The organism is Ruixingdingia sedimenti (assembly GCF_031432425.1).
Taxonomy (GTDB): Bacteria; Pseudomonadota; Alphaproteobacteria; order Rhodobacterales; family Rhodobacteraceae; genus Ruixingdingia; species Ruixingdingia sedimenti.
Genome location: NZ_JAVKPH010000001.1, coordinates 52,715 through 407,380, shown reverse-complemented (window position 1 = coordinate 407,380; position 354,666 = coordinate 52,715). Strand labels below are relative to the sequence as shown.

General features: G+C 69.4%; 342 protein-coding genes, 5 tRNA genes, 2 pseudogenes and 1 riboswitch (1 of these 350 running past the window's edge). Of the genes and pseudogenes, 212 read left to right on the top strand and 137 right to left on the bottom strand.

Going from position 1 to position 354,666, the window contains the following annotated elements:
• The 5 genes from RGD00_RS02050 to der all read left to right on the top strand — a co-directional run.
• Window positions 1-751: LysM peptidoglycan-binding domain-containing protein (locus tag RGD00_RS02050; protein ID WP_310455493.1), on the top strand; the 751-nt coding region annotated here is incomplete at its 5' end.
• A gap of 199 nt (window positions 752-950) precedes the next feature.
• Window positions 951-2,789: an ABCB family ABC transporter ATP-binding protein/permease gene (locus tag RGD00_RS02045; protein WP_310455492.1), complete on the top strand. Its 1,839-nt coding sequence runs from the start codon at window positions 951-953 to the stop codon at window positions 2,787-2,789.
• Window positions 2,790-2,879: 90 nt separating this feature from the next.
• The gene (locus RGD00_RS02040) at window positions 2,880-3,557 is read left to right on the top strand and encodes a hypothetical protein (protein ID WP_310455491.1); all 678 of its coding nucleotides are present in this window, start codon (window positions 2,880-2,882) and stop codon (window positions 3,555-3,557) included.
• A 52-nt stretch (window positions 3,558-3,609) separates the two neighbouring features.
• On the top strand, window positions 3,610-4,953 hold the full coding sequence (locus RGD00_RS02035; RefSeq protein WP_310455489.1) for an outer membrane protein assembly factor BamB family protein: 1,344 nt from the start codon (window positions 3,610-3,612) through the stop codon (window positions 4,951-4,953).
• Window positions 4,954-5,011: 58 nt separating this feature from the next.
• Window positions 5,012-6,472: a ribosome biogenesis GTPase Der gene (gene der / locus RGD00_RS02030; RefSeq protein ID WP_310455487.1), complete on the top strand. Its 1,461-nt coding sequence runs from the start codon at window positions 5,012-5,014 to the stop codon at window positions 6,470-6,472.
• Here der and RGD00_RS02025 read toward each other — a convergent pair.
• Window positions 6,469-7,182, bottom strand: coding sequence for a hypothetical protein (locus RGD00_RS02025; RefSeq protein WP_310455485.1), 714 nt, complete (start codon window positions 7,180-7,182; stop codon window positions 6,469-6,471). The two genes, der and RGD00_RS02025, sit on opposite strands and share 4 nt — an antisense overlap.
• Window positions 7,183-7,248: 66 nt before the next feature.
• Window positions 7,249-8,541: a serine--tRNA ligase gene (gene serS, locus RGD00_RS02020; protein ID WP_310455484.1), complete on the bottom strand. Its 1,293-nt coding sequence runs from the start codon at window positions 8,539-8,541 to the stop codon at window positions 7,249-7,251.
• Window positions 8,542-8,952: 411 nt separating this feature from the next.
• Between serS and yajC the strand changes: the two genes are divergently transcribed.
• The 10 genes from yajC to RGD00_RS01970 are packed head-to-tail and all read left to right on the top strand — an operon-like array spanning window position 8,953 to window position 15,902.
• Entirely contained in the window at window positions 8,953-9,276 is a 324-nt protein-coding gene (gene yajC / locus RGD00_RS02015; protein ID WP_310455482.1) for a preprotein translocase subunit YajC, read from the top strand.
• Window positions 9,277-9,331: 55 nt separating this feature from the next.
• Window positions 9,332-10,996: a protein translocase subunit SecD gene (secD, locus tag RGD00_RS02010; protein ID WP_310455481.1), complete on the top strand. Its 1,665-nt coding sequence runs from the start codon at window positions 9,332-9,334 to the stop codon at window positions 10,994-10,996.
• A 13-nt stretch (window positions 10,997-11,009) separates the two neighbouring features.
• On the top strand, window positions 11,010-11,978 hold the full coding sequence (gene secF, locus RGD00_RS02005; RefSeq protein ID WP_310455479.1) for a protein translocase subunit SecF: 969 nt from the start codon (window positions 11,010-11,012) through the stop codon (window positions 11,976-11,978).
• Window positions 11,978-12,739, top strand: coding sequence for a sulfite exporter TauE/SafE family protein (locus RGD00_RS02000; protein WP_310455477.1), 762 nt, complete (start codon window positions 11,978-11,980; stop codon window positions 12,737-12,739). Before secF ends, RGD00_RS02000 begins: the two co-directional genes overlap by 1 nt.
• The gene (locus RGD00_RS01995) at window positions 12,739-13,098 is read left to right on the top strand and encodes an Mth938-like domain-containing protein (protein ID WP_310455476.1); all 360 of its coding nucleotides are present in this window, start codon (window positions 12,739-12,741) and stop codon (window positions 13,096-13,098) included. The genes RGD00_RS02000 and RGD00_RS01995 overlap by 1 nt, the downstream gene beginning before the upstream one ends.
• Window positions 13,099-13,147: 49 nt before the next feature.
• Entirely contained in the window at window positions 13,148-13,771 is a 624-nt protein-coding gene (gene ccmA / locus RGD00_RS01990) for a heme ABC exporter ATP-binding protein CcmA (protein ID WP_310455475.1), read from the top strand.
• On the top strand, window positions 13,768-14,424 hold the full coding sequence (gene ccmB / locus RGD00_RS01985) for a heme exporter protein CcmB (RefSeq protein WP_310455474.1): 657 nt from the start codon (window positions 13,768-13,770) through the stop codon (window positions 14,422-14,424). The genes ccmA and ccmB overlap by 4 nt, the downstream gene beginning before the upstream one ends.
• Before the next feature lie 53 nt (window positions 14,425-14,477).
• On the top strand, window positions 14,478-15,206 hold the full coding sequence (locus RGD00_RS01980; RefSeq protein ID WP_310455473.1) for a heme ABC transporter permease: 729 nt from the start codon (window positions 14,478-14,480) through the stop codon (window positions 15,204-15,206).
• Window positions 15,203-15,364: a heme exporter protein CcmD gene (ccmD, locus tag RGD00_RS01975; RefSeq protein WP_425603332.1), complete on the top strand. Its 162-nt coding sequence runs from the start codon at window positions 15,203-15,205 to the stop codon at window positions 15,362-15,364. Before RGD00_RS01980 ends, ccmD begins: the two co-directional genes overlap by 4 nt.
• Window positions 15,357-15,902, top strand: a complete 546-nt coding sequence (locus RGD00_RS01970; protein WP_310455472.1) for a DsbE family thiol:disulfide interchange protein — start codon at window positions 15,357-15,359, stop codon at window positions 15,900-15,902. The genes ccmD and RGD00_RS01970 overlap by 8 nt, the downstream gene beginning before the upstream one ends.
• Here RGD00_RS01970 and RGD00_RS01965 read toward each other — a convergent pair.
• Window positions 15,874-16,503, bottom strand: coding sequence for a TetR/AcrR family transcriptional regulator (locus RGD00_RS01965; RefSeq protein ID WP_310455471.1), 630 nt, complete (start codon window positions 16,501-16,503; stop codon window positions 15,874-15,876). The two genes, RGD00_RS01970 and RGD00_RS01965, sit on opposite strands and share 29 nt — an antisense overlap.
• Before the next feature lie 515 nt (window positions 16,504-17,018).
• On the opposite strand from RGD00_RS01965, the gene RGD00_RS01960 reads away from it, so the two are divergent.
• Window positions 17,019-18,041 carry a TRAP transporter substrate-binding protein gene (locus tag RGD00_RS01960; RefSeq protein ID WP_310455469.1) on the top strand — a complete coding sequence of 341 codons (1,023 nt, stop codon included), beginning with the start codon at window positions 17,019-17,021 and terminating at the stop codon, window positions 18,039-18,041.
• 269 nt (window positions 18,042-18,310) lie between these two features.
• Here RGD00_RS01960 and RGD00_RS01955 read toward each other — a convergent pair whose 3' ends face one another.
• A complete protein-coding gene (locus RGD00_RS01955; RefSeq protein ID WP_310455468.1) occupies window positions 18,311-19,084 on the bottom strand; it encodes a DsbA family protein in 774 nt (257 codons plus the stop codon).
• 105 nt (window positions 19,085-19,189) lie between these two features.
• On the opposite strand from RGD00_RS01955, the gene RGD00_RS01950 reads away from it, so the two are divergent.
• From RGD00_RS01950 to RGD00_RS01930, 5 genes are all read left to right on the top strand, one after another.
• The gene (locus RGD00_RS01950) at window positions 19,190-20,344 is read left to right on the top strand and encodes a pyridoxal phosphate-dependent aminotransferase (protein WP_310455467.1); all 1,155 of its coding nucleotides are present in this window, start codon (window positions 19,190-19,192) and stop codon (window positions 20,342-20,344) included.
• Window positions 20,345-20,346: 2 nt separating this feature from the next.
• The gene (locus RGD00_RS01945) at window positions 20,347-21,579 is read left to right on the top strand and encodes an N-acetylmuramoyl-L-alanine amidase (RefSeq protein ID WP_310455464.1); all 1,233 of its coding nucleotides are present in this window, start codon (window positions 20,347-20,349) and stop codon (window positions 21,577-21,579) included.
• Window positions 21,580-21,864: 285 nt separating this feature from the next.
• A complete protein-coding gene (locus RGD00_RS01940; RefSeq protein ID WP_310455463.1) occupies window positions 21,865-24,417 on the top strand; it encodes a penicillin-binding protein 1A in 2,553 nt (850 codons plus the stop codon).
• Window positions 24,418-24,514: 97 nt separating this feature from the next.
• Window positions 24,515-25,642 carry a peptide chain release factor 2 gene (prfB, locus tag RGD00_RS01935; protein WP_310455462.1) on the top strand — a complete coding sequence of 376 codons (1,128 nt, stop codon included), beginning with the start codon at window positions 24,515-24,517 and terminating at the stop codon, window positions 25,640-25,642.
• 226 nt (window positions 25,643-25,868) lie between these two features.
• Window positions 25,869-26,645 carry a DUF2189 domain-containing protein gene (locus RGD00_RS01930; protein WP_310455461.1) on the top strand — a complete coding sequence of 259 codons (777 nt, stop codon included), beginning with the start codon at window positions 25,869-25,871 and terminating at the stop codon, window positions 26,643-26,645.
• Window positions 26,646-26,874: 229 nt separating this feature from the next.
• Here the strand turns inward: RGD00_RS01930 and RGD00_RS01925 are convergent, their stop codons facing one another.
• The 4 genes from RGD00_RS01925 to RGD00_RS01910 all read right to left on the bottom strand — a co-directional run bounded on the left by RGD00_RS01925 (window position 26,875) and on the right by RGD00_RS01910 (window position 30,197).
• Window positions 26,875-27,363 (bottom strand): bactofilin family protein, encoded by a 489-nt coding sequence (locus tag RGD00_RS01925; protein ID WP_310455460.1) that lies wholly within the window; start codon window positions 27,361-27,363, stop codon window positions 26,875-26,877.
• A complete protein-coding gene (locus RGD00_RS01920; RefSeq protein ID WP_310455459.1) occupies window positions 27,353-28,693 on the bottom strand; it encodes a DUF5930 domain-containing protein in 1,341 nt (446 codons plus the stop codon). Before RGD00_RS01920 ends, RGD00_RS01925 begins: the two co-directional genes overlap by 11 nt.
• Before the next feature lie 218 nt (window positions 28,694-28,911).
• Window positions 28,912-29,736 (bottom strand): ferritin-like domain-containing protein, encoded by an 825-nt coding sequence (locus RGD00_RS01915; RefSeq protein ID WP_310455458.1) that lies wholly within the window; start codon window positions 29,734-29,736, stop codon window positions 28,912-28,914.
• Complete coding sequence (locus RGD00_RS01910) at window positions 29,733-30,197, bottom strand: peroxiredoxin (RefSeq protein WP_310455511.1); 465 nt, start codon at window positions 30,195-30,197, stop codon at window positions 29,733-29,735. Before RGD00_RS01910 ends, RGD00_RS01915 begins: the two co-directional genes overlap by 4 nt.
• A gap of 231 nt (window positions 30,198-30,428) precedes the next feature.
• Between RGD00_RS01910 and RGD00_RS01905 the strand changes: the two genes are divergently transcribed.
• The 5 genes from RGD00_RS01905 (at window position 30,429) to lpdA (ending at window position 38,248) form a co-directional block, all read left to right on the top strand.
• Entirely contained in the window at window positions 30,429-33,653 is a 3,225-nt protein-coding gene (locus RGD00_RS01905) for an AsmA-like C-terminal region-containing protein (RefSeq protein WP_310455456.1), read from the top strand.
• 114 nt (window positions 33,654-33,767) lie between these two features.
• Window positions 33,768-34,838, top strand: a complete 1,071-nt coding sequence (gene queA, locus RGD00_RS01900; RefSeq protein ID WP_310455454.1) for a tRNA preQ1(34) S-adenosylmethionine ribosyltransferase-isomerase QueA — start codon at window positions 33,768-33,770, stop codon at window positions 34,836-34,838.
• Between the two features lie 52 nt (window positions 34,839-34,890).
• On the top strand, window positions 34,891-36,135 hold the full coding sequence (locus RGD00_RS01895; RefSeq protein ID WP_310455452.1) for an MFS transporter: 1,245 nt from the start codon (window positions 34,891-34,893) through the stop codon (window positions 36,133-36,135).
• Between the two features lie 76 nt (window positions 36,136-36,211).
• Entirely contained in the window at window positions 36,212-36,784 is a 573-nt protein-coding gene (locus RGD00_RS01890) for a DUF924 family protein (protein WP_310455451.1), read from the top strand.
• A 66-nt stretch (window positions 36,785-36,850) separates the two neighbouring features.
• A complete protein-coding gene (gene lpdA / locus RGD00_RS01885; RefSeq protein WP_310455449.1) occupies window positions 36,851-38,248 on the top strand; it encodes a dihydrolipoyl dehydrogenase in 1,398 nt (465 codons plus the stop codon).
• Window positions 38,249-38,379: 131 nt separating this feature from the next.
• Here the strand turns inward: lpdA and RGD00_RS01880 are convergent, their stop codons facing one another.
• A complete protein-coding gene (locus RGD00_RS01880) occupies window positions 38,380-38,736 on the bottom strand; it encodes a rhodanese-like domain-containing protein (RefSeq protein ID WP_310455448.1) in 357 nt (118 codons plus the stop codon).
• A 192-nt stretch (window positions 38,737-38,928) separates the two neighbouring features.
• Between RGD00_RS01880 and uvrA the strand changes: the two genes are divergently transcribed.
• Window positions 38,929-41,787 carry an excinuclease ABC subunit UvrA gene (gene uvrA, locus RGD00_RS01875; protein ID WP_310455447.1) on the top strand — a complete coding sequence of 953 codons (2,859 nt, stop codon included), beginning with the start codon at window positions 38,929-38,931 and terminating at the stop codon, window positions 41,785-41,787.
• A gap of 34 nt (window positions 41,788-41,821) precedes the next feature.
• Here the strand turns inward: uvrA and RGD00_RS01870 are convergent, their stop codons facing one another.
• From RGD00_RS01870 to RGD00_RS01850, 5 genes and pseudogenes are all read right to left on the bottom strand, one after another.
• Entirely contained in the window at window positions 41,822-42,025 is a 204-nt protein-coding gene (locus RGD00_RS01870) for a YgaP family membrane protein (protein WP_310455445.1), read from the bottom strand.
• Between the two features lie 102 nt (window positions 42,026-42,127).
• Entirely contained in the window at window positions 42,128-43,075 is a 948-nt protein-coding gene (mmsB, locus tag RGD00_RS01865) for a 3-hydroxyisobutyrate dehydrogenase (protein ID WP_486662124.1), read from the bottom strand.
• Window positions 43,061-44,050 (bottom strand): annotated as a pseudogene (locus RGD00_RS01860) (enoyl-CoA hydratase/isomerase family protein); the annotation flags it as partial. The pseudogene RGD00_RS01860 and the gene mmsB, both read right to left, overlap by 15 nt.
• Entirely contained in the window at window positions 44,047-45,195 is a 1,149-nt protein-coding gene (locus RGD00_RS01855; RefSeq protein ID WP_310455444.1) for an acyl-CoA dehydrogenase family protein, read from the bottom strand. The pseudogene RGD00_RS01860 and the gene RGD00_RS01855, both read right to left, overlap by 4 nt.
• A gap of 200 nt (window positions 45,196-45,395) precedes the next feature.
• Window positions 45,396-46,895 carry a CoA-acylating methylmalonate-semialdehyde dehydrogenase gene (locus RGD00_RS01850; protein WP_310455443.1) on the bottom strand — a complete coding sequence of 500 codons (1,500 nt, stop codon included), beginning with the start codon at window positions 46,893-46,895 and terminating at the stop codon, window positions 45,396-45,398.
• A 113-nt stretch (window positions 46,896-47,008) separates the two neighbouring features.
• On the opposite strand from RGD00_RS01850, the gene RGD00_RS01845 reads away from it, so the two are divergent.
• The 3 genes from RGD00_RS01845 to coaD all read left to right on the top strand — a co-directional run bounded on the left by RGD00_RS01845 (window position 47,009) and on the right by coaD (window position 49,025).
• Window positions 47,009-47,902, top strand: coding sequence for a LysR family transcriptional regulator (locus RGD00_RS01845; RefSeq protein ID WP_310455442.1), 894 nt, complete (start codon window positions 47,009-47,011; stop codon window positions 47,900-47,902).
• 83 nt (window positions 47,903-47,985) lie between these two features.
• Window positions 47,986-48,420 carry a CBS domain-containing protein gene (locus RGD00_RS01840; RefSeq protein ID WP_310455441.1) on the top strand — a complete coding sequence of 145 codons (435 nt, stop codon included), beginning with the start codon at window positions 47,986-47,988 and terminating at the stop codon, window positions 48,418-48,420.
• Window positions 48,421-48,533: 113 nt separating this feature from the next.
• A complete protein-coding gene (gene coaD, locus RGD00_RS01835) occupies window positions 48,534-49,025 on the top strand; it encodes a pantetheine-phosphate adenylyltransferase (RefSeq protein WP_310455440.1) in 492 nt (163 codons plus the stop codon).
• A 198-nt stretch (window positions 49,026-49,223) separates the two neighbouring features.
• On the opposite strand, the gene RGD00_RS01830 is transcribed toward coaD, so the two are convergent.
• Both RGD00_RS01830 and gap read right to left on the bottom strand, forming a co-directional pair.
• Window positions 49,224-49,367: a hypothetical protein gene (locus tag RGD00_RS01830; RefSeq protein ID WP_310455439.1), complete on the bottom strand. Its 144-nt coding sequence runs from the start codon at window positions 49,365-49,367 to the stop codon at window positions 49,224-49,226.
• A 12-nt stretch (window positions 49,368-49,379) separates the two neighbouring features.
• Window positions 49,380-50,384: a type I glyceraldehyde-3-phosphate dehydrogenase gene (gene gap / locus RGD00_RS01825; RefSeq protein WP_310455437.1), complete on the bottom strand. Its 1,005-nt coding sequence runs from the start codon at window positions 50,382-50,384 to the stop codon at window positions 49,380-49,382.
• Window positions 50,385-50,584: 200 nt separating this feature from the next.
• Between gap and RGD00_RS01820 the strand changes: the two genes are divergently transcribed.
• Entirely contained in the window at window positions 50,585-51,541 is a 957-nt protein-coding gene (locus tag RGD00_RS01820) for a DUF808 domain-containing protein (protein WP_310455435.1), read from the top strand.
• A 173-nt stretch (window positions 51,542-51,714) separates the two neighbouring features.
• Here the strand turns inward: RGD00_RS01820 and tkt are convergent, their stop codons facing one another.
• Complete coding sequence (tkt, locus tag RGD00_RS01815; protein ID WP_310455434.1) at window positions 51,715-53,733, bottom strand: transketolase; 2,019 nt, start codon at window positions 53,731-53,733, stop codon at window positions 51,715-51,717.
• Window positions 53,734-53,967: 234 nt separating this feature from the next.
• On the opposite strand from tkt, the gene RGD00_RS01810 reads away from it, so the two are divergent.
• The 3 genes from RGD00_RS01810 to RGD00_RS01800 all read left to right on the top strand — a co-directional run bounded on the left by RGD00_RS01810 (window position 53,968) and on the right by RGD00_RS01800 (window position 55,676).
• Window positions 53,968-54,465 carry a hypothetical protein gene (locus RGD00_RS01810; RefSeq protein WP_310455433.1) on the top strand — a complete coding sequence of 166 codons (498 nt, stop codon included), beginning with the start codon at window positions 53,968-53,970 and terminating at the stop codon, window positions 54,463-54,465.
• On the top strand, window positions 54,458-54,844 hold the full coding sequence (locus RGD00_RS01805) for a cell division protein ZapA (protein ID WP_310455431.1): 387 nt from the start codon (window positions 54,458-54,460) through the stop codon (window positions 54,842-54,844). Before RGD00_RS01810 ends, RGD00_RS01805 begins: the two co-directional genes overlap by 8 nt.
• Before the next feature lie 559 nt (window positions 54,845-55,403).
• Entirely contained in the window at window positions 55,404-55,676 is a 273-nt protein-coding gene (locus RGD00_RS01800) for a sulfurtransferase TusA family protein (RefSeq protein ID WP_310455508.1), read from the top strand.
• An 818-nt stretch (window positions 55,677-56,494) separates the two neighbouring features.
• Here RGD00_RS01800 and RGD00_RS01795 read toward each other — a convergent pair.
• From RGD00_RS01795 to RGD00_RS01770, 6 genes are all read right to left on the bottom strand, one after another.
• Complete coding sequence (locus RGD00_RS01795) at window positions 56,495-57,562, bottom strand: flagellar motor switch protein FliG (RefSeq protein WP_310455430.1); 1,068 nt, start codon at window positions 57,560-57,562, stop codon at window positions 56,495-56,497.
• A gap of 64 nt (window positions 57,563-57,626) precedes the next feature.
• The gene (locus RGD00_RS01790; RefSeq protein ID WP_310455429.1) at window positions 57,627-57,773 is read right to left on the bottom strand and encodes a hypothetical protein; all 147 of its coding nucleotides are present in this window, start codon (window positions 57,771-57,773) and stop codon (window positions 57,627-57,629) included.
• Between the two features lie 53 nt (window positions 57,774-57,826).
• The gene (gene purB, locus RGD00_RS01785) at window positions 57,827-59,131 is read right to left on the bottom strand and encodes an adenylosuccinate lyase (protein WP_310455428.1); all 1,305 of its coding nucleotides are present in this window, start codon (window positions 59,129-59,131) and stop codon (window positions 57,827-57,829) included.
• Between the two features lie 144 nt (window positions 59,132-59,275).
• Window positions 59,276-60,430 (bottom strand): hypothetical protein, encoded by a 1,155-nt coding sequence (locus tag RGD00_RS01780; RefSeq protein WP_310455427.1) that lies wholly within the window; start codon window positions 60,428-60,430, stop codon window positions 59,276-59,278.
• A 195-nt stretch (window positions 60,431-60,625) separates the two neighbouring features.
• Window positions 60,626-62,035, bottom strand: a complete 1,410-nt coding sequence (gene glnA / locus RGD00_RS01775) for a type I glutamate--ammonia ligase (RefSeq protein ID WP_310455424.1) — start codon at window positions 62,033-62,035, stop codon at window positions 60,626-60,628.
• A 70-nt stretch (window positions 62,036-62,105) separates the two neighbouring features.
• Window positions 62,106-62,444 (bottom strand): P-II family nitrogen regulator, encoded by a 339-nt coding sequence (locus RGD00_RS01770; RefSeq protein WP_310455422.1) that lies wholly within the window; start codon window positions 62,442-62,444, stop codon window positions 62,106-62,108.
• A gap of 172 nt (window positions 62,445-62,616) precedes the next feature.
• On the opposite strand from RGD00_RS01770, the gene RGD00_RS01765 reads away from it, so the two are divergent.
• Window positions 62,617-64,353 (top strand): NAD(P)H-hydrate epimerase, encoded by a 1,737-nt coding sequence (locus tag RGD00_RS01765; RefSeq protein ID WP_310455420.1) that lies wholly within the window; start codon window positions 62,617-62,619, stop codon window positions 64,351-64,353.
• Between the two features lie 204 nt (window positions 64,354-64,557).
• On the opposite strand, the gene RGD00_RS01760 is transcribed toward RGD00_RS01765, so the two are convergent.
• Window positions 64,558-65,754, bottom strand: a complete 1,197-nt coding sequence (locus RGD00_RS01760; RefSeq protein WP_310455419.1) for a phosphoglycerate kinase — start codon at window positions 65,752-65,754, stop codon at window positions 64,558-64,560.
• A gap of 178 nt (window positions 65,755-65,932) precedes the next feature.
• Between RGD00_RS01760 and RGD00_RS01755 the strand changes: the two genes are divergently transcribed.
• On the top strand, window positions 65,933-66,439 hold the full coding sequence (locus RGD00_RS01755; RefSeq protein WP_310455417.1) for a peptidylprolyl isomerase: 507 nt from the start codon (window positions 65,933-65,935) through the stop codon (window positions 66,437-66,439).
• Window positions 66,432-67,016, top strand: coding sequence for a peptidylprolyl isomerase (locus RGD00_RS01750; RefSeq protein ID WP_310455416.1), 585 nt, complete (start codon window positions 66,432-66,434; stop codon window positions 67,014-67,016). The genes RGD00_RS01755 and RGD00_RS01750 overlap by 8 nt, the downstream gene beginning before the upstream one ends.
• 406 nt (window positions 67,017-67,422) lie before the next feature.
• Here the strand turns inward: RGD00_RS01750 and RGD00_RS01745 are convergent, their stop codons facing one another.
• The gene (locus RGD00_RS01745) at window positions 67,423-69,273 is read right to left on the bottom strand and encodes an ABC-F family ATP-binding cassette domain-containing protein (protein ID WP_310455415.1); all 1,851 of its coding nucleotides are present in this window, start codon (window positions 69,271-69,273) and stop codon (window positions 67,423-67,425) included.
• A gap of 315 nt (window positions 69,274-69,588) precedes the next feature.
• On the opposite strand from RGD00_RS01745, the gene ndk reads away from it, so the two are divergent.
• Window positions 69,589-70,011, top strand: a complete 423-nt coding sequence (gene ndk / locus RGD00_RS01740; RefSeq protein WP_310455413.1) for a nucleoside-diphosphate kinase — start codon at window positions 69,589-69,591, stop codon at window positions 70,009-70,011.
• Between the two features lie 100 nt (window positions 70,012-70,111).
• Here ndk and RGD00_RS01735 read toward each other — a convergent pair.
• The 6 genes and pseudogenes from RGD00_RS01735 to RGD00_RS01710 all read right to left on the bottom strand — a co-directional run.
• A pseudogene (locus RGD00_RS01735) lies at window positions 70,112-70,441 on the bottom strand (TfoX/Sxy family DNA transformation protein); the annotation flags it as partial.
• 198 nt (window positions 70,442-70,639) lie between these two features.
• The gene (locus RGD00_RS01730) at window positions 70,640-70,777 is read right to left on the bottom strand and encodes a hypothetical protein (RefSeq protein WP_310455412.1); all 138 of its coding nucleotides are present in this window, start codon (window positions 70,775-70,777) and stop codon (window positions 70,640-70,642) included.
• A 411-nt stretch (window positions 70,778-71,188) separates the two neighbouring features.
• A complete protein-coding gene (locus RGD00_RS01725) occupies window positions 71,189-71,596 on the bottom strand; it encodes a pyrimidine dimer DNA glycosylase/endonuclease V (RefSeq protein ID WP_310455411.1) in 408 nt (135 codons plus the stop codon).
• Window positions 71,597-71,630: 34 nt separating this feature from the next.
• Window positions 71,631-71,704, bottom strand: a tRNA-Gly gene (locus RGD00_RS01720).
• Between the two features lie 80 nt (window positions 71,705-71,784).
• Window positions 71,785-72,267 carry a GNAT family N-acetyltransferase gene (locus RGD00_RS01715; protein ID WP_310455410.1) on the bottom strand — a complete coding sequence of 161 codons (483 nt, stop codon included), beginning with the start codon at window positions 72,265-72,267 and terminating at the stop codon, window positions 71,785-71,787.
• Between the two features lie 234 nt (window positions 72,268-72,501).
• Window positions 72,502-72,589: transfer RNA gene (locus tag RGD00_RS01710), tRNA-Ser, on the bottom strand.
• Between the two features lie 187 nt (window positions 72,590-72,776).
• On the opposite strand from RGD00_RS01710, the gene RGD00_RS01705 reads away from it, so the two are divergent.
• The 25 genes from RGD00_RS01705 (at window position 72,777) to RGD00_RS01585 (ending at window position 95,903) form a co-directional block, all read left to right on the top strand.
• Entirely contained in the window at window positions 72,777-73,922 is a 1,146-nt protein-coding gene (locus tag RGD00_RS01705) for an isovaleryl-CoA dehydrogenase (protein ID WP_310455409.1), read from the top strand.
• Window positions 73,923-73,925: 3 nt separating this feature from the next.
• Window positions 73,926-74,315, top strand: coding sequence for a hypothetical protein (locus RGD00_RS01700; protein WP_310455408.1), 390 nt, complete (start codon window positions 73,926-73,928; stop codon window positions 74,313-74,315).
• A 682-nt stretch (window positions 74,316-74,997) separates the two neighbouring features.
• Window positions 74,998-75,363 (top strand): NADH-quinone oxidoreductase subunit A, encoded by a 366-nt coding sequence (locus tag RGD00_RS01695; protein ID WP_310455407.1) that lies wholly within the window; start codon window positions 74,998-75,000, stop codon window positions 75,361-75,363.
• The gene (locus tag RGD00_RS01690; protein ID WP_310455406.1) at window positions 75,354-75,887 is read left to right on the top strand and encodes a NuoB/complex I 20 kDa subunit family protein; all 534 of its coding nucleotides are present in this window, start codon (window positions 75,354-75,356) and stop codon (window positions 75,885-75,887) included. Before RGD00_RS01695 ends, RGD00_RS01690 begins: the two co-directional genes overlap by 10 nt.
• A gap of 8 nt (window positions 75,888-75,895) precedes the next feature.
• On the top strand, window positions 75,896-76,492 hold the full coding sequence (locus tag RGD00_RS01685; protein WP_310455405.1) for an NADH-quinone oxidoreductase subunit C: 597 nt from the start codon (window positions 75,896-75,898) through the stop codon (window positions 76,490-76,492).
• 25 nt (window positions 76,493-76,517) lie between these two features.
• A complete protein-coding gene (locus tag RGD00_RS01680) occupies window positions 76,518-77,384 on the top strand; it encodes a sulfotransferase (protein ID WP_310455404.1) in 867 nt (288 codons plus the stop codon).
• Window positions 77,384-78,598, top strand: a complete 1,215-nt coding sequence (locus RGD00_RS01675) for an NADH-quinone oxidoreductase subunit D (protein WP_310455403.1) — start codon at window positions 77,384-77,386, stop codon at window positions 78,596-78,598. The genes RGD00_RS01680 and RGD00_RS01675 overlap by 1 nt, the downstream gene beginning before the upstream one ends.
• 110 nt (window positions 78,599-78,708) lie before the next feature.
• The gene (locus tag RGD00_RS01670) at window positions 78,709-78,993 is read left to right on the top strand and encodes a hypothetical protein (RefSeq protein ID WP_310455402.1); all 285 of its coding nucleotides are present in this window, start codon (window positions 78,709-78,711) and stop codon (window positions 78,991-78,993) included.
• On the top strand, window positions 78,993-80,165 hold the full coding sequence (locus RGD00_RS01665) for an NADH-quinone oxidoreductase subunit E (protein ID WP_310455400.1): 1,173 nt from the start codon (window positions 78,993-78,995) through the stop codon (window positions 80,163-80,165). Before RGD00_RS01670 ends, RGD00_RS01665 begins: the two co-directional genes overlap by 1 nt.
• Before the next feature lie 9 nt (window positions 80,166-80,174).
• Window positions 80,175-80,411, top strand: a complete 237-nt coding sequence (locus tag RGD00_RS01660) for a DUF5337 domain-containing protein (RefSeq protein WP_310455399.1) — start codon at window positions 80,175-80,177, stop codon at window positions 80,409-80,411.
• Between the two features lie 10 nt (window positions 80,412-80,421).
• Complete coding sequence (gene nuoF, locus RGD00_RS01655; RefSeq protein WP_310455398.1) at window positions 80,422-81,717, top strand: NADH-quinone oxidoreductase subunit NuoF; 1,296 nt, start codon at window positions 80,422-80,424, stop codon at window positions 81,715-81,717.
• Window positions 81,718-81,722: 5 nt separating this feature from the next.
• On the top strand, window positions 81,723-82,052 hold the full coding sequence (locus tag RGD00_RS01650; RefSeq protein WP_310455396.1) for a hypothetical protein: 330 nt from the start codon (window positions 81,723-81,725) through the stop codon (window positions 82,050-82,052).
• A gap of 65 nt (window positions 82,053-82,117) precedes the next feature.
• Window positions 82,118-84,136: an NADH-quinone oxidoreductase subunit NuoG gene (nuoG, locus tag RGD00_RS01645; protein WP_310455395.1), complete on the top strand. Its 2,019-nt coding sequence runs from the start codon at window positions 82,118-82,120 to the stop codon at window positions 84,134-84,136.
• Window positions 84,136-84,540 (top strand): hypothetical protein, encoded by a 405-nt coding sequence (locus RGD00_RS01640; RefSeq protein WP_310455393.1) that lies wholly within the window; start codon window positions 84,136-84,138, stop codon window positions 84,538-84,540. The genes nuoG and RGD00_RS01640 overlap by 1 nt, the downstream gene beginning before the upstream one ends.
• Window positions 84,541-84,573: 33 nt before the next feature.
• Complete coding sequence (nuoH, locus tag RGD00_RS01635; protein WP_310455392.1) at window positions 84,574-85,611, top strand: NADH-quinone oxidoreductase subunit NuoH; 1,038 nt, start codon at window positions 84,574-84,576, stop codon at window positions 85,609-85,611.
• Between the two features lie 2 nt (window positions 85,612-85,613).
• A complete protein-coding gene (nuoI, locus tag RGD00_RS01630; protein ID WP_425603335.1) occupies window positions 85,614-86,105 on the top strand; it encodes an NADH-quinone oxidoreductase subunit NuoI in 492 nt (163 codons plus the stop codon).
• Window positions 86,102-86,512: a carboxymuconolactone decarboxylase family protein gene (locus RGD00_RS01625; protein ID WP_310455390.1), complete on the top strand. Its 411-nt coding sequence runs from the start codon at window positions 86,102-86,104 to the stop codon at window positions 86,510-86,512. Before nuoI ends, RGD00_RS01625 begins: the two co-directional genes overlap by 4 nt.
• Window positions 86,509-87,123 carry an NADH-quinone oxidoreductase subunit J gene (locus tag RGD00_RS01620; protein ID WP_310455389.1) on the top strand — a complete coding sequence of 205 codons (615 nt, stop codon included), beginning with the start codon at window positions 86,509-86,511 and terminating at the stop codon, window positions 87,121-87,123. Before RGD00_RS01625 ends, RGD00_RS01620 begins: the two co-directional genes overlap by 4 nt.
• 161 nt (window positions 87,124-87,284) lie before the next feature.
• Complete coding sequence (nuoK, locus tag RGD00_RS01615) at window positions 87,285-87,596, top strand: NADH-quinone oxidoreductase subunit NuoK (protein WP_310455388.1); 312 nt, start codon at window positions 87,285-87,287, stop codon at window positions 87,594-87,596.
• 4 nt (window positions 87,597-87,600) lie between these two features.
• On the top strand, window positions 87,601-89,694 hold the full coding sequence (nuoL, locus tag RGD00_RS01610) for an NADH-quinone oxidoreductase subunit L (RefSeq protein WP_310455387.1): 2,094 nt from the start codon (window positions 87,601-87,603) through the stop codon (window positions 89,692-89,694).
• Between the two features lie 11 nt (window positions 89,695-89,705).
• Complete coding sequence (locus RGD00_RS01605) at window positions 89,706-91,244, top strand: NADH-quinone oxidoreductase subunit M (protein WP_310455386.1); 1,539 nt, start codon at window positions 89,706-89,708, stop codon at window positions 91,242-91,244.
• 12 nt (window positions 91,245-91,256) lie between these two features.
• Window positions 91,257-92,690: an NADH-quinone oxidoreductase subunit NuoN gene (gene nuoN, locus RGD00_RS01600; protein WP_310455384.1), complete on the top strand. Its 1,434-nt coding sequence runs from the start codon at window positions 91,257-91,259 to the stop codon at window positions 92,688-92,690.
• Window positions 92,680-93,435 carry a biotin--[acetyl-CoA-carboxylase] ligase gene (locus RGD00_RS01595; RefSeq protein WP_310455383.1) on the top strand — a complete coding sequence of 252 codons (756 nt, stop codon included), beginning with the start codon at window positions 92,680-92,682 and terminating at the stop codon, window positions 93,433-93,435. The genes nuoN and RGD00_RS01595 overlap by 11 nt, the downstream gene beginning before the upstream one ends.
• 18 nt (window positions 93,436-93,453) lie before the next feature.
• Window positions 93,454-94,233, top strand: coding sequence for a type III pantothenate kinase (locus RGD00_RS01590; RefSeq protein ID WP_310455381.1), 780 nt, complete (start codon window positions 93,454-93,456; stop codon window positions 94,231-94,233).
• A complete protein-coding gene (locus RGD00_RS01585) occupies window positions 94,230-95,903 on the top strand; it encodes a ribonuclease J (RefSeq protein ID WP_310455379.1) in 1,674 nt (557 codons plus the stop codon). The genes RGD00_RS01590 and RGD00_RS01585 overlap by 4 nt, the downstream gene beginning before the upstream one ends.
• A 327-nt stretch (window positions 95,904-96,230) precedes the next feature.
• Here RGD00_RS01585 and RGD00_RS01580 read toward each other — a convergent pair whose 3' ends face one another.
• The 4 genes from RGD00_RS01580 to RGD00_RS01565 all read right to left on the bottom strand — a co-directional run bounded on the left by RGD00_RS01580 (window position 96,231) and on the right by RGD00_RS01565 (window position 100,583).
• Window positions 96,231-97,730 carry a DEAD/DEAH box helicase gene (locus tag RGD00_RS01580; protein WP_310455378.1) on the bottom strand — a complete coding sequence of 500 codons (1,500 nt, stop codon included), beginning with the start codon at window positions 97,728-97,730 and terminating at the stop codon, window positions 96,231-96,233.
• A gap of 123 nt (window positions 97,731-97,853) precedes the next feature.
• Window positions 97,854-98,810, bottom strand: coding sequence for a tyrosine recombinase (locus tag RGD00_RS01575; protein WP_310455377.1), 957 nt, complete (start codon window positions 98,808-98,810; stop codon window positions 97,854-97,856).
• Window positions 98,811-98,812: 2 nt separating this feature from the next.
• Window positions 98,813-100,402, bottom strand: a complete 1,590-nt coding sequence (locus tag RGD00_RS01570; protein ID WP_310455376.1) for a hypothetical protein — start codon at window positions 100,400-100,402, stop codon at window positions 98,813-98,815.
• A complete protein-coding gene (locus tag RGD00_RS01565) occupies window positions 100,392-100,583 on the bottom strand; it encodes a hypothetical protein (RefSeq protein WP_310455374.1) in 192 nt (63 codons plus the stop codon). Before RGD00_RS01565 ends, RGD00_RS01570 begins: the two co-directional genes overlap by 11 nt.
• 147 nt (window positions 100,584-100,730) lie before the next feature.
• Here RGD00_RS01565 and RGD00_RS01560 point away from each other — a divergent pair, with 147 nt between their 5' ends.
• The gene (locus tag RGD00_RS01560; RefSeq protein WP_310455372.1) at window positions 100,731-101,279 is read left to right on the top strand and encodes a shikimate kinase; all 549 of its coding nucleotides are present in this window, start codon (window positions 100,731-100,733) and stop codon (window positions 101,277-101,279) included.
• Window positions 101,279-102,391, top strand: coding sequence for a 3-dehydroquinate synthase (aroB, locus tag RGD00_RS01555; RefSeq protein ID WP_310455370.1), 1,113 nt, complete (start codon window positions 101,279-101,281; stop codon window positions 102,389-102,391). The genes RGD00_RS01560 and aroB overlap by 1 nt, the downstream gene beginning before the upstream one ends.
• A gap of 193 nt (window positions 102,392-102,584) precedes the next feature.
• Here the strand turns inward: aroB and RGD00_RS01550 are convergent, their stop codons facing one another.
• Window positions 102,585-103,649, bottom strand: coding sequence for a site-2 protease family protein (locus RGD00_RS01550; RefSeq protein ID WP_310455369.1), 1,065 nt, complete (start codon window positions 103,647-103,649; stop codon window positions 102,585-102,587).
• 20 nt (window positions 103,650-103,669) lie between these two features.
• Window positions 103,670-104,227 (bottom strand): single-stranded DNA-binding protein, encoded by a 558-nt coding sequence (ssb, locus tag RGD00_RS01545; RefSeq protein WP_310455368.1) that lies wholly within the window; start codon window positions 104,225-104,227, stop codon window positions 103,670-103,672.
• Window positions 104,228-104,437: 210 nt separating this feature from the next.
• Between ssb and RGD00_RS01540 the strand changes: the two genes are divergently transcribed.
• Window positions 104,438-105,028: a lytic transglycosylase domain-containing protein gene (locus RGD00_RS01540; RefSeq protein ID WP_310455367.1), complete on the top strand. Its 591-nt coding sequence runs from the start codon at window positions 104,438-104,440 to the stop codon at window positions 105,026-105,028.
• A gap of 17 nt (window positions 105,029-105,045) precedes the next feature.
• Here RGD00_RS01540 and RGD00_RS01535 read toward each other — a convergent pair whose 3' ends face one another.
• From RGD00_RS01535 to hemB, 4 genes are all read right to left on the bottom strand, one after another.
• Entirely contained in the window at window positions 105,046-105,849 is an 804-nt protein-coding gene (locus RGD00_RS01535) for a helix-turn-helix domain-containing protein (protein ID WP_310455366.1), read from the bottom strand.
• 109 nt (window positions 105,850-105,958) lie between these two features.
• Complete coding sequence (locus RGD00_RS01530) at window positions 105,959-106,561, bottom strand: nucleotidyltransferase family protein (protein WP_310455365.1); 603 nt, start codon at window positions 106,559-106,561, stop codon at window positions 105,959-105,961.
• Between the two features lie 8 nt (window positions 106,562-106,569).
• Window positions 106,570-107,139: a lipid-binding SYLF domain-containing protein gene (locus tag RGD00_RS01525; RefSeq protein ID WP_425603328.1), complete on the bottom strand. Its 570-nt coding sequence runs from the start codon at window positions 107,137-107,139 to the stop codon at window positions 106,570-106,572.
• A gap of 358 nt (window positions 107,140-107,497) precedes the next feature.
• A complete protein-coding gene (gene hemB, locus RGD00_RS01520; RefSeq protein WP_310455504.1) occupies window positions 107,498-108,493 on the bottom strand; it encodes a porphobilinogen synthase in 996 nt (331 codons plus the stop codon).
• 155 nt (window positions 108,494-108,648) lie between these two features.
• On the opposite strand from hemB, the gene RGD00_RS01515 reads away from it, so the two are divergent.
• Window positions 108,649-109,176 (top strand): component of SufBCD complex, encoded by a 528-nt coding sequence (locus RGD00_RS01515; protein ID WP_310455364.1) that lies wholly within the window; start codon window positions 108,649-108,651, stop codon window positions 109,174-109,176.
• A gap of 31 nt (window positions 109,177-109,207) precedes the next feature.
• Window positions 109,208-112,687 (top strand): transcription-repair coupling factor, encoded by a 3,480-nt coding sequence (gene mfd / locus RGD00_RS01510; RefSeq protein ID WP_310455363.1) that lies wholly within the window; start codon window positions 109,208-109,210, stop codon window positions 112,685-112,687.
• Between the two features lie 346 nt (window positions 112,688-113,033).
• On the opposite strand, the gene eno is transcribed toward mfd, so the two are convergent.
• From eno to RGD00_RS01495, 3 genes are all read right to left on the bottom strand, one after another.
• Window positions 113,034-114,311, bottom strand: coding sequence for a phosphopyruvate hydratase (eno, locus tag RGD00_RS01505; protein ID WP_310455362.1), 1,278 nt, complete (start codon window positions 114,309-114,311; stop codon window positions 113,034-113,036).
• Window positions 114,312-114,345: 34 nt separating this feature from the next.
• Complete coding sequence (locus RGD00_RS01500; protein ID WP_310455361.1) at window positions 114,346-115,227, bottom strand: DMT family transporter; 882 nt, start codon at window positions 115,225-115,227, stop codon at window positions 114,346-114,348.
• A gap of 391 nt (window positions 115,228-115,618) precedes the next feature.
• Window positions 115,619-116,038 (bottom strand): Fur family transcriptional regulator, encoded by a 420-nt coding sequence (locus RGD00_RS01495; protein ID WP_310455360.1) that lies wholly within the window; start codon window positions 116,036-116,038, stop codon window positions 115,619-115,621.
• A gap of 156 nt (window positions 116,039-116,194) precedes the next feature.
• On the opposite strand from RGD00_RS01495, the gene RGD00_RS01490 reads away from it, so the two are divergent.
• The 7 genes from RGD00_RS01490 (at window position 116,195) to RGD00_RS01460 (ending at window position 122,333) form a co-directional block, all read left to right on the top strand.
• Window positions 116,195-117,361, top strand: a complete 1,167-nt coding sequence (locus tag RGD00_RS01490; protein ID WP_310455359.1) for a M20 aminoacylase family protein — start codon at window positions 116,195-116,197, stop codon at window positions 117,359-117,361.
• A 433-nt stretch (window positions 117,362-117,794) separates the two neighbouring features.
• Window positions 117,795-118,259, top strand: coding sequence for a 50S ribosomal protein L13 (gene rplM / locus RGD00_RS01485; protein ID WP_310455358.1), 465 nt, complete (start codon window positions 117,795-117,797; stop codon window positions 118,257-118,259).
• Between the two features lie 4 nt (window positions 118,260-118,263).
• Window positions 118,264-118,770 carry a 30S ribosomal protein S9 gene (gene rpsI, locus RGD00_RS01480; RefSeq protein ID WP_310455356.1) on the top strand — a complete coding sequence of 169 codons (507 nt, stop codon included), beginning with the start codon at window positions 118,264-118,266 and terminating at the stop codon, window positions 118,768-118,770.
• 175 nt (window positions 118,771-118,945) lie between these two features.
• Window positions 118,946-119,206 carry a hypothetical protein gene (locus tag RGD00_RS01475; protein ID WP_310455355.1) on the top strand — a complete coding sequence of 87 codons (261 nt, stop codon included), beginning with the start codon at window positions 118,946-118,948 and terminating at the stop codon, window positions 119,204-119,206.
• 351 nt (window positions 119,207-119,557) lie between these two features.
• Window positions 119,558-120,445 carry an ABC transporter permease gene (locus RGD00_RS01470; RefSeq protein WP_310455354.1) on the top strand — a complete coding sequence of 296 codons (888 nt, stop codon included), beginning with the start codon at window positions 119,558-119,560 and terminating at the stop codon, window positions 120,443-120,445.
• On the top strand, window positions 120,442-121,248 hold the full coding sequence (locus RGD00_RS01465) for an ABC transporter permease (RefSeq protein ID WP_310455352.1): 807 nt from the start codon (window positions 120,442-120,444) through the stop codon (window positions 121,246-121,248). The genes RGD00_RS01470 and RGD00_RS01465 overlap by 4 nt, the downstream gene beginning before the upstream one ends.
• Window positions 121,245-122,333 (top strand): ABC transporter ATP-binding protein, encoded by a 1,089-nt coding sequence (locus RGD00_RS01460; protein WP_310455351.1) that lies wholly within the window; start codon window positions 121,245-121,247, stop codon window positions 122,331-122,333. Before RGD00_RS01465 ends, RGD00_RS01460 begins: the two co-directional genes overlap by 4 nt.
• Window positions 122,334-122,369: 36 nt before the next feature.
• On the opposite strand, the gene RGD00_RS01455 is transcribed toward RGD00_RS01460, so the two are convergent.
• Window positions 122,370-123,770 carry a DNA ligase-like domain-containing protein gene (locus RGD00_RS01455; RefSeq protein WP_310455350.1) on the bottom strand — a complete coding sequence of 467 codons (1,401 nt, stop codon included), beginning with the start codon at window positions 123,768-123,770 and terminating at the stop codon, window positions 122,370-122,372.
• Window positions 123,767-124,729, bottom strand: a complete 963-nt coding sequence (locus RGD00_RS01450; RefSeq protein ID WP_310455349.1) for a ligase-associated DNA damage response exonuclease — start codon at window positions 124,727-124,729, stop codon at window positions 123,767-123,769. Before RGD00_RS01450 ends, RGD00_RS01455 begins: the two co-directional genes overlap by 4 nt.
• Before the next feature lie 137 nt (window positions 124,730-124,866).
• On the opposite strand from RGD00_RS01450, the gene RGD00_RS01445 reads away from it, so the two are divergent.
• A complete protein-coding gene (locus RGD00_RS01445) occupies window positions 124,867-125,592 on the top strand; it encodes an Ntn hydrolase family protein (RefSeq protein WP_310455348.1) in 726 nt (241 codons plus the stop codon).
• A gap of 260 nt (window positions 125,593-125,852) precedes the next feature.
• Here the strand turns inward: RGD00_RS01445 and RGD00_RS01440 are convergent, their stop codons facing one another.
• Genes RGD00_RS01440 through RGD00_RS01430 form a run of 3 tightly spaced genes read right to left on the bottom strand, consistent with a single transcriptional unit; the run spans window position 125,853 to window position 129,534 of the window.
• Entirely contained in the window at window positions 125,853-128,213 is a 2,361-nt protein-coding gene (locus RGD00_RS01440) for a xanthine dehydrogenase family protein molybdopterin-binding subunit (RefSeq protein WP_310455347.1), read from the bottom strand.
• On the bottom strand, window positions 128,210-128,689 hold the full coding sequence (locus tag RGD00_RS01435) for a (2Fe-2S)-binding protein (protein ID WP_310455346.1): 480 nt from the start codon (window positions 128,687-128,689) through the stop codon (window positions 128,210-128,212). The genes RGD00_RS01440 and RGD00_RS01435 overlap by 4 nt, the downstream gene beginning before the upstream one ends.
• Window positions 128,686-129,534 (bottom strand): FAD binding domain-containing protein, encoded by an 849-nt coding sequence (locus tag RGD00_RS01430; protein ID WP_310455344.1) that lies wholly within the window; start codon window positions 129,532-129,534, stop codon window positions 128,686-128,688. Before RGD00_RS01430 ends, RGD00_RS01435 begins: the two co-directional genes overlap by 4 nt.
• A gap of 170 nt (window positions 129,535-129,704) precedes the next feature.
• On the opposite strand from RGD00_RS01430, the gene RGD00_RS01425 reads away from it, so the two are divergent.
• The gene (locus RGD00_RS01425) at window positions 129,705-130,100 is read left to right on the top strand and encodes a (R)-mandelonitrile lyase (RefSeq protein ID WP_310455341.1); all 396 of its coding nucleotides are present in this window, start codon (window positions 129,705-129,707) and stop codon (window positions 130,098-130,100) included.
• Between the two features lie 455 nt (window positions 130,101-130,555).
• Here RGD00_RS01425 and RGD00_RS01420 read toward each other — a convergent pair whose 3' ends face one another.
• Window positions 130,556-131,350 carry a 3-ketoacyl-ACP reductase gene (locus RGD00_RS01420; RefSeq protein ID WP_310455340.1) on the bottom strand — a complete coding sequence of 265 codons (795 nt, stop codon included), beginning with the start codon at window positions 131,348-131,350 and terminating at the stop codon, window positions 130,556-130,558.
• 207 nt (window positions 131,351-131,557) lie between these two features.
• A complete protein-coding gene (locus RGD00_RS01415; RefSeq protein WP_310455338.1) occupies window positions 131,558-132,589 on the bottom strand; it encodes a TRAP transporter substrate-binding protein in 1,032 nt (343 codons plus the stop codon).
• Window positions 132,590-132,760: 171 nt separating this feature from the next.
• Between RGD00_RS01415 and RGD00_RS01410 the strand changes: the two genes are divergently transcribed.
• The 15 genes from RGD00_RS01410 to RGD00_RS01340 all read left to right on the top strand — a co-directional run bounded on the left by RGD00_RS01410 (window position 132,761) and on the right by RGD00_RS01340 (window position 146,994).
• Window positions 132,761-133,981: a cytochrome P450 gene (locus tag RGD00_RS01410; protein ID WP_310455337.1), complete on the top strand. Its 1,221-nt coding sequence runs from the start codon at window positions 132,761-132,763 to the stop codon at window positions 133,979-133,981.
• 10 nt (window positions 133,982-133,991) lie between these two features.
• Window positions 133,992-134,690: an EthD domain-containing protein gene (locus tag RGD00_RS01405; RefSeq protein ID WP_310455336.1), complete on the top strand. Its 699-nt coding sequence runs from the start codon at window positions 133,992-133,994 to the stop codon at window positions 134,688-134,690.
• A gap of 3 nt (window positions 134,691-134,693) precedes the next feature.
• Window positions 134,694-134,894, top strand: a complete 201-nt coding sequence (locus RGD00_RS01400) for a DUF1289 domain-containing protein (RefSeq protein WP_310455334.1) — start codon at window positions 134,694-134,696, stop codon at window positions 134,892-134,894.
• 161 nt (window positions 134,895-135,055) lie between these two features.
• Entirely contained in the window at window positions 135,056-135,949 is an 894-nt protein-coding gene (locus RGD00_RS01395) for a branched-chain amino acid ABC transporter permease (RefSeq protein ID WP_310455333.1), read from the top strand.
• Window positions 135,946-136,818, top strand: coding sequence for a branched-chain amino acid ABC transporter permease (locus RGD00_RS01390; protein ID WP_310455332.1), 873 nt, complete (start codon window positions 135,946-135,948; stop codon window positions 136,816-136,818). The genes RGD00_RS01395 and RGD00_RS01390 overlap by 4 nt, the downstream gene beginning before the upstream one ends.
• On the top strand, window positions 136,815-137,570 hold the full coding sequence (locus tag RGD00_RS01385; RefSeq protein ID WP_310455331.1) for an ABC transporter ATP-binding protein: 756 nt from the start codon (window positions 136,815-136,817) through the stop codon (window positions 137,568-137,570). Before RGD00_RS01390 ends, RGD00_RS01385 begins: the two co-directional genes overlap by 4 nt.
• A 1-nt stretch (window position 137,571) precedes the next feature.
• On the top strand, window positions 137,572-138,291 hold the full coding sequence (locus tag RGD00_RS01380; RefSeq protein ID WP_310455330.1) for an ABC transporter ATP-binding protein: 720 nt from the start codon (window positions 137,572-137,574) through the stop codon (window positions 138,289-138,291).
• Between the two features lie 55 nt (window positions 138,292-138,346).
• Window positions 138,347-139,474 (top strand): ABC transporter substrate-binding protein, encoded by a 1,128-nt coding sequence (locus tag RGD00_RS01375; RefSeq protein ID WP_310455329.1) that lies wholly within the window; start codon window positions 138,347-138,349, stop codon window positions 139,472-139,474.
• A 117-nt stretch (window positions 139,475-139,591) separates the two neighbouring features.
• Window positions 139,592-140,362 (top strand): SDR family NAD(P)-dependent oxidoreductase, encoded by a 771-nt coding sequence (locus tag RGD00_RS01370; RefSeq protein ID WP_310455327.1) that lies wholly within the window; start codon window positions 139,592-139,594, stop codon window positions 140,360-140,362.
• 10 nt (window positions 140,363-140,372) lie between these two features.
• The gene (locus RGD00_RS01365; protein WP_310455326.1) at window positions 140,373-141,143 is read left to right on the top strand and encodes an SDR family NAD(P)-dependent oxidoreductase; all 771 of its coding nucleotides are present in this window, start codon (window positions 140,373-140,375) and stop codon (window positions 141,141-141,143) included.
• 39 nt (window positions 141,144-141,182) lie between these two features.
• Window positions 141,183-142,439, top strand: coding sequence for a cytochrome P450 (locus tag RGD00_RS01360; RefSeq protein WP_310455325.1), 1,257 nt, complete (start codon window positions 141,183-141,185; stop codon window positions 142,437-142,439).
• 3 nt (window positions 142,440-142,442) lie between these two features.
• Window positions 142,443-143,420, top strand: a complete 978-nt coding sequence (locus tag RGD00_RS01355; protein ID WP_310455323.1) for an alpha/beta hydrolase — start codon at window positions 142,443-142,445, stop codon at window positions 143,418-143,420.
• A gap of 187 nt (window positions 143,421-143,607) precedes the next feature.
• Entirely contained in the window at window positions 143,608-144,450 is an 843-nt protein-coding gene (locus RGD00_RS01350) for an alpha/beta fold hydrolase (protein ID WP_310455322.1), read from the top strand.
• A gap of 87 nt (window positions 144,451-144,537) precedes the next feature.
• Window positions 144,538-145,806 (top strand): cytochrome P450, encoded by a 1,269-nt coding sequence (locus RGD00_RS01345; RefSeq protein ID WP_310455321.1) that lies wholly within the window; start codon window positions 144,538-144,540, stop codon window positions 145,804-145,806.
• Between the two features lie 33 nt (window positions 145,807-145,839).
• Window positions 145,840-146,994 (top strand): iron-containing alcohol dehydrogenase, encoded by a 1,155-nt coding sequence (locus RGD00_RS01340; protein ID WP_310455320.1) that lies wholly within the window; start codon window positions 145,840-145,842, stop codon window positions 146,992-146,994.
• 198 nt (window positions 146,995-147,192) lie between these two features.
• Here the strand turns inward: RGD00_RS01340 and RGD00_RS01335 are convergent, their stop codons facing one another.
• Entirely contained in the window at window positions 147,193-147,657 is a 465-nt protein-coding gene (locus RGD00_RS01335; protein WP_310455319.1) for a DUF3237 domain-containing protein, read from the bottom strand.
• 135 nt (window positions 147,658-147,792) lie between these two features.
• On the opposite strand from RGD00_RS01335, the gene RGD00_RS01330 reads away from it, so the two are divergent.
• Window positions 147,793-148,620, top strand: coding sequence for an SDR family NAD(P)-dependent oxidoreductase (locus tag RGD00_RS01330; RefSeq protein WP_310455317.1), 828 nt, complete (start codon window positions 147,793-147,795; stop codon window positions 148,618-148,620).
• Entirely contained in the window at window positions 148,617-149,066 is a 450-nt protein-coding gene (locus RGD00_RS01325) for a nuclear transport factor 2 family protein (protein WP_310455315.1), read from the top strand. Before RGD00_RS01330 ends, RGD00_RS01325 begins: the two co-directional genes overlap by 4 nt.
• Window positions 149,067-149,221: 155 nt before the next feature.
• On the opposite strand, the gene RGD00_RS01320 is transcribed toward RGD00_RS01325, so the two are convergent.
• Genes RGD00_RS01320 through RGD00_RS01305 form a run of 4 tightly spaced genes read right to left on the bottom strand, consistent with a single transcriptional unit; the run spans window position 149,222 to window position 152,920 of the window.
• Window positions 149,222-149,974: an NIPSNAP family protein gene (locus RGD00_RS01320; protein WP_310455314.1), complete on the bottom strand. Its 753-nt coding sequence runs from the start codon at window positions 149,972-149,974 to the stop codon at window positions 149,222-149,224.
• Window positions 149,971-150,732, bottom strand: coding sequence for an NIPSNAP family protein (locus tag RGD00_RS01315; RefSeq protein WP_310455312.1), 762 nt, complete (start codon window positions 150,730-150,732; stop codon window positions 149,971-149,973). The genes RGD00_RS01320 and RGD00_RS01315 overlap by 4 nt, the downstream gene beginning before the upstream one ends.
• A 2-nt stretch (window positions 150,733-150,734) precedes the next feature.
• Window positions 150,735-151,664 carry a nuclear transport factor 2 family protein gene (locus RGD00_RS01310; protein ID WP_310455310.1) on the bottom strand — a complete coding sequence of 310 codons (930 nt, stop codon included), beginning with the start codon at window positions 151,662-151,664 and terminating at the stop codon, window positions 150,735-150,737.
• A gap of 23 nt (window positions 151,665-151,687) precedes the next feature.
• Entirely contained in the window at window positions 151,688-152,920 is a 1,233-nt protein-coding gene (locus RGD00_RS01305) for an NAD(P)/FAD-dependent oxidoreductase (RefSeq protein WP_310455308.1), read from the bottom strand.
• Between the two features lie 213 nt (window positions 152,921-153,133).
• Between RGD00_RS01305 and RGD00_RS01300 the strand changes: the two genes are divergently transcribed.
• From RGD00_RS01300 to RGD00_RS01240, 13 genes are all read left to right on the top strand, one after another.
• Window positions 153,134-154,354, top strand: a complete 1,221-nt coding sequence (locus RGD00_RS01300; protein ID WP_310455307.1) for a cytochrome P450 — start codon at window positions 153,134-153,136, stop codon at window positions 154,352-154,354.
• Between the two features lie 31 nt (window positions 154,355-154,385).
• Window positions 154,386-155,594 (top strand): cytochrome P450, encoded by a 1,209-nt coding sequence (locus tag RGD00_RS01295; protein ID WP_310455305.1) that lies wholly within the window; start codon window positions 154,386-154,388, stop codon window positions 155,592-155,594.
• 21 nt (window positions 155,595-155,615) lie between these two features.
• Window positions 155,616-155,942, top strand: a complete 327-nt coding sequence (locus RGD00_RS01290; protein WP_310455304.1) for a 2Fe-2S iron-sulfur cluster-binding protein — start codon at window positions 155,616-155,618, stop codon at window positions 155,940-155,942.
• A 380-nt stretch (window positions 155,943-156,322) separates the two neighbouring features.
• The gene (locus RGD00_RS01285) at window positions 156,323-157,129 is read left to right on the top strand and encodes a helix-turn-helix transcriptional regulator (protein WP_310455303.1); all 807 of its coding nucleotides are present in this window, start codon (window positions 156,323-156,325) and stop codon (window positions 157,127-157,129) included.
• A gap of 282 nt (window positions 157,130-157,411) precedes the next feature.
• Window positions 157,412-158,557: a C4-dicarboxylate TRAP transporter substrate-binding protein gene (locus RGD00_RS01280; RefSeq protein WP_310455302.1), complete on the top strand. Its 1,146-nt coding sequence runs from the start codon at window positions 157,412-157,414 to the stop codon at window positions 158,555-158,557.
• A 78-nt stretch (window positions 158,558-158,635) separates the two neighbouring features.
• Window positions 158,636-159,187 (top strand): TRAP transporter small permease, encoded by a 552-nt coding sequence (locus RGD00_RS01275; protein ID WP_310455301.1) that lies wholly within the window; start codon window positions 158,636-158,638, stop codon window positions 159,185-159,187.
• Window positions 159,184-160,494: a TRAP transporter large permease gene (locus RGD00_RS01270; RefSeq protein ID WP_310455300.1), complete on the top strand. Its 1,311-nt coding sequence runs from the start codon at window positions 159,184-159,186 to the stop codon at window positions 160,492-160,494. Before RGD00_RS01275 ends, RGD00_RS01270 begins: the two co-directional genes overlap by 4 nt.
• An 11-nt stretch (window positions 160,495-160,505) precedes the next feature.
• Window positions 160,506-161,696, top strand: coding sequence for an acyl-CoA dehydrogenase family protein (locus RGD00_RS01265; RefSeq protein WP_310455299.1), 1,191 nt, complete (start codon window positions 160,506-160,508; stop codon window positions 161,694-161,696).
• 49 nt (window positions 161,697-161,745) lie between these two features.
• Window positions 161,746-162,198, top strand: coding sequence for a MaoC family dehydratase (locus tag RGD00_RS01260; protein WP_310455297.1), 453 nt, complete (start codon window positions 161,746-161,748; stop codon window positions 162,196-162,198).
• Window positions 162,199-162,224: 26 nt separating this feature from the next.
• On the top strand, window positions 162,225-163,823 hold the full coding sequence (locus RGD00_RS01255; RefSeq protein ID WP_310455296.1) for a long-chain-fatty-acid--CoA ligase: 1,599 nt from the start codon (window positions 162,225-162,227) through the stop codon (window positions 163,821-163,823).
• A gap of 9 nt (window positions 163,824-163,832) precedes the next feature.
• The gene (locus tag RGD00_RS01250) at window positions 163,833-164,930 is read left to right on the top strand and encodes an acyl-CoA dehydrogenase family protein (protein ID WP_310455295.1); all 1,098 of its coding nucleotides are present in this window, start codon (window positions 163,833-163,835) and stop codon (window positions 164,928-164,930) included.
• 3 nt (window positions 164,931-164,933) lie between these two features.
• Window positions 164,934-165,824 carry an enoyl-CoA hydratase-related protein gene (locus RGD00_RS01245; RefSeq protein WP_310455294.1) on the top strand — a complete coding sequence of 297 codons (891 nt, stop codon included), beginning with the start codon at window positions 164,934-164,936 and terminating at the stop codon, window positions 165,822-165,824.
• 548 nt (window positions 165,825-166,372) lie between these two features.
• Window positions 166,373-167,734, top strand: a complete 1,362-nt coding sequence (locus RGD00_RS01240) for an FAD/NAD(P)-binding protein (protein ID WP_310455292.1) — start codon at window positions 166,373-166,375, stop codon at window positions 167,732-167,734.
• Between the two features lie 61 nt (window positions 167,735-167,795).
• Here the strand turns inward: RGD00_RS01240 and RGD00_RS01235 are convergent, their stop codons facing one another.
• The 11 genes from RGD00_RS01235 to RGD00_RS01185 form a co-directional block, all read right to left on the bottom strand.
• Entirely contained in the window at window positions 167,796-168,917 is a 1,122-nt protein-coding gene (locus RGD00_RS01235; RefSeq protein ID WP_310455290.1) for an acyl-CoA dehydrogenase family protein, read from the bottom strand.
• An 11-nt stretch (window positions 168,918-168,928) separates the two neighbouring features.
• A complete protein-coding gene (locus RGD00_RS01230; protein ID WP_310455289.1) occupies window positions 168,929-170,131 on the bottom strand; it encodes an acyl-CoA dehydrogenase family protein in 1,203 nt (400 codons plus the stop codon).
• A 57-nt stretch (window positions 170,132-170,188) separates the two neighbouring features.
• Window positions 170,189-171,100, bottom strand: a complete 912-nt coding sequence (locus tag RGD00_RS01225) for an SDR family NAD(P)-dependent oxidoreductase (protein WP_310455287.1) — start codon at window positions 171,098-171,100, stop codon at window positions 170,189-170,191.
• 32 nt (window positions 171,101-171,132) lie between these two features.
• A complete protein-coding gene (locus tag RGD00_RS01220) occupies window positions 171,133-171,501 on the bottom strand; it encodes a Zn-ribbon domain-containing OB-fold protein (protein ID WP_310455285.1) in 369 nt (122 codons plus the stop codon).
• 3 nt (window positions 171,502-171,504) lie between these two features.
• Complete coding sequence (locus tag RGD00_RS01215) at window positions 171,505-172,677, bottom strand: thiolase domain-containing protein (protein ID WP_310455283.1); 1,173 nt, start codon at window positions 172,675-172,677, stop codon at window positions 171,505-171,507.
• 26 nt (window positions 172,678-172,703) lie between these two features.
• Window positions 172,704-173,546: an enoyl-CoA hydratase/isomerase gene (locus tag RGD00_RS01210; protein WP_310455282.1), complete on the bottom strand. Its 843-nt coding sequence runs from the start codon at window positions 173,544-173,546 to the stop codon at window positions 172,704-172,706.
• Between the two features lie 118 nt (window positions 173,547-173,664).
• On the bottom strand, window positions 173,665-173,991 hold the full coding sequence (locus tag RGD00_RS01205; protein WP_310455281.1) for a YnfA family protein: 327 nt from the start codon (window positions 173,989-173,991) through the stop codon (window positions 173,665-173,667).
• Between the two features lie 389 nt (window positions 173,992-174,380).
• The gene (locus RGD00_RS01200; protein WP_310455279.1) at window positions 174,381-174,878 is read right to left on the bottom strand and encodes a nuclear transport factor 2 family protein; all 498 of its coding nucleotides are present in this window, start codon (window positions 174,876-174,878) and stop codon (window positions 174,381-174,383) included.
• 28 nt (window positions 174,879-174,906) lie between these two features.
• The gene (locus RGD00_RS01195; RefSeq protein WP_310455277.1) at window positions 174,907-175,713 is read right to left on the bottom strand and encodes an SDR family NAD(P)-dependent oxidoreductase; all 807 of its coding nucleotides are present in this window, start codon (window positions 175,711-175,713) and stop codon (window positions 174,907-174,909) included.
• Window positions 175,714-175,822: 109 nt separating this feature from the next.
• Complete coding sequence (locus RGD00_RS01190) at window positions 175,823-176,443, bottom strand: VOC family protein (protein WP_310455276.1); 621 nt, start codon at window positions 176,441-176,443, stop codon at window positions 175,823-175,825.
• Between the two features lie 97 nt (window positions 176,444-176,540).
• On the bottom strand, window positions 176,541-177,218 hold the full coding sequence (locus RGD00_RS01185) for a MarR family winged helix-turn-helix transcriptional regulator (protein ID WP_310455275.1): 678 nt from the start codon (window positions 177,216-177,218) through the stop codon (window positions 176,541-176,543).
• Between the two features lie 205 nt (window positions 177,219-177,423).
• Between RGD00_RS01185 and RGD00_RS01180 the strand changes: the two genes are divergently transcribed.
• The 9 genes from RGD00_RS01180 (at window position 177,424) to RGD00_RS01140 (ending at window position 186,834) form a co-directional block, all read left to right on the top strand.
• A complete protein-coding gene (locus tag RGD00_RS01180) occupies window positions 177,424-178,617 on the top strand; it encodes an alpha/beta hydrolase (RefSeq protein ID WP_310455274.1) in 1,194 nt (397 codons plus the stop codon).
• Window positions 178,618-178,651: 34 nt separating this feature from the next.
• Complete coding sequence (locus RGD00_RS01175; RefSeq protein ID WP_310455273.1) at window positions 178,652-180,418, top strand: FAD-dependent monooxygenase; 1,767 nt, start codon at window positions 178,652-178,654, stop codon at window positions 180,416-180,418.
• A gap of 52 nt (window positions 180,419-180,470) precedes the next feature.
• On the top strand, window positions 180,471-181,991 hold the full coding sequence (locus tag RGD00_RS01170; protein WP_310455272.1) for an AMP-binding protein: 1,521 nt from the start codon (window positions 180,471-180,473) through the stop codon (window positions 181,989-181,991).
• A gap of 9 nt (window positions 181,992-182,000) precedes the next feature.
• Window positions 182,001-182,747, top strand: coding sequence for an SDR family NAD(P)-dependent oxidoreductase (locus RGD00_RS01165; RefSeq protein ID WP_310455271.1), 747 nt, complete (start codon window positions 182,001-182,003; stop codon window positions 182,745-182,747).
• Between the two features lie 84 nt (window positions 182,748-182,831).
• On the top strand, window positions 182,832-183,218 hold the full coding sequence (locus RGD00_RS01160) for an EthD domain-containing protein (RefSeq protein WP_310455270.1): 387 nt from the start codon (window positions 182,832-182,834) through the stop codon (window positions 183,216-183,218).
• A gap of 11 nt (window positions 183,219-183,229) precedes the next feature.
• Window positions 183,230-184,015, top strand: coding sequence for an SDR family NAD(P)-dependent oxidoreductase (locus RGD00_RS01155; RefSeq protein WP_310455269.1), 786 nt, complete (start codon window positions 183,230-183,232; stop codon window positions 184,013-184,015).
• 22 nt (window positions 184,016-184,037) lie between these two features.
• Window positions 184,038-184,802, top strand: coding sequence for an SDR family NAD(P)-dependent oxidoreductase (locus tag RGD00_RS01150; protein ID WP_310455268.1), 765 nt, complete (start codon window positions 184,038-184,040; stop codon window positions 184,800-184,802).
• Window positions 184,803-184,831: 29 nt separating this feature from the next.
• Window positions 184,832-185,815 carry a zinc-binding dehydrogenase gene (locus RGD00_RS01145; RefSeq protein ID WP_310455267.1) on the top strand — a complete coding sequence of 328 codons (984 nt, stop codon included), beginning with the start codon at window positions 184,832-184,834 and terminating at the stop codon, window positions 185,813-185,815.
• A gap of 14 nt (window positions 185,816-185,829) precedes the next feature.
• Complete coding sequence (locus tag RGD00_RS01140; RefSeq protein ID WP_310455266.1) at window positions 185,830-186,834, top strand: zinc-dependent alcohol dehydrogenase family protein; 1,005 nt, start codon at window positions 185,830-185,832, stop codon at window positions 186,832-186,834.
• Between the two features lie 344 nt (window positions 186,835-187,178).
• Here the strand turns inward: RGD00_RS01140 and RGD00_RS01135 are convergent, their stop codons facing one another.
• The 5 genes from RGD00_RS01135 to wrbA (RGD00_RS01115) form a co-directional block, all read right to left on the bottom strand.
• Complete coding sequence (locus tag RGD00_RS01135; RefSeq protein WP_310455265.1) at window positions 187,179-188,078, bottom strand: hydroxymethylglutaryl-CoA lyase; 900 nt, start codon at window positions 188,076-188,078, stop codon at window positions 187,179-187,181.
• Window positions 188,078-189,301: a CaiB/BaiF CoA transferase family protein gene (locus tag RGD00_RS01130; RefSeq protein WP_310455264.1), complete on the bottom strand. Its 1,224-nt coding sequence runs from the start codon at window positions 189,299-189,301 to the stop codon at window positions 188,078-188,080. The genes RGD00_RS01135 and RGD00_RS01130 overlap by 1 nt, the downstream gene beginning before the upstream one ends.
• A 205-nt stretch (window positions 189,302-189,506) precedes the next feature.
• Window positions 189,507-190,766, bottom strand: a complete 1,260-nt coding sequence (locus RGD00_RS01125; protein WP_310455263.1) for an MFS transporter — start codon at window positions 190,764-190,766, stop codon at window positions 189,507-189,509.
• Between the two features lie 95 nt (window positions 190,767-190,861).
• On the bottom strand, window positions 190,862-191,614 hold the full coding sequence (locus RGD00_RS01120; protein ID WP_310455260.1) for an SDR family NAD(P)-dependent oxidoreductase: 753 nt from the start codon (window positions 191,612-191,614) through the stop codon (window positions 190,862-190,864).
• Window positions 191,615-191,622: 8 nt separating this feature from the next.
• Window positions 191,623-192,246, bottom strand: coding sequence for an NAD(P)H:quinone oxidoreductase (gene wrbA, locus RGD00_RS01115; RefSeq protein ID WP_310455259.1), 624 nt, complete (start codon window positions 192,244-192,246; stop codon window positions 191,623-191,625).
• A 149-nt stretch (window positions 192,247-192,395) separates the two neighbouring features.
• On the opposite strand from wrbA (RGD00_RS01115), the gene RGD00_RS01110 reads away from it, so the two are divergent.
• The 8 genes from RGD00_RS01110 (at window position 192,396) to RGD00_RS01075 (ending at window position 200,179) form a co-directional block, all read left to right on the top strand.
• Window positions 192,396-192,938: a nuclear transport factor 2 family protein gene (locus RGD00_RS01110; protein ID WP_310455258.1), complete on the top strand. Its 543-nt coding sequence runs from the start codon at window positions 192,396-192,398 to the stop codon at window positions 192,936-192,938.
• A gap of 10 nt (window positions 192,939-192,948) precedes the next feature.
• Window positions 192,949-193,722 carry an SDR family NAD(P)-dependent oxidoreductase gene (locus RGD00_RS01105; RefSeq protein WP_310455257.1) on the top strand — a complete coding sequence of 258 codons (774 nt, stop codon included), beginning with the start codon at window positions 192,949-192,951 and terminating at the stop codon, window positions 193,720-193,722.
• Window positions 193,723-193,822: 100 nt separating this feature from the next.
• Window positions 193,823-195,052 carry a cytochrome P450 gene (locus tag RGD00_RS01100; protein ID WP_310455256.1) on the top strand — a complete coding sequence of 410 codons (1,230 nt, stop codon included), beginning with the start codon at window positions 193,823-193,825 and terminating at the stop codon, window positions 195,050-195,052.
• Window positions 195,053-195,266: 214 nt separating this feature from the next.
• Window positions 195,267-196,301: a TRAP transporter substrate-binding protein gene (locus RGD00_RS01095; RefSeq protein WP_310455254.1), complete on the top strand. Its 1,035-nt coding sequence runs from the start codon at window positions 195,267-195,269 to the stop codon at window positions 196,299-196,301.
• A 30-nt stretch (window positions 196,302-196,331) separates the two neighbouring features.
• On the top strand, window positions 196,332-196,877 hold the full coding sequence (locus RGD00_RS01090; protein ID WP_310455253.1) for a TRAP transporter small permease: 546 nt from the start codon (window positions 196,332-196,334) through the stop codon (window positions 196,875-196,877).
• A 3-nt stretch (window positions 196,878-196,880) separates the two neighbouring features.
• Window positions 196,881-198,176: a TRAP transporter large permease gene (locus RGD00_RS01085; protein WP_310455252.1), complete on the top strand. Its 1,296-nt coding sequence runs from the start codon at window positions 196,881-196,883 to the stop codon at window positions 198,174-198,176.
• Between the two features lie 151 nt (window positions 198,177-198,327).
• Window positions 198,328-199,155, top strand: coding sequence for an SDR family NAD(P)-dependent oxidoreductase (locus RGD00_RS01080; RefSeq protein WP_310455250.1), 828 nt, complete (start codon window positions 198,328-198,330; stop codon window positions 199,153-199,155).
• A 124-nt stretch (window positions 199,156-199,279) separates the two neighbouring features.
• Entirely contained in the window at window positions 199,280-200,179 is a 900-nt protein-coding gene (locus tag RGD00_RS01075) for a DMT family transporter (protein ID WP_310455249.1), read from the top strand.
• Window positions 200,180-200,365: 186 nt separating this feature from the next.
• Here RGD00_RS01075 and RGD00_RS01070 read toward each other — a convergent pair whose 3' ends face one another.
• Entirely contained in the window at window positions 200,366-202,027 is a 1,662-nt protein-coding gene (locus tag RGD00_RS01070; protein ID WP_310455248.1) for an FAD-dependent oxidoreductase, read from the bottom strand.
• A 161-nt stretch (window positions 202,028-202,188) separates the two neighbouring features.
• Here RGD00_RS01070 and RGD00_RS01065 point away from each other — a divergent pair, with 161 nt between their 5' ends.
• The gene (locus RGD00_RS01065; RefSeq protein WP_310455247.1) at window positions 202,189-203,412 is read left to right on the top strand and encodes a cytochrome P450; all 1,224 of its coding nucleotides are present in this window, start codon (window positions 202,189-202,191) and stop codon (window positions 203,410-203,412) included.
• 26 nt (window positions 203,413-203,438) lie between these two features.
• Entirely contained in the window at window positions 203,439-204,611 is a 1,173-nt protein-coding gene (locus RGD00_RS01060; protein ID WP_310455245.1) for an acetyl-CoA acetyltransferase, read from the top strand.
• Between the two features lie 166 nt (window positions 204,612-204,777).
• On the opposite strand, the gene RGD00_RS01055 is transcribed toward RGD00_RS01060, so the two are convergent.
• From RGD00_RS01055 to RGD00_RS01030, 6 genes are all read right to left on the bottom strand, one after another.
• Window positions 204,778-205,497, bottom strand: coding sequence for a sulfate/molybdate ABC transporter ATP-binding protein (locus RGD00_RS01055; RefSeq protein WP_310455244.1), 720 nt, complete (start codon window positions 205,495-205,497; stop codon window positions 204,778-204,780).
• A gap of 10 nt (window positions 205,498-205,507) precedes the next feature.
• The gene (gene cysW / locus RGD00_RS01050; protein ID WP_310455243.1) at window positions 205,508-206,386 is read right to left on the bottom strand and encodes a sulfate ABC transporter permease subunit CysW; all 879 of its coding nucleotides are present in this window, start codon (window positions 206,384-206,386) and stop codon (window positions 205,508-205,510) included.
• A complete protein-coding gene (gene cysT / locus RGD00_RS01045; protein ID WP_310455241.1) occupies window positions 206,379-207,215 on the bottom strand; it encodes a sulfate ABC transporter permease subunit CysT in 837 nt (278 codons plus the stop codon). Before cysT ends, cysW begins: the two co-directional genes overlap by 8 nt.
• 9 nt (window positions 207,216-207,224) lie before the next feature.
• Window positions 207,225-208,340 (bottom strand): sulfate ABC transporter substrate-binding protein, encoded by a 1,116-nt coding sequence (locus RGD00_RS01040; RefSeq protein WP_310455240.1) that lies wholly within the window; start codon window positions 208,338-208,340, stop codon window positions 207,225-207,227.
• 41 nt (window positions 208,341-208,381) lie between these two features.
• The gene (locus tag RGD00_RS01035) at window positions 208,382-208,621 is read right to left on the bottom strand and encodes a hypothetical protein (protein ID WP_310455238.1); all 240 of its coding nucleotides are present in this window, start codon (window positions 208,619-208,621) and stop codon (window positions 208,382-208,384) included.
• Window positions 208,622-208,795: 174 nt separating this feature from the next.
• Window positions 208,796-209,257 carry an RrF2 family transcriptional regulator gene (locus tag RGD00_RS01030; protein WP_310455237.1) on the bottom strand — a complete coding sequence of 154 codons (462 nt, stop codon included), beginning with the start codon at window positions 209,255-209,257 and terminating at the stop codon, window positions 208,796-208,798.
• 183 nt (window positions 209,258-209,440) lie between these two features.
• Here RGD00_RS01030 and RGD00_RS01025 point away from each other — a divergent pair, with 183 nt between their 5' ends.
• The 5 genes from RGD00_RS01025 (at window position 209,441) to RGD00_RS01005 (ending at window position 212,758) form a co-directional block, all read left to right on the top strand.
• The gene (locus RGD00_RS01025; RefSeq protein WP_310455236.1) at window positions 209,441-209,914 is read left to right on the top strand and encodes an Lrp/AsnC family transcriptional regulator; all 474 of its coding nucleotides are present in this window, start codon (window positions 209,441-209,443) and stop codon (window positions 209,912-209,914) included.
• Between the two features lie 190 nt (window positions 209,915-210,104).
• Window positions 210,105-210,608, top strand: a complete 504-nt coding sequence (locus tag RGD00_RS01020) for a type III secretion system chaperone family protein (protein ID WP_310455235.1) — start codon at window positions 210,105-210,107, stop codon at window positions 210,606-210,608.
• A 31-nt stretch (window positions 210,609-210,639) separates the two neighbouring features.
• Complete coding sequence (gene proC, locus RGD00_RS01015) at window positions 210,640-211,461, top strand: pyrroline-5-carboxylate reductase (RefSeq protein WP_310455234.1); 822 nt, start codon at window positions 210,640-210,642, stop codon at window positions 211,459-211,461.
• Window positions 211,458-211,805 (top strand): tRNA-binding protein, encoded by a 348-nt coding sequence (locus tag RGD00_RS01010; RefSeq protein ID WP_310455233.1) that lies wholly within the window; start codon window positions 211,458-211,460, stop codon window positions 211,803-211,805. The genes proC and RGD00_RS01010 overlap by 4 nt, the downstream gene beginning before the upstream one ends.
• Window positions 211,805-212,758: a 2-hydroxyacid dehydrogenase gene (locus RGD00_RS01005; protein ID WP_310455232.1), complete on the top strand. Its 954-nt coding sequence runs from the start codon at window positions 211,805-211,807 to the stop codon at window positions 212,756-212,758. Before RGD00_RS01010 ends, RGD00_RS01005 begins: the two co-directional genes overlap by 1 nt.
• 99 nt (window positions 212,759-212,857) lie before the next feature.
• On the opposite strand, the gene RGD00_RS01000 is transcribed toward RGD00_RS01005, so the two are convergent.
• A complete protein-coding gene (locus RGD00_RS01000) occupies window positions 212,858-214,204 on the bottom strand; it encodes a DEAD/DEAH box helicase (protein WP_310455231.1) in 1,347 nt (448 codons plus the stop codon).
• A gap of 447 nt (window positions 214,205-214,651) precedes the next feature.
• Between RGD00_RS01000 and RGD00_RS00995 the strand changes: the two genes are divergently transcribed.
• Window positions 214,652-215,377 carry a Crp/Fnr family transcriptional regulator gene (locus tag RGD00_RS00995; RefSeq protein WP_310455230.1) on the top strand — a complete coding sequence of 242 codons (726 nt, stop codon included), beginning with the start codon at window positions 214,652-214,654 and terminating at the stop codon, window positions 215,375-215,377.
• A gap of 16 nt (window positions 215,378-215,393) precedes the next feature.
• On the opposite strand, the gene carB is transcribed toward RGD00_RS00995, so the two are convergent.
• Entirely contained in the window at window positions 215,394-218,723 is a 3,330-nt protein-coding gene (carB, locus tag RGD00_RS00990; RefSeq protein WP_310455229.1) for a carbamoyl-phosphate synthase large subunit, read from the bottom strand.
• 130 nt (window positions 218,724-218,853) lie between these two features.
• On the opposite strand from carB, the gene RGD00_RS00985 reads away from it, so the two are divergent.
• Window positions 218,854-219,492, top strand: a complete 639-nt coding sequence (locus tag RGD00_RS00985) for a CPBP family glutamic-type intramembrane protease (RefSeq protein ID WP_310455228.1) — start codon at window positions 218,854-218,856, stop codon at window positions 219,490-219,492.
• Window positions 219,493-219,508: 16 nt separating this feature from the next.
• On the opposite strand, the gene RGD00_RS00980 is transcribed toward RGD00_RS00985, so the two are convergent.
• Window positions 219,509-220,747 carry a cyclopropane-fatty-acyl-phospholipid synthase family protein gene (locus RGD00_RS00980; protein WP_310455226.1) on the bottom strand — a complete coding sequence of 413 codons (1,239 nt, stop codon included), beginning with the start codon at window positions 220,745-220,747 and terminating at the stop codon, window positions 219,509-219,511.
• A gap of 174 nt (window positions 220,748-220,921) precedes the next feature.
• Between RGD00_RS00980 and aspS the strand changes: the two genes are divergently transcribed.
• From aspS to RGD00_RS00965, 3 genes are all read left to right on the top strand, one after another.
• On the top strand, window positions 220,922-222,700 hold the full coding sequence (gene aspS, locus RGD00_RS00975; protein WP_310455225.1) for an aspartate--tRNA ligase: 1,779 nt from the start codon (window positions 220,922-220,924) through the stop codon (window positions 222,698-222,700).
• Window positions 222,701-222,784: 84 nt separating this feature from the next.
• Window positions 222,785-224,143 (top strand): DUF1800 domain-containing protein, encoded by a 1,359-nt coding sequence (locus RGD00_RS00970; RefSeq protein ID WP_310455224.1) that lies wholly within the window; start codon window positions 222,785-222,787, stop codon window positions 224,141-224,143.
• A gap of 11 nt (window positions 224,144-224,154) precedes the next feature.
• A complete protein-coding gene (locus RGD00_RS00965; protein ID WP_310455223.1) occupies window positions 224,155-225,369 on the top strand; it encodes a DUF1501 domain-containing protein in 1,215 nt (404 codons plus the stop codon).
• Between the two features lie 192 nt (window positions 225,370-225,561).
• Here RGD00_RS00965 and RGD00_RS00960 read toward each other — a convergent pair whose 3' ends face one another.
• On the bottom strand, window positions 225,562-226,374 hold the full coding sequence (locus tag RGD00_RS00960) for a response regulator (protein WP_310455222.1): 813 nt from the start codon (window positions 226,372-226,374) through the stop codon (window positions 225,562-225,564).
• Window positions 226,375-226,506: 132 nt separating this feature from the next.
• On the opposite strand from RGD00_RS00960, the gene mce reads away from it, so the two are divergent.
• Window positions 226,507-226,911 (top strand): methylmalonyl-CoA epimerase, encoded by a 405-nt coding sequence (mce, locus tag RGD00_RS00955; protein WP_310455220.1) that lies wholly within the window; start codon window positions 226,507-226,509, stop codon window positions 226,909-226,911.
• The gene (locus RGD00_RS00950) at window positions 226,908-227,201 is read left to right on the top strand and encodes a DUF1467 family protein (RefSeq protein ID WP_310455218.1); all 294 of its coding nucleotides are present in this window, start codon (window positions 226,908-226,910) and stop codon (window positions 227,199-227,201) included. The genes mce and RGD00_RS00950 overlap by 4 nt, the downstream gene beginning before the upstream one ends.
• On the opposite strand, the gene RGD00_RS00945 is transcribed toward RGD00_RS00950, so the two are convergent.
• On the bottom strand, window positions 227,140-227,853 hold the full coding sequence (locus RGD00_RS00945; protein WP_310455502.1) for an EI24 domain-containing protein: 714 nt from the start codon (window positions 227,851-227,853) through the stop codon (window positions 227,140-227,142). The two genes, RGD00_RS00950 and RGD00_RS00945, sit on opposite strands and share 62 nt — an antisense overlap.
• Window positions 227,853-228,440 (bottom strand): nitroreductase family protein, encoded by a 588-nt coding sequence (locus RGD00_RS00940; protein WP_310455216.1) that lies wholly within the window; start codon window positions 228,438-228,440, stop codon window positions 227,853-227,855. Before RGD00_RS00940 ends, RGD00_RS00945 begins: the two co-directional genes overlap by 1 nt.
• A gap of 169 nt (window positions 228,441-228,609) precedes the next feature.
• Here RGD00_RS00940 and RGD00_RS00935 point away from each other — a divergent pair, with 169 nt between their 5' ends.
• Window positions 228,610-229,089 (top strand): transglycosylase SLT domain-containing protein, encoded by a 480-nt coding sequence (locus RGD00_RS00935; RefSeq protein ID WP_310455215.1) that lies wholly within the window; start codon window positions 228,610-228,612, stop codon window positions 229,087-229,089.
• A gap of 262 nt (window positions 229,090-229,351) precedes the next feature.
• Entirely contained in the window at window positions 229,352-229,606 is a 255-nt protein-coding gene (locus tag RGD00_RS00930) for a DUF167 domain-containing protein (RefSeq protein WP_310455500.1), read from the top strand.
• A gap of 2 nt (window positions 229,607-229,608) precedes the next feature.
• On the opposite strand, the gene RGD00_RS00925 is transcribed toward RGD00_RS00930, so the two are convergent.
• On the bottom strand, window positions 229,609-229,860 hold the full coding sequence (locus tag RGD00_RS00925; protein WP_310455213.1) for a hypothetical protein: 252 nt from the start codon (window positions 229,858-229,860) through the stop codon (window positions 229,609-229,611).
• A 167-nt stretch (window positions 229,861-230,027) separates the two neighbouring features.
• On the opposite strand from RGD00_RS00925, the gene RGD00_RS00920 reads away from it, so the two are divergent.
• The 8 genes from RGD00_RS00920 to pgi all read left to right on the top strand — a co-directional run bounded on the left by RGD00_RS00920 (window position 230,028) and on the right by pgi (window position 237,047).
• On the top strand, window positions 230,028-230,780 hold the full coding sequence (locus RGD00_RS00920; RefSeq protein WP_310455211.1) for a M48 family metallopeptidase: 753 nt from the start codon (window positions 230,028-230,030) through the stop codon (window positions 230,778-230,780).
• 84 nt (window positions 230,781-230,864) lie between these two features.
• The gene (locus RGD00_RS00915) at window positions 230,865-231,119 is read left to right on the top strand and encodes a DUF6455 family protein (protein WP_310455209.1); all 255 of its coding nucleotides are present in this window, start codon (window positions 230,865-230,867) and stop codon (window positions 231,117-231,119) included.
• A gap of 58 nt (window positions 231,120-231,177) precedes the next feature.
• Entirely contained in the window at window positions 231,178-231,813 is a 636-nt protein-coding gene (locus RGD00_RS00910) for a DNA-3-methyladenine glycosylase family protein (protein ID WP_310455208.1), read from the top strand.
• On the top strand, window positions 231,810-232,472 hold the full coding sequence (locus tag RGD00_RS00905; RefSeq protein WP_310455207.1) for an alpha/beta hydrolase: 663 nt from the start codon (window positions 231,810-231,812) through the stop codon (window positions 232,470-232,472). Before RGD00_RS00910 ends, RGD00_RS00905 begins: the two co-directional genes overlap by 4 nt.
• Window positions 232,473-232,616: 144 nt before the next feature.
• Window positions 232,617-233,213, top strand: coding sequence for an HNH endonuclease (locus tag RGD00_RS00900; RefSeq protein ID WP_310455206.1), 597 nt, complete (start codon window positions 232,617-232,619; stop codon window positions 233,211-233,213).
• A 101-nt stretch (window positions 233,214-233,314) separates the two neighbouring features.
• Window positions 233,315-234,769, top strand: a complete 1,455-nt coding sequence (zwf, locus tag RGD00_RS00895) for a glucose-6-phosphate dehydrogenase (RefSeq protein WP_310455205.1) — start codon at window positions 233,315-233,317, stop codon at window positions 234,767-234,769.
• Window positions 234,766-235,431 (top strand): 6-phosphogluconolactonase, encoded by a 666-nt coding sequence (pgl, locus tag RGD00_RS00890; protein ID WP_310455204.1) that lies wholly within the window; start codon window positions 234,766-234,768, stop codon window positions 235,429-235,431. The genes zwf and pgl overlap by 4 nt, the downstream gene beginning before the upstream one ends.
• Before the next feature lie 8 nt (window positions 235,432-235,439).
• The gene (gene pgi / locus RGD00_RS00885) at window positions 235,440-237,047 is read left to right on the top strand and encodes a glucose-6-phosphate isomerase (protein WP_310455202.1); all 1,608 of its coding nucleotides are present in this window, start codon (window positions 235,440-235,442) and stop codon (window positions 237,045-237,047) included.
• On the opposite strand, the gene RGD00_RS00880 is transcribed toward pgi, so the two are convergent.
• On the bottom strand, window positions 237,024-239,672 hold the full coding sequence (locus tag RGD00_RS00880) for a hybrid sensor histidine kinase/response regulator (RefSeq protein WP_310455200.1): 2,649 nt from the start codon (window positions 239,670-239,672) through the stop codon (window positions 237,024-237,026). The genes pgi and RGD00_RS00880 overlap by 24 nt on opposite strands.
• 4 nt (window positions 239,673-239,676) lie before the next feature.
• Window positions 239,677-240,225: a putative pterin-binding protein gene (locus RGD00_RS00875; protein ID WP_310455198.1), complete on the bottom strand. Its 549-nt coding sequence runs from the start codon at window positions 240,223-240,225 to the stop codon at window positions 239,677-239,679.
• Between the two features lie 146 nt (window positions 240,226-240,371).
• Here RGD00_RS00875 and RGD00_RS00870 point away from each other — a divergent pair, with 146 nt between their 5' ends.
• The 4 genes from RGD00_RS00870 (at window position 240,372) to RGD00_RS00855 (ending at window position 242,900) form a co-directional block, all read left to right on the top strand.
• Entirely contained in the window at window positions 240,372-240,992 is a 621-nt protein-coding gene (locus RGD00_RS00870) for a response regulator (protein WP_425603324.1), read from the top strand.
• Window positions 240,993-241,060: 68 nt separating this feature from the next.
• A complete protein-coding gene (parA, locus tag RGD00_RS00865; RefSeq protein ID WP_310455196.1) occupies window positions 241,061-241,720 on the top strand; it encodes a ParA family partition ATPase in 660 nt (219 codons plus the stop codon).
• Between the two features lie 62 nt (window positions 241,721-241,782).
• The gene (locus RGD00_RS00860; protein WP_310455195.1) at window positions 241,783-242,190 is read left to right on the top strand and encodes a universal stress protein; all 408 of its coding nucleotides are present in this window, start codon (window positions 241,783-241,785) and stop codon (window positions 242,188-242,190) included.
• 95 nt (window positions 242,191-242,285) lie between these two features.
• Window positions 242,286-242,900, top strand: coding sequence for a nicotinate-nucleotide adenylyltransferase (locus RGD00_RS00855; RefSeq protein ID WP_310455194.1), 615 nt, complete (start codon window positions 242,286-242,288; stop codon window positions 242,898-242,900).
• 195 nt (window positions 242,901-243,095) lie between these two features.
• Here RGD00_RS00855 and RGD00_RS00850 read toward each other — a convergent pair whose 3' ends face one another.
• Entirely contained in the window at window positions 243,096-245,375 is a 2,280-nt protein-coding gene (locus RGD00_RS00850) for an NADP-dependent malic enzyme (protein ID WP_310455193.1), read from the bottom strand.
• A 163-nt stretch (window positions 245,376-245,538) separates the two neighbouring features.
• Between RGD00_RS00850 and RGD00_RS00845 the strand changes: the two genes are divergently transcribed.
• The 6 genes from RGD00_RS00845 to RGD00_RS00820 all read left to right on the top strand — a co-directional run bounded on the left by RGD00_RS00845 (window position 245,539) and on the right by RGD00_RS00820 (window position 251,298).
• Window positions 245,539-245,931 (top strand): cytidine deaminase, encoded by a 393-nt coding sequence (locus RGD00_RS00845; RefSeq protein ID WP_310455192.1) that lies wholly within the window; start codon window positions 245,539-245,541, stop codon window positions 245,929-245,931.
• Window positions 245,931-247,229 carry a thymidine phosphorylase gene (locus tag RGD00_RS00840; RefSeq protein ID WP_310455191.1) on the top strand — a complete coding sequence of 433 codons (1,299 nt, stop codon included), beginning with the start codon at window positions 245,931-245,933 and terminating at the stop codon, window positions 247,227-247,229. Before RGD00_RS00845 ends, RGD00_RS00840 begins: the two co-directional genes overlap by 1 nt.
• Window positions 247,229-248,425 carry a phosphopentomutase gene (locus RGD00_RS00835; RefSeq protein WP_310455190.1) on the top strand — a complete coding sequence of 399 codons (1,197 nt, stop codon included), beginning with the start codon at window positions 247,229-247,231 and terminating at the stop codon, window positions 248,423-248,425. The genes RGD00_RS00840 and RGD00_RS00835 overlap by 1 nt, the downstream gene beginning before the upstream one ends.
• Window positions 248,422-249,402 (top strand): adenosine deaminase, encoded by a 981-nt coding sequence (locus RGD00_RS00830; RefSeq protein WP_310455188.1) that lies wholly within the window; start codon window positions 248,422-248,424, stop codon window positions 249,400-249,402. The genes RGD00_RS00835 and RGD00_RS00830 overlap by 4 nt, the downstream gene beginning before the upstream one ends.
• A complete protein-coding gene (gene upp / locus RGD00_RS00825; RefSeq protein ID WP_310455186.1) occupies window positions 249,395-250,027 on the top strand; it encodes a uracil phosphoribosyltransferase in 633 nt (210 codons plus the stop codon). The genes RGD00_RS00830 and upp overlap by 8 nt, the downstream gene beginning before the upstream one ends.
• Window positions 250,028-250,095: 68 nt before the next feature.
• The gene (locus RGD00_RS00820; protein ID WP_310455184.1) at window positions 250,096-251,298 is read left to right on the top strand and encodes an SPOR domain-containing protein; all 1,203 of its coding nucleotides are present in this window, start codon (window positions 250,096-250,098) and stop codon (window positions 251,296-251,298) included.
• A gap of 91 nt (window positions 251,299-251,389) precedes the next feature.
• On the opposite strand, the gene RGD00_RS00815 is transcribed toward RGD00_RS00820, so the two are convergent.
• On the bottom strand, window positions 251,390-252,421 hold the full coding sequence (locus RGD00_RS00815; RefSeq protein WP_310455183.1) for a hypothetical protein: 1,032 nt from the start codon (window positions 252,419-252,421) through the stop codon (window positions 251,390-251,392).
• A 116-nt stretch (window positions 252,422-252,537) separates the two neighbouring features.
• Here RGD00_RS00815 and RGD00_RS00810 point away from each other — a divergent pair, with 116 nt between their 5' ends.
• Window positions 252,538-253,191 carry a sulfotransferase family 2 domain-containing protein gene (locus tag RGD00_RS00810; RefSeq protein ID WP_310455182.1) on the top strand — a complete coding sequence of 218 codons (654 nt, stop codon included), beginning with the start codon at window positions 252,538-252,540 and terminating at the stop codon, window positions 253,189-253,191.
• A 112-nt stretch (window positions 253,192-253,303) separates the two neighbouring features.
• Entirely contained in the window at window positions 253,304-253,819 is a 516-nt protein-coding gene (locus RGD00_RS00805) for a Hint domain-containing protein (protein ID WP_310455181.1), read from the top strand.
• 79 nt (window positions 253,820-253,898) lie between these two features.
• Here RGD00_RS00805 and RGD00_RS00800 read toward each other — a convergent pair whose 3' ends face one another.
• The 9 genes from RGD00_RS00800 to RGD00_RS00760 form a co-directional block, all read right to left on the bottom strand.
• Complete coding sequence (locus tag RGD00_RS00800) at window positions 253,899-256,100, bottom strand: 3-hydroxyacyl-CoA dehydrogenase NAD-binding domain-containing protein (RefSeq protein ID WP_310455180.1); 2,202 nt, start codon at window positions 256,098-256,100, stop codon at window positions 253,899-253,901.
• A gap of 20 nt (window positions 256,101-256,120) precedes the next feature.
• A complete protein-coding gene (locus tag RGD00_RS00795; RefSeq protein WP_310455178.1) occupies window positions 256,121-257,332 on the bottom strand; it encodes an acetyl-CoA C-acetyltransferase in 1,212 nt (403 codons plus the stop codon).
• Between the two features lie 17 nt (window positions 257,333-257,349).
• Window positions 257,350-257,988, bottom strand: coding sequence for a glutathione S-transferase family protein (locus tag RGD00_RS00790; protein ID WP_310455177.1), 639 nt, complete (start codon window positions 257,986-257,988; stop codon window positions 257,350-257,352).
• Window positions 257,989-258,322: 334 nt separating this feature from the next.
• A complete protein-coding gene (locus tag RGD00_RS00785; RefSeq protein WP_310455176.1) occupies window positions 258,323-259,477 on the bottom strand; it encodes an acyl-CoA dehydrogenase family protein in 1,155 nt (384 codons plus the stop codon).
• A 24-nt stretch (window positions 259,478-259,501) separates the two neighbouring features.
• Window positions 259,502-259,714, bottom strand: a complete 213-nt coding sequence (locus RGD00_RS00780) for a hypothetical protein (protein WP_310455174.1) — start codon at window positions 259,712-259,714, stop codon at window positions 259,502-259,504.
• Window positions 259,715-259,803: 89 nt separating this feature from the next.
• A complete protein-coding gene (locus tag RGD00_RS00775) occupies window positions 259,804-261,582 on the bottom strand; it encodes an acyl-CoA dehydrogenase C-terminal domain-containing protein (protein WP_310455173.1) in 1,779 nt (592 codons plus the stop codon).
• 29 nt (window positions 261,583-261,611) lie between these two features.
• Window positions 261,612-262,013 (bottom strand): MerR family transcriptional regulator, encoded by a 402-nt coding sequence (locus RGD00_RS00770; RefSeq protein ID WP_310455172.1) that lies wholly within the window; start codon window positions 262,011-262,013, stop codon window positions 261,612-261,614.
• Between the two features lie 121 nt (window positions 262,014-262,134).
• Window positions 262,135-263,082 carry an alpha/beta fold hydrolase gene (locus tag RGD00_RS00765; protein WP_310455171.1) on the bottom strand — a complete coding sequence of 316 codons (948 nt, stop codon included), beginning with the start codon at window positions 263,080-263,082 and terminating at the stop codon, window positions 262,135-262,137.
• Window positions 263,079-263,366, bottom strand: coding sequence for an SCP2 sterol-binding domain-containing protein (locus RGD00_RS00760; RefSeq protein WP_310455169.1), 288 nt, complete (start codon window positions 263,364-263,366; stop codon window positions 263,079-263,081). Before RGD00_RS00760 ends, RGD00_RS00765 begins: the two co-directional genes overlap by 4 nt.
• A 66-nt stretch (window positions 263,367-263,432) precedes the next feature.
• Here RGD00_RS00760 and RGD00_RS00755 point away from each other — a divergent pair, with 66 nt between their 5' ends.
• From RGD00_RS00755 to RGD00_RS00735, 5 genes are all read left to right on the top strand, one after another.
• Window positions 263,433-264,017, top strand: a complete 585-nt coding sequence (locus RGD00_RS00755; RefSeq protein WP_310455168.1) for a tetratricopeptide repeat protein — start codon at window positions 263,433-263,435, stop codon at window positions 264,015-264,017.
• 18 nt (window positions 264,018-264,035) lie between these two features.
• A complete protein-coding gene (locus RGD00_RS00750) occupies window positions 264,036-266,999 on the top strand; it encodes a helicase-related protein (RefSeq protein WP_310455167.1) in 2,964 nt (987 codons plus the stop codon).
• Between the two features lie 3 nt (window positions 267,000-267,002).
• Entirely contained in the window at window positions 267,003-267,338 is a 336-nt protein-coding gene (locus tag RGD00_RS00745; protein WP_310455166.1) for an RNA-binding S4 domain-containing protein, read from the top strand.
• Between the two features lie 51 nt (window positions 267,339-267,389).
• Window positions 267,390-267,728, top strand: coding sequence for a ferredoxin FdxA (gene fdxA / locus RGD00_RS00740; RefSeq protein WP_310455164.1), 339 nt, complete (start codon window positions 267,390-267,392; stop codon window positions 267,726-267,728).
• A 240-nt stretch (window positions 267,729-267,968) separates the two neighbouring features.
• A complete protein-coding gene (locus tag RGD00_RS00735; protein WP_310455163.1) occupies window positions 267,969-268,478 on the top strand; it encodes a CarD family transcriptional regulator in 510 nt (169 codons plus the stop codon).
• A 392-nt stretch (window positions 268,479-268,870) separates the two neighbouring features.
• Here the strand turns inward: RGD00_RS00735 and RGD00_RS00730 are convergent, their stop codons facing one another.
• Window positions 268,871-271,669 carry a translation initiation factor 2 gene (locus RGD00_RS00730; protein ID WP_310455162.1) on the bottom strand — a complete coding sequence of 933 codons (2,799 nt, stop codon included), beginning with the start codon at window positions 271,667-271,669 and terminating at the stop codon, window positions 268,871-268,873.
• 161 nt (window positions 271,670-271,830) lie between these two features.
• Between RGD00_RS00730 and RGD00_RS00725 the strand changes: the two genes are divergently transcribed.
• Window positions 271,831-272,550, top strand: coding sequence for an SIMPL domain-containing protein (locus RGD00_RS00725; protein ID WP_310455161.1), 720 nt, complete (start codon window positions 271,831-271,833; stop codon window positions 272,548-272,550).
• Window positions 272,551-272,817: 267 nt separating this feature from the next.
• On the opposite strand, the gene RGD00_RS00720 is transcribed toward RGD00_RS00725, so the two are convergent.
• Window positions 272,818-274,104: an O-acetylhomoserine aminocarboxypropyltransferase/cysteine synthase family protein gene (locus RGD00_RS00720; RefSeq protein WP_310455160.1), complete on the bottom strand. Its 1,287-nt coding sequence runs from the start codon at window positions 274,102-274,104 to the stop codon at window positions 272,818-272,820.
• 258 nt (window positions 274,105-274,362) lie between these two features.
• Here RGD00_RS00720 and RGD00_RS00715 point away from each other — a divergent pair, with 258 nt between their 5' ends.
• Entirely contained in the window at window positions 274,363-274,776 is a 414-nt protein-coding gene (locus RGD00_RS00715; RefSeq protein ID WP_310455159.1) for a VOC family protein, read from the top strand.
• 282 nt (window positions 274,777-275,058) lie between these two features.
• On the opposite strand, the gene RGD00_RS00710 is transcribed toward RGD00_RS00715, so the two are convergent.
• The 3 genes from RGD00_RS00710 to RGD00_RS00700 form a co-directional block, all read right to left on the bottom strand.
• On the bottom strand, window positions 275,059-276,057 hold the full coding sequence (locus tag RGD00_RS00710; protein WP_310455158.1) for an alpha/beta hydrolase family protein: 999 nt from the start codon (window positions 276,055-276,057) through the stop codon (window positions 275,059-275,061).
• Window positions 276,058-276,116: 59 nt separating this feature from the next.
• Complete coding sequence (locus tag RGD00_RS00705; RefSeq protein WP_310455157.1) at window positions 276,117-276,644, bottom strand: flavin reductase family protein; 528 nt, start codon at window positions 276,642-276,644, stop codon at window positions 276,117-276,119.
• Window positions 276,645-276,782: 138 nt separating this feature from the next.
• Window positions 276,783-277,697: a hypothetical protein gene (locus tag RGD00_RS00700; RefSeq protein WP_310455156.1), complete on the bottom strand. Its 915-nt coding sequence runs from the start codon at window positions 277,695-277,697 to the stop codon at window positions 276,783-276,785.
• 330 nt (window positions 277,698-278,027) lie between these two features.
• On the opposite strand from RGD00_RS00700, the gene RGD00_RS00695 reads away from it, so the two are divergent.
• From RGD00_RS00695 to RGD00_RS00685, 3 genes are all read left to right on the top strand, one after another.
• A complete protein-coding gene (locus RGD00_RS00695; RefSeq protein ID WP_310455155.1) occupies window positions 278,028-278,195 on the top strand; it encodes a hypothetical protein in 168 nt (55 codons plus the stop codon).
• Between the two features lie 188 nt (window positions 278,196-278,383).
• Window positions 278,384-279,463: a surface lipoprotein assembly modifier gene (locus tag RGD00_RS00690; protein ID WP_310455154.1), complete on the top strand. Its 1,080-nt coding sequence runs from the start codon at window positions 278,384-278,386 to the stop codon at window positions 279,461-279,463.
• Window positions 279,464-279,583: 120 nt separating this feature from the next.
• Window positions 279,584-280,705, top strand: a complete 1,122-nt coding sequence (locus RGD00_RS00685) for a helix-turn-helix transcriptional regulator (RefSeq protein ID WP_310455153.1) — start codon at window positions 279,584-279,586, stop codon at window positions 280,703-280,705.
• Between the two features lie 28 nt (window positions 280,706-280,733).
• On the opposite strand, the gene RGD00_RS00680 is transcribed toward RGD00_RS00685, so the two are convergent.
• Genes RGD00_RS00680 through RGD00_RS00670 form a run of 3 tightly spaced genes read right to left on the bottom strand, consistent with a single transcriptional unit; the run spans window position 280,734 to window position 285,030 of the window.
• Window positions 280,734-281,252, bottom strand: coding sequence for a (2Fe-2S)-binding protein (locus RGD00_RS00680; RefSeq protein ID WP_310455152.1), 519 nt, complete (start codon window positions 281,250-281,252; stop codon window positions 280,734-280,736).
• Window positions 281,240-282,067, bottom strand: coding sequence for an FAD binding domain-containing protein (locus RGD00_RS00675; RefSeq protein ID WP_310455151.1), 828 nt, complete (start codon window positions 282,065-282,067; stop codon window positions 281,240-281,242). The genes RGD00_RS00680 and RGD00_RS00675 overlap by 13 nt, the downstream gene beginning before the upstream one ends.
• Entirely contained in the window at window positions 282,064-285,030 is a 2,967-nt protein-coding gene (locus tag RGD00_RS00670; protein WP_310455150.1) for a xanthine dehydrogenase family protein molybdopterin-binding subunit, read from the bottom strand. Before RGD00_RS00670 ends, RGD00_RS00675 begins: the two co-directional genes overlap by 4 nt.
• Window positions 285,031-285,433: 403 nt before the next feature.
• Here RGD00_RS00670 and RGD00_RS00665 point away from each other — a divergent pair, with 403 nt between their 5' ends.
• The 8 genes from RGD00_RS00665 to RGD00_RS00630 all read left to right on the top strand — a co-directional run bounded on the left by RGD00_RS00665 (window position 285,434) and on the right by RGD00_RS00630 (window position 293,498).
• On the top strand, window positions 285,434-286,300 hold the full coding sequence (locus RGD00_RS00665; RefSeq protein WP_310455149.1) for an AraC family transcriptional regulator: 867 nt from the start codon (window positions 285,434-285,436) through the stop codon (window positions 286,298-286,300).
• Window positions 286,301-286,507: 207 nt separating this feature from the next.
• Window positions 286,508-288,046 (top strand): AMP-binding protein, encoded by a 1,539-nt coding sequence (locus RGD00_RS00660; RefSeq protein ID WP_310455148.1) that lies wholly within the window; start codon window positions 286,508-286,510, stop codon window positions 288,044-288,046.
• Between the two features lie 30 nt (window positions 288,047-288,076).
• Complete coding sequence (locus RGD00_RS00655; protein ID WP_310455147.1) at window positions 288,077-288,877, top strand: enoyl-CoA hydratase/isomerase family protein; 801 nt, start codon at window positions 288,077-288,079, stop codon at window positions 288,875-288,877.
• Between the two features lie 73 nt (window positions 288,878-288,950).
• On the top strand, window positions 288,951-290,114 hold the full coding sequence (locus RGD00_RS00650) for an ABC transporter substrate-binding protein (protein ID WP_310455146.1): 1,164 nt from the start codon (window positions 288,951-288,953) through the stop codon (window positions 290,112-290,114).
• A 30-nt stretch (window positions 290,115-290,144) separates the two neighbouring features.
• Window positions 290,145-291,026 carry a branched-chain amino acid ABC transporter permease gene (locus tag RGD00_RS00645; RefSeq protein WP_310455145.1) on the top strand — a complete coding sequence of 294 codons (882 nt, stop codon included), beginning with the start codon at window positions 290,145-290,147 and terminating at the stop codon, window positions 291,024-291,026.
• A complete protein-coding gene (locus tag RGD00_RS00640) occupies window positions 291,019-292,041 on the top strand; it encodes a branched-chain amino acid ABC transporter permease (protein WP_310455143.1) in 1,023 nt (340 codons plus the stop codon). Before RGD00_RS00645 ends, RGD00_RS00640 begins: the two co-directional genes overlap by 8 nt.
• On the top strand, window positions 292,038-292,799 hold the full coding sequence (locus RGD00_RS00635) for an ABC transporter ATP-binding protein (protein WP_310455142.1): 762 nt from the start codon (window positions 292,038-292,040) through the stop codon (window positions 292,797-292,799). The genes RGD00_RS00640 and RGD00_RS00635 overlap by 4 nt, the downstream gene beginning before the upstream one ends.
• Window positions 292,800-292,802: 3 nt before the next feature.
• Entirely contained in the window at window positions 292,803-293,498 is a 696-nt protein-coding gene (locus tag RGD00_RS00630) for an ABC transporter ATP-binding protein (protein WP_310455141.1), read from the top strand.
• A 45-nt stretch (window positions 293,499-293,543) separates the two neighbouring features.
• On the opposite strand, the gene RGD00_RS00625 is transcribed toward RGD00_RS00630, so the two are convergent.
• Both RGD00_RS00625 and RGD00_RS00620 read right to left on the bottom strand, forming a co-directional pair.
• Window positions 293,544-294,230 carry a type 1 glutamine amidotransferase domain-containing protein gene (locus RGD00_RS00625; RefSeq protein ID WP_310455140.1) on the bottom strand — a complete coding sequence of 229 codons (687 nt, stop codon included), beginning with the start codon at window positions 294,228-294,230 and terminating at the stop codon, window positions 293,544-293,546.
• 11 nt (window positions 294,231-294,241) lie between these two features.
• Window positions 294,242-295,516 (bottom strand): NADH:flavin oxidoreductase/NADH oxidase family protein, encoded by a 1,275-nt coding sequence (locus RGD00_RS00620; RefSeq protein ID WP_310455138.1) that lies wholly within the window; start codon window positions 295,514-295,516, stop codon window positions 294,242-294,244.
• 72 nt (window positions 295,517-295,588) lie between these two features.
• On the opposite strand from RGD00_RS00620, the gene RGD00_RS00615 reads away from it, so the two are divergent.
• Both RGD00_RS00615 and RGD00_RS00610 read left to right on the top strand, forming a co-directional pair.
• A complete protein-coding gene (locus tag RGD00_RS00615) occupies window positions 295,589-295,951 on the top strand; it encodes a MerR family transcriptional regulator (RefSeq protein ID WP_310455137.1) in 363 nt (120 codons plus the stop codon).
• Between the two features lie 80 nt (window positions 295,952-296,031).
• Window positions 296,032-297,459 carry a coniferyl aldehyde dehydrogenase gene (locus tag RGD00_RS00610; protein ID WP_310455136.1) on the top strand — a complete coding sequence of 476 codons (1,428 nt, stop codon included), beginning with the start codon at window positions 296,032-296,034 and terminating at the stop codon, window positions 297,457-297,459.
• A gap of 10 nt (window positions 297,460-297,469) precedes the next feature.
• Here RGD00_RS00610 and RGD00_RS00605 read toward each other — a convergent pair whose 3' ends face one another.
• The 3 genes from RGD00_RS00605 to RGD00_RS00595 all read right to left on the bottom strand — a co-directional run bounded on the left by RGD00_RS00605 (window position 297,470) and on the right by RGD00_RS00595 (window position 299,276).
• On the bottom strand, window positions 297,470-298,516 hold the full coding sequence (locus tag RGD00_RS00605) for a YeeE/YedE family protein (RefSeq protein WP_310455135.1): 1,047 nt from the start codon (window positions 298,514-298,516) through the stop codon (window positions 297,470-297,472).
• 27 nt (window positions 298,517-298,543) lie between these two features.
• Entirely contained in the window at window positions 298,544-298,864 is a 321-nt protein-coding gene (locus tag RGD00_RS00600; RefSeq protein WP_310455498.1) for an ArsR/SmtB family transcription factor, read from the bottom strand.
• A gap of 127 nt (window positions 298,865-298,991) precedes the next feature.
• The gene (locus RGD00_RS00595) at window positions 298,992-299,276 is read right to left on the bottom strand and encodes a thioredoxin family protein (RefSeq protein ID WP_425603323.1); all 285 of its coding nucleotides are present in this window, start codon (window positions 299,274-299,276) and stop codon (window positions 298,992-298,994) included.
• A 162-nt stretch (window positions 299,277-299,438) separates the two neighbouring features.
• On the opposite strand from RGD00_RS00595, the gene RGD00_RS00590 reads away from it, so the two are divergent.
• From RGD00_RS00590 to RGD00_RS00530, 13 genes are all read left to right on the top strand, one after another.
• The gene (locus tag RGD00_RS00590; RefSeq protein ID WP_310455131.1) at window positions 299,439-300,176 is read left to right on the top strand and encodes a cytochrome c biogenesis CcdA family protein; all 738 of its coding nucleotides are present in this window, start codon (window positions 299,439-299,441) and stop codon (window positions 300,174-300,176) included.
• Window positions 300,177-300,187: 11 nt separating this feature from the next.
• Entirely contained in the window at window positions 300,188-300,751 is a 564-nt protein-coding gene (locus tag RGD00_RS00585; RefSeq protein ID WP_310455129.1) for a SoxW family protein, read from the top strand.
• A gap of 128 nt (window positions 300,752-300,879) precedes the next feature.
• Window positions 300,880-301,365, top strand: a complete 486-nt coding sequence (soxX, locus tag RGD00_RS00580; protein WP_425603321.1) for a sulfur oxidation c-type cytochrome SoxX — start codon at window positions 300,880-300,882, stop codon at window positions 301,363-301,365.
• A gap of 27 nt (window positions 301,366-301,392) precedes the next feature.
• Window positions 301,393-301,812, top strand: a complete 420-nt coding sequence (gene soxY, locus RGD00_RS00575; RefSeq protein WP_310455128.1) for a thiosulfate oxidation carrier protein SoxY — start codon at window positions 301,393-301,395, stop codon at window positions 301,810-301,812.
• A 24-nt stretch (window positions 301,813-301,836) separates the two neighbouring features.
• A complete protein-coding gene (gene soxZ, locus RGD00_RS00570) occupies window positions 301,837-302,166 on the top strand; it encodes a thiosulfate oxidation carrier complex protein SoxZ (protein WP_310455127.1) in 330 nt (109 codons plus the stop codon).
• A gap of 27 nt (window positions 302,167-302,193) precedes the next feature.
• Window positions 302,194-303,060 (top strand): sulfur oxidation c-type cytochrome SoxA, encoded by an 867-nt coding sequence (gene soxA / locus RGD00_RS00565; RefSeq protein WP_310455126.1) that lies wholly within the window; start codon window positions 302,194-302,196, stop codon window positions 303,058-303,060.
• Between the two features lie 114 nt (window positions 303,061-303,174).
• Window positions 303,175-304,869, top strand: a complete 1,695-nt coding sequence (gene soxB, locus RGD00_RS00560; RefSeq protein ID WP_310455125.1) for a thiosulfohydrolase SoxB — start codon at window positions 303,175-303,177, stop codon at window positions 304,867-304,869.
• A gap of 16 nt (window positions 304,870-304,885) precedes the next feature.
• Window positions 304,886-306,154 (top strand): sulfite dehydrogenase, encoded by a 1,269-nt coding sequence (soxC, locus tag RGD00_RS00555; RefSeq protein WP_310455124.1) that lies wholly within the window; start codon window positions 304,886-304,888, stop codon window positions 306,152-306,154.
• Complete coding sequence (locus RGD00_RS00550) at window positions 306,138-307,229, top strand: c-type cytochrome (RefSeq protein WP_310455122.1); 1,092 nt, start codon at window positions 306,138-306,140, stop codon at window positions 307,227-307,229. The genes soxC and RGD00_RS00550 overlap by 17 nt, the downstream gene beginning before the upstream one ends.
• A 1-nt stretch (window position 307,230) precedes the next feature.
• Window positions 307,231-307,938, top strand: coding sequence for a c-type cytochrome (locus tag RGD00_RS00545; protein WP_310455121.1), 708 nt, complete (start codon window positions 307,231-307,233; stop codon window positions 307,936-307,938).
• Window positions 307,939-307,984: 46 nt separating this feature from the next.
• Window positions 307,985-309,247 (top strand): FCSD flavin-binding domain-containing protein, encoded by a 1,263-nt coding sequence (locus RGD00_RS00540; RefSeq protein ID WP_310455120.1) that lies wholly within the window; start codon window positions 307,985-307,987, stop codon window positions 309,245-309,247.
• A gap of 50 nt (window positions 309,248-309,297) precedes the next feature.
• A complete protein-coding gene (locus RGD00_RS00535) occupies window positions 309,298-310,212 on the top strand; it encodes an MBL fold metallo-hydrolase (RefSeq protein ID WP_310455119.1) in 915 nt (304 codons plus the stop codon).
• Complete coding sequence (locus RGD00_RS00530) at window positions 310,212-311,150, top strand: MBL fold metallo-hydrolase (RefSeq protein ID WP_310455118.1); 939 nt, start codon at window positions 310,212-310,214, stop codon at window positions 311,148-311,150. The genes RGD00_RS00535 and RGD00_RS00530 overlap by 1 nt, the downstream gene beginning before the upstream one ends.
• Before the next feature lie 18 nt (window positions 311,151-311,168).
• On the opposite strand, the gene RGD00_RS00525 is transcribed toward RGD00_RS00530, so the two are convergent.
• The gene (locus tag RGD00_RS00525; protein ID WP_310455117.1) at window positions 311,169-312,230 is read right to left on the bottom strand and encodes a YeeE/YedE family protein; all 1,062 of its coding nucleotides are present in this window, start codon (window positions 312,228-312,230) and stop codon (window positions 311,169-311,171) included.
• A 147-nt stretch (window positions 312,231-312,377) separates the two neighbouring features.
• On the opposite strand from RGD00_RS00525, the gene RGD00_RS00520 reads away from it, so the two are divergent.
• Entirely contained in the window at window positions 312,378-312,656 is a 279-nt protein-coding gene (locus RGD00_RS00520; protein ID WP_310455116.1) for a DUF6522 family protein, read from the top strand.
• A gap of 13 nt (window positions 312,657-312,669) precedes the next feature.
• Here RGD00_RS00520 and rnk read toward each other — a convergent pair whose 3' ends face one another.
• Entirely contained in the window at window positions 312,670-313,086 is a 417-nt protein-coding gene (gene rnk / locus RGD00_RS00515; protein WP_310455115.1) for a nucleoside diphosphate kinase regulator, read from the bottom strand.
• 354 nt (window positions 313,087-313,440) lie between these two features.
• Between rnk and RGD00_RS00510 the strand changes: the two genes are divergently transcribed.
• The 4 genes from RGD00_RS00510 (at window position 313,441) to RGD00_RS00495 (ending at window position 317,781) form a co-directional block, all read left to right on the top strand.
• Window positions 313,441-314,832: a Vgb family protein gene (locus RGD00_RS00510; RefSeq protein ID WP_310455113.1), complete on the top strand. Its 1,392-nt coding sequence runs from the start codon at window positions 313,441-313,443 to the stop codon at window positions 314,830-314,832.
• 132 nt (window positions 314,833-314,964) lie between these two features.
• Window positions 314,965-315,552, top strand: a complete 588-nt coding sequence (locus tag RGD00_RS00505; protein ID WP_310455111.1) for a TRAP transporter small permease — start codon at window positions 314,965-314,967, stop codon at window positions 315,550-315,552.
• The gene (locus RGD00_RS00500; protein ID WP_310455109.1) at window positions 315,549-316,799 is read left to right on the top strand and encodes a TRAP transporter large permease; all 1,251 of its coding nucleotides are present in this window, start codon (window positions 315,549-315,551) and stop codon (window positions 316,797-316,799) included. Before RGD00_RS00505 ends, RGD00_RS00500 begins: the two co-directional genes overlap by 4 nt.
• 13 nt (window positions 316,800-316,812) lie before the next feature.
• Window positions 316,813-317,781 carry a TRAP transporter substrate-binding protein gene (locus RGD00_RS00495; RefSeq protein ID WP_310455107.1) on the top strand — a complete coding sequence of 323 codons (969 nt, stop codon included), beginning with the start codon at window positions 316,813-316,815 and terminating at the stop codon, window positions 317,779-317,781.
• 242 nt (window positions 317,782-318,023) lie between these two features.
• Here RGD00_RS00495 and RGD00_RS00490 read toward each other — a convergent pair whose 3' ends face one another.
• Genes RGD00_RS00490 through RGD00_RS00475 form a run of 4 tightly spaced genes read right to left on the bottom strand, consistent with a single transcriptional unit; the run spans window position 318,024 to window position 321,527 of the window.
• Window positions 318,024-318,596, bottom strand: a complete 573-nt coding sequence (locus RGD00_RS00490) for a cytochrome b (protein WP_310455105.1) — start codon at window positions 318,594-318,596, stop codon at window positions 318,024-318,026.
• The gene (locus tag RGD00_RS00485) at window positions 318,593-319,375 is read right to left on the bottom strand and encodes an ABC transporter ATP-binding protein (protein WP_310455104.1); all 783 of its coding nucleotides are present in this window, start codon (window positions 319,373-319,375) and stop codon (window positions 318,593-318,595) included. The genes RGD00_RS00490 and RGD00_RS00485 overlap by 4 nt, the downstream gene beginning before the upstream one ends.
• A complete protein-coding gene (locus tag RGD00_RS00480; RefSeq protein WP_310455103.1) occupies window positions 319,375-320,442 on the bottom strand; it encodes a FecCD family ABC transporter permease in 1,068 nt (355 codons plus the stop codon). The genes RGD00_RS00485 and RGD00_RS00480 overlap by 1 nt, the downstream gene beginning before the upstream one ends.
• On the bottom strand, window positions 320,421-321,527 hold the full coding sequence (locus RGD00_RS00475) for an ABC transporter substrate-binding protein (RefSeq protein ID WP_310455102.1): 1,107 nt from the start codon (window positions 321,525-321,527) through the stop codon (window positions 320,421-320,423). Before RGD00_RS00475 ends, RGD00_RS00480 begins: the two co-directional genes overlap by 22 nt.
• 113 nt (window positions 321,528-321,640) lie before the next feature.
• Here RGD00_RS00475 and RGD00_RS00470 point away from each other — a divergent pair, with 113 nt between their 5' ends.
• Window positions 321,641-322,501 carry an alpha/beta hydrolase gene (locus RGD00_RS00470; RefSeq protein ID WP_310455101.1) on the top strand — a complete coding sequence of 287 codons (861 nt, stop codon included), beginning with the start codon at window positions 321,641-321,643 and terminating at the stop codon, window positions 322,499-322,501.
• On the opposite strand, the gene RGD00_RS00465 is transcribed toward RGD00_RS00470, so the two are convergent.
• From RGD00_RS00465 to RGD00_RS00425, 9 genes are all read right to left on the bottom strand, one after another.
• Entirely contained in the window at window positions 322,444-326,340 is a 3,897-nt protein-coding gene (locus RGD00_RS00465; RefSeq protein ID WP_310455100.1) for an amino acid adenylation domain-containing protein, read from the bottom strand. The genes RGD00_RS00470 and RGD00_RS00465 overlap by 58 nt on opposite strands.
• A gap of 9 nt (window positions 326,341-326,349) precedes the next feature.
• A complete protein-coding gene (locus RGD00_RS00460) occupies window positions 326,350-326,586 on the bottom strand; it encodes a phosphopantetheine-binding protein (protein ID WP_310455099.1) in 237 nt (78 codons plus the stop codon).
• Window positions 326,583-328,232 (bottom strand): (2,3-dihydroxybenzoyl)adenylate synthase, encoded by a 1,650-nt coding sequence (locus tag RGD00_RS00455; protein WP_310455098.1) that lies wholly within the window; start codon window positions 328,230-328,232, stop codon window positions 326,583-326,585. The genes RGD00_RS00460 and RGD00_RS00455 overlap by 4 nt, the downstream gene beginning before the upstream one ends.
• A gap of 111 nt (window positions 328,233-328,343) precedes the next feature.
• Entirely contained in the window at window positions 328,344-329,198 is an 855-nt protein-coding gene (locus RGD00_RS00450) for a TonB family protein (protein ID WP_310455096.1), read from the bottom strand.
• Window positions 329,195-329,641: an ExbD/TolR family protein gene (locus tag RGD00_RS00445; RefSeq protein WP_310455095.1), complete on the bottom strand. Its 447-nt coding sequence runs from the start codon at window positions 329,639-329,641 to the stop codon at window positions 329,195-329,197. The genes RGD00_RS00450 and RGD00_RS00445 overlap by 4 nt, the downstream gene beginning before the upstream one ends.
• A gap of 3 nt (window positions 329,642-329,644) precedes the next feature.
• Window positions 329,645-330,022, bottom strand: coding sequence for an ExbD/TolR family protein (locus RGD00_RS00440; RefSeq protein ID WP_310455094.1), 378 nt, complete (start codon window positions 330,020-330,022; stop codon window positions 329,645-329,647).
• Window positions 330,019-331,194 carry a MotA/TolQ/ExbB proton channel family protein gene (locus tag RGD00_RS00435; RefSeq protein ID WP_310455093.1) on the bottom strand — a complete coding sequence of 392 codons (1,176 nt, stop codon included), beginning with the start codon at window positions 331,192-331,194 and terminating at the stop codon, window positions 330,019-330,021. The genes RGD00_RS00440 and RGD00_RS00435 overlap by 4 nt, the downstream gene beginning before the upstream one ends.
• Before the next feature lie 346 nt (window positions 331,195-331,540).
• Window positions 331,541-332,734, bottom strand: coding sequence for a multidrug effflux MFS transporter (locus RGD00_RS00430; RefSeq protein ID WP_310455092.1), 1,194 nt, complete (start codon window positions 332,732-332,734; stop codon window positions 331,541-331,543).
• A gap of 129 nt (window positions 332,735-332,863) precedes the next feature.
• Window positions 332,864-333,847 (bottom strand): zinc-dependent alcohol dehydrogenase family protein, encoded by a 984-nt coding sequence (locus tag RGD00_RS00425; protein ID WP_310455091.1) that lies wholly within the window; start codon window positions 333,845-333,847, stop codon window positions 332,864-332,866.
• A gap of 113 nt (window positions 333,848-333,960) precedes the next feature.
• On the opposite strand from RGD00_RS00425, the gene RGD00_RS00420 reads away from it, so the two are divergent.
• The 3 genes from RGD00_RS00420 to RGD00_RS00410 all read left to right on the top strand — a co-directional run bounded on the left by RGD00_RS00420 (window position 333,961) and on the right by RGD00_RS00410 (window position 337,278).
• Window positions 333,961-334,959 carry a calcium-binding protein gene (locus RGD00_RS00420; protein ID WP_310455090.1) on the top strand — a complete coding sequence of 333 codons (999 nt, stop codon included), beginning with the start codon at window positions 333,961-333,963 and terminating at the stop codon, window positions 334,957-334,959.
• Window positions 334,960-335,113: 154 nt separating this feature from the next.
• Complete coding sequence (locus RGD00_RS00415) at window positions 335,114-335,854, top strand: metallophosphoesterase family protein (protein ID WP_310455089.1); 741 nt, start codon at window positions 335,114-335,116, stop codon at window positions 335,852-335,854.
• A gap of 20 nt (window positions 335,855-335,874) precedes the next feature.
• Window positions 335,875-337,278 (top strand): serine/threonine protein kinase, encoded by a 1,404-nt coding sequence (locus RGD00_RS00410; RefSeq protein WP_310455087.1) that lies wholly within the window; start codon window positions 335,875-335,877, stop codon window positions 337,276-337,278.
• Between the two features lie 282 nt (window positions 337,279-337,560).
• Here the strand turns inward: RGD00_RS00410 and RGD00_RS00405 are convergent, their stop codons facing one another.
• The 7 genes from RGD00_RS00405 to gltX all read right to left on the bottom strand — a co-directional run bounded on the left by RGD00_RS00405 (window position 337,561) and on the right by gltX (window position 346,130).
• Window positions 337,561-338,277, bottom strand: coding sequence for a spermidine synthase (locus RGD00_RS00405; protein WP_310455086.1), 717 nt, complete (start codon window positions 338,275-338,277; stop codon window positions 337,561-337,563).
• A gap of 290 nt (window positions 338,278-338,567) precedes the next feature.
• Window positions 338,568-338,642, bottom strand: a tRNA-Phe gene (locus RGD00_RS00400).
• 94 nt (window positions 338,643-338,736) lie between these two features.
• Complete coding sequence (gene gcvP / locus RGD00_RS00395) at window positions 338,737-341,574, bottom strand: aminomethyl-transferring glycine dehydrogenase (protein ID WP_310455085.1); 2,838 nt, start codon at window positions 341,572-341,574, stop codon at window positions 338,737-338,739.
• Window positions 341,575-341,673: 99 nt separating this feature from the next.
• A complete protein-coding gene (gene gcvH / locus RGD00_RS00390; RefSeq protein ID WP_310455084.1) occupies window positions 341,674-342,033 on the bottom strand; it encodes a glycine cleavage system protein GcvH in 360 nt (119 codons plus the stop codon).
• A gap of 7 nt (window positions 342,034-342,040) precedes the next feature.
• Window positions 342,041-343,150, bottom strand: a complete 1,110-nt coding sequence (gcvT, locus tag RGD00_RS00385; RefSeq protein WP_310455083.1) for a glycine cleavage system aminomethyltransferase GcvT — start codon at window positions 343,148-343,150, stop codon at window positions 342,041-342,043.
• Window positions 343,151-343,296: 146 nt separating this feature from the next.
• A riboswitch (glycine riboswitch) is annotated at window positions 343,297-343,395 on the bottom strand.
• Between the two features lie 38 nt (window positions 343,396-343,433).
• On the bottom strand, window positions 343,434-344,765 hold the full coding sequence (locus RGD00_RS00380; RefSeq protein ID WP_310455081.1) for an MATE family efflux transporter: 1,332 nt from the start codon (window positions 344,763-344,765) through the stop codon (window positions 343,434-343,436).
• A 39-nt stretch (window positions 344,766-344,804) separates the two neighbouring features.
• On the bottom strand, window positions 344,805-346,130 hold the full coding sequence (gene gltX / locus RGD00_RS00375; protein ID WP_310455080.1) for a glutamate--tRNA ligase: 1,326 nt from the start codon (window positions 346,128-346,130) through the stop codon (window positions 344,805-344,807).
• Window positions 346,131-346,208: 78 nt separating this feature from the next.
• Between gltX and RGD00_RS00370 the strand changes: the two genes are divergently transcribed.
• Both RGD00_RS00370 and RGD00_RS00365 read left to right on the top strand, forming a co-directional pair.
• Window positions 346,209-346,634, top strand: coding sequence for a metallopeptidase family protein (locus tag RGD00_RS00370; RefSeq protein WP_310455495.1), 426 nt, complete (start codon window positions 346,209-346,211; stop codon window positions 346,632-346,634).
• A gap of 100 nt (window positions 346,635-346,734) precedes the next feature.
• Entirely contained in the window at window positions 346,735-347,682 is a 948-nt protein-coding gene (locus RGD00_RS00365) for an MBL fold metallo-hydrolase (RefSeq protein ID WP_310455079.1), read from the top strand.
• 203 nt (window positions 347,683-347,885) lie between these two features.
• Here the strand turns inward: RGD00_RS00365 and RGD00_RS00360 are convergent, their stop codons facing one another.
• The 3 genes from RGD00_RS00360 to RGD00_RS00350 form a co-directional block, all read right to left on the bottom strand.
• Window positions 347,886-348,239: a muconolactone Delta-isomerase gene (locus RGD00_RS00360; protein WP_310455078.1), complete on the bottom strand. Its 354-nt coding sequence runs from the start codon at window positions 348,237-348,239 to the stop codon at window positions 347,886-347,888.
• An 89-nt stretch (window positions 348,240-348,328) separates the two neighbouring features.
• Window positions 348,329-348,922: an NAD(P)H:quinone oxidoreductase gene (gene wrbA / locus RGD00_RS00355; RefSeq protein WP_310455076.1), complete on the bottom strand. Its 594-nt coding sequence runs from the start codon at window positions 348,920-348,922 to the stop codon at window positions 348,329-348,331.
• A gap of 112 nt (window positions 348,923-349,034) precedes the next feature.
• Window positions 349,035-349,108, bottom strand: a tRNA-Gly gene (locus tag RGD00_RS00350).
• Between the two features lie 348 nt (window positions 349,109-349,456).
• On the opposite strand from RGD00_RS00350, the gene alr reads away from it, so the two are divergent.
• The 8 genes from alr to RGD00_RS00310 form a co-directional block, all read left to right on the top strand.
• Window positions 349,457-350,506, top strand: coding sequence for an alanine racemase (gene alr, locus RGD00_RS00345; protein WP_310455075.1), 1,050 nt, complete (start codon window positions 349,457-349,459; stop codon window positions 350,504-350,506).
• Window positions 350,503-351,285, top strand: coding sequence for an MlaE family ABC transporter permease (locus tag RGD00_RS00340; protein ID WP_310455074.1), 783 nt, complete (start codon window positions 350,503-350,505; stop codon window positions 351,283-351,285). Before alr ends, RGD00_RS00340 begins: the two co-directional genes overlap by 4 nt.
• The gene (locus tag RGD00_RS00335; RefSeq protein WP_310455073.1) at window positions 351,282-352,028 is read left to right on the top strand and encodes an ABC transporter ATP-binding protein; all 747 of its coding nucleotides are present in this window, start codon (window positions 351,282-351,284) and stop codon (window positions 352,026-352,028) included. The genes RGD00_RS00340 and RGD00_RS00335 overlap by 4 nt, the downstream gene beginning before the upstream one ends.
• A gap of 92 nt (window positions 352,029-352,120) precedes the next feature.
• Window positions 352,121-352,432 carry an ETC complex I subunit gene (locus RGD00_RS00330; protein WP_310455072.1) on the top strand — a complete coding sequence of 104 codons (312 nt, stop codon included), beginning with the start codon at window positions 352,121-352,123 and terminating at the stop codon, window positions 352,430-352,432.
• Between the two features lie 203 nt (window positions 352,433-352,635).
• The gene (dctP, locus tag RGD00_RS00325) at window positions 352,636-353,670 is read left to right on the top strand and encodes a TRAP transporter substrate-binding protein DctP (protein ID WP_310455071.1); all 1,035 of its coding nucleotides are present in this window, start codon (window positions 352,636-352,638) and stop codon (window positions 353,668-353,670) included.
• 34 nt (window positions 353,671-353,704) lie between these two features.
• On the top strand, window positions 353,705-354,187 hold the full coding sequence (locus tag RGD00_RS00320) for a GNAT family N-acetyltransferase (protein WP_310455070.1): 483 nt from the start codon (window positions 353,705-353,707) through the stop codon (window positions 354,185-354,187).
• A 63-nt stretch (window positions 354,188-354,250) separates the two neighbouring features.
• A tRNA-Arg gene (locus tag RGD00_RS00315) sits at window positions 354,251-354,326 on the top strand.
• Between the two features lie 79 nt (window positions 354,327-354,405).
• Window positions 354,406-354,666: the start of a LysE family translocator gene (locus RGD00_RS00310; protein ID WP_310455068.1), read on the top strand. The gene runs 366 nt beyond the window's last position; the window shows 261 of its 627 coding nt (coding positions 1-261); its start codon is at window positions 354,406-354,408; the stop codon falls past the right edge of the window.

Sequence of the window (354,666 nt, the reverse complement as noted above, 5' to 3'; positions counted from 1 at the left end):
CGAAGAGGCGATCTTTCTGGCCGACCGCGTGCTGGTGCTGCCAGGGGACAAGCGCGCGCGCCCCCGGCTGGTCGACACCGCCGCCCCCGCCGAGCCCGAGGCCCAGACCGCCGCCGCCCCGGCCCCCGCGCCCGCCCCCGGGGCGGATGCCGTGGCGCTGCCCGCCGCCGATGCGGCCCCGGCGCCCGATGCCGCCGCCCCCGCCGCCCCGGCCGCGATCCTCGTGGGCGATGCGGGCGTGAAGGTCCTGCAATCCCCCGCCGCCGCACAGCCTGCCGCCGGGGTCGGCATCGAGGCGATCGCCTATGCCCCCGACGGGGCGGTGATGGTCTCGGGCCGCGGCGCGCCGGGGGCCTTCGTGCGGCTCTACCTCGACGATGCCGAGGCGGCGACCGTGCCTGTCGGCCCCGATGGCGGCTGGCAGACCGCGCTCGCCGCTGTCGCCCCCGGCGTCTACCGGCTGCGCGCCGACCTGATCGACGCCGCGGGCCGTGTCACCGCCCGGTTCGAGACCCCCTTCCAGCGCGAGGATCCCGCCGCCCTCGCCGCCGCGACGCCCGCCCCGGCGGGCGCCGGCCCCGCCGTGGCGGCCGTCACGGTGCAGCCGGGCTATACCCTCTGGGGCATCGCGCGCGCGGCCTATGGTTCGGGCATCCTCTACGTGAAGGTGTTCGAGGCCAACCGCGACCAGATCCGCAACCCGGACCTGATCTATCCCGGGCAGGTGTTCACCGTTCCGACGGCGGAGTGAGCCGGCGGGCGTGCCGGTGTATGTGCGGCAAGATGAAGCCGCCGGACGGACCAAAGGAACGCCCTGCATCTTCAGGCTGGACTTGAATATCCCCGCCGGAGGCCCCTGAGCCCTCGGCCCGCGCGAACGCCGGGCACGGCACGCGCAGCCACTGGCCTTTTCCCGGCCGAACCCGTAGGAGGGCGCGAAAGGATCCGCCATGCGCCGCAGCCACCCCGCCCCCACCGCCACAGCCGACGAGACCGGACCCCGCGCCAGCGGCTGGACCACGATCCGCCGCGTGCTGCCCTATCTCTGGCCCGAGGGGCAGGCATGGGTGCGCCGGCGGGTGGTGATCGCGCTGGCCATGCTGGTGCTGGCCAAGCTGCTGTCCGTCTCGACGCCGTGGATGTTCAAGCAGGCGGTCGATGCGCTGGCCGGGCCCGCCCCCGATGCGGCCACGATGCTGGGTCTGGGCGCGGGGGGGCTGATCCTGGCCTATGGGCTCGCCCGGCTCGGCACCGTCGCCTTCGGCGAATTGCGCGATGCGGTCTTCGTCCGCGTCAGCCAGCGGGCGCTGCGGCGGCTGGCGCTGGAAACCTTCACCCATATCCACGGGCTGTCGCTGCGCTACCACCTCACGCGCAAGACCGGGGGGCTGTCGCGCATCATCGAGCGGGGGGTGAAGGGCGTCGATTTCCTGTTGCGGTTCCTGCTGTTCTCGATCGGGCCGCTGATCCTGGAACTGGCGCTGGTCGCGGCGATCTTCGCCTTTGCCTTCGGGCTGATCTACATGGCGGTGGTGATCGTCACCATCACGCTTTACATCGGCTTCACCTTCAAAGTCACCGAATGGCGGGTCAGGATCCGTCAGGAGATGAACGCGCAGGATACCGACGCCAACCAGAAGGCGGTGGACAGCCTGCTGAACTTCGAGACGGTGAAGTATTTCGGCGCCGAAGGGCGCGAGGCCGCGCGCTATGACGCCGCGATGGAACGGTACGAACGCGCGGCGGTCAGGACCGGGCTCACGCTGTCGCTGCTGAACCTCGGGCAGGCGTTCCTGATCACCGCCGGGCTGGTGATCGTGATGGTGATGGCGGCGCGGGGCGTGGCGGCGGGGCAGCTGACGGTGGGCGATTTCGTCATGGTCAACGCCTACATGATCCAGATCACCATGCCGCTCGGCTTTCTGGGCACCGTCTATCGCGAGATCCGGCAGGCGCTGGTGGACATGGCGGAAATGTTCGGCCTTCTGGACCAGCCGGCCGAGGTGACGGACCGCCCCGGCGCGCCTGCATTGCAGGTCAAGGGCGGCGCGGTGGAATTCGAGGCGGTGGAATTCGCCTATGAGCCCGCGCGCCCGATCCTGCGGGGCATCAGCCTGCGGGTGGGCGCGGGGGAACGGGTGGCGCTGGTCGGGCCTTCGGGGTCGGGCAAGTCCACCATCGGGCGGCTGCTGTTCCGGTTCTACGACGTCACCGGCGGCGCGCTGCGCATCGACGGGCAGGACCTGCGCGCGGTGACGCAGGAATCGCTCCATGCCGCGATCGGGGTGGTGCCGCAGGACACGGTGCTGTTCAACGACACGATCCTCTACAACATCGCCTACGGCCGCCCCGGCGCGACCCGGGCCGAGATCGAGGACGCCGCCCGCGCGGCGCGGATCCACGATTTCATCGCGGCCCTGCCCGAAGGCTACGACACCCCGGTGGGCGAACGCGGGCTGAAGCTGTCGGGCGGCGAAAAGCAGCGCGTGGGGATCGCGCGCACCCTGCTGAAGAACCCGCCGATCCTGCTGCTGGACGAGGCGACATCGGCGCTGGATACCCAGACGGAACGCGACATCCAGGACAGTCTGCGCGAAATGGGCCGGGGCCGCACGGTGATTTCCATCGCCCACCGGCTGTCCACCATCGCCGACAGCGACCGGATCGTGGTGCTGGAACAGGGCCGGATCGTGGAAGAGGGCCGGCACGAGGATCTGCTGGCGCGCGGCGGGCGCTATGCCGCGATGTGGGCGCGCCAGTCGGCCGAGGGCGCGCAGGACGCCGCCTGAGGGCGCGCCGCGCCGCCGGGGCGGGGCGGCGGGGCTTGGCAAGCCCTTGGCCTTGCGTGTAAGACAGGCCGGTCGCAGCAGGAGGCGCAGGTGTCGAACACCGACAGTTTCATCGACGAGGTTGCCGAAGAGGTCCGGCGCGAACGGCTGTTCAGGCTTTACCGCCGCTATGGCTGGATCGTGGTGCTGGTCATCGTGGCGATCGTGGGCGCGGCGGCGGCCTATGAATGGCAGAAGGCCAGCCGCCGGGCGGACGCGCGCGCCTTCGGCGATGCGGTGCTGGCGGCGCTGGATGCGCCCGACGCCCCCGCGCGGCGCGCGGCGCTGGCGGGGATCGCCGCGGGCGGGCCGGAACAGGCGGCGCTGCTGGCGCTGCTGGCGTCGGACGCCGGGGTGGCGACGGGCGAGGATGGCGACCGCGCGGCGGCGCTGGCCGCGCTGGATGCGGTGGCCGGCGATGCGACGCTCGACCCGATGTGGCGCGATCTGGCGGTACTGCGCCGGGTCAGCGCGGCGGGCGAGGCGATGACGGCGGACGACCGCCGCGCCGCGCTGCAACCCCTGACCGCGCCGGGGCGGCCCTATCGGCCGCTGGCGCAGGAACAGGTCGCGTTGCTGGATCTGGCGGCGGGCGACCATGAAGCGGCGCTGGCGGCTTTCCGCGCGCTGGTCGACGATCAGGAGGCGACCGAGGCCCTGCGCCGGCGCGCGGCGCAGATGGTCGTGGTTCTGGGCGGCGAGGACGATACCGGGGACAACCGCGGCTGAGACCCCGGCGGTTTCCGGGCAGGCGCAGGAACGGGCAGGGAAGGGGACGACAGTGGCACGACTGACCCACGGCATCGCGGCGCTGGCCTTGCTCGGCACGCTGGCGGCCTGCGAACGGATAGAGGTGCTGCCCGGCCAGCGGTTCGACCTGCGCACCCCGCTGGAGGAAAGCGCCGCCGCGGCCGATGGCATGGCGGTGCAGGACGCGCGGCCGGTGAACGAATCCCGCCCCGTGGCGCTGCCCGCGCCGCTGGCGAATGCCGAATGGACCCACCGCGCCGGAAACCCGGCCCATAACGTGGCGGCGAACCTCGCGCTGTCGGCCGCGCCGCAGCGGGTGTGGACCGTGGCGCTCGGCGCCGGCAACGCCCGCCGCCAGCGCATCGCCGCCGCGCCGATCGTCGCGGGCGGGCAGGTGTTTGCGGTGGATGCGGCCAATGTCGTCAGCGCCTTCACCACCGCCGGCGCCCCGGTCTGGACCTATGACGCCACGCTGCCGGGCGAACGCGGCGACAGCGTGTCGGGCGGCGGGCTGGCCGCCGCGGACGGGCGGATCTACGTCACCACCGGCTTTGGCGAACTGATCGCGCTCGACCAGCGCACGGGGGGCTTGCTGTGGCGGCACCGGTTCGACGCGCCGGTCGCGGGCGCGCCGACGGTCGCGGGCGATACCGTCTATGTCAGCGCGCGGGGGCCGGGCGGATGGGCGCTGTCCACCGATGGCGGCAAGGTGCGCTGGTGGGTCACGGGCGCGCCCTCGACCGCGGGCCGGGCGGGCACAGGCGCGCCGCTGGTCGCGGGGGACCGGGTGGTGTTCCCGCTGTCGACGGGCGAACTGGTCGCGGCGGCGCGCAAGGACGGCGCGCGCCAATGGGTCACGCCAGTGGCGGGCGAACGGCTCGGCCGCGCGGCGTCGTTCATCGGCGATGTGACCGGCGATCCGGTGCTGGCGGGCGGCACGATCTTTGCCGGCACCGCCGCGGGGCGCACGGTGGCGCTGGATGCCGAAACCGGCGCGCGGCTGTGGGATGTGAACGAGGGCGCGCTGGCGCCGGTCTGGCATGCCGCGGGCTCGGTCTTCCTCGTCGGGGACGAGGGCGATCTGGTCCGGCTCGACGCCGCCACCGGCGCGCGGATCTGGTCGGTGCCGCTGCCGCATTACACCAAGGACAAGGCCCGCCGCCAGCGCGACGTGGTGGCCCATTACGGCCCCGTGATGGCGGGCGGGCGGCTGGTTGTCGCCTCTGCCGACGGGCTGGTGCGGTTCTTCTCGCCGGTCGATGGCGAGCCGGTGGGCGTGATCGAGATGCCCGCGGGCGCGGCGGCATTGCCCGCCGTGGCGGGCGGCACGCTCTATGTCGTGACGGAAAACGGGCAACTTCACGCTTTCCGCTGAGGCGCGGGCGGTGTAAGGGGCGGGCTTCGCGCGCCCGCGCCGCTCCACGGAGGCATCCATGACCTTTACGCTCGCCATCGTCGGGCGGCCCAATGTGGGCAAGTCCACGCTGTTCAACCGGCTGGTGGGCCGCCGTCTGGCGCTGGTCGACGACCAGCCCGGCGTCACCCGCGACCTGCGCGAGGGCGAGGCGAAGCTGTTCGGCCTGCGCTTCACCGTGATCGACACCGCGGGGCTCGAGGAAGTCACCGACGACAGCCTTCAGGGCCGGATGCGGCGGCTGACGGAACGGGCGGTGGACATGGCGGATGTCTCGCTGTTCCTGATCGACGGGCGGGTGGGCGTGACGCCGACCGATCAGGTGCTGGCCGATCTGCTGCGCCGCAAGGGCGCGCGGGTGATCCTGGGCGTGAACAAGGCCGAGGGCCGCGCGGGCGAGGACGGCGCGCTGGAGGCGTGGAGCCTTGGCCTGGGCGAACCCCTGCGGCTGTCGGCCGAACATGGCGAGGGGATGGAAGACCTCTATGCCGTGCTCGCGCCCCTGGCCGAGGAATTCGAGGAGCGCGCGGCCCAAGACGCGCCCGAGGTGGATGTGGACATCCCCGAAGGGTCGGAGGACGAGGGCGAGGCCCCCCGCATCACGCCCGCGAAACCGCTGCAAATCGCCGTCATCGGCCGCCCCAATGCCGGGAAATCCACCCTCATCAACCGCATTCTGGGCGAGGACCGCCTGCTGACCGGCCCCGAGGCCGGCATCACCCGCGACGCGATCTCGGTGCGCGCCGACTGGATGGGCACGCCGATCCGCATCTTCGACACCGCCGGCATGCGCAAGCGCGCCAAGGTGCAGGAAAAGCTGGAAAAGCTGTCCGTCGCCGACGGGTTGCGCGCGGTGCGCTTCGCCGAGGTGGTGGTGGTCCTGCTGGACGCGCAGATCCCGTTCGAGACGCAGGACCTGCGCATCGCCGATTTCGCGGAAACCGAGGGCCGCGCGGTCGTCGTCGCGGTGAACAAATGGGATCTGGAGGCGGAAAAGCAGGAAAAGCTGGCCGAACTGAAAGAGATGTTCGACCGCCTGCTGCCGCAACTGCGCGGCGCGCCTCTGGTCACGGTCTCGGCGCTGACGGGGCGGGGGCTCGACCGGCTGCATGCCGCGATCCTCAAGGCGCATGACGTCTGGAACCGCCGGGTGACGACCGCCAAGCTGAACCAGTGGCTGGGTGCGATGACCGAGGCGCATCCCCCCCCCGCGCCGGGCGGGCGGCGCATCAAGCTGCGCTATGCCACGCAGGTCAAGACGCGGCCGCCGGGGTTCGTGGTGATGTGCTCGCGCCCCGACGACATGCCCGAAAGCTACAAGCGGTATCTGGTCAACGGCCTGCGCGAGGCGTTCGACATGCCGGGCACGCCGATCCGGCTGACGCTGCGCGGGCAGGGCGACAAGAACCCGTTCAAGGACCGCAAGAAATCCACCCCGTCGCGGCTGCGCAAGCATCTGGACGGCAAGAAGGATTACTAGGCGGCGCGGCCCCGTGCGGCCGCCAGCAGCGTCACCGCCAGCATCACGGCCGCGCCCGCCAGCGCCAGCCAAGCGACGGTGGCGTTGAGCCCCCAGTTCGCCGCCACGATGCCGATCAGCGCCCAGATGACGGCGGCGCCGTATTCCGGCACCCGCCCGAGGCGCCATTGCACCGCCGCGGCCAGCACCAGCACCGCAAGGATCATCGCCACCGCCGCCGCGGTGTCGGACAGCCAGCCGAGCCCCGCCAGCGTCACCCCCGTCGCCGCGCCCGCCGCCGCCGTGACCCAGCCCGCGAACAGCGCCACCGGCGCCATCAGCCACAGCCGGTCCTGCGCCGCGCTGGTCTGCCGCAGGGCCGCCAGAAGCCCCGCCAGCATCGTCAGGATCACGATCGTGGCGACCACCGGCAGATCCTCGGCAAAGGCGACCCAGAGGATCCCGCAGACCATCGCCGCCATCAGCAGGCCGCGCGGGCGGTCCCATACCGGATCCATATCGCGCGCCAGCAGGCCGAAACCCGCATGCAGGATCAGCGCGGCATAGATCAGCAGCCAGATCGAGAACGCATAGCCCGCCGGCTGGACCGCGGGGCGCAGGATCTGCACCGGGAAATCCTCGGGGTCGTAGCCGTCGAAGCCGGGCAGCATCAGCGGCGTCATCGCGAACAGGATCGCGAGGCAGAGCAGAAAGATGGCGCGGATCTTCATGGTGGCCTCCCCGGGTTTCTGCATGACCAACGGCGGGGCGCGGCAGAGGTTCCCGCGCCCGCCCGCTCAGACCAGATCGCCGGTGGCGGAAATCCGTGTCCGGCCGCCCAGATAGGGATGCAGCGCCGCCGGCAGATCGACCGAGCCGTCCGCCTGCTGGCCGTTTTCCAGCACCGCGATCAGGCAGCGCCCGACCGCAAGGCCCGAACCGTTGAGCGTATGCACATAATCCGGCTTGCCGCCCCCCGCCGGGCGATAGCGCGCGTTCATCCGCCGCGCCTGGAAATCGCCGCAGGTGGATACCGAACTGATCTCGCGATAGCGGTTCTGGCCGGGCAGCCAGACCTCCAGATCATGGGTTTTCTGCGCGCCGAAACCCATGTCGCCGGTGCACAGCACGATGGTGCGGTAGGGCAGGCCCAGTTTTTCCAGGATCGCCTCGGCGCAAGCCGTCATGCGGTCGTGTTCCGTCAGGCTGTCCTCGGGCCGGGTGATCGAGACCATCTCGACCTTCTCGAACTGGTGCTGGCGCAGCATGCCGGTGGTGTCCTTGCCCGCGCTGCCCGCCTCGGACCGGAAACATTGGGTATGCGCGGTCATGCGGATGGGCAGGGCGGCATCGTCGAGGATCTCGCCCGCCACCGTGTTGGTCAGCGTCACCTCCGACGTGGGGATGAGCCACCAGCCGTTGGTGGTCTGATAGCTGTCCTCGGCGAACTTGGGCAGCTGGTTGGTGCCGTACATCGCCTCGGATTTCACCAGGACGGGGGTCCAGGTCTCGGTCAGGCCGTGGTCGGTCACATGGGTGTCCAGCATGAACTGCGCCAGCGCCCGGTGCACCCGGATCACCGCGCCCCGCAGCACGACGAAACGCGAACCCGAGAGTTTCGAGGCGGTCTCGAAATCCATCCCCGGTTTCACGCCCGGGATGTCGAAATGTTCGCGCGGGGTGAAATCGAAGGCGCGCGGCGTGCCCCACCGGCGCAGTTCCACATTGTCGTCCTCGTCGCGGCCCTCGGGCACCTCGGGCAGGGGGGTGTTGGGGATGGTCATCAGCAGATCGCGCAGGCGCGCATCCTCTGCCGCCGCCTCTTCGGTCATCCGCGCGACCTCGGCCTTCTTTTCGGCGACCAGCGCCCGCAAGCGGTCGAATTCGGCCGTATCGCCGCGCGCCTTGGCCGCGCCCACCTCTTTGGAGGCGCGGTTCTGGTCGGCCTGCGCGGTTTCCGCGGCCAGGATGCGGGCGCGGCGGGTCTCGTCGATCGCCAGCACCTCGGCCGAAAGCCCGGGCAGCCCGCGGCGGGCAAGCCCCGCGTCGAAGGCGGCCGGGTTGTCGCGGATGGCGCGGATGTCGTGCATGGCGGACCTCTTCGGAATCGTTCCGCCCGCTTATGGCCGATTTCGCGCGGGATGGGTACTGCGTTGGCATGCCGTTCCGGCGGCGATGCGGGTGGCGCGCGGCGCACCGGGGCGCTGCCCCGGACCCCGGGATATTTAAGGACAGAAAGTGAAGACGGGCGTGCAGCCCTCCCGTGCGGCTTCATCTTGCCAAAAATACTCCGGGGTCCGGGGCAGCGCCCCGGCGCCGTCCGTGACGCCGCGCCGCCGCCCGGCGGTTGCGCTGGCGGCCCTACACAAGCGCGTGGGCGGGGCGGCGGGGGGTGCGGGGCGCGCCTTGCCAAGGCGGGGCGCCGCCGCTAGGGTGCGCGCGCCGAATTGCGGGCTGCGCCATCGGCGTGCGCCCGAAGCCCCATACACAGAGGATGCCCCATGTTCGCAACCCCCGCCTTCGCCCAGGCCGCCTCGGGCGGCGGTGCCGCCGCCTTCACCAGCTTCGTGCCGCTGATCCTGATCTTCGTCATCATGTATTTCCTGATGATCCGCCCGCAGCAGAAGAAGGCCAAGGAACATCGCGCGATGGTCGAGGCGCTGCGCCGGGGCGACACGGTGCTGACCCAGGGCGGCATCATCGGCAAGGTGGTCAAGGTCAAGGAGGACGGCGAGATCGAGGTCGAGATCGCCGAGGGCGTCAAGGTGCGCGTGATCAAGGGCACCATCGCCCAGGTTCTGTCGCGGACCGAACCCGCCGCCTGACCTGCGCCCGGGCCCCTTTCCGGGGGCCCGCCACCGGACCAACCGGACGGAAACCATGCTGCATATCCCCCTCTGGAAGCGGGTATTGATCTGGGGCATCTGCGCCCTGGGGCTTTATTTCGCGCTGCCGAACTTCTTCTACCCGCGTGTCGAGGGCCATAACGACGCGATCGCCGTGCTGGAAAAGGGGGGCAGCCTTTCGCCCGAACAGGCGGCGGCGCGGGAGGCCTGGCCCGCCTGGATGCCGGCGTCGCTGGTGCCGCTCGGGCTCGACCTGCGCGGCGGCGCGCATCTCCTGGCAGAGGTGCAGGTGGGCGATGTCTACAAGGGCCGGATGGACGGGCTCTGGCCCGAGGTGCGCGACGCGCTGCGGGCCGAACGCGCCGTGGTCGGCAACGTCCGCCGGGTGGAAAGCCATCCGGGCGAACTGCGGGTGACGGTGTCCGAACCCGCCGGCATGGACCGCGCGCTGGAAATCGTGCGCGGGCTGGCGCGGCCGGTGGTGTCGCTGACCGGGATCGGGCAGAACGACCTCGAGGTGCGGCGCGAGGGCGAGGTGATCGTCGTCGGCCTGTCGGAGGCCGAGCGCAAGGCCACCGACGACCGCACCATCCAGCAGAGCCTTGAGATCATCCGCCGCCGGGTGGACGAGGTGGGCACGCGCGAACCCACGATCCAGCGCCAGGGATCCGACCGGATCCTGATCCAGGTGCCGGGGATCGGGTCGGCGGACGAGTTGAAGGCGCTGATCGGCACCACCGCGCGGCTGACCTTCCATCCCGTCGCCAGCCAGACGACGGACGCGCAGGCCCCGGTGCCGCCGCGCCATCACCTGCTGCCCTCGATGGACGAACGCGGGGTCTATTACGTCATCGAGGACGCGCCCGTCGTCACCGGCGAGGAACTGGTGGATGCGCAGCCCTCGTTCGACCAGAACAACCGCCCCGCGGTCAGCTTCCGCTTCAACCCCACGGGGGCGCGCAAGTTCGGCGACTATACCGCCAACAACATCGGCAAGCCCTTCGCCATCGTGCTGGACAACGAGGTGATTTCCGCCCCCGTGATCCAGAGCCACATCCCCGGCGGGTCGGGCATCATCACCGGCCGCTTTTCGGTCGAGGAAAGCACGCAACTGGCCGTCCTGCTGCGCGCGGGCGCCTTGCCGGCGGACCTGAACTTCCTCGAGGAACGCACCATCGGCCCCGAACTGGGCCAGGACAGCATCGACGCCAGCAAGAAGGCCTCGCTGGTCGCCACCGCGGCGGTGGTGCTGTTCATGGTGGCGAGCTATGGGCTCTTCGGCGCCTTCGCCGTGGTCGCGCTGGCGATCAACATCATGCTGATCATCGCCGTCCTTGCCGCCATCGGCGCCACGCTGACCCTGCCGGGCATCGCCGGGATCGTGCTGACGATGGGCATGGCGGTGGATGCCAACGTGCTGATCTACGAACGCATCCGCGAGGAATTGCGGCAGGGCCGCGGCCCGGCGCGCGCGATCGAGGAGGGGTACGACCGCGCGCTGTCGGCCATCGTGGACGCCAACGTGACGACGATGGTGATCGCGATCATCATGTTCGCGCTTGGCGCGGGGCCGGTGCGCGGATTTGCGGTGACGCTCGGCATCGGGATCCTGACCTCGGTCTTCACGGCGATCTATGTCACGCGGTTGATCGTGGTGATCTATCTGGGCTGGCGCCGCCCGAAAACCATCGTGGTATGAGGAGGGATAAGCGATGCGCCTGAAGCTCGTACCCGACCAGACGAATATCGACTTCTTCAAGTACCAGTGGGCGACCTTCGGGTTTTCCATCTTCCTCATGGTCGCCTCGGTGATCATCTGGGCGATCATGGGGCTCAACTTCGGCATCGACTTCCGCGGCGGCACCTCGATCCGCACGGAATCCTCGGTGGCGATCGACGTGGGCGCCTATCGCAGCGCGATCTCGCCGCTCGGCCTCGGCGATGTCAGCATCACCGAGGTGTTCGACCCGGGCTTCCGCGCCGACCAGCATGTGGCGATGATCCGCATCGAGGCCGAACAGGGCAGCGAGGCGATCAGCCCCGAGGCGATCGCGCAGGTGGAGGCGGCGTTGAAGACCGTGGCGCCGGACATCGTGTTCTCTTCGGTCGAATCGGTCGGGCCCAAGGTATCGGGCGAACTGATCTGGTCGGCGGTGCTGTCGGTGGCGGCCGGGGCTCTCGGCATCGGGGTCTATATCTGGCTGCGGTTCGAATGGCAGTTCGCGGTGGGGTCGGTCGCGGCGCTGGTCCATGACGTGCTGGTGACGATCGGGATCTTCTCGCTGTTCCAGATCAAGTTCGACCTGACCACGGTCGCGGCGTTGCTGACCATTCTGGGCTATTCCATCAACGACACCGTGGTGGTGTTCGACCGGCTGCGGGAAAACCTGCTGAAATACAAGAAGATGCCGCTGCGCGAGGTGATGAACCTGTCGGTCAACGAAACGCTGAGCCGCACGGTGATAACCGCGGGGACGACGCTGCTGGCGCTGATCCCGCTGCTGATCTTCGGCGGCGATGTGATCCGGGGCTTCATCTTCGCCATCACCTTCGGGGTCACGATCGGGACCTATTCCTCGATCTACATGGCCAAGAACGTGGTGCTGTTCCTGGGGCTGGACCGCACGCCCAAGCCGGGCAAGACCGCGAATGGCGACGACCTGAGCCAGATCGACGCCTGATGCCCGCGGTGCTGGAGGCGGCGCTGGCGCAGCCCGGCCTTGGGCTGCTGGTGCTGGCCGCCCTTCTGGGGGGCATGGCGCGGGGGTTCACGGGCTTCGGCACCGGGCTGGTGTTCATGCCGGTCGCGGGGCTGGTGCTGGCGCCCGCGCAGGCGGTGGCGGTGATCGTGCTGATGGATCTGGCCGGCACCCTGCCGAGCCTGCCGCGCGCCGCCCGTGCCGGCCGGCCGCGCGAGATCGGGATGCTGGCCCTTGGCATGCTGGCGGGCGTGCCCGCCGGGATCTGGGCGCTGACGGTGCTGCCGGCCGAGGCGTTCCGCTGGTCGGTCAGCCTGATGGCGCTGGCCACCGTCGCCGCACTTGCCGCGGGCTGGCGCTGGCGCGGGGGGCGGGGGCCGGGCATGCGGGTGGTGGTCGGCGGACTTTCGGGGCTTGTCGGCGGGGCCACGGCGCTGGCGGGGCCGCCGGTGATCCTGTACTATATGGCCAGCCCCCTGCCGGTCGCCATCGTGCGGGCGAACCTGCTGATGTTCCTGTCGCTGGTGGGCGTGATGATGCTGGCGCTGCTGGCGTTGCGGGGGGTTCTGGCGGGGCCGGAACTGGTGCTGGCCGCGGTGCTGGCGGTGCCTTTCATCGCCGGGGCGCGGCTCGGCACGGCGCTGTTCCGGCCCGACCGGGCGGGGCTTTACCGGGTCACCGCCTATCTGATGATCGCGGGCTCGGCGCTGGTCGGGCTGCCGCTGTGGCAGGGGGGAAGCTGATGCCGCTGACCGAGATCGACTTTTCCGGCGCAGCACAGCCGATCGACGGCTATGCCCCGGGCGCGTTCCGCATCGGCGGGCGGGTGCTGCACGGTGCGGTGCTGGTGACGCCCATGGGGGCGGGGCCCTGGGCGGGCATGGGCGATCCGGCGGCGCTGCCGGCCGCGCTGGCGGGGCAGGTGGATGTGCTGTTCGTGGGCACCGGCGCCGCGATGGCGCCCCTGCCGACCGCTTTTCGCACCGCGCTGGAAGAGGCCGGGATCGGGGTCGAGCCCATGGCCACCCCCGCCGCCTGCCGCACCTACAACATCTGCCTGTCCGAGGGGCGACGGATTGCCGCCGCGCTGATCCCGGTCTGAGCCCTTTCGGCCCTTTGCGCCGCCCGCAGGATCGGCTAGGGCTGGCGGCATGGAACTGGTGGCAAGCGATCTGGCCTGTGCGCGCGGCGGTGTGGCCGTGCTGGAAGGGGTGGGGTTCACCCTGCGCCCCGGGCAGGCGCTGGTGCTGCGCGGGCCGAACGGCATCGGCAAGACCACCCTTCTGCGCACCGTCGCGGGGCTGCAGCCGCCGGTGGAGGGCCGCGTGTCCGTCCCGCCCGAGGGCGTGGCCTATGCCGCCCATGCCGACGGGCTGAAGGCGACCCTGACGGCGGCGGAAAACCTGCGGTTCTGGGCCGCGGTCTATGGTACCGGGCCTGCGGCGGTGGAACGCGCGCTCGAGCGGATGAACCTGATGGCGCTGCGCGACCGGGCGGCGCAGAACCTGTCGGCGGGGCAGAAGCGGCGGTTGGGGCTGGCGCGGCTGCTGGTCACGGGGCGGCCGGTCTGGGTGCTGGACGAACCCACCGTGTCGCTGGACGCGGCCTCGGTCGCCGTCTTTGCCGGCATGGTGCGCGCGCATCTGGCCGATGGCGGATCGGCCCTGATCGCCACCCATATCGACCTCGGCCTGACCGAGGCGGCGGAACTGGACCTGACCCCGTTCCGCGCCGTGCCCCGCGCCACCGGCGCCTTCGACGAGGCTTTCGCATGACGGCGCTGATCTGGCGCGACCTGCGGCTGGCGTTCCGCGCGGGCGGGGGCTTCGGGCTTGGCCTTGCCTTCTTTCTGATCGTCTGCGTGCTGGTGCCGCTCGGCGTCGGGCCCGAGGGCGGGATGCTGTCGCGCATCGCGCCCGGCGTGCTGTGGGTGGCGGCGCTGCTGGCCTGCCTTCTGTCGCTCGACCGGATCTTCGCGCTGGATCACGAGGACGGCTCGCTCGACCTGCTGGCGACCGCGCCGCTGCCGCTGGAAGGGGCGGTGGCGGCCAAGGCGCTGGCGCATTGGCTGGTGACGGGGCTGCCGCTGACGCTGGCGGCGCCGGGGCTGGCGGTGCTGCTGAACCTGCCGCCCGGGGGCTTCGGCTGGCTGATGGCCTCGCTCGCGCTCGGCACGCCGGCGCTGTCGGTGATCGGGGCCTTCGGCGCGGCGCTGACGGTGGGGCTGAAGCGGGGGGGGTTGCTTTTGTCGCTGCTGGTGCTGCCGCTTTACATCCCGACGCTGGTGTTCGGGGCCGAAACCGTGCGCCGGGGGACCGAAGGGATGGACGCCCTGACGCCCCTGATGCTGCTGGCCGGGATCACCGCCGGGGGCGCGGCGCTTTTGCCCTTTGCGGCTGCGGCCGCGATCCGCATAAACATACGTTGATCTTCACGTGATAGGCAGTTGAGCGCGCGCGACCGAGACGCTACGGAGGAAACATGTCGATCTGGGAATATGCCAACCCCAAGAAGTTCATGGAGACCTCGGCCCTAGTGCTGCCATGGGTCACGGGGCTGGCACTGGTCTGCGTCGTCGCGGGCCTGATCTGGGGCTTTTTCCTGACGCCCGAGGATTACAAGCAGGGCTCGACCGTCAAGATCATCTACCTGCATGTGCCGGCGGCGATGATGGCGATCAACGCCTGGATCATGATGCTGGTGGCCAGCCTCATCTGGCTGATCCGCCGCCATCACGTGTCGGCGCTGGCGGCGCGGGCGGCGGCGCCGGTGGGGCTGACCTTCACGCTGATCGCGCTGGCGACGGGGGCGATCTGGGGCCAGCCGATGTGGGGCACCTGGTGGGCCTGGGATCCGCGGCTGACATCCTTCCTGATCCTCGCGCTGTTCTACCTCGGCTATATCGCGCTGTGGGAGGCGGTCGAGAACCCCGATACCGCGGCCGACCTGACCGGGGTGCTGTGCCTTGTGGGCTCGGTCTTTGCGGTGCTCAGCCGCTATGCGGTGAACTTCTGGAACCAGGGGCTGCATCAGGGCGCGTCGCTGTCGATGGACCGGCAGGAAAACGTGTCGAACGTCTACTGGCTGCCGCTTGTGGTCTGCATCGCGGGGTTCGTGCTGATGTTCGTGGCGCTGGTGCTGATCCGCACGCGGACGGAAATCCGCCTGCGCCGGCTCAAGGCGCTGATGGCGAGGGAGCGGCTGGCATGATGCCCGATCTGGGGAAATACGCAGCCACCGTGCTGTCGGCCTATGCGGTGTCGCTGCTGCTGATCGTGGCGCTGGTGGCGCTGACGCTGTGGCGCGCGGCAAAGGTGCGGCGCGCGCTGGCAGAGGCAGAGGGACGAAAGGGGCGGGCGGATGGCTAGGGGCAAATGGCTTTTGTTCATTCCGCCGGCGGTGTTCGGGCTGCTGGCGGGGCTGTTCTTCGCGGGCATGTACCGCGACGACCCCGAGGGGCTGCCCTCGACGCTGGTCGGGCGCGCCGCGCCGCCCATGGCGCTGACGCAACTGGGCGACGGCGTGCTGCCCGACGATGCGGCATTGCGCGCGCCGGGGGTGAAGCTGGTGAACTTCTGGGCCAGCTGGTGCGCGCCCTGCCGGGCGGAACATCCGATGCTGACCGAACTGGCCGGCGAAGGCGTGCCGATCATCGGCGTCAACTACAAGGACCAGCCGGACAATGCGCTGAAGTTCCTTGCCGAACTGGGCGATCCCTATGCCGCGATCGGCGCCGACGCGCAGGGCCGCGTCGCGCTGAGCTGGGGGGTCTACGGTGTGCCGGAAACCTATGTGATCGACGGCGCGGGCAAGGTGCTGCTGCGCATCGCGGGCCCGGTCAGCCGCGCCGTGCTGGAAGACACCCTGCGCCCCGCGATCACTGCGGTGCAGCCGGGGGCGCAATAGGCGGGTAGAGCCGTTCCATCCGCTTGATCGCGTCCCGGGCGCGGGCGGCGATGATATCGGGTCCCGGCTGTGGCAGGCGGCAGACGATGCGGCGGTATTGCAGGTTGCTGACCGTCAGCGCCAGCCAGGTTTCCGCCGCCTCGTCGGCGTCGTCGAAGGCCAGCCAGCCTTCGCGCGCGATGCGGCGGAAGAGATCGCCCATCATCGGCATCATCGTGTCGCGCCCCAGTTCCGCGATCAGCCGGCCCAGTTCGCCCGTCCCGTCCGCCGCCGCGGCCCGCGCCAGCATGACGGAACGGTCGCCCGTGACCACGCCCAGCATCAGTTCGCCGACAAGGATCAGCGTCCGGCGCGAATCCGCATCGCCCGCAAGGCAGGCGATCAGCGCCGCCCGCCCTGCCTCGGTGTTGCGCGCGATCATGGCGCGGAACAGCCCGTGCCGGTCGCCGTACCAGTTGTAGAGCGTTTCCATCGACGCCCCCGCGCGCCGGGCGATCGCCTGCATCGTGGCCTTGGCATAGCCCTGTTCCTCGACGATGGCGATGGCCGCCGCCTCGATCTGCATCGCGCGCCGGTCGCGCGCCTCCTGCCGCATGGTCATCTCCTCGACTGGCTTGCATAAAACCGTAATATGAATTACGGGTCTGCCGTCTTGGCGGAAGTCTGTTTATAGCGTGCATGTTTTCGATGACCCAGCCCTTGCGGCCCCGCGGTCGAGTGCTTCTGCCCGGGACGATGCCGCGGGCCGCCCGGACGGGCGGTTCGCGGCCTGCGCCTTCCGCACCCCGGCGGATCGGGGACGCGCGCATGTGCGATCGGGCTTGTCCGCCGGTTCAGGCCGGCAGGCGGGCGGGGCGGCGCGACCCCACTCCCCAGTGAATGGCGCCCTCGCGGGCGGGTCGCACCCGCCCGGCCCCGGGGTCCGGTCGGGTCATGCGTGCCGGCGGATGGTATAGGCTTTTCCTGTGGTATGTCGCGGTATCCCTTCATGCCGCGCGACGGCGTTTGCCGGGCAAGATCGAAAGCCGGTAGAAAGCAGGCAGGAAGCAGGATCCCGGGGCCGGGGTCCGCCTTGGGGTGCCGAAGGTGCCGCATCGCTTGCAGAGGGGAGACAACATGTTCATGACGACATTCCGGGCGCTGTCGCTGGCGGCGCTGGTGGCTGCGGGGGCCGTTGCGCCCGCCGCGGCGCAGGACAAGGTGACGTTCAAGATCTCGCATGGCTATCCGGCCAGCCATTTCCTGATCGAACAGGGCGTGCAGAAATTCGCCGATGCCGTATCCGCGGCCACCGGCGGCGCGGTCGCGTTCGAGCTTTATCCCGCCAACCAGCTTGGCAAGGACCATCTGGCGACCGTCGCCTCGGGCATTGCCGAACTGGCGCTGGTCACGCCGGCCATCGCGGGCGGCAAGCTGCCGCTGACCGCGGTGTCGGAACTGCCGGGGCTGGCGAATTCGTCCTGCGAATATTCGCACAAGTTCTGGGAACTGGCCAAGGAAGGCGGGATCCTGAACGAGGCCGAATACAAGCCGCAGGATCTGCATGTCATCTACGTTTCCACCGTGCCGCCCTATTCGATGCTGACCGCCACCCGGCCCACGCCGACGCTGGATGCGGTGTCGGGGCTGAAGATCCGTGTCGCGGGCGGGGCAATGAACAAGACCGTGACCGCGCTTGGCGGCGCGCCGGTGCAGATCCCGGGCCCCGAGATGTATGACGCGCTGACCCGCGGCACCGTCGACGGCTCGCTCTATTCGCACATGGCGCTGGCGGCGCTGAAGCTCGAGGACGTGATGAAATATTCCACCAGCGGCGTGAAGCTCGGCGCGGGCAGCGTCGTGCTGGTGATGTCGGCCAAGGCGTGGGACGGGCTGTCCGACAGCGCCAGGGCCGCGATCACCGAGGCGGGGGCCGCGACGCTGGACGCGCAATGCAGCTGGCAGGACGAACAGGAAGCCACCGCGACCAAACGCCTGGTCGAGGAAAAGGGCTGGGAGATCGCCGAGCTTTCGCCCGAACAGGTCGCGCTCTGGACCGAACGCATCGCCACGGTGAACGAGGACTGGGCCAAGGAACTCGACGGCGCGGGCCGCCCGGGGACCGAGGTGCTGAACGCCTTCCGCGCCGCGGCGCAGTGACCGTCGCCGATCCGGGCAAGGGGGGCCGTTCGCGGCCCCCTTTCGCATCGAGGGCGCGGCGGGCGCTGGCCTATCCATTTTTCCCGGCATCGCCGCCCCCGCGGCCCTGTCGCGCGACGGGCGAGGGAAACGCGATGCGTTTCCTGTTCCCGCCCGGCCCAACGGCGCGGTGGCTGTCAACATGCCTTCGAATGCCGCCCCGCTGCCTTCCCGCGCAACGGAAAAGGGGCCGCATCGGCGGCCCCTCCCGGATAGCGTCCCTGCGGGGCTCAGCCCTTTTCGCGCTGTTGGGCCACGATCTTGCGCATTTCCGACAGCGGCACCTGCCCGCGCACGAAGGTGTCCTTGACCACGAAATTCGGCGTCCCGCGCACGCCGAGGGCCTCCGCCAGCGCGTGGTTGGCGGCGATCACCGCCGTCACCTCGTCGCTTTCCATCCGGGCCAGCACCGCATCGGCATCGGCGCCCACCTCCTTGGCGATGCGGCGGAACAGCGCGGACGAGGGCTGGCCGTTCAGCGTCATCAGCGCGTCATGCGCCTGCTTGTAGGCCGCATCCCCCGCGATCTGGCGCAGCGCGATGGTGAACCGCGCCGCGGCCACCGACACGTCGCCCAGAACCGGATATTCCTTGATGACATAGCGGATGTTGCCGTCGGTCTTCACCAGCGCCTCGACATCCTTGTACATCGCCTTGCAATAGCCGCAGCGGTAGTCGAGGAATTCCACCACCGTGATGTCGCCTTCCAGATTGCCGCCCGCCCAGGAATTCGGATCCTCGAACAGATCCGCCGCGCGGGCCTGCAACGCGTCGATGTCGGCCTTGGCCTGCTGTTCCATCTGCCGCTCTTCCAGCACCCGGATCGCCTCCATCAGCACCTCGGGATGGTCGAGCAGATAGGCCCGCACCTCGGTGCGGAAGGCGTCGCGTTCGGCCTCGGTCATCGCGGCGGGGTCGAAGGCGGCGGCCGGGCCCGCCAGCATCAGTGCGGCGGCAGCGGCGGAAAGGGTCAGGCGGCGCGCCGGGCGGGGCAGGATGGGCATGGGTTACGCTCCGAATGGGCCGGCCCGGCCATTGACGCGGCGTGCCGGGGCTGGGAAACAGGCCCGATTGCAGGCCGATACCGGCGCCAGTCTATGGGGGATGCGATGCGGGTTTCAAGACGGGGGATTGTCGATCCCTTCATCGTGATGGATGTGATGGAGGCCGCCCGCGCCGCAGAAGCCGCAGGCCGCCACATCATCCATATGGAGGTCGGCCAGCCCGGCACCCCGGCCCCCGCCGGCGCGCGCGCGGCACTGGCCCGCGCGATGGGGGCCGACGCGCTCGGCTATACCGTGGCGCTCGGCCTGCCGGACCTGCGGGCGGGCATCGCGGGACTTTACCGCCGCTGGTACGGGGTGGATCTGGACCCGGCCCGGGTGGTGGTGACGGCGGGGTCGTCTGCGGCCTTCCTGCTGGCATTTTCGGCCCTTTTCGACGCGGGCGAACGGGTGGGGATGGGCCTGCCCGGCTATCCGTCCTACCGCCAGATCCTGCGCGCGCTGAGCCTTGCGCCCGTCGACATCCCCACCACCGCCGCCACGCGCTTCCAGCCCACGCCCGACCTGCTGGCCGCCACCCCCGACCTTCAGGGCCTGATCGTGGCCAGCCCCGGCAACCCTTCGGGCACCATGCTGGGGCGGGCGGAACTGGCGGGCCTGATCGGCGCCTGCGCGGACCGCGACATCGCCTTCGTATCCGACGAGATCTATCACGGCATCCAGTACGGCCCCCGCGCGGTATCTGCGCTGGAAGTCGGCGATGATGTTTATGTCATCAACTCCTTCTCCAAATATTTCTCGATGACCGGCTGGCGCGTGGGCTGGATGGTCGTGCCCGAAGACCATGTGCGCGTGATCGAGCGGCTGGCGCAGAACATGTTCATCTGCCCGCCCCATGCCAGCCAGGTCGCCGCACTGGCCGCGCTCGACTGCATCGAGGAACTGGAGGCGAACTGCGCCGTCTATGCCGAAAACCGCCGCCTGATGCTGGAGGGGCTGCCGAAGGCCGGTTTCACCACCTTCGCGCCGCCCGACGGGGCCTTCTACATCTATGCCGATGTGTCCGCGCTGACCGCCGACAGCCGCGCCTTCGCGGCGGAAATTCTCGCCGGGGCCGGGGTCGCGGTCACGCCGGGGCTGGATTTCGACCCCGCGCGCGGCCACACTACGCTGCGGTTTTCCTATGCGCGGGCGACCGCGGACATTGCCGAGGGGCTGGCGCGGCTGGCGGGGTTCATGGCGCAGCGCAAGGCGGGGTAGGGATGCGGGTGCTGGCGGCCCTCTGGGCGGTGCTGTGGCTGGCGATGGCGGGGATGGCGGCGGGGCAGGGCCTTTCGGCGCTCGCGCGGCTCGACCCCGCAGGCTCGCGGCTGCGCGACGCGGGCGGGGGGATCGCGCTCGACCTCGCGCTCAGCCAGCCGGTGCCGTGGCGCGTGCGGGTTCTGGATGCGCCGCCCCGGCTGGTCGCCGATTTCCGCGAGGTGGACTGGGGCGCGCTGGACCGCACGCCCTTCGGCACCAGCCAGCGGGTGCGCGACCTGCGGGCGGGGCCGCTCGCCCCCGGCTGGTCGCGGCTGGTGCTGGAACTCGACGGCCCCTATCGCGTGGCCGAGGCCGAAATGCGCACCGGCGCGGACGCGGCGGGGGGCGCGCTGGTGCGGCTGCGGCTCGACCCCACCGACCCGGCCGATTTCGCCGCCCGCGCCGCGCTGCCCGACCCCGAACATTGGGCGCTGCCGTTGCCGCGCCCGGCCGAAACCGCCGAACCCCGCCGCCGCCACCGGGGCGAGGGGCCGCTGACCGTGGCGCTCGACCCCGGGCATGGCGGCATCGACCCGGGCGCGGAACGCGGCGGCAAGACCGAGGCGGCCCTGATGCTGACCTTCGCGCGCGAACTGAAAGAGGCGCTGGTGCGCGCCGGCGGCTTCAGCGTGGTGATGACGCGCGAGGCGGATGTGTTCGTGCCGCTGGAAACCCGCATCGCCATCGCCCACGAACAGGGGGCGGATGTGTTCCTGTCGCTGCACGGCGATGCCGCGGCCGAGGGCGAGGCGACGGGCGCCACCGTCTATGTGCTGGCCGATGAAGCGTCCGACGCGGCCTCTGCCGCGCTGGCCGAACGCCACGACCGCGACAGCCTGCTGGCGGGGGTGGACCTCAAGGGCCAGGACGACGTGATCGCGGGCGTGCTGATGGACATGGCGCGCCGCGAAACCGCGCCGCGGTCGGACCGGCTGTCGGCGGCGCTCGTCGCCGCCATCGCGGCCGAGGGCCTCGGCCTGCACAGCAAACCCCGGCGGGGCGCGGCCTTTTCGGTGCTGAAATCGCCCGACATCCCTTCGGTGCTGATCGAACTGGGCTACATGTCCTCGCCGCGCGACCTGGATCGGCTGTCCGACCCGGCTTGGCGCGCGCGCATGGCCGGGGCGATCGCGGCCGCCTTGCGCGACTGGTCGGTGGCCGACGCCGCCGAGGCCGCGCTGCTGCGGCAATAGACCGGCGCCGCGCCTGGCGGCGGGGGCAGGACCGGGGCGCTGCCCCGGACCCCGGAGTATTTGGGAAAAGATGAAGCCGCACGGGAGGGCTGCACGCCCGCCTTCACTTTCTGTCCTTAAATATCCCGGGGTCCGGGGCAGCGCCCCGGCGCTGTCCTCCAGACCGGGCACTGCGCGCGGATGTGATCGCCTGCCGCGGCGGAATCCGGCGTGCGGGGCTTGCGGGGCTTTGACCGGGTGGCGGCCTCTCTGTATAGACGGGGGATGCGAAAAGGGGGATTGCGCGTGATCCGCTTCATCGGCTCGTTCTTCGGGTCCATCTTCACCTTCGTCACGCTGGTGGCATTGTTCGGGGCGCTGACCGTGGGCGGCGTGCTGTGGTTCTATTCCCGCGACCTGCCCAGCCACGAGAGCCTGGCGCAATACACCCCCCCCACGATCAGCCGCATCTATTCCGGCGAGGGCCGGATGATCGACGAATTCGCCCACGAACGCCGCATCTTCGCCCCCATCGAGGAAATCCCCGACCTGGTGAAGCACGCCTTCATCTCTGCCGAGGACAAGAACTTCTACCACCACAAGGGTTATGACGCGCGCGGCATGGCGGCGGCGCTGATCGAGGCGGTGCGTTCGCGCGGGCAGAACCTGCGCGGCGCCTCGACCATCACGCAGCAGGTGATGAAGAACTTCCTGCTGTCGGGCGACCGCAGCATGGAACGCAAGATCAAGGAGATCATCCTCGCCACCCGGATCGAGGAGGCGCTGCCCAAGGACAAGATCCTCGAGCTTTACATGAACGAGATCTTCCTCGGCCAGAACAGCTATGGTGTCGCCGCCGCGGCGCAGACCTATTTCAACAAGACGCTGGCGCAGCTGGAACCGCAGGAGGCCGCGATGCTGGCCGCGATGCCGCAGGCGCCGAGCCAGTACCACCCCGTCCGCGCCAAACAGCGCGTGACCGAGCGGCGCAACTACGTGCTGCGCGAGATGTACGAGAACGGCTATATCGACCGCGAGGCGATGGAGACCGCCCTCGCGCAGCCGCTGAAATCGGTGCAGAACGGCGACTATCCGGCCTTCCGCGACAGCCTGCCCTCGCGTGATTATTTCACCGACGAGATCCGCCGCCAGCTGTCGGGCAGCTTCGGCGAGCAGGAGTTTTTCGGCGGCGGGCTGACGATCCGCGCCACGGTGGACCCCGACCTGCAACAGGTGGCGGCGCGGGCGTTGCGCGCGGGGCTGGAACGCTATGACCGGTCGATGGGCATCTGGCGCGGCACGCGCAAGACCGTCGATCCCGCGCGGCTGACGACCGAGGCCGACTGGCGGGCCGCGCTGGCCGAGGCCGAGGCGCCGCGCGACATCGACGGCTGGCATCCCGCCGTGGTGCTGGAGATCGGCAAGACATCGGCCCGCATCGGCATCGAGGGCGTGGCCGAGGACGAGGACGGCCATTTCATCCCCGCCGAGGACGTGACCTGGGCGCGCAAGCGGCAGGCGGACGGGCGGCTCGGCCCCAAGGCCAAGGTGCCCGGCGATCTGGTCGCGGTGGGCGATGTGGTGCTGGTGCGCGCGGTGACGAAGGAGGACGGCAGTTTCAGCCGCTGGTCGCTGCGCCAGGTGCCCGAGGTGCAGGGCGGCTTCATGGCGATGGACGTGAACAACGGCCGCGTCGTCGCCATGCAGGGCGGTTTCAGCTATCAGGATTCGGTCTTCAACCGTGCCACGCAGGCGCAGCGGCAGCCGGGATCCAGCTTCAAGCCCTTCGTCTATGCCGCGGCCCTCGATTCCGGCTTCACCCCCGCCACCATCGTCGTCGACGCGCCGATCGAGGTGGACACCCCGCAGGGGCTGTGGAAGCCCAAGAACGCCTCGAACAGGTTCTACGGCCCCACCCCGGTGCGCACCGGGATCGAGCAGAGCCGGAACCTGATGACCGTGCGGATCGCCCAGGAAATCGGTATGGATGTGGTGGCCGCCTATGCCGAACGCTTCGGCGTCTACGACCGGATGGGGCAGTTCCTGGCCAATGCGCTCGGGTCCGAGGAAACGACGCTCTACAAGATGGTCGCGGCCTATGCGATGTTCGCGAATGGCGGCGAACGGGTGGAACCGACGCTGGTCGACCGCGTGCAGGACCGTTGGGGCCGCACCGTCTATCGCCACGACCAGCGCGAATGTACCGATTGCCGGCTGGCGAGCCTGGACCCCGGCGCGGTGCCGCATGTCGTGTCGAAACGCGAACGCATCATGGACCCGGTGACGGCCTATCAGCTGACCTCGATGATGCAGGGCGTGATCCAGCGCGGCACCGGGCGCGGCATCAACGTGGGCGTGCCGATCGCGGGCAAGACCGGCACCACCAACGACGCCAAGGACGTGTGGTTCATCGGCTATTCCTCGAACCTCGTCGCCGGCTGCTACATCGGCTACGACCAGCCGCGCAGCATGGGCAGCGCCTCGGGCGGGGGGATGTGCGGGCCGGTGTTCGAAACCTTCATGCGCGAGGCGGTGAAGGAATACGGCGGCACGAACTTCAAGGTGCCGCCGGGGGGGTATTTCCTCAAGATCGACCGTTTCACCGGCGCGCGCCTGCCCGACGACGCCAGCGGCGATCATGTCGTGGCGGAATATTTCCGCGAGGGCGAAGAGCCGATCTTCGGCCTGGGCGCGCTGGTGGACGGCGGTTTCGCCATGGGGTCCAACCTGCCGCTCTTCGCGCATGGCGAGACCGACGGGGCAGAGGGCGACGCCGCCGTCACCACCGCCAGCGGCAAGACCAGGGTCATCCCGAAGAAGGCCGATTTCGGGTCGATGAGTTCCGGCGGGCTTTACTGAGCCACGCCTTGCGCGGCCCCGGGGCCGCGCGTATATCGGGGCCGCGCCGGCCCGGCGCCTTCCGGCCCGCCCCATCCATCCGCCCCGCGAGGATCCCATGCGCGCAGAGACGCAAAACCACATCGACGCGATCGGCAAGTCCCTTCGCCTGTTGGCGCAGCGGATGGACTGGGACACCGCGCCCCACCGGCTGGAGGAATTCGACGCCCTGATCGAGGCGCCCGACCTGTGGAACGACCCCGCCAAGGCGCAGAAGCTGATGCGCGAACGTCAGGCGCTGATCGACGCGGTGACGGTCTACCGGCGGATCGACCAGGGGCTGCGCGACAATGTGGAACTGATCGAACTGGGCGAGGCCGAGGGCGACGCCGAGATCGTGGCCGAGGCCGAGGCGGCGCTGAAGGCGCTGGTCGCGGAAGCCGCGGCGAAGGAACTGGAGGCACTGCTGGACGGCGAGGCCGACAGCAACGACACCTTCCTCGAAATCAACGCCGGGGCGGGTGGGACGGAAAGCTGCGACTGGGCCAGCATGCTGGCGCGGATGTATGTGCGGTGGGCCGAACGCAAGGGCTACAAGGTCGAACTGATGGCCGAAAGCGCCGGCGAAGAGGCGGGGATCCGGTCGGCCACCTACAAGATTTCCGGGCACAACGCCTATGGCTGGCTGAAGTCGGAATCGGGCGTGCACCGGCTGGTGCGGATTTCGCCCTACGATTCGGCGGCGCGGCGGCACACGTCGTTTTCCTCGGTCTGGGTCTATCCGGTGGTGGACGAGAATATCGAGATCGAGATCCCCGACCGCGACATCCGCATCGACACCTACCGGTCCTCGGGCGCGGGCGGCCAGCACGTGAACACCACCGACTCGGCGGTGCGGATCACCCACATCCCGACGAATATCGTGGTGACAAGCTCGATGAAGTCGCAGCACCAGAACCGCGAGATCGCGATGAACGCCCTGCGTTCGCGCCTTTACGAACTCGAACTGCGCAAGCGGACCGAGGCGATCAGCGCGCAGCACGACGCCAAGGGCGATGCGGGCTGGGGCAACCAGATCCGGTCCTACGTGCTGCAACCCTACCAGATGGTGAAGGACCTGCGCACGGGGGTGGAAACCTCGGACACGCAGGGCGTGCTGGACGGCGATCTGGATCCGTTCATGGCCGCGACGCTGGCGATGGACCTGTCGGGCAAGTCCCGCGCCGAGGCGCAGGCGGACGTCTGATCTTTGACCTGCGCAGGTTCCGATCCCCTGCGGTTGGCCCGGTGGACGGTGCAGGAGCCTCCGGCGGGGATATTTGCGGACAGAAAATGACGCTGGCGCGCCTGTGCCGAAGGGGCGTGCGGCTTCATCCTGCCTGAAAGACCCCCGCGGGGCGCGCGGCGGGCGGGCAAATCCCTTGCCGGGAATCGCGGCGCTTTCTAGCCTCGCCAAAACGGGGAGAGAGACGATGACCGAACAGGGTTTCCTGCCGCCTTCGGCGGTGCCGGGGGTGCGGCTGCTGACGCTGACCGACCTGCGCGCCGCGCTGGCGCAGGGAGGGCGCGATTTCCTGCGCGCGCCGCTTTACGGGCTGTTCTTTTCGGCGGTCTATGTCGGGGGCGGCATCCTTCTGTGGTGGGCGCTGACGGCCTCGGGGCAGATCTGGTGGACGATCCCGGTCACGCTCGGCTTTCCGCTGCTCGGGCCCTTCGTCGCGGTCGGGCTTTACGAGGTCAGCCGGCGGATCGAGGCGGGGGCGCGGCTCGACTGGCGGGGGGTTCTGGGGGTCGTCTTTCGCCAGAAGGACCGGCAGATCCCCGCGATCGCGGCGATCATCGTGGTGTTCTTCCTGTTCTGGAACTTCCTCGCCCATATGATCTTCGCGCTGTTCATGGGGTTGCAGGTGATGACCAATGTCAGTTCGTCATGGGAGGTGTTCCTGACCCCGAACGGGATTGCGATGATCGCGGTGGGCACCATGGTGGGCGCGGTCTTTGCGGGGCTGCTGTTCGCGCTGACGGTGGTCAGCCTGCCGCTGCTGCTGGAACGCGAGCTGGATTTCGTCACCGCGATGCTGACCAGTTTCGCCTGTGTGCGCGAAAACCCCGGGGTGATGCTGGTCTGGGGGATCACCATCGCGGTGCTGCTGTTCGCGGGGATGGTGCCGATGTTCCTCGGCCTTTTCGTGGTGCTGCCGGTGCTGGGGCATGCGAGCTGGCATCTCTACCGCCGGGCGCTGGACTAGGGCCCTTGCCCGAAGGCTGGCCCGGGGGAGGGCGCAGGAGCCTCCGGCGGGGATATTTGGGGACAGAAAATGACGCTGGCGCGCCTTTGCCGGACGGGCGCGCGGGCTTCATCCTGCCCGAAATACGCCTGCGCGGCGCGCCGCCGACAGCGGCCACGGGACCATCCGGGGCCCGGAAAGCAGAACGGCGGCCCGGGGGCCGCCGCGGAACCGGGCAGGGGGGCGGCGATCAGATCTCGCCGCGCTGGATGCCGGGTTTGGCGGCGCCGGCCGACAGCGGGTCGTCCTGACGCTGGACCGAGCCCTCGAAATGGGCGCCGCTTTCGATGGCGATGGTCTTGTGGATGATGTCGCCCTCGACCCGCGCGGTGGAGGTGAGGCGGACCTTGAGGCCGCGCACCCGGCCGATCACCCGGCCGTTGATCACGATGTCGTCGGCCACGATCTCGCCCCGGATGGTGGCGCTTTCGCCGACCGTCAGCAGATGGGCGCGGATGTCGCCCTCGACCACGCCTTCGACCTGGATGTCGCCGGTGGTCTTGAGGTTGCCGACCACCGTGAGGTCCGACGACAGGACCGAGGCGGCGGGTTTCGCCTTGTTGGGGGCGGCGGGGGCGTAATCGGTCTTGGGGGCGGCGGTCATTGCGTCTGGCACCTTCTTTTCCGCCTCGGGGGCCTGCTTCGGACCGGGCTCGTTGATCCTGCTTTTAGAAAACATTGGTCGCTGCCTTGATGTAGGTCATCGGATTGACGGGTTTGCCGCCGACCCGAACCTCGTAGTGAAGATGGGTCCCGGTCGAGCGTCCGGTGTTGCCCATATCACCGATCCGGTCCCCGCGCGAGACCGATTGTCCGCTTTTCACCCGGATTTGCGAAAGATGCGCATAGCGCGTCTCGATCCCGAAGGCGTGGCGGACGGTGACGACGTTGCCGTAGCCGGTATGCCAGCCCGCCTCGACCACCACGCCGTCGGCGGTGGAATGGATCGGCGTGCCGCGCGCGCCGGCGAAATCGGTGCCGGCATGCATGCGCGTGCCCTTGCCCTTGGGGTCGCGGCGGAAGCCGAAGCCGCTGGTGAAGCGGTAGCTGCCGCGCACCGGATTGGCGAAGGGCACCTTCTGCGTCGCGATCCGGTAGAGCGCCATGCGGTCGAATCCCTGCAGGATCGCATCGGCGCGCAGGGCATGGGGGTCGGGCACCTCGCCCTTGGTCGAGATGCGCAGCGGCGTGACCGGCCCGCCCTGGCCGGAATAGCCGCGCCGCACCTCGCGCAGGACCTGTTCGGGGTTGAGCCCGGCAGACCGGAACATGCGGTCCAGCGGTTCCATCGACACCGACACGGCCTCTTCCAGCCGGGTGAAGATCTGGTCGTTGCGTTCTTCCAGCAGGCGTTTTTCCAGCGCGATCAGCCCGGCCTCGTGCCGCGCCTCGACCGCCGCAGAGGCGAGATGGTCGCGTTCGGTGGCGATCGCGCCGAGCGTGCCGGCCAGAACCGTCATCGTATCCTCGACCTCGCGCGCGCGGGCGGCCAGCGGGCTGCCCTCGCCGCCCTGTTCGGCCAGCGCCACGCGCAGCTCGGATGCATCGGCCCGCGCTGCGTCGCGTTCGCCGATCGTGCGGCGGAGCGTCTGCTGCACCACGTCGAGGCCGGTCTCGACCTCTTTGCGCCGGTCCTCCGAGGCGAGCAGGAGCGACTGCATCTGCGACACCTTGGCGAGCGCGAGGTTGAAGCGTTCCTGCGCGCTCAGCGCCTCGTCGGCGCGTTCGTCGCGCTGGCGGGCCAGCATGTCGAGCCGGGTTTCATAGGCGATCCGTTCGCGCGCCGTCTGTTCGCGCGCCGATCCGGCGCCGAGGCTGTCGACCATCACCAGCGCCGTCGCCACCACCGCCCAGGCGAAAAGCGACACCCCCCCCGCCAGCGCCGCGACCTGCGTGACCGGGCGCAGGCGGATGAACCGCGTTTCGGTTTCGGATTTCAGGAACAACCGCTGTTCGGGGAACCTTTTTTCCAGCGCGTGGTTGATGCGGTGGAGTATGCGTCTTGGCATCGGCGGCATCCCATCTGGGTGGCGGCGCGGTTGCGGCCGCCCCGGTGTGGTCTTTCCAGTCTATCGCACGGATCCCGGAACCGCTGTCCCCGGTCGCCGGTACGGGGTGATTAGCGGTCGGCTGTCATCCATGGCAACATTTTTGACAAATAGCGGGCGGCGCGGCGCCGATCTGTGCGGATTTGGGCGGAAACCTGCCGATCTGCCTGCGGACCGCTTCAATCTGCCGCAGGCGGGGCGGCATCGGCCAGCGGCCAGTAGAAATCGGGCGGCAGGCCGGCCTCGGCGCGTTTTTCCTCGTTGAAGGGGGGCTTCAGCGTGGCGTGGAAATGGCGGCGGACCAGCGCGTGGAACACCTCCTTGGGGTCGAGGTCGTGGCGCCCGCAGAGGAAATGGAACCATTTAGAGCCATAGGCGACATGGCCCACCTCTTCCGCATAGATCGTTTCCAGCGCCGCCATGGCCTGCGCTTCGCCGGTGCCGCGGAAGATGTCGATCATCTGCGGCGTCACGTCGAGGCCGCGCGCCTCCAGCACCATCGGCACCACGGCGAGCCGCGCCATCAGGTCGCCCGCCGTATCCTCTGCCGCGCGCCACATGCCCGCATGGGCGGGCAGGGCGCCGTAATGGCTGCCCATGGTTTCCAGGCAATCGGCCAGCAGGGTGAAATGCTTCGATTCCTCATCCGCCGCCTTCACCCAGTCGTCGTGGAAACCGGGCGGCATGGGGATATGGGCGAACCGCGCCACGATGTCCCAGTGCAGGTCCACCGCGTTCAGTTCGATATGCGCGACGGCATGCAGCAGCGCGACGCGCCCGGCCAGCGTGCCGGGGCGGCGGCGGGGCATGTCGCGCGGGGCCAGCAGTTCGGGGCGCGCGGGCCGCGCCGGGCGGTCGGGGGGCAGGGCGGCGCCGAGGGGCAGGGGGGTGCCCTGCGCCCGCGCGGCGAACCACAGCGCGGCGTTGCGGCGCGACAGCGCGGTCTTTTCGCGCGCGTCGGCGGCGGTCAGCACCGCCACCGCCAGATCGGTCAGCGTGGTCATGCCAGCGCCTGCGCCGCCGCCAGCACCTCTGCCACATGGTCCTTGACCTTGACCTTGCGCCAGACCTGCGCCACGCGGCCCGCACCGTCGATCAGGAAGGTCGCGCGCTCGATCCCCAGGAAGGTCTTGCCGTACATGGATTTCTCGACCCAGACGCCCCAGTCCTCGCAGGTGGTGGCATCTTCGTCCGAGGCGAGGATGACGGCCAGCCCGTGTTTGGCGGCAAAGCGGTCGTGGCGCGACACGCTGTCCTTGGAAATGCCGATGACGGTGGTGCCCGCGGCGGCGAAAGCGGCGACGGCGGCGGTGAAATCCAGCGCCTCGGTGGTGCAGCCGGAGGTGTCGTCCTTGGGGTAGAAATAGACCACCGCCTTGCCGGGGCGCAGCGCCGACAGGGTGATGCTGCCGCCGCCGTCGCGGGGCAGGGTGAAATCGGGGGCCGGGTCGCCGGGGACGGGCATGGGCATATCCTCGCTCAGGTCACGGAACATTTGGTGTTCTAGCGGGAATTGCGGGAATATAAAGGCCCCGGGCAGGCCGGGGAAACCGGCGACGGACGGGCGATGGGTGCAGCAGAGCATATGTCGGGCGGAACCGGCGCAGTTACGGCTGCGCCGCCGCAGGGCGTACCCGGGGGGGCGCCGCCTCCCGGGCGGACCCCCCGGCGCGTCGCGCGTGCGCTGCGCCGTCTGGTGCTGTGGCCCGTGGCCGCCTTCGTCGTGCTGGCGGGGGGGCTGGCGCTGGCCGTGGCGCTGTGGGGCGGGCGGCCCGTCGTGCTGCCGGTCTGGGCCGTGGCGGAAACCGAGGCGCGGGTGAACCGGCTGCTCGACGGCCATGCGGCTGTGGCGCTCGGCGGGGTGGAACTGTCGCTCGACGGGATCCGGGCGGCCGGGCTGCGGCTGGAGGATCTGCGGGTCATGGCCCCCGATGGCCGGCTGCTGGCGCAACTGCCCGAACTGACCGCCGCCTTCGACGCCCCGGCGCTGCTGAAGGGCGACATCCACCCCGAGGTGCTGCGGCTGGTCGGCGCGCAGGTCACGCTGCGCCGCGCGGCGGACGGAACCCTCGATCTGGGTGTGGGCGAGGGGATGCTGGGCAGTGCGGGAGCGGCCACGCCCGGGGCGCTGCTCGACGTGCTGGGGGGCGTGTTCGACCTGCCCGCCCTGCGGCAACTGGAACGGATCGAGGCGGAGGCGGTCACGCTCACGCTCGACGACCGGCGGGCGCGGCGGGTGTGGACGGCGGGCGACGGGCGGCTGTCGCTGACCCGCGACGACGCGGCGCTGGTGCTGGAGGCGGGGCTGGGCCTCGTCGCCGGGGGCAGCGCGCATGCGCGGGCGCAGATGTCGGTGGTGATGGACCGCGCCAGCGGCGAGGCGCGGGTGGCCGTGGGGCTCGATCAGGTGGCGGCGCGCGATCTGGCGGCGGTGGCGCCGGTGCTCGGCTGGCTCGGCGTGCTGGAGGCGACCTTCGCGGGCGAATTGCGCGCCAGCCTCGACGCCGCGGGGGCGCTGACCGGGCTCGACGGCGCGCTGTCGAGCGGCGCGGGCGCCCTGCAACCCACCCCGGGCGCGGCCCCCATCGCCTTCGACCGCGCGGGGCTGCGCTTTGCCTATGACCCGGCGGCCGAACGGATCAACTTTTCCGAACTGGCGGTGGAAAGCGCCACCCTGCGGCTGAAGGCTGCGGGGCACAGCTATCTGGACGCCATCGTGGACGGCCGCCCCGGCGCCTTCATCGGTCAGGTGCAGATCACCGAGATGCGCATCGACCCCGAAGGCATGCTGACCGAACCGCTGCGGTTCACGCAAGGCGCGCTGGACGCGCGGCTGCGGCTCGACCCGTTCGAACTGTCGATCGGCCAGCTGTCGCTGGTGGGCGAGGGCCACCGGCTGCTGGTCGCGGGGGGCGTGTCGGCGGGCGAGGCGGGCTGGACCGTCACCGTGGACGTGGACATGGACGAGATCGCCCATGACCGCCTGCTCGCGCTCTGGCCGGTGCGGCTGGTGCCGCGCACGCGGGCCTGGCTGGAACAGAACGTGCAGGAGGGCCGGCTGTTCGACGTCAAGGGCGCGCTGCGCATCCGCCCGGGGCAGGAACCGCGGCTGACGCTCGGCTATGAATTCGCGGGGGCGGATGTGCGGATCCTGCGCACCCTGCCGCCGATCCGCGACGGTTTCGGCTATGCCACGGTACAGGACAACACCTATACGATGGTGCTGGACCGTGGCCATGTCACCCCGCCCGAAGGGGGCGATGTGGCGGTGGGCGGGTCGGTGTTCCGCGTGCCCGACATCACGCAGAAACCGGCGCAGGCGCATATCACGCTGAAAACCGACAGCACCATCACCGCGGCGCTGTCGATGCTGGACCAGCCGCCCTTCGGCTTCATGTCCAAGGCCGGGGTCGCGGTGGACATGGCCGAGGGCCGGGCGGTGCTGACCACCGAAATGGACCTGCCGCTGTTGCCCAAGGTGCAGGTGTCCGACGTGGACTACCGCGTCGGCGGCGAATTGCGCGAGGTCGCGACCGACCGCATGGCCCCGGGGCGGCGGCTGGCGGCGCCAGTGCTGGCCTTGCAGGCCGACCCGCGGGGGATCACCATCGCCGGGCAGGGCACCATCGGCGCGCTGCCCTTCAGCGCGACATGGCGGCAGGATTTCGGGCCCGGGACGGCCGGGATCAGCAGCGTTGCGGGCTCGGTGCCGCTGGACGGGCGGTTCCTGTCGGAATTCGTGCCGGGGATCGCCACGAACAGCCTGTCGGGCGAGGGCGTGGCGGATTTCACCATCGCGCTTGCCCGCGACGCGCCGCCCCGGTTCACCCTGACCTCGACGCTGGAACGCAGCGCGATGCGCATCGCCGAAATCGGCTGGTCGAAACCTGCCGCCGCATCGGGGCGGCTGGAGGTTGCGGGCACACTGGGCCGGCCGGCGGTGGTGGACCGGCTGGCGCTGACCGCGCCGGGGCTGCGGGCCGAAGGCGCGGTGCGGCTGCGGGCCGAAGGCGGGCTCGACCGGCTGAGCCTCGACCGGCTGGATCTGGGCGACTGGCTGCGGGCCAAGGCCGAACTGGTCGGGCAGGGTGCGGGCCGCGCGGCGCAGGTGCGGGTGACGGGCGGCACCGCCGACCTGCGCCGCCTGCCCGAGGGCGGCGCAGGGGGCGGCGGCGGTGCGGGCACCACGCTGGCCGTGACGCTCGACCGGGTGCAGGTCACGGAGGGGATCGCGCTGACGGATTTCCGCGGCGATCTGGGCACCCGGGGCGGGCTGCGCGGCACCTTCGCGGGCCGCGTCAACGGCGCCGCCCCGGTCGAGGGCCGCATCGACACCACCGCCGCCGGCACCGCCTTTCGCGTCGCCGCCCGCGATGCGGGGGCGGTGATGCGCGCCGCCGGGATCTTCGACAAGATGCGCGGCGGCGCGATGGATCTGGTGCTGACCCCCACCGGCGCGCGCGGCCATTACGAGGGCACCGTCGGGTTGCGCAGTTTCCGCGTGCGCAACCTGTCGGTGCTGGCCGACCTGCTGAACGCGGTCAGCATCGTGGGGCTGCTGGAACAGTTGCAGACCTCGGGCCTTGCGTTTTCCGAAGCCTCGGGCCGGTTCCGCCTGACCCCGGTGGGGATGGAACTGCGCGAGGGCGCGGCGGTCGGCGCGTCGTTCGGGGTGACGATGGAGGGGCTTTATACCTTCGCGAACGCGCAACTGGACCTGCGGGGGGTGATTTCGCCCTTCTACCTCGTCAACGGGATCGGCAGCGTGCTGACCCGCAGGGGCGAGGGCGTGTTCGGCTTCAACTACCGCATCCGCGGCACGGCAGAGGCGCCGCAGGTCAATGTGCGCCTGTTGTCGGTGCTGGCCCCGGCGTTTTTCCGCGAGCTTTTCCGCAAGCCGCCTGCGAGCCTGCCGGAATAGGCCGGGGCGGCCGCCCCAAAATTTTTCGGACGAAAAATTTTGCCCCACCCCCGCGCGGCGTTGATCCGGCAAAGTCCCCTTCCGGCGGGGTGCGCACCCGGCTAGAAGGCAGGCATGAAACTGTCCGATTTCGATTTCGACCTGCCCGAGGCGCTGATCGCCACCCGTCCCGTGCGCCCGCGCCCGGCGGCGCGTCTGCTGGTGGCCGAGGGCGATGCGATCCGCGACCTGCATGTGCGCGACCTCGTGGACCTGTTGCGCCCCGGCGACCGGCTGGTGCTGAACAACACCCGCGTGATCCCGGCGCGGCTGACGGGCGAACGCCATCGCGACAGCGGGCAGGGGCCCGTCACCGCGCGGGTGGAGGTGACGCTGCTGGAACCCGCCGCCGAGGGCTGGCGCGCCATGGCCAAGCCGCTGCGCAAGGTTCGGGTGGGCGAGGTGATCCGCTTTTCCCCCCGCCTGTCGGCCCGCGTGGCGGAAAAGGGCGAAACCGACCTGCGGCTGGTGTTCGACGCCACCGGGGCCGCATTCGACGCCGCGCTGGCAGAGGCGGGCGCGATGCCGCTGCCGCCCTATATCGCCGCCCGCCGCGCCCCCGACGCGCAGGACGCAGAGGACTACCAGACCGTTTTCGCCCGCCATTCCGGCGCGGTCGCCGCCCCCACGGCGAGCCTGCATTTCGACGCCCCCCTGCTGGCCGCGCTGGCCGCCAGGGGCGTGGATTTCACCGAGGTCACGCTGCATGTCGGCGCGGGCACCTTCCTGCCGGTGAAGGTCGAGGATGTGACCACCCACCGCATGCATGCCGAATGGGGCGAGGTGTCCGAACGGGCGGCGGCAGAGATCAACGCCACCCGCGCCGGGGGCGGGCGCATCATCCCCGTCGGCACCACCGCCCTGCGCCTGATCGAGTCGGCGGCCGACGACGCCGGCTGCATCCACCCCTGGCGGGGCCCCACCGATATCTTCATCTACCCCGGCTACCGTTTCCGCGTCACCGATGCGCTGATGACCAACTTCCACCTGCCGAAATCGACGCTGATGATGCTGGTCTCGGCGCTGATGGGGGTGGGGCGGATCCGGCGGATCTATGCCCATGCGGTGGCGCGGGGGTATCGGTTCTTCTCCTACGGCGATGCCTCGCTGCTGATCCCGGGCGGGGACGGCGGGGACAGAGGCTGACAGCCGCCCTCGCCCGGGGCATGATCGGCGGGACGGATAGAGGAGTCGCGCGATGATCCGGGTTGTGGCGTCGTCCTGGGCGCTATTGCTGGGGGTGCTGCTGCTGATGGTCGGCAACGGCATGCAGGGCACGCTTCTGGGCCTGCGCGGCGGGATCGAGGGCTTCACCACCGCGCAGATGTCGGTGGTGATGGCCTGCTATTCGGTGGGCTTTCTGGGCGGATCGCAACTGGCGCCGGAAATGATCCGCCATGTCGGCCATGTGCGGGTGTTCGCGGCGCTCGGATCGCTCATCTCGGCGGTGCTGATCCTGTTTCCGGTGTTTCCCGACTGGATCGCCTGGTCGGTCATGCGGCTGTTGCTGGGGTTCTGCTTTTCGGGGGTCTATGTCACCGCCGAAAGCTGGCTGAACGATTCCGCCACCAACGAGACCCGGGGGCGGACGCTTTCGGCCTATATGATCGTGCAGATGGTGGGGATCACCGCGGCGCAGGCGCTGCTGCTGGCAGGGGATCCTTCGGGGTATCTGCTGTTCGTGATCCCCTCGGTGCTGGTGTCGCTGGCCTTCACGCCGATCCTGCTGTCGGCCTCGCCCGCGCCTGCCTTCGGGGCGGTGCGGCCGATGGCGTTCCGGGCGCTGTTCCGCGGATCGCCCCTTGGCTGCGTGGGGATGTTCCTGACCGGGGCGGCCTATGCGGGGCTGGCGGGGATGGCGGCTGTCTGGGGCACGCAGGTGGGGCTGTCGGTGGTGCAGATCTCGGTCTTCGTCGGCGCGATCTTCGTGGGCGGCATGCTGTTCCAGTATCCCATCGGCTATGCGTCCGACCGGATGGACCGGCGGCTTCTGATCCTGATCCTGTCGGCGGCGGGCGTGGTGGCGGTGGTCTGGCCCACGCTGCACCAGCCCGCCTTCTGGCCGCTGGTGGTGCTGGTGCTGATCCTCGGGGGCGTGCTCAACCCGCTTTATGCGCTGCTGATCGCGCATGCCAACGACTTTCTGGACAATGCCGACATGGCGGGCGCCTCTGCGGGGCTGATCTTCCTTTACGGGCTCGGCGCGATCGCGGGGCCGCTGGTGACGGGCTGGATGATGGACCGGATCGGGCAGGGCGGGTTCTTCGCCTTCGTGGGCCTCGCGCTGCTGGTGCAGGCGGCCTATGCCGGCTGGCGCATGACCCGCCGCCCCGCGCCCGCCGTGGCCGACACCGGCGCCTTCGCGCCCCTGGCCCCCACCGCATCCGCACTGGCGGTCGAGGCGGTGATGGCCCCGCCCGAGACCCGCGACGACCGGGGCTGAGCGTCGCGTTGCGCGGGGGGCCGAAACCTGCCACGCTGGCTGTCCCGAATGGATGCCCGAATGGATGGAGAACGCCATGTCAGACCCCGCCGCCGTGCTCGACTTCTGGCTGGGCGAACTGGAACCGGCGCAATGGTACGCCGTGGACCCCGCGCTGGACGACGATATCCGCGCGCGGTTCGCCGATCTGTGGCAGGCCGCGGCCGAAGGCGGGCTCGACCACTGGATCGAGGGCGCGGCGGGCAGCCTCGCCTTCATCGTGCTGACCGACCAGTTTCCGCGCAACATGTGGCGCGGGTCGTCCCGGGCCTTCACCACCGATGCGCTGGCGCTGGCGGCGGCGAGGCGCGCCGTGGCCGCGGGCTGGGACATGGACGCGCCGGAGCCCGAGCGGCAGTTCTTCTACCTGCCCTACATGCATGCCGAGGATGCCGCCGATCAGGCCGAATGCATCCGCCTGATCGGCGAACGCATGCCGGACACCGGGGCCGGCAACCTGCTGCACGCCCGCGCCCATGCCTGGGTCATCGACCGCTTCGGCCGCTTTCCCTACCGCAACGCCGCCTTCGGCCGGGCGACGACACCCGAGGAACAGGCGTTTCTGGATGCGGGCGCCTATGCCGCCGCGGTCAGGGAGGTTCAGGGCTGAACGGGGCCGCATTGCACCCGTTTTCAGGATAGTTTAACGTCAAACCACTTTTTCAGGGGGAACCGCATGGCCGCAAAGACCTTCGACATGATCGTGATCGGCGCCGGGCCGGGCGGCTATGTCGCCGCCATCCGCGGCGCGCAGCTTGGCCTGAACGTCGCCATCGTGGAACGCGAGCATCTGGGGGGCATCTGCCTCAACTGGGGCTGCATCCCGACCAAGGCGCTGTTGCGGTCGGCCGAGGTGTTCCACCTGATGCGCCGCGCCAAGGACTTCGGGCTGAAGACCGACGGCATCGGCTACGATCTGGATGCGGTGGTCGCCCGGTCGCGCGGGGTGGCCAAACAGCTGTCTGGCGGCATCGGCCATCTGATGAAGAAGAACAAGGTGACGGTGTTCATGGGCGCGGCCAGCCTGCCCGGCAAGGGCCGGGTCACGGTCAAGACCGACAAGGGGGTGGAGGAACTGGCGGCCCCGGCCATCGTGCTGGCCACCGGCGCGCGGGCGCGCGAACTGCCGGGGCTGGAGGCCGACGGCGATCTGGTCTGGACCTACAAACACGCGCTGCAACCCAAACGGATGCCGAAAAAGCTGCTGGTCATCGGGTCGGGCGCCATCGGCATCGAATTCGCCAGTTTCTTCAACACGCTCGGCGCCGATGTGACGGTCTGCGAGGTGATGGACCGCGTGCTGCCGGTGGAGGATGCGGAAATCAGCGCCTTCGCCAGGAAAGCCTTCGTCAAGCAGGGGATGAAGATCCTCGAAAAGACCACCGTCAAGACGCTCGACCGCAAGCCGGGCACGGGCGTCACCGCGCATCTGGAGGATGCGAAGGGCACCACGACGGAAGGTTTCGACACGGTGATTTCCGCCGTCGGCATCGTCGGCAATGTCGAGGACCTGGGGCTGGAGGCATTGGGGGTCAAGATCGACCGCAGCCATGTGGTGGTGGACGCCTTCTGCCGCACGGGGGTGGAGGGGCTTTATGCCATCGGCGACATCGCCGGTGCGCCGTGGCTGGCGCACAAGGCCAGCCATGAAGGCGTGATGGTGGCCGAACTGATCGCGGGCGGGCATCCGCATCCCATCAGGCCGAACACGATTGCCGGCTGCACCTATTGCCATCCGCAGGTCGCATCGGTCGGCCTGACCGAGGCGAAGGCGAAAGAGGCCGGGCACGAGGTGCGCGTGGGCCGTTTCCCCTTCATCGGCAACGGCAAGGCCATCGCGCTTGGCGAGCCCGAGGGCCTGGTGAAAACCGTGTTCGACGCGAAGACGGGCGAACTGCTCGGCGCGCATATGGTGGGGGCCGAGGTGACGGAACTGATCCAGGGCTATGTCGTCGGCCGCACGCTGGAAACCACCGAAGCCGAACTGATGGAAACCGTGTTCCCGCATCCGACGCTGAGCGAGATGATGCACGAATCGGTGCTGGACGCCTGGGGCCGCGCGCTGCACATCTAGGGGCCCTCCCGCCCGTCCGCGATGCAAAAGGGCCCCTCGGGGCCCTTTTTCACCACGCCCGGTTGGGCCGGGCCGCGCCTGCGGCGCGGCGGGACGGAAAATTTTTCGTCCGAAAATCTTGTGTGCCCCGGTCAGCGGCAGGTCTGGCCGCCGCCCGCGCACCAGTCGCCGAAGCCGCCGATATTGTAGACCTCGCGATAGCCGAGCTTCATCAGCAGTTCCGCCGCCATCCCCGACCGCCCGCCGGCCGCACAGTAAAGCGCGACGGGCCGGTCCGGGTCCAGCGCGGGGTCGTGGCCGGGGTGGCGCGGGTCGGCCTTGATCGGCAGCAGCGCCAGCGGCACATGCAGCGCGCCCCTGGCCGTGCCGCTGGCGCGCAGTTCCGCCGCCTCGCGCACGTCGATGACGGTCAGGTCGCCGCGCGCATGGCGGGCGACGGCCTCGCAGGGGTCGATGCGCTGGACGCGGGATTTGCGCAGGCCGAACATGGCGGATCCTCTCGGGTGACTCGGGATGGGCTCAATAAATTCACAAACAGGAATATGTTCAAGCGGAATCGCCTCACGTCCCCGCGATTTTCGGCCGGTAATGGTAAAAGTTCACTTAATGTTCACGCTTTCGGGTTGGAGACTCGGCCGACATCCGCTATCTGTGGCCTGCACGAGGGCGCGGGGATGGCCATGACGGAACAGAAGTTCATCGAGGTGCGCGGCGCGCGCGAACACAACCTCAAGAACATCGACGTGAAGATCCCCCGCGACCGGCTGACGGTGATCACCGGGCTGTCGGGGTCGGGCAAGTCCAGCCTCGCCTTCGACACGATCTATGCCGAGGGCCAGCGGCGCTATGTCGAAAGCCTGTCGGCCTATGCGCGCCAGTTTCTCGACATGGCGGGCAAGCCGGATGTGGACCATATCAGCGGCCTCAGCCCGGCGATTTCCATCGAACAGAAGACGACATCGAAGAACCCCCGGTCCACCGTCGGCACGGTGACGGAGATCTACGATTATCTGCGGCTTCTGTTCGCCCGCGTCGGCGTGCCCTATTCGCCCGCCACCGGCCTGCCCATCGTCGCCAGCCAGGTGCAGGACATGGTGGACCGGGTGATGGCGCTGCCCGAGGGCACGCGCGGCTATCTGCTGGCCCCGATCATCCGCGACCGCAAGGGCGAATACCGCAAGGAAATGCTGGAACTGCGCAAGCAGGGGTTCCAGCGCGTCAAGGTGGACGGGGCGTTCCACGACCTCGACGAGCCGCCGGTGCTGGACAAGAAGCTGCGCCACGACATCGACGTGGTGGTGGACCGGATCGTGGTGCGCGCGGGGCTGGAGGTGCGGCTGGCCGACAGCTTCCGCACCGCGCTGAACCTTGCCGACGGCATCGCCATCCTCGAGACCGCACCGCAGGACGGCGAGCCGGAACGCCATGTCTTCAGCGAAAAGTTCGCCTGCCCGGTCAGCGGCTTCACCATCCCGGAAATCGAGCCGCGGCTTTTCTCCTTCAACGCGCCTTTCGGGGCCTGCCCGATCTGCGACGGTCTGGGGGTGGAGCTGTTCTTCGACGAACGCCTCGTGGTGCCCGACCAGTCGCTGACGCTGTTGGGGGGCGCCATCGCGCCCTGGGCCAAGTCGAAGTCGCCCTACTTTACCCAGACCATCGAAGCCCTTGCCGCGCATTACAAATTCGACAAGCGCAAGAAGTGGAAGGACCTGCCGGAAAACGTGCAGAACCTGTTCCTGCGCGGATCGGGCGGCGAGGAGATCCTGTTCCGCTATGACGAGGGCGGGCGGGTCTATCAGGTCTCGCGCGTGTTCGAGGGCGTGATCCCCAACATGGAACGCCGCTACCGCGAAACCGACAGCGCCTGGGTGCGCGAGGAATTCGAACGCTACCAGAACAACCGCGCCTGCCATGCCTGCGGCGGCTACCGGCTGCGGCCCGAGGCGCTGGCCGTGAAGATCGCCGGCCATCACATTGGCCAGGTTGTGGAAAAGTCGATCCGCGAGGCGCTGGCCTGGGTCGAATCCGCCCCCGAAACGCTGAGCGCGCAAAGCAATGAGATCGCCCGGGCGATCCTGAAGGAAATCCGCGAACGCCTTGGATTTCTTGTCAATGTCGGGCTCGACTATCTGACGCTTTCCCGCAATGCGGGTACGCTGTCGGGCGGCGAAAGCCAGCGCATCCGGCTGGCGAGCCAGATCGGGTCGGGCCTGACCGGGGTGCTTTACGTGCTGGACGAGCCCTCCATCGGGCTGCACCAGCGCGACAACGACCGGCTGTTGCAGACGCTCAAGAACCTGCGCGATCAGGGCAATACCGTGCTGGTGGTGGAACATGACGAGGACGCGATCCGCGAGGCGGATTATGTCTACGACATCGGCCCCGGCGCGGGCGTGCATGGCGGGCGGGTGGTGGCGCATGGCACCCCGGCCGAAATCATGGCCGACCCGGCAAGCGTGACGGGCCAGTATCTGGCCGGTACCCGGTCCATCCCCGTGCCCCGGGGGCGGCGCGATGGAAGCGGGAAAAAGCTTGTCGTTGTGGGAGCTTGCGGGAACAACCTCAAGAACGTCACGGTGGATTTCCCGCTTGGGCGGTTCATCTGCGTCACCGGCGTGTCGGGGGGCGGCAAGTCCACGCTGACGATCGAGACGCTGTTCAAGACCGCCTCGATGCGGCTCAACGGCGCGAAACAGACGCCCGCCCCCTGCGAGACGATCCGGGGGCTGGAACATCTGGACAAGGTGATCGACATCGACCAGCGCCCCATCGGCCGCACCCCGCGGTCGAACCCGGCCACCTATACCGGCGCCTTCGACCCCATCCGCGACTGGTTCGCCGGCCTGCCGGAGGCGCAGGCGCGCGGTTACAAGCCGGGGCGGTTCAGCTTCAACGTCAAGGGCGGGCGGTGCGAGGCGTGTCAGGGCGATGGCGTCATCAAGATCGAGATGCATTTCCTGCCCGATGTCTATGTCACCTGCGAGACCTGCAAGGGCGCGCGCTACAACCGAGAGACGCTGGAAATCAAGTTCAAGAACAAGACCATCGCGGACGTTCTTGACATGACGGTGGAGGATGCGCAGGGCTTCTTTTCCGCCGTGCCGGCGATCCGGGAAAAGATGGATGCGCTGGTGCGGGTCGGGCTCGGCTATATCAAGGTCGGCCAGCAGGCCACGACCCTTTCGGGGGGCGAGGCGCAGCGGGTGAAACTGTCGAAGGAACTGGCGCGCCGGGCCACCGGGCGGACGCTCTACATCCTCGACGAACCGACCACGGGGCTGCATTTCGAGGATGTGCGCAAGCTGCTGGAAGTGCTGCACGAACTGGTCGATCAGGGCAACACGGTGGTGGTGATCGAACACAACCTCGACGTGGTGAAGACCGCCGACTGGATCATCGACATCGGCCCCGAAGGCGGCGATGGCGGCGGGCAGGTGGTGGCGACCGGCACGCCCGAGGATGTGGCGCGGGTGGCCGAAAGCCATACCGGCCGTTACCTCGCCCCCCTGCTGAAACGCGGGCGGATGGCGGCGGAATAGGCCGGCCGGCAACCGGCCGGCCCGGCTGCGTCGCTCAGCCCCTGGTTCGGCAGGTGCTGATGCCCAGAAGCGAATAGGCCGGGCAGGTGGACAGAAGCCCGGTCAGCAGGGGCAGGATGCCGAGAAGGTAGAGCCAGCGATAGCGCGCATCGGTGTCGAGGAAGAAGCCCAGGATCAGGGCAAGACCCACGACGATGCGGACGATGCGGTCGATGGTGCCGACATTGGTCTGGAACATGTTCGGTCCCCGGTACGGGCGGCCCGCCTGCCGGGCCGCGGGGCCATCATGCCACGCGGCAGGCATTCACGAAAGCGAATGCTTGCCGCGCCCCCCCCCCGTTCAGCCGCGCCCGCGCCCCTCGAACCGCGGCAGCATGGCGGAAAAGTCGCGGCCCCGCCCGTCCTCTTCCTCGACGAAGCGGCGGTAGAGTTCGGCGGCAAGCGCGCCCAGGGGCGTGTCGGCATCCACGCTTTCGGCGGCCTGTTGCGACAGCCGCAGGTCCTTGAGCATCAGTTCGGCGGCGAAACCGGGGCGATAGCCGTTGTCGGCCGGGCTTTGGGGGCCGACGCCGGGGGCCGGGCAATAGGCGTTCATCGACCAGGAATAGCCCGACGAGGTGGAAACCACATCGAACATCCGCGCGCGGTCCAGACCCAGCTTGTCGGCCAGCGCGAAGGCCTCGCAGGTGACGATCATCGTGGCGCCGAGGATCATGTTGTTGCAGATCTTGGCCGCCTGTCCCGCGCCCGCGCCGCCGCAATGCACGGCCTTCTGGCCCATGATGTCGAACAGCGGCAGGACGCGGGCGAAGGCGGCATCCGGCCCGCCGACCATGAAGGTGAGCGTGCCCGCCGCCGCCCCGCCCACGCCGCCCGACACGGGGGCATCGAGCGCCGAAAGCCCCGCTGCCTCGGCTTGGTCCGCCACCGCGCGGGCGCTGTCGACATCGACGGTGGAACAGTCGCAGAAAACCGCGCCGCGCCGCATGGCGGGGATCACCTCTGCCGCCACCGCGCGCAGGATCGCGCCGTTCGGCAGCATGGTGATCACCACATCCGCCCCCCGCGCGGCCGCGGCGGCGCTGTCGGCGGGTGTCACCCCCGCGGGCATCTGGCCGGTCACGTCGAAGCCGGCGACGCGGTGGCCCGCCTTTACCAGATTGGCCGCCATCGGCGCGCCCATGTTGCCGAGGCCGATGAACCCAACCCGCAGCGGCCGGGCATCGGCAAAGCGCAATTCGTCCTCGCCCAGGGGGGCGAGCAGGGCGGCGACCTCTTCGGCCGTCACCTCCTCGGGGGCGGCATGCTGCCAGCGGGGGCTGCGGTCCTTGTCGATGATCTGCGCGCGCACGCCTTCCAGAAAATCGGTGCGCCCCTTTTCGGCGGCGCGGAAGGTGAAGCGGAACTCGCGCACCAGCGCCTCGCGCAGCCCGTCGCCGGGGGCGGTGGCGGCGATCAGCGCCCGGGTGCAGACCATCGACAGGGCCGAATTGCGCCGGATCGCCTTGGCGGCCAGCACCGCCCAGTCATGGGGCAGTTCGTCCAGCCGGGCCAGCGTCGCGGCCGGATCCTCGCCGTCGAAGGCCGCGTCGATGTCACCGGCGGATTCGGCGAACAGGCCCGGGGCCGGTTGCTGCGCGCTGGCGGCGACCAGCCCGGCATCGCCGGTTTCCACCAGTTGCGCCACCAGCGCGGGCCATTCGTCCTCGGGCAGGTAGTGGTCGGCGAAACCGGCGCGGATCGCGTCGTCCGGCCCCATCCGCGCGCCCGTCAGCCCGAGGTAAAGGCCGATCCGCCCCGGCGCCCGCGCCAAGAGCAGTGTGCCGCCCACATCGGGGATCAGCCCGATGCCGCATTCGGGCATGGCGATCTGGGTGGTGTCGCCCACCACCCGGTGGCTGACATGACCGCCGAGCCCCACGCCGCCGCCCATGACGATGCCCTGCATCAGCGCCACCACGGGCTTGGGATATTCGGCGAGCTTGGCGTTCAGCCGGTATTCGTCGCGCCAGAAGTCGCGCCCGACCGAAGGATCGCCCGCCTTGCCGGCATGATAGACCGCGGCGATGTCGCCCCCGGCGCAGAAGGCGCGTTCGCCCTCGGCGTCGATCACCACCAGCGCCACCGCGGGGTCGGTGCGCCAGGCATCCAGCGCGGCCTCGATCGCAAGGCACATCGGATGGCTCAGCGCGTTCAGCGCCTTGGGCCGGTTCAGCGTGATGCGGCCGGCGCGGCCGTCGATGCGGGTCAGAACATCGGTCATGGGGTCTCCGCCAGCAGGGCGCGCGCGGTGATCACGCGCATGATTTCGTTGGTGCCTTCGAGGATCTGGTGCACCCGCAGGTCGCGGACGATCTTCTCGATCCCGTAATCGGCCAGATAGCCGTAGCCGCCGTGCAGTTGCAGGCACTGGTTGGCGACCTCGAAGGCCGCATCGGTGACATAAAGTTTGGCCATCGCGCAGAAGGTGGTGGCATCCGGGGCGCCGGTGTCAAGCTTCCACGCCGCCTGGCGCAGGAAGACGCGGGCCGATTGCAGCCGTACCTCGCAATCCGCCAGCCGGAACTGCAACGCCTGGAACTGGTCGAGCGCCTGTCCGAAGGCGCGCCGGTCGGCCATATAGGCGCGGGTGCGATCGAACGCCGCCTGCGCGCCGCCAAGCGCCGAGGCGGCGATATTCAGCCGCCCGCCGTCGAGCCCCGCCATGGCATAGGAAAACCCTCGCCCTTCCTGCCCCAGAAGGTTTTCGGCCGGCGTGGCGCAGTCGTCGAACTGCACCTGCGCCGTGGGCTGCGCGCGCCAGCCCATCTTGTCCTCCGCCGCGCCGAAAGATAGACCCGGCGCGCCCGCCTCGACCAGCAGGGCGGAAATGCCGCGCGGCCCCTCGCCCCCGGTGCGGGCCATGACCAGATAGACATCCGAATAGCCGCCGCCGGAAATGAACGCCTTGGTCCCGTCCAGCCGGTAGTCCCCGCCCGCGCCCCGCGCCGCCCGCGTGCGCAGCGCGGCGGCGTCGGACCCGGATCCGGGCTCGGTCAGGCAATAGCTCGCCACCTTGCGCAGCGCGCAGAGATCGGGCAGCCAGCGCGCGCGAAGCGCGTCATTGCCGTAGCGGTCCACCATGGCCGCGCACATGTTGTGGATCGACAGGAATGACGCGACCGCCGGGCAGGCCATCGCCAGCGCCTCGAACACCAGGGTGCCGTCGAGCCGCCCTAGCCCCGCCCCGCCATAGTCTTCGGCCACATAGAGCCCGCCGAGCCCTAGGTCCGCCACCCGCGGCCACAGGTCGCGCGGAATGGTGCCCGCCGCTTCCCAGGCGCGGGCATGGGGCGCGATCGCCTCTTGCCCGAAGGCATGGGCCATGTCGAAGATCGCCTGCTGTTCCTCGCTCAGGCTGAAGTCCATCGGTGCCTCCTCCGCCACGATAGCCGCCGCGCCCCCCTCCGCCGTCCCGCCCGCGGCACGCGCAGGAGCCTCCGGCGGGGATATTCAAGGACAGAAAGTGGACGGGGGTGCGCCCTTCCTCATTTTCTGTCTGAAAATATCCTCAGGGGGTGAATTGGCGCAGCCAAGAGGGGGCAGAATGCCCCCTGCGCCCTTCGGGATCAATCCATCGCCTTGAAGTTGAAGGCCGAACCTTCCTTGATGCCGCTCGGCCAGCGCGAGGTCACGGTTTTCGTGCGGGTGTAGAAGCGGAAGGCGTCGGGCCCGTGCTGGTTCAGGTCGCCGAAGGCCGATTTCTTCCAGCCGCCGAAGGTGTGATAGGCCAGCGGCACCGGGATCGGCACGTTGATGCCGATCATGCCGACATTCACCCGGGCCGCGAAATCGCGCGCGGTGTCGCCGTCGCGGGTGAAGATCGCGGTGCCGTTGCCGTATTCGTGGTCCATCGCCAGCTTCAGCGCCTCTTCATAGCTTTGGGCGCGGACGGTGGACAGGACGGGCCCGAAGATTTCCTTCTTGTAGATGTCCATGTCGGGGGTCACATGGTCGAAGAGATGCGGGCCGACGAAGAAGCCGTCCTCGTAGCCTTGCAGGCTGAAATCGCGGCCATCGACCACGAGTTTCGCGCCCTGTTCCACGCCCGACTCGACCAGCTTCAGGATGTTGGCCTTGGCGGCGGCGGTGACGACCGGGCCATAGTCCACATCGTTGCCGCCGGTCCAGGGGCCCACCTTCAGCTTTTCGATCCGCGGGACCAGCCGTTCGATCAGCGCATCGGCGGTCTTGTCGCCCACCGGCACCGCGACCGAGATCGCCATGCAGCGTTCGCCCGCCGCGCCATAGCCCGCGCCCACCAGCGCATCCGCCGCCTGATCCAGATCGGCGTCCGGCATGATGATCATGTGGTTCTTGGCGCCGCCGAAGCACTGCACCCGCTTGCCGTTGCCGCAGCCGCGCGCATAGATGTACTGCGCGATCGGGGTCGACCCGACGAAGCCCACCGCCTGCACGGTTTCGTTGTCGAGGATGGCGTCCACCGATTCCTTGTCGCCGTTGATCACCTGCAACACGCCGTCGGGCAGCCCGGCTTCCTGAAAGAGTTCCGCCAGCATCAGCGGCACCGAGGGGTCGCGTTCCGAGGGTTTCAGGATATAGGCGTTGCCCGCCGCCAGCGCCGGGCCCATCTTCCACAGCGGGATCATGGCCGGAAAGTTGAAGGGCGTGATGCCCGCCGCCACGCCGAGCGGCTGGCGCAGCGAATACATGTCGATGCCGGGGCCGGCCGAATCGGTGAACTCGCCCTTGAGCAGATGCGGCGCGCCGATGCAGAACTCGATCACCTCCAGCCCGCGCTGGATGTCGCCCTTGGCGTCGGGGAAGGTCTTGCCGTGTTCGGACGACAGCACCTCGGCCATCTTGTCCATGTCGCGGTGGATGAGGCGCACCATCTCCATCATCACGCGCGCGCGGCGCTGCGGGTTGGTGGCGCCCCAGGCGCGTTGCGCGGCGGCGGCAGAGGCGACGGCGGCGTCGAGTTCCGCCTTGGTCGCCAGCGCGACACGGGCCTGCACCTCGCCGGTGGCGGGGTTGAACACATCGGCGAAGCGGCCCGAGCTGCCGGGCACGCGCTTTCCGTCGATCCAGTGGCCAATCTGTTTCATGGGATCCTCCCGCAATGGTCTGGGGGCAGGATAGGCTTGCAGAATTGCCCGGAGAAGGGGCAAGATTTCAAAAGCGTCTTGCGTTTCTGCAAAGGTGGGTAATGGTGGACAGGATGGCAGACTGGGACGACCTGCGCATTTTCCTCGCCGTGGTGCGCGGCGAAAGCCTGTCGGGGGCAGGGCGGCTGCTGCGGCTCGACCCCGCGACGGTGGGCCGGCGCATCGCGCGGCTGGAAGCGGCACTGGGCGCGCGGCTCTTCCTGCGCTCGGCCCAGGGCTATGCGCTGACCGAGGAAGGGCAGCGGCTGCTCGACCCCGCCCTGCGGGTGGAGGCGGAGGTGGCCGGCGCCCTGTCGGGCCTGCGCGCGGCGCCGGGGCTGTCGGGGCAGATCCGCATCGGCGCGCCGGATGGCTGCGCGAACTATCTGCTGCCGCAGGTGGCGGCGGCGATCTGCGATGCCAATCCGGGGCTGGAGGTGCAGATCGTGGCGCTGCCCCGTGTCTTCAACCTGTCGCGGCGCGAGGCCGACATGGCCATCGCCGTATCGCCCCCCGCCGCCGGGCGGCTGACGGTGCAGAAGCTGACCGACTATCACCTGGGCCTTGCCGCCGCCCCCGCCTATCTGGCCCGCCATCCGCCGATCCGCACGCGCGACGACCTGCGCGGCCACCGCATCATCGGCTATATCCCCGACATGATCTTCGACCCCGAACTCGACTATCTGGGCGAGATCGGGGCCGAGGCGCCGCCGCTGTCGTCGAACTCGGTCTCGGTGCAGTTCAACTGGGTGCGGGCGGGGGCAGGGGTCGCCATCGTGCATCTGTTCGCGCTGCCCGCCGCGCCGGAACTGATGCGCGTCCTGCCCGCCGAGGTGCATCTGACGCGCAGCTTCTGGCTGGTGCGCCATGCCGACGACGGGCGCAGCGAAAGGCTCAACCGTTTTGCGCAGCTGCTGGCGCAGGAGTTGCGGCGCGAGGTCGCGCGGCTGGAAGGAGTTCGCGCATAGGTTGCACAAATCCGCGACCCGGTGCTTGACAAAGTCCCCCCGCGAGGGGACGCTGCCTTGCACCAACATCGCGGGAGGCAGACATGCTGGTGCAGCAGATCCTGAGGTCGAAAGCGGATGACGGCGTGGTCACGGTGGCCCCCGGAACGGGCGTGCGTGCGGCGGTCGAGGTGATGGCGGCGCGGCGGATCGGGGCGGTGGTCGTGTCGCCCGACGGCAAGCGCATCGCCGGGATCCTGTCGGAACGCGACGTGGTGCGCGAACTCGGCCGCCGCGGCACCGGCTGCCTCGACGAACCCGTCGATCGGCTGATGACCGCCACCATTTCCACCTGCCAATGCGGCGACACCGCCGACGCGGTGCTGGGACGCATGACCGAGGGCCGTTTCCGCCACATGCCGGTGGTGGAAGAGGGGCAGATGGTCGGGCTCATTTCCATCGGCGACGTGGTCAAGGCCCGGCTGATGGAGCTGTCGATGGAAAAAGATGCCCTCGAAGGCATGATCAAGGGATTCTGATCCTCTTGCCGCAGCTGCGCGATGATTGCGGCGCTGCGGCGATTTCGTCTTGCATCGGCGCGCGTGATGATGTTGCGTCGGGCGGCGATGGCGACGGCATACGAGGGGGATCCATGCGCATCGGTCTTTATCCCGGCACTTTCGACCCGGTGACGCTCGGCCATATGGACATCATCAGCCGCGCATCGCAGCTGGTGGACCGGCTGGTGATCGGGGTCGCGATCAACCGCGACAAGGGTCCGCTGTTCCCGCTGGAGGAACGGGTGGCGATGATAGAGGCCGAATGCGCCGCGCTGGCCGAATGCCGCGGCACCGAGATCGTGGTGCATCCGTTCGAGAACCTGCTCATCGACTGCGCCCGCGACGTGGGCGCCACCATGATCATCCGCGGCCTGCGCGCGGTGGCGGATTTCGAATACGAATTCCAGATGGTCGGCATGAACCGCGCGCTCGACCCGAGCGTCGAGACCGTGTTCCTGATGGCCGATGCGCGCCGGCAGGCGATCGCGTCGAAACTGGTCAAGGAAATCGCGCGGCTCGGCGGCGACGTGTCGAAATTCGTCCCCGCCCGGGTGGATGCGGCGCTGCGCGCGCGCTATCGCTGAGGGTATGCGCGGGGCGGGAAAACCGGGCCTTGCGCCCGGTTTCCCGATGCCCGGCCGCCTTGTGACTATGGGCCGAAAAACCAGCCCTTTCGCCATGCTGGCGAACCTGCCGGGACAGGCGCTGGCCTATCTGATCTTCTTTTGGCGTCCGATTTTAACGGCATCCCCGCGCAATGGCAGGAACGGTGGTGCGCAGCCCTACCGCCAGAACGCCACCCACTGCACCAGATCCGCAAAGCGCCGGGCCAGAAAGGCGCTGAACCCCCAGCCCATCACGCCGAGGTCCAGCACCAGGAAGGCCAGGATCGCCAGCCCCAGGAACAGCGCCACGCGGTCGGTCACGCGGAACCCCGCTCAGCCCAGAAGCCGCCCCATCGCCGCGGCCACATCGGCCATGCGGCAGGAAAAGCCCCATTCGTTGTCATACCAGGACAGTACCCGCACCATCCGCCCGCCGACCACCTTGGTCTGTTCCGGCGCGAAGATCGAGGAATATTCGGTGTGGTTGAAGTCGATCGACACCTTGGGCTCGGGATCATACGCAAGGATGCCCTTCAGCCCGCCCTCGGCCGCGGCCTTCACGGCGGCGTTGATTTCTTCCGCCGTCACGTCGCGCCCGGCCTCGAAGGTCAGGTCCACCGCCGACACGTTCGGCACCGGCACGCGGATGGCAGAGCCGTCGAGCTTGCCCTTCAGCTGCGGCAGCACCTCGCCGATGGCCTTCGCCGCGCCCGTCGAGGTCGGGATCATCGACAGCGCCGCGGCGCGCGCGCGGTAGAGATCCTTGTGGCGGCGGTCGAGCGTGAACTGGTCGCCCGTATAGGCGTGGATCGTGGTCATGATCCCCCGCTCGATCCCCACCGCCGCGTCCAGGACCTTGGCCAGCGGCGCGAGGCAGTTGGTGGTGCAGGACCCGTTGGACACCACGAGGTCATCCTTGGTCAGCACGCCGTCGTTGACGCCGAAGACCACCGTCTTGTCGGCCCCCTTCGCCGGGGCCGACACCAGCACCCGTTTCGCCCCGTGGCGCAGGTGCACCGCGGCCTTTTCGCGGTCGTTGAACTTGCCGGAACATTCCAGCACGATGTCCACGCCCGTCCAGTCCAGCTCCTCGGGGTTGTAGGTCGACATCACCCGCATCGGGCCCTGACCCACGTCAAGCGTATCGCCCTCGACCGTGATCCGGCCGCCGAAACGGCCATGGACGGAATCGTATTTCAGCAGATGCGCGTTGGTCTCGATGGGGCCGGTGGCGTTGATCGCCACCACGCGGACGTCCTGGCGCGCGCTTTCCGCGATATGCGCCAGCGTGCAGCGCCCGATGCGCCCGAAACCGTTGATGCCGAGGGTAATGGTCATGCGCCTGTCTCCGTCGTGCCGCGTGCGATGCACGGTCTGGCCAATGTACGTTCAACGGCGGGCATATAGCCCGCCCCGCCGCGGGGCGGAAGGCGGAAAAGCGCCCGTCCCGCGATGATAGCGCAAACGCGGCGGGTTCGCGCCCGGTTGCGGCCGCCGGCGGATCGGCTAGGCTGGCGCGAACAGGACAGGGGGCGGGGATGAGCGGGCTGCTGGCGCTTCTCGACGATGTGGCGGCGATCGCCAAGGTGGCGGCGGCCTCGGTCGACGACATCGCGGGTGCGGCGGCCAAGGCGGGGGCCAAGGCCGCGGGCGTGGTGATCGACGACGCGGCGGTAACGCCGAAATACGTCCACGGCTTTTCCGCCGACCGCGAACTGCCGATCATCTGGCGCATCGCGCGCGGGTCGCTGCGCAACAAGCTGGTGATCCTGCTGCCGGTGGCGCTGGCGCTCGCGGCTTTCGCGCCGCAGGCGATCACCCCGCTTCTGGCGCTCGGCGGGGCCTATCTGTGCTTCGAGGGGGCGGAAAAGGTGTTCCACGCGCTTTTCCCCCATGCCGATCCGGCGGTGGAGGCCGATTTCGCCCCCGCCGATCCCCTGCATCTGGAGGAAGAAAAGGTCGCCGGCGCGATCAAGACCGATTTCATCCTGTCGGCGGAAATCATGGCCATCGCGCTTGCCGCGATTCCCGACAGCGGCTTCTGGATCGAGGCGGCGACGCTGGCGCTGGTGGGGGCGGCGATCACGGCGGGCGTCTATGGCTCGGTCGCGCTGATCGTGAAGATGGACGACATCGGGCTGCATCTGGCGCAGACAGGGCGCACCGCCCCGGGCCGGGGGCTGGGGCGCGGGCTGGTGCAGGCGATGCCGCGGCTGATGGCGCTGCTGTCGACGGTGGGCACGGCGGCGATGCTGTGGGTGGGCGGCTCCATCGTGCTGCACGGGCTGGAACATTTCGGCCTGCACTGGCCGGCCGAACCCATCCACCACGCGGCCGGGGCGGCGGCGCTGGCCCTGCCGCAGGCGGGTGCGGCGGTGGAATGGCTGGTCAAGGCGGCGCTGGACGGGCTCTTCGGGCTGGTGCTGGGACTGGCGCTGATCCCGCTCGCCACCCGGGTGATCGGCCCGCTGGCGGGGCTTTTCCGCCGGGGCTGAACCCATTGCGCGGGTGTAGGGGGCGGCGCCGGGGGCCAGCCCCCGGACCCCCGGAGTATTTGGGGCAAGATGAAGCCCGCAGCGTGCCTGCCGGGGAAAACGCCGCTCTCCTTCACCTTTTCTCAAGTACTCCGCGGGGGTCCGGGGGCGCGAAGCCCCCGGCGCGCCAGATGTCAGAGCAGCGCCTTGACCTTCGCCACGGTCGCCTCGGCAGTGATGCCGAATTCGGCATAGAGCCGTTCCGCCGGGGCAGAGGCGCCGAAGCCCGTCATGCCGACGAAATCCGCCTTCGCCTCGCGCCCGCGTTCGCCCAAGAGCCAGCGGTCCCAGGGCTGGCGTACCGCGGCCTCGATGGCCACGCGCACCGGGCCCGCGGGCAGCACGCGCTTGCGGTAGCTTTCGTCCTGCGCCGCGAAGAGTTCCATGCAGGGGAAGGACACCACGCGGGTGCCGATGCCTTCGGCTTCCAGCGCCGCGCGCGCGGCCATGGCGATCTCGACCTCCGACCCGGTGGCCATCAGGATCGCCTGCCGCTTGCCCGTCGCCTCGGCCAGCACATAGGCGCCCTGCGCGGTCAGGTTCTTCGCGGTGAAGGCGGTGCGCAGCACCGGCAGGTTCTGGCGACTGAGCGCGAGGACCGAGGGGCGCGCCTTTTCCGTCAGCGCGATTTCCCATGCCTCGGCGGTCTCCACCGCATCGGCGGGGCGGAAGGTCAGCGTGTTGGGCGTCGCCCGGCAGATCGCCAGATGTTCCACCGGCTGGTGGGTCGGCCCGTCCTCGCCGAGCCCGATGGAATCATGCGTCATCACATAGACCGTGGGCACCCCCATCAGCGCCGACAGCCGCATCGCGCCGCGCGCATAATCGGTGAAGCACAGGAAGGTGCCGCCATAGGGCCGCACCCCGCCATGCAGCGCCAGGCCGTTCATCGCCGCCGCCATGCCATGTTCGCGGATCCCGTAGTGGATATACCGGCCCTTGCGGTTGTCGGCATTGAACACGTCGAGATCGCCGGTCCTGGTCAGGTTCGACCCCGACAGGTCGGCCGAACCGCCGATGGTTTCCGGCATCACCGGGTTGATCGCGGCCAGCGCCATCTCGCTCGCCTTGCGGGTGGCGACCTTGGGGGCCTTTTCGGCCAGATCCTTCTTCAGCGCGCGGATCGCGGGGGCGAGCTTTTTCGGCGGCTCGCCCGCCATCACGCGGGTGAATTCGGCCTGTTTCGCGGTGGATTGGGCGGCGAAACGCGCCTCCCATTCCGCCCGCGCGGCGGCACCGCGCCGCCCGATGGCCTCCCACTGCGCCTTGATGTCGGCGGGGATGACGAAGGGACCGTGGGGCCAGCCGTAGATCTCTTTCGTCGCCGCGATTTCGGCGTCGCCGAGGGGCGAGCCATGGGCGGCGGCGCTGTCCTGTTTCTTGGGGCTGCCATAGCCGATATGCGTCTTGCAATCGACCAGCACCGGGCGGTCCGACCCCTTCGCGGCGCTGAGCGCGCGGTCGATGTCGGCGGGGTCGTGGCCGTCGCAGGACAGCACCTTCCACCCCGCGGCTTCGAACCTTTTGCGCTGGTCGGTCACATCCGACAGCGAGATGCGCCCGTCGATGGAGATGTCGTTGTTGTCCCACAGCACGATCAGCCGGTTCAGCCGCTGCATGCCGGCAAGCCCGATCGCCTCCTGGCTGATGCCCTCCATCAGGCAGCCGTCGCCGGCGATGACCCAGGTGTAATGGTCCACCACCTTGGCGCCGAAGCGCGCGCGCAGCGATTCCTCGGCCATGGCAAAGCCCACGGCATTGGAAATCCCCTGGCCGAGCGGGCCGGTCGTCGTCTCCACCCCCTTCACATGGCCGTATTCGGGGTGGCCGGCGGTGATCGCGCCCCACTGGCGGAAGTTCTTCACCTGCTCCAGCGTCACATCCGCATAGCCGGTCAGGTGCAAGAGCGCATAGATCAGCATCGACCCATGACCCGCCGACAGGATGAAGCGGTCGCGGTCGGGCCAGTCCGGCGCGCTGGCGTCGAACTTCAGATGGTTCTCGAACAGCACCGTCGCCACATCGGCCATGCCCATCGGCATGCCGGGATGGCCGGAATTCGCCGCCTGGACGGCATCCATCGCCAGCGCGCGGATCGCGGCGGCCTTTTGCCAGTGGTCGGTATGGGTGGCGCGCAGGGTGGCAATGTCCACGGGTCTGATCCTCGGCTGGGGCAGGGCAGGGCTGCGGCCCTGATACCAGCCCGCGCCGCAAGTGCAAGCGCCGCATGGCGGGGCTTTGCCGCGCGGGCGGGCCTGCGGCTTGTGCGGGCGGGACAAAGCGGCAGGTTTTGGCTAAGTTCGCGGGCAGGTTCCGCAGTGCCGATTCGGCGCGGATGCGCGGCAAAGCCGCCGGCGGGGCCCTTGCAAGGGGGCAGGAACGGGCTGATGGGCGATATTGTCGAACTGGAAAAGCGGATCTCGGCCGCGCTGATGCGGTTGCAGGCGGCGCTGGAGGCCGCGCCTCCCCCTGCATCCGGGGCTTCCGCGCCCGCCGACGCGGCAGAGATCGCCCGGCTGGCAGAGGCGCTGGCGGTCGAACGCGACGCCAATGCGCAGCTGACCGAGCGCGTGCGCGCGATCCGCGAGCGTCAGGACGCGACCGTCGTCCCGCTGGAAAAGCGCATCGAGGTGATGACCGCGCAACTCGACACCCAGGGGATCGAGCTTCAGCGCATGCGCAAGACCAACATCCAATTGCGCGAGGCCCTGCGCGCCCTGCGCGAGGCGGTGGCGGCGGGCATCACGGATGCGCATCTGATCAACAAGGTCATGCTGGCGGAACTCGACGCGCTGCGCGCCGCCCGGATGGCGGAAATGGCCGAGATGGAGGAAATCCTGGCCGAACTCGACCCCCTGCTTGCCGAGGAGCGTTCCGATGCCTGAAGTCGCGATCACCATCGGCGGGCGCAGCTTCCAGGTCGCCTGCCAGCCGGGCGAAGAGGGGTTCCTGCAATCCGCGGCGGCGCTGCTGGATGCAGAGGCCGCGCCGCTGGTGCAGCAGATGGGCCGCATGCCCGAGGGGCGGATGCTGCTGATGGCGGGGCTGATGCTGGCCGACCGCATGGCGGGGCTGGAGGATCAGCTGCGCGGCGCGCTGGCGCGGGTGGCCGAACTGGAAACCCGCCCCGCCCCCGCGCCCGAACGCATCGAGGTGCCGGTGATCCCCGCCGTGGTGGTCGAGACCCTGGCCGAGATCGCCGCGCGCACCGAGGCGCTGGCGCAGGCGGCCGAGGAACGGCTGGCCCCGGCGCAGGCGGGGTGATGGCGCAGGGCGCGGCGGGGGAAACCGGGGCAGGGTGCCCCGTGCCCGGCTTCGGGTACAGGCTGGCCATTGCCGCACCCCTTGCCCGGCCAACGCCCGGCATCGCGCGGCGCGGCGGTGGAATCGTCGGCGTAGCGAACCGGTTGGGGTGCGCGCTGGCTGGCGGCGCGGTTCGCGACAGGCATGGCCGCCTTGCAGACAGTGTGACGCGCCCGCTGCGGCGGGTGCGCCTGCGGAGGGCAGGCAAGGCTGACACCCCCCGCCGGTTTCGGCTGCCCTTGGGGGAAGGCGATGCGCGGCGCGGCACGATCCCGGAGCGGTCAGGAATGCCCGCGTGGGAGATCGGCAGCACGCGCGGCGCGCCGGACGGCTGCCGCCGCCCCGCGGAAACAGCAGCGAGCGGCCTGACGCGGCCCCCGAGACGGGCATGGTCGATCGCGCGGAGAAACGGCAGCGCGGGGGGCGCATCGGTTTCACGCCGTCGCGGCGCGGGGCAAGCTACGAACGGCGCGGCGCTGCCCCCGATGTCCGCGCGGGCGGGTTCCCGGAGAACGGCAGGATGAGCGGCAGCGCACAGCGGGACACAGAGACGCCCCCGCATCCCCCTTGGGACCGAGAGGTCGATGCCCGCGGCCTGCTCTGCCCCCTGCCGGTGCTGCGCGCGCGCAAGGTGCTGCTGGCGATGGCGCCGGGGCAGGTGCTGCGGGTGCTGGCGACCGATCCGGCGGCGGTGATCGACATGCCGCATTTCGCCCGTGAGGCGGGCCACGACCTGATCGCGAGCCTGCCCGAGGGCGAGGCGACGGCCTATTACCTGCGCCGGGGCGGCTGAGCGGGGCAATCGCCGCATCGGCAGGGGCTGGCGAGGACGGGGTTTGCCGCCGATGCGGCGACCTGTCGCCCGCGCCGAAGGTGTGGCGGCGTCGGGGGGCGGGGGTCCTGCCGGGGGCAAGCCCCGGCCTCCATGTCCGCCCGACGGTTGGCGCGGCGGAAAGCTGCACCTCCGGCGGGGATATTTACGGACGGAAAATGAACGGGGCTGCCGCGCGGGTCCTGATCCATCCCCAACATATGCCATGAAGATCCCGAAGGCGCAAAGAGGCAGGGGCGGACCCCGGCCTGTGACCCTCTGTTCCCACGGACAAACCTTTCCGGGGGCCAGGCCGTGGGCGGATCAATCCCAACCTTGTGGCCGGGCCGGCGACGACCCATCGCCCTCGCCATTCCCTGCCGGTGCCATTGTCCCGGCCGCAGGCGCAAGCCTCCGAGGTCCGCCCGCGCGCGCCATGGCGGGCGCCGGCCTTTCCATTCCTCCGGCGATCTCCGTTTCCGGCGGCACTGCCGTGCGATGGGCGGGCGAAACCCGGTGCGCTTCCTTTCTCCGGCCCGGCCAAAGCGACAGCCGCGCCCGCCGATCCGTGCCGGTTCCGGCGCAGCCGACAGGGGCCACCCATGGCGGAGCCGCATATTCGCCGGAAAACCCGCCCGCCCTTTCAGGCTGGATGCAAATATCCCCCGCGGCGCGCTCCTGCGCCCTCCACCCGCATTGTCCCCGACACCACGGCCAACGCGCACCGCCGGGCCGCGGCAGCGCCGGCGAGGGGGGCTCGATGCCCCCCGAGGCGGCGGCTGGTCAGGCCGCCGGGGCGCTCACTCCCCATCCTCCAGCACCAGCGCGATCTCGCCCGCGGCCTCCAGCCCGCGGATGGTTTCGATCACCGTGTTCATCGCCGCCTCGGCGTCGCGTTCGCGCACCTTGCCGCGGGCCTCCATCTCTTCGCGCAGGGCCTGCGCCAGGCGGGGGGACATGTTGGACAGGATGAAATCCGCCGTCGCCAGCTGTTCCTCCCCCGCCGCCCCGGCCAGCGCCGTGACCAGCACCGGCTGGTCCATCGCGCGCACCATGCGGGGCACGTCGCGGGGGGCGAGCCGCGCGGGAACATGCACGAAGGTGAAGATCGCCTTGCGCACCTGCGCGGCGAAACCCGCGTCATCGGCCTGCAACCCTTCCAGCACCGCGTCGCGCGTCGCCGCCGGGGTGACGTTGAGGATCGCGCCCACCCGTTCCACCGGCCCCACCTCGAACGCGCGGGGGGGCTGCGCGTCCAGCTGGCCGGCCAGCGCCATGCCGATGCGGCGCACGGTGTCGGGATCGACATTGCCGGTCAGCGACACCGCCAGCGCCAGCCGCCGCGCCCGGTCGCCCGGCAGCCGCGCCAGCAGGTCCGCCGCCCGCCCCACCGGCAGCTTCGACAGCATCACCGCCCCCACCTCGGGGCTTTCGTCCGTCAGCACCGGCAACAGCCGTTCCGGCGGCAGCGCCACCAGCCGGTCCCAGGGGTCCGCCCGGGCCGAGGCCGCCGCGAGCCGGCGCAGGCGCGAGGCGGCGGTGGCGCTGATATGGCCGTCCATCACCGACAGCGCGCCCTCGATCCCGCCGGGGAAGGCGAGCCCGACCGAATCGAGTTCGGCCAGGAATTCCTCGACCACCGCGCCCAACGTGGTGCGGTCCACGATCCGCATCGCGCCCATCTGTTCGGTCAGCGCCGCCTGCATGTGTTCGGGCAGCGCCGACAGCGGCAGGGGCGCGCCCTCGGCCAGCAGCAGCCGCACGATCACCGCGGCCTTTTCGCGGTTCGACAGCGGTTTGGGGGCGGGGCCCCCGGCCACGGGGGGCGTCGCCCGCACGGGCATGATGCGGGCCAGTTCCTGCGCCATTGCTTACCTCCGGCTTCTTCCGGGGCAGTCTGCCCCGGTGCCGGTTAAGGCGCGGTGAACGCGCTCAGGCGAGGATATGGACGCAGGTGCCCTTGTCGGGATCCCAGATCTGGCCCGGGCCGCAACCGGGCGGCGAGGGGCAGCCCTGCGCCAGCACGGCACCGGGCAGCAGCAGGAACAGGGTTGCGGCCAGCGCGCGGGCAGGGGTCATCGGCGTCTCCTTCCGATCCCCAGCACAGCGCGAAAGCCGATTCGCCGCAAGCCTCAGGCGCCGAACACCCGGGCAAAGATCGTGTCGACATGCCTGGTGTGATAGCCGAGGTCGAATTTCTCCTCGATCTCCGCCGGCGACAGCGCCGCCGTCACCTCTGCGTCGGCCAGCAGTTCGGTCTTGAAATCGGCGCCCCGTTCCCAGACCTTCATCGCATTGCGCTGCACCAGCCGGTAAGCGTCCTCGCGCGACACGCCCGCCTGCGTCAGCGCCAGCAGCACCCGCTGGCTCATCACCAGGCCCGAGAACTTGTTGAGGTTCTTCATCATGTTGTCGGGGTAGACCACCAGCTTCTCGATCACCCCGGCCAGCCGGTGCAGCGCGAAATCCAGATGCACGGTGGTGTCGGGGCCGATGCCGCGTTCCACGCTGGAATGGCTGATGTCGCGTTCGTGCCAGAGCGCCACGTTCTCCATCGCCGGCACCACCGCCATGCGCACCAGCCGGGCAAGGCCGGTCAGGTTTTCGGTCAGCACCGGGTTGCGCTTGTGCGGCATGGCCGAGGACCCCTTCTGGCCGGGGCTGAAATATTCCTCGGCCTCCAGCACCTCGGTGCGCTGCATGTGGCGGATCTCGATGGCGATGTTTTCGATGCTGGAGGCGATCACGCCCAGGGTGGCGAAATACATCGCGTGCCGGTCGCGCGGGATCACCTGCGTCGAAATCGGCTCCGGTTCCAGCCCGAGCATCTTGCACACATGCTCTTCCACGCGCGGGTCGATATTGGCGAAGGTGCCGACGGCGCCGGAAATCGCGCCCGTCGCCACCTCTGCCCGCGCCGCTTCCAGCCGGCGGCGGGCGCGGGCCATTTCGGCGTAAAAGCGCGCGAAGGTCAGGCCCATGGTGGTGGGTTCGGCGTGGATGCCGTGGCTGCGGCCGATGCGGGGGGTGTATTTGTGTTCCTCGGCCCGCAGCTTCAGGGCGGCCAGCACGCGGTCCACGCCCTTCATCAGCAGGTCGGCCGCGCGCACCAGCTGGATGTTCAGGCAGGTGTCGAGCACGTCCGAAGAGGTCATGCCCTGATGGACGAACCGCGCCTCGTCCGCCCCCACATGTTCGGCCAGATGGGTCAGGAAGGCGATCACGTCATGTTTCGTCACCGCCTCGATCTCGTCGATGCGGGCCACGTCGAACTGCACGTCCTTCGCGCGCCACACGGCCTCTGCGTTCGCGCGCGGGATCACGCCCAGGTCGGCCTGCGCGTCGCAGGCATGGGCCTCGATCTCGAACCAGATGCGGAAACGCGTTTCGGGCGACCAGATGGCCACCATCTCGGGGCGGGCATAGCGAGGGATCATGGCGGGGCCTTTCGTCGTTGCGGGCCTGCCTTAGCGCCATGCCCCCCGCGCGGCAAGCGGGTTCCGGGCCGCGCAGGCGGGCGCCGGAACGAATTGCGCCCGCGGGGGCGACCCCGCGGGCGGTAGCTGCATCCTGCGGCCGGTTCAGATCATCGCCGCCAGCGCCGCCTGCACCACCGGCACCTGCGCCAGACCGACGAAGGCCCCCGTCAGCGCCGTGGCGCGCGCGGTCAGCCGCAGATCGGCGCCGCGAAGCGTGTTGTAGACCACCAGCGCCGCCCCCACCGGCGGGGCCGCCACCACCAGCGCCGCGCTGAGCGCGCCGACCGCCGCCCGCGCCGGAAGCCCGGGAGGTTCGGCCTGCGGGGCCGCCTCGGGTTCGGGGTAGAGGGCTTCGCGCAGCCGGTGCGCCTCAGCCGTCTTTGGGCGCGGCAGGTCCGGCATGTCGTTGGCGATGCGGGTTTCCACCTTGGGCGGTGTCATCCGCAGGGCGGTGCGGGCGCGGGCACGGGCGGCGCGCTGTGCGCTGCGCTGCGAGGCCAGAACCTCCTCGGGGATCACGCAGGGATCGGACAGGTTCTCGGGCGCGCTGGCGCGGGCGAGCTCTTCGTCCATCCGCGCCATCAGCCGCGACACGGTATCGCTGTCGGCGGCCGCGCGGTCGCGCAGCGGATGCGCGGTGCGTGCCGTGCGTACCTTGGCCCGTGCGGGCCGGACCGGGCGCACGGGTTCGGCCCGTACCGGATCGGGGCGCACCGGATCGGGCGCGGCGGCGGCGCCCGCATGGGCCATTTCCGGCGCCGGTGCGGGGGTCACGTCCGCGGGTTCGGCCAGATCCTCTTCTTCCTCGCGCAGCAGGTCCGATGCGGTCCGCCAGGCGCGCACCGCCAGCACCTCGGACAGGTCGTCCAGCCGGTCGGCGTTCAGCACGCCTTCGGCATGGTCCCAGATCGTGCAAAGGGGCGGCATGCGGGTGGCGATGCGGTCCGCGATCAGCCGGCAGATCGCCTCGCGCCGCGGCGCCAGCGGATCGTTTTCCGGCGAGGCGGGGCCGGGGCCGACCGCGACGGTCATCAGCCCGTGGCGCGGGCCGGTCAGATCCTCGGCCCAGCACAGCGAGATGCGGGTGCCGTCGACATCCAGAAAGGCGATGTCGTCATGATCCCACTGGAGCTTGCGGGACTCGTGCGGGCAGCCCGACAGGGCTGCGTCCAGATCGGCGATGAGCCGGGCAAAGTTGAAGCCGGGCTTCTGCGCGTAAAACAGCGCGGCAATCGTACTGTCGGTAACTGAGCACATGTTCAGCCCTCCAGTTAAGGTCTTGGAAACGATTGCCGCGAAACAAGCCCGGAATGGGTGCCAAATGTGTCAAATTAATGGAAAAGTAACCTTGGGTTGTGTTCTGCTACCGTATACGTGTGCAAGTTGAGGTGGAAAAGGGCGCCCGTGGGCGCCCTCTGTGCACAATTGCAAGTTGTGCTGCGTCGCGGCGACTCAGCAGCTGTAGTACATCGCATATTCGATCGGATGGGGCGTATGCTCGTAGGCATAGACCTCTTCCCACTTCAGCGCGATGTAGCCTTCCAGCTGGTCCTTGGTGAACACGTCGCCCGCCAGCAGGAAATCCATGTCCTTTTCCAGTTCCTCCAGCGCCTCGCGCAGGGAACCGCAGACGGTCGGGATTTCGGCCAGTTCCTCGGGCGGCAGATCGTAGAGATCCTTGTCCGAGGCCGGGCCCGGGTCGATCTTGTTGCGGATCCCGTCCAGCCCCGCCATCAGCAGCGCCGAGAAGCACAGATAGGGGTTGGCCGTCGGGTCGGGAAAGCGGGCCTCGACACGCTTGGCCTTGGGGCTTTCCGTCCACGGGATCCGCACGCAGCCCGAACGGTTGCGGGCCGAATAGGCGCGCAGGACGGGGGCCTCGAACCCCGGGATCAGCCGCTTGTAGCTGTTGGTCGAGGGGTTGGTCAGCGCGTTCAGCGCCTTGGCGTGCTTGAGGATGCCGCCGATGAACCACAGCGCCTCCTGGCTCAGGTCGGCATATTTGTCGCCGGCGAACAGCGGCTTGCCGTCCTTCCAGATCGACATGTTGACATGCATCCCCGACCCGTTGTCGCCCTTCATCGGCTTGGGCATGAACGTCACCGTCTTGCCATAGGCATGGGCGACGTTGTGGATGACGTATTTGTACTTCTGCATGTTGTCGGCCTGTTCGACCAGACCGCCGAAGATCATGCCCAGTTCGTGCTGGCAGGTCGCGACCTCGTGGTGGTGCTTGTCGACCTTCATGCCCATGCGCTTCATGGTCGACAGCATCTCGCCGCGCAGGTCCTGCGCCTCGTCCACGGGGTTCACCGGGAAATAGCCGCCCTTGTGCGCCGCGCGATGGGCGAGGTTGCCGCCTTCCAGCACAGTGTCGGTGTTCCAGGCCGCGGCCTCGGCGTCGATCTGGTAGGCGACCTTCGCGGGCGTGACCGAATAGCGCACGTCGTCGAAGATGAAGAATTCCGCCTCGGGGCCGAAATAGGCCGTGTCGCCGATGCCGGTGGATTTCAGATAGGCCTCTGCCTTCACCGCGGTGCCGCGCGGGTCGCGGCTGTAGGGCTCGCCGGTGTCGGGCTCGGCCACGTTGCAGTGCACGCACATCGTCTTTTCGGCATAGAACGGGTCGATGTAGACCGAACCGGCATCGGGCATCAGCTTCATGTCCGACTGGTCGATGGTCTTCCAGCCGGCGATGCTGGATCCGTCGAACATGAAGCCTTCCTCGAAGAAGTCCTCGTCCACCAGATCGGCCACCAGCGTCACATGCTGGAGCCTGCCGCGGGGATCGGTGAAGCGGATGTCGACATATTCGACCTCCTCGTCGTTCATCAGCCGGAGCGCGTCGGCGATCTTGCTCATGTCAATCGGGTCCTTCCGTGCGGGATTGCGGATGCGGGCGGCGGCCCGCGGATGGGAATGGGGGTAGGGCTCAGACCGCGTCGTCGCCGGTTTCGCCGGTGCGGATGCGGATCGCCTGTTCGACGGGGCTGACGAAGATCTTGCCGTCGCCGATCTTGTCGGTGCGGGCGGCGGCGATGATCGCCTCGATGGCCGGGTCCACCATGTCGTCGGTGACGACCACCTCGATCTTCACTTTGGGCAGGAAATCGACGACATATTCGGCGCCGCGGTAGAGTTCCGTATGACCCTTCTGGCGGCCGAAGCCCTTGACCTCGATCACGCTCAGGCCCTGGATGCCGACCTCTTGCAGCGCCTCCTTGACCTCATCGAGCTTGAACGGCTTGATGATCGCCTCGATCTTCTTCATCCCGGCCGACTCCCTTGCGTCTCTCGTGCAGCCTGAACACCACTTTCGCGGCGAAGGGACAATGCGGCGGCAGGGGCGCCGGGGGCGGGGGCTGCGGAAAAGGCGGAGATTGCACAAAATATGTGCAATGTGACCGCAGGATGACCTGTTTGCAAAGCGGATGCCGGAAAACATGCCCGAACTTCTGACCTCTGCCCAAATGCGCGCCATCGAGAAGGCGGCGATCGACAGCGGCGCCGTGACCGGGCTGGAACTGATGGAGCGCGCCGGGCGGGGGGTGGTTGCGGCGATTCTGGCCGAATGGCCGGAACTGGCCGAGGACACGCCCCGCGCCGTGGTGCTGTGCGGGCCGGGCAATAACGGCGGCGACGGGTTTGTCGTGGCGCGGCTGTTGCGGGAACGCGGGTGGGCGGTGCGGGTGCTGGCCGCCGCGGCTGCGCAGGCGATGCCCCGCGATGCCGCGATCAACGCGCGCCGCTGGTGGGCCTACGGGCCGGTCGAACCGCTGACCGAACGCGCGCTGCGCGCCGGCCCGCCGGGCGAGCTCTATGTCGATGCGATCTTCGGCACCGGGCTTTCGCGCGCGCCGGAGGGGGACATCCTCGACGTGCTGACCCATATCGGCGGGCGGAACGGCGATGCGGGCCATTACGCGCCGCGGCTGGTCGCGGTGGATGCGCCATCGGTCCTGTGCCTCGACAGCGGGCGCAGTCTGCATCCCGGGTGGGACAAGCCCCGCGCCCGGCTGACCGTGACCTTCGACAGCCCCAAGGCCGGGCATTATCTGGCCGAGGGGCCGCACCTCTGCGGCCGGCTGGCCGTGCATGACATCGGCATCGCCCCCTGGCGGCAGTACACGGCCCCCCGGCAGGCCGGCGGCCGTTGGCTGGGGACGTTCCGGCCGGTCCGTCTGGGTCTGGTGGCCCCGGTGCCCCGCGACGACATCCACCGCAGCTTCCATCCCGGCGCCCTCGCGGCGGAAATGCTCGGCAAGGCCGGCTGGACCGAGGCGCATCTGGCGCAGAAGTTCAGCTTCGGCCATGTGTTCGTCCTTTCCGGCCCGCCGGGGCGCGGCGGCGCCGCCCGCCTTGCCGCGCGCGGGGCGCTGCGCATGGGGGCGGGGCTGGTAACGGTCGGCTGCCCGCCCGGGGCGGTGGCGGAAAACGCCGCGCGGCTGGATGCGGTGATGCTGCGGCCGGTGGCGGATGCGGCTGCGCTGGCGCGGCTGCTGGAGGACCGGCGGATCGGGACGATCTGCCTCGGCCCGGGGTTGGGGACGGGCCTGCGCGAAAGGCGGGTGGTGGAAAGGGTCCTCGACACGCTGCGAATGGGTGAGGTGCCCGCGCATATGGCCGATCTGCCGGAGGCTCTCAGGCGTCACATGTCGCGATCGGGGGCAAGGCGGCCCGCCACGGTCCTCGACGCCGACGCCCTGACCCTGCTCGCCCGCGACCCGGCGCTGTTCGGCGCGCTGCACGACCGTTGCGTGCTGACCCCGCACGGCGGCGAATTCGCGCGGCTTTTCCCCGACATCGCGGCAAGGCTGGCCGAACCGGCCCGGACCGGCCCGGCCTTCTCCAAGGTCGATGCGACGCGCGCGGCGGCGGCGCGGGCAGGCTGCGTGGTGCTCTACAAAGGCCCCGATACGGTGATCGCCGCCCCCGGCGGGCGTGCCGCGATCCATGCCGCCGCCTATGATCGCGCCGCCCCGTGGCTCGCCACCGCAGGCGCGGGCGATGTGCTGACGGGGTTCCTCGCCGGGCTTCTGGCGCGCGGCCTCGACCCCTTCACCGCCGCCTGCGCTGCCACATGGCTGCATGTCGAGGCCGCCCGCAGCTTCGGCCCCGGGCTCATCGCCGAGGACCTGCCCGAGGAACTGCCGAAGGTCTTCCGCGCATTGGGGCTATAGCGCCGATCTGCGCCGCTCCTCGTCCGCCGCATTGCGCCCCCGGGATGGCCGCGGGCCTCCGGCGGGCGTGTTTCCGGGAAGGTGAAGCCGCGCGCCGTTCCCCGGAAAGATGCGCCCGTGTCTTCAGGCTGGCCCAGATATCCCCGCCGGAGGCCGCCGCCCCCTCCACCGGACCAGCCGCCGGTCAGGGCGCCGCCGCCCCGCTCACTTCCCCAGCAGCACCGCGACGCCCGGCAGGGTCTTGCCCTCCATCCATTCGAGGAAGGCCCCCCCGGCGGTGGAGATATAGCTGAAATCGTCCGACACCCCGGCCTGGTTCAGCGCCGCGACCGTATCGCCCCCGCCCGCGACCGATACCAGCCGCCCCGCCCGGGTCAGGTCCGCGGCCTTCTGCGCCGCGGCATTGGTGGCGGCGTCGAAGGGGTCCAACTCGAACGCGCCCAGGGGGCCGTTCCAGATCAGGGTGCGGCAGGCCTCGAACACCTTGCCGATGCGCGCCACGCTCTGGGGCCCCGCGTCGAGGATCATGCCGTCGCCCGGGCAGGCGGTGACGGGCAGCACCTGATGGGGCGCCTGCGCCTTGAACTCCTGCGCCACCACCACGTCGACCGGCAGGTGGATGGTGCAGGTCCCCGCCTTCGCCCGCGCAAGGATCTGCGCCGCGGTATCGGCCATGTTGCGTTCGGCCAGGCTGCGCCCGATCTCCACCCCCTGCGCGGCGAGGAAGGTGTTCGCCATGCCGCCGCCGATCACCAGATGGTCGACCTTGGCCACCAGATTCGCCAGCAGGTCGAGCTTGGTCGACACCTTCGCCCCCCCCACCACCGCGGCCAGCGGCCGCTGCGGTTTGGACAGCGCGGCCTCCAGCGCCTTCAGCTCCGCCGCCATCAGCCGCCCCGCGCAGGACGGCAGCAGCCGCGCGATCGCCTCGGTCGAGGCATGGGCGCGATGGGCGACCGAAAAGGCGTCGTTCACATAGACATCGCCCAACGCGGCCAGCGCGGCCGCCATCGCGGGGTCGTTCTTTTCCTCGCCGGGATGGAAGCGGGTGTTTTCCAGCAGCAGGATATCGCCATGCTGCATCGCGCCCACCGCCACCTTGGCCGGCCTGCCGATGCAGTCCTCGGCCCACAGGACGCGGCGCCCCGGCAGCGCGGCCTTGAGCGCGGGCAACACCTGCTTCAGGCTCATCTCGGGCACCAGCTTGCCCTTGGGCCGGTCGAAATGCGCCAGCAGCACCGGGCGGCCGCCCTTGCCGATGATGTCGACGACGGTGGGGGCGATCTTCTCGACCCGGGTCGCATCGGTGACGCGGCCGTTTTCCACCGGCACGTTGATGTCGACCCGCACCAGCACGGTCTTGCCCTTGAGGTCCATGTCGTCGAGCGTCTTCCAGCCCATCACCGTCTCCATCAGCCGCGGCCCGGCGCTTTTGCCCCCAAGCGGGGCGCGGCGTCAACGGGGGATGGTGCGCGCGCGGCCTTGCGCCGGGCCGTGATGCGGGGTGATCACGCGGGTTTGCCCTTTTCCTCGGCCCCGTCCTCGCCTAGGGTCGCGCCCGACATGACAGGAGGCGCCGATGGCCGAGATCAGGGACCCCGAAAACACCATCATCATGACGCTGAAAGGCGGCGACGTGGTGATCGAGCTTCTGCCCGATGTGGCGCCGAAGCATGCCGCACGCATGAAGGACCTCGCGCGCGCGGGCGCCTATGACAACGTGGTCTTCCACCGCGTGATCGACGGCTTCATGGCCCAGACCGGCGATGTGGCCAACGGCAATGCGGAAAACGGCTTCGACCTGCGCCGCGCCGGGACCGGCGGGTCGGATCTGCCGGACCTGCCGGCCGAATTTTCCAAGCTGCCGCATGACCGGGGCACCCTCGGCGCGGCGCGGTCGATGAACCCGAACTCGGCCAACAGCCAGTTCTTCATCAACTTCAAGGACAACCATTTCCTGAACGGCCAGTACACCGTCTATGGCCGGGTGATCTCGGGGATGGAACATGTCGATGCGATCACCCGGGGCGAGCCGCCGGCAAACCCCGACCGGATGCTGAAGGTCCGGGTGGCCGCCGATGCGTGACCGCTGGCTTTTCGCCGGGCTCTTCGCGCTCGGCCCCGCGGTGCTCGGCGGGTGGCTTTTGTCGCAGACCGCTGTGCATGCGGCGGAGGACGGGCCGGGTCCGAACCTGGTGATCGAGGTGGAGGGCAAGGCGCAGGGCAGGGTGGTGATCGACCTGCTGCCCGATCTGGCGCCCAAGGCCGCCGAACGGCTGGTGACGCTGGCCGAACAGGGCGCCTATGACGGCGTGGTCTTTCACCGCGTGCTCGACGGCTTCATGGCGCAGACGGGCGACGTGCAGTTCGGCAAGTCCGGCGGGGGCGGCATGGCGGGCAGGGGCGGGTCCGACCTGCCGGATCTGCCGGCCGAATTCACCGATACGCCCTTCGCGCGCGGCACCGTGGGCATGGCGCGCTCGCGCAGCCCCGACAGCGCCAACAGCCAGTTCTTCATCATGTTCGCCCCGGCGCCGCATCTGAACGGCGACTACACGGTGGTGGGCCGCGTGATCGCGGGGATGGAGGTGGTCGACGCGATCACCCGGGGCGAGCCGCCGCGCAGCCCCGACCGGATGGCGAAGGTCACGGTGGAACGCTAGAACCCGGCCCGCAGGGCGGGGGACCACCCCGCCCCGCGAGGTCCGCCGCAAAATCTTGCTGGCATGCCCGGGCCCGGCGGGGACGAACCTCCCGGCAAAGAATGCCGGCCTCTCCACGTTCTGTCCCCAAATATCCCCGCCTTCTCCACCCGCGCCACCGCCGGGCAAGGGGGTCAGCTTGCCACACCCCGCGGCGTTGCGCGGAAGGCCCTTTTGGTGTAGGATGAAGGGATCAGGTCGAGGCCTGATGACCAGCCGACCGGATTGGATCCGGTCCGCATCCGCCGGTCCGCCACGGCCGGCAAGGGCGCCTGCCCGGGGAAAGCCCGGCGCAGGCGCCTGTCATTGCGCCCGGCACTTTCCCGCCCCGACGACCGCTGGCCGGGGTTCGCCCCGGTGCCGACGGTCAGCCGCGGGCCTCTTCCAGCCGCTCCTGCGCCGCCAGCCACAGCGCCTCGGCGCGGTCGAGCCCCTCCATCACCTCGGCATATTTCTTCTGCCAGGTTTCCGCCTGGTTTCCGGCTTCGCGGGCATAAAGTTCGGGGTCGGCGAGTTTCATCGCCAGCCGGTCGCGCATCTCGTTCAGCTTGCCGATCCGCTCCTCGCACCGGCGCACTTCCGCCTTCAGCGCGAGGATCGCCTCGCGCCCGGCCTTGCGGTCTGGCTTCGGCTCTTTCGGCTTCACTTCCTTCGGCGCCTCGGGGGCCAGCAGCATGCGCCGGTAGGCCTCCAGATCCTCGGCATAGGGCGTCACGCGCCCGCCCGCGACCAGCCACAGCCGGTCCGCCACCAGCCCCAGAAGATGCATGTCGTGGCTGACCAGCACCACCGCGCCGCCATAGGCGGTCAACGCCTCGACCAGCGCCTCGCGGCTTTCGATGTCCAGATGGTTCGTCGGCTCGTCGAGGATCAGCAGATGCGGCGCATCGAGCGTGGCCAGCAACAGCGACAGCCGCGCCTTCTGCCCGCCCGAAAGCCGCCCCACCACGGTATCCGCCTGATCCGCCAGCAGCCCGAACCCCGCCAGCCGCGCGCGCAGCTTCGACTGGTGCTCGTCCGGGCGCAGCCGCTGGATATGCTGCAGGGGCGTCTCGTCCACATGCAGTTCGTCCACCTGGTGCTGCGCGAAATAGCCCACCCGCAGCTTGGACGACCGCGTGACCTGCCCGCCCATCGGCGCGAGCCGCCCGGCCAGCAGCTTCGACAGTGTCGATTTGCCCTCGCCGTTGCGGCCCAGAAGCGCGATGCGGTCGTCCTGGTCGATGCGCAGGCTGAGCCCCCGCAGCACCGCGCGCCCGTCATAGCCGACCGACACGCCCTCCATCGTCACGATCGGGGGCGACAGTTCCTCGGGCGCGGGGAAGGTGAAGACCTGCTTCGCGGCCTCTTCGGGGGCCGTGATCGGGGTCATCTTTTCCAGCATCTTCACCCGGCTCTGCGCCTGCGCGGCCTTGCTGGCCTTGGCCTTGAACCGGTCGACGAAGCTTTGCAGATGCGCGCGCCGGGCCTCCTGCTTCTTCGCCTCGGCGGCCTGCACCGCAAGGCTCGCGGCGCGGGCGCGGGCGAACTGGTCGTAGGGGCCCGACCAGGTGGTCAGCTTGCGGTTTTCCAGATGCAGGATGCCGGTGACGGCGCGGTTCAGAAGGCCGCGGTCATGGCTGATGATCAGCACGCTGTGCGGATAGCGCGCCAGATAGCTTTCCAGCCACAGCGCGCCTTCCAGATCCAGATAGTTCGTCGGCTCGTCCAGCAGCAACAGGTCGGGCTGCGCGAACAGCACCCCCGCCAGCGCCACCCGCATCCGCCAGCCGCCCGAGAAATCGGAACAGGGCCGGCCCACCTCGTCGGCGGTGAAGCCGAGGCCGCGCAGGATCGCCGTGGCCCGCCCCTCGGCCGACCAGGCGTCGATGTCGGCAAGGCGGGTCTGGATCTCGGCGATGCGCCCGGGATCGGTCGCGCCCGTGGCTTCGGCCAGCAGCGCGGCGCGTTCGGTATCGGCGGCCAGAACCGTGTCCAGCAGGCTGATGTCCGACGACGGCACCTCCTGCGCCACACCGCCCACCCGGGCGCGGGCGGGCAGGGCGATCTCGCCCCCTTCCAGCGCCAGTTCGCCCCGGATCAGCCGGAAGAGCGTGGTCTTGCCCGCGCCGTTGCGCCCGACGAGGCCCATCTTGTGGCCCGTGGGAATGGTGGCCGAGGCGCCCTCGAACAGGGGCCGGCCCTCGACGGAATAGGTGATGTTCTCGATGCGCAGCATGCCCGCCCCTTGCCCGAAGGCGCGGGCGGCGTCAATCGCCCGGCCCGGTTTTCACCCGGCGTTCGGCCCGGGGGCGGGGGCGGGAGCCTCCGGCGGGGATATTTAAGAGACAGAAAGTGAGCCGGCCTGCTTTTCCCGGCCCTCTTCACTTTCTGTCCAGAAATATCCCGGGGGGTCCGGGGGGCTGGCCCCCCGGCGCCGCGCCCTCCACGCCCCCGCCGTTCCCGCCTTTTCAACCCCGCCCGCCCATGCTAGCAGGGCCGCGCAATGCGGGGCGGGCAGGGGCCGGCCCCATTTCCAGGACAAGAGGCACCCATGGCCATCGAACGCACCCTGTCGATCATCAAGCCCGACGCGACCCGCCGCAACCTCACCGGCAAGATCAATGCCAAGTTCGAGGACGCGGGCCTGCGCATCGTGGCGCAGAAGCGCATCCATCTGTCGCTGGCCCAGGCCGGCAAGTTCTACGAGGTCCACAAGGACCGTCCCTTCTATGGCGAACTGTGCGAGTTCATGGCGTCGGAGCCCGTCGTGGTGCAGGTGCTGGAGGGCGAGGGCGCCATCGCGAAGAACCGCGAGGTGATGGGCGCGACCAACCCGGCCAATGCCGACGAGGGCACCATCCGCAAGGAATTCGCCCTGTCGGTGGGCGAGAACTCGGTCCACGGGTCGGATGCGCCGGAAACCGCGGCGCAGGAGATCGCGTTCTTCTTCTCTGGGCTGGAAATCACCGGCTGATCCCGGCGTCCGATGACCGGATCCGTGCGGGGGCCTTCGGGCCCCCGTCTGCTTTTGCGGGGGCCGCCCCGGCCTGGAATCCCCGCCTGCCGGCCGGAATGACGCCGAGCGCGTCCAGCGCCGCCTCCAGCTGTGACGGGGCCGCCCCCGCCCCCGCCGGAGCCGCCGCCCGCAGCGCATCGAATCGCGCCCGCAGCGCGGCCTTTTCCGCCCCCCGGCAATCGTTCCAGGGCCGGCCCTGCAAGCCCATCACCAGCACGTAATAGCCGATGAAATGCGCCCGCGTGCCCGTGGCGAGCAGCCGCCCATAGGCCGCATCGGCCCCGAGCGCGCGCAGTTCCTCCGCGCTGGTGATCCCGGCGCGGCGGAAGGCGGCCTCGGTCGCGGGGCCGAGGTTGCGGATGGAAGAGATCGGCGTGGGCGCGGGCATGATCGGCGGCGGTTGCGGCAGGGACCGCAGCTTAGCGCGCGCCGTCACGGGATCAAGGGGGGCCGGCCCCGAGGCGCGTCACCGCCGCCGGACCGGGGCGCCGGCCGTCACCCGCTGCGACCCGGAAAAGGGCCGTCCGCCGCCGGGCCCGGCGGGGGCCTCACCGGCCGGGATGGCCGCCGTGCAGGGCCCCCGGGATCAGATCGCGGCCCAGTCGGTGAACCGCGTCGCGGGCGCGCCGGCCTGCTGTTGCGGGGCGGGGCCGCCTGCCTGTTGCTGGTGTTGCTGCGGCGCTGGCGCCGGGGTGCTGCCATGTTGCGGGGTCTGTTCGGACATTGCCTGTACCTTCATCCATGCCTGACCGGGGCGCCTCGTCACGGGCGCTTGCGGAAAGCCTCGCACGGGAATGAGACCGCGGCGGGGCGAGACCGCGATACGCCGGCGGCGCCCGCAAGGCAAGTCACGCCCGCGCGAGGCGCGAGGGACGGCACGGACCGTGCCCCACAGGCCCCACCGGGGCGCTGACGGCCGCCGGAACGGCCATGGCGCGGCCGGTGGTTTTCGGGCCGCCGGGCGGAAAGGGGGGCGCTTGGCCTCCGTAGGGGTCGGCGTTGCCGTATCGGAGCCTCGTCATGTTGGACCTGTCCGGGCGCCTGCCGCCGTGTATGTGGGTCTTGCACCGTTACAGGAAAGGCGGGATCTCGGGGCAGAGCAACAGGCGGCCGGATTTCCACGTCCCGCGGGATGTCAATCGCCAGCGCCGGGCCGGCTGGCCTTGACGGCGGCCAGCCGCTCGGCGATCCGGGCGCGGTTCAGCGCCATCGCCGCGGGCGTCGGCGTCCAGTCCCCGCACCAATCGGCCGGGATGCCCTCGATCAGGCCCCAGGGGTCGGTGAAGGCGGGCGCATGGCCGCGGGCCTGCATCTCTGCCACCAGCGCCGCCTGCCGCCGCGCCAGCCAGCCGAGCCGCGGGTAGAAGAAGCGCACATGCCCCGGGCCGAGCCGGTAATCCCCCGGGTTGCGCGGATCCCCCGGCCCCTCGCCCCGCGCGATGGCGGCGCGCACCAGCCCGAAGATCCGCGGCAGTTCGCGGTATTCGGCCACCAGATGCGGCGTCGTCAGTTCCGCCGGGGGGATGCAGTTGATGCGCGTCACGATCCGGGGCCGTCCGTGCGGGGAATGTCGGGGATGGAGCGGGTGAAGGGAATCGAACCCTCGTCTTCAGCTTGGGAAGCTGCGGCTCTACCATTGAGCTACACCCGCATGCGCCGCCTCTTAGCATCGGGGCGCGGCGGCCTTCAAGCCCTAACTGCGGGGGTTCCCGGCGTGGCGGCCCGCCGAACCTACAACGCCCGGAACATCACCAGCGCATCGACATAGCCCTGCCGCGGATGGCGGAAGGCGAGCGGCAGGCGGCCCACGATGTCGAAACCCATCGCCTGCCACAGCCGCACCGCCCGTTCGTTGGTGCTGACGACGAAGTTGAACTGCATCGCGCGATAGCCGCGCGCGCGGGCGTGGTCGAGCGAATGCGCGCACATCCGCCGCGCCACGCCCCGGCCGGTCGCCTGCGCCCCGGTCATGTAGCCGCAATTGCACACATGCCGGCCCCCGCCCGCCTGATTCGCCTTCACGTAATAGGTGCCGAGGATGACCCCGTCCTCCTCCGCCACGAAGGTTTCCCTGTCCGGCCCGAGCCAGTAGGCCCTGAGATCCTCCGCGCCCATGCCGGGGTCGAGCGCATAGGTCTCGCCCGCGCGGATGGTGGGTTCGACGATGGCCCGGATGGCGGGCCAGTCTTCGGCAAGGGCGGGGCGTATCAGCATCGTCGGGTGCGCGGGGATCATCCGGTGGCGGGGGCCCCACCGCTATAGCCGCCCGGAACGGCGCCTGACAATCGTCAAGGGCGGTGATGCGCGGCCCGCGCGGCGGAGTTTCTGCCACCGGCGGAAGGCCGGTTCCTCATCGGTTGCGCCGCCGTCTCGACGTCGGGGCGTCTTGGGATGGCCGATCCGGCCGGTGTTCCGGGGGGTGCTTTTCGCGCGGATGTCGGCGGTGTCTGGCGGATGAGGTGGGATTCGAACCCACGGAGGGTTTCCCCTCGCTGGTTTTCAAGACCAGTGCCTTAAACCGCTCGGCCACTCATCCGTCGTGGGTTTCGTCGTGGGCTTTCCGGCCCGCCGCGCCGGTGGCCCGGTCTGTCCCACCCCGGCCGGGTAGCCGAGGCGGGGCGATTCTGGAAGGGGTTGCGGCGCTTGACGGGCGGGGGCGGGTTGCGGTATTTTTTGAACAATCGTTCAATAAAATCGGGGAGGCTGCGATGTCCGGGGGGGCGATGCGTTTCGCATTGGGCGAGGATGTCGATGCGCTGCGCGAGACCGTGGCGCGGTGGGCGCAGGCGCGGCTGATGCCGATGGCGGCGGCGATCGACCGCGACAACCGCTTTCCCGCCCCGCTCTGGCGCGAGATGGGCGATCTCGGCCTTCTGGGCGTCACCGTGCCGGAGGAATACGGCGGCGCCGGGCTCGGCTACCTCGCCCATGTCGTCGCGGTGGAGGAGGTCGCGCGCGCCTCGGCCTCGGTCGCGCTGTCCTATGGCGCGCATTCCAACCTCTGCGTGAACCAGATCCGGTTGAACGGCACGGCGGAGCAGAAGGCGAAATACCTGCCGAAACTGGTCAGCGGCGACCATGTGGGCGCGCTGGCGATGTCGGAGGCCGGGGCGGGCTCGGACGTCGTGTCGATGACGCTGCGGGCGGACCGGCGCGACGGGCACTATATCCTGAACGGCAACAAGTACTGGATCACCAACGGGCCGGTGGCCGATGTGCTGGTGGTCTATGCCAAGACCGATCCGGCGGCCGGATCGAAGGGCATCACCGCCTTCCTCGTGGAACGGGGGATGAAAGGGTTCTCGACCGGCCCGCATTTCGACAAGCTCGGCATGCGGGGATCGGACACGGGCGAGCTGATCTTCGAGGATTGCGCGGTGCCGGCGGAAAACGTGCTCGGGGCCGAAGGGCGCGGGGTCGCGGTGCTGATGTCGGGGCTGGATTACGAACGGGTGGTGCTGTCGGGCATCGGCACCGGGATCATGGCGGCGTGCCTGGATGCGGTGGTGCCCTATCTGCGCGACCGCCGCCAGTTCGGCCAGCCGATCGGGAATTTCCAGCTGATGCAGGGCAAGCTGGCCGACATGTATGTCGCGCTGAACACCGCACGGGCCTATGTCTACGAGGTGGCGCGCGCCTGCGACCGCGGCGCGGTGACGCGGGCCGATGCCGCGGGCTGCGTGCTTTACGCCAGCGAACAGGCGATGGTGCAGGCGCATCAGGCGGTGCAGGCCCTGGGCGGCGCGGGGTTCCTGAACGATGCGGTGGTCAGCCGCCTGTTCCGCGACGCCAAGCTGATGGAGATCGGCGCGGGCACCAGCGAGATCCGCCGCATGCTGATCGGGCGGGAACTGATGGGCACGTTCTAGGCGGTGGGGAAGGGCAGGGTCCCTTCCCGGCGCCATGCCTGCCCGCGTTGCGGCGCGGCGCAGCCGTGGTTCGCGCTGTTCCTGACCGCGCGGGGCGGGCTGCGCCGTTTCGCCATGCAGCCCTTCGCGCCATGCCCCGGCTGCGGGGCGCGGCTGCGGCTGGTGCCGCGGGGCACCCAAGCGACGCTCGCACTGGCGCAGGTGGCGGGGGGCGTGCTGTTCGTGGGGGTGGGGATGCTGCTGCTGATGGCGGTTTTGGCCGTCGCCCCCGCGGCGGGATGGCCGGGGATCGTGGCGGGGTTCCTGCTGTGGTCGGTGGCCGGAAACCTCGCGCTCTGGCGGATCTGGCAGGAAGGGATCCGCCGCCTGTGGCGGCCCGAGGTGGCGCCATGACCCCGCGGCCGATCGAAAAGGTCGCGGCGCCGACCGGGCCGGAGGCGGCGACAGGTCCGGTCCGGGCGGAACGACGATTCGACGGGGCAGGGGGCCCGCCCCGTGGCCTGCCGGTTCCCGAACCCGTGGCGCACCACCCGGCGCCCCCGGGGATTTATGGACAGAAAATGGAGGAAGGCAGCGCCCGATTGTGCACGGGCGCCTGATCGGGCCCGGGGGCGGTGGCGCACGCCATATTCGGCACACGCCTTTCAGCGGCACCACGCCCTGTTCTTCAGGCTGGCCCAAGTTCTTCAGGCTGGCACAAATATCCGGGGGGGCAGCGGGCGGTGCGCCACGGGTTGGGGAACCAGCTGGCGCAGGGCTGGCCCCCGGCACCGCCCGCAAAGCCGGGCGTGCGCGCCGGGTCGGGGCCCTCGCGCGCCGCCTGTCCCGGAACGCCGCCGCCGGGCGGCCGCCTGCGCGTCCGCGGGGCTGAGTCCCTCTGCCGGAACGCGGGCGGGCGCGGCATCCGCAGGCGGTTGCGGCGAATTGCGCGCCGGGGTGCAACACCGGAAGAAATCCGGCCTTTTCGCCTGCCGGCTTTCCGGGCGTCGGTTGACCCGGTGGGGGGGGCGCGCTAAACGGGGCGCAGTCATGATCCGCGTCCGGCGCGGACGATGTGTAGCCGAAGGAGCCAGCATTGGACGCGCTGCTGAGAGAATACCTTCCCATCCTCATCCTTCTGGCGATCGCCGTCGCGCTCGGGCTCGTGCTGGTGCTGGCGGCGGTGGTGCTGGCGGTGCGCAACCCCGACCCCGAAAAGGTGTCGGCCTACGAATGCGGCTTCAACGCCTTCGACGACGCGCGGATGAAGTTCGACGTCCGCTTCTACCTCGTCTCGATCCTGTTCATCATCTTCGACCTCGAGGTGGCGTTCCTGTTCCCCTGGGCGGTGGCCTTCGGGGAAATCAGCATGGTCGCCTTCTGGTCGATGATGGTGTTCCTGGGGGTGCTGACGGTCGGCTTTGCCTATGAATGGAAGAAGGGGGCGCTGGAATGGGAGTGATCACCGGGGCGAACACCGCCGGGCCCGACCGCGAGGTCGCCACCCAGGCGCTGAACCGCGAATTGCAGGACAAGGGCTTCCTGCTGACCTCGACCGAGGACATCATCAACTGGGCGCGCACCGGCAGCCTGCACTGGATGACCTTCGGGCTGGCCTGCTGCGCGGTCGAGATGATCCAGGTGTCGATGCCGCGCTATGACGTGGAACGTTTCGGCACCGCGCCGCGCGCCTCGCCGCGCCAGTCGGACCTGATGATCGTCGCCGGCACGCTGACCAACAAGATGGCCCCCGCGCTGCGCAAGGTCTACGACCAGATGCCGGAACCGCGCTATGTGATCTCGATGGGGTCCTGCGCCAACGGCGGCGGCTATTATCACTACAGCTATTCGGTCGTGCGCGGCTGCGACCGCGTGGTGCCGGTGGATGTCTATGTCCCCGGCTGCCCGCCCACGGCCGAGGCGCTGCTCTACGGTATCCTGCAATTGCAGCGGAAGATCCGCCGCACCGGCACCCTCGTACGCTGAGGTCCAAGATGAGCGAAGCCCTGAACGAACTCGCCGCGCTGATCGCGCTCAAGCGGGCCGACGACGTGGTGGAAACGCAGGTCGCCTTCGGCGAACTGACCGTCACGGTGCCGGTGCAGCGCATCCTGCCCTTCGTGGAATTCCTGCGCAGCGACCTCAACTGCCGCTTCGCCACGCTGGTGGACATCACCGCCGTGGACTGGCCCGACCGCGAGAAGCGTTTCGATGTGGTCTGGCATTTCCTGTCGATGTACCGCAACCAGCGCATCCGCGTGAAGGCCGAGGTGGAGGTGGACCAGATGGTGCCCTCGATCCTGTCCGTGCATCCGAGCGCGAACTGGTTCGAGCGCGAGGTGTTCGACATGTTCGGCATCATCTTTTCCGGCCATCCCGACCTGCGGCGGATCCTGACCGACTACGGTTTCCGCGGCCATCCGCTGCGCAAGGATTTCCCCACCACCGGCTATACCGAGGTCCGCTATGACGAGGCGCAGAAGCGCGTCGTCTACGAACCCGTGAACCTGGTGCAGGAATACCGGCAGTTCGACTTCATGAGCCCCTGGGAGGGCGCGGAATACATCCTTCCGGGCGACGAGAAACGGTAGGGCGCAGATGGGCGGGCCGGCGGTCATGTTCGGAATCGGGGCGACCAAGGCGGGCACCAGCTGGCTGCACCGCTATCTGGCCGATCATCCCGATTGCGCGATGCCGGCGCTGAAGGAACTGCATTATTTCGACACGGCCGAGGCCGGGTTGCTGGGGCGCGAGGCCAAACGCATCCGGGCCAAGCGCGCGCGGCTGGCGGCCGAGGCGTCGGTGGCGCCCGAGGGCAGGCGCGCGGGCATCCTGCGCGGCGTCGCGGCCTGCGACCGCTGGTTGGGGGTGCTGGACCGCGGGGCCGATGACGCGGCCTATCTGGCCTTCCTGACCGAAGGGGCAGGGGGGCGGCGGCTGGTGGGCGATGTGACGCCGGCCTATGCGCTGTTGCCCGAAGCCGTGCTGACGCGGATGGAACGGCTCGCCCCGGTCACGCGCTTCGTCTACCTGCTGCGCGATCCGGTGGACCGGCTCTGGTCGCATCTGCGCATGATCGCGGCGCGCACGGGCGTGGCGAAGGCGGATGTGGGCGCCAAGGCGCTGGCGATGTTCGACGACTGGGCCGCGGGCGGGCACCCCGAGGTCACGGCGCGGGGCGATTACGCCGCCGTTCTGGCCAAGCTGGGCCGGGCAATCCGTCCGGCGAACCTGTGGACGGGGTTTTACGAAACCCTGTTCAGCGATGCGGGCGTGGCGCGGCTTTGCGCCTTTCTGGGCATCGCCGTGCGGCCCGGCCGCTATGACCAGCGCGTGCACGCCAGCCCCGGCGCCGGGGATCTGACCGGCGCGCGGCTGGCGCTGGCGCGCGCGCGGCTTGCGCCGCAATACGACCATGTGGCCCGCGCGTTCGGCGACCTGCCCGCGCGCTGGCACGAAAATTCCGGGATCGGAGCAGCATGATGGACGGCAATTTCGACGATGCTCTGACGGGCGAGCAGAAGATCCGCAACTTCAACCTCAACTTCGGGCCGCAGCACCCGGCGGCGCATGGCGTGCTGCGTCTGGTGCTGGAGCTTGACGGCGAGATCGTGGAACGCGCCGACCCGCATATCGGCCTGCTGCACCGCGGCACCGAGAAGCTGATGGAAAGCCGCACCTATCTGCAGAACCTGCCCTATTTCGACCGGCTGGACTATGTGGCGCCGATGAACCAGGAACATGCCTGGTGCTTGGCCATCGAACGGCTGACCGGGACCGAGGTGCCGCGGCGGGCGCAGCTGATCCGGGTGCTCTATTCCGAAATCGGGCGGATCCTGAACCACCTGCTGAACATCACCACCGGGGCGATGGACGTGGGCGCGCTGACGCCGCCGCTGTGGGGTTTCGTCGCGCGCGAGGAACTGATGGTGTTCTACGAACGCGCCTGCGGGGCGCGGCTGCACTCGGCCTATTTCCGGCCCGGCGGCGTGCACCAGGACCTGCCGCCCGACCTGCTGGACGACATCGACGCCTGGGCCGAGAAGTTCCCGAAACTGGTGGACGACATCGACGGCCTGCTGACGGAAAACCGCATCTTCAAGCAGCGCACCGTCGATATCGCCATCGTGTCGGAACAAGAGGTGATGGACTGGGCCTTTTCCGGCGTGATGGCGCGCGGGTCGGGCCTTGCTTGGGACCTGCGGCGCGCGCAGCCCTACGAATGCTATGACGAGTTCGACTTCCAGATCCCGGTGGGCAAGAACGGCGACTGTTTCGACCGCTACCTCTGCCGGATGGCGGAAATGCGCGAGTCGACCAGGATCATCCGCCAGGCCATCGCCAAGCTGCGCGAGCCCGCGGCGCAGACCGACGTGCTGACGCGCGGCAAGATCTCGCCGCCTAAACGGGGCGAGATGAAGCGGTCGATGGAGGCGCTGATCCATCACTTCAAGCTTTACACCGAGGGCTTCCATGTGCCGTCGGGCGAGGTCTATGCCGCGGTCGAGGCGCCCAAGGGCGAATTCGGCGTCTATCTGGTGGCCGACGGCACCAACCGGCCCTACCGCGCCAAGATCCGCGCGCCGGGCTATCCGCACCTTCAGGCGATGGACCATCTGTCGCGCGGCCATCTGCTGGCCGATGTGGCGGCGATCATCGCCACGATGGACGTGGTGTTCGGGGAGATCGACCGTTGATATTGCATAGCGGCCCCCGGCACCCCACTGATCTGGGCAGGGCCCCCCGCCGGGCCCCTGCACCCCTAGCGAGCGCGGCGCCCCCGGTGGCGCGCGACAGGAGACTGGACATGATCCGCACCCTCGCCCCCCGTACCCTCGTTCTGGCCGTGATCCTTGCGGTGCCCGCGCTGGCACCCGCCCGGGCCGATGTGACGCCCGAACAGACGCAGGCGCTGGTCGCCGCCATCGCCGCCGCCGGCTGCGAGGTGCGCGCCGACAACAACGCCCAGATCCTCGCCGCCGCGGGCCTCGACGAGGCGCAGGCGGCCGAGGCCGTGTCGGCCCTTCTGGGCGACGGCCGGGCGGAAATCGAGGGCGGCACCCTGCGGCTCAAGACCGAAGGGTGCAACTGATGCTTCGCCGCCTGCACGCCCAACAGCCCGCAAGCTTTGCCTTCACCCCGGCCAACCAGGCCTGGGCCGAGGCGCAGATCACCAAATACCCCGAGGGCCGTCAGGCCAGCGCGATCATCCCGCTTTTGTGGCGCGCGCAGGAACAGGAAGGCTGGCTGACCCGCCCGGCGATCGAACATGTCGCCGGATTGCTGGGGATGCCCTATATCCGCGCGCTCGAGGTCGCCACCTTCTACTTCATGTTCCAGCTGCAACCCGTTGGATCCGTTGCGCATATCCAGATCTGCGGCACCACCAGCTGCATGATCTGCGGGGCCGAGGACCTGATCGCCGTCTGCAAGGCGAAGATCGCGCCCAAGGCGCACCAGCTGTCGGCGGACGGGCGGTTCAGCTGGGAAGAAGTCGAATGCCTCGGCGCCTGCACCAACGCGCCGATGGCCCAGATCGGCAAGGATTATTACGAGGATCTGAACGCCGAACGGCTGGAACGGCTGCTGGACGAACTGGCGGCGGGCAAGACCCCGGTGCCGGGGCCGCAGAACGGGCGCTATGCGTCCGAACCGCTGTCGGGTCTGACCAGCCTCAAGGACTTCGAATCCGGCCGGCGGCAATACAACGCCTCGGCGCAGCGGGCGGTGGATGTGGGCGACGGCATCAGGCGCATCGACGGCACCGAAGTGCCGCTGATCGTGTCCTGGCGCCGCAAGCCCGAACCCGAGGCCCCCGCGGCCGCCGCCGAACCGGCCCCTGCCGCGGCAGGCATCGCGCCCGAACGGGCCGAGGCGCTGGCCAAGGGCAAGCCCGAGGTCGACGTGCCCATGCCCGAAGGCACCGGCACCGCCGCCCCCGGCCAGCCCGTCCACGACCCCGCGCCGGTGGCGGATGCGGGCGTGAAGCCCGTCGGCCTGACCGAGGCGCGCGGCGGCGCGGCGGACGATCTGCAGAAGATCGAGGGCATCGGCCCGGTGCTGGAAAAGCTCTGCCACGAACTGGGCATCTTCCACTTCGACCAGATCGCCGCCTGGGGCCCCGAGGAAGTCGCCTGGATGGACGGCAACCTCAAGGGCTTCCGGGGCCGCGTCACGCGCGACAGATGGGTGGCGCAGGCGAAGCTCATCGGCGAGGTGGGGATGGAGGAATTCCTCCGCCGCGCCAAGACCAACGATTACTGAGCGCATGCCATGAAACCCGCGCCGCAGCCAGATCGCAACGCCGCCACCGACTTCGCCCGACAGGGGCGGCTGGTGGCGATCGTGATCGCGGTGGCAACGGTGGCGTGGCTCTTGCTGGGCGAGATCGGCCGGCAACACGGATGGGCGGGGCGCTATGCCTTTCTCATCGACCTTGCCGCGGTGGCGGCCTATGTCTGGGCGCTGGCGGTGACATGGCGGCTGTGGCGCAAACGCCGGGAAAACTGAGGGAAAGCGGATGCTGAAGGATCAGGACCGTATCTTTACCAACCTCTACGGGATGCATGACCGCAGCCTGGCGGGGGCGCGCAAGCGCGGCCACTGGGACGGCACCGCCGAGATCATCGCGCGCGGGCGCGACAAGATCGTCGAACAGGTCAAGGCCAGCGGGCTGCGCGGCCGGGGCGGCGCGGGCTTCCCCACCGGGCTCAAGTGGTCCTTCATGCCCAAACAGTCGGACGGCCGGCCCAGCTATCTGGTGATCAACGCCGACGAATCCGAACCCGGCACCTGCAAGGACCGGGAGATCATGCGCCATGATCCCCATACGCTGATCGAGGGGGCGCTGATCGCCAGTTTCGCCATGGGGGCGAACACCTGCTACATCTACCTGCGCGGCGAATATATCCGCGAACGCGAGGCGCTTCAGGCCGCGGTGGACGAATGCTATGACGCGGGCCTTCTGGGCCGCAACGCCGCCGGGTCGGGCTGGGATTTCGACCTCTACCTGCACCACGGCGCGGGCGCCTATATCTGCGGCGAGGAAACCGCGCTACTGGAAAGCCTCGAAGGCAAGAAGGGCATGCCGCGGATGAAGCCGCCGTTCCCGGCGGGCGCGGGCCTATACGGCTGCCCGACCACGGTCAACAACGTCGAATCCATCGCCGTCACCCCCACCATCCTGCGCCGCGGCCCGGAATGGTTCGCCAGCTTCGGCCGCCCGAACAACGCCGGCACCAAGCTCTTCGGTATTTCGGGCCATGTGAACAACCCCTGCGTCGTCGAGGAGGCGATGTCGATCCCGCTCAAGGAACTGCTGGAACGCCATTGCGGCGGCGTGCGGGGCGGCTGGAAGAACCTCAAGGCGGTGATCCCGGGCGGGTCTTCGGTGCCGTTGCTGCGCGCCGAACAATGCGACGACGCGATCATGGATTTCGACTGGCTGCGCGAACAGCGGTCCGGTCTCGGCACGGCGGCGGTGATCGTGATGGACCAGTCCACCGACATCATCAAGGCGATCTGGCGGCTGTCGAAATTCTACAAGCACGAAAGCTGCGGCCAGTGCACGCCCTGCCGCGAAGGTACCGGCTGGATGATGCGGGTGATGGACCGGCTCGTGCGCGGCGAGGCCGAGATCGAAGAGATCGACATGCTCTTCGACGTGTCCAAACAGGTCGAGGGCCATACGATCTGCGCGCTCGGCGATGCGGCGGCCTGGCCGGTGCAGGGCCTGATCCGGCAGTTCCGCGAGGAAATCGAGGACCGCATCAAGGCCCGCAAGACCGGCCGCACGGGCGCGATGGCGGCGGAGTGACCCCGATGACCCGCACCCTTCCGGTTCTGATCCTGACCATGGTGGCGCTTGCGCTTTCCGGTTGCGCGCGCGAACGGCGGGCGGCGGCGGAGGCGGGGTTGCCCTATCGCGCCGACCTCAAGGCGGCCGATGACGGCACTCTCTTGATTTCGGTCAAGGCGGCGGGGGCAGGACTGGCCGAGGTGCGGGAAAGCGTGCGCTATCCGGTGACGCGCCACTGCCTGACGGAAACCGGCAACTCGACCGCGGACTGGACGCTCGACCCCGCGACGGGGGACTGGGCCTGGCGCGTGGCCGGGGACGAACTGGTGTTCGAGGCGCGGTGCCGTGGCTGAGGATGCAGGGATGCGCGTGGGAATGATTGGCGGGCGCCCGGGCGCCCCGACGGCGGAGTAAGGCAATGTCCAACCTCAAGAAAATCATCATCGACGGGATCGAGGTCGAGGTGGATGCCGCGATGACGATCATCCAGGCGGCCGAGGTCGCGGGGATCGAGATCCCGCGCTTTTGCTATCACGAGCGTCTGTCGATCGCGGGCAACTGCCGGATGTGCCTTGTCGAAGTCGTGGGCGGCCCGCCGAAGCCCGCGGCAAGCTGCGCCATGCAGGTGCGCGACCTGCGCCCCGGCCCCAACGGCGAGCCGCCGGTGGTCAAGACCAATTCCCCCATGGTCAAGAAGGCCCGCGAAGGGGTGATGGAATTCCTGCTGATCAACCATCCGCTGGATTGCCCGATCTGCGACCAGGGCGGCGAATGCGATCTGCAGGACCAGGCGATGGCCTATGGCGTCGATTTCAGCCGCTACCGCGAACCCAAGCGGGCGAACGAGGACCTGAACCTCGGCCCGCTGGTCGCCACGACGATGACGCGCTGCATTTCCTGCACCCGCTGCGTCCGCTTCACCACCGAGGTGGCGGGCATCACCCAGATGGGCCAGACCGGCCGGGGCGAGGACAGCGAGATCACCAGCTATCTGAACACCACGCTGGACAGCAACCTTCAGGGCAACATCATCGACCTGTGCCCGGTCGGCGCGCTGACCTCGAAACCCTATGCCTTCACCGCCCGCCCGTGGGAACTGACCAAGACCGAGACCGTGGATGTGATGGATGCGCTCGGGTCGTCGATCCGCGTGGATACCAAGGGGCGCGAAGTCATGCGCATCCTGCCGCGCAACCATGACGGCGTGAACGAGGAATGGATTTCCGACAAGACCCGCTTCATCTGGGACGGGCTGCGCCGCCAGCGGCTGGACATGCCCTATATCCGCGAAAACGGCCGGTTGCGGAAGGCGACCTGGCCCGAGGCACTGGCGGCGGCCGCCGCCGCGATGAAGGGCCGCAAGGTCGCGGGGCTGGTGGGCGATCTGGCGCCGGTCGAGGCGGCCTTCGCGCTGAAACAGCTGGTCGAGGGGCAGGGGGGCCGCGTCGAATGCCGCACCGACGGCGCGCGGCTGCCCATCGGCAACCGTTCCGCCTATGTCGGCAATGCCCGGATCGAGGATATCGACAGCGCCAAGCGCATCCTGCTGATCGGCACCAACCCGCGCGACGAGGCCCCGGTGCTGAACGCGCGCATCCGCAAGGCGTGGCTCAAGGGCGCGGACATCGCGCTGGTCGGGCAGGCGGCGGATCTGACCTATGACTACCACCACCTCGGCGCCGGCCGCGACACGCTGGTGAACCTGCTGAAGGACGATCTGGCCAACAAGGAAGGCACCCCCGGCATCGTCATCGTCGGCCAGGGCGCGATCCGCGAGGCGGATGGCGAGGCGGTTCTGGCCCATGCGATGCGCATCTGCGAACTGGGCGACTGCAAGCTCCTGGTGCTGCACACCGCCGCCGGGCGCGTCGGCGCGATGGATGTGGGGGCCGTGACCGAAGGCGGGCTGACGGCGGCCATCGACGGGGCCGAAGTCATCTACAACCTCGGCGCGGATGAGGTGGAGATCGGCGCGGGCCCGCTGGTGATCTATCAGGGCAGCCACGGCGACCGCGGCGCGCACCGGGCCGACATCATCCTGCCCGCCGCCGCCTATACCGAGGAAAACGGCCTGTTCGTGAACACCGAGGGCCGCCCGCAACTGGCGCTGCGCGCCGGTTTCGCGCCGGGCGAGGCGAAGGAAAACTGGGCGATCCTGCGGGCGCTGTCGGCGGAACTGGGCGCGGTGCAGCCGTGGAACAGCCTCGCCGAATTGCGGCGCGCGCTGATCGCGGCGCATCCGCATCTGGGCGATATCGACGTGGTGGCCGACAACGGCTGGCAGCCGCTGCCGGTGCAGGCGCCGGGGCAGGCCAGCTTCCGCAACGCGATTGCGGATTTCTACCTGACCAACCCGATCGCCCGCGCCTCGGCGCTGATGGCGGAACTGTCGGCCCAGGCCGCCGCGCGCGCCCGCGCGCCGCTGGCGGCGGAGTGATGCGGATGGCGCGTGCCATCGCCCTTGCCTTGGCCCCCCTGTCGGGGCTGGCCGCCTGCGCGGACGGCGCGCAGGTGGGGCGCGAGGCCGCGCTGCCGCCCGCCTATCTGGGGATCGAGACGCGGCTTCTGGAAGGCGATCTGGTGAACTTCCGCGTCGCCATGCGCCATGCCGGCGGCCAGCGCCAGTTGACCGACTATGCGGCCTGCGCCGCGGCACAATATGCGCTGATCCGGGGTTTCGGGTTTGCGCGCCACGTCAGGACGAATATTGCACAAGAGGGTTCCATCGCCCGCGCGGATGCGGTTTACACCATCTCGCCCGCGCTGCCCCGCGGGGTGGCGACGATCGACGCCGAGGTGACGGTCCGCGACTGTGGCGAACGGGGCATACCGACGGTCTGAGGCCGGCGAAAAGACTGAGGGATGTGAGGCAAAATGGCTGAGTTTCTTCAAACCGGGGCGGGGATCGCGCTGCTGATCGCGGTGCAGAGCCTTGCGGTCGTCGGCTTCGTGATGATCTCGCTCATCTTCCTGGTCTACGGCGACCGGAAGATCTGGGCGGCGGTGCAGATGCGGCGCGGCCCGAACGTGGTGGGACCCTGGGGTCTGCTGCAAACCTTTGCCGATGCGCTGAAATATGTGGTGAAGGAAATCGTCGTGCCCGCGGGGGCCGACCGGCCGGTGTTCTTCCTTGCGCCGATGCTGTCCTTCGTGCTGGCGATCCTCGCCTGGGCGGTGATCCCGTTCAGCGACGGTTGGGTGCTGGCCGACATCAACGTGGCGATCCTCTTCGTCTTTGCCGTCTCCTCGCTGGAGGTTTACGGCGTGATCATGGGCGGGTGGGCCTCGAACTCCAAATACCCGTTCCTCGGCTCGCTGCGGTCCGCCGCGCAGATGATTTCCTACGAGGTCTCGCTCGGCCTCATCATCATCGGCATCGTGATCTCCACCGGCTCGCTGAACCTTTCGGCGGTGGTCGAGGCGCAGCGGGGCGATCTGGGCCTGTTCAACTGGTACTGGTTGCCGCATCTGCCGATGTTCGTGCTGTTCTTCATCTCGGCGCTGGCGGAAACCAACCGGCCCCCGTTCGACCTTCCGGAGGCGGAATCGGAACTGGTGGCGGGTTTCATGGTCGAATATTCCTCGACGCCCTATCTGCTGTTCATGGCCGGCGAATATATCGCCATCTTCCTGATGTGCGCGCTGATGAGCCTGCTGTTCCTCGGCGGCTGGCTGTCGCCGATCCCGGGCCTGCCCGACGGCGCGCTGTGGATGGTCGGCAAGATGGCGTTCTTCTTCTTCCTGTTCGCCATGGTGAAGGCGATCGTGCCGCGCTATCGCTATGACCAGCTGATGCGGATCGGCTGGAAGGTGTTCCTGCCGCTGTCGCTGGCCTGGGTGGTGATCGTGGCGTTCCTGGCGAAATTCGAAGTGCTCGGCGGCGCGTGGGCACGCTGGACGATTGGGGGCTGATGATGGGCATCGACGTAACCCGCGCGGTCAAGTATTTCCTGCTGGTGGATTTCATCAAGGGCTTCGGCCTGGGGATGAAATACTTCTTCGCGCCCAAGGAAACGCTGAACTATCCGCATGAAAAGGGCCCGCTGTCGCCCCGGTTCCGGGGCGAACATGCGCTGCGCCGCTATCCCAACGGCGAGGAACGCTGCATCGCCTGCAAGCTGTGCGAGGCGGTCTGCCCCGCGCAGGCGATCACCATCGACGCAGAGCCGCGCGACGACGGCAGCCGCCGCACCACGCGCTACGACATCGACATGACGAAATGCATCTACTGCGGCTTCTGTCAGGAAGCCTGCCCGGTGGACGCCATCGTCGAAGGCCCGAACTTCGAGTTTTCCACCGAAACCCGCGAGGAACTTTTCTACACCAAGGAAAAGCTTCTGGAAAACGGGGCCCGGTGGGAGGCAGAGATCGCCCGCAACCTCGAACTGGACGCGCCCTACAGATGAACGAAGCCTGGCAGAAAATGGTCCAGACCATGCTGGAACAGAGCCAGCAGATGGCGCGCACCCTCAACCCGGCGCTGGAGAATTTCCGCGTCAAGGGGTTCGAGGATCTCATCCCCACGATGTCCAAGGACTTCATGGAGATGGCCTTCGGCAAGACCTTCAACCGCGAGGGGCTGGACGCCAAGACGCGCATGCTTGTGACCATCGCGGCGCTGACCGTACTGGGCGCGCAGGCGGAACCGCAGCTGAAGCTCTGTGTGCGCCACGCGCTGGAGGCCGGGGCATCCAAGCGCGAGATCGCCGAGGTGATCTATCAGATGAGCATGTTCGGCGGCCTGCCGGCGATGCAGAAGGCGCTGGAAATCGCGCAGACCGTGTTCGGCGAGACCGAGGAGGACAGCAAATGACCGTGGCCGATCTTGCCTTCTACGCCTTCGCCATCGTCACGGTGATGGCCGGATTCCTCGTGACCGTGGCGCGCAACCCGGTGCATTCGGTGCTGTGGCTGATCCTGGCGTTCTTTTCCTCGGCGGGGCTGTTCGTGCTTCTGGGGGCCGAATTCGTGGCGATGCTGCTGGTCATCGTCTATGTCGGCGCGGTGGCGGTGCTGTTCCTGTTCGTCGTCATGATGCTGGACGTCGATTTCGCCGCGCTGAAGGGCGAAATGGCCCGCCACATGCCGCTGGCGCTGCTGATCGGCGTGGTGCTGGTGATGCAGTTCGCGCTGGCCTTCGGCGCATGGACGCAGGCGGACGGGGCGATGGGGCTGCGCCAGGCGGTGGCGCCCGATCCGGCGCAGGTAGAAAACACCCGCGCCATCGGCCTGCTGCTTTACGACCGTTACATCCTTCTGTTCCAGGTCGCGGGGCTGGTGCTGCTGGTCGCGATGATCGGCGCCATCGCGCTGACGCTGCGCCACCGCAAGAACGTGAAGCGGCAGGACGTGCTGACGCAGATGTGGCGCGACCCGGCCGTGACGCTGGAACTGAAGGACGTGAAGCCCGGGCAGGGTCTCTGATGGATACCGTGGGCCGGATCGCGGTCGGCGTCGCTGTCGCCGTGGCGGTCCGGGCCGGCATCCGCGCGCAGCGGCGCAAGAAATAGGACCGTCCTGCCGCGGCGCGCGGCGGCGGCGGATCACGGAACGAAACGGGCGGACAAGTCCCGGAGGGAACGACGATGGTGACAGTTGGACTGGAACATTACCTGACGGTGGCGGCGGCGCTGTTCGTCATCGGGATCTTCGGCATCTTCCTGAACCGGAAGAACGTGATCGTGATCCTGATGTCGATCGAGCTGATGCTGCTGGCGGTCAACATCAACCTCGTCGCCTTCTCGTCGCATCTGGGCGATCTGGTGGGGCAGATCTTCACCATGTTCGTGCTGACCGTGGCCGCGGCAGAGGCCGCCATCGGCCTTGCGATCCTGGTGGTCTTCTTCCGCAACCGCGGCACCATCGACGTCGAAGACGTCAACGTGATGAAGGGCTGAGATCATGACGTCGATCATCCTCTTCGCGCCGCTGGTGGGCGCGCTGATCTGCGGTTTCGGCTGGCGCTTCATCGGCGAGCGGGCGGGGCAGGTGATCACCACCGGGCTCGTGTTCCTCGCCGCGGCGCTGTCCTGGGTGGTGTTCCTGACCCTCGGGCAGGATACCGAGACGGTGCAGATCCTGCGCTGGATCGAGTCGGGCAGCCTCGGCGCGGAATGGGCGATCCGGCTCGACCGGCTGACGGCGATCATGCTGGTGGTGGTGAACTCGGTCTCGGCGCTCGTCCACCTCTATTCCTTCGGCTACATGGCGCATGACGACAACTGGAAGGAGGGCGAGCATTACAAGGCCCGCTTCTTCGCCTATCTGTCGTTCTTCACCTTCGCCATGCTGATGCTGGTGACGGCCGACAACCTGATCCAGATGTTCTTCGGCTGGGAAGGGGTGGGGGTCGCGTCCTACCTGCTGATCGGGTTCTACTACCGCAAGCCTTCGGCCTCGGCGGCGGCGATCAAGGCGTTCATCGTCAACCGGGTGGGCGACTTCGGCTTCCTTCTCGGCATCGCGGCGCTTTACTTCCTGACGGATTCGGTGCGCTTCGACGCGATCTTCGCCGCCGCGCCGGAACTGGCGCAAACGCAGTTGCAGTTCCTGTGGCGCGACTGGAACGCGATCGAGGTGGTGGGCGTGCTGCTGTTCATCGGCGCGATGGGCAAGTCGGCGCAGCTGTTCCTGCACACCTGGTTGCCCGACGCGATGGAAGGCCCGACCCCGGTGTCGGCGCTGATCCACGCCGCGACGATGGTGACGGCGGGGGTGTTCCTCGTCTGCCGCATGTCGCCGATCTATGAATATGCCGATGCCGCCACCGCCTTCATCGTGGTGATCGGCGCGACGACGGCGTTCTTTGCCGCGACCGTGGGTCTGGTGCAGAACGACATCAAGCGCGTGATCGCCTATTCGACCTGTTCGCAGCTTGGCTACATGTTCGTGGCCGCGGGCGTGGGCGTCTATTCGGTCGCCATGTTCCACCTGTTCACGCATGCGTTCTTCAAGGCGATGCTGTTCCTTGGCGCGGGGTCCGTCATCCATGCCACGCATCACGAACAGGACCTGCGGAACTTCGGCGGGCTGCGCAAGAAGATCCCCTATACCTTCTGGGCGATGATGATCGGCACGCTGGCCATCACCGGCGTGGGCATCCCGCTGACGCATTTCGGTTTCGCCGGCTTCCTGTCCAAGGACGCGGTGATCGAGAGCGCCTATGTCGGGTCCTCCTACGCCTTCTGGCTGCTGGTGATCGCGGCGGGGATGACCTCGTTCTATTCCTGGCGGCTGATGTTCATGACCTTCTTCGGCGAAAGCCGGGCGCATGGGCACGGGCATCATGGGCATGATGCGCATGGGCATGACGACCACCACCACGAGCCGCACGAAAGCCCCGCGGTGATGCTGATCCCGCTCGGCGTGCTGGCGCTTGGCGCGGTGTTCTCGGGGATGCTGTGGTACAACGTGTTCTTCGGCAAGGAAGAAGCGGTGCGCAACTGGTTCGGGATGGAGGCCGCGGTGTCCCATGACGCGGGCCAGACCGGGGAAGGCGCGGCCGAAGGCGGCCATGCCGCAGCGGCGGCCCATGGCCCGGTGGCCCCGAAAGGCGCGATCTTCATGCATCCCGACAACCACGTGCTGCACGATGCGCATTACGTGCCGGTCTGGGTCAAGGTCTCGCCCTTCATCGCGATGCTGGTCGGCCTTCTGCTGGCGATCCAGATGTACATCCGCCGTCCCGACCTGCCCGGCAGGCTGGCGGCGGCGCAACGGCCGCTTTACCTCTTCCTGCTCAACAAGTGGTATTTCGACGAGCTTTACGACTGGATCTTCGTGCGTCCGGCGAAATGGCTCGGCGGGTTCCTGTGGCGGCGGGGCGACGGCAATGTGATCGACGGCGGCATCAACGGGCTGGCGTTGGGCATCGTGCCCTTCCTCACGCGGCTCGCGGGGCGGGCGCAGTCGGGCTATGTGTTCCATTATGCCTTCGCGATGGTGTTGGGGATCGTCGTCCTCGTCACCTGGATGACGCTGGCAAGCGGGCAGTGAGGGCGTAGATCATGGCAAACCTTCTTTCGATCATCACCTTCATCCCGCTGGTCGCGGCGCTGATCCTGGCGCTGTTCCTGCGCGGCGACGACGCGGCGGCGCAGCGCAACGCCAAGTGGCTGGCGCTGCTGGCGACCACGGCGACCTTCGTGGTGTCGCTGTTCCTGCTGGCGGGCTTCGACCCCGCCGACACGGGCTTTCAGTTCGTCGAGGACCGGGAATGGATCTTCGGCCTGCGCTACAAGCTGGGGGTGGACGGGATCTCGGTCCTGTTCGTGATGCTGACCACCTTCCTGATGCCGCTGACCATCGCCGCCTGCTGGAACGTGGAAACGCGGGTCAAGGAATACATGATCGCCTTCCTGGTGCTGGAAACGCTGATGATCGGCGTGTTCGTGGCGCTGGATCTGGTGCTCTTCTACCTCTTCTTCGAGGCCGGGCTGATCCCGATGTTCCTGATCATCGGCATCTGGGGCGGCAAGGACCGCATCTATGCGGCGTTCAAGTTCTTCCTTTATACCTTCCTCGGCTCGGTGCTGATGCTGGTGGCGATGATCGCCATGTATGTGCAGGCGGGCACCACCGACATCGTGGCGCTGCTGAACCACCAGTTCGACGCGGGCCCGATCAGCCTGATGGGCTGGCAGATCGCCGGGGGGGTGCAGACGCTGCTGTGGCTGGCGTTCTTTGCCAGCTTCGCGGTGAAGATGCCGATGTGGCCGGTGCACACTTGGCTGCCCGACGCGCACGTGCAGGCGCCGACCGCCGGGTCGGTGGTGCTGGCGGCGATCCTGCTGAAGATGGGGGGCTATGGCTTCCTGCGCTTCAGCCTGCCGATGTTCCCCGTCGCCTCCGACCTGCTGGCGCCGCTGGTGCTGTGGCTGTCGGCGATCGCCATCGTCTATACCTCGCTGGTCGCGCTGGCGCAGAGCGACATGAAAAAGCTGATCGCCTATTCGTCCGTCGCCCATATGGGCTATGTGACGATGGGGATCTTTGCGGCGAACCAGCAGGGCATCGACGGCGCGATCTTCCAGATGCTCAGCCACGGCTTCGTGTCCGGTGCGCTGTTCCTCTGCGTCGGCGTGATTTACGACCGGATGCACACGCGCGACATCGACGCCTATGGCGGGCTGGTGAACCGCATGCCCGCCTATGCGCTGATCTTCATGCTGTTCACCATGGCGAACGTGGGCCTGCCGGGGACCAGTGGGTTCATCGGCGAATTCCTGACGATCATGGGCGTGTTCCAGGTCAACACCTGGGTGGCCCTTGTCGCCGCGACCGGGGTGATCCTGTCGGCGTCCTATGCGCTCTGGCTTTACCGCCGGGTGGTGTTCGGCGACCTGATCAAGGAAAGCCTGCGCACCATCACCGACATGACCGCGCGCGAACGGGCGATCTTTGCGCCGCTGGTCGCGATGACCCTGCTTCTGGGCGTTTACCCGAGCCTCGTGACCGATATCATCGGCCCCTCGGTCAGCGCGCTCGTCACCGACTACCAGGCCGCGGTGCCCGCAGATGCGGGCAACCGGCTGGCCATGCACTAAGGAGAGGCCGCGATGACCGCCGCCGATTTCTCGATCATCCTGCCGGAGTTCGTGCTTGCCCTCTATGCGATGGTGGCGCTGCTGGTGGCCGTCTATACCGGGCGCGACGCGCTGACGCCCGCGCTGATCTGGGGCACCGCGGGGCTGTTCCTGGTGCTGGCCTTCTGGATCGGCGCGGCCGAACCGGGGGCGCGCACCGCCTTCGGCGGCATGTTCGTCGATGACGCCTTCGCGCGCTTCGCCAAGGTGGCGGTGCTGATCTCTGCCGCCGCGGTGCTGGTGATGAGCAAGGACTACCTGATCCGCCGGGGTCTGGGGCGGTTCGAGTTTCCGCTGCTGGTCGCGCTGGCGGTGGTGGGGATGATGCTCATGGTCTCGGCGGGCGATCTGATGTCGCTCTATCTGGGGCTGGAGCTGCAATCGCTCGCGCTCTACATCGTGGCGGCGCTGCGGCGCGACAGCGCGCGGTCGAGCGAGGCGGGGCTGAAGTATTTCGTGCTCGGCTCGCTGTCCTCGGGCCTGCTGCTCTATGGCGCCTCGCTGACCTATGGCTATGCGGGCACGACGCTGTTCACCGGCATCCTGTCGGTCGTGGGCGAGGGCGTGCCGCTCGGCCTTCTGTTCGGGCTGGTGTTCATGCTGGCGGGGCTGGCGTTCAAGATCTCTGCCGCGCCCTTCCACATGTGGACGCCGGATGTCTACGAAGGCTCGCCCACGCCGGTCACGGCCTTCTTCGCCACCGCGCCCAAGGTGGCGGCGATGGCGCTGATCGCGCGGCTGGCCTTCGACGCCTTCGGCGCGATCCCCGGCGACTGGAGCCAGGTGATCGCGGCGCTGGCCGTGGTGTCGATGTTCGTCGGCGCCATCGCCGCCATCGGGCAGCGCGACATCAAGCGCCTGATGGCCTATTCCTCGATCGCGCATATGGGCTTTGCGCTGGTGGGCCTTGCCGCGGGCACCGCGGCGGGGGTGCAGTCGATGCTGCTCTACATGGTGATCTATGTCGCCATGAACGTGGGCACCTTCGCCTTCATCCTGTCGATGGAACGCGACGGCCGGCCCGTGGCCGACATCGTGAGCCTCGGCCAGTTCCACCGCAACGAACCCACCAAGGCGCTGGCGGTGCTGGTGCTGATGTTCAGCCTTGCCGGCGTGCCGCCCTTCCTCGGGTTCTTCGCCAAATATGCCGTGCTGATGGCGGCGGTGGATGCGGGGATGGCGTGGCTGGCCGTGGCCGGGGTGGTGTCGTCGGTCATCGGGGCGTTCTATTACATCCGCATCGTCTATCTGATGTATTTCGGCAAGGAGGGCGCGGTCGAGGCGCCGATGGTGCCGGTGCAATGGGCGATGCTGATGGTATCGGCCCTGGTGATGCTGGTGGGGGTGGTCAACCTCTTCGGGATCGAACCGCTCGCCGCGCTGGCGGCCGACGCGCTTGTCCGCTGACCCCTGGCCCGAAGGCATCGGCCGGCGCCTGCTGGCCGAGGTCGACAGCACCAATGCCGAGGCCGCGCGTCTGGCGGCCTCGGGCGCGGGCCCCTGCTGGATCCTTGCCGGGTTCCAGACCGGGGGCCGCGGCCGGCGCGGGCGCCCCTGGGTCAGCCCGCGCGGCAATTTCCACGCCACCCTGCTGCTGCATCCCGAAGGCCCGCCCGACCGGGTCGCGCTGCTGAGCTTTGCCGTGGCATTGGCGCTGCGCGAGGCGCTGGCGGGGCTGACCGGGCTGCCGCAGGTCTTTGCGCTGAAATGGCCCAACGATGTGCTGCTGAACGGCGGCAAGATGGCCGGGATCCTGCTGGAAAGCGTGGGGCAGGGGCGCGGGGTCGCGCATCTGGCCATCGGCATCGGCGTCAACCTGATCGCCGCCCCCGACCCCGGCGCCGTCGAACCCGGTGCCTTGCGCCCCGTTTCGGTGCTGGAGGAAACCGGGTTGCGCATCGCGCCCGAGGCATTGCTGGACGCGCTCGCCCCCGCCCTTGCCCGCTGGCAGGCCCGGCTGGAAACCGAAGGCTTCGCGCCCCTGCGCGCCGAATGGCTGGCCCATGCCGCGCGCCTGGGGGAACCGATCCGCGCCCGCACCGGCACGGCCGAGCGGCAGGGCATCTTCGAGGGTATCGACGCGCAGGGGGCGCTGATCCTGCGCACCGCCGCGGGGGTGGACACCATCCCGGCGGCCGAGGTCTTTTTCTGACCGGGGGAAGGGGGGCACATGCTTCTGGCGATCGACTGCGGCAATACGAACACGGTGTTTTCCATCTGGGACGGCAGCCGGTTTCTGGCCACCTGGCGGATCGCCACCGACCACCGGCGCACGGCGGATGAATATTTCGTCTGGCTGTCGTCGCTGATCGGGCTCAACCGGCTGGAACTGAACGTATCCGAGGCGATCATCTCGTCCACCGTGCCGCGGGTGGTGTTCAACCTGCGCGTCCTGTGCAACCGCTATTTCGACTGCCGCCCGCGCGTGGTGGGCAAGCCGGAATGCGCGCTGCCGCATCCGCCGCGGGTGGATCAGGGCACCACGGTGGGCCCGGACCGGCTGGTCAACACCGCCAGCGCCTTCGACCGGCATGGCGGCAACCTGATCGTGGTCGATTTCGGCACCGCCACCACCTTCGACGTGGTGGACAGCGACGGCGCCTATATCGGCGGCGTGATCGCGCCGGGCGTCAACCTGTCGCTGGAGGCGCTGCATGCCGCGGCCGCCGCACTGCCCCATGTCGACATCACCCGGCCCGACCATGTGATCGGCACGAATACGGTGGCCTGCATGCAGTCGGGCGTGTATTGGGGCTATATCGGCCTGGTCGAGGGCATCGTGCGGCAGATCCGGCAGGAACGCGACCGCCCGATGAAGGTTATCGCCACCGGGGGGCTCGCCCCCCTGTTCGATCAGGGCACGACCGTCTTCGACTCGGTGGAGGACGACCTGACCATGCATGGTCTGGTGCTCATCCATCGCTACAACATGGAACTGGAAAACGCATGACCAAACAGCGGCTGATCTATCTGCCCCTCGGCGGCGCGGGCGAGATCGGCATGAACTGCTACGTCTACGGCTACGGGCCCGAGGACCGCGAGCGGCTCATCGTCGTCGATCTTGGCGTGACCTTCCCCGACATGGACACCACCCCGGGGGTCGATCTGATCATGCCGGCGGTGGACTGGTTGGCCGAACGCGCCGACCGGATCGAGGGCATCTTCATCACCCACGGGCACGAGGATCACGTGGGCGCGCTCGGCCATCTGTGGCCGAAACTGCGCGCGCCGGTGCATGCGCGCCGCTTTACCGGGCGGCTGGCGCAGATGAAGCTGGAAGAACAGGGCCAGGACCCGGTCGTGGTGCAGATCCATGCCGCGCGCCCCGAATGGATCGAGGCCGGCCCCTTCCGGGTGCAGTTCCTGCCGATCAGCCATTCCATCCCCGAAAGCGCGAGCCTGCTGATCGAGACGCCGGCGGGCCGGATCCTGCATTCGGGCGATTTCAAGATCGACACCGCCCCGGGCGTGGGCGAGCCTTTCGACGCAGAGATGTTCGCGGCCATCGGCGCCGAGGGCGTCAAGGTGCTGACCTGCGATTCCACCAACGTGTTCTCGCATCACCCCGGCCGGTCGGAATCGCTGCTGACCGGCCCGCTGCACGAACTGATCGCGGGCGCGCGCGGCATGGTGGCGGCGACCACCTTCGCCTCGAACATCGCGCGGGTGCGCACGCTGGCAGAGGCGGGGGTGGCCGCGGGCCGGTCGGTCTGTCTTCTGGGGCGGGCGATGCGCAAGATGATCGGGGTGGGGGTGGAAACCGGCATCCTGACCGATTTTCCCCGCACCATCAGCCCCGAGGATGCGCTGGAACTGCCGCGCGGCAACCTGATGCTGATCGTCACCGGCAGCCAGGGCGAACGCCGCGCCGCCACCGCACAGCTGTCGCGCGGCAAGTATCTGGGGCTGGAGATGAAAGAGGGCGACACCTTCCTGTTCTCGTCCCGCACCATCCCGGGCAACGAACGCGACGTGATCCGGGTGATGAACGCCTTTTCCGAACTGGGGGTCGAACTGGTCGACGACCATGACGGGCTCTATCACGTGTCGGGCCATGCCAACCGGCCCGACCTGCAACGGATGCATGCGCTGGTCCGGCCCGCGATGCTGATCCCGCAGCATGGCGAACACCGCCACCTGCGCGAACATGCCCGGTTGGCAGAGGCGGCGGGGATCGCGGCCGAGGTCGCGACCAACGGCATGATGCTGGACCTGACCGGCGATCTGCCCGAGGTCGTGGAATATATCGAAACGGGCCGCATCTATCTGGACGGCTCGGTCCTGATCGGGGCGCTGGACGGCGTGGTGCGCGACCGGATCCGGCTGGCGCTGAACGGCCATGTGCTGGTGACGCTGATCCTCGACGAAGGCGACGAGCCCCTGGGCGAGCCCTGGGCCGAGATCGACGGCCTGCCGGAAAACGGGCGCACCGGCCGCGCGCTGCTGGCGGCGCTGGAGGAGGAACTGGCCGGGTTCCTCGAAACCGTGCCCGCCAAGATCCTGCGCGACGACGGCCGGCTGGACGACGCCATCCGCCGCGTCGTGCGGCAGGTGACGATGGAGGAAATCGGCAAGAAGCCCGAGGTGACGGTGGTGGTCAGCCGCTTGGCCGAAGGGTAGGGCGGATCGGCATTCGATCCCGCCGCCGGGCTGGCGAAGGCGCGTGCCTTCGCCATAGCGATGCAGATGGAGTTGCCCCGGCCGGGGGCTCAAAGCCCCCCGGCCAGCGCCCGCCTCGCCCATGGCGGGCGCTACTCGCCCGCCGGGGCAGGCGCTGGCCTAGCCGGTGTTCCCGGCATCTCCGCCCCTAACGACAGCCTCGCGCGAACGGGCGGGGGAAACGCGGTGCGTTTCCTGTTCCCGCCCGGCACCGCCATCCGCTGCCGGAATGCGAAAAGGGGGCGGCCATTGCGGCTGCCCCCTTTGGCTTTCCGATCCTTGCCGATGTCAGCCCGCGGCGGTTTCCGTGTCCGGTTCCGCATTGACGGCGGCCGGGCGGGCGAAGCTGCGGGTCAGGAATTCCGGCATGTGGTCGCCCATGCCCACCACGGGCGTGTCGTCGCGGTCGTGCCGGCTGTCGCGGCGGCGGTCGTCGCGGCGCGGCGGGCGCGGGGTGTCCTCGGCGGCGGGTTGCGGGGCAGGCGCCGGGGCGGCAACGGGTTGCTGCTGCGGTTCGGTGCGCGGGGCGGTGCGCCGGTCGCTGCGTTCCCCCCGGGCCGGGCGATCCCGGTCCCGGTCCCGGTCGCCGTGCCGGCCGCGCGCCGGGCGGTCGCCGCGGTCGGGGCGGTCGTCGAAGGTGATCTCGGGCACCGGGGCGCGGGGGATCTCGCGCTTGATCAGCGCCTCGATCTGGCCCAGGTACTTGTCGTCCGCCGGGGTGGCGATGGTCACGGCCACGCCCTTGCGGCCCGCGCGGCCCGTGCGGCCGATGCGGTGGACGTAATCCTCGGAATGGCTCGGCACGTCGAAGTTGAACACATGGCTGACCGCCGGAATGTCGAGCCCGCGCGCCGCCACGTCGCTGGCCACCAGAAGCCGCAGCGTGCCCTCGCGGAAATCGTCCAGCGTGCGCATCCGCTGGCTCTGGTCCAGGTCGCCATGGATGGGGGCGGCGTTGAAACCGTGCGCCTTCAGCGACTTGGCGACCACATCCACATCCATCTTGCGGTTGCAGAAGATGATCGCGTTGGTGCAGCCCTCGCCCTCTGCGGTGATCAGCGCGCGCAGCATGGCGCGCTTTTCCCCGAACGCCCGGTCACGCCGCGAGGGGGCGAAGGCGACCAGCCGCTGTTCGATGGTCTCTGACGTGGTGGCCTGCCGCGCCACCTCGATCTTGGCGGGGTTGGTCAGGAAGGTGTTGGTGATCCGCTCGATTTCCGGCGCCATGGTGGCGCTGAAGAACAGCGTCTGCCGGGTGAAGGGGGTCAGTTGGAAGATGCGTTCGATGTCGGGGATGAAGCCCATGTCGAGCATCCGGTCGGCCTCGTCCACCACCATGATCTGCACGCCGGTCAGCAGCAGTTTCCCGCGCTCGAAATGATCGAGCAGCCGGCCCGGGGTGGCGATCAGCACATCGACGCCGCGGTCGATCAGCAGATCCTGTTCCTTGAACGACACGCCGCCGATCAGCAGCGCCTTGGTCAGCTTGGTGTGCTTGGCGTAGGTGTCGAAGTTCTCCGCCACCTGCGCGGCCAGTTCCCGCGTCGGCGCCAGCACGAGGCTGCGCGGCATCCGTGCCCGGGCGCGGCCCTTGGACAGCAGCGTGATCATCGGCAGCGTGAAGCTGGCCGTCTTGCCGGTGCCGGTCTGGGCGATGCCCAGGACATCGCGGCCCTCCAGCGCATGGGGGATCGCCTGCGCCTGGATCGGCGTGGGGGTTTCGTAGCCTGCTTCGGCCACGGCTTTCAGGACCAGCGGGTCCAGATTCAGGTCGGAAAACTTGGTCATCGGCGTCCTTGAGATGCGGCATCGGACCGCAGGTATAAGGGACGCCTTGGTCCGTGCGCCCCGGCATCGGATGGGGCGGAAAACCGCCCTGCCAAGCGCCCATAGCGCAAATCCTGCGCAGGGTCAAGAAACCTGCCCTTTTCCCCCGGCGGGGGGCGTACTGGCGCGCGCCAGCGGGTGGTGGTCGAGCACCAGGTCGCGCAGCCGGTCGGTGGCGACATGGGTGTAGATCTCTGTCGTGGCGATATCGGCATGGCCCAGAAGCGTCTGGATCACCCGCAGGTCGGCCCCGCCTTCCAGCAGTTGCGTGGCGAAGGCATGGCGCAGCTTGTGGGGGCTGACCTCTGCCGGGTTCAACCCCGCGGCCAGCGCCAGCTGCTTGAGCAGCGCATGAAACCCCTCGCGCGTGAAATGCCCCGCCGCGCTGCGCGAGGGGAAGAGGAACCGCGACTTGCGCCGCGCCGCGCCCTCCGCCGCGTCGCGTTCGGCCAGCCAGTCGGCCAGCGCCGCGCGGGCGGGGGCGGACAGCGGCACCATCCGTTCCTTGCCGCCCTTGCCGCGCACCAGCACCATCCGCGGGTCGCCCCGCACCGCCGCCACCGGCAGTTCCACCAGTTCCGACACCCGCATGCCGGTGGCGAACAGCAGTTCCAGCAGGCAGATGTTGCGCCTGCGGTCGGCATCGCGGCTGTGGTCGCGCGCGGCGGCGATCAGCGCCTCGACCTGCCGCAGGCTCAGCGTGCCGGGCAGGCGGCGGGCGCGGCCGGGGCCCTTGAGGCGGATCGCCGGGTCGCTGTCGCGCCAGCCCTCGTCATGGGCGAAACGGTAAAGCTGGCGGATCGCCGACAGCCGCCGGGCGCGGGTGGCGGTGGAAAGCCCTTCGGCGTCGCAGCCGATCAGATAGCCCTCGACATCCTCGCGCGCGGCGGTGGCGAAATGCAGGCCCCGCTGCGCCAGCCATCCGGCGAAATCCGCCAGATCGCGGCCATAGGCCAGCAGCGTGTTGCGCGCGGCCCCCCGTTCGGCGGATTGCGCCTGAAGGAAGGTGGAAATCCAGCGGTCCATCGGCGCGTCCTGCATGGCTATCCCCGCCGGTCCAGCAGCAGCAGTTGCAGCGCCGTGCGCCGCGCCGCGGATTCGAGCCCCAGTTGCCGCCAGAGCGCGAGCCCCTCGGCCACCATCCGCAATTCGCCCGCCGCCCCCGCCGACACCCGGTCGATGGCGCGCAGGATCGCCTCTCCGCGCCGGTTTTCGGCCAGAAGGGCGGCAAGATCGGGGGCGCGGGTCGCATCCGGCGCGGCGGAAAAGGCGGGGGCGATGGCGCGGCCCAGATTGCCGGGCGCCACCAGCCCCGCGACCGACCCGCGGGCGAGCCCGGCCAGGAACGCCTCTTCGGCGGTGGCGGGCATGCGCGCCTGCGCCGCGCCCTCGTAGCCCGGCGACAGCAGCGCCACGCGCCAGGCCATCGCCGTGGCCTCGGGGGCCAGCGGCAGGGCCAGCATCGCCTCGCCGTATTGTTCGGCGAAGGGGACCTCCAGTTCCGCCTCCTGCATCAGCGCCCAGGCCCGGGGCAGGGTGGCCGCCACCGCCGCCGCATCGCCCGCGCGCAGGGCGGTGTCGAACCGCTGGATCGCCTCGACCCGTTCCCACACCCCGCCCGAGGCCGCGCGCAGCCGTTCGCCATAAAGCGCGAAAAGCCGCGTGGGTTCCACCGCCCCGGCGCGGGCCAGCCGTTCGGCCGCCTCGATCTGGCCCTTCCAGCCGGTGGTGGGGCGCAGGTCGGCATGGGCGAAGGCGAGCGGCAGCGTGTTGGTGGGCAGGGGTTCCCCGATCGCCTCGTAGATGCGCCAGATCAGCGGCGTCACCCGCTGCGGCGGCGGCAGGGGCGGTTCGCCCTCGAACAGGTCGGGGTCGAGAAAGCGCGACAGGATCGCGTCCTCCTCGTCGGAAATCTCGCCGATGGCGCGGGCAGAGGTCAGCGTCAGCGCCGCCGCCCCCCAGTCGCCGCCGCGCGCCAGACAGAAGATGCGCGCGGGATAGGTGGGGGCGATGCCCGGCGTGTGGCGCAACTGGGCGCAGCTGGCATCCTCGGTCCCGATCAGCAGGGCCACGTCGAAGCTGCGCCGGAACAGTTCCGCCCCCCCATGCGCGGCCCCGCCGTCGCCCGCCACCGCGATCAGCGCCTGCGCCTGATCCAGCATCCCCATCGTCAGAAGCCGGTCCACCCGCGCCAGCAGCATCGCGCCCTTGCCGGCGGAATCGTGCGGCGGGTCGAGTTCGGCCAGAAGCAGCAGCGCCAAGAGGTCGCGTTCGGCGGGCAGCAGGTCGGCCCGGTCCTGCCCGATGAGCGCGATCAGGTCGGCGGTGGTCGAGGCCCCCCACAGATCGCGCGGCAGCCCCGTCGCCGCCGCCGGCAACAGGCCCGCCGCATCGGGCGTGGCGGCGCCCAGGACGCTGGTCGCGATATCCTCCACCGGGCTGCCGTTGGCCTTGGGCGGCTCCTCCACCGGCGCGCGGCGGCCGGGCGGGGGGGCGGCACCCGGGGATACCGATTCCGACAGCCAGTCGATCGCCGACAGGGGCGCCTCCGCCCCCGCCGGGGCGGCGGCCAGCAGGAACGCCGCCAGCGCGCCGCGCCGCATCAGGCCGCGGGCGGCAGGTTCAGTTCCCATCGGCCGCGCCCTGCGCGGGGGCCGGGGCGGGGGCCGGGGCGGGCGGCGCGGATTGGCCCGGGATGTCCAGCGGGCGGGTGATCTCGCGCTGTTCGGGGCGCATGTCGGCCAGATAGGCATAGCCCACCAGCGCCACCGCGCCCAACACCACCAGAGCCACAATGAGTTTGATCGCCCGCATCGCCTGTTCTCCGCTTCCCGACTGCCCTGGCCCGCCCGCCCGTTTCCCGGGGCTCTGCGGCGCGGCCTGCTGACGTTTATATATGGTCTTTTGCCGAAGATCACGCCATTCAGAACACGGACAAACCAGATCAGGGGACCTGCCAAGGTGAAGTGGCAGTTGAAGAAGCCGGTCGTGCTGGTGGGCATGATGGGGGCAGGCAAGACCGCGGTGGGCACGATGCTGGCCAGGATCCTCGGCGTGCGCTTCACCGATTCGGATGACGAGATCGTCAAGGCCGCCAACATGTCGATCCCGGAAATCTTCGCCCGCGACGGCGAGGCGTTCTTTCGCCGCAAAGAGGCGCAGGTGCTGGCGCGGCTTCTGCACGAGCGCCCCGGGGTGCTGTCCACGGGCGGCGGCGCGTTTCTGGCCGAGGGCAACCGGCAGGCCATCGCCGCGGCCGGGGTGTCGGTCTGGCTGCGTGCGGATCTGGACCTGCTGTGGCAGCGCGTGCGCCACAAGAACACCCGCCCGCTGCTGCGCACCGAAAACCCCCGCGAAACCCTGCGCGGCCTGCTGGAGGCGCGCGCGCCGGTCTATGCGCTGGCCGATCTGGCGGTGGACAGCCTGCCGGGGGTCAGTGTCGAGGACATGGCGCAGCGCGTGATCGCCGCGCTGGAAACGCGGCCCGACGTGCTGGAAAGGAAGAAGTGATGGGTGTGGAAACGGTGGCCGTGGATCTGGGCGCGCGCAGCTATCCGGTGCGCATCGGCGCCGGGCTGATCGACCGCGCGGGGGCGGAAATCGCCCCCCTGCTGCGCCGCCCGCGCGTCGCGGTGCTGACGGATGCGACCGTGGCGGGCCTGCATCTGGCGCGGCTGGAGGCGGGGCTGGCGGCGGCCGGCGTGGCCAGCGTCGCCCATGCGCTGCCGGCGGGCGAGGGCACCAAGGGCTGGCGCGGCTTGCGGGAAGCCACCGAATGGCTGCTGGAGGCGAAGGTCGAACGCCGCGACATGGTGGTGGCCTTCGGCGGCGGCGTGATCGGCGATCTGGCGGGCTTCGCCGCCGCGATCCTGCGCCGCGGCGTGCGCTTCGTGCAGATCCCCACCACGCTGCTGGCGCAGGTGGACAGTTCGGTGGGCGGCAAGACCGGCATCAACACCGCGCAGGGCAAGAACCTCGTCGGCGCATTCCACCAGCCGAGCCTCGTTCTGGCCGATATCGGCGTGCTGGAAACCCTGCCCGCGCGCGATTTTCTGGCCGGTTATGGCGAGGTGGTGAAATACGGTCTTCTGGGGGATGCGGATTTCTTCGACTGGCTGGAGGTCCATGGGCCGTCGCTGGCGGCGGATGCGGCGCTGCGCCAGCACGCGGTGCGCCGTTCGGTCGAGATGAAGGCCGGCATCGTCGCCCGCGACGAGACCGAAGAGGGCGAGCGCGCGCTCCTGAACCTCGGCCATACCTTCTGCCATGCGCTGGAGGCCGCGACGGGCTATTCCGCCCGGCTGTTGCATGGCGAGGGCGTGGCGATCGGCTGCGCGCTGGCGCTGGACCTGTCGGGGCGGATGGGGCTCTGCGATCCGGCGGCGGCGGGGCGGCTGCGGCGGCACCTGCGCGCGATGGGCATGCGCGCGACGCTGGCCGACATTCCGGGCGACCTGCCGGGGGCGGATGGCCTGCTGGCGCTGATGGCGCAGGACAAGAAGGTGGTGGACGGCAAGCTGCGCTTCATCCTGACCCGCGGGATCGGGCAGGCCTTCGTGGCCGATGACGTGCCCGAGGCCGAGGTCCGCGCGCTGCTGGCGGCGGCGCTGGCGGCGCGATAGGCCGGGTTGGCTGCGTAGCGTCGTTCGGGCCGGACGGGAGAAGGAAACGCACTGCGTTTCCCCCGCCCGTTCGCGCGCCAATGACATCGGGAACGGTGATGTCAGGAAATCCGGGTAGGCCAGCGCCCGCCGGGGCAGCGAAATCTGCATCGCGGTGGCGAAGGCACGCGCCTTCGGACAGTATGTTGCTCCCTCAGCCCCGCCCGCGCAGCATCATCAGCTCGCCCAGATTGTCGGGGGTGACATAGCCGATGAACCGCCCCGCCGCATCCGTCACCGCGACGGCGGGTGCGGTCTGCAACGCCGCCAGCACCCGGTCGAGCCGCGCATCCAGCGCCACCGCCGGCACCTCGCGCAGCATCGCGCCCGATACCGGGTCGCCCCGCGCCCCCGAGGCCAGCGCGCGGGCCAGCGCCTGACGGGTCAGGAACCCCTCCAGCCGCCCGTCGGGGCCGAGCACGGGAAATTCGTGCTGCGTGGTGCGGATCAGCGCATGGGCCGCGGCATCCAGCGTGTCGCCGGGCGACAGCGGCTCGAACACCGTGATCGCGGCATCGCGCGCCAGAAGGCCCCGCGTCGCCTCGCGCATCGCGACATCGGCGTTTTCGGCATTGGCGGCGAACCAGACGAAAACCGCGATCAGCATCAGCATCACATTGCCCGAGGCAAAGCCCGCCACGCCGAAGAGAAACGCCAGAACCTGCCCCGCCGTCGCCGCCACCCGCGTGGCCCGCGCCCGCGGCAGCCGCATCGCCAGCGCCGCGCGCAACACCCGCCCGCCATCCATCGGAAAGGCCGGCAGCAGGTTGAAGAGCGCGAGGAACAGGTTCACCCCCGCCAGCCGCGCGACGAAGCCCGCCCCCGTCCGCTCGATTTCCGCCAGCGCGCCGAGGCCGGATCCCGCCGCCAGCGCCAGCACCGCCCAGATCAGCACGCTGACCGCCGGCCCCGCCAGCGCCACGGCGATTTCCTGGCGCGGATCCTCGGGCATGCGTTCCAGCCGGGCGAGCCCGCCGATGGGCAGAAGCGTGATGTCGGGCGTGGCGATGCCATAGCGGCGCGCCATCAGCGCATGGCCGAATTCATGCGCCACCACGCAGGCGAAAAGCGCCAGGATGAAGGCGACGTTTTCCGCCGCCGCCGCCGGGCCCTCGGCCATCCAGGTGGCCACGCCGATCCAGCCGATCAGCAACAGGAAGGTGGCATGGACGCGCAGTTCCGACCCGAAAAGCCGCCCGATCGGAAACGACCATCCCATGCCCGGCCCCCTTCATCCCATCAGAACGGGATCTCGTCGTCCATGTCCGACCGCCCGCCGCCGCCGAAGCCGCCGCCCTGGCCCCCGCCCTGACCGCCGCCGCCGCCGAACCCGCCCGGGCCCGGGTCGCGCCCGCCGCCGCCCTGACCGCCGCCATAGCCGCCGGAACCGCCGCCGAACCCGCCGCTGCGGTCGTCATAGCCGCCACCGCCGCCGCCGCCCTCGCCCCGGCCGTCGAGCAGCGTCAGCTCGCCGCGGAAGGGGCGCAACGCGACCTCGGTCGTGTAGCGGTCCTGGCCCGACTGGTCCTGCCACTTGCGGGTTTCAAGCTGCCCCTCGACATAGACCTTCGATCCCTTGCGCAGGTATTGTTCCGCGATCCGCACGAGGTTTTCGTTGTAGATCGCGACCGAATGCCATTCGGTCCGTTCCTTGCGTTCGCCGGTGTTCTTGTCGCGCCAGGTTTCCGATGTGGCGATGCGCAGGCTGCACACCTTGCCGCCCGAGGGGAACGACCGCACCTCGGGGTCGCGGCCCAGATTGCCCACCAGAATCACCTTGTTGACCGAACCTGCCATCGCCTTTTCCCTATGCCGGAGCCTTGCCGCCCGGCGCGACAATGGCACGGGCTGGTTAACAAGGCGTATAGCCCGCCCCGCCCCATCCCGCAACCGGCGCCCTTCGGCCCATGGCAACGGCGGGGCTGGCGGGGCGGCGAAAATCGGCTATAGTCGCGCCGGCCGGATCGGGGCACGAACCCCGGCCGGGGGACAGTGCGGGTTTCAGCGATGCGCAAAGTCATTCCGACGATTCTGGGGGCAGCCATTCTTGCCTCGGCGGGCGCGGCAGGCGCGGCCGATCTGCGGGTATCGAGTTCCAACGGCGCGCGCAGCACCAATCTCGCCGCCTTCGACCGCATGCGCGGGCGGCTCGAGGTGAAATATGAAAACTCGGTCAAGCTGAAGCCCAAGTCCGAAAACGCGACCCCCGCGGTGCCACGCTATGCGGGCAAGTACAAGGGCGAATACCTTGAAATCGCCCGTACCGCCGCGCGCAAGCATGGCATCCCCGAGGATCTGTTCCTGCGGCTGGTGCAGCAGGAATCGGGCTGGAATCCGGGCGCGGTCTCGGTCAAGGGGGCGACGGGGCTGGCGCAGCTGATGCCGGATACGGCGAGCCTGCTCGGCGTGAAGATCGACGATCCGCACCAGAACCTCGACGGCGGCGCGCGCTACCTGCGGATGATGCACGACCGTTTCGGCGACTGGCGGCTGGCGCTGGCCGCCTACAACGCCGGGCCCGAGGCGGTGGCGAAACACGGCGGCATCCCGCCCTATGCGGAAACGCAGAACTACGTGAAGACGATCCTGCCGGGCTGAACCCGGTCGGCGGCGGGTCAGGCGCTGCGGCGGAAATCGCTCGGCGTCTTGCCGGTGTGCTGCTGGAAGGCGCGGGTGAAATAGGCCGGCGAGTTGAAGCCGAGCCCGCGCGCGACCTCCTGCACCGGCAGGGCGGTTTCGGCCAGCAGGCGGCGCGCCTCGAACAGCACGCGGTCCTGCAACAGATCCTTCGCCGGGCGGCCCGTGGTGGTGCGGCAGACCCGCGTCAGATGGGTGGGCGTCACGCCGAGCGCGGCGGCGTAATCCGCCACCCCCATGCCGGACCGGAAATCGCGTTCCAGAAGCTGCGTGAACCGCGCCGCCAGACGGCGGGCGGATGCGGGATGCGGCGCGTCTTCCAGCGGATGGGCGGCGGCCTGCCGTTCCAGCCAGACCGACAGCAGGCCCAGATGATAGCCCGCGGCGCGGTCATGGGCGGGCTTGTCGCCGGCCATTTCCCGCCCGATGGCGTCGAGCGTCAGGTTCAGATCCACCTGCGCCGAATTCTCGCGGATGCGCAGGTGCAGCGGTTGCGCGGGCAGCGGCAGCCCGCAGTCGCGGCCGAAGAACACGGCGGTGCCGAAGACCTGCGGGCCGACCTCGAACCCGTGCATGGTGCCGGCGGGGATGAAGATCGCGTTGTGCGGCGTATAGCCCCGCGTCGCCCCGGCCACGGTGATGCGGCCCTGACCCTTGGTGAACCACAAGAACAGCGGCTCGGACAGCGCGCGCATCGCCTCGACCCGCCAGCGGCCGCCCGCGGCGAGGCGGGGGATGGCGATCAGCCGGGGGGCGGAAGGGGGCGCGGGGATCTGGGTCATGGGCTGTCCGGGGTCGGGTGCGAATCGCAGAGTAAGCGCGCGGGCGAATCGGCCCAAGGGAAAAAGCGCCGCCCGGGGCCCGGGTCGGCGCGGCGTTGCGCAGGGGGCACTATGGGCGCGGGCCGCCGCGCCAGCGCGCCCAGTCCTCGGGCGTGTCGAGGTCGGTCACGGCATGGCGGCCGGGCAGGGGGACGGGGCGCACCTCGGGGCCGAGCGCGCGCAGCAGATCGCGCGCGCCGGCATCCCCTGTCAGCGCCCTCAGCGCCGGGAACAGCCGGGCGGGAAAGATGACCGGATGGCCGGGCGTGCCGTCCGCCGCCGCGCCGCGCAGGATGGCGTCGGGGGCGGCGGCATGGGCGGCGGCCATCTGGGCCAGATCTTCCGTGGTGATGTCCGGCAGGTCGGCCAGCAGCACCATCACCGCCGCCGCACGCGGGGCCAGCGCCGCGATCCCGGCGCGGATCGAGGCCGAAAGCCCCTCTGCCGCATCCGCCACCACCAATGTCTCCACCGCGATCCCCGCCAGCGCCGCGGCGCGCGCCGGGCGGCCGGGGGGCAGGGTGACGAGCACGGGCAGACCGGCGGCCAGCGCCCGCCGCGCCATCCGCGCGATCAGCGGCGCGCCCTCCACCACCTCCATCAGCTTGTCGCCCCCGCGCATGCGCGCAGAGGCCCCGGCGGCGGGGATCAGGACGGCAAGACCCGCGGCCATGGTACGGCTCAGGGGATGATGCGGGAGTACTTGATCCCCGCCAGCGTCGCCCCCGCGATCAGCCCGGACTGGCCGAAGACCAGCGCCACGACCGGCGACCGCTCGGTCGTTTCCTTGCCGAGGCTCGCCCCCTGTTCGGGCAGCGCATAGCGCGCATCCGCCCCCACGGCCCAGCCATCCGACTGGCGGAAATCGCCGAGCGCGGCCTCGGTCATGAAGAACAGCGCATGGGCATATTGCTGCGCCCCGATCTGGAAGCCGATGGTGGCGCGCACGGCGGCGTAATAATCGACCGTCACGTCGTTGATGCGCAGCGCGCCGCGCCCGAACCCGCCGCCGATGCCGAAACCGGCCTCGGTCACCAGCGGCATGTAGAGCACGCCATAGGCCTTTTGCGCCAGATCGCGCGTGCCGGGATAGCGCGAGAACAGGAAGTCCCGCGTCGCATCCACCCGCGCGTCGATGGTCGAGGCGCCGTTGCTGCCCACGCCGTTGGCGCAGGCCGCGGTGAGGGTCAGCATGGATCCCGCGCCGAGGATCAGGCCGCGCCGCGTGAGGGGCCGTGTCATTGTGGTCATGTTCTGCTCCGCCTTCTTCTGCATGCGGGGCCTTCTGGTGCCCCTTGCCCCCATGGATAGCGTGAAACCGCGCCGCTGTCATCCGTTCCGCGCAAGGCCCGGCGGCGGGCCGCCGCCTCGGGGGGCATCGAGCCCCCCTCGCCGGCGCTGCCGCGGGCAAGCCGCCCGGCGGGGTGCGGGTGGAGGGGCGGTGCCGGGGCGCCGCCCCGGACCCCGGAGTATTTGGGAAAAGGTGAAAGGCCGGGACGTTTCTTGCACAGAAGCGGCGCGGCTTCATCTTGCCGGAAATACTCCGGGGGTCCGGGGGCTGGCCCCCGGCGCTGTCCTGGACACCGGCGCAACCGGGAGAGGCGAACCCTCAGGCCAGCGCGCGCGCCAGCGCCGGGGCGAAATAGGTCAGCACGCCATCGCAGCCCGCGCGCTTGAACGCCATCAGGCTTTCCACCATCGCCTTGTCGCCGTCGACCCAGCCGTTCTGCGCCGCGGCCTTGATCATCGCGTATTCGCCCGACACCTGATAGGCGAAGGTGGGCGCGCCGAAGGCGTCCTTCACCCGGCGGCAGATGTCGAGATAGGGCATCCCCGGTTTCACCATCACCATGTCCGCGCCCTCGGCCAGGTCGCGGGCGACCAGCCGGATCGCCTCGTCGGCATTGGCGGGGTTCATCTGGTAGGTCTTCTTGTCGCCCACCAGCCGGCCCGAGGCGCCCACCGCATCGCGGAAGGGGCCGTAGAAGGCGCTGGCGTATTTCGCCGCATAGGACAGGATCGCCACGTCCTTGTGCCCGGCCCCTTCCAGCGCCGCGCGCATCGCGCCGATGCGGCCGTCCATCATGTCCGAGGGGCCGAGGATATCCGCCCCCGCATCGGCCTGCGCCAGCGCCATCTTCACCAGCGCCTCGACCGATTCATCGTTGAGGATCACGCCGTCCTTCACCAGCCCGTCATGGCCGTTGATGTTGTAGGGGTCGAGCGCGATGTCGGTCATCACCGCGACCTCGGGCACCTCGCGCTTGAGCGCGCGGATGGCGCGGTTGGTCAGGTTCTCGGGGTTCCACGCCTCTTCGCAGGTTTCGGTGCGCAGCTCCGGGTCGGTATAGGGGAAAAGGCAGATCGCCGGGATGCCGAGCGTCGCCGCCTCTTCCCCCGCGCGCAGAACGCGGTCGAGCGACAACCGGGAAACCCCCGGCATCGAGGGCACGGGTTCCTCGATATCCTGCCCGTCGCGGATGAACACCGGCCAGATCATGTCCTTCACCGTCAGCGTGTTTTCCTGCACCAGATCGCGCAGCGCGGCGGTGCGGCGGGTGCGGCGGAAACGGGTGACGGGGCAGGGGCCCTGGACGGGGTTCATGGCGGCAGTCATGGCGGGGGTCCCGATGCTGTTACTGGCTTGCAATGATCCTGCCTGCCACGCTTTGCCCCGCTTCTCAAGGGTGGGAATCCCGCGCGCGCCGGTTTACTGTCCGCCCACGGCGCCGGCAGAGCGCCGCCGGAAGCGGGCAGCGGATGCAGTGGCACACCTCTCTGTTTGAACTCATCGACCTTCGGTCGTTCTCCAACCTGTGGTACTGGATCGCACTGGCGGTGTTCTGGTCCACGGCCAGCCACTGGGTATTGGGCGTGCCCTTCGATCTGGTGCAGCGCGCGCAGCGGCGGGGGGGCGCGGCGGGCGAGGATGTGCACATCCTCGTGCGGGTCTATGTCAACCGGCTTCTGCATATCGGGCGGGTCTCGGGGATGTGGCTGACGGCGATCGTGGCGGCGGTGCTCACGGCGCTGGCGATCCTCGGCTTTCACTACCGGGTGGAGTTCTGTCAGGCGGTGTTCCTGCTGGCCTTTCCCATGAGCCTCGTCGGCGCGCTGTCCATCCGCACGGCGGGGCGCATCGCGGCCGAGGAGGTTTCGGGCGACGCGCTCTATCGCCGCCTGCGGCGCCACCGCAGCGCGGTGCAGATGATCGGCATGCTGTCGATCTTCGTCACCGCCATGTGGGGGATGTGGCAGAACATGAACTCTTCCGCCCTCGGGGGTTGACCGCGGCGGCAAAGCGCGTAGGTCAGCGGCCATGACAGCAAAGATCCCCAGACCCGCCGAACGCATCCTGATGGGCGGCGTGCCCGAAGGCTTCGACGCGCGGCTTCTGCTGCGCGAACGCGACAGGGCGGGCGCGGCGCTGATCCATATCGCGCGCGACGACAAGCGGATGGAGGCGATGCGGGCCGCGCTCGCCTTCTTTGCCCCCGATGCGCCGGTGATCACCTTTCCGGCCTGGGACTGCCTGCCCTACGACCGCGTGTCGCCGAACCCAGAGGTCGCGGCGGCGCGGATGGCGGTGCTGGCCGCGCTGGCGCAGGGCCTGAGGGGGGCGCCCGTGGTGCTGACCACGCTCAACGCCGCGACCCAACGCCTGCCCGCGCGCGATACGCTGCGCCAGTCGAGCTTTTCGGCGCGGGTGGGCGAGCGCGTGTCGGAAGAACATCTGCGCGCCTTTCTGGCCCGGATGGGGTTTTCGCAGGCCGCGACGGTGACGGAACCGGGCGACTATGCCATCCGCGGCGGCATCGTGGATGTGTTCCCGCCGGGTGCGGGCGGGCCGGTGAGGCTCGATTTCTTCGGCGATGTGCTGGACGGGTTGCGCCGGTTCGACCCGGAAACGCAGCGCACTACGGAAAAGCTGACCTCCATCGACCTCGCCCCGGTGTCCGAGGTGATGCTGGACGAAGCCGCCATCACCCGGTTCCGCCAGAACTATCGCATCGAATTCGGCGCCGGCGGGTCCGACGATCCGCTGTACGAGGCCGTCAGCGCCGGGCGCAAACAGGCGGGGATGGAACACTGGCTGCCGTTCTTTCACGAACGGCTGGAAACGCTGTTCGACTACCTGCCCGAAGCCACGGTGACGCTGGACGACGCGGTGGATGCCGCGCGGCTGGCCCGGTGGGACGGCGTGGCCGACCAGTACGATGCCCGGCGCGAGGCGATGGCGGCCAAGGGGCGCATCGACACGGTGTACAAACCCTGCCCGCCGGGGCTGCTCTATCTGGACGATGCGGCATGGTCGGCGGCGCTGGCCGGGCGGCGGGTGATGCAGTTCAGCCCCGCGCCGCAGCCGCCGGGGCCGGGGGTGCTGGATGCGGGCGGCCGGTTGGGGCGCAATTTCGCGCCGGAACGGCAGAACGAAAAGCTGGATCTTTTCGGGGCCTTGCGCGACCATCTTCAGAAACGGCTCGAACTTTCGCAGGTGGTGCTGGCGTTCTTTTCCGAGGGCGCGCGCGACCGGATGGCGGGGCTGATCGCCGATCAGGGCGTGCGCGGCGCGCGCGACATCGCGGATGCCCGCGACCTGCCGGATGGCAAGGGCGCGCTGGCGCTGGCTGTCTGGCCGCTCGAACAGGGGTTCGAGGCACCGGGGCTGACGGTCATTTCCGAACAGGACATCCTGGGCGACCGTCTGGTCAGCCGCGCGCGGCGCAAGAAGCGGGCGGAGAACTTCCTGACCGAAACCACCGCCCTGACGCCGGGCGATCTGGTGGTGCATATCGAACACGGCATCGGCCGCTTCAAGGGGCTGGAGACGATCACCGCGCTCGGCGCGCCGCATGACTGCGTGGCGCTGGAATATGCCGGGGGCGACCGGCTTTACCTGCCGGTCGAGAATATCGAACTGCTCAGCCGCTATGGCCACGAAGAGGGCCTTCTGGACAAGCTCGGCGGCGGGGCGTGGCAGGCGAAAAAGGCGCGGATGAAGGAACGCATCCGCGAGATCGCGGACCGCCTGATGCGCGTCGCGGCGGAACGGCAGTTGCGGTCCGCCCCCGTGCTGGTGCCGCCCGAGGGCCTGTGGGATGCCTTCTGCGCCCGCTTTCCCTATGTGGAAACCGATGACCAGCTGACCGCCATCGGTGCGGTGCTGGACGATATGGAACAGGGCGTGCCGATGGACCGGCTGGTCGTGGGCGACGTGGGCTTCGGCAAGACCGAGGTGGCGATGCGCGCGGCCTTCGTCGCGGCGCTGTCGGGGTTGCAGGTGGCGGTGATCGCGCCCACGACGCTGCTGGCGCGCCAGCATTACCGCAGCTTTTCCGAACGCTTCCGCGGTTTCCCGCTGGTGGTGCGCCCGCTGTCGCGCTTTGTATCCGCCAAGGAGGCCGCGGCGACCCGTGCCGGGCTGGCGGACGGTACGGTGGACATCTGCGTCGGCACCCATGCGTTGCTGGCCAAGGCGGTGAAGTTTCGCAACCTCGGCCTGCTCGTCATTGACGAAGAACAGCATTTCGGCGTTTCGCATAAGGAGCGGCTGAAGGAAATGCGCTCGGACGTCCACGTCCTGACGCTGACCGCGACGCCGATCCCCCGCACGCTGCAACTGTCGCTGTCCGGGGTGCGGGATCTGTCGATCATCGCCACCCCGCCGGTGGACCGGCTGGCAATACGAACCTACGTTTCGGAATTCGACACCGTGACGATCCGCGAGGCGCTGCTGCGCGAACGCTATCGCGGCGGGCAGTCGTTCTTCGTCGTTCCCCGCGTGTCCGACATCCCCGATATCGAGGATTTCCTGCGCCGCGAGGTGCCCGAGGTCAGCTTCGTCGTCGCCCATGGCCAACTGGCGGCGGGCGATCTGGACGAACGCATGAACGCCTTCTACGACGGCAAATACGATGTGCTGCTGGCCACGACCATCGTGGAATCCGGCCTCGACATCCCCACCGCGAACACGATGATCGTGCACCGGGCGGACATGTTCGGGCTCAGCCAGCTTTACCAGATCCGCGGCCGGGTGGGCCGGGCCAAGACGCGGGCCTATTGCTACCTGACGACGAAACCCCGCGCGCCGTTGACCCCGCAGGCGAAGCGGCGGCTGGAATTGCTGGCGAGCCTCGATTCGCTCGGCGCGGGGTTCAACCTCGCCAGCCACGATCTGGAACAGCGCGGGGCGGGCAATCTTCTGGGCGAGGAACAATCGGGCCATATCAAGGAAGTGGGCTACGAACTTTACCAGCAGATGCTGGAAGAGACGATCGCGCGCATCAAGGCGGGCGAGCTGGAAGGCCCGGCCGAATCCGACCACGACTGGTCGCCGCAGATCAACCTCGGCGTGCCGGTGATGATCCCCGAGGGCTATGTGCCCGATCTGGACGTGCGGTTGGGGCTGTACCGGCGGCTGTCGAACCTGACCACCAAGGTGGAACTGGAAGGCTTCGCCGCCGAACTGATCGACCGCTTCGGCCCGCTGCCGCGCGAGGTGAACACGCTTTTGCTGATCATGCGCATCAAGGCGATGTGCAAGCGCGCAGGAATCGCGCGGCTGGACGGCGGGCCCAGGGGGGCGACGGTGCAGTTCCACGGCGACCGCTTCGCCAACCCCGCCGGGCTGGTGGAATTCCTGCAAGGCGAAGGCGGCGCGGCGAAGGTGAAGGACAACCGGATCGTGCTGACCCGCGACTGGACCACCGAGGCCGAGCGCATCAAGGGCGCCTTCGCGCTGGCCCGCGCGCTGGCGGAAAAGGCCGCGGGGGCGAAACCCGCCCCGCGCAGGCCCTGACGCCGCCTCGGGGGGCATCGAGCCCCCCTCGCCGGCGCTGCCGCGGCCCGGTGACGGGGCCTGGCCGCCCGTTCTGTTGGCGGGGCCTGGGGATGGGTGGGGGGCCTCCGGCGGGGATATTTGGGGACAGAAAGTGGAAACGCCCCGCTCCATCACCGGAACGGGGCGCCACTTCCTGTCGCGGTCATCGGCGTCCCCGCCTGTACCGCAGGATCAGCTTCGCCAAGCGCGGTTAACTTCGGGTTAAAAAAACCGCGCCTTCACTTTCTGTCTGAAAATATCCTCAGGGGGTGAATTGGCGCAGCCAAGAGGGGGCAGAATGCCCCCTTCTTGCGCCCGTGCCGTCTCAGCCGCGCAGGATCGAACGGCCCGCGTATTCGGCGATGTCGCCGAGCATTTCCTCGATACGGATCAGCTGGTTGTATTTCGCCAGCCGGTCGGACCGCGCAAGCGAGCCGGTCTTGATCTGGCCGCAGTTCGTCGCCACCGCCAGATCGGCGATGGTGCTGTCCTCGGTTTCGCCCGACCGGTGGCTCATCACATTGGTGTAGCGCGCGCGGTGGGCCATATCCACGGCCTGCAGCGTTTCGGTCAGCGTTCCGATCTGGTTCACCTTCACCAGCATGGAGTTCGCCACGCCCTTCGCGATGCCCTGCGACAGGCGTGCCGGGTTGGTGACGAAGAGGTCGTCGCCCACCAGCTGCACCCTGGCGCCGAGCGCGTCGGTCAGCAGCTTCCAGCCCTCCCAGTCGTCCTCGGCGCAGCCGTCCTCGATCGAGATGATGGGATAATCGGCGCAGAGTTTCGCCAGATAGTCCACGTTCTCGGCCGAGGTGAGCGACAGGCCCTCGCCCGCCATCTCGTATTTCCCGCCCTTGAAATATTCGGTCGAGGCGCAGTCGAGCGCGAGGTGGATGTCGTCGCCGGGGCGGTAGCCGGCCTTTTCGATCGCCTTCAGGATGAAGTCGAGCGCCGCGCGGGTCGAGGAGAGGTTGGGGGCGAAGCCGCCCTCGTCGCCGACGCCGGTGGCGAGGCCCGCGGCCGACAGTTCCTTCTTCAGCGTGTGGAACACCTCGGCGCCCATGCGCACCGCCTCGCCGATATTCGCGGCGGCGACCGGCATGATCATGAATTCCTGGATGTCGATCGGGTTGTCGGCATGTTCGCCGCCGTTGATGATGTTCATCATCGGCACCGGCAGGACGCGCGCCGAGGTGCCGCCGACATAGCGGTAAAGGGGCTGGCCCGTCGCATCCGCCGCGGCCTTGGCGACGGCCAGCGACACGCCGAGGATCGCGTTGGCGCCGAGCCGCCCCTTGTTCGCGGTCCCGTCGATCTCGATCATCGCGCGGTCGATGGCGACCTGTTCGGTCGCGTCGAAGCCCACCAGCGCCTCGGCGATCTCGCCGTTGACGGCGGCCACCGCCTCGAGCACGCCCTTGCCGAGGTAGCGGGTCTTGTCGCCGTCGCGCCGTTCCACCGCCTCGTGTGCGCCGGTGGAGGCGCCCGAGGGCACCGCGGCGCGGCCGAAGCTGCCGTCCTCCAGCGCCACGTCGACCTCGACGGTCGGGTTGCCGCGGCTGTCGAGGATCTCGCGCGCGTGGATGTCGATGATGGTGGTCATGGGGTTCTCCTGCGTGGGGCGGGTCGCGGTTCTCTTAGCGGCTCGCGCGGGCCGAGGAAAGGGTGCGGCGGCGTTCGCGCCAGAGCGAATAGAGGCCCGAGCCGATGATCAGCCCCGCCCCCGCCAGCATCGGCGCGTCCAGATCCTCGTGCAGCACCAGCACGCCGAGCGCGATGGCGAAGATCAGCCGCGAATAGCGGAAGGGCGCGATGAAGGCGATGTCGCCGAGCCGGTTGGCCGAGGTCAGGCACCAGTAGGCCGCCATGCCGAAGCCGACCGTGACCGCGATCAGGCCGATCCCGGCGGCGGTGGGCATCACCGGCCCGCCCTGCATCGCCGTCATCACCACCCCTGCCGGCACGATGGCGGCAAAGCCCCAGACGGCCAGCTGGACCGAGCTTGTCCCCCGCACCACGCGCCGCGTGGCGACATCGCGCATCGCCAGCGCCACCACCGTGACCACGGCCCAGAGTGCATTGGGGTCGAACCCGGCGCCGAAGGGCCGCAGGATCAGCAGCATGCCCGCAAAGCCGAATGCGATCGCCGTCCAGCGCCGCCAGCCCACCTGTTCGCCCAGAAACAGCGCCGCGCCGAGCGTCACCATCAGCGGCAGCCCCTGCAGGATCGCCGAGGCGAGCGACAGCGGCACCAGCGCCAGCGCCATGACCATCGCCATCGTGCCGACCATCTCGCCCAGATTGCGCAGCACCACCGGGCGGGCGAGGAAGGCCGGGCTGAAGACCGGCGCGCGTTGCGCCCGCGCCAGCAGCGAAAAGCCGAGGGCCCCGCAAAGGCCCAGAAGCACGATGATCTGCCCCGGCGGCATCGTGCGGGCGAGGATCTTGATCGCCAGATCCTCCAGCGCGAAACCGGCCATCGAAATCACCATCAGCATCGCGCCGCGCAGGTTTTCCATCGGCCAGCCCTTTCCCGGTTCCCTGCGCGGCTTAGCCCGCCTTGGCGGCAAGGGGAAGGGAGGATCCCCGCCGCCGCGCGGGTGGAGGGGGCGGGAGCCTCCGGCGGGGATATTTATGGACAGAAAATGGACGGGGCCGCTTTCCGGTGAAGGCCGTGCGGCTTCATCTTGCCATGAATACGCCCGCCCACCCTGCGGCCGGGGATGCGGTCCGGCATTCCGCCCGGCGGTGGCGGGGGGGGGGAAGGGCAGTAGCCTCCGGCGGGGATATTCAAGTCCAGCCTGAAGGGGCGCGCGGTTTTTCGAAGGGGGCGCGGCGTTTCACCTTTTCCGAAATACTCCCGCCGGAGGCATGCGCCGGCCGGCGCCGGGGCGGCGGCCGGGCGGGGGCTCAGCCCTTGGGGCGGGGCAGGCGGGTGCCGTAGAGTTCCAGCCGGTGGCCCTCCAGCCGGTAGCCGAGCCGGGCGGCGATGCGGTCCTGCAGGGCCTCGATCTCGGGGTCGACGAATTCGATCACCTCGCCGGTGGCGAGGTCGATCAGGTGGTCGTGGTGTTCGCGCAGCTTGTCCTCGTACCGCGCGCGGCCGTCGCCGAATTCCAGCCGGTCGAGGATCCCCGCCTCCTCGAACAGTTTCACCGTGCGGTAGACGGTGGCGATGGAGATGCGCGGGTCGATCGCCGCGGCGCGGGCGTGCAGCGTCGCCACATCCGGGTGGTCGTCCGCCGCGCCGATGACGCGGGCGATGGTGCGGCGCTGGCCGGTGATCCGCAGGCCCTTGGCCTCGCAGCGGGCGAGAATGCTGTCGGTCATGGCGCCCTCCGTCCGGGGTGTCGGGTTCGTCCTGCCCTTAGCGCAAGCGGCCGGGCAGGGGAACCCGCAATCCCCCCTCCGTCCCCCGGGGGCCCCGGGGCTTGCGCGCGTGGCCTCCATCGGCCACCATCGGGGGCATCGCGACAGGAGCCCCCGATGCCCGCCCGGAACCGCTTTGCCGAACTGCTGCCCGAAATCATCGCCTGGCGGCGGGATTTCCACGAAAACCCCGAGCTGATGTTCGAGGTCCACCGCACCGCCGGACTGGTGGCCGAACGGCTGCGCGCCTTCGGCTGCGACGAGGTGGTCGAGGGGATCGGGCGCACCGGGGTGGTGGGCGTGATCCGGGGCCGGTCGGACAGCGCGGGCCGCGTGGTGGGCCTGCGCGCCGACATGGACGCCCTGCCGATCATCGAGGCGACCGGCGCCCCCCATGCCAGCAAGGTGCCCGGGCGGATGCATGCCTGCGGCCATGACGGGCATAGCGCGATGCTGCTCGGTGCCGCGAAATACCTGGCCGAGACCCGGAATTTCGACGGCACCGCGGTGGTGATCTTCCAGCCGGCCGAGGAAGGCGGCGGCGGCGGGCGGGTGATGTGCGAGGACGGGCTGATGGACCGGTGGGGGATCCAGGAAGTTTATGGCATGCACAACTGGCCCGGCCTGCCGGTGGGCCGTTTCGCCATCCGCCCCGGCCCCTTCTTCGCCGCGACCGACCAGTTCGGCATCGAGATCACCGGCAGGGGCGGCCATGCCGCCAAGCCGCATGAGGTGGTGGACCCCACGGTGGCGGGGGCGCAACTGGTGCTGGCCTTGCAGACCATCGCGTCGCGCAATGTGGATCCGCTGAAAAGCCTGGTTGTTTCCGTCACCGCCTTCCGCACGGAATCCGAGGCCTTTAACGTCATCCCCCAGACGGTGCGGCTGCGCGGCACCATCCGCACGCTGGAGGCCGATGTGCGCGCGCTGGCGGAGGCGCGGCTGCACGCCATCGCCGAACATACCGCCGCCGCCTTCGGCGCCGCGGCGAAGGTGGATTTCCACCGCGGCTATCCGGTGATGGCGAACCACGCCGCCGAGACCCGCCACGCCGCCGCGGTGGCGGCAGAGGTGTCGGGCGTTCCGGTCGAGGAGGCGCCCCCGGTCATGGGCGGCGAGGATTTCGCCTATATGCTGGAAGCCCGGCCGGGCGCCTATATCCTGATGGGCAACTGCGATACCGCGGGCGTGCACCACCCCGCCTACGACTTCAACGACGAGGCGATCCCGGCGGGCTGTTCGTGGTTCGCCGGCATGGTCGAGGCGCGGATGCCGGCGGCGTAGGACTGACGGGGCGATTGCACCACCGCCCGGGCCGGGCGGGATCAGGAAACGCACCGCGTTTCCCCCGCCCGTCGCGCGGCGGTGCCACTGGAAACCATGACGCCCTAAAACCGAGAGGCCAGCGCCTGCCCCGGCGGGCGAGAAGCGCCCGCCATGGGCGGGGCGGGCGCTGGCCGGGGGCTTCGGGCCCCCGGCCGGGGCAACGCTATCTGCATCGCGATGGCGAAGGCACGCGCCTTCGCCAGCCAGACGGTGGGCGCAGCAAGCGATTCCGCGTTTCCCTCTTGGGGTAGCATGATACCTATTTTTTAACCAATTGATCCAAAACGATTAAATTCCCCTTTCCCGCCTTGACCCGCACCAGCGTTCCGGCGATACACCCACCATCCGAAGGCCGGGCATCCCCCGGCCCGTCCAGCAAATGGAACCTCCGATGAAGACCTTTACCGCTACCCCGGCGGACATCGAGAAGAAGTGGATCCTGATCGACGCCGAGGGCGTGGTTCTGGGCCGCCTCGCCACGATCGTCGCCAATATCCTGCGCGGCAAGAACAAGCCGACCTTCACCCCGCACATGGACATGGGCGACAACGTGATCGTCATCAACGCCGACAAGGTGCAGATGACCGGCAACAAGCGCGAGGACAAGCGTTACTACTGGCACACCGGCCACCCGGGCGGGATCAAGTTCCGCACCGCGCGTCAGGTGCTGGAAGGCAACCACCCCGAGCGCGTGGTGATCAAGGCCGTCGAACGCATGATCACCCGCAACCGCCTGGGCCGCCAGCAGATGACCAACCTGCGCGTCTACGCCGGGGCCGAACATCCGCACGAAGCGCAGCAGCCGACCGTCCTCGACGTCAAGGCGCTGAACCCGAAGAATACCCGGAGCGCGTGAAACCATGGCCGCTGACATCAAATCGCTCGACGACCTGAAGGCCGCCGTCGCCTCCACCCCCGCCGCGGTGGAAGCCGCTGCCGCGCCCCGCGAACCCGTGCGCGACGCGCTCGGCCGCAGCTATGCCACCGGCAAGCGCAAGGATGCGGTCGCCCGCGTCTGGGTCAAGCCGGGTTCGGGCAAGTTCCTGATCCGCAACAACAAGGGCGAGTATATCGACTATACGAAATACTTCGCCCGCCCGGTGTTGCAGATGATCCTGCGCCAGCCCTTCCAGGTTGCGGGCGTCGAGGGCCAGTTCGACGTGATGGCGACCGTCGCCGGCGGCGGCCTGTCGGGTCAGGCCGGTGCGGTCAAGCACGGCATCTCGAAGGCGCTGCAACTCTACGAACCCTCGCTGCGCGGCGCGCTCAAGGCCGCGGGCTTCCTGACCCGCGACAGCCGCGTGGTCGAACGGAAGAAATACGGCAAGCGCAAGGCGCGCCGGAGCTTCCAGTTCTCCAAACGCTGATCCGTCTTTCCGGCGATCTTCGTGCAGCGCGGCCCCCTTCGGGGCCGCGTTGTCGTTTCGGCCACTTCGCCTGCTGTGGCAAGAAAGACTCGCAAGCCATTGTTGTTTCTGCCGTGATTGACCGGGCGGCGGGCGGGGCGCATCCTGCCCCGACAACGGCAAGAGACCATGACACATGGCACGAGCAGTCGCTTTCCACAGCGCCACCGGCGCTTCCGATTTCCTCGGTCTTCGGCAGGGCCGGTCGGGCGAGACAGAGATCGTCTATGACGACGGCGTGGCGCGCCGCATGGTCTGGCGCGTGGCCGGCCCCCGCCCCGACGACCGCGGCCTGCAAGAGGCGCTGTCGCGCGCGGTGAACCAGCGCCGCGTGGTGCCCGCGCTCTATGCCGAACTGCGCCGCCGCGCGATCGCGGTGGAGATCGTGGCGGGCTGACCGCCCCGCCGCCCGCGCCCAGGGCGGGGAAAACCCCGCCCTTCGGTGCGGGAACTGTCGTCGTTTCTTCCGCCCGAACATGGGGGGCGCCCCGACTTCCGCCAACGGAGACGGAGCCCCGCTCGGAGATTGGGCCACGATGGCGGCCCTTTCGTGCCGCCGCCGCGGGGCATGGCCGGAGGTACCCCGTACCGCACAGAGCAAAGCCTGCGTCACCTCCTTTGCCGCCGGGCCCTCAGGTCGGGGCCTGCCCCGACTCCAGCCCGGGCAAACGGGACCGGCAACCAGCGGGCTTTTCAACACAAAGCACCTGTGCCACAACAGAATCGAGACGGCGGATCGGGGGGCGCGATGGGATCGGATGGTTTGCTGCGCCGGCTCGGCCGGTCGGAGGGTGCGGGCGGCCTTCTGATGATGAGCCCCACCGCCATCTATGCGATCCTGCTGCTGGCCGCGCCGCTCGCCACCGTGCTGGTCTATTCGGTGCTGACCGACGGTCAGGGCCGTGTGGTCTGGGATTTCAGCCTCAAGAATTATGTCGAGGTCTGGACGGGCCCGATCTACCGCGCGATCATGATCCGCTCGCTCATCGTGGCCCTGCTGGTCACGCTGGTGACGGTGGCGATCGCCTATCCCATCGCCTATTTCGTCAGCTTCCATGTCCAGCCGTCGAAAAAGTCGATGTGGCTGTTCCTGATCACCATCCCGTTCTGGACCAGCTACCTGATCCGCGTGTTCCTGTGGAAGGTGATCCTGGGCTACAACGGCGTGATCAACTCGGGCCTGATCTCGCTCGGCATCATCGACACGCCGTTGCAGGCCATCAACTACAATGTCGGCGCGCTGGTCACGACGCTGGCGCATGCCTATGCGCCCTTCGCCATCCTGCCGATCTTCGTTGCGCTGGAAAAGATCGACCGCTCGCTTCTGGAGGCCGGGCAGGATCTGGGGGAATCGCGGCTGATGACCTTTCTGCGCGTGACGCTGCCGCTGTCGATGACCGGGGTGATCGCGGCGGTGTTGATCGTCTTTATCCCCACCATCGGCGACTATGTGACCCCGGACCTGATCGGCGGGGGCAAGCTGCCCATGATCGCCAACATGATCGAGGTGCAGATGCTCAAGCTCAACCAGAAGGCGCTCGGGTCGGCCATCGCGGTGTCGGCGATGTTCATCGTCACCGTGGTGGCGCTGGTGTTCCTGTTCCTCAACCGCCGGTTCCTGGGGGCGCAGCGATGAAATCACCCGGCCTGCGCGCCTATGCCATCGGCTATCTGATCTTCCTCTATGCGCCGATCTTCCTGCTGCCGCTGTTCGCGCTGAACGACTCGCGCGTGATCGCCTTTCCGCTGTCGGGCTTCACCACCCGCTGGTTCACAGAGATGTGGGCGGATGCGCAACTGTTCCGGGCGCTGAAGAACTCGCTGGTGATTTCCTGTTCCACCGCGGTGATCGCGACGGTGTTGGGGATCTTCGCCGCCCGCGCGACGACGCGGTTCCGCTTTCCGGCCAAGGGCGGGTTGCTGGGGCTGGTGATGCTGCCGCTGGTGCTGCCCGAGATGATCGTGGCGATGTCGCTGCTGCTGGTGCTGCTGGCGGTGGGGTTCAAGCTGTCGGTCGTCACCATCATCCTCGGCCATGTGCTGATCTGCACGCCCTTCGCGGTGGCGATCCTGTCCTCGGCCTTCCAGTCGCTCGACCGCTCGCTGGAAGAGGCCGCCTATGATCTGGGCGAAACCCCGCTCTCGACCTTCCGGCTCATCATCCTGCCGCTGGTGATGCCGGGCATCATCTCGTCCCTGCTGATCTGTTTCACCATCAGCTTCGACGAATTCATCATCGCCTATTTCCTCGGCGGCACGGAAACCGCGCTGTCGGTCTATATCTACGGCCAGTTCCGCTTTCCGGCCAAGGTGCCGGCGATGCTGGCGCTCGGCACGATCCTGGTGCTGGTGTCCATCGTGCTTCTGTCCATCGCCGAATATTTCCGCCGCCGCGGCATCGCCCGGACCGGCGGCAAGGATACCGGAGGCTTCCTGTGAAAAAGCCGATCATCGAGCTTGACGCGATCCAGAAATACTACGGCGACTATCACGCGCTGCGCGGCATCACCGCGACGATCCGCGAGGGCGAGTTCTTTTCGCTTCTCGGGCCGTCGGGCTGCGGCAAGACCACGCTTCTGCGCACCATCGCGGGGTTCGAGGGGCTGTCCTCGGGCGTGCTCAAGATCGACGGGCGCGACATGGCGGGGGTGCCGGCGAACAAGCGGCCGACCAACATGGTGTTCCAGTCCTATGCCATCTTCCCGCATCTGACGGTGGAACAGAACGTGGGCTTCGGCCTGCGCCGCGATCCGCGGTCGCGCGACGACAAGGCCAGGGCGGTGGCCGAGGCGCTGGCGATGGTGGGCCTTGCGGGCTATGGCAGGCGGGCGGCGCATGCGCTGTCGGGCGGGCAGCGGCAGCGCGTGGCGCTGGCCCGCGCGCTGATCCTCAAGCCCAAGGTGCTGCTGCTGGACGAACCGCTGTCGGCGCTGGACAAGAAGATGCGCGAACAGATGCAGGTGGAACTGATCAAGCTGCAACGGCAGGTCGGCATCACCTTCATCCTCGTCACTCACGACCAGGAAGAGGCGCTGGTCATGTCCGACCGGATCGCGGTGATGTTCGAGGGCCAGATCGCGCAGCTTGCCGATCCCGAAACGCTCTACCGCCGGCCGAACAGCCGGCAGGTGGCGGATTTCATCGGCACGATGAACTTCCTGCCCGCGACGATCCTGTCGGAAACCCCCGACCGGATCGAGGTCGAGGTCGCGGGGCTCGGCCGCTGCGCGATCGACCCGGCGCAGGCCCCCGGCGCGGTGACGGGCGGCCCGGCAAGCGTGGGCTTCCGCCCGGAAACGCTGACCATCCTCTACGAAGGCCAGGTGGCGAACGACCGCGAGACCGGCGGCACGGTCGAGGAAGTGGTCTATTTCGGCGACATGACCTATTACGATGTCAAGCTCGACGGTGTGGACCAGCCGGTGCGGCTGTCGATGCGCAACGTCTTCGGCCGCCCGGTGCTGGACATCCGCACCCGCACCCGCGTGGCCTGGAGCCCGGGCGCGCTGGTGCTGTTCCGCTAGGGGCCCGGCGGCGCTGCGCGTGACCCGCGCAGTACCCTAACCGATCAGCGCCCGCAGATCCTCCAGCGTATCGGCCTCGGCGCCGCCGCTCAGCCAGCGGGTCAGGCGCGCGCCGGTCAGCGCCAGCCCGGCCTTGCGGCGCGGTGCGGGGGTGGCGGTGTCGAAGGCGATCTCAAACACCTGTTCGGGCGGCAGCACCAGCACCGGGCCGGCGCGTTCGCGGATGTTGGCGCGGATCCAGCCGAAAAGCGCGGCGGCCTCTGCCGGCGGCAGGGCGGGGGCGATGCGGACGATGGGGACCAGCGCATCGCCCGCGCGCAGGGCGAGCATCAGCGCGCTGCCATCCGCCTGCGCCTGGGTCAGCACCGCGCGCAGGCGCAGCGGTGGCGCGGGCCAGCGGCGTTCCTCTGCCCCGTCGAGGCGGCGCAGCAGCAGGCCCGTGGCGCCATGCGCGCGGGCCCTGTGGCGCGCCGCATCCAGCGCGGGCCAGCCGGTGGCGGGCAGCAGGGGGGCGAGGTCCAGCGGCAGGCCCGGCGGCAGGGTTGCGGCCCAGGCCTCCAGCCGGGCGCGGCGTTCGGGCAGGGGGGCGGTGGGCATCAGCCAGTCCTGCGCCATGAATCGCGGGCCGTCCCGCGTCATCAGCCAGCCCGCCAGCGCCGCGCCCTCGGGCAGATGCGCGCCGAGGGGGGCGAGGGCGGGCGCGGTCAGGGGTTCCGCCGCCGTCCAGACATGCAGCGCGCCGTCCTGCCGCAGCAGTTGCACCCGGGGCGCGTCCCGGTCCCATTCCGCCACCCAGTCCGCGCAGGGGCCGAGGGCCTCGATGGTTTCCAGCACCGACACCGGCGCAAAGGGCAGGGGCCGCGCCCCGCCGGTGGCCGCAAGCACCGCCAGCCCCCGATCCGCCGTCCAGCCCCCGGCCAGCCCCGCCGCCGCTGCCGCGGGGTCCGCCCCCGTGGCGCGCGCCAGCGCCGCCGCCAGCACCGGGACCGGCAGGGTCAGGCGAAAGCCGCCGGTGGCGAGCCGGTTTAGCACCAGCCGGGCGGGTGGTTCCATCCGGTTCCACGCCGCGCGCAACGCCGCCTGCCGGGCCGCGGCATCCGCCCTCGCCAGCGCCGCGAGCCGGGTCAGTTCCGCCACCAGCCCCTCTTCCGCCGCCATGGGTGCGGGCGGCAGATGGGCGAGCGTTTCGGCAAGGTCGCCGGTGGCGCGGCGGCAATCCTCGACCAGCCAGTCGGGGATCCCGGCCGCCGCCGCGGCCCAGGCCCGCAGTTCCGCCCCCGTCGCCACCCGCCGGGGCCGCCGCCCCGCCAGCAGCGCCACCCCCTGCGCCCGGTCGGGTTCGTCCGCCGTGGCGAGCCAGCCGGCCAGCGCGGCGGTGCGGGCCTCGGGGTCCGGTGCGTCCTCCAGCGCGGCGCAGAGGGCGGCGAAGCGCCTCATCCCAGCACCTGCGCGTCATGACCCTGTTCGGTCAGCCAGCGGCTGAAGGGCGCGGTATAACCATGCGTGACCAGCACCCGTTCCGCCCCCGTCGCCCGGATCGCGGTGTTCAGCCCTTCCCAATCCGCGTGATCGGACAGCGCAAAGCCCCGCGCCGCGCCCCGCCGCCGTGCGGTCGCCCGCAGCGCCATCCAGCCCGAGACGAGCGCCACCTCGCACCGCCCCGGCCCCCATTGCCGGCCGAGCGTGTTGGGCGGCGCGATCACCAGCGCGCCGGGGGGCGCCACCGCATCGGGGGCCAGCGCCGGGGCGGGCGGCAGGGGTAGGCCCTGCGCGCGCATCACCGCATTCATCGCCGCCACCGCCGGATGCGCCAGCACCGGCCCCGGCCCCCCGGGGCCGAGCGCGGCCAGCACCCGCTGCGCCTTGCCCAGGGCCCAGGCCCCGACCACCGCCACCCCGCCGTCCGCCGCCACGCCCTGCCACCAGTCGCGGATCTGTGCCACGACCTGCGCCTCGGGCGCCCAACGGAACACCGGCAGGGCGAAGGTGGATTCGGTGATGAAGGTGTGGCAGCGGACCGGCGCGAAGGGTTCGCAGAAGCCGTCGGGTTCGGTCTTGTAGTCGCCCGAGACCACCCAGACCTCGCCCCCCGCCTCGACGCGCACCTGTGCCGATCCCGGCAGATGCCCTGCGGGGTGCAGGCTGACCACCGCCCCGCCGATGCGCAGGGCGGTGCCGAAAGCCAGTTCTTGCACCGCGATCCGGCCCAGACGATGACGGATCGCGGGCGCGGCGGCGGGGGTGCACAGATAGGCGCCGTGGCCGCGGCAGGCATGGTCCGAATGCCCGTGCGTCACCACTGCCCGCGCCACCGGGCGGTGCGGGTCGATGTAAAAGTCGCCCGCCGGGCAGTAGAGCCCCCGGTCGGTGACGGTCAGGACGGGATCGCGGGTCATCGTCCCCAAGATAATCCCCCCGCGGGCCGGTGCCAGAGGTGCTGCCCGATTATCCGGCGGCGGAAAGCCGCGACGCCCTGTTGCGGCGGGCCCCGTGCTTCCCTACCCTTGCGCTACGCGATGAAAAGGAGCGACGGGTGACGTATTGCGTGGGGTTGCTGCTGACGAAGGGCATGGTGCTGTTGTCGGACACGCGCACCAATGCGGGGCTCGACAACATCTCGACCTATCGCAAGATGTTTCTGTTCGAGGATCCCGGCGAACGCGTGATCGCCATCATGACCGCGGGCAGCCTGTCGGTGACGCAGACCGCCATCGCCCGGCTGCGCGCGGCGATGAAGGACCCGGAGGCGACGCCCGACACCTCTATCCTTCAGGCGCAGTCGATGCTGAAGGTGGCCGAGATCGCGGGCAACACGCTGGCCGCGGTGCGCCGCGACATCGACGAGAAACTGGCGGTGATGCGCCAGTCGGCCAGCGCCACGATGATCGTCGCGGGCCAGGTGCGGCGCGGCGACATGCGGATGTTCCTCATCTATCCCGAGGGGAATTTCATCGAGGCGACCGAGGACACGCCCTTCCTGCAGATCGGCGAACACAAATACGGCAAGCCGATCCTGGACCGGGTGGTGCGGCCGGAAACCGACCTGATGGACGCGCAGAAGGCGGTGCTGCTGTCGATGGATTCGACGCTGCGGTCGAACCTGTCGGTGGGCATGCCGCTGGACCTGTGCGTGATCGAGCGCGATGCCTGCCGGGTAGGCCTGCGCCGTCGGATCGAGGCCGGCGACGCGGATTTCCGCGCGATGTCCGAGGCCTGGTCCAACGCGCTGCGCGAAGGGTTCCAGCGGATCACGAACTGAGGCGGCGCCCTGTGGCGGGGTGGGCGCGCCCCGTGGCCTGCTGGTTCTCGAACCAATGACGTACCAGCCGGTGCCCCCGCGGGATGTCTAGAGACAGAAAATGAACGCGGATACGCTCTTGCCCGGACGTCCTTCACTTTCTGTCCCCAAGGCTCCAGACCGGCAATCCTTGCAGGATATGGTCTGTTGATGAACAAGAAGAACGGGTTATCGCGCGGGGTCCGGGGGCGCGAAGCCCTTGGCGCTACGCTCGACACCGCTCAGCGCAGCAGGTTGTCGGCCCACCGGCGGGGGATGTGCGGGTGGTCGGGCGCGCTGTCGCGGCCGTCGATCAGGGCCAGAACGCGCGGCGGCGTGAGCGGCAGTTGCCCGACCGGCCGGCCGATGGCGTCGGCCACCGCGCAGCCCACCGCCGCGCCCACGTTGAGGATCGGCACCTCGCCAGCCCCCTTGGTGCCGAGGGGGCCGATGGAGGGCGCGCCCTCGAACAGGTCCACCTCGACCGGCAGCACGTCCTGGGCCAGCGGCATCAGATAGCTTTCGAACCCCGCCTGTTCCATCGCCCCGGTGCCGGGGTGCACGGTCATTTCCTCGAACAGCGCATAGCCGAGGCCCTGCACCACGCCGCCCTGGATCTGGCTGCGCACCGCCCGGGGGTTGAGCGCGCGGCCCACGTCCTGCACCACGCGATAGGCGAGGATCTCGACATGGCCGGTATCGGGGTCCACCGCCAGTTCGCAGTCGTGCACGGCGAAGACGGGGATGTCGATCGCCTCGATGAAATGGCCGGCGGCGCAGCCGGGCATGGCGGATACGCCGGGGTTGGTGAAGGCGCCGCTGCCCGATACCGGGCCCATGACCGCCTCTGCCCGTTCCACCACCTTCGCGATGGTGGTGCCCGATCCCGGGCGGCCCGCGATTTCCACCCGCCCGGCCGTCAGCACCAGCCGTTCCGCCGGGGTCTGCAGCATTTCCGCCGCCACCGGCAGCAGTTTGCGCCGCAGGTCGGCGCAGGCGGCCTCGGCGGCGGCGCCGATGGAGACGGTGGTGCGCCCGCCGCCCACGCCCAGATCGCGGCCCGCGGCATCGGTGTCGGCGGTCTTGACGATCACCTCCGACGGGTGCAGCCCGAGGTTCGCCGCCACGATCTGCGGCAGCGCCTGCATCATCGTGCCTTGGCCGATTTCCACCCCCGCCGTCACCAGCGTGGCCGATCCGTCGGCGTTCAGGTTCACCGTGGCCGAGGACGGGCCGACGAAGATGAACCATGTGCCCACCGTGGTCGCCCGGCCGTAAAGCCGCCCGCCCGCCTGCGCGCGCCGGTCGCCGCTTTCCACCCGCAGCGCCTCCATCCGGTCGAGCATGGGGCGCAGCACCTCGCCCTGAAACCGCTGGCCGGCCGCGCCGATGTCGCCGTCGCCGAGCACGTTCTTCAGCCGGAACGCCGCGCGGTCCATGCCGATGGCGGCGCAGATCTCGTCCGTGTGCCGTTCCAGCGCGAAGGTGTTGTAGACGCCGTTGCAGGCGCGGAAGGCGCCGTTGGGGGGCGTGTGGGTATAGACCGCGCGGCTGACCATGCGCATCGCCCCGGCGCGGTAGTTGCCCCCCAGAGTATGGGCGGTCATCGTGGTCAGGAACACCTGTTCGCCGCCATAGGCGCCGCAATCCATCAGCACCACCGCCTCGCGCGCGGCGATGGTGCCATCGGGCGCGATGGCCGAACGGATGCGGATATCGGCGTTCTCGCGGCAGAGGCAGGTCAGCATCTCCTCGTCCCGCGCGTTCACCAGCGACACCGTGCGCCCCGACTTGCGGGCGAGGATCGCGGCCACGGGTTCGATGGTGCAGTCGAACTTGAGCCCGAAGCCCCCGCCCACCGCCGGCACCGTTACCCGCACCTGCGACGGCGGAAGCCCGAGCACCCTGGCGGTGACGTTGCGCACCGTCCAGGGCACCTGGGTCGAGGTGCGGATATGGTGGCGGCCGTCCTCGAAACTGGCGACCGCGGCGCGGGGTTCGAACGGCATCTGGTTCTGGCGGCCGACACGGAAACAGCTTTCGACCACCGTCACGTCCGCCCGGGCGAAGGCGGCATCAACCGCGCCGCGTTCGAACCGCGCCTCCCATGCGATGTTGCCGCCGCGGATCGCGCCTTCGGTGATGACCTCGTAGTCGCGCCAGCCGGGATGGACCAGGGGCGCGCCGTCGGCCAGCGCCGCGGCCATGGTGACGGCGGCGGGCAGGGGTTCGGTCTCGATCACCACCGCGGCGGCGGCGGCGCGGGCCTGTTCCAGCGTTTCGGCGGCGATGGCGGCGACGGGTTCGCCCGGATAGCGGATCGTGTCGATGGCGAACAGCGGGTGGTCCGCGATCCCGATCCCGTGCAGGCCGGGCGCGTCGGCGGCGGTGGCGATGGCCTGCACCCCGGGCATGGCCGCCGCCGCCGCGGTGTCGATGCGCAGGATCCGCGCCGGGGCCGCGGCGGCGCGCACCATCACCGCATGCAGCACCCCCGGCCCGCCCATGTCCACGGTATAGCGGGTGCGGCCCGTCACCTTGTCCTGCGCGTCGCGGCGCGGATAATCCATCACGGCGCGGGCGGGGTCGAAGGGCGTGTTCATCGGGCGGCCTCGGTAGGGGGATCGGCGGGGGCAAGGGACAGGACGGCATCCACGATGCGTTCGTATCCGGTGCAGCGGCACATGTTGCCGGTCAGCGCGGCCTTGACCTCTGCCCGCGTGGGTGCGGTGTTGCGGTGCAGCAGGGCGGTCAGCGTCACCACCATGCCGGAAAAGCACATGCCGCATTGCACCACGTCATGGTCCAGAAAGGCGCGCTGCACCGGGTTGAGGTCGCCTTGCGGGGCAAGGCCCTCGACCGTGGTGATTTCCGCCCCCGCCAGCAGGCCCACGGGACGCAGGCAGGCGGGCACGGGCTGGCCGTCCACCAGCACGGTGCAGGTGCCGCAAAAGCCCTCGCGGCAGACGGCCTTGGCGCCGGTCAGGCGCAGATCCTCGCGCAGCAGGTCGATCAGCGGGGTGCGCGGGTCGCCCGCGAACCGGCGGGGCTGGCCGTTGACGGTCAGGTCGATGGTCATGCGGTGTCCTCTGCGATGGCCTCGGCGGCGCGGCGGACCAGCGTGGGCAGGATGCGCAGCCGGTACCAGCCCGGCGCGTCCAGTGCATCGCGGGCGGTGATCCCGGCGGTGTCCTGCGCGAGGTCCGCCAGCGCGGCGAGGGGTTCGCCCTTCGCCCGGGTTTCCAGCGCATGCCAGCGGCGGGGGGCCTGTTCCACCGCGCCGATGGCGGCCAGCAGCCGCTCGATCCGCCGCTCGGGGGTGAGCGTGGCCGACAGGCTGACGATCGCCGCCGGATAGTCGCCCGCCTTGCGCATCGGCAGCCGGGCATGCGCGCTGCGCCACGGGCCGCGGGGGATGGTGACTTCGGTCAGCAGCCACGGCCCGGGCGCGCCGCGGCGGGTCAGGAAATCCTCCATGGGCAGGCTTTCGCGCCCCTGCGGCGTGGCGATTTCCACCGTGGCGTCGAGCGCCAGCAGCGCCGGGGCCAGATCGGCGGCGGCAAAGCCCGTGGCGCAAAGATTGCCGCCAAGCGTCGCGATCCGCCGCACGCCGGGGTTCGCCGCCCCCGCCGCCGCCTGCGCCAGCGCGCGCAGGTCGGGCGCGGCGGGCAAGGCGTGGGCCAGCCGGTCGTGCGTGACCAGCGCGCCGAGGCGGACCCGGTCCCCGGTGATGTCGCAGCGGTGCAGATCCTCGATCCCCGCCAGCGCGACCCATGTCGGCGCCTGCGGTTCGTGCCGCAGCGGCGCGCGCATGACCCAGCTTGCCCCGGCCACCGCTTGCGCCCCGGGCAGGGCAAGGGCGGCCAGCGCGTCGGCGACGCTGCGGGGCAGGACCATCGGCGGGCTCTGGGCGGCGGCGGGCATCGGGGCTGTCCTTCGGGGATGGCGTGCGGTCAGGCTAGGGCCGGTGCGGGGCGGCTTCCTGTCGATCCGCGCCCAAAACCTTGTCGGAAAGCGCACCTGTCCCCCCGCGGGGAACTGGACGGGAGCCGCGCGCGCTGCTGCACTGGGCGGGGCAACGACAGGAGGCAGAGATGAAGATCACCCGCGCCGGTACGACACCTTCGGCAAAGGGGGCGGCGGATTCGTTCACCGGCACGGTGCGCGTGGATGCGCTGTTCACGGCGGAACCCCCGGGGCGCGCGATCGGCGCCACCGTGACCTTCGAGCCGGGCGCGCGCACCACCTGGCACACCCATCCGGCCGGTCAGGCGCTGATCGTCATCGCCGGGCGGGGCCGGGCGCAGCACGAGGGCGGCCCGGTCGAGGACATCCGCCCCGGCGATGTGGTCTGGATCCCGGCGGGCGAGCGCCACTGGCACGGCGCGGCCCCCGACGTGGCGATGACCCATATCGCCATCCAGGAATCCGTGGACGGCAGCCCCGTGACCTGGATGGAACCCGTCACCGACGCCCAGTACAACGGCTGAAGGGCGGGGCGGGCGAGGATTGACCGCCTGTATCGTGGCCCCCCCCGTTGCTGTGGCGGCGGGGGAACGGGTTGCCCTTCCTCACCGTCAGGTCGGATCGACACTCGGCCCCGCCGCCCGGCTGGCGAAGGCGCGTGCCTTCGCCATGGGACAAGGTTGGAGTTGCCCCGGCCGGGGGCCCCAAGCCCCCGGTGAGCCGCCCGCCCCGCCCATGGCAGGCGCTGGCCTACCCGGATTTCCCGGTATCTCCGCCCCCGACGACACCGCTGTGCAAACGGGCGGGGGAAACGCAGTGCGTTTCCTGATCCCGCCCGGCCAGACCATGGATGTGGATGTCGACCGATCCCGGGGCGGCTGCGTATCCCCGCCGGTTCGCGTGCCGATGCCTTCAAACGAACCGCAATCGGGCGCGGTCGGGCCGGCGTCCGTTTCCCGTATCCGCAGACGATCCGCGCTCAGGGGATGAAGGCGTGCAGGTGCAACCCGCCGTCGATATTCACCCCGTCGCCGGTGCAGAACGGGATCGCCCCCGTCGCCAGCGCCGCCACCGCGCGGCCGATGCCCTCGGGCTCGCCCCACCGTTTCATCGGGATCGCGTCGGATTCCGCGAACAGGCGGTCGTACTTGTCCTTGATCTGGCCCGACATGTCCGACCGCGTGACGCCGGGACGGACTTCCAGCACATAGATGTCGTGCGCCGCCAGCCGGTGGGCCAGCATCTTGGTCATCGTGTTGACGCCGCTTTTCGACAGGCAATAGGCCGCCAGCTGCGGCTGCACGAGGTTGATCGAGGTCGAGCAGATCGACACGATGCTGCGCCGCGTCGGATCGGTGCTGCGGTCCTCGGCCAGCATGCGGCGGGCGACGGCGGTGGACAGAAAGAAGGTCCCGCGCAGGTTCACGCCCATCACGCGGTCGTAGTCCTCGGGTGTCGCCTCGAGGATGTCGCCGCGCACGGCGACCTGCACGCCGGCGTTGTTGACGAGGCAATCGAGGGTGCCGAAGGCGGCGAAGGCGGCCTCGACCAGCCCGGCATGGGCGGCGGTATCGGCGATGTCGGCGCGCACGAAGGCCGTGCGGCGCCCGCGGTCGCGGATGCCGGCAAGCGTGGCCTCGGCGCCCTCGTCCTCGACCAGATCGTTGATCACGAGGTCATAGCCGGCCTCGGCCAGCGCGAAGGCGATGGCGCGGCCAAGGCCGCGGCGGGCGCCGGTGACGAGGGCGACGGGGGTGCGGGGGGCTGCGGGCATGGGACGCTCCGTTTGGATGGATGGCGCGATGGTGCCGGGGCCCGGGGGCTGGCGCTGTCCCCCTGCGGGGGGCCTTGGGGTACGTCGGCATGAGCAGGGGCCTTCCCCGATGTTCCCGCATGGGGCCGGGCAAGGGGGCGGGGCAAGCCCCGGCCAATGAAAAACGGGGGCCGCGGGGCCCCCGTTCCGGTTGCGGTGATCGGGCGATCACTCGGCCTTGGCGGTCTCGGACTTGTAGAGTTCCAGGATCTCGGCGGCGTTTTCCAGGCCGGCGGCCTTGGCGCGCTCGATCCAGGCCTGTTCCACCGGCTTGACGAACTCGCGCAGCGCGGCGAGCTGGTCGTCGGTGGCCTTGCCCATGTAGTAGCCGGCCGCCTTCATCGTCTCCAGCGCCTTCTCGTCGTTCAGGTCGTAGTGATGGCCGACCTTCTTGGCCAGCACCGCGCCCGAAATCTCCTGGATCGCCTTGCGGTCGGCCTCGGAGATGGAATCCCACTTCTCTTGGTTGATGCCGATGATGATCACGGCGTTCGCCAGGCCGCCCGGGATGTGGAACACGCCGTTCAGCAGGTCGAGCTGGTTGAAGCCCGGGATGGTGTTGAGGTTGGTGATCTGCCCGTCGATGGTGCCCGCGGCCAGCATCTCATAGGCTTCGGCGGCGGATTTCAGCACCGGAACGGCGCCGATCGCCTCCATCACCGCGGTCAGCGTGGTGCCCGAGGACCGCAGCTTGGCGCCCTTGAGGCCGTCGACCGACTCGATGTTGCGGTTCTTGGTCACGATCTGAAGCGGCGTGATCGTCGGCAGCGACAGCGGATAGACGCCCTTGAACGGCTCGTATTTTTCCAGATGCTCGCGATAGATGGTGTCGAACACCGGGGCCAGCACTTCGGCCTTGGGGTGGATCAGGGGCAGTTCGCCGAATTCGGTGATCGGGAAGCGGCCGGGGTTGTAGCCCGCCACCATCCACGACATGTCGGCCAGCCCGTCGCGCACCACGTCGAACTGGTTCGCGGCGGTGCCGACGACCTTGGGCGCCACCTCGACCTTGACGCGGCCTTCGGTCACTTTCTCGATGTCCTGGATCCAGGGCATCAGCACGTCTTCCCACAGCCAGAAGCCCGGGGGCAGCCAGTTGGAATAGCGGATGGTCACGGTTTCCGCGGCGGCGGGCATGGCCGCGCTGAGCGCCAGCCCGACAGCGGTGGCGAGCCCCGCCAGCTTCATTCGGATCGTCATGGTTTCCTCCAGGGTCGGTAATCTTTACGATTGCGACACCCTGCCGCAGACGAATGCCGCCCGTCTGTCCCCAAGGAGGGGACCATTCGCCCCCCGGGTCCCGAAAGGGGGGGACATTCCTGCCCGCAGGGGCGGCATAGATTGCGCCAGACGCCAACAGAGGATCCGCCCATGAGCGCGCTTGCCAAACACCCCGATCTGCCAGAGCCGCCGGTTTCCGACCTCGATCCCTATTCGATGGAAACGCTGGAAAACCCGCATCCGTTCTACGCCGCATTGCGCGACGCGGGGCCGGTGGTGTTCCTGCCCAAATACGGCGTCTATGCCACGGGCCGGTATGACGAGGTGCGCCAGGTCACGACCGACTGGGAACGCTTCACGTCGGAATCGGGCGTCGGCATCACCGATGCGCGCGATCCCAAGTTCCGCGGCCGCCCGCCGAGCGCACTGGTCGAGGTCGATCCGCCCGCACACACCAAGACCCGCCGTGTCGCCAACCGCCTGATGTCGCCGGTCATCATCCGGTCCTGGCGGTGGGTGTTCGAAGAGAAGGCCAAGGAAACCGTCGACCGGGTGATCCAGATGGGCACCTTCGACGGCATGCGCGACCTGATCGAGCCCATCGTCTTCGGCGGCTTCCCCAAGGCGATCGGCATCCGGTTCGACGAGGCCGCGATCCGCGCCATCGGCTACATGTCCTTCAACCAGACCGGGCCCGAGAACGACCTCTACTTCAAGGGCCTGAAGGCGGGCGAGCCGTTCATGGAATGGTTCCTCGCCGCCTGCCAGAGCGACGCGACCGACCCCGGTTCCATCGCCGCGGGCTTTTTCGAGGCAGAGGCGGCGGGCGAACTGGACCCCGGCATCGCGTCGAACATCGTCCGTTCGCTGGTGCGCGGCGGCATGGACACGACGATGAGCGGCATGGGCAGCACGCTCTATCACCTCGCCGCCAATCCGGACCAGTACGAACTGCTCAAGCAGAACCCCCACCGCACCCGCCATGTGTTCGACGAGGGCCTGCGGATGGAGGCGCCGAACCATGTCGTCTACCGCTGCACCGTCAGCGGCGGGGCCGAACTGTCGGGCTACTGGCTGCGGGGCGACACCAAGGTGGGCACCTTCCACACCGCCGCGAACCACGACCCGCGGTTCTGGAAGGACCCCGGGAAGTTCGACATCTTCCGCGAGACGGCGAACATCCACGCCTCGCTCGGCGCCGGGCAGCACAACTGCATCGGCCAGAACGTCGCCCGGCTGGAGGCCGAGTGCATGATGGCCGAACTGATGAAGCGCGACGTGCGGCTCGAACTGGCCGGAGAGCCGAAATACCTGATCCACAACCAGCTGCGCATCATGGAAAGCATTCCGCTGCGCGTGGTGCCGGCCTGAGGGGGTGGCGATGACGATCCGCAAATATACCTTCCTGCGCCGCCGCGCGGGGCTTTCGCCCGAGGGCTTCCGCGACGCCTGGCGCGGCCGGTATGTCGGCGGCGCCGCCGCCGATCTTGCCCCCGTCGCCAGCGCCTTCGTGCACAACGAGGTGCTGCCGCAGGTGCCCGACCTGATGCCCGAACCGATCTGGGACGGGGTGGAAGAAACCGTGATGAAGGCGGATGCCGTGTCGCTCGAGGCGATCCGGGACAACCCGCTGCATCGGTTCGGGCCCGGGCTGGCCGATTTCGTCGATCCCGACCAGATCGTGCAGTTCTTCGCCGAGGACAAGGTGGTGATCGACGGCCCCGCGCGCGGGATCTGCATCCTGAGCCTGCCGCGCCGCCGCCCGGGTCTGAGCCCGGCGGAGTTTTCCAGGCACTACCGCAACGTGCATGGCGAACTGGTGACGCAGGTCGGCGCCTTCACCACCAACTGCAACCGCTATGTGCAGCACCACATCCTGCCGCATACGGTGAAGGCGACGGGGGGATTTCTGCCCTACGAGGGGATTTCGGAATTCTGGTTCGATTCGCTCGACCATGCCAAGGCTGCCTGGGGCGCGCCGGAATACATGGAAAAGCTGCGCGCCGACGAAAAGAACTTCGTCGGCAGCCCGCCCTCGCACCGGGTGCTGGTGGTGCCTGCGCCGGTCGCCCTGGGCTGACCGGTGAGCCGGGTCGAGACCCCTTGCATCAAGGTCTGCCGCCAGGACAAGGCGGCAGGCATCTGCGAGGGCTGCGGCCGGACCGTGCACGAGGTGATCCTGTGGACCACCATGACCGAGGAGGCGCGCCAGGAGGTGCTGCGCGCGCTTCCCGGCAGGCTGGCCGGGCTGGCGGCGGCGCGGGCGCAGGACGAACGGGGCTGACATCGGACCTGCCGGGCTGTCCCCGCCACAAGGGACTGGCCGGCGGGATGTTCTGTTCTAGACAGATAGTTCATCTGCGGGCCTAATCCGCAGTATCAAAATGCTGGCCCGCGCAAGGGTCTTTGGGGGGAATATGGCAGACAGGAAAGGGGGCTGACGCGATGCTGATGCAGCAACTGCTCAACGGCATCGTGGTCGGAAGCGTCTATGGTGTCTTTGCGCTCGGTTTCACGCTGATCTTCGGTGTGAACCACATCATGAACATGGCGCATGGCGCGGTGTTCATGTGGGGCGCGTTTGCCGGGCTTTACGCGGTGACGATGCTGGATGTGGGCTTTCCCGGCGCGCTTCTGTTCGGGGCGGTCGGCGGGGGCCTGTTGTCGGTGCTGCTCGACTGGGTGGCGTTCCGGCCGCTGCGAAAACGCGGCGCGTCGGATTTCAGCGCCATCGTGTCGTCGATCGGCGCGAACCTGATCCTGCTGTCGCTGGCGCAGCAACTGACCCAGACGCGGGTGATGCGCTTTCCCTTCGACACCTTCCCGATCAAGGTCTACACGATCTTCGGCCTGCGCATCCAGTTGTTGCAACTGGTGATCGTGGGGCTGGTGATCCTCATGGTGCTGGGGCTCGTCTGGTATCTCTACCGGACCAGCTATGGCCGCCAGATCCGGGCGGTGGCGTTTTCCGAACAGACCTCGCGCCTGCTCGGGATCAACCCGGTCGCGATCAACTTCCAGGTGTTCTTCATCTCGGGCGCGCTGGCGGGGATCGCGGGGGTGCTGATCGGGCTGGTGTTCAACTCCGTCCATTTCATGATGGGGGAACCGCTGCTGCTGCGCGGCTTCGTCGTCATCATCCTCGGCGGGCTGGGATCCATTCCCGGGGCGCTGATCGCGGGCCTTCTGATCGGCATCGTGCAGACGATGACTGTGGCCTATATCTCGGCGGGCATGGCGGATGCCATCGTCTTTTCGCTGCTGTTCCTGGTGCTTCTGTTCCGGCCCAAGGGCCTTCTGGGCGGGGCCTCGGCCGCGGTGCGGGTGAACCGGCAATGACCTTCTTCAACGTCTATACACCGCTGTTCGAACTGGCGCTGTTCAACGCCCTTCTGGCCTTCAGCCAGTATATCGTGCTGCGCGCCGGGGTGTTTTCGCTCGGCACCGCCGCCTTCACCGCCATGGGCGCCTATTGCGCCGGGGTGATGGCCACGCAATACGGCCTGCCAAGCTGGATGGGCATCTGCGCCGGCACCCTTCTGGGGGCGGTGGCGGGGGTGATCCTGTCGGTGCCGCTGGCGCGGCTGCGCGGCGTCTTTCAGGCGCTGGCGACGCTGGCGCTGGTGCAGATCGTGCTGTCGATCACGCTCAACTGGGTCAGCGTCACCAACGGCGCGCTCGGCGTCAACAGCATCCCGCGCACGGTGCATCTGTCGCATATGCTGATCGCGGTGGCGGTCGTCACCTATCTGCTGTGGGCCATCGGCCGGTCGAGCATCGGGCGCGCCTTCGACATCATCCGCGAGGATGAAACCGTGGCCGTGTCTCTCGGCATCTCGGTGCCCAAGCATCACCGCATCGCCTTTACCCTGTCGGGCATGATCGCGGGGCTGGCGGGGGCGCTGCATGCGCATGCGAGCTATTCGATCACGCCCAACGAATACGGTTTCCACATGCTGGTGATGGTGCTGGCGATGGTGGTTCTGGGCGGGCGCGTGTCGGTCGCGGGGCCCATCGTCGGCGCGATCATCCTGACCTCGCTGCCCGAACTGCTGCGCGCCTTCGACAGCTACCGCACGGTGGTGCAGGGGGCGGTGCTGATGCTGTCGATCGTGTTCCTGCCGCGCGGCGTGGTGGACACGGCGCTGAGCTGGCTGCGGGCGCGGCGGCTCAAGGCCGGAACGGCGACCAAGGAGGCCCGGGCATGAAGGCGCTTCGGCTGGAAAACATTCAGCGCAGCTTCGGCGGGCTTCCGGCGGTGGATGGCGTCAGCCTGACCGCACCCCCGGGGCGGATCACCGGGCTGATCGGCCCGAACGGCGCGGGCAAGACCACGGTGGTGAACCTGATCACCGGGCTGCTCAAGGTCACGTCGGGCCGGATCATGGTGGGCGAGGACGACATGACCGAGGCGGAGGCCCCGGTTCTGGCGCGCGCGGGTGTCGCGCGCACCTTCCAGAACATCCGCCTGATCGGCGATGCGACGGTGCTGGAAAACGTCGTGTCCGGGTTCCACCGGCACGAAAAGGTGGGGATGGTCGCCAACCTGATCGGCCTGCCCGCCATGTTCCGCGAACGCCGCGAACTGGAAGAACGCGCCTATGTGCTGCTGGAACGCTTCGGCATGACGGATCTGGCGCGTCATCCGGCGGGCAGCCTGTCCTACGGCCACCAGCGGCGGATCGAGATGATGCGCGCGCTGGCCATGGATCCCAAGGTGCTGCTGCTGGACGAACCCGTCGCCGGCATGAACGACGCCGAAGCCTATTCGCTGGCCGACATCTTTCGCGGCGTGGCCGATCAGGGGGTGTCCATCCTGCTGATCGAGCACAACATGCGTTTCGTCATGTCGCTGTGCGAGCATCTCTATGTGCTCGCATCCGGGCGGCTCATTTCCGAGGGGGGGCCGGATCACGTGGCCAACGACCCCAAGGTCATCCAAGCCTATCTGGGAGGCTGAGATGCTGACGGTCGAAAATCTGGCGGTGTCCTACAAGGGCATCCAGGCGCTGCGCGGCGTCAGTCTCAAGGTCACGCAGGGCGAGATCTTCGCGCTGATCGGACCGAACGGGGCGGGGAAATCCACGCTGCTGAACGCGATCAGCGGCATCGTTTCCACCCAAAGCGGCACCGTGTCGCTGGAGGGCGAGACGCTGACCGGCAAATCCGCCCATGCCATCGCGCGGCGCGGCGTGATCCAGGTGCCCGAGGGGCGGCGCGTGATCGCCCCCCTGACGGTGCGCGAGAACCTCGAACTCGGCCGGCAGGCATCGGGCCGGCGGGGAACCTCGGACGAGGATCTGGACCGCGTGCACGACCTGTTCCCGATCCTGGCCGAACGCAAGAACCAGCTGGCGGGGCTTCTGTCGGGGGGGCAGCAACAGATGCTGGCCATCGGGCGGGCGCTGATGGGCCGGCCGCGGGTGCTGCTCTTGGACGAACCCAGCCTCGGCCTTGCCCCGGTCATCATCCGCGAGGTGTTCGATGCGCTGATCCGTCTGAACCGCGAGGGGATGACGATCTTCCTCATCGAACAGAACGCGCGGCTGGCGCTGGAAACCGCGCATGACGCGGCGATCATCGAGCAGGGGCGCATCGTGCATCGCGGTGCGGCCAAGGCGCTGGCGGACGATCCCGTCGTCGCGGACCACTATTTCGGGCGTGCGGCCGCGGCGCATTAGGCGGGCGGCCATCAAACCAATCCGCGGCCAGACCGCGGCAACTTCGGGAGGAAACATGAACATCCTGCGCAGAACCCTTCTTGCCGGTGCGGCGGCCCTGCTGGCCAGCACCGCCATCGCCTCGGCGGAAACCTACAAGATCGGCGTATTCAACGCGCTGACCGGCCCCTATGCCTTTGGCGGCGTGCCGATCCAGGACGCGATGCGCCAGGCGCTCGAGGAAGCGAACGCCAGCGGCGAGCTCGGCGACGTGAAGCTGGAAATCGTCGAGGCCGACAGCGCCTCGGACAAGGGCCAGACGATCACCCTGGTCAGCAAGTTCGCCCAGGCCGACAACGTGCTGATGATCCTCGGCCCGACCACCAGCCTCGAAGCCTCGGGCGGCGCGCCGGTGGCGAACGAGCTGAAGGTGCCGATGCTCGTCATCGGCTCGTCGACCGCGACGCTGGATGCGGGCCCGTGGTCCTTCAAGGTCCAGTCCGTGGGCGGCGACATCATGGGCAGCCTCGTGGACTACACCGTCGAGAAGCTGGGCGCAAAGAAGATCGCCATCGTCTTCGACCGCGCCAACGACGGCTTCGTCGGCCAGAAGGATGCCTTCAAGAAGGGCCTCGAGGCGGCGGGCGTGGAAATCGTGTCGGAAGACGGGATCCTGTCGTCGGACACCGACTTCCTCGCGCTCGGCACCAAGCTGGCCTCGTCGGACATCGACGCCTTCTTCGTCGCCGCGCCGACCGAGGTGGGCGGCAACTTCGTGCTTCAGGCGCGTCAGGCCGGCTTGCCGATGGACGTGACCTTCGTCGGCCCGTCGACCTTCGCCACCCAGTCGCTGATCGACACCGCCGGCGGCGCGGCCGAAGGCGCGATCATCCTGTCGGACTATTTCGTCGGCACCCCGGGCGAGCGGAACGAGAACTTCGTCAAGAACTACGAGGCCCGCTACGAGCGTGCGCCCGACAACTGGGCGGCGATGGGCTATGCGCTCGCCCAGATCGCGGTCGAGGCGATCAAGAAGGCCGGCCCCGAGCCGACCCGTGAAAAGGTGCGCGATGCGCTGGAAAACATCGGCGAAGTGCCCACCATCATCGGCAACGGCACCTGGTCGATGAAGGAAGGCCGCCACCCGATCTACGGCGCGGCGATCCTGACGGTGAAGGACGGCGCGTTCACGCTGGCGCCCTGATGCATCCAGCCGCCGCCGGGCCCCATGCCCGGCGGCGGTTGTCCCCCGCAACGGTGAATAGCCTTGCAACCGGATCCGCTAGACTGCCGGCAGACGCAATGAGAAGGATGTTTGCGGATGCGCTTCAAGGACAAGGTTGTCATCATCACCGGCGGCGGTTCGGGCATGGGGCTGGCGGCAACGCGGCTCTTTGCCGGCGAGGGCGCCATCGTCGCGGTCAATGACGTGAAAGAGGCGACCGCCGCCGCCGCCGTGGCCGAAGTCACCGCCGCGGGCGGCCGCGCCATCGCCATCCCCGGCGACGTGAGCAAGCGCGAGGTCGCCGAATCCTCGGTCGCCAGGGTGGTCAAGGAATTCGGCCGGGTCGACATCCTGCTGAACGTGGCCGGCATCGCCACCATCCAGCCCGCCGAAACCTATGACGCCTGGGACCGCATCACCGGCGTCGATCTCGACGGCCCCTTCTACTGGTCGCAGGCCGCCGCGGCGCAAAGCATGCTGCCGAACGGGTCGGGCAATATCGTCAACGTCTCGTCGCTGGCCGGCCATGTCGCCTATCCGGGCGACGTGGGCTATATCGCGGCCAAGGCCGGGGTTCTGGGCCTGACCCGTTCGCTCGCCATCGAATGGGCGCGCAAGGGCATCCGCGTGAACTGCGTCAGCCCCGGCTTCACCGATACCCAGATCATCCGCGACATGGAGGCGATCGACCCCAACCGCTTTGCCGAACGCAAGAAACGCATCCCCATGGCCCGCGCCGCGCAGCCCGAGGAAATGGCCAAGGCGATGGCGTTCCTCGCGTCGGACGATGCGTCCTACATCACCGGAGTGATTCTGAACGTCGACGGCGGCCAGCTGGCGCTGTCGTCGGGCTGGTCGCCGGCATAAGGGGGCGGGCATGCGTTTCAAGGACAAGGTGGTCGTGATCACCGGCGCGGGGTCCGGCATGGGCCGGGCCGCCGCGCGGATGTTCGCGGCCGAGGGCGCGGTGGTCGCGGTCAACGACTTCAACGCCGATACCGCCGCCGCCGCGGTGGCGGAAATCGAGGCCGCGGGCGGCCGCGCCTTCGCCATTCCGGGCGATGTGGCGGATGAAACCTTCGCGCAATCCGCCATCGCCGAGGTCGTGCAGCGCGTGGGCCGGGTGGACATTCTGGTGAACAACGCCGGCGTGTCGACCATCCAGCCCGCGACGGAATATCAGGCGTGGCGGCTGGAAATGGGCGTGAACCTCGACGCGCCCTTCTACTGGAGCCGCGCCGCCGCGGTGCAAAGCATGATCCCGAACGGCGGCGGCGCGATCGTCATCGTCGCCTCGAACGCCTGCTTTGCCGCCTTCCCGGGGGATGTGGGCTATATCGCATCCAAACACGGCGCGGCGGGCCTGACCAAGGCGCTGGCGGTGGAATGGGCGAAGCACAACATCCGCGTCAACTGCGTCGCCCCGGGCCTGACGGAAACCCCGATGGTGAAGCAGGGCGAGGAAAAGGACCCCGAACGCTTCAAGGTGCGCCGCGCGCGCATCCCCATGGGGCGTACCGGCAAGCCCGAGGAACAGGCAGAGGCGATGCTGTTCCTCGCCTCTGACGCGGCGTCCTACATCACCGGGCTGATCATGAACAACGACGGCGGGCAGATGGCGCTCTACTCCGGCTTTTCGCCGCAGTGACGCCTGCGCCGCCCGCGACCAACCCAGGGAGGGTTTGACATGAACGAACATACCAAGGCATCCGCGGGCGGCTGCCCCTTTTCGGGGCGGGGCGCCACCTTCAGCGCCCTTTACCACGAGGGGCTGTGGGACGAACTCGCAGAGGCGCGGCAGGAAGAACCCGTGTTCTTCTCGCAGTCGGACGATTACTGGATCGTCACGCGCTATGACGACGTGATGAGCATCCTGCACGACCACGAACATTTCTCGGCCGAGAACACCTCGGACAGCGCGACGCCGATGCATGCGGACGCGCTGAAGATCATGAAGGATGGCGGGTTCACCGCCGAAAAGGTGCAGTCGAACTGCGACGGCGAACGCCACCAGCGCATCCGCGACGTATCGTCCAAGGTGCTGAACCTGCGGGCCTTCGCCGCGCTGGAACCGAAGATCCGCGAATTCGTGAACGAGGCGCTGGACCGGCTGGAAGGCCGCGACACCGCGGAACTTCTGTCCGAAGTCACCTACGAACTGCCCGCGCGCGTGATCTTCCAGCTGCTCGGCATCCCCGAGGAGGACATGGAACAGGTCAAGGCCTGGTCCGGCACCCGCACGACGATGAACTTCAGCCCCTCGACCTACGATCAGCAGATCGCCGGGGCGAAGGACATGGTGGATTACTGGCAATACTGCGTGAACCACGTCAAGGAGCGGATCGACAACCCGCGCGACGACCTTGCCTCGAAGCTGCTGGAAATCCGCGGCGGCGACGACAACGTGATCACGCTGAACGAACTGATCACCGTCTTTTACGGCGTCGCCTTCGCGGGGCACGAGACGACGACGACCCAGATGACCAACGCCCTGCGCGCGCTGCTGACCTACCGCGACCAGTGGGAGGCGATCTGCGCCGACCCCAAGCTGATCCCGCAGGCGGTGGAAGAGGCGTTCCGCTATTGTGGCGCGGTGATCGGCTGGCGCCGGCGCGCGATCCAGCCGGTCGAGATCGGCGGCGTGATGCTGCAACCCGGCGAGCCGGTGATCATGTCCTTCGGATCGGCCAACCGGGACGAGGCGCAGTTCCCCGACCCCCATACCTTCGACGTGACGCGCAAGAACGCGCGCAAGCATGTGACGATGGGCAACGGCAAGCATGTCTGCCTCGGCGCGCCGCTGGCGCGGCTCGAGGTCAAGATCCTGCTCGAGGAAATCACCCGCCGCTTCCCCGGCCTGCGCCTGATCGAGGACGCCCCGGTCAGCCATGTGAAGACCTTCGTCTTCAACGCCTCCGAATCGCTGCACGTCAGGCTGCGCTGAGCCATGGCGATGGACTATGAATTCGTCGATGTGACCACGCCCGGGGGGCTGACGCTCCGGGCGGCGGTGACGGGGCAGGGGCCGCTGGTGGTGCTGGTGCACGGCTTTCCCGAAAGCTGGTATTCCTGGCGCCACCAGATCGGGCCCATCGCGGCGGCCGGGTTCCGCGTCGCCGCCTTGCAGGTGCGCGGCTACGGCGACAGCGCGAAACCGCACGACGTCGCGGCCTATGCGATCACGGAACTGGCCGGCGATGTGGCGGCGCTGATCGACGCGCTGGAACCTTCCGGCAAGGCGATCCTGATCGGGCACGACTGGGGCGCGGTGATCGTGCAGACGACGGCGCTGGTGCATCCCGAAAAGGTGCGCGCCATCGCCTCGCTGTCGGTGCCCGCCTTCATGCATTCGCCGCGCAAGCCGTCGGACATCTGGGCGGAAATCTACGCCGACCGCTTCTACTACATGCGCTATTTCCAGGACGAGGGCGTGGCAGAGGCGGAGTTCGAGCCCGACCTTGCCCGCTTCGTGCGGGTGTTCTTCCTGTCGTTGTCGGCGCAGGGCTCGATGACCGACAACGGGCTGTTCCGGCCCAAGGGCACCACGCGGCTGCTCGACGGCCTGCCCGATCCGGGGACGAACCTGCCCGCCTGGCTGTCGCAGGAGGATGTGGATTACTACGCCGCCGCCTTCCGCAAAAGCGGCATGCGCGGCCCGCTGAACCGCTATCGCTGCGTGGACCGCGACTGGGATCTGATGGCCCCCTATGCCGGCCGGATGATCGACCAGCCCTCGCTGTTCATCGCCGGTTTGCAGGAGCCCACGCGCTACATGGTGCCGGGGGTGGACCGTTTCGACAACCCGGTGCCGCGCTTTACCGATTGCCGCGGCGTGCATCTGCTGGACGGCGCCGGCCACTGGGTGCAGCAGGAAAAACCGCAGGAGGTGACGCGGTTGCTGGTGGATTTCCTCAAGGGGATCTGAGCCCGCCCGGCCCCTGGCCCAGCGGAGGGTGCGGGAGCCTCCGGCGGGGATATTTGGGGACAGAAAATGAACAGGCGCGCGCCCTTGCGATGAAGGAGGGCGGCTTCATCTTTTCACAAATACTCCCGCCGGAGGCCGCTGTGCTTTTCACGCGCAGGGCGGGCCGGGCAGGGGCGAAAGGGGTGCCATGCAACGCGGATATGTGACGACATCGGTGGGCCAGCTGCATTATGTGCAGGCGGGCGCGGGGCCGGATCTGGTGCTGATCCCGCATGCGGGGCGGTCGGGGCGGATGTATGCCGCGCTGGTCGCGGAACTGGCGGCGGATTTCCGGGTGACGGTGGTGGATGTGCCGGGCACCGGGCGGTCGGCACCCCTGCCCGAGGGCGCGACGATGGCGCAGATCGGCGGCTGGTATGCCGAGGCGCTGGCGGGCCTCGGCCTGGCGTCGGTGGACCTTTTCGGGCTGCACGGCGGCAACAAGGTGGGTGCTGCGATGGCGGTGCGGCACCCGGGGCTGGTGCGCCGGTTCGTCTATGCCGGGCAGTCGCACAGCATCATCCCCGACAAGGCGACGCGCGACGAGATCTTCCGCCGCACGCCTTCGATCCAGTCGGTGTTGGGGGCGGTCGATCCGCTGGCGCATTGGGCCGGGCAGTTCCGCGAAAACGCCGCCTTCTGGTGGGACGACGCGCTGCTGGCCTCGCTGGCCGATCCGGCGGCGCGGCGCCGCGTGGTGGACCGGGTGATCGACAATCTGGAGGCTTTCCAGGATCGCCCGACCTTCTACCGCGCGGCCTTTTCCTATGACATGGAGGCCGACCTGCGCGCGCTGGCCATGCCGGTGCTGGTGCTGGAACTGACGACGCCGAAAGAGGACCGCGAGGTCGGCCGTCAGGGCGCGGCGGTGGCGGCGCTGATCCCCGGCGCGCGGCTGGAGGTGCTCGACAGCCCCGATACCTATGCCGTCACGCTGGAGGATCGCGCGGCGGAGGTCGCGGCGATCCTGCGCGGGTTCTTCCGCGGCTGAGGCTCACCCGCCCGCGTCATCCCCGAGGGTGACAGACGGGGCGCGGCCCCGCCCCTATCCTGCCCCCATCCGAAGGGGGAGCATGCGATGAGCGATCTGGCCAAAGTCTGGGATGTGCCCGCGGCGACCTGTCCCGCGGGCAGTATCGGGCATGACTTCCGCCCCTTCGACCATCACGCGATGCATGCCACGCTGGCCCGCGCGCGCGAGGCGGAGCCGGTGTTCTATTCGCCCGAACTCGGCTATTGGGTCGTCACGCGCTATGCCGATATCCTCGACATCCTGCGCGACCCCGACCGTTTTTCGGCCGCCAATGCGAACACCCCGATTTCCCCCCTGCCGCCCGAGGCGCTGCGCATCCTGCAAGAGGGCGGCTATGCGCTGGAAGGCGTGCAGGTCAACGTGGACCCGCCCAAGCACACCCGCATCCGCGCCGTGGCATCCCAGGCGATGGGGATGAAACGGTTCGTGGGGATGGAACCCGACATCCGCCGCATGGTGCGCGAGATGATCGAGGCCTTCCGCGGCGAGGACCGGGTGGATCTGATGCCGGCGCTGACCTACGGCCTGCCGGCGCGGACGATCTTCACCCTTCTGGGCATCCCGGACGAGGATGTGCCCAAGGTCAAGGCCTGGGCCACCGACCGGCTGTTGCTGAGCTTTTCGCGCCCCACGCGCGACCAGCAGATAGAGGCCGCGCGCAATCTGGTGGCGTTCTGGAACTACTGCGTCGGCCATGTGGCCCGCCGGGTGGAGGACCCGCAGGACGACTATGCATCCGACCTGCTGCGGCTGCGGGGCGGCGACGACAATGTGCTGACGCTGAACGAGGTCAATTCCATCGCCTTCGGCCTGCTGTTCGCGGGGCACGAGACGACGACCAGCCAGGTGACCAACACGCTGAACGCCCTGCTGTCGGAACCCGGGCTGTGGGATGCGGTGGTGGCCGACCCCGGGCTGATCCCCAATGCGGTGGAAGAGGGGCTGCGCATGTATGGCGCGGTCGCGAACTGGCGGCGCATCGCGAAAGAGGATGTGGAAATCGCGGGGATCAGGATCCCCGCGGGCGGGCCGATCCTGATGTCCTTCTGCGCCGCGAACCGCGACCCCGGGATGTTCCCCGATCCCGACCGCTTCCGGCTCGACCGGCCCAACAGCCGCCGGCACCTGACCTTCGGCAACGGGATCCACACCTGCCTCGGCGCGCCGCTGTCGCGGATCGAGATGAAGGTGATGATCGAGGAACTGGCCGCCGCCTTTCCCCGCTTGCGCCGCGCGCCGGGTCACCCGGTCGATTACGCCCCCGCCTTCGCCTTCCGCGTGCCGGACCGGTTGTGGGTGGACCTGCGGGGCTGAAAACGGCCCCCGCAGGGCCGGGGGCGGAACAGAATGAAAGGACAAGACATGATGCAGGGCCGTTTCCAGCCCCCGGCGCGACAGATCGTCTATTACGGCCGGCCGCTGGCCGAGGCGCTCGACCAGGCGCTGAAGGATCTGTGGAGCTCGCAGGCCGTGGTGGTGACGAACACGTCGCTGGCGCAACCGGGGCGGCTGCTGGAAAAAGTCACTGCGCCCCTGGGCGAGATCGTGACCAATGTCGTCACCGGCGTACGCGAAAACTCGCCCCGCGCCGATGTGATCCGCATCGCGGGCTCGCTGCGCGGGCGCGGGACGGAATCTCTGATCGCCGTCGGCGGCGGGTCGGTGATCGAGGCGGCGAAGGCCGCGCGCATCTGCCTGACGAACAACGTCGCCGATGTCGAGGACATGGACCGGCTGAAGCGGGTGACGACCGCGGCCTCGCCCCGGCCCTATCTGATCGCCATCCCGACCACACTGTCGGGGCCGGAATTCACGCCCTTCGCGGGCATCCTCGACGAACGGACCGGGGTGAAGGACGCCTTCTTCCACACCGACCTTGCGCCCGATGTGGTGATCCTCGACCCCGAGGCGACACGCGACACGCCGGCGCGGCTCTGGGCCGCCACCGGGGTGCGGGCGGTGGACCATGCGGTGGAGACGTGGTGTTCCACCAATGCGTCGCCCTACGGCGACGCGGGCGCGCTGGCGGCGCTGCCGCTGCTGGCCCGCGGGCTGGTGGCGAGCGTGGCGGATCCCGCCGACATGGCGGCGCGCAACGACTGTCAGGTGGGGGCTTGGATGGCGATCCAGGGCGGCACCGTGGGCGTGGTCCATGGCGCGAGCCACGGCATCGGCCATGCGCTGAGCGGGGTGACGGGGATGAACCACGGCATCACCTCGTGCATCATGCTGCCGCATGTGCTGCGCTGGAATGCGGCGGTGAACGCCGACCGGCAGGCGGTGCTGGCGGGCGTTCTGGGCCAGCAGGGCCGGCCGCTGGCGGATGTGATCCACGACCTGATCGGCAAGCTGGGCGTGCCGCAGCGCCTGCGCGACGACGGCGTGCGCGAGGATCAGCTGGAGGCAATCGCGGATCTGGCGCTGACCAACTTCCGCGTCAAGGCGAACCCGCGGCCTTTCGACCGCGACGCAATGCTGGGGGTGCTGCGCGCGGCCTGGTGACGCCCGGCGGCGCGCCTGTATCGGCGTCGGCGGCGGGGGTTTCACACCCCCGCACCCCCGTGGGATATTTTCAGACAGAAAGTGAAGCAGGGGCGGGTTTCCCTTAGGGAAGAGCGTGGCGCTGCTTCATCTTTTCCCAAATACTCCGGAGGTCCGGGGGCTGGCCCCCGGCGCTGCGGGTTGCGCCGGGGATGCCGCTCAGAGGATCTCGAAGATCTCGTAGATCGCGGCCTCGACGGTGCGATAGCCCGCGCCGATGGCGAGGATGTCGTTGAGCCGGGCCAGCCGCGGGGCGGCGGTCTCGAACTGCACGATGGTGCGGAAATAATCCTCGCCATAGGCCACGGCCGAAGAGGTGCGATAGCGTTCCATCACCTCTGGCGGGCCGTTGCGGCGGCCGATATAGGTCATGTAGACCAGTTCGCCCCGGTCGGTTTCCAGCACCAGCCGCACATCCAGATGCATGCCGCCATCGGGCCGCATGGTCAGGAAATCGCCCCCGCCGGGCAGGATGCGGCCGCGCATCTCCTTGCCGTCGAATTCCCCGCCGGTCACGAACACCACGCGCCGCTGATGGCCCAGGGGGTGCGGCCCGATATGGGTGTGCCCGTTGCCGGTCTCGCATTGCATGCGGAACAGGGGTTTGAGTTTGACTTCGACCATGGCGTCCTCCTGTGGCTCGTGCCGCGAGCCTAGGGGACGGCGCGCGCGCGATGGTCCCCGGGATCGGGGACAGACCGGGGGCCCTGCGCGGCTAGGGTTCGGCAGGGCCCCCGGGCGGGGCGATGGAGGATGGACATGATCGACTACGGGCTGAAGGATCGCGTGATCTGCATCACCGGCGGCGCCTCGGGCATCGGCCGGGCGGGGGCGCTGACGGCGGCGCGCAACGGGGCGCATATCGCCATCATCGACCTGCGGCAGGAGGACATCGACCGCACGCTGGACGAATGCCGCGCCTTCGGCGTCAAGGCCACGGGCTGCGCGATGGACGTGCGCGACGCCGCGGCCACCCGCGCCGCGGCGGAACGGATCGAGGCCGAACTGGGCCCCGTCCGCGGTCTTTACGCCTGCGCCGGGATCTCGCGCGCGCATCTGGCCAGCGATTTCGTCGAATCCGATTTCGACGACATCATGGACATCAACACCAACGGCGTCTTCCTGTCCTGCCGCGAATTCGGGCGGCGGATGATCGCGAACGGCGGCGGGTCCATCGTCGCCATCAGTTCGGTCGACGGGATCGGCGGGCATCCGGGGCGGCTGGCCTATGCGGCCTCGAAACATGCCGTCATCGGGCTGACGCGCACCTTCGCGCTGGAATGGGGCCGCCACAATGTGCGCGTCAATGCCATCGCGCCGGGGCTGGTCGACACGCCGCTGCTGCGCGCCAACATGCCGAAACCCTTCATGGAGGACATCGCCGAACAGCGCACGCCGCTTGGCCGGATGGCGCAGCCCGAAGAGATCTCGTCGGTCGCGCTGATGCTCCTGTCGGATGCCTGCTCCTACGTCACCGGCGCGGTGGTGCCGATCGACGGCGGGCTGACGTCGGGCTATTTCACCCGCGGGCAGGGGGCGGATCTGGCCTCGAACAAGCTGCTGGAAGCGGGGGTGTACACGGCATGAGCAGGCAACTTCCCGTCGCCGACGATCTGGAATGCCGCAACCTCGTGTCGCGCTACGCCCATTACGCGGATGCAGGCGAACTGGACCTTTTCGCCGATCTGTTCCTGACCGACGGCGTGTGGCGGCGCGAGAACGTGCCGCCGAAGGAACATGGCGGCTCTGGCTTGCCGGCCGAGGACAAGGTGGGCCATGCCGCGCTGAAGGAGATGATCGACACCGCGATCATCAAGCAGTTCAACCGCCGCTTCCGCCACCAGTTCACCGATGTCCTGATCGAGCCCGGCGACAGCCCCGATACCGCCAAGGGCCGCGCGCGCGCACTGATCACCGACTGGCGCAGCGGGCCGGGCAAGATCGCCATGTGCGGCAACTACACCTTCGGGTTCACGAAGACCCCGGCAGGGTGGAAGTTCTCGCTGGTCTCGATCTACGTGTTCCCGGATTGAGAGCATCCGGGACGGAGGCGCCGGCGGACAGGTCGGCGGCCTCCGGCGGGGATATTTAAGGACAGAAAGTGAAGAAGGGCCGGGTGGGAAGTCCGGCCCTGCTCATTTTCTGTCTGCAAATATCCCGCGGGGGCGCCGGCTGGTGCGCCACGGGTTCAGCCTTCGCGCAGGCCGGGGTTCGGCATCCCGTAGGCGATGGGGCGCAGCACGTGCACATCCGTGCCGCGCAGCAGCGGCCGGCCGTGGGTGCCGCGTTCCGCGTCGCGGGTGGCGAGGATGCCGGGGTCGGTCTGGTGGGCGCGGCTGGCGGCGACCCAGTGGTCGGCGTCCTCCCATGCGGTCAGGGTCACGGCCTGGTTCATGCGGGTGCCGAACCATGTCGCGAACACCCCCAACACCCGCCCGCCCCGCGCCTCAAGGAAGGGCAGGTCGGTTTCCGCCAGCGCCTGATGCACGAGGTTCGGGTCGTTGTTGAGCGTATCGTGCAGGGCCAGCACATGGGTGCCGCCCAAGGGGGCGTCGTCGCGGAAACGGTCCCAGACGGGCGAGGGGCGCAGGATGAAGATATGGCTGCGTTCCACCCGCGGGCGGCCCTGATAGCTGGCGGCGACGGCGGCGGACCAGTCGGGGTCGGCGTAGAACGATTTCCACGCCGCCATGCGCGCGTCGAGGCTGCGCCAGCGCAGGACATAGGCGTAGAGCGGCGAAAGCGGGCCGGTATGGCCCTCCCAGATGCCGAGCGGCCGCGGGATACCGTGGCGCGCGAAGAGCGGCAGCGCCGCGCCCTGCATCAGGTCGTGGAAGGCGGGCATCCGGCCCGGCACCATCTGGTAGAGCCGCAGTTCGTAGAAATCGTCGATCTGCACCGGCGGGGCGAGGGGGGGCGGGGCGAGGGGGGCGGTGGTCATTTCGCGCCTCCGAAGGTCTGGCCCAGATTGGCGGCGGGCATGTTGAAGGCCATGGGTTCCATCAGCCAGCTGTCGGCGACGCCATAGACGGGGCGGCCATGGCGGACGGTCTCATCCTCGCGCCGGGCGATGATGGCGGGGTCGGCATCCGCCGCCGCCCATCCGCGCGCCTGCGTGGCGGCATCGGGCCAGGCGAGCATCAGCACGAACTGCGGCCGGTTGGGGCCGATCACGACCTCCCACAGGCCCAGAAGCCGCGCGCCCTGCGCCATCAGCGCCGGAAGGTCGGCCTGTTCCAGCGCCGCCGCGGCCTGAGCCTGCGCGCCGTTGACCACGGGCAGCAGGCGCAGTTCGTGCACCCCGCCCACGGGCCCGCCCGCCGGTTCGGCCAGCCGTTCCCAGGCGGGCAGGGGATCCATCAGCCAGGTCTCGATCGAATCCACCAGCGTCATGCCGTCGGTCAGCTGTGCCCGGCGCGCGCGCCAGAACGGATCAGTCCAGAACCGGGGGAAGTTCGCGTCGCGCTGCGCGAGGCTGTCCCATTTGATGATGTAGAGAAACCCCGGCATCTGCCGCCCGCTATGCGCTATCCAGGACCCGAGCGGCCCCGGCACGCCGTAGCGGTGCCAGAGCGTCTCGCCCGCCCCGGGCGGGCCGCCCGGGACCTCCGGCGCGCCAGCGGCGGCCATGTCATGGACCAGCGCCAGCTCGCTCGCCATCCGCCCCGAGGCGACGGCGTAGAAACGGAATTCGAACATCCCTAGTTCTCCACCGCGCCTTCGCCGACGAGGAAGCCCTCGAAGGCGGATTCGAAGGCCAGCGGGTTGAAATATTCCTGCATGCGCTGGATCTTGCCATCCTTGAGGTGGAAGAACCAGACATACCGCTGGTCATAGATGCGCCCGGTTTCGGGGACGATCGAGGTGCCGCCGACCTCTGCGATGATCAGGTTCGGGTCGGTGGACTGGTGGATGGCGTGGATGCGGAACACCAGATCGCGGCGGTTTTCCAGCACGGTGCGGTAGTGAAACACGATCCGGTCGCGCCCCTCGAACCCGGGGGCGAGGCCGTCCTTGCCGGGCATGAAGGGGTTTTCCTGTTTCGCATCGGCGTTGAAGAGCCCCCCCCAGGTGTCGAAATCCTTGGCCATCAGCGACTGGTAGAAAGTCAGCACCAGTTGTTCGTTCGGCGTCTTGGCGGTCAGTTCGTCGGCGCGCGGCGCCTCGGGTTCCGGCTCCACCGGCACGTCGGGGGCGGAAAATTCGGGGAAGGTGTTGCGGAACACCAGCGGGTTGAAATGTTCGCGGTTCTGCACGATGCGCCCGTCGCGCAGGTGGAAGACGAACACATATTGCTGGTCATAGCGCCGCCCGGTGTCGCCGACGATGCTGTTGGCGCGCACCTCGGCCACGATCACGTCGGGGTTTGTGGTGCGGTGCAGCGCATCGACCCAGAACACATGGTCCCGCCGCTTGGGGATCGAGGCGAGGTAATAGGCCAGCAGCGTGTCCTTGCCGCGCCAGGCCGGTTGCAGGCCGGGGATGCCCTTGTAGAAGGGCATGATCTGTGCGGCGTCCTCGGCCCAGATGTCCTTGAACCCGTCCAGGTCCTTCTTCATCAGGTTGGTGTAGAAGCCCAGGACGGCGGCTTCGTTGGCGTCCTTCGGGGTGATCTGGTCGGCGCGGGTCATGGTGGTCTCCCTGTTGTGTTGTCTCAGCGGTGCGCGGCTTCCCAGGCGCGCAGGTCGAAGCCTTCGGATGCGGCTTCGGCGGGGCCGGGGCGGGCGCGGCCGGCGAACAGCTTGCGCCCCACCATGAAATCGCCGGCGCGGTTCACGGATTCGAGTGCGATCAGGTCGTCGCCGCGATAAAGCAGGTTGGTGAAGCTGCGCGTCGCCGGATCGCCGAGGCGGATCACCCGGTCGTGGCCGTCCGACAGACCCACCATCTGCAACTTGAGGTCGCCCTGATCCGACCAGAACCACGGCACGGCGGCATAGGGCGCGCTTTTGCCCATCAGCCGCGCGGCCAGTGCCCGGCCCTGGTCGGCCGCGTTCTGCACGGATTCGAGCCGCAGGCACCGCCCCCCGGCGGCGGCGCAGGGGAAACAGGCGACATCGCCGATGGCCGATACGGCGGGGTCGGAGGTGGCCAGCGTCGCATCGACCTCGACCCCGTTCGGGGTGGGCAGGCCGGAGGTGAGGGCGATTTCCGCATTCGGCATGACGCCGATGCCGAACACCACCAATTGCGCGGGCAGGCGGCGGCCGTCGGACAGTTCGATCCCCGCGACCTTGCCGCCCGCGCCCTCGATCGCGCGGATCCCGGTATTGGGCAGCAGCGTCACGCCCCACCCCGCATGCGCCGCGGCGAAGAAGCCCGACATGTCCACCGACACCGCCCGGCCCATCACGCGCGGCGCAAGCTCGATCACCTGCACCCTTTTGCCGAGCGCCGCGGCCACGGCGGCGAATTCCAGCCCGATGAAGCCCGCGCCGATCACCACCACGTCTTCTGCGTCATTCAGCCGCAGGGCCAGCGCATCTGCATCGGCCAGCGTGCGCAGGCCCATCACGCCCTCGAGGTCGGCCCCGGGGACCGGCAGGGGCCGGTTGCGCGCGCCGGTGGCGATCACCAGATGGTCGTAGCCGTGCCGCCCGCCGCCCGCCAGCGTCACCTGCCGCGCGCTGCGGTCGATCGCCGCCACGCTATCGTGGATCAGATCTATCGCGTTGTCGGAAAAGAACTTTTCCGGCTTGAACTGCAACCCCGCGCGATCCGTCTTGCCCAGCATATAGGCCTTGGACAGCGGCGGGCGCTGATAGGGCAGGCCGGGTTCGTCGCCGATGAGGACGATCCTGCCGTCATAGCCTTCCTGGCGCAGAGAGGCCGCGGTCTGATAGCCGGCCTGGCCGGCGCCTGCGATGACGGTGGAATGCTGGGTCATGTCCTGTTTTTCCGTTGCATGTCAGCCGTTTGCATGGCCCCGCGGCCGCGTCGGGGCAGGGGGGCGGGGCCCGTCCTGCCGCACTATGCCCCGTGCGCCCGCCCCGATCTTCCCCAACCGAGGGGACAGACCGTCCCCGGGGGCGGGGATAGTGCGGTATCGTCGTGCCGGGCTATTCATGCCCCAGGCCCGATTGCCGAAAAGGAGCGCAGGATGACCGCAAGCGTTGAAGCCAGGGATCGCATCACCGCCCCCGTACTGGATATGGACCCCTATTCGGTCGAGAACATCACCTCGCCCTACGCCTTCCAGACGGCGTTGCGCGACATCGGCCCGGTCGCCTTCATCCCGAAGCACGGCGTCTATGCCGTGGGCCGGCACGCCGAATGCACCGAGGTGTTCAAGGACCACGAACGCTTTTCGGCCAAGGCCGGGATCGGCATCCAGGACATCCGCAAGCCCGGCGATTTCCGCGTGCCCAACCGCATGCTGGAAAACGACCCGCCGAGCAGCACCGCCATCCGCGGCGTGGTGACGAAATACCTGTCGCCCATCGTGATCCGCCGCTGGAAGGAGCATTTCGAAAAGCTCGCCACCCCCTTCGCCGAGGAAATCGTCGCCCGCGGCAGCATCGACGGGGTGGAGGATCTGGCCGAGGCGTGGATCCTCAAGGTCTTTCCGCAGGCCGTGGGCATCGACATGCCCCGCGAACAGATCCTCGCCATCGGCGAGATGCGCTTCAACCAGAGCGGCCCGCCGAACGAGCTTTACCGCAAGGCGATGGAACGCGCGAAACCCCATATCGAATGGTTCGAGCACAGCGTGACGCGCGAGGCCGCCAAGCCCGGCTCGATCGCCGAAAGCCTGTTCGAGGCCGAAGAGCGGGGCGAGTTCCCCGAACCGGGCCTTGCGTCGAACATGGTCCGTTCGCTGATCGGCGGCGGCAGCGATTCCACCATCGCCGCCCTTGGCCACACGCTGCACTATCTGGCGCGCGACCCGGCGCAATGGGATCTGCTGCGCGAGGATGCGAACGGCCGCGCCAAGCTGGCTTTCGAGGAGGCGATCCGCATGGAGCCCGCCTTCATGGTCACTTACCGCACCACCACCGGGCCGGTGGAACTGTCGGGCGTGTCGCTGGACGGCGACACCAAGATCGGCATCTTCATGGGTGCCGGCAACCGCGACCCGCGCAAGTTCGAGGACCCCGACCGCTACGACCTGATGCGCAACTCCACCGGCGTGCATGTCGGCTTCGGGCAGGGGGCGCATACCTGCATCGGCCAGATGATCGCCCGGATCGAGGCAGAGGCGATCCTCAAGGCGCTGTCCAAACTGGTGTCGCGGATCGAGCTTGACGGCGAGGCGCGCTATCGCCCCATCAACCAGATGCGGATGCTTGACATTCTGCCGCTGCGATTTACTTCCGCCTGAGCCCGGCGCTGCAAGGAGGACAGACCCAGCAATGACCGAACAGCTTGACATGACCAGGGCGCCGCCGGTGCTGGATATCGACCCCTTCGCGGTCGAAAACCTGCGCGATCCCTATCCCTTCTATGCGGCGCTGCGCGATACCGCCCCGGTCGTGTTCATCCCGGCGCACAACATGTATGCCGTGGGCCGGTACGAGGAAACGCGCACCGTGATGACGGATTACGCGCGCTTCACCTCGGAAGGCGGCATCGGCCTGTCCGACATCCGCAAGCCCGGCGCCTGGCGCACGCCGAGCCCGATCACCGAGGTCGACCCCCCGCGCCACACGCCGATCCGCGGCGCGCTGACCAAGGTGCTGTCGCCCATCGTCATCCGCCGGTGGCGCGAGGTCTTCACCGAAGAGGCCGAACGCCAGGCCGAGGCGCTGCCGAAGAACGTCGATCTCGACGCCGTGCGCGACATCGTGCAGCCCTATGTGCTCAAGGTCTTTCCGGATGTGCTCGGCATCGACATGCCGCGCGAATATTTCCTGCCCCTGGGCGAGATGAACTTCAACCAGCTCGGCCCGAACAACGACCTGACGAAACGGTCGGTCGCGGATTCGGCGTCGATCCTGGAAAAATACGCCACCTATTTCGACCGGTCGAGCATGATCCCCGGCGGGCTTGGCGAACAGATCTATGCGGCCGAGGATCGCGGCGATTTCGCCCCGGGCACCGGCGGCGTACAGGTGCGCACCTTCCTGCGCGCGGGGGTGGACACGACGATTTCGGGCATCGGCTGGGCGCTTTACTATCTGGCGACGAACCCGGACGAATGGGCCAAGGTCAAGGCCGACCCTTCGCTTGCCAAGAACGCCTTCGAAGAGGCGATCCGCCTGTCCGGCCCCGCATCCTGCATCTTCCGCACCACGGTGGCGGACATGGAGTTTTCGGGCCTGCACCTGAAGGGCGACACCAAGGTGGGCTGTTTCCTGGGCGCGGCCAGCCGCGACGGGCGCCAGTTCCCCGAGCCCGACGCCTTCCGCGTCGAACGCGAAAGCGCAGGCATCCACATGGCGCTTGGCGCCGGGGCGCATATCTGCATCGGCCAGAACATCGCCCGGCTGGAGGCCGAATGCATCCTTTCGGCGCTGGTGCGCCGGATCGACCGTATCGAACTGACCGGCACGCCGGCGGTTCACCCCATCAACACCCTGCGCACGCTGGAAACCCTGCCGCTGCGCCTGGTGGCTCACTGATCAAGGAAAGAGGTTAACCACATGCCCAAAGTCACCTTCATCAACCCCGACGAAAGCCGTGTCGAACTGGACGTGCCCGTCGGAACCAGCCTGATGCGGGCCGCCACCGCGCACGGGATCGAGGGGATCGTCGGCGACTGCGGCGGGGGGCTGACCTGCGCCACCTGCCACGTGCTGGTCATCGACGACGCCTTCCTCGCGAAATCGGGCGAGGTTTCCGCCAACGAGGACCAGATGCTCGACTTCACCGCGATGGGCCGCATGCCCAACAGCCGGCTCAGCTGCCAGGTGGTGATGTCCGACGATCTGGACGGCATCGTGGTGCGGATCGCCGATCCGCAGCTCTGACCCCTTCCAGGGGGACGAATCAGGCGGGGCGGCCGGGCAACCGGCCGCCCCGTTTTTTTGCCCCCGATCACGGGATTCTGCGCGTTTCTGCCGCAGTTTAGCCCTGCGCCGAATCGTTTCGAGAATGTTACACGCAGGGGGTGCCGCAGGGTCGGAAAACCGCCTTTCCGACCCCCGAAAAATGGACATGTTGCACCGCAGAATGTGTTTGCAGTCAAATCATGATGGGAATGATCAACAATTTTTTCAAAATAAAACAATAAGATGACAATGCTGCTTTGCGGCATTGTTTTGGCATTGAAAAAGTTTCACTTTGTAAGCAATACTTCCTCAGGACGCGCGCCCCGACAGGCAGACGCAGCTACCCGGAGGAGGATGGGATGAACGTACTTCTGGACTTGACAGGACCTGCCTCGACTGTCGCATCCCGGCCCGCTGCGCATGACTTCACCGGCGTGGTCGAGGCGATCGGCACCGCCGATCTGGCCGACCGGCTTCTGACCTTCTTCGCCGGGTTCGACGGCGCGGACCATTGCGCGCTGTTCGAACTGCGCGGGTTCGAATTCACGGAAATCGCCGCCGCCGAAGGCGCCGATGCCGCCGTGGTCGCCCGCAGCGACCTGAACGTCTACGAGGTGAAGCGGCAACTGAGCATGGTCGGCAACATGGGCGCGCGCGTCGATGTGGCGATGGTTCCGGCCAGCGACCCGATGGACCCGGCCGCCAAGCGCCAGCGCATCCTGATCTGCGCCCGCCGCGCCGATGCCGCCTATTGCATCCGCGTGCTGCGCCCGGCCGGGGCGGCGGCGCTGTGCGACCAGGGCCTGGGCATGCTGCAACAGGTGGCCAACATGCTGATCTCGGTCGTGTCCAAGCACGCCGACCTGACGCTGCGCCGCCCGAACCTGACCCCCGCGCTCTGCTCGCTCGAGGAAATCGAGGACTGCATGACCTCGGGCACCGACCTGTCCAAGCGCGAGGGCGAGGTCTGCGCCCGCATCCTTTACGGCCTGTCGTCCTACGGCATCGCGCTGGATCTGGGCATCGGCAAGGAAAGCGTGATGACCTATCGCAAACGCGCCTACAGCCGCCTCGGCATCGGCAGCCAGCGCGAACTGCTGATGTGGTATCTGGCGATGTGGAGCAAGCGGCAGGCCAGCCGCCGGCCCGAGGAAGCGGCCGCCTGAAAACGGGATCGGCGCGGATCGGCCGCGCCATCGGAAATACGGCAGGGCAGGCGCGGTTCACCGCGCCTTTTTTCATTTTATTTCCGATGCTTGCATGATCCGGCGACAAAAGCGGCAAGATTGTGCCATGTGACGGGGACAGCCTTCGCGATGCAAGAAAATTAGCGTCTGCCCACCCCCGGGAGGAACAAACGACAATCGCGGCAGGGGGAAACGACTGGCATGCGGACCTCCGCGCCCTGCGCCTAGCCGGGCCGTGACGGCCGTGAGAGGGAGACGACAATGAACATCGCAAGGAAATTCACGGCTGCGGCCGCCGCGGCGGCGACTGCGGCCCTGCTGGCCGCCCCGGCGGCGGCCACGGACCTGCGTTTTGCCACCGGCTTTGCGCCCAATTCCACCGGCGAAAAGGGCGCGCTGGCCTGGGCCGACCATGCGCGCGACATCTCGGGCGGCGATCTGAACATCCAGGTCTTTGCGCAATCGCTGCTGAAGTTCACCGAAATGTCGGGCGGCGTGCGCGACGGCATCGCCGACATGGGCATGGTGCTGTTCCCCTACTTCCCGGCGGAATATCCGAACTCGACCATGATTTCGGAACTGACGATGCTGTTCGCGTCGATGAACACCGGCGACAGGGGCGGCATCGCCTGGGCGGGTGCGCTGACCGAATACATCACCCAGCATTGCCCTGCCTGCGTCGAGGAAATGAAGGCGCAGAACCAGATCTACACCTCGAGTTCGTCCACCGAATACCTGCTGATGTGCACCAAAGAGGTGAAGTCGCTGGCCGACATGCAGGGCATCCGCCTGCGCGCGCCCGGCGCCCAGTGGACCCGTTGGGCGCAGAGCGTGGGCGCCACCACCGTGTCGATCCCGCAGCCCGAGATCTTCGAGGGGCTGACGCAGGGCATCCTGGACTGTTCGCTTCAGGGCGCGGCGGAACTGGTGGACCTCAGCCTGATCGACGCGGTGAAATACATCGTGCGCGACGTGCCGGGCGGCGGATTCGGCGGCACCGGGCAGGTCAACGTCAATATCGACACCTGGCAGGCCCTGACGCCCGAACAGCGCACCGACCTGCTGAAATCCGCCGCCTATCACGGCGCGGTGGTCAGCTGGAACTATCACGTCAACAACAAGGCGGCGCTGGAAAAGGCGGCCGAAAAGGGCATCGGGATCATCGACCCGGCCGACGACCTGCGCAGCCATACCGTCGCGTTCATCGAGAATGACCTCGCCAATATCGCCAGGAACTATCAGGAAAAATACGGCCTGAAGGATACCGAACAGGCGGTGGCCACGTTCAAATCCATCTTCGAACGCTGGACCGGCCTCGTCGCCGATGTCCAGAGCGCCGAGGAACTGACCGATCTCTACTGGAACGAGGCGCTGTCGAAGGTCGATGTCAACGCCTACGGCTTCTGATCTGCCGTGATCCCCGGCCCTGGCCCCGGCCCGGGGCCGGGGCCCTGCCGCAACCCCCAGAACCCAAGAGGTGAGACCGTGACTGCACTGGGTGCGCTGATCTCCAGGGTCATTGCGCTGTTCACCAATCTCGGCAGCCTGTTCGTCATCGTCATGATGGTGCACATCGCCGCCGACGTGGTGATGCGCTATGTCTTCAAATCCGGGCTGACGGGCACGATCGAAATCGTGACCAGCTATTACATGATCATCGTCGGCTTCTTCTCGCTGTGCTTCACCGAAGAGAAGAACCGCAACATCTCGGTCGAGCTTTTCGCCGACATGATGCCGAAATGGGTGCAGAAGCATCTCGACGGGCTGGCCTATCTGCTGTCGATTCTGGTGTTCGCGGCGCTGATGGTGCGCAACTGGGAAGAGGCGCTGAAAAAGCACAAGGTCCACGCCTACGTGACCTCGGGCGACACCAACATCCCCGTCTGGCCGGCCTATTACATCATCCCCCTGGGGACGGCGCTGGTGCTGGTGGTCGTGCTTTACAAGTTCGTCTGTTACCTCACCGGGGCGAAGTCCGGGCTCGACACCAGCCTTGACGAGGTAGACCCGGACGTCCAGCCCGGAGAAGCGGCATGAGCAACATCGACATCGGTTTCACCTGCCTCGGCCTGCTGCTGGTGCTGCTGGCGCTGCGGGTGCCGATCGGCATTTCCATGATCGTGGTGTCGTTCGGGGGCCTGTGGTCGCTGACCAGCTGGAAAGTGGCCTGGGGCGCGATCGGCGTGGTGCCGTTCGACTTCACCGCGAACTGGGTGCTGAGTTCGATCCCCATGTTCCTGCTGATGGGCTTCATCGCCTATCACGCGGAACTGACCAAGGGATTGTTCGAGGCGGCAAGGGTCTGGCTGGCGCGATTGCCGGGGGGGCTTGCGATTTCGGCGGTGTTCGGCTCGGCCATCTTCGCCGCGATCTGCGGGTCGTCGGTCGCCTGCTCGGCGGCCATGGGCCGGATCGCCGTGCCCGAGATGCTGAAAAGCAACTACAGCGCAGAGCTTTCCACCGGCACGGTCGCCATCGCCGGTACGGTGGGCGCGCTGATCCCGCCGTCGATCCTGCTGATCCTTTACGGCGTGATCGCGCAACAGCCGGTGCCGCAGCTGTTCATGGCCGGCTTCACCGTCGGTATCGTCAGCGTCGCGGGCTATGTGCTGGTCATCCTGCTGCGGGTCTGGACGAACCCGTCCGTCGCCCCGAAGGTGCGCCGCGACGTGACGGCGGCCGAACGGCGCGCGGCGCTGTGGGATACCTGGCCGATCCTGCTGGTGATGGCGGGCATCTTCATCGGGCTGTTCGGCGGCATCTTCACCGCGACCGAGGCCGGCGGCGTCGGTGCCTTCATGGCCACCGTCGTGGGTCTGATGAAGCGCACACTGACCTGGAAACGGTTCCGCGCCGCGGCGCTGGAATGCCTGCTGACCACCAGCGCGCTGATCATCATCGGCCTGGGGGCGAGCCTCTTCACCCGGCTTCTGGCGATTTCGGGCATCGGCTCGGTCATCTCCGACGCCATTCTGGGCGTGTCGGAAAGCCAGCTGGTGATCCTGCTGATGATCGTGGTGGTCTATCTGGTTCTGGGCTGCTTTCTGGAACCGATCGGGGCGATCCTGCTGACGCTGCCCATCGTGCTGCCGGTGATCAAGGCGGGCGGGCACGACATGATCTGGTTCGGCCTGCTGCTGGTGAAGCTGCTGGAAATCGGCATGGTCACGCCGCCCGTGGGGATGAACGTCTTCGTCATCAAGGGAATCGTCGGCGACCGGGTGAAGCTGGCAGAGATCTTCAAGGGCGTGATGTGGTTCCTCGTGATGGATCTGGTCGTCGTCGGGCTGATGATCGCCTTCCCCCATGTGGTGCTGTGGCTGCCCAAGGTCGTGTTCGGTTGAGGGGCGGGGCGATGGCGGATCATTACGAAAGCTTCCGCGCAGAGGTGCGCGCCTTTCTGGCGCGTACCCTGACCCCGGAAATCCGCGCCCGCGCCCGCCGTCAGGCGGGGGTGGCCGCGGAACGCGATCTGGGCATCTGGTGGCACAGGACGCTGCATGCGCAGGGCTGGTCCGCCCCGGCCTGGCCGCGCGAATACGGCGGCCCCGGCTGGGACGTGGTGGAACGCCACATCTTCGAGGAAGAATGCGCGCTGGCCGGTGCGCCGCAACTGTTCCTGGGCGGGCTGCAACTGGTCGGCCCGGTCCTGATGGCCTTCGGCACCGAGGCGCAGAAGGCGTTCTTCCTGCCCCGGCTGCTGTCGGGCGACCATTACTGGTGCCAGGGCTTTTCCGAACCCGGTTCCGGGTCCGATCTGGCGTCGCTGCGCACCGCGGCGGTGCGGGACGGCGATCACTACGTGATCAACGGCGGCAAGATCTGGACGACGCATGCCCATTGGGCGAACTGGATCTTCATGCTGGTGCGCACCTCGACGGCAGGGCGCCCGCAGGCCGGCATCACCTTCCTTCTGTCGCCGATGGACGCGCCCGGGATCACCGTGAGCCCGATCCGGTCGATGTCGGGCGAACACGAGGTCAACCAGGTCTTTTTCGACAACCTGCGCGTGCCGGTGGAAAACCGGGTGGGCGACGAAAACCAGGGCTGGGCCATCGCCAAGTACCTGCTGGAATTCGAACGCGGCGGCAGCTACGCCGCCCCCGCCCGCGTCTCGCTGGAAGAGGCGCGCGCCGCCGCCACCCGGGCCGGGGATGACCCGCCGCTCTGGGGCGATCCCTTCTTCCGCCGCCGCTATGCCGAAACCGAAATCGCGATCCTCGCGCAGGGCTGGACCGAAAAGCGCGTGATCGCGGGGCTCGCCGCCGGGGGCAACCCGGGCGATGCGATGGCCTCGGTGCTCAAGGTCCGCGGGTCAGAGGTGCAGCAGCAGGCGGCCGAACTGGCCGTGCTGGCGCTTGGCGAGGCCGCCATCCCCGACCAGCGCGCGGCGCTGGAACCGGGCAGCGAGGTGCCCGTGATCGGCCCCGACATCGCGCTGCGCCCCTCGGCGCGGCACATGAACCTGCGCGCGGCCTCGATCTTCGGCGGCTCGAACGAGATCCAGCGCAACATCATCGCGCGGCTGACGCTGAACAGCCGCTGACCCTGCCGGCCACGGCGCCCCGCCGGCCGCATTCTGTAAGGAGACCCCCATGCGCATCTTCAATTCCCCCGCCGAACTGGAAACCGTGATCGGCCAGAAGCTCGGCCCCTCGGACTGGGTGACGGTCAGCCAGGAGATGATCGACCGTTTCGCCGACGCCACCGGCGACCGGCAGTGGATCCATGTCGATGTGGAACGCGCCAAACGCGAGGCGCCGGGCGGAACCACCATCGCGCACGGCTATCTTACCATGTCGCTGATCGGCGTGCTGCAACCGCAGATCTACAGCGTCAAGGCGGCGCGCACGCTGAACTATGGCATGAACAAGCTGCGCTTCCTGAACGCGGTCCCTTCCGGCGCGCGGATCCGGCTGTCGGAGGTGGTGAAATCGCTCGAACCCGCATCCGGCGGGCTGCGCGCCACGACAGAGATCACCATCGAGATCGAGGGGCAGGAGCGTCCCGCGCTCGTCGCCGAGATCATGTTCCTTTACTTCGCCTGACCGGCGGCCCTGGCTGGAGACCCGATATGGCACAGACCCCCGACCCGGCGGCCGACCGCGCCGCGCGCAATGCCCTGACCACGGTGGGCGACGTCCTGCGCCATCACGCGCGCTGGCGGGGCGACCGCACGGCACTGCTGTTCCAGGACGATGTCGTCAGCTTCGCCGAATGGGACCGCCGCGCCAACCGCATCGCCAACGGCCTTGCCGCGGCGGGCTGCGGGGTGCAGGCGCGCATCGGCTATCTGGGCAAGAACGATTCGCGCTATTTCGAGGTGATGATGGCCTGCGCCAAGGCGGGCATGGTTCTGACCCCGATCGGCTGGCGTCTGGCGTTGCCGGAAATCCTGTTCCTGCTGGCCGATTTCGATGCCGAATTCCTGTTCATCGGCACCGACTATCTGGACTACCTGCCGGAAATCCGCCGCGCATGCCCCAAGATCCGCGACGTGGTGATCGTGGGGGCGGCGGCGGGCGACGTGCCGGGCTTCGACGCCTGGCGCGACGGGCAGCCGGACACCGACCCGGGCGTGGCGGTCGGGCCCGATGACGTGGTGTTGCAGCTGCATACATCCGGCACCACCGGGCGGCCCAAGGGGGCGATGCTGACGCATCTGAACGTGCTGGCGATGGCGCGGCATGCCGAAACGGGCGAGTTGACCGAATTCACCGACGCCGATCTGGTGCTGGCGCCGCTGCCGCTCTTCCACAGCGGCGGCACCTGTTGGGCCCTTTACGCGCCCTATGTCGGCGCCGCCGTCTGCACCACGCGCGAGGCCAACAGCGCCCATGTGCTGGAGGCTTTTGCCCGCTTCCCCGTGACCAAGGCGGGGCTGGTGCCGGCGGTGATCCAGCAGATCCTGAACGACCCCGGCTTCAACCCCGACCTGTTCCGCCACCTGAACCTGATCGGCTATGGCGGTTCGCCCATCACGGTGGAACTGCTGCGCGAGGGGATCCGCAAGTTCGGCCCCATCTTCGTGCAGATGTTCGGCATGACGGAAACGACCACCGTCGGGTCCACCCTCATGCCCGAGGATCACGACGTGAACCGGCCGGAACTGCTGACCTCCTGCGGCAGGGCCTATCACGACATGGAGATCCGCATCATCGACGCCGAGGGCCGCGACCTGCCCCCGGGCGAGACGGGCGAGATCCTGTTGCGCGGGCCGTCGGTGATGAAGGGCTATTACGGCCGGCCCGAGGCGACGGCAGAGGTGCTGCGCGACGGCTGGTACCATTCGGGCGACGCCGGCTATCTGGATGCGGGGGGGTATCTCTATATCCGCGACCGGATCAAGGACATGATCATCTCGGGCGGTGAAAACATCTATCCCGCCGAGGTGGAATCCGCCCTGTCGGAACATCCCGCGGTGCTGGAATCCGGCGTGGTGGGCGTGCCGTCCGAACGGTGGGGCGAAGAGGTGAAGGCCTTCGTCGTGCTGCGCAACGGCCAGCAGGCGACGGCGGAAGAGTTGATCGCCCATTGCCGCGCCCGCATCGCGCATTTCAAATGCCCGAAATCGGTGGACTTCCTGCCGGCGCTGCCGCGCAACCCCTCGGGCAAGATCCTGAAACGCGAATTGCGCGCGCCCTATTGGGCGGCGGATCGCAAGATCGTCTAGGGGGCAGGCGTGGGGTTCGAGCTTTCCGACGAACAGGCGATGCTGCGCGATGCGCTGGACAGGTATCTGCGCGATGCCGATGCGCTCGGGCTGGCGGCGCGCGACCCGGGCGTGCAGCGGCGGATCTGGCAGGGGCTGGTGGACGACATCGGCGTGATCGGCGCGGCCTTCGCCGAAGAGGCGGGCGGCTTCGGCGGCACGCAGATGGACGTGTTCGCGGTGATGGAGCCCTTCGGCCGCCATCAGGCCCGCACGCCCTATGTCGCCGTGGTGATGCTGGCCGCGCTGCTGCGCGACCTGCCCGACGCAGCACTGGCGGCCAAGGCGGCAGAGGGCCGCCTCATCCCCGCCTTCGCGCATGGCGAGGGCGGGCGGTTCGACCTGACCCGTGCCGCGACCGTGGCGGAACCGGCGGGCGAGGGCTGGCGGCTGACCGGCCACAAGGCGGTGGTCCTGTCGGGGCCGCTCGCCACCCATTTCGTCGTCACCGCGCAGGTGGCGGGTGCGGGGATGACGCTGTTTCTGGTCGATGCCGGGGCCGAGGGGCTGGCGCGGCAGGACTACATGGCCGTGGATGGCCAGTCCGCTTGCGACCTGACGCTTGCCGCCACGCCGGCCCGGATGCTGGGCGCCCCGGGGCAGGGGGTGGCGGCGCTGGCGCCTGCGGTGGATGCGGGGCTTGCCGCCCTGGGGGCAGAGGCCGTGGGCATCATGGCGGGCCTGATCGAACATACCGCCGCCTACATGCGCCAGCGCCAGCAGTTCGGCCAGCCGCTCGCCGCCTTTCAGGCGTTGCAGCACCGCGTGGCCGATATGGTGATCGCGCGCGAACAGGCGCTGTCGATGGTGCATATGGCGCAGGACGCGCTGGAACGCGGCACCGGGGCGGAAACCCGCGCTGCCTGTGCCGCGATGAAGATCGTGGTGGACCGTTCGCTCCGCTTCGTCAGCCAGAATGCGGTGCAGCTGCACGGCGGGATGGGCATCACCGACGAACTGGCGATCAGCGGCTGGTTCCGCCGCGCGATGGTCATCGCCGCCAGCTTCGGCAGCGAGGACGACCACTTCCGCACCTACGAGGCGCAGGCCGCCAGCATGCAGGACTGACCGATGGGCTATCACAACATCCTCTACGAGGTGGCCGAGGGCATCGCCACCATCACCCTGAACCGACCCGACCGGCGCAACGCGGTCTCGCCCGCCATGATCGAGGAAATCGTGGACGCGCTCGACCGCGCCGATGCCGACGATGCGGTGCGGGTGGTGATCTTTGCCGGCGCGGGCAAGGTGTTCTGCGCCGGGGCCGACCTGTCCGAAGGCGACAAGACCTTCGATTATGCCGCGCAGGGGATGGCATCGCCCATCCGCGCCGATGGCGGCATCGACTATGCCCATCCGGCGGTGCGCGACGGGGCGGGGCTGCTGACGCTGCGCATCTATCGCTGCCTCAAGCCCGTGGTCGGCGCCGTCCATGGCGCGGCGGTGGGGGTGGGGGTGACGATGCTTCTGCCGATGGACCTGCGCATCGCGGCAGAGGGCACGCGGTTCGGCTTCGTCTTCACCCGCCGCGGGATCGTGCCCGAGGGCGCCTCGACCTGGTTCCTGCCGCGGCTGGTGGGCATGGGCACGGCGGCGGACTGGATGCTGTCGGGGCGGCTTTTCCCGGCGGAAGAGGCGCGCGACAAGGGGCTGGTCGCCACCGTGACGGGGCCCGAGGGCGCGCTGGCCGCCGCCCGGGCCTGGGCGGCAGAAGTGGTGGCGCAGACCGCGCCGGTGTCGGTCGCGCTGACGCGGCAGATGCTGTGGCGCATGGCGGCGGCGGACCATCCGATGGCCGCGCATCGGCTCGACAGCCGCGGGGTCTATGTCCGCGGCCGGCAGGCGGATGCGCGCGAGGGCGTGACGGCCTTTCTGGAAAAGCGTCCGGCCGTTTTCCCGGACCGCGTGTCGGCGGACATGCCGGACTATTTCCCCTGGTGGGACGAGCCCCCCTATTCCTGAGACCGGAGTCTATCAAGCTTCTGCCCTGCCGGTCTGACTGGCGAAGGCGCGTGCCTTCGCCACATCCTGCGGGTTAAGCTTGTCCGGCCGGGGGCCCCGAGCCCCCGGCCAGCGCCCGCCCCGCCCATGGCGGGCGCTTCTCGCCCGCCGGGGCAGGCGCTGGCCTTTCCGGTATTCCCGGCATCACCGTCCCTGATGGCACCGCCGCGCGAACGGGCGGGGGAAACGCAGTGCGTTTCCTGATCCCGCCCGGCCCGGCGTCGGTGCGCCCTTTTGTGTGCGGGGCGTTTGCCCTTGGACGATCTTGACGAAACGATCCTCTGCGCGGCGGCATCCAGGTAGAAGCACTTTTCCTTCCTGCGGCATGCTTTGGAACAAAAAATCTCGATATATCTTATAGAGTATATCCTGGCTTCACGCAGGAGGTGCCCCATGCCCCATGGATGTTCCGACCCCGATCTTGCCCGGCTGCTGACCGCCCCCGCGGGGCCGTCGCCCGTGGTCTCGCGCCTGATCCGGGCGCTTGCCCGCCGGATGCGGGGGCAGGGATGACCGAGCTTCCGGTGATCGCCCCCGCCCGGCCTGCGCCCGATACGGCGCTGCATGTGCTGGTCATCGGCGGCGGGGCCAGCGGCGTGCTGATGGCGGCGCAACTGCTGCGGCAGGACCCGCGCGCCCGCGTGACCATCGTCGAGGCGGCGAACATGCTCGGTTGCGGCCTTGCCTATTCGACCCGCGACCCCGACCACCTGCTGAACACCCGCGCCGACAACATGAGCGCCTGGCCCGACGACCCCGGCCATTTCGCGCGCTGGCTGGAGGGGCGGACGGACGGGGGCGATGGCGTCTTCGTCAGCCGCGCCACCTATGGCGCCTATCTGGGCGGCCTGCTGGACCCTTGGCGGGCGGGGGGGCGGCTGGCCTGCCTGCGCCACCGCTGTTTGCGGGTGGAGGAAGGGGCGGCAGGCGTCGCCGCGCATCTGGACGACGGGCAGGTGATCCGCGGCCATCTGGCGGTGCTGGCGACCGGGATCTGCGTGCCGCCCCCCGACCTGCGCGGCATCGTGACCGGCGGGTGGGAAGATCCGGGACCCATCGACCCCGACGCCCGGGTGATCATCGTGGGGTCGGGCCTGTCGATGGTGGATCAGGTGCTGTCGCTGATGAAGGCGGGGCATCGCGGGCAGATCGTGTCTATCTCCCGCCGCGGCCTGCTGCCCCGGCCGCATGCCCCGGGCCGCCCGCTGACGCTGCGGGCCGAGGATATTCCCCTGGGCGCGCCGGTAAGCCGGCTGTTGCACTGGCTGCGCGGGCTGGCGCGGCAGGCAGAGGCGGGGGGCGGCACCTGGCGCGATGCGGTGGACGGGCTGCGCCCGCATCTGGCGGCGGTCTGGCAGGCGCTGCCGCAGGCCGAACGCGCGCGGTTCCTGCGCCATGCCGTGACCTGGTGGGAGGTGCACCGCCACCGCATCCCCCCGGCCTCTGCCGAACGCATCGGCGCGGCGCTGGCCAGCGGGCAACTGGCGGTGCGGCGGGGCAGCTTCCTGCGCGGCGGGCGTGGCGCGGATGGCGGCATCCGCGCGTTGGTGCGGTTGCGGGGGCATGCGGATCCGGTCGCGCTTGGCGCGGGGCGGATCATCGACTGCCGCGGCATCCGGCACGATCCGGCGCGGAACGCGGGGCCGCCGGTGGCCGACCTGCTGGCGCGGGGCCGGGTGCGGGTGGACCCGCTGCGCCTGGGGCTGGAGGTGACGGCGGATTGCCGGCTGGTGGATGCGGGGGGCCGCGCCTCGGCCCGGATCCTCGCCATCGGGCCGGTGTCGCGCGCGGCGTTCTGGGAAATCACCGCGATCCCCGATATCCGCGGCCAGACCGCGCGGCTGGCGGCGGGGATCCTGACGGGGGCGTGATGAACGGCACGGGGCGGGGGATCGACCCCCGCCCTGTGCCGGGCGCCAAGGCGCCGTGGGGTCAGACGAGTTCGGTCGGCAGGGCGGCGAAGCGCGCCTGATGGTGGGCGATGTCGCCCAGAAGGGTTTCCACCACCAGAAGCCGCTTGAAGTAATGGCCGATCGCCAGCTGGTCGGTCATCCCCATCCCGCCATGCAGCTGCACCGCATCGCGCCCGATCAGCCGCGCCGCGCGGCCCACCTGCACCTTGGCCGCCGACACCGCCCGGCGGCGTTCGTCGCCATCCTCGGGCGGCAGGGCAGAGGCGTAGAGCGTGATCGCCCGTGCGCCTTCCAGCGCCACGCGCAGGTCCACCACCCGGTGCTGGATCACCTGGAAATCCCCGATGGGCTGGCCGAACTGCTTGCGGACCTTCACATAATCCAGCGTCTGGTCGATCAGCGCCGCCATCGCCCCGATGCCTTCGGCGCACAGCCACAGCACGCCGGAATCCGCCGCCGCCTCTATCGCCGCCAGCCCGCCGGCGCCCAACCGTTCGGCGGGGGCGTTGGTGAAGGCGATGTCGGCGGCCTGCCGGTCGTCGACGGTGGCATAGGTCTGCATCGCCACGCCGGGGCCCGCGGGATCGACGAGGAAGGCTGCGACCTGCGCGCCGTCCTGCCCCCCGTCCTGCGCCAGAACCACCAGCAGATCGGCCGTGCCCGCATCCCAGACCACGATCTTGCGGCCCGTGATCATATGCCCGCCGCCCGCCGCCGCCGCCCGCACCTGCGGCGCGTCGAGCGCAAAGCGGCTGCCGGTTTCGGCATGGGCGAAGGCCAGCCGCAAATCGCCCGCCGCGATGCGGGGCAACAGCGCCTCCTGCTGCGCCGGCGATCCGGCGCGGGCGATCAGTTCGGCCCCCAGAACGGCGGTGGAGAGGTAGGGTTCCATCACCAGATGGGCGCCGAACGCCTCTGCCAGCAGCATCCGTTCCAGCTGCCCCTGGCCGATGCCGCCCATGTCCTCGGGGATGGTCAGGCCAAGCCAGCCCATGTCGGCAAAGCTCGCCCAGTTGGCGGGCGAAAACGGCGGGCGTTCGGCGGCCAGCTTGCGCCATGCCTCGAACCCGTAGCTGCGCCGCAGCCAGCCCGCCACGCTGTCCTTCAGGATCGCCTGTTCCTCGGTCGGTCTGAAATCCATCACATTCCCCTTCAGGCGCCGGCCCAGATGAGCTTGGACAGGATGTTCTTCTGCGTCTCGGACGAGCCGCCGTAGATCGTGGCCGCGCGCAGGAACAGGAACTGTTCCATCTTGCCCTGCGCGATGTCGGGGGCGGGGGGGCTGACCTGCGCGCCATCGGGGCGCGGGTCGTAGGCAAGGCCCGCCATCCCCATCGCCTCGATCGTTTCCTCCAGCACCGCCTGCAACAGATGCGTGCCCTTGAGCTTGAGGATCGAGGCGGACAGCATGTTGTCCTCGCCCTGGTCCATTTCCCAGGCGACGCGCAGGCCCATGCGCTCGACCGTCACCATCTCGATCTCCAGCCCCGCCACGCGGTCGCGGAACCGCGCGTCCTCGGCCAGCGTGCCGCCGCCGGGCAGGGGGATTTCGGCCGCGATCTGGCGCAGCCGTTGCAGGCGGCGCTTGGTGCGGGCGATTTCCGCGATGGAAAAACGTTCGTGGCCCAGAAGGAACTTGGCATAGGTCCAGCCCATGCCGGGTTCGCCCACCAGCGCATCGGCGGGCACGCGCACGTTGTCGAAAAAGGTCTCGTTCAGGCTGTGGGCGCGGTCGATGGAGATGATCGGGCGCACGGTGATGCCCGGCGTGTCCAGCGGCAGCACGAAGAAGGAAATCCCCCGCTGCGGTTTCACCGTCTGGTCGGTGCGCGCCAGCATGTAGATCATGTTGGAATGATGCGCGAGGCTGGTCCAGATCTTCTGCCCGTTGATGACCCAGCCGTCGCCGTCGCGGTCGGCCCGGGTGCGCAGGCTGGCAAGATCGGACCCCGACCCCGGTTCGGAAAAGCCCTGCGCCCAGTAATCCTCGCCCGACAGGATGCGCGGCAGGATGCGCGCCTTCTGTTCCGGCGTGCCATAGGTGTAGATCACCGGCCCCACCATCGGGATACCCTGGCCGCCCATCAGCGGCAGGGGGCCGTCGGCCATGCAGTATTCTTCATCGAAGATATACCGCTGCACCGCGGTCCAGCCGGTGCCGCCGTATTCCCTGGGCCATGACGGCGCGCCCCATCCCCTGGCATGCAGGATGCGTTGCAGCCGCTGCATCGACGCGGGGTCGATGTGCCACAGGCGGCGGGCGGTGTCGGTGATGTCCGCGGGCAGGTTCGCGCGCAGCCAGGCGCGGACCTCGTGGCGGAAGGCGATGTCCTCGGGGCTGAGGTTCAGGTCCATGCGGGGGCCTTTCGGAAAGGGCCCGCGCGGCCGCATCGGGCCGCGCGGGCGGGCGGCTTACTTGCCGAGCGTGTCCAGACGCTCCTGCATCTTGCCCTCGGTGCCCGCGGTGGTCGGGTCGGCGGTGGTCAGGTCGGCGATGCGCGCGAAGGCCTCGTCGAACATCTCGACCGTGACGGGCTTGGTGTAGTCGAACTGCACGCCCCTGGTTTCGAAGTAGTGCACCCGGCCGAATCCGCCCGCCGCGGCGGTGATGACATTCGCCGTCACGTCGCAGCGTTCGCTGGCCAGCCACGCCACCGCCGGCGACACCAGCCCGGGGTCGAGCTTCTTCATGAAGTCGTCGTCCATGCCGAGGTTGTCGGTCATCCGCGTCAGCGCGCCGGGCGAGATGGCGTTGATCAGGACGTTGTTCTTGCGCCCTTCGATCGCCAGCACCCGCATCAGGCCCAGCATCCCTTCCTTGGCCGAACCATAGGCGGTCTGGCCGAAGTTGCCCGAAGTGCCCGCCACCGAGGTGGTGAAGATCATCCGGCCGTATTGCTGTTCGTTCATCAGCTTCCACGCCGCGCGGGCGGTGTGGACGGTGCCCCAGTAATGGACGTTGAACACCGCCTCGAAATCGCTCAGTTCCACCTTGGCGAAGGATTTGTCGCGCAGGATGCCCGCGTTCGCGACAAGGATGTCGACCTTGCCGAAGGCGTCGACGGCGGTCTTGATGATGTTCGCGCCGCCCTCGGCACTGGTCACGCTGTCGTAGTTCGGCACGGCCTCGCCGCCCATGGCCTTGATCTCGGCCACCACCTTGTCGGCCGCGGCATGGTCGCCGCCGACGCCGTTGACGCTGCCGCCCAGATCGTTGACCACGATCTTGGCGCCCTGTTTCGCCAGCAGCAGCGCATGCTGCCGCCCCAGACCGGCACCCGCGCCGGTGATGACGGCGACCCTGCCGTCGAGCCTGAGTGTCATCGTTTTCTCCTTGCTGTCAGTGTGTTGGCGCCTCAGCCCCGGGCCGCGGGCCTGAACATGGGCGTGGCGGTGCCGTCGATGTCGTGAAAGACGACCTCCACGGGGTCGTCGATGGCGAGCCTGTCGAAGTCGCAATCGACGATGTTCGTCATCAGCCGCGGGCCCTCGTCCAGCGTGACGAAGGCGATGGCATAGGGTTCGCCCCGGCGGGTGACGGAATATGTATAGATCCGCCCGCGGCCGGAACATTCCACCCAGGCCAGCGCGCTGCCCGCGCAGAACGGGCAGATGGTGCGCGGATAGTGGAAATTCTCGCCGCAGGATATGCAGTTCTGGATCAACAGCTTGCCGGAGGTGGACTGCCAGAAGGGCGCGCTGTCGCGTTCGGGGGTGATGGTCATGGTTCAGACCCTTTCCAGAATGAGCGTGGCCGACCCGTGCCGGGTGCCCAGATAGCCGCCCGTGCCATGGGCCAGCGCCAGATCGCAGTTCTTCACCTGCACCGCCGGATGCGCCTCGCCGCGCAACTGGCGCACGGCCTCGATCACCTTGGTCATGCCGCCGCGGTTGCCGGGGTGGTTGGAACACAGGCCCCCGCCATCGGTGTTGAAGGGCAGCCGGCCCACGCCCGAAATCAGGTTGCCGTCGGCAACGAAGGCCCCGCCCTTGCCCTTTTCGCAAAAGCCCAGATCCTCCAGCGTCATCAGCACGGTGATGGTGAAGCTGTCGTAGATCGAGACATATTTGATGTCGTTCGGCGTCACGCCCGCCTCGGCGAATGCGCGCGGGCCCGACCAGACGCCGCCCGAAAAGGTCATGTCGTGCTTGCCGCCGTTCATGTGCTTGATCGCCGTGCCGCCGCCGCGCACCTTGATCAGCGGGCGTTTCAGGCTGCGGGCGATTTCCGGCGCCACCACCACCAGCGCACCGCCGCCGTCCGAGATCACGCAGCAGTCCAGCCGGTGCAGCGGATCGGCGATCATGGGCGAATTCACCACATCCTCGACCGTCACCACATCGCGCAGCATCGCCTGCGGATTGTGCTGCGCGTGGTGCGAGGCCGCGACCTTGACCCAGGCCAGCTGTTCGCTGGTGGTGCCGAATTCATGCATGTGGCGGCGCGCGCACATGGCGTAGATATTGGCGATCGTGTGCCGGTAGGGCAGTTCATAGGGCACGTCCGGGGTGACGGGGTCGTCGAAGAACGCCCCCTCGCCCTTGGGGTGCACGCCCACGCGCGGCATGCCGGCCAGCGTGATCAGCGCCACCTTGCACTTGCCGGCCGCGATGGCCTGCGCGGCATGGTCCACCGCCAGCACATAGGACGACCCGCCGGTATCGGTGTTGTCGACATAGGCCAGCTTCGACAGCCCCAGATATTCCGCCATGTTCATCCCGCCGAGCCCCGGCGCGTCGGACGCGCAGAAGAACCCGTCGACATCGGCCATCGTCAGCCCGGCGTCCGCCAGCGCGCCCGCGCACATTTCCGCATGCAGTTGCGGCAGGGTATAGCCCACCGCCTTGCGCGTGGGATGTTCATAGGCGCCGACGATATACGCCTTTCCGTTGATGCTCACATCGTTCTCCAGGGTTGGGTGCCGCGTCAGACCTTGCGGAAATCCGCGGGCCGCTTTTCGCGGAAGGCGGCGACGCCTTCGGCGGCCTCGGGGTCGAAGGTCGCGGCGAATTGCAGTTCGTCCTCGAGGTTCAGCTGGTCCTCGAACCCGTTCACCGGGCTTTGCCAGTAAAGCCGCCGGATCCGGCCGAGCGCGCGCACCGGCCCGTCGGCAAGCTGCCGCGCCAGCGCCATGGTGTCGTCCATGAAGGTGGCGTCGTCATAGACGCGGTTCACCAGACCCCATTCCAGCGCGGTTTCCGCCGACAGCTTTTCGCCCAGAAGCGACAGTTCCCGCGCCCGCGCCTGACCGACCAGACGGGGCAGAAGCCAGCTCGACCCGCAGTCGGGCACGAGGCCGATGCGGCGGAAGGCCTGCAGGAAATAGGCGGAACGCGCGCAGGTGATGATGTCGCCCATCAGCGCCACGCTCATCCCCGCGCCGACGGCGGGGCCGTTCACCGCGGTGACGACCGGAACGGGGCAGTCGCGCAGCGCGCGCAGGAACGGGTGGTAGACCTGTTGCAGCACGCCTTGGGCGCGCGTCGTGGTGACGGCGTTGCCGTCGCCCTCGGACAGGCTCGCGCCCGAACAGAAGGCCCGGCCCGCGCCGGTGACGACAAGGGCGCGCACGCCGCTGCCGGGTTCGGTCATGGCATGAAGCGCGGCGCTGAAGGCCGTCACCATGCCGGGGGAAAGGGCGTTCAGCACCTCTGGCCGGTCGAGGGCGATGACGCCCACGCCATTCTCGGTTCTGCTGCTGATCCAGCTGTCGCTCACATCCTGCTCCTCGGGGAAGGCGGCGGGGCGGCGGCGATCCTGCTTGCGCAAGATTAGTTCGCCGCTGCTTCGCCATGCGCATGTCTATGTCTGCAAGCTGCCAGCCGGGGCGTGAAAACCCATCCCCTCCACGAGGGACAGGTCCCGGATTCGGTGGAAAAAAATCGGCTCAGGCCCCGCGCGGGGCAAAGAGGATGACCCCGGCCCCGGCAAGGACCAGAGCCGCGCCGGCAAGATCCCAGCGGTCGGGCCGCGCGCCCTCGACCGCCCAGAGCCAGACCAGCGAGGCCGCGACATAGACCCCGCCATAGGCGGCATAGGCGCGGCCCGCGAATTCGGCGGGCGAGAGCGCGAGCAGCCAGCCGAAGGCCGCCAGCGACGCCATCCCCGGCAGCAGCCACATGGCCGAGGCCCCGCCCCGCCACCAGGCCCAGACGGCGAAACAGCCGGCGATTTCGGCAAGTGCGGCGGCGGCATAGGTGGCGATGGCGATCATGGGGCGGTCCGGTCGGGGCAGGGCGGCGCATCGTGGCGCGGATCGGGGGCGGAGGCAACGGCGCGCGCCGGGGCGGGGGCGGACAGGGGCGCCGATGCGGGCGGTGTTCGCGCGGACGGAAGCGATGCGGGATGTACCTCTGCCAGAGATGGATCGCCTTTCAGCCCCCCGCTCTGTTGGCGAAGGCGCGTGCCTTCGCCATGGACGGGGCGGGCGCTGGCCTATCCGGGTTTCCCGGCATCTCCGTCTCTCACGTCATCGCTGCCCGAACGGGATGAGCGGTGCCATCAGGGGCAGGCGACACAGGCTCGGGGCCTTCGCCCCGACGCCCATGCAGCAAAAAGCCCCGGCCGCAAAGCCGGGGCAGGGGGGTAGGTCGGGGCGCCGGTTCAGGCCGACGCGGCCGGGCCCTCGCAGACGCGCGACAGCAGGTCGCGCGCGCGGGGGTTTTCCTGCAGCACCTCGTTGGTGCGCTTGATCACCACCCAGGCGCCGTCGCGCCGTTCCAGTTCCCACCGCGAGGCCACCAGCCGGATCACCGGGAACTTGCCGTCGATCTGCTTGTAGAGCGTGCCGTGATGCGTGGCCGAGGCGCGGTCGCCGTCGATCACCACATGCGGCATCGACGACACATGGCCCGAACCCGACTGCATCAGGCCCTGGTGGAAATCGCCGTAGAACGCCTGCTTCAGCCCCTCGTGGCCCTCGAACGTGCCGATGCCGCCGATTTCATAGGTGCTGTCCTCGGCCCAGATCTTGGTGATCAGATCCCAGTTGGTGGCATCCGCCGCCGGCCCGTAGGCGCACAGCAGCTGCATGATCTCGATATAGTCCTCGATCTGGTCGAGCCGTTCCTCGATGGTCTTGGTGGACTTGGGTCTGGGCATCTGTGGTTCCTCGCTGTCGGTCGTCGGGTCAGTTCGCCGGCTGGTCGAAGCCGGGGCGCGGCACGGTGGCCAGAAGCGTGGTGCCCCAACCGCCGTCGCAGGTGATTTCCTGGCCCGAGATATAGGTCGCACGGTCCGAGGCCAGGAAGCAGATCGCATCGGCGATGTCCTGCGGCTGGCCGATGCGGCGCATGGGCACCGATTTCTCGCGCCGTTCCTTGACCGCGGGATCGCGGTAGATCACGGCGGACATGGGCGTCATCACCATCGCCGGGCTGACGACGTTGGACCGGATGCCCGAGGGGCCCCATTCCATCGCGATGTTCTTGGACAGCATCATCACCCCGGCCTTGGACACCGAATAGGCGCCCGAGGTCGGCTGCGGCACGACGCCGGCGACCGAGGAGACGTGCACGATGCTGCCGCCGCCCTGTTCCATCATCCGCCGCCCGAACACCTGGCTACAGACGAAGAAGCCGGTCAGGTTCACGGTGATCACCGCGTTCCAGTCGGCCAGCGACAGGTCCTTGAGCGCGCCGTTGCGCACCAGGGCCGCATTGTTGACCAGGATCTGCGCCGGGCCGAACGCGGCCTCGATGGCGTCGCGGGCGGTGGTGACGCTGGCCTCGCTGGTGATGTCGGCGCTGACGGCCATGGCCTCGCCGCCGTTTTCCTTCACCAGGCGCACGGTTTCGGCCGCGCCCTCGGCATCGAGGTCCAGCACCGCGACGCGCGCGCCCGCTTCGGCCAGGGTCTGGCAGATCGCGCGGCCGATGCCGCCGCCGCCGCCGGTCACGACGGCCACGCGGCCGGAAATGCCAAGCCAGTCACTCATGGAAAGTCTCCGGGTTTTTCAGGGAAAGGCCCGCCCGGGCCGGAAGGTCTGCCGGGGGCGGGCCGGAAAGGCCGCGGCGCGGGCCCCTGCGGGCCCGCGCCGTGGAAGATCAGTGTTCGTACCGCTTGCGGACGTCCTGGGCCAGCTGGATCATCGCCTGGACCAGATCCCGGCCCTCGGCCTTGGCCTTTTCCTTGGCCTCCACCCACATGCGGAAGTCTTCCTTCGCGTGTTCGGTGTGGTTGTTCCAGTCCTTGTCCAGCGGCGTGGTGATTTCCAGGCGCACGCCGTTGGGGTCGTGGAAGTAGATCGACAGGATGATGCCCTTGTGGTCGGTCGGCCCCACCACGTCGAGGCCGTTCGAGGTCAGCCATTCGTGCCATTTCATCACCTCGGCGGGCGACGACACCTCCAGCGCGATGTGGTTGAACACGTCATAGGCCGGATGGGTCGATTTCGCCGGCGGCGGCAGGCCGGGCGATTCGAAGAAGGCGAAGGTGGACCCGTCCTGCATCTTGAAGAAGATGTGGAAATACGGAAAGTCGTCGCCGGTGGACGGGACCTTGTCGTCGATGACGGTGCTGGCGATCTCCATCCCCATGATGCGGGTGTAGAAATCGTAGGTCGCCGCGACGTCATGCGTCACCCAGGCGGCGTGGTTCAGCATCGTCGGGGTCAGGCCCGGGTTCTTGGGGCCGGTCAGCCGCGGGGCTTCGAGAGTATCAGCCATTTCGAGTTTCCTCGCTTCATGTGTTCCGGTGATCCGCAGGTAAAGCGTCCCGCGGACCGTTCAAGGGCGGGCAGACGATTCCCCCACTCTGTCCTGTTTAGCCCGGCTGCGCGCCGGGTATGTCCCCTGCGTCTGGGACCGCACCCGCGGGCGGCTCTGCCCCCGGTTCGGCGGCGTCATGGAGCACCCCGGCGGATCCGTTGCCGGGCGGGGCGGTGGCCAGTCCGTGACCCAGCAGCACGTCGAGCCAGCTGGCATCGTCGGGCAGCACCTCGACCGAACGTTCCACCAGGATGCGCATGGCGCGCCGCATCACGGCGACCTCTTCGTCCGACAGGGCCGCGATCAGCGCCCGTTCGGCGGCGTAGAGCACGGGGACGATTTCGTTATACACCTCTTCCCCGCGTTTGGAGAGGCGGATGAGCGCCCGGCGGCGGTCGGCCGGGTCGGTGCGGCGCAGCACCAGCCGCTTGCCGCCCAGATGTTCCAGCGCCCGGCTGATCGACACCTGGTCGAGCGCGGTCATGTCGGCCAGCGCCTTGGCCGACAGCGGCGCATGCGTGCCCAGGATCGCGATCAGCCGCCACCCCGTCACGGTCAGCCCGTAACGTTCCGAATACATCTTCTGCATCATGTGGCTGACGCGGTTCGACACCACGGCAAAGGCATGCGGCAGGGAGTTTTCGGGAAGGAATGTCTTTTCCGGCAGGCGGTACCGCTGCAATTGCGAGTCGATCGCCTCGTCCGCTGCCCTGTTCTTTTTCGGCCTAGCCATACACCACTCGGTCGATGTCCGGTTTGACCGGGGCGTGCCGGTCCTTGAACATCTTCGTATCCCCCACGCGCCAGCAGTGATGTAACGCTTTAGAGGGACAGCACCCGCACTCAAACCCCTTTAGCCACCAAAGGGTGAGAATTCGCCGGTGTGTGGACGTGCCGTCACGTCCTGCCCCGGCACAATGCCGACCAGAGGTGCCCCCGTGCAGGACAGACCCACCATGCCGAACCACGAGATCGAATTCAGCTGGCTTCACCTGCAATACGAGGAAAAGGCCGCGTTTACCGAAACCTACGGGTTCGCCGGCAACCAGGGCGCGGTCAATCTGGAAGGCATCCTGATGCGCCCGAAGGGGGTCCCTTCGCGCACGCTGACGATCTACATGCACCCGACCTCGACCCTGCAACTGCTGCCGGTGCCGCGCGCGATGGTGGCGGCGGGGGCGCATGTGCTGTGCGCCGCCAGCCGCTATGCCAAGAACGACGCGGCGCTGATCATGGAAAAGGTGCTGCTCGACCTCGGCGCCTATGTGCGGCACGCGAAAGAGGTCATGGGCTATGAGAAGGTGGTGATCTGCGGCTGGTCGGGCGGCGGGTCGCTGGCGCTGTTCTATCAAAGCCAGGCGGAAAATCCCACGATCGAGGATACGCCCGCGGGCGATCCGGTGAACGTGAAGGGCGCGGGGCTGATCCCGGCGGATGCGCTGATCTTCCAGGCCGCGCATATCTCGCGCGCGCAGCTGCTGCTGGACAGCATCGACCCCTCGGTGACGAACGAACTCGACCCCGACACGCGCATCCGCGAACTGGACATCTACGACCCCGCGAATCCCAGCCAGCCGCCCTATTCGGCCGATTACATCGCCCATTACCGCGCCCAGCAACGCGCGCGGGTGGACCGGATCCGGGCCTGGGTCTGGGACACGCTGGAGATGTTGAAGAAGCGCAACACCGGCGAGCTGGAACGCGGTTTCGTCACCCACCGCACCTTCGCCGACCCGCGCTTCATCGACCCGACGCTGGATCCCAACGACCGCAAGCCGCGCTGGTGCTACATGGGCAACCCCGAAACGGTGAACACCGGGCCGGTCGCCCTGGGGCGGTTTTCCACGCTGCGGTCGTGGCTGTCGCAATGGTCCTACCAGGACAGCCGCGCCAACGGCGTCGAATGCGCCAAGCGGATCAACGCGCCCTTCCTCGCCATCGAGAACAGCGCCGACGACGCCGCCCCGCAGCCGCATACGCCTGCCATTTTCGCCGCCGCGGCCAGCCGCGACAAGACTTTCCACGTGATCCAGGGGGCCACCCATTACTACGCCGGCCAGCCCGACAAGATGGCCGAGGCCGTCACCCTGCAACGCAGTTGGTTGCAGGCGCGCGGGCTGCTGGAATCCTGAGCCCCCAAGAAGAACCCGAACACCGGAGTAACCAATGACCACCATTCGCGTTCCTGTCCTGATCGTCGGGGCCGGCGGCTGCGGCCTGACCTCTTCCATCGCGCTGTCGGAACTGGGGGTGAAGTCGCTTCTGGTCGAGCGTCACCCGACGACCGGCCGCCTGCCCAAGGCGCGCTATGTCAACCAGCGCACGATGGAGGTCTTTCGCCAACTGGGGGTCGCCGATACCGTCTATGCCAAGGCGATGCCGCTCAGGCATATCTCGCGCATCCGCTGGTGCACGACGCTGGCGGGCGACGGGCCGCTGGACCGGCGCGAGTTCTTTTCGATCGACAGTTTCGGCGGCGGCAGCCTGACGCATTATGCCAAGGACAGCCCCTGTGAAAGCAACCTCTATCCGCAGGTGCGGCTGGAACCCCTGCTGATCGAACAGGCGCAGGCCCGCAATCCCGGGGGGCTGCTGTTCAACCACGAACTGACGGCGATGGTGCAGGACGACCAGAAGGTCACGGCCACCATCCACAACCGCGAGACGGGCGAGGATTTCACCGTCGAGGCCGACTATCTGATCGCCGCCGACGGCGGGCGCACCATCGGCCCCATCGTCGGCAGCGAACTGCGCGGCAAGCGCAATCTGGTGGAAATGGTGACGGTCTATTTCCGCGCCGACCTGTCGAAATACTGGGACGACGACTATGCCATGACGACATGGTTCGTGAACCCCGGTGGCGGATCGTGGAGCAGCGGTGTTCTGGGCAAGCTCGGCCCGACGAAATTCGACCGCCATTCCGAGGAATGGATGTTCCACTTCAGCTTCCGCCCCGACGACCCGGCGCGGTTCGACGAAAGCTCGCTGGTGCCGCGGATGCGCGACCTGATGAAGCTGCCGGGGCTGGAACCCGACATCATCGGCATCGGCCACTGGACGGTCGAGGGCGTGCTGGCCGACCGTTATCGTTTCGGCCGGGTGTTCCTCGCGGGCGATTCCGCCCACCGCCACCCGCCGACCACGGGCCTTGGCCTGAACTCCGCCGTGCAGGACGCGCATAACCTTGCGTGGAAGCTCGCTGCGGTGGTGAAGGGGCAGGCGAGCGACGGTTTGCTGGACAGCTACGAGGCCGAACGCCGGCCGGTGGCGGCGCGCAACGTGTCCTGGGCGCTGATGACGTTCGAGAACCACGCCCTGACCGATACCGTGATCGGCCTCGTGCGCGGCGACAAGGACGCGAGCGAAAAGAACTTCGCCATGTTCTTTTCCGAAACCGACGAGGGCCGGACCCGGCGCGCGCGCATGCGCCATGTGCTGGACGTGCAGCGCATGGAATGGCAGGCGCATGATCTGGAACTCGGCTTCGACTATGCGCAGGGCGGCGGCGCCATCGTGCCCGACGGCACGCTTGCCCCGGTGCGCGACCCGATGGGCGGGATCTACACCCCCGTCACCCGGCCCGGCCACCGGCTGCCGCATGCCTGGCTGGAAAAGGACGGGCAGCGGGTGTCCACGCTCGATCTGGCGGGATGGGGGCGGTTCGTCCTCATCACCGGGGCGCGCGGCGGCGCATGGGAGGAAGCGGCGGCGCGCATCGCGGCCGAACGCGGCGTGACGCTGGAAATCGCCCGCATCGGCGACGGCGGCACCCATGCGGATGCCGACCGCGCCTGGACCGGCCTGCGGCAGGTGAACGAGGACGGCGCGATCCTCGTGCGCCCCGACAACCACGTCGCCTGGCGGTCGACCGAACTGGCCGCCGACCCCGAGGCGGTGCTGCGCGATGCCTTCGCGCAGGTGCTGCGCCACTGACATTTCCGGCCGGGGCCCCGCGCCCCGCCGGCCCGAATATGGAGATGCCCCGATGAACCTCTTCCACCTGCTGGACCAGGCGGCCACACGGTTTCCCGACCACGGCGCGGTCTACCTGGGGGCAGACCGCGTAGCCACCTATGCCGAACTGCGCCTGCGCAGCCTGCGGCTGGCGGCGGGCCTTCAGCGCGACTGCGCGCCCGGCGCGCGGATCGCGGTCTTTTCCGAGAACTGCCCCCAGTATGTGGAACTGATGTTCGGCATCTGGGCGGGTAGCATGGTCTTTGCCCCGATCAACGCCAAGCTGCACCCCAAGGAGGCGGTCCAGATCCTGGAGGATTCGGGGGCAGAGATCGCCTTCGTATCCGCAAAGCTGGCCAGGGGTCTGGCGCCCGAACTGCCGGGCAGCGGCGCCGCGGCCTGCCGGCTGGTGGTGGTGGGCAGCCCGGATCACGAGGCGATTCTGGCGCCCGAGCCGCTGGTCCATGTCGCCTCGGACCCCGAGGCGCTGGCCTGGCTCTTCTTCACCTCGGGCACCACGGGGCGGTCCAAGGGCGCGATGCTGTCGCACCGCAACATGATGGCGATGACGGTGGCGCATCTGGCCGACATGGATTCGGCGGATGAAACCAACAGCCTGCTGCATGCCGCGCCGATGTCGCATGGATCGGGGCTTTACATGCCCGCCTATGTCGCGCGCGGCGCGCGGCAGGTCGTGCCGGTATCGGGCGGCTTCGATCCCGAGGAGTTCATGGATCTTTGCGGCATCCACCCGGGCGTCGCGGTGTTCTTCGCCCCCACCATGGTGCAGCGCCTGCGCGTCCATGCCGAAACCACCGGCCGGCGGCCGCAGAACCTGCAAACCGTCATCTACGGCGGCGGACCGATGTATCTGGAGGAAATCCGCAAGTCGCTGAAGATCTTTGGCAATGTGTTCGTGCAGATCTTCGGCCAGGGCGAGGCGCCGATGACCATCACCGGCCTGCGCCGGCGCGACTATGAGGGGGCGGACGATGCGCTGCTCGGCTCGGTCGGCTATCCGCGCTCGGGCGTGCAGGTGGCGGTGGTCGATCCCGACGGTACGCCGCTGCCGCCGGGCGAGGTGGGCGAGGTCATCTGCCGCGGCGACGTGGTGATGGGCGGCTACTGGAACAACCCCAAGGCCACCGCCGAGGCGCTGCGCGGCGGTTGGCTTTATACCGGCGACATGGGGTCCATGGACGAACGCGGCTGCCTGACGCTGCGCGACCGTTCCAAGGACGTGATCATTTCGGGCGGCACGAACATCTACCCGCGCGAGGTGGAAGAGGCGCTGCTGAAACATCCCGGGGTGGCAGAGGTCTGCATCGTCGGCCAGAAACATGCCGAATGGGGCGAGATCGTGGTGGCCGTGGTGGTGCCCGAACCCGGCGCGGCGGTGGAACCGGCGGATCTGGACGCCCATTGCAACGCCCATATCGCGCGCTTCAAGCGGCCGAAGAAATACATCTTCGCCGAGAGCCTGCCCAAGAGCAACTACGGCAAGGTGCTCAAGCGCGAACTGCGCGAACAGCTGCCGCCGATCGAGGCATAGGGGGCCGCGATGAACAAGGGTTTTGACCTGACCGGCCAGCGGGTGCTGATCACCGGCGCGGGCGGCACGTTGGGCGGCGCCACGGCGCGGGCCTGCGCGGCGATGGGCGGCGATCTGGTGCTGGTGGACCTGAAGGCGCCGCAGGCGCTGGCCGACGAACTGGCGGCGGCGGGCGCCACGGTGCGGGCCCACGCGCTCGACAGCACCGATGCGGCGGCGGTCGACGCGCTGGTGGCGGGGCTGGGAACGCTGGACGCGCTGGCCGATGTCGCGGGGATCTATGCGGGCGGCGACTGGCTGGCGGGCGGCGAGGGCTGGGATGCCCTGCTGGACCGCACGATGGACGTGAACGTCAAGGGCCCGGTCAACCTGATGCGCGCGGTGCTGCCGCGGATGATGAAGCAGGGATGGGGGCGCATCGCGCTGACGACCTCGCTGGCCGGGCGGAACGCGGGCACCACGCTGGCGACGGAACCGGCCTATGTCGCCTCCAAGGGGGCATTGCAGGCGCTGGTGCGCTATTTCGCGCGGCAGTCGGCGGCCCATGGCGTGGTGGTCAATGCCGTCGCCCCGGGGCCGATCAACACGCCGATGACGCGCGCGTCGGGCCAGCCCTTCGACTTCGACCGCCTGCCCACCCGCCGCTTTGGCGAGCCTGCGGAAATCGGCTGGCCGATGGCGTTCCTGTGTTCGCAGGGCTGCACCTACATGACCGGGGTGGTGATCGACGTGAACGGCGGGCAGCATTTTTCCTGACCCCCTGTCCCCAAGCGCGGGGATAACGCAAGGGCAGGGGGCGGGCGACGATCCGCCCCGACCGAAGGCCAGGGAGGGCGCCGGATGCTGATCGTGCTGGGATTCTACAAGCGCAAACCGGGGCTGAGCCATGCCGAATTCTCGCGCCACTGGCGCGATGTGCACGGGCCCCTGATCCGCAACCACCCGGTGATCTCGACCTACATGCGCCGCTACCTGCAACACCACCTGACGCCCGGCACGGGGTTTCCGGGTGTCGGCGCGCTCGACTACGACGGGTTTTCGGAAAGCTGGTGGGACAGCCTGGAGGCCCGGCAGGAGGCGCACGGGCTGGAGGATTTCAAGCAGCTGGTGATCGAGGACGAGCGGCAGTTCATCGACATGGACGCCACCCGCATCCTGATGTTCGACAACCAGAACGTGGTGATCGGCACCGACCATGCCGCCGAATGGATGGCGCGGCGGGGCTGAGGAGAGGGATGATGAGGGGGTTGCAGGGCCGCGCGGCCATCGTCACCGGCGGGGCGCAGGGCATCGGGCGGGGCATCGTCGAACGGCTTCTGGCAGAGGGCGCGCTGGTGCTGGCGGTGGACCGCAACGCCGAGGCCCTGGCCGGGCTGCCGGCGCAGGAACGGCTGCGGACGCTGGCGCAGGACCTGACCGCAGAGGACGCGACCGAGGCGGCGGTGGCCGCCTGCCGCGACGCCTTCGGCAAGGTCGATATCGTGGTCAACAACGTGGGCGTGGGCAATGCGCCGCCGGTGCATGAAACCACGGATGCGATGTTCGACCATTTCCTGAACCTCAACCTGCGCGTGACCTTCCGGCTGTCGCGCGACGCGCTGCCCGAACTGCGGCGCACGCGCGGGGCCATCGTCAACATCGCCTCTTCGGTGGGGCTGTCGGGGTATCGGCGGTTCGCGGCCTATGCGGCGGCCAAGGCGGGCGTGGTGGCGCTGACGCGCAACATGGCGGCGGATTATGGCCCCGAGGGCATCCGCGTGAACGCCGTCGCCCCCGGCATCATCGCCACGCCCCTGACGGCGGCGCGGCTGGATACGCCGCGGTTCCGCGCCACGATCCTCGGCACGATGCCGCTCGGCATGACCGGCGCGCCGGAGGATATCGGCGCTGCGGTGGCGTTTCTCGCCTCGGATGACGCGCGGTTCGTGACCGGGCAGGTGCTGGCGGTGGACGGGGGGCAGACCGCCTCGACCTATGTCAGCGAGGAAATGGTGGCCGCCTGGGAAGCATCCCAGCCGGTTTGAACATAACGAAAGGAAGAACCAGATGCGCATCGCACTCATTACCGGCGGGGCCGGGGGCCTTGGCTTCGCCACCGCCGAACGCTTCGTCAAGGACGGCATGACCGTGGTCATCGCCGAACTCGACGGCAAGCTGGCCGACGAGACCGCGGCGAAACTGCCCGGCAAGGGCCACCGCGGCGTGCAGATGAACGTGGCCGACGAGGCATCGGTCGCCGCCGCCTTCGCCAGGGTGGAAAAGGAAGTCGGCCCCATCGCGGTGGTGGCGCATTATGCCGGCATGGTCGGCGAGGGCGGCCTTGCCAAGGGCATCGGCATCGCGGAATCGACGCTGGACGAATGGGAACGGGTGAACGCCGTGAACGGCCGGGGCACCTTCCTCGTCATCCGGGAAATGGCGCGCCACCGCAAGGAAAAGCCGGTGGAACATGGCCGGATCATCACCACCTCGTCGCTGGCGGCGCAGGCGGGCGGCTTGCAGTCCGGCGGGGCCTATTCGGCGGCCAAGGCCGCGGTTCTGGGCCTGACGAAATACGCCGCCCGTGATCTGGCGCGCTACGGCATCACCGTGAACAGCATCGCCCCCGGCCCCATCGACACCCAGATGCTGGCCGCCGCGACCCCGGCCAGCGCCGGCGGGGCCAAATACAACGCCATCGACTCCATCCCGCTGCGCCGGGTGGGCGAGCCGTCGGAAATCGCCGGGGCGGCGGCCTTCCTCGCCTCGGTCGAGGGCGGCTATGTCACCGGCGCGACGATCGACGTGAACGGCGGGCTCTACCTGCGCTGAGGCGGGCCGGCAAGCGAAGGAGGCTGGACATGACGGAACTGATGAAGGCTGGCGTGTCCAGCGAAAACGGGCTGCGCATCGCCGAGGTCCCCCGCCCCGCGCCGGGGCCGGGGCAGGTGCTGGTCAAGGTCGCGGCGGCGGGGATGAACCGCGCCGATCTCAACGCCGCCAAGGGCGCGGGGGTGGCCACCAAGGGCTCGCTCGGCAGGCCCATCGGCATGGAATGGGCCGGCGAGGTCGCCGAACTGGGGCAGGGCGTGACCGGGTTGCGCGTCGGCGACCGGGTGATGTGTTCGGGCACCGGCGGCTATGCCGAATATGCCGTGGCCGATGCCGGGCGCACCATCGCGCTCGGGGATGCGGGGTTCGACCTGCAACAGGCGGCGGTGCTGCCCTTGGTGCTGATGACGGCGCATGACGCGGTGGTGACGAACGGGCGGCTCGCCAAGGGCGATGCGGTGCTGGTGCAGGGCGCCAGTTCCGCCGTGGGCCTGATGTCGATGCAGATCGCCGCCCTTCGCGGTGCGCGGATGATCGCGGGCACATCCGGCAACGCGGCCAAGCGTGTGCGGCTGACCGAATTCGGCGCGACCCATGCGCTCGACCCCGCATCGGGGGATCTGGAGCGCGTGGTGCTGGACGCCACGGGCGGCAAGGGGGTCGAACTGGTCGTGGACATGGTGTCGGGCGCCTCGGTCAACGGATCCATGCGGATGGCGGCGGTGCGGGGGCGGATGGTCAACGTGGGCCGGCTTGGCGGCGCGGTGGCGGAATTCGACTTCGACCTGCACGCGGCCAAGCGGCTCGACTATATCGGCGTGACCTTCCGCACCCGCAGCCCCGAAGAGGTGCGCGCGATCGTCGAGAAGATGAAGGCCGATCTGTGGGATGATCTGCTGGCGGGCCTTCTGCGCCTGCCGACGGACCGCAGCTTTGCCCTGGCCGATGCCATCGCCGCGCATGACCACATGCGGGTGAATGCGCATTTCGGCAAGATCGTGCTGGTCCCCTGAACGTGGAGCAAAGGATGAAAGCTTGTCAGATCAGCCCGGTGGCCGCCGATGGCGCGCTGCACCGGGTGGACCTGCCCCGCCCCGTGCCGGGGCAGGGCGAGGTGCTGGTGCGGGTGCGGGCGGCCTCGCTCAACTATCGCGACCTGCTGGTGGCGCAGAACGTCTATGGCGCGACGCTGGAACGGGTGATCCCGCTGTCGGACGGCGCGGGCGAGGTGGCGGAGGTCGGCCCCGGCGTGACCGGGCTGAAGGCGGGCGACCGGGTGGCGGGCGCCTTCTATCCCGACTGGGTGGACGGGCCGATCACCGCGGGGGCGCGCGTCCGCTCGCTCGGGGCGAACATGGAGGGGATGCTGGCCGAATATGTCGTCCTGCCCGCCCATGCCGCGATCCCGATCCCCGATTACCTGACCTGGGAAGAGGCCGCGACCCTGCCCTGCGCCGCGCTGACGGCCTGGCATGCGCTGTCGGTCGTCGCGAATGTCCGCCCCGGCGATACGGTGCTGTTGCAGGGCACCGGCGGCGTGTCGATGTTCGCGCTGCAATTCGCCCGCATCATGGGCGCGCGGGTGATCCAGACCTCGGGCGACGCGGCGAAGCGTGCGCGGGTGACGGAGATGGGCGCGGATGCGGTGATCGACTACAAGGCCGAACCCGACTGGGACCGCCCGGTGATGGACCTGACCGGGGGCCGCGGCGCCGATGTGGTGATCGAGGTCGGCGGGCCGGGCACGCTGGAACGGTCGTTCCGCGCGGTGCGGGTGGGCGGCACCATCGTCAGCATCGGCTTCGTCGGCGGCGGGGCAGAGGTGAACCCGCGCGCCGTCATCGGCAAGAGCATCCGGTTGCAGGGCCTGACGGTCGGCAGCTGCGCCATGTTCCGCGACATGAACCGCGCGCTGGCGCTGCACGAACTGCGCCCGGTGATCGACCGGGTGTTCCCGTTCGAGGAGGCCGCCGCCGCCTATGCCCATCTGCGGGCGGGGGCGCATTTCGGCAAGATCGTCATAGCGATCTGACCGCCTTTGCGGCGGTGATGCGAAAGACCCCGGTCCCTGCGGGCCGGGGTCTTTTCTTGCCCGCCGGGGGGCGATTGACGTTCATCCCTGCCGTTCGGCTGGCGAAGGCGCGTGCCTTCGCCATCGCGATGCAGATAGCGTTGCCCCGGCCGGGGGCCCCAAGCCCCCGGCCAGCGCCCGCCCCGCCCATGGCGGGCGCTTCTCGCCCGCTGGGGCAGGCGCTGGCCTGGCCGGGTTTCCTGTGATCACGGATTTTCACGGCACCCTTGCGCGACGGGCGGGGGAAACGCGGTGCGTTTCCTGATCCCGCCCGGCCAAACCGGTGTGTGAATGCCGGTCCCGCCTCAGCCCTTCGCGGTCAGCGCCGCGCGCACGCGCCCGCCCGACAGCCCGCCGGGGATCACCGCCCCGTCGCAGGCCACGGGGACCAGCGCGCCAAGGTCGATGCCCGAATGCACGCCCATGCGGTCGAACATCCAGACCAGATCCTCGGTCGCCACATTGCCGGTGGCCCCGGGCGCGAAGGGGCAGCCGCCGAGCCCGGCGAAGGATGCATCGAACACCCGGATGCCGCAGAGCCATGCCGCATGCACGTTCGCCAGACCCAGCCCATAGGTGTCATGCGCATGCAGCGCCCACCGCGTGACCTGCGGATAGCGCGCCATCGCCCGGCGGAAGAGCGACATCACATGGTCGGGCGCCGCCCGGCCGGTGGTGTCGCACAGGCAGACCTCTGCCCCCGGGCGCATCGGCACCAGAACGTCCAAGAGCGCGATCACGTCATCCTCTGCCACCCGCCCGTCGAAGGGGCAGTCGAACGCCGTGGCGATGTTCAGCCGCATGTCCGCCCCTTCGGGCATCGCGGCACACAGACGGCCGTATTCCGCCGCCGAGTCCATCGGCGCGCGGCGCACGTTGTTGCGGTTGTGCGATTCCGACACCGACAGCACGAAGGCAAGGAAATCCGACCCCGCCTGCAACGCCTTCAGCCCGTGCTTTTCCGTGGGCACGAGGATCTGCGGCACGATCCCCGGCAGATCGGCACAGGCGGCCAGCAGGTCGGGCGTGTCGGCCAGTTGCGGCAGTGCTGCGGGCGAGACGATGGACCCGATCTCGATCCGCCGCAGGCCGGTGGCGTAAAGGCGGCGCAGGAAGTCGATCTTGCGTTCCGTCGGGATGAAGGGGCCGATGCCCTGAAAGCCGTCGCGCGGCCCGACCTCGACGATATCCACATGTTCGGCCATCAGATCACCCCTTCGCTGCGCAGTTTCGCGATATCCTCGGCGCTGCGCCCGATTTCGGCCAGCACCTCGTCGGTATGCTGCCCGATGGCGGGGCCTGTCCAGCGGATAGTGCCGGGGTTGTCGGGCACATGCGGCACCACGCCCTGATGCAGCACCGGCTGGCCGATCAGCGGGTCGTCCACCCGGCGCACCATGTTGCGGTGCTGGAACTGCGGATCGCTGGCGATTTCCGCCGCGGTATAGACCTGGGTCGAGGGGATGTCGTGTTCCTTCAGCAGCCGTTCCACCTCTGCCACCGGCAACTGGCGCGACCAGTCGGCGATCAGCTCGTCCAGCGCCACGACGTTCTTCACCCGCAACAGGTTCGAGGTGAAGCGGTCGTCCTGCGGCAGGTCGGGGCGGCCGATCAGTTTCGACAGCTTGTCGAACAGCGGCGCCGAATTGGCCGCGATCAGCATCCATTTGCCGTCCGCGGTCGGGTACGCGCTGGACGGCGCGGCGGTGGGGATGCGCGACCCGGTGGGCTGGCGCACCTTGCCGAAGGCGCCGTATTCGGGCAGCACGCCCTCCATCATCGACAGCACGGCCTCGGTCAGCGCCACGTCCATCGTGCGGCCCGCACCGTCGCCGCCCGCCCGGTCGCGCTGCCACAGCGCCGAGACGATGCCGAAGGCGGCATAGAGCCCGGCCAGCGAATCCCCGATGCTGACCCCCACCCGCACGGGGGGCAGGTCGGTCGTCCCCGGCGCGTGGTCCGACAGGTGGCGCAGGCCGCCGATCGCCTCGCCGATCACGCCGAAGGCGGCGCGGTCGCGATAGGGGCCGTCCTGCCCGTAGCCCGAGATATGCGAGATCACCAGATCCGGCCGCACGCCGCGCATCACGTCATCGCCGAGGCCCATGCGCGCCAGTTGCCCGGGGCGGAAGTTTTCCACCACCACGTCGCATTCCCGGATCAGGTCCAGCAGCAGCGCCGCCGCGCCCTTGGCCTTGAGGTTCAGCGTCACCGACCGCTTGTTGCGCCCGTGCAGCGACCACCAGACGGAATGGCCGTTGACCTGATCGCCCCAGCCGCGCACGGGGTCGCCCTCGGGCGGTTCGATCTTGATCACATCGGCGCCCATGTCGCCCAGGATGCGGGTGCAGAAGGGGGCGGCGATGAAATGGCCGATCTCGAGAACCCTCAGGCCCGTGAGCGGCCCATGTGGGGCGTTGATGGTCATGGTCGGTTCCAGATGTTGGTGGCGTCAGGGCAGGACAGCATAGGGCCATCCCGGATTTCGTCTAGGCGGCACGGGTTGCGGGGTCTGTCCTCCCCCCCGGGGACAGGGGGGCGCCTGCGGCGCCCCGGCTGAACCGTCCCGTCTTTCACCGTGACGGAAATATCCCCGCCGGAGGCTCCGGCGCCATCCCCCCGGGGCAAAGGGATCAGCCGATGCCGCCGGCCTTGGTCCAGGCGGCGGTGCGCTGATAGCGCAGGCCCATCACGATCATCGCCACCGCCACCGCCGTGAACAGCGCCAGCAGCATCGTCACCGCCGGGAAAAGGCCCATCGCATCGGCCACGATCCCGGTGGCGATGATCGGCACCGCGGCGCCGAAATATCCCGCGATATATAGAACCGACAGCACAGAGGCGCGGATGGCGGCGGGCGCGATGCGGTTCACCAGTTCCGACGCCCCCATCCAGCCGAGGCCCTGCGAGATGCCGGCCAGCACCGCGCCGACCCCGAGCCCGAAGGCTGATTGCCAGTGCAGCGTGGCCAGCACCAGCAGCAGGCTCGGCGGTGTCAGGTAGCAGCTGATCATCAGCGCGCGCATATAGGGCATGCGGCGGGCGAAAAGCTGCACCACCCCCGCGGTCGCCAGAAAGGCCACCACCACCAGCCCGCCCGTCAGCCGGCTGCCCGACCCGATCACCTGCCCCACCAGCACCGGGCCGAGCGCCAGCCACAGCCCCGTGCCGGCCCAGACCAGCACGCCCACCACCGTGGCAAAGACGAAGGGGGTGCGGATGTCGGCCGGAACGTGCAGCGTCTGGATGCGCCAGGACACGGTGGCGAAGGTGCGCCGGTTCTCTGGCCGGATGGTTTCCACATAGGTCAGCGCCAGCAGGAAACAGGCCATCAGCCCCACCAGTTGCAGCGCGAAGGGCAGCATCACCGCCAGTTCCTCGGACGCGAAATGCACCACCAGCGTCGCCAGCAGCAGCCCCGCCGCGGGCGAGGCCAGCATCGCGATCGCCGCGATGCGCGAGGCGGCACCCCGGTCGTCGGTCGGGTGCAGTTCGACCAGTGCTGCGGCGGCGGGGCCGCTCATCAGCCCGATGGCGATGCCGTTGAGGATGCGCGCGGCCATCAGATAGGCCATGCCGCTGGCGACCAGATAGGTCAGGCTCGACAGCATGATGGTGAGGATGCCGATATAGATCATCGGCTTGCGCCCGAACTGGTCGCCCATCCGCCCGCCATAAAGCAGCCCCGCCGTGACGCCGAGCGGATAGCACGAGAAGATCACCGTGATGTCGGTGGTCGACAGCCCGAAGCTGCGCTGCCAGATCGGGTAGAGCGGCGTCGCAAGATGGCTGCCCAACAGCGCCAGAAAGATCACCAGCGCCGAGGCGGTATACTGGAACCCCGGGGAAAACCGCCCCTGGGCGGCAACGGGGGTAGGGGAATGCAGGGTCATCGCGGGCTCCTCGCCGGGCTGGCTGGCGGCCCGCCACGGGCGCGTCAGGGTCTTGGGCCGCCCCCGGGGCGGTGATCCCGGGGGCGGGTTAGGGGTCAGGGGTTGGCGGCGTCCACCGTTTTCGTCGTGGTGCCGCTGGTCCAGCCGCCATCGACGGCGATGGACTGGCCGGTCACATAGCTGGCATCGTCGCTGGCAAGGAAATGGATCACCGCCGCGATTTCCTCGGGCTGCGCCGGGCGTTCCAGCGCCGCGATCATATGCCCCGATTTCCCCAGGCGCGAGGCGCTGCGGATCGCCAGCGGCGTGCGCACCAGCCCGGGGCAGACGGAATTGACGCGGATGCCGCGGGGACCAAGCTCCATCGCCGCGTTCAGCGTCGCGGCCACCACCGCGCCCTTGGTCGCGCCGTATTCCACCAGCCCCGCCACGCCGGAAATGCCGGATGCCGAGGCGGTGTTGACGATCGCGCCCCCCGCTCCCATCCGCGCCGCCGCGGCCGCCATGCCATAGATCACGCCCTGCGCGTTGACCCGGAACATCTGGGTGTTGCGTTCGGGTTCCACCTCGGACAGCGGGCGGTGCAGGGCGATGCCGGCGTTGTTGACCATCACGTCCAGCCCGCCGTGCAGGCCGATGGCGTGGTCCAGCGCGGATTCCAGGTCGGACAGGTCGGACACGTCGGTCTTGCGGAAGGCGGCGCCCCAGCTTTCGACCTCTGCCCCCGAATCCGTGATGTCCAGCACCAGCACCTTCGCCCCCGCGGCAAGGAACCGGCGCACCACCGCCTCGCCGATGCCGGATGCGCCCCCGGTGACGACCGTGGACTTGCCGGTCAGATCGAACATCCGCGTGCTCATTTCGCCCCCCCGGCCAGCCGCGCCCGCGCCGGGCCGATCACCGCCGCATAGCGCGCCACCTTGGCGCCGAGCGCCCGGCCCGCCGCCAGAACCTCTGCCGACAGCCCGTCGGCGCCCGCGGTGAAGCTGAGGCCATAGGGGTTGCCGCCCGCCGCCTTGAAGGCCGCGTCGGTATAGCCCGCCGGCACGATGATCGAGCCCCAGTGATAGAACATCGTGTTCAGCGCCAAGAGCGTCGCCTCTTGCCCGCCATGCGGGTTGCCCGCGCCGGTGAAGGCGGCGACGGGTTTGTCCTGCAACTTGCCCGTGGCCCAGAGCCCCCCCGACTGGTCGAGGAACTGTTTCAACTGCGCCGCCGGCAGCCCGAACCGCGTCGGCGTGCCGAAGACGAAACCGTCCGCCCATTCCAGATCGGCGAGGTCGGCCTCGGGGGCGTTCCTGGTCGCCTCGACATGCGCGCGCCAGGCGGGACGGCTGTCGATGGCCGAATCGGGCGCGATTTCCTTCACGCGGCGCACGCGGGTTTCGGCGCCCTCGGCCTCCGCCCCCTCGGCCACGGCCTGGGCCAGGGCGTGGGTGTTGCCGGTGCTGCTGTAATAGATGATCGCCAGTTTCGTCACGGGGTTCTCCTCGATGCGCCGTATGCGGCAGCCTGTCGCAGCAAGGTTATCCCGCGCGCGCCCGGCCTGTGCACCCTTAGGCAGGGACAGACCGGGCGCCGTCAACCGCGTTTCCTGCACCCGAACGCCCGAGAGCCGGAGGATAAGTGATGGACCCGACGATGCAATCCGCCCTGCGCGACATGCTGGTGAAGGAAAAGCTGCACGAGCTGGAAATGGCCTATTGCCGCGGCATCGACCGGCGCGACCCGGATCTGATCCGCTCGATCTATTTCGAGGATGCGTTCGAGGACCATGGCGAGGCCTGGTCGGGCACCGGCTATGAATGGGTGGACTACATCTTTTCGGGCTATCTGGCGCAGTTCGAGAACACCTGCCACTACGTGCTGAACGAGTGGTACAAGGTCGACGGCGACAAGGCAGAGGGCGAGACGCACCGCATTTCCTATCACCGCCGCCCGAACGGGGAGGAGGTGACGGCGGGCTCGCGCACCTTCAACCGCTATGAATGCCGCGATGGCGTCTGGCGGATCAGCTATCGCGGCGTCACGCGCGACTGGATGCTGGAATCGCAGGCGCAGAAGCCCGACCCCTCGCAGCCCAAGCACATGATCCTGCGGCCGAGCCTGCCGGGCGCGCATGACGTGTCCTACGCGGAAATGCCGATGTTCGGCCGCGGCCCGATCTGGTGAGGTGAAGGACATGAACACGAAACCCACCCTCGCCCTGCCGGACCGGCTGAACATGACCGGGCGGCGCGTGCTGATCACCGGCGGCGCGTCCGGCATGGGGCAGGCCACGGCGCTGATCCTCGCCGAAATGGGGGCAGAGGTCGTCATCGCCGACACCCAGCCCGCGACCCGCACGCTGGACCTGCTGGCCGAAAAGGGCCTGACGGCGACGGCGATGCAGGGCAACCTGGCCGACGACGCCTTCGTCGACAGCCTGATCGCGGCGGGCCCGTGGTTCGCGCTGGCCCATTGCGCGGCGATCTTCAAGCCGCCGGCGGACATGGACCCGGTGGAGGGGTTCGAACTCTTGATGCGCATCAACGTGCGCGCCAGCCAGCGCCTTGCCACCGGCGTGATCGAGGGGATGGCGGCGCGGCGCGAGGGCTTCGTGGTCATGGTCGGATCCGCCGCCGGGCAGAACGGCGGCATCATGACCGACAACAACGAACGCTATTACGCCGAATACGCGGCCTCGAAGGGCGGCATGCACACGCTGGTCAAGTGGCTGGCCCGCCGCGCGGTCAAGCACAACGTGCTGGTGAACGGCATCGCGCCCGGGCTGGTGACATCGCCGCTGAACGCCAATGCCGGGATCGTGTTCACGCCCGAGAACTTCTTCATGCCGCTCGGCCGGCCGGGTCAGCCCGTGGATCTGGGCTGGCCCATCGCGATGCTGTGCACGCCTGCGGCCAGCTTCATCTGCGGTGTGGTGCTGGATGTGAACGGCGGATCCTACGTGCCATAAGGCAGGGACAGACCCCGCCGCAGGGTGGCGTTAGCCTTGCGGCAGACATGGCGGGGCAGCCCCGGGCTGTCCCGCACCGCCATAGCGAAAGAGGCCCGCGATGTCCGCCGTAACCGAAGCCAGCACCACCCTGGACGCCGACCTTCTCGACCCGCCGGATTTCGACTGGGATCCCTGGGCGCTCGGCAACATGCTGGATCCCTATCCGATGCACCATGCGCTGCGCGAACTGGCGCCCGTGGTCTGGCTGCCGAAGTACGAGGCCTATGCCGTCGCCCGGCACGAGGAAACCCGGCAGGTGATGACCGATTACAGCCGGTTCATGACCGGCGCCGGGACCAGCTATCAGGACATCCGCAAACCCGGCAAGTTCCGCATCCCCTCGCGCCTGCAAGAGGTGGACCCGCCCAAGCACACCCAGATCCGCGGCGTCGTCACCCGGGCCATGTCGCCGCTGGTCATCCGCCGCATGCGCGGCTTCTTCGAGGAACGGGCAGAGCGCGTCGCCGCGGATCTGGTGGGCAAGGGCCAGTTCGACGGGGTGAACGACCTTGCCATCAGCTATGTCATTTCCGCCTTCCCCGATGCCGTGGGCGTCAAGCTGGAACGCGAGGCGGCGCTGGCCATCGCCGAGATGCGCTTCAACCAGAGCTGCCCGCACAACGAATTGTACGACCCCGCCATGAAGGGCGCCGAGCCTTACATGGAATGGTACGATGCCGCCTGCCAGCGCGACGCGGTGGTGCCCGGATCCATCGCCGATCTGCTGTTCGAGGCGGAAGAGCGGGGCGAGCTGGAAGAGGGCGTGGCGTCCAACATCGTGCGGTCCTTCGTCGGCGGCGGCGTGGATTCCACCTTCAGCGCGATCAGCCACACTCTGCACCGGCTGGCGCTGAACCCCGATGCGTTCCAGGCGGTCAAGGCCGATCCGAAAAAGACCCGCAACGCCTTTGAAGAGGCGATCCGCATGGATCACCCCTTCCAGTATTCGTGGCGCACGACGACGGGCGACACGCATCTGTCGGGCTATCGGCTGAAGGGCGACACCAAGGTCACGATGTTCATGGGCGCGGCCAACCGCGACCCGCGCAAATGGGAAAACCCCGAACGTTACGACATCAACCGCGTGGTGGTGGGCGAATACCTGGGCTTCGGCATGGCCGACCACCAATGCGCCGGCCAGATGATCGCGCGGATGGAGGCCGATTCGATCCTGACGGCGCTGGTCCGGCGAATCAAGTCGATGGAACTGACCGCGACCGCCACCATCCGCCCGGTCAGCCAGATGCGGATGCTGGGCACTCTACCTCTGCGTGTGGTGGCGGAATAACCAGGGATTTCAATGGAAAAGCCCGTCCGCGCGGTGGCGTGGGCGGGCTTTTCCATGCCCGCGCGGCCGGTGGGCGGCATGGTCGCCGGACCCGACTCACCCTTCTGTCCCCGACACAAGTGACAGCGGGGCGGAAACACCGCTGTTACACCGCGAAAACCAAAACCGATGGCGGCATGGCTGCCCGGAAAAACCAACCGGAGGAGATTTTCCCATGAAGGCAATCCTGGCTGCCGTCGCAGCCGCCGCCACCATCGCCACCGCGGCTGCAAGCTGGGCCGAGACCGTGACGATGAAATATTCCTCGTGGCTGCCCGACCAGCACCACGTCAACCAGCGCGTCATGTATCCCTGGTTCGCGGAAATCGAGAAGGTGACAGAAGGCCGCGTCAAGGTCGAGGTGCTGCCCAAGATGGTGGGCACGGCGCTGAGCCAGTTCGACGTGGTGCGCGACGGCCTGGCCGATGTGTCCTTCATCGTCGCCGGCTATACCCCCGGCCGTTTCCCGCTGGCGGAAATGGCGGAACTCTCGTTCCTGGGCAACGACGCGCGCATCTTCGCGCCGATCTTCAACCGCTATTACCGCGAGCATATGGAGCCGCTGAACGAGTTCGAGGGCGTCGAACTGATGACGATCATGTCGAACGCGCCCGGCAACGTGCTGACGCTGAAAAAACCGGTGCGCAGCATCGAGGACTTCAAGGGGCTCAAGCTGCGCTCGACCGGCCCGTACACCACCGCGCTGCTGAACGCGGTCGGTGCGATCCCGATCCTGAAATCCTCGGCCGAAACCTTCGAGATGTTGACCGCGGGCACCATCGACGGCAGCCTCGCGCAGCGTGAAACCGCCAAGAACATGAACATGATCGACCTGATGGGCCATGCCACGCTGGTGCCCGGCGGCCTGTTCAGCTCTGCCCTGGCGGTGATCGTGAACCCCTCGACCTGGGCCAAGATCTCGGCCGAGGACCGCGAGGCGATCAACGCGGTGTCGCACGAGGCGCTGGCGCTGTCGATGGGGACGAGCTTCTACATCGCCGATGCGGATTCCGAGGAAACCATGCGCGCCACCCCCACGCTGAAGGTGGAAACCGCAAGCGATGCGTTCGTGGCGGAACTGAAAGAGGTGGTCAAGCCGCTCGAGGCCGACTGGGCCGAACGCGCCAAGGCCAAGGGCCTGGCCGATCCGCTGGCCGTGCTGGCCGCATTCCGCGCCGAAGTGACCGCCGCCGAACAGGCCGCGAAGTAAGGCACGCCCGCCAACCTGAAAGGGAGCGAGATGTTCAAGAAAATAGAGACACTGACGGGAATTGCCGCATCCTTCCTGCTGTTCCTTCTGATGGTCATCACCTTCATCGATGTCATCGGGCGGAACTTTCTCAACCGGCCGCTGCCGGGTGGGTCCGAACTGACGGAAATCGTTCTTGCCGGCAGCATCTTCTTTCTGCTGCCCAGCGTGGCCTTCCGCGGCGATCACATCGTGGTCGACCTCATCGACGTGATCCGCACGCCGCTGCTGGATTTCATCCGCAAGCTGCTGGTGGGGATCCTGGGCGGGGCGCTGTTCGCGCTTATCGCCTGGCGGCTCTGGATCCTGGGCGGCATGGCGCTCGGCTATGCCGACCGTACCCCGACGCTCGGTATCCCGCTGGCGCCGGTCATCTTTGCGATGTCCATTCTGGCCGGGATCACGGCGCTCTGCTTTGTCGCGCTGCTGTTCCGCCGCGACATCCATATCGGCAACGCCGAACTGGAGCGGATGCTGGAAGCCGAGGGTATCGGCGCCGATGGCGTGACGGGCGCCAAATCGGAAAAGGAGCACTGACACATGACCGTAGCAATTGTCGGCTTTCTGGCCTCGTTCGTGCTCATCTTCCTGCGCGTGCCGATCGCCATCGCGATGGGCGTCGTCGGGTTCTTCGGCTTCGGCTATCTGGTCAGCTGGAAGGCGGCCTCGACCATGGTCGCGCTCGTGTCGCGCGACAGCACCATGACCTACGGGATGGTGGTGATCCCGCTGTTCATCCTGATGGGCAACCTCGTCGCCGGCACCGGCGTATCGAAAGAGCTTTACCGCGCCGCGCAGGCCTTTCTCGGCCACCGCAGGGGGGGGCTGGCCACGGCGACGGTCATGGCCTCGGGCGGTTTCGCCTCGATCTGCGGATCGAGCGTGGCGACCGTGGTGACGATGGGCAAGGTGGCGATGCCGTCGATGCGCCAGTATGGCTACCATGACGGCCTGTCGACCGCCTCCATCGCGGCGGGTGCGACGCTCGGCATCCTGATCCCGCCGAGCGTTCTGATGGTCGTCTACGGCATCATCACCGAAACCCATATCGGCAAGCTTTATGCCGCGGGCTTCATCCCGGGGATGATCGGCATCCTGCTGTACATGGTCGCGGTGCGCTGGACCGTCTGGCGCAACCCCGATGCCGCCCCGCCCGCCGCCCGCGCACCCTGGCGCGACCGGATCCAGGCGCTCGGCGGTGTCTGGGCGGCGCTGCTGCTGTTCGTCGTGGTGATCGGGGGTATCTATTCCGGCTTCTTCACCGCGACCGAGGCGGCGGGCTTCGGTGCCTTCGGCGCCTTCGTCATCGCGCTGGTGCGGCGGCAACTGACGCTGCACAAGCTCTACGACATCCTGCTCGACAGCGCCCGGACCTCGGCCGTGCTGTTCGCGCTGATCATCGGCGCGGCGCTGTTCACCGAGTTCCTGAACTATTCGGGGGCGCATAACGCGCTGCTGGATTTCGTCACGGGCTCCGGCTTCTCGCCCACGGCGGTGATCGTGGTGATCTGCATCATCTACATCATCCTCGGCATGCTGATGGAATCGATGTCGATGATCCTGCTGACGGTGCCGCTGTTCTTCCCGGTGGTGATCGGCCTCGGCTTCGATCCGGTGTGGTTCGGCGTGCTGCTGGTGGTGCTGTGCGAACTGGGTCTGATCACGCCGCCGGTCGGGATCAACCTGTTCGTGATGCGTTCGGTCGCGCCGGATGTGCCGATCCTCAGCATCATCAAGGGCGTCATCCCCTTCATCTCGGTCGATGTGATCCGGGTGGCCATCATCGCGGCCTTCCCCGCCGTGTCGCTCTACCTGCCGAACCTGCTGTTCGGCTGATCCCGGGTGCGGCCCCGCAGGGGGCCGCACCTTTGCGCCGGTCCCGCATCACGGGTACAGACCGGCGGGCACGGGGCCTGTAGGCCCGAACACGATGCAACTGGCAGGGCCCCTCCCGGGGTCCTGCCCTTCACGTTCCAGAGGTATTTCCATGGCCGCTTCTTCCGCCCCCGCCGACCGCCCGCGCGACTGGATGCGCGTTTCGCTGCTCGATGGCCTTGTGGCGCTGGTCGCCGGCGGCGGCAGCGGCATCGGCGAATCCGTGGCGCAGACGCTGGCCCTTAACGGCGCCCGCGTGGTGGTGGGCGACCGCCGCGCCGACATGGCCGAAACGGTCGCCGCCGGTATCAATGCCGCGGGCGGGCAGGCGATCGCCGTGGCCTTCGACGTGACCGACGAGGCGGGCATCGCCGCGGCGCTGGCGGCGACGCGGGCGGCGTTCGGCGGGCTCGACATCCTGGTCAACTGCGCGGGCGTGATCGCGCCCGCGGCGCTGGAGGATGTGAGCCTCGATGTCTGGCGGCATTCCTTCGCGGTGAATGTCGAGGGCGCGCTGCTTCTGGCCCGCGCCTGCCTGCCGATGCTGCGCCAAAGCGCGCATGCCGCCGTGGTCAACGTCTCGTCGCTGGCGGGCGGGTCGGCCTATCCGAACGGCGGGCCCTACGGGCCGTCCAAGGCGGCGCTGATCTCGCTGACGCGGACCATGGCGCTGGAATGGGCGGCCGATGGCATCCGGGTGAACGTGGTCAGCCCCGGCACCACCGAAACGCCGCTGCTGCGCGCCAACATGACGCCGGAAACCCGCCGCCAGCGCGAGGACCGCATCCCCATGGGCCGGCTGGGGCAGCCGTCGGAACTGGCCGACACGATCGTCTATCTGGCCTCGCCGGCGGCGTCCTATGTGACGGGGCAGAACGTGAACTGCGACGGCGGGCTGTCGCAGGCGCTGATGGTGCAGAAGTTCCAGGCCAACAAGTGATCCCGTGGGCCCGTGCCGGGCGGGGCCCGCAGCCCCCCGGCACGGGCCCGCGCCGCCCGGCCTGCCGCACCCCGTATGCGGCCCGGGCGGTCCCCGCACCGCTGCGGCATGGCCCCAGACCGAATTGTCCACGCCCCCCACACCCCGGCCAGCGCCGACGCCCCTTGTCGCGATCTGGTTCATCATCGCCGCCTTCTTCCTGTTTTCCTGCACCGATGCCGCGGCGAAATACCTGATCCGCGATGGCGTCTACCCGCCCTTTGCCAGCTGGATCCGGTTCATGGTGCAGGGGGTGCTGGTCGCGGCGCTGTTCCGCATCTGGACCCGCCCGCGCAATTTCGGCACCCGGCAGCCGTGGCGGCATGTGCTGCGGTCCTGCCTGCTGCTGTTGTCGGGGGTGTTCAGCTTTGCCGCGCTCGACACGCTGCAACTGGCGGAATTCATCTCGATCATTTTCCTCGGTCCGTTGATGATCGTGGTCATGGGGCGGGTGTTCCTGAAGGAACGGGTGGAATGGCAGCGGTATGCCGCGGTCCTCTCGGGGCTGGCGGGGGTGCTGATCATCACCCGGCCGGGCTTGGGGGGCTTTCACATCGGCCATGTGATCGCGCTGATGGCGGTGACGACCTACAGCGGCTTTGCCGTGGCCACCCGGATGCTGGCCGCGACCGAGACGCAGGAAAGCCTGATGTTCATCCCCGCGATCATGGCGCTGGTGGTGATGGGGCCGGCGGTCATCGCCACCGGCCCGGTGCCGGACGAGCCGCTGCACTGGCTGATGATGTGCGGGCTCGGCGTCACGGGGGCGACGGGGCAGTTTCTGGTGGTGCGCGCCTACCGCATCGCCGCCGCCTCGGCGCTGGCGCCCTACAACTACCTGCAAATGATCTGGAGCGCGTCGCTCGGCTATCTGGTGTTCGGCGATCTGCCCGACATCTGGACGGTGACGGGCAGCCTGGTGATCGTGGCGAGCGGGATCTACCTGATGCACCGCGACCGTCTGGCGCGCCGCGCGGCGGGCTGACCCGGCGTTCGCGCGGGCGAAGAGGGCAGGGCCGGGGGCCAGCCCCGTTGCCTGGTGGTTCCCGAACCAGTGGCGCACCACACGCTCTCAACGGGGAAAGCGCCGCCGGTGTTTTCAGGCTGGCCCAAATATCCCCGCCGGAGGCCACCGCGCTTTCCGCCGCAGCCGCCGCCGGGGTGGGGGGCCTCACGCCCCCGCGATGATGTCCTTCGCCGCGATATAGCCGAAGGTCAGCGCCGGGCCGAGGCTAGATCCGCCCGCCGGGTAAAGCCCGCGGCTGAGCGAGTTCATGTCGAGCCCCACGGCGTAGAGCCCCTTCACCGGCTTGTCCTCGCCGTCCAGCACCCGGGCGCGTTCGTCGGTCGCAAGCCCGGCGACGGAACTCAGGTCGCCCGGGATCAGCGCGATGGCGTAGTAGGGGCCGGGGCCCACGGGGGCGACACTGGGGTTGGGCTTGTTTTCCTGATCGCCGCGGAAGCGGGAATGCGCATCCTCGCCGCGGTGGAAATCGGGGTCCTCGCCGCGGGCGGCGAAGTCGTTGAACCGTTTCACCGTCGCTTCCAGCACCGCCGGATCGGCGCCGATCTTGCCGGCCAGTTCCGCGATGGTCTGCGCCTCGATCAGATAGCCGTTGCGGATCCACTTCTTCACCGAATAGGGGAAGGGCCGCGCCAGCCCCATGCCGTAGCGGCGCAGGAAGTCGTGCCCGGCGATCATGTGGACCTTGGGCAGGCCGAGAGACTGCATGGTCATCACGAAGTTCTGGTAGCTGTCGGCCTCGTTCACGAACCGCTTGCCCTGCGGATCGACGGCGATGGAGCCGGGCATGTAGCGGTCGATCATGATATGGGGGAAGCGGCGTTCGCGCCCGTTTTCGTCCTTCACCCGCGACACCGGAATGTAGATCCCGTTCGACGGGTTGTCGGCCACCAGCCGCCCGCCCACGCCGATCCCCATCTGGATGCCGTCGCCCTGGTTGTCCTCGGGCTGGATCGAGACGTGGTGGTCGGCCAGCGGCATGAACTTCTGCCGCAATTCGTCGTTGGCGCCGAAGCCGCCGGCCGCCAGCACCACGCCGCGGCGCGCGGTCAGCGCGACCTCGCGCCCCTCGCGGCGCACGACGAGGCCGGTCACGCGGTCGTCGTCGCGGGTCAGCCGCAGGGCGGGGGTTTCGCGCCAGAGCGTCACGCCCGCGTCCAGCGCCGATTTCAGCAGACGCCCCGCCAGCGCATTGCCCGCCACCAGCCGCGTGCCGCGCCCATGGCGCGCGACCTGTGCGGCGTGGCGCAGCAGCATCCGGGTCGTATGCTTGAACCCCGCGGCCGACCGGAACGCCTTGCGCAGCGGCACCACATCCGCGCCCGCCACCTGCATCGTGTCGAACACGGTGAATTCGGTATAGGGCCGGCGCAGGTATTGCAGGTGGTCGCCGAGCCGGCTGCCGTCGTATTCCACCGCCACCACGCCGCGGTGGTTGGTCGCGCCGGGGTTGTTGGGCTGATAGTCCGGCGTCGGGCTGGCGAAGAAGCGCAGTTCGGTCGTCGCCTCCATGTGCCGCAGCATCTCGGGTGCGGCGTCGAGGAAGGCGCCGACGCGCGCGCCGTCGTACCAGTTGCCCAGGACCGCGCGCAGATAGGTGTCGGCCTGATCGCGGCTGTCCTCGACGCCCTTGGCCTTCATGTGGTGGTTGTCGGGGATCCAGGCCATGCCGCCCGACAGTGCCGTGGTGCCGCCGAACACCTTGGCCTTTTCCACCACCAGCACCTTCAGTCCCTGCTGCGCCGCCACGATGGCCGCGCACAGCCCGCCAGCGCCAGAGCCGACAACGATCACGTCGAATTCGTCCAAGGACCCGTCCTCCAGATGCACAATGACGCCCCCGGGGGCGCGCCGACGCGCTTTTCATAAGGGATGGCGCGGCGGGCCAAAGCCCCCTGCCATGGGGACTGCGCGCGGGGGCGGGCAGGTGCAAGGTGCATCCGCGAACCGGCCGAACCCCGGAGGATGTCATGACCAGCCCAGCCACTGCCCGCGCCCGCGACGACCTGCTCGAACCGCCGGAAATCGACATCGACCCCTATGCGGACGAGGTTGTCCTGAACCCCTATCCGTTCTTCGACCTGATGCGCGAGGCGGGGCCGGTGGTGCGGCTGTCGAAATACGGGGTCTATGCCTCGGGCCGCTACGAGGAATCGAAGCAGATCTTCAACGATCACGACCGCTTCATGGCCTCTGCCGGGATCGGCATCGCCGACATCCGCAAGCCCGGCGCCTTCCGCATCCCCAACCGGCTGCTGGAAAACGACCCGCCGAGCCATACCGCGATCCGCGGCACGCTGACCAAGTACCTCTCGCCCATCACCATCCGCCGCTGGCGCGACCATTTCGAGGTCGAGGCCGCGCGGCTGGCCGACGAACTGGTCGAACGGGGCCGTTTCGACGGGGTGGAGGATCTGGCCGAAGCCTATGTGCTCAAGGTCTTTCCCGAGGCCGTGGGGGTCGAACTGCCGCGCGTCGAGGCGCTGACCATCGGCGAGATGGGCTTCAACCAGGCCGGGCCCTACAACGAAAAGCACCGCCGGGCGGTGGAACGCGCGCAGCCCTATCTGGAATGGTACGAAAACAGCATCAAGCGCGAGTCGATGCGCCCGGGCTCCATCGGCGAGATGGTGCTGGACGCCGAGGCGCGGGGCGAGTTCGATCCGGGCGTGGGGTCCAACATCATGCGCGCCTTCGTGCGCGGCGGGGTCGACACCACGGTGGCGGGGATCGGTTTCGCGCTGAACCAGCTGGCGCGCAACCCCGACCAGTTCGCGCTGCTGCGCGACAATGCGGCGCTGGCCAAGAACACGTTCGAAGAGGCGATCCGGCATGAATCGCCCTCTTACGTCAACTTCCGCACCACCACGCGCGAGACCGAACTTTCGGGCTATCGCCTCGACGCCGATACCAAGATCGGCACCTTTTCCGGCGCGGCGAACCGTGACCCGCGGTTCTGGAAGGACCCGGAGAAATTCGACATCACCCGCGACGTGACCGGCATCCATGTCGCCTTCGGCCATGGCAGCCACACCTGCATCGGCCAGATGATCGCCCGGCTGGAGGCCGAATGCATCCTGCGCGCGCTGTCGCAGCGGATTTCGGCCATCGAACTGGACGGCGAGATGCGCTATCGCGCGGTCAACCAGCTGCACACGCTCGACGTGCTGCCGCTCAAGGTGACGCCGCGCTGACCCCTTTTCGGAAACTGGAGAACCTCATGAACAACGCGCAGATCGTCGGTTGGGCGCATTCGAAATTCGGCAAGTCCGAGGCCCCGGATACCGAGGCGCTGATGGGGCAGGTCGTGGACCAGGCGCTGGAACACGCCGGGGTCGGCGCCGCCGATGTCGACGCCATCTTCGTCGGCGTGATGAACAACGGCTTTTCGCCGCAGGATTTCCAGGCCGGGCTGGTGGGCATGACCAACGAGGCGCTGGCCTTCAAACCCGCGATGCGGGTGGAAAACGCCTGCTCCACCGGGTCTGCCGCGATCTATACGGCGATGGACTACATCGCCTCGGGCCGCGGCCGGATCGCGCTGGTGGTGGGGGCGGAAAAGATGACCGCCGTCAGCACGCAACAGACCGGCGACATCCTTCTGGGCGCCAGCTATCACAAGGAAGAGGCGGGCGTGGCGGGCGGCTTCGCCGGCATTTTCGGGCGCATCGCGCAGGCCTATTTCCAGCGGTATGGCGACCGTTCGGCGGAACTGGCGATGATCGCGGCCAAGAACCATGCGAACGGGCTGCTGAACCCCTATGCCCATATGCGCAAGGATTTCGACTTCGATTTCTGCAACACCGTGTCCGACAAGAACCCCTATGTCGCGGGGCCGCTGCGGCGCACGGATTGTTCGCTGGTGTCGGACGGGGCGGCGGCGATCGTGCTGGCGGATGCTGAAACGGCGGCCAGCCTGAACCGCGCCATCGCCTTCCGCGCGCGGCACCATGTGAACGACATCATGGCGATGTCGCGCCGGGCCGACCCGCTGGCCTTCGACGGCGCGCGCCGGGCCTGGGCCGGGGCGCTGGCGCAGGCGGGGGTGACGCTCGATGACCTGTCGCTGGTGGAAACGCATGACTGCTTCACCATCGCCGAACTGATCGAATACGAGGCGATGGGCCTTGCCGCGCCGGGCGAAGGCTACAAGGTCGTGCGCGAGGGGATCACGCGCAAGGACGGCAGGCTGCCGGTGAACGTGTCGGGCGGGCTCAAGTCCAAGGGGCATCCGATCGGCGCGACGGGCGTGTCCATGCATATCATGGCGGCGATGCAGGCGGACGGTTCGGCCGGCGATCTGCAGCTGCCCGATGTCAAGCTGGCGGGCGTGTTCAACATGGGCGGGACGGCGGTGGCGAACTACTGCTCGATCCTGGAAAAGGTGTCCTGAGCCTTTTTCACCCGGCGGTGCGGGTGGACAGGGCGGTGCCGGGGGCCAGCCCCGCGCCGGCTGGTGCGCCACTGGTTCGAGAACCAGCCGGCGCGGGGCTGGCCCCCGGCGCCGACAGGCACACAAGACACAGCGCGCCCGGTCTGCCGCCGGGCGCGTTGCCGTTTCAGGCGGTGATGAAATCGCGCACGAAGGGCGTGGCCGGGCGGGCGCGGATGTCCTGGGGCTTGCCGATCTGTTCGATCCGGCCCATCGACATGACCACCACCAGATCGGCCAGTTCCATCGCCTCGTCCTGGTCGTGGGTGACGAAGACGGTGGTCAGGCCGGTCTCGTCATGGATGTCCCGCAGGCCCTGACGCAGTTCCTTGCGCACCTTGGCGTCGAGCGCGCCGAAGGGTTCGTCCAAAAGCAGCATCCTGGGCTCGATGGCCAGCGCGCGGGCCAGCGCGACGCGCTGGCGCTGGCCGCCCGACAGCTGGCCGGGATAGCGCGCGCCGATGTCGGGCAGCTGGATCAGTTCCAGCAGCCGCGCCACGCGCCGCGCGATTTCCGCCCGCGGCGGGCGGGTCGCGCGGGGGCGGGCGCGCAGGCCGTAGGCGATGTTTTCCGCCACCGTCATGTGCCGGAAGAGCGCATAGGACTGGAACACGAAGCCCGCGCGGCGTTCCTGCACCGTGAGCCCGGCCGCATCCTGCCCGTCGAACAGCACCCGCCCCGTGGTCGGGTATTCGAGCCCGCCGAGGATGCGCAGAAGCGTTGTCTTGCCCGACCCCGAGGGGCCGAGCAGCGCCACCAGCGCCCCCGAGGGAATGGCGAGCGAGACGGGATGGAGCGCGGCGGTCGTCCCGAAGGTCTTGGCGATTTCGTCGATCTCGATATGCATCGGGGGCCTCCTAATGGCGGTGCGCCGCGGCGAGGGCATCGGCATGGCGGATTTCCAGCGTGGTCTTGAGCAGCAGCGTGACCAGCGCCAGCAGCGTGAGCACCGCCGCCAGACTGAACGCCGCGACCGAGAGATATTCGTTGTAAAGCATCTCGATGGTGATCGGCATGGTCGCGGTCTGGCCCCGGATCTTGCCCGAAACCACGGCGACCGCGCCGAATTCGCCCATCGCGCGCGCGTTGCACAGCAGCACGCCATAGAGCAGCGCCCACCGGATGTTGGGCAGCGTCACCGTGCGGAACACCCGCCAGCCGCTGGCGCCGAGGGTCAGTGCGGCTTCTTCCTCGGCCCGGCCCTGTTCGATCATCACCGGGATCAGTTCGCGCGCGACGAAGGGGAAGGTGACGAAGACCGTGGCCAGCACGATCCCCGGCAGGGCGAAGACGATGGGATAGCCCTGCGCCACCAGCCAGCCGCCGATCAGCGAATTGGCCCCGAACATCAGCACGATGCAGAGCCCCGCCACCACCGGGCTGACGGAAAACGGCAGGTCGATCAGCGTGATGAGGAAGGCCTTGCCGCGGAAGTCGAACTTGGTGATCAGCCAGGCGGCGGCGATGCCGAAGGCGGCGTTGAGCGGGACGGAAATCGCGGCGATGGTCAGCGTCAGCCGGATCGCCGCGCGCGCGTCGCGGTTGGCAAGCGATTCCACCGCAGCGGTGACGCCCTTGGCCAGCGCCTCGGCAAAGACCGCGGCGAGGGGGGCAAAGACCAGCAGGGCCAGCCCGCCCCCCGCCAGCAGGATCAGCGCCCACCGCGCCAGCGGGGTTTCGGTCGTCACCGGGCGGTGGCGCCGGGCAGGGGCGGCAGCAAGGGTTGTGTCAGACATGTCCGATCCTCCGCCGGCTCCAGATCTGGATGAGGTTGATGACCAGCAGCATCGCGAAGGAAATCAGCAGCATGGCGATGCCGATGGAGGCGGCCGTGTCGTTGTTGAACTCCTCCAGCTGGATCACGATCAGCAGGGGGGCGATTTCCGTCACCAGCGGGATGTTGCCGGCGATGAAGATGACCGAGCCGTATTCGCCCACCGCGCGGGCCAGCGCGAGCGCAAAGCCCGTCAGTGCGGCAGGCAGCAGCATGGGCCAGATCACCCGGCGGATGGTGTAGAACCGCCCGGCGCCGAGGGTGGCGGATGCCTCCTCGACCTCGCGCTCGATTTCCTCGACCACGGGCTGGACAGTGCGGGCGACGAAGGGCAGGCCCACGAAGACCAGCGCGATGAAGATCCCCCATTGGGTATAGGCGATCTTCCAGCCGATCCCTTTCGCCAGCGACCCGAACACCCCGTTGGGTGCGTAAAGCGCGGTCAGCGCGATACCGGCCACCGCGGTGGGCAGCGCGAAGGGCAGGTCCACCGCCGCATCCAGAAGCCGCCGCCCCGGAAAGCGGTAGCGCACCAGAACCCAGGCAAGGATCACCCCGAACACCAGATTGAACAGCGCGGCGATGAGCGACAGGCGGAACGACAGGAACAGCGCCCGCCACACCCGTTCGCGGTTGATCGTATCCCAGACGTTCTCGATGCCGAAAGTGGCGCCCCTCAGAAGAAGGGCGCCGATCGGCAACAGGACCACCAGGCTCAGCATCGTCACCGTGATGCCGAGACTGAGGGAAAGCCCCGGCATCGGCGATCGGTGGATGAGGGGGCGTGCCATCCCGTCACCTCATTTCGCGGTATAGATCTGGTCGAACACGCCGCCGTCGCCGAAATGTTCGGGCTGCGCCTTGGCCCATCCGCCGAAATGGGCGATGTCGACCAGCTCCAGTTCCGGGAAGCGCGCCACATCCTCGGGCGCCGCGGCGGATTTGTCCCAGGCGCGGTAGAAGTGCTTGAAGGCCAGCGCCTGCCCCTCGGGCGAATAGAGGTAGTCGAGATAGGCGGCGGCGAGCGTCCTGGTCGCCTCGTCCGTCAGGTTGGCGTCCACCAGCGTCACCGGCGGTTCCGCGAGGATCGACAGCGAGGGCACCACGATGTCGAATTCATCCTCGCCCAGTTCCTTCAGCGCCAGATAGGCCTCGTTTTCCCAGGCCAGCAGCACATCGCCGATGCCCCGCTGCGCGAAGGTCGTGGTCGATCCGCGCGCGCCGGAATCCAGCACGGGGACGTTCTTGTAGAGCTTGCCCACGAAGTCCTTCGGATCCTGCCCGTTCTTTTCGGCCCAGGCCCAGGCGGCCAGATAGCTCCACCGTGCCGCCCCGCTCGTCTTGGGGTTGGGGGTGATGACCTCCACCCCCGCCTGCACAAGGTCGCCCCAGTCGGTCAGGTTCTTGGGGTTTCCCTCGCGCACCAGGAACACGATGGTCGAGGTGTAGGGCGAGGAGTTGTGGGGCAGGCGCGCCTGCCAGTCGGCCGGGATCTTGCCCGATTGCGCGATCCGGTCGATGTCGGAGGCGAGCGCCAGCGTCACCACCTGCGCGTTCAGCCCGTCGACCACCGCCCGCGCCTGACTGCCGGAACCGCCGTGCGAGGTTTCGATCTGCGGCGCGGGGTTGCCGAGCCCTTCCCAGTGTTTCGCGAAGGCGGCGTTGATGTCGCGGTACAGCTCGCGCGTCGGGTCATAGCTGACGTTCAGCAGTTGCTGCGCCTCTGCCCCCGCGGGGGCCGTCAGCACGCCGAAGGCCAGCAGGAAGGCCGGCAGGCTGTTGCGCAGGAACCGCGTCACGGGCCAGCCGGTCAGGCGTTGCAGGCCGGTCGAGATGGTGACGCGGCCGTCGGCGTGGTCCTGCACCTTGTCGCCCTGGGCCAGCACGCGGCCGGCGATGGTGATGGTGGTCAGCATGGGGATGGTCCTCGAATGGAATGCGGTGTGGCGGAGGGCGGTCATTGCACGCCCCCGGAATGCAGGCGGGCGACGCGGGTTTCCCAGTGCCGGGGGTCGCGGTTGCGCAGCAGCGCGCCGGCGGTCGCCTCGGGGTCGGCGCTGAACAGGCGCAGGGGGGCGCCGTTCACGCGGTGGGTCGCCCCGGTGCGGCGGTCGATGAGCGAGACCATGAACATCGCGCAGCGGGCATCCATGGTCACGGGCGTTCCGGTCAGGGCGGCGGGGGTCACGGCGATCATCTCGATGCTCCTTCGGTGCGGGGCGGCAGGTCCGTCTGCCATGGGTTTAATATCTACCGGAGAAGTCGTGTTTATCAACGGAATTAAAACGTCTAATTTTGTCGTGATTGGAGAAGGATTTTCTCCGCCCCGCGCGGCGGGGCCGGCGGGGTGGTCAGGAAATGTATAAGGATGTCAGGTGATTGCCGGTGTATCGGCCAGCATCGGCGGCACACCCTGGCGCAGCATGTCTTCGAGCGTGAGCGATTCGATGATCAGCAGGTAGGACCAGAACACCTCGGCAAAGACCTTGCGGATGCGGCAGGTGGCCTCGTCCGTGCAGTCCTCGCACCGCTGATAGGCGCGCCGCGACAGGCAGGGCAGGGGGGCGATGGGCCCGTCGATCAGGCGCAGCAGTTCCGAAATCGACACGTCGGACGGTTTCTTGATCAGGCTGTAGCCGCCCGACCGCCCCCGGGTGGAGGCGATGACGCCGGCGTTGCGGATTTCCAGCAGGATATGTTCCAGAAACCGCTTGGGCGTGCCGGAGCGGCGGGCGATCTCTTCGATCGTCAGCGGCTCCGGCGCTTCCTTCCCGGCCTCGTCGGCCAGAACCAGAAGCGCCTTGAGGGCGTATTTCATCTTCTGCGTGATCATATCCTCAGACCTACGGCCTGTGCGGGAAGGAATCAATGTCGGCCGGGGGTTTGGCGGGCGAAATTCCGGTATCCGGGGGGTACGGGATATATCACGATAAACAATGTAGACATTAATGTATTTTTCCGCCATCCTGAACCCCCCGCCCGCACCGCTGCGGGCCAAAGACAACGGGACGTTTGGATGGACGCGCTGGACCTCATCGACCGCAAGATCGTGGCGGAACTGATGCAGGACGCCACCCTGCCGCTGGCCCGAATCGCCGAACGCGTGGGCCTGTCGCAGACCCCCTGCTGGAAACGCATCCAGAAGCTGGAGGCGGCGGGCGTGCTGACCGGACGGGTGGCGATGGCCGACCCGGCCAAGCTCGGTTTCGGGCTGACGGTCTTTGTCGGCGTCGAGGCGCCCGACCATTCCACCGAATGGCGCGACGCCTTTTGCAGGACCGTCGCCACCATCCCCGAGATCATGGAGGTCTACCGTATCGCGGGGGATCTGGATTTCCTGCTGCGCATCGCCGTGCCGGACCTACCGACGCTCGACCGGATCTACCGGCAACTGACCGACGCGGTGGCGATCCGCAACGTGACCTCGTATTTCACGATGGAGCGGGTCAAGTACACGACCGCCTATCCCGTCGATACCCGCAACCGCTGATCCCCTACCACCGATTCTGGGGGTAAACCACAAGGGACAGAGTTCTCCACAGGAAATCGCACCAGATTTTGCTTTACAGGCTTCTGCTTTGGGCACACCATATCTAGTATGTGGGTGTCCGGCAGATGCCGCTGGTTGCCGGGCGCCCAGTCTTGGGGGGCGTGGCCCCGGACATCAGAGTGAGGCAGGCATGTCGCTTTCCGAAGACTACCTCCTGGCCGACGAGATCCACCCCATCGACGTGGTGGAATCGCTGGCCGCGCATCACGACTGGGAATTCGACCGCGTGACGGACGACCAGATTGCCATGGCGGTCGAGGGGCAGTGGCGGACCTATTCGCTTACCCTCGCCTGGTCGGCGCGCGACGAGGTGCTGCGGCTCATCTGCACCTTCGAGATGGACCCGCCCGAGGCGCGGGTACCCGCGCTGCATGCGCTGCTCAACCGGGTGAACGACGAATGCTGGGCCGGGGCCTTCGCCTGGTGGGGCGAACAGCGGCTGATGGTCTGGCGCTATGGGCTGGTGCTGGCGGGCGGGCAGATGGCGGGGCCGGAACAGGTGGGCCGGATGATTTCCGCCGCCGTGGCGGCCTGCGAACGTTTCTACCCCGCGTTCCAGCTGGTCAGCTGGGCCGACCGCACGCCCGAGGACGCGATGCAGGTCGCCATTGCAGAGGCTTACGGGCGCGCCTAACCTCCGCCCCGCCTGAACAGGGAGGGGTGCGATGCAACAGGATATGGTGGCCCGGCGGGGGCTGGTGCTTCTGGGCTGTGGCAAGATGGGGTCCGCCCTGCTGGAAGGCTGGCTGGCGCAGGGGCTGCCCCCCGCATCGGTCTGGGTGCTCGAACCGCATCCCTCGGACTGGCTGAAGGGGCTGGCGGCGCAGGGGCTGCATCTGGGCGGCGACCTGCCGCCCGACCCGGCGGTGGTGCTGATCGCGGTCAAGCCCCAGATGATGGGCAGGGCGCTGCCGCAGATGGCGGGCTATGGCAACGGCAGCACGCTGGTGGTGACGATCGCCGCCGGGACGCGGATCGCGGCATATGAGGCGCTTCTGGGTGCGGATACGCCGGTGGTGCGTGCCATGCCCAACACGCCCGCCGCCGTGGGCCGGGGCATCACCGCGATCTGCGGCAATGCCCGTGTGACCGGGGACCAGATGGCGCTGGCCGAATCGCTGCTGTCCGCCGTGGGGCAGGTGGTGCGGCTGGAGGGCGAGCATCAGATGGATGCCGTCACCGCCGTGTCCGGTTCCGGCCCCGCCTATGTGTTCCACATGATCGAGGCGCTGGCAGAGGCGGGCGTGGCGCAAGGGCTGGCGCCCGATCTGGCGATGCGGCTGGCGCGGGCGACCGTGACCGGGGCGGGGGAACTGGCGCATCGCGCCGCCGAATCGGCCGGACAGCTGCGCGTCAACGTCACCTCGCCCGGCGGCACCACCGCCGCCGCGCTGGCGGTGCTGATGGATGCCGACACCGGGCTGCCCCCGCTGATGCGCCGCGCCGTGCAGGCCGCCGCCGACCGCGGGCGGGAGCTGGGGGCATGAGCGCCGCGCCGCAGATCGCTTACGACGATTTCGCCCGCGTGGACATCCGCGTCGGCCGCATCACCCGCGCCGAGCCCTTCCCCGAGGCGCGCAACCCTTCGTACCGGCTCTGGGTCGATTTCGGCGACGGCATCGGCGAGAAACGGTCCGCCGCGCAGATCACCGTGCATTACCGGCCCGAGGATCTGGTGGGCCGGCAGGTGCTGGCGGTGGTGAACTTTCCGCCCCGGCAGATCGGCAAGGTGATGTCCGAGGTGCTGGTATTGGGCGTGCCCGATGCCGATGGCGCGGTGGTGCTGCTGCGCCCCGATGCCGAGGTGCCGTTGGGCGGAAGGATGTTCTGATGCCCCGCATCCTCATCACCCGCCGCCTGCCCGATACGGTGCTGGAGGCCGCCCGCGCCCGGTTCGAGGTGGTGCTGAACGACAACCCCGCGCCCCTGACAGAGGAAGGCGCGGCGGCGGCGCTGGCGGATTACGACGCGATCCTGCCGACGCTCGGCGATGCCTTCACCGCCGGGGCCTTTGCACGGGCGGGGGCGGTGCGCTGCCGGCTGCTGGCGAATTTCGGCGTGGGCTACAATCATATCGACGTGGCGGCGGCCAAGGCGGCGGGGGTGGCGGTGACGAATACCCCCGGCGCGGTGACGGATGCCACCGCCGACATCGCCATGACGCTGCTGTTGACGGCGGCACGGCGGGCGGGCGAGGGCGAACGGCTGGTGCGGGCGGGCGCTTGGACCGGCTGGCAGCCGACGCAGATGCTGGGGCGGCAGGTCACGGGCAAGCGGCTGGGTATCGTCGGGATGGGCCGGATCGGGCGGGCGGTGGCGCGGCGGGCGCATCACGGCTTCGGCATGCAGGTCGCGTTCTTCAACCGCTCGCCCGTGGCCGACGCGGGCGTGCCCGCGCGGCAGGTCGCGACGCTGGCAGAGGCGATGGCGCAGGATTTCGTGGTGATCGCAGTGCCGGGCGGGGCGGGGACGCGGCACCTGATCGGGGCCGCGGCGCTGGCGGCGATGCCTGCGCATGGCGTGCTGGTCAATGTCGCGCGCGGCGATGTGGTGGACGAACCGGCGCTGATCGCGGCCCTGGAAGAGGGCCGGATCGCGGCGGCGGGGCTCGACGTCTACGAATACGAACCCGAGGTGCCCGCGGCGCTGCGGCGGCTGGAGAACGCGGTGCTGCTGCCGCATCTGGGCACCGCGGTGCTGGAGGTGCGCGAGGCGATGGGGATGATGGCGGTGAAGAACCTCATCGCCTGGGCCGAGGGCCGGCCGCTGCCGAACCCGGTGTAGCAGACCCGGGAAGGCTCCCGCCCGTTGACGCCGCCCTTACGGGCGGCATCCCCGGTTGGGGGTGGCGCCGCGCGATGCGCGGCGCGGTCGGGCACGGGATCAGCCGCGTGCGCCGTGCGATTGGCGGGGTTTCGCATCGCGCCGGGGCGGTGCGGAACCGCCGGGGCGGGCCGCGGGTTTGGCCGAGGCGGGCTTGGGCGCCGGTTTGGCCGCGGGTTTCCCCGCGCCCGCCCCCTGCCGCGCCGGTTTTGCGCCGCCCCCGCCCCCGCGCCGTTGCTGCTGCGGCCGGCGGACGGGCGCTGCCGAGGGTTCCACCGCATGCGGTGTACCGCCCGCGATGGCCAGCGGCTGGCCCGTCACCTTCTCGATCGCGCGCAGCTCCTCCATCTCGGCGGGCGCGCAGAAGGCCACGGCGCGGCCCGAGGCCCCGGCCCGCGCCGTCCGGCCGATGCGGTGGACGTAGTTGTCGGGCACGTTCGGCAGGTCGTAGTTGTAGACATGGCGGACGATCGGAATGTCGATCCCGCGCGCGGCCACATCGGTCGCCACCAGCACCTTCAGCGTGCCCTCGCGGAATTCCTTCAGCGTGCGTTCGCGGTGGTTCTGGCTTTTGTTGCCGTGGATCGACCCGGCGGCGAAGCCCCAGGAATTCAACAGCTTCATCAGCTTTTCCGCGCCATGCTTGGTGCGCGAAAAGACCAGCGCCGATTCGGCCGGATGCTGTTGCAGATAGCTTTCCAGAAGCTTCGCCTTGTCGCCCTGGTTGGTGAAATGCACCGCCTGGTCGATGCGGTCGGCGGTCTTGCCGGGCGGGTTCACCGCCACCTTGACCGGATCGCGCAGATAGGTCTGCGCCAGTTCGTCGATCAGCTTGGGCATGGTGGCCGAAAACATCAGCGTCTGCCGTTTGTGCGGCAGATGGCGGGCGATCTTGCGCAGCGCATGGATGAAGCCCATGTCGAGCATCTGGTCGGCCTCGTCCAGCACCAGATAGCCGGTGTTTTCCAGACTGACGGCGCGGCGGTCCAGCAGGTCGATCAGCCGCCCCGGCGTCGCCACCAGCACATCGGCGCCGCGCGCCAGGCGTTCCGTCTGCTTGTTGATCGAGGCGCCGCCGGTGACAGAGGTCACGCGCACCGGCGTGCCCTTGGTGAAGCCTTCCAGATGTTCCGCGATCTGCGCCACCAGTTCGCGCGTGGGCGCAAGGATCAGCGCGCGCACGTTGCGCGGCCCGGGCGGGTGACCGATGTCCAGCAGCCGGTGCAGCAACGGCAGGCCGAAGGCCGCCGTCTTGCCGGTGCCGGTCTGTGCCAGCCCCATCAGGTCGCGGCCCGCCATGACATGGGGGATCGCCTCCAGCTGGATCGGCGTGGGGGTGGTGAAGCCGGTCTTTTCCAGCGCAAGCAGAAGTTTCGGGGAAAGGCCGAGGCCGGCGAAAGTGGTCATGAAAATCTTTCCGGGCGGGTTGCCGCCGCTGGTCCGCCCCGTGGGGGGCGCAGGGTGAAGGCCGCCGCGCGCCGGGGGACCGCATGTCCGCAAGGCCGCAACCGCCGTGGTACCCCTGCGTGATGGTGGGAACCTTTGTCCGGGCCGTCAGGTGCTCACGCGGCACGGGCCTGGGGACGGAACCGAGATGGGGCATATCGGGGGCGAAGTCAATGCCGCGCATGCCGGGGGGCCGGGGAAGGGCGCGTGCGCCTGGGGAACGCACGCGCCGCCTGGGGATGCGCGCGCGCCAAGGATCGCGCGCGCAGTCGGACCGCCCAAAGCCGAAAATCTATACTGTTCCTTGACACACGATCCGGGATGTTCTCTACCGTGCTGCCTGCCCGGGATTGCCTGTTTTTCGACAATTGATCGCAGGCGCAGAAAGTTTTTGAAAGGAAAGTGATGATGACACCCAGGCGCGGGGCCGGGGAGGAATTTCAGGCGGTGCTGGAACGCGGCTGGCTGGCCGGCATGCCGTCCGGCTTTCAGGCCGCCGTGCTGGAACAGGCGCGGCTGGTGCGCTATGAGGCGGGCGAGTTCACCCATCACATCGGCGACAACCCCGGCGGCATTTTCGGCATCGTCAGCGGCAGTTTCGGTGTCATGGGGCTGAACCGCATGGGCGGGCTGACCCTGGGCGACATCCTGCGGCGCGGCAGCTGGTTCGGCCACGGGCCGATGTTCACCGGCAGGCCCCGCATGCTGGCTTTCCGCGCGATGGAACCGACGGCCGTGGCCTATGTGACGTTGCAGTCGGTCGAGGTGATCTCGCAGCGGTTGGCGGGGGCGGGGAGATGTTTCGCGCAACTGCCGGAATACAACATGAACATCTATGTCGAGGTTCTGGGCGACCTGCTGATCCGCCGGTCGGATCAGCGGATCGCCGCCGTTCTGCTGCGGGTCAGCGGGGCGACGGCGGGCGTGTATCCCCAGGAGACCGGGGATTGTGCGGTCACGCAGTCGGATCTGGCGGAAATGGCCAATGTCTCGCGCCACACGATGAACGCGGTGTTGAAGGATTTCGCGGCGCGCGGCTGGATCCGGCTCGGCTATGGCCGGGTGGCGGTGTCCGACGCGGCGGGCCTTGCCGCCTTCGTGACCGAAGAAAACCCGGGCGCGCGCGGCCTGTAGCGCGCCCCCGGGGGGCTCAGCCCTGCAAGGTGCGCACGCCGTAGCCCTCGGCCCGGGCCTTCATCGCCGCCACCGCGGCGACCGATGCCGCGGCGGTGGTGAAATAGGGGATCTTGTCCATCAGCGCCACGCGGCGGATGTCGCGGCTGTCGGAAATCGCCTGGTTGCCCTCGGTCGTGTTCATCACCAGCGCGATGGTGCCGTCCTTCAACTGGTCGACGATGTTCGGCCGGCCCTCATAGACCTTGGCCACCGCCGTCGCGGCAATCCCCTGATCGGCCAGCCATTTCGCGGTGCCGCGGGTCGCCACGATCTCGAACCCCATGCGCGTCAGGTCGCCCGCGGCCTCGGCCAGCGCGGGGGTCTTGTCGGCGTCCTTGACCGACAGGAACACCCGGCCCGCATCCGGCAGGATCGTCCCCGCCCCCATCTGCGCCTTGAGGAAGGCGAGCGCGAAGGTCCGGTCCCAGCCCATCACCTCGCCGGTAGACCGCATTTCCGGGCCGAGCAGCGGGTCCACGCCGGGGAAGCGGGCGAAGGGCAGCACGGCTTCCTTCACCGAAAACCATGGCGTGATCGGGTCGGCCAGCGTCAGCGGGTCGGCCAGCGGCAGCGCGTCGTCGGGGCCGACGCCATCGGGATAGGCCGCGCGCAGCGGGAAGGCCGACAGGGGTTCGCCCGCCATCAGCCGCGCGGCGATGGAGGCGATGGCGCTGTCCGTCGCCTTGGCGACGAAGGGCACGGTGCGCGAGGCGCGGGGGTTCACCTCCAGCACATAGATCACGCCGTCCTTGATGGCGAACTGCACGTTCATCAGCCCGACCACGTTCAGCGCCCGCGCCATCAGTTCGGTCTGGCGTTTCAGTTCTTCTACCGTGTCGGCCGAAAGGCTGTGGGGCGGCAGGCAGCAGGCGCTGTCGCCCGAATGGACGCCGGCCTCTTCGATATGTTCCATGATCCCTGCGACATGGACGTTCTGCCCGTCGCAGAGCGCGTCCACATCCACCTCGATCGCGCCCGACAGATAGCTGTCCAGCAGCACCGGATTCTTGCCCGAAACCTGCACGGCGGTGGTGATGTAGCGTTCCAGCTGCGCATCGTCGCGCACGATTTCCATCGCCCGGCCGCCCAGAACGTAGGACGGGCGGATGACCAGCGGATAGCCGACGCGCGCCGCGATCTCGAACGCCTCGTCCCGGCTGTGGGCGATGCCGTTGACGGGCTGTTTCAGGCCCAGATCGTTCAGCAGATGCTGGAACCGCTCGCGGTCCTCGGCAAGGTCGATGGCGTCGGGCGTGGTGCCGAGGATCGGGATGCCCTCGTCCTTCAGCGCCTGCGCCAGCTTCAGCGGCGTCTGCCCGCCGAACTGGACGATCACCCCGTGCAGCGTGCCGTTTTCCTGTTCCACCCGCAGGATTTCCAGCACATGTTCCAGTGTAAGGGGTTCGAAATACAGCCGGTCCGAGGTGTCGTAGTCGGTGCTGACGGTTTCCGGGTTGCAGTTGACCATGATCGTCTCATAGCCCGCGTCGGTCAGCGCATAGCAGGCATGGACGCAGCAATAGTCGAACTCGATCCCCTGTCCGATCCGGTTGGGGCCGCCGCCCAGGATGACCACCTTCTTGCGGTCGCTCGGCCGGGCCTCGCATTCCACCTCGTCCATCGCGGGGGCTTCGTAGGTGGAATACATGTAGGGGGTCTGGGCCTCGAATTCGGCGGCGCAGGTGTCGATGCGCTTGAAGACGGCCGTCACGCCCAGATTGCGCCGCGCGCGGCGGATCTGCCCTTCGTCGCGCCCCGTCAGTTTCGCCAGCCGCGCATCGGTGAAGCCCATCATCTTGAGCCCGCGCAGCCCCGCGGCGTCGAGCGGCAGGCCGTTCTTGCGGATGCGCGCCTCGGTTTCCACGATTTCGCGGATGCGGGCCAGGAACCAGGGATCGAAGGCCGTGGCATGCTGGATGTCGTCGTCCGACAGGCCGTGGCGCATCGCCTGCGCGATGATGCGCAGCCGGTCGGGCGTCTGTTGCGACAGCGCGGCGGTGATCGCGGCCTTGTCGGGGGCGCCGGGGATCGCGATCTCGTCAAAGCCGGTCAGGCCGGTTTCCAGGCTCGCCAGCGCCTTTTGCAGCGATTCATGGATGGTGCGGCCGATCGCCATCGCCTCGCCCACCGATTTCATGGCGGTGGTCAGCAAGGGTTCCGACCCGGGGAACTTTTCAAAAGCGAACCTCGGGATCTTCGTGACCACATAATCTATGGTGGGTTCGAAGCTGGCGGGTGTCACTTTCGTGATGTCGTTGTCCAGCTCGTCCAGCGTATAGCCCACGGCCAGCTTGGCCGCGATCTTGGCGATGGGGAAGCCCGTGGCCTTGGACGCCAGCGCCGAGGACCGCGACACCCGCGGGTTCATCTCGATCACCACCATGCGGCCATCGGCGGGGTTGATCGCCCACTGGACGTTGGACCCGCCGGTTTCCACCCCGATCTCGCGCAGCACGGCGATAGAGCCGTTGCGCATGATCTGGTATTCCTTGTCGGTCAGCGTCAGGGCCGGGGCGACGGTGATCGAATCGCCCGTGTGCACGCCCATCGGGTCCACGTTCTCGATGGAACAGACGATGATGGCGTTGTCGGCGCGGTCGCGCACCACCTCCATCTCGTATTCCTTCCAGCCCAGAAGGGATTCGTCGATCAGCACCTGCGCCACCGGCGAGGCGTCGAGGCCCGAGCGCACGATGCGTTCATAGTCGTCGCGGTTGTAGGCGACCCCGCCTCCCGTGCCGCCAAGGGTGAAGGCCGGGCGGATGATCGCGGGCAGGCCGATGTCTTCCAGCGCCTTCATCGCCTCGGTCACGCCGGCGGTGACGTCATACTTGCCATTGGCCAGTTTCGGCGCCGCGATGATGGTGGCGCGGGGGTTTTCCAGCCCGATCCGGTCCATCGCCTCGCGGAACAGCTTGCGGTCTTCTGCCATTTCGATGGCCTGCCGATTGGCCCCGATCAGTTCGACCTTGTACTTTTCCAACACGCCCATGTCGGCCAGCGCCAGCGCGGTGTTCAGCCCGGTCTGCCCGCCCATGGTGGGCAACAGCGCGTCGGGGCGTTCCTTTTCGATGATGCGGGCGACGACATCGGGGGTGATCGGTTCGATATAGGTCGCATCCGCCAGCCCCGGATCGGTCATGATCGTCGCGGGGTTGGAGTTCACGAGGATCACGCGATAGCCTTCCTCGCGCAGGGCCTTGCAGGCCTGCGCGCCGGAATAGTCGAATTCGCACGCCTGCCCGATGACGATGGGCCCCGCGCCGATGATCATGATGGATGTGATATCGGTTCTCTTCGGCATGTCTCGGTCCCCATCGCGCAAATTGCCGGGGTTATAGACGGTGCCGTCACGGGCGCAAGTCCCGTTGCGACCTTGTACGGCGCCCCGGGCGTTGCGATATGCTGACGGCAGGGGTTGGCGGGGTGCGGCGATGGGGCAGGGCAGGCTGTGGTTGCGGGTGGAATTCGCGGCGCTCTATCTGCTGGCACCGGTGACGATGGCGCTTGTTCTGCCGCCGCGGGCGCTGTTTCCGATGCTGTTCCTGCTGACGGGGGTGGGGCTGGTGCTGCTGCACCGCACGCCGGGGTTCAGTTGGGCCAGCCTTCTGCGGGGCCGCGTCCGGTGGGGGCAACTGGCGCTGTTCACCCTGGGCACCGCGCTGCTGGCCTGGGCGGTGCTGCGCTGGATGGCGCCGGGGCAGGCGTTCTTCCTGCTGCACTACCAGCCCGAACTGCTGGCGATGATCTGGGCGCTTTACCCGGTGCTGTCGGCGCTGCCGCAGGAAATCGTGTTCCGCCCGCTGTTCTTTCGCCGCTATGGCGTGATCCTGCCCGGGGGGCCGGCGATAATGGTGCTGAATGCGGCGGTGTTTTCGCTGGCGCATCTGATGTACTGGAACGCGGTGGTCGCGCTGATGACCTTTGCCGGCGGGCTGGTCTTTGCCCATGCCTATCACCGCCAGCAGTCCTTTCCGCAGGCGGTGCTGTTGCACAGTCTGGCGGGGAACGTGCTGTTCACCGTGGGCCTGGGGATCTTCTTCTATTCCGGGAATGTGGCGCGGCCGTTCTGACCCGGCCGCGCCCCCGCTATTCCGCCGCGCGCAGCGCCGCCCGCGCTTCGGGGACATAGAGGTAGTCCCGCGTCAGCGGCACGGCCTCCTGCCGGCGGGCCAGCTGGATCTGGAACACGCATTGCCCGCCGTAACGGAAGCTCATTTCCGAGGCGACGAGGTAGAACCGCCACATCCGGCAGAAACGGTCGTCGTAAAGCGCGCGCACCTTGTCGATGTTCGCCTCGAACCGCATCTGCCAGTGGCGCAGCGTTTCGGCATAGTGCAGCCGCCAGATCTCGACATCGGTCTCGACCAGCCCCTCGCGTTCCACCGCCGCCATGGTTTCCGACAGCGCCGGGCAATAGCCGCCGGGGAAGATGTACTTGGTGATCCACGGGCTGGTGGACCCGGGTGGCGAAAACCGCCCGATGGTGTGGATCAGCGCCACGCCGTCCGGGTTCAGCAGCTTTTTCATATGGCGGAAATATTCGCGGTAATGCGGCGCGCCGACATGTTCGAACATGCCGACGGAAACGATGCGGTCGAAGGTCTCGCGCACGTTGCGATAGTCGGTCAGGCGGAATTCCACCCGGTCCGACAGGCCCGCCGCGGCGGCGCGTTCGGTGGCCACCTTGTGCTGTTCGGTCGACAGCGTGACCCCCAGAACCTGGACGCCGTAATCGCGCGCCAGCGTCAGCGCCATGCCGCCCCAGCCACAGCCGATGTCCAGCACCTTCATCCCCGGCTCCAGCAACAGCTTGCCGGCGATATGCGCCTTCTTGGCCGCCTGCGCCTCTTCCAGCGTCACCTCGGGGGTGCGGAAATAGGCGCAGGAATATTGCTTGTCGGTGTCGAGGAACAACTCGTACATCTCGCCCGACAGGTCGTAGTGATGCGCCACGTTGCGCCGCGCCTTGCCCGTCGGGTTGAATTGCAGGATCGGTGTCGCGATCTTGCGGAACATCCGCAGCAGGCCCGGCCAGGTGCCCGCGCCTTCGGGGAAATTGCCCAGAAGGACCTGCAACAGCCCGTGCAGGTCGTCGTTTTCCACCGTGATGGTGCCGTCCATATAACCCTCGCCCATCACGATCTCGGGCGAGAACAGCAGCCTGCGCGGCAGGTCTTCGTCATGGAACGCGACGCGGACCTCGGGCGGCTGACCGTCGCCATAGCGCAGCACCGTTCCGTCCACGAGCTGGATGATAAGCGTCCCGCGGTGCAGGAAGCTGCCGACCATACGGTCGAAAAGCTTTGTCCACATGGAAGCAGCCATGCCTTGTCCCCTGAAATTGCCAGCGATTCTCTGACCGCTCGGACAAAAGGTTAAGGGATTCGTTCCCCGGGGTGAAGCACCTGCACTGTTCCGGGGTGCAGAGTGCGCTTGACTTCACCTGCGGCAGCGGCTGTATCGGCGCGATACGCCCAAGCCTCGGGAAAGGGGAAGACCATGCACGCCTATCGCACCCACACCTGCGCCGACCTGCGCCATGCCGATGTGGGGCGGAACGTGCGCCTGTCGGGCTGGGTGCACCGGGTGCGCGACCACGGGGGGGTGCTGTTCATCGACCTGCGCGACCATTACGGCATCACCCAGGTGCTGGCCGATGGCGACAGCCCGGCGCTGGCGGCGATGGAAAAGCTGCGGTCCGAATTCTGCATCCGCATCGACGGCACGGTGAAGGCGCGCGACGCGAGCCTTGTGAACCCCAAGCTGCCCACCGGCGAGGTCGAGGTCTATGTGACCGCGATCGAGGTCCTGGGCCCGGCGGACGACCTGCCGCTGCCCGTCTTCGGCGAACCCGACTACCCCGAGGAAACACGGCTCACCTACCGTTTCCTCGACCTGCGGCGGGAAACGCTGCATGCCAACATGATGCTGCGGTCCAACGTGGTGCGGTCGATCCGCAACCGGATGTGGGATGCGGGCTTCAACGAATTCCAGACCCCGATCATCACCGCCTCCTCGCCCGAAGGGGCGCGCGACTTCCTCGTGCCCTCGCGGCTGCATCCGGGCAAGTTCTACGCCCTGCCGCAGGCGCCCCAGCAGTTCAAGCAACTCCTGATGGTGTCGGGCTTCGACAAGTATTTCCAGATCGCGCCCTGTTTCCGCGACGAGGATCCGCGCGCCGACCGTTCGCCCACCGATTTCTATCAACTCGACATCGAGATGAGCTTCGTCACCCAGGACGACGTGTTCGCCGCCGTCCAGCCGGTGGTCCAGGGGTTGTTCGAGGAATTCGGGGGCGGCCGCCGGGTGGATGCCGACTGGCCGCGCATCGCCTATCGCGACGCGATGCTGTGGTACGGCACCGACAAGCCCGACCTGCGCAACCCGATCAGGATGCAGGTCGTCAGCGAACATTTCCGGGGCTCGGGCTTTGCGATCTTTGCCAAGCTGCTGGAAAACGAGGGCACCGAGATCCGCGCCATTCCCGCCCCCGGCGGCGGCAGCCGCAAGTTCTGCGACCGGATGAACGCCTTCGCGCAGGCGCAGGGCCTGCCGGGGATGGGCTATATCTTCTGGCGGGAGGATGGCGGCCAGATGGAGGCCGCGGGCCCGCTGGCCAAGAACATCGGCCCCGAACGCACCGAGGCGATCCGCCAGCAGCTTGGCCTCAAGGTGGGCGATGCGGCCTTCTTCCTCGGCGGCAAGCCCGAGACGTTCGAGGCCGTGGCCGGCAGGGCGCGGGTGGAAATCGGCCGCGAACTGGGCCTGACCGAGGAAAACACCTTCCGTTTCGCCTGGATCGTCGATTTCCCGATGTACGAAAAGGACGCGGAAACCGGCAAGATCGACTTCAGCCACAACCCGTTTTCGATGCCGCAGGGCGGGCTCGACGCGCTGATGGGCGACCCGCTCGAGGTCGTGGCCTATCAGTACGACCTTGCCTGCAACGGCTATGAACTGATCTCGGGCGGCATCCGCAACCATACGCCGGAGATCATGTTCAAGGCGTTCGAACTGGCGGGCTATCCCAAGGAAGAGGTCGAAAAGCGGTTCGGCGGCATGGTCAAGGCGTTCCGCTATGGCGCGCCGCCCCACGGGGGCTGTGCGGCGGGGATCGACCGCATCGTCATGCTGCTGGCGGACGAGGCGAACATCCGCCAGGTCATCCTGTTCCCGATGAACCAGCGGGCCGAGGACCTGATGATGGGCGCGCCCTCCGAACCCAGCAACGAGCAATTGCGCGAACTGCGCCTGCGCGTGATCCCCAAGGACGCCTGACCCGGCAGAAGCCTGCCGATCACGCGCCCGCGTGCTGCGCGGGCGCGGGCGGCGTGTTAGCCTCTGCCGTGACGGAGGTGCAGCATGCTGACACGCGACGGAATCGCCGCGATGCGATTCGGCTATGGCCCCCACGGCGGGCGCCTGCCGCAGGGCGATATCGCCGCCGGGCTGGCAGGCCCCGACCGGATGGCCGCCGCCCTGCCGGGGCCGGGCACGGATGCCGTGCTGGCCGAACGCGCGCAACTGCTGGAAATCGTCCGCCGCGGCCGCGAAAATCCCAAGGCCGTGGCCGATGAACGCAGCGCGCAGACCGACCGCATCCAGGAGATGTTCTTTACCGCCGCCCGCCGCGACCTCGCGCGTGCGGTGGTGGCAGAGGACGGGTTCCGCGAACGGCTGGTGCGGTTCTGGGCCGACCACTTCACCGTCCGCGCACCCGCCGCAGCGGATCGCCCGCTTGTCTCCGCCTTCGTCGATGACGCGATCCGCCCGCATGTCGCGGGGCGCTTCGCCGACATGCTCGCGGCGGTGGCGATGCATCCGGCGATGCTGCTCTACCTCGACCAGCGCGCCTCGGTGGGGCCGAATTCCCCGATCGGGCGCAACCGCGAACGGGGGCTGAACGAGAATTTCGCCCGCGAACTGCTGGAACTTCACACCCTCGGCGTCGGTGCGGCCTATGACCAGCGCGACGTGCGCGAACTGGCCGAACTGCTGACCGGCCTGACGGTGGACGCGGACGGCGCCTTCGTCTTTCAGCCGCGATGGGCCGAACCCGGGGCCGAAACCGTGCTGGGGCAAAGCTATGGCGGCAAGGGCGCGGCGGTGCTGGACGACATCCTGCGCGTTCTGGGCGATCTGGCGGTGCGGCCCGAAACCGCCCGCCATATCGCCGGCAAGCTGGCGGTGCATTTCGTTTCCGACACCCCCGACCCGGCGCTGGTCGCGGCGCTGGCCGCCACCTGGGCCGATACCGGGGGCGACCTGCTGGCGGTGTCGCGCGCGCTGGCGGCGCATCCCGCGGCATGGAAGGCGCCGCTGGCCAAGCTGCGCCAGCCCTTCGATTTCATCGCCGCCGGGCTGCGCGCGCTGGATCTGACGGCGGAACAGGTGACGGACCTGCCGCGCCCGCGCACGCAACGGGTGTTCCTGCGCCCGATGGCGGCGATGGGCCAGCCCTGGCAGATGCCGCGCGGCCCCGACGGCTGGCCCGAGGATGCCACCGCCTGGATGACGCCGCAGGCGCTGGCCGCGCGCATCACCTGGGGGATGCAGGTTCCCGGGCTGCTGCGCCGTCCGCTGCCCGACCCGCGGCTGTTTCTGGATGCCGCGCTGGCGGGGGTGGCCGACGATGCGCTGCGCACCGCGGTGTCCCGGTCCGAAGACGCCACCGAGGGCGTGGGCCTCGTGCTCGCCTCGCCCGCGTTCAACCGCAGATAGGGGGAAAGATGATGCACAGGCGTTCCTTCCTGCGCGGCGCGCTGGCCATGGGCTGTTCGGCGGCGGCGATGCCGCTGATCACGCATGCGACCTTCGCCTCTGCCCCTTGGGAAAACCGGCTGGTGGTGGTGATCCTGCGCGGGGCGCTCGACGGGCTGGACCTCTTGCGCCCGGTGGGCGACCCGGGTTTTGCCGCGCTGCGCCCGCGCATCGCCGCCGACCCGGGGGCGGATCTTGACGGGTTCTTCGCCCTGCACCCCGGACTGCCCGGGTTGCTGCCGTTGTGGAAGGCGGGGGAACTGGGCTTCGCCCAGGCGGTCGCCACGCCCTATCGCGACAAGCGCAGCCATTTCGACGGGCAGGATCTGCTGGAGGCCGGAACCGCCCCCGACGCGCCCGCGGCGCTGCGGCGCGAAGGCTGGCTCAACCGCCTGTTGCAGACGGTGCCGGGCGCGCAGGCCGAAACCGCCTTCGCCGTGGGGCGCGAGGCGATCCCGATCCTGTCCGGCAAGGCCCCGGCGCAGAACTGGGCCCCCGACGCGCGGCTGGAACTGAGCGCGCAGGGCCGGCGGCTGCTGGAAGAGGTCTATCACGACGACCCGATCTTCCGCGACGCCGCGGCAGAGGCGTTCGAACTGACGGAGCTTGCCGCCGCGATGGCCGAAAGCGGCGCCGACGATTCCGGCATGGCCGCCCCCGCCCCCACCCCCGCCCCGGCGGGCGGCCCGCTGGCAGAGGTCGACCGCTTCGCCGCCTATGCCGCCGCCCGGCTGCGCGAGGATACGCGGATCGTCGCGCTGTCGCTGGCCGGCTGGGACACGCATCGCGCGCAGATCCAGACCATCCGCCAGCCGCTGCAACGGCTGGAACGGCTGGTGCTGGCCCTGCGCGAGGGGCTGGGGCCGGTCTGGGGGCAGACGATGCTGCTGGCGATGACGGAATTCGGCCGCACCGTGCGCGAAAACGGCAGCCAGGGCACCGACCATGGCACCGGGGGCGCGATGCTGATGGCGGGCGGCGCGCTGCGCGGGGGCAGGGTGGTCGGCAAATGGCCGGGGCTGGACGAAGGCGCGCTCTACGCCCGGCGCGACCTGATGCCGACCTCGGACGTGCGGGCGCATGCGGCCTGGGCGATGCGGGGGCTGTTCGGGGTGGACCGGGCGGTGCTGGAACGCACGGTGTTCCCGGGGCTCGACATGGGCGGCGACCCCGGTCTGCTGCGTTGAACGGCGGCGGGATGCCGCGGGCGCGCCGGGGCGCTGCCCCGGACCCCGGGATATTTGGATCACGGTGAAAGACGAGGGCGCCTCCTCAGCAGGGGAAGTACAATCCGCATCTTCAGGCTGGCCCCAAATATCCCCGCCGGCGGCCCCCGCCCCTTCCACTCTCGCCACCGCCGGGCGCAGGGCACCTCTTCTTCACTTTCTGTCCTCAAATATCCCGGGGTCCGGGGCAGGGCCCCGGCGCTGTCCTCTCCCCATGGACTGCGGATCCGGGGCGGTCCGGGCAAAGGCGCCCGGTGCATGGTGCAGGCGTTCGGCCAGAAGCGAGGCGAGCGGTCCGGTGCCGCCGCCGCCCGCCAGCTGCCCCGCCGCGCGTTCCAGCGCGCCATCGCCCGCGCTGCGCGCCACGCCGGACAGGAACTGCGCCAGATAGGCCCGCCCCGCGGCATCCGGGCGGGTGGCGATCAGTTGCGCCGCGCGCGCCAGATCCTCGTGCAGGGCCAGCGCGTCGGGGGGCGGGGCGGCCGGCGGGTCCGCGCCGGGCGGGCCGCGCCCGGGCAGGATCGCGCGCAGCGCCGCCTGAAAGGCCGCCAGCCCCGCCACCGGCTTTTCCAGAAACCCCGCGGCGCCCGCCCGCAGCGCCGCCGCGCGGGCGCCGGGATCGCCGCTCATTCCCAGAACCGGCGGCGCATCCGGCCCCGCGCGCGCCAGTTCCGCGATCAGCGCCGTGCCCGGCCCGTCGGGCAGGCCCAGATCGACCAGCACCGCATCGGGGCGGTAGCGCGCCAGAATCCGGCGCGCATCGCGCAGCGTGCCCGCCCGGCGCAGCCGTGCGCCCGACCGTTGCGCCATCAGCCGCAGCGCCTCTGACGCGAAGCGGCTGTCCTCCACCGCCAGCAGCACCAGCCCCTGCATCGGCAGCGCAGGCGCGGGCGGGGCGGGGTGCACGGGGTGCGGCACGGGGGGCGGCGGCAGCGGGCGCATCGGGGCGAACGGCAGTTCTGGCATCCTCGGGCCCTCCGGCAGCGCGATTCAGCCCCCAGTTTGCCCCGTGCCCCTTAACCGCAGGTAAACGCCGCCCCTTGCCAGCCGGGCCCCCGCGCCGCATAACGCCCCCGACCATCCAGCCCGGAGCCCGCCATGATCGGACGTCTCAACCATGTCGCCATCGCCGTCCCCGACCTTGCCGCGGCGGCGGATCAGTACCGCAACACGCTCGGCGCCGTGGTGCGCGATCCGCAGGACGAACCCGACCATGGCGTGACGGTGGTGTTCATCGAACTGCCGAACACCAAGATCGAATTGCTCTACCCCTTGGGCGACAATTCCCCCATCGCCGGGTTCCTCGAAAAGAACCCTTCGGGCGGCATCCACCATATCTGCTACGAGGTCGACGACATCCTCGCCGCGCGCGACCGGCTGAAGGCCGCGGGCGCGCGCGTTCTGGGCAATGGGGAGCCGAAGATCGGCGCGCATGGCAAGCCGGTGCTGTTCCTGCATCCCAAGGATTTCAACGGCTGCCTGGTGGAGCTTGAACAGGTATGAGCATCACCGCCGCCGCCGTCCTGTTCCTCGTCTGCTGGTTTCTGGTGTTCTTCATCGTGCTGCCGCTGCGGCTGACCACGCAGGGCGAGGCGGGCGATGTGGTCGAGGGCACGCCGTCGAGCGCGCCCGCGGGTTTCATCGTGCGGCGCAAGGCGCTGATCACCACCGTGGTGGCGGTGGTGGTCTGGGCGGTGCTGTCGGGCATCATCCTGTCGGGTGTGGTCAGCGTCAGGGATTTCGACTTCCGCGGAACGATGCATCCCCGACCAGCCGATGATAGAGGTGAGTGAAGGTCGCCACCCCCAGCACCGGGATCAGCAGGTTCACGATCGGAACCGATAGCGGCGCCGCCATCAGCACCCCGGCCAGCCAGACCTGCGCCGGATGGCGGCGGCGCAATTCCCGCGCGCCCTGCCGGCCGAGCCGCCGCATGGCGACCAGCGTGAAATATTCGCGGCCCAGAAGGAACCCGTTCAACCCCCAGAACACCACCGGGATGAACGGCCCCGCAAAGGCGTAAAGCACCAGCGCCAGCACGTTGAGCGCCACCAGCACGCCGAAGAAATTCGCGCTGTCGATCAGCTGGTCCATCAGCGGAACCGGGGTGGCGGGGGGCAGGCCGGGGTAATGGCGATCCTCGACCGCCTGCGCCACATCGTCGAGGAAGAACCCGGTGAACGCCGCCGCCACCGGCACCATCAGGAACACGCTGAGCCCGATCATGAACACAAGCGAGCCCCAGGACAGCAGCGTGTCGAGCCCGCCGACCTCGCCCACCCAGGGGATGGTGATGCTGTCGGGCGTCAGGATCTGGATCGCGCCCAGAAACAGCGCATAGACCCCCGCCAGCAGGGCGAAGGTCAGGATCAGGCCCAGAAACAGCACCCGGCGAAAGCGCCGGTCGCCGATCTGGCCGACCGCGCGGAGGAAATCCGCAAGGATCATTCGGACACCCAGGTGGTGATCGCGCCGATGTCGGGGCGGGGCCGTTCGGGCGGGGGCGCGGTGCGGGTGCCGATATGGACGATGCCGGCCACCCATTCCTGCGGGCCGAGGCCGAAGGCCGGTTCGGCAAAGCGGCGGTCGTGGGCGACCCAGCCGGTCAGCCAGCTTGCCCCCCAGCCCGCCGCCAGCGCCGCATTCAACAGCGACAGGCAGACCGCGCCGGCGGACAGCACCTGCTCGACCGGGGGGATGACGGGGCTTTCCCTGGGGGCGGCGATGACGGCCACCGCCAGCGGGCTTTCCGCGAACTGGCCCTGCCCCTTGGCGATGCGGTCGGGCTCGATCCCGAGCGCCGGGCCCTGCGCGGCGGCGGCCGCGGCCAGACGTTCCAGCGCCGGGCGTTCCAGCACGACGAAGCGCCAGGGTTCCAGCTTGCCGTGATCGGGCACCCGCGCGGCGGCGGTCAGCAGTTCGGCAAGGGCGTGGCGGTCGGGCGCGGGGGTGGCCAGCGTGCGCAGCGGCACCGAACGGCGGGTCAGCAGGAAGTGGCGCGCATCTTGCGGCGGGGCGGGCTGATCGGTCATCGCGGTCTCCTTTGCCTTCCCATGTCGGGGATCGGCGCGCGCGGGTCAAGCGGGACGGTCGGGCGGGATGGCCCGGCGGCCATCGGCTTGAAGACGCCGAGCCCCGCAGGGGGGCTTTCCCGAACGCGGTTCGCAAGCTATCACATCCGCGTCAGGAGTGGAGCCGCCGATGCCCCCGATGTCCCGCCGTACCGTACTGGCCATGCTGGCCTCGACCGCGTTCCTTGTCGCCTGCGGCGACCGCCCGGCCGACCGCCGCCGCGCCGATGACGACCTGCCCGCCGTCGCCCCGGGCGGGCGGGCGCTGCACGACATGATCGACCGCGCCGCCACCGATCACGGGGTGCCGGCGAAACTGGTGCATCGCGTGGTCCAGCGCGAAAGCCGCTACAACCCCGGCGCGCGCAACGGGCCCTATTACGGGCTGATGCAGATCTCGGCCGAAACCGCACGGGTGATGGGCTATCGCGGCCGGCCCGAGGGGCTGCTGGACGCGCGCACCAACCTGCATTACGGTGTGAAATACCTTCGCGGCGCCTGGCTGGTGGCGGACCGCAACCACGACCGCGCGGTGATGTGGTATGCGCGCGGCTATTACTACGAGGCCAAGCGCAAGGGCCTGCTGCGGGAAACCGGGCTGAAATCCTGACCGGCGGCCGGGCGGAGAGGGCGGCGCCGGGGCGCTGCCCCGGACCCCGGGATATTTGGGCCAGCCTGAAGATAAGGGGCGCGCCCTTTCCCGGAAGAAAGCGCCCCCGTCTTTCACCGTGATCCAAATATCCCGGGGGCGCCTGATGGTGCGCCACTGGTTCGAGAACCAGCAGGCCACGGGGCTGGCCCCCGGCGCTGTCCTCAACAGGGGCACAACGGCCGCCCTTGCACCCGGCCGCCACGCCGGGCACCATCGCCGGATGGATGACCCCGACCTCACCACCCTCGCCGAACCGGGCGCAGAGATCGCCGTGCGCGTGACGCCGCGGGCCTCGCGCAATGCGGTGGTGGTGCAGGACGGCCAGGTGCGGGTGCTGGTCACCACCGTGCCCGAGGACGGCAAGGCCAACAAGGCGGTGGTCAAACTGCTGGCCCGCGCGCTCGGCATCGCGCCTTCGCGGCTGGAACTGGTGCGCGGCGCCACGGCACGGGACAAGACCTTCCGGGTGCGCTGACCCTATTCTTCGGCTGCGCCGGGCCGGGGCACGCGGCGATAGATCCCCTCGGGCAGGTCCAGCGCCGCGGCAAGGTCGCGCAACTGCGTCAGCGACAGGGTGATCTGCTGCACCTCTTCCGTCTGGGGGTCGAGCTGTTCCAGCGTCACGCAATCGTCGAAGGCGTTGATCGTCACGTCCTCGACCAGATAGGGGCCGCCCTCGTCCACCAGGGTGATGACGGTGGCGTCGAATTCGTGCTCGATGGTGAACATGGGTCCTCCTGTTTTCCGCGATCATGGCATGGCGGCGCGGGGCGCGGAAGGCGGCTCACATCCTTGCGACGGCGTGGCGGGTGGCTGGCGGCGGGGACGGGCGCGTATTATCCTGGCGCCAGAGGCAGACCCCGGGGCATAGCCGGGGCCAGAGCATGAGGAATGCCATGAACCGATCCTTGCGTGGCCTGATGGCGGCGCTGGTGCTGGCGGTGCCGGCGGGCTGCGGCATGACCGTGGCGCCGGATGCGGGCCATGCGCCTGTCGCCCAGGCCTGCCGCCCCGCCCCGGGCGTCATCCCCGCGGGCCTGACGCCCGCCGCCACCTTCGCCGCGGTCGTCGCGCGGGTCGAGCCGGTGGCAGAGGCCGCCTGCCGCGAACGCGCGCCCTTTGCGGATTGCGATTTCCTGATCGTGGTCGACGACCGGCCGGATGCGCCGCCGAACGCCTTCCAGACCCGCGACCCGGCAACGGGACGGCCGGTGATCGCCTTCACCGCCTCGCTGATCCGCAGCGCGGCGAATGCGGATGAACTGGCCTTCGTTCTGGGCCACGAGGCGGCGCATCACATCGCCGGGCATCTGGACCGCCAGCGCGACACGGCGGTCGCGGGCGCGATGGTGGCGGGGGCGCTGGCCGCGGCGCTTGGCCAGCGCGATGCGGGCAGCCTGCGCACGGCGCAGAACATCGGTGCGACGCTCGGCGCGCGGACCTTCTCGAAGGATTACGAACTGGAGGCCGATACCGGCGGGACGGTGATCGCATGGCAGGCGGGGTTCGACCCGCTGCGGGGCGCGGCCTTCTTCGACCGGATGCCCGACCCGGGCAACCAGTTCCTCGGCACCCACCCGCCCAACAGCGCGCGGATCGACACCGTGCGGCGCACGCTGGCGGTGCTGGAAGGCGGCGGGCGCGTTTGATCCAGATCAAAGCCCGTCCGCCGGACCCCTGCGATCCTGCCCGCCACCCCGGCGGGGCAGGGCCGGGCGGAAAGGCAGGATGGAATGATGATCTTCGGCGGCGGCCCGCAGGCTTTCTGGCTGGTGCGGGGCATGGCGCGGGCGGCGGGCGTGCCGCTGACGCGGGCGGTGGTCGAGGGCTGGATCACCCGCGACGACCTGGACGGCATGGTCTGCCGCTGCGCCGAATGCGGGCGGACGGGCGATTGCCGCGAATGGCTGTCGCAACTGCACGACCAGACGGTGCCCGAGTTCTGCGCGGTGCGCAACGATATCGAGGGGCTGGCGTCGATCGTCTGACGCACTGGCCTGCCGGGGCCATAGCCGCTAACCTGCCCGCGCAACAGCGGAGGCAGGCATGGCCCATATCGGCCGCATCATCGAAACCGAATCCTGTGTGGCCGAGGGGCTCGACTGGCTCTGCCGGGCGGACCCCCGGTTCGCCCGCGCCGCGGATCTGACCGGCCCCCTGCCGCTGCGCCGCCGCCCCGACGGGTTCGAGGCGCTTCTGGGCGCGATCGTCAGCCAGCAGGTTTCCGTCGCCGCCGCCAACGCGATCTGGAACCGGCTGGAGGCCGCCGCCCTGACCGCGCCCGAAGCCATCGCCGCGGCCGGGGACGAGGCGCTGCGCGCCTGCGGCCTGTCGCGGCAGAAGGTGCGCTATGCCCGTGCGCTGGCGGATGCGGGGATCGACTATGCCGCCCTGCGCCATGTGCCCGACGAGGCGGTGGTGGCCGAACTGGTCGCGCTGCCCGGGATCGGGCGCTGGACGGCGGAAATCTATGCCATGTTCTCGCTCGGCCGGGCGGATGTGTTCGCCCCCGCCGATTTGGCCTTGCAGGAATCCGCCCGCCTGCTGTTCGACCTGCCCGAACGGCCCCGCGAACGTGCCCTGCGCGAGATGGCGGCGGCGTGGTCGCCCTGGCGGGCGGTTGCGGCGCGGTTGCTCTGGGCCTATTACCGGGTGGCCAAGGACCGCGAGGGGATCAGATGACGCGCAGGTTGAACGCGGGCCGCCGCCCGGCCCGCAACGGGGTGACGAAAAGCGTGGTCGTGTTCGTCCACGGCTATGGCGCCGACGGCAACGACCTGCTGGGACTGGCCGACCCGCTGGCCCCGCACCTGCCCGACACCGCCTTCCACGCCCCCGACGCGCCGGAACGGTGCAGCGGCAACCCTTTCGGCTATCAGTGGTTTCCCATTCCCTGGCTCGACGGGTCGAGCGAGGCCGAGGCGCAGGCCGGTGTCGCCGCCGCCGCCGATGACCTCAACCTCTATCTGGACGAGGTGCTGCGGGCCGAGGGCGTGACCCCCGATCGGCTGGCGCTGGTGGGCTTTTCGCAGGGCACGATGATGAGCCTGCATGTCGCCGCCCGCCGCGATGCCGCCATCGCCGGCGTCGTCGCCTTTTCCGGCCGGCTGCTGGCGCCCGAGCTTCTGGCGGCAGAGGCGCGGGTGAAGCCGCCGGTGCTGTTGATCCATGGCGATGCCGACCCGGTGGTGCCCTTCGCCGACATGGGCGCGGCGGGCGATGCGCTGGTCGCCGCGGGGTTCGAGACCTATGGCCATGTGATGAAGGGCGCCGGTCACGGCATCGCGCCCGACGGGCTGTCGGTCGCGCTGGCCTTCCTGCGCGAACGGCTGGGTTCCTGACACAACGCCGTTACCTGCGCGGATTATGGATAGGGCCGCAGATGGCGTCTTGCCACGCGGCAAGCGCCATATATAGTGCGCACATCGGGGCGGTTTCCCCGTCCCGGCGCCGGTTTCCGGCGGCAGGGACGGAGTCTCTAACGGATGGCAGTCACGACCGATATCGAGTTCAGAACCAGTTTCGTCCGCGAACCGGGCGCGTTGCGGCAGTTTCCGGCGCTGGTGCTGAATGCGGATTACCGGCCGCTCAGCTATTATCCCCTCTCGCTCTGGCCCTGGCAGGAGGCGGTGAAGGCCGTGTTCCTCGACCGCGTGACGATCGTGGCGGAATACGACCAGACGGTGCGCAGCCAGAGGCAGGCGATACGCATCCCCTCGGTCGTCGTTCTCAAGGATTTCGTCAAACCCCAGAAGCGCGTGGCCTTCACGCGCTTCAATCTTTTCCTGCGCGACGAATTCCGCTGCCAGTACTGCGGATCCACCCATGACCTGACCTTCGACCATGTGGTGCCGCGGGCGCGGGGCGGCGTGACCAGCTGGGAAAACGTGGTCGCCGCCTGTTCGCCCTGCAACCTGCGCAAGGGATCGCGCAGCCTGCGGGAATCGGGGCTGCGGCTGACGCGGGCGCCCCGGCAGCCGTCGCCGGCGGAAATGCACAACCGCGGGCGCAGGTTTCCGCCGAACCATCTGCACAAAAGCTGGCTCGACTATCTCTACTGGGATGCCGAACTGGAGGCATGAGCCCGGCGGGGGGGTTCGCATCCGCGGGCACCCGTGCTACACCGGCGCCGCCGGGCGGACCCCGCGCGGTATCCACGAGGCGGCAGGGCGGTACGGGCAAGATGGCTTCGCGCGTCATTCCGGTCGAGGCATTCGACATGGTGGTGTTCGGCGGCACCGGCGATCTGGCCCGGCGCAGGATCCTGCCCGCGCTGTACCGCCGGTTCGTGGCCGGGCAGGTGTCCGATGCCTGCCGTATCATCGCCGCCGCGCGCAGCGCGATGACGGCTGATGCCTTCCGTCAGGAAACCGCCGCCGCGCTGGAAGGCGCGCTGCCCCCGCCGCTGCTGGATCGCGGGCGGCTGGCGGCGTTTCTCGACCGGCTGGATTATGTGACGCTGGAGGCCGGGGGCGAGACCGGATGGGCGGCGCTGGCGGCGCGGATGCGGCCCGGCGTGGTGCGGGCCTTCTATTTCTCGGTCGCGCCGGCCCTGTTCGGCGCGCTGGCCGAACGGCTGCGCGCCCATGGCATCGCCGATGACGACAGCCGCGTGGTGGTGGAAAAACCCTTCGGCGACGATCTGGACACCGCCCGCGCGCTGAACGCCGTTCTGGCGCGGCATTTCGGCGAGGGCCAGATCTACCGCATCGACCATTATCTGGGCAAGGAAACGGTGCAGAACCTGATGGCGGTGCGTTTCGCCAACATATTGTTCGAGCCGTTGTGGAACGCGCAACATGTCGATCACGTCCAGATCACGGTGGCCGAAAGCGCGGGCGTGGCCGGGCGGGGGGCCTATTACGACCGTGCGGGCGCGATGCGCGACATGGTGCAGAACCACATGATGCAGCTTCTGTGCCTGACCGCGATGGAGCCGCCGTGGCACTTTTCCCCCGATGCGGTGCGCGACGAAAAGCTCAAGGTCATCCGCGCGCTCGATCCGGTGCGGCCGGTCGATGTGGTGCGCGGCCAGTACCTGCCCGCCCCCGGCCAGCCCGGCTATCTGGAGGATGTCGCCAACCCCGACAGCCGCACCGAAAGCTTCGTGGCGCTCAAGGTCGGCATTTCCAACTGGCGCTGGAAGGGCACGCCCTTTTATCTGCGCACCGGCAAGCGGCTGCGCGCCCGCGAATCCGAGATCGCGGTGCATTTCCGCGAACCGCCCCATTCCATCTTTGACGCCGCCGGCCAGTGGCGCGAGAATGTGATGGTGATCCGGTTGCAGCCGAACGAGGGGCTGAACCTCAAGGTGATGATCAAGGAACCCGGTCCGGGGGGCATGCGGCTGGTGCAGGTGCCTCTGGACATGTCATTCGCGAATGCGTTGGGGGCAGAGGGGCGCGACATGCCCGATGCGCATGAACGGTTGATCATGGATGTGATCCGGGGCGACCAGACGCTGTTCATGCGCGGCGACGAGGTGGCGGCCGCCTGGGCCTGGACCGACCCGGTGATCGCCCGGTGGGATGCCGCGGGCGACCGGCCGCAGGGCTACGCGGCCGGGTCCGAGGGGCCGCAGGAGGCGATGTGGCTCATGCACCGCGATGGGCGGCGCTGGCGGGAGATACGGCCATGAACCTTCAGACCTACCCCGACCGCGACCTGATGATGCTGGCGCTGGCCGACCGGATCGCGGGCGCCCTGGGCGATTTCCTGCGCCGCGAGGGGCGGGCGAGCCTCTGCCTGCCGGGCGGCGCGACGCCGCTGCCGGTGTTCGACATCCTGTCGGGCGTGGATCTGGACTGGTCGCGCGTCACCGTGCTGCCGGGTGACGAACGCTGGCTGCCCGAGGACGACCCGCGGTCGAACGGCGGGCGGATCCGGCGGCGGATGCTGACGGGCCGTGCGGTGGGGGCGGGGTTCCTGCCGCTCTACCGCCCCGGCCTGACGCCGCAAGAGGCCGCGCCGGTCGTCGCCGCCGATCTGGCCCCGCTGCTGCCGCTGTCGGTGGTGCTGTTGGGGATGGGCGAGGACGGGCATGTCGCCTCGCTTTTCCCCGGCGGGGGCGGGATCGGCGCGGATGCGCCCGCGGTGCTGGCCGTGCCCGCAGGCCCTGCGCCGGAACCGCGTCTGACCCTTTCCGCGCCGGTATTGGCGGGCGCGATGGAGGTGCATCTGCTGATTACCGGCCCCGCCAAGCGCGCGGCGCTGGAACGGGCGGCGGGCCTGCCGCCCGCAGAGGCGCCGGTGCGCGCCATTCTCGATCACGCAACCGTACATTGGGCGGAGCAGGAGTAGACACCAACATGGATTACTGGGCGGATCTCGCCGCGCATCATGCCGCCGTGGCACAACGGCCGATATTGGATTTGTTCAAGACCCCTACCCGGGCAGAGGCATTTTCGGCCCGCCACGGCGACCTTCTGTTCGATTTTTCCAAGACCAATCTGGACGACACCGCGCTGGACCTGCTGGTGGGCCTTGCCCGTGCGGCCGGGGTGGAACCCCGGCGCGCGGCTATGTTCGCCGGCGCGCCCATCAACGAAACCGAGGGCCGCGCGGTCCTGCACACCGCGCTGCGCGACATGGAGGGCGCGCTGGTCGTGGACGGGTGCGACGTGAAGGCCCCGCTGCGCGCCACCCATGCGCGGCTGTCGATCTTTGCCGAGGACGTGCGCACGGGGCGGTTCCGCTGTCAGGGCGGGGCGGTGACGGATGTGGTGAACATCGGCATCGGCGGGTCCGATCTTGGCCCGGTGATGGCGGTGCAGGCGCTGGCGCCTTTCCACGACGGGCCGCGGTGTCATTTCGTCTCGAACGTCGACGGGGCGCATGTTCATGACGTGCTGAAGGGGCTGGACCCGGAAACGACGCTGGTCATCGTCGCCTCCAAGACCTTCACCACCATCGAGACGATGACCAATGCCGAAACCGCCCGCCGCTGGATGGCCGCGCGGGTGGCCGAACCGGGGCGGCAGTTCGCGGCCGTGTCCACCGCGCCCGACCGCACCGCCACCTTCGGCATCGCGCCGGAACGGGTGTTCGGGTTCGAGGACTGGGTGGGCGGGCGCTATTCCGTCTGGGGGCCGATCGGGCTGGCGCTGATGCTGGCCATCGGGCCCGCGCGGTTCGGCGCGTTCCTTGCCGGCGGCGCCGACATGGACCGCCATTTCCGCACCGCGCCGCTGGCCCGCAACCTGCCGGTGCTGCTGGCGCTGGTGGGGGTGTGGCATGCGCAGGTCTGCGGCCATGCCACCCGCGCGGTGCTGCCCTACGACCAGCGGCTGGCGCGCCTGCCCGCCTATCTGCAACAGCTGGAGATGGAATCGAACGGCAAGCGCGTGGCGATGGACGGGGCCGACCTGCCGCGCCATTCCGGCCCCGTGGTGTGGGGCGAACCGGGGACGAACGGCCAGCACGCCTTCTATCAGATGATCCATCAGGGCACGCGGGTGATCCCCTGCGAATTCCTGATCGCGGCGCGCGGGCATGAACCCGATCTGGCCCATCACCACCGCCTGCTGGTCGCCAACTGCCTTGCGCAGGCAGAGGCGCTGATGGTCGGGCGCAGCCTTGATGAGGCGCGGGCGATGATGGCGGCGCGGGGGCTGACGGGGACGGAACTGGAACGGCAGGCGCGCCACCGGGTGTTTCCGGGCAACCGCCCCTCGGTCACGCTGGCCTATCCGCAACTGACGCCCTTCGTGCTGGGGCAGATCCTCGCGCTTTACGAACACCGGGTGTTCGTCGAGGGGGTGGTGCTGGGGATCAACAGTTTCGACCAGTGGGGGGTGGAACTGGGCAAGGATCTGGCGCTGCGCCTGATGCCGCTGCTGGAACCGGGGGCGGAGGGCACGCCGGACGAGGCGGCCAAGGACGGCTCCACCCGCCTACTCCTGCGCCATCTGCGCTGAGGACTGCGCCGCCTGCCCGGCGGGGCCGAGCGCCCGGCGGCTGCGCGCCATCGTGCCTTCCAGCGCCGCGGCCAGCCCCTCTGCGGCGGGCTTGCCGGTGCGCGCGGCCTCCTCGGCCTCTGACAGCTCGCGGCGCAGCCGGCGCAGGCCCAGAACCGCCGCCCCGCCCCCCAGACGGTGCAGCGCCTCGGCCCGTGCGGCCGGGTCGGCGGGCAGGGCGGACAGCGTGCCGGCCAGATCCTGCGCCAGCCGGGCCACCAGACGCGCATGGCCCGCCGCCCCCATCATCGCGCGCGAATCCTCCAGCGTGTCGTGGTCGAACAGGGGATCGTTCGGCGGCGCGGTGACGGCGGCCAGCGCCTCTGCCAGCTGGTCGAGGCGCAGGGGCTTGGTCAGCACGCAGTCCATCCCGGCGGCGCGGAACCGCATCAGATCGCCCGGCAGCGCATGCGCCGTCACCCCCAGAACCGGCGTATCGGCCGAACAGCCGCCCCCCGCCCGCAGCGCCTGCACCGCCGCCGCGCCGTCCATCACCGGCATGCCGACATCCGTCACGATCACGTCAAAACAGCGCGCCGCCGCCAGATCCAGCGCCGCCGCGCCGTTTTCGGCCAGCGTCACGGCATGGCCCATGCGCAGCAGCATCGCCTGCATCAGCGTGCGGTTGATGTTGTTGTCCTCGACCAGCAGCACCCGCAGCGTATCGGCGCAGAACGTTGCCGGATCGGGGGCGCAGGGGATGTCGTCCTCTGCCGGCGGCGCGGGGGCGGGCAGGGGTTCGGGCGCGGGCGGGGCGGCGGTGTCGCGCCGCGCCAGCCGCGCGGTGAAGTGAAAGCTGCTGCCCGCCCCCGGCGCGCTGTTGAGCGTGATCTCGCCCCCCATCGCCCGCACCGCCCGCCGCGCGATGCCAAGACCCAGGCCGGTGCCGCCCGAGGGGCGCGTCAGGCTCCAGTCCAGGGTTTCGAAATCGTCGAAGATGCGGGTCTGGTCCTCTGCCGCGATGCCGGGGCCGGTGTCGGCGACCGTGACCGACAGGGTGACGATCCCGTCCGGCACCCCGCCGTGCAGCCGGTCGAGCGTGATGCGCACCGTGCCGTCATGCGTGACCTTGACCGCGTTCGACACCAGATTGCCGAGCGCGCGTTCGAAACTGCGCCGCAGCCCCGACACCGTGCCGCGCGCCGGATCGGTCACGGTCAGGATCACCCGCGTGCCCTGTGCCGCGGCCAGCGTCGCCGCCTGATCGGCGATGGTCTGGGCCAGCGCGGCGGGATCGAAGGCCACCTCGGGTTCCGCGCCTTCCTCGTGCCGGGCCAGCGCCAGCAGGTCGTCGACCTGTTGCAGCGCGCTTTGCCCGCAGTCCTGCGCGATGGACAGGAACCGCCGCTGATCGCGCGACAGCCGCCCGCGGCCCAGAAGATCCATCGCCGCGATGACGCCATGCAGGGGGGTGCGCATCTCGTGGCTCATCACCGTCAGAAAGCGCGCCCGCGCCTCTGCCGCGCGTTCGGCGGCGTCGCGGGCGCGGCGCAGCGTGGTTTCAACCGCCAGCCGGTCGGATATGTCGCGCACGAAGCACATGAAGATCGGCTGCCCCTCGCTGTCCAGATCGGGGATCACCACGACCTCGAGCGGCGCGATCCGCCCGTTGTGCAGCCGCGCCTGCATGGCGAAGGGTTCGGAAAGCGTGTTGTTCGCCGCCCGGCGGCTGAACTGCGCCATCATCGTGTCCACCGCGCGCGGGTCGGTCGGGTCGGGGTTGAGCAGCGCCGGCGCCTGCTGGCCGATCGCCGTGGCGCGGGAAATGCCGTAAAGCGCCTCGGCCGCGGTGTTGAAGGCGACGATGCGCCCGTCGCGGTCGGTCACGATCACCGCATCGCGCGACGCCTCGATCATCTTGCGCTGCGTAGCACTCATCTGCCGGGTGGACCGGGCATGTTCCAGCAGGCCGCGGTAAAGATCGGCGACCACGAACAGGATCACCGACATCAGCACCACCAGCATGATCGACAGCGCCGAGAACCGCCCCAGAACGTCGCGCTGGCGAAGCCGCTGTTCGGCGGACCGTTCGGTCAACTGCGCCAGCGCCGCCACCGCAAAGCCGCGCACATCGGGGGCGAGCGCCGCCAGCTGCGCCGCCATGCCCGCCATGGCGCCCGTGCGCAGCGGCCCGCTGTCGAGCCGCGCGGCCATCTGTGCGGTGCTGCGCTGGATGCGTTCCACCTGCGCCAGCATCGCCGGGTCATGCAGGCTCGACAACAGCGGGCCCGCGGCCTCCATCGCCTGCGCGCGGCTGTAGAGGATGTCGAAGGCGTGGCGGATACGGCTTTCGGCGGCTTCGGGCAGGGGCAGGGCCGGGTCGGCATCCGCGGGCAGTTCGGCCAGCGCCAGCCGCAGGTTCAGCAGATCGACCTCGATCTGGGCGACGAACCAGGTGAGGTTGTCGGTGCGCGCCTCGGTCGTGTCGTCGAATTCGCGCGCCAGCCGCTGCGCATGCACCACCAGATTCGCGATGGCCGCCAGCAACCCCACCAGCAAGGCCAGCGTCAGGAACCGCGGCAGCGGCGCGCCCTTGCGGAAATGCCGTTGCAGGCGCTGCCAGGGGCCGCGCGGGGCGCCGCTCATGCGTTCACCCCCCGCCCACGATCAGCCCCGTCAACTGCCAGACGCATTGGGCGAAATGCCGTTCGGTGCGAAAGCGCGGCGCCTCGTCGAAGGGAAACATGATCCACAGCGGCCCGCGTTCGCGCAGCCCGAAGGGTTGCCCGTCGATCCGCCGGGTGATGATCGGGGCGGTGTCCTCCAGCGCGTCGATGGCCAGTGTGCTGCGATAGGCATTGGCGGCCACCGCGGTGACGCGCTTGCCGCGCGCGCCCGCAAGCGCCAGAACGGACAGAAGCGAGGGGCCCGAATAATGGTGCGGGCCCGATGTCCAGATCGTCGCGGTGGTGAAGCCGACCTGCGGCAGCGCGGCCAGCATCGCATCGTCGAAGGTGATCTCCACGCCCTCGGCGTCCTCGGGCCCGATCAGGCCGGATACGGTCAGAAGCGGGCTCTCTGCGTCGGGGGCCAACGCCCGCAGCGGCGCCGCCGTCAGCCCCGCCGCCAGACCCAGACCGAGGCCCAGAACCCGGCGGCGGCCGGGCGCGCAGGGATGGGACGGGGCCGGCTGCATCATGAAATCCTCGGCCGGTGCGGCAGATGGGTTGTTTCCGAACCCGTATTGGATCATCACAAAGGGGGAAAGGCAAACCCGCTGGCGCCCTTCCGGCAGTCAATTATACGGAAGTATGCGTAGGCGGTGTCGGGGTACGATTCGGAACGATGCAAGGATTGACCGTTCTCATTGCGGATGACCACCAGTTGGTGCGGGACGCCGTGGCGCATTACCTCGATGCCGAATCGGGGGCGCGCGTGTCGGTGGCGGAATCGCTGGCCGAGGCGCTGGCGGCGATGCGGGCCGCCGGCGGGTTCGATCTGGTGCTGCTGGATGTCGCGATGCCGGGGATGGCCGGGCTGGTCAGCGTCGAACAGGCGGTGGCGGCCAATCCGCGCGGCGCGGTGGTGCTGTTTTCCGGCAGCGTCCGGCGCGGCTTCGTCACCGATGCGGTGGCGCGGGGTGCGCGCGGCTTCATCCCGAAATCGCTGCCCGCCCGGGCGCTGGTCCATGCGCTGCGGCTGGTGGCCGAGGGGCGGGTCTACCTGCCGGTATCGTTCATGGCAGGGGAAACGGGCGACCTGCCCGAACCCCTGCGCCACCTGACCCCGCAGGAAGGCCGCGTGCTGCGCCGGCTGTGCGAGGGCAAGACCAACAAGGAAATCGCGCGCGAGATGGATCTGAGCGAGGTCACGATCAAGACCCACATGCGCACGCTCTGCGCCAAGCTGGGGGCCAAGAACCGCACCCATGCGGCGATGATCGCCACGCCGCATCTGGCGAACTGACGGCGTGCAATCCGCGCCGCGGCGTGTCATGCTGCAACGCGGCAGGATGGCAGGACCGGGGGGATGCAATGGGCGGGCTGGTGATCACGGTGGCGCAGCAGAAGGGCGGCAGCGGCAAGACCACGCTGGCCGTGAACCTTGCCGTCGAACTCTTGCGCGCGGGGCGGCGGGTGGCGCTGCTCGATACCGACCCGCAGGGCAGCCTGGGCCGCTGGTTCATGACCCGCCGCGACCGCGGGGGCGAGGATCCGGGGCTGGACTTCTCGACCGCTTCGGCCTGGGGCGTGGGCTATGAATGCGACAAGCTGCGCCGGCAGGCCGACGTGGTGATCGTGGACACGCCGCCCAAGGCCGATGCCGATCTGCGCCCGGCGCTGCGGGTGGCGGATCTGGTTCTGGTGCCGGTGGCGACCAGCCATGTGGATCTTTGGGCGACGGAAGGCGTGCTGGACCTTTGCGCGCGCGAACGCAAGCGCGTGCTGATCGTGCTCAACCGTGCCAAGGCGGGCACGCGGCTGGCGGCAGAGGTCGCGGGCGCGGCGGCGGAAATGGCCGCGGGCGTCGCCGCGGCGCGGCTGGGAAACCGCATCGCCTTTGCCGAATCCCTGGGCCAGGGCCGGGGCGCGTCCGAAATGGGCCGCGGCCCCGCGGCGGAAGAGGCCGCGGCGCTGCTGGCCGAGATTCTGGCCCATGCGGCCCCCGCGCAGGGTGACAAAAGCTGTGTATGATCCAGATCAATGTCGCAAGACTGCACAAGCGCCAAGTTGAACTGCGCAACAGAGGAGGCTCCATGTACACGAACATTCTGGTTCCCCTTGCCCCCGATCACGGGGCGGTCAAGGACAAGTCGCTGGATGTGGCCCGCAAGCTGATGGGCCCGGGGGGCAGGATCACGGTGCTGACGGTGGTGGAAACCGTCCCCGCCTATCTGACCCACTACCTCGAGGCGGGGCGGGAAGAGGCGAACCGCAGGCAGATCGCGCAGGAACTGGCCGCCGAATTCGCCGGTACGCCCGAAATCGCGGTCGCGGCGGTGCTGGGGCATCCGGCGCAGACGATCCTCGACCTCGCGGAACGCGACGGGCACGACTGCATCGTCATCGCCTCGCACAAGCCGGGGCTTCAGGATCTGTTCCTGGGGTCCACCGCGGCGCGGGTGGTGCGGCATGCCCAATGCGGGGTGCATGTGCTGCGCTGACCTCATGGGCCGGGCGGCGCGGGGTCTGGACAAGCCGCCCCGCGCCGTGCACCTCTGGGCGCGCGCCGGATAACCTCCGGCAGAGGGAGGGAACGGTGCGCGCTGGCTTGCCCAGGGCCCGGGCGGGAATGGTCGTCGGGCTGCTTGGCGGATCCTTCGACCCGCCGCATCAGGGCCATGTCCATATCACGCGGGAATCGCTGCGGCGCTTCGGGCTGGACCGGGTGTGGTGGCTGGTCTCGCCCGGCAATCCGCTGAAGGCCGCGGGGCCGCAGCCGCTGGTGCGCCGGATGGCGGCCTGCGCGGCGATCATGGATCACCCCCGGGTGACGATCACGGATATCGAGGCGCGCCTGGGAACGCGCCATACCGCGGCGACGCTGGCGCGGTTGCAGCGGATGTACCCCGGCGTCCGCTTCGTCTGGCTGATGGGGGCCGACAATCTGGCGCAGTTCCACCGCTGGCACCGCTGGCGCTGGATCATGCAGAACGTGCCCGTGGGGGTGCTGGCGCGGCCGGGCAGCGGCATGGCCGCCCGCCGCTCGCCCGCCGCCGCCCGGTTCGAGAACGCGCGCCTGCCCGCATCCGCCGCCCGCCGCCTGGGCCGCACCCGCCCGCCCGCCTGGTGCATGATCGACGTGCCGCTGGTCGCGCTGTCGTCCAGCGCCATCCGCGCCCGGGGCGACTGGGGACCCCAGGGCCGGGGGTGAACCCCGGCCTGCGGGGGTGCGCCCTGTGCCAGATGGTTGGCCGGGTGGAGAGTGCGGGAGCCTCCGGCGGGGATATTTGTGGACAGAAAGTGAACAAGGTGGTGCTCTCACCCGGCCTTCCTCACTTTCTGTCCAGAAATATCCCGGGGGTCCGGGGGCTGGCCCCCGGCGGCGCCCCCGACACCCGCGCGATGGTCAGCCGTATTTCGCCACCGGCGAACCCGCCAGCGCCGCCATGTTCAGCAGCCCCCGCGCGGTGATCGAGGGGGTCACGATATGGGCGCGGTTGCCCATGCCCATCAGGATCGGCCCGACCTCCAGCCCGCCCGCGCGCATCTTGAGCGTGTTGCGCACCGCGCTGGCCGCGTCGGTCGAGGCGAAGACCAGCACGTTCGCCGGCCCCTCCATCCGCGACCCGGGGAAGGAGCGCGCGCGCAGTTCGGGGTCCAGCGCCGCGTCCACCGGCATTTCGCCCTCGTAGCAGAAACCCGGCTCCTGCGCGTCGAGGATTTCCAGCGCCGCGCGGACGCGGCGGGCGGCAGGCGTGTCGAGGTTGCCGAACTGCGAATGCGAACACAGCGCCACCTGCGGCGCGATGCCGAAGCGGCGGGCGTGCCGCGCGGCCCCGATGGCGGTTTCGGCAATCTGTTCGGGGGTGGGTTCGTGGTTGATCTGGGTGTCGGCCATGAACAGCGCGCCTTCCGTCTGGATCACCAGCGACAGCGCCCCCACCGGATGCAGCCCGCCGCGCGCCAGCACCTGCCGGACATAGTTGAGGTGCCACAGATACTGCCCGAAGGTGCCGCAGATCATGCTGTCGGCCTCGCCCCGGTGGACCATGACCGCGGCGATGGCGGTGGTGTTGGTGCGCATCACCGCCTTGGCGATGTCGGGCGTCACGCCGCGGCGTTCCATCAGCCCGTGATAGGTTTCCCAATAGTCGCGATAGCGGCGGTCGCTTTCGGGGTTCACCACCTCGAAATCCGTGCCCGGCCGGATCGGCAGCCCCGCGCGTTCGCAGCGCGCGGCCACGACCTCCGGCCGGCCGATCAGGATCGGGACCTGGGTCGTTTCCTCCATCAGCGCATGGGCGGCGCGCAGGACGCGTTCGTCCTCGCCTTCGGCAAAGACGATGCGGCGGCTGGCGGATCGCGCGGCCTCGAACACCGGGCGCATCAGGAAGGACGAACGGAAGACCGAGCCGTCCAGCGCCTCCTTGTAGGCGTCGAGGTCGGCGATGGGGCGCGTGGCCACGCCGGTTTCCATCGCCGCCCGCGCGACCGACGACGCCACCACCCCCATCAGCCGGGGGTCGAAGGGCTTGGGGATCAGGTAGTCGGGGCCGAAGCTGAGCTGTTCGCCCTGATAGGCCGCGGCGGCCTCGGCGCTGGTGGTGGCACGGGCGAGCGCCGCGATCCCCTCGATGCAGGCCAGTTCCATCGCGTCGTTGATCGTCGTTGCCCCCACGTCCAGCGCGCCGCGGAAGATGAAGGGGAAACACAATACGTTGTTGACCTGGTTGGGATAATCCGACCGGCCGGTGGCGATGATCGCATCGGGGGCGGTGGCCCGCGCCTCTTCGGGCAGGATTTCCGGTGTGGGGTTGGCCAGCGCGAAGATGATCGGCCGCGGCGCCATCTGCGCCACCATCTCGGCCGTCAGCACGCGGGGGCCCGAAAGACCCAGGAACAGGTCCGCCCCCCCGATCACATCGGCCAGCGCGCGCGGCCCGCCCGGTTGGGCGAAGGCGGCCTTCTGCGGCGTCATTTCGGCCTCGCGCCCCTCGTGCACCAGCCCGGCCAGATCGCACAGCCAGACGTTTTCCCGCCGCACCCCCAGTTTCACCAGCATTTCCAGACAGGCGATCCCCGCAGCACCGCCGCCGGTGGAGACGACCTTGATGTCCTGAAACCGCTTGCCCGCAACCTGCACCGCATTGGTCACGCCCGCGCCCACCACGATGGCGGTGCCGTGCTGGTCGTCGTGAAAGACCGGGATCTTCATCCGCTCGCGGCAGATCCGTTCGACGATGAAACAGTCGGGGGCCTTGATGTCCTCGAGGTTGATCGCGCCGAAGGTCGGCTCCAGCGCGCAGACGATATCGGCCAGCTTCACCGGGTCGGGTTCGTTCAGTTCGATGTCGAAACAGTCGATATCGGCGAATTTCTTGAACAGGACGGCCTTGCCCTCCATCACCGGCTTCGACGCCAGCGGCCCGATGTTGCCGAGCCCGAGCACCGCGGTGCCGTTGGTGACGACGGCGACCAGATTGGCGCGCGCGGTATAGCGGCTGGCGGTGGCCGGATCGGCCTTGATTTCAAGGCAGGCTTCGGCCACGCCGGGCGAATAGGCGCGCGACAGGTCGCGGCCGTTGGCAAGCGGCTTGGTCGGGCGGATTTCCAGCTTTCCGGGCCGGGGCAGGGCGTGATAGTCCAATGCCGCCTGACGCGCACTTTCCTGCCGGGTCTCTTCCATCGGGGTCTCCTGATGGTTTGTTTAACGTTAAACTAACTTTAACCCGCATTATCGCCAGACGCGGGGATGCTTCAAGCGGAAGTTGCGGTCCGGGTGCCGTCGCGGGCAGGCTTGCATCCGCACGCGGGCCGCCGCAGATTTGGGGCCGGCCAAGGGGGATGCGATGGACCTGATCGAAGCCGCCACCGCGGCGCGTATGAATGCCCATGCGCCCTATTCCGGGTTCCGGGTGGGGGCGGCGGTGCGCGGGGCGTCCGGCGCGGTCCATGCCGGATGCAATGTGGAAAACGTGGCCTATCCCGAAGGGATATGCGCCGAGGCCGGGGCGATCGCCGCCATGGTGCTGGCGGGCGAACGGCGGCTGGTCGAGGTCGCGGTGATCGCCGACGCCCCCGCGCCGGTACCGCCCTGTGGCGGCTGCCGGCAGAAGCTGGCGGAATTCGGGGGCCCCGAGGTGCGGGTGGTGATGCTGACCACCGGCGGCGCACGGGCGGAATGCACGCTTGGCGATCTGCTGCCGCTGGCCTTCGGGGCCGCGCATATGGGGGGCCGCTGATGGATGCGCGCGCTGTGATCACGGCGCTGCGCGATGGCCGCCCGGTGCCCGCGGGCGGGATCGAATGGTTCGCGCAGGGGCTGGCCACAGGTGCGGTCAGCGATGCGCAGGCCGGGGCCTTTGCGATGGCGGTCTGCCTGCGGGGCCTGGGCGGGGCCGGGCGCGTGGCGCTGACGCGCGCGATGCGCGACAGCGGCGATGTGCTGGCATGGGATCTGCCGGGGCCGGTGGTGGACAAGCATTCGACGGGGGGCGTGGGGGATGTGATTTCCCTGCTGCTGGCCCCCGCGCTGGCGGGATGCGGGGTCTATGTGCCGATGATCTCCGGCCGCGGGCTTGGCCATACCGGCGGGACGCTGGACAAGCTGGAGGCGATCCCGGGCTACCGCGTCGAGGTGGCCGAGGATCGTTTGCGCGCCGTCGTGCGCGATGTGGGCTGCGCCATCGTCGGCGCCACCGGGCGGATCGCGCCCGCCGACAAGCGGCTTTACGCCATCCGCGACGTGACCGGCACGGTGGAAAGTGTGGACCTGATCACCGCCTCGATCCTGTCGAAGAAGCTCGCCGCCGGGCTTCAGGCGCTGGTGCTGGATGTCAAGGTGGGCTCGGGCGCCTTCCTGCCCGGGGCGGATCAGGCGCAGGCGCTGGCCCGCGCGCTGGTGGAGACGGCGAATGGCGCGGGCTGCCGCACATCGGCGCTGATCACCGACATGGACCAGCCTCTGGCCCGCACCGCCGGCAACGCGCTGGAGGTGGCCGAGGCGATGGACACGCTGACCGGGCGCAGGGTGACGCCGCGGCTGCGCGACCTGACCGTGGCCCTGGGGGCCGAGGTGCTGGCGCTCTGCGGTGCCGCGCCGGATGCGGCGGCGGGGGGCCGTGCGGTGGCGGCGGCGCTGGACTCGGGCCGGGCGGCGGAACGGTTCGGGCGGATGGTCGCGGCGCTCGGGGGTCCTGCGGATTTCGCGGATCGGTGGGCGGATCACCTGCCCGCAGCGCCGGTGGTGCGCGATGTCTTCGCCGATGCCCCCGGCCATGTGGCGGCCATCGACACCCGCGCGGTGGGGCTGGCGGTGGTGGCGCTTGGCGGCGGGCGGCAGCGGGAAAGCGACCGGGTGGACCCGCGCGTGGGCTTTTCCGGCCTTGCGGGCCTTGGCGCGCGGGCGGATGCGCCCCTGGGCCGCGTCCATGCCGCGACCGAAGCGGATGCCGAAGCCGCCGCCGCCGCCCTGCGCGCCGCCTATCGCATCGGGGGCGGGACGGTGCCCGCCGATCTGGTGCAGGACCGGGTGGGTTGATGGCGCGCGCCTTTCTGATCGTGATGGATTCCGTGGGCTGTGGCGGCGCGCCCGATGCCGCCGATTTCGGGGATGCGGGAGCCAATACGCTCGGCCATATCGCGCAGGTCTGTGCCGCCGGCGGGGCGGAGGAGGGGCGCAGCGGCCCCCTGCGGCTGCCGGTGCTGGATGGTCTGGGGTTGGGGGCGGCGATCCGGCTGGCCTCCGGCCTCGCCGCCCCGGGGCTTGGCGCCACGCCGCAGGGCAGGTGGGGGGCGGCGACCGAGGTGTCGCGCGGCAAGGACACGCCCTCGGGCCATTGGGAACTGGCGGGCGTGCCCGTGCCCTGGGACTGGACGTTGTTCCCCGACACCCGGCCCGCCTTTCCGCCCGGCCTGTCGGCGGCGATCGCGGCGGCGGCGGGGACGGCGGGGATCCTGGGCGACTGCCACGCCTCGGGCACGCGGATCATCGAGGATCTGGGCGCGGCGCATCTGCGCAGCGGCTGGCCGATCTGCTATACCTCTGCCGACAGCGTGGTGCAGATCGCGGCGCATGAGGGGGCGTTCGGGCTGGACCGGCTGATCGCGCTTTGCGAAACGCTCGCGCCCCGGCTGCATGCGATGCGGGTGGGCCGGGTGATCGCGCGGCCCTTCACCGGCACGCCGGGGGCGTTTCGCCGTACCGCCAACCGGCGCGATTTCGCGATGGCGGTGCCGGGCGAAACGCTGCTGGATGTGGCGGCGGGCGCGGGGCGGATGGTGCATGCGGTGGGCAAGATCGGCGACATCTTTTCCGGCAGGGGCGTGGGCAGGCTGTGGAAGGGCGCGGATGATGCCGCACTTTTCGAACATCTGCTGGCGCTGGGGGAGACTGCGGAGGACGGTTCCTTGACCTTTGCCAACTTCGTGGAGTTCGATACGCTTTACGGCCACCGCCGCGACGTTGCGGGCTATGCCCGGGCGCTGGAATGGTTCGATGCCCGCGCGGGGGTGCTGCTGGCGCGGCTGAAACCGGGCGATCTGGCGATCTTCACCGCCGACCACGGCAACGATCCGACATGGAAGGGCACCGAACATACCCGCGAACGGGTGCCCGTCCTCTGCGCCGGAACAGGCACCGGCGAGATCGGCCTTTGCGCCTTTGCCGATGTGGGGGCGAGCGTCGCGGCGCATCTTGGCCTGCTCATCCCCGGCCCGGGACGGAGTTTCCTGTGATGCTGCCCAAGATCGAGCTGCACCTGCATCTGGAAGGCGCCGCCCCGCCCGCCTTCATCCGCGGCCTCGCGCGCGAAAAATCCATCGACATCAACGGCATCTTCGATGAACGGGGCCGCTACCGCTTCGACAGTTTCCGCCAGTTCCTGAAGGTCTACGAGGCCGCGACCTCGGCCCTCACCACCCCCGACGACTATGCCCGCCTGACCCGCGCGGTGCTGGAGGAAAGCGCCGCAAGCGGTGTGGCCTATTGCGAAACCTTCATCTCGCCCGATTTCTGCGGGGGCGGCGACCTTGGCGCATGGCAGGATTACCTGCACGCGATCCGCGAGGCCGCCGCACCCTTTGACCCCCAAGGCATCACCCTGCGCGGCATCGCCACCTGCATCCGCCATTTCGGCCCCGACCGCGCCCGGCAGGCGGCGCGCTGCGCGATGGAAACGGCGGGCGACTGGCTGGTGGGGTTCGGCATGGGGGGCGATGAAAACACCGGCCAGCCAAAGGATTACGCCTATGCCTTCGACATGGCGCGCGAGGCGGGGTTGCGGCTGACCGCGCATGCGGGCGAATGGCGCGGGCCCGATGCGGTGCGCGACACGATCCGCGACCTGAGGGTGGACCGCATCGGCCACGGCGTGCGCGCCATCGAGGATCTGGCGCTGGTGGACGAACTGGCCGAACGCGGCACGGTGCTGGAATGCTGCCCCGGGTCGAACATCGCGCTCGGCCTCTATCCCGGCTGGCGGCGCCACCCGATCAACGAGCTTGACCGGCGCGGCGTTCGCGTCACGGTATCCACCGACGACCCGCCCTTCTTCGACACCACCATGGCGCGCGAATACGACCGGCTGGCCGAGGCGTTCGACTGGGACGACGGCCAGCTCCGCCGCATCGCCCGCACCGCCCTTGACGCCGCCTTCTGCGACGGGGAAACCCGCGCGCGCATCCTGAAACGACTGGAGCCCGGCCATGCTTGACCACCTGACCATCGTCAGCCACCCGCTCGTGCAGCACAAGCTGACGATCATGCGCCGGAAGGATACCTCGACCGCGGGGTTCCGGCGGCTGCTGCGGGAAATCAGCCTGCTGCTGGCCTATGAGGTCACGCGCGAGCTGGACATGACCACCGTGTCCATCGAAACCCCGCTGTGCGGGATGGAGGCGCCGATCCTCGACGGCAAGAAACTGGCGCTGGTGTCGATCCTGCGGGCGGGCAACGGCCTGCTGGACGGGATACTGGAACTGGTCCCGGCGGCGCGGGTGGGGTTCATCGGGCTCTACCGCGACCCCGAGACGCTGCAACCCGTCGAATACTACTGCAAGGTGCCCGACGAGCTGGAGGACCGCATGGTGATCGTCGTCGATCCGATGCTGGCCACCGGCAATTCGTCTGTTGCCGCAATCGACATGCTGAAGGCGCGCGGGGCGAAGAATATCCGTTTCCTGTGCCTTCTGGCGGCCCCCGAAGGGGTGGAGCGGATGAACAAGGCCCATCCCGACGTGCCGATCGTCACAGCGGCTGTGGATAGTCACCTGAATGACCACGGATATATTGTGCCTGGCCTAGGGGATGCGGGTGATCGCATGTTCGGCACAAAATAAAGACAGTAGACTCTTTACTCGGAAACAATCCTTCGGCATGATTCGCCCGTTACCTTTGGGGGGTAGTCATGCTTCGGAATGTGTTCACGGTCGCGGTGCTCGCGGCTGCCGGCCTCGCATATCCCGCGCTCGGGCAAAGCCGGGGCGGCCCGGCGGAATTGCCGCCGGCGGGTTTTGCCGGCCAGCAATATGTCGACAGCCGGGGCTGCGTGTTCCTGCGCGCCGGGCATGGCGGGCGTGAAACCTGGGTGCGCCGGGTCGGCGCCGACCGCAAGCCGATGTGCGGCTATCCGCCCACACGGCAGGTGATGGCGCAGGCGCAGGGCGAACTGGGCCAGACGGCGGCGGCCCCCGCGCCCACGCCGGCCCCGGCGGCGGGCGGGCGCAGGCCGATGGATACCGTGGCCAGCACGACCGAGCCGCCGCGGATCCAGTCCGGCGCCGCGCCGCGCAGCAGCATCCCGGCCTCGCAATACGCCCCGCCGCGCGTGGTGGTGGCCCCCGTGACCCCTGCGGCTACCGCACCGGCGGCCCGGGTGGCGGTGGCCCCCACGCCCGCGCCCGCCCCCACACCAGCCCCCGCCCCGACCGTGGCACAGGCGCCGAAGCCCGCCGCGGCGCCTGTGGCCACGCCGATCCTGCGCGCCACCGCCGGCTGCCCGGAAAATGCGCCCTATGGGCGGAACTACCACCTGACCGATGGCCGCATGGTGCTGGTCTGCACCGCTACCGGGCGCGCCTTCACCGGCCTGCGCCCGGGCGATGTGGCGCGGGCCGCTGCGGGCAGCGACGTGCGGGTGTCGAAATCCGACCCGCGCCTGCCCGATGCCGCGGTGCCCAAGGGCTACAAGCCCGCATGGACCGATGACCGGCTGAACCCGCATCGCGGCATCCGTACCGCGCAGGGCGACGCGCAGATGCGCCGGATCTGGACCGACGAGGTGCCGCAGCGCCTTCAGGCCGAGGCCGCGCCGCAACAACGCGCGCGCGTCACCGCCTCGACCAAGACCGCGCCGGCGGCACCGGCAAAGGCGGCTGTCACCGCCGGCGCCTTCGTGCAGGTGGGCAGCTTCGGCGTGGCGGAAAACGCCACCCGCGCGGCGGGCCGGTTGCAGGCGATGGGCCTGCCGGTGCAGGTGCAGCGCGCGGCGATCAAGGGCAAGCCGGTGCAGATCGTCCGCGCCGGGCCCTTCGCCAGCCGGGACGACGCCACCGCGGCGCTGGCCGCGGCCCGGCGTGCGGGTTTTGCGGATGCGATCCTGAGGAACTGAATTCACGGACAGGCAGCGGGGCGGCAAGACACCCGGGGCAGTGCAGGGGGCGCCTTGACCGAAAGGTCAGGGCGCCTTTTCCTTTGGCGCCTCAGCCCGCGCAGATGGATTGCAGGCTGATCCAGTCCTCGTCCGGCAGGATTGCGGTGGCCTGCCCGCGTTTCTGCGGGTCGGCCTCGATCAGCGGCAGGGTGCTTTCGCCGCCGGGGTCCAGCACCAGCGCATAGGGCGTGCTGGCGACATGCGCGGTGATGAAGCGCGCCAGCAGGGGTTCCATATCCTCGGGCGGCGGGGCGGGGCGGGTCAGCACCCGTTCGCCGTAGCCCGTCATCGCGCCCTCGGGCAGGTTGCCGGTGGTCAGCAGACGGAAGCTCGCCCGCAGCCCCGCCCACCGCAGCGCGGGGATCAGCGGGTCGCGCGCCTCTGCCGCCAGCCGTTCGGCGAGGATATGGCCGGCGGCGACCTCGGGGGCGTCATGGGCCTCGACCAGCGGGCGGCCGATCAGGATGATGCGCCCGGGCAGATGCGCCGCCCCCGCCAGCCCCTCGCGCAGCACCACGATGCGGGTGCCGTCATTGCCGAAAAGCCGCTCCGCCAGCCGCACCAGCGCCGCATTGCCGCGCCGGGATGTGCAGGGCGCGCCCGAAAACCGCGCCACATCGTCCAGCGCGAGCCGCCCGATCTCGATCCGCTTGGCCATCGGCACTACGCCCGCAGTATGCGACACCAGCGCGCCGGGCAGCCAGAAGATGCCGAGCGCCAGCACCACCGCCAGCGTGCCGCCGAAGATCCCCCACCGCAGGCGGCCGGGATGGGGCTTGCGGGTGTCGATCGCGCTGCGCACGGTCTCGATGGCCGCGATCATGTCGGCGTCCTCGATCTCGACCGTCTCGCTTTCGGCCTCGCCTTCGGGCGAGGGGCTGTAAAGGGCGGGCAGCGCGCCGGGGTTCACCCGCCGCACCGCGGGCAGCGACCAGTGCGACAGCGCCGTTTCCGTCCGCCCGTCCGACAGCACCAGCGAGGCTTCGCCCAGAGACACGATCACCTCGCGCCGCTGCTGTCCCGGCGCGGCGCGCCAGAGCCCGGATGCTTCAAGCCGTGCGAATTTGACGAGCGCCGTCATGGCGGCGTGGGCCTGCTCTTTGTTCTTCGCGCGCAGCATAGCGCAGCCGCCCCGGCGCGACAATCGCGCCCTGCCCGGGTGCTTGGCGGGGCCGCCGGGGCGGGGTAGGCTGGGCCATGATCGTGTCACCCGGCCGCCGCTATGTCTTCGTCCATATCCCCAAGACGGGGGGCACCGCGCTGACGCTGGCGCTGGAGGCGCGGGCGCGCAAGGACGACATCCTGATCGGCGACACGCCCAAGGCGGTGGCGCGGCGGGGGCGGCTGAAGGGGGTGAAGGTCGCCGGGCGGCTGTGGAAGCATTCGACGCTGGCCGATATCGCGGGGCTGTTGCCGGAGGCGCAGTTGGCGGGGATGTTCACCGTCACGCTGGTGCGCAACCCCTGGGACCGGCTGGTGAGCTATTACCACTGGCTGCGCGCGCAGGGCTTTGCCCATCCGGCGGTGGGGCTGGCGAAAAGCCATGATTTCAGCGGTTTCCTGAACCATCCGCAGACGCGGGCCAGCCTCGCCGCCTGGCCCTATGCGGCCTATGTGCGCGATGGCGCGGGGGCGGAACGGTGCGATCTGTTCCTGCGGCTGGAATCGCTCGACGACGACCTCGCGCCGTTCGAGGCGCATCTGGGCTTTCGCCTCGCCCCGGTGGCGCGGGCCAACGATTCCGCCCGGGCGCGCGACTGGCGGCCCTATTATGCCGAGGCCGACGCCGCGCTGGTGGCGGATCTCTGTGCCGAGGACATCGCGCGCTTCGGCTATCGCTTCGATCCCTGATCCGCGGCATTCGCGGCAAATCCGAACGATCCGCCACGCCCGCGGCGCATTTCCGCCGCGCGGGCGGCCCCTTGTCCCCGTCCGCTGGCGGGCGATCTGGACAGGGGGTGGCATGGACGGGGCGGGGATCCTGTCGGATGTACGGGCGGCGACGCCGAGGGGCTGGCGCGCGGCGGGGCGGCTGCGGGCCGGGGATGCCGTGCTGACGCTGGACGATGGTGTGCAGCGGCTGGCAGGGGTGGTGCGGCAGGGCTGGCCCGCGGCTGTGTCGGCTGCCCCGGTGTGGCCGCTGCGGGTGCCGCCGGGGGTTCTGGGCAACCGCCGGGCGCTGGATCTGGCGCCGGGGCAGGGCGTGGCGGTGGAATGCGACGCGGCCGAGGCGCTGTCGGGCGCACCCCTTGCGCTGCTGCCGGTGGCGGCGCTGGCGGGCTGGCGCGGCATTGCGCCGGTCGCGCCGCAGGGCGACCGGCTGGTGCTGCGCTTGGCCCTGCCCGGGATCGTCTATGCCGAAGGCGCGGCGCTGATCGGTTGCGGCGCGCCGCTACTCCCCCTGCCGCAGGCGCGCCATCTGGCCGCCTGTCTGATGGCGGGGGATGTGGGGACGGCGCTGGCAGGGGCGGCCCGGTAGAGCCTTATTGCCCCGGGGTTGGCGAAGGCACGCGCCTTCGCCAAGGAGAGTGATAGGGCAGAATCCCCGTTGCCCCCGATCAGGCCGCCCGCGCCTGCGCGCCGAACCGCCCGTAGAAGGTTTCGCCCTTCGCCGCCATGTCGCGCAGCAGCGCGGGCGCGGCGAAGCGGGCCCCGTGTTTCGCCGCCAGCCGGTCGCAGATCGCCACCGCCGTGTCCGCCCCGATGATGTCGAGCCAGCTGAACGGCCCGCCCGACCAAGGCGCAAAGCCCCACCCGAGGATCGCGCCCACGTCGCCCTCGCGGATGTCGGTCAGCACCCCGGCCTCCAGCGCGCGGACGGCCTCGAGCACCTGCGCGAACAGCAGGCGGTGCTGCACCTCGGTCAACTCGGGCTGATCCCCGGCGCGGGGGAAGCGGTCGGCCAGACCCTCCCAAAGCCCCTGCCGCTTGCCGGCCTCGTCATAGGCATAAAAGCCCGACTTCGACTTGCGCCCCAGACGGCCCTGATCGACCATCCAGAACACGATGTCGTCCACCGCGCCGTCGGGATATTCATTCCCCATCGCCGCCCGGGTCGCCCTGGCGATCTTGGCCCCCAGATCCAGCGAGGTCTCGTCCACCAGTTGCAGCGGGCCGAGCGGCATCCCCACCAGCCTGGCCGCGTTTTCGACCAGCGCGGGTTCCACCCCCTCGCCGACCATACGCATGCCTTCGTTGATATAGGGGATGATGCAGCGGTTGGCGTAAAAGAAGCGCGCGTCGTTCACCACGATCGGGGTCTTGCGGATCTGGCGCACGTAGTCGAGCGCCTTGGCCACCGCCCTGTCGCCGGTTTCCTTGCCCTTGATGATCTCGACCAGCATCATCTTGTCCACGGGCGAGAAGAAGTGGATGCCGATGAACTGCCCCGGCCGCTTGCTGGCCTTGGCCAGATCGGTGATCGGCAGGGTGGAGGTGTTGGTGGCGAAGATCGCATCGGCGGGGATCACCGCCTCGGCCTGCGCCGTGACGCCGGCCTTGACCTTCTGATCCTCGAACACCGCCTCGACGATCAGGTCGCAGCCCGCCAGCGCGGCATAATCGGTGGTGGCGGTGATGCGGGCCAGCACCTCGGCCTTCTTGTCCGCCGTGACCTTGCCGCGTTTCATCCCCTTGTCGAGGATGCCTTCGGAATAGGCCTTGCCCCGGTCCGCCGCCTCTTGCGTGGCGTCGATCAGCACCACCTCGATCCCGGCATTGGCGCTGACATAGGCGATGCCCGCGCCCATCATCCCGGCGCCCAGAATGCCCACCCGGGCCACCCGCTCATCCGCGACCTTGGGCCGGTTCGCGCCCTTTTCCAGCGCCTCCTTGTTGATGAACAGGCTGCGGATCATGGCAGAGGACGAGGGGTTCATCAGCACATGGGTGAACCAGCGCGCCTCGATCTTCAGCGCCGTGTCGAAGGGCACCAGCGCGCCTTCATAGACCGCGGCCAGCAGCGCCTTGGCGGCAGGATATACGCCCTGCGTCTGCGCATGCACCATCGCCGCGGCGCCGAGGAAGGTCGGGAAGCCCGGCGCGGAATAGGGCGCGCCGCCGGGGAACTTGTAGCCCTTGGCATCCCAGGGCTTCACCAGATCGGCATCCTTGGCCGACAGCACCCATTCCTTGGCGCGGGCCAGCAGCTGGCCGGGTTCCACCACCTCGTCGATCAGGCCGATGGCCTTGGCCGCCTTGGGGGCGTTCAGCTTGCCCTCCAGCAGGATCGGCGCCGCCGCCATCGCGCCGAGCTTGCGCGACACCCGCATGGTGCCGCCCGCGCCGGGGAAGATGCCGATAATGATTTCCGGCAGGCCGATCTTTGCGCGTGCGTTGTCGGCGGCGATGATCCGGTGGCAGGCGAGCGGGATTTCCAGCCCCGCGCCAAGGGCGGTGCCGGGCAGGGCGGCGACCACGGGCTTGCCGCCTTTCAGCGTTTTCGGGTCCATCCCCGCGCGCTCGATCCGGCGCAGCACGCCGTGGACCTGCATGATGCCGTCGAAAAGGCCCCGCGCCGGGTCGTCGCCCGCGTCCGCCTTCATCCGGGCCAGCACGTTCAGGTCCATCCCGGCGGCGAAATCGGCCTTGCCGCTGGTGATGATGATGCCCTTGACGTTGCCGTCGGCCAGCGCCGCCTGCACATGCGCGTCAAGCTCCTGCAGCCCGGCGATGGACAGAACGTTCATCGACTTGCCGGCGACATCCCAGGTGATGGTGGCGACGCCATCGGCGTCCACGGCATAATGGAATTCGGTCATTTTCTGGTTCCTTTCGCCGCTCAGATCCGCTCGATGATGGTGGCGGCGCCCATGCCGTTCGCGACGCACAGCGTGGCGAGCCCGGTGCCGAGGCCGCGGCGTTCCAGCTCGTCCAGCAGGGTGCCGATGATGATCGCCCCGGTCGCGCCAAGGGGGTGGCCCATGGCGATCGCGCCGCCGTTGACGTTGACCTTGGCGGCATCCACCTGGAACGCCTGCATGAAGCGCAGCACGACCGCGGCGAAAGCCTCGTTCACCTCGAAAAGGTCGATATCGGCAATCGACATCCCGGCTTCGGCCAAAATCTTCTGCGTCACCGGCACGGGGCCGGTCAGCATGATCGTCGGGTCGGTGCCGATCTTTGCCGTCGCCCGGATGCGCGCGCGCGGCTTCAGCCCGTGCGCCTCGCCGAATTCCTTGTTGCCGATCAGCACCGCCGCGGCGCCGTCCACGATGCCGGACGAGTTCCCGGCGTGGTGGATATGCGCGATCCGTTCCAGCTGCGGATATTTCATCAGCGCCACCTTGTCGAAGCCGGGCATGACCTCGCCCATATCCTTGAACGCGGGCTTGAGGCCGGAAAGCGCCGCCATGTCGGTGCCGGGGCGCATGTATTCGTCATGATCGAGGATCGTCAGCCCGTTCTGGTCCCGCACCGGCACGATGGATTTCGCGAACCGCTTGTCCGCCCAGGCTTCGGCGGCGCGGCGCTGGCTTTCGACCGCCAGCGCATCGGCCTCTTCCCGGGTGAAGCCGTATTCGGTGGCGATGATGTCGGCCGAAATCCCCTGCGGGACGAAATAGATCTTCATCGCCAGCGTCGGGTCGACTGCAAAGGCCGCGCCATCGGTGCCCATGCCGACGCGGCCCATCATCTCGACCCCGCCCGCGATATAGCCCGTACCCGCGCCGCCCCTGACCTGGTTGGCGGCAAGGTTCACCGCCTCGAGCCCCGAGGCGCAGAAACGGTTGACCGACAGCCCGGGGATGGATTCGTCCAGCCCCGACAGCAGCACCGCCGACCGCGCAAGGCAACCGCCCTGTTCGCCCACCTGGGTGACATTGCCCCAGATCACATCCTCGACCGCATGGCCACTCAGGCCGTTCCGTTCCTTCACCGCATCCAGAAGCCGCGCCGACAGCGCGACCGAAGTCACCTCGTGCAGCGCCCCGTCGGCGCGGCCCTTTCCGCGGGGGGTGCGGCAGGCGTCATAGATATAGGCGTCAGTCATCTTGTCCTCCGTGGCCGTCAGGCCGTCGCCCGGTCGGCAGGATTGCCGGGCATCATGTCATAGGGATGTTTCCAGCCGGGCAGGGCGGCGATCCGGTCCAGCCAGGGGTCGATACGGGGCCAGTCGGCGCGGGCGAAGCCGAAGGGCTCGGGGTAATAAAGGTAGCTGCAACAGGCGAAATCGGCGAGCGTCGGTTCCGTTCCCACGATCCAGTCGCGCCCCTCCAGATGGGTGTCGAGCGTCACCAGCGCCGCCTTGAGCCGCCCTTGCAGGAACCCGATCGCCTCTGCCGGGCGCCTGGCCTCGGGCAGGAAGTTCATCAGGAACCGCACCGGCCCCGCCTGCGCCGACATCTTGTGATTGTCCCAGAAAAGCCAGCGCAGCACCTCGGCCCGGTCCTCGCCCGCCCCGAGGAACTTGCCGGTCGCCTCGGCCACATGCAGCTGGATGACCGCCGATTGCGTCAGCACCCGGCCGCCCTCGACCAGCACCGGCACCTCGCCCATCGGGTTGATCGCGCGGAATTCGGGACTGCGCGCCTCGCCGTTGAAGAAATCGACGTACCGCGGCTGCCAGTCGTAGCCCGCCAGCGTCATCGTCAGCGCCGCCTTGTAGGCGTTGCCGGATTCGCCGAAACAATAGAGCGTGGCGGTCATGCGGTCCTCCAGACGGCAGGGCGGGCGGATGGCGTGGCGTTTGAGTATTTTTGGCAAGATGAAGTTGCAGGGCGCGCCCGGTAACCAGCCGTTAACTGCTCTGTGCCAGTCTCGGCCTTGCGGTACAGGCTGGAGAGCCGATGACCGTGCAAGGTGAAGCCGCGCCGTCCCGCTTGATGGTCACGGACCCCGCCGGGGCGGCGCGCGCTTGTGTCTTCATCTTGCCCCAAATACTCCCGCCGGAGGCACGCCGCGCCGCAGGCGCGGCGCCCGGCCCAACCGGACAAGCCGCGCGCGCGCGGCGCCGGACGGGCGGGAGGGCCCCCGTTCCCCCTCACAGCGACCTCCCGATCAGGTCCTTCATGATCTCGTTGGTGCCGCCATAGATCCGCTGCACCCGCGCATCCGTCCACATCTCGGCCACCGCATAGTCCTGCATGAAGCCGTAGCCGCCGTGCAGTTGCAGGCATTCGTCGATCACCGCGCCCTGCAGGTCGGTCAGCCAGTATTTGCACATCGCCGCCATCTCGACCGTCAGCGCGCCCTTCAGATGCGCCGCGATGCAGCCATCCAGAAAGGTCCGCGCCACCACCGCATTGGTCTTGCATTCGGCCAGCTTGAAGCGGGTGTTCTGGAAGTCGATGATCTTCTGCCCGAAGGCCTCGCGTTCCTTGCAATAGGCGATGGTGCGTTCCACCGCGCCCTCGATGGCGCCCACCGCGCCGCAGCCGATGATCAGCCGTTCCTGCGGCAGCTGGCTCATCATCTGGGCAAAGCCCCGGCCCTCGGCGCCGCCGAGGATGTTGCCCGCGGGCACCGGCACCTCGTCGAAGAACAGTTCCGACGTATCCGCCGCCTTCATCCCGATCTTCTCGAGCTTCCGGCCCCGCCGGAACCCCTGCGCGCCCTCGGTTTCCACCACCACCAGCGACAGCCCCTTGGCGCGCGCCACCGGGTCGGTCTTGGCGGCGACGATGATCAGGTTGGCGTGCTGGCCGTTGGTGATGAAGGTCTTGGATCCCGTCAGCCGGTAGGTATCGCCCGCGCGCACCGCCCGCGTGCGCAGCCCCTGCACGTCCGACCCGCCCGAGGGTTCGGTCATCGCCAGCGCGCCGACCAGTTCGCCCGTCGCCATCTTCGGCAGCCAGCGGCGCTTCTGGTCTTCGGTCCCGTAGGCGAGGATGTAATGCGCCACGATCCCCGAATGGATGCCATGCCCCCAACTGGCGAGGTTGAGCCGCGCATGTTCCATCAGGATCACCGCCTCGTGCCCGAAATCGCCACCCGCGCCGCCGTATTCTTCCGGCACCGAGGGCAAGAGCAGGCCGAGCGCGCCGGCCTCGGCCCAGGTTTCGCGGTCCATCTCGCCCTGCTTGCGCCAGCGGTCGATCTGCGGCACCCATTTCTCGGAAATGAAGCTGCGCGTCATCTCCTGCAACATGCGGTGGTCGTCCGTCATCCAGGGCGACGGGATCAGCGGGAATGTCATCGGGTCCTCCCTCCCTCCGGCGGTTCAGCGTTTGCGGGCGTCCAGTTCCGAATTGAACAGCCGCAGGCGGTGCGTCAGGTTGTCCCTGTCGGTCACGCTGTCGAAATGTTCGAACAGGAACGACAGCGCCTCGCCCTCGTCCAGCCCGGCCTCGGTGGCGAACCGTTTCAGGCGGCGATAGCCGTCCTCGGTCATGGCGACGGGAAAGCGGCGGGTCAGGCGAAAGCGTTTGGGCATCGGTCCTCCTCGGGCGCGTGGGGCGCGCGAACGTCCCTTGTCGCGCCGGTTGCATCCGGGGGGCGGCCGGGCCGTCCCCCGGGGCAAGCCTAGAACGCCGCCTCGTCCAGCGCCATCACCGGATCGGCGCCGCTCTCGATGCGGGCAAGATGCATGCCCGTCGCCGGCAGTTGCCGCGCCATGTAGAAGCGGCCGGTGGCGATCTTGGCGCGCAGGAATTCGGCATCCCCCTCGCCCGCGTCCAGCGCCGCCTGCGCGGCCCTGGCCATGCGCGCCCACATCAGGCCGAGGCAGACATGCCCCATCATGTGCATGAAATCATAGGCGCCCGACAGCGCGGCGTTGGGGTTCTTCATCCCCTGCGCCATGAAGAACATGCCCGCCGCCTGCAGATCCTTCGACGCCTTCTTGAGTGGGTCGAGGAAGCCTTCCTTCAGCGCGGCATCGCCCTCGTTTTCCTTGATGAAGGCTTTCACCATGTCGAAGAAGGCCATGATGTACTTGCCGCCCCCGGCGGCAAGCTTGCGGCCCACAAGGTCCAGCGCCTGGATGCCGTTCGCGCCCTCGTAGATCTGGGCGATGCGGGCGTCGCGGACGAACTGGCTTATCCCCTGTTCCTCGATATAGCCGTGGCCGCCGTAGATCTGTTGCGCGGCGACGGCGGCGTCGAAGCCCTTGTCGGTCAGGAAACCCTTGATCACCGGCGTCAGCAGCGACACCAGCCCCTCGGCCTCGGCGTCGTCCATGCGGTGCGACCGGTCGATCATCTGCGCCGCCCACAGGGTGAAGGCGCGCGCACCCTCGGCAAAGCTTTTCTGTTCCAGCAGCATGCGGCGGATGTCGGGATGCACGATCAGCGGATCGGCCGGGCCCTCCGGGTTCGCCGCCCCCGTCACCGCGCGGCCCTGCAGCCGTTCGCGGGCATAGGCGAGCGAGGCCTGATAGGCCGCCTCGGCCTGCGCATAGCCCTGCATGCCGACGCCGATGCGTTCCTCGTTCATCATCGTGAACATGGCGCGCATGCCGCCGTGCAATTCGCCGATCAGCCAGCCGGTGGCGTCGTCATAGTTCATCACGCAGGTGGCGTTGCCGTGGATGCCCATCTTGTGTTCGATATTGCCCACCTTGACGCCGTTGCGCGCGCCGAGCGAGCCGTCGGGGTTCACGAGAAACTTGGGCACGATGAACAGGCTGATCCCCTTGGTGCCGGGGCCGCCGCCCGGCGCCTTGGCCAGCACCAGATGGATGATGTTTTCCGACAGGTCGTGTTCGCCGGCGGAAATGAAGATCTTCTGCCCGGTGATCCGGTAGGTGCCATCCTCCTGCGGTTCGGCGCGGGTGCGCAGCATGCCCAGATCGGTGCCGCAATGCGGTTCCGTCAGGTTCATGGTGCCGGTCCATTCCATGCTGACCATTTTCGGCAGGTAGGTGGCCTTCTGGTCCTCGCTCCCGTGCGCCAGGAACGCGCCGATGGCGCCGTGGGTCAGCCCCTGATAGAGGCTGAAGCCCATGTTGGCAGAGGTGAACATTTCCCCCACCGCCATGCCGAGGACGTAAGGCAGGCCCTGGCCGCCGAATTCCTCGGGCAGGTCGAGCCCGTTCCAGCCGCCTTCGCGCAGGGCGTCGAACGCCGCCTTGAAGCCCTTGGGCGTATGGACGACGCCGTTTTCCAGCCGGCAGCCCTCGATGTCGCCGATGCGGTTCAGCGGCGCCAGCACGTCGCCCGCCAGTTTCCCCGCCTCTTCCAGGATCGCGCCGGTGAAGCTTTCATCCAGATCGGCATAGCCCGGAACGTCGGATGCGGTGACGTTCAGCAGATTGTGCAGGATGAACTGCATGTCCTTGACGGGTGCGGTATAGCTGGGCATCTCTCTCTCCCCTGAATTCCGGTGCGGGCTTATTCGGCGGCGGCCTTGGTCGCCTTGAACGAGGCCAGCACCTCGGCCCCCCAGGCCAGCTGGCCCTTGAGTTCCTCGATCGCCTCGTCGAGTTCCGCCCGCTGCGCCTCCATCTGCGCCAGCCGGTCGCGGGCGAGTTCATAGGTGCGCGTCAGTTGCGTTTCCTGCCGGTCGCCGCGGTCGTAGAGGTCGAGCAACTGGCGGATGTCCTCGAGGCTGAAGCCGAACCGCTTGCCGCGCAGGATCAGTTTCAGCCGCGCGCGGTCGCGGCGGGTGAACAGGCGGCGCGATCCCTCGCGGATGGGGAACAGCAGTTCCTTGGCCTCGTAGAAACGCAGGGTCCGCGGCGTGACATCGAAAGTGTCGCACATCTCGCGGATCGTCATCAATTCGTCGGTCATCACAGCCTCCGGTACGGACCTGACCTGCCGCTGTCGCGGCGCATGCGGCGTCATATAGCGCGGCATTGACGTTGACGTAAACAAAACGTCACGTCAATTCCCGCGTGGCCGGATGCGGCGGTCAGCCGCCGTGTGCGGCGAACAGATCGGTCGCGGCGGCCAGCAGCGCGCCGCGGATCGGCGGGCGTTCGATCAGCAATTCGTGTTCGGCGCCCTCCAGCGCCAGCAGGCGCCCGCCGGGCCAGCGCGCCATGCGGTCCGTCACCGCCGCGCGGTCCACCACCCGTTCATGGCTGCCGAGACCCGCCAGCGCGGGCAGGGCGGGCGAGGGCGCCTGCGCCAGCCGGTCGCATTCGGCCAGCGCCTCGTGCAGCCAGCGGAAGGTGGGGCCGGCGGTGGCCAGTTCGGGATGGGCGGTGAAATGGCCCTGCATCCAGGCGAAGGCGTCGGGGTCGGTGGTCAGCGTGTTGCCGGCGAAGGGGGCCGATTCGGCATAGCAGACCGGGCCCGACGCGGGCGGCGGCGCATAGCGCGCGCCGAGCCCCAGACCCACGGCCAGCCCCGCCATGGCCCGGATCGGCCCGGCCCGCCCGGCGGGCACCTTGATGCCCCACATCGGCGCGCTGAACACGGCGGCGCGCACCGCCAGCCCCTCGATCAGCGCGCGCAACCCGATGGCCCCGCCCATCGAATGCGCCATCAGGAACCGGGGGCCGGGCAGGGCGGCGTCGTCCACCGCGGCGATCAGCGCCCGCAGGTCGTGCTGGTAATCGGCGAACCGCCCGACATGGCCCTTGCGCGGGTCGGGCAACAGCCGTTCCGACAGGCCCTGCCCGCGCCAGTCGACCGTCGCGGCGGCAAGGCCCGCCGCGGCCAGCGCGGCGGCGGTGGGGCCGTATTTTTCCGCATGTTCCGACCGGCCGGTCAGAATCAGCACCGTGCCGCGCGCGCCCGGATGCGGCCACAGCACCACCCGCACCCGCCGGCCATCGGCGGTCGCGCGCCATGCGGCGCGCGCGGTATCCGGCCCCGCTGCCAGGTCGGCGAAATACGGGGCCGCCTCGGTCAAGACAGGACCGAGCCCAGTTTCATCGCCAGGCCCATGTTGCCGTCCACCGCCAGCTTGCCCGACATGAAGGCCGAGGTCGCGTTCAGGTCGCCCGACAGGATGGCCTGGAACACATCGGCATCGGCGGTCAGGGTCACATCCGCCTCTTCATCCCCCGCGCGCACGCCGTCGGCGTCGAGCATGATCGCGCCCTCGCCGTTGATGACGAACTTGGCCACGGCGTCGAACCCGCCCGAAACCTTTTCCTTCAGGGCTGCCACGGCAGCGTCGATCACATCGCTCATCCGATCCTCCAATCGTGACCGCAGGGTACTCGCTTTTCGCTGCGGTGGCGTTAGACTTGCCTTGTTATGGTCGTTCTTGTCCCGTTCCTCAACCGTGTCGTGGCGGCAGTGCTGTTCAGCGCCGCCCTGTCCGTGCCTGCCCCGGCGCAGGACGCGCCGGCCCCGGTTCCCCAACCGCAGACCGAGGCGGAACTGCTGGCCGATCTCGCCCGTCCCGACAACCGCGCCTGGCGGCGCACGCAGCGCGCGCTGGAAATGGAATGGGGGCGGTCGGGTTCTGCCGCGATGGACCTGCTGCTGCAACGCGGGCGCGACGCGCTGGCGGACGGCGATCCCATGGCGGCCATCGAGCATCTGACCGCGCTGACCGACCACGCCCCCGATTTCGCCGAAGGCTGGAACGCCCGCGCCGCCGCCTTCTTTGCCGCCGGCTATTACGGCCCCGCCATCGACGACATCGCCCGCGCCCTGACGCTCAACCCCCATCACTTCATGGCGCTGGCCGGCCTCGGCGCGATCCGGGAAGAGGCCGGGCAGGACCGGCGGGCGCTCGACGCCTATCTTGCGGCGCTTGCTATACATCCCCATCTGGAGGCGTTAAAGCAGGCCGTGGCGCGGTTGAAGGCCAAGACCGACGGCCTGGAACTCTGAAAAGAAGGCTCCCCCGACATGCGCGACAAGGGCAGGGTCATCGCGGTCCTGGGGCCCACGAATACCGGCAAGACCCATTACGCGATAGAACGGATGCTGGCCCACCGGACCGGCGTGATCGGCCTTCCGCTGCGCCTGCTGGCGCGCGAGGTCTATGACCGCATCGTCGCCGCCCGCGGCCCCTCGGTCGTGGCGCTGGTGACGGGCGAGGAACGCATCGTCCCCGAACGCACCCAATACTGGGTCTGCACGGTCGAGGCGATGCCGCAGGAAATCGGTGCCGATTTCGTGGCGGTCGATGAAATCCAGCTCTGCGCCGATCCCGAACGCGGCCATGTCTTCACCGACCGGCTGTTGCGGGCAAGGGGCCTGCACGAGACGCTGTTCCTGGGATCGGATACCATGCGGCCGGCCATCGCCGCGCTGGTGCCGGGGGTGCAGTTCATGTCGCGGCCCCGGCTGTCGGAATTGTCGTGGGCAGGTTCCAAAAAGATAAGCCGGATGCCCGAACGATCCGCCATCGTCGGGTTTTCGGTCGAAAACGTCTATGCCATCGCCGAACTGATCCGCCGCACCAAGGGCGGTTGCGCGGTGGTCATGGGGGCGCTGTCGCCCCGCACGCGCAACGCGCAGGTGGAATTGTACCAGAGCGGGCAGGTGGATTACCTCGTCGCCACCGACGCCATCGGTATGGGGCTGAACCTCGACATCCGCCATGTCGCCTTTTCCTCGACCGCCAAGTTCGACGGCCGCCGCATCCGCGCGCTCTATCCCCATGAACTGGCCCAGATCGCGGGCCGGGCGGGGCGGCACACCAGCCCCGGCACCTTCGGCGTCACCGGCGAGGCGCGGCCCCTGCCCGAAGAGGTCATCGAATCGATAGAGGAGCACCGCTTCCTGCCCGTGCGCAAGCTGCACTGGCGCAATGCCGCGCTGGAATTCGGCACGGTGGAACGGCTCGTCGCCTCGCTCGAACAGCATACGGCGAACGAATGGCTGACCCGTTCGCGCGATGCCGATGACGTGGTGGCGCTGAAAACCCTTGCCGACACGCCGGAAATCCGCGCCGCCCTGCGCAGCCCGGCCCAGGTGCGGCTGCTGTGGGATGTCTGCCGCATCCCCGACTTCCGCGGCCATTCCGGGGGCGACCACGCGACGCTCCTGGCGCGGATCTTCGATTTCCTCAAGGACGGCGGCCGGGTGCCCGACGACTGGCTTGCCCGTGCCATCGCCCGCATCGACCGCACCGATGGCGACATCGACGCGATCTCCAAGCGGCTCGCCTATATCCGCACCTGGACCTATGTCGCGCAACGCAAGGGCTGGGTGGCCGACGAATCCCATTGGCGCGAGGAAACCCGCGCGGTAGAAGATCGCCTGTCGGATGCGTTGCACGCCCGACTGACGCAGCGTTTTGTCGACCGGCGCACCTCTGTCCTGCTGCGCCGGTTGAAACAGAAGGAGAGCCTTGTGGCCGAGGTGAACGACAAGGGCGAGGTGACGGTCGAGGGCGAATTCGTCGGCCGACTGGAAGGGTTCCGCTTCCGGCAGGATGCCACCGGCGGCCCCGACGAGGCGCGCACCCTGCGCCAGGCCGCCTATGAGGCGCTGCGGCCGGAATTCAGCCTGCGGGCCGACCGGTTCTACAACGCGCCGGATACCGAGCTGGATTACACCGAACAGGGCGGCCTCATGTGGGGCAGTGCCGCGGTGGGCAAGCTGGTGAAGGGGCCGGAGCCGATGAAGCCGCTGGTCGAGCCCTTCGTGGATGAAGAGGCGGGCGCCGATGTGGCCGAAAAGGTCCGCCGCCGGTTGCAGCATTTCATCGACCGCAAGGTGGCCGCGCTGTTCGAGCCGCTGCTGGCGCTTGGCCGGGACGAGGCGCTGACGGGCCTTGCCCGCGGTTTCGCCTTCCGCATGGTCGAATCGATGGGCGTGCTGCCGCGCGAGGGCGTGGCCGAAGAGGTCAAATCGCTGGACCAGGAGGCCCGCGGCGCGCTGCGCAAGCACGGGCTGAGGTTCGGGCAGTACACGATCTTCCAGCCTGCGCTGCTGAAACCCGCGCCCACGCGGCTGCGGCTGGTGCTGTGGTCGCTGGCGCAGGGGCTGGACGAATTTCCCGAAAGCCCGCCGCCGGGTCTGGTGACGATCCCGAACCTGCCCGAGGTGCCCAAGGGGCATTATACGCTGGCCGGCTATCATCCGGCGGGGACGCGGGCGATCCGCATCGACATGCTGGAACGGCTGGCGGACCTGCTGCGCGCCAAGGACAGCCGCGCGGGGTTCGAGGCGACGCCCGACATGCTGTCGATCACCGGCATGACGCTGGACCAGTTCGCCGATCTGATGGGCGGCCTCGGCTATCGCGGCGAAAAGGGCGAACGGCCCAAGGCGCGGCCCGTGGCGGCGGATGCGGCCCCTTCGGCAGAGGCGGTGGAGGCCCCGGCAGAGACGACGGAAGCCCCCGTCGAGGCGGCGCCCGAAACCGCTGCGGAGGCCCCGGCCGAGGTGGCGGTGGCCGCTGAAACCGTGGCGGAGGGGGCCGAACCGGCAACGGCAGAGGCCGAACCGGCGACGGAATCGGCCGAACCGGCGGTGGTGGAACTCGAAGCCTTCTACACCTTCACCTGGGCCCCCCGCCCGCGCGGCGACTTCCGCCGTGGGGGCGGCGGCGAGCGCCGGGGCGAGGGCCAGCGCGGCCCCCGCCGCGAAGGCCAGGGCGGCCCGCGCCGGGCCGAAGGGGCCCCCGAGGGCGGCGAGCCGCGCAAGGACCGGGGGGGCGAGCGTGGCGACAGGGGAGAGCGCCCGCACAAGGGGGGCAAGGGCCACAAGGGGCATTCCGGGGGCAAGCCCGGCGGCAAACCGGGCGGCGAGCGCCGCGGGGATCAGCCGCAGCGGTTCGAATCGCGCCCTGCGAAGGACAAGCCGGTCGACCCCGACAGCCCCTTCGCCATCCTCGCCGCGCTGCGCGACCGGACCTGAGCCTTGGGCGATGCGGGGCGCGCGGCGGGGGCCGGCCCGGCCCCCGCGATCCGGCTGGACAAATGGCTGTGGCAGGCGCGGTTCTTCAAGACCCGCAGTCTTGCCGCCGCCGTGGTGGCCGAAGGCCATGTGCGCGTCAACGGCACCCGCACCACCAAGCCCGCACAGCCCGTCCGCCCGGGCGATACGCTGACCTTCGTGCAGGGGGGGCGGGTGCGGCTGATCCGCGTCCTCGCCCCCGGCGGGCGGCGCGGACCCGCCGTCGAGGCGCAGGCGCTCTACGACGATCTTGACGCGCCCGCCCCGGGGGGTGCCAAATCGTCCCAACCGCTTGAATGATCCGCCGCGCTGCTCTAACCATCGCCGCGAAACGTCAGCGTGAGGCCCGCCATGACCTTTGTCGTCACCGACAATTGCATAGCCTGCAAATATACCGATTGCGTCGAGGTCTGCCCGGTGGACTGTTTCTACGAGGGCGAGAACATGCTGGTCATCCACCCGGATGAATGCATCGACTGCGGCGTGTGCGAACCCGAATGCCCCGCCGACGCGATTCGCCCGGATACCGAGCCGGACATGGAAAAATGGGTTGAATTCAACCGCAAGTACGCCACCGTCTGGCCGGTGCTGGTGACGCGCAAGGACCCGCTGCCCGAGGCGACGGAACGCGACGGCGAGCCCGACAAGCTGTCGAAATACTTTTCCGAGGCGCCCGGCGACGGCGGCTGAGGCAGCCCTGCCGGCGCGGGGCCGCCGACGGCCCCCCGCCCCCCTTGCGCCCGTGGCGGAGTTGGACTCGGGGGGCGATTCGTGTTATATGGCTGTCACAAGAAACGTGGAAGCCTGACACCAACCCCTGCGCCGCTCGTCTGGGGGTGTCTTTCCAGCGGTTTGAACCACCCTTTCTCCCGGCGACGCCGGGCAGGGTGGTTTGTCGTCAAAGACAGGTGCGTTGCGAGGAAAATCTGAATGAGCAAGACCAAGAAGCCGGAGTTCCGTCCCAACGAGTTCGTCGTCTATCCCGCGCATGGCGTGGGCAAGATCATCTCCATCGAGGAACAGGTGATCGCCGGGCTGACGCTTGAACTCTTCGTGATCTCGTTCGAGAAGGACAAGATGACGCTCCGCGTGCCGACCAACCGCGCGACCGAGATCGGCATGCGCTCGCTGTCCTCGCCCGATGTCGTGACCCGGGCGCTGGAAACGCTGAAGGGCAAGGCCAAGGTGAAACGCGCGATGTGGTCGCGCCGGGCGCAGGAATACGAACAGAAGATCAACTCGGGCGACCTGCTGTCGATCGCCGAGGTGGTCCGCGACCTGCACCGCGCCGACGACCAGCGCGAGCAGAGCTATTCCGAACGTCAGCTCTACGAGGCCGCGCTGGAACGCCTGACCCGCGAGGTTGCGGCCGTGTCCGGCGTGGACGAGGCCGGCGCGCAAAAGCAGGTGGACGAGGTTCTGCTGAGCCGCGCCGCCTGATCCATGGCCTCGTGTGATTCCCGGCCGCGGCCCCTTTTCCGGGGGCCGCGGTTTTTTATCGGGTGCGGCAGGGGCGATGCGATGGCGGGAATGAACCCCATCCGGGGCCTGCGGGCGTGATCCCTTGCGCCCATGCCCGGCGGTGTCGCGCGGGGAAAGGGCGGTGGCCTCCGGCGGGGATATTTGGGTCACGGTGAAAGGCCGGCCGGTTCTGGATCTGAAGGCAGAGTCTTGGCGGCGGGCCCTGACGGCCCGGTAGGGGCCGATCCGGCCGGTGTGGATGATCGGCGGCCTCGGCGTGCTGCGGGGGGGCCGCGGCTGTCCTCTGTCCCGGCGATCATGGGGCGGGGTGCGTCCCCGCCATGGTCGTTGCCGGGTCCGGCGGGCAGGGATCAGCCCCTCGGCATCTGGAGCGTCACCGCCTGGCCCCGGCGGTCGTAACGCAACTCGCTCTGCCCGATGGCGGTGACGCGGCCGCCATCGAGCGTGTCGCCGACTTTGACCTTCACGAAGCGCCCGTTCGACTGGCGCACCAGCGCGTAGCGGTTGTTGCTGGTGCCGTAGACGCCGATCAGGTTGATGCGCGACAGGTTGATGACCCTGGAGAAGGTCGCCTGTTTCGCCACCGAGGCGCGGGTCGGGATCGCCGGGGCGACGGTCGTCACCTCGGGTTCGTCCTCTTCCTCGGGCTGGATCGCGGGGGCGTTGCGGGCGGGCGGTGCGGCGGCGACGGTGGCGCGGGCGGCGGGCGGCGGGCTTGCCTGCATCGCGGCGGCCACGGCGGCAGAAACGGCGCGCGACAGATCCTTGGGCCGCGGCGCGGGCCTGGGGGACGAGGTGAGCAGCAGCGGGTTCGCCGCGGCGGCATCGCGGTCCAGCCCCGCGGTCGATGCGCTGGCGGAAACCGCCACGACCTGCGCCTCTGCCGCCGCGAAAAGCGAGGCCGGGCGGTGCCGGGGGCGCGGGTCGGCGGCGGTCGCGGTGCGGGCGGCGCCGGCATCGTTGCGCAGCGCGCCGTCCTCGGCCGTGGGCGTGGCGGGGGCCGGGGGCACGAGCCCCGGGGGCCGTGCGCGCGGGCGCGCGCCGGCGAGCCGCGGATCGGCGGGAATGGGCGCCGCAGCGGGGGCCTCGGGTTCGGCTTCGGGGGTCTCTGCGGCGGCTGTGGCGGTTGTCTCGGGCGCCTCGGCGGCGGCGGGGGCTTCGGCAACCGCCGGTTCGGGCGCGGCGGGCCGGTCGGGCGGCAGGCGCGGCGGCTTGCCGGCGACGAGGCGGATGCCGTCGGGCGTCACCACGCCTTCGGGCGTCGGCAGGATATTGCCCTCGGCGTCGAACCGGTAGACCGTACCGAAGGGCGGCGGCGGCGCCGGCGATGCCGGTGTCGCGTCGGCGTTCTGCGCCGGCAGCGCGGCCAGCATGGCCGGGGTGTCGGCTGCCGTGGCCGTGTCGCGCCCGCCGAGGACCAGCGCGCCTTCCTCTGCCGCCCCGGCCTGCGCGGCGACGGTGCCGGTTTCGGCGCTGGCGGCGGGCGCGGGTTCGGGCGTGGCCTCTGCGGTGACGGGCTCTTCCGGTTCGGCGGCGGGTTCGGGTTCTGCCTGTGCGGTTGCGCTGTCCTGCGGCGCGGGGGCGGTTTCCGCCGGGGGCAGGGTCGCGGTGCGCTCCGCCACTGCCGCCGGGGGCGGGGGCAGCGCCGCATCCTCGGTGACGCCGCTGTCGAGGAACACCGCCGCCCAGACCGCGATCACCACCAGCACCACCAGCAGCACCCCGGTCAGCATCAGCCCCAGATAGCGCGGCTTGCCCCGGACGGGTTCGGGCCGGAACGACCCGAACTGCCCCAGTGTCGCCCCTGCCGCCCGGGCCGCGGCGCGGCCGGTGGGATCGGTGGGGTCATCCGCCGTCTCGGGTTCGGGTTGCGCCCGGGCGAGCACCTGCGCGAGCTTTGCCGCCACCTCGGGCTGCGACGGGCGGCCGGAGACGTTGCGCTGCGGCTTGGCCGGTTTGGCAGCCTTGCCGGGGCGCGCGGTCTTTGCCGTCGCGGCCTTTGCGGCGAGCGCGGCGGCGGGGGCCGGGCGCGGCGGAACCGGGCCGGGGGCCGCGGCCCGGGCGGCGGGGGCCGACAGGGGCGGCGCGGGGCGGCGCGTGGCGAAGGTGGGGGCGGATCCGTCCGCGGGCGCGGCGGCTGCGGTTTCCTGCGGCAGATCGCCCCCGACGACCGAAACGGGCCCGGAGGGCGGCTCTTGCGCCGCCGGGGGCGCTGCCTCGGCGGTGCTGGCCTGCGGGGGGGCGGTTTCAGGCGGGGGGGGCTCGGCCTCGGCTTCCGGTGCCGGCGTGGCGGTCGGCTCTATGGCTTCTGCCGCCACAGGGGCCGGTGCGGGCTCCGTTGCGGCCTCTTCCGCCGCTTCCGCAGCGGCCTCCGCCGGTGCGGCGGGGGGCAGGGGAAGTTCTGCCTGCGCCACCGGATCGGGCTGCGGCGCGGGTTCCGGGTCCGGCAGGGGATCGGGTTCCGGGACGGGTTCGCGCGCGGGCGCACTGCCGGCCGGTGCGGCAAGGTCTTCCGGTACGGCCGGGGCCTCGTTGGCTGGGGCCGCCGCTTCGGGTGCCGCGGCCTCCGCCGCCGCCCCCGCCGCAGCAGCACCGCCCGCCCGCCGCCGCGCGATGCGGATCGGGCCGTCGTCGCGTTCCACCTCTTCGCCCGGGGCGAGGATTTCCGGCGCCAGCGCCGTGGGGCCGAACCAGGGCTCGCCCTCGAATTCGTCCCCTTCGGGGATCGTCACGAAGGACACCGGGTTGAAGCGGTGTTCCACGGCAAAGCTCTCGGCCTCGTCCAGCGTGTCGCGGGCGACCACGGCGACCACCACCTCGTCGCCGTCGCCCGACCAGTCGAACACCAGATCGGCCACGTCATAGGGCGTCCGCCCCTCCAGCGCGTCGGCGATCCGGGCGCGGCGGGTCCCGTCTTCGGCGGCGGGCGCATGCACGCGGGTATAGAGGATTTCCGACCGCGGGATCACCAGCTTGGTGCTGATCCCCTGCGGCGCGAGGCCGAGCGCGCTGCCGCGCAGATAGTTCAGCGCCGCCGGCAGGTCGGGGTCGTCGAAGGTGACGCGCCCGATATCGACCCATTTCCGCCCCGACCGATGCAGGAGCGTCACGCCGTCATGCGACAGGTTCAGTGCGAAGCTTGGTTTCATGACCGAGGTCTAGCATATCCGCCGGGGTCGGGGAGTCCGCCCCAATAATTCGCGGTGTTGTATAGCAGCTTTCTGCCGAATGAAAGAAAAAGGCCGGTGGGTGGCTTGCCCTGCGGCAAATTCCTCCAGACCTTATGGACGAACCACAAGGAGATACATCCATGCGCGCCTCTCTTGCCCCGATCCTTGCCGCGCTGATGCTGGCGCAGGCCCCGCTGGCGGCGCTGGCCGATACCCCGCAGCCCCGGCTGGTCGTGACCGGCGAGGGCCGCAGCGAGGCCGCGCCCGATATCGCGACCATCACGCTCGGCGTGACGACGCAGGCGGATACGGCGGATGCGGCGCTGGCGGAAAACAATATGCGGCTGGCCACGGTGCTGGAAAACCTGCGCGCGGCGGGGATCGCGGACCGCGACCTGCAGACCTCGGGGCTGAGCCTCGGGCCGCGCTACGACTATTCGCGCGAAGGGCAGGCGCCCCGGGTGGTGGGCTATGAGGCGTCGAACACGCTGACGGTGCGGGTGCGGGCGCTGGACAGCCTCGGCACCGTGCTGGACAAGGCGGTGGCGGATGGCGCGAACACATTCCAGGGGCTGAGCTTCGGCCTGGCCGACCCCACGGCGGCGCTGGATGCCGCGCGGGTGGCAGCGGTGGAGGAGGCGCGGCGCAAGGCCGGGCTGATGGCGCGGGCGGCGGGGGTGACGCTCGGCCCGGTGCTGGAAATCACCGAGGCCACGCGGCTGCCCGAGCCCTACATGATGGCCCGCGGCGCCGCCGCCAAGGCGGATTCGGTGCCGGTGGCGGGGGGCGAGGTCAGCTATGCGGCGGAGGTGACGATCACCTACGCGCTGGCGGACCAGGCGGGAATGCCGGAGAGATAGCCGCTTCCGGGGCGTGCCGCAGGGCGGACGGGTCCTCATCCCTCCCGCTCCGGCTGGCGAAGGCGCGTGCCTTCGCCATGGCGATGCAGATAGCGTTGCCCAGGCCGGGCGCCCCAAGCCCCCGGCATCACCGTCTCTCATGGCACCACTGCGCAACGGGCGGGGGAAACGCGGTGCGTTTCCTGATCCCGCCCGGTCTGAGGGATGGTGTGCGGGGCGATCCGTTCCAATGGGCCAGGGGAACAGGCCCCCGGCCCTGGCCGCGCCTCAGGCCGTCGCCGCCGCCAGCGCCTGGTCGAGATCGGCGATGATGTCGGCCGGGTCCTCGACCCCGATCGACAGCCGTACCAGGTTCGGCGCAGCACCTGCCGCCACCTGCTGTTCCGGCGACAATTGGCGGTGGGTGGTCGAGGCCGGGTGGATCACCAGGCTGCGCGCATCCCCGAGGTTCGCCACATGGCTGAAGAGTTGCAGGTTGTCGACCACCTTCACCGCGGTCTCGTAGCCCCCCTTCACCGCGAAGGTGAACAGCGCCCCCGCCCCCTTGGGCGTATAGCGCGCCACCCGGTCGTGGTACGGCGAGGATTTCAGCCCCGGATAGGTCACGCTTTCGACGCGCGGATCGGCCTCCAGCCATTCGGCGACCTTCTGGGCGTTTTCCACATGGCGGGCCATGCGCAGGCTCAGCGTCTCGATCCCCATCAGGGTGTAATGCGCGCCCTGCGGGTTCATCGTCATGCCCAGATCGCGCAGCCCCACCGCGATGGAATGGAAGGTGAAGGCCATCGGGCCGAGCGCCGCGTGGAAGTTGAGCCCGTGATAGGCCGGCTCGGGCGCCGCGAGCGAGGGGAACTTGCCGCTGGCCGACCAGTCGAACCTGCCCGAATCCACGATCACCCCGCCGGTGACGGTGCCGTTGCCGGTCAGGTATTTGGTGGCCGAATGCACCACCAGCGTCGCGCCATGTTCGATCGGCCGGCAGAGCCACGGCGTCGCGGTGGTGTTGTCCACGATCAGCGGCAGGCCCACCTTGTCGGCCACCTTCGCCAGCGCATCCAGATCGGCGATATGGCCGCCGGGGTTGGCGATGGTTTCGCAGAAGAACGCGCGGGTGTTGTCGTCCACCGCCGCCTCGACCGCGGCGAGATCGTCGAAATCGACGAACCGGGCGGACCAGCCGAACTTGCGGATCGTGTTGGTGAACTGCTGGATCGTGCCGCCGTAGAGCCGGGTCGAGGCGACGATGTTGCAGCCGGGCTCCATCAGCGGGAACAGCGCCATGATCTGCGCCGCATGGCCGGACGAACAGCAGACCGCGCCCGCGCCCCCTTCCAGCGCCGCCACCCGTTCGGCCAGCGCGCTGATGGTGGGGTTGGTCAGGCGCGAATAGATATAGCCCACCTCTTGCAGGTTGAAGAGCGCCGCCGCGTGATCCGCGTCGCGGAACACATAGGCCGTGGTCTGGTAGATCGGCACCTGCCGCGCGCCCGTCGCCGGGTCGGGCTTGGCGCCTGCGTGGATCTGAAGCGTGTCGAAACCGAGTTCTCTGGACATCTCGTCCTCCCATTTGCGGGCGCGAGGTTAGGCGAGCCGCGGGGCCAAGGCAACGGGGCCGCCGCGCGGGCCGGGGCGGGGCGGCGGGAATGGCTTCCGGCCCGGGGCGGGCGGGGGCAAACCCGGTTCCGTTCCCGGCCATATGGCGCCGGATTTCCGCCCCGTCCCGCCCGGCGTTGCGGAACCCCGGCCCTTTCCGCGGCCCTTTCGCCGCAGGCCCCCGGGTGCTAGCCTGCCCCGTCCCTGCCGGAGCCACCGATGCCGACCCCCTTCCACCTTGCGATCCATGTCCACGACCTCGACGCCGCGCGCGGCTTCTACGGCGGCGTGCTCGGCTGTGCCGAGGGGCGCAGCACCGACACATGGGTCGATTTCGACTTCTTCGGCCATCAGCTGAGCCTGCATCTGGGCACGCCCTTCGCCACGGGGGATACCGGCAGGGTGGGCGATCACATCGTGGCGATGCCGCATTTCGGGCTGGTGCTGCACCTGCCCGACTGGCGCCGGCTGGCCGACCGGCTGGTCGTGGCGGGGGTGGATTTCGTGCTGCCCCCCACCGTGCGGTTCGCGGGCGAGCCGGGCGAGCAATGGACGATGTTCTTCCGCGACCCCTCGGGCAACCCGATCGAGGTCAAGGGTTTCGCCGACATGGCCCGGGTCTTTGCCGCCTGACACCTTGGGATGGGTGGGCGATGGATCCCTCCGCTCTGTCTGGCGAAGGCGCGTGCCTTCGCCATGGCGATACAGATGCCGCTGCCCCGGCCGGGGGCCCCAAGCCCCCGGCCAGCGCCCGCCCCGCCCATGGCGGGCGCTACTCGCCCGCCGGGGCAGGCGCTGGCCTACCGGTTATTCCCGGCATCACCGCCCCTGCGGCACCCTCGCGCGAACGGGCGGGGGAAACGCGGTGCGTTTCCTGATCCCACCCGGCCCAGAGGGCGGGGCGATTGCCGCCCCCTATCGGATCCAGTAGCCCGCCTGCCGCAGGGTGTTGCGGACCGTCTTTTCGCGCCGCGGCAGATCGGCCCGGTCGAACAGCGCCCGCACCTTGGCGCCGCGGTTGCGATAGACCATCTCGCGCGCCTGGTCCCAGTCGCGCAGCACGCGGCGGATCTCTTTCTGCCCCGCCACCTCCTCCAGCACCGCCACGGCCCGGTCGCTTTCGCGCGCGTAAAGCAGCGGCAGCGTGCGGTAATGGCAGGTCGCCGCGCCATCCAGCCCCGCCAGCCCCGGCCCCGGCCGCCCGCCGCCGAAGGAATGGATCACCAGCGGCAGCGCCACCTGATCGAGCCATGGGTCGAGCGACTGGCAGGCCAGTTCCACCGGCGGGTCGTCGCGGATCGACAGCGCGTAGTCCGCGAACCGTTCCCCGAACAGCCGCGGGCAGCGGTAGAAGAACCAGCCCGCGTTGAAATAGAGATAGCGTTGCCAGTATTCGTCGGGCTGCGACAGGTCGAGCGTACCCGCGAAATCCAGCCCGAAACGGTCGTAGAGCGATTTCCAGATCCCGCCATAACCCGGCCCGTAAAGCGGCACCACCGGCCACGACCCCTCGCGCCGCATCGAGGCCGCGGGGCGGGCGAAGTCGAAACCGACTTCGGCCAGCGGCGCCGTGACCAGCGTGTCGGTGTCGAAAAAGACGAAGGGCTCGCCCGCGGGCAGGGCGGCCAGCGCCTCGATCTTGTTGCCATAGGGCCAGGACTGGCCGAAATGGCGGCTCTCGAAGGGCACGATGGTCGCGCCGAGGCTTTCCAGAAGCGCGCGCACCGGGGCGGCGGTCACGCGCGGGTCGCTGCGCCAGTTGGGGCCGGGCTGCGGTTCGGCGACGTAAAGCCGCGCGCCGGGGCTGGTGGCGGCCAGCGAGGCGGCGAACAGCACCGCCTCGTACTGCAACCGCCCGGCCTGGGCGACGATCAGGATGTTGAAGGCTTGCGCGGGGGTTTTCTTCCTGGCCATTGCCGGTCTGTCCTGGTCCGGGGGAAGTATAGGGCGAAGGGGGCCGGGGTAAACCCGGCCTACACCGGCGGCGCCAGCCGCCCGTAGCGCCCGGCGGCAAAGCAGAGCGGCCGCCCCAGGCGATGCGCCACGCGTTCCACATGGCCGATGACCAGCGTGTGGTCGCCCGCGTCGTGGCAGGTCTCTGTCCGGCATTCGAACCGTGCGAGCACCCCCGCCAGCAGCGGCACGCCCGCGGCGTTTTCCGCATGCGGCAGGCCCGCGAACCCCGCCCCGCCGCGGACGAACCGCGCGGCCAGATCGCCCTGCGCCTCGGTCAGCACATGGATGGCGAAATGGCGTGCGGCGGTGAAATGGCCGTGGCGCGAGGAAAACTTGCCCGGCGACCACAGCACCAGCGGCGGGTCGAGCGAGACGCTGGCGAAACTGTTGGCCGTGATCCCGACCGCCGCCCCGTCGAGCCCCCGCGCCGTGACCACCGTCACCCCCGTGGGCCAGGCGCCGAAGGCGTCGCGCAGCGCGCGGGCGCCGCCGGGGGTCGGCACGAACACAGTCGCGCCCGGGTCGTGGATGTCGTCTGCGGGCATCGGCCCCTCCGTCGTTCGGGGCCGGTATAGCGGCGCGGGGGCGATGCGTCGAGTGCGGCGGGCGCCCTGCGTCCGGTCGGGTGGAGCCGCGCCCGGCCCGCGCGATGTCCCCGGCGGACCGGCCGCCGGGGGGCGCACTCATTTCGCGCAGGAGGCCATCCAGCCGTCCGCCGCATAGGCATAGGACTGGTTCGCCGTTGCCCGCGCCTCTTGCATCATGCGCTGCGTATCGGCTTTCGCCCGTTCGTAGTCGTTGACGCAGACGGTGTTGCCGGCGGCGCGGGCCTCGGGAAGGCAGATGTCCATGACCGCGATCCCGGCCTTGCCGGCGCACCAGGCCTGGACCGCGCTGCCGTGGACCGAAACGGGCTGTCCCCGGGCCAGCACTCTGTTTCTGTAGCCTTGGAAAGACCGGGTTGCGGCTGCGCATTTCGGCGTCCGTTCGCACGGGCCGAGCCCGTCGCCGCCCGCCCCGCCGCCGCCCGCCGCGCCGCCGCCGACGGCACCGAGGTTGGCCGACAGCGTGTTTTCCTGCGCGGAAAGCCTGTCGGTTTCGTGCTGCGCCATGATCGCCGTGGCCGTGGCCAGCGGCGACCCCTGCAACCCGCCGATCCCGCCGAACGCGCCGAGCGCGGCGTTCATCGTTGCCTGTTTCTGCTGCACGGCGCCCAGTTCGGCGGAATTCATCGCCGCGGCGTCGCTTTTCTGCGCGGCAAGGCGCGTCTGGTCGTTGCTGCACCGCGCCCGGCCCGAAGCGACGACCAGATCGCCATCCGTGCGGAATTGCACATCCATCAGCGCGCCGCGAAAGCCTTCGGCGGCGCAAAGCTCGGCCGCGCGGCGGCGGATCTTCTGGTCGGCCTGTGCACTGTAATTGTGGTGATAGGTCAGGTCGTATTGCCCGGGGCCGGCCTTCCTTTCGGTCCAGCCGAGCGCGCTGCCGGCAAAGCCGGTGCCGAGCGGGGCATAATGTTCGTATCCGCCTTCGTCGAGACAGCCGCCAAGCAGCAGGGGGGAACAGGCCAGCAGGGCGGCCCGGATCGTTGCTTTCATTCCTCGAAGCTCCGCAAATGGATCGGCGAACCGATGCGGCAGCACCGGCGCCGGTCACGGTGATAGCGGCGGATATTGGACGCGCATCCCCCATATGGGTGAGGTTGCGATGCGCCCGGCCCGATATGTTCCCGCCAGGGGGCCGGCGCCCCCGGACAGGCAATTCCGGCCCCCCCGTCGGATCAACCCGGAGGGTTCCATGGGACCGACCATCCGCTTGACGATTTTCACCCGATTCTTCTTTCCCTCGCGGCCTGTCTCGGTTCGAACGAGGGCACGGGTGCGCTGACCGTTGCGGGCACGATCACCGCAGACGGGCTGACGGCCAGCATGACCGGCACGATCTTTGGCGAGAAAGACGAACCCCTGGCGGTCAGCGGGCAGTTCGAGGGCGATTTCCGCGGCGCGGATGCCGAGGTCGTCGCGGGTGTCGGGGAACTCGACGTCGAGCGCGACGAGACCATGGATGCGGTTTTCGTCGCGAACAGGGACGAATAGCCGCCGCTGACTTCTGGACATGCGTTCGCACCGGGGTATCCCCGATACCCGGGGGGCTTTCCGGCCTGCGCCGGTGGGCCCTTGCCGTCATGGTTTCCGCGGTCTGCGGCCTGATCCCGCCCGCGCCCGCCGGGGCAGAGGGCGGGGCGGCCGCGCCGGGGAACGCCTGGGCAAAGGCAGCGGGGCTGATGCGCGCGGGGAAACCGCGCGCGGCGCTGCCGCTTCTGGACGCGCTGCACCGCGCGGCGCCGGATCTTGCGGCGGTCAAGCTGGAACTGGCGCTGGCCCATTTCCGGCTGGAACAGGATGCCGACGCCCGCCGTCTGTTCCGCCAGGCGCGATCCATGAGGCTGACCGACGGCCAGCGCCGGGCGGCAGGGGCCTATCTGGCGCGCCTGCGGGCACGAAACCCGTGGCGGTTCGAGATTTCGGGCGGGCTGGTGCCGCAACGCAATGCCTCGCGCCGGACCGCGGCGGATCGCATCACCATCGGCGGTTTCGATTTCATTCTCGACGACCGGCCGGAATCCGGCATCGGGCTGGATGTCCGGGCGGCGGCGAAATACCGCCGGACGGTCGGCGGGAAAGCCGGGCTCGGCTTCGGCGCGACGCTTCAGGGCAAACTGTTCGAGAACCGCGACTGGAACGATTACAGCCTGACCCTGGACGGGCATCTTTCCCGGGGCAGGATCGCCGATGGCCAGACCACCCTGGGCCTGCTGATCCGGCCGCGCTGGCTGTCCGACCGGCTTTATACGACAGAAATCGGCCCCTATCTGGGCTATGGCCGGATGCTGGGCGAAAAGACCGCCCTCGGCCTGCGGGTCGAGCGGCTGGAACGGCGGGCAGAGACGCCGGGCCGGGCGGATGCCGCGCTCTGGCGCGTCGCGCTGACGCTTGGCCATCGGCTTTCGCCGCAGACCAGCCTGCGCGGCGGCCTGTCCGCGACCCTTGTCCGATCACCGGCCGCGACCGATGCCGCGCGGATCGTTTCCGTCACCGCGGGGATCACGCGCCAGTTCGGCCACTGGCGAATCACGGTGGACGCCGCGCATCTGCGCGAAAGGCGCGCGGGCGCCTCGACGGTTTTCGGCATCGCCCGCGACGAAACCGAAAACCGGTTGCGGCTTGGCATCGCCGGCGGGAAGATTTCGGTTTTCGGCTTCAGCCCGGTCGTCGAGATCGGGCACGAGGAAAGGCGGTCCAACATCGCCGTCTATTCCTGGACCAACGATTATGCCGGGCTCGGCTTCTGCCGTGCCTTCTGAAATCGCAAAGGGGGCGGGCCCCAAGGATTCCGTTTCGGGCGCGGCCCGAAAATAGACGTTGTAAGACGCCATCCTCCTCCGGCAGATATGGGCCGTGTGTGTGTTCCATGGGGTTTTTCCATGCCGCTTTCCGCCCTGCGCGCGATCATTCCCGTTGCGCATGAGGCCGCCCTCGACCCGCGGCGCTGGCAAGAGGTTTCCGACGCGATCCACAGGGCGGCGCAGGGGGTCAGGATCCATCTGCTGTTCTTCGACGCGCTCCAGCCCGGGGTCGAGGTTTCGGTGAATTCCGGCTACGATCCAGATGCGATCCGGCGGTTCGATGCCTATTACGGCGCGATAAACCCCTGGCGCAGCGGCCTGCTCCGGTTCGAGCCGATGCGGGCCGTCACGTCCGAGCAGATGCTGCCGCATGCGGAACTGATGCGGACAGAGTTCCACGCCGACTGGCTCGTGCCGCAGGAAGACATCTCTGCCGGTGCGGGGATGGTGCTGGAACGCAGCGCGCGGCGGCTGCTGGTCGTGGGCGGGCATGTGCGCATGCGCGAGCGCGACCGGTACGAACAGCCATGGCGGCGGCTGCTGGATCTGCTGGGCCCCACCCTGCGCCACGCGGTCGAGGTCAACCGCGCCCTTGCCGGCCTGCGGCTGGAAAACGGCCTGCTGAAACAGGGGATTTCACCGGAGGGCGCCTCGGTCTTCGTGCTGTCCGATGATCGGCGGATCCTTTTCGCCAACGAGGCGGCGGCGCAGGATCTGCTGTCGGGCGGCTTTCTGCGCGGCGATCTGCGCCAGCGTTTGCGGTTGCGCGATCCCCGTGCGCAGGAGGCGCTGGAGGCCGCCCTGCACCGGGTCCGTCCCGGAATGCCGCCCGCGGCGCTGCGGATACCCCATCCCGTGACCAGGACGGTCAGGGCCGCCCATCTGCTGCGGGTGGGGCCCGAGGTCCTGCCCTTCGCCGGGATCGACCCGGTGCGGCGCGCAGCACCCGAGTCCGTCGCGGTTCTGGTCTTTCCGGCGCCCCCGCACGGCGATGCGCTGATGCGGAACTTCGGCCTCACCCCGGCGGAAACCGAGGTCGCGCTGGCGCTCTACGCCGGGCAGACGCTGGCCGAGATCGCCGCGGCGCGCCGGACCAGCATCCATACGGTGCGGGACCAGACCAAGGCGATCCTGGGCAAGTGCAACGTCCGGCGGCAGGCGGAACTGGTGGGGGTCGTCGGAAACGCCCTTGCCCGATGACCGGCAGGGCAGGGGCCCCCGGCGCGCGTCAGGATCCCTGTTCCGCGCCGGTGCCCGCGCGCAATTCGGCGGCTGCCGCCACCGCCGCCGCCACGATGGTGGCATAGCCGGTGCAGCGGCACAGATGCCCCGACAGCCAGTCGCGGATGTCCGGCTCCTCCGCATCGGGGCGTTCGCGCAGCAGCGCATCCAGCGACATCAGGATGCCCGGCGTGCAAAAGCCGCATTGCAGCCCGTGGTGGCGGCGGAAGGCGTCTTGCAGGATGGACAGCCGCCCGGGTTCGGGGGCAAGATCCTCGACGGTGCGGATGTCGGCGCCCTCGGCCTGCGCGGCGAGCGTCAGGCAGGCCCGCGCGGGGCGGCCGTCGATCTGCACCGTGCAGGCGCCGCAGACGCCGTGTTCGCAGCCGACATGGGTGCCGGTCAGGCCCAGTTCGTGGCGCAAGAGGTCCGACAGCAGCATCCGCGCCTCTGCCTGCACCGTGACTTCGCGGCCGTTCAGGCGAAAGCGGATCGGGTGGGCGGTGTCGCGGCTCAGATACGGCATGCGGCGGCCTCCTCCAGCACGGCGCGGCCCAGGCGGCGGACCAGTTCGCGGCGATAGCGGGCGCTGGCGTGCAGGTCGTCGCGGGCGTTGAGCGTCCAGGCGATCCCGTCCAGCGCGTCGTCGAGCGCGCTGTCGCCGGGCGCGGGCAGGGCGAAGCGGCGGGGAATGTCGTCCACCCCGGCGATGGCGAGCGTGGCGCCCGCCGGGCCGACGATCCCGGCGACGGCGGCGATGGCGAAATCGCCGTGGCGGCGGGCGACCTCGCGAAAGGCATGGCCGGTGCCGGGCGGGGCGGCGGGAAAGCTGACGGCCTCGATCATTTCATCCTCGGCGCGGGCGGTGGACATCATGCCGGCGAAGAATTGGTCCGCCGGCAGGTCGCGGGTCTTGCGGCGGCTGCGCAGATGCACATGCCCGCCCAGGGCCAGCAGGCATAGCGGCAGTTCCGCGCTCGGGTCCGCATGGGCGACGGAACCGCAGACGGTGCCGCGCGCGCGGGTCTGGACATGGCCGATCCACGGGATGGCCCTGGCCAGCAGCGGCAGGCGGCGGGGCAGGGCGGGCCAGTGTTCCAACTGCGCCTGCCGCACCCCCATGCCCACGCGGATCGTATCGCCCCGGTCCTCGATCACCGCTGTTTGCGTCAGGCGCAGCGTGTCGATCAGGACGGCGGGCCGGCTCAGGCGCATGTTCAGCATCGGCACCAGCGATTGCCCCCCGCCCAGAAGCACCGCCGCCCCGCCGTGCCGGGCGAGCGTATCCAGCACCTCCGCCACCGTATCGGGGCGCAAAAAGTCGAAGGCGGGCGGTTTCATGCGTTCCTCCGCAGCAGGGCGCGCAGGCGGGCGATCAGGCCGCGCGGGGCCGCGCCGCCCCCGCCCGCATGGCGGGCCAGCGCCTGGAAGAACTGGCCGATCACCACCCGCGCCGCGCCGTCCAGCAACCGCCCGCCGACCGAGGCGACCTTGCCCCCCACCCCGGCGGTATAGCGGTATTCGATCAGCGTGCCGCCGCCGTCGCGGTCCGACAGGGTGATGCGCCCCTCGCCCCGGCCGGACCCGAGCCCGCCCTCGACCACGCCCGACAGGGTGACACCGCGGTGCAGGTCCATGTCCGACAGGCGGATGTCGGCGCGGTAGCGGTCTTTCACCGGGCCGACGCCCAGGGTGACTTCGGCCCGGAAATGGGTGTCCGTGACCCGTTCCACCCCATGCGCGCCGGGGATGATCGCGGCCAGCGTCGCCGGGTCCAGCAGCATGTCCCAGACCGCGGCGCGGGCGGCCGCGACCTCTGCCCGGCCCGCGCCGGTCAGGGCGCGTTCGCCGGGCCGGGCGGCGGGCGGGGCGGGGGCCGTGCCGGTGCGGGCGGGGGGTGTTTCCGGCGGGAACACCAGATCCGCCATCCGCGCGGGCGTCAGCGGCAGTTGCAGATCGCGCGCGCCGGTGGCGTCGGCCACGGCATTGGCAAGGCACGAAGGCGTGGACATGCAGTTGCCCTCGCCCACCCCCTTGGCGCCAAGCGGCGTGAAGGGCGAGGGGCTGGTGAAATGCAGGATCCGCGGTTCCGGTGTTTCCATTACCGTGGGCATCGGATAGTCGGCCAGCGTGCCGGCCAGAAAGGCGCCGTCCTCGCCATAGGCGAATTCCTCGTAGAAGGTCGCGCCCAATGCCTGCGCGAAACCGCCGCGCACCTGCCCCTCGACCATGCCGGGATGCAGGATGGTGCCGCAGTCGTGCATGGTGACATAGCGGTCGATGCGCGGCTGGCCGGTGGTGCGGTCGATTTCCACCCCGCAGAAATCGAAGATGAACCCGTGGCAGAGCGAAGAGTTGACGCCATCCTCGGCCGTCGGCGCCTCGAGCTGGTCGGGGGTCCAGAACACGGTTTCGCTGATGGTCTGGGCGGTGCCCTCGGGCAGGGTGGCGGGGGCCCAGTGGCTGGTGGCGGCGACGCGGGTGAAGGGCAGGGCGTTGTCGGGGTTGTCGCGGTCGGCGATCCGGCCGCCGGCGAACACCACCCGGTCGGGCCGGATGTTCAGCTGCGCCGCCGCGATGGCCGCCAGCCGCCCGCGCAGCCGCTCCGCCGCCATCCGCGCCGCCCCGGCCACCGCACCGGCAAAACGGCTGGAATAATTGCCCGAGGCGATGGACCAGGGGTCGCGGCCGGTGTCCATCTCGGTGTTGACGCGCACGGCCGTCAGCGGCAGGCCGAAGGTGTCGCCCACCACCTGCGCCAGCACCGTGCGGTGGCCCTGCCCCTGCGGGACCGAGGCGACCTTGACCGTGACCGCCCCCAGGGGGTCGATCGCCACCGTCGCCACCGCCTGCGCGCCGTTCTTGGGCCCGGCCTTGGCGCGCTGGTCGGGGGTCAGGACGGTGGTGATATAGCCCATGTTGGAAATCGAGGGCTCGATGGCGACCGACAGGCCGATGCCGTAAAGCCGCCCCTCGGCCCGTGCGGCGTCGCGGCGGGCCAGCAGGTCGGCATAGCCCCCCTCCTCCAGCGCCGCCGCCAGCGCCGCCGGATAATCGCCCGAATCCAGCAGCGCCCCGGTGGCCGTGCGATAGGGAAACGCCCCCGAGGGCACCAGATTGCGGCGGATCACGTCGAGATGGTCGAGCCCCAGATCCTCGGCGATGCGGCGCATCAGCCGTTCCAGCGGGAAATACATCTGCGGCCCGCCGAAACCGCGGTTGAGCCCGGTGGGCGCCTTGTTGGTCAGCACCACGCGGTTGCGGATCGCCACGTTGCGGATGTCGTAGGCGCCCGTCATGTTGCCGTGCATGCGGTAAAGCGTGGCCGGTTCCGGCGCACGCAGATGGGCGCCGCAATCCTCGATCTGGTCCCAGTCGAGCGCGGTGACGCGGCCGTCCGGTTCCACCGCCGCCGACAGCCGCGTGACCCGGTTGGTGGCGGAGACGGAGGCCATCAGATGTTCCAGCCGGTCCTCGATCCACTTCACCGGGCGGCCCGCCGCGCGCGCGGCCACCGCGGTCAGGATCACATAGGGAAAGATCCCCTGCTTGACCCCGAAGGACCCGCCCGAATCCGGCGGCGTGCGCAGGCGCAGGCGGTTTCCCGGCACCTTCAGCGCCAGCGCGCAGACGGCATGGATGGAAAACGGCCCCTGAAAGTTCGCCGTCACGTCATAGGCGTCCTCGCCCGGGTCGTATTCGCCCACCACGCCGTAGCATTCGATGGGCGTGCAGGAATTGCGCGGATAGCGCACCTCGATGGAAATCCGGTGCGCGGCCCCGGCGAACGCCGCCTCGGGGTCGCCATAGCGAAAGCGGCGCTCGTTGATCAGGTTGGTGCCGAGCGAGGGGTGCAGCACCTCTGCCCCCGGGGCGAGCGCGGCCTCGGGGTCGATCACCGGGGGCAGGGGGGCAAGGTCCAGCGCGATCAGGTCCAGCGCGTCCTCGGCGATATAACGGCTGTCGGCCACCACCATCGCCACGGGTTCGCCGACATAGCGCACGCGGTCCCGCGCCATGGGCCAGCATTCGACATCGGCCTTGACCCCCACGGTCATGGGGCGGGTCAGCGCGGCCACATCCGCGCCGGTCAGCACCGCATGCACGCCGGGCAGGGCGCGGGCGCGGGCGGTGTCGATGCCCCGGATCGCGGCATGCGCGACCGGGGAGCGCAGGATCGCCAGATGCGCGGTGTCGCGCCGGACGGGCAGGTCGTCCATGTACCGCCCCCGCCCGGTCAGCAGCGCGGCATCCTCGACGCGGGGAACGGACCGGCCCACGAGTGTTTCGGTGGCGACTGTCACCCCCAACTCCTCCCTCTTCTGCGCGTCCCGAACGGCGGGTGGCGCGGGCCGAGGATCACCGCCGGGCAGGGGGAAGGCGATCCCCTGACGTATCGCGACTTGCCGAGGAGTCTCAAAATGCCCGCCCGCCGGGGGCGCCGTGCCGTGCCGCGCCACTGCCGATCCGCGGAACGGCGCGCCCCGCGCGCGGCTTCGGCGGCGCTGTCCGGTGGCGGGCAGGATGCTGTTTTCCCTTTGAAACGCCCCACGCCCACGGCCCCGGCAGCCACCCCCAACCCCCGCCATGGCAGGCCGCCCCGGGGCCGCTGCGGCGGCCGGTGCGGGGCGGATCGGGGGCGGGGCGGGCGGGGCGTGCCGGAATTGCGATTGGCGCAGGATCGTGTTTTCGTGTAATCCTGCCCGAATGTCGGACGCCCTGCGCATACGTTCCGGCCCCTTCGGCCGTGTCGCCCTGCTGGATATGGACCAGAGCCTGGTCCGCCATGCGCATCCGCATTGCCATGTCCTGCTCAAGGTGGACGGGGCGGATACGCGCTTTCTGGTCGGCGAGGTGGTGGCGCCGCTTTCCGACGAGACGGCGGTGCTGATCAACGCCTGGACGCCCCATGCCTATGTGCACGATCCGGCGGCGCCGCGGACGCTGATCCTCGCGCTATATATAGAACCGTCCTGGCTTGCCGGGTTCCGTGCGAACTGGCTGGCCAGCGGCGGCGCGGGGTTCTTCAGCGCGCCGGTCGGCACGATCACGCCCCGCATCCGCAAGGCCACGGTGGAGCTTGCCGCCTCCATGGTCCACGCCCCCACCTCCACCGACCGGCACGAGGAACTGCTGGCCGAACTCATGCTGGCCACCATCGAGCGGTTCTCGGAATGGCGCAGCGTCGGCGCGGGCCTGCGCGAGGCGGCGCAGGCGCAGTCGATCGACTGGCGCATCCGCAAGGCGATCAGCGTGATCAAGAACGAGCCGGGCAATATCGACAACATCGACCGTCTGGCCGACGCCGCCGGGATGAGCCGGGCGAACTTCTTCCGGGTGTTCGAAGCCTCGACCGGGGTCACGCCGCGCGTGTTCCTGAACGTGCTGCGGCTCGAGATCGCCGCCCATGCCGCCGCCCATACGCGCGAAAGCTTCGGCGATCTTTCGGAACGGCTGGGTTTTTCCAGCCAGGCGCATTTCACCCGTTTCTTCCGCAACCACGCGGGCGTGGCCCCCAGCCAGTTCCGCAACGTGGTCAGGCTGGCCGAAAACGCCGGCTATGGCGGGTTTTGAGACGCCAGGGTAAATCGCGCGACTTTCCGTCATTCCTTTCCCGCCGCCCGCCGACGCAATCTGCCCCCAACCGGACCATCGGGAGAGTCCGGCAGGGGGGCGCGCGGCCGTGGCCGCGCAACGGATCGGGTGCGCGCCCGCGATGCGCCCGGATCCGCCGCCATGCCGTCCCCCCGATGATCCCGGGACGCATGGGGAATTTCGTCGATGCTCGATCTTGGCCGCTCGTTTCTGGCTTCCGTCTCTCGCGATCCGAAGGCGCTTGCGCTGACCGATGGCGCGACCCGTCTCGATTACCAGTCGTGGTTCCGGCAGATCTCGGCCGTGACCGCCGCCCTGGGCGCGATGGGGCTGAAGCGGGGCGACCGGCTGGCAAGCGTGATGCAGAACACCGCCGAGGCGGCGACGCTGCACTGGGCCTGCCAGTTCGCGGGGATCATGCTGGTGCCGCTGAACTGGCGCGCCACGGCCGAGGAACTCGATTTCGTGCTGGAAAACGCCGAAGCCGCCGCCCTCGCCCATGACGGCGCGGCGGCGGAGGCCGTGGCCGCCTCTCCCCGCGCATGCGCCCTGCCGCGCCTTGCCGCGCGCGCCGCCCCGCAGCCGGGGGTGATCGGCTTTGCCGAGGCCGCAGGCGCCAGCGCCCCCGACGCCCTGCCCATGGCCAGCCCCGAGGACTGGTCGCTCATGCTCTATACCTCGGGCACCACCTCGAAGCCCAAGGGCGTGCCGCGCCGCCACAGCGCCGAACGGGCGGCGGCGCTGGCCCATGTCGCGCAGAACCTGATGCCGCGCGGCGAGGCCACGCTCGGGGTCATGCCGCTTTATCACACCATGGGAGTGCGCTCGCTCCTGTCGATTTCGCTGGTGAACGGCGCCTTCCATTGCCTGCCGCGTTTCGACGTGGCGACGGCATTGCGGCTGATCGCAGCGGAACGCATCTCGGCCCTCTATCTGGTGCCGACGCTTTATCACGACCTGCTGGCCCATCCCGATTTCCCCGCGACCGACATTTCCTCGGTGCGCAGGCTCGGCTTTGCCGGGGCCTCGATGACCGACGGGCTGATGGCGCGGATCGAGGCGGCGTTCCGGCCCGACCTTTTCGTCAATCACTATGGCTCGAGCGAGGTCTATACCTTCACCATCCACCCCGCCGCGCCGTCCAAGCCCGGCTCGGCCGGCAAGGCGGGGCTGAACCAGCAGATCCGGGTGGTGCGCATGGGTTCGGGCGACCCGGAGGCGGTGGTTCCCGCGGGGACCGAGGGCGAGATCATCGCCACCCTGTCGGGCGACGAGGCGTTCGAGGGTTACTGGCGCCGCCCCGAGGCGGATGCGAAATCCCTGCGCGAAGGCTGGTACTTCACCGGCGACATGGGCTTCTTCGACACCGAGGGCGACCTGTTCGTCACCGGCCGCGTGGACGACATGATGATCACCGGCGGCGAGAACGTGGCCCCGGTCGAGGTGGAAAGCTGCCTGTCCGTGCACGAGGGCGTGGCCGAATGCGCCGTGGTCGGCCTGCCGGACGAACGGTGGGGCCAGATCGTCACCGCCTTCGTCGTGCCGCGTGGCGCAGTGACGGCAGAGGCGCTCGACGCCCATTGCCGCGCCTCCGCGCTCGCCCCGTTCAAGCGGCCCCGCCGCTATGTCCTGGTCGCCGCGCTTCCGAAATCGCCGGTGGGCAAGCTTTTGCGGCGCAATCTGCTGGCTGGCGACTACACGCCGTTGCCCGGAACCACCGACTGATCCGACGGCATCACTTTCAAGGAGACCAGAATGACCGACCACACCGACCCGCGCCTGAAAGACCTCGACGGTTTCCGCATCGAGATCGACGCGGCGGCACAGCGCGGCGACATCATCCTGTCGCGCCCGCCGATGAACGTCATCAACATGGGCCAGCGCGACCAGCTGCGCGCCGCCTTCGAGGCGCTGGACGCCGACGACCGGGTGCGCGTGATCGTGCTGCGGGCCGAGGGCGAGAACTTTTCGTCGGGCGGCTACATCAAGGGCTTCCTCGACGCCTCGCCCGAACATGTCAGCCACCTGGCCGACAACGTGGCCGCCCCCGCACGGGCGGCAAAGCCGGTGATCGCCGCCAACCAGGGCTATACCTTCGGCGTCGGGTTCGAAATCTCGCTGGCCTGCGATTTCCGCATCGTCACCGAAAGCTGCCGCTATGCCCTGCCGGAACAGAAGCTGGGCCAGATCCCCGGTTCGGGCGGCTCTGCCCGGTTGCAGGCCATCGTCGGCATCGCGCGGACCAAGGAAATCGTCATGCTGTCGCGCCGGATCACCGGGCGGCAGGCGGTGGACTGGGGCATCGCCATCGACTGCGTGGCCGATCAGGCGGCGCTGGACGCGGCGGTGGCGAAACTGGTGGCCGAGCTGGTCGAATTCTCGCCGCTGGCGCAGCGCACCGCCAAGAAGCTGATCAACGACAGCGAGAACGCCACCGTCCAGACCGGGATCGAGATGGAGGGCCATTGCTATGCCCGCCTGCGCCAGTCCGACGACTTCCGCGAGGGCGTGCTGGCCTTTCACGAAAAACGCAAGCCGGGCTTCACCGGAAGCTGAACCACGGCCCCGGCCGCGCGCGCCGGAAGGGCGCGGGGCCGGACCGTTCGACATGCAACAGGGAGGAACAACGATGAAACTCTTCACCACCACCGCATTTGCCGCGCTGATCGCCGGGGCGGCCATGGCCCAGGACGGGCCGATCAGGATCGGCGTGCTGACGCCGCTTTCGGGTACCTATGCCGGCATCGGCCAGCAGGTGCGTTGGGGCGTCGAACTCGCCGCGGCGGAAATCAACGCCAATGGCGGCATCGCCGGGCGTCAGGTCCAGCTCATCTTCGAGGACGAGGAGGCCAATCCTGCCGTCGCCGTCCAGAAGGCCGAAAAGCTGTTCTCGGTCGATAACGTCGATTTCCTGACCGGCACGGTCAACTCGGGCTCGACGCTCGCCGTGGGGCAGGTGGCCGAACGGTTCGACCGCCTCGCCTCGACCACGGTGTCCTTCGCGGATTCGATCACCACCGCCCAGTGTTCGCCCAACATGTTCCGCGTGAACGCCCGCGCGGGCCAGCAATCGGCCGCGCTGGTGGCCTGGCTCGCCGCCGAACGCCCCGAGGCGAGGGTCTACTACCTCGGCCCCGACTACGAGATGGGTCGTTCGACCGTGGCCGCCTTCCGCGCCGCCGCCGAAAAGGCCGGGGCCAGTTCGGTGGGCGAAACCTTCGCGCCGCTGGATTCGATGGACTACAGCCAGTATTTCGGCGCGATCCGTGCGGCGCGGCCCGATGTGCTCTATACCTCGGTCGCGGGCAACGACACGGTGCGCTTCTTCACCCAGCTGGAAGAATTCGGCCTGCGGCAGAACTTCACCATCCTCGGCGCCTCTGGCACGGTGACGGCGCAGAACATCGACGCCATCGGCGCGGCCGCGGACGGTTTCCTGACCGGCGTGGGCTATTCGGTCCAGATCGACACGCCCGAGAACAAGGCCTTCGTCGAGGCCTTCCGCAAGGCGAACAGCGCCGATCCCGACCTTTACGGCGCCGACAGCTATGGTCTGCTGTTCGCCTACAAGGCGGCGGTCGAAAAGGCGGGCGAGACCGGCACCGATGCCGTGCGCACGGCGCTGCGCGATCTGGAATGGCAGACGCCGCAGGGCGTCAAGGTGATCCGCGGCGGCGACCATCAGGCCGTGCAGCCGATGTATGTGGTCGAGATCGCCGGCGGCGCCTTCGACATCCGCTCCACCGTCGCGGGCGAGGATGCGATCGGCCCCGACCTCTGCGAGCGGTTCTGAGAAGGCGAGGCCCCGACAGGCGGAAATCCCATGGATTATATGCAGTTCGTCCTTGCACCGCAGATGCTGAACGGTCTGGCGCTCGGGATCTCGGTGATCCTGGTCGCGCTTGGCCTGACCATCATCTTCGGCCTGCTCGATGTCATCAACATGAGCCATGGAGAGTTCTATGCCGTCGGGGCCTTCGGGGCCCTGGCGCTCGGGGCGCTCGGGTTCAACTACTGGGTGCTCATCGCGCTCGTGCCGCTTTTCCTCGTGCCCGTGGGCGTGCTGGTCGAGCGGCTGCTGATCCGGCGCGTCTATGACGGGCCGGACCGGCATGTCTCCACGCTGCTGCTGACCTTCGGGCTCGGCCTGATCATCGAGGATCTGCTGAAGATCCTCTTCGGGCCGAACACGCAGCGCCCCGCCAATCCGCTGCCCGGCGCGACCGAGTTCCTGGGCATCGTCATTCCGACCTACCGGCTGTTCCTGATCGGCATCGGCATCGCGGTGATCGTCGCGGTGGCGCTGGTGGTCTATCGCACGCGGCTCGGCGCCATGGTGCGCGCCGCGGCCTTCGACCGGCAGATGGCGGCCTCGCTCGGCGTCAGGGTCGGCTGGGTCTATTCGGGGGCCTTCGCCTTCGGCATCGCGCTGGCGGGGCTTGCGGGGGTGCTGCTCGCGCCGCTTTATTCCGTCTTTCCGACCATGGGGCGCGATTTCATCCTGCTGGCCTTCACCGTGGTGATCGTGGGGGGCATGGGGTCCATCTGGGGCGCGGTGGTCGCGGGGGTGCTGCTGACGCAGGTGCAGGCGGTCTCGGCGCTGTTCATCTCGCCGGTCTGGGCCGATCCGCTCGTCTTCGGGGTGATGGTTCTCGTTCTCATGTTCCGCCCGCAGGGCATTTTCGGGAGGATCGGCCATGCATGACCGCCTCGACATCTCGATGAAGGCCAATCACCTGATCGGCGCGGTCATGGCCGTGGCGGTCCTGGCCGCCGCCGGCGCCTTTGCCGCCACCGGCAACAGCTTCTGGATCCGCCTCGCGACCGAGGCGCTGATCCTCGGCGGGCTGGCGCTTTCGGTGGACATCCTGCTTGGCTATACGGGGCTTCTGTCGCTCGGCCAGGCGCTTTATTTCGGGGTGGGGGCCTATGTGTCGACGCTGATCCTGCGCGACACGCCCTCGTTCTGGCTGGCCATGGGGGGCGCGGTTCTGGCCAGCCTGCTGGCGGGCGTGATCGGCGGGCTGATCGCCAACCGGGTGCGCGGCGTCTATTTCGCGCTGATCACCTTCGGTCTGGCGCAGGTCATGGCGAACATCGTCTACAACACCCGCGCGCTCGGCGCGTCGGACGGGCTGATCGGCGTGCCGGTGCTGGAGATCGATCTGGGCCTGACCACCGTCGATGCCGGAAATCCGCTGCAATTCTTCCTGCTGACGCTGGTCGTCATCGTCCTGCTTTACGCCGCCATCGGCTATCTGCTGTCCACCCCCTTCGGCCGGGTGATCCAGGCGCTCAAGGCCAACGAAAAGCGCGTGGGCTATCTGGGCTATTCGGTCTGGGCGCCGCGGATGGTGGCCTATGTGATCGCGGCGCTGGTCGCGGGGATCGCGGGGGCGCTCTATCCGATGCTGCGCGGTTTCGTGTCGCCGGAACTGATGTTCTTCGCGGCCTCGGGCAATGCCGTGGTCATGGTGATCGTCGGCGGTGCGGGCACGCTGGTGGGCGCGCTGTTCGGGGCCATGCTGATCACCTTTCTCAAGTCCTTCATCGGCAGCCTGACGGAACATCACCACATCTTCATCGGCCTGATCTTCATGGCCTCGATCCTGTTCCTGCCCCGCGGGATCATCGGCAGCGTGAAGCCGCCGGTGGAACGCGCGCTGCGCCGGCGCGAGGCGCGGGCAGAGGCCGCCGCCGCGAAAGGAGCCCTGCGATGAACGCCGCCCATCATTCCGCCGGCGACGTGCTGGCCGTCGAGAACCTCGGCATCGCCTTCGGCGGCCTCAAGGCGGTGGACGGGGTCAGCTTCGGCGCCGCGCCGCGGGCGATCACCACGGTGATCGGGCCGAACGGCGCCGGAAAGACCACGCTGTTCAACCTGATCTCGGGCGCGATCCGGCCCGGTGCCGGCCGGGTCCGGCTGGAGGGCCGGGATGTCACGGGCCTGTCGCCCGCGCGGTTGCAGCGGGCGGGCCTTGCGCGGTCGTTCCAGATCACCAACCTGTTCTTCGACATGACCGTGCGCGAGAACCTGCGGCTGGCCGCCCAGGTGCTGGACCCGCCGGGCGCGATCTTCCGGCCGCTGTCGCGCACCAGCCGCGCGGCGCTGAAGGTCGAGGAACTGGTCGAGCGTTTCGCGCTCGGCCCCAAGATCCACGAACCCGTCAAGGCGCTGTCGCACGGCGAACAGCGCCGGCTGGAAATCGCCATGTGCCTGGCGAGCGAGCCGCGCGTGCTGATGCTGGACGAGCCGACCCAGGGCATGAGCCATCAGGACACCGAGGATACCGCCCGGCTTGTCCGCGGCCTGACCAAGGAAGTGACCATCCTGCTGATCGAACACGACATCGGCCTTGTCATGTCGCTGTCGGACCATGTGGTGGTCATGCACCAGGGCCGCCGCCTCGCCGCGGGGACGCCCGCCGAGGTGCGGGCGGATCCGGCGGTCCAGGCCGCCTATTTCGGACAGGGATAGACCATGACGCTGGAAATCACCGGGTTGAACACCCATTACGGGCTGAGCCACGTTCTCCAGGGTATCGACCTGCGGGCCGAACCGGGCGAGGTCGTCGGCATCTTCGGCCGCAACGGCGTCGGCAAGACCACGCTGCTCAAGACCATCGCGGGGTGGCTGAAACCCTCGTCCGGCAGCATCCGGTTCGGCGGGCGCGAGCTTGCCGGTTCGACCCCCGACGAGATGTGCCGGGCGGGTTTCGGCTTCGTGCCCGAGGACCGGCGGATCTTTCCGGGCCTGACCGTGCGCGAGAACCTCGAAATGGGCCTTCTCGGCCTGCGCGAAAGGCCGGGGCGCGATCCGCTGGCGGCGGTGTTCGACCGTTTCCCGCGGCTGGCCGAACGCGCGGGGCAGGCGGGCACCACGCTTTCGGGGGGCGAACAGCAGATGCTCGCCATGGCGCGGGTGATGCTGGCGAAACCGGATGTGGTGCTGATCGACGAACCTTCCGAGGGGCTGGCGCCGATGATCGTGGCCGAGGTCTTCGGCATCATCCGCGACATGTGCGAGATGGGCGTGATCGTCCTTCTGGTCGAGCAGAACGTGCACGAGGCGCTGGCGGTCAGCGACAATTACCTGCTGATCGAACGCGGCGCCGTGGTGCTGCGCGGGGCGGCCGATACCGACGAAACCGCGCTGATGCAGCGCCTGCATATCTGAACCGGCCGTCCGGCCGCCGGCCGGACGGCCCCTTCCGCGGGGCCGTCACCCCGTCAGCTGCCGGACGACCTGCCGCGCCGTGGCCTTCGCCGAACCGGGGTTCTGCCCCGTGACCAGCCGCCCGTCGGCGACGACATGCGGCACGAAGGGCAGCATCGCCTTGCGGTACTGCGCGCCGCGGGCCTTCATCTCTGCCTCGGCGTTATAGGGCATGATCTTCGCCACCCCGGCGAGCACTTCCTCGGTCCAGGAAAACCCGGTCAGCCGCCGCCCGGCGACCAGCGGCGTGCCGTCCGACAGCCGGGTGTTCAGCAGCCCGCAATACCCGTGGCAGACCGAGGCGACGATGCCGCCCCGTTCCCAGATCGCGCGGGTGATCGCTTGCAGGCCGGCGCTGCCGGGGAAATCCCACATCACCCCGTGTCCGCCGGTGAAATGGATCGCGTCATAGGCGGCGGGGTCGATCCGGTCGGGCGCGGCGGTGTTTTCCAGCAGCGCCATCCGCGCCGGATCGTTCAGCCAGGCGCGGGCCGAGGCATCCAGCAGCGGCCATTTCAGCGCCCGCGGTTCCAGCGGTACGCGCCCGCCGGCCGGGCTCACGATGTCCTGCGCATGGTCCCGGGCGGCGAAGATGTCCCAGGCATGGGTCAGTTCCGACAGCCACAGGCCGGTCGGATGCGCGGGGTCGGCGTAGTGGCCGGTGTTGGTGACGACATGCAGGATGCGTTTCATGGCCCATCCTCTCACGTCTGCCCGCGCCCGCGCAACCAGGCGCGATAGCGGCGGCTGCGGTGCCAGGTGCGGATCTGGTCGCAGGCCAGAACGGCGGGCGGCCATGCGCCGGGCTTCGGCGCCTTGCCCGCCCCCAACCGGCGCAGTTGCAGTTTGGCCATCGCCATGGTGGCCAGACTGGCCAGACGGCTTTTCCAGCGCACCTCCGGCACCTCGGCCACCGCCTCGCCGTCGCGCCAGCGGTTCGGCAGGTCGGGCGCAAAGGCAAGCGCCTGCGCAAGGCCGACCATGGCGACGCCGGGGCGGCCGTTCTCGGGGGCCAGCGCCGCCTCTGCCGTGGCGCGGCGGCGGATTCCGCCCGTCACCAGCACGGGCATCTGCGCCACCGCCGCCACGTCGCGGGCGAAATCGACGAAATAGGCTTCGCGCGCATGGGTGCTGGCGCGGGTGCCGGGGTCGGCGGGGCGGCCGTGCATGGCCGGGCTTTCATAGCTGCCGCCCGAAAGTTCCACCAGATCGACCGGCAGCGCGTTCAGCATCCGCACCACGGCCACCGCATCCTCCGCCGCAAAGCCCCCCTTCTGGAAATCCGAGGAGTTGAGCTTTACCCCCACCCCGAAGCCCGGCGCCACGCGGGCGCGGATGGCGCGGACGATCCCGACCAGCAGCCGCGCGCGGTTTTCCAGCGGCCCGCCCCACCGGTCGCCGCGCCGGTTGGTCAGCGGCGACAGGAACTGGCTGAGCAGATAGCCGTGCGCGGCATGGATCTGCACGCCGTCGAACCCCGCCCGTTCCGCCAGCGCCGCCGTATCGGCAAAGTGGCGGATGACCTCTTCGATCTCGGCCTCCGTCATCGCGCGGGGCGTGGCGAAGATACGGGCATAGCCCCCCATCGCCATCGGCACCGCAGAGGGCGCAAGGGCCTCGGCGCTGGTCGCGGCAAAGACCTGGCGGCCGGGATGGTTGATCTGCATCCAGAGCCGCGCGCCGTTCGCCCGGCCCGCCTCGGCCCATTCGCGGAACGGGCCGAGCGGTTGCGCCGCATCGAGGATCACCCCCGCAGGCCCGGTGACGGCATCGGGCGCCACCATGACATTGCCGGTGAGGATCAGCCCCGCCCCGCCCCCTGCCCATGCGCGATAGAGCCGCCGCAGGGCGGTACCCGGCAGGTGGCGGGCATCGGCCATGTTTTCCTCCATCGCCGCCTTGGCGATGCGGTTGGGGATGACCTGCCCGTTCGGCAGGCGAAGCGGCTGGAACAACGGGGCGTCGGCGGGTGCGGACATGCGACAGATCCTTTGAATCGTGACGCAAGGCGATATAGGCTTTGAACCTAGGTTGAAGGTCAAGGGGCCGGCATGAAAATCGGTGACATCGCCCGGGCGGCGGGGGTGACGACCTCGCGCATCCGGTTCTACGAACGGCGCGGGATCATCGCCCCGGCCGCGCGCGGCGCGAACGGCTATCGCGATTATCCCGCCGACCTGATCGCCATCCTGCGCTTCATCGAACAGGCGCAGGGACTGGGCTTCTCGCTGAAGGAAATCGCAAGTGTCGAGGTCGCGGGGGGCGCGCATCCCATTTCCTGCGACGAGGCGATCCGCCTGCTGTCGCGCAAGCTGGACAGCGTTGCCGCCCTGATCGCCGAGGCCGAAGGCCGCAAACGCCGGATCGAGGCGCTGATCGCCGAATTGCGCGAACGCCGGCAGGACGCGGCGTAAGCCGGCGAAGTTCGGGCTTGACCTTGAACCGCGGTTCAAGGGCTAGTCTGCCCCGGATGGCCCTTTTCGCGGGATGGACGATGACGGATTTCGCACAGGCAGACGAAACGGCCGACATGGCGGCGCTGCTGGAACGCCAGCGCCGGGCCTTCCTGACCGAGGGCGCGCCGGATGCGGCGCAGCGCCGGGACCGGCTGTCGCGCCTGCGCGCCGCGACCCTTGCCTGGCGCCGCGATCTGGCCCGCGCGGTCAGCGCCGATTTCGGCCACAGGTCGCGGCACGAGACCGACATCCTCGAACTGGTTCCGGTCATCCAGGCGATCGACTACCTGCACCGCAACCTGCGCCGCTTCATGCGCCCCGAACGCCGGCATGTCGCGCTTGTCCATCGCAGCGGACGCGCCTGGATCGAATATCAGCCCAAGGGCGTCGTGGGCGTGATGGCGCCCTGGAACTATCCGGTGTCGCTGACGCTCGTGCCGCTGGCGACGGCGCTGGCGGCGGGCAATCGCGCGATGCTGAAGCCGTCGGAACTGACCCCGCGCACCAGCGCGCTGATCGCCGGGATGATTGCCAATACCTTCGCGCCCGACGAGGTGGCGGTGGTCCGGGGCGGCCCCGAAACGGGCGCCGCCTTCAGCCGCCTGCCCTTCGACCATCTGCTGTTCACCGGCAGCACGGCGGTCGGACGCAAGGTGATGCAGGCGGCGGGCGAGAACCTCGTGCCGCTGACGCTGGAACTGGGCGGCAAGAGCCCGGCCATCATCGCGCGCGGCCATGTCAGCCGCCGCACGATGGACAGCCTCGTGTTCGGCAAGCTGGCGAACGGCGGGCAGACCTGCGTCGCGCCCGATTACGCGCTGGTGCACGAGGACGACCTCGACCGTTTCGTCGCGGAATACGGTGCGGCGGTGGCGCGGTTCTACCCGGACGGACCGGCGAGCCCCGATTATACGTCGATCATCGGCGCGGCCCACCACGCGCGCCTGACCGGCCTGCTGGCGGACGCGCGCGCCCGGGGGGCGCAGGTCGTCGAGGTCGGCCCCCGGCCCGAGACCGCCGCGGCGCGCCCGCATACGCTCGCCCCCGCGCTGGTGCTTGGGCCGCCCGAGGATTGCGCGCTGATGCGCGAGGAAATCTTCGGCCCCATCCTGCCCGTGCAGACCTATGCCACGATCGACGCGGCCATCGCCCGGGTGAACGCCCGCCCGCGGCCGCTGGCGCTATACTATTTCGGCGACCGGGACGCAGACTGCGAAAGGCTGCTGCAACGGACGACCTCGGGCAATGTCGGCATCAACAATACGCTGATGCATGTGGCGCAGGACGACCTGCCCTTCGGCGGCATCGGCCCGAGCGGCATGGGCGCCTATCACGGGATCGAGGGGTTCCGCGCCATGAGCCATGCCAAGGGCATCTTCGCCCAGGGCCGCTGGAACCTGCCGCGTCTGCTGCGCGCGCCCTTCGGCAGGCTTGCGGATCTGGCGGTGCGGGCGGTGCTGCGATAGCGGGCGGGGGTTATTCCGGCTGGAACCCGGCGATCAGCTGACGCAGGCCGACCAGCGCGCCCACCACGATCGCCGCCAGCGTCACCGGCGCCGACCAGGCGAGGGTCGCCATCGCCGTCACCCCCTGACCCACCGAACAGCCGATCGCCGTGACCCCGCCGATCCCCATCAGCGCCGCCCCGCCCACCTGACGGCCGAGTTCGCGCGGATCCTCGCAGGCTTCCCACCGGAAAAGGCCGCGCACGGTCGAACCGATCAGCGCGCCCACCATCACCCCCACGACCGAGCCCACCGAAAAGGTGATCCCGCCCGCGGTCGAGGTCATCAGGAAGATCAGCGTGCGGCCGACCGGGGCGGTGAAGGATGGCCCCTCCACCCCCACCGCGCCGAGGCTCGCGTCGTAGATCCAACTGGTGCCAAGGAAGGTCCAGACCACCGCCGCGCCCGCCGCCGCGCCCCAGGCGATCATGCCCGGCGCGGCGCGCAGCGGCGCATGCGACAGCGCCCAGGCAAGGCAGCCGAACCCGATCACCGCCACGATCAGCACCGCGGGCAGGCCGGTGAGGCCGGTCAGGTCGTGCACGATCCCCTGCGGCCCCATCGCCTCGGGCTGCGGGAACAGCGCCGCGCGCAGCGGGCCGAGCGGCCCGGACAGGGTGATGAAGCCGAAGATGCCCATCACCACCACCACCACCAGCGAGCGCAGGTCGCCCCCGCCGAACCGCACCAGCGCGCCGAAGCCGCAGTTGCCCGCCAGCGCCATGCCATAGCCGAACACCAGCCCGCCGACGATCGAGGCCAGCGGGTTCCATTCGATCGCATGGTAGAAGCTCGCGCCGATCTCGATCAGCCCGGCCATGGCGCCGAACTGGGTGCCGAGGATCGCCACCCCCAGCACCACGCCCCAGAGCCGCAGCCGCCGCTGATCCTTGCCGTAGACCGCGCTTTCCAGCGCGCCGAGGGTGCAGAAATCCCCCAGCCGCGCGGCGAGCCCCAGCACGATGCCGCCGCAAAGCCCCACAAGGGCCGCCAGAACGCCGAACGGAAGCTCTTCCATAACCCCTCCCTTGCGCCCTGCCGCCGGTCAGCCCGCCGGGCCGAACAGCCGTGCCAGAAGCGCGACCATCTCGACCACCTTCGGGTCGAGAATCGAATAATAGATCGCCTGTCCTTCGCGCCGGGCGCTGACCAGTCCCTCCAGCCGCAGGCGCGCCAGTTGCTGGCTGACCACAGCCTGCCGCGAGGACAGCAGGTTTTCAAGCTCGGTCACGCTCTTGGGCCCGGCGCACAGGTGGCACAGGATCGTCAGCCGCCCGTCATGGCCCAGTGCCTTGAGGAAATTCGCCGCCTCGCCGGCCTGCGCGATCAGCGCCTGCGTGTCGGCGGCGGGGATTTCCGGGCTCATGTCGTGGGCGGCGTCGTTCAAGGGGCTGTTCCGGTCAGGTTCGGCCCCTTGATGCGGTGCAGGCGCGGTTTCTGCAACGAAAACCGACAGCCGCGCGCGGATTGGTCGCCCCGGGCGGCCCTGCGCGTCAGTCGGGCGGGGGTTCTGCCTCGCGGATCAGCGCCGACAGCAGGGGCCAGAAGAAATCCTCGCCCGGATAGCCCTCGATCCGGCCGGTCTCGGCGCCGTCCGCGACCAGCACGAAGGTCGGCGTGAAGGTGGCGGGACGGTCGAGCGTCAGGCCCTCGGGCAGGGGCGCACGCAGTTGCAGCCGGCGCAGGGGCGCGGCGCGGCCTTCGTCGGTCAGGGGATATTCGGGGGCGATCTCGGCGTTCCAGCGGGCACAGTAGATGCAGCCGGGCTGTTCGAACATCAGCAATTCCAGCTCTGCCGCCAGGGCGGGCAGGGGCAGGGCGAGGGCTGCGCAAAACGCGAGGGGGGCGAGGCGAGGTGTCATTGACAGAATCATAAGTAGATAGAAATATCCTAATATGATTTGCCCCTCCGGGCAATCCACCGTGTCGGGAGGGTACGGATGCTGGAAATCAGTTTCGGCGGTGCGGCGCTGGCGGGGCTTCTGTCGTTCCTGTCGCCCTGCATCCTGCCGATGGTGCCGTTCTACCTGTCCTACATGGCGGGCCTGTCGGTGAAGGAGTTGCGCGAGGGCGAGGCGATCGCCCCGGGGGCGCAGCGGCGGCTGGTGATCCAGGCGGTGGCCTTTGCCCTGGGCGTCACCACGATCTTCGTGCTGCTGGGGCTGGGGGCCACCGCGCTCGGCCAGGTGTTCCTGCGCTGGAAGGAACCGCTGTCCTGGGTCGCGGGCGGGGTGCTGATCCTGTTCGGGCTGCATTTCCTGGGCGTGCTGCGCATCGGGTTGTTCTACCGCGAGGCGCGGGTGCAGGCCGACAGCCAGCCCACCACGCTGATCGGCGCCTTCGTCATGGGGCTGGCCTTCGGGTTCGGCTGGACGCCCTGCGTGGGCCCGGCGCTGGCGGCGATCCTGATGGTCGCGGGCGGGATGGGAGAGATCTGGCGCGGTGGGGCGCTGCTGCTGGTCTATGGGTTGTCCATGACGCTGCCCTTCGTCGTCGCCGCGCTGTTCGCGGGGCCGTTCCTCGGCTGGGTCGCGCGGCACCGGGCGATGATGGGCTATGTGGAAAAGGCGATGGGGGTGATGCTGATCGTCTTCGGCCTGCTGATCGTCACCAATTCCGTCAACCTGATCGCCGACTGGATGATCCGCAATTTCGACTGGTCCGCCACACTGAAGTAGGAGTTTTCGCCATGGCCTTTCTGCGCCCCCTCGCCGCCGCGCTTGCCCTTGCTGTCGCCCTGCCGGTCGCCGCGGCCGATCTGGGCGATGACGGGCTGCACAAGCCCGACTGGCTGCGCGAGACCTTCAAGGACCTGCGCGAGGATCTGGCCGAGGCCAATGCAGAGGGCAAGCGGCTGCTGATCATCGTCGAACAGCGCGGCTGCATCTATTGCAAGAAGATGCACGAAGAGGTCTTTCCCCAACCGCAGATCGACGCGCTGATCCGCGACCACTACTTCGTCGTGCAGATGAATCTGTTCGGCGATGTCGAGGCGACGGATTTCGACGGCACCGCGCTGTCGGAAAAGGACATGGCGGTGCGGTGGGGGGTGATGTTCACGCCCACGCTGATCTTCCTGCCCGAAGAGGTGCCCGAGGGGGAAACCACCGCCGATGCCGCCGTGGCGATGATGCCCGGCGCCTTCGGCCCCGGCACGACAGAGGCGCTGCTGACCTGGGTGCGCGACCATGGTTACGAAAATGGCGAGCATTTCCAGCGGTTTCTGGCCGGCCGGCTGCAAGCGGCAGACTAGGCGCCGCGCCGCGGCAGGGCGGGCGCAGAAACTCGCGTACATATGAATATTCACGAATACATATGTTTCTATTGCGCGACACCTCGCCGCAGCCTATCCTGCACCGGACAAAGATCAGGGAGGATCGCATGACTCGCCAGCTGTGCCCGCCAGCAGTGTTGGCCCTGGCCTTGGCCGCCGCGACGGCAATGCCCGCGGCGTCGGAAACGGCGCCCACGGAAGTCGTCTTTGCCGATGGCGCGGTCGAGGTCTCGTTGTCCGGCACGCCGGGCAACCCGGAAGAGGGCGTGAAGGTGATGACCACCGCCGCGCTCGGCAATTGCGTGGCCTGCCACCAGATCGCGGCGCTGCCGGACGTGCAGTTTCCCGGCGACATCGGCCCCGCGCTCGACGGCGCGGCCGACCGCTGGACCGAGGCCGAACTGCGCGGCATCGTCACCAACGCCAAGATGACCTTCGAAGGCAGCTTCATGCCCGCCTTCTACAAGACCGAGGGCTTCGTCCGCCCCGGCGACGGATACACCGGCAAGGCGCCCGAAGCCGCGCTGCCGCCGATTCTCACCGCCCAGCAGATCGAGGATGTCGTGGCCTATCTGCTCACCCTCAAAGAGTGACGGGCCCCAAGCGTTAAGGAGACGACCATGAACCTTTCCAGACGAGAAGCCCTGTGGGTCGGGCTGGGCGGCCTCGCCTCGGCCGTGCTGGCGACGCCCGCGCTGTCGAAGACGGTGGATGAACTGACCGCGGCCTTCACCGGCGGGGCGGCGGCCGGTACCGGCGGCATCACCCTGACCACGCCCGAGATCGCGGAAAACGGCAATACCGTGCCGGTGTCGGTCGAGGCGCCGGGCGCGGTGGCGATCATGCTGCTGGCCGCGGGCAACCCCGAACCGGCGGTGGCGACCTTCACCTTCGGCCCCGCCGCGGGCAGCCAGATGGCCGCCACCCGCATCCGCCTGGCCAAGACGCAGGACGTGATCGCGCTGGCCAAGATGGCTGACGGGTCCATCGTGCAGGCGCAGGCGACCGTCAAGGTCACCATCGGCGGCTGCGGCGGCTGAGACCCAGGGAACAGGAGAGACAACATGGCATCGGATGCAAAACCCCGCGTGAAGGTTCCCAAATCGGCCAAGGCCGGCGAGGTCGTCGTCATCAAGGCGCTGATCAGCCACAAGATGGAATCGGGCCAGCGCAAGGACAGTTCGGGCAATGTGATCCCGCGCTCGATCATCAACCGCTTCACCTGCGACCTGAACGGCGCGAATGTGGTGGATGTGGCGATCGACCCGGCGGTGTCCACCAACCCCTATTTCGAATTCACCGCCAAGGTCGATGCGGCGGGCGAGTTCAAGTTCACCTGGTACGATGACGACGGCTCCGTCTACGAGGACGTGAAGCCCATCGAAATCGCCTGAGCGCCGCAGGTCGAGGGAGGAGACATCATGCAGCGCCAGAGCCACATGAGACTTGCCGCCACCGTGTTCAGCCTCGCCCTTGCGGGCGGGGCCATGGCCGATCCGGTCGAGGACACGCTGGTGATCGAAACCGACGAGGGCCAGATCGAACTGGTCACGACCACCGCTGCGCCCGCCCATTTGCAGGATGTGATGGACACGATCTGGTCCGGCTGGCATTTCCGCGAGGACGAGACGCGCGATCTGCAGCGCGACGATTTCGACAACCCCGGCATGGTGTTCGCCGACCGGGGGCTCGACAGCTGGAATGCCGCCCAGGGCAAGAACGGCGAATCCTGCGCCGGATGCCATCAGGGGCCGGAAAGCATGAAGGGCCTGCGCGCGGTGTTGCCGCGGGTGGACGAAAAGACCGGCAAGCTGATGATCCTGGAAAACTACGTCAACGCCTGCGTCACCGAACGCATGGGGCTGGAGGCCTGGGGCACCACCGGCGACAAGATGAAGGACATGCTGGCGCTGATTTCCATGCAGTCGCGCGGCGAGGTGGTGAATGTCGCCATCGACGGCCCCGCCGCCCCGTTCTGGGAACAGGGCAAGGAGATCTACTATACCCGCTACGGCCAGCTGGAAATGGCCTGCGCCAACTGCCACGAGGACCAGCAGGGCAAGATGATCCGCGCCGACCACCTGAGCCAGGGGCAGATCAACGGCTTCCCGACCTACCGGCTGAAGGACGCGGGCATGGTCAGCGCGCAGCAGCGGTTCGTGGGCTGCGTCCGCGACACGCGGGCGGAAACCTTCAAGGCGGGGTCCGACGAGTTCAAGGCGCTGGAGCTTTACGTCGCCTCGCGCGGCAACGGGCTGAGCATCGAGGGCGTGTCCGTCCGGCACTGACTTTCGCCGGCCCCCGCGCGGGGGCCGGTTTCCCATCCGTAACAACAGACGAAGACAACCGTCCGCCGCGCCTGCGCGACCGGACCGGTCATTCCGCAAGGCAAGGAGAAGGCGATGATCACCCGCCGCGAATTCCTTCAGGCTTCGGTGGCGGCCTCGGCCATCGTCGGCCTGTCGGGCTTTGGCAACTGGTCGCGGCTGGCCGCGCAGCAGGCGCTGACGCAGGACCAACTGTTGCAGTTCGACGATTTCGGCAATGTCACGTTGATCCACATCACCGACATCCACGCGCAACTGCGCCCGATCTGGTTCCGCGAACCGGAAATCAACCTGGGCGTCGGCGGGGCCAAGGGTCAGCCGCCGCATGTGACCGGCGCCGATTTCATCAAGATGTTCGGCCTGAAACCCCAATCGCCCGAGGCTTACGCGCTGACGCACGAGGATTTCACCGCCCTTGGCCGCGCCTATGGCCGGATGGGCGGGATGGACCGGGTGGCCACCGTGGTCAAGGCGATCCGCGCGGCGCGGCCCGATTCGATCCTGCTCGACGGGGGCGATACCTGGCACGGGTCCATGACCAGCTTCCTCACCAAGGGGCAGGACATGGTGAACGTGATGAACGCGCTCGGCACCGATGCGATGACCAGCCATTGGGAATGGACCTACGGCACCGAGCGGGTGAAGGAAATCGTGGAGGGCGAACTGAACTTCCCCTTCCTCGGCGCGAACATCTTCGACGCAGAATGGGACGAACCGGCGTTCGAGCCCTACAAGATCTTCGAACGCGCCGGCCAGCGCATCGCCGTGATCGGGCAGGCGTTTCCCTACATGCCCATCGCCAACCCGCGCTGGATGTTCCCCGAATACAGCTTCGGCATCCGTGAAGAACGCATGCAGCAGGTGGTGGACGAGGTGCGCGCCGCGGGCGTCGATCTGGTCGTCTGCCTGTCGCACAACGGTTTCGACGTGGACAAGAAGATGATCGGCCGCGTCAAGGGCATCGACGTGATCCTGACCGGCCATACCCACGACGCCGTGCCCGAACCCGTGATCGTCGGCGACACGATCCTGATCGCCAGCGGGTCCAACGGCAAGTTCGTGTCGCGCGTGGATCTCGATGTGCGCGACGGCCGCATGATGGGCTTCCGCCACAAGCTGATCCCGATCTTTTCCGACGTGATCGCCCCCGACCCCGACATGGCCGCGCTGATCGAGGCCGAACGGGAGCCCTTCAAGGCGGATCTGGAAGAACAGGTCGGCACCACCGAAAGCCTGCTCTACCGCCGCGGCAACTTCAACGGCACATGGGACGACCTGATCTGCGACGCGATCCGCAGCGAGCGCGACGCGCAGATCGCCATGTCGCCCGGCGTGCGGTGGGGGCCGTCGCTGCTGCCCGGCGACGCGATCACGCGCGAGGATATCCACAACGTCACCTCGATGACCTACGGCGCCTGCTACCGGACCGAGATGACGGGCGAGATGCTGAAAACCATCCTCGAGGATGTGGCCGACAACCTTTTCAACCCCGATCCCTACTATCAGCAGGGCGGCGACATGGTGCGCGTCGGCGGGCTCGGCTTCGCCATCGACATCGGCAAACCCATCGGCGAGCGGATCACCGACATGGTGCTGTCCGATACCGGCGCGGCGATCGAGGCGGCCAAATCCTACACCGTCGCCGGATGGGCCAGTGTCAACGAAGGCACCGAAGGGCCCCAGATCTGGGATGTGGTCGAAAGCCATATCCGCAAGATCGGCACCGTCCGGCTGGAACCCAACACCTCGGTCCGCGTGACCGGGATCTGACGAAGGAGCGTTCGCCATGACCGACGAACCCGCAAGCGGCCCCTCGCGCCGCGGTTTTCTGCGCGGCACCGCGCTGGCCGGCGCCGGGCTGGTGGCCGGCACCGCCGCCCGCGCCGCCACCCCCGATCCCCTGATCACAGAGGTGCAGGACTGGGCCAGCAGCTTCGGCGACCCGGTGGATGCAGTCCCCTACGGCATGCCGATCCGGTTCGAATCCCATGTGGTCCGCCGCAATGTGGAATGGCTGACGGAAAGCCCCGTCAGTTCGATCAACTTCACCCCGATCCACGCGCTGGAAGGCACGATCACCCCGCAGGGCGTCGCGTTCGAGCGGCACCATTCCGGCGCCATCGAACTGTCGAAACAGGACTACCGGCTGATGATCAACGGGCTGGTGGACCGGCCGCTGGTCTTTACCTACGAGGATCTGACCCGCTTTCCCCGCCGTGTGATGACCGCCTTTTGCGAATGCGCGGCCAACGGCGGGATGGAATGGGGTGGCGCGCAGCTGGAAGGCTGCCAGTTCACGCAGGGCATGATCCACAACATGGAATATGCCGGCGTCATGCTGCGCGACCTGCTGGCAGAGGCGGGGGTCCAGCCCGAGGGCAAGTGGATCTATGTCGAGGGCGCGGATGCGTCGTCGAACGGCCGGTCCATCCCGCTGGAAAAGGCGATGGACGACGTGATGGTCGCCTTCTTCGCCAATGGCGAGGCGTTGCGCAAGGAACATGGCTATCCCGTCCGGCTGGTGGTGCCGGGCTGGGAAGGCAACATGTGGATCAAGTGGCTGCGCCGCATCGGGGTCTATGACCGCGCGGTGGAAAGCCGCGAGGAAACCTCGAAATACACCGACCTGATGCCGGACGGGCGGGCGCGGAAATGGACCTGGGTGATGGATGCGAAATCGGTCATCACCTCGCCCTCGCCGCAGGTGCCGATCCGCCATGGCAAGGGGCCGCTGGTCATCACCGGGCTGGCGTGGTCGGGCAATGGCGCGATCACCCGGGTGGACGTGTCGGTCGATGGCGGCAGGACCTGGGCCGAGGCGCGGATTTCCGGCGACGCGAAATCCAAGGCGCTGACGCGGTTCCACTATGACATGGACTGGGACGGGGCAGAGATGTTCATCATGTCCCGCGCGGTGGATGAAACCGGCTATGTCCAGCCCACCAAACAGGCGCTGCGCGACATCCGCGGCCCCAACAGCGTCTATCACAACAACGGGATCCAGGTCTGGTGGGTCCGCGCCGACGGAGAGGTCGAGAATGTCGAAATCGCGTAACCTGGCCCTCGGCGCCGCCCTTCTGCCGCTTCTGGCCGCGCCTGCGCTGGCCGGACCGCTCGGCCTCGGCCGCCCCGCGCTGCCCGAGGAAGTCGCCGCCTGGGACGTGGCCGTGCTGCCCGACGGGCGCGGGCTCAAGCCCGGCTCGGGCGATGTGATGACCGGGGACGAGGTGTTCGCGGAAAAATGCGCCGCCTGCCATGGCGAATTCGCCGAAGGGCTGGACAGCTGGCCCGCGCTGTCGGGGGGCGAGGGCAGCCTGACGGACCCGCGCCCGGTCAAGACCATCGGCAGCTACTGGCCCTATCTGTCGACGGTCTGGGATTACGTCCACCGCTCGATGCCCTTCGGGGCGGCGCAGACGGTGACGGCGGATGAAACCTATGCGATCACGGCCTTCCTTCTCTACTCGAACGGGCTGGTGGACGAGGATTTCGTGCTGTCGGACGCGAATTTCGCCGAAATCGTGCTGCCGAATGTCGAGGGGTTCTATGTCGACGACCGGCCGGAAACCGAATATCCCCTGTTCCGGGCCGAACCCTGCATGACCGATTGCCGCACCACGGCGCCAGAGGTCACGAAACGCGCGGTGGACCTGAACGTGACGCCCGAAGATCCCGATGGCCGCCCGGCGGGCACGATGCCCGACCTGCGCATGGCGGCGGCGGATGCGGCCCCGGCGGCGGAACCGGCCGAGCCCGCGGCCGAGGAACCCGCAGAGGCGGAGGATACCCCCACCCATGCGGCGGCGGATCCCGCGCTGCTGGCCGAGGGGGAAAAGGTGTTCAAGAAATGCGCCGCCTGCCACAAGGTCGGCGACAACGCCAAGAACGGCACCGGGCCGCTGCTGAACGGCATCGTCAACCGCACCGTTGGCACGGTCGAGGGCTTCAAGTATTCCAAGCCGATGGCCGATGCGGGCGCGGGCGGGATGGTCTGGGACGCGGCGAACCTCGACGCCTATCTGGCCGATCCCAAGGGCTTCATGCCCAAGAACAAGATGGCCTTCGCGGGCCTGAAGAAGGCCGGGGAACGCGCGGCCGTCATCGCCTATCTTGCGACCTTCGGGGACTGACATGGCACTGCGCGCGGGCCTTGTCGCGCTGGTGCTGGCCGTGGCGGGGGGCGCCCCCGCCGCGGCCGAGGAAATCGGCGATGCCGACCGCGGCGCGACCGTGTTCAAGCGCCAGTGTTCGGCCTGCCACAAGGTCGGGCAGGGCGCGCCGAACGGGATCGGGCCGCAGCTGAACGGCATCTTCGGGCGGCGCGCGGGGGCGGCCCCCGGTTTCAAATATTCCAAAAGCATGGCGCGCATGGGCGCCGATGGCCTGACATGGACGCTCGACACGCTCGACGCCTATGTCAGGAACCCCAAGGCGCTGGTGTCGGGCACGCGGATGAACTATCGCGGGCTGGCCGACGATGCCGCGCGGGGCGCGCTGCTGGCCTTCCTGCGCGAATGGTCCGACCGGCCGCAGAACATCCCCGAGGCCGAACCGACCGCCCGCAAGACCGAACCGGGCCTCGACCCCGCCATCCTCGCCATCGAGGGCGACCCGGACTATGGCGAATACCTGTCGTCGGAATGCACCACCTGCCATCAGCGCGACGGGTCCGATCAGGGCATCCCCTCGATCACCCACTGGCCCGAAGAGGATTTTGTGGTCGCCATGCATGCCTACAAGCAGAAGTTGCGCCCCCATCCGGTGATGCAGATGATGGCCGGGCGGCTGTCGAACGACGAGATCGCGGCGCTTGCCGCCTATTTCGCCGCGCTGGAATGAACCCCGCGGGCGGACCCCCGCCCCCGGCCATCCAAGGGAGGAACGGATGAACCTGAACAGACGGCTATTCATCGGCACCGGGCTTGCGGCCTCGGCCCTTCTGTCGGCGCCGGCGGTGCTGGCGCAGGCAAAGCCCCGCGTCGTGGTCATCGGCGGCGGCGCGGGCGGGGCGACCGTGGCGCGCTATCTGGCCAAGGACGGGCAGGGCGCGCTGGACGTGACGCTGGTCGAGGCGAACCCGATCTACACCACCTGCTTTTTCTCGAACCTCTACCTCGGCGGGTTCCAGAGCTTCGAGAACCTCCAGCACGGCTATGACAAGCTGGCGTCGGGCGGGGTGAACGTGATCACCGACACCGCGACGGCGGTGGACCGCGCGGCGCGCACGGTGACGCTGGCGGGCGGGCAGGTGCTGCCCTACGACCGGCTGGTGCTGTCGCCCGGGATCGACTTCAAGGACGGGTCGGTCCCTGGCTGGACCGTCGCGGATGCCGAAATCATGCCCCATGCCTACAAAGCCGGGCCGCAGACGCAGCTGCTGAAGGCGCAGATCGAGGCGATGCCGCAGGGCGGCACCTTCGCCATGGTCGCGCCCCCCAACCCCTACCGCTGCCCGCCGGGGCCCTATGAACGCATCAGCATGGTCGCCCATCTGCTGAAGCAGACGAACCCCACGGCCAAGATCCTCGTTCTGGATCCCAAGGACAAATATTCCAAACAGGCGCTGTTCGAGGAAGGCTGGCAGAAACACTACCCCGGCATGGTCGAATGGATCGGCCCCGACATGGGCGGCGGCGCGGTCGAGGTGCGCCCGGCGACGATGGAGGTCGTGATCGATGGCGAGGCCGAAAAGGTCGATGTCTGCAACGTGATCCCTGCGCAGGTGGCAGGGCAGATCGCCGCCATCGCGGGCGTCACCGCGGACAGCGGTTGGGCCCCGGTGCATCCTGACAGCATGAAGTCGAAGATGGACGAGAACGTCTTCGTCCTCGGCGATGCCAGCGCGCAGGGCGACATGCCGAAATCGGGCTTTTCCGCCAACAGCCAGGCCAAGGTCGCGGCGATGACCATCCGGGGCGAGTTGCTGGGATCCAAGGTCTTTCCGGCCAAGTATTCCAACACCTGCTGGTCGCTGATCGCGCCCGACGACGGGGTGAAGGTCGGCGCGTCCTACGAACCCAACGCAGAAAAGATCGCCTCGGTCGAAAGCTTCATCAGCCAGACGGGCGAGGACGGGGCGCTGCGCAAGGCGACCTATGAGGAAAGCCTCGGCTGGTACGCCGGGATCACCGCCGACATGTTCGGCTGACACCACCCGGGCGGCCCCCCGGGGCCGCCCCCTGACCTGACAGGTGCCCCATGCTGACCCGCCGTCATATCCTTGTCGCTGCCGCCGCCGCCCTTGCCGCGCCCCTTGCCCCCCGCCGGATCTGGGCGGGCACCTCGCTTGCCTTCGGGGGGATGCGGATCGACACCCTGTCGGACGGCCATCTGGTATTGCCGGTGGATTTCACCTTCGGCGATCTGGCGGGGGATGAGGTCGCGGCCCTGCTGGCCCGCCACGGCATGCCGGCGGACCAGATGACCCCGCCCTGCAACGTCACCCTGCTGCGCGACGGCACGAACACGGTGCTGTTCGACGTGGGGTCCGGCCCCGATTTCATGCCCACCGCCGGCAAGCTGGCCGAGGCGCTGGCGGCGCTGGATCTGGCCCCCGAGGACGTGACGCATGTGGTGTTCACCCATGCCCATCCCGACCATATCTGGGGGCTGCTGGACGAATTCGACGAACCCCTGTTCCCCGCGGCGGAACATGCCATCGGCGCGGTGGAACATGCCTACTGGACCGACCCCGCGACCGTGGACACCATCGGCGAGGCGCGCGCGACCTTCGCCATCGGCGCCGCCCGGCGGCTGGAGGCGGTCGCGGACAGCATCCGCCTGCTGGAGGACGGCGAAGAGGTTCTGCCCGGCCTTACCGCCCGGCTGACCCCCGGCCACACGCCGGGCCATATGGCGTTCGAGCTGCGCAGCGACGCGGGCGCCGCGATGGTCGTGGGCGATGCCATCGGCAACCACCATATCGCGTTCGAGCGCCCGGACTGGGCCTCGCCCTCGGATCAGGATCCGCCGCTTGCCGCCGCGACGCGGGTGGCGCTGATGGAACGGCTGGCGGCCGAAGGGATGCCGATGATCGGTTATCACCTGCCCGGCGGCGGTATCGGGCGGGTCGTGAAGGCGGGCGATGCCTGGCGGTTCGAGGAGATGGAATGATGCGTTACCTTGCCCTGCTGCTGCTCGCCACGCCCGCCTTCGCCTCCGAGGACATCGCCGACCAATACCCGCAATCGGTGCTCTATTCCAAACCCGTCGAGGTGATCCCCCACGTCTTCACCGCCATCGGGGCCACCGCGCCGCCGACCTATGAAAACGCGGGCCACAACAACAACCTGTCGTTCATCGTGACCGGCGACGGCGTGGTAGTGGTCAATTCCGGCGCGTCATGGAAACTGGCCGAGGCGCTGCATGCCGAAATCCGCGCGGTGACGGATCAGCCGGTGCGGCTGGTCATCAACGAGAACGGGCAGGGGCATGCCATGCTCGGCAACGGTTACTGGGCGGCGCAGGGGGTGCCGATCCTCGCCCATGAAGAGGCGGCAGAGGAATTCGCCGATACCGCGGGGCAGGGGCTGTCCGCGTTGCAGAACTATGCACGCGAAAACGCCGAAGGTACGGTGATCGCCGCGCCGACGGAAACTTTCACCGACCGCAAGGTGATCGAGATGGGCGGCGTCACGATCGAGGTGCTGCATCTCGGCCCCGCGCACAGCCCCGGTGACACGCAGGTCTGGATCCCCGCATGGTCGATGATGATCGCGGGCGACATCGCCTTTCACGAACGCATGCCGCCGATCTTCGAGGGCACCTGCACCTCCTGCTGGATCGAGACATGGGACAACGCGCTGGTCCCGCTGGCGCCCACCTATGTCATTCCCGGCCACGGCCATCCCACGAACCTCGCGCAGGTGCAGCGGTACACGCGCGACTATCTGCTGGACCTGCGCGAAAAGATCGCCGCGCATCTGGAGGACGGCGGCGATCTGGCCGGGGCCTATTACGTCGACCAGTCGCGGTGGGCGCATCTGGATACGTTCGAGGAACTGGCGACCAAGAACGCCGGCGTGGTCTTTGCCGAGATGGAGTTCGAGTGACGCCCGAAAGGCCGGGGCTCAGGCCGTCACCCGTTCGCGCTGCTGGTCCACCAGAAAATCCGTGACCACCGCGCCGATCCACATGCACAAAAGCGCGAGCCAGGCGGTGGCGGCGAAGATCGACCCGCCCGTCACGCCCGCGCCGATCGCACAGCCCCCGGCCAGCATCGCGCCGAAACCCATCAGCACCGCCCCCGCCATCGACCGGCGCATCTGGCTTTCGCCGTCGAAGCCCTGAAACCGCAACTCGCGCCGCAGCGCCGCGCCGACAAAGGCGCCGAGCGCCACGCCCGGCACCAGCCCGATGTCGAAATCCAGCGCCGGGTTGTCGGTCAGGAAGAACATCAGCATGTTGGCCGAAGGCCCCGAAAAGGTGGCCGAGGTCACGCTGACCGGCTCGAATGCCACCTGCGACAGCTGGAAGGTCAGCACCCAGCCCATCGCCACCGCAAAGCCCACGCCCGAGGCAAAGACCAGCACCCCCCAGCCGATGGCCTGCCGCGCCGCCAGCCACAGCGCCAGCGCCGCGGTGGCCAGCCCCAGCACCAGCCCCGTGCCCTCGGGCAGCGCCAGCGCCGCCATCAGGTCGAGGTTGCGCCCCCCCGGGGTCACCCACAGCCCCGCGAGCCATTGCCGCAGCGGCGCCAGCCAGCCGTGCAACGCCATCTGCGCCACCACCGCGAAGATCAGCCCCGACACGACCGACCGCAGGTTGCCCGTCGCCGCCAGCACCAGAAGCCGCCCCGAACAGCCGCGCGCCAGCACCATGCCCGCGCCGAACATCAGCCCGCCGATCACCGCGCCCGACCACGACCCGGTAACGGCCATCATCCGCGCCTCGTCGGGCCGGAAGAGGCCGGCGAGCCGCGCGCCCTGCACCCAGATCACCGCGGTGGAAAAGGTCAGCAGCCAGACCGCCACCCGCGGCCCCAGCCGCCCGCGCGCGAATTCCACCGTCGCCGCGCGCAGGCAGAAGGACGACCGTTGCGCTGCGAACCCGAACACCGCCCCGGTCAGCAAGCCGAAGAGGGCGGCGAGCCAGGGCTCCTCGATCAGGTCCAGAAGGGGGGTCAGGTCCATACGCATGCCTCCCGCGCGGGGCTTTCGTCGGGACGACGATGCCCCGCGCGGCGCCTTGCGTCCTTGATCTGCGTCATGCTGCGCGCTTGTTCCCGGGGCGGGGTTGCCGCAATATGCATAAAAGATACCGAATTACAGGAGGCGGACATGGCCGAGGTCACGCGCGCGGGCGAGGGGTTCACCGTCGAGGCCGGGGTTCTGGGCGCGGCCTTCGGGCTCGACCCCGCAGAGGTGCCGGACCTGCTGCGCGCAGGCCGCATCACCAGCCGCTGCGAGGCGGGGGTGGAGGCAGACCTGGGCCGCTGGCGGCTGACCTTCTTTCACGCCGGGCGCGCGTTGCGGCTGACGGTGGATGACGGCGGGCAGATCCTGTCGCGCAGCCTTTACGACACGCCGGGCCGCGCGGCGGCTTCGGACACAGCCTGACCGCCGTCGCGCCTCAGGCCGCGTCGCCGCCCGCATCGGCTGGCGCGACGCTGACCACCGTCAGGTCCCGCATCTCGCCGCCCCGGGTTTCCCAGGAAAACCGCGCCCCGGCTTGCAGACCCAACAGCGCCACCCCGATCGGGGTCATCACCGAAACCCGGCCCGCGTCGATATTCGCATCCTCGGGGAACACCAGCGTCACCACCTGTTCGCGCCCGTTCGATTCGTCGCGGTAGGTGACGCGGTTGCCGATGCTGACCACATCCGCCGGCATCTGCGCCGGCTGCACGATGCGCGCGCGGGCCAGTTCGGTCAGCAGGCGGTCGGCCAGATCGGGCTGGCGGGTCATCGCGCCCGAGGCCAGCGCCTCCAGATGGTCGAGAAGGTCGGCGGCGATGGTGATGCGGGGCGGCGCGGGTTTGCGGGCCATTGGGTGATCCTTTCGAGGGGGCGCGGCGGCGGGCGCGGGCGGCCCGCGGGGCTTGGGGGAAGGGGCGCTGACGAAGGAGGGGGACCCCGGGCGGCTGGCTCAGCGCAGACACGCCCCTGCCCGGGGCAGGAAGCGCGTCAGCAGCGATCCGGCATGGCACCGGAACCTGCACCGGAGGGTGAATCTGGCCATGCGCGCAGGCTAGGCCGGTTCGCGGGGCAGGTCAATCGGTGCGGGATCGCCGCGGCGGCGGTGGAGAATCTTGACAAAAACCCTCAATCTTCGGATGTAGGGGCAGCCAGGCGCGGCCCCCGGCCCGTCACGCCAGAACGCGACACAACCCAAGGAAAAGACATGAATAACGTGATCGGGCGCCGTGGGCTTCGTGCCGCGCTGCTGTCTTCCGCGCTTCTGGCCGGCGCCGCGCCGCTCTGGGCCGAATCGGTGTTCGACGCGCCGGCGGAATTCACCGGCATGGTGCAGTTCATGCCCTCCGGCGCATCCGCGATCTATGCGGGCGACGAGATCGAGGTGCGGGGCGACCGTTTCGCCCCGGGTCAGGAAATCCGCCTGCTGCGCGGCACCGCCGCGCTTGGCGAAGGGATCGTGGCCGATGCCGAGGGCAAGTTCGCCTTCCGCACGACCCTGCCCGGGGATGCGGCGCTTGGCCTGCATCCGGTGGTGGTGCAGACCGAAGCCCCCGACAGCGCCACGGTGATCACGCTCAAGGTCTCGCCCGAGATCCCGCTTTCGGGGGCCGAGAGGTTCGACATCGCCGCTGTCGCCGCGGGGCCGGGGCTCTATCAGGTTGCGGTCAGCGACAAGAACGGCTGGCTGTTCGTGACCTCGGCCAACGGCCGCCCGCCGGTGAAGGAATCGAAGCTGCAAAAGCTCGATGCCCGCACGCTCGGCCTGCTGGCAGAGGTGACGCCGGCCGATGCCCCCGCGCGGGGCGACCGCGAGGGGGGCGTCCATGCCGTCTATGGCGTGGGCGTGGACGATGCGAACGGCACCGTCTGGGTCACGAACACGCGGCAGGAAACGGTGGCGGTCTACCGGCAGGACGACCTGTCGCTGGTCAAGCAGTTCGAACCCGGCGTGGTGCCGCATGCGCGCGACGTGGTGGTGGATGCGGCGGCGGGCCGCGCCTATGCCTCGACCTCGACCACGGGACAGATCGCCGTCTTCGACACCGCGACGCTGGAGGTGCTGGAGCCGATCCGCATCGCCTCGAAACAGCGGGGCGGAGAGTTCGGGGCGATGAGCCTCGCGCTCGATGCCGAGGGGGGCAAGCTCTATACCGTGTCGCTGAACACGCCCGAGGTCGCGCGGGTCGATCTGGCCACCGGCGCGGCGGATGTGTTCGCCCTGCCCACGGCGCAGCGCGGCGCGGGGATCGCGGCGGATCCGGCGACGGGGCGGATGTTCGTGGTGGCGCAGGGCACCGACAACCTCGTGGCGCTGGATGCCGGGGGCAAGGTTCTCTACGACGTGCCGGTGGGCGCGGGGCCGCTGAACGTGGCCTGGCACAAGGGCGCGAACCTGCTGGTGGTGACCAACCGCGCCGCGGGCACGCTTACGGCGGTGAATGCCGATGACGGGCAGATCGTGGCCAATCTCGACGGCGGTTCTTTCCCCAACCATGTCGCGGTGGCGGCGGATGGCACCATCTATGCCGTCAACAAGCGCCGCGGGGCAGAGGATGCCACGGGCGACCATGTCCGATCGTTGCGGCTGAAGGACTGACCGCACCACGGGCGCCGGGCGGGCCGCGAGGGCAACCCTGCGGCTCGCCCGGTCTGTGGGGGCGGCTAAAACTGATTGAAACAGTCGGATAATCCCCCTATCACTCCCCCCGTGAACCTGGAGGATACGGCCATGCGGGCAGGGGCCCTGCTGCTGCGGATCGACCGGCGGCTGGCGCAGGCAGAGGCGGCGCTGGCCGGCGTGATGACGGCGGTGGTGCTGGTGGTGATGGTGCTGGCCACGGCCATGCGCGCCACCGGCCGACCCCTGATCTGGGCCGACGAGGCCGCGATTTCCGCGATGGTCTGGGCGGGCTTCATGGGCGCCGCGGCACTGTTCGCCGGGCAGCGGCACATGGCGGTGACGCTGCTGGATGAAATGCTGGGCGAAACGGGGCGGCGCAGGCTGGGCCGGGTGGTGTCGGTGCTGATGCTGGTGGGGTTCCTCGGGCTCGACTGGATCGTCTGGCGCTGGTTCGACCCGGTGGGGCTGATCCGCGCCGGGGGCGGGCAGGCGCTGGCGGCGCAGAGCTTCAACTATCTCTATATCGAGCCGACGCAGACGCTCGGCTTCGCCAAGGTCTGGGTCTGGGCGGTGCTGCCGCTGTTCGCGCTCGGCGGCACGGTCCATGCCTTGGTGGCGCTGGTGGCGCCCGCGCAGGCCGCCCGCGCGCATGCCGCGGCGGATGCGGCCCGGGCGGCAGGGCAGGCGGCGGCATGATCGCGGCGTTCGGCTTCGTCGGCCTTTTCATACTCGGCCTGCCGGTCGTCGCGGTGCTGCTGGCGGCGGCGGTGATCCTGATCGCCGAACGCGGCGACTGGGTGCTGCTGGAAAGCCTGCCGCAACAGCTGGTGTCGGGCATCGACAGTTACGGCCTGATGGCGCTGCCGCTGTTCATCCTTCTGGGCGAGGCGATGGCGGCGGGCGGCACCGGGCGGCGGCTGATGCGGCTGGCGCTGGTGATGGCCGGGCCGGTGCGCGGGGGCCTTGCGCATGTGAACCTCGCCGCGAACGTGATGCTGGCGGCGATCCTCGGGTCCGCCGTGGCGCAGCTGACGGTGATGACCCGCATGGCCGTGCCGGAAATGGAGGCCGCGGGCTATCCGCGCGACGAGGCTGTGGCGGTGACGGCGGCCGGGTCGCTGCTCGCGCCGGTGCTGCCGCCCTCGATGATGTTCATCATCTATGGCGTGATGGCGCAGGTGCCCATCGGCGCGCTGTTCATCGCCGGGATCGTGCCGGGCATCCTGCTGGCGGCGGCCTTTCTGGGCGTGATCGCCTGGCGTGCGCGGCGCGTGCCCTATCCGCCGGCGCAGCGGATGGACCCCCGCGCCCGCCGCGCGGCGGTGCTGGGGGCGCTGCCGGCGGCGACGATCCCGGCGCTGGTCGTGGCCTCCATCGCCGCCGGCATCGCCACCCCGACCGAGGCGGGGGCGCTGGCCGCGGCGCTGGCCATCGTGCTGGGTCTTTTCGTGCACCGGGAAATGGGCTGGCGCGACCTGCCGGGGCTGTTCGTGCGCGCCGGGCTCGGGTCCGCGGCGGTGCTGCTGCTGATCGCCACGGCGCAGGTGCTGGCCTGGGTGCTGGCCTATGCCGGGGTGCCGGGGGCCATGGCGCGGATGCTGTCGGCGGTGACGGATTCGCCGGTGACGTTCCTGCTGATGATGAACCTGCTGCTCTTCGCGCTCGGCACCGTGCTGGAACCCGTGCCGGCGCTGACGCTGACGGTGCCGGTGCTGCTGCCGGTGGGGATCGACGTCTACGGCATCGACCCGGTGCATCTGGGGGTGGTGATCTGCGTGAACCTCGCGCTCGGCCTTTTGACGCCGCCGGTGGGGGCGGGGCTGTTCGCCGCCGCCGCACTGTCGGGGGTGTCGGTCGCGCGCATTTCCTGGGTGCTGATGCCCTATCTTCTGGCCGCCGCGGCGGTGCTTCTGGGCCTTTCCGTCTGGCCCTACGTCCTGTGATCGAGGAGGAGACATGACGAGACACTTCCTGCGCTGGTGCGCGGGCCTGACGCTGGCCCTGGGCCTTGCCGCCCCGGCGGCGGCCGACACGCTGCGCATCGGGCTGATCACGCCGCCAGGCCACCAGTGGACGAAATCGGCCGAGGCGCTGTCGGCCCGGCTGGCCGCGGAAACCGGCGGGCGGCTGGATCTGTCGGTGCATCCGGCGGGCCAGCTGGGATCCGAGGCGCAGATGCTGCAGCAGTTGCAGACCGGCGCGCTCGACCTCGCCTTCTTCACGGTCGGCGAACTGGCGATGCGGGACGCCGATTTCGGCGCGCTGCTGGCCCCCTATCTGGTGGCCGACATCGCCGGGGCGCAGCGCCTGCTGCACGGGCCGACCGCGCAGGGCCTGCTGGAAAAGGCCCGCCCGATGGGGCTCGAGGGGCTCGGCTTCGGGCTGGCGGGGATGCGGCAGGTGCTGCTGGCGAAACCCGCCGCCACGGGTGCGGATCTGGCCGGGCGCAAGATCCGCACCGTGCCGCTGCCGCAGGAACTCGACTTCTGGACCAAGGTCGGCGCGACGCCCACGCCGCTGCCGCTGCCCGCGCTTTACGACGCGATGGCGAACGGGCAGATCGACGGGATGCAGATCGACTACGAAGGCGTGTGGAACAGCCGCTATTTCGATCTGGGCCAGCAGATGCTGGCGACAGATCACATGATCTTTCCGTCCGTCGCCGTCGCCTCGGCCCGCCGGTGGGCCGCGCTGCCCGAGGCCGACCGGACCCTGATCGCCGGGGCCGTGCGCGCCGAACTCGACGCCATGTTCGACGCCTATGCCGCGATCGACGCCGACTATCGCGCCCGGATCGAGGGCGCGGGCTTCACCGTCACCCCGGTGGGGCGCGATTTCTTCGGCACCGCGGTGGATGACTGGTACGCCGAATGGCGGGTGAAAACCCCGGTCCTGCTGGAACTGGAGGCCGAAGCCGCGCACTGACCGCGCCAGACCCGACGGGAAAGGGCCGCACCCCCCGGGGCGCGGCCCTTTTTCCTGCGCCCCCGCCCGGCGGTATCGCGGGCGGATGGGGCAGGAGCCTCCGGCGGGGATATTTAAGGACAGAAAATGAACAGGGGTCATGCGCAAGACCCGTCTGCCTCCATTTTCTGTCCCTAAATATCCCGGGGGTCCGGGGGCTGGCCCCCGGCGCCGTCCCATCCACCGGGCCCGGCGCCGGGGTCTTACCCCCGCCCGGCCATCCGCCGCAGCGTGCCGTCGCGCCAGAGCCCCTCGTGCACCGCGACCATCGCCACATGGCCCAGAAGCAGCAGCGCCAGCAGCCAGCCCATCACCCCGTGCACGCCATTCCCCAGGGCGACCGCCCAGGCCACGACATCCGTTTCCGCCCGCGCGGGAAAGACCGTCAGGCCCCAGACCTGCAACCCCCGCGGCCCGCCCCAGGCGCGGATCAGCGCCGCCGCCGGCACCGCCAGCATCAGCGCGTAAAGCGCCAGATGCCCGAGCCGCGCGGCGATCCCCGCCAACCCCCGCCCATGCGCCGGCCGCCGCCCCCGCATCGCCATCGCCCAGAGGATGCGCGCCACCACCAGCACGAACAGCGCCGTGCCCACCGCCGGATGCAGGCCGACGAAGAACGACACCACCGGCATCCGCCCGAGCGCCGCGCGCAGGATCATCCCCGTCAGCTGCCACAGGATCAGCCCCGCCATCGCCCAGTGCAGCAGGCGGCTGACGCGGCCATAGCGGTCGGGGCTGTCCAGCCAGGCAGAGGTCATCCGGAAATCCTTCGTCATGCCGACAGCCCGTCCACCATCACGTTGATCCGCCCGCGCGAACAGCGTTCCACCCGCGCGTCGATGCCATAGACGCGGGCGAGCGTTTCAGGCGTCAGCACGTCGTCGGGCGTGCCCGCCGCCGCCAGCCGCCCGTCCGACAGCAGCAGGATCCGGTCGGCCCAATGCGCGGCCAGCGTCAGGTCGTGCAGCACGGCGATGACGATGCGCCCCTCGCGCGCCAGCGCCCGGACCTCGTTCAGCAACTGGAACTGGCGTGCGAGGTCGAGCGCGGATGTGGGTTCGTCCAGCAGCAGCAGCCGCGGGTCGCGCACGATCGCCTGCGCCAGCCCCACCAGCTGCCGCTGCCCCCCCGACAGCGCCGACAGCGGCCGGGGCGCCAGCCCCGCGATGCCGAAGCGGGCGAGCGTTTCCAGCGCGTGGCGGCTGGCCTCGGGCCCCGGCAAGGCGCGCCCGGCCAGCCCGCCGCCCGCATGCAGCGCCGCCAGCAGGCTGTCGAGCACCGACAACCCGCCCGCACCGCCGATCTGCTGCGGCATCATCCCGATCAGCCGCGCGCGGTCGGCCCGGCCCATGCGGGCAAGATCGGCGCCCTCCAGCGTCACCCGACCTGTGGCGGGGATCATCTGCGCCAGCGCCAGCAGCAGCGTCGATTTGCCGGCCGCGTTGGGCCCCGCCAGCACCGTCAGTTCCCCCGCAGGGATGGGCGGCAGGTCCAGCGCCGCGATCACCGCCGCGCCGTTGCGGCGCACGCTCAGCCCCTCGGCCCGCAGGTCCATCACACCCCCCGCCGCAGGATCAGCGCCACGAAGATCGGCAGGCCCACCAGCGAGGTCACGATCCCCACCGGCAGCAGGATCCCCGGCACCAGCAGTTTCGATGCGACCGAGGCCAGCGACATCAGCACCGCGCCGGTAAAGACGCTGGCGGGCAGCAGGAAGCGATGATCCTCGCCCACCGCCAGCCGCGCGATATGGGGCCCCGCAAGGCCGACGAAACCGATGACGCCCACCAGCGACACCGCCGCCGCCGCCAGCACCGAAATGCGCAGCAGCGCCATCCGCCGCAGCCCCGCCACGTCGAAGCCGAAGGCGCGCGCCTGATCGGCGCCGAGCCGCAGCGCCGTCAGCCGCCACGACGCCCGCAACGAAAACGGCAGGCAGACCGCCAGCAGCGCCGCCAGCAGCACGATCCCGTCCCACCGCGCGCCCGCAAGGCTGCCCATCGTCCAGAACACCAGCTGTTGCAGCGCATCGGGCGAGGCCACGAACTGCACCAGCGCCAGCAGCGCCCCGGCGGTGAAGTTCACCGCGATGCCCAGAAGGATCACCACCTCGGTCCCCCCGCCGCGCAGCCGCGAGGCCAGTTGCAGCAGGCCGAGCGCCCCCATCGCAAAGACGAAGGCATTGGCCGACACCGCCCAGACCGGCGGCAGCCCCGGCAGCGACAGCCCCAGCACCAGCGCCACCCCGGCGCCGAGCGCGGCAGAGGCCGACACACCGAGGGTAAAGGGTTCGGCCAGCGGGTTTTCCAGCACCGTCTGCATTTCCGCCCCGGCCAGCGACAGCGCCGCGCCGACCAAGAGCGCCATCAGCGCCACGGGCAGGCGCACCTGCCAGACGATGACGGCGGTGCCGCGGTCGACCTCCTGCCCCGTCAGGGCGCGCAGGACGGATTCGAACGGCAGGCCCGAGGGCCCCGAGGTCAGGTCCACCACCAGCGACGCCACCGCCGCCAGCGCCAGCACCACGACCAGCAGCCAGCGCCGCCGCGTGCGCGCGGTTTCCCCGGCGAGGATCGCCTCGAAACTGGCCCCGGTATCCCTCACTTCAGCGTCACCCACCATGTGCCGGGCACCTGCACGGGGGCGAAGCGGCCGGTCAGGTCGCGCATCGTGGCCTCGGGGTCCAGATCGGCGAAAAGGTCGGGGTGGAACAGCTGCGCCAGCCGCTCGATCAGCGCGATGTGGAAGAGCGAATCGTTGAACATGTGCCAGATGCCCAAGGCGCGGCCCTCTTCCACCGCGCGCAGGCCCGACAGGCCGGGGGCGGCGACCAGCGCGGCGAGCGAGGCGCGCGCCGCCGCCGCGTCGTAACCCGCGCCCAGAACCAGCCCGCCGCGCGCCGCCATATGCTGGCCGCCGGTGGCAAGATAGACGTCCGGGTCCGCCGCGATCAGGCTTTCCAGCGACAGGTTGCCCATCACGCCGGGCACCAGATCGCGCCCGATGTTGTGCCCGCCGGCGGCGGTGACGAAATCGTCGAACACGCCCGCGCCCACCGTGGGGCAGCAGCGGTCGGGCCCGGCATGGACCTGCACGAAGACGCGGGGGGAGGCGGGTTTCGCCGCCGCCAGCCGGTCGGCGATGCGGGCCAGATGGGCCTGATAGACCCCGGCGAATTCCGCCGCCCGCGCCTCTGCCCCCGTCACGGCGCCGAGGAACGCCAGCGAGGGCAGCGAATTCTGCATCGGCTTGGCGAAGAAATCTACGAAGGCATAGGGGATGCCCGCCGCCTGCAACTGCGCCAGCGGCTGCGCCATCTGCGGATCGGTCGCATCGACCAGCGCCAGCAGCACCAGATCGGGTTGCAGGGCGATCACGCTTTCCACCGACAGTTGCCGGTTGCCCGCACCCACCGCCGGGATATCGGCGATGCCGGGGAAGCGTTCGGCATAGGCGGCCTCTGTCACCGGATCGAGCGCCTTGTCCTGCCGCCAGCCCGCGACCAGCGCCACCGGGTTTTCATGCAGCATCGCCAGCACCCCCAGATGCCGCCCCTCGCCCAGAACGATGCGCTGCGCGGGGGCGTCCAGCACCACCGCGCGCCCGGTGATGTCGGTCGCGCGGATCTCTGCCAGCGCCGGGGTGGCGAGCACGGCGGCCAGCGCGGCGGCGGCGAGGCGGCGCAGGATCGGAACAAGGCGGGACATGGGGCACCAGAAAGGTAAGGCCGGGGTCGCGGGCAAGGAAGTTTACTTGACCGCGTTTGTCAACTATTCAACGGAAAATTGTTCCGCCGCAATGCCGCAGGCCGTTCCGACCGATGACCACGACTTCCCCCCTGCCGCCGCACGCCGGGCGCGACAGCACCTTCGCCCTGCTGGATGCGCCGCCCGCAACCCATGCCATCGCCACCCGCGTGCTGGACCGCGGCCAATGCGGCCCCGATGACGCCGAGGCCCCGGCCTATCGGCTGTTCCTCGCCGTGCCGCGCGCGGCCCCGCCGCCGGGGGGCTGGCCGATCCTCTACATGCTCGACGGCAACGCGGCCTTCGATTTCCTGACGCCCGCGATGCTGGAAGGGGTGCCGGGGCTGATCGTCGCGGGCATCGGCTATGACACCGAAAAGCAGTTCGCCCGCAGCCAGCGCATCCGCGACTACAGCCCCCCCGCCGCGCCCGGCGCCCCCCTGCGCCCCGACCCCCACCACCCCGAACGGCTGGCAGGCGGGGCAGAGGTGTTCGTCGCCCGCCTGACCGGCCCGATCCGGGCGGCGGCCGAGGCAGGGCTGGCGGTGGACGGGACGCGGCGGGCGCTGTGGGGGCATTCCTTCGGCGGGCTCTGTTCGCTTTACGCCGCCTGCACGCGGCCCGGCGCCTTTGCGCGCCATGCGGTCATCAGCCCCTCGGTCTGGTGGGACACGCCGCTGGTGGAGGCGCTGGTGGCGCAGGCGCGGTTCGACCGGCACTCCACGCGGTTCTACATGGCGATGGGCGACAGCGAAAAGCGCACGGGCAGCGCGGGGCCGCCGCCCGATGGCCCCTCGCCCGTCACGATGGCGGTCTTTGCCGCGGTGGCGGCCAAGCCCGGCGTCGCGGCGGCGACGGAGGTCTATCCCGGCGCGGTTCACATCGCCGCACTGCCGGCATCCATCCCCGCCGCGCTGGCGCTGGCGGCGGCCTGATCCGCCGCCCGCATCCGCGCCTCCAGCGCCGGGGCGATGGCGGCCACCGCAGCCTCGCCCAGCATCTCGGCGTGCTTCAGGGGCAACTCCATCCCCTCGACCGCATCGGCATGTGGCGCCCACCGCGCCGCCGTCAGGTCGCGCCCGGCATGGTCGCGCCCGGCGCGGATGTGGAACAGCGTTCCGGCCAGATGCCGGTGGTGATGGCTGCGCATCATCCGGTTGGTGCCCGTCACCAGCCGCACCACCGCATCCAGCACGGGTTCCGGCAGACTGCCGAGCGGCGTGCGGTGCTGGCCGAGGAAGGCCACCACCTTGGCCCGGCTGTCGAGATCCGGGTGCGCGTCGGGGTCGTGGCCCGCGATGGCCAGCAGCGCGCGCAGGGCGGCGGCGGCGTCGGGTTCGGGTTCGGCCCGCCAGCATTCGGCCGGATAGGCGTCGATCAGCGCCACCACCCCTGCGGGGCGGCCCGCCTTGGCCAGTTCCACCGCGATGTCCTGCGCAAGGATCCCGCCAAGCGACCAGCCCGCCAGATGCACCGGCCCCTCGGGCGCCAGCGCCGCGATGCGGGCGGCGTAATCGGCGGCCAGCGCGGCCAGCGTGGCGGGGATCGTGCCGCCCTCCATCAGCGGCGATTGCAGCGCCCAGACCGGGCGGCTTTCCAGCGCGCGGGCAAGGCGGCGATAACACCAGCCGAGCCCCCCGGCGGGATGGATCAGCACCAGCGGCGGCCCCTCGCCCTGCCGCAGCGCCAGCAGGGGGGAAAGGCCCGACCGCGCCTCTTCCGCCGCCTCCATCGCGCGGGCAAGGGCGGCGATGCCCGGCGTCTCGAAGATCTGTCCAAGGCCGGGGGCGCGGGAAAACACCTCTTCCAGCCGCAGGGCAAGGGTCAGCGCCGACAGGCTGTCGCCGCCGAGCGCGAAGAAATCCGCCTCGCGCGGGGGGGGATCGGTCAGGTGCAGCACCTCGGCGTAAAGCGCAGCGATGCGTTCCTCGACCGGGCCGCGGGGAGGCGTGCCGGCGGGCGCGGCCAGCAGCGGCGCGGGCAGCGCGCGGCGGTCGAGCTTGCCGTTCGCGGTGACGGGCAGCGCGGGCAGGGCGACGGTGGCGGCGGGCAGCATATGCGCCGGCAGCCGCAACGCCAGCGCCGCCGTCAGCGCGGGCTCGCTGAACCCCCGGTCGGCGGGCACGACATAGGCCACCAGCCGCTTCGGCCCGCCCGCATCCGCGCGCGCCAGCACCACGGCTTCGGCCACAAGGCCGGTGGCGCGGACTTCGGCCTCGATCTCGCCCAGTTCCACGCGCATGCCGCGGATCTTGACCTGATGGTCGGCGCGCCCGAGATAGACCACCGCCCCGTCCGCCCGCCGCAGCGCCAGATCGCCGGTGGCGTAGAGCCGCGCGCCCGGGTGGAACGGGTCGGGGCGGAAGGCGGCGGCGGTCAGGTCGTCGCGGCCCAGATAGCCGCGCGCCAGCTGCACACCGCCGAGGTACAGTTCGCCCGGCACCCCCGGCGGCACCGGCCGCATGCGCGCGTCCAGCACCAGCAGCGCGGTGTTCCAGACCGGCCAGCCGATGGGCAGGGGGGCGGAGGTGTCGCCCACGCCCGCCTCCCACCACGACACGTCCACCGCGGCCTCTGTCGGGCCATAGAGGTTGTGCAGCGCCCCTTGGATGCGGGCGTGGAAATGGCGGCGGTGGTCGGGCGTCAGTTCCTCGCCCGAGGCGAAGACGCGCGGCACCGCGATGCCTTCGGACGCGGGCGCGGCAAGGAAGGCCGACAGCATCGAGGGCACGAAATGCAGCGCGGTGATGCCATGGCCCCGGATCGCCCGCGCGATCGCCGCCGGGTCGCGATGCGCGCCGGGGGCGGCAAAGACCAGCGTGGCGCCGCTGAGGTACGGCAGGAACAGTTCCCATACCGACACGTCGAAGGTGGTCGGTGTCTTTTGCAGGATCCGGTCGGCGGGGCCGAAACCGTAATGGTCGCGCATCCACAGCAGGCGGTTCACGATGGCGCGGTGTTCGATCATCACGCCCTTGGGCTCGCCGGTCGACCCCGAGGTGAACAGCACATAGGCCAGATCGCCGGGCGTGGCGGCGGGTTCGGGCGCCTCTCCGGCCACGGGCCAGTCGGCGGGCGCGAAGGGCGCCATGCCGCCCGCGTTCAGTCCGGCCTCGGCCAGCAGCACCACGGCCTCCGTCCGCGCCAACAGCGTGGCGAGCCGCGCGGGCGGGTTTTCGGGGTCGAGCGGCACGAAGGCCGCGCCCGCGCGCAGCGTGGCGACCAGCGCCACCGCCAGATGTTCCGACCGGGGCAGGGCCACCGCCACGATCCGCCCCGGCCCCGCCCCGCGCGCCCGCAGCGCGGCGGCAAGGGCGGCGGTGCGGCGGTCGAGTTCGGCATAGCTGAGCGTGGTGTCGCCAAAGACCACCGCCGCCGCATCCGGCGTGGCGCGCATCTGCGCCGCGATCAGCGCATCCAGCGTGGTGTCGGGCAGGGGATGGGCGGTGGCGTTCACGCCCTCGACCAGCCAGTGGTGTTCGGCGGGGGTGACGGTGGGCACATCGGCCAGCCGGTCCGCCGCAAGTGCCGCTTCCAGAAACGCCGCCAGCCGTTCGGCATGGGCCTGCGTTTCCGCCGCCGTGTAAAGGCCGGGGTTCGTGTCCACCTCCAGCGCCAGTTCGCTGCGGGCATCGCCCCGGAACGTCACCGTCAGGTCATCCACCGCGCCTGCGGACAGGATGTGCAGCCGCGTGTCCATCCCCGCGAATCGCGGCGCCACGTCGAAGGGCTGGATGTTGACCAGCGGGCCATAAAGCCGCTCGTCGATGCCCGTCCGGCGCAGGTCGCGGCGCATCTGTTCGGACCGGTAGCGCCCGTGGCGGCGCAGGCGTTGCAACCGCGCCGCACCCTCGGCGAAGAGGGTGTTCAGCGCCATGTCCTCGTCGGCCTCCCACCGGAAGGGCAGGACGTTCATCCACATGCAGGGCACGCGCGCGGCCTTGGTGCCGAGCCGCGCCATATAGGGCAGGCCCGTGACCCGCGCGCCTTCGCCCGACACGCGCGACAGATAGGCGGCGGACAGCAGCGTCAGCACCTCTGGCCAGGGCGTGCGGGCGGCGCCGGCGCGGGCGGTCAGGCGCGCCATCAGCGCGGCGGGCAGGTCGATCCGGTGGCGGTGGTAGCCATGCCCGCTCAGCGCCCGCGCGCCTGCCGGGCCGGGGCCCGCGACGCCGCCCAGATCCTTCAGTTCCGCCAGCCAGAAGGCGCGGTCCTCGGCCCGTTTCGGGTTGTCGCGCCAGGCGGCGTCTTCCTCGAACGCGGCTTCCAGCGGGGCGAAGGGCGGCGGTTCGGGGGTGCCGTTGGCGGCGGCGGTGTAAAGCTCGCCCACCCGGTTGGTGAACATGACGAAGGCATAGCCGTCCGTCGCCAGATGGTGGATGCGCTGGTACCAGTACCAGTGATCGGGGCCGAGACGGTAGAGCGTGAACCCCGCCAGCGGATCATCCGCCAGATCCCGCGCGCGGGCGCTGTCGGCGGCCATCCGCGCCCGCGCCTCTGCCGCCGGGTCGGGCAGGGCGGACAGGTCGGCATGGGCCAGCACCGGGGGCGCGGCCAGCCACTGGACGGGCCGCCCGTCGCGCCGCCCGAACCGCAGCGACAGCGCCGGGGTCTGCGCCACGGCGGCGTCGAAGGCCGCCTGAAACCGCGCCACATCCAGCGGCCCGCGCAGTTCCACATATTGCCCGGTGTTCAGGATCGGGTTCGCCGGGTCCAGCGCCTGGACGTACCAGAGCCCCTCCTGCGCCTCCATCAGGGGGCGGGTTCTGTCCATGTCCTGCCCTCAAGCCCCCGATTGCAGCCGTTCGGCCTCTGCCCACCATGCGGCCAGCGTCAGCCGTTCGGACAGCACGCCATAGTCGATCGCGACCCCGGCGGCTTCCCACCGCAGCATCAGGTCCATCAGCCGCATGGAATCGAGCCCGAGGTCGTAGACGTTCTCCTCCATCCCGATGGCCTCGGGGGGCAGGTCCAGCGCGGCGGCCAGATCGGCGCGCATGTCGTCCAGCGTCAGGGTCATGCCTGCGGTTCCTTCTGCCCGGGTTCCGGCGCGGTGTAGCGGTCGCGAAGCGCGGCGCGCAAGGCCTTGCGGCTGATCTTGCCGACGGCGGTGGTTTCGAAATCGGGGACGAAGATCACCCGGTCGGGGACCTTGAACTCGGCGATCCCCCGCGCGCGGACGAAGGCCTTGATCGCGGGGGCGGTGGGGTCGGCGCCTGCGCGGGGGACGACGAAGGCGCAGCTGCGTTCCCCCAGGACGGGGTCGGGCAGGGCCACCACCGCCGCGTCGAACACATCGGGATGGGCGAGGATATGGTCCTCGACCTCCTCCGCCGAGATCTTTTCGCCCGCGCGGTTGATATGGTCGCCCGCGCGGCCCCGCACCTCCAGATAGCCCCCCGGCAGGCGGCGCACGATGTCGCCGGTGCGGTAGAACCCGTCGGGCGTGAAGGACCGCGCGTTGGCGGCGGGTTCGTCGTGATAGGCGCGGATCGTGTAGGGGCCGCGGGCATAAAGGTTGCCCGGCGCGCCTTCCGCCACCGGATTGCCGTCGTCGTCCAGCACCAGCACCTCGTCATCGGGGCTGATCGGGCGGCCTTGGGTGTTCACGATGATGTCCTCGGGGTCGTCGAGGCGGGTGTAGTTCACCAGCCCCTCGGCCATGCCGAACACCTGTTGCAACGTGCATCCCAGCACCGGGCGGACCCGCGCCGCCGCCTCTGCCATGAACTTCGCGCCGCCGACCTGCAACACCTGAAGGCTGGACAGGTCGTATTTGCCGCGCGGCGCGGCCTGTAGCCACAGCAGCGCCAGCGGGGGCACGAGGCCGGTGATCGTGACCCGTTCGGCCTCGATCAGGCGGAAACAGGTGTCGGGCGTGGGGTTCGGGGCCAGCACCACGCAGGCCCCGGCCGACAGCGCGCCGAAGAACCCGGGCGAGGACATGGGGAAGTTGTGGGCCGCCGGAAGGGCGATCAGCATCACGCTGTCGGGCGTCAGGCCGCAGATGCCGGCGGATGCGGCGAAGCTGTAGATGTAGTCGTCATGCGTGCGGGGGATCAGCTTGGGCAGGCCGGTGGACCCGCCCGAGATCTGCAGGAACGCCACCCCGCCCGGGTCGCGCGGTTCCGGCGCGGCCATGGGGGCGGCATCGGCCAGCGTGGCAAAGGGCGTCAGCCCCCCGGCGCCCTCGCCCGCGATCACGGCATGGGCGACGCCCGGCAGGGCCAGCACCCTGGCCGCCAGCGGGCGATAGTCGAACCCCTCGTGCCGGTCGGCGGCCAGATAGGCCCGCGCGCCGGATTTCGCGGCCAGATGCAGCACCTCGGTTTCCCGATGCGCGGGCAGGGCATAGACCGGCACCAGCCCGGCATAGAAAAGGCCAAGAACGCCGGTCAGGAATTCCGCCCGGTTGGGCATCTGCACCAATACCCTGTCGCCGGGGTTCAGGCCGAGCGCGCGGAACCCGGTGGCGATGCGCCGGGCGGCATCGGCCAGTCCGGCATAGGTCAGCCGCACCTCGCCCGCCACCAGCGCCGGGCGGGGGCCATGCGCCGCCGCCAGCCGGTCGAGCATCTGCCCGAAGGTTTCCCCCTTCCACCAGCCGCGGTCGCGGTAGCGGCGGGCGAAATCCTCGGGCCAGATCTGGGCGGGGTCGGCGGTCATGGTCTTGTCCTTCTCGGCAGGGTGGCGGCGGCGGCCCCGGTCAGGCACGGGCGGGTTGCAGGAAACCCGCCCCCGGGTTCGGCAGGGGCGGGCGGGGCCGACGGCGGGGCGTCAGCGTTTGATGTTGATCGCCACGGTGAAGCTGGCCCGCGCCTCGCCCAGTCCCTTGGGTGCGGCGGGATAGGTGGCGCTGCGCGCGGCGTTCAGCACCATGTTGTCGATCCGCGGATCGCCCGAGGACCCCGCGAGCGAGGCCGCGATCAGCGCGCCGTTGCTGGCGACGGTCAGGTTGAGCGTGACCCTGCCGGTGCGGCTTTCCCGGCGCAGCTTGCGTTCGATCCGGGCGCGGATCTGCGCGCCCCAACCGTTGCGCAACTCGGCTGCGCCCTTGGTGCGCGTGGCGGCCGCGGCGGCGCCGCCATCGCCCGCATTCGCCCCCCCGCCCGTGCCGGCGGCCACCTGAGCCTGACGGCCGGGCGAAGGCGGGCGGTTTTCGCGCCGTTCGGGTTTGGCGACCTGCTGTTTCGGTTTTTCCTTCTGCGCCTTGGGCTTCGGTTTCGGCTCGGGCCTGGGTTCCGGCTTCGGCGGTTCGGGTTCCGGCTCCGGTTTCGGCGGCTCCGGCGGCGGGGGCGGCGGCGGGGTCACGTCCGCGGGCGGGGCCAGTTGCGCCAGTTCCGGCATCGGCGGCACCTCGGGCGGCGGGATTTCCGCCAGTTCCGGCGGCGGCACCTCGACAGGCTCGGGCGGCGTGTCCATTTCCGCCGTTTCCTCGATGGGGTCGGGGGTCTGTTCCCATTCCTCCACCATGTCGGCCAGAACCTCGTCGGCGGCCTCGATCGACACCAGTTCCGTCCCGCCCGACCCGGCCGAAACCGCCCCCGCGGGCTCTGTCGGGATCAGGAACACGCCGACATGCAGGCCCACGGCCAGCGTGACGGCGATGCCTGCCTGAATGCGCGAGTTCATGGCGTGCCTCCTTGCGCGGATATCGGTAGGGCGACGAGTTCGACCCGGCGGAACCCCGCCTGGCCCAGGCCCGGCAGCAGCGCGGCCAGTTGCGTTGCGGGCAGCGCGTGGTCGGCCTTGACGGCAAGCCGCGGCGGATCGCCCTCGCAATCCGCATCCATGCAATATTCCACCCGCGCGCCGGCCAGCACCGCCAGCGCCTCGGGGCCCATCGCATCGCGATAGCCGAACTGCCCCTGCGCATCGACGTAAAGGGTGAAATCGCCGAACAGTTCGTCCTGCGCCTCGGACACCGCCGGGTCTACCTTGAACGGCGGCGGGGCCATCAGCCGCGTCGCCACCATGAAGAACACCAGCAGGAAGAACACCACGTCGATCAGCGGCAGCAGGTAATCCGCCACATCGTTGCGTTCGCGCGGGGGGTCCGAAAAACGGCGGCGCATCGCCTACTCCATCAGGATCAGGCGGGACATGCCCGCGGCCGTCAGCGTATCCATCACCGCGAACAGCGCCTGCACATCCGCCCCTTCGCGCGGGCGCAGGATCACGGCGTCGTCGGCCTTTTCCATCAGCGGCGACAGTTCGGCGGCCAGCATGTCCCGCGGCACCGGCCGGCCGTTCAGCGTGACGCCGGCGCCGGTCAGTTCCACCAGCCGGGGCGGGCCCGAATAGCTGCCCCCGGTGCCGCCGAAGCTCAGCGGCAGGGTGCGTTCGGCGGTGAGGCGCGAGGACATCATGAAGAACACCAGCAGGATGAACACCACGTCGATCATCGGGATGAGGTTCAACCGGCGTCTTCTGCGCGCCTCGCCGAAGGACATCATGCGGCGTCCTCCTTGCGCAGGATCTCGCGCCCCTCCCGGAACAGGGGGGCGGCCTTGCCGCCATGCAGGATGCGGATGGCGTTGTCCTCCATGTCGTGGCGCAGCCGGTCCACGATGCTGTCGAACCAGACCACGGCGATCGAGGCCGGGATGGCCACGCCCATGCCCGCGGCGGTGGTCAAAAGCGCCTCCCAGATGCCGCCGGCAAGGGTGGCGGGATCGGCGCGGCTGCCCGCCGCCTGCAACGCGTGGAACGAGGCGATCATGCCCGTCACCGTCCCCATCAGCCCGATCAGCGGCCCGATGGACACCGCAAGTTCCAGCGCCCGCAGGCCCGACCGCGCCTGCGCCAGCAGCCCGCGCGCCACGCGGTCGGTCTCTGCCTCGGCGCTGTCGCGGTCGAAGGCGGGGTTGGCGGCGGCCTGCATCGCCGCGCGGGCCAGCTGCGCGCGGATCGAGCGGCGGTTGGCGAGGCTCGCGATGGCCTCGTCCAGCCGGCCCTGATCCCACAGCGCGATTGCCGCCGCCGTGCGCCGCCCGCCCGACCATGCGCCGAGCGAGGCAAGGCGCATGACCTTCCACAGGATCACCGCAATGGTGATGACGGACAGCACCGCCAGCGTCCACAACAGCGGCCCGCCGATGTTGAGGAAATCCACCAGACGGTCGGCGGCGTGGCGCAGCGTCTCGGCCGCGCCCGCGTCGGCGGGCAGGCCATCCATCGTCGGCAGCCCGCCCGGGGCGCCGTCCTGCGCCGCGGCGGCGGCGGCGTCCTGCACCGCGCCCTCCGCCCCCCCGCCCGGGGCGATGCCCTGCGCGGCCGCGCCCCCCGCGTCCTGCACCGTATCGGCCCCCGGGGCCGCCGTAACCGGGGCCGCCGCGCCATCCGCCGCCGGGGGCGGGGCCGCGTCGCCGGTCTGCGCCTGCGCCGTCACCGGCGCATCCGCGGCGGGCGCCTCGTCCACAGCCGCGGGGGCCGGCATCTGCGGCAGGGAATCACCCCCGGCCGCCGGGGTGGGGGCTTGCGGCGCCTCTGTCGCCAGTACCGGCGCCGGGGCCGTTTCCCCCGTGCCCGCGGGCAGTTGCCCGCCCCCGGGGGGCTGGGCCGCGCCTGCGGATCGGGTCTGTTCGGTAAGCTCGGTCTGGTCCATGGGATCGCTCGCGTCGTGCAACGGCTTCCCCATAGCAATCTTGATAAAAATCATCAACAATAAATCGCCCCGATCCGCCCCCGGGGCCGGATTTCGCCCGCCGCGCCCGGGACTTGCGTCCCGGGTCCCCTGTCGCGGGCATGTGGCTTCCCGACCGGCGGTGCGGCGAACGGACAGGGCGGGAGCCTCCGGCGGGGATATTGAGGTCCAGCCTGAAGAGGCAGGGCGCGCCCCGGCGGAAACGGCGTGCGGCTTCATCTTGCCAAAAATACTCCGGGGGCGCCGGCTGGTGCGCCACTGGTTCGAGAACCAGCCGGCGCGGGGCTGGCCCCCGGCACCGCGCTATCCACCCGCACCGCCGCCCGGGTCAGCGCATCAGCACCCGCAGCCGGGGCAGCGAGGCCGCCGCCGCCACCCAGGCCAGCAGCGCGCAAAGGGCGATGGCGGGAACCATCGTCGCCGCGGTATTGTCCAGGAACGGCCCCGTCAGCGCGATCATCGCGCCCCCGGTCAGCATCTGGATCGTCCCGCCGAGCGACGAGGCCAGCCCCGCGATGTCGGGATGCGGGTCGAGCGACATCACCATCGCCGTGGGCAGCACCAGCCCCAGGCAGGCATTGGCCAGAAACAGCCCTGCCATCACCAGCGCCAGCGCGTCGAGCCCCGCCACCACCAGCACCGCCAGCGCCACGGCGATCCCGGCAAAGCCGGTGATGGCCAGGGCGATCACCCGTTCCATGCCGAACCGCAGCGCCAGCCGCGCCGCGAACTGCGAGGCGGTGAAGAAACCGATCGCATTGACCGCGAAGGCGAGCGAGAAGCCGGTGGGGCTGAGCCCGTACTGGCGGGTATAGACGAAGCTCGCCGTGGCGAGGAACACGAAGAAGCTCGCCATGCCGAAGCCGCCGATCATCGTCAGCCCCATGAAGCGGCGGTCCGTCAGCAGCCGCCGCGCCCCCGCCGCCATCACCCGCAGGCGGATCGGCTGGCGCAGGCCGGGGGCCAGCGTCTCGGGCAGGGCGAAGAGCACGAGGCAGAGGCTCGCCAGCGCGGCCACGGCCAGCACCGCGAAGATCTCGCGCCAGCCGCCCCAGGCCAGCACCAGCGAGCCGGTCAGCGGCGCCAGCATGGGCGAGACCGAGATCACGATCATGATCGCCGCCATCATCCGCGCGGCCTCGGGCCCGGTCGCCAGGTCGCGGATCACCGCGCGCGGCACCGCCATCAGCGTCGCCGCCCCCAGGCCCTGCAACGCGCGCGCCGCGATCAGCGTGTCGATGTCGGGCGCGAGGCTCGCCCCCACTGTGGCGGCGAGAAAGATCGCCAGCCCGATCAGCAGCGGCACCCGCCGCCCCATCGCATCGGCCAGCGGGCCGTAGATCATCTGCGCCACGCCGAAGACGATGAAATACGAGGTCAGCGTCAGCGCCGCCCCGGCCTCGGTCGTGGAAAGGTCGGCCGCGACCTGGGGCAGGGCGGGCAGGTACATGTCGATCGCGAAGGGACCGACGGCGGACAGAAGGCCCAGAATGAGGGCCATGCGGAACAATGGATCGCGCATAGGAAGCCTGTGATGCAGGAAAGGGAAAAGCGGCGCTGAATCACGCCGGAACCGGAACGCCGCCACCGCCGCGTTTGTGTCACCCCCCGCCGGTCTTGGCAAGGGCGCGCGGGGAAAGGCGCCGGGGGCTCAGGGCACCAGCACCGCCGCGCCCTCGAACCGTCCGTGGCGCAGGTCGTCCAGCGCGCGGTTGGCGTCGCGCAGGGGATAGGCGGTGGTCCGCGTGCGGATGCCGATCCGGGGCGCGAGGCCGAGAAAGTCGATCCCGTCCTGCCGCGTCAGGTTGGCGACCGACAGGATCTGCCGTTCCTCCCACAGCAGGGCATAGGGGAAGGCGGGGATGTCGCTCATGTGGATGCCGGCGCAGACGACGCGCCCGCCCTTGCGCACCGCGCGCAGCGCCGCGGGCACCAGCGCGCCTACCGGGGCATAGATGATCGCCGCATCCAGCGCCGCGGGCGGCGGTTCGTCCGACCCGCCCGCCCAGACGGCGCCGAGACTGCGCGCGAAATCCTGCCCCGCGCGGTCGCCGGGGGCGGTGAAGGCATGCACCGCCCGGCCCTGCCAGCGCGCCACCTGCGCCACGATATGCGCCGCCGCCCCGAAACCGTATAGGCCGAGCGCCCGCCCCGCGCCCGCCATCACCAGCGAGCGCCAGCCGATCAGCCCCGCGCAAAGCAGGGGCGCCAGCGCCACGTCGTCCCCTTCCTCGCCCAGGGGAAAGGCGAAGCGCGCATCCGCGATCGCTGCGGTGGCATAGCCGCCGTCGCGGGTAAAGCCGGTGAAGAGCGGCGCGTCGCACAGGTTTTCCTGCCCGCCGGCGCAATAGCGGCAGCAGCCGCAGGTCCGCCCCAGCCAGGGGATGCCCACCCGTTCGCCGATCCGCAGCCCCGTCACCCCGGGGCCGATCCGGTCGATGCGGCCCACGATCTCGTGCCCCGGGATGACGGGCAGCAGGGGGCGCGGCAGTTCGCCGTCGACCACATGCAGGTCGGTGCGGCAGACCCCGCAGGCCAGCACCCGCACGCGGATCTCGCCCGGGCCGGGCGCGCGGTCGGGCAGTTCGGTCCAGACCAGCGGCGCGCCCGTGGCGTTCAGCACCATCGCATGCATGGCGGCCTCCTTTCTTCGTCCCTGCCGGCCCGTCGCGCTTGACCCGACGGCATCGGCAGCGGACTATCCGGTACGCATTTGAACACGACCCGGATAATACATGGAGAAGTCGTATGCTCGTCTCTGATTACAACCCCTACTTTCTTCTGAACCACGACAGCGGCATGCTGGAATTCGTGCTCAGCCACACACTCGAACCCGGCTATCACGGGGAATACTACGGCGATCTGTGGTTCTCGCTCGGCGAGCATGCTTTCTCGGCCTCCACCTACGACTGGTTCGGAAACCCGATCATCGAGGTCAGCGGGACGTTCGAGATCACCCCCGACCGCATCTACACCGGCAACTACTATATCACCGACTGGAACGCATCCTATGGCTCCCCGATACTGAATTTCGATTTTCGGCTGATCGCCTTCGAGACGCAGGCGGACTACGGCGGGTCATCGGTGGCGGATATCGTGTTCGGGTCGGAATGGAGCGACCTGGTCAGCACCGGTGCCGGCAACGATCACGTCGAGGGCCGCGAGGGTGCGGATACGCTGGACGGCGGATTGGGCGATGACGTGCTCTATGGCGGGGCGGATGCGGATATGATCTTCGGCGGGCATGGCTTCGACCTGCTGCGGGGCGAGGCCGGCAACGACACGCTGCGCGGCGGCGGGCTTCGCGATCTGCTTTATGGCGGATCCCATGCCGACCTGTTGCAGGGCGACGGTGGCAATGATGCCCTCTTCGGCGGCGGCGGGGCGGATACACTCTACGGCGGCGCGGGTAACGACCGTCTGGTCGGCGGGCTGGGCAAGGATGTTCTTTATGGCGGCGCTGGGGTGGACCTGTTCGTGTTCCGGCTGGCCGCCGAGGCGGGGGCGGGCGGCGGACGCGACGTGATCGGCGACTTCGAGGCCGGCATCGACCAGATCGACCTGTCCGCGATGCAGGCGGGGCTGAGCTTCATCGGCACGGCTGGCTTTACCGGTGTGGCGGGGCAGGTGCGGTTCAACACGGCGCAGGGGCTGGTGATGGGCGACCTGAACGGCGACGGGGCGGCGGATTTCGCCATCGAAGTCACCGGCGTCACCGGCCTGTTGGCGAGCGATTTCGTCCTCTGACGCCGGGGGGGCGCGGTCCCGGGCGGGGCGGACCATCCTGTCCCGGTCCGGGACGTTCCGGGGCGACACTGCCGGAGGCCTGCCCCCGAGGAAACCGTTTTGCCGCCGCCGGGCGGTCTGCTATCGGTGGGCCATCGCCACCGGAGTCCCCGCGATGCTGATCGCTGTGCTGACCGACATCCACGGCAACCGCGAGGCGTTGTCGGCGGTGCTGGACGATTGCGCCGCCCGGTCGGTCGGCCGTTTCGTCTGTCTGGGCGACATCGTGGGCTATGGGCCGGACCCGGAATGGTGCGTGGACCGCGTGCGCGATCTGGTGGCGGCGGGCGCGGTCTGCGTGCAGGGCAACCACGACAGCGCCATCGCCAATCCGGGCGAAAACCTCAACCCCGTCGCCCGGGCCGCCATCGACTGGACGCGCCCGCGCCTTCCGCCCGGCCAGCGCGATTTCCTTGCCGGCCTGCCGCTGGTGGCGGAACTGGGGGATGCGCTGTTCGTCCATGCCTCTGCCCACAATCCCGGCGACTGGATCTATGTCACCGGCGAGATGCGCGCGCGGCCCTCGTTCAACGTCACCGCGGCGCGGCTGATCGTCTGCGGCCATGTGCACCAGCCCGCGCTTTACAGTTGCGACCTGCGGGGGCGGGTTTATGGCCATGCGCCGCGGATCGGGGCGGCGATGCCGCTTTTGCCCTCGCGCCGCTGGCTGGCGGTGGCGGGGGCGGTGGGCCAGCCGCGCGACGGTGTGCCGCAGGCGGGCTATCTTCTCTACGACACCGCGGCGAACGAACTTGTCTTTCGCCGGGTGGCCTATGACACGGCCGAAACCGCCCGCAAGCTGCGTGCCGCCGGCCTGCCCGAGGCGCTGGCGCTGCGGGTGCTGGCCGGCAGGTAAAGGGTAAAGGAGTGGCGTGAGTGCGCGTGCGACCGCAGACGGGGTTGGAAATCGACGGCTTCACCTTGGGCGAGATGCTGCACAAGGGCGGTTTCGCCACGATATGGGAGGTCACCCACCCCGACCACCCCGGCCCGATGGTGATGAAGGTGCCGACGATCCTCGACGGCGACGACGGGCCGACCATCGTGGGCTTCGAGGTCGAACAGATGATCCTGCCGCGCCTGACGGGGCCGCATGTGCCCCGGGTGGTGGCCTCGGGCGATTTCGCGCGCATGCCCTATCTGGTGACGGAACGGCTGCCCGGCGCCTCGCTGCACGGGCTGTTCGACACCGCGCCGCTGCCGGTGGCGGATGTGGTGGTGCTCGGCCGGCGGATGGCGGCGATGGTGCATGCGCTGCACGGCCAGCATGTCATCCACCTCGACCTCAAGCCCGCGAACCTGATGGCGCGCGCGGGGGGCGAACTGGTCGCCATCGACTTCGGCCTGGCCCGGCACGACCAGCTGCCCGACCTGCTGGCAGAGGAATTCGCGATCCCGATGGGGACATACCCCTATATCGCGCCCGAACAGTTCCTGCGCCAGCGCGACGACCTGCGGTCTGACATCTTCGCGCTTGGCGCGATGCTCTATCAACTGGCGACCGGCCGGCTGCCCTTCGGCCAGCCCGAGCGGCTGCGCGGCGTGCGCCGGCGGCTCTGGCGCGACCCGGAGCCGCCCCGCGCGCTCAACCCCGAGATCCCGGCGTGGTTGCAGGAAATCATCCTGCGCGCGCTGGAGGTCGATCCGGCAGACCGGACGCAGACCGCGGCGCAGATGCTGTTCGATCTGGAACATCCCGATCAGGTGGAACTGACCCATCGCGCGCGAAAGGAACGCCGCGACGGGCTGTGGACGGTGGCGCGGCGGCGCTGGCGCATGTCGCGGCTGCGCGGCTTTGCCCCGCCGCCGCCGCTGATCGCGGCGCAGGCCTCGCGCGCGCCGGTGCTGATGGCGGCGGTGGACCTGTCGCCGGACATGGAAAGCCTGTCCGAACGCATCCTGCAGGCGGTGCGCGACCAGCTGGCGGTGCGTCCGGGCGCGCGGGTCGCCTGCGTGAACGTGATCCGCACCCACCGCATCGGCATCGACATGGCGACGGACGAGGCCGGAAACCACATCCACATCGCGCGTCTGGTGGCGCTCAAGGCCTGGGGCGCGCAACTGGGTCTGCCCGAGGGGCGCGTGACCTTCACCGTGCTGGACGGCCCCGACCCGGCGGCGGTGCTGATCGAACATGCGGGCCGCATCCGCGCCGACCATGTGCTGATGGGCGCGCGGGCGCATTCGGCCACGCGGCGCTATCTGGGGTCGGTGTCCAGCCAGGTGGTGGCAGAGGCGCATTGCAGCGTCACCATCGTGCGCATCCCGGCGGCGGGCTAGGTCGATCGGCATTCGGCCCGCCGCGATGACTGGCGAAGGCGCGCGCCTTCGCCACATCCTGCCGGTGCCGTTGCCCCGGCCGGGGGCCCAAAGCCCCCGGCCAGCGCCCGCCCCGCCCATGGCGGGCGCTACTCGCCCGCCGGGGCAGGCGCCGGCCTTTCCATTTTCACCGGCATCACCGTCTCTCATGGCACCGTTGCGCAACGGGCGGGGGAAACGCAGTGCGTTTCCTCATCCCGCCCGGCCCGGCCATGGTGCGAATGTCGATGGTCCCCCGGCTGGTCAGCCCACCCCCTCTGCCGCCAGCGCGAAGGCATGCGGGGTCTGCGCGAAGGCATCGGGGCTGGCCAGATAGATGTGGTGCAGCGCATCCGCCCGCCCGGGGATCAGCGCCACATCCTCGCGCCGCCAGACCCAGGGCAGGGCGGACAGCCGCGCCTCGAACGGGGCGGATGCGGTCGCCGACCAGAAGGCCGCGATCCCCCCGGGGCGCAGCGCGCGGCGCACGCGGTCCATCCCGCAGGGCGCATAGAGGCTGCCGTTTTCCGCCCGCGACAGGAAATCCGGCCCGTTGTCGGTATCGAGCAGGATCACGTCATACCCCCCGGGCGCCGCCAGCGTTTCCATCACATCCTCGGCCCGCACCTCGACCCGCGGATCGCGCAGGGGATGGCCCGCCAGATGGCCGATGGGGCCGCGGTTCCAGGCGATGATCTCGGGCACGATTTCCGCCACCGTCACCCGCGCCTGCGGCGGCAGGCAATCGAGCGCTGTGCGCAGCGTATAGCCGAGCCCGAGCCCCCCGATCAGCACCCGCCGCGCGGGCCGCCCCAACAGGCGCAGCGTGCGTTCGGCCAGCACCGTTTCGGACTGGTGGTTGGCGTTCGACATCAGCTCCATCCCGTTGAAGCGGATCTCGTAGCGGTCATCCCGCCGGCGCAGGATGATTTCGTCGCCGGCAGCGGTGCCGGCCCGTGCCAGTTCGGCCCAGATGGTCATGTCTTTCCCTGAATCCTGATCGCCGGCCCGCGCGCCCATGGGGCGGGCCGGGCGGTTGCGCGTCGAACCTCGGTCGCGGGTTGCCCGGCCTCAGCAGGGCCGCGGCAACCCACGGGCATTGTTCGCCCGCGTCCCGATCATGACGGGGAAAAGCGCCGGTTTGTTCATGCAGGGTCTGGGCATCGGCAATCCGGGCTGCGGGGCAGGGGCGCCCCTCGGGCCTTGATGCGCCGGATGGGCGCGGGGGTCAACCGCCATCGTCCTGCCCTGGGGCGCAATGTCGTGATGAATGGTGCCCGGGGGCGGAATCGAACCACCGACACGAGGATTTTCAATCCACTGCTCTACCCCTGAGCTACCCGGGCACGGGAAGGCATTCGCCTTGGGTGGGGGTGGAATAGACGAGCCGTGCGGGCCTGTCCAGAGGGGGGCGCGAAAATTTCCGCGCCCCCCGGGATGTCATTCCGCGGCCTGCGCCCAGACCTCGACCGGCGGGCAGGTGCAGACCAGGTTGCGGTCGCCATAAACGTTGTCGACCCGGCCCACGGGGGGCCAGTACTTGTCCACCCGGAACGAGGCCGGGGGGAAGCAGCCCTGTTCGCGCGAATAGGCGCGGTCCCAGTCGGCCACCAGATCCTCGACCGTATGGGGGGCGTGGCGCAGGGGGCTGTCGGCGGCCGCGATCTCTGCGCGTTCCACGGCGGCGATTTCGTCGCGGATCGCCAGCATGGCGGTGACGAAGCGGTCGATTTCGGCCTTGGTCTCGCTCTCGGTCGGTTCCACCATCAGGGTGCCGGCCACCGGCCAGCTCATGGTGGGGGCGTGGAAACCGTTGTCGATCAGCCGCTTGGCGATGTCGTCCACCGTCACCCCCGCCGCCGCGAAGGGGCGGGTGTCGAGGATGCATTCATGCGCCACCCGCCCCCGGTTGCCCATGAACAGGATCGGATAGGCCCCCTTGAGGCGGCTGGCGATGTAATTGGCGTTCAGGATCGCCACCCGCGTCGCCTGCGTCAGCCCCGCGCCGCCCATCATCAGGCAATAGGCCCAGGAAATCAGCAGGATCGAGGCGCTGCCATAGGGCGCCGCGCTGACCGTCCCGTCGCCGCCGGTTTCCGGGTGCCCCGGCAGGTGGGGCGCCAGATGCGCCCTGACGCCGATCGGCCCCATCCCCGGCCCGCCGCCGCCGTGGGGGATGGCGAAGGTCTTGTGCAGGTTCAGGTGGCTCACATCCGCGCCGATCTCGCCGGGTTTCACCAGCCCGACCAGCGCGTTCATGTTCGCGCCGTCCAGATAGACCTGCCCGCCGTGGTCATGGGTGATGCGGCAGACCTCGCGCACGGTTTCCTCGAACACGCCGTGGGTCGAGGGGTAGGTGATCATGCAGGCCGCCAGCCGGTCGCCCGCCGCCGCCGCCCTGGCGCGGAAATCGTCAAGGTCGATGTCGCCGTCGGGGGCGGATTTGACCACCACCACCTCCATCCCCGCCATATGGGCGGAGGCGGGGTTGGTGCCATGCGCCGAAACCGGGATCAGGCAGACCTTGCGCTGCGCCTCCCCCCTTGCCTTGTGATAGGCGTGGATCGTCATCAGCCCGGCATATTCGCCCTGCGCGCCGGAATTGGGCTGCATGGAAAAGGCGTCGTATCCCGTGATCTCGCACAGCTTGGCCGACAGATCCGCCACCACCTCTGCATAGCCCGCGGCCTGATCGGTGGGCGCGAAGGGATGCAGGCTGCCGAATTCGGGCCAGGTGATCGGCATCATCTCTGCCGCCGCGTTCAGCTTCATCGTGCAGGACCCGAGCGGGATCATCGCCCGGTCGAGCGCAAGGTCGCGGTCCGACAGGCGGCGCATGTAGCGCATCATTTCGGATTCCGCCCGGTTCATGTGGAAAACCGGATGGGTCAGATAGTCCGACTGCCGCCACAGGCCCTCTGGCAGGCCGATCGTGTCGCCGCCGGGCGCGGGGTCGTGGATGCCGAAGGCGTCCAGCACCCGGGCGATCACATCGGCGTCCGTGGTCTCGTCGAGGCTGATCCCCACCCGGTCGCGGCCCACCTTGCGCAGGTTGATGCCCCGGTGCCGGGCGGCGGCCAGAATCCCCGCCTGACCCACGCCCACCTTCACCGTGATCGTGTCGAAGAACGCCTCGGGCGCGACCTCGGCCCCCGCGGCGCGCAGGGCGGCGGCCAGCCGCACGGTGTTGAAATGCACCCGTTCGGCGATGGCGCGCAGCCCTTTCGGCCCGTGGAACACGGCATAGAAGCCCGCCATCACCGCCAGCAACGCCTGCGCCGTGCAGACGTTGGAGGTCGCCTTTTCACGCCGGATATGCTGTTCGCGCGTCTGTAGCGCCAGCCGGTACGCCTTGTTGCCGCGCGCGTCGATGGAGACGCCGACGATCCGGCCCGGCATGGCGCGTTTCATCTCGTCCCGGCAGGACATGAAGGCCGCATGCGGGCCGCCATAGCCCATCGGCACCCCGAACCGCTGGCTGGACCCGATGGCGATATCGGCCCCCATGGCGCCGGGTTCCTTCAGCATGGTCAGCGCCAGCAGGTCGGTCGCCATCACCGCCACGGCCTTGGCCGCGTGCAGCGCGGCGATGGCATCGGTGAAGTCGCGGACATGGCCGTGGGTGCCGGGATACTGGAAGATCGCGCCGAAGACGCGTTCGGGGTCCAGCGCCTCGGGCTGGCCCTCGATGATCTCGATGCCAAGCGGTTCGGCCCGCGTGCGGATCACGGCGATGGTCTGGGGGTGGCAGTTGGCATCGACGAAGAACGCCCGCGCCTTCGATTTCGCGCTGCGCTCGGCCATGGTCATCGCCTCGGCCGCCGCCGTCGCCTCGTCCAGCAGGCTCGCATTCGCCACCGGCAGGCCGGTCAGATCCGCCACCATGGTCTGGAAATTCAGCAGCGCCTCCAGCCGACCTTGGGCGATTTCCGGCTGGTAGGGGGTATAGGCGGTGTACCAGGCGGGGTTTTCCAGGATGTTGCGCTGGATCGCGGGGGGCGTGACTGTGCCGTGATAGCCCTGCCCGATGAGGCTGGTCATCACCCGGTTCTTCGCCGCGACGTCCCGCATCTTCGCCAGCAGTTCATGCTCCGCCAGCGGCGCCCAGTCCAGCGCCGCCGCCTGCCGGATCGAGGCGGGCACGGTCTCGTCGATCAGCGCCTCCAGCGTGGGTGCGCCGACGGCTTTCAGCATCTCCTCCATCTCGGCGGGCGAGGGGCCGATATGGCGGCGGTTGGCGAAATCGTAGGGGTCGTAGGCGACGGGGGTGTAAGTCATCGCATCCTCCGGGCAGGCGCAACGCCCTTCCCATTTTCTGTCCATAAATATCCCGGGGGGTCCGGGGGGCTGGCCCCCCGGCGCCGCCCTCGACACCGATCACCCGATCAGGTCGTTATACTCGTCCTCATCCATGTAGTCCTCCAGCGCCGACAGGTCGTCGACCCGCATCTTGAAGAACCAGCCCGCGCCAAGCGGATCCTCGTTCACCAGCCCCGGGTTGTCGGCCAGCACCTCGTTGACCGCGACGATCTCGCCGTCCAGCGGCGCGAGGATGTCGGACGCCGCCTTGACGCTTTCGATCACCACCGCCTCGTCGCCCTTGGCCACCACGGTTTCGGGTTCGGGCAGTTCGACAAAGACCACATCGCCCAGTTGCGTCGCGGCATGTTCGGTGATGCCGACGACGACCAGATCGCCCTCGACGCGCAGCCATTCGTGTTCCTCGGTGTATTTCATCGGCTCCTCAACGCTTGTAGCTGGTGGGGTGGAAGGGCAGGGGGGCGATGGCCGCGGGCAGGCGGCGGCCGCGGACCTCGCCCCAGACGGTGCCGGCGGTTCCGGCGGGCAGATAGGCCATGGCGACCGGCGCACCGACCGAGGGGCCGAAACCGCCGGAGGTGACGGTGCCCAGATGCCGGCCGCCCTCGGGCGCATCGTAAAGTTCGGTCCCTTCGCGCATCGGCGCGCGGCCTTCGGGGCGCAGGCCCATGCGCAGGCGGGCGGGGCCTTCGGCCAGATCGCGCAGGATGCGCGCGGCGCCGGGAAAGCCGCCTTCGGCGCGGCGGCGTTTGGGGATGGCCCAGGTCAGCCCGGCCTCGACCGGCGTGGTGGCGGTGCCGATGTCATGGCCGTAAAGGCACAGGCCCGCCTCCAGCCGCAGGCTGTCGCGCGCGCCGAGGGCGACGGGGGCGACCTCTGCCATCGCCAGCAGCGATTCCGCAAAGGGCAGGGCGGCGGTTTCGGGGATGGAAATCTCGAACCCGTCCTCGCCGGTATAGCCGGACCGCGAGACCCAGATTTCGGCCCCCTGCCAGTCCGGCGCCGCCACATCCATGAACCGCATCGCCGCCACACCCGGCAGCAGCCGGGCCAGCGCGGTTTCCGCCGCCGGGCCCTGCAACGCCAAAAGCGCGCGGTCCGTCACCGCGACCACCTCGGCCGCGTCGGAAAGATGCGCCTGCATATGCGCCAGATCGGCGGCCTTGCAGGCGGCGTTCACCACCACCAGCAGGTGATCGCCCCGGTTGGCGAACATCAGGTCGTCGAGGATCCCGCCCGCATCGTTCGTGAAGAGCCCATACCGCTGCCGCCCCGCGGCCAGCCCGGCCACATCGACGGGCATCAGCGCCTCGAACGCCGTGGCCAGCGCGGCCATCCCGGCGCGGGGGCGCAGGATCACCTGCCCCATGTGGCTGACATCGAACAGCCCCGCCGCCGCGCGTGTGTGCAGATGTTCCTTCATCACCCCGGCGGGGTATTGCACCGGCATCTCGTAGCCCGCGAACGGCACCATCCGCGCGCCGAGGCGCAGGTGCAGGTCGTGCAGGGGCAGGCGCAGCAACTCGTCGGCCATCCTCGTCTCCCGTTCCGCCGGGTCCGTGGGTGGCCCGGGCATCATCGGGCAGGCTTCGCCCGCCCCCGTCAGATGCCCCCTCTGTCCCTTGCGCCTGAGATCGTTATCCCTTCGGCGGGCGCACTTGCGCCACTCTCCAGAGTCCTTCTGCCGGGACGGTCCCTTGCGCCTGAGAGTTTACCGGGGCGGTTGCTCCTTCGGCACCGGCGGGCTGTGGCCCGGCCGGATTCTCCCGATCCTGACGGGTCAGGCTTAGCCTGCCGGGCGGCGTGCTGGCAAGGGGTCAGGTGCCCGCCCGGGAAGGCCGGGGGCAGACCGCGCGCCAGCCGACCCAGGCCGCGACCAGCCCGAACACCACGCCCCCCAGATACTGCCCGATCAGCACCCCATGCGCCCCGTACCAGGCCCCGCCCAGCATCACGAAGGGCACGGTGCCCGCCGTATGCCGGCCCCAGTTCAGCACCGTGGACCAGAAGGGGCGGCCCATGTTGTTGCAGGTGGCGTTGGCGATCACGATCAGCCCGTTGAAGAAGAACAAAAGCGCCAGCGGCCCGCAGAAGAGGTAGACGAGTTCCCGCGTCAGCCCCTCGGCGCTGAAAAGATCGGCCAGCGGCGCGCGCAGGACGAACAGCAGGGCAGAGACGACGATGATCACCACCCCGGTGAACAGGATGGAATCGAGATAGGCCCGGCGCACGCGGTCCATCCGCCCCGCGCCGCGGTTCTGCCCGATGATCGGGCCAAGGGCGCCTGCCAACGCGAACAGGATCCCGAAGGCCACCGGCGTCAGCCGCCCGGCGATGGCCATCCCCGCCACCGCCGCCTCGCCCCAGGCCGACATGGCGCGGGTGACGAAGGCCTGCCCGGCGGGGTTGGCAAGCTGGCTCAGCATCGCCGGGCCCGCGATGGCGGATACCGGGCCCAGATCGGCCGTCAGCCCCGCCAGCGTGGGCCGGTCGAAGCCGCCGTAGTGGCGCAGGATCGGCCGGATCGCCAGCACCGCGATGACGATGCGCGACAGCACGCTGGCCCAGGCTGCGCCGGCAAGTTCCATGTCCAGGCCGAAGATCAGGATCGGGTCCAGCACCGCGTTCAGCACCGCGCCCCAGACGGTCGCCATCATCGCGCGCCGCGCATCGCCATGCGCCCGCAGCACGGCGGTGGCGCACATGCCCAGCATCAGCACCGGCTGCGCGATCATCACGATGCGCAGGTAATCCACCGCCAGCGCGCGCGTCGGCCCTTCGGCCCCCAGCAATCCCACCAGCGGGTCGAGCCAGATCCACACCGCCACCGCGCAGGCGATCCCCACCGCCACGCCGTAGACGACCGTATTGGTGGCGGTTTCGCGCGCCCGGGCGCGTTCCCCCGCGCCCACCGCCTGCGACACCAGCGCGCCCGAGGCGATGGAGGCCCCGATCCCGATCGCGGTGGTGAAGAACAGCAGCGCCCCGGCATAGCCGATTGCCGCCGCCAGTTCGTCCCGCCCCAGCATCGAGATGAAGATCAGGTTCACGAGATCGACCGCGAACACCGCCATCAGCCCCACCGAAGAGGTGAGCGACATCACCGCGACATGGCGGAACAGGTTCCCTTCGACGAATCGCGCGCGCATCCCGGCCCCGTTCCTGTCATGCCCCCTGCGGGGCCGCGTTCAGCCGCGGGGCAGCCGCTGCATCAGCGGCAGCAGGTCGGCCATTTCCGGCCCCGAATCGCGCCCCGTCAGCGCCCGGCGCAGCGGCAGGAACAGCCCCTTGCCCTTGCGCCCCGTCGCCTCTTTCACCGCCGCGGTCCACTGGCCCCAACTGCCGCCATCCAGCGGCCCCGCGGGCAGCAGCGCCAGCGCGGCCTTGATGAAATCGGCGTCCTCGGGGGCGACGGCGGGCTCTGCCCCGTTCATCACCAGCGCCGCCCAGGGGCCGAGGTCGTCCAGCACGGTGATGTTGCCCTTGACCGCGTTCCAGAACGGCTCGGCCAGCGCATCGGGCACGCCAAGGGCCGCGATCCGCCCCGCCACGGCGGAAAAGGGCCGCGCCTGCACCCATTTCTGCGTCAGGGGGAACAGGTCCTCGGCGTCGAACTTGGTCGGCGCCGCGCCGAAGGTGGACAGGTCGAACCCCTCGATCAGTTCCGCGTGACTGTCCACGACCTCCACCGGCCGGCTGGACCCGAGCCGCGCCATCAGGCTCAGCAGCGCCATCGGCTCCACCCCCCGCGCGCGCAGGTCGCGCAGCGACAGCGTGCCGAGCCGCTTGGACAGCGCCTCGCCCTGCGGGCCGGTCAGCAGGCTGTGGTGGGCGAACCGCGGCGGCGTGCCGCCGAGCGCCTGCATGATCTGGATCTGGGTGGCGGTGTTGGTCACATGGTCGGCGCCGCGCACGATGTCGGTCACGCCCATGTCGATGTCGTCCACCGACGAGGCGAAGGTGTACAGAACCTGTCCGTCGGCGCGGATCAGCACCGGGTCCGACACGCTGGCCGCGTCGATGGATACGGCGCCGAGGATGCCGTCCGCCCATTCGATCCGTTCCTGGTCGAGCCTGAAGCGCCAGTAGCCCTCGCGCCCCTCGGCGCGCATCCGGGCCTTGTCGTCCCCCGACAGCGCCAGCGCCGCGCGGTCGTAGACCGGGGGCTTGCCCATGTTCAGCTGCTTCTTGCGCTTGAGGTCCAGTTCCACCGGCGTCTCGAAACATTCGTAGAACCGGCCCGCCGCGCGCAACTGATCGGCGGCCTCGGCATAGCGGTCGAAGCGGTCGGACTGGCGTTCCACCCGGTCCCAGGTCAGGCCCAGCCAGTCGAGATCCTCCATGATCCCGTCGGCATATTCCTGTTTGCTGCGCTCGCGGTCGGTGTCGTCCAGCCGCAGGATGAAGGTGCCGCCGGCCTTGCGGGCGATCATCCAGGCCATCAGCGCGGTGCGCAGGTTGCCGACATGGATATAGCCGGTGGGCGAGGGGGCGAAACGGGTGACGGTGGTCATGGCGCTCTCCTGATCCCGCATCCTCTTTCACAGGGGCGCGGTTTTGTCCATATCGGGGGCGGAGGTGCCGCCATGACCATGCCAGATTCCGACCCGCCCGCCCCCTGGGCAGGGGTTGCCGCCCCCGGGCTCGACGCGATCGAGGCGCTGGCCCGCGCCGCATTGGCCGCGCTGCCCGCGCCCTTCCGCGCCCCCGCCGCCGCCGTGGCCCTGCGGGTGGAGGATTTCGCGTCGCCCGACATGCTCGACGCGATGGACATCGAGGATCCGTTCGAACTGACCGGCCTCTACGAGGGCACGCCGCTGACCGAGAAATCGGTCAGCCACCAGCCGATGGGGCCGGATGTGGTCTGGCTCTTCCGCCGGCCGATCCTCGACGAATGGGTGGACCGGGGGGATGTGGGGCTGGCGGAACTGGTGGCGCATGTGGTCGTGCACGAGATCGCGCACCACTTCGGCTGGTCCGACGACGACATCGCCGCGATCGACCGCTGGTGGGAATGACGCACAACTTCGTGTAGCGTTGTCTCCTGCGATGACGCAGCCGGAACAAGGCTGTAGCCTGTCGCCGCCACCACCCCGAGACCGCCAGGAGGAGACGACGATGACCCGCAAGCTGACCCGCCGCCAGACCCTTGCCGCCGGTGCCGCGCTGCCGCTGGCCGCCGCGCTCGCGCCCGCATGGCTGCCCGCCGCGGCAGAGGCCAAGACGACGCGCAAGGGCATGGCCATCGCGCCCTTCCTGCGCTTCAACCTCGGCGCGTTCGAGGTGACGACGCTGCTGTCCGGGACGCGCACGGTGGACGGGCCGGCAGAGATCTTCGGGCTCAACGCCGACCCGGCGGAATTCAAGGCGCTGTCGGATGCGGCCTTCATCGCCACCGACCGCTCGCAGTTCTTCTTCACGCCGACGCTGGTGAACACGGGGGCGGAACTGGTGCTGTTCGACACCGGCCTGTCGGCCGAGGGCATGGTGGCGGCGCTGGCGGCGGCGGGCTATGCGCCGGAGGACATCGACGTGGTGGTGCTGACCCATATGCACGGCGACCATATCGGCGGCATGATGACCGACGGCGCCCCCACCTTCGCCAATGCGCGCTATGTCACCGGCGCGGTGGAACACAACCACTGGATGGGCGCGGGCAACGAGGGTTTCGACACCGCGGTGCGCCCGCTGAACGAAAGGTTCACCTTCGTCGACGACGGCGCGGCGGTGACGGGCGGCATCACCGCGATGGCGACCTTCGGCCATACGCCGGGGCATATGTCCTGGATCCTCGAAAGCGCCGACCAGCGGCTGGCGGTGATCGGCGACGTGACCAACCACCCGGTCTGGTCGCTGGCCCGCCCGGAATGGGAAGTGCGCTTCGACGCCGACAAGGCCACCGCCGCCGCGACGCGCCGCCGGTTGCTGGGAATGCTGGCGGCCGACCGCATGCCCTTCATCGGCTATCACATGCCCTTCCCGGGCGTGGGCTATGTCGCAACAGAGGGCGAGGGCTTCCGCTATGTCCCCGGCCATGCGCGGCTGATGATGAACGCGCCCGTCTGAGCGGCGCGCCCGTGGCCGGCCGGGCAGGGGGCATTCTGCCCCCTCTTGGCTGCGCCAATTCACCCCCTGAGGATATTTTCAGACAGAAAATGAGAAAGGGCGCGTCCGATGAAGGCGCGACGGCTTCATTTTCTGTCCCCAAATATCCCCGCCGGAGGCCACCGACACCTTCCCCCGCGCCGTGGCCGAAGGGAGGGCGCGGCCTATCCCTCTGCCCGTCGCCCATCCAGGTCGGGCGGCGCGCCGTATTGCGCCTTGTAGGCCCGCAGCGAGGGATGCTCGATCAGCGGCGTGATCTCCAGCCGTGTGAACCAGGGGAAGATCGGCAGCGATTTCAGCGCCGCGTCCAGCTCCTCCAGCGTGTCGAAATCCCACAGCGAGATGCTGGCGGCCTTGCCCGCCACGCGCCAGGGGCGGATTTCCCGGCCCGACCGGAGAAAGGCGACCGAGGCCTCGGTCTCGCGCCGGATCAGGTCGTCGCGTTCGGCCTGCGGCATCGTGTGGGGAAACTGGAATTCGATCTGCACCATGAACAACATCTGCACCTCCCGTCTCATGGACGGGGGGAGCGTGGTGCGGGCGGGGCGTGTTGTCTGTACCCGCTGAGGGGTGCCGCAAGGGGGGCGGCACCCGCAAGGGCGGTGCCTCAGCCCTTCAGCTTCGCCGCCATTTCCACCAGCCGCTTCGCCTGATGCGAGATCGCGGCGGTCTCGGCCTCGCCGAAGTCCTTGCCCTGGGTATGGGTGTAGCCATAGGGGTTGCCGCCGGCGGCGAAGATGCTCTTGTCGGTATAACCCGGGGCCACGATCACCGCCCCCCAGTGCATGAAGCTGGTATAGAGGCCGAGCACCGTCGCCTCCTGCCCGCCATGCATGTTCTGGGCAGAGGACATGGCGCTGATCGCCTTGTTTGCCAGCTTGCCCTGCGACCAGACGCCGCCCAGCGTGTCGATGAAGGCGCGCATCTGCGAGGCCGCCTGGCCGTAGCGGGTGGGGCTGGAGAACAGATAGGCATCCGCCCATTCCATGTCCGCGGGCGTGGCGACGGCGATCGGCGCCTGTTTCTCGGCCTGCGCCTTCCAGGCGTCCTGGCCCGCCACGACCTCGGCGGGCGCGGTTTCGGCCGCGCGCAGCAGGCGGACCTCTGCCCCCGCGGCGCGGGCCGCCTCTGCGGCGATTTCGGCCATGCGGTAGTTGGTGCCGTAGGTGGAATAGAAGATGATGGCGAGCTTGACGGTCATGGAAGCCTCCTCTTGCCGGTCGGGCGGATGGTAGGCGGCCAAGGGGGCGATGGCCATCCTGCATCGCCGCGCGGGGGGCCTGCATATCCGCACAATCGGCAGAGGAAGGGACTGGAGCGGGTAGCGGGAATCGAACCCGCCCCATCAGCTTGGAAGGCTGAGGCGCTACCACTACACCATACCCGCCGCTCCGCCCCCCGATAGCACTGCGGGCGGGCGCAGGACAAGTCCCCTGTGGGCGCGCGCCCGCCCGGTGTTCGGTTCGGTGGAGAGTGCGGGAGCCTCCGGCGGGGATATTTAAGGACAGAAAGTGGTGCAGGGGCGCGCCCTTCTTCACTTTCTGTCCGAAAATATCCTCAGGGGGTGAATTGGCGAAAGCCAAGAGGGGGCAGAATGCCCCCTGCCCGGGTGCCATCGGCGCTGTGGCCGGGCGGGGGCGGGCGGCAGCGCCGGTGCGGGGGGCTCGATGCCCCCCGCGCCGGCATCTCGCCGCTTTCCCCTTGACCTTCACCGCCCGCCTGTCAAAACCACCGCATGGCTACTGCGACCCTTACCATCGACCTCGACGCGATCTGCGCCAACTGGCGCGCGCTTGACCGTCTGACCGGCCCGGCCACGCAGACGGCCGCGGTGCTCAAGGCCGATGCCTATGGGCTCGGCGCCCCGCGCGTGGCGCGGGCGCTGGCGCAGGCCGGCGCGCGGCGGTTCTTCGTCGCGCTGGCCGAGGAAGGCGCGGCGCTGCGGCAGGCGCTCGGTCCCGGGCCGCAGATTTCCGTCCTGTCGGGGCATATGGCGGGCGATACCGACATGATCGCCGATCTCGACCTGACGCCGATGCTCAACTCGCTCGACCAGATCACCCGGCATCTGGAGGCGCTGCCCGGCCATGCCTTCGGTATCCAGCTCGACAGCGGCATGAACCGTCTGGGGATGGAGGCGGGCGAGTGGGAGGCGGTCGCGGGCCTTGTGCTGGAGGCCGGGCCGGTGCTGCTGATGAGCCATCTGGCCTGCGCGGACGAACCCGGGGCGGCGATGAACGCGACGCAGCTGGCGGCCTTTCACGCGATGACCGATGGCACCGGGGTGCCGCGGTCGCTGGCGGCCACGGGGGGGATATTGCTGGGGGCGGATTACCATTTCGACCTGACCCGCCCGGGCATCGGCCTTTACGGCGGGCTGCCCTTCGCCGATGCGCTGCCGGTCGCGCGGCTGTCCCTGCCGGTGATCCAGACGCGCGAGGTCGCGGCGGGCGAATCGGTGGGCTACGGCTGCACCTGGGTGGCAGAGATCCCGTCGACCGTCGCCACGGTGGCCGCGGGTTATGCCGATGGCCTGCACCGCACGCTGTCGAACAACGCGCGGCTGTGGTCGGGCGATACGCCCTGCCCGCTGGTGGGGCGGGTGTCGATGGATCTGATCACCGTCGACATCACCCATCTGCACGAGGCGCCGGCATCGCTCGACATCCTCTGCCCGTCGCAGGGAGTGGACGATCTGGCCGCCCGCGCGGGCACGATCGGCTATGAGGTGCTGACCGGCCTCGGCCCCCGCTACACGCGCCGCTACACCGGGGGCCGGGCATGACGCTGACCGCGCCGCTCGCCGCGCTCGGCCGCGGGGTGCTGGGGGCGCTGGCGCTGCTGGGCCAGGTCAGCCTCTTCGCCTGGGGGGTGGTGAGCCACCTCTTCCGCCCGCCCTTCTACCTGCGCGAGTTCCTGCACCAGCTGACCACCATCGGCTGGCTGAGCCTGCCGGTGGTGGGGCTCACCGCGCTGTTCACCGGGGGCGCGCTGGCGCTGCAGATCTATTCCGGCGGCGCGCGGTTTTCGGCAGAGGCGGTGGTGCCCTCGATCGTCGCCATCGGCATGGTGCGCGAACTGGGCCCGGTGCTGGGCGGGCTGATGGTGGCGGCGCGGGTCGCCAGTTCCATCGCCGCCGAACTGGGCACGATGAAGGTGACCGAACAGATCGACGCGCTGGTCACGCTGTCCACCAATCCGGTGAAATATCTTGCCGTGCCCCGGGTGCTGGCCGCCACGCTTGCCGTGCCGGTGCTGGTGGCGGTGGGCGACGTGATCGGCATCATGGGCGGCTGGATGGTCGGGGTTCAGCGGCTCGGCTTCAATTCCGCGGGCTACATCAAGAACACCATCGACTTTCTGGAATTCTGGGACGTCGGGTCCGGCCTTGTGAAGGGCGCGGCCTTCGGGTTTCTGGTGGCGCTGATGGGCTGTTTCCACGGCATGAATTCCGGCCGCGGCGCGCAGGGCGTGGGGCGGGCGACCAAGGCGGCGGTGGTGTCGGGATCGGTGCTGATCTTCGCCGCGAACTATCTGCTGACCGAATTCTTCTTCACGTCATGATCGAGCTTCAGGATCTCCGCAAGGCTTTCGGGGCCAAGACCGTGCTGGCGGGGGTGGACCTGTCGGTCGCGCGCGGGTCGTCCATGGTGGTGATCGGCGGGTCGGGCACCGGCAAGTCGGTGCTGCTGAAATGCATCCTCGGGCTGGTGCGGCCAGACGCCGGGCGCATCGTCATCGACGGCGAGGATGTGGCGCAGGCCGAGCGCGAGGCGTTCCTTGCACGTTTCGGCATGCTGTTCCAGGGCGGGGCGCTGTTCGATTCGCTGCGGGTGTGGGAAAACGTGGCCTTCCGGCTGATGCGCGGCAAGACCCGCCGCCCCAAGACCGAGGCGCGCGAGATCGCGGTGGCCAAGCTCGGCCGCGTGGGTCTGGGGCCGGATGTGGCCGACCTCTACCCCTCGGAACTGTCGGGCGGCATGCAGAAGCGCGTGGGCCTGGCCCGCGCCATCGCGGCGGACCCCGAGATCATCTTCTTCGACGAACCCACGACGGGGCTCGACCCGATCATGTCCGGGGTGATCAACGAACTGATCCGGGAAATCGTGACCGAGATGGGCGCGACCGCGATCACCATCACCCATGACATGACCAGCGTCCGCGCGATCGCCGACCATGTGGCGATGCTGCACGGGGGCGTGATCCGCTGGACCGGGCCGGTGGCCGAACTGGATACCAACGGCGATCCCTATGTGCAGCAGTTCATCCACGGCCGGGCAGAGGGGCCCATCGCCGCCATCCGCTGATCCGCCCGCAGGCCGGGGCTGCGGCGATCCCGGCCCTTGCGCCACGGGCCCGGTTTGGCGATAAGCGGCCAAGGCAGCCAGCGGAGTCCGAGATGCGCGCACGAATCTACCAGCCCGCCCGCAACGCCATGCAGTCGGGCATGGCCAAGACGCACCATTGGGTTCTGGAATTCGCCCCGGCCAGCCCGCGCGAGATCGACCCGCTGATGGGCTGGACCTCTTCGGACGATACGCAGCGCCAGGTGCGGATGCGCTTTCCCACCCGCGAGGCGGCAGAGGAATACGCCCGCGCGCAGGGCATCGACTATGTGCTGACCGAACCCCACAAGCGCACCCCCAACATCCGCCCCGGCGGCTATGGCGAAAATTTCGCCACCAACCGCAAGGGCGCCTGGACGCACTGACCCCCCCCACTGCCCGCCGCGCGGCCGCCGTGCCGCACCGGCGAGGGGAAGGGATTGTCGATGGAGGCCATAGCCTTCCCCGAGGGGGCGATGCGACCGCGTTGATTCCGTACCCGCCTCGCGAATGGATCTGCCGCAGCCCCGCCGCCGGTGCCGGAAGCACCGGCGACGGCGGGCGGGCAGTTCCTTGGAGGAGGCAGAGAATGGCCAGTCTGGCACGGAAGATCATCGGCAGGGCGCGCATCCCTGCCTTCGCGGCGCTCGTCGCAATGCAGGGCGCGGCCCCTGCGCTGGCGGAACCCGTGGTCCTGAAGTTCGGGCACACGCTGCCCGCGACCCATTACATCCAGGTGAACCTGTTCGATGTCTTCGCCGCGGGCATCGAAAAGGCGTCGAACGGCGAGATCAGGTTCGAGTTCTATCCCGCCGCGCAGCTCGGCAAGGACACGACCGGCCTGATCACCAGCGGCATCGTCGACATGGGGATGGTGATCACCGGGCTCGCCCCCGAGAAGTTCCCCCATTCCTCGGTGGCGGAACTGCCGGCGGTGTCGTCATCGGCCTGCGACGGTTCGGCCAAGATGTGGGCGCTGGCGCAGCCGGGCGGGCTTCTGGACGAACTCGAATACCGGCCCGCGGGCATCCGCGCGCTCAGCGCCCATCTGCTCGCCCCCTATCTGCTGTTCTCGCGCGGCAAGGTCGAGACGCTGGCGGATGTGAAGGGCCTCAAGATCTGGGCCAGCGGCCCGGCGGTGCAGAAGACGATCGAGACGCTCGACGGCGTGGCGATCCGCATCCCCTCGCCCGAACTTTACGACGCGGCCACCCGCGGCACCGTCGACGCCGCCATCTTCCCCTATTCCGGCATCAAGCAATACAAGCTGGAACCGATCCTCAAGCACGCGCTGAACGGTGTGAACTTCGGGTCCGGCACCTATCTTGTCGCCACCAGCGAGGCGCGCTGGAACAAGCTGACCGAGGATCAGCAGAAGCTCATCTCGGAACAGCTGGCCATCGCCGAACGGTCCTATTGCGCCTGGACCGACCAGACGGAAAAGGACCTGCGCGCGGAAATCGCCCAGGTTCCCGGCTATGTGATGGTCGATCTCGAAGGGGCCGAACAGGAGGCCTTCGTCGGGCGGTTGCAGAATGTGGGCAGGGACTGGGCCGCCGGGCTCGACGCTGTAGGCCGCCAGGGCACTGCCGTGCTAGAGGCCTATATGGCGGCGGGCGAATAGGGCCGGGCCGTCCCGATGGCAAAGGGGGCCGGCGATGGGCAACGGGAAAGACGAGGCGCCGGAACTGCGCCGTGACAGCCCGCTGGCCCCCGATGTCGCGCCGGTTCTGGCGCGGCATCTGGCGATGATGCGCGCGGCCTCGCCTCCCGAAAGCGTCCATGCCCTGCCGGCCGATGCGCTGGCGGGGCCCGATGTCGCCTTCTATTCCCTGCGTGCGGGCGGGCAGGTGCTGGCCATCGGTGCGATCCGGCGCATCGCGCCGGGGCATCACGAGATCAAGTCGATGCATGTCGTGGCCGAGGCGCGGGGCAGGGGCCTGTCGCGCCGGATGCTGGGGCATTTGATCGCCGCCGCCCGGGCCGATGGTGCCCGGCGCATCAGCCTGGAAACCGGGATCGAGGACGCCTTCATCCCCGCCCGCGCGCTTTACGCCGCCGCCGGTTTCGCCCCCTGCGGGCCCTTCGGCGACTATGGCCCCGACCCCCACAGCGTTTTCATGACCCGCGCGCTGGACTGACCCGCCGCCCGCGGCAACATTCTTCTTGATCTCTGCCCGCCCCTTGCCCAAAACGCGGCGGTCGGTCCCGTAGCTCAATGGATAGAGCACTCGCCTTCTAAGCGAATGGTTGCAGGTTCGAGTCCTGCCGGGACCGCCAGGCCACACCAAGGCGCCCTTTGCCGCCGCCATCCGCCCGGCCTATACTGGGTCCCGGGCAACGGGATGCGAGGCGCGGGATGACGGTGATGCAGAGCCTGCTGGCGCTCGGCGGGATATTCCTCTTGGCATGTTGCAGCCCGGGGCCGGTCTTTCTGCTGATCGCCTCGACCTCGGCCCGCCATGGCCGCGGGGAGGGCATCCGTGTCGGCCTTGGCGTGGCGGGGGCCACCTTCGTCTGGGCCTCGTGCATCGCCCTGGGGCTCGGCGCGGTGTTGTCGTCGGTGGTCTGGGCCAATACCGCGCTTCGGCTTGCGGCGGGGCTCTATCTGCTTTGGCTG

What these genes read in the sequence shown, in the direction of transcription:
- RGD00_RS02045 (WP_310455492.1), top strand. Translation starts at nt 951, where the DNA reads ATGCGCCGCAGCCACCCCGCCCCCACCGCCACAGCCGACGAGACCGGA.
- der (WP_310455487.1), top strand. Translation starts at nt 5,012, where the DNA reads ATGACCTTTACGCTCGCCATCGTCGGGCGGCCCAATGTGGGCAAGTCC.
- RGD00_RS02025 (WP_310455485.1), bottom strand. Translation starts at nt 7,182, where the DNA reads ATGAAGATCCGCGCCATCTTTCTGCTCTGCCTCGCGATCCTGTTCGCG.
- serS (WP_310455484.1), bottom strand. Translation starts at nt 8,541, where the DNA reads ATGCACGACATCCGCGCCATCCGCGACAACCCGGCCGCCTTCGACGCG.
- yajC (WP_310455482.1), top strand. Translation starts at nt 8,953, where the DNA reads ATGTTCGCAACCCCCGCCTTCGCCCAGGCCGCCTCGGGCGGCGGTGCC.
- secD (WP_310455481.1), top strand. Translation starts at nt 9,332, where the DNA reads ATGCTGCATATCCCCCTCTGGAAGCGGGTATTGATCTGGGGCATCTGC.
- secF (WP_310455479.1), top strand. Translation starts at nt 11,010, where the DNA reads ATGCGCCTGAAGCTCGTACCCGACCAGACGAATATCGACTTCTTCAAG.
- RGD00_RS02000 (WP_310455477.1), top strand. Translation starts at nt 11,978, where the DNA reads ATGCCCGCGGTGCTGGAGGCGGCGCTGGCGCAGCCCGGCCTTGGGCTG.
- RGD00_RS01995 (WP_310455476.1), top strand. Translation starts at nt 12,739, where the DNA reads ATGCCGCTGACCGAGATCGACTTTTCCGGCGCAGCACAGCCGATCGAC.
- ccmA (WP_310455475.1), top strand. Translation starts at nt 13,148, where the DNA reads ATGGAACTGGTGGCAAGCGATCTGGCCTGTGCGCGCGGCGGTGTGGCC.
- ccmB (WP_310455474.1), top strand. Translation starts at nt 13,768, where the DNA reads ATGACGGCGCTGATCTGGCGCGACCTGCGGCTGGCGTTCCGCGCGGGC.
- RGD00_RS01980 (WP_310455473.1), top strand. Translation starts at nt 14,478, where the DNA reads ATGTCGATCTGGGAATATGCCAACCCCAAGAAGTTCATGGAGACCTCG.
- ccmD (WP_425603332.1), top strand. Translation starts at nt 15,203, where the DNA reads ATGATGCCCGATCTGGGGAAATACGCAGCCACCGTGCTGTCGGCCTAT.
- RGD00_RS01970 (WP_310455472.1), top strand. Translation starts at nt 15,357, where the DNA reads ATGGCTAGGGGCAAATGGCTTTTGTTCATTCCGCCGGCGGTGTTCGGG.
- RGD00_RS01965 (WP_310455471.1), bottom strand. Translation starts at nt 16,503, where the DNA reads ATGACCATGCGGCAGGAGGCGCGCGACCGGCGCGCGATGCAGATCGAG.
- RGD00_RS01960 (WP_310455469.1), top strand. Translation starts at nt 17,019, where the DNA reads ATGTTCATGACGACATTCCGGGCGCTGTCGCTGGCGGCGCTGGTGGCT.
- RGD00_RS01955 (WP_310455468.1), bottom strand. Translation starts at nt 19,084, where the DNA reads ATGCCCATCCTGCCCCGCCCGGCGCGCCGCCTGACCCTTTCCGCCGCT.
- RGD00_RS01950 (WP_310455467.1), top strand. Translation starts at nt 19,190, where the DNA reads ATGCGGGTTTCAAGACGGGGGATTGTCGATCCCTTCATCGTGATGGAT.
- RGD00_RS01945 (WP_310455464.1), top strand. Translation starts at nt 20,347, where the DNA reads ATGCGGGTGCTGGCGGCCCTCTGGGCGGTGCTGTGGCTGGCGATGGCG.
- prfB (WP_310455462.1), top strand. Translation starts at nt 24,515, where the DNA reads ATGCGCGCAGAGACGCAAAACCACATCGACGCGATCGGCAAGTCCCTT.
- RGD00_RS01930 (WP_310455461.1), top strand. Translation starts at nt 25,869, where the DNA reads ATGACCGAACAGGGTTTCCTGCCGCCTTCGGCGGTGCCGGGGGTGCGG.
- RGD00_RS01925 (WP_310455460.1), bottom strand. Translation starts at nt 27,363, where the DNA reads ATGTTTTCTAAAAGCAGGATCAACGAGCCCGGTCCGAAGCAGGCCCCC.
- RGD00_RS01920 (WP_310455459.1), bottom strand. Translation starts at nt 28,693, where the DNA reads ATGCCAAGACGCATACTCCACCGCATCAACCACGCGCTGGAAAAAAGG.
- RGD00_RS01915 (WP_310455458.1), bottom strand. Translation starts at nt 29,736, where the DNA reads ATGACCACGCTGACCGATCTGGCGGTGGCGGTGCTGACCGCCGCCGAC.
- RGD00_RS01910 (WP_310455511.1), bottom strand. Translation starts at nt 30,197, where the DNA reads ATGCCCGTCCCCGGCGACCCGGCCCCCGATTTCACCCTGCCCCGCGAC.
- queA (WP_310455454.1), top strand. Translation starts at nt 33,768, where the DNA reads ATGAAACTGTCCGATTTCGATTTCGACCTGCCCGAGGCGCTGATCGCC.
- RGD00_RS01895 (WP_310455452.1), top strand. Translation starts at nt 34,891, where the DNA reads ATGATCCGGGTTGTGGCGTCGTCCTGGGCGCTATTGCTGGGGGTGCTG.
- RGD00_RS01890 (WP_310455451.1), top strand. Translation starts at nt 36,212, where the DNA reads ATGTCAGACCCCGCCGCCGTGCTCGACTTCTGGCTGGGCGAACTGGAA.
- lpdA (WP_310455449.1), top strand. Translation starts at nt 36,851, where the DNA reads ATGGCCGCAAAGACCTTCGACATGATCGTGATCGGCGCCGGGCCGGGC.
- RGD00_RS01880 (WP_310455448.1), bottom strand. Translation starts at nt 38,736, where the DNA reads ATGTTCGGCCTGCGCAAATCCCGCGTCCAGCGCATCGACCCCTGCGAG.
- uvrA (WP_310455447.1), top strand. Translation starts at nt 38,929, where the DNA reads ATGACGGAACAGAAGTTCATCGAGGTGCGCGGCGCGCGCGAACACAAC.
- RGD00_RS01870 (WP_310455445.1), bottom strand. Translation starts at nt 42,025, where the DNA reads ATGTTCCAGACCAATGTCGGCACCATCGACCGCATCGTCCGCATCGTC.
- RGD00_RS01855 (WP_310455444.1), bottom strand. Translation starts at nt 45,195, where the DNA reads ATGGACTTCAGCCTGAGCGAGGAACAGCAGGCGATCTTCGACATGGCC.
- RGD00_RS01850 (WP_310455443.1), bottom strand. Translation starts at nt 46,895, where the DNA reads ATGAAACAGATTGGCCACTGGATCGACGGAAAGCGCGTGCCCGGCAGC.
- RGD00_RS01845 (WP_310455442.1), top strand. Translation starts at nt 47,009, where the DNA reads ATGGCAGACTGGGACGACCTGCGCATTTTCCTCGCCGTGGTGCGCGGC.
- RGD00_RS01840 (WP_310455441.1), top strand. Translation starts at nt 47,986, where the DNA reads ATGCTGGTGCAGCAGATCCTGAGGTCGAAAGCGGATGACGGCGTGGTC.
- coaD (WP_310455440.1), top strand. Translation starts at nt 48,534, where the DNA reads ATGCGCATCGGTCTTTATCCCGGCACTTTCGACCCGGTGACGCTCGGC.
- gap (WP_310455437.1), bottom strand. Translation starts at nt 50,384, where the DNA reads ATGACCATTACCCTCGGCATCAACGGTTTCGGGCGCATCGGGCGCTGC.
- RGD00_RS01820 (WP_310455435.1), top strand. Translation starts at nt 50,585, where the DNA reads ATGAGCGGGCTGCTGGCGCTTCTCGACGATGTGGCGGCGATCGCCAAG.
- RGD00_RS01810 (WP_310455433.1), top strand. Translation starts at nt 53,968, where the DNA reads ATGGGCGATATTGTCGAACTGGAAAAGCGGATCTCGGCCGCGCTGATG.
- RGD00_RS01805 (WP_310455431.1), top strand. Translation starts at nt 54,458, where the DNA reads ATGCCTGAAGTCGCGATCACCATCGGCGGGCGCAGCTTCCAGGTCGCC.
- RGD00_RS01800 (WP_310455508.1), top strand. Translation starts at nt 55,404, where the DNA reads ATGAGCGGCAGCGCACAGCGGGACACAGAGACGCCCCCGCATCCCCCT.
- RGD00_RS01795 (WP_310455430.1), bottom strand. Translation starts at nt 57,562, where the DNA reads ATGGCGCAGGAACTGGCCCGCATCATGCCCGTGCGGGCGACGCCCCCC.
- RGD00_RS01790 (WP_310455429.1), bottom strand. Translation starts at nt 57,773, where the DNA reads ATGACCCCTGCCCGCGCGCTGGCCGCAACCCTGTTCCTGCTGCTGCCC.
- purB (WP_310455428.1), bottom strand. Translation starts at nt 59,131, where the DNA reads ATGATCCCTCGCTATGCCCGCCCCGAGATGGTGGCCATCTGGTCGCCC.
- RGD00_RS01780 (WP_310455427.1), bottom strand. Translation starts at nt 60,430, where the DNA reads ATGTGCTCAGTTACCGACAGTACGATTGCCGCGCTGTTTTACGCGCAG.
- glnA (WP_310455424.1), bottom strand. Translation starts at nt 62,035, where the DNA reads ATGAGCAAGATCGCCGACGCGCTCCGGCTGATGAACGACGAGGAGGTC.
- RGD00_RS01770 (WP_310455422.1), bottom strand. Translation starts at nt 62,444, where the DNA reads ATGAAGAAGATCGAGGCGATCATCAAGCCGTTCAAGCTCGATGAGGTC.
- RGD00_RS01765 (WP_310455420.1), top strand. Translation starts at nt 62,617, where the DNA reads ATGCCCGAACTTCTGACCTCTGCCCAAATGCGCGCCATCGAGAAGGCG.
- RGD00_RS01760 (WP_310455419.1), bottom strand. Translation starts at nt 65,754, where the DNA reads ATGGGCTGGAAGACGCTCGACGACATGGACCTCAAGGGCAAGACCGTG.
- RGD00_RS01755 (WP_310455417.1), top strand. Translation starts at nt 65,933, where the DNA reads ATGGCCGAGATCAGGGACCCCGAAAACACCATCATCATGACGCTGAAA.
- RGD00_RS01750 (WP_310455416.1), top strand. Translation starts at nt 66,432, where the DNA reads ATGCGTGACCGCTGGCTTTTCGCCGGGCTCTTCGCGCTCGGCCCCGCG.
- RGD00_RS01745 (WP_310455415.1), bottom strand. Translation starts at nt 69,273, where the DNA reads ATGCTGCGCATCGAGAACATCACCTATTCCGTCGAGGGCCGGCCCCTG.
- ndk (WP_310455413.1), top strand. Translation starts at nt 69,589, where the DNA reads ATGGCCATCGAACGCACCCTGTCGATCATCAAGCCCGACGCGACCCGC.
- RGD00_RS01730 (WP_310455412.1), bottom strand. Translation starts at nt 70,777, where the DNA reads ATGTCCGAACAGACCCCGCAACATGGCAGCACCCCGGCGCCAGCGCCG.
- RGD00_RS01715 (WP_310455410.1), bottom strand. Translation starts at nt 72,267, where the DNA reads ATGCTGATACGCCCCGCCCTTGCCGAAGACTGGCCCGCCATCCGGGCC.
- RGD00_RS01705 (WP_310455409.1), top strand. Translation starts at nt 72,777, where the DNA reads ATGCGTTTCGCATTGGGCGAGGATGTCGATGCGCTGCGCGAGACCGTG.
- RGD00_RS01690 (WP_310455406.1), top strand. Translation starts at nt 75,354, where the DNA reads ATGGGAGTGATCACCGGGGCGAACACCGCCGGGCCCGACCGCGAGGTC.
- RGD00_RS01685 (WP_310455405.1), top strand. Translation starts at nt 75,896, where the DNA reads ATGAGCGAAGCCCTGAACGAACTCGCCGCGCTGATCGCGCTCAAGCGG.
- RGD00_RS01680 (WP_310455404.1), top strand. Translation starts at nt 76,518, where the DNA reads ATGTTCGGAATCGGGGCGACCAAGGCGGGCACCAGCTGGCTGCACCGC.
- RGD00_RS01675 (WP_310455403.1), top strand. Translation starts at nt 77,384, where the DNA reads ATGGACGGCAATTTCGACGATGCTCTGACGGGCGAGCAGAAGATCCGC.
- RGD00_RS01670 (WP_310455402.1), top strand. Translation starts at nt 78,709, where the DNA reads ATGATCCGCACCCTCGCCCCCCGTACCCTCGTTCTGGCCGTGATCCTT.
- RGD00_RS01665 (WP_310455400.1), top strand. Translation starts at nt 78,993, where the DNA reads ATGCTTCGCCGCCTGCACGCCCAACAGCCCGCAAGCTTTGCCTTCACC.
- RGD00_RS01660 (WP_310455399.1), top strand. Translation starts at nt 80,175, where the DNA reads ATGAAACCCGCGCCGCAGCCAGATCGCAACGCCGCCACCGACTTCGCC.
- nuoF (WP_310455398.1), top strand. Translation starts at nt 80,422, where the DNA reads ATGCTGAAGGATCAGGACCGTATCTTTACCAACCTCTACGGGATGCAT.
- RGD00_RS01650 (WP_310455396.1), top strand. Translation starts at nt 81,723, where the DNA reads ATGACCCGCACCCTTCCGGTTCTGATCCTGACCATGGTGGCGCTTGCG.
- nuoG (WP_310455395.1), top strand. Translation starts at nt 82,118, where the DNA reads ATGTCCAACCTCAAGAAAATCATCATCGACGGGATCGAGGTCGAGGTG.
- RGD00_RS01640 (WP_310455393.1), top strand. Translation starts at nt 84,136, where the DNA reads ATGCGGATGGCGCGTGCCATCGCCCTTGCCTTGGCCCCCCTGTCGGGG.
- nuoH (WP_310455392.1), top strand. Translation starts at nt 84,574, where the DNA reads ATGGCTGAGTTTCTTCAAACCGGGGCGGGGATCGCGCTGCTGATCGCG.
- nuoI (WP_425603335.1), top strand. Translation starts at nt 85,614, where the DNA reads ATGGGCATCGACGTAACCCGCGCGGTCAAGTATTTCCTGCTGGTGGAT.
- RGD00_RS01625 (WP_310455390.1), top strand. Translation starts at nt 86,102, where the DNA reads ATGAACGAAGCCTGGCAGAAAATGGTCCAGACCATGCTGGAACAGAGC.
- RGD00_RS01620 (WP_310455389.1), top strand. Translation starts at nt 86,509, where the DNA reads ATGACCGTGGCCGATCTTGCCTTCTACGCCTTCGCCATCGTCACGGTG.
- nuoK (WP_310455388.1), top strand. Translation starts at nt 87,285, where the DNA reads ATGGTGACAGTTGGACTGGAACATTACCTGACGGTGGCGGCGGCGCTG.
- nuoL (WP_310455387.1), top strand. Translation starts at nt 87,601, where the DNA reads ATGACGTCGATCATCCTCTTCGCGCCGCTGGTGGGCGCGCTGATCTGC.
- RGD00_RS01605 (WP_310455386.1), top strand. Translation starts at nt 89,706, where the DNA reads ATGGCAAACCTTCTTTCGATCATCACCTTCATCCCGCTGGTCGCGGCG.
- nuoN (WP_310455384.1), top strand. Translation starts at nt 91,257, where the DNA reads ATGACCGCCGCCGATTTCTCGATCATCCTGCCGGAGTTCGTGCTTGCC.
- RGD00_RS01590 (WP_310455381.1), top strand. Translation starts at nt 93,454, where the DNA reads ATGCTTCTGGCGATCGACTGCGGCAATACGAACACGGTGTTTTCCATC.
- RGD00_RS01585 (WP_310455379.1), top strand. Translation starts at nt 94,230, where the DNA reads ATGACCAAACAGCGGCTGATCTATCTGCCCCTCGGCGGCGCGGGCGAG.
- RGD00_RS01580 (WP_310455378.1), bottom strand. Translation starts at nt 97,730, where the DNA reads ATGACCAAGTTTTCCGACCTGAATCTGGACCCGCTGGTCCTGAAAGCC.
- RGD00_RS01575 (WP_310455377.1), bottom strand. Translation starts at nt 98,810, where the DNA reads ATGCAGGACGCGCCGATGGACCGCTGGATTTCCACCTTCCTTCAGGCG.
- RGD00_RS01570 (WP_310455376.1), bottom strand. Translation starts at nt 100,402, where the DNA reads ATGGGAACTGAACCTGCCGCCCGCGGCCTGATGCGGCGCGGCGCGCTG.
- RGD00_RS01565 (WP_310455374.1), bottom strand. Translation starts at nt 100,583, where the DNA reads ATGCGGGCGATCAAACTCATTGTGGCTCTGGTGGTGTTGGGCGCGGTG.
- aroB (WP_310455370.1), top strand. Translation starts at nt 101,279, where the DNA reads ATGGGTGTGGAAACGGTGGCCGTGGATCTGGGCGCGCGCAGCTATCCG.
- RGD00_RS01550 (WP_310455369.1), bottom strand. Translation starts at nt 103,649, where the DNA reads ATGGGATGGTCGTTTCCGATCGGGCGGCTTTTCGGGTCGGAACTGCGC.
- ssb (WP_310455368.1), bottom strand. Translation starts at nt 104,227, where the DNA reads ATGGCAGGTTCGGTCAACAAGGTGATTCTGGTGGGCAATCTGGGCCGC.
- RGD00_RS01540 (WP_310455367.1), top strand. Translation starts at nt 104,438, where the DNA reads ATGCGCAAAGTCATTCCGACGATTCTGGGGGCAGCCATTCTTGCCTCG.
- RGD00_RS01535 (WP_310455366.1), bottom strand. Translation starts at nt 105,849, where the DNA reads ATGACCCAGATCCCCGCGCCCCCTTCCGCCCCCCGGCTGATCGCCATC.
- RGD00_RS01530 (WP_310455365.1), bottom strand. Translation starts at nt 106,561, where the DNA reads ATGGCCGCGGGTCTTGCCGTCCTGATCCCCGCCGCCGGGGCCTCTGCG.
- RGD00_RS01525 (WP_425603328.1), bottom strand. Translation starts at nt 107,139, where the DNA reads ATGACCACAATGACACGGCCCCTCACGCGGCGCGGCCTGATCCTCGGC.
- hemB (WP_310455504.1), bottom strand. Translation starts at nt 108,493, where the DNA reads ATGAACCCCGTCCAGGGCCCCTGCCCCGTCACCCGTTTCCGCCGCACC.
- RGD00_RS01515 (WP_310455364.1), top strand. Translation starts at nt 108,649, where the DNA reads ATGCAGTGGCACACCTCTCTGTTTGAACTCATCGACCTTCGGTCGTTC.
- mfd (WP_310455363.1), top strand. Translation starts at nt 109,208, where the DNA reads ATGACAGCAAAGATCCCCAGACCCGCCGAACGCATCCTGATGGGCGGC.
- eno (WP_310455362.1), bottom strand. Translation starts at nt 114,311, where the DNA reads ATGACCACCATCATCGACATCCACGCGCGCGAGATCCTCGACAGCCGC.
- RGD00_RS01500 (WP_310455361.1), bottom strand. Translation starts at nt 115,227, where the DNA reads ATGGAAAACCTGCGCGGCGCGATGCTGATGGTGATTTCGATGGCCGGT.
- RGD00_RS01495 (WP_310455360.1), bottom strand. Translation starts at nt 116,038, where the DNA reads ATGACCGACAGCATTCTCGCCCGCTGCGAGGCCAAGGGCCTGCGGATC.
- RGD00_RS01490 (WP_310455359.1), top strand. Translation starts at nt 116,195, where the DNA reads ATGCCCGCCCGGAACCGCTTTGCCGAACTGCTGCCCGAAATCATCGCC.
- rplM (WP_310455358.1), top strand. Translation starts at nt 117,795, where the DNA reads ATGAAGACCTTTACCGCTACCCCGGCGGACATCGAGAAGAAGTGGATC.
- rpsI (WP_310455356.1), top strand. Translation starts at nt 118,264, where the DNA reads ATGGCCGCTGACATCAAATCGCTCGACGACCTGAAGGCCGCCGTCGCC.
- RGD00_RS01475 (WP_310455355.1), top strand. Translation starts at nt 118,946, where the DNA reads ATGGCACGAGCAGTCGCTTTCCACAGCGCCACCGGCGCTTCCGATTTC.
- RGD00_RS01470 (WP_310455354.1), top strand. Translation starts at nt 119,558, where the DNA reads ATGGGATCGGATGGTTTGCTGCGCCGGCTCGGCCGGTCGGAGGGTGCG.
- RGD00_RS01465 (WP_310455352.1), top strand. Translation starts at nt 120,442, where the DNA reads ATGAAATCACCCGGCCTGCGCGCCTATGCCATCGGCTATCTGATCTTC.
- RGD00_RS01455 (WP_310455350.1), bottom strand. Translation starts at nt 123,770, where the DNA reads ATGAGGCGCTTCGCCGCCCTCTGCGCCGCGCTGGAGGACGCACCGGAC.
- RGD00_RS01450 (WP_310455349.1), bottom strand. Translation starts at nt 124,729, where the DNA reads ATGACCCGCGATCCCGTCCTGACCGTCACCGACCGGGGGCTCTACTGC.
- RGD00_RS01440 (WP_310455347.1), bottom strand. Translation starts at nt 128,213, where the DNA reads ATGAACACGCCCTTCGACCCCGCCCGCGCCGTGATGGATTATCCGCGC.
- RGD00_RS01435 (WP_310455346.1), bottom strand. Translation starts at nt 128,689, where the DNA reads ATGACCATCGACCTGACCGTCAACGGCCAGCCCCGCCGGTTCGCGGGC.
- RGD00_RS01430 (WP_310455344.1), bottom strand. Translation starts at nt 129,534, where the DNA reads ATGCCCGCCGCCGCCCAGAGCCCGCCGATGGTCCTGCCCCGCAGCGTC.
- RGD00_RS01425 (WP_310455341.1), top strand. Translation starts at nt 129,705, where the DNA reads ATGAAGATCACCCGCGCCGGTACGACACCTTCGGCAAAGGGGGCGGCG.
- RGD00_RS01420 (WP_310455340.1), bottom strand. Translation starts at nt 131,350, where the DNA reads ATGCCCGCAGCCCCCCGCACCCCCGTCGCCCTCGTCACCGGCGCCCGC.
- RGD00_RS01415 (WP_310455338.1), bottom strand. Translation starts at nt 132,589, where the DNA reads ATGACGATCCGAATGAAGCTGGCGGGGCTCGCCACCGCTGTCGGGCTG.
- RGD00_RS01410 (WP_310455337.1), top strand. Translation starts at nt 132,761, where the DNA reads ATGAGCGCGCTTGCCAAACACCCCGATCTGCCAGAGCCGCCGGTTTCC.
- RGD00_RS01405 (WP_310455336.1), top strand. Translation starts at nt 133,992, where the DNA reads ATGACGATCCGCAAATATACCTTCCTGCGCCGCCGCGCGGGGCTTTCG.
- RGD00_RS01395 (WP_310455333.1), top strand. Translation starts at nt 135,056, where the DNA reads ATGCTGATGCAGCAACTGCTCAACGGCATCGTGGTCGGAAGCGTCTAT.
- RGD00_RS01390 (WP_310455332.1), top strand. Translation starts at nt 135,946, where the DNA reads ATGACCTTCTTCAACGTCTATACACCGCTGTTCGAACTGGCGCTGTTC.
- RGD00_RS01385 (WP_310455331.1), top strand. Translation starts at nt 136,815, where the DNA reads ATGAAGGCGCTTCGGCTGGAAAACATTCAGCGCAGCTTCGGCGGGCTT.
- RGD00_RS01380 (WP_310455330.1), top strand. Translation starts at nt 137,572, where the DNA reads ATGCTGACGGTCGAAAATCTGGCGGTGTCCTACAAGGGCATCCAGGCG.
- RGD00_RS01375 (WP_310455329.1), top strand. Translation starts at nt 138,347, where the DNA reads ATGAACATCCTGCGCAGAACCCTTCTTGCCGGTGCGGCGGCCCTGCTG.
- RGD00_RS01370 (WP_310455327.1), top strand. Translation starts at nt 139,592, where the DNA reads ATGCGCTTCAAGGACAAGGTTGTCATCATCACCGGCGGCGGTTCGGGC.
- RGD00_RS01365 (WP_310455326.1), top strand. Translation starts at nt 140,373, where the DNA reads ATGCGTTTCAAGGACAAGGTGGTCGTGATCACCGGCGCGGGGTCCGGC.
- RGD00_RS01360 (WP_310455325.1), top strand. Translation starts at nt 141,183, where the DNA reads ATGAACGAACATACCAAGGCATCCGCGGGCGGCTGCCCCTTTTCGGGG.
- RGD00_RS01355 (WP_310455323.1), top strand. Translation starts at nt 142,443, where the DNA reads ATGGCGATGGACTATGAATTCGTCGATGTGACCACGCCCGGGGGGCTG.
- RGD00_RS01350 (WP_310455322.1), top strand. Translation starts at nt 143,608, where the DNA reads ATGCAACGCGGATATGTGACGACATCGGTGGGCCAGCTGCATTATGTG.
- RGD00_RS01345 (WP_310455321.1), top strand. Translation starts at nt 144,538, where the DNA reads ATGAGCGATCTGGCCAAAGTCTGGGATGTGCCCGCGGCGACCTGTCCC.
- RGD00_RS01340 (WP_310455320.1), top strand. Translation starts at nt 145,840, where the DNA reads ATGAAAGGACAAGACATGATGCAGGGCCGTTTCCAGCCCCCGGCGCGA.
- RGD00_RS01335 (WP_310455319.1), bottom strand. Translation starts at nt 147,657, where the DNA reads ATGGTCGAAGTCAAACTCAAACCCCTGTTCCGCATGCAATGCGAGACC.
- RGD00_RS01330 (WP_310455317.1), top strand. Translation starts at nt 147,793, where the DNA reads ATGATCGACTACGGGCTGAAGGATCGCGTGATCTGCATCACCGGCGGC.
- RGD00_RS01325 (WP_310455315.1), top strand. Translation starts at nt 148,617, where the DNA reads ATGAGCAGGCAACTTCCCGTCGCCGACGATCTGGAATGCCGCAACCTC.
- RGD00_RS01320 (WP_310455314.1), bottom strand. Translation starts at nt 149,974, where the DNA reads ATGACCACCGCCCCCCTCGCCCCGCCCCCCCTCGCCCCGCCGGTGCAG.
- RGD00_RS01315 (WP_310455312.1), bottom strand. Translation starts at nt 150,732, where the DNA reads ATGTTCGAATTCCGTTTCTACGCCGTCGCCTCGGGGCGGATGGCGAGC.
- RGD00_RS01310 (WP_310455310.1), bottom strand. Translation starts at nt 151,664, where the DNA reads ATGACCCGCGCCGACCAGATCACCCCGAAGGACGCCAACGAAGCCGCC.
- RGD00_RS01305 (WP_310455308.1), bottom strand. Translation starts at nt 152,920, where the DNA reads ATGACCCAGCATTCCACCGTCATCGCAGGCGCCGGCCAGGCCGGCTAT.
- RGD00_RS01300 (WP_310455307.1), top strand. Translation starts at nt 153,134, where the DNA reads ATGACCGCAAGCGTTGAAGCCAGGGATCGCATCACCGCCCCCGTACTG.
- RGD00_RS01295 (WP_310455305.1), top strand. Translation starts at nt 154,386, where the DNA reads ATGACCGAACAGCTTGACATGACCAGGGCGCCGCCGGTGCTGGATATC.
- RGD00_RS01290 (WP_310455304.1), top strand. Translation starts at nt 155,616, where the DNA reads ATGCCCAAAGTCACCTTCATCAACCCCGACGAAAGCCGTGTCGAACTG.
- RGD00_RS01285 (WP_310455303.1), top strand. Translation starts at nt 156,323, where the DNA reads ATGAACGTACTTCTGGACTTGACAGGACCTGCCTCGACTGTCGCATCC.
- RGD00_RS01280 (WP_310455302.1), top strand. Translation starts at nt 157,412, where the DNA reads ATGAACATCGCAAGGAAATTCACGGCTGCGGCCGCCGCGGCGGCGACT.
- RGD00_RS01270 (WP_310455300.1), top strand. Translation starts at nt 159,184, where the DNA reads ATGAGCAACATCGACATCGGTTTCACCTGCCTCGGCCTGCTGCTGGTG.
- RGD00_RS01265 (WP_310455299.1), top strand. Translation starts at nt 160,506, where the DNA reads ATGGCGGATCATTACGAAAGCTTCCGCGCAGAGGTGCGCGCCTTTCTG.
- RGD00_RS01260 (WP_310455297.1), top strand. Translation starts at nt 161,746, where the DNA reads ATGCGCATCTTCAATTCCCCCGCCGAACTGGAAACCGTGATCGGCCAG.
- RGD00_RS01255 (WP_310455296.1), top strand. Translation starts at nt 162,225, where the DNA reads ATGGCACAGACCCCCGACCCGGCGGCCGACCGCGCCGCGCGCAATGCC.
- RGD00_RS01245 (WP_310455294.1), top strand. Translation starts at nt 164,934, where the DNA reads ATGGGCTATCACAACATCCTCTACGAGGTGGCCGAGGGCATCGCCACC.
- RGD00_RS01240 (WP_310455292.1), top strand. Translation starts at nt 166,373, where the DNA reads ATGACCGAGCTTCCGGTGATCGCCCCCGCCCGGCCTGCGCCCGATACG.
- RGD00_RS01235 (WP_310455290.1), bottom strand. Translation starts at nt 168,917, where the DNA reads ATGGATTTCAGACCGACCGAGGAACAGGCGATCCTGAAGGACAGCGTG.
- RGD00_RS01230 (WP_310455289.1), bottom strand. Translation starts at nt 170,131, where the DNA reads ATGGACCTGAACCTCAGCCCCGAGGACATCGCCTTCCGCCACGAGGTC.
- RGD00_RS01225 (WP_310455287.1), bottom strand. Translation starts at nt 171,100, where the DNA reads ATGACACTCAGGCTCGACGGCAGGGTCGCCGTCATCACCGGCGCGGGT.
- RGD00_RS01220 (WP_310455285.1), bottom strand. Translation starts at nt 171,501, where the DNA reads ATGACCATCACCCCCGAACGCGACAGCGCGCCCTTCTGGCAGTCCACC.
- RGD00_RS01205 (WP_310455281.1), bottom strand. Translation starts at nt 173,991, where the DNA reads ATGATCGCCATCGCCACCTATGCCGCCGCCGCACTTGCCGAAATCGCC.
- RGD00_RS01200 (WP_310455279.1), bottom strand. Translation starts at nt 174,878, where the DNA reads ATGCCCAGACCCAAGTCCACCAAGACCATCGAGGAACGGCTCGACCAG.
- RGD00_RS01195 (WP_310455277.1), bottom strand. Translation starts at nt 175,713, where the DNA reads ATGAGTGACTGGCTTGGCATTTCCGGCCGCGTGGCCGTCGTGACCGGC.
- RGD00_RS01190 (WP_310455276.1), bottom strand. Translation starts at nt 176,443, where the DNA reads ATGGCTGATACTCTCGAAGCCCCGCGGCTGACCGGCCCCAAGAACCCG.
- RGD00_RS01185 (WP_310455275.1), bottom strand. Translation starts at nt 177,218, where the DNA reads ATGGCTAGGCCGAAAAAGAACAGGGCAGCGGACGAGGCGATCGACTCG.
- RGD00_RS01175 (WP_310455273.1), top strand. Translation starts at nt 178,652, where the DNA reads ATGACCACCATTCGCGTTCCTGTCCTGATCGTCGGGGCCGGCGGCTGC.
- RGD00_RS01170 (WP_310455272.1), top strand. Translation starts at nt 180,471, where the DNA reads ATGAACCTCTTCCACCTGCTGGACCAGGCGGCCACACGGTTTCCCGAC.
- RGD00_RS01165 (WP_310455271.1), top strand. Translation starts at nt 182,001, where the DNA reads ATGAACAAGGGTTTTGACCTGACCGGCCAGCGGGTGCTGATCACCGGC.
- RGD00_RS01160 (WP_310455270.1), top strand. Translation starts at nt 182,832, where the DNA reads ATGCTGATCGTGCTGGGATTCTACAAGCGCAAACCGGGGCTGAGCCAT.
- RGD00_RS01155 (WP_310455269.1), top strand. Translation starts at nt 183,230, where the DNA reads ATGAGGGGGTTGCAGGGCCGCGCGGCCATCGTCACCGGCGGGGCGCAG.
- RGD00_RS01150 (WP_310455268.1), top strand. Translation starts at nt 184,038, where the DNA reads ATGCGCATCGCACTCATTACCGGCGGGGCCGGGGGCCTTGGCTTCGCC.
- RGD00_RS01145 (WP_310455267.1), top strand. Translation starts at nt 184,832, where the DNA reads ATGACGGAACTGATGAAGGCTGGCGTGTCCAGCGAAAACGGGCTGCGC.
- RGD00_RS01140 (WP_310455266.1), top strand. Translation starts at nt 185,830, where the DNA reads ATGAAAGCTTGTCAGATCAGCCCGGTGGCCGCCGATGGCGCGCTGCAC.
- RGD00_RS01135 (WP_310455265.1), bottom strand. Translation starts at nt 188,078, where the DNA reads ATGGCCGAACATGTGGATATCGTCGAGGTCGGGCCGCGCGACGGCTTT.
- RGD00_RS01130 (WP_310455264.1), bottom strand. Translation starts at nt 189,301, where the DNA reads ATGACCATCAACGCCCCACATGGGCCGCTCACGGGCCTGAGGGTTCTC.
- RGD00_RS01125 (WP_310455263.1), bottom strand. Translation starts at nt 190,766, where the DNA reads ATGACCCTGCATTCCCCTACCCCCGTTGCCGCCCAGGGGCGGTTTTCC.
- RGD00_RS01120 (WP_310455260.1), bottom strand. Translation starts at nt 191,614, where the DNA reads ATGTTCGATCTGACCGGCAAGTCCACGGTCGTCACCGGGGGCGCATCC.
- RGD00_RS01110 (WP_310455258.1), top strand. Translation starts at nt 192,396, where the DNA reads ATGGACCCGACGATGCAATCCGCCCTGCGCGACATGCTGGTGAAGGAA.
- RGD00_RS01105 (WP_310455257.1), top strand. Translation starts at nt 192,949, where the DNA reads ATGAACACGAAACCCACCCTCGCCCTGCCGGACCGGCTGAACATGACC.
- RGD00_RS01100 (WP_310455256.1), top strand. Translation starts at nt 193,823, where the DNA reads ATGTCCGCCGTAACCGAAGCCAGCACCACCCTGGACGCCGACCTTCTC.
- RGD00_RS01095 (WP_310455254.1), top strand. Translation starts at nt 195,267, where the DNA reads ATGAAGGCAATCCTGGCTGCCGTCGCAGCCGCCGCCACCATCGCCACC.
- RGD00_RS01090 (WP_310455253.1), top strand. Translation starts at nt 196,332, where the DNA reads ATGTTCAAGAAAATAGAGACACTGACGGGAATTGCCGCATCCTTCCTG.
- RGD00_RS01085 (WP_310455252.1), top strand. Translation starts at nt 196,881, where the DNA reads ATGACCGTAGCAATTGTCGGCTTTCTGGCCTCGTTCGTGCTCATCTTC.
- RGD00_RS01080 (WP_310455250.1), top strand. Translation starts at nt 198,328, where the DNA reads ATGGCCGCTTCTTCCGCCCCCGCCGACCGCCCGCGCGACTGGATGCGC.
- RGD00_RS01065 (WP_310455247.1), top strand. Translation starts at nt 202,189, where the DNA reads ATGACCAGCCCAGCCACTGCCCGCGCCCGCGACGACCTGCTCGAACCG.
- RGD00_RS01060 (WP_310455245.1), top strand. Translation starts at nt 203,439, where the DNA reads ATGAACAACGCGCAGATCGTCGGTTGGGCGCATTCGAAATTCGGCAAG.
- RGD00_RS01055 (WP_310455244.1), bottom strand. Translation starts at nt 205,497, where the DNA reads ATGCATATCGAGATCGACGAAATCGCCAAGACCTTCGGGACGACCGCC.
- cysW (WP_310455243.1), bottom strand. Translation starts at nt 206,386, where the DNA reads ATGTCTGACACAACCCTTGCTGCCGCCCCTGCCCGGCGCCACCGCCCG.
- cysT (WP_310455241.1), bottom strand. Translation starts at nt 207,215, where the DNA reads ATGGCACGCCCCCTCATCCACCGATCGCCGATGCCGGGGCTTTCCCTC.
- RGD00_RS01040 (WP_310455240.1), bottom strand. Translation starts at nt 208,340, where the DNA reads ATGCTGACCACCATCACCATCGCCGGCCGCGTGCTGGCCCAGGGCGAC.
- RGD00_RS01035 (WP_310455238.1), bottom strand. Translation starts at nt 208,621, where the DNA reads ATGATCGCCGTGACCCCCGCCGCCCTGACCGGAACGCCCGTGACCATG.
- RGD00_RS01030 (WP_310455237.1), bottom strand. Translation starts at nt 209,257, where the DNA reads ATGATCACGCAGAAGATGAAATACGCCCTCAAGGCGCTTCTGGTTCTG.
- RGD00_RS01025 (WP_310455236.1), top strand. Translation starts at nt 209,441, where the DNA reads ATGGACGCGCTGGACCTCATCGACCGCAAGATCGTGGCGGAACTGATG.
- RGD00_RS01020 (WP_310455235.1), top strand. Translation starts at nt 210,105, where the DNA reads ATGTCGCTTTCCGAAGACTACCTCCTGGCCGACGAGATCCACCCCATC.
- proC (WP_310455234.1), top strand. Translation starts at nt 210,640, where the DNA reads ATGCAACAGGATATGGTGGCCCGGCGGGGGCTGGTGCTTCTGGGCTGT.
- RGD00_RS01010 (WP_310455233.1), top strand. Translation starts at nt 211,458, where the DNA reads ATGAGCGCCGCGCCGCAGATCGCTTACGACGATTTCGCCCGCGTGGAC.
- RGD00_RS01005 (WP_310455232.1), top strand. Translation starts at nt 211,805, where the DNA reads ATGCCCCGCATCCTCATCACCCGCCGCCTGCCCGATACGGTGCTGGAG.
- RGD00_RS01000 (WP_310455231.1), bottom strand. Translation starts at nt 214,204, where the DNA reads ATGACCACTTTCGCCGGCCTCGGCCTTTCCCCGAAACTTCTGCTTGCG.
- RGD00_RS00995 (WP_310455230.1), top strand. Translation starts at nt 214,652, where the DNA reads ATGACACCCAGGCGCGGGGCCGGGGAGGAATTTCAGGCGGTGCTGGAA.
- carB (WP_310455229.1), bottom strand. Translation starts at nt 218,723, where the DNA reads ATGCCGAAGAGAACCGATATCACATCCATCATGATCATCGGCGCGGGG.
- RGD00_RS00985 (WP_310455228.1), top strand. Translation starts at nt 218,854, where the DNA reads ATGGGGCAGGGCAGGCTGTGGTTGCGGGTGGAATTCGCGGCGCTCTAT.
- RGD00_RS00980 (WP_310455226.1), bottom strand. Translation starts at nt 220,747, where the DNA reads ATGGCTGCTTCCATGTGGACAAAGCTTTTCGACCGTATGGTCGGCAGC.
- aspS (WP_310455225.1), top strand. Translation starts at nt 220,922, where the DNA reads ATGCACGCCTATCGCACCCACACCTGCGCCGACCTGCGCCATGCCGAT.
- RGD00_RS00970 (WP_310455224.1), top strand. Translation starts at nt 222,785, where the DNA reads ATGCTGACACGCGACGGAATCGCCGCGATGCGATTCGGCTATGGCCCC.
- RGD00_RS00965 (WP_310455223.1), top strand. Translation starts at nt 224,155, where the DNA reads ATGCACAGGCGTTCCTTCCTGCGCGGCGCGCTGGCCATGGGCTGTTCG.
- RGD00_RS00960 (WP_310455222.1), bottom strand. Translation starts at nt 226,374, where the DNA reads ATGCCAGAACTGCCGTTCGCCCCGATGCGCCCGCTGCCGCCGCCCCCC.
- mce (WP_310455220.1), top strand. Translation starts at nt 226,507, where the DNA reads ATGATCGGACGTCTCAACCATGTCGCCATCGCCGTCCCCGACCTTGCC.
- RGD00_RS00950 (WP_310455218.1), top strand. Translation starts at nt 226,908, where the DNA reads ATGAGCATCACCGCCGCCGCCGTCCTGTTCCTCGTCTGCTGGTTTCTG.
- RGD00_RS00940 (WP_310455216.1), bottom strand. Translation starts at nt 228,440, where the DNA reads ATGACCGATCAGCCCGCCCCGCCGCAAGATGCGCGCCACTTCCTGCTG.
- RGD00_RS00935 (WP_310455215.1), top strand. Translation starts at nt 228,610, where the DNA reads ATGCCCCCGATGTCCCGCCGTACCGTACTGGCCATGCTGGCCTCGACC.
- RGD00_RS00930 (WP_310455500.1), top strand. Translation starts at nt 229,352, where the DNA reads ATGGATGACCCCGACCTCACCACCCTCGCCGAACCGGGCGCAGAGATC.
- RGD00_RS00925 (WP_310455213.1), bottom strand. Translation starts at nt 229,860, where the DNA reads ATGTTCACCATCGAGCACGAATTCGACGCCACCGTCATCACCCTGGTG.
- RGD00_RS00920 (WP_310455211.1), top strand. Translation starts at nt 230,028, where the DNA reads ATGAACCGATCCTTGCGTGGCCTGATGGCGGCGCTGGTGCTGGCGGTG.
- RGD00_RS00915 (WP_310455209.1), top strand. Translation starts at nt 230,865, where the DNA reads ATGATGATCTTCGGCGGCGGCCCGCAGGCTTTCTGGCTGGTGCGGGGC.
- RGD00_RS00910 (WP_310455208.1), top strand. Translation starts at nt 231,178, where the DNA reads ATGGCCCATATCGGCCGCATCATCGAAACCGAATCCTGTGTGGCCGAG.
- RGD00_RS00905 (WP_310455207.1), top strand. Translation starts at nt 231,810, where the DNA reads ATGACGCGCAGGTTGAACGCGGGCCGCCGCCCGGCCCGCAACGGGGTG.
- RGD00_RS00900 (WP_310455206.1), top strand. Translation starts at nt 232,617, where the DNA reads ATGGCAGTCACGACCGATATCGAGTTCAGAACCAGTTTCGTCCGCGAA.
- zwf (WP_310455205.1), top strand. Translation starts at nt 233,315, where the DNA reads ATGGCTTCGCGCGTCATTCCGGTCGAGGCATTCGACATGGTGGTGTTC.
- pgl (WP_310455204.1), top strand. Translation starts at nt 234,766, where the DNA reads ATGAACCTTCAGACCTACCCCGACCGCGACCTGATGATGCTGGCGCTG.
- pgi (WP_310455202.1), top strand. Translation starts at nt 235,440, where the DNA reads ATGGATTACTGGGCGGATCTCGCCGCGCATCATGCCGCCGTGGCACAA.
- RGD00_RS00880 (WP_310455200.1), bottom strand. Translation starts at nt 239,672, where the DNA reads ATGAGCGGCGCCCCGCGCGGCCCCTGGCAGCGCCTGCAACGGCATTTC.
- RGD00_RS00875 (WP_310455198.1), bottom strand. Translation starts at nt 240,225, where the DNA reads ATGATGCAGCCGGCCCCGTCCCATCCCTGCGCGCCCGGCCGCCGCCGG.
- RGD00_RS00870 (WP_425603324.1), top strand. Translation starts at nt 240,372, where the DNA reads ATGCAAGGATTGACCGTTCTCATTGCGGATGACCACCAGTTGGTGCGG.
- parA (WP_310455196.1), top strand. Translation starts at nt 241,061, where the DNA reads ATGGGCGGGCTGGTGATCACGGTGGCGCAGCAGAAGGGCGGCAGCGGC.
- RGD00_RS00860 (WP_310455195.1), top strand. Translation starts at nt 241,783, where the DNA reads ATGTACACGAACATTCTGGTTCCCCTTGCCCCCGATCACGGGGCGGTC.
- RGD00_RS00850 (WP_310455193.1), bottom strand. Translation starts at nt 245,375, where the DNA reads ATGGAAGAGACCCGGCAGGAAAGTGCGCGTCAGGCGGCATTGGACTAT.
- RGD00_RS00845 (WP_310455192.1), top strand. Translation starts at nt 245,539, where the DNA reads ATGGACCTGATCGAAGCCGCCACCGCGGCGCGTATGAATGCCCATGCG.
- RGD00_RS00840 (WP_310455191.1), top strand. Translation starts at nt 245,931, where the DNA reads ATGGATGCGCGCGCTGTGATCACGGCGCTGCGCGATGGCCGCCCGGTG.
- RGD00_RS00835 (WP_310455190.1), top strand. Translation starts at nt 247,229, where the DNA reads ATGGCGCGCGCCTTTCTGATCGTGATGGATTCCGTGGGCTGTGGCGGC.
- upp (WP_310455186.1), top strand. Translation starts at nt 249,395, where the DNA reads ATGCTTGACCACCTGACCATCGTCAGCCACCCGCTCGTGCAGCACAAG.
- RGD00_RS00820 (WP_310455184.1), top strand. Translation starts at nt 250,096, where the DNA reads ATGCTTCGGAATGTGTTCACGGTCGCGGTGCTCGCGGCTGCCGGCCTC.
- RGD00_RS00815 (WP_310455183.1), bottom strand. Translation starts at nt 252,421, where the DNA reads ATGACGGCGCTCGTCAAATTCGCACGGCTTGAAGCATCCGGGCTCTGG.
- RGD00_RS00810 (WP_310455182.1), top strand. Translation starts at nt 252,538, where the DNA reads ATGATCGTGTCACCCGGCCGCCGCTATGTCTTCGTCCATATCCCCAAG.
- RGD00_RS00805 (WP_310455181.1), top strand. Translation starts at nt 253,304, where the DNA reads ATGGACGGGGCGGGGATCCTGTCGGATGTACGGGCGGCGACGCCGAGG.
- RGD00_RS00800 (WP_310455180.1), bottom strand. Translation starts at nt 256,100, where the DNA reads ATGACCGAATTCCATTATGCCGTGGACGCCGATGGCGTCGCCACCATC.
- RGD00_RS00795 (WP_310455178.1), bottom strand. Translation starts at nt 257,332, where the DNA reads ATGACTGACGCCTATATCTATGACGCCTGCCGCACCCCCCGCGGAAAG.
- RGD00_RS00790 (WP_310455177.1), bottom strand. Translation starts at nt 257,988, where the DNA reads ATGACCGCCACGCTCTATTGTTTCGGCGAATCCGGCAACGCCTACAAG.
- RGD00_RS00785 (WP_310455176.1), bottom strand. Translation starts at nt 259,477, where the DNA reads ATGACATTCCCGCTGATCCCGTCGCCCTGGATGACGGACGACCACCGC.
- RGD00_RS00780 (WP_310455174.1), bottom strand. Translation starts at nt 259,714, where the DNA reads ATGCCCAAACGCTTTCGCCTGACCCGCCGCTTTCCCGTCGCCATGACC.
- RGD00_RS00775 (WP_310455173.1), bottom strand. Translation starts at nt 261,582, where the DNA reads ATGCCCAGCTATACCGCACCCGTCAAGGACATGCAGTTCATCCTGCAC.
- RGD00_RS00770 (WP_310455172.1), bottom strand. Translation starts at nt 262,013, where the DNA reads ATGACCGACGAATTGATGACGATCCGCGAGATGTGCGACACTTTCGAT.
- RGD00_RS00760 (WP_310455169.1), bottom strand. Translation starts at nt 263,366, where the DNA reads ATGAGCGATGTGATCGACGCTGCCGTGGCAGCCCTGAAGGAAAAGGTT.
- RGD00_RS00755 (WP_310455168.1), top strand. Translation starts at nt 263,433, where the DNA reads ATGGTCGTTCTTGTCCCGTTCCTCAACCGTGTCGTGGCGGCAGTGCTG.
- RGD00_RS00750 (WP_310455167.1), top strand. Translation starts at nt 264,036, where the DNA reads ATGCGCGACAAGGGCAGGGTCATCGCGGTCCTGGGGCCCACGAATACC.
- fdxA (WP_310455164.1), top strand. Translation starts at nt 267,390, where the DNA reads ATGACCTTTGTCGTCACCGACAATTGCATAGCCTGCAAATATACCGAT.
- RGD00_RS00735 (WP_310455163.1), top strand. Translation starts at nt 267,969, where the DNA reads ATGAGCAAGACCAAGAAGCCGGAGTTCCGTCCCAACGAGTTCGTCGTC.
- RGD00_RS00730 (WP_310455162.1), bottom strand. Translation starts at nt 271,669, where the DNA reads ATGAAACCAAGCTTCGCACTGAACCTGTCGCATGACGGCGTGACGCTC.
- RGD00_RS00725 (WP_310455161.1), top strand. Translation starts at nt 271,831, where the DNA reads ATGCGCGCCTCTCTTGCCCCGATCCTTGCCGCGCTGATGCTGGCGCAG.
- RGD00_RS00720 (WP_310455160.1), bottom strand. Translation starts at nt 274,104, where the DNA reads ATGTCCAGAGAACTCGGTTTCGACACGCTTCAGATCCACGCAGGCGCC.
- RGD00_RS00715 (WP_310455159.1), top strand. Translation starts at nt 274,363, where the DNA reads ATGCCGACCCCCTTCCACCTTGCGATCCATGTCCACGACCTCGACGCC.
- RGD00_RS00710 (WP_310455158.1), bottom strand. Translation starts at nt 276,057, where the DNA reads ATGGCCAGGAAGAAAACCCCCGCGCAAGCCTTCAACATCCTGATCGTC.
- RGD00_RS00705 (WP_310455157.1), bottom strand. Translation starts at nt 276,644, where the DNA reads ATGCCCGCAGACGACATCCACGACCCGGGCGCGACTGTGTTCGTGCCG.
- RGD00_RS00700 (WP_310455156.1), bottom strand. Translation starts at nt 277,697, where the DNA reads ATGAAAGCAACGATCCGGGCCGCCCTGCTGGCCTGTTCCCCCCTGCTG.
- RGD00_RS00695 (WP_310455155.1), top strand. Translation starts at nt 278,028, where the DNA reads ATGACCGGCACGATCTTTGGCGAGAAAGACGAACCCCTGGCGGTCAGC.
- RGD00_RS00690 (WP_310455154.1), top strand. Translation starts at nt 278,384, where the DNA reads ATGCGCGCGGGGAAACCGCGCGCGGCGCTGCCGCTTCTGGACGCGCTG.
- RGD00_RS00685 (WP_310455153.1), top strand. Translation starts at nt 279,584, where the DNA reads ATGCCGCTTTCCGCCCTGCGCGCGATCATTCCCGTTGCGCATGAGGCC.
- RGD00_RS00680 (WP_310455152.1), bottom strand. Translation starts at nt 281,252, where the DNA reads ATGCCGTATCTGAGCCGCGACACCGCCCACCCGATCCGCTTTCGCCTG.
- RGD00_RS00675 (WP_310455151.1), bottom strand. Translation starts at nt 282,067, where the DNA reads ATGAAACCGCCCGCCTTCGACTTTTTGCGCCCCGATACGGTGGCGGAG.
- RGD00_RS00665 (WP_310455149.1), top strand. Translation starts at nt 285,434, where the DNA reads ATGTCGGACGCCCTGCGCATACGTTCCGGCCCCTTCGGCCGTGTCGCC.
- RGD00_RS00660 (WP_310455148.1), top strand. Translation starts at nt 286,508, where the DNA reads ATGCTCGATCTTGGCCGCTCGTTTCTGGCTTCCGTCTCTCGCGATCCG.
- RGD00_RS00655 (WP_310455147.1), top strand. Translation starts at nt 288,077, where the DNA reads ATGACCGACCACACCGACCCGCGCCTGAAAGACCTCGACGGTTTCCGC.
- RGD00_RS00650 (WP_310455146.1), top strand. Translation starts at nt 288,951, where the DNA reads ATGAAACTCTTCACCACCACCGCATTTGCCGCGCTGATCGCCGGGGCG.
- RGD00_RS00645 (WP_310455145.1), top strand. Translation starts at nt 290,145, where the DNA reads ATGGATTATATGCAGTTCGTCCTTGCACCGCAGATGCTGAACGGTCTG.
- RGD00_RS00640 (WP_310455143.1), top strand. Translation starts at nt 291,019, where the DNA reads ATGCATGACCGCCTCGACATCTCGATGAAGGCCAATCACCTGATCGGC.
- RGD00_RS00635 (WP_310455142.1), top strand. Translation starts at nt 292,038, where the DNA reads ATGAACGCCGCCCATCATTCCGCCGGCGACGTGCTGGCCGTCGAGAAC.
- RGD00_RS00630 (WP_310455141.1), top strand. Translation starts at nt 292,803, where the DNA reads ATGACGCTGGAAATCACCGGGTTGAACACCCATTACGGGCTGAGCCAC.
- RGD00_RS00625 (WP_310455140.1), bottom strand. Translation starts at nt 294,230, where the DNA reads ATGAAACGCATCCTGCATGTCGTCACCAACACCGGCCACTACGCCGAC.
- RGD00_RS00620 (WP_310455138.1), bottom strand. Translation starts at nt 295,516, where the DNA reads ATGTCCGCACCCGCCGACGCCCCGTTGTTCCAGCCGCTTCGCCTGCCG.
- RGD00_RS00615 (WP_310455137.1), top strand. Translation starts at nt 295,589, where the DNA reads ATGAAAATCGGTGACATCGCCCGGGCGGCGGGGGTGACGACCTCGCGC.
- RGD00_RS00610 (WP_310455136.1), top strand. Translation starts at nt 296,032, where the DNA reads ATGACGGATTTCGCACAGGCAGACGAAACGGCCGACATGGCGGCGCTG.
- RGD00_RS00605 (WP_310455135.1), bottom strand. Translation starts at nt 298,516, where the DNA reads ATGGAAGAGCTTCCGTTCGGCGTTCTGGCGGCCCTTGTGGGGCTTTGC.
- RGD00_RS00600 (WP_310455498.1), bottom strand. Translation starts at nt 298,864, where the DNA reads ATGAGCCCGGAAATCCCCGCCGCCGACACGCAGGCGCTGATCGCGCAG.
- RGD00_RS00595 (WP_425603323.1), bottom strand. Translation starts at nt 299,276, where the DNA reads ATGTTCGAACAGCCCGGCTGCATCTACTGTGCCCGCTGGAACGCCGAG.
- RGD00_RS00590 (WP_310455131.1), top strand. Translation starts at nt 299,439, where the DNA reads ATGCTGGAAATCAGTTTCGGCGGTGCGGCGCTGGCGGGGCTTCTGTCG.
- RGD00_RS00585 (WP_310455129.1), top strand. Translation starts at nt 300,188, where the DNA reads ATGGCCTTTCTGCGCCCCCTCGCCGCCGCGCTTGCCCTTGCTGTCGCC.
- soxX (WP_425603321.1), top strand. Translation starts at nt 300,880, where the DNA reads ATGACTCGCCAGCTGTGCCCGCCAGCAGTGTTGGCCCTGGCCTTGGCC.
- soxY (WP_310455128.1), top strand. Translation starts at nt 301,393, where the DNA reads ATGAACCTTTCCAGACGAGAAGCCCTGTGGGTCGGGCTGGGCGGCCTC.
- soxZ (WP_310455127.1), top strand. Translation starts at nt 301,837, where the DNA reads ATGGCATCGGATGCAAAACCCCGCGTGAAGGTTCCCAAATCGGCCAAG.
- soxA (WP_310455126.1), top strand. Translation starts at nt 302,194, where the DNA reads ATGCAGCGCCAGAGCCACATGAGACTTGCCGCCACCGTGTTCAGCCTC.
- soxB (WP_310455125.1), top strand. Translation starts at nt 303,175, where the DNA reads ATGATCACCCGCCGCGAATTCCTTCAGGCTTCGGTGGCGGCCTCGGCC.
- soxC (WP_310455124.1), top strand. Translation starts at nt 304,886, where the DNA reads ATGACCGACGAACCCGCAAGCGGCCCCTCGCGCCGCGGTTTTCTGCGC.
- RGD00_RS00550 (WP_310455122.1), top strand. Translation starts at nt 306,138, where the DNA reads ATGTCGAAATCGCGTAACCTGGCCCTCGGCGCCGCCCTTCTGCCGCTT.
- RGD00_RS00545 (WP_310455121.1), top strand. Translation starts at nt 307,231, where the DNA reads ATGGCACTGCGCGCGGGCCTTGTCGCGCTGGTGCTGGCCGTGGCGGGG.
- RGD00_RS00540 (WP_310455120.1), top strand. Translation starts at nt 307,985, where the DNA reads ATGAACCTGAACAGACGGCTATTCATCGGCACCGGGCTTGCGGCCTCG.
- RGD00_RS00535 (WP_310455119.1), top strand. Translation starts at nt 309,298, where the DNA reads ATGCTGACCCGCCGTCATATCCTTGTCGCTGCCGCCGCCGCCCTTGCC.
- RGD00_RS00530 (WP_310455118.1), top strand. Translation starts at nt 310,212, where the DNA reads ATGCGTTACCTTGCCCTGCTGCTGCTCGCCACGCCCGCCTTCGCCTCC.
- RGD00_RS00525 (WP_310455117.1), bottom strand. Translation starts at nt 312,230, where the DNA reads ATGGACCTGACCCCCCTTCTGGACCTGATCGAGGAGCCCTGGCTCGCC.
- RGD00_RS00520 (WP_310455116.1), top strand. Translation starts at nt 312,378, where the DNA reads ATGGCCGAGGTCACGCGCGCGGGCGAGGGGTTCACCGTCGAGGCCGGG.
- rnk (WP_310455115.1), bottom strand. Translation starts at nt 313,086, where the DNA reads ATGGCCCGCAAACCCGCGCCGCCCCGCATCACCATCGCCGCCGACCTT.
- RGD00_RS00510 (WP_310455113.1), top strand. Translation starts at nt 313,441, where the DNA reads ATGAATAACGTGATCGGGCGCCGTGGGCTTCGTGCCGCGCTGCTGTCT.
- RGD00_RS00505 (WP_310455111.1), top strand. Translation starts at nt 314,965, where the DNA reads ATGCGGGCAGGGGCCCTGCTGCTGCGGATCGACCGGCGGCTGGCGCAG.
- RGD00_RS00500 (WP_310455109.1), top strand. Translation starts at nt 315,549, where the DNA reads ATGATCGCGGCGTTCGGCTTCGTCGGCCTTTTCATACTCGGCCTGCCG.
- RGD00_RS00495 (WP_310455107.1), top strand. Translation starts at nt 316,813, where the DNA reads ATGACGAGACACTTCCTGCGCTGGTGCGCGGGCCTGACGCTGGCCCTG.
- RGD00_RS00490 (WP_310455105.1), bottom strand. Translation starts at nt 318,596, where the DNA reads ATGACGAAGGATTTCCGGATGACCTCTGCCTGGCTGGACAGCCCCGAC.
- RGD00_RS00485 (WP_310455104.1), bottom strand. Translation starts at nt 319,375, where the DNA reads ATGGACCTGCGGGCCGAGGGGCTGAGCGTGCGCCGCAACGGCGCGGCG.
- RGD00_RS00480 (WP_310455103.1), bottom strand. Translation starts at nt 320,442, where the DNA reads ATGGTGGGTGACGCTGAAGTGAGGGATACCGGGGCCAGTTTCGAGGCG.
- RGD00_RS00475 (WP_310455102.1), bottom strand. Translation starts at nt 321,527, where the DNA reads ATGTCCCGCCTTGTTCCGATCCTGCGCCGCCTCGCCGCCGCCGCGCTG.
- RGD00_RS00470 (WP_310455101.1), top strand. Translation starts at nt 321,641, where the DNA reads ATGACCACGACTTCCCCCCTGCCGCCGCACGCCGGGCGCGACAGCACC.
- RGD00_RS00465 (WP_310455100.1), bottom strand. Translation starts at nt 326,340, where the DNA reads ATGGACAGAACCCGCCCCCTGATGGAGGCGCAGGAGGGGCTCTGGTAC.
- RGD00_RS00460 (WP_310455099.1), bottom strand. Translation starts at nt 326,586, where the DNA reads ATGACCCTGACGCTGGACGACATGCGCGCCGATCTGGCCGCCGCGCTG.
- RGD00_RS00455 (WP_310455098.1), bottom strand. Translation starts at nt 328,232, where the DNA reads ATGACCGCCGACCCCGCCCAGATCTGGCCCGAGGATTTCGCCCGCCGC.
- RGD00_RS00450 (WP_310455096.1), bottom strand. Translation starts at nt 329,198, where the DNA reads ATGAACTCGCGCATTCAGGCAGGCATCGCCGTCACGCTGGCCGTGGGC.
- RGD00_RS00445 (WP_310455095.1), bottom strand. Translation starts at nt 329,641, where the DNA reads ATGCGCCGCCGTTTTTCGGACCCCCCGCGCGAACGCAACGATGTGGCG.
- RGD00_RS00440 (WP_310455094.1), bottom strand. Translation starts at nt 330,022, where the DNA reads ATGATGTCCTTCGGCGAGGCGCGCAGAAGACGCCGGTTGAACCTCATC.
- RGD00_RS00430 (WP_310455092.1), bottom strand. Translation starts at nt 332,734, where the DNA reads ATGCGCGATCCATTGTTCCGCATGGCCCTCATTCTGGGCCTTCTGTCC.
- RGD00_RS00425 (WP_310455091.1), bottom strand. Translation starts at nt 333,847, where the DNA reads ATGCATGCGATGGTGCTGAACGCCACGGGCGCGCCGCTGGTCTGGACC.
- RGD00_RS00420 (WP_310455090.1), top strand. Translation starts at nt 333,961, where the DNA reads ATGCTCGTCTCTGATTACAACCCCTACTTTCTTCTGAACCACGACAGC.
- RGD00_RS00415 (WP_310455089.1), top strand. Translation starts at nt 335,114, where the DNA reads ATGCTGATCGCTGTGCTGACCGACATCCACGGCAACCGCGAGGCGTTG.
- RGD00_RS00405 (WP_310455086.1), bottom strand. Translation starts at nt 338,277, where the DNA reads ATGACCATCTGGGCCGAACTGGCACGGGCCGGCACCGCTGCCGGCGAC.
- gcvP (WP_310455085.1), bottom strand. Translation starts at nt 341,574, where the DNA reads ATGACTTACACCCCCGTCGCCTACGACCCCTACGATTTCGCCAACCGC.
- gcvH (WP_310455084.1), bottom strand. Translation starts at nt 342,033, where the DNA reads ATGAAATACACCGAGGAACACGAATGGCTGCGCGTCGAGGGCGATCTG.
- gcvT (WP_310455083.1), bottom strand. Translation starts at nt 343,150, where the DNA reads ATGGCCGACGAGTTGCTGCGCCTGCCCCTGCACGACCTGCACCTGCGC.
- RGD00_RS00380 (WP_310455081.1), bottom strand. Translation starts at nt 344,765, where the DNA reads ATGCGCGCGCGATTCGTCGAAGGGAACCTGTTCCGCCATGTCGCGGTG.
- gltX (WP_310455080.1), bottom strand. Translation starts at nt 346,130, where the DNA reads ATGACCACCGTCACCCGTTTCGCCCCCTCGCCCACCGGCTATATCCAT.
- RGD00_RS00370 (WP_310455495.1), top strand. Translation starts at nt 346,209, where the DNA reads ATGCCAGATTCCGACCCGCCCGCCCCCTGGGCAGGGGTTGCCGCCCCC.
- RGD00_RS00365 (WP_310455079.1), top strand. Translation starts at nt 346,735, where the DNA reads ATGACCCGCAAGCTGACCCGCCGCCAGACCCTTGCCGCCGGTGCCGCG.
- RGD00_RS00360 (WP_310455078.1), bottom strand. Translation starts at nt 348,239, where the DNA reads ATGAGACGGGAGGTGCAGATGTTGTTCATGGTGCAGATCGAATTCCAG.
- wrbA (WP_310455076.1), bottom strand. Translation starts at nt 348,922, where the DNA reads ATGACCGTCAAGCTCGCCATCATCTTCTATTCCACCTACGGCACCAAC.
- alr (WP_310455075.1), top strand. Translation starts at nt 349,457, where the DNA reads ATGGCTACTGCGACCCTTACCATCGACCTCGACGCGATCTGCGCCAAC.
- RGD00_RS00340 (WP_310455074.1), top strand. Translation starts at nt 350,503, where the DNA reads ATGACGCTGACCGCGCCGCTCGCCGCGCTCGGCCGCGGGGTGCTGGGG.
- RGD00_RS00335 (WP_310455073.1), top strand. Translation starts at nt 351,282, where the DNA reads ATGATCGAGCTTCAGGATCTCCGCAAGGCTTTCGGGGCCAAGACCGTG.
- RGD00_RS00330 (WP_310455072.1), top strand. Translation starts at nt 352,121, where the DNA reads ATGCGCGCACGAATCTACCAGCCCGCCCGCAACGCCATGCAGTCGGGC.
- dctP (WP_310455071.1), top strand. Translation starts at nt 352,636, where the DNA reads ATGGCCAGTCTGGCACGGAAGATCATCGGCAGGGCGCGCATCCCTGCC.
- RGD00_RS00320 (WP_310455070.1), top strand. Translation starts at nt 353,705, where the DNA reads ATGGGCAACGGGAAAGACGAGGCGCCGGAACTGCGCCGTGACAGCCCG.